Origin of the sequence: Methanoculleus formosensis (assembly GCF_025384765.1) — an archaeon.
GTDB classification, from domain to species: domain Archaea; phylum Halobacteriota; class Methanomicrobia; order Methanomicrobiales; family Methanoculleaceae; genus Methanoculleus; species Methanoculleus formosensis.
On record NZ_VHLL01000001.1, the window covers coordinates 108721 to 552981 of the forward strand.

Consider the following 444261-nt stretch of genomic DNA (forward strand, 5'->3'; position numbering starts at 1 on the left):
TGCAACAGGCCCGAGGCTCTTTTTGACGTGTCGGGTGAGTTCGTCGACGAGGCCGTCACCCGGAGTCGCCCCCACGCGGAGGGTGACGAACGCCTTGATGACGTTCCCCTTCAGGGCATCGGGTTTCCCGATGACCGCCGCCTCCGCCACCGCCTCGTGCGAGACGAGCGCGCTCTCGACCTCGGCCGTCCCGATGTTGTGCCCGGCGACGACGATCAGGTCGTCCGCCCGGCCGAGGACCATGATGTAGCCCTCCTCATCCTTCACCGCAAGATCGCCTGCGGTGTAGCACCCTGGTATGGTGTTCCAGTAGGTGCGGTAGCGCTCGTCGTTGCCGTGAACCGTCCGGAGCATCGAGGGCCAGGGCTCCTTGATGACCAGGAACCCGCCCGTCCCCGGCGGGACGGGGTTCCCCCTCCTGTCGACGACATCCACGACGGCGCCCGGGATGGGCTTTCCCGCAAACCCGGGGCGCATCGGCTCGCCGATCATCGTGGTGATCATGTGCATCCCGGTCTCGGTCTGCCACCAGGTGTCCACGATCGGGCACCGCCCGCCGCCGATCGCATGGTAGTACCACTCGAACGCCTCGGGGTTGAGCGGTTCGCCGACCGAGCCGAGCACCCGGAGCGACGAGAGGTCGTACTTCGCCGGCCATTCGGCGCCGTAGCGCATGAACATCCGGATCGCGGTCGGCGCGGTGTAGAAGATCGTCACCCCCAGGTCCTGGACCAGTTGCCAGTAGGCGCCCGGGTCGGGGTAGTCCGGTGTCCCTTCGGCGATGACGACCGTCGTCCCGACCGCGAGCGGGCCGTAGACGATGTAGCTGTGGCCGGTGATCCACCCGGGATCGGCGGTGCACCACAGGACATCGGTCTCTTTGATGTCGAAGTCGTGGCGGGCGGTGTAGTAGGTTCCGACCATGTAGCCGCCGCAGGTGTGGACGATCCCCTTCGGTGCCCCGGTCGAACCGCTCGTATACAGGATGAAGAGCGGGTCCTCCGAGTCCATCGAGACCGCCGGGCAGTCCGGCGCGGCGCGGGCCACGAGTTCGGCGTAATCGACCTCCCGCGCGGGATCGAGGTCGGCGGCCGGGATCTCGCGCCGGAGGACGACAGTCTTCTCGACGCACGGTGTCCGGGTGAGCGCATCGTTCACGATCTCGCGGAGCGGGATGGTCTTTCCCCGCCGGTAGCCGACGTCCGCCGTGACGAGGACCTTTGCATCGGCATCGTTGATCCGCATCGCGAGCGCATCCGCCCCGAACCCGCCGAAGACCACCGAGTGGACGGCCCCAAGCCGGGCGCAGGCGAGCATCGCGACGATCTGCTCGGGGACGAGCGGCATGTAGATGCAGACCCGCTCGCCTTTCCCGACGCCGAGGCTCGAAAGCCCGTTTGCAAACCGCATCACCTCGTGGTGCAGGGCCTCGTAGGTGAGGACCTGCTGCTCTCCGCTCTCGGCGTGCCAGATGATCGCCGGCTTATCCCTCCGGCCGCCGGTGACGTGGCGGTCCAGGCAGTTGTAGGCGATGTTCAGTCTTCCGTTGACGAACCACTTCGCGTAGGGGTAGTTCCACTCCTTCACCCGGTCCCAGGGCTCGAACCAGTCGAGCTCGCGGGCGACCTGGTCCCAGAACCCGTCAGGGTCGTGCAGGAACTCGCTGTAAGCCCTCGTGTAGTCCGGCGTCCAGGCGGCCGCTTTACACCGGGGGTCGGGATAGTAGCACCTCTCTTCCAATTTCACGGCGAATGTTTCAGCCATTTCTTCTCACTCCATCTTCCGGGCAGATCCGGCCCGCGATCGTGCTACTCATGCATACATGCCGGTCGCCGGCACCCCGTGCCGGTCACCGCAGGGGACGTAACCGCCGCAGGCTCCCGCCTCGTCGGCCGTCTTGGATTTTACATGATTAATAATGTATAATGTGTGATAAACTTTGCGGTCGCCGGACGACGAGACCTGCAGAAAGGGCGTTAAAGCCATCCTTTCCGATTGATGGCCACCGCAAGAAGCGAGGAGACGATCAGGGAAAGAACGAGGATGATAGGGAACCCGTAGGGGTTATCCTGGAGGGGGACCGGGACGTTCATCCCGAGGAAGCTCGCGATCATCGTGGGGATAGCGAGGATGATGGTTATCGAGGTGAGGAGTTTCAAGATGTTGTTGAAGTTGTTCGATATGATCGAGGCGAAGGCATCCATCGTCTCGGTGAGGATCGTCGAGTAGGTGTTCGCCATCTCGATCGCCTGCTTGTTCTCGATGATGACGTCCTCGAGGAGGTCGGTGTCGTCCTCGTACATCCGGAGCGGCTGGAACGTCAGGGTCTTGTCGAGGACGATCTGGTTGCTCCTGAGCGATGTCGAGAAGTAGACCAGGCTCTTTTTTAAGTTCATCAGCTGGATCAACTCCCGGTTCCGCAGCGACTGGTTCAGTTCGGCTCCGATCCGGTCGGATAACCGCTCGATCTGACGCAGGTACTGAAGGAAGTAGGAGGCGTTCCGGAAGAGGATCTGCAGCACGAACCGGGTCTTCTTGGAGGTATAGAAGTGCTTCACCCGACCGTCGGCGAAGTCCCGGACGATCGCGTTCTCACGGAGGCAGACCGTGACGATGGTGTCGGGCGTGACGATGATCCCGAGCGGCATCGTCGTGTAGAGGATCGTCTGCTCCGGGTAGGGCATCGGGATATCGATGACGATCAGGGTGATGCCGTCCTCCGTCTCGGTCCGCGGCCGCTCCTCCTCGTCGAGCGCCGCCCGGAGGTAGTCCCCCGGAATGGAGAGCCTTGTCGAGACCATCTCGATCTCTTCTCGCGGCGGGTCGATCATAGAGACCCAGGAACCGGGCTCGAACGTGCCGGTCTCCTCCGTCCGTGGCACCGGGGCCGTTTCAACCGTGCGATAGATGCGGAACATGCGGTCTCTCACCCTTCTCCCGGGAGTTCGCACTCTACTGATTGTCGGCGAGCGGGATGAAGGTATGGACGCCGGAACGCCGGGAAAAAAAAGGGGTTAAATGACCAGGAGCAGCGGCGCAAAGACCAGCGATACCATGGACATCAGCTTCAGGAGGATGTTCAGGGAAGGTCCTGACGTGTCCTTGAAGGGGTCGCCCACGGTGTCACCGACGACCGCTGCCTTGTGGGCATCCGAGCCCTTGCCCCCGAGGTGGCCCATCTCGATGTATTTCTTTGCGTTGTCCCAGGCCCCGCCGGCGTTCGCCATCGTGACGGCAAGGAGGAACCCGGACGCAAGCGAACCGACGAGCAGACCGCCGAGGGCTTCCGTACCGAGGACGAGCCCGACGGCGAGCGGCGCGACGACGGCGAGGACACCGGGGAAGATCATCTCACGCAGTGCTGCGCTCGTGGAGATGGCGATACAGGAGTTGTAGTCGGGGTCGGCCGTTCCCTCCATGAGGCCCTTAATCTCCTTGAACTGGCGGCGGACCTCGTGGACGATGCTGTATGCCGCCTTGCTGACCGCCGTCATCGTGACGGAGCAGAAGAGGAAGGGAAGCATCGCACCGATCAGAACGCCGATGAAGACGTTCGGGACCGCTACGTCGATGGTCGTGAGGCCGACCGCCTGGGTGTAGGCGGCAAAGAGGGCGAGCGCCGTCAGGGCTGCAGAGCCGATGGCGAACCCCTTGCCGATGGCGGCGGTGGTGTTGCCGACGGAGTCCAGGGTATCGGTGATCTCGCGGACCTCGGGCTTCTGGTGGGACATCTCGGCGATACCGCCGGCGTTATCGGCGACGGGGCCGTAGGCGTCGACGGAGAGCGAGATACCGAGCGTCGCGAGCATACCGACGGCGGCGATCGCGATACCGTAGAGCCCGGCGGTCATGTAGGCGACATAGATCGCGACAGCGACGATAAGGACCGGCCAGACGGTGCTCTCCATCCCCTTCGCAAACCCGGTGATGATGGTGGTCGCCGCCCCGGTCTCGGTGGACTTCACGATGGAGAGGGTCGGTTTCCGGTCGAAGGAAGTGTAGTACTCGGTGATCAGGCCGATAGTAAACCCTGCGACGAGACCGGCGACGGAAGCGTAGAAGACCCCGATGTACTCCGCCCCGAGGAGCCCCGTCACCAGGAAGTAGGTGGCGACGATGGTCACGACCATCGCGGCAACCAGGCCCTTATTGAAGGCCATGTGGATGGCGCTGCTCTCGGTCTTGTTGGTCCGGACGAAGAACGAGCCGATGATGGACGCGATGATGCCGACCGCCGCGATGAGTAGCGGGAGGAGGATCACGTTCATGACGTCGGCGTTCGGGAAGACCGTGGCCGCGAGAGCGACACCGAGGACCATCGCCGATATGATCGCGCCGACGTAGGACTCGTAGAGGTCGGCGCCCATGCCGGCGACGTCGCCGACGTTGTCACCGACGTTGTCGGCGATGACGGCGGGGTTCCTCGGGTCGTCCTCGGGGATGCCTGCCTCGACCTTGCCGACAAGGTCGGCACCGACGTCTGCGGCCTTGGTGAAGATACCGCCGCCGACACGGGCGAAGAGGGCGATCGAACTCGCACCGAGACCGAACCCGGTCACGTGGGTGAGGACTTCAGCCTGGGTATACCCCGTGAAGGTGCTGATAGCCACATACGCGATCGAGAGCCCGAGAAGCCCGAGCCCGACGACGGCCATGCCCATGACCGAGCCGCTCGAGAACGAGACACGGAACGCATCCGCGATCCCGCGCCGTGCGGCGTTCGTGGTCCGGACGTTTGCCTTCGTGGCGGTGAACATGCCGATGTAGCCGGCTGTCGCCGAGAGCACCGCGCCGAAGACGAAGCAGGCGGCGGTGAAGACGCCGATCCCGAGCGCAAGGACGACGGCAAGTACGACGACGAATATCGCTATAGCGCGATACTGCTTGTTCAGGTAGACCATTGCCCCCGTGTGGATGGCGGCAGCAATCTTCTGCATGACTTCGGTACCCGTGCCCTCTTTCAGGATACTCCTGTAGGAGAACCCTGCGAACAGGAGAGCGAGGATGGCACACACGGGTGCCAGATACACCAGATCCATCTCTTTACATTCCTCCGATTTGGTACCATATAGAGAGGGATTCAACATTTTTAAATATGTGGAAAAGATCCGGAGCATCCGGTGGAAATTCAGGTGAAATCCATCACTTCCGGCTGGAGCGTCTGGAGATCGACGACGAACGCACGCGCGGGTGTGGGATTGATGTTCATCTGCTTCTGAAACGCCGTCTGGGCCTGCCAGGTGCCGGCGTTCACCCCGAGAACGCCCCGGTAGCGGGTGACGCCGCAGATGTGGACGTGCCCGGTGAGGAGGATCTCGGGAAGGGGATCGATGACGAGCCGGTCGGTCTTCATCGCGGCGATAGGCGTCCGCATCCCATAGGGGATCGCGAGCAGCCGGCGCCTGAGCATCTCATCCATGATCTCGCCGGGCCGCTCGTAACTCGCGCCCGGGATCAGCCCGATCATGTCGTCGATCGACCGGCCGTGGTACATCAGGACCCGGACACCCTGCAGGTTCAGGAGACAGGGGTTCTCGACGAAGGTGCAGTTCGATGGAAACTTCGCGGTGAACTCCGGTGGGATCGCCGGCTGCGGCTCGGCCATCCTGACGACGTCGTGGTTTCCCGGCGCGGCGACGATCTGGATCCGCGAGGGGATGTCCCGGAGCATCTCCGCAAAGGCGTCGTACTGCTCGTAGATGTTCTTGATCGTCAGCTCGTTCTCCTGTCCGGGATAGATGCCGATACCGTCGACGAGGTCGCCGGCGATCAGGAGGTAGCCGGCATCGGAGTCCTGGAGCCAGTCGGCGAACCGGTTCCACGCGTCGTCGAGGAAGGTGTCGCTTCCCACGTGGACGTCGGAGATGAGAACCGCTTTCCCTGGCTTATCGCTCTTGAACGGGGCGTTGTTGATGGGGACGTCCGGACGGAAGAGCTGCTCGGCGAAGAAGAGTCCGCCGTCGCTTGAGAGCTTCCCTTTGACCCCGAGCACCTCGTCGGGGAGGATCCGTTCCGCCTCCGCGAACGAATCGTCCCGCCCTTTGTTGAAGAGCACCCGCATCGCCCCGGTCGGATCCTCCATCTCGATGAGACGGTGCCCCTTCGCCGTCGTCCGGGCATCGGCCACCATCCCGATGACGCTGCACTCCTCGTCCCGGTAGCGGTGGGGGGACTTTGTCAGCGCCTCGATCGGCATCGTGTTCATCCGGCTCCGGATCATCGAGGAGAGGCAGTTGTAGCGGTTCCGGAAGTAGTGGACGGCGTCCTCGTGGCCGGTGATGCTGCCCGTGGTTCCGGCGCTCCCCATGATCACCTCGAGTTCGGGGTCGGTGAGGAACCGCGTCCCGTCCCGGACCTTCTTGAGACCCGGGATGTGCTCTCTGGAGACGACCAGGGTGCCGTCGGGGACCCCCGCCGTGATCCGGTCGATGAGCGCGGGATCGTTCTGCTCACGGATGTAACTCACCACGTCGGGATGGACCTGATGTTTCAGCTCAAGGAACCGGCGTACGATCTCGGCGTTGGCGAGCATGGACTCCATGATATTCTCCCTGCGGCAATATGGGTTTATCTTTTTCGCGTTCCGGAGAAGTAGTGCGCACGACCTCAGTGCCTCGTGCGAAGACGTCAAATCCGGAAATTTGCCGCCAATTTCGTTAGCACTCCTCGAATGCCCGGATTTTGCTCCAACGGAGAGTCGTCCTTTGTATGAGGCCTTATCGTCGCCTTTTTACTTTCAACTCACGCGAAGAGCGCGAAGGATGCGAAGATCGGTAGAGGGCTACCAGAAACTCCCCTTCGCGGCTTCGCGTTCTTCGCGCGAGGCTGTATCATCGCCTATAAACTGTCTGCTCACGCGAAGCCGCGAAGAACGCGAAGAACCGTTTGGTTGTGAGTTACTCCCCTTCGCGGCTTCGCGTGGGCTTTCAATTTCCAGAGTGGATCGGGTGATACGCCCTCGGGGGGAAGTATTCCGTGGAGCCCTTGCGTCTCGTTCCCGGTCCGGGCATCCGGAGAACTTATGTATATGAATGATGGCAATCTCTTTAGAACAGATGTCGGGTACCACCTGGCTGCAGCGCGCAGCATCGGCCATAACGGTGTTCCGGGAGAGCGAACGTCCGGTTGTCTCTCTTGCCCGGGATCTCCTCTGGGTTGCCGCGGTCGTGGGAGGTATCGCCCTCTTCCTCTTCCTCTTCTCCGGGACCTGGCCGGCGGTGGTCACGATCGAGTCGGAGAGCATGGTCCCGAACATGAACGTCGGCGACCTGGTGCTCGTCGTCGACGAGGACCGGTTCGGCCCCCTGACGACCTGGGACGACGGCCGGTGGACGGGGCATACATCGTTTGGGGACTACGGCGACGTGATCGTCTACCGGCCGAACGGTGCCGACTCCGTCCACCCGATCATCCATCGCGCGATGACCTACATCGATACCGCCGCCGTAGTTGAGTCGGGGCTCGGGGCTTACTACGACGACCCGCACGGCGGCTACATCACGAAAGGCGACAACAACCCCTACACCGACCAGCCGAACCTCCGGATCGCGGGCGTCGGGGTGATCGAGCCGGTGAAGAAGGAGTGGATTGTGGGGAAAGCCCTCTTCGCGGTGCCGCTCGTCGGCTACCTCCCCCTGCACCTCGCGGAGTTTGCCGTCCTCGTCATCATCGTCATCCTCATCCACGACTTCGTCATTGCGCGCCGTAAAGAGAAAAACGAATAAATCCCGGACCACAAGAGATCTGCTTACGATGCCGTACCCGTTGCACACCCTGCTCGACGATACGCTCGCCGGTCACCGGCTCACGGAGGGGGAGGCCGTCCGGCTCCTCTCGACGCGCGACCGGGGCGTCCTTGCGATCCTCGCCGCCGCAGACGAACTCCGCGAGGAGAAAGTCGGCGACGTCGTCACCTACGTCCACAACCAGAACATCCACGTCACCAACATCTGCAAGAACCTCTGCGGGTTCTGCGGGTTCGGGCGGCGGGCGGACGACCCGGAGGCGTTTTACGACGATATCGATGCGATCCGGGAGAAGGCCCGGACGGCGCGCGAGCGCGGCGTCACCGAGGTATGTCTCCTCTCCGGCGTCCACCCGGACTACACCCTCGACTCCTACGTCGATCTCATCTCCTGCGTGCGGGAGGAAGCTCCCGGGATAGACATCCATACGGCAAGCCCGGACGAGATCGCCTGGGCTGCCGGGCAGAGCGGCGTCTCGACGAAGGAGGCGATCGAACGCCTGCGTGATGCGGGTCTCGGGACACTGCAGGGGACCGCGGCCGAGATCCTGGTGGACAGCGTCCGCCGCGTGATCTGCCCGGGTAAGTGCGACACGGCGACCTGGGTCCGGATCATCAAGGAGGCGCACCGTTTCGGCATCCGGTCGACGGCGACGATCATGTACGGCTCCTGTGAGAGCGTGGGCGATCGCGCCCGGCATCTCGCGATCCTCCGCGATATCCAGGACGAGACCGGCGGGTTCACCGAACTGGTCCCGCTCTCCTTCCTCCACGAGAATACGGCCCTCTACCGTAAGGGCCTCGCGCCCGCGGGCGCGACCGGCAGGGAGGATCTCCTGCTCTTTGCGGTCGCCCGGCTCTTCCTCGACAACTTCGACCACATCCAGATCTCCTGGGGCAAGGTCGGGACGAAGATGGCGCAGCTCGGGCTTCTCGCGGGCGGCGACGACCTCGGCGGGACGATGTTCTGCGACGACGTCAGCACGGATGCCGGGGGCGAGGGCGCCGACTACCTGGACCCGGCGGAGATGCAGCGGATCGCCGGGGATCTCGGCCGGACGCTCCGGCAGCGGACGACGAAGTACGAGATGGTGTGAAGCCGGTTCACATCCGGTTCAAGGCCTCTCTCCCCGACATCCCGACTTCGACGCGGCGCTGCACGGCGGGGAGGTTTGCCGCCTTCACCTCGGCGTCCATCAGACTGTCGAGATCGTCGAGGGTCGACTCTTCCGAGGCGCCGACGATCGCCGCGGGAACCCCGGCGTTCGCGAGCGCCTCGATATCGAAACCGTACGTCCCGATCATCCCCTCGTCGGTCACCCAGGCCATCAGGCTGGTGCTCCCGACCGGAATGACGTAGCCGTATGCGTCCTTGTAGCTGAGCCTTGTACGCTGGTGGCAGAGGATCTGTTGCGCCATGGCCGCCGGGATATCCCCATGAAGAGATAAGTGTATGCACCACCGTCGGGCGCACCCGAAGGTTCTTGTCCTGACCGCCCCAGATAAGCGTATCCCACACGGAGGGACGGATGCGCCCATGATGCCGCTATCAGAGGTGCTTGATGACGTGCTTGCCGGCCACCGGCTCACGGAGGAGGAGGCCGTCCGGCTCCTCTCGACACGCGACCGGGGCGTCCTCGCGATCCTGGCCGCCGCGGACGAGCTCCGCGAACGAAAAGTCGGCGATACCGTCACCTACGTCCGCAACCAGAACATCAACGTCACCAACCTCTGCGTGAACGCCTGCGGGTTCTGCGGGTTCTCCCGTAAGCCGGGCGACGCCGATGCCTTCTTTTATGACGAGGCCGCGGTGCGGGAGAAGGCGCGTGCGGCGCGCGAGCGCGGCGTCACCGAGGTCTGCACGGTGAGCGGGCTCCACCCGGATTTCGACGCCGGATCCTACGCCGAGATCTACTCCTGGATACGGGACGAGGCTCCCGGCGTGCACATCCACGCAAGCAACCCGATGGAGGTGGCGTATGCCGCAGAGAAGAGCGGCATCTCCACCGGGGAAGTCCTCGGGATGATGCGGGACGCGGGTCTTGCCACCCTCTGCGGGACTGCGGCCGAGATCCTGGTCGACGACGTCCGCCGCGTGATCTGCCCGGGCAAGTGCGACACGGCGACCTGGGTCCGGATCATCAAGGAGGCGCACTGTCTCGGGATCCGGTCGACGGCAACGATCATGTATGGCCACTGCGAGAGCGAGGGCGATCGCGCCCGACATCTCTCGATCCTCCGCGATATCCAGGACGAGACCGGCGGGTTCACGGAGTTCGTACCCCTCTCGTTCATCCACAAGAACACCCCCCTCTACCGGGCGGGGCAGGCCCGGCCCGGGGCGGCCGGGAGAGAAGACCTCCTGATGTTTGCGGTCGCCCGGCTCTTCCTCGACAACTTCGATCACATCCAGGCCTCATGGGTGAAGGTCGGGACGAAGATGGCGCAGATGGGGCTTCTTTCGGGCGCAGACGACCTCGGCGGGACGCTCTTTGAAGAGAGCATATCCCGGGAGGCGGGCGCCCGGGATACCGATTACCTGGACCCGGCGGAGATGCAGCGTATCGCCGGAGATCTCGGCCGGACGCTCCGACAGCGGACGACGACCTATACCCTTCTTCCAGGCTGATCGCCGGGTTATCTAAACTATGTCCGGAAAATTATAAATATGCGCGAATATATTGTCGCTCCTCAACGCCGGCCGGGCGCCGGCGGTTGGGAGGAGAACGATATGTTAGGTGGTGGCCTTGTAGGGCTTGCAATCCTCTTCTTTGTACTGGCACTCATCTTTGCCTTACTTGGAGCACGAGGCGTTGCAGGAATGTCGATGTCGGTCGCAAAATGGCTGGTTATCATCTTCATTGTCCTTGCGATCATATCGCTGCTGCTCTGACGGCAGCCGGCAGGGAAGAAAGGCGGGCAGGCCTGCAGGAGAATGTCCCGCTCTTCCCTGAGACATCCCGCTCGCGATGGCCGGGAACTCCTCAGTCCTCGGGCCGGAGGTACCTGACGATCGTATCCGCGACTCCTGCCGCCTTCTTCATCGCCCGTTCGTCTTTCAGGACGTCTCCCGGCGCATAGCCCCTGCCGCAGACGTAGCCGAGGTACGAGAACTCGTGGGCGTTCAGGAACCCCTCCATCGTCTCGAGGGAGCGCTCGCCTCCCCGGTCGGCATAGACGGCGACGGCCACCGCACTGCGGCCCGCCAGTCGTCTATCGTGGAAGAGGGAGTAGGTCCGGTCGATCAGGTTCTTCGCCTGGCCGTTGATGTCGTAGTAGTAGGTCGGGGCGCCGAGGACGAGGACCTCGCAATCGATCATCTTCTGCGCCACGTTACCCCAGTCGTCGTCCTCTGTCACGCACCACTTTGCATCCCGGCAGGCCTCGCACCCGGTGCAGGGCCTGATATCCATATCGGCGAGCGAGAGAAACTCGGTCTCGATGCCCGCCTCCCGCACCCGATCGAGGATGGTGGTGACGAGAGCCGCGGTATTGCCGTTTTTGCGCATACTTCCGGAGATACCGAGAACGTTCATACCCTATGCTCGCTCCCCTCGTTCTTGATTCTTGTGATCCGGGCATCGAGATCAAGTCCCCGGAACGCCGCGACGATCTCGGTGACCGGGTCGCCGGGACGGTAGAAGAGGTGGGAGGGGCAGGCGCAGTCGCTGCACCCGAACCCCGGGACAGAGGGGCCGGCGACGGACCGGGCGAGGTCGCACTCGCAGTCCCGGTCGGTAGCGGCGGTGACGACGGCGGCGGGGAAGAAGTGGGGGTCGAGGAGGAGGTAGTCGATGTGCCACCGGGGCGGGCGGTCGCGGCGGAGGGCGAGCCGCAGGTGCCGTTCTACCCGGGCAAGGCCGCCGCTCCCCCGGGCGGAGCCCACGTAGACGTGGCTACCGGCAGAAAACTCCCGCTCCCCGAGGGCACCGATCCGGACGGTGCAGCCGGTGTTCTCGAGGACGAGGGCGTAGATCCCCCTATCCATAGAACCGGAGCGCCTCTTGTGCGGCCGCGATATGCCTCCCGCCGCCGCGGAGGACGGGTTCGCCGTGGCCGGGGTAGAGTCCCTCGACGTCGAGGGCGGTGAGGCGTTCGATGGATGCCGCGAGCGCCGTCCTGTCGCCGCCGGGGAAGTCGTAGCGCCCGAAGGATCCCTCGGTGAAGACGGTGTCCCCCGAGAAGAGGATCTTCGCTGTCTCGGCGTAGAGGCAGATCCCGCCCGGCGTATGCCCGGGGGTGTGGATGACGCGGAGGTTCCCGACCCGGTCGCCGTCGTGGAGGACGACGTCGGGGACGACCCCGGGTGGCCTGGCCCCGAAATGCATGGAGAGGCTCCGGGCGTCGTCGGTGAGGCCGCCCGCGTCCGCCTCGTGGATGCAGATCCTCGCGTCGCCGCAGAGCCGGGCTATCTCTCTCACGTGGGCGATGTGGTCGTAGTGGGCGTGGGTGATGACGATCTCCTCGATCGCTGCGACATACGGCTCCACCGCCATCGGGAGAACGCCCGCGTCGATAAGGACGTTTTCGTAAACGAACGAGTTGGCATAGACCGTGTTGCTCGCGATCCACCGGACTGGCATGCAGACTAATATGGCTTCCGGGCAAATGGTTCTTATGCATACCCTGATCTCCGCGTGCCTGCGCGGTGTCCCCCCCGAGGTGGAGGCGATCGCCCGGGAGGAGGATCTCGCCTCCCACGCCGCCGCCCGGGCGGTCGCCCGCGGGCGTATCGTTATTCCAGCAAACCCCGTGCGGCCGCACCGGCTCTGCGCCATCGGGGAGGGCTGCAGGGTTCGGGTCAACGTGAACGTCGGGACGTCGGGAGCCCGGTGCGACGAGGACCTCGAGATCGAGAAGGCGGGTGCCGCTCTCCGGGAGGGTGCGGACGCGCTGATGGACCTCTCGACCGGTGGCGATCTCGTCCGCATCCGGCGCCGAATCCTCGCTCTCGACACAACGGTCGGCACCGTCCCGGTCTACGAGGCGGTCCGGCGGGCGGGGAGTGCGGCGGACGTCGACGCCGATCTCCTCTTTAAGGTGATCCGGGAGCACTGCCGGCAGGGCGTGGACTTCCTGACGCTGCACTGCGGCGTGAACCGCGACGCTCTCGCATCGCTTCAGGCCGACCCCCGGACGATGGGCGTCGTCAGCAGGGGCGGGGCGTTTCACGTCGCGATGATGGCCGCGACCGGCGAGGAGAACCCGCTGTATGCCGAGTACGACTACCTGCTCGAGATCCTCGCCGAACACGACGTCGTCGTCAGCCTCGGCGACGGAATGCGGCCGGGCGCGCTCGTGGACGCCGGCCGTCTCGCGAAGTCGACCGAGTACCTGACGCTCGGCCACCTCGCAAAGCGGGCGCTCGCCGCCGGGGTGCAGCGGATGATCGAGGGGCCGGGGCACATCCCGGCCGACCAGATCGGCTACAACGTCCGGATGATCAAGGAACTGACCGACGGCGCTCCGCTCTACCTGCTCGGGCCGCTCGTGACCGACGTGGCGCCGGGCTACGACCACGTCGTGGGGGCGATCGGCGGCGCGATCGCCTGCATGAACGGCGCCGACTTCCTCTGCATGGTCTCGCCGGCCGAGCACCTGGCGCTGCCGGACGTCCGCGACATCGTGGAGGGGACGCGGGTGGCGAGGATCGCGGCGCACGTCGGGAGCCTCTCCCGCGCCGCCGCACACACGAAGAACCGTGAGATCCGGATGGCGGAGGCGCGCCGGGCGCTCGACTGGGAGAAGCAGTTCGAGGCGGCGCTCGCGCCCGACGAGGCCCGGCGGATCCACGAGCGCGACGGCGATCTTGAGACGTGCTCGATGTGCGGCGACCTCTGCGCCGTGAAGATGGTGCGGGATATCCTCCCGGCCCCGGACGAACGGATGGAGCGGTAGAAGGGGTGACCCTTCAGAACTTCTCTCTCTGATTCTTGTGCATAGAGCCCCAAAATCCCCTATCCTTAATATTGTGGAGTTTCCATGCAATTTACGAGCAAACCAGCTCTGTATTCTACACCTGCAGTAGAACAACTCTGACTATTAGACATACCCGTCGTCCACGGCTTTCCACGGATATCGCATTTTGGGGTGGCGGCTCGCGGGGAGGGGGGATGCTCCCCCCTATGGCGATACCCCCACGGTCCACCGCACCGGGCTTTTCGTTCGTCTAAGTTGTTCGGTGGTCGAACCTGAGGATCTCCAGCCATCCCACCTCCGACCAGCCATTGCGCGCAGAACCGCACCACAGTCCGAACCCCGCGAATGTTGGATGGGCCCCGCTCACTTCACTCGAACCGCCCGTCGATCCAGGCGGCTATCGCGTCGCGGCTCTGCCGGTAGGCCGCAAGCACCTTATCCAGGGTTCCGGTGGCCCGGCCCGGGTCCGGGAAGTCGACGTGGAGCGTCTCCTTCGTCCAGGGAAACATCGGGCAGACGCCTCCGGCACAGAGCGCGATGACGGAGTCCATCTCCTTCCCGTCGAAGAGAGCGAGATCCTTTGCCCGCTGCTTCGAGATGTCTATCCCGATCTCGTCCATCACCCGTACTGCGAGGGGATCGAGCGCGGTCGCGGCGATCCCGGCCGAGCAGGCCTCGTAGCGGTCGCCGTAGCGGGCGCGGAGGTAGCCCTCCGCCATCTGGGTCCTGGCGGCGTTGTTCGTGCCGATGAAGAGCACTCTCTGCTTCATGCCTCCCCCTGTACGTCCCGGTGAAAAAAGGTTACCCGCCCCCCTCCGGGCGGCGCGTTCTATCGCTCGTTCAGGCGCGCCCTGCCTCGAGGATCCGGACCGCGAGGAGCGCTGCGTTCACGCCGTTGTCCACACCGACGCAGGCGACCGGGACGCCCTTCGGCATCTGGACGATCGAGAGGAGGGCGTCGAGGCCCATCAGCGTCCCGCTCACCGGAACGCCGATCACCGGGCGCTTCGTCTTCGAGGCGATCACTCCCGGGAGAGCCGCCGAGAGCCCGGCGATCGCTATGAAGACCCGTGCATCGCTCGCCTTCACGTACTCGTCCAGCCGCTCGGGGTCGCGGTGCGCCGAGATCACGGCGGAGTCGCAGGACACGCCGTGCTCTTTTAAGGTCTCGAAGACTTTCTCCGCGACGGGGCTGTCCGAGGCGGAACCGCAGATAACCGTGACGTCTGCCATATCCAGATTCAGTTGTGCCCCGACCCTTTTTCACCCTGTCGGTATTGCACGGTGGTGAGGTTGATATGAGACCACATCCAAGTTCCTTGAGGAACAGCGTCTGTCCTCGACGAAACAATACGGACTGATATCTCATGGAACAAGAACCACTCCTGATGATCCCCGGCCCCGTGCCCATCCCGCAGCGGGTACGCGCCGCCATGACGCGGCAGGCCATCAACCACCGCGGCCCCGAGTTCGGCGCCGCGTATGCAGAGACTGTCCGGACCTTAAAGACCCTCTTTGGCACCGCAAACGAACTCTACATCATCAGCGGCTCCGGGAGCGCCGGCATGGAGGCCGGCATCGCGAACTTCGCGCGGGATAAACGAATCGTCTCGCTCGTAAACGGCAAGTTCGGCGACCGTTTCGCAAAGATTGCAGAGCGTTACGGCACCGTCACCGTCCTCGACTCCGAGTGGGGGACCCCGCTCGATCTCGAGCGCCTGGAGCGGGAACTCGAGGCCGGGGCCGAGGTCGTCACGATGGTCCACAACGAGACGAGCGCCGGGATCAAGAACCCCGCACCCGAGGTGGGGAGACTCGCCCGGAAGCACGACGCGCTCTTCATCATGGACGGGGTCACCTCCATCGGGGGCGACGACGTCCGGATGGATGAATGGGGCGTCGATATCGCCGTCGTCGGATCGCAGAAGTGCCTCGCGGCTCCCGCGGGCCTTGCTGCCATCGCTGTTGGCGACCGCGCCTGGGACCGGATCTCGGAGAAGCGGCCGTTCTATCTCGACATGGCCGCCTACCGAAAGAGCGGCAGGGGCACCCCGATGGAGACCCCCTACACCCCGGCGGTCCCGCTCTTCCTCGCGCTCCATGAGGCCTGCACGATCATCGATGAGGAAGGCGTTCCTGCCCGGATCGCCCGCCACCGCAGGATGGCCGACGCCGTCCGCGCCGCGGCGGAGGCCTGGGGCGTCGACCTCTTCCCGACGCTCGACGAACACCACGCCTACTCGAACACCGCGACCGCCCTGCGGATCCCCGATGGTCTCACCGACAAGGACCTCCGGGGGACCGTCAAGAAGTTCGGGATCGAGATCGCCGGCGGCCAGGACCACCTGAAGGGCAAGATCTTCCGGATCGGCACCATGGGCGGGGTCGGGGCGCAGGAGATCCTCGCCACCCTCGCGGCCGTCCAGTTCACCCTCAAGAAATCCGGCGTTGCGGCCGACGACGGGGTGGAGGCAGCTGCCGGGGTGCTCCTCGGATGAAGATCGGGATCGCCGACACGACGTTTGCCCGGATCGACATGGGCCGGATCGCCACCGAAGAGATCCGCAAGCACGCGAGCGTGGGGATCGAGCGTTATGTCGTCCCCGGCATCAAGGATCTCCCGGTGGCCTGCAAGAAGCTGATCGAGGAGCGGGGATGCGACCTCGTGATGGCGCTCGGGATGCCCGGCGGGGCGGCGAAGGACAAGGTCTGCGCCCACGAGGCCTCGCAGGGCCTCATCCTCTGCCAGCTGATGACCAACCGGCACATCATCGAGGTCTTCGTCCACGAGGACGAGGCAAAGGACGCAAAGGAGCTTGCCTGGCTGATGGAGCAGCGGACGAGGGAGCACGCGGTGAACGCCGTCCGGCTCGCCCTCCGCCCGAAGGACCTCGAGAAGCTCGCCGGAACCGGCCAGCGGCAGGGGTTCGAGGACGTCGGGCCTGCACGCCCCTGACGCAAAAAGTGAGGATTATCAACAACCGGTGCGAGTAGTACCACAGGAAGGATGACAAATGACGATAAACCTTGGATTCGTCGTCGCGGAGTTCAACCGCGACATCACCTATATGATGGAGATTGAGGCCCGGGAGCACGCCCGCTTCCTCGACGCGGAGGTCACCGATACGATCTACGTCCCCGGCGCCTACGACATGCCGCTTGCGATCAAGAAGATGCTCACTGGGGGGAAGGTCGACGCGGTCGTCACCATCGGCTGCGTGATCGAGGGCGCGACCCAGCACGACGAGATCGTCGTCCAGCACGCGGCGCGTAAGATCATCGACCTCTCCCTTGAGTTCGGCAAGCCCGTTGCCCTCGGGATCTCGGGGCCGGGGATGACCCGGATGGAAGCGACCGAGCGTATCGACTACGCGAAGCGCGCCGTCGAATCGGCCGTGAAGATGGTCCAGCGGTTGGAATGAGGCCCCTCTCGGAGAAGGTTGCGGCCATCGCTCCTTCTGCGACGATCGAGATATCGAACGCCGCAAAGCGGATGGCACAGGAAGGCCTCGACGTCATCAGCCTCTCCATCGGCGAGCCGGACTTCGATACCCCCGGCCACATCACGGATGCCTGCATCGGCGCCCTCCACCGGGGCGAGACGCATTACGCCCCGAGCGCCGGGATACCCGCCCTGACGTCCGCGATAGCGGAGAAGATCACCCGGGAGAACGGCTTTGCCGCAGAGCAGGACGAGGTTATCGTCACCTGCGGGGCGAAAGACGCCATATACGAGGCGATGGAGGCTGTCCTGAACCCGGGCGACGAGGTGCTCATCCTCGATCCGGCGTGGGTGTCGTACGAGCCCTGCGTTCAGCTCGCAGGCGCCGTCGCCCGGCATCACGCGCTCTCGCTCAAGACCTTCCAGGTCGACGACACCCTTCTTGAGGCCGTCGGCCCCCGGACGAAGATGATCGTGGTCAACTCCCCCTCGAACCCCTCCGGCGCGGTGCTGGATGGGGACTCGCTCGAGCTCATCGCCGATATCTGCCGCGACCACGACCTCTACGCGCTCTCCGATGAGATCTACGAGAAACTGGTCTACGGGAAGGAGCACGTCTCCCTCGCCTCGCTCGACGGCATGGCCGAGCGGACGATCACGATCAACGGGTTCTCGAAGGCCTACGCGATGACCGGGTGGCGGATCGGCTACGCGGTCGCTCCGCGGCCGATCTTGCGGCAGATGGAGAAGGTGCAGCAGCACACCATATCGCACCCGACGACGTTTGCGATGTTCGGCGCCCTCGCCGCGATCGAGGGTCCCCAGGATTGCGTGGAGGCGATGCGCCGTGAGTTCGAGCGCCGGCGCGACTACCTCGTCCCGGCGTTACGCGGCCTCGGCTACGCCACTGCTCCGGCCGACGGCGCTTTCTACGCCTACGTGCAGGTCGACGGCGACGATATGGCGGTCGCCAGGTCCTGGCTCCGGGACATCCACGTAGCGGTCACCCCGGGAACCGCGTTTCACACCCCGGGCTGGCTCCGCCTCTCCTACGCGACCTCGATGAAGAACCTCGAGGAAGCGGTCGAACGGATCGCGCGAGTCTAAGATCTTATCTTTTTTCCCGGGCTCCGTTCTCCCTTCCGCTTCCACTCCGGCAGCCGTTGCAGCCTCTCGTAGTATTTGACCGCCTCGGCGTGGCGATCGAGGTTGATGAGGGCCACCGCCTTGCCGTTGAGCGCTTCGGCATCGTCGGGGTTGATGGCGAGAACCCGGTCGTAGCAACCGAGCGCCTCGTCGCTACGGTCCAGGAGCACGAGAGCGTTCCCCTTCGTCGTCCAGGCCCCAACCCTCGCGGGATCGATCTCGAGCGCGTGCGTATAACAGGTGACGGCCTCGCTGTACCGCCCGAGGACAAAGAGCGCGAGGCCTTTATTGTACCAGGCGTCTGTGTTCTCCGGGTGTATCCGGAGTTCCCGGTCGTAGCAGACGAGCGCCTTGTCGTAGTGCGACAGAACGGAGAGGACGCTCGCTTTGTTGTTCCAGACCCGCTGGTTCTCCGGGTCGATCTCGAGCGCCCGCTCGTAGCAGACGAGCGCCTCTTCATAGTGCTCGAGCTGGTAGAGTGCGTTGCCGTAGTTGTTCCAGGCGATGGCGTTCTCGGGGTGTGCCCTGACCGCGGAGCGGTAGCACTCGATCGCCGCCTCGCAGTCCCCGAGGGCGTAATGGCACTCGCCCCGGTAGTAATCCGCGTCGGCGTGGCCGGGCCGGAGTTTGAGCGCCTGGCCCAGGCACTCTATCGCCTCCCCGTAGCGCTTCAGCGCGAAGTAGAGCAGGCCCTTCTGGTACCAGATCTCCGCATCGACGGCGTTCACCCGGAGCGCGCGGTCGTAGCAGGCGAGCGAGAGGTCGTAGCGCTTCAGTTTCTTCAGCGTCGTGGCCTTCTGATACCAGATGCCGGGGTAATCGGGGTTGATCCGGAACGCCCGCTCGTAGCAGTCGAGCGCCTCTTCATAGCGTTCCAGGTTCTGCAGTGTCCGACCCCGGTTGTACCAGGCCTCGACGTCGTCGGGGCGGAGGGCGAGCGCGCGTTCGAAGCAGGCGAGCGCGAGTTCGTAGCGCTGGAGCGCCGAGAGCGTGCATCCTTTGGTGTACCAGGTATCGGCGTGGTTCGGGTTGATGGCGACGGCCCGGTCGTAGCAGTCGAGCGCGTCCTCGAAACGGGAGAGAAGGGTCTCGATGGTCCCTCTGGCATACCAGGCGTTTGCGTTCTCCGGGTCGAGCGCGACCACCCGATCATAGCACTCGATCGCAGCCTCGTAGCGGCGTTCCGCGGCAAGCGCCGTTCCGCGGGCGAGCCAGGCGTCGATCCGGTCCGGTTCGAGCCCGACCACCCGGTCGTAACACGCGATCGCCTCGGGGGTAAGCCCGATCTTTCGGAGAGCATGGCCCCGGGTGAGCCAGGCACTCGCGGAGTCCGGCGCAAGTTTCACCGCCTGGCCGGAGGATGCGGCCGCCTCGCGGTACTCCTTGATCTCGTACATCGCCTCTCCCCGGGCCTGCCAGAACCGGGGAGAGGCCGGGTCGATCCGGATCGCCTGGTCGAAGCACTCGATCGCTCCACGGTGATCCCGTGCGGCGGTGAGGGCGAGCCCTTTATGGTACCAGGCGGCGCCGGTGCCGGGGCTCTGCTGGATCGCCCGGTCGTAGAACTCGACGGCCCGGTCGTACTGCCCCTGCTCGGCGTATGCCTGTCCTTTCCTGCACAGGGCGTCGGCGCTCTTCCAGGGGAGTTCCATTCGTGAATGATAGTGCAATCGGGTACATATGGGTTTCGATAGAGTTTGAAAGGATATTTCCGGCAGGAAGGGATTTTTCACCTTGTGGGTCTCCCTCCCGGGATCTGAGTCCGCCGGATGCGCCGGATAGATTGGTAATGTATACATGCTCCGGGATCCAAACCGGGGATGAGGTAACCCGATCGGGCCGGACGAAGATGAGAAAGAAGATGCGCGACACCCCAGACCGCGATCGCCCACGCGAGAGGCTGGCGGCACGCGGACCGCAGGCGCTCACCAACGCCGAACTGATCGCTCTTCTCATCGGGCGCGGCACGAAGGGACGGGACGTCTGGCAGGTCTCGGGCGACGTCGAACGCTGCCTGAAGGAGGCTAAAGGCTGCCCCTCCTATGACGATCTCCTCGAGATAGACGGCATCGGCTCGGCGAAAGCCTGCGAGATCATGGCCTGCTTCGAACTTGGACGGCGGTATCTCGAGGGAGACGGGGTCTCCGGGCACCGGATCGCCTCTCCCGCCGACGTGCTCCCGCTGGTCGCCGAGTGGCGGGACAAAAAGCAGGAGTACTTCATCTGCATCACCTTAAACGGTGCCGGCGAGGTGATCGAGCGCCGGGTGGTCACCGTCGGTATCCTGAACCAGAGCCTCGTCCACCCCCGGGAAGTCTTTTCCGAGGCGATCACCGACCGCGCGGCCTCGGTCATCCTGGTTCACAACCATCCTTCGGGCACTCTTGATCCCTCCACCCAGGACATCGGCATTACCCGGCAGCTCGTCGAAGGCGGGTCGATCCTCGGCATCCGGGTGCTCGACCATATCATCGTCACGAAGAAGGGCTACGTGAGCCTGAAAGAGCTCGGGCACCTGTAACGGCGGGGAAGAACCGCCCGCTCACCCCGGCATACCGCGCCTGTTCCCCGGAGGATCCCCAGAATCCGGTGAATATATTTGCATCCAGCATCACGCCCCTGAAAAAAATATATCCCCTCTCATGGGTCAAGAGTATAGGAGGCGTAACTTAATGGATACTGGATTTCTCCGGGTGTTGCTCGATCCCGGACGATTTTTTGAGGCGCGCATGCAGGAAGAGCCGAGCCTGAAGGTGCCGGCGCTGATCGCGATCGTCATCGGGCTGATCGGTGCGGTATCGACCATACCGATGACGGATCTCACCATGGCTATGCTTCCCGCGGAGATGCAGGGCCTCGGGCTGCTCATGACGGTCATCTCCGCCGGCGTCGCCTTCATCGGCGGATTCCTCGCGTGGGCCATCTACGGCGTTGTCTTCCACATCGTCTCGCTGATCTTCAAAGGCCAGGGCAGCCTCGAGCGGACGATGGAGTTCACCGGCTACGGGCTCCTTCCCCAGATCTTCGGGGGCATCATCGGGACGTATTTCTCCTACCGGCTCCTCTCGGGCCTGAGCATCCCCTCCATGACCAGCCCCGAACAGATGGTGGAGTTCTCGGAGAACCTGGTGGCCGTCCTCACGACCAGCCCCCTCGCCCAGATCGCCGGGCTCGTGAGCATCCTCTTCCTCGTCTGGAGCGCCAATATATGGATCTTCGGCATGAAGCACGCGCGGGGCCTCTCCACACGGGACGCGGTTCTCACCGTCGGGATTCCCATGGGGCTCTATATCCTCTATATGCTCATCACACTTACCGGATGGCTGTAACATGAAACCACTCAACGTTTTGATCATATCACTCCTCTGTGCCGCGATGGCGTTCACCGTACCGGCCAGCGCCGGTCCTGCGGACATCGCCGTTGTCTCCTCGTCGCTCGACCCTTCGGTCCTGATGAAGGGGGACACCGGGACGCTGACGGTGACGATCCAGAACACCGGTGCCGAGACCGTGGCCATCCGGAGCGCCCGGCTCTACGGCAGCGGGGTCGTCCCCCTGAGCGAGCCCTACCCCTCGGTCGGGGAGATCGGCACCGGGAACAGCAAGACGTTCACCTTCTCCGTCCGTGCGGACGGTGGCGAGGGGACGTTCTACCCGACGTTCGTGCTCGACTTCCGTGACGGCGGCGGCAGCCTCCGCTACCCGGTCCCGATCCAGGTCGTGGACACACCGCTCAGCGCGTCGGTGATCCAGAAGCCGGACGCCTTCGCCGAGTCCCGGACGGCCGATATCACCGTCCGGGTGGGCAACCCGCGCCCGAACGCCGCCTCCGGCGTCCAGGTGATCCCGCAGGGGAGCGGCTTTACCGTCACCCCGACCGGCGGATTCATCGGGGCGCTCGCTCCCGACGCGTCCGGGACGGTCACCTTCAACCTGACCCCGACCGCGGAGACGGACGTCACATTCCAGGTGGTCTGGCGCAACGGGATCAACACCCACACTGCGGATCTCGTGCTGCCGGTCGCGTTCGGCGAGGACAAGAAGCAGGCCGACCCCGTCATCACCAACGTCGAGGTCACGCCGATCGCCGGGGGCTACCGGATCGTGGGCGATGTTATGAACGCCGGCCTCGAGTCCGCCCGGTCGGTCATCATCTCTCCGGGCGCTCCCGCGACGGCGATCGATCCCTTCCGGGTCTACGTCGTCGGGACGCTCGATCCGGACGATATCTCGTCGTTCGAGGTGACATTCCGGGCCGACGCGAACACGACCGAGATCCCGGTCGTCGTCGAGTACCGGGACAACGACGGGAACCGCTACACCGCGTCGACCCCGATCGGGCTCGGCGGCATGACGGCCGCCCCGATCGAAGGGTCGGAGGACGGCGGGTTCCCGGTCGCCGGGCTCCTCGTCGTGGTGCTCGTCGCACTCGGGGTCGCCGGAGCGATCTACTACTCGTGGAAGCGGGCGTAACGACGATGCCGGTCATCAGTTTCGAGAACGTGAGAAAGGTCTACCCCCTCCCGGCGGGCGACGTCGTGGCTCTCGCCGGCGTCGATATCGCCATCGATGAGGGAGAGTTCGTCCTGATCATGGGCCCTTCGGGGTCGGGGAAATCGACGCTCCTGAATATCATGGGCTCGCTCGACGTCCCGACCTCGGGAGAGGTCACCATCGCCGGCAACAAGATCAGCGGGATGGACGACGACGACCTGACCCTTCTGCGGCGCGACCATATCGGGTTCGTCTTCCAGCAGTTCAACCTGATCCCGCTCCTCTCTATCGTCGAGAACGTCGAGTATCCCCTGATCCTGAAGGGCCGGCAGAACGGCACCCGGGAGCGGGCAGAGGAAGTCCTCAGGGCGGTCGGGATCACCGAGACCCACTTCACCCACAAGCCGGGCGAGCTCTCCGGCGGGCAGCAACAACGGGTCGCGATCGCGAGAGCGCTCGTCAACGACCCCGACTTCCTCCTCTGCGACGAACCGACCGGGAACCTGGACTCGAAGACCGGCACCGCCATCATGACCCTCCTCGACCGGATGAACCGCGAGGAGGGCAAGACCGTCGTCATGGTCACCCACGACCCCCGGATGACCGAATACGCCGACCGGACGATCCGGCTCGTCGACGGGAAGGTGGTGGAGTGACGTTCTTCGACCTCGCCCGCCGCAACGTCACCCGCCACTGGCTCCGGTCGTCCCTTGCGGTCATCGGGATCGTCATCGGCGTCATCGCTATCGCCTCTCTCGGGATCATGGGCAACAGCATCGGCCTTATGTTCGACGATATGGTCAGCGACGTCGGCGACACCGTCATCGTCTCCCCGGCGACGGGCGTGGGCGGCGGCAAACTCACCGAGCGGCAGGTCTCCGATATCGCCCGGGCGGTCGGGTCGAACGACGTCATACCCTTCTCCAGCACCGGCGAAAGGATAGCCGTGGGCGATAAGGAGAGCGCCGCGATGATCTACGCCATCCCCGCCGGGGACATCCCCTCTCTGCTCGAAGTGGAGTCGGGGAGCTACCCGAAGGATACGGGCGGCGGGTGCCTGATCGGGAGCGAGCTTGCCGCGAACAGCAGGGAGAACGGCCTGAAACTCGGTGCCCGGGTCAGGATCGGCGACGAGACCCTCCGGGTGGTGGGCGTGCTCAAGGAGCGGGGGATGGGGTTCGACATCAACCCCGACTACGCCATCGTCGTCCCTTACGCGTGGTATTCGAGCCACTACGACGAAGACGACTACGACCAGGCGATCGTGAAGGTCAGGGACGTCAACAACATCGACGCGGTCAAGGAGTCGATCGAGCAGAAGATGAACCGGCGGGAGGATACCGTCACCGTCATGGATACCCGGGCGATCCTCGAGAGCGTCTTTGCGGCCACCGAGTCGATCACGGTCTTCCTCGCGGGAATCGGCGCGATATCGCTCCTCGTCGCCGGGGTCTCGATCCTGAACGTGATGCTGATGTCGGTGACCGAGCGGATCAAGGAGATCGGCGTTCTCCGGAGCATCGGCACCCGCCGGGGCGAGGTGATGCGGATGTTCATCTACGAGGCGCTGATCCTCGGCCTTGCGGGCGCTCTCATAGGAGGGGCGCTCAGTTTCTGCACCGGGTATCTGGTGACGGCGGTCTTCGTCCAGAACCCCGATTACCTCTTCGATCCGACGAGTCTCCTCTACATCGTCTTCGGGATGCTCTTCGGCGTCATCACGAGCGTGGCATCCGGTCTCTACCCGGCCTGGAAGGCGGCGAACCTGAACCCGATCCAGGCGCTGCGCCACGAGTGACCGTCTTCAACCCATACTCTTCTCTTTTTCCCGCTCGATATCGCCACGGAGGCTCTCGATCTTCTCCCCGGCCTTCGTGGGGGCGCCCGGGAGAAGGGCGAGGTACTCGTTCTCCCCTTCGGTGACGAGGAGCGCAACGGGCGTCAGGCTGACCATGGCACTCCCCCCGCCGTAGACCACAAGCGCGCTGATGATCGGGATGATGCACCGGTCGCCCGCCCTGCGGCCGCCGCCGACGACGAGGCCGGGGCCGCCGCTCTCCTTCTCACGCACCGGGAGCACCCCTTCCTGATACCTGGCGGAGCCGCTGCCGGACAGGTTTCTGCCAGAGAGCCCTTGCGACCGCGACCAGGATCAGGAGCGGCCGGCGGATCTGCATCTTGAGCGTGAAGGTGCCCGCAAAGATCCTCTCGTTAAAGACTGGGGTCATCACGAAGTCGATCGCCTCCACCGGCCAGAGGGCGTAGCGGGCGGCGGTGCAGTAGCCGTAGATGATGCCGGTGTCGGCGGGGCTGTCGAGGCCGAGGGTGACGTTGCCCCGGAGCGTCTCGAGGTGGAGTGACCGGTAGACGGCCTCGAGGATCCCCCGGAGGTGAGGCCAGAGGTCGCCGGCGGCCTCGATGTAGTCGCCGGGCGAGAGCGCCGGGCCCCGTTCTTCTCTCTCTTTCTCCTCTTCCGACGGCTCTGCTGCCGCGATCTCTTCAAGGTCCCGGGTTACGACCGTCCGGCCGGCGAGGAGGACCTCAAGCACCCCCACGCCGTCTCCGACCCGGACCCTCCCTCCCACGATGCCCCAGGCTATGGTTGCCGTCGCCCGGGCGCTCTCCCGGCTGCAGTCGGCGACCGTCGAGACGGTCACCGGGACCAGGTAGAGGGCCAGCAGGAGAGCGAGGATGAGGACGGCGACGGCGAGCGGGATCAAGAAAAGAACGGTCGCGGCCATAGAGTGGAGGGTAAGAGTGCCTTACGCCTCTCCTTCGCCGCCGACCGGGATCTCCTTTCCTTCGGCCCCGGGCGTTTTGCCGCCCATGCGCTGCTGCATCATCTCGGAGCCCTTATCGAGCACCTTCTCGACATGCGGGCCGACCGTCTCCCCGATCGTCGCGATCACCTCGGCCATCTGGCTCTTCTTCTTCAGCGAGACCACCTGGATGCCCTCGGGGCCACTGACACCCCGGGTGATGATGATCAGGGCGACGGCCGTTATGCCGCCGCCGCCGCCGGTCGCGGCCCCGCCGTGCGGGACACCTTCTTTGTGCCCTCCTGTACCTTCTCCGCCGCCGAATCCGAACCCGAACTCTGCGACCGGTATGATAACCCGCTCGCCGGCCTCGATCGGGGCACCGAGGACGGCACTCGCGCAGAGTGTTCGTGCAAGCTGATCGACGGTTAGCCGGAGCATCGATTCACCAGTCAAACTATTCACCACAGGTATTCCACTATCCGGCCACGTATATAAGGGTTGGGATTTTACGGCGGTAGGAACCGCCAGCCCATAGCCAGCGCGGCGAGGACGGCAAGGCCGAGTGCCGGAGAGATCGAGGTCTTCGCGAGCCGTTTGAGAACGGCCGCGAGTTCGCGCCGGTAGATGTAGGCGAACAGCCCTGCTATCAGGAAGAAGAAGAGCCATTCGCTCGGCTGGGCGAGCTCCCGGAGAACCGACTCCCAGAAATAATCCTCCGGGTAGCCGTGGTTCGGGAGCGGGCCGAGGAACGGCCAGACCCACTCGACGGGGTGGCGCCACATCCCGTCGAAGAACTGGTGGCTCGCTATCCCGGCGGCGAGAGCGAAGAATTCGATCCGCCGTCGGTAGTAGTAGAGGAGGAGGCCGGCAGCGAGGATCAGGAAGAGGATGGTGAGGCCGTGGAAGTAGATCCTGCCGTAGCCCACGGTTCCGGCGAGGACGATGTGCCCGAGCGGCTTGTCGATCAGGTCGGGGAGGACGGCGCCGAACACGGCGAGCGCGAGAACCCGCCGGTCGCCTGCGATCGCCGCGAGCACGACGCCTATGAGGAGACCGATCATGGCGTGGGCGAGGAGGTACATCGCCAGTTAGTGGCGGAGCGGGCATATACCCTTTTTCCCGTAAGGATCGGGCAGGGACGGGGCCGGTGCGGTACCAGCATGATTGTGGTGGATCAACATTGTTGAATAATGTATATATGTGTTCAGCATATACCATGATCTATGCAGACGAAGATCCTCCTTGACGAGGGAGAGATGCCGAAACGGTGGTACAACATCCAGGCGGACCTCCCGACACCCATGGACCCGCCCCTCCACCCGGCGACCGGGAAACCGATGGTCCCGGATGACCTCCGCCACATCTTCCCGATGGAGCTGATCCGGCAGGAGATGAGCACCGAGCGCCACATCGATATCCCCGGTGAAGTCCGGGATATCCTCACCCTCTGGAGGCCGAGCCCCCTCTACCGGGCGAGAAGGCTTGAAGCGGCCTTGAAGACCCCGGCAAAGATCTACTACAAGTGGGAGGGCGTGAGCCCGCCGGGCTCGCACAAGCCCAACTCCGCCATCCCCCAGGCCTACTACAACCGGGAGGCGGGGATCGAGCGGCTGGCGACCGAGACCGGGGCGGGGCAGTGGGGGTCGTCGCTCGCGTTTGCTACGGGCCTCTTCGATATGGAGTGCACCGTCTACATGGTCCGGAGTTCCTACGACCAGAAACCCTACAGGAAGAGCATGATGCAGGTCTACGGCGCCGAGTGCATCCCGAGCCCGTCGAACAAGACCCGGTCAGGCCAGGCCGTCCTCGCCCGCGACCCGGATACGCCGGGCTCCCTCGGCATCGCCATATCCGAGGCCGTCGAGGATGCGGCCGCCCACGATAACACCAACTACGCGCTCGGCTCCGTCCTCAACCACGTCTGCCTCCACCAGACGATCATCGGCCAGGAGGCACGGGAGCAGCTCGCGATGGTGGAGACCTACCCCGATGTCATCATCGGGTGCGTCGGCGGCGGCACCAACTTTGCCGGGCTCACCTTCCCGTTCGCCGGCGATAAGATGACCGGGAAGCATCCCGAGACCGAAATCGTCGCGGTGGAGCCCGCTGCCTGCCCGACCCTGACGAAGGGGCTCTACGCCTACGACTTCGGGGACGTCGCGGGGCTGACCCCGATGATGCGGATGTTCACCCTCGGCCACGACTTCGTCCCGCCGGCGATCCACGCCGGAGGGCTCCGATACCACGGAATGTCGCCGCTCGTCTCCCGGCTCGCCCGCGACGGGGTGGTCCGGCCGGTCGCCTACCGGCAGAACGAGGTCTTCGAGGCCGCCGTGCTCTTCGCCCGGACGGAAGGGATCATCGTCGCGCCCGAGGCCGCCCACGCGGTGAAGGCCGCGATCGACGAGGCCCTCCGGTGCCGGGAGACCGGGGACGCGAAGACAATCCTCTTCAACAACTCCGGGCACGGCAACTTCGACTTCTCCTCCTACGAGGCCTACTTTGGTGGGAGGCTCGTCGACTACGAGTACCCGGTCGAGCTGATCAAGGAGTCGCTCGCCCGGCTGCCGGCGACGGGGTAATGCGGACCGTCGGCTTCCTCGTCAACCCCATCGCCGGGATGGGCGGCGCCGTGGGGCTTTCCGGGACGGACGGCGGGGTGGAGGAGGCGGTTCGCCGGGGTGCGGTCCCGCACGCCGCGGTTCGCGCAGCCCGGACCCTCTCCCTCCTCCGGGACGAGGATATCGCGTGGTGCACCTGTGCATCCCCGATGGGGGAGGACGTCCTTACCGGTGCCGGGATCGACTCCTACACCGTTCTCTACCGGCCCACCGTCCCGACGGGTGCGGCCGACACAACAGCCGCGTGCCGGGTGTTCCTCGCGGCCGGGGTGGATCTCATCGTCTTCTGCGGCGGGGACGGGACGGCCCGGGACGTCTTTGACGCCGTCGGCGGGGAGGTCCCCATCCTCGGCATCCCCGCCGGGGTGAAGATGTACTCGGCGGTCTTCGCGGTCAACCCGGCAGCGGCGGCCGACCTCGTCCGCCGGGCGGGCGATATCCCCTGCCGCGACTCAGAGGTGATGGACGTCGACGAGGAGGCATACCGCTCGGGCAGGCTCACCGCCCGACTCTACGGGTATGCCTGCGTCCCCTTCGTTCCGGAGCGAATTCAGGGAGGAAAACAGGTCTTCGAGCAGCAGGACGAGGAGCGGGCGAAAGACGATATCGCCGCGTTCATCACCGAGATCATGCTCCCGGAGACCCTCTATATCATCGGCGCCGGGAGCACGACGGCACGGGTCATGGAGCGGCTCGGTCTTGCCCCGACGCTCCTCGGGGTCGATGCCGTCGTGAACGCTGAGATCGTCGCCTCGAACGCCGACGAGCGGACGCTCCTCGCCCTCCTCGACGAACACCCGCGGGCGAAGATCGTCGTGAGCCCCATCGGCGCCCAGGGCTTCGTCCTCGGGCGGGGGAACCAGCAGATCAGCCCCGCGGTCCTCCGGAAGGCCGGGTTATCGAACCTGATCGTGGTCGCCACGCCCGCCAAACTCGCCGGGACGCCCCTCCTGTACGTCGATTCCGGGGACGCGGCGCTCGACCGGGAGGTCGGGGACTCGATGCTGGTCGTCTCCGGCTACCGGATGGCGCAGCGGAAGCGGGTCGTCCACTCGGAGTAACGCCGCCTCGGTCGCCTTCTCGCGCGAATACTGCTCGGCAAGTTTCCTGAGGTCCCGCACCTTGGCGTTCGCCGCCTCGATGATGGAGAGGACCTCAAGGTAGCGGCTGTCTCCGAGGTTGCCCTCCCTCTTGAGGTTGACGAGCTGCTTGCGGTAGTGCTCGTTGATGGCACGCTGGAGTATGATGTCGCGGGCACGGAGTTCCGCGACGGTTGTCTCCTGGATCTCGGGGAAGAGGAGGCCGAGCCCGACGATGTTATCGTCGAGGATCCAGTAGACGCCCTGTATCTCCTGCGCGAGAACAGCCCGGGTGTCGTCCCCGTCCCGGGCCGTTCTCCGGAAGAAATTTCCGAGATCTCCCCCGAGATAGCCGAGCCGCCCGATCTCGTTCGACATCCTCACCAGGGAGACCACCTCGGTCGCCTCCTGGTCCGAGAGCGACCGTGCGGAGATTGTCCGGAGGGCCTGCTCGATCCTTCGATCAAGGTGACTGTTCAGGCTCTTGAGTCGCTCGACCATCTGGTAGTCCGCCTCCTTTGCCGTGGCGAGGTAGGTCATTGCCGCCCGGAAGAGGTCGAGCGTGACCTCGTGGGCATGTTTGAGCTCGCTCTTGATCTGTTCGAACCCGAGGTGCGTCTCCTCGGGGATGCCGTTCTCGAGATGGCGTGTCCGCATCAGGATCTCGGGTTCGTTCCCGGGCACCAGCCGTTCGACGACCTGCCCGAACCGCCCGATGAAGAGGAGGAAAACCGCCGCCGTGATCAGGTTGAAGGCAAGGTGGGCGTTTGCCACCATCTGCGCCTCGGTCCCGCCGATCGACACCACGAAATCGGTGAACAGGGCGAGGAAGGGGAGGATCAGGAGCACGCCCCCGAGGTTGAAGAGGAAGTGAGCTACCGCCGCCCTCCGGGAGTGGAGGTTCATCCGTGCCGAGGCGATCAGGGTCGTCGTGGTCGAGCCGATGTTTGCGCCGAGCAGGAGCGGGATCGCCTGCGGGAGGGTGAGCAGCCCCTGCTGGGCGAGGATGACGGCGAGCCCGGTCGTTATGGCGCTCGACTGCACCGTGGCCGTCACGAGAAACCCGATCAGGATGGCGAGCGGGAGCGCCGAGTACTCCGTGACAAGCCCGATGAGTTCGGGGTCGTTCTGGAACGGCGTGAGCGCCGTCGAGATGAGATTCAGGCTGAAGAAGACCAGGCCGAAGTAGAAGAGGGGTTTCCCCAGGAACTTGTAGCGCCGCCCAAAGATCCCGACGAGGAACCCGACCGGGATCAGCACCTGCCCGAACGCTGTCATCTTGAAGGCGACGAGCTGGGCGGTGGCGGTCGTCCCGACGTTCGAGCCGATGATGATCCCGAGGCTCTGGATGAACGAGAGCGTCCCGCTGTTGACGAGGTTGACGGTGATGATCGTGGTCGCCGCGCTGGACTGGACAAGCGCGGTGACGGCGGCACCGAGGAGTGCGGCGAGGATCGGCCGCTCCGTCACCCTGCCGAGGATCGCGGCGAAGCTGCCCTTCGCGACCGCGAGGATCTCGCGGGAGAAATTCTCTATGCCGTAGAAGAAGAGGATCAGGCCGGGAACGACGGCGAATAGTATCTCCCAGGGGACCATTGTTGTTCAGTGAGTATGGAGTCTTCGCTCTGAAATACCTCTCTAAATGCATCTCCGGCCGGGGAGGCGGCGATCCCGGAACCACAGGTTTAATTCCGGCTGCGGTCGAACCTCTTCTGATGGCACCCTTCGACCCCTCGGTCCTCGGGATCTTCGTCTTCGGCCTCGTCGCCGGGATCTGCCCCTGCAACAGCGTCCTCTGTCTCGGGTTGATCGGCTACCTGACGAGTGGGAAGACCGATCTCTCGCTCGCCGGGATCCTCAGGCTGACCGTGGCGTTCTCGCTCGGCACCATCCTCGTCCTCCTGCCGCTCGGGGCGGTCGCGGGCTACATTGGGGGATACCTCCTCTTCCTCGACGAGACGATCGCGTGGGGGATCGGCGGGGTGCTGATGATCCTGATGGGGCTGCAGCTCCTCCACGTCTACAAGCCGCCGATCCGGAGCATCTTCAACCGCTTCCGGGCGCCCGTCTCCTACACCGTTACGGGGGCGTTCCTCCTCGGCCTCTCGTTCGGGGCGATCACCGTGGGGCGCGGGGCGCCGATGCTCCTCGTCGTCCTGACCTACATCGCGCTCTACCAGACGGTGCTCGAAGGCCTCTTCACGATATTCGTCTACGCCGTGGGGCTCGCGATCCCCCTCATCGTCATCAGCTCGGTCGGGGGTGCGGTCGGGAAGAAGATCAAGGAGAAGGCGAGGGTGAGCGGCGAGGTCTTCGATCGGGTTATGGGCGTCGCGATCGTCCTGATCGGGGTCTACTTCCTCTACCTGGCCTTTTTCTAATTCAGTTCATCGGGCCTGCCGGCTGCACTGAGAGGCGAGCGCGAGGAGCATGATGCCGAGCAGCGGGAGCCCAACGTAGACGTAGGCCGCTCCGGCGAACTCATAGAGCGACGGCGAGTCGACCCGGATATTCGCCGGGAGTGATGGGGCGAGGAAGAGGCCGTATGCTCAGGCCATGCCGAAGAGACTGATGATCCCCGCCTCGATCACGGAGAACCACGCGACCGTCCCCTGCCTGAACGGGAGCGCTCCGAGCAGGAGGACGAGGGCCGCCGGGGCGAGGAGCACGGTCGCGAACAGGCTGATCCCGGAGGACTGCGGCGCCGGGCCGAAGGCGGCGAGTGCCGCAAGAAGCGCCGCGAGCGGCACCGCCGCCCACCACCTGCCGCCCTCCTGCGCCAGAGCGAACGAGAAGAGCGCCGCTCCCGCGAGCGAGACGATGCAGAAGAGGAGGAGCACCGGCGAGAGGTCTGCAGCCCCGTATATGGACCTGCCGGGGTAGGCGAACCGGGCATACACCCCGGTCACGGGCACGGCGATGAAGTATGCCGCGGTGAGGGCGAGGGCGAGCGTTTTTCTCTTCGGGGGCGTATCTATCCCTCCTCTTCAGCGTGCCTCTCTTCCCGAAACCCCGGATCGAAGGCGGCGACCGTCCGAAGAACGATATAGAGGATCGCGGCGATGAGCACGCACTCGAGGTAGAACCCGAAGACCGCGAACCCGGAGAAGAACAGGCGGTAGGCGAGGGTGTCCACCGCGAGCGGCAGGACGCCCATGATGCCGTCGAAGAACCACCCGAAGACCGGCACGCTCTCCGCGAGGAGGGGGGCGGGGCCGCCCGGCCACCGGTCCGGGTTGATCACCAGGGCGGCGACGAACGGGACGGTGGCTGCGATGGCGGCGAGCAACGCCTGCTGCTCTCTCCTGACCGGGACGGCGCCCGGGATGAGCGGGAGCGGCGTCGCGGCCCCCGCGGCCGCGAGGATGACGATCACGAGAACAAAGACGGGGAGGACGGACGACGGCGCCGGTCCCGGTGCCCCGGAGACGCTCACGGCGATACCCGCCCAGACTGTGCATGCCGCGACCGCGACGAGCGGGGGAATGGCCGGCGAGAACCGGCTCCGGGGAAGAGAGGCGACGATCTTACGCGACATATTGCACCGTTCTCGGCACGGTTCAGCTCCCGTGTCCTGTAAACCTGCGGGAAATGTCAACGTTCTTCTATAAACGATTTCTGTCACAATCGTCTACATGTCGCAGGATTTTAGCCGCCATGCGTTCCGGAGCGAACGGCCTTGTTGAACCTGCCTGCTTGCTCCAGATGGCCGCAATCAGGGGTACTCAGGGGCACGGCTTTCCACCGGGTATCGCCATGACTGCCCCCGCCCTGGGGCGGGGGAGGAGGCCGGAGGCCGGGTGGAGTGGGGTCGATGAGGTATGCGGATCTTCGCGCGTAAGAGACAGGGGAGGGGGTCTCCCCCTCCCCGTCAGCCCCACCCCCAATGGCGATAGCCACCACGGTCCACTGCATGAGAACCCGCCCGGGAAAAAGGTCGTCCCAAGGACAAACCAGGCCTGGCACCAGCCTCATCAGGGAAGGGATGAAGATCGGAACAGGGTTTCAACAGAGCCAAGCAAACCGCAACAGGCCGGCACGTGCGATGCAGCCGGCCAGGGTCAGGAGGAGAGCAGGACAAGCACGGGATCGAGGAGCCAGCGATGGAGGTAGTACGTGAGGACCACACCGGTTGCCAGAGCGACGAAGACAGCCCGGTCCTTCGACTTCTCGTGGAATATCCACACGCCGAAGTAGGTCGAGAGGCAGAACCAGGCGAGGAGGAGCAGGCCGGCAAACGGGATCTTCAGGAGGACCGCCCAGGAGAAGAGGATGAGCGGCGAGAGAGCGTAGACCGCCGACTTCATCGTCTGCTCGAACTCGCGGTGGACGTCGACGAAGAGGAGGAAGAAGTGCTCGACGAGGCTGACGGCGAGGAGGGCGACGGCCCCGGTTATCAGGCCCTGGACGAGGACGATCAGGGTGCCGGCTACGATGAACCCGATCCGGTGCAGCCCTTCAATCTCCGCTGCCTCTCCCGTAAGGAGGGGTAACGCCATGAATAGGACCGATGCGACTGCGACGATCGCGAAGTAGAATGTGAGGTCGTCGCGCAGCGGTTTCTCGTTGAGTTTCTGGAAGATCCGCCGGGGGCCGATGATGATTGTTCCTGTCGACATGCTCCTCCGACCGGACGCCGGCATCCGTCCGTCCGGTCGGATCGCCGTTGCACCGTATCAACGAAGAGTTCAACGTTCCGCTATAAACGATTTCTGTCACAATCGTCTACACGTCGGGGCATCCGGACCCATCTCATTCAGGATCCGACCATAACCGGCCGGGCGAAGGAGGCGTGACCCCTGAAGGTGGCTCTCCCGGTGCCGGTCGCCATCACAACCTTTATAGTTAGGTCTACCCAAACTAATGGGTATCAACCATGGCGGCGAGACGTGAGCACCTGTTCGAAGTGTTTGATCGCCTGATCGCCATCAAAAACGAATGTTCCTCCGAGATCATCTCCGAATGCGGCCTCAGCGACGTGACGGTGAAGCAGGTTGCCTACCTGAAAGTCATCGACGGGCACCGCGACATGACGTTCAGCAGGCTCGCCGAGATCACCAGGAACTCAAAACCCACCGTGACGGAGATGGTCGATCGGTTCACCCGGATGGAGTGCGCCTACCGCCAGAAGTGCCCCGACGACGGGCGGGTCACCTACATCCGGTTGACCGAGAAGGGGCGGATGCTGGCAAACGCCGAGCAGAACGCGCTCCACCGGATGATCGAGAGGGTGGTGCGGACGCTCGATGAGAACGAAGTGGATCTCCTTGTGGAGATCCTGAGAAAGGTCGGATGATTTTTTTGGCCGGCCAAATTGTTAGGTAAATGCGAACTAAACAACCCGGAGACATCATGAACTCACCACAACAAGACACCAGCCGAGACTACATCGTCATACCGCTCTCCGAGACCGTGGTCTACCCCGAGACCCGGACGAAACTCCAGGTCGAGACGGCCATCGGGGAGGCGCTGATCGCCGCCATGAAGAGCGACGGATCGGCGTACGCGGTCGGTCTGACCGCAAAGAGCGGGGCGGAGGATCCGGCCGACGCGCTCTATTCGACCGGGAACCTCCTTATGATCGCGCACGTGCAGCCCTCAAACAACGGCTACCTGGTCTTTGCCCACGCAACCCGCCGGGTGAAGGCCGTAACGCTCTCGGAGAGGGACGGGCAGTTCTACGTCGTCCCCGAACCGCTCCCGGACGTGCCGGACCTCGACGAGGGTGATCGGGCGGAGATGCTCAGGCGTGTCAGAGCGGCCGTCCACGAGCTCAGCGGCAACTTCCAGGGCTCCGAGCAGTTCACCCGCCCCGTCGACAGGATGGAGTCCGTCGACCAGATCATGGGGTTCGTCATGCCCTTCCTGCCGATCGGCGTTGCCGAGAAGCAGTCGCTCCTCGAGATTGTCTCCACCCGGGAGCGCTACACCGCGTTCCTCCGGATCCTGGTGAACCTGAACGAGAACATCAACCTCCGGATCGAGGTGGCGCAGAAGGCCACCGAGAAGGTCGGGAAGGCGAACCGCGAGGCGATGCTCCGCGAGCAGATGAAGGTCATCCAGGAGGAGCTCAACGGGAGCGACGACTCTGACGGCGAGGGCGGATACCGGGAGCGGATCGAGCGCTCGACGATGCCCGAGGAGGTGCGCAAGAAAGCGTTCGCCGAACTGAAGAAGCTCGAGACGGGCGGGAGTCAGCACCACGAGAGCCAGGGGATCCGGAACTACCTCGACCTCCTGCTCGTTCTCCCCTGGACGGTCGAGAAGAAGAGCATCGATATCGAGGAGGCCCGCCGGGTGCTGGAGAGCAACCACAACGGCCTGGAGAAGGTCAAGGAGCGGATCGTCCAGCACCTCGCGGTCATGAAACTCAAGGAGGAGAAGCAGGGCTCGATCCTCCTCTTCGCGGGTCCGCCGGGCACGGGGAAGACGAGCCTCGGGCGGAGCATCGCCGACGCGCTCGGCCGGGAGTACGTCCGGATCAGCCTCGGCGGCGTCAAGGACGAGGCGGAGATCCGCGGACACCGGCGGACCTACGTCGGGTCGCTCCCCGGCCGGATCATCCAGGGGATGAAGCGGGCCGGGGCGAAGAACCCGGTCTTCATCCTCGACGAGGTCGACAAGCTCGCCGTCTCCTACGCCGGCGACCCGGCAAGCGCCCTCCTCGAGGTCCTCGACCCCGAGCAGAACAGCACGTTCTCGGACCACTACCTGGAGGTCCCCTACGACCTCTCGGACGTGCTCTTCATCGCGACGGCGAACTCGCTTGCGACGATCCCGGCGCCGCTCCTCGACCGGATGGAGCTCATAGAGATCTCGGGCTACACGAAGAACGAGAAGTTCGCGATAGCAAAAGACCACCTCCTGCCGGAGACCCTGGAGGAGCACGGCCTCGATGCGGAGAGACTCCAGGTCGAGGATGAGGCACTCGCCGCGATCATCGACCGCTACACCCGGGAGGCAGGTGTCCGGACGCTCAAGAAGCAGCTTGCCCGGATCGCCCGGCATGTCTCGGCGAAAGTGGTCTCCGGGACGGTCGACCTGCCGGTCGTCGTGACTCCGGAGATGCTCCCGGAGATCCTGGGCAGAGAGACCGTCCGGCCGGACGTGGCGCGGAAGGAGAACCCGCCCGGCGTGGTGACGGGCCTCGCCTGGACACCGGTCGGCGGGGACATCCTCTTCATCGAGGGGACGTTCATGCCCGGCAAGGGGAAGCTCACCCTGACCGGCCAGCTCGGCGACGTGATGAAGGAGTCGGCCCAGATCTCCCTCAGCCTGATCCGCTCGCGGCTCGCGGTCATCGCGACCGGGTTTGACTTCTTCGCAAGCGACATCCACATCCACGTGCCGGCGGGAGCGACCCCGAAGGACGGGCCGTCTGCGGGCGTGACTCTCTTTACGGCCCTCGCCTCCCTGGTCACGGGGAGAACGGTCGACCCGACGGTCGCGATGACCGGGGAAGTGACCCTCTCCGGCGCCGTGCTCCCGGTCGGCGGGATCAAGGAGAAGGTGCTTGCGGCGCACCGGGCCGGGATCAGGACGGTCATCCTCCCGCGGGAGAACGAGCGGGATCTCGAAGATGTGCCCGAGGACGCCCGGAACGAACTCACGTTCGTGACCGTGGAGACGATCGAGGACCTCCTCCGGGAGGCGCTCGGGATAGAACTCCACAGACCCGTTGTGCCGTATGCGGGGAAGAACCGGTGCGTCCCCGCGCACAACTTCTGAATACTCTTTTTTCTCTCCCCTGCCTCCGTTTCCTCCCCCGCGCCTCTTCAGGGAGCAGATAGGCTCGAAGTGCCCGGGGAGTAGAGGATCGTGACAGAAAACCCTTATAGAGGTACGTCGACCTCTCCCGCATGGACGAGCCGGGGGATGAAGCGGGATGAGGCGATCCCTCATCGGGGGCATCGCTCTCCTGGTCTGCTTGATCGTCGCAGCAGCGATCGCGCTGGGTGCAGGCGCTCAAGATACTGCCGGCGTCCCGGTTCTGGCCGTCGGCGATTCTACACACGTAATCGTCGCGGGCGCAACATCGGTCTCCGACCTTGCAGCCGCCGGGATTCCGGCGCCGGATGAACTCAAGATCCCGAAGGGCGTCGGGCGCTACGATATCGTGACGTTCAACCACGCTGCCCTCTCCCGGGAGATAGAGGGCGGCACGCTTCTCCTTCGTGTCCGCGGAACGGAATACCTTGCCGAGGTGCACCGGATGAACTTCGAGCAGATCGACGACGACATCGACTCCTACGAGGGGAGGATCGTCGGTGTCGGCGAAAGCGACGTCCTCCTGACGACCTCGAAGAACGGCCTTATCGGGAGCGTGACGCTCAACGGGGAGACGTTCCGGATCGAGGGGGTTGAACCGCGTGCGCGTGCCGAACGGTCGGCCTCCCCCCTGCACATCATATACAGCTCGAGGGATACAGGATGGTTCTGAGGAGCGGCGATGTGAGCGGGAGCACGGGCTCCCGGAGGAGGTTGCATGGAGACTGACCGGAAGCGCCTGGTTGCCGTAGGGATCTTCGCGTTCATCGGTGTCGTCATCCTCGTTGCGGCGACCGTGTTCGGAGTTACAACCCTCATTGCCCTGGTCACGGGAATCGACGGGCCTCCGAAGTCGTTGACCGTGGAGGTGGTCGTAGAAGAGGATCTGCAGAATGCATCCGTCATCCATCTGACCGACCGGGACCTGAAGCAGCACCCGGTGCTTGCCTCTGCGATCCGCGAGGCCGGCAGCGAATCCAACGTGGTGAAATCTGCGTCGGTCCCGATGACAGAGGTCGAGTGCCTCGCACTCACCGAGTCGTTTGGTGTGTATACGGCGAATGCGCCGATCCTCGAGTACGATGGCGTGTACTACGCCACCCGCGTCCTGCTCCATTAGGATGCTTGAAGAGGTGCAGAATGGAAGACGGTAAGAAATCCGGCAACCGGCTCAGAATGGCGGGACTCGTCATCGCGTGCGGCCTTATCGGGATCGTCGCCGTCGCGCTCGGCTTCATGCTCGCCGATGCCCTCCTCATCTATGCAATGGGAGGTTCGGGCGGGCAGCCGATGCTCTACGTCATGGAAGGGGCGGAGCCGGGAGAGAACGTGGTCGTTCCCCTGACCGAGAAGGACTTTGCTGACCACCCGGCGCTCGACGCGGTCATCCGTGGCGATGAGCGCAACCCGTCGGCGTGGGAGTGGGGTATGAGCGACCGGCGCTTCATCGGGGGAACCAACGTCTCCTACGCGGAGAGCAGGGCGCTCCAGGACACTTACGGCCCCGACCGGGAGACGTGGGTCTACCCGCACCTGGAGTACGAAGGGGCGTACTACCTGGTGGTGACGACGTGGCCGTGAGAGAACCAGAGGAGGAAGGATGAGCAGAACGGCCGGAACAGGGACAATCCTCCTCGCGCTGCTGCTCGCGGCCGCCCCGGCGGCAGGCGCAGATCTCGGTCCCAATCAGCACCTGATCCCGGAACTGAAGGTGAACGAGTCGATCGAGACGATCGCCATCTCCGGCGAGTTGAGCCTTCAGCCGGAGTGGGACGGGAGTGTGACCACCGGGATACCGTTCGGTTCGATCCTTGTTCATACAGCGGATGAGAAGACGCTGGTCTTCGATAGCGACGGGAACCACCTCTTCTCCATCAGCGACGAACGCTCCGCGAAGATCCCCACCCCGGCGGGTGTCGAGAAGCCCTGCACCTGGGTGAACCAGGTCCCGAGCGGTTCTCGCTCCTACCACCACGACAACGCGACCTTCATCTTCGGCACGGCCGGGGACCTCATCCTCACCGTCATCAACGAGCACCCGCCGCCCGTCGAAGACCCGATCGCCATCAACATCACCTCCCCGCGTGAGGGCGAAACCATCTGGATCGACGTCGTTCCGCCGCACGTCGCCGTCGTCGGGGAGGTGCATGCCTCTGCAGGTCTGCACAGCGTGGTTGTTCGGAGCGGAGCCGGAGAGGTCTCGTGCGGAAACCGTCCCGAGTTCGCCTGCTCGGTGCCGGTCTCCGCCGGGGAGAACGCGATCACCGTCGTGGCGGGCACCCATGGACGCCGGGTTGAGAAGACCGTGAACCTGACCGTCCGCATCGGCATCCCGCCGCCCCCACTGATCGCCGTCTCGGGCAGGGTGACAGATGCCAACGGCAGTCCGGTTCCCGGTGCGTCGGTGCGGTTCGAGTCGGTGTTTACGCTCGACGGCGAATCCATTGCGGGGACGAACGTAACGGGAGAAGACGGCCGCTACCTGGTAGAAGATGCCCTCGGTTACCGGCAGACCGTCACGGTCGAGATGGAGGGCTATTCCACCCTCCGGGAGGAGTTCATCTTTGAGAACCTGACGAACGATCTCGACCTGGAACTGGAGCCCCTGCCCCGGACCGTTCCGGGGTTCGGCTCCGCGCTCGCGGCTCTATCGCTCACGGGGGTTCTCCTCCTCGTCGGCCGGAAGAGGTGGTGAGATGACAGAGAGCGGTTCGATAATCCCGGCGCTCCTCCTTACCGCCGTAGTCACGGCGCTGGCGGCGGGTTTTGCGGCCTTCTCACCCGTCGCGGAGGCCTCCGTAACCCCGCACGAGGAGATAGCCACCGAAGATCAGGCCCTGGTTCATATCGATTTCTTCACGGAGAAGCGGGATGTCCCGGTCGAGGGCGTGGATACCCTCTCCTCGATCCTGCGCTACGAACTCGCGGTCTACGATACGATGGCAATCCGGGATCACCTGATTTCCGGCGAACCGCTCGCGATGCATATCGCCGGGCAGCCCTGCACGGCGGATCTGCAGGAGACGCGGCACAACACCGGCTCCTTCACCGGCACGCTTGACGGGGACGGGTGGGCGCACCTGACCATCAGCGGCGACGTCCTTCGCGGCTACTTCGAGCTCGGCGGCGTTGCCTACTGGGTGGAGAGCACCGGACGGTACGATCCCGATTCCCCCGGAAAGGTCCTCTACTATCTCTTCTCCTCCGCCGACGTGAAGGGGCTGAGCGGCTGTTACCTCACACTCTACAACATCAGCAACGGGGACCTGGAGGATTCCGGGTACCCCCGGGGCTGGACAAAACCCGACTTCCTGAACGCCGGAGACGAGGTCGCCCCGCTCACCGATGCCGATCTCGCCCGCCTCCCCAGAGTGAACGAGACCCTTCGCACCGGCTTTATGGAGGTGCCGCTCTCCGATAACGAGACGCTGCGGATCGCCGAGGGCTACCGGGGGAAGATCGCAGAGTACCGTGGGAACTACTACCTGATCGACTTCATAACGGCCTGATCCCCGGCTCCTACACCCTCTTTGCAATCGTCTCGATCGCTTCGATGATCGTCTGCTGCTGCGGTTTGATGATCGCGACCGGGCAGTCGACGATCTTCTCCACGATCGACGCGAGGATTGGGGCGCAGACGATCCCGAGCGCCCCCTCCTTCTCCGCCCGTGCCGCGGCGGCGATGCACTCCTCAAGGGTGTTCGCCGCGTAGCCCCGGATGTGGTATTGCTTCCCACCGATAGGGAGGTCGCGGTTGTCGATCTCATCGAGCAGGAACCGGGCCGCGATCACCGCGATGAAACTCTTCTCCCGGGGTTCGAGGACGTTGACGATCCGCCGGACGGTCGAGAGGCGCGGGTCCGCCCTGCCCGACGTGAGCTTGTAGAGGGTGGCGGCCGGGATCCCCGCCCGTTCAGCGAGGTCGCGGATGCTCATGTCCTGCCGGGCGAGTTCTTCCTGGAGCGCTTCGGCAAACTCGGCTTCAAAGATCTTTCGCGAGAGCATTGTTCTACTTTAGTAGTATATTGGAGATAAAATTTTCCTTTTATGGTGACACTATCCTCAACATAGGAAAACGCTTATCATGATCAGCGGCGACTGTTCTCCCATGGATCCCTCACCCATCCGGGAGATCACGATCCTCCCCGGGCTGAGCCGGGGCGGCGAGCCGGAGCGGTTCGAAGCGATCACCATCCGCCCCGGCGACACAATATCGGTCGTCGGCCCCACCGGCTCGGGGAAGAGCGCCCTCATCAACGACATCGAGGTCTTCGCCCGAAACGACACCGCAACGGGGCGCACGGTCCTCGTCAACGGCGAATTCCCCCCCGAAGAGTTCGTCCGCGACCCGGCGCACAAACCCGTCGCCCTGATCACCCAGAACACCCGGTGCCTCGCGGACCTCACGGTCACGGAGTTCCTTTCGATGCACGTCCAGTCCCGGAGGATCGAGGACGACCGCATCATCGAGAGGACGATCGCCCTCGCAAACGAGTTCACCGGAGAGGCAATCCGGCCGGACGCCCGAATGACCGCGCTCTCCGGCGGGCAGACCCGGTCGCTCCTGGTGGCCGATGCGATCATGATCGCCGCGGCGCCGGTCCTCCTCCTCGACGAGGTGGAGAACGCCGGGATCTTCAAGGAACGGGTGATCGAGGTTCTCCGGGCGGGCGGGAAGGCGGTCATCTTCGTCACGCACGACCCCCTCGTCTCCCTCCTCTCGGGCCGGCGGATCGTCATGCGGGACGGGGCGGTCGAGCGGGTGATCGAGCCGGACGGCAGGGAGATTGCCGCTCTCCGGGAGGCCCGCCGCCTCGACGGCATCCTCTTCCGGATGCGTGAGCAGATACGGGCGGGCGACCTGATCACGGAACCGGTCGGAGCATGAGGCTCGCCGTCGTCGCCGGGCCGCCGTCCGCCGGGAAGACCGCCGTCGTTCGGCAGGTTATCCGCACCCTGCAAGACCGGCACCGGATCGCCTACCTGAAGATCGACGTCGTCCGGGCGTTCGAGGACGAGGAACTCGCGGCCGAGTTCGGCATCCCGGCGCGGAAGGTCTACTCGGGCGACCTCTGCCCGGACCACGCCGGGGTGATGGTGATGCGGGACGCCATCGCCTGGGCCGAAGGGGAGGGCGCCGACCTCCTCCTGGTCGAGAGCGCCGGGCTCTGCCTCCGTTGCTCGCCCTACACCACACAAGGGCTCGGGATCGTTGTCCTCTCTGCAATATCGGGGACAAACACGCCCCTGAAGATGGCTGCGATGCTCGCGCTCGCCGATGTCGCGGTCGTGACCCGGATCGACCTCGTCTCCCAGGCCGAGAAGGAGGTCTTCCGGGAACGTATCCGGGAGGTGAACCCCGACCTCGATATCGTGGAGACGAACGCCGTCCAGGGGACCGGGATGCGCTACCTCCTCAGGGCGATCGAGGATCACCCGGCAATAGCCGACCCGGATACAGTCGTCCTCCGGGGTGCGCCGCCGCTTGGGGTCTGCACCGTCTGCATCGGGAAGACCGAGATTGGGTGGCAACACCACTTCGGGGTCGTCCGGAGACTCGAGGACGCCGACTACCTCTTCCGGGGGGACTAGTCCGGTGGCATGGCAACCGCCCGGGAAGGACTGCGGGGCCTGCGGCTCTCCGACCTGCGAGGCATTCATCGCCCTGGTCCGGCGAGGGGGAAAGAGCCTTCCCGACTGTGTCTTCTACCCCGCCGGGACCCCCGCCTCCACCGGGTCCGAAGGCGATGCCTGCTATACCGGCCGGGATGTCCTCGGCGGCGAGTACGACTTCATCCTCAACCCCCTCCCCGGCGAGGTCTCGGCCCGGAAGATCATCCTCCCCTTCCGGCCGGACCTCGTAGAGAAGTGGGAGATTGCTTCCGGGGATATCGTCGTCGGGAGGCCGGCCGGCGCGGGCTGCCCGGTCCAGCACGTCCTCTCGGTCATCCACGCGAATCCCGTGAGTGGTCTCCTCACCTGCCTGGTCGTCGGGCCGCGTGCCTCCCGGGGCGGAGGGTTTAAGGAGATCGAGGCGTATCACATCGTTGGTTTCGAGGGGATTGCCCGGACGGTGCGGCGCGAACCTACCTTCGGGATGCGGCAACGGTTCCTGCCCGGCCACTGCATGATGAACCTCACGCATACGGGCGTCGTGAATATGATTCTCGCACAGTCCTCGGGTCTCCGCGTGCGGGTGGAGGATATCAGGTTATGAAGACGATGAGAGAGATCGACCAAAAGATCCGGAACGGTTCGGCGGTCGTCTACACCGCCGCGGAGTTCAAGCGGCTCGTCCGCGAGGGTGGGGAGGTCACGGCCGCAGACGTCGACGTGGTCACCACCGGGACGTGCGGGGTGATGTCGGGGACCGCAGCGATCCTCTCGGTTCCGGTCGCAGCGCCCGGGACATTCGAGCGTGCCGAACGGGCCTGGCTCAACGGGGTCCCCTGCATGCCCGGCCCCTGCCCGAACGAGCGCCTCGGGCTCGTCGACCTGATCGTCTCCGGGACCGCCCACGCCGGCGCCGGCTACGGCGGCGGCCACCTCTTCCGCGATATCGTCGAGGGCCGGGAGATCGAGGTGGTGGTGGAGGCTGCCGATCGGTCGATCGAGGCGAAGGTGACCCTTGATGACTTCTCCTACGCCCGGCTCTTCACGACCCGGAGCGCCTACCGGAACTACACTGCCTACCTGAACACCCAGCCGACCCGGGTGAAGACCATCTTCTCGGTCACGGGGCTTCAGGGGCCCTGCCGGGAGGTCTCGGTCAGCGGGTGCGGCGAGATCAATCCCCTCCAGAACGATCCCGCACGGCTCGCGATCCGGGACGGGACGCCTGTCTTCCTGAACGGCTCGGCCGGTATCGTGACCGGGGAGGGGACCCGGAGCACTCCTTCGCGGCCGAACCTCACGGTCATCGCCGATATGGCAGGGATGCAGCCCCGCTACATGGGAGGGTTCAGGACCTCTGCAGGGCCGGAGTGCATCACGAGTGTCGGGATCGCGATCCCGGTCCTCGACGACCGGCAGGTGGCGGGACTCCGCGTCCTCGACGATGAGATCGCTCTCCCGGTCGCCGACATCAACACCCGGAGAGTCCTCGATACGGCGACCTACGCCGACGTCTGGCAGCGGCCCAACCGGGAGGTGGCCTACTATCCGGAGTGGTGCGAGGGGTGCTCGGCCTGTGCTGCGGCCGTAATTTGCCCGACGGGCGCGTTTACCCGCGAGACCGGGATCGACCGCGACCGCTGCCTCGCCTGCACCGCCTGCATGGCCGCCTGCCCGAACAACGCCCTCGAGGCCGGGGAGGGCTCGCTCCGTGTCCGGGGACGGAAGGTCCCGATCACGCTGCGCCAGTCGGGCCGGACGCTCGCGGAAGATCTCTGCCGGGACTTAAAAGAGATGGTCCTCGATGCCCGGTTCACCTTCACCGGGGGCGGGGGGCGGTGAGGGAGAAGTACCTCCTCCACTGCCCGGGATGCGGCCGGCCCTTCCCCGACCGCTACACCCTCGACTGCCCGTCGGGGTGCGACGCCCTGCTCCGGACAGTCTACGCCGAGCACCGGCTCGTCCTTCGTGACCTCCCCGGCATCTTCCGCTACTCTTCGTGGCTTCCCATCGAGGGCCATCTCCGGATCGACGCCGGCCCGGTCTCCTACGAGAGCGTCGGTCTCGCCCGGGAACTCGGGCTCTCAAACCTCACGATCACGTTCTCGGGCTACTGGCCCGAGCGGGGCGGGCGGATGGAGACCTGCTCGTTCAAGGAACTCGAGGCGCAACCGACGGTGCTGCGCCTCGGGGAGAAGGGCGCCGGGGTCATCCAGGTCTCCTCGGCGGGGAACACCGGCCGGGCCTTCTGCCAGGTCTCGGCCCTGACCGGGGCCCCGGTCGTGGTGGTGGTCCCGGCATCCGCCGCCGACCGGCTCTGGACGACGGTTCCGGCCCCGAACGTCTGCCTCATCACGGTGGAAGGGGACTACTCCGACTCGATCGCGTTCGGGCGGGAGGTCTGCTCGCTCCCCGGTATCGTCCCCGAGGGCGGGGCGAAGAACGTCGCCCGGCGTGACGGGATGGGGACGGTGATGCTCGACGGGACGCTCTTCGCCGGGAGGCTCCCCGACTCCTACTTCCAGGCGGTCGGGAGCGGGACCGGGGCGATTGCCGCGTGGGAAGCGGCCGAGCGGCTCATCGCCGACGGCCGGTTCGGTTCCCGCCTCCCGGCTCTCCACCTCTCCCAGAACCTCCCCTTCGTCCCGATGGTCCGGGCCTGGGAGGCGGGGAGACGGGAGATCGTGGCCGAGGATATGCCCGACGCCGAGGCATCGATCGCCCGGGTTTCTGCTGGCGTCCTGACGAACCGCCACCCGCCCTGGGGGGTCCGGGACGGGGTCTACGATGCACTCGCGGCATCTGGGGGGAGGATGTATGCGGTCTCGAACGACGACGCCCGATCCGCCGGGAGGCTCTTTGCCGATACCGAGGAGATCGACCTCGACCCGGCGGCGGCCGTCGCGGTCGCCTCGCTCGTCCGTGCGGCGGAGGAAGGGTTGGTCAGCCCGGAGGAGCACATCCTCCTGAACGTGACCGGCGGCGGCTACGAGCGTGCGGCCGAGGACCTCGACCGCTACCCGGTCGAGCCCTATCTCCGGGTCCGGGCCGATGAGGCCTTCGAGGGGGATCTCCGGGATGCCGTCAGAGCCTGGATCGCGGAGCAGGGGGTGGCAATCCGTGCGTGAAGGATGTGTCCTCGACCGTCTCGCGGCCCTCGGGGTCGATACCGTGGCGTCGCTCCCCTGCGACCGGACGCAGGAGTTCTGTGCCCTCATCCCGGAACGGCTCCATGCGGTGAACCTGACCCGGGAGGAGGACGGTGTCGGGATCTGCGCCGGGCTCGCGATGGCCGGAGGGCGGCCGGTGCTCCACATGCAGAGCTCGGGGCTCGGGAACTCCCTGAACGCGATCATGTCCCTCACCGTCACCTTCGGCCTCCCCCTCCCGGTCCTCGCGAGCTGGCGGGGGGTCTACCGGGAGGCGATCCCGGCCCAGGTGCCGTTCAACCGGGCGGTCCCGGGGGTGCTCGCGGCGCTCGACATCCCGTATACGGTCATCCGCGATCCTTCGGACGAGGGATTGATCGACGAGGTCGTCCGCGACGCGTACGATAATATGCGGCCGCACGTGGGCCTGATCCTCCCCTCGTTCTGGGAGGGGGCGGAGGAGGCCTGCCCGGCGGAGCAGCCGTTCCCGCCCCGGGCCCGGGAGTCTGCGCTCGAGTACCGGCGGGCGTTCCGCGACCCGGTGATGACCCGATACGATGCGATCCGGGCGATCGCCGCCGCCCTGGATGACGAGGCGGTCGTCGCGAACATCGGCGTCCCCTCAAAGGAGCTCTACGCGGCGAACGACCGGGACCTGAATTTCTACATGCTCGGGAGCTACACCCAGGCGACCCCGATCGGTCTCGGGCTTGCCATCGCCACCGACCGGGATATCGTCGTCCTCGACGGCGACGGGAGCCTGCTCGGGACCGCCGTCCTCCCGGTAGTGGCGGCGGAGGCCCCAGAGAACCTCACGATCGTCTGCCTGGACAACGGGGCCTTCGGGAGCACCGGAAACCAGCCCACCCCGGCCTCCGGGCTGGTGGACATGGAACTCCTCGCCCGTGCCGCCGGGATCCGGCGGACCTGCAAGGTGCAGGACGAGCGGGAGCTGAAGGATGCCTGGGAGAGCCGGGGAAGGGGGCCGACCTTCATCCATGTCGTTTTGAAGCCCGGAAACGCGGTGGTTCCGAATATTCCGCTCGCCCCGGAGGAAATCCGGGAAAGGTTTGTGCGGGGGCTCCCGTGGGCCGCACCGGCAGATTAACACAATTATTTATTGTTCGAAACCACGAACACATGTTCGGTGACATGAACCTCCCTGGAGGGGACGTTCTCGCTCACGTCGACCATCGTTGAGCGACGGCCGAATCTGCAGTAACGGGGCGGATGAAGCATGCAGCGAAAGATATCGATGAACACACTCTTAACGGGGCTCTTCGTCGCGATGCTCCTTCTCTTGCTCTTCTACGACCCTATCAGGGGGCTCCATTCGGCGCTTGATCCTCTTCTCATGCTTTTTGGCCAGGGCGTTGGCCTCGTTCTCCTGGCGCTCATGGCATTCTGCATCGTCGGCCTGGTGCTGCTCGCCGTCCGACGTCTTTACGGCCTTTGTCATGGGAAATGACGACAGTTATCCTGGTAGAGTTCTTCTCCGCACAGAGAGATCCGTTCCAGGATCGATCAACCTGGGTGTTAGCATCTCCCGTAACCCTTTGTGGAGATCCAGACTCTTTGTTTCCGGTAACAACCCCCGGATGCGTAGAGATGCGTGACAGAAAACATATACCTCGAAACGTCCAGGTCATCATACATGGAGCGCAAATATCTCATCGCGTTGCTGCTCGTCGGCACCGCGGCCGGCCTGTATGCAGTCATCACCTACCAATGGATCCTGGGGTTCATCATCGTTGCACTGGTGGCGCTGATTCTGGTCGCGGGCGACGTCGCAGGGCGGAGCAAGGCGTAGCCGTCGGCGACCGCCACCGACATGGAAGATTTATCTCCACCGGAGCCTTCCCCTGCCTATGCGCATCACCCGGCCGGCTCTCCTCCTCGCCGCCCTCGCCCTCCCTTCATACATCGCCCTCGTCCGCTGGCTCGGCCCCGCCCGCGGCATCGCGCTCCTCTTCCTCCTGAGCCTCCTCCCGCTCGCCGTCGAGGGATACGCCGTCGCGACCGGCATCCCGTATGGGTGGTTCACGTATTCGGCCGACCTCGGCTACCGGGCCTTCGGCCTCGTCCCCTGGACGGTCGCCTTCGCCTACCTCCCGATGCTCCTCGGCGCCGTCACCCTCGCCAGCGCCGCCGCCGGGACCGGGTGGTGGCGGCTGGTCCCGGCCGGTGTCCTCGTCCTCCTCCTCGTCGACCTCGTCATCGACCCGGCGGTCGTCCACGCCGGCCTCTGGGTCTGGCCCGACGGTGGCGCCTACTACGGCGTGCCGGTCTCGAACTTCGCAGGCTGGATCCTGACCGGAACGGTCTACATCACCCTCTTCCGGCTCATCGCGGGCGATCGAGCGATCCCCGGGACGGTGGCGGCGAGCCTCCTCCTGATCCTCGCGTTCTGGACCGGCTACCTCACGCGGAGCGGCCTTGCGATACCGGCGCTCCTCGGGGCGGCCCTCGCCCTTGCAACCCTTCCGGTCATCCTCAGGGACGGGTCGCCGCGCTGACCACCCGTTCCGTGCCCCCGATACCAAGGTTTATATCCCATATGCTTCTTCCTGCACCCGTTTTCCATTCAGGCAGGGGGAGTGTATGCGGGCTGTAATTGTCGGGGCCGGGTTCGGGGGGCTCTCCGTCGCGGCCCTTCTTGCAAAGGGCGGGTTTGATGTCACGGTGATCGAGAAGAACGAGCAGCCCGGGGGCCGGGCGAGCGTCCACCGCGATGGAGGGTTCACATTCGATATGGGACCGTCCTGGTACCTTATGCCCGATGTCTACGACCGATTCTTCGCGGAGTTCGGGAAAAGCCCAAAAGACTACTTCCCACTCGTCCGACTCGATCCTTCATACCGGGTCTTCTTCGCCGACGATCAAATCGCCGATGTCTCGGCCGATATCGAGAAGAACCTCGCCCTCTTCGAGTCGTTTGAACCCGGCGGGGCGGAGAAACTTCGAAACTACCTCGCCGAGTCGGAGGAGACCTACCGGACCACGATGGACGACCTCCTCTACCGTGACTACCGGAGCATCTTCGACTTCTTCGACTGGCGGCTCCTCGCCCGGGGAAGGAAACTCCGCCCCTTCGAGAACCTGGAGACCTACGTCAAAAAACGCTTTTCAAGCGACCAGGCCCGGAAGGTCGTCCAGTACTCCATCGGCTTCCTCGGCGGCTCGCCTAAAAACACCCCCTCGTTCTACCATATCATGACGCATATCGACATGAACATGGGAGTGTGGTACCCCGAAGGGGGCATGCGGGCGGTCGTCGAGGCCCTCGTCACGCTCGGTCGGGAGTTCGGCGTCGAGTACCGCTACAATGAGCCGGCGACCGCGATCGACGTGGAAGGGGGAGTCGCCCGCCGGGTCGTCACCCCGCTCGGCGCCCACGAGACCGATATCGTCGTCGTGAACGCGGACTACCCGTTCGCGGAGATGCACCTCCTTCCCGAGAACTCGCGGTCCTACCCTGCCTCATACTGGGAGAAGAAGGTCCTTGCCCCGTCCACGTTCGTCGCCTATCTCGGCGTGGACCGGGAGATCACGAAACTCGCCCACCACAACATCTTCCTCGAACCCGACTGGGAGGAGGGGTTCGAGACGATCTTCGATCCCAAGAAAGCCGCCTGGCCGGAGAACCCCTCGTTCTACGTCAACGTCCCCTCGAGGACGGATACGACCGCCGCCCCGGGAGGCACCGATACGCTCTTTCTCCTCGCGCCCCTCGCCCCCGGCCTTGAGGATACCCCGGAACTCCGCGAGCGGCTCTACGACCACCTTATGAGCCGGATGGAGGAGATCCTCGGTGAGAATATCCTTGATGCGGTCGTGACCCGGCGGATCTTCGCCCTCTCGGACTTTGCGGACCGCTACAACGCCTACCGCGGCACGGCGCTCGGCCTCACCCACACCCTCCGGCAGACGGCGCTCTGGCGGCCGGCGCACCGGAGCAAGAAGGTGGGCAACGTCTACTACACCGGTCAGTACACCCATCCCGGGATCGGGGTCCCGATGACCCTGATATCCTCCCAGATCGTCGCTCGTGAGTTAATAGACCACTACGGATGAGGGGTGTTCTGTGATCGACAGGACCATTTACGAGATCTTCAGGCGGGGGAGCAGGACGTACTTCTACTCGACCCTCTTCTTCCCGCCGGCGGTGCGGGAGGACGTCTTTTCCCTCTACAGTTTCGTCCGCACCGCCGACGATTACGTGGACGCGGTGCCGCAGGAGGTCGAGGAGTTCTACGCCCTCACCGACCGCTACGCCATGGCGATGGCCGGGGAGGCGACGGGGGACGTGGTGGTCGACTCGTTCGTCGAACTTGCGGAGCGCAAAGGCTTTGATCAAGCGTGGACGGCGGCGTTCCTCTCCTCGATGGAGAGGGATATCACGGTCGGCTCCTACCGGACGATCCGGGATCTCGAGGGCTATCTCTATGGATCGTCCGAGGTGATCGGGCTGATGATGGCCCGGATCCTCGACCTCCCGCCGGAATCACAAGTTGCAGCGCAGAACCTCGGCCGGGCGATGCAGTACGTCAATTTCATCCGCGACATCGCAGAAGACCTCGCTCTCGGCCGGACTTACTTCCCCCGCGAAGAGATGGAGGCGTTCGGGCTCGATGACCTCTCGGCGACGACCGCTTCCCGTGACTCCCGGGGGTTTGCAGCATTTCTCCGGTTCCAGCTCCGGCGCTACCGGGAGTGGCAGGAGGCGGCGGAAGCAGGATTCGGGCACATCCCCCGGCGCTACCGGATCCCGATCCGGACCGCGTCGGACATGTACCGCTGGACGGCCCGGACGATAGAACGCGACCCGGCCGTCGTCCACCGGCGGAAGGTGAAACCGTCGGTGTTCCGGATCGTCTCCGGCGCCGCCTCGAACACCCTGAAGGCGTGAGGGTCCGTGGCTCCCCGGTTCCTCTCGCTCGCCTGGCGGGTCTCGCGGTTCCGGTTCTGGATCTACACCGGCGGAACCTACGTGGTGGGCTACGCCCTCGGGATGGACTCCTGGACGGCCTTCTTCGATCCCGGCTACGTCCTCTTCCTGCTCTACTTCTTCTTCCCGGCAAACCTCCTGATCTACGGGGTGAACGACTGGTGGGACCAGGAGACCGACCGGTTCAACCCAAAAAAGGACGTGAAGGAGTACCGCATCAGTGATGCGGACGGCCGGGACCTGCTCCTCCTCCTCGCTCTTGCGGGCGCCGTCAGCCTCGCGCTCCTTTTCGTGCTCGACACTGTCGGGCAGGCGCTGCTGCTCGCGTTCCTCTTCCTCTCCTATTTCTATAGCGCTCCGCCGCTCCGGTTCAAGGAGGTCCCGGTCCTCGACTTCTCCTCGAACATGCTCTACATAATGCCGGGAATCCTCGGCTACTACATCGCGGGCGGCGCCCTCCCCTCACTTGCCCTCGTCCTCGCCGGCTACCTCCACATCTCAGCGATGCACCTCTTCTCCGCGATCCCCGATATCGGCTTCGATGCGACCGCGGGGATGACGACGACGGCCGTCGTCCTCGGAAGGCGGCGCTCGCTTCTCCTCTGCCTCGCGTTCTGGTCGGGGCTTGCCGCTCTCGTCATCTATCTTGCCGGTCTTCACCCCTTAAGCCTGCTCGTCCTGATCTACCCGGCCGTCCCTCTCGCCCTCCTCCTCCGGGAGAGCCTCTCCATCGACCAGGTCTACTGGTACCTCCCGTTCGTCAACACCGGCCTCGGGGGGCTGGTCTTTCTTCTCGCGACCCTGCGGACGGTTGCGTGGTAGGGCGGGACCATAACGGCCCACCTCTGGTCCGGAGCCAGCCCTGAAGCTTGATGTGCAGACGCGCGGCACAGAAAAGGTTTATAGCTGAACGTCGACCTCACACCCGTAGATACCGACATCCGGTTATGCGCAGTCCATCCGCGGGTTCGACGCCCGAAGCGAGGTCTGTATGAAGGTTGAATATGTTCTCAAGGCGATCACTGTCGTCCTTGCCGTAATTGTCTTCCTGATCCTCTTCTCTCCCGCGTTCACCGAAACCGTCCTGCCGGGTAACTTCTACACGATCGAGATCACCGGTCTACCCGGTCCTGCCGCGAACGGCACCGCCACGGTCATGGTCCCGATCCCGGCGAACGTAACGGGCGAACCGGTGATCCCGGAGGAAGCGCTCGTCGGCGATCGGGTCACCGGGTGGCAGGCAGAGCTCCGGGAGACACCCTTCGGGAAGATGCTCGCATTCACGGCGACCGGGGAGTGTGCGCCCGATATTTCAATATCGTTTGAGGTGCTGCAGACGGAAGACGAGCTGCAGCGACTGCCCCGGTACCAGCGACCCACCAACCTGACCGCATGGGAGATGAAGAGAGAGCTGCGGCTGCTCATGCCCGTGCTTGCGACCCCCGGTGACGTTGGCGTCGCTGAGTTCATCCAGGTTTCAAACAGTACCTACACCACGGTCGTATTCCTTGACGGCTTCGCCCCGCCGCCGGAAGATGCAGCAGGGATCACGTTCAGCCTCGAGTACCGGGGAGTGGGGGGCACGAAACGCTTGATACGCGAAAATACCTGGACGGCAACGGTGAATACGGCCGTTCAAGGCACAGAGTCGGGTTTCGTCCCGGTACCGGCTGAATACCGGGTTATTGCAGGGGGTATCGGGTTCTGATGGAGATCGATTTCATCGTCAAGGATGGATCCCGGCGGTAATTATTCACTCTTCCTGCTTTTCTCTCTTCTACAGTAGCACCGTCGTGACGAGCGGGATCGTAACGAGTGACCCGATCGTCGAGACGAAGACGATCTGCGACGCGAGTTTTGAATCCGCACCGTACTGCTCCGCAAAGATGACGGTGTTTGCGGCGGCGGGCATCGCGGCCATCGTGATCATGATCCCGTTGATGTAGGGGTCGGGGAAGAACGGGGCGATGAGGTAGCAGTAGGTCGCCGGGATTGCGAGGAGGAGGACGGCGCTCGCGACCCAGTTTCGCCAGTTCCCGACCATCTCCCGGGTCGGGAATGTCGCGAGCATCGCCCCGACGATGATCATCGCAAGCGGCGTCGTCACCCCGCCGAGGAGGTCGATCGAGTCGATGAAGGGGCTCGGGATCTCGACCGATCCGAGGAAGAGGGCGAGCCCGACGATGGAAGCCGCGATCCCGGAATTCAGGAGCAGTTTTGGATCGAACCTCTCCCCCCTCCCCCCGGTGAGCATCATGATCCCGACCGAGAAGACCAGAACGTTGAAGACGAGGTTGAATATCGCGACGTAAAAGAGCGATTCTTCCCCGAAGAGCGCCAGAGCGACTGGAAACCCCATGAACCCGACGTTGCCGAAGACGATCGCGAACTGGAGCACCCCCTCCTCCGCGGCCGGAATCCGCATGGCCTTCGAGACCACCCAGGCGATGGCGAACGATATGACGTAGAGCGCCCCCGTCGCGAGGATCAGGGTCTCGGCACCCGCGAGGCGCTCGGTGGTGAAGGGCACCTGCATCGAGGCGATGATCAGCGCCGGCAGGGTGATGTTGATGAGGAGCCCGGAGAGACCCCGGGTGGCCCGGGGGTCCACGATCTTTGTCGCGACCGCGACATAGCCGGCGGCGATCAGGAGGACCAGGATGAAGATCTGATCTGCGACTACCAGGAAATCCGTGATCATGCCGTTCATGAGGGCTCCGCTCCGTCCGGTTCACCAGTGTGGGCGCCGGTACCCCTTTATGGTTCTGCTCGGGGGTGGGAAAGGTGAAGATGATTCTGAGGGCGGTTTAACGGGCTCGTGTGCGACCGGGAGAGAAACTACTCCGGTATGGGAGAGATTCCCCGCCGGCATCGCAGAGCTATGTACCAGAGCGCGATCGTTACGCCGAGGAGCACCTCGCCCACGTAGAGGAGGGAGGGTGCGGCTGTCCGGGGCTGTGAGGTGTCGACGGATCCTGTCTCCAGGGGCAGGAATTATTGTCCTGCCATAAGAAGGTTTATGGTGCGTTCGGTTCCAGCCGAACGATGGCTGCCGATTTTATATGTTCTAACGACCCAGAATCGAATCGGGTGCCGCGTGCGGTACCCGCTTGTGTGCGGGGGGTTGCCCATCCCCGGTTGGCGCCTGGATGACGCGCCCCGCTAGCCCGGAGGCAAAGGGAACGTAAGCGTTCTGCGTACTTAAACGTGTGCCTCTCCTGCCTCTGGGAAAAGAACCTGGAGGAAAAAACACATGAACGGAAAAATTGGACTGCGGGCATTCTCCATGCTCCTGGCGGTAATGCTGGTGAGCGTGGTTTTGGTGCCTGCGGTGAGTGCTTCAGACTTCAAGAGTAAAGATGAGCAGATGTCTAACAGATCCGCTAGCGAGAAGGCTCTTGTCCACTTTGGGGATCTGACAGAGATGAGAATCGCTGATGAGAAAGAGGTCTACGCGAAAATCCCCTCTTCGATAAAGAACTACGATTTAGTAGTCTTTTACCTGCCGAAAATCCGTGAACATCTGCTTCGTGGTGATCAACTAACAGTGTATCTAGAAGGGCAGCCTTACACGATGGATCTACAGGAAACGACGATTGATACAGAAGCTATTGCTACAGGGATCCATTCCTTTACCGGCAGTCTCACTGGTGTTGAAGATAGCCAAGTGCTTCTTACGGTTGGTAATAACGTTCTGCTGGGCAGAATTGTTATTGATTACACCGAATATTTCATCGAAAGCACCTCAATGCAAGATTCGAAACCGTCAAGTGCGTTCTTACAATATGTGTACTCATCAAAAGATATTGTCCCCGAAGGCGACACGATCCCCATCGACTTCCATCCTCTTTCAACTCATGCAATCGACGAAAAAGCATATGCGCTGAAGAAAATGCTTGAAGAACAGGCTGATTCGCGTGCAACCGTCACTGTGAGAGTCCTTGTTGCTACCGATAGCCAATGGATGGCAGACGAGCCTGATTAGCAGGACACAGCGGCAGCCATCATTCAGTATTGCAATTATGACTTTAACACTCTCGGAGTGAACATCGTGCCCATATATGATACATCGAAGGCGCAACAGCTCTCCAACGATCCGCAGATTATCAACTCTTCACTCTCAACATTCAAAAAATATTTCCCCGAATCATACCTAAATTCGAAATCCGCAGATCTCGGCTTGTATTTAGGCGGTTATGACTCCATCGAATTTGAAGGGGTTGGATCTTCAGGGGGCTATGACTTCCCCTGCCTTTGCAGATATGCATGGGCGCAAATGGCAGATGATCCCTCTACCTATGACGCTGTGCTCAAAGACAGAGCGGTTGTAACCATGCATGAATTAGGACATGCTTTTGATGCGGCCCATGAATATGCACCCAACCAAACAGAGACCTATACCAGAGCTTACCAATTTTACGAACATAACAGGTACTATCAGACCGTTATGTGGGGCTGTTTCATGAAAACCGCCTGGCTGCAATTTTCGGCAAACGATGGCTTTTATGGCGATGCCAACCATGATAACTCGCGGAGAATTACTGAAACGAAGGGTGTTGTCGCATCCTATTGCTGAGGTCGGGAATCAACTTCCCCTGTTGGTGGTGAGTATAGGTGCCGGCAATAGTTCCCGGAAGGGGTGGAGCGGGCTTGCCCCTCACCCCTCAGAACAGATCGCATGTGGTGTACTGAAATGATCCGAAAAAATCCCCTGCTCCCGGCTCTGCTTCTGGTGGTCGTGGCTACGGTGCTGGTGGCAGGTTTTGCGGCGTTCGGGCCCGGCACGGAGGTCGCCGGTACCTCAACCCCGCAGGAGCTGGTCATGGTCCATATCGACTCTTTCACGGAGAAGAGGGACGCCTCGGCCCGGGATCCCGGCGACCTCGGGATCTCGTCGTCGATCCGGCGCTATGACCTTGCGGTCTACGATACGCAGGCAATCCGGGACCACCTGCTCCGCGGCGAATCACTGACCGTGTACATCGCCGGGCAACCCTACAAGGTGGACCTGCAGGAGTCGTTGCACGACCCCGAATCCCGCAGTGCTGGGAGGCACTCCTTCTCCGGCACGCTTGACGGGGGCGGAGCGGCGCTTCTGACCATCAGCGACAGCGTTCTTCTCGCCCTGTTCAGGATCGGCGGTGTTGAATACTACGTGGAGAGCACAGGACAACACGATACCGTATTCCCAGAGAGGATTCTCCACTACGTCTACTCTTCCGCCGACGTCGTCCCGGAAGGCCCGCCCGCGATGTTGAGCGGCTGCTACCTCATACTGCACAATATCAGCAACGGAAAGGCGGAACATTACGGGTTCGAGCTTCCTGCAAACTGGACCGAGGCCGACTTCCGGAGCGCCGGGTACGAGATCGCCCAGCTCACCGATGCCGATCTCGCCGAACTTCCCACAGTGAATGAAACCCTCCATAGCGGCGGCCTGGAGGTGCTGCTATCCGAAGACGAGGCGGGGCGTATCGCAAAGAGTTACCGGGGGAAGATCGTGGAGTATCGTGGGAGTTACTATCTGATCGACTTCATTGTAAGTTAATACCGGGAGTGAGGCAGGGGATTCCGGCCCCACAGCCCGGGAACAGGCGTTTGTGCGACTGGGAGAGAAACTACGCCGGTATAGGGGAATTTCTCCGCCGGCACCACAGCGCAAGGTACCAGAGCGCGATCGTTATACAGAGGAGCGCCTCGCCCGCGTAGAGGAGGAGGGGTTCCCGGACGACGCTTCCCCCCTGGATGGTGAAACCGTGGAGAAATGATGTCACGCAGAGCACCCCGGCCGTCATGGCAACCAGGGACGTGCCGAGGAGGAAGACGATCCGGTGATCCCTCCCGGGATGAAGGATCCGCCGCCCCCTCTCCGTCAGGGTGTAATCCCGCCATTTCCGGGCGTTCTCGTGCGTCACCAGGTCCGCGTCGGCCAGGACGGCGAGGTGCTCATGAACGGTCGACTTGGCAAGGCCAAGCCGATCGGCGAGCTCGCTCATCGTCATCGGCCGGGTATCGAGCGATTTGAGGATTGCGACCCGGACGTCGGAAGCGAGAGTGGTGATATCGTCCCGGTCGAGCGTGACATTTTTCATGGTCTGGTCTGGAACAATCAGGTATTCTTCCGTCGGGAGTGAAAAGGGTTCCGAAACGGTCTCGGGGTTCTTCCCGGGTGAAACGGGGCTTCGGGCCGGTCGGACGGGTAGAATTTGTCCTGGAGTCATCTTGCGGTCATCGTCGGTAACGGGATGATCGGGGGCGCATCCGCGCCCTGCACGATAACCACTGCATATCCCCGGGGAAGGCGGGCCCTGTTGTAGTTGGGGTCCGGAGTAAAGCCGGGGTCGGGCCCTTCTTTCCAGGAGGTGTTGGAACCCGGTATGGTGACGGTCACCCGCCGGAAGTCGAAGGTGATCGGCGTGTCGTTCGGGGTCGTGATGGTGTACGGGGCGGCAAGATCGATCGTCAGGTAAAGGATCTCCTCCGGGCCGGGCTGCGGAAGGTCCGCCGTCACCCGCACTTCGCGCCACTCCCCGGCGGCGAGGTCGTCGACGGGCAGCGAGGTCGAGGCGCCGGGGAGGACATCCCCCTCCGGCGACCCGGTGGTGGTGTTCAGGCTCGCGGTTTCCGTCGTCACGGCAAGATCGGCACGTGCGCAGTCTTCGCCCGCGAGGTTCCGGATGAAGAAGTCGAGGCTGATCCTGTCGCTCTCGATTGCGATATCGGGAGTGTACCGGATATCCTCCGGGCGGGCCGGATCGAGGCTGTAGCGGTCACCGAGGGAGAGGGTCTGGCTCCAGGCGGTAGTATTCTGCAGCTGCCAGGTCTCGTTCGTCCCGTCGTAGACGATCACCGGGCTCTCGTAGGGGCCGCGGTACTCGAACCCCGGTCCGGACGGCATCATCCAGTTTACCCGCTTAAGCGGTTCCTGCACGTGCTGGTGCCCCGGGGGGAAGGCAGCGAATATGGCGAGGTTCGCCGCAACGAGGAGGAGAACGGCGGCAAAGCCAACCCATACCCACGTCTTCGAGTGCATTGTATCACATTAGGAAAAGAGGTGATTTAGAGGTATGGACTCACCATCAGCACTTCTCCGGTCTGTGCGTCGATAACGACAAGCCCTCCCTGGAGAACGTGGTCCTCTGGCTCGCCTCTCATCGTAATCACCCATGTCAGCGTCTGTACGTCCGGTCGGGTGTACTCGACGGAGAGGTCGGCCGTTGCACCGGTCACCCGGATTCCCGGGAACTGCCCGGCTACGATCTTCAGCGCCTCGTCCCGGGAAAGTTTCGGCTCAAGCGGGCATTCGATCCCCCGCTGGATCCCGATGTACGAGACGATCTCGCCGGTGCTCGGGTTAAGGTTCACGACGACCGTGTTCGGCGTGAGGACACCGCTGATCTCTTCTCGCCAGATGTACGAGTACTCGCTGCCCGCATCACCGTGAGAAACCAGGTCCGATCTGGTAAGCTGCATACTCTTCTTCGCAAAGCCGCTGTACTTCTCTTCGGCGTAGGCCCTTGCCGCTACTTCGGCTGCGGCCCGATCCAGCCGGATATCCTGGCAACCCTTCCGTGCGGAATCGAACGTGGCACGTTCGATCACCCCGGTCCGGGCGTTGACGTAAACCTGTCCGTCTCCGGTACCAAAGACATAGTACTCTCCCAGATTCAGGCGTTCAGTCTTCTGGTACTGGACGGTTGCGTCGGGTGCGTTAAGAAAGTCCTGTGCTTTTCCTTTCGCGGTATCCACTCCGATTGGAGCACTGGCGCCAGTTGCCGACACGATCGAGACCGCGACGACGAGGCATAGCATTGCAACAATGTATATCCGTTTCATGATTGAATCATCCCATTAATAGACCCCATAGCGAGCGGGAGTGAGACAACTGTTGTAACTGCCGGAGATCTCGTAGGTGTCCACTCCATGGTAACCGAACGGCCAGTGCAAGTAGCAGTCGTCCTTTGCATTGCTTGCGGCGCTTGCAACGGTCTCCCCGTTTCGCAACCGGTCCCAGAAGCTCCCGGACCAGCACTTTCCGTTTTCGACCTCGACCTCGCCGTCGAACCCCAGGCAGATGTCTGCGCCTTTGTTCATGGTCTGCTGGAGAAGATCTCCGTTGTAAGGGTTGTAGTGGGACGTATGGCAGGCGAGGTAGACCGCGAGCAGGACGTCCCTGATGTCGGTCCCGTAATCAGATATGTAATACTGGTAGTTTCCCGGGTAGTGGCCGTCGGTGTCGGCCAGTATCCAGGATTCCGAGGAGAACTTTATTCCACCGCCTTTGTGCGAGTCGTCGTAGTAGAGGCCGTGGCCGTTGAAGAAGAACACCGCATCCGACCTGAACTGATTGTACGCTGTCGATGCGTGTGCATTCGTGGACGACGAGCTGGAGTAGTACATCGCTGCCTGATCCACCCGTGCGTCGTAGGCCGTCGGCGTCGTATCCGAACAGTCATAGTTGTGCGCGGGTGGTGCGGCGCTGGCGACAGCAGGCAGAGCCGCGAGCAGGAAGAGTGCTGCCAGCATGTAGATCCATGGTTTCATAAGTATCCCTCAAGGAGCGCCCGGGCGTTCCTGCACCCGGAACTAAACCCGAATTCGAGGGGGAATCTTATAAAACCCGCTGTCGTCGTTCGGTTCTGGCCGAACAAATCTTAAACTTTGCGATCTGCTGCGTGACGGCATGGATGAAGGTGAGGCTGTTCGGGACTGTGATGTGTTGTCGGCGGGTCTTGCCTTCAAGGGCCGGGATCATTATCCCGCCATAAGAAGGTTTATGGTGCGTTCGGTTCCAGCCGAACGATGACTGCTTATTTTATATGTTCTAAAGACTCAGAATCGCATTAGGTGCCACGTGTGGTGCCCACTTGTGTGCGGGGGTCGCCCATCCCCAGGTCTGACGCCCTGGATGACGCGCCCCGCAAGCCCGGAGGCAACAGGATGTACACATTCTGCGCACTTAAACGTGTGCTTCTCCTGCCTCCGTGGACCGAAACTGGAGGAAAACGAAATGAACGGAAAAACTGGAATGCGGGTATTCTCCTTGCTCACGGCGCTGCTGCTGGTGGGCGTGGGGGTTGTGTCTGCGGTGAGCGCCCAGGATGTCACAGGGACCCTTCCCGCAGATAGCAGCGAGCCGGTCCTGGTCATCGGGGATTCTATGGATGTACTCATCACGGGTACTACATCGGTATCCGATATGCGAGCATCCGGAATCAACGCTCCAGAAGAGCTGAATATCCCGAAGGGCATTACCCGGTACGATCTCGTGACGTTCGATCATGCTGCACTGAACAAGCAGATACGGGGTGTACTCCCCCTCCGGGTCCACGGCAAGGAGTACCAGGCCGAACTGCACAGGATGGATTTTGAGCAGATCGACGACGGCATCGACTCGTACGAGGGGGTGATCGTCGGCGTTGGCGGGAGCGATGTTCTCCTGACGACCGGGGAAAACGCCCTTGTCGGGAGTGTAACCTTCGGTAACGAAACATTCTGGATCACCCCGGTCGAGTCGCGAGCGCGCGCAAAGGGAGAAGCATCGCCTCTGCATGTCATCTACAGCTCTCGGGATATTGAAAATCCTGAAAAATGGAGTCTTATCGACTACGGGACGCTCACGCCCCCGGAAGGATACACTCCGATCGAAGTTCCCGAGAATCTGGAATCTTCCATGAGAGAACTCCAGGACCAGTATGCCACGGTCAATCTGCTGGTGGTTACCGATAACCAGTTCTACCAGGATCAGGACAACTGGAAAACAGTCGCTCAGGATATCGTAGCCGAAGCGAACCGGCAGTTTGACCGGGACGATATTAGGGTGACGCTCTGTGTAATGGCGTATACCGATTCAAAGCGGGTTCAACTCTCAAACCATTCTAACATCACGAGCAACCCCGTTGTTGCGGTCCAAGCGATCTATCCGAACACCGACCTTGATCTCTGGGCCGCAGATATTGCACTGTATGTTGGTGGTTACGATGCAGACGGTTCTGCACAGGGGGCTACTTACGGCTACTACCCATATCATCATCGGCATGCCTGGGCTCAGATGGTCCCTGACGACATCTTGTACCTGGGTACCACACACGGCCGCAGGTGCGTGAGCATCCATGAACTGGGGCACCTCTTTGATGCTGGTCACCAGGAGCTGGATGAAAACCGGACGATCCCGTCTTACCGTAGGGCCTACCAGTGGTATCAACCGTTTTCTCCTCCCCTCAACCTCAAGAATACCGTGACATACAGTTACTTCAATGAGTTGATGAGTACCACTGAATTTTCATCGGACGACTACCACGGGGATGCCGATCACGACAACGCAAGGAGAATCCGGGAGACGAAATGGACAGTTGCGAACTATCACTCCTGATGGGAGCCGATGCGAGTCTCACCCCTACCACCTTTTTAAATTGTTACCGGGTGATTTGGTGGTACGGAAACCCCGGGCAGCATGCGTCAGAAAAGAAGAATGGGGGCCGCCGGAAGGATCTGGGGCGTTCTCTTTCTGGCAGGATCGGGCGAAAGGGATAAAGGAGGTCACATGAAATCGAAACATGACAGACGTTTGGTTATCGAGGGGGTTCTGGCGTTCATCGGCGTCATCCTCCTCGTTGCGACGGTTGTGCTCACGTGCACCGCCCTCTTCAACTGGCTCGAAGCAAGCGGTGGATCCCCGAGATTGGACGTCTGGGAGATCAGGGGCGAACTGCCGCCGGAAAATGCATCGATCATCCACCTGACCGAGAAAGACTTCGAGCAGCACCCGGCGCTCGACTCCGCAATCCGGGGCGACAACCGGGGTCCCGGTGCCTGGTATTCGGGAGACACACCGTACGGTGTCCTCGACGAGCGAACGATTGGGAGCGCTCCGGTGACATACCTGGAACGGGAAGTACTTATCGAGTCGTTTGGTCCCGATGTCGAGGCGAGAAACCAGCCGTACATCGAATACGAGGGTGCGTATTACTACTTTCTCATCCTGATCCCCTAAAATCGGGTCAAAACAGGTGCTATTGGAATGGAAGAAGATAAAAATCCGAAATCAAGGAACCGGCTCAAAACGGCGGCCCTCGTCGTCGCCTGTGGTCTTGCCAGCGTCATCGCCATCGCGCTCGGCCTCATGCTCGCCGACGCCCTCATCATCTACGCTCACGAGAGTTCTGGGGAACAGCCGATGTTCTACGTTATGGAGAGAGCGGAGCCGGGGGGAAGCGTGATCGTTCCCCTGACTGAGCAGGACTTCGAACAGCACCCCGAACTCGCCGCAGTCATCCGGGGTGAGGAGCGGAACCCCTCGGCGTGGGAGTGGGGCTACCGGGATCAACGTGTCATCGGGGGAACTAAGGTCTCGTACACGGAGAGCAAGGCGCTCCATGATGCCTACGGTCCCCGAGAGGGGAGGGGGCTGTACCCGCTCATGGAGTACGAGGGTGCGTATTACGTGGTCCTGACGACATGGCCCTGAAGGGGAGTCCCCGTCGCCCGTGCTCGATATGCATCGCCTCTTTCCACGGGGGAGGCAAGTCGGAGGAAGTGAACTGAACCACAACATCAGTCTGGGCGTCACCGCCTGGCCTCGGGCCACCCTATCCCGCTATTATCCGGCCTTAGAGGCCGACTGGGGGAAAATCTCGGGAGGTACCATTCTCCCCCCTCAGCGAAGAAAAGGTTTGGGTTTTTCTGTTCCGAACCGGTTCTCCAGAGATCGGGTGAGTGCATCCTTTCGGGCACATCCCCTGGCGGGGACGGGGGCACACTGCCGTGCGATCGCCCCACAATGAGAAGGTTTAAGATGATTTCGGAAAAAACCGAACGATGGCTGCTGATTTTATATATTCTAACGACTCAAAATCGCGTTGGGTGCCGCGTGCGGTACCCGTTTGTGTGCGGGGGTCGCCCATCCCCGGTCGACGCCCTGGATGACGCACCCCGCAAGCCCGGAGGCAAAGGGAACGTACGCATTCTGCGTACTTAAACGTGTGCCTCTTCTGCCTCCGGAAACCAAAACGAGCAAAGAGGTAGAAAACATGGAAAAAAGAATCGGAATGCGAGCTCTCTCTATGCTCTTGGCAGTAATGCTGGTGAGCGTGGTGGTGCCTGCAGTGAGTGCCTGGACGGAAAACGATCCGATCTGTATCGAAGATCAAGCCAAAATCCAGGGGTTATTCAAACCTATCGACGAAAACATCCGTGTGATTACCGCAGAGGATTTAATGGTGTCCGATCGTGCGAGTTCAGTGAGATGTTCTGAATTGTTATCGGAAATCATGGAGAAATATGACCAAAACCTTGAGGACATTATCTCTATTCTGGAGAAGACCACAGATGTTCAACCTGACGAGAAGGACCGAACCGTTCTGAAGGAAGTGATTGTCGGTGAGCATTTCAGACGAGTGTGTGACGAAATACTGATGGAACAGCGTGATCTTCGGGAGGAGGACGCTCTGATCGTCCAGCCGCAGATCCTTGGTGTTGCGGATTGTCAGGAAGATATGGACAAGATGCTTGCAGAAACAGACAGGTGGGATACGTTCATCCTGGCCCAGTGCTCGCCGGATGTGTACGGCGGAACCGGACTTGACGGTGCAAATCTACCTTACTCAGTAAATGGAGGCAATAACCTCTATGAAGTGGGTGTCTGGCCTGGCAGCCCGACCACATATCAGCTGCGCTATTATGACGAGGATCACCCGAGCCCGGTGACGGATATCGAGTACGATGCATTCAGGCTTTTATATTACGGGACTCTTGAAGACCGTGCCTTGTTTGATGTAACGGGCTCCCAGATCTACTTCAATTATTGTTGGAATGATGGTTACACATATGCCTGGCTCTACGGAATTCATGGGTATCAGTACAGGCCCAAGACCTCCGTGATCTACACCAGCAATATCTGGAACCATGATATCGACACTTACAACAGCAACCCGAATATCGGGCAGCTTGTCATGTCGGTACCCTACATTCAACAGTAATCTCTTTTTTAGTTTGAGTAAATGAGAAATTGGGAAAACAGGCTGTAATTATGGAGACCACAACCTTTCACTATCCCCGAAGAAGTGCAATGTATGCAATACTCATTCTTCTTTTAGCGCTAACCATACCGTTCTTTGCCGGATGCATTGACAGGGGGCATAGAGACCTCACTCTGGACACATGGGTCCTCAAGACCGATTCGGACGGATCCCTCCAGTGGACTGCGATCATTGACGGCGACCCAAACGGCAGAGGGCAGGCGATGATTCAGACCCGCGACGGCGGGTACGCAATCACGGGCACGGGAACGAACGCCGATGGGAACGGCCCGGTCCCCCGCATCGTTACTCTCGACGGAGACGGGAATGTCATATCAACCATGACCTTCGGTACGTCGCCGGATTACGGCAGCTCGCTGGTCGAGGCACCGGACGGCGGATACGTCGTTGCCATGTATTCTGGGTTTCTAACACGGGTGGATGAAAATGGGAACGCCCTCTGGAGCACGCCGCTCGGCGGGGGGAGCGACTGGTGGAAGGTCGTCGGGGCGCCGGACGGGGGGTATGCCGCAGCCGGGGATGCCAGGATCGTCAGGGTAGGCGAGGACGGGGAGATCGCATGGACTGCAGCGTTTGAAACCGACCGGAACGTCGGTACGATCGCCGCGGTACCCTTGAGAGGTTTCATCGCAGGAGGGACCGCCGGAGCGGATGTATGGGTTGCGAGACTCGATGCCGAGGGAAATACCGTCTGGGACGAGACGCTCGGGAGCAGGTCGCGCGATGAACTCTACGTTGTCCGCATCTCTCCTGCCGGAACCTACGATCTCGTCTATGGCACTGTCCTGGATGCAGGGAATGAAACGGCTGACGGGCGGTTTACGGAGACGACCGAAGCCTCTCTCGCCGCGGACGGCAGATTGATCGGGGAAAGACCGGTAAATGTCTCCCGGGTCATCGTCGCGACGGAAGACGGTGGATACGCATATGCCGGTTTTATCGTTCCCGAGTTTATCGGACTCCAACCGCTGAGCTATCCGGGCTCTTCCCTTCACGTCATCAGACTCGATGGCGAGGGAATGATCGCGTGGGATGCATCGTACGACATCGGGGATGATAGATCGGTCGTCTCGATCATTCGGACGTCGGACGACGGGTTTGCTGTCCTTGGGAGCGTATATGATTTCTGAGCGCTATACTCCGTATCAAACATTTTTACAACTCACCGGGGAGCACGAACCGATGATACCAACTGAAAGAAACCTCCAGACCCTCGCGGCGGTTGCCGCGTTCATCCTGCTGACCGTCGCCGCCGGATGCCTCGACCGGCCGCTGACCCCGGGCCATCGTACGCTGGAAGGGGACGTCTGGGTGCTGAAACTGGACGATGCCGGGGACCAGGAGTGGTTCACTGTCATCGACAGCGGGAGGTTCGACGAAGCATTCTCCATCGTCGAGGTCCCCGACGGCTACGCGATCGCCGGTTCGGTCTCGGATGTAGGCGAGCTCCACCCGACGCCGCGGGTTATCCTCCTCGAGCGGGAAGGGGCGGTGGCATGGGATAGGACCTACCCGGCGTCGGAAGATCGCCGCGGGACGGGGATCGCGCCTGCCGGTCCGGGAGGGTTCGCCGTCGCGGCCTCCCGCGGCCTCGTCATCCTGACGGATGCAGAAGGGCGTGAACGGCACCGCACGGACCTTGCCGCGGGGGGAGAGTACTGGGCGATCGCACCCTCGGACACCGGGGGCTGGATCGCGGCTGGTGACGACCAGATTGCGAGGATCGACACTAACGGCAGCGTCGCCTGGCAGGAGCCTGCCGGAGGCGTGAGTCCCGATTCGATCCCGATTATCGTCCCGGCACCGGCGGGAGGATTCCTCGTCGCCGGGGAGGCAGCAGGGGCGCCCGGAGCCATCACAGCGGCGAAGTTCGACGACCGGGGCGCACCGGTCTGGAACACGACGATCCGCGGCGGCCCCGGGGAGCGATACCTCCTCTCGGCGGCGCGGCAGGACCCGGCCGGCGGTTACGGCCTGCTTGCCGGGGTCACAGGTGCGGAGCCGGCGGGAGTTCTGGAGGTCTCGCTCGGCGAGGACGGGAGCATTCTCCGGCGGAGCACGATCAACGCCTCATCTCCGGTGACCTGGACCCCTGACGGCGGGTACCTCTCGGCGGTCCTTGCCGGAAACGACTACGGCGCCGCCCTCCTCCGGGTGGAGAGGTTCGATGGGGACGGAGCCGCGTCATGGACGTCGACGTAGCGGCTGGACGAGTACAGCAGGGTCGTGGCCCTCATCCCGACGGCCGATGGCGGATCGGCGGTGCTCGGGATGTACATGAAGTACTGATGCGGGTGAGGGTGCCGATTTCTGAGGTGGAACCAATCCGGCAGGTCCCGACGCGTAGACGCGTGCCACAGAAATCGTTTATAGATGAATGTCGAGATCCCTCTCAACCAATGAGGTGACCGGGTATGCAGGCAATCAAAATACTCCTGATATTGGCGCTCCTCCTCCCGGCGGGTTCCGCCGCCGCTCCGGCGCCCTCCACCGGGGGCACCACGAACTGGCTCGATACCTTCGACGAGTGGGCCGGGCCCCGGGACATGTCGATGTACAATCCGGTCATTGAAACCCCGCAGAGGGTTCCGATCACTGAGGAGATCGCACGGCAGCACCCCGGTCTGATCCTGCTCGATGAGAACGTGACGTTCCCCGACGCCGGGTGCGTGGTGGCGCCGGGGCTGCCGTCCGGCCCTGCGATGCACGTGGTCATGACCGATCCTGCGTACTTCAGCCCGGTTCCGCCTGCCTCGCGGCCGAACCTCACAAGCCTTCCGCCCCTCCGGAAGTACGACCTCGTGACCGCCGACCCGGCGGCGTTCGTCGCCGACGCGGGTTTGGGGGGCCCGGTGACGCTCCGCCTCCCCGGCCGGGAGTTCGTGCTCGACCTCGAACCGGTGCCGGGCCCCGTTGCGGAAGACGCCCGGGCGTTCGTCAAGAACGAGTCGGGCACGTTCGCCGTCGCCCTTCCTTCTACATGGCGCTTTGAGGGGACGGTCGCCGGGGAGCCCGGGAGTTCCGCCGCGTTCACGGTCGGCACCGACGTGATCCTCGGGACGGTCCGGTGCGGCTCGACGTCGCTCGTCATCGACCAGGCCGGGACTGTCGAGGTCGGCGGAGAGCAGAAGATCGTGCACGCCATTTACGACGAGCGGGACGTCATATCGGCATGCGGCCTGAGCAGGCTCATTAATCCTTCAGTGAGCCTGATTGACGTTATGAGGACGCTGAAGGCTTAGCGGCACAGGTGCGCCGACACACCTTGCCGGGCGACCCGACGTGTAGCTTCCCGGCACAGAAAAGGTATAAGGGCCGGGGAGAAAGTCTCCCGGTGTGGATGCCGGAGCCGACCCCCCGCAAGGGAGCGCGGCTCTCTTCCGCACCGGATATCCCGAGGAACCATCATGAAGAATATTCTCCCTGCCCTTCTCCTGCTCTGCTGCCTCCTTACCGCTGCCGGCTGCACCGGCACCAAGGAGACCGTACCGGAACACGCGGGCACGCTCGCCGAGGCCCGCGAGGTCTTCGGCCCCGATATCCCCGAACCGTCCTACCTCCCGGACGATTACGCCTTCGGAAACGCCGTCCGCTCCACCGACGGCAGCATCACGCTTACCTACACCGGCACCGCCGGCGATCTCCGGGTAACGAGGCTCTCCTCTCCTGACACCACCTGCCCCGGTCCGGCGGTCGCCGGGAGCAAAGAGTGGATCGTCCAGGGTAACGGCATCCTGGGCCGATTGGTTTACGAGAACGACGACCGCTCGGAGGACTCTCTCTGGCTGTTCCGGTGGGAGTGGAACGACGCTGCCTTCTGCATGACGGGGAACCTCCCTGAGGATGAGATAACGAAGGTCGCCTCATCGATCGTCGAGTGATGACCGGAACGGCCGCGGCTCTGCCGGGGCGGGGACTCCTTCCGCCTCCCGCCGCGGCCCGGGTTCCCGGCGCATTACGGCTGGGTTTGGGTCGGAGATTGATCGGGCGGGCTCGACGTGTAGCCGCGCGGCACAGAAAAGGTTTATAGGAGAGCGTCGACGTCTCCACCGTGAATACCGGGATCGGTATCCCGGGACGCGCCGGCAGGTGAGAAGATCGATGAACGAAAGACGATTCATGAATAATACCGGCCGGAGAGGGTTGATCAGCATCGCTCTGCTGCTCTTCATCCTGGCCGGCAGCGGTATTGCGCATGCAGCCACGGCCCCGGGTGGAGACGTGCAGGCCGACCCGACAAGCGGTGGGGCATCGGCAGCCGATCTGGAGAATGCCCGGCAAACCGTCCTTGCGGATCCCGCAGATACGACGACGTATCACGGTTCCGAAAGTGCGTCCACCATCTTCTACAACCCCGTGCTCCTCGGGTGTGCTCTCGGGGCCGTGATCGCGCTCGCGGTTGGGTACTTCCTCGTCCGGAGGTCCCGCGGGAAGGACGCGCCGTGAGTCTGCTCATCTTTCCGGCCGTCGCCTTCGTCCTCGCGTGGCCGTTCGCTCTCATAACCCTGGTCGGGAAGCTGGGACAGGAAAAGCGGCGCCCGGCGGTTTCGCTCGGGATAGGGATCGTGGCGGTGGCGTCCGGCACGATCGCCACGGTTTACGCAGGCGCTCCCGCCGGCCCGCTGGTATCCGGGATAATCCTGCTCTCGATGGTTACGGTCTCGGCATCTGCCGTGGCGACAGCGTATTTTCTGTTCGGAAACGTTGCTATGAACGGCAGAAGACTATGTGCTGCAGCCGGATCGCTGCTCCAGGTGCCGTTCCTGATTGCCCAACTCGTGGGTCCCGATAAACTACCCGGCTCCGCACCGCCAGTCTTCGCGGAAAAATTGCCCTTCCTCGGCATACTCTTCGATGCTCTTGCAGAGGCGATCGGAACCGCCGGGGTGCCCGGGTATGAGGGGTTCTTCTCTTTAGGGTTGCAGGCCGGGCTGTACCTGGAGGTTCTCTTCGGTACAGCGGTCATCTGCCTGATTATGGGCATCGTGATGCGCAGTCTGGATGGGCATAAAACGGAGGGCCGGAGATAAACCCGGCCCGCCCCCGTTCTCCCCGCGCGTCGAACAACAACCCTTAAGACCAACCTTACGTAGATACTACGTAAATGCTCGACCAGTTCAAGGGCTGCCTCCTCGGGGCCGCCATCGGGGACGCGCTCGGCATGGCGCGGGAGAGTACGCCGCCCGACTTCCAGCGCCTCCACGAGGGCTACCGCCGTGCCTGGCGGGGACACCCGAACGCCGGGCTGAAACCCGGACAGTTCACCGACGACACCCAGATGATGCTTCTTATGGCCGGGATGCTCGCCGACGGCACCTACTCGGAGAGTGCCTACGCGGCCGCCCTTGCGAAGATGTACATGCACGAGGAACTCCGGTTTCCCGACGGCGCTGTGGACGCCGCGTGCCGCCACCTCCTCCTCTCCGGCAAACCGGGCGGTGTCGCCTCCAACACGGCAGGCTGCACCGGGATCGCCGTCCCGTTCGGCCTCCTCTACGGCGACCCCATCGACGTCACCGAGCGGGTGGTCCAGGCCTGCAGCATCACCCACACCCACCCGGCGGCCCACGCGGGAGCGGTCACCGTCGCGATGCTCGTCCACCACGCCGTCCGCGGCCGTTCGGACGCCCTCGCTCTTGCCGGGAAGCATGCGAGCCTCGAAGACGTCGCCCTCGGCAACAAGATCCGCGACGCCGTCCGCCTCGCAGACGAGGGGATCAGCCTCGAGAGCGCCCTCTCGGTGATCGGAAACGACGTCACCGTCTACCAGACCGTCCCGCTCGCCTTCTTCCTGATCAGCCGGATCAAGGACGTCACCGCCCTCCTCACCACCGCGGCGCACGTAGGGGGGAACACCGATACCATCGCGCTCATCTGCGGCGCATACGCGGGCGCCGTCTACGGGAGATCCGCCCTCCCGCAGGATCTCCTCGAAGGACTCGAGGGAAGAGACGAGATCGAGTCCGTGGCCGCCCGCCTCTACGAACGCTGCACCACAAAGCCGTGAACTACCCAGCGCTCTCGGGCGGGGCTTCCTGTTTCATGGCCAACACTTGCATCACAGAAACGTGATGTAGCGGTATTGGCTCCCCAGGCTCAAAGGGCTGTTCCATCCCCACGCGGTGGATATTCACCGCCGCATTGTAATCTCTATCGGCAACAAACCCACAATATGGGCAATCGTGGACTCTCACAGAGAGATCCTTTTTCACGATACTTCCGCAGTTTGAACACATCTGCGTTGTATTCCGGGGATCGATTTGAATGAAGTTCGTACCGGCACTTTCAGCCTTGTACGAGAGGTAAGAATAGAATCGTCCCCATGACGCACTGTGGATACTTCTCCGAAGCCCGCACGATTTGCCGTTCTCTTTCAGTTCCTTGATATTCAGGTCTTCGACGCAGATCGCTACGTAGGCGTCAACATACTGGCGGGAGAGTTTGTGCAGGAAATCGTTCTTCTGGTTCGTGATATGCTCATACACCTCCTCCAGTTTTCTTTTTGTCTTCTCCCAATTTTTCGAGAACCGTTGTTTCCGGGCAATATTCTGCTGTAATTTCCTGATCCGGTCGAGCGAGTGCTCATAGAACCGAGGGTTCTCAATTACCGCGCCGTCGCTATCGACCGCAAATGCGTTCAGACCAACATCGATCCCGACAGACCGCCCTTCACGCTTTGATTCAGAAGGCCCCCGCTCTGCCTGGATGATCACGTACCATCTATCACCAGAACGGGTGATCAGGATGCCCTTCACCTCCCCCGAGTATGGTCGGTGCATCTTGAATGGGACTGTCCCGACCTTCGAGAACGTGATCGAACGATGTCCACGGTCGATCTTGAACCCGGACTGGTTGTAGTTGAGTGTGCGGTACCGGGATGCACTCTTGAACCGGAGTTTGCCGATCGTGCGTCCTCTCTTCTTTGTCTGCGACAGAGCACGGATGTTACTCCAGAGAGTGTAGTTCACCATCTGAAGCACTTTGGAGTACACGTCCTTTAGAAATGGGTTCTTCTCTTTCAACGTGACGATCCGCGCCTGCATTCCTCGCATCGCCGGAGTGATCCCGGCCTCTCGTGCGGTAGTGCACTCTTCGAGGAGTTTGTTGTAGAGCCACCGACAGGTATCGAGTGCGGTATTCAATCGCGCCTCAGCGGTTGCATCTGGATACGCTCGATACTTGTAGGAAATAAGCATAGACAACGAGAGAGTTTATCCGAAAGAAGATATACGTGATCCGTGCAGGGCGAAAGTGGAAGATGGATGGCTCCGCTTTCATCCCCGGCCTAAAGGCCGGGAACTTCCCGCTTCGCCCCTTCAGCCCCAAAGCCTTAAGATTCTATAAAAGACACCTCTCTCTTATGGAAATTGCGATCATCGGTGCATCCGGATACACCGGGGGCGAACTGATGCGGCTCCTGCTGCAGCACCCGTCCGCGGACGTCGTCGCCGCGACATCCCGGAAGTTGGACGGCACCCCCGTCGCCTCGGTGCACCCCCATCTCCTGGGGCTGACCGATCTCGTCTTTCGGAACACCGAGGCCGGCGATATCGATGCCGACTTCGCCTTCCTCGCTGTCCCCCACACGGCAGCGATGAAGGTTGCCGGGACGCTTGCGGAGCGGGGGATAAAGACCGTCGACCTCTCGGCTGACTACCGTCTTGCGAAGGATGTCTACGAGAAGACCTACGGCGTGACCCATACGGCCTACTTCGAGGCGCCCTACGGCATCCCCGAACTCCACCGGGAAGAGGTCAGGGGAGCCGCCTTCGTCGCGAACCCGGGCTGCTTCCCGACCGGTGCGACGCTTGCGGCGGCGCCGCTCGCGAAACTCGCCCACACCATCATCTACGACTCGAAGACCGGGGTCTCGGGCGCGGGGAACACCCCCTCCGCGACCACCCACTACGCGAATGTCGGCGACAACTTCAGCGCCTATAAGTGGACGACCCACCGGCACCTCGTGGAGATGAAGCAGGAGGTCGCCCGGCTCGGCTCGACCGCCCGGTGCTACTTCACGCCCCACCTCCTCCCGGTGAACCGGGGCATCCTGACGACGGCCCACATCCTCCTCGATGAGCCGATGGAGCAGAAGGAGGTCGAGGCGCTCTACCGGAAGTTCTACGCCGACGAGTTCTTCGTCCGCTACCAGCGGCCGACCCTTGCGGCCGTCCGCGGGACGAACTTCTGCGACGTCGCCGTCGAGAGCGAGGGCGACCGGGTCGTCGCGGTCTCGGCGATCGACAACCTGGTCAAGGGCGCGAGCGGCCAGGCGATCCAGAACATGAACCTGATGTGCGGGTTTGCGGAAGACACCGGGCTCCGCTCCGCCGGGATGCTCCCCTGAGGTGATGAGATGGCAATGCTTGTCAGGGAGATCATGACTCCGGACCCGGTGACCGTCCGGGTCGACTCGCCGGTGAGCGAAGCGGCGGGACTGCTCAGGAAGTACCATATCGGCGGGCTCCCCGTGATGGACGGCGACCGGGTGGCGGGTATCGTCACCGAGACGGACATCCTCTCGCTCCTCGATGTCGGCGAGATCTCCGACGACCTCTGGCTCCCCTCGCCGCTCGAGATCATCGAGGTCCCGGTCAGGGAGTTCATCAACTGGGAGAAGACGAAGCGGGCGCTCACCGATATCGGGAGCCTGGAGGTCCGGCGCGTGATGAGCAGCCCGGTCGTCGCCATCGACGAGGATGCCGATATCACCGATGCGGCATCCCAGATGCTCCACGAGGGGATCGCCCGCCTCCCGGTCCTCCGCGACGGGCGGCTGGTCGGGATCGTCACCCGGGCGGATATCGTCCGGGGTATCGGGATGTCTTCGGAGGAGGGGTCATGAAGAGTATATGTGGAGTCGAGGGCGTCAGCGCCGCCGGGATCAAGGAAGGGAAATACGGGCTCGCCCTGATCCGGGCGAGCGGGACCGCGGCCGGGGTCTTCACCACGAACCGGGCCCGGGCGGCCCCGGTCGAGGTGATGATGGAGCGGATGCGCCGGGGGACTCTCGACGCCGTCGTCGTCAACAGCGGGTGCGCGAACGCCTACACCGGCGAGCGGGGCTACCGCGACGCCGTGGAGATGTGCGAGATCGCGGGCGGAGCGCTCGGCCTCGATGCGGAGTCGGTCGGTGTCGCGAGCACCGGGGTGATCGGGCGCTACCTCAACCTCCCGCTCATAACGGATCAGTGCGGGCGGGTCGCGCCGCTCCTTGCCCATAGTGCCGATGCCGAGGACGCGGCGGCACGGGCGATCATGACGACCGACACCTTCCCTAAACACGCCCTCGTCGAGACGGAGACGTTTGCCGTCGGTGGGATCACCAAGGGGAGCGGGATGATCGCCCCGAACATGGGGACGATGCTCGCGTTCCTCTATACGGACGCCGAGGTCGAGGGACCAGTGCTGCAGGATATCCTCCGCACGGCGACCCGGCGGTCGTTCAACCGGGTCGTCGTCGACGGCGACACGAGCACGAACGACGTCGCCTTCTGCACCGCGACCGGCGCCGCCGGGAAGGTGGACCGTGCCGAGCTCGCAACCGCCATCGAGGCCGTCTGCCGCGACCTTGCCGTCCAGATCGCCCGCGACGGCGAGGGGGCGACGAAACTCCTCGAGGTGACCGTCCGCGGCGCTCCCGATGAGGACGCCGCCGCAGAGGTGGCACGGACGGTCGTCGCCTCCCCGCTCGTCAAGACCGCGATCTACGGCGAAGACCCGAACTGGGGGAGGGTGGTCGCGGCCGCAGGGAGGGCCGGCGTGGCGTTCGACCCCTACGCCGTCTCGCTCTCGGTCGGGGATACGCCGCTCGTCCTCCGCGGCGAGATCGTCGCCGATCTCGTGCAGGCGAAGGCCGCGATGCGGGGAAGCACGGTCGCGTTCGACCTCGACCTCGCCGCGGGCGACGGATTAGCAACGGCGTGGGGGTGCGACCTCACGGAGAAGTACGTGGAGATCAACGGGAAGTACACGACATGAAACGAGAAGACGTGCTGATGGAGGCACTCCCTTATATCCAGAAGTTTTACGGCAAGACGATCGTGATCAAACTCGGCGGCCACGCGATGGTCGACCAGAACATCCTGAATACCGTGATCCGGGACGCCGTCCTCCTGCGCTACGTGGGGATGAAGGTCGTCCTGGTTCACGGCGGCGGCCCCGAGATCACCGCGAAGATGCAGGCGATGGGGAAAGAACCCAGATTCGTCGGCGGCCTCCGGATCACCGACGCCGAGACGCTCGAGATCGCCCAGATGGTCCTGGTGGGCAAGATCAACGCCGGGATCGTCGCCCTCATCGCAAACTGCGGCACCCGGGCGGTCGGGATCTCCGGCAACGACGGCAACCTCCTCATCGCCCGGAAGATGGAGCCCCAGCGGGTGAAGGTCGGGGAGACCGTCGAGGAGGTGGACCTCGGCATGGTCGGCGAGATCGAGGAGGTCGACCCCGAGTTGCTCAACGGCCTCCTCACCCAGAACTATATCCCGGTCGTGGCCCCGATCGCCCTCGACCGGCAGGGCCGGAACCTGAACATCAACGCCGATACGGCGGCCGCGGAGATCGCGATCGCTCTCAAGGCCTTCAAGTTGATCAACCTCACAGACGTCGACGGCGTGATGAACGCCGAACGGACGATGGTCTATCACCGCCTCTCGCTCGCTGAAGCGGAGGCGATGATCGGCGAGGGGATCATCGCCGGCGGGATGATCCCGAAGCTCGACGGGTGCATGAAGGCGGTCCGGAGCGGCGTCACGAGCGCCCACGTCGTGAACGGCAACAAGGAGCACAACCTGCTCCTCGAACTCTTCACCGACCTGGGCGTCGGGACGATGCTCACCCTATAACCCCTTTTTCTTCAGACCGTACCGCAGGGCCCGGGGCTTGCCCCTGGATCCCGGAAACCCGTACCTTCCCTCTCACGGCAGGTTGCCGTCGCCGCTGCATCCCCGCTGCCGCTCCTCGCTCATCCCGACCAGGAGCTCGAAGATGCTCCTGACGGCGACCGGGTCGATCCGGCTCTCGACGGCGTAGGCGAAGACCCGGTCGAGGACCGCCTTTCGTTGCGCTGGATCGTGGATGGAAAGCCCCTCCTCCTGCTTGATCCGGGCGATCCTCACCGCCAGCCTCTGCCGCTGTGCGATGAGGTCGATGATCCGTTCATCGATCTCGCGGATCTCGTTCCTGACGGCATCCAGAGTCATACTACATGATAGGCCGCGGCCGGGGAATAAACCTGACGGGCCCACCCGGGGAGAAAGATATTACCGTGCCGGAACAAACCTGATACCGAATGCTGGAACGAATACCGCTACGCGAACGTCGGGACCTCCTGATCGCGTGGCTCGCCATATCGATCGCCTTCACCCTGATCTACATCCGGGGCGGCGTGGACCCGATCGGGCTCGTCTTCTACTTCGTGATGTCGCTCGTCACGGTGGGCGTCGCCTTCGTCCTGCACGAGCTGGCGCATAAGTTCGCCGCGATGCGCTACGGTTACTGGGCGGAGTTCCAGAAGGACAACCAGATGCTCCTCGTCGCTGTTGTGATGGCAGCGCTCGTCCAAGTTGTCTTCGCAGTGCCGGGAGCAACCTACATCAACGGAAACCCTACCCGGACGGAGAACGGACGGATATCGGCGGCAGGCCCGATCACGAACCTCCTCCTCTGCATACCTTTCGCGGCTCTCGTGCTTCTATCCGGCGGCGGGTTCCTCAGTGAAGTGGGCTCAATCGGGCTCCGGATCAACGCGATGATCGCGACCTTCAACATGCTTCCGATCAGCGTTCTCGACGGCCGCAAGGTTCTCTCCTGGAACCCGGTCATCTTCGCGGTCCTTATGATCGCCTCGCTCGGGCTCCTCGTCTGGTCGCTCCTCCTCTGAGCAACCACTTTTTCAGGCCTTCTTCAGCGTGAACCGGAACACCGCGCCGCACTCCGGCCGGCCCGGCGCCCGGTCGCCGACCCATACCCGGCCGCCGTAACGCGTAATCAGCATCCGGGTGATATAGAGCCCGAGACCCTGGCCGCTTTTGCAGTTCCGGCTCTGCCCGAATCGCATGAATATGGCGTCTTTCATCGCATCGGGAATCCCCGGCCCGGTGTCCTCGACAACAACCATGACCTCGCCGTCGTTCTCCTCCACCCGGATGGTGACCTCGACCTCCGCTCCCCCGAACTTGATGGCGTTCCCGATCAGGTTCGTGAAGACCTCGGGAAGGAGCGCGTCGGCCATGACCGCGAGATTCGTGCCGCCGTAACGGATCCGGCTCCCGGGGAAGATCGCGATCTCGTCCCGGATAACCCCGTCGAGGTCTACCGGAACGAGCACCGCCGATTCCTTGTGGATCCGGCGGATTGTCGAGACGTTCCGCAGAATCTCGACGCTTTTGCGGATACTGCTCTGAAGTTTCTGTGCGTGGTCTCTTCCTTTCCCTTCGAGCATATCGACGAGGAGATCGGCGTAGAGGCCCGAGACGTTCTCGGCGTTCCTGATGTCATGGCCGAGGATGTCGAGGTAGAGGTTTGCCTCCCGTTCGGCCATCTCAAGCTGCCGGATCAGCAGGGTGCGCTCGACGGAGGTGCCGATCTCCCTTCCGATGGCCGTAAGGATGGAGCGGTCGGCGGCGGTGAACCGCTTGCCCTCCCCGGAGACCACATTCAGCGCCCCAATGACCTTCCCGTGCGCCGTGATCGGGATGCTCGCATACTGGTGCGGTGTCCCCTCCCCCGGGTAGCGGAGATCCGGGTGATCGTCGAAGAAGAGGGGGTTTCCTGCCACCAGCACCTCCACGTAGGGCTGCACGGTGATGTCGGGGATGCACGGCTGCGGAGAAAAGCCATCAGGAAGACTCTGCACGCAGACGAGCCGCGCTCTCTCCCTCCCCGGTTCGATCAGGTAGATGCCGCCGCCGGAGAGATCGAGGAGGGAGAGGATCGCCGCGAGCACCCGTTCCAGGACCTCATCGACATCCGTTGCGGACGCCGATACCCCGATGATCCTGTTCAGGATCGAGAGTTCCCGGTTATGGGCCTGGATCTCCGCCTCGGCCTGTTTCTGGCTGGTGATGTCGGTGAGCGAAGCCGTGATGCAGAGGGGAACTCCGTCGCCGTCCCTGACCAGGCTTCCGGAGAACATGGCATAAAACGTCGTTTCATCCCGCCTTCTGCCGATCCGTTCTCCGGTGTGCCTGCCGGTGCGGACGACGTTCTCAAACGCACTTCGGCTCTCTTCCTCGTTCTGCCAGAGTTCCGTGACCCGCTTCCCGATCACCTCGGTCGGGGAGTCGTAGCCCCACATGGAGAGAAACGCCCGGTTGACGTAGATCAGGCGGCCGTCGAGGTCGGCGACGGCGAACGCGCTCAATGATGACGCTATCGCCATATCCCTGATCCGGAGTTCCTGCTCGGCCTGCTTGCGTTCGGTGATCTCGATCCCCGACCCCATCGTGCAGATCCGCCTGCCCGCTTCATCGGTGACGACAGAGAGGAAGAGCTGCATGGGGAAGGTCGAGCCGTCTTTTCGTCGCGATTTCACCTCGCCCGACCAGGCGCCGTCCCGGATGAGTTTCTCTCCGATCTGGTTCATCTCTCCCGGGTCGGCCCAGAGCACCGAGACGTGCTGCCCGATGATCTCCTCCTCCTCCCACCCGTGTATGGCGAGGGAGGCGCGGTTGGCGTAGATGATCCTTCCGTCGTAGTCGGAGAGAGAGATGCCTTCGAGCGCCGACGCTATTGCCATATCCTTGATCCGGAGTTCGAGTTCGGCCTGCCGCTGCCCGGTAACGTCGCGGAGGGAGTGGAGCGTCCCGGTAACCCGTCCGGAATCGTCGGTTAAGGTGCTGAGCGTCTCGTCGACGGATATTACCTCTCCATCTCTCTTCCGGTGACCGACGACACCGCGCCAGGTTCCGGATGAGCGGAGGGCATTCTTCGCCGCCTCTTCGTCGCCCGGGCGGAGCCACCCGATGGTGAAGAGTTCTGAGGTGGATCTCCCGAGAGCCTCGCCGGAAGGAACGCCGTAGAGCCGCTCCGCTGCCCGGTTCATGTAGGTGATCCTCTCATCCGTGTCGGCCGCGATCACGGCATCCTCCACCTGCGAGAGCACCTGGGCCTGGAACCGGAGTTGCTCTTCCGCCCGTTTCCGGCCGGTGACGTCGCGGCTGATCCCGAGCAGCCGCCGGACGGCACCGTCGCGTTCTGCCATCGGGAAGAGATGCGTCTCAAGCCAGATGCCTCCGCCGTCCCCCGGGAGATGGGTCTCTTCGGTGAGGGTCTCCCCGGGAGACGCCGCTATCGTCCGGATCATCGAGAGCCATCTCTTCGTGACATCGGGCGGGAAGACCTCCCTGTGGTTCTTACTCCGCAGTCCCTCCGGGTCCACGCCGAGCAGGCGGCCGCCGGCACTGTTCACGTAGAGGGCGTTCCCCTCGGTATCGATGAGGAATATGACGTCCGGCGCCAGTTCCGTAAGCGTCCGGTAGCGCTCTTCGCTCTCCCGGAGCGCCCGGGCCATCTGCATCTCCTTGCTGATATCGACGGCGGTGGCCATGATGCAGATCGGGTTTCCTGAGTCGTCCCTGAGGAGAGCCGCGGTGATATGAGCGGTAAATTCCGTCCCGTCAGCCTTTCTGCCGACCAGTTTCCCGTTGCACCTGCCGCGCTCCGCAAACTTCGCAAGCACCCTCTCGACCCTGGCCGGGTCCACCCAGAACTCCGTGATATGCCGCCCGATTACCTCTCCCGGGTCGGTCAGCCCGCCCAGCGCGAGCAGCGCCGGGTTGACGTGCGTGATGTAGCCGTCGAGGTCGGCGATGGCGATGGCGGCAAACGACGACTCCACCGCCATCCTCCCGATCAGGAGTTCTCGCTCCGCCTTCTTCCATTCCGTGATCTCGGTACGCGCCTCCGTGATCTGGAGCGCCTGCTCCCCGCGGTTCTGCCCGGTAACGTCGCTGAGCACGATCACCGAACGGGCTGTCCCGGGGATCAGGCCGATGGCGATCTCGACGATGTGGACGTTGCCGGAACGATCGAGAAACGAGATGGAGTAGTTCTCCGGCGTTGCAAGTGGATCCTCTCGCCGGAGAGCGTTGTATTCCTGCAGCCGCCGGCGTTCGTCTTCGGATGGTATAAGATCGAAGAACCGCTCTGTCCCGGCTATCTCGGTGGATGTGTACCCCGAGAGCCGCGCGAACCCCGCATTCGCCCAGATTACGCGGCCGTCCTCATCGAGAACCAGGACCGCGTCCTGTATACCCTCCAGTATCCGGTAGTCCGGCTGCGCGCCGTAGAGACACTCCGACGGCTCGGCGGGGGTCATACGTGTATCCTCCTGCTACCCTGAGGTATAGGTTGATACAGGATGGAATTATACGGGAGTATTAATCTGTTACGGTTGCAGAGCGGCGGGAAAGAATTGTTGCTCTGTGCGCCCGGCGGCGGTGGGCGTCATCGCATGCGTACGGTGCCGTGGAAATGATATTCACCCTGGCATACCGGGGTATCAGGGTCTTGCGTCCTCCGCACACTCCCGTCCACCGAGAAGGTCGACCACGTCCCCCCCCTTCTTCCGTGCCTCCGCGAGTGCTGTCGGATGCCCCGCGATCCCCCCGTAGCGGTCGAGGTCGTTTGCGATGACGTTGTCCCAGTACTCGAACCCGGTGGTGTTGAAGAAGGCGGTGACGGCGGGAAACGCCGCATCAAAGACATTCTCCCACCCGAGTCCCGCGGTCGAGACGAATATCCCCTTGTGGCGGCGGGCGTGGTCGGGTGCGTAGTAGAGGTTCTTCAGGATGAACTTGCGCGCCCAGAGGTACTGCGCGCGGTCGATCAGCCCCTTCGTCTCCGCCGTGATCCCCATCGAGTAGATGGGCGACGCGAGGACCAGGGCGTCGGCATCGCCGATCTTCTCAAAAACCACTGTGAGGTCGTCTTTTATGATGCAGACACCTGTCTTGTGACAGGCGTTGCACCCCCGGCACGAGGTGTAGTCGAGCGACCGGAGGACGACCTTCTCGACCTCTCCCCCCGCCTCCCGGGCACCCTCGAGGACGGCATCGAGCAGCGTCTCGGTGTTCCCGTGCCGCCGGGGGCTCCCGGAGATCCCGAGGACTTTTACCGTCATGCCACCCCGACCTCCCGCAGGTGCACGACAACCTCCCGGGCGAGAGCCTCTGCGTCGGCCTTCGCGGTCGGGTGGCGCTCGATCGCGCCCTTCTCGTCGACGCCGTTCACCATCAGGTAGCGGAGGTCCTTGTTTCGGACGTCGGCAACGTGAAAGAAGCACTTCACCGAGGGGATCGCCGCGTCGAAGACGTAGTCCCAGTTCTGCCCGGCGGTCGAGAGGAAGATCCCGACCCGCTTCCCCTTCCGCTCGGGCGGGACGACCGGGAGATGGAGGACGTACTTCCGGGAGCGGAAGACCTGTGCCCGGTCGACCAGCGCCTTTGCCTGTGCCGGGAGCCCCATGCAGTAGATCGGAGCCGCGAGGATGATGCAGTCGGCCGCAACGATCCGGTCGTAGACGTAGTCCATGTAGTCCCGCTGGACGCAGCGGTCGAGTTTCTCGCAGAGGTTGCACCCCTTACACGGCCGGATATCGGCCTCGGTGACGGCGATCTTCTCGGTCGCAGCCCCCTCCTCCGCCATCGCCGCGAGCACCCAGTCGAGCAGGGTCTCGGAGTTGCCGTGGCGGCGGGGGGAGGTCGCGAACGCGAGGACGTCGATGGTCATATAGGAAGTATTGTCCGGCTGAAGTGTAAAAACGTGCCGGGACTCCCCCTCCGCTACACATTCTCCTGTGACAACCCGATCGCGAGCGTGTAGCAGAGTGCGATCATCACGAGCATGAACGGGAATGCCGAGAGGATCGCCATCGCCTGGAGAGACGAGAGCCCGCCGGTGATGAGGAGAACGATCGCGACTGTGGAGAGGGAGAGCCCCCAGACGACCTTCTTGTAGACCGGGACGGCCAGACCCCCGCCTGATGTGAGCGAGCCGAGGACGACCGTCGCGGAATCCGCGGATGTGACAAAGAAGACGAGCAGGATGAAGATCGCGGCGATCGAGAGGAGCCCTGCGAACGGATAGTATTCAAGGAACGCGAAGAGGGCAAGCGAGACGTCCTCTCCTGCGACGGCGGCGAGGTTCGCACCCCGGTCGAGTTCGAGGTGCAGCGCCGACCCCCCGAAGATCGCGAACCAGACGAGCGTAAAGAGGGTCGGGATGGTGAGAACGGTCAAAACAAACTCCCGGATGGTCCGCCCCCGGGAGATGCGGGCGATGAAGAGCCCCACGAACGGCGACCACGAGATCCACCACGCCCAGTAAAAGACCGTCCAGTCCCTGCTCCACTCGAACCCCGCAAACGGGTAAGACTGGAGGCTCAGGTCGATGATGTTGTTGACGTAGCCACCGAGGGCGGAGGTGAAGACATTAAGGATGTAGGGCGCCGGGCCGAGGGTCAGGATGGCGAGGAGGAGCGCTACCGCAAGGACGATGTTGAACTTCGAGAGGACCTGGACACCTTTCTCCACCCCGAGGATCGCGGATGCCATGAAGAGTGCCGTTGCGATGACGACGATCCCGATGGTGACGGAGATGGCGGACGAGATCCCGTAGAGATGGGTGAGCCCGCTGTGGATCTGGAGGGCGCCGAACCCGAGCGACGTCGCGGTCCCGAAGACCGTCGCAAAGACCGCGAGCACGTCAACCATCTTCCCGGCGGGCCCATAGATCCCCTCGCCGAGGATCGGGTAGAAGCAGGAGCTGATGAGGCCGGGCATTCCGCGCCGGAACGAGAAGTAGGCGACGGCGAGGCCGACGATCGAGTAGATCGCCCACGGATGGATCCCCCAGTGGAAGAACGCGTAGCGCATGGCGAACGCGGCGGCGTCGGGCGATGCGGCTTCTATGAATGGGGGCGGCTGGAGAAAGTGGACGAGTGGTTCAGAGACACCCCAGAAGAGGAGTCCGATCCCCATCCCGGTGGCAAAGAGCATCGCGACCCAGCCAAAGAACCCGTACTGCGGCTTATCGGTGTCGCGGCCGAGTTTTATCGTCCCGTAGCGCGAGAATGCGAGGGCCAGCACGAAGACGAGGAAGAAGAAGGCCGATATGAGGTAGAGCCAGCTGAAGTTGTCGAGGATCGCGGCGTGAACCGCGGATGAGGCCGAATCAAGGAGGTTGGGCCGCGCGATCCCGAACCCTATGAAGAGGAGGATGATCCCGGCGGAGAGGAGGAAGACCGCCTCCCTCCTGAGGTACTCACGAAGCATTGCGCCCCCCCGGTTGCGGCACGAGGAATATCGAAGCCCTCGATCCGATCACGATCCGCTCCGCTATGGCCCCCATCGGGGCGGAGAGAAACGCCGGGCTCTTCCTCCCGAGGGCGACAATGTCAGCCTCGATCTGGTTGGAGACGTGGAGCACCTCTGAGGCAGGATTTCCTATCCGTGCCTCAATGGTGACACGCTCATAGTACGGGCGGAGTTCTTCTGCCACCGCCTGCAGTTCTCCATCAACGGCCTCGCGCCTCGCCCGTTCTGTGATCGGATCGGCCATCCTTCCTCTGATGTGGAGGACGTGGCACCAGGCTCCCTGGAACTCCATCACGTAGGGAAGCAGGCGGGCGGACGCCTCATCGAGGTCGGTCGCGTAGAGGATCCTGAGGTCGCTCGAGTCCGGTTCCGTCCCATCGTCTGAGAGACGGGGTCGGGCTTTGTGGACGAATACGGGAACGTCGGCAAGCCGGAGGAGATCCTGCGAGATGCTCCCGAGGAGCATCGTCTCGATATGCCACCGCCGCTTTGCTTTCAGGTAGATGCCGTCGACACCCTCGAGGAGCGCCGTCTCCGCGATCGTCGAGGCGATGTGGCCTTCTCCCGTCTTAATCTCCACAACAAGCCCCGTTTCCTCGAGCTCTTCTGATAGAAGCGTGAGCCACGAGAGGTCGGCTCCGCTGAAGAACGAACCTGGTTCGTTCACGTGGTAGAGGCAGACCGATCTCGCCCCGAGACTTTTGAGGAGCCTTCCGGCCTTCTTCACCTCTTCAGGCCTCTCTCCGTAGGCGACCGGAATCAGTGTCTTCTCAAACATCCACAGGACTCCTCGCAGGGAAAACGCCGGGCGTCTGCCCGGAAAACCCCGAATATAGGTAGTTTTGGGGTTCCGGCATCATTAATGTACCGAAGTCGACCCCTGGTCTGTCCGGCGGTCTCTGGCCTTCTCGGTTCCACTGCACCGGTTAGGCGACGGTTCGAGAAAAAAGAGAGATTTCAGAGGTTCTTGAAGCAGAGGTACCAGTCTTTGCACTCGTAGCCTTCCTTCATCCGCTTCTCGATCCCCTCGGGGGTCGACGGCGCCGGGACGATCACCTTCTCGCCGGGCTGCCAGTTTGCCGGCGTCGCGACGCCGTGCTTGTCGGCGGTCTGGAGGGCCTTTATGAGCCTGATGATCTCGGGCATCGAACGGCCGCTCGACATCGGGTAGTAGAGCATGGCGCGCATGATCCCCTTGTCGTCGATGAAGAAGACCGTCCTGATGGTGGATGTGCTGCTCTGGGCGGGGTGGAGCATCCCGTAGGTTTTGGCGACCTTCATGTCGAGGTCGGCGATGATCGGGAACGGGATCTCGACGCCCATCTTCTCCTTGATGTTCCGAACCCAGGCAAGGTGTGAGTGGACGCTGTCGATCGAGAGGCCGATGAGCTGGACGTTCAGTTCCTTGAGCTCATTGGCGATCGCGGCGAACGCCATGAACTCCGTCGTGCAGACCGGCGTGAAATCGGCCGGATGGGAGAAGAGGATGACCCACTTCCCCTTGAGGTCCGAGAGTTTCAGGCGCCCGTGGGTGGTCAGCGCGTCAAACTCCGGTGCTTTCTCGCCGATGACCGGCATCTGGATAACTTCTTCAGGTTCCATGGTATCACTTCTTCGGGCGGTTGCCCATGTACTCTTCGAGGGCGGTCTTGCCGTGGACGTAGGCCGGCATCCCCGAGAGCAGGAACGCGACCCTGAGCCCTTCCTCGATCTCCTCCTTCGATACGCCAAGGTTCTTGGCACCGGCCATCTGCGCCCGGACGGCGTGCCCGTCCCGGAGCGCGGCCGCGATCGCGATCGCGATGACCTTCTTCGTCTGTCTCGAGAGGGCGCCGTCGGCCCAGATCACCTGATCGAGCCCCATGACACTGCCATAGAGGTCAGGGTCGGTATGTTTCAGCTCCTTGAAGATCTCGGGCACTTTCCCGATCTTTCCCTCCAGACTCTTCTGGTTCTCGTCCACGCTCATCACTCCTGAAGCACCATCGGTTCGCCGCAGCAGACCAGTTCGCCGCCGCCGGCCTCCAGCACCTGGACCACATTTCCGCAGATCTCGCAGTGGTAGATCTCGCCTTTTGCTGATACATTCACCATTCCGTCTCACCTTCCTATGATCCCGATCACTTCCTCTTCGGGGGGTTCATGACGTCTTCCGGGGTCTTGATATCCGGCCGGATGTGAGTCATCGGGAAGCAGTTATACATCTCGCAGGCGCAGGTCGGGCACTTGACGAGGTCTGCGTCGGTGCTGTCGATGCGGAGTTCCTGGCCGCAGTCGATACAGATGTAGCGACCCGGGCCCGGTTTCTCTCCTGCCTTTGCCGTTTTACTGGTTCCTGGTTCGACCACAGTAAATCACCAGATCGATACTATCATTCCAAGGTATTTAGCAGTTGCCACCCGGGCAAGGGGCCGGTCCGGCCGGTTATCCGGGCCCGTGCCGGAGGGGCCCGAACCCTATTAATAGGGTCGTGGACAACCCTGCATCATGCCGAAGACTGTTATCGCGCTGCTCGGGAGCCCGATCCTCGAAGGGAACACCGCCCGCCTCCTCGACGAGGCCATCCGGGGCGTGGAGGAGGAGGGTGTCCGGGTTGAGAAGATCGAGGTCGCGCAGATGGACGTCCTGCCCTGCATGGAGTTCTTCCAGTGCAAAGAGAGCGATACCTGCCTGATCGAGGACGAGATGACGGAGGTCTTCCGGAAGTTCCGGAAGATGGACGGCCTGATCGTGGCGACCCCGGTGATGACGATGGGCGTCCCGGGAAGGCTCAAGTCGTTCATCGACCGGTTCCAGGTATTTTACATGGCAAAATATCACCGGGGAAAGTCGTTCATTTCGCCGGAGCGGCGAAAAGAGCGCAGGATGCTCTTTATATCGATCGCAGGGATGAGTATCCCGAACGTCTTTGACGGGGTCAGGACGACCATGCAGGCGTTCGGGGAGATCATCGACTGCCCCCTCTGGGCCGAGGTGCTCCAGAACGACATGGACACCGTCCAGGATATCACGACGCGGCCGGAGGTGATGGAAGCGGCGTATCAGAAGGGCCGCGAACTCGGGCGGCTCCTACGGTGATTCGTCGGGCTCGATATGGACGACGACCTCCACGAGCCCCGGCACCGCCTCTTTGAGCCGCCGCTCCACCTCGTCGGAGATCGCATGGGCCCCGGCGACGGGGAGGGCCGGGTCGACGGCGATGTGGATGTCGGCGAGAATCTCATCCGGTTTTCCCCGGCACCGAAAGTCATGGTATCCTGTCACCCCCGGGACGTCCATCACCACCACATCGATGAGCGCCGGGTCGCAGGGGAGGTCCATCATGTCGGTGAGAACCTGTGCGGCGTCGTAAAGGATCGAGAGTCCCATCCTCGCGATGAGGAGGCCGATGGCGAAGGCGATGAGCGGGTCGGCCGCCGGGAACCCGAGCCTGACGGCAAGAAACCCGCCGAGGACGGCGATCGAGACGAAGACGTCGCTTCTCGTGTGCTGGGAGTCGGCGATGAGGATCTGGCTCTGGTACTCCTCTCCCTTCCGCCGTTCATAGGTGGATACGGCGATGTTGATGACGAGCGTCGCGAGCATGACCCCGACGGTGACGGAGGTGATATCGGGGGCGACGGGTTCGATGAGCCGCTCATATCCTTCATAAAGGATCCCGGCGGCGGTCAGGAGGAGCATCGCCCCGATGACCAGGGTCCCGAGCGTCTCTATCTTGCCGTGACCATAGGGGTGTTCGGGGTCGGGAGGTCTCCCTGCGAAGTGGAGGGCGACTAACCCGACGACGTTCGAGAAGGAATCGAACCCCGAGTGGACGGCGTCGGCCACCATGCTCACCGACCCGGCGAGGAGGCCGAAGACCGCTTTGGCGAGTGCGACAGCGAGGTTCAGGGCGAGGACGATGAGAAATATCCGCCGCACCTTCCGGCCGGTCGCACCCGTATCCTTCCGGTCTTCTCGTTCTCCAGGCGTTCCGCCCAGCCCGACCTGCATCAACCCGGGGTGGGTGCTCCGGCGAGATAGGGTTTCCGGAGGAAGAGCTGAAAGGTTTAATACGCGCGTCCCACAATGATCTTTTTATGCCGACAGATGAGAACGCTCAGAATGCGTACGCCGGGGAATCCCAGGCGAACAGAAAGTACTCGGTCTTTGCAGAGAAAGCAGCCGCCGAGGGATATCCCGCGGTGGCGAAACTCTTCCGTGCGGCAAGCGAAGCGGAAGCCGTCCACGCGAAACGCCTTCTCTTCATCCTGAACGCCGTCGGGAGCACCGAAGAGAACCTGAAAGGTGCGATGGAGGGGGAGAATTATGAGTTCATGGAGATGTACCCTCCGTACGTCGCCGAGGCGAAGACCGAGCGGAAGAACGAGGCCGCAATCGTCTTCACCCACGCCATGAAGGCCGAAGAGGTGCACGCGAACCTCTACCTCCAGGCGCTCGAGTCCGTCCGGGAAGGAAAAGACCTCGACGTAGAGAAGATCTTCCTCTGCCCGGTCTGCGGCAACGTCGAACTCGGGGCAGCGCCGGAGAAGTGCCCGATCTGCGGGGTTCCGGCACGGATGTTCCGCGAAGTCCAATAATACCCCTTCTTTTCGATCCGGTCTCGCCGTGGCCGGGGTCGCTGCACCGCACCCCCGTAAGTTAAATACTCTTCCCGAGATATCTCCTCTCATGGCAGGCGTTAAGGTCTACACGACGGAGAACTGCCCTTACTGCCGGATGGTTCAGGCGTTCCTCCGAAAACACGACGTCGAGTTCGAGCTCGTCGACGTCGGGAAGGACCGCGAGGCGGCCCGGGAGATGATCGAGATCTCGGGGCAGCGGGGGGTTCCGGTCACGATCTCCGGCGATGAGGTGGTCGTCGGGTTTGATGCAAAGCGGCTCCGCGAGCTCTTCGGGAAACCGCCTGAGGAGCTGGTCCACGACGCGGTCATCGTGGGCGCCGGTCCGGCAGGGTTGACGGCAGCGGTCTATTGTGCCCGCAAACTCATGAGAACCGTCGTCGTAGCGGAGAACGTCGGCGGCCAGGCGGCCTGGAGCTGGACGATCGAGAACTATATGGGTTTTTCAACGATATCGGGCGAGGAACTGATCAAGAAGTTCGAGGAGCAGGTCCGGGGGTTCCAGGTTCGTCTCGAACTCGAGAGTGTCGAGGAGGTCCGCAAAGAGGGTGAGGTATTCCTCACCCGGACGCCCTCGGGAACTGTCTACCGTTCCCGGACGCTCATCCTCGCCCCGGGAAAGGAGCCCAAGAAACTGGGGCTTTTGGGTGAGGATCAGCTGATGGGGAAGGGGGTCTCGATCTGCGCCATCTGCGACGCTCCGCTCTATCGCGGTAAACCGGTAGCCGTCGTCGGCGGTGGAAACGCAGCGTTCCAGACCGCGCTCGAGATGAAGAAGTTCACGGACTCGGTGACCCTGATCGTCCGGAGATCCCTCCGTTGCGACGAGGTCTACATCGAGCGTGCAAAAGAAGCGGGGATACGGATCCTCCCCCACCACGAGGTGACGGCGCTGCACGGGGACGCGGGCCTGACCGGGATCACGATCCGCGACCGCGAGACCGGGGAGGAGACGGGCCTCGACGTTGACGGTCTCTTCCTCGCGATCGGGCTTGCGCCGAACACCGGGTTCCTCAAAGGCCTGGTGGCGCTGAACGAGCAGAACGAGATCCTCATCGACGAGAACGGCCATACGAGCGTTCCCGGGGTCTTCGCGGCCGGGGACGCGACCTGCGTCAAGGCCAAACAGATCATCGTCGCGGCCGGTGATGGGGCGAAGGCGGCGCTCGAGGCGCACGAGTACTTTGAGGAACTCACGGGCAGGCCGACCGAGGAGCAGACCGTCTGTAGGTGAGGACCTGCACCCGGGTGCCTTCGGCCGACGCGGTCGGCGAACTCTTCGCCGGTGTAGCGGAGCGGTTCGTAGACCGGATGCGCCGGGAGACCGTGCCTCCCCTGAGCGTGCAGAATTTTCTGAATTTTCAGAACTTTCGAAAATTGGGCCCTGTTGAAATGCTTTCCATAACCTCTGGATAACGCTCAGTCGCCGATAGGGATGGACGATGCGGGTCTCACGCGAAGCCGCGAAGTCGCGAAGGGAGACAGGTAATATCCATCCAAATTTCGCGTTCTTCGCGTCTTCGCGTGAGTCGGGAGATATGAAGTATCTGGAGATTATTCACCCTCCGGGAGAGGGTTTCAACAAGGCCGAAAATTGATATGCTGCCGCCGACAACCCTATCCGGTGAGCCGTATGGTACCCACGCAGAGCGCTGAGCGGGGCCCCTCCTGCACGATCGAGGCGGTCGTGAGCGTCGACGCACGGGGGCAGGTGGTGCTCCCGAAGGATATCCGCGAGCGTGCGGGGATCACTCCCGGCGACCGGCTTGCGGTCGTCTTCTGGGGAAAGGAGGACGATGTCTGCTGCATCACGCTGATCAAGGCGAGCTGTCTCAACGGTATGGTGACGGCACTCCTCTCTCCCATGGCGGCGGAGATCGCAGACAGGGAACTCGATCAGGAGTCATCGCGATGAAGGAAGATATTCGCAAACAGGTGCGAAGCACCTACGGGGAGATTGCCCGGCAGGGAGGGTGCGGGTGCGGTATCGGGTGCTGTAATACCGGGAGGACTGTCGAGTCGGTCAGCCTCGACCTCGGCTACTCGGAGGAAGACCTCGAACAGGTGCCGGAGGGGGCAAACCTGGGGCTCGGGTGCGGCAACCCGGTGGCGCTCGCCTCTCTCCGGGAAGGCGAGGTCGTCCTCGACCTGGGGTCGGGGGCGGGGTTCGATTCTTTCCTTGCGGCGGAGCGGGTCGGCCCGACGGGCCGCGTCATCGGGGTCGACATGACGCCCGATATGCTTGATAAAGCGCGGGAGAACGCGAAGAAGAGCGGCCGCACGAACGTGGAGTTCCGCCTCGGCGAGATCGAGCACCTGCCGGTGGCGGACAGTTCGGTCGATGTGATCATCTCGAACTGCGTCATCAACCTCTCGCCCGACAAACCGCAGGTGTTCAGGGAGGCGCTTCGGGTCCTCCGCCCCGGCGGGAGGCTCATGGTCTCCGATATCGTGCTCGCGGCACCGCTCCCGGCACCCCTTCGCGAATCGGCGCTCCTCTACAACAGCTGCGTTGCAGGAGCGCTGCCGAAGGAAGAGTATCTCGGCCATATCGCCGATGCAGGCTTTACGGAGGTCACGGTCCAGGGGGAGGCGGTCTTCCCGCTCGAGCATATCGTGAGCGAGCCGGATCTTGCGAGGACCCTCGAAGGTGCCGCCCTCAGTGAGTCCGAGAGAGCGTCTCTTCGCGAGAGCATCCTGAGTATAAAGGTCGCCGCCCGCAAGCCGGGGGGCTGTACCTGCGGCTGCGGTGAGACGTGTTAGACACATTCTCTTTTTGCGGTCAGGTGAGTTACGCTCCTTCCTTTTGCCCCTCCTTCCCGATCCCGAGGTCGTCGAGGTCCATAACGTAGAATCCTCCGGCCCTGAGCACTTCTTTCCCCTCGACAGTGCGGGCGGCGATACCGATGATCGCAGGCCTCGTGAGGCCTTTTATAAGCGGCAACTTCTCCTCCAGGGCGGTGAGGATACCACGCGCCTCGGCGAGGGAGAGGTCGCGGTTCTTGATCTCAACGGCGAGGCTTCCTTCCGGGCCGAGGGCGAGGAGGTCGATCTCGTCCCCCCGGCGGTTCCACCAGGAGCCGATCTCATCGTATCGCTCCGTGAGGTTACGGGCGAGGAGGGTTCGGATCATCTCTTCGAAGGCCTGGCCGGAGAACCCCTTCCACTCCCTGAGGATCCGGTCTTTTAAGAGGTCGAAACGGCCGCTCTCGTAGAGGCTCATGTTCCGGTATATGTAGCGGGCGTAAAACCGGAAGAAGTTGTCAGCAAAGGTGTATCTGCCCATCTTCGAACGCTTCCCTCTTTCGGTGACCGGGAGGCGGTACTCGATGACCCCGAGGAGGTCGACAAGGTCACGCAGGTACGGCGGGAGCGAGGTCGAGGGAAGGCGGACAACGTCGGCGATCTCCTTCTGGGTCTCTTTTCCTTCAGCGATGGCGGCGAGGATCTCGTAGTAGGTGGCGTGCTCCCGTCCGAACTCTTCGATCACGACATCGCTCATCTCCCGGCGGAGTGGAGCGAGGTCGTCGAGGACAAGTCGGTCGAGAGCGGTCTCGAGGTCGGTGCACTCGTACTTCTCGATAAAGGTGTAATAGTAGATCGTCCCACCGAAGAGGAGGTAGAGGTCGAGCCGCTCTGCTGGGTCCCGCACCCCCAGGTCTTCGAGGATGGCGAGGCATTCTCTGGGTTTGAACGGGCGAAGTGTCAGGATGTTGTCGGCGCGCCGGAAGAGGGGAGCGTCTCCTCCGAGGAAGATCTCCCGGATCATGCCGACCGACGAGCCGGAGACGATGACGAAGAGGTGCGAATCTCGCCCCTTTTGATCCCAGAACCGTTGCATCTGGGAGATGAACGAGGGGTGGACCTTCAGGAATCGCTGAAACTCGTCGAAGACGACGACCAGGGGCTGGTCACAAGCGAAGAGGAACTCAAGGAATGTCTCCGGGGTGTCGATCTTGATGTAGCCGGGGAGGTTGAGTCTCTCTGCCGTCAGCCTCCCGAACTCCTCCATGAGAGCTTCGATGCTCTTGTTTCCATCGACGTAGAAGTAGAGGGTCGGTTTTCCTTTGCAGAACTCCTTGATGAGCTCGGTCTTTCCGACCCTTCGTCTGCCGGTGACGACAAGAAAGGAGGGAGTCCGGGTGTAGAGGTGCTCCATTAACTGGAGCTCGCGCTCCCTGCCGTAAAACCTCATAGTGATTATAGATATAATTATTATAACTATAATCATTGTGGTGCCGCCGGGAGCGCCACCATTATCTTCCGGGAGGAACGATCCCCTGCCATGGTATGGTCGGGGACGGTCGCGGGTGCTCTCTTCGGGGTGACGGGCCGGTGATCGAGGAGCACCTCCGGGGACGGTTGAACGGGGCGCTCACGCGGATCGCGGCCCTCATCGCCCGGACGGGGGCGACCCCGAACACCCTCACCCTGCTCGGGTTTCTCGGGATGGCGGCCGCGGGAGTCCTCTGTGCCTCGGGATCGTTCTTCTTCGCCGGGCTCGTCGTCGCCGCATCCTGCGTCTTTGACGCCCTCGACGGGGCGCTTGCCCGGGCGACCGGCGCCGCTTCTCCATTCGGGGCGTTCTTCGACTCGTTCCTGGACCGCTACGCCGAGGCGGCGGTCTACGGGGGGCTCGTCGTGTATTACGCGACCACGGGGACGATCTCGGGCGTCGGAGCCGCGTTCTTCGCCGCAATCGGGTCGCTGATGGTCAGTTACGCCCGGGCCCGGGCCGAGGGGCTCGGGGTCGAGTGCCGGGCCGGGCTTTTCGCCCGGCCGGAGCGGATCGCGGTCATCATCATCGGGCTGGTGACGGGTCTCGCCTTCCCGGCGCTCGTCCTCCTCGCGGTCGCGACGAACATTACTGCGGCGCGAAGACTCCTCGCCGTCCGGGGGGCTACGCTCTCCGCGTCACGGCCTCCTCGGTCACCGTGATCTCTTTGTTCCCGATCCGGTAGCCTCCGGATGACCCGCACAGGATCGGGCACCGCGTATGCATCTTGGAGGATTACGTATCACCGATCTCTGCCGGCAGCGATGAACAAGCCGGGGTTCTGTCAAGCGTATCCAAAAAGAGTAATTGGCGGCTTACGCGGAGCCTTCCCGCTCCGCGTCCTTCTTCCGGTAGCCTTCGAGCAGCACCGTCACCAGGTTCTTCACCGGCACGTCCGTGCAGTCCGCGATATGGAACTCGCAGAACGGGCAGACCGTCACCACCACGTCCGCGCCGGTCGCCTTCACCGCCTCGTCGCGCTTCGCCCCGAGGGCCTTCGCCTCCTCCGGCACCCCCGAGCGGACGCCGCCGCCGGCGCCGCAGCACTGCGACGGCATCTCGACGAACTCCCGGACGCCCTCGCAGAGAAGCGCCCGCGGCTGATCGCGGATCCCCTGGCCGCGGAGGAGGTGGCAGGGGTCGTGGTAGGTCGCCCGGACGTCGAGCTTCGCCGGGGGTTCGATCCCGTATTCGGTGAGGATCTCGGTGACGTCTTTGACCGCAAACGGCGTATCGTAATCATTCTTCAGCGTCGCCCCGCACCCGGCGCAGATCGTCATCACGGTCGTGATTCCCCGGCGGGTGAAGGCCTCGATGTTCTTTTGCTTCAGGTCGGGGACACCCGCTGTCTGCCCCGTCCGGATCAGCGGCGAACCGCAACAGACCTGGTCGTGGGGGACGATCACCCGGATCCCGTTGCGCTTCATGACCTCCATCGCGTCGAGCGCCGTCTGCGGCACCCGGCCGTTGAACATGCACCCGACGAAGAACCCCACCTCGCCGCGGACGGGGCCGTCGGGCTCGATCACCTCAGGCACCTGCTCTAAGAACGTCGGCTGTGTCCGCTCGACGCTCCGCCCCGTCTCCTCGATCAGCCGCGCCACTTCCTGGTGGCGGGGGAGGGTCAGCCCGCGGCGGTTCGCCAGTTCCCGGAGTCTCTCGATCGCCTTCCCCGGGATATCGATATTTTTCGGGCAGACTTCCGTGCAGCGCTTGCAGGTCGTGCAGTAGAAGAGCCCTTTCTCGATCGCGTCGGTTATCCTGTCCCCGGAGTCGCGGGGATCGAGGGCGAGGCGCATCTCCTGCCGGATCACCGTCGGCCCCGCGAACTCCGTCACCTGGAGCGCCGGGCAGGCCGAGACGCAGCAGAAACATTCGATGCAGTCCCGGAGCGGCTTGATCGCCTCGATCTCCTCCTGCTCCGGGAGCGCTGCGTCCGGTGCCGGGCAGATCCGGGCGATCTTCGCGATCACCGGCTCGAGGTCGACCATCAGGTCTTTCAAGACCGGGAGTTCCAGCGGCTCGACCGTCATCCCGTCGCGGGCCTCCTCCATGCAGGCGAGGACGGGCTCCCCGTCCACCCGGACGGCGCAGCTCCCGCACTGCCCCGACCCGCAGCAGTAGCGGTAGGCGAGCGCCGGGTCGTGCCCGTCGCGGATCGCGTGGAGGGCGTGGAGCACCCGGGCGCCTTCGTTGACCCGGACGGCATACTCCTCGATGTGCGGCTCCGTATCCATTGCCGGGTCGAACCGCGAGACCCGGAGCGTTATCGTCTTCATGCCGGGACCTCCCGCCGTTCGATCCCCTCACGGGCGAGCGAGACGTGGGTGTGGCCGAAGGGTGACGTCGCCGGTTCGGTCGCGACCTCCGCGTCCAGCCGGACGTGCGCACCCCGGTTCTCCGGCCGGAGAAGGGCGCACCGGACGATCAGGGACGCCGTGGTGCACATGTTCCGGACGGTGCAGCATTCGAGCAGGTTCGCGGTCGAGGCGGCGCAGAGCCGCTGGTCCGCCAGCCGCCGGACGTGGCCGAGCGCCGTCCGGAGGTCGGGGGCGTTCCGGAAGATCCCGGCCTGGCCCCACATCGTGAGTTTCAGGTCCTTTCGGACGTCCGCAGGATTCGCCGCCCCCTCGAAGAAACCTTCGAGCATCCGGAGCCTCTCGTCGATTGTCCCCTCGTCGAGCCGGCCGCTCCGGGCGGGGGCCTTCCCGGCGAACTCCCCGGCGCGCTTCCCGAAGACCTGGGTCTCCGCGAGAGCGTTCCCGCCGAGACGGTTTGCGCCGTGCACCCCGCCGGCAACCTCCCCGCAGGCGAAGAGCCCCGGGAGGGTCGTCCGGCACTCCGGGGTGATCCGCAGCCCGCCCATGATGTGGTGGGCGGTGGGGGCGACCTCCATCGGCTCCCGCCGGATGTCGACGCCGAACGCGAGGAACTGTTCGAGCATCACCGGGAGCCGGCTCTCGATCGTCTCCGCGGAGAGGTGGGTCACGTCCAGGTAGACGCCGCCCCGGCTCGTCCCGCGGCCCTCCAGCACCTCGGTCGCGATCGCCCGCGCCACCACGTCCCGGGTGGAGAGTTCCATCCGGTCGGGGTCGTAGCGCTTCATGAACCGCTCCCGCCGCGCGTTCACGAGGATACCGCCCTCGCCCCGGACGGCCTCCGTCACCAGGCGGCCGCGGGCGTCGTAGGGGTAGACCGCCCCGGTCGGGTGGAACTGGACCATCTCCATATCGATCAGTTCCGCCCCCGCCCGGTACCCCATAGCGAACCCGTCGCCGGTTCCGGCTGCGGAGTTCGTCGATATATCGTAGACCTGCGTCCCCCCGCCGGTCGCGAGCACCGTCGCGTCCGCGCGGAAGAGCACGATCTCCCCGTCCCGGTCAAGAGCGATCGCACCGGCGACCGCGCCGTTCTCGTCTTTCACGAGGTCGATGACCGAGACCTCCTGGTAGAGGTGCGTATCGGTCGCGTCCAGCCGGTCGAGGAGGGTCATGATCATCTCGTGGCCGGTCCGATCGCCGGCGTAGCAGGTCCGGGGGAACCGCTGCCCGCCGAACGGCCGCTGCGCGACCTGGCACTCGTCCGTGACGTCGAAGACCGCGCCCCACCGGACGAGGTCGGCCATCCGCTCCGGCGCTTCGGTGACCAGCGCGTCCACGAGGGCCGGGTCATTGAGGTATGCCCCGCCTTTCAGCGTATCCTCGCGGTGAACGTCGACCGAGTCCCTGTCGCGCAGTACGGCGTTGTAACCGCCTTCCGCCATCGTCGTGCACCCGCCTTTGCCGGCGATGGTCTTGGAGACCATGACCACGCCGCCGTACCGGGAAGCCTCGATGGCGGCCCGCACTCCGGCGCCGCCGCTCCCGACAACCAGCACGTGCGCGTCCACAATCTCGTCTACATGCATCTTATTAGTCGGTGCGTTGTATAATACCATAAAGTAATTGCAGGGGACAAGTGAGCCAGAATGAGGCTTTTAATGAAATTTGGCGGCACTTCCGTCGGGGAGACGGACTGTATCGGGAGGGTCGCGAAGATCGTAGAATCGCATCGTGCGGCAGGCGACGAGGTTGCGTTAGTGGTATCGGCATGCTCGGGGGTCACCGACCAGATCATCGCGGTGACCGACGAGGTCATAGCAAGCAAGGAGCAGCCCCGGATCGAGACGTCTCTCGCGCCGATACGGGAGCGGCACATCCGGCTCCTCGAGAGGGCGGCTCCCGACCACGCCCGCGAGGTGACCGCGATCATCGATGACCGGCTCACCCGGCTGCAGAACATCCTCACCGCGGTGCACACCCTGAAGGAGCTGACGCCCCGGTCCCGCGACTACATCATCTCCTTCGGGGAACGGCTCTCCGCCCCGATCATCTCGGCCGCCCTCCGGCAGCGCGGGATCCCTTCGGTCGTCCTCGACGGCGCCGAGGCCGGGATCGTCACGACGGGAAATCACGGGGACGCCCGCGCCCTCCCGGTCAGCGCTGAGAACATTCGTGCCCGGGTCGCCCCGCTGCTCGCCGATACCGTCCCGGTGATCATGGGTTTCATGGGAGCGACCGAGCAGGGCGTCGTCACCACCCTCGGGCGGAGCGGCTCCGACTACTCGGCCTCCGTCGTCGGCGCCGGGATCGATGCCGACGAGATCTGGATCTGGACGGATGTCGACGGGGTGATGACCTCTGATCCCCGGATCATCAAAGACGCCCGGGTGCTCGACGACATCTCCTACCTGGAGGTGATGGAGCTCTCCTTCTTCGGCGCGAAAGTCCTCCACCCGCGCTCGATCGAGCCTGCGATGCAGAAGGACATCCCGATCCGGGTCAAGAACTCGTTTAATCCCGAGGTCCCCGGGACCCTCGTCCTCCGGGACGAGCACCGGGAGTTGCGGGTGGTCAAGGCCCTCGCCCTGATCGAGAAGGTGGCGCTCGTCAACATCAACGGCGCCCAGATGGTCGGCCGCCCCGGCGTGGCGAAGACGATCTTCTCGGCGCTCGCCGAGCGGGAGGTGAACGTCATGATGATCTCGCAGGGCTCAAGCGAAGCAAACATCTCCCTCATCATCGACGAGTCGCACCTCGAGGCCGCGATCGCCGCCCTCAACCTGATCGTGAAGCAGGGTGTCGTACGCGAGGTCACCTACGACCGGGACGTCGCCGCGCTCGCGGTCGTCGGTGCGGGGATGGCCGGCACACCGGGAACGGGAGGCCGGATCTTCTCGGCGCTCGGCCGGGCCGGTATCAACATGATGATGATCTCGCAGGGTTCAAGCGAGGTGAATGTCTCCTTCGTCGTGAAGGGCGGAGACGGGAAACGCGCTCTGCAGGTGCTGCACGACGAGTTCCGGCTCTCGGAGAACTCGGACGAAGATGCCTGCCGTGCCGGAGAGCATACCTACCGTGAGGCCGGGGTCGATATCGACCTCGAGGCACAGGCGGTCCGGGCGCTGATCGACTCCCTTGCCTACCAGAGATCCGGCGCGTTCCCGATGCTCGGGAAGGTCGGGCACTTCGCCGGCCTCATCGACTTCGACCCCTATGTCCTTGCGCTCGCCGTCGACGGTGTCGGCACGAAGATGCTCGTCGCCGACGAGCTCCGCGACTGGAGCACCGTCGGGATCGACTGCATCGCGATGAACGTCAACGACCTCTACGTGATGAACCTCGAGCCCGTGGCGTTCGTCGACTACATCGCGACCGACGCCCTCTCGCCCGAGAAGATGGCCCAGATCGGCAAAGGACTGAACGAGGGGGCACGCCTCGCGAACATGAACATCGTCGGCGGCGAGACCGCGACCCTCAAGGGGCTCGTGAACGGCCTCGACCTCGCGGGGACGTGTCTCGGCGCCCAGGAGAAGGGGAAGGTCGTCACCGGCGAGGGGATCGTTCCTGGGGACGTGATCGTCGGCGTCCCCTCGAGCGGCATCCATAGCAACGGCTTAACCCTTGCCCGCAAGGTCGTCGAGGACTGCGGGTCCTACGAGACCCGTCTCTCGAACGGAAAGACCCTCGGCGAAGAACTCCTGACGCCGACCCGGATCTATGCCGAGGTGCTCCGGGTGACGGCGGCCTGCGAGATCCACGGGATGTGCCACGTCACCGGCGGCGGCCTCCTGAACTTCAAGAGGCTCAGCGAGTACGGGTTCTCCATCACCGATCCCCTGGAAGTCCCCGAGATCTTCTCCTGGCTGCAGGAGGCCGGGAAGATCAGCGATGCGGAGATGTACCGGACGTTCAACATGGGCATGGGCTACGCCTTCGTCGCCCCGGAGAAGAGCGTCGCCGCGATCCGGGCGATCGTCCCCGACGCCCGGGTGGTCGGCACGGTGACGGAGGAGCCCGGCGTGCGGTTGAAGGGCGTGGATATCCGGTGAGGATTCCCCCACCTCTTTTTTGAACCTTCACCGCACCGGCGAGACCCGGCGCAATTCTTATCCTCCGCCAGCCAGAGAGTACCCGTAAGGGAGCATCGATCGATGGCAGACGTCTATTTCGCCGCCTTAAGGGCACGGGGTCCGCACGAGAGCAAAGCCGCAAAGATCCGCCGCCTCTTCGATGCGGCCGGGTTCGGCGAGGCGATCCGGCCGGATGACCTCACGGCCGTCAAACTGCACTTCGGGGAGCGCGGGTGCGACACCTACCTCAACCCGCTCTTTGCCCGGCAGGTGGTCGATAAGGTGAAAGAACGGGGGGCGCACCCGTTCCTCACCGACACCGCCACCCTCTACGCCGGGAGCCGGGCCGACGCCGTCCGGCACACCGTCACCGCGATCGAGCATGGGTTCGCCTACGCGGTCTCGGGAGCCCCGGTCATCATCGCCGACGGTCTTGCGGGCGGCTACTGGCGGGAGGTCGCGGTCGACGGGCAGCACTTCCAGAAGGTCAGGATCGCGGGGAGCATCCTCGACGCCGACAGCATGCTCGTCCTCTCGCATGTCAAAGGACACGACACTGCCGGGATCGGCGGCGCGATCAAGAACCTGGCGATGGGCTGCGCCCCGCCCGCCGGGAAGGCGGAGCAGCATGCTGCCCGGCCGTGCCTGGAGAGCGGGAGCTGCATCGGGTGCGGCATGTGCACCCTGGTCTGCCCGCAGGCGGCGATAATGGTCGTCGACGGGCGGGCGAAGTTCAACCCGGAGCACTGCGTCGGGTGCGGCGACTGCGTGCGCTCCTGCCCCGAAGGGGCGATCGACTTCGACTGGACGACGGAGATCCGACCGTTCCTGGAACGGCTCTGCGAGTACGCCCTCGGCGCTGTTCGGAGTAAGCTCGGGCGGGTCGGCTACATCAACTTCCTCCTCGACATCACCCCGGACTGCGACTGCGTCTCCTGGAGCGATGCGGCGATCGTCCCGGACATCGGGATCCTTGCCTCCACCGACCCGGTCGCGATCGACCGCGCGAGTTTCGACCTCGTCAACAGCGAGCAGGGGCTCGCCCGGACGCACCTTGCGGCGAACCACGCCCCCGGGGAAGACAAGTTCAAGGGGGTCTGGGACTACACGGACGCCGGGTACCAGATTGAGTACGCCGCCCGGATCGGCCTCGGGGAAGAGGCCTACCGGCTTATCGAGGTGTGAGATGGCAGGAAAAGTTGTGCTGCTCTGCGGGAGCCCCCGGCCCCGGGGGAACACCGCACAGGTGCTCGGGGTGTGCGCAGAAGTCCTCGAGCGCGAGGGTATCGAGACCGAGACCATCACGCTCGCGGGGAAGCATATCCTCTCCTGCACCGCCTGCGGGCTCTGCAGCAGCGGGGAATGTGCCCTCGACGACGACCTGGGCGAGATCATCCAAAAGATCCGGGAGGCCGGGGGGTTCATCGTAGGAACCCCGGTCTACTTCGGCACCGCCCGCGGCGATGTCACGGCGGCCCTGCAGCGGATCGGGATGGTCTCGACGGCGTCCGACTCCTTCCTCTCGCGGAAGGTGGGCGGCCCGATCGCCGTGGCACGGCGGGGCGGGCATACCGCCACGCTCCAGGAATTGCTGATGTTCTACCTGATGAACGACATGATCGTCCCGGGCTCGACCTACTGGAACATGGTCTTCGGGCTGGCGCCGGGCGAGGCCGTAAACGACGAAGAAGGGATGAAGACGGTCCGGCGGTTTGCCGAGAACGTCGCGTTCCTGATCAAGAAGTTGCGTTAGTGTGCAGCCCACTGAGATCAACTTACGCGAAGAGCGCGAAGCCGCGAAGGGGGCTTCTTCTCGGATAACCGATCTTCGCGTTCTTCGCACCTGACGGAGTTCAAACAACCTGAAAGTCTTCAGGCGTCGGTGCTCCGGGGAATAACCTTTTTCTTCCTCTCCGATGAGGGATCACCATGGATCTTTCGTCTGAGGCGATCGTCCCCGATGTCGCGGATACGGCACCGCTGAACCGACGGGAGATCGCCGACCTCCTGCCGGGAGTCCCGGACTGGTCGCTCGAAGACGGGCGGCTTACCGCCCGGTTCGCCTGCAAAGGGTTCGATGAAGCGGTGGCGTTCCTCAACGAGATCGCCGCGTTTGCCGCGCGGGAGGACCATCCCCCGGATCTCGGGATCCACGCCGCGAGGTTCGTGGACGTCGCCTGGTACACCTACGCCATCGGCGGCCTCTCCAGAAACGACTTCGTCATGGCCGCACGGCTCTCCGAATGGCTCCGGTACCGGCAGGGCGCGCTCCTCTAGTCGGTGCCGAACGCCCGCATGACCCGTGCCTTGATCGCCTCTTTCGGGAGCGCGCCGACCACCCGGTCGACCAGCATGCCGTTCGCGAAGAACAGGAGCGTGGGTATCGCCGTTACGCTGAAGCTCGCCGCCATGGCGGGGTTCTGATCGACGTTGCACTTGCCGAAGGTCACGCTGCCGGCGAACTCACGCGCAAGGTCCTCGATGACCGGGGCCACCATCCGGCAGGGGCCGCACCATTCCGCCCAGACGTCGACGACCAGGGCCGGATGCTCCCCGAGGATCTTCTGGAGCGCCCCATCGGCGATCTCGATGACGCCGCCCGACGTACCTATGATCCGTTCTTCGAGTTTCCGGAGACGTTCTTCCCGGAGACGCTGCAGTTCGTCGTCAAGCGGCCTCTCTCCATCCATATGACGAAGTATGCCGCTCGCTCATATTAAATGATTAGCCCTCTGCCGGGCGCAGGCACCCGGAGCCGCGCCGGTTCGGGTCGCACAAAGGTATATATCCCTCAAAATACAATGCATATACCTCACAGGCCGGAAGCGAGGTGGGGTAGTCAGGATATCCCGGCGGGCTCATAACCCGTAGATCGATGGTTCAAATCCATCCCTCGCTATGAGAGGCGCTCCCGCGTTTTTGTAATCTTTTGTTCTCCTCCACCGGAGGGTCTGTTCGGTCGGGATGCCCGGGGTTGCGGTCAGAGATCGGGCAGAAGGCTACGAACTCTCCCGCCTCAGTATTTCGCTAAAACGGTTGAGGTAATCTTTGAGAGGTCAACTCATCGACCTCTCTTCGTGTTCTCCCGCGTGAGTTAATGAGCGAAGATAACAATATGCTCTCACGCGAAGCCGCGAAGTCCGGGTGCTGCCGATCCCGTTGTAGGTCGCTATGCGAGGCTGCATAGGTCGATTGCAGGGGCTGAAATTCCCGAAGTACCGGGTCGGGGCAAAAAATTCGTCGCGCCGAAAAAAGAGTGATTCCGGAACGGCCGCCTATGTCCGCCCCTTCCCGGCCTTGAAGGTCGAGAGGTCGGACTGGTGGGTGCCAGACACGTAATCCACAATCGAGTGGCAGCTCTTCTCTCCGTTGATCTCCACCGGGTAGCATCCTGTCAGGCATCCGGTGCAGAGGTTCTGTTCGCCGCACCCGATCGCCTCCACCAGGTCTTCGAGCGGGATGTAGGTGAGCGACGTCGCGCCGATGCTTTTACGCACCGCCTCGACATCCCGGCCATTCGCGATAAGCTCCGTGCGGGTGGGCACATCCACCCCGAGATAGCAGGGGGCGATGATCGGCGGAGAACCGACCCGGAGATGAACCTCGTCGGCCCCCGCATCCCGGATCATGTTCACGATCCGGCGGGAGGTCGTCCCCCGGACGACGCTGTCGTCGATGAGCACCACCCGTTTGTCCTTCAGGTTTCCCCGAACGGTGTTGAGTTTGATCCGGATCGCCCGCTCGCGCTGCTGCTGGGTCGGCATGATGAACGTCCTGCCCATGTAACGGTTCTTCATCAGCCCCTCGAGGAACGGGATCCCGGACTCTTTGGCGTAGCCTGCGGCGTACGCGATCCCGGAGTCGGGAACGGGGCAGACCGAGTCTCCCTCGGTGGGTCTTACATCGTAGAGTTTCTGCCCGATCCGTCGCCGGACGTCGTAGACCAGCGTCCCGTCCATCACCGAGTCGGCGCGGGCGAAGTAGATGTACTCGAAGATGCAGTACGCCTTCCGGTTCGCGGTCGCGATCTGGGTGGAGGTGAGCCCGGACTCATCGATCCGGACGAGTTCACCGGGACGGACGTCGCGGACGAACGTGCCGCCCAGTGCATCGATCGCCACGCTCTCCGACGCGACGATGTAGCCGTTGTCCAGTTTCCCGATGCAGAGCGGTTTGATGCCGAGCGGGTCACGGAAGGCGTATACGGTATCGTTCAGGAGGGCCACGGTGGCGTAAGAACCGCGCAGCCGCCGCATGCAGAGCAGAACGGCATCCTCCATACTCTTCGAGGTCCGGAGTGCCTCGGCGATGATGCTCCCCATGATCTCGGTATCGGTCGTGGTGCAGAAGATCTGTCCCCGGCGCTCGTACTCCTCACGGAGTTCAGCGGTATTGACCAGGTTGCCGTTATGGGCGATCGAGAGATCGAGCCCCCGATACCGGAAATTGAACGGTTGAATGTTCTCCGGGACCTTCGACCCCGTTGTCGGGTAGCGGACGTGTCCGATTCCGGCGTTCCCCGGCAGATCCTGCAGGGTCTGGCTGTTGAATACCTCAGCCACGAGCCCCTGGGCTTTGTGCGTGTACAGGGTCGTGCCTTCAAAAGTGGAGATCCCTGCACTCTCCTGCCCCCGGTGCTGGAGAGCGTACAGGGCGTAGTACAGCGGAAACGAGACACCGCCAGCATCGACGATGCCAACGATACCACACATGATGCAACTCTAATGCGTCGGTACCTTTGCCTTCTTCTCCGCCCAGCGGTAACTGCGGATTCTCTGGCTTCTGCCGAATCCACAGGCCGCACAGACTTTGTGCTGTGCATGGAACGAGATCTTGCCGCATCGCCTGCAGGCGATGTGAGTGCGCTTCTGGCGTTTGCCCATCGATGGTGTGCCTTTTGACATGCTCTCTCACCTTGTGTTATTCGACTGAAGGGGTAATGTAGATCACATTGTCACCGCGGACGATCAACGTGCCGAGTTTCTGCGCCGTGCCGTCCACTTCTTCTTCAGCCCTGTCCAATACCAGATTCATGTGAACGTCGTATCCCTGGAGGATCCCCCGGATCTCCCTCCCACCTTTCAGGCTGATGATGACGGGCTGACGATTCAGTACCTGATCTAAAATATCCAACGGTCTTGGCGTCATGTGATTACCCTTTGCCGTCCTTTCTGGAGTAATATATTTGAGTGAGTAAGCTACTTAAATATAACCGCGTTGCTGCGCGAACGTCAGCGCACCCCGAGGTTTCGAGACATGCCAAAGATTACCGTTAAAAAGCGTCATGTTATCCGGAAATCGCAGATAAGCGAGCTTCTTGAGCGGCTCACGGGCGAGATCGGGGCATCCGCAGACCGCTTCCGGTCGGACAGGATCGAGCGGGTGGAGACGGATGCCCCCGTCGGAATCTACCTCGTCGACAAAAAACCCCTCCTGATGGGAACCGAAGACTGGGCGTTCCCGACCCTGCGGGGTCTCGTCGAGCACCCGATCCCCGAGCGGCGGGTGGTGGTCGATTCCGGCGCGGTCAGGTTCGTTGCAAACGGCGCGGATGCCATGCGCCCCGGGATCGTATCGATCTCGCCGGACATCCGTGCGGGGCACCCGGTGCAGGTCGTCGAGGAACGGCACGGAAAACCGCTTGCCGTGGGGATTGCGCTCCTGGATGCGGCCGATATGGAGCGGCAGGAGAAGGGTAAGTCCGTCAAAAGCGTCCACTACGTCGGGGACGATCTCTGGAACCTGGAGATCTGACGGTGAAAATAATAGATACTATTAAATAAAATTCATTCCTCAATTTTTCTATGGTTAAAAAACTCTTTGACAGCATCCTCGGCAAAAGTCCCGCCCGGAACGAAGAGGACTACATGGAGCTCGATCTCGCCTCCTATGAGGGATCGGGCAACGAAGAGCCGGCATCCATGTACATCAAGATCGCCACCATCGCCGATCTCAAAGATACTCCCCGCGTCAAAGACGAAGTTTACAACGGTAATATCGTCATCGTCGACATCGGGCGGCTGAAGATGGACAAGGTGACGTTCGAGCGGGTCTTAAAGGATCTCCGCGACGTGGCAAAGGACGTGAACGGCGACATCGTCGGCCTCGGCGAGCAGAAGTACGTCGTCATCACGCCGATGTCCGTCAAGGTCTCCCGCGAGAAGATCGGTGGGGGCCTCTAGTGCAGGAGTCCCATCCGGGAACCTGCCCCGCCTGCGGGAACGAGATCCGGATCGTCCATCACCGTCTTGAGATCCCCCACTTCCCGGACCTCCTGCTCGTGGCAATCGCCTGCGAAGCCTGCGGCTACCGGCACACCGACACCATCATCCTCGGGGAGGGCGACCCCGTCCGGTGGACGGTGCGGGTGGAGGAACCCGGCGACCTTGCCATCCGGGTTGCGCGGAGCACGACGGGGAAGATCGAGATCCCGGAACTCGGTCTTCTGGTCGAACCCGGCACCGCCTGCGAGGGATTCGTGACCAACATCGAAGGGGTCCTCGCCCGCTTCGAACAGGCATTGGGGGCGGTCCTTGCGAACCCCGAGAGCGAAGACGAGCGGTCGGCCGCACTCAGGATGATGGAGACGATCGCCGCCGCACGGGAGGTGGCCTTCCCGTTCACGGTCATCCTCGATGACCCCGCCGGGAACAGCGCGCTCGTCAGCAAGAAAGCCGAGAAGATGCCCCTCGATCAGGGAGAAACCTGACCCTTTTTTCCAATCCGGCGAGGGTTAACCTGAAATAGAACCTCTCCCCATACGGGCAGCGCCGTGAGGTGAAGAGCAATGGCACGAACGATATCGGTACTGAAGTGGGAGACTGAAGAGGAGGTCGATAACGCCGTCCACGAGATCAAGGCGGAGATAGACCGGGAGGGAGGCCTCACCAGCGAGACCGAACGGGCGATGCAGCACTCGTTCCTGGTGGCCGATCCGGACCTCACGAACTACTTCCTGCGGACGATCAGGGAGCAGGTTCCCGAGGCGCTACGTTACTTCGAGGAGCGCGGCGGCGGGGCGTGAGTGCCCGATCTCTACTGAACTTCGCGTGCTTCCGCGTGAGTTACTTGCTGGGGGATAACGATACAGTCTCGCGCGAAGTGCGCGAAGCCGTGAAGAACGACTTTCCCCAAGGGAAAGGAGTTCGAGCACGGAGGTGCGAGTGCAAAAGAAGCCCGTGAGGCCGGACTACAGCCCGGCTCTCCTGAGCATCGGCCGGACCTCGGCGCCTTCCATGTTTCCCGCCGCCCAGGTGTAGCGCTCCCGGATACCGGGCGGGAGGTCGCGTTCCGGTATCGAGATGAACCCGAACCCCGCGTAGAACCCGGCGAGGCTCTCGACCGCGTACATGTAGAGGTCGTCGTTGTGGCAGGCCACAACAAGAGCGTTCATCGCCATGCGGGCATACCCCTGCTTCCGGCAGGCATCGGGCGTGAAGACGCCGTCGACCTCCAGGCCGTCGGGATGCCTCCTGCACCGGGCGAGAGAGACGATCTGCCCTGCAAGGAAAGTCGCGAAGATCCGGTCCCGTGCGGGATCGCCGGTTGTGCCGTGGTAATCGCGCCAGACCTCGTCCGCGGCGGGGAACTCCGCGCTCGTCAGTTCACGAACCTCCGGCCGGACTCCTGATGTCGCCGTCCCGTTTCCTGTAATTACAGCCGTTGTCATCCCGATCACCTCACACCACCCGGTATCCCTCGGACGGCACCAGGATCTCGAACCTCGCTCCCGTCCCGAACGTTCCGGTCTCGCGGATCGCGATCCCGGTGATGGCCAGTATCTCGTGGGCGAGGAAGAGCCCGTGCCCGTAACTCTCCGCCTTCTGCACGAAAAGACCTTCTTTCTCCGTCTCGGGGATACCGGTCCCGTCGTCTTCGACGATGATGGCGCACCCCTCCGGGCGCAGGTGGTAGGTGACGACGATCCTCTCCGCCTTCGTCGCCGGAGCGAGCGAGTTCTCGAAGAGGTGGGTGAAGACCGTCGCGAGATGGGGGTCGGCGAAGATCTCGAGGCGCTCCGTCCACGCCTCGAGGGAGACGCCCCCGAAGGAGAGGTTGGCGGCTCCCTTCCTGACGGCCTGCTGCACCGGGATCCACGCCGGCGGCGACGTCCCGATGTCGCGGAACTCGCGGGAGATCTCGATCTGCCGCCGGATCCCGTTCGCGGCGTTGTTCAGGTCGTCGATGAAGGAGAGGACCGCGGGGTCGTCGAACTTCATCACGCCCAGCGAGAGATGCCCGTACAGGACCGCGAGCCGGTTCGCGAGGTCGGTGCGCAGGATCCCCGTGAGGGTGCTCAACTGGCGGCTGGCGTTCTGCAGTGCGGCCTCCGTCATCACCTCGTCGCTGACGTCCCGGATGGACTCGATGGCCCCCGTGACCTTTCCCTGCCGGTCGAGGAGCGCGGTCGCCGCGAACCTGATGTGCGCCCCCCGCCTGCTCCTGAGAAGGGGGGTGTAGACCTCCGCGACGAGGACGTCGCCGTCCCTCCTGACCGACGGGTACCCGTTCTCGGGATCGCCGTGGAGGATAAGGTCTGCAAGCACCGGCCGTGCCTCACCGTAGAAGGGCACGGCGTACTCGTAGTCCCCCCGGCCGAGCATGGCCTCTTTCTTCACCCCGGTCATCTCCTCGATCGCGCGGTTCCAGGCGATGACTCTTCCCTCGCGGTCGATGGCGAAGGTCGCGTCGGGCAGGAACTCGATGATCTGGTTCATCTGCTGCTCCGACTCACGGAGTTTCGCTGCGAGGAACGCGACCACGCCGCCGATGAGAACGAGGAGGATCGCGCGCAAGAGGATGGTGTACGCGAGCAGCGGGCCCGGCGGAGAGAGGAGGTAGGTCGTGACGGCGTAGACCGCTCCGAAGCAGACGGAGAAGAGGATGCCCCGCCGCGGGTACCAGTAGCTCGCGAGGATGATCGGGATGGTGAGCGGGAGGGTGGGGAGGGGAAGGAGGCTCTCCGGTGTGCCGATGACCATGGCGAGCAGGTTCCCGCCGAGGGTCAGTGCGGCCAGCCCGGCGATAAGCGCGGTGCGGTTGCGCGCATCAGCGACGAACGTGGTCAGGATGTCGGTGATCTTCATGAGGGGAACCTGCGGTTATCGTCCTCGGTCATTCGGTCTGCCGGTCGGGAGCGCGGATCGTCGTTGCCGGACAGAGGATCTCGAACCGCGCTCCGCTCCCCGGGGTCCCCGTCTCCCGGATGGTGATCCCGGTTATGGCCAGGATCTCCCGCGCGAGGAAGAGGCCGAGCCCGGTGTTCATGCCGTGCGCGTAGGTGAAGATCTTCTCCTTCTCGTCGGCAGGAATCCCTACCCCGTCGTCCTCACAGAGGAGGGTGTACGCCTCCCCATCCTGTTTGAGGCTGAAGGTGATGGTGGTGGCCGTCTCCCCGTAACGCAGCGCGTTCTCGATAAGGTTCGAGAAGACCTTCTCGATGAGCGGGTCGGCGAAGATCTCCACCCCCGCCGGAACGGCGTTCTCAAGGGTGATCTTGCCCGTCGAGATGTAGTTCTTCGACCGCTCCACAAGCGTCCTGATCTCCTGCCAGGTCGGAGCCGTCGACCCCACCTTCTGGTACTCGGCTGTAAACCGGACGGTGTTGTTGATCCGGTTCACCATCTCGGCAGCGCTATCGACATGGCGCCACGCGTTTGCCGGTTCCCGCTCGCGCAGTATCTGGGCGAGATCCAGATACCCCCAGAGCGCCGCGAGCTGGTTTAGGAGGTCATGGCGGGTGATGCTCGCCATGAGCTGGAGTTTTCGGTTGGCGTCCGCGAGCGCTTTCTCCACGCGCCGCCGTTCCTGGTTCTCGGCGGCAAGGCTCTCGTTGCTGCGCGAGAGATCCGCTACGGCGTCCTGGAGTTGTTCGTTCACGGAGTGCAGCTGCTCCTGAGCCTCCTGGAGTTCGGTGTTCTTCGTCACCGCGATAGTATACGTCGAGAGGAGGGTGTTCAGGATCTTGAGTCGTCCTGCGGCGATGGTATAGGTGCTGCCGGCGAAGGGGATCTCCAGTTCAGCGGGAGAGTCTTCGGGCTCAGGGATCTCCCGCACCCGCATGACGGCCTCGATCTGGGAGCGGACGTGCTCCGGGTCGACGGGTTTCACGATGAAGTTGTCCGCTCCCGATGCAAGCCCTTTCAGCACGTCGGCGGGATCGAAGAGGCTGGTGACCATGATGACGGGTGTATCCGGGTTCTGCTGCTTGATCCGGCGGCAGAGTTCGTACCCGTCCATCCCGGGCATCATGATGTCGGTCAGGACGATATCGGGCATATCGACTTCCATCCGTCGTATCGCCTCAGTGCCGTCGGCTGCCAGGGTGACGTCATACCCTTCCGTCTCGAGGACGTAACGGATGAACTCGGCCTGCGTCCTGCTATCCTCTACCACCAGAACGCTCATCTTCGTTCTTCCTTTCTGTTTCTCTTCCATGTCATCGCTCCTCTCTCTCGTTCTCGCGGCGGCGCAGCAGGCGCTGGACTATCCGGAGAAACTCTTCCGCTTCGAAGTTCTTCTTGACGATATATGCATCCGCCCCGACCGCCTTTCCCCGCTCCCGGTCTTCCGGTGAACCGAGCGACGTGACCAGCATCACCAGGGTAGCGGCGACCTGTCCTTCATTGGCCCGTATCTTCTCGGTGAGCGTAAAACCGTTCATCCGGGGCATATCCACATCTGAAACGACCATATCGAACTCATGCTGCTTAAGCCTTGCGAATGCGTCGATCCCGTCGACAGCGGTCTCCACCTGATATCCGGCCCCTTCAAGTATCGCCTGCAGGAGGGCGCGTGACGTGACCGAGTCGTCGACGACCAGGATCCGCTGCAGCGCCGCCTGCGGGAGTGTGGGTTCAGGCACCGGCCGTTCCGCCTGCATCGCGTCCTGGATCAGTTCGAGAGGGTCGAGGACGAGCGCCAGGCGTCCGTCTCCGAGGGTCACGGCCCCGTCGATCCTCCGGACAGAGATGAGCTGGCTGCCGAGCGGCCGGACGACGATCTCCTGCACCCGGATCACCTCGTCGACCAGGCACGCGATCTGCCCGGCCCCGTATGCGATGATGACGAGGGGTTTTGGCCGGTTCTCCTCCTTGGCGGGGCCGGACGGGGAGATGCCCAGGGCCTCGGTGAGCCGGATGACCTCGATCGTCTCCCCTGCGAGGTAGATCGTCGGTCGCCCCTTCGATATGGGCAGGGAGTCCGGGCGAACCCGGAGAACCTGTTTCACCTGCTGCATCGGGAGGACGTAGGCCTGCCGATCAGAGCGAACGAGCAGCCCGCGGAGGGTGGCCATCCTCACCGGGACGGTCAGGGTGATCGCCGTTCCCCTGCCGACGGTCGAGGATATCGTCACCGTTCCCCCGAGACGGGAGACGGTGTCCTCCACGATCGCGAGCCCGAGCCCCCTCCCCGAGAGATCGGTGACGACCCGGCTCGTGGTCATCCCCGAGCGGAAGATGAGCCAGATCGCCTCGCTGTCCGTGAGGGCTCTATCCTCCTCCTCCGTGATCACGGCGTTCTCGACGGCGGTCCTCCGGATCGAGCTGCTGTCGATCCCGGCGCCGTCGTCGGCCACCTCGATGCCGACCCTGCTCCCCGACCGGTGGAAGACCCGGATCCGCACGGTGCCCATGACCGGTTTCTGCTGCTCTCTCCTGGCTTCAGGGCTCTCGATGCCGTGATCGATGCTGTTGCGTATCAGGTGCATGATGGGATCCTTCAACGCATCAAGGATACGCCGGTCGACCTCGATCTCGCCCCCCTCGATCGCGAGATCGACGGATTTTCCCGAGGTGCGGGAGAACTCTCTCACGAAGACGGAGAAGGGGGCGAGCATGATTGACGTCGGGAGCAGCGCGGCATCGTGGATGAGGTCGGAGATCTCGGATGTGCTCGTCTCGAGTGTCGATCTGTTGATCTCCATGGAACGCAGGTGCATGGAGATGTCGTGCTGGAGGCCGGCTACGAACTCGCGGTTGTACTCCTGGAACTCGACCGCCCGCTGGAGCGGCAGGACAAGGTCGTGAGGGATCGCTGCCCTTCCCTCCCCGAAGGCTCTCCTGCTGATCATCTGCAGGTCGTTGAACGCCTGGGAGTAGTTCCATTGCCAGAGGGAGAAACTGGTCAGCATCTCCTCGAGCTCGCGTATCCTCTGCGTGATGAAGAGCCGGGTCGTGAGGAGGCTGTCGGCCCCGGCGGTGAGTCGGTCGAGTTTGTGGGCGGCGATCCGCACCATGCCCCGGTCTGCTCCCTGCTCGCCGCCGTTGTAGGGCCACGGCGTCTCGGGCGCGTGACTCCTCTCCGGGGCCGGACCCGGGCCGGCGGTCTTCTCCTTCTGAAGGATGCCCCATGCCGTCTCCTTTCCTCCAGGGATGGCCCGGAGCGCCGCGTTGATCTCCGCCGGCGAGGTCTCGGGCCGCTCTCCCCGGAGGAGGCTCTTTATGACCGCGATTGCCCGATGGAAGAGGTCGAAGTCGTCCGCTCCCGGGAAGTACTCGCTCCGCTTCACAAGTGAGAAGACGGTCTCGATGTTCTGGCAGATGGACTCGATCTCCCGGAGGTTGACCGCGCGCGACGCCCCTTTCAGGCTGTGAACCGTCCGGTAGATCTGCTCGACCAGTCCGGGCGTCGGCCCGGCCTTCTCGAGCGCAATCAATCCCTCGGTGATCTCTTCAAGGTGCCCGTCCGCCTCCTCGCGAAACGTCTCGAGGAGACGGACACGAAATACGTCGTCCGGTCCGGTCATGGCAGGTTGTGCTAGACCCGGTACTGCTGGGTGATCCTCTTCAAGCGGGCACCGAGCTCGTGCAGGTCCTCGGCGGTCTTCTCCGCCTTACGGGTAGTTTCGAGATTCTTCTGCGCCGCATCCCGGATGTTCTCCATCGCGCGCGAGATCTGGTCGACCCCGGAGGCCTGGGTCTGGATCGAGGAGGCGATCTCGATGACCTCCTGCGAGGAGTCTGCTATCGACCGGGCGAGCACCTCTATCGCCTCCTGGGCATTATTCGTCAGCCGGACCGCATCCGAGACGGACCGTATCCCCTGCTCGGTCGAGACCGCGGTCGAGGAGATTCCCTGCTGGATATCGGTGAGGATGGCCCGGATGTTCGACGTCGCTTTCTTCGACTGTTCGGCGAGGTTATGGATCTCGTTCGCGACGACGGCAAACCCTTTCCCGAACTCTCCGGCCTTTGCAGCCTCGATGGAGGCGTTCACCGCGAGCAGGTTCGACTGTTCGGAGATGTCGGTCACGGTCGCGATGATCTCGCCGACGGCCTGGCTCTGCTCGGAGAGCCGGATGACGTTCATCCGGACGATGTCCATCTCCCGCTGGATCTGGTTCATCCCCTCCAGGATCTCACGCACGGACTTCTGGCCGTCCTTGGAGACGTCGAGCGCCCGTATCGCCTTCTCCGAGACGCCTTTCGTCTTCTGGTTCACCAGTTCGGTCTTCTTCCTGACGCTCTCGACCGAGTCCGATGTCTCGTTCACCGTTGCAGCGGTCTGGGAACTGGCGGTGGAGAGCTGGGTCGTGACCGCCAGGATCTCGTTCGATGCGAGCGAGAGGACCGAGACGCCCTCGTAGAGTTCCTCGCTGATCAGTTTCATCAGCCGCGAGAGTTCGATGCCGATGGTGTTGAGGGCATCGCGGTAGGCGACGAACTCGCCGGCGACCGGGATCTTCTCGTCGAACCGGGCGGTAAAGTCGCCGGAAGCGTAGAATCGCGCAAGCCGCATCGCTTCGTTCACCGGTTCGGTGATCGACTCAAGGGTCTTGTTGAACCCGGCGATGATCATCCGGTAGCCGCCGCGGAACGCCTTCTCATCGCCGCGGATGGAGAGGTCGCCCGCCCGGGCGGCATCGGTGAGTTTGAGCGTCTCCTTGTGGAGATGGTCGAGCGACTGGACCATCATCGCGAGCGCGGGGCGGATCTCGTCGCCCTCGTCGGCGACCGGGAACTCCCGGACGTACTCGCCGAGAGCGATACTCTTCAACTTCCCGACGACGTTCGTCTGGAGGTCGCCGGCAAACTCGTCCATCATCGCGGCCATGACCCCGATCTCGTCCTGTCGCTTGATGTTGAGCCGGGCGGAGAGGTGCCCGCTCCGGAGCTCATTGAGCATCAGCACGACCTGCTGCAGGGGTTCGGAGATCGAGCGGCCGAAGAGGATGGCGATGGCGACGCCGAGGGCGATGGATGCGAGGACGACGAAGACGATGGTGTTTCTGATCGTGTCTATCGGCCCGGTGAAGTCGGAGAGCTCGGCACGCGAGACGATGTGCCAGTCGAGCGGTTCGAAGTAGGTGTAGGCGTCGATAATATCCGTTCCGTCGACCTGGTGGCGGATGATGCCGACCTTATTCGCGATCATCTCCTGGACATAATCCTCGGCGGCTATGTTCTCCCCTTCCTGGGACGGGTGCACGAGCAGCTGGCCGTTGCTGTCGACGACGAACATATAGCCGTTCTGGCCGATGACCGTCTCCTTGAGGCTCGTTTTGACGACGTCGAGCGTCTCCTGCTCCTCAGTCCCGACGAAGAGAACGCCGACGATATTCCCGCGGCTGTCCTTTATCGGCTCGTATGCCGTGACGTAACGCTTGCCGAAGAGATCCCTGCTCCCGTAGTAGGTCTCCCCCTGGTTCACCACGACGTCGTAGACGTTCTGGGTCAACTCCGTCCCGACAGCCCGGCTGCCGTCGGTCCCGATGACGTTTGTGGAGACCTTGATGGCGTTGTGGTCATAGACCTGGAATACCGTCGCCGCCCCACCGACCAGGGACTGCACCTGGTCGACGATCTCGAAGTTATCGTTGATGATGTACGGCTCGCCGGTGCCGTCCACCAGGGTCAGTTTCCCGTCGATGACCTCGGGGGTGCCCCGCGCGTAGAAGTTCTCCCGGAGGACGTTGAGGTCGCTGTTCACCTTATTGCGCGTCAGTTTATAGACGTCGTTCGTCCATCCCCGCGCGTCGTGCACCTGCGTCTCGAGCAGCGTCTCGATCTGATCGTTGATCACACCGCTCGAACTGCTATATGCTACTATGCCGAGCACAAGCGTCGGGATGATCGCCAGAAATAAGCAGATGACGAGGATCTTCGTCCCGACCTTCATGTCTGAAAAAAATGCGAACACGTTACTCCCGTTCCACTCGCTCTTGTACGACGACTTAATAGAGTGATGCACATCCGGGGTTAAATAATGTTCCGTTCCGTTAATGACGCTCCAGGGCTTCCGTTACCCATAATGAGCGTATATCTCCGGTTTATTTCCGCGTCTGGTCGATCACCATCCCCGGGTCGGCGAGGATCGCGGCCGCGTCGAGGACGATCACCGTTCCATCTATGACGCCCAGGAGGTAACGCTGCTCGATAGGCGTTGTGCCGGGCTCTACGGGGGTGAACGGGTCGGTCGGCCGGATGTAGATGTCCGTGATGTAGTCTGCAAGGATTCCGAACGTCACCGTCCCGTCGGTGAGAACGATGACCCGGTTGAGGTCGGTCAGGCCCTGCTTTGGGATCGAGAAGAGTGCGCGGAGATCGACGATGGAGATGATCTCGCCCCTGACGGCAGAGATCCCGACGATGAAGTCGGGAACCCCGGGAACCGGGGTGACCTCCTGCATGATAAAGACCTCGCGGATGTACTGCGTCTTGATGGCGTACTCCTGGTCGGCGAGTCTGAATGTGAGAAGTTCCGAGAACGGAGTCTCACGTCCTCCCTCCCCTGCCCGTGCAACCGCCCGCGCCCGGTCTGCGAGGATCGCATCGGCCCTTTTGGCGTCGTGAGACGATATCGGCCGCCCGGTCTCGGCCATGCCGGGCGGGAGGGGGTACTGCGCGGTCTCTTCCGCTGCAAGGAACGCGCCGAGATCGTAGATGATGATCACCCCTTCTTCGGTCAGCAGTGCGCCGGGAGGGGTGGCGGCGCCGGGAGGAAGTTCGACCGGACTCTCCTGCACTCCGCGCACTCCGTCCGCCCAGAGAGCCACGCACTCGCCGGGGGGGTAAGCGATGATGAGGACGTCGGAGGGGAGAGGAGGGCGGTCGGCGAGCCCGAGAAGGCTCCTGAGCGAGTAGACCGGGACGGTTCTGCCGTGCAGGTTCATCGTTCCCGCTCCCCCGCGGCGTTTACCGGTCTCCGGCCGGAGTTCCACCATGCCGACAACCTGCCGGATATTGGCAAGCGGGAGAGCGCAGGGTATCCCCTCGACGGTAAAATACAGGAGGTGCGGGCGGTCCATGGATGTTCGATGGTTGGTCACGTGCGGATAAAAGGTTACGGGGATCGGAGCCCCTCGAGGTCGATATTCCCGTTCGAGGTGGTGACGGCGATCGTCGGCCCCCCGCTGCCGAGCGTGCCCGCCATCCGGGTCCCGGACGACTCAGTGAGCAGGAGCGGGAGATCGTCTGCCGTAACCCTGCCGTTTGAGGTGGTGGCGACCACCCGGATGTCGAGGTCCCTCGCGAACCGGAGCGTTATCCGGCTGTTTGAGGTGGTGATCGCTGCGTCGCCCCGGACGGCAGGGATATCGGCCGAGATCGGGCCGTTCGAGGTCTGCAACCCGAGAACCCCCCCGGAGTCCTCCACTGTGATCCCGCCGTTGCTGGTCATTGCGGTGACGTAGCCTTCGAGACCCCGGACCTCGATCGGCCCGTTCGAGGTGGCTGCCGTGATATCCCCGCCGGGAGCGCCGCCGACCCGTATGGGGCCGTTCGATGTCCGGATTTCTGTTCCGTTCACCCGCACCCCCGAGAGACCAATCCTGCCGTTCGAACTCTCGGCTCTCTGCAGGAGAACGGTGGGGGGCACCTCTATCGTATAGTCGACGCTCACCCGCGGGTTCACCCCGGTCTGCACCGTCTCTATCCTGAGGGGATCGCCCTCCGTCACCTCGATCCGGACCTGATCGAGTTCCCCCTGGCCGTAGATGGACCGTTTGACCGCACGGACGGCGACGGTCTCCCCCTCCCGGACACTCACGTCCACGTTCCCGTCCCGGTTGATCACGGCGATGCCGCTCTCCGGCGCCACCGTGACCGTCCGGTTGAACTCCTCTGTTGTCTCGGGGCCCGGCACCCCGACACACCCGGAGAGGACGACGGCGAGGGCCAGCACCGCGTAGGCGGTTCGCTGCATGGTCATCCACTCTGCCTTCATGGGAGATTACCCTTACGTCACGACCGCCTTCTCAAACGTCCACCGGGCAAGGAGATACATCACCGCTGCAAAGACTGCCAGGTACGCGAACGATCCGAGGACGTCGGCCGTGGTGGAGGTGTAGTGGGCGCCGACGGCGAAGAAATCACTTCCGAGGGCGAAGTAGCGGATCCCGTTGACCAGGTGGGTCAGGGGGTTATAGACCGAGAGCGCCTGCAGGAGCGGCGGGAACGCCTGGATCGGGTAGAGGGCGTTCGAGACGAAGAAGAGCGGCAGGGTGAGGAGCGTCATGATCCCCTGCAGCCCTTCGGGGCTCTCGAGGCGCATCGAGATGGCGGAGGAGAAGAGGAGGAACCCGAGCGAGAAGGCGGCGACGAAGGCGAATATGCCGAGGATCGAGAGGGCGATCCGGGTGGCCGAGTACCCCGGGAAGAACTGCACCCCGAGGAGGAGGCCGAAGGCCATGATGATGGAGACCTGGATGAACGACTTCGTCATCCCCGAGAGGCTGACCCCGAACATAATGTGCGTCCGGGGCATGGGGCTCGCGAGCATCTCTCGCATCAGCCCCCAGTTCTTATCGAAGAGGAGGCTCATTCCTCCGAAGAGGCTCGTGAAGAGGGTCGTCATCGCGATCACCCCTGCGGCCATGAAGGTGAGGTAGTCGAGGGGGATGACGCCGGCCGGGGCCGGGATGGCGGAGGCGAACCGGTCGAGGTTCGAGGACATCGCGACGCCGAAGAACGCCATCCAGAGCGCCGGCTGCAGGAGCGACGAGAAGAGCTGCGCCCTGAACCTGACGAACCGGATCATCTCCCGCCAGTAGACGGTAAGGAACTCCCATGCCACCCGTTCACGCCCCCGTATCGCGCAGTTCCCTTCCGGTATAGTGGACGAAGACGTCGTCCATCGTCGGTTTCTTCAGGTTCACGCTCGATATCCCGATCCCTGCACTGCGCACCGCATCAATGATCTTCGGGATGCACTGGCTCCCGTCGGCCGAGATCGCGATCGAGAGGCCGCGGGTCGAGTCCGTGACCGACCGGATCTCCTCGATCCCCGAGAGGGCATCCCTGACCCTTCTGTCGTCCTCGGTCTCCAGGTAGACGACGTCCTCGCCGAGAGCGTTCTTCAGTTCGGCCGGGGTCCCGGTGACGACGATCCTGCCGTGATCGATGATGCCGATCCGGTCGGAGAGGATGTCGGCCTCCTCCATGTAGTGCGTCGTCAAGAATATCGTCGTCCCGGCCCCGTTCACCTGCCGGATATACTCCCAGATCCGCATCCGCGTCTGGGGATCGAGCCCCTGCGTCGGCTCGTCCAGGAAGAGCACCTCGGGCCGGGTCATCAGGCCGCGAGCGATCTGGAGCCGCCGTTTCATGCCGCCGGAGAGGTTCTTCGTCCGCTCGTCCCGTTTGGACTCAAGTTCGACGACCCGGAGCAGGTCGTCGATCTGGGCCCGCCGTTCTTCCCGGGGGATGCTGTAGAGCCGGCCGTGAAACTCCATCGTCTCCTGGACGGTGAGATCCCGGTCGAGCACGTCGTCCTGGAAGACAATGCCGATCGCCTTCCTGACCTCCCCGGCCTCCCGTGCGACGTCGTATCCGGCCACGTGCACCCTGCCTTTCTGGAGAGGGAGGAGGGTCGTCAGGACATTGATGGTGGTGCTCTTCCCCGCACCGTTCGGGCCGAGGAAGGAGAAGATCTCGCCTCTCCTGACCGTGAAACTGATGCCGCGAACCGCCGCGAAGTCGCCGAACAGGTGTTCGAGGTCTCGCACCTCGATGATATCGTCCCCTTCCATCGGTTGCCGTCCGCCTCCGCGAATCTATGCCTCATGCACGGTGCCGTCATATCTCCTTTTCCCTCCCCGATGCGGCAGCCCGCGCGTGAACCCCGGGCCCCTGCCCCCCCTTCCCCCGCCGCGTCTTCGGGGCATCGGTCGGGGCGGCAAATACACCCGGGCATCCTCTCAGAAGCCGGACCGTATGGATATTCTGAAATACCTGAACCGGCCATCCCTTCTCGGAGACGGCATGTTCGGCAGCAGTTTGCTGACCCGGAGAAGCGGTGAGCGGGCTTTCTCGATGCAGAGCATCGCTCCCGGGGGCGGCGCACCGGAGCGCGGAGAGCGGGCGGAGGGATCTCGGTGACCCCACGCCCCCGGGTGTTCTTCGTCCTCCTCCTCGCGGCGCTGGCTCTCACCGTGCCGGCGGGGGCACTCGTGGTCGAGAACGCCGACCTGACCCCGGCGGAGGTGAAGCTCCTCTTTGCGATGCGGGAGTATACTCTGACCTACAACGCGTACGCCGACCGGCTACCGGGATGGGCGACCGGGCCGTTTGCGAACGAGGAGATCAACCTCTACGTCACGTCCCCCGACGGCGTGCTGGTCATCGGGATCACGTTTCACGACAGAAAGATCGTCCAGTTCGACGCGAAGGGCTGCCCGGACCCGATCGTCACGGTGACCGCCGACGCCGCGACGGTGGAGGAGGTCATGGTCTCTGAGAGGCCGCTCGACACCTTCCGTGCGGCGATGCGACACGGCACGGCCACGATCGAGGGAGAAAATCTCATCGGCACGTTGCGGACGGGGCTGGTCCGGTTCGGGTTCGGGGTGATGGACCTCCTCCGGCTGTGATGGGCTCTACAAAAATGTGTTGGCGGTGAGTTCTCACAACCCCATGAGACGCATGCAGGCCCCGAGGGTCAGCCCCGACATGGAGGACGTTGCCGAGAGGGCCGCGAGGACGACGGCGTTCATCACCGGGCCGATCCTGAACGGGGTGTAGGTCGGATTGCGCTGCAGTCGCCGCACTACCCGAAACGGTTTCGCGGTCGTCGAGATGGGGGGTTTATACGGTCTGATCCTCATGGAGACACCTCCGTGCGCTGGATAAAGCACTGGTTCAAGTGTGGGATCGTTTCACCGAATGATAATTTTTTTGGTTTGATTCTCCTGCCGGCTGGATACAGGCACACCCGGGGCCAATAAGCCCCGTTTTCTGTTCCGTTTTCCGGATCCGGGATTCAACGGCTTACGACAGGTTTATCCATTCTCCGGGAGAAAATTTTCCTCTAATGCAACGATACGTAAAACTCCTTCTCTATGGCATGTTAGCGTTCATCGTCTTTGCGGGCATCAGTTTCATCCTTGGCGGCCGGGTGAACTGGGTGCTCGCGGTGGCGACGGCGGTCGGGGTGATGATCGCGTATTACTTCGCCGCTCCCCGGAACGGGGGGTGAACCGGATGGCGGCGGGGGTTCGGGCGGAATGGGACCGCCTCCGGACGGTGGCCGTTCACCGCCCGGGGATCGAGATGTTTTTCGGGCTGCTTGAGCCGTACGCGGCGCTCTACGAGCGGGCGTTCAGCCGCTACGAGGCGCGGTGCGAGCACGACCTGCTCCAGCGCGCGCTCGGGGAGGAGTTCGGGGTTCGGGTGCTGCGCCTTAAGGAGACGGTTCTCGATACCGCCGATCGCGATCCCGCGGTGCGCCGGCGGCTCGTCGATCAGGCGCACGAGATCGTCACTCTCCGGGGCAACGGAAGGGAGGTGGCGGAGGCCCGGCGGAGTATGGAGCAGAACGCCGATTCCCTGGACTCGCTGCACTTCTTCACCCTCCTGCTCTTAAATCCGATCATCGACGTGGGCGGGAGGGGTGCCGGCGGCGGGGTTGACGTCCATATCCTCGGACAGAGTCCGCTTGCAAACCTCTACTTCATGCGCGACCAGCAGGCGGCGACCGCCCGCGGCCTTGTCCTCGGGCGGCCGGCAAAAGAGCAGCGGGCCCGGGAGCCCGGGATCACCCGGTTCCTCTGGGATATCCTCGGCATCCCGATCATCGGGACGATAGAGGCGCCGGGGACGTTCGAGGGCGGCGATTTCATGCCGATGGGGGAGTTCGCCCTCATCGGCACAGGGGACCGGACGAACCGTGAGGGGGTATCGCAGTTTCTCGGGTTCGATCCGGGGTTCGACGAGATCGGGATCGTTCACCAGCCGGGTCACCCGCTCATCCCGGGCGACCGCCCCGACCCGATGGTCGACATGCACCTTGACACCTACTTCAACGTCGCGGGAAGCGGGGTGGTGCTCGGCTCGGCTCTCCTCCTCCAGCGGGCGCGTCTCGAGGTCTACTGCCGGTCGGACGAGGGCTACGAGCCGTCCGGCGAGACGACGACCCTCTACGACTACATCCTATCGAAGGGGTTCTCCGTGATCGATCTCTCGATCCTGGAGCAGCTCTCCTACGCCGCAAACGTCCTCTGCGTCCGGGACGGGACCATTCTCGCGGTGGAGGGGGAAGAGGTGATGCGGATGGTGCTTCTGAACCTGGAGCGGAAGGCTGCCCGCGACCCGGAGCGCTACGGGCGACTGTTACACCATGCAGAGGAGGATTACCGCCGGATACAAAGCGAAGGGTGCATCTTCCCGAAGAAGCCGGAATTCTCCCGGCATGGCATCGAGGTCTGCCCGTTGCACCTCGAGAACCTGACGGGGGGCTACGGTGGCCCCCACTGTATGACCTGCACACTGGAGCGGGGGTGATGCAATGAAGGCAGTGGTGATCGCGCTCGGCGGCAATGCCATCCTGCAGCACCGGGAGACGGGGACGGCAAAAGAGCAGCTTGCGAACGTGCAAAAGGCAGCGCGGCAGATCGCAATGATCGCAGGCGAAGGCTGTGCCGTCGCCGTCACCCATGGGAACGGGCCGCAGGTGGGCGATATCCTCCTCAAGAACGAACTCGCAAAAGAGACCCTCCCACCGATGCCGCTCGATATCTGTGGGGCGGAGAGCCAGGGGATGATCGGCTACATGCTCCAGCAGTCGCTCGGGGAGGCGCTCCGGAAGGCGGGGATCGACCGCCCGGTCGCGACGGTGCTCACCCAGACCCTGGTCGACGGCGACGATCCGGCATTTACGAACCCTGAAAAACCCATCGGCCCGTTCTACACCCAGGTGCAGGCGAGGAGGCTCCGGGAGGAGAAGGGCTGGCGGATGGTCGAGATCCCGGGTCGGGGTTACCGGAGGGTTGTCCCCTCCCCACGCCCGGTCGCCCTCGTGGAGGAGCGGGCGATCGCCCGTCTCTTCTCCACCGGGACGATCGTGATCGCCGCGGGCGGCGGAGGCGTTCCGGTGGTCGCGGACAGCAAAGGCGCCCTCAGGGGTGTCGAGGGGGTCGTGGACAAGGATCTCACCGCAGCCCTCCTTGCCCGGCTCGTCGGTGCCGACGACCTCCTGATCCTGACCGACGTCGAGCGTGTCGCCCTGAACTACGGTCGGCCGGACCAGCAGGAGATCGCTGAGATGACGGCCAGCGAAGCGCGGGCCCACCTCGCGGCGAGGCATTTCCCTCCCGGGACGATGGGGCCGAAGATCAGGGCGGCTCTCAATTTCCTCGAAGCCGGAGGGGAGCGGGCGACCATCGCGCCCCTCGAGGGTGCTTACCGGGCGCTTTCCGGACGAGCGGGAACCCGGATCCGCCCGTGACCTGTCCCTCGCCCCAACGTATATATATCACGTCTCCGAATCCCCGGCGGTGATGGATTAATATGGCGGATAACTTCTGGGCCGGCGTCATCGTCGGGTGGCTCGTGGGACTTGTTCTCGGCTTCCTGCTGCCGGTCATCGGGCCGCTCGTCGGCGGGTTCGTCGCCGGGTGGATGGTCAGGGGCGGGATAGGGAACGGTGCGAAGGCCGGGCTGTTTGCCGGCATCCTCGGTGCTATCGTCATCGCGGTGCTGCTCATCATCGGCGGCACGGTTCTCCTCGGGGCGTTCGGGTTCATCGCGGGCCTTGGAACGTCGCTCGTCATCATCGTGGCGGCGTTCGTCTACCAGGGCCTTCTCTCCCTGATCGGCGGCGTCATCGCCGGGGCGATACGGCGGTAACTGGAGGTCGAACGCCGAGGGCCTTCTCCCCGGCCCTTCTCGTTTCGGAGGCGAGGTTGGCGAAACAGGACGCTCCCTACTGGCTTTCTCCGCTTGTAGGCATCATATTCATGCTCTTCATCAGCCCGTTCTTTCCGGTAGGGGGACCGATCGTCGGAGGGGCCATCGGCGGCTATCTAGGGCCTCCGGGGGCGGTCCGGGGCGCGCTCGGCGGACTTATCGGCGGGCTCGTCGTCGCCGCGATCTTCTCGGTCGTCGCCGTCGTCGGCGGGACAGCGGTCCTCGGCCCTCTCGGCACTCTCCTCGGCCTCGGGGTAGCCGTCCTCCTCTTCGCCCTCGCCCTCTATTTCGGCCTTCTCGGCGCCGTCGGCGGCGCGATCGGCGGGGCGCTGAAAGCGTGGACGGTCTCGAACCGCAGGGCTGCGTGGTGATCTCTCCGGCCCCTCCCGGGGCCTCACCGCGATCCGGGAGCGGCACGTCCTGAGGTGGGGGGACCGGAAAGCCGGCAGACCCGCCCCTCCCGAAGAATATAATCGCGGCATACGGCACGATCCGGGCGAGGGTCTGGCGTATCCTCTCCGGTGCCGTTCGGAGTAAAGGAGTCGCGGGTAGCGACAGTGTTCTTATCTGCGCTCACAGCGTATATCCTTATAACGCATACCCGGGAAGGAATCGGGGATGTTTCAGGGGCACGATACCGTGGAGCAGGAAGAAAACAAGCCGTATTCAAGAAGATTTATCCTGATCCTCATCACCGCCGTCACGTTCCTCAACCCGTTCACGGGCTCCGCGATCAACCTCGCCCTGCCCGCCATCGGGGCTGAGTTCACTGCCGACGCCGCCATGCTCGCCTGGGTCGCCAGTGCCTACCTCCTCTCGTCGGTCATCTTCCTCCTCCCGGCGGGGAGGCTCGGCGACACCCGGGGGAGAGTCACCGTCTTCCTGCTCGGGGTCGTCGTCTTCACCGCCGGCTCCATCCTCACCATCTTCACGCCCACGTTCGAGCTGCTCCTCGCCTTCCGGTTCCTGCAGGGGATCGGCGGCGCCATGATCTACGCAAACAGCGTGGCCCTGATCACCCAGCTCTTTCCTCCCGGCGAACGCGGCACCGCCATCGGGCTGAATGTCACCGCCACCTACGCCGGGCTCTCGCTCGGGCCGTTTCTCGGGGGCGCCCTGACTCAGTTCTTCGGCTGGCGGAGCATCTTCGTCCTGACCATGCTCATCGCCATCCCGTCCCTCCTCTACGCCGGGAAGTACCCGGCGTTCCTGAACGAGCGGCGCGACGAGCGCTTCGACATCCCCGGGACGGTCATCTCCTCCGTCCTGATCCTCTGTCTCTTCCTGGGCCTGGCCCGGGCGACCACCCCGGCCGGCGTGGTGCTCCTCGTGGCGGTCGTCCTGCTCGGGGTGATCCTGATCCGGGTGGAGCAGCAGCAGCCCTGCCCCATCCTCCCGGTCCCGCTGCTTGTGTCGAACCGGGTCTTTGCCGCCTCGAACGGTGCAGCCCTGATCAACTACAGCGCCACGTATGCGGTCGGATTCCTCCTCTCCCTCTACCTCCAGTACGTCCGGGGCTACGAACCCGTCGCCGCGGGCACCCTGCTCCTGGTCCAGCCGGTGATCATGGCCTTCGTCGCCCCGATCTCCGGCCGCCTCGCCGACCGGATACAGCCCGGGCACGTCGCCTCGGTGGGGATGGCGCTCTCGGGCGCGGCACTCTTCGGCTTCTTCTTCCTCTCCCCGACGACGCCGGTCGCCGCGATCGTCGCCCTCCTGGTCCTGCTGGGCGTGGGGGTCGGGCTCTTCTCGTCCCCGAACACCACCGCCATCATGGGCTCCGTTACGAGGCGGGATTACGGGTGCGCATCTGCGATGACGGCGATGATGCGGTCGCTCGGGATGATGCTCAGCATGGGAGCGGTCCTGGTGGTCTTTGCGGTCGTCATGGGGTCGACCGTCGTCACGCCGACGACATTCCCGGACTTTCTGTTGAGCCTGCGGCTGATCTTCCTCGCACTCGCGGTCCTCTCGGTCTTCGGGGTCGTTCTCTCGCTCCGCAGGAACAAATCGTGATGAGGGGCTCTGAGGCCCCCGAACAAACCCTCCTGAATCGAAAAGGAAGCGTTAAACCTCTCGCCGTCCTGTCTTCTTCTTGAAGAGATGGAGATCGTCATCGGGAAGGACGGCGACCGCGACGTCGCCGTCGACGCCCAGGAACTGGTCACGGGAAGGACCTGCATCATCGCGCAGTCCGGTGCCGGAAAGAGCTGGAGCATCGCGGTCATCTGCGAGCAGCTCCTGCAGGCGCGGGTGGGGTTCTGTCTCATCGATACGGAGGGGGAGTACTCCTCGCTCAGGGACAGGTTCCACCTCCTCTGGATCGGTTCCGGCGACGACTGCGACATCGATATCGAGCGGGCGAACCTCCGGGAGCTGATGCATAACGCGATCTGCTCCCGGACGGCGGTGATCTTCGACGTCTCGGAGACCGATATGCGGGAGAAGGTGACTCTCCTCGCCGATCTCCTCTACGATCTGGAGAGCGGGCTCAAGAAACCCTTCCTGCTGATCGTGGAGGAGGCGGACAAGTTCATCCCCCAGTCCGGCGAGTCCATCAAGAAGATCGAGGAGATATCCCGCCGGGGGCGCAAACGCGGGCTCGGGATGCTGGTCGCGACCCAGCGCCCGTCGCTCGTGACGAAGAACGTCCTCTCGCAGTGCAACAACCAGATCATCGGGAAACTCTCGATAGAAAATGACTTGAAAGCGGTCGGCCTCTTCTTTTCGTCCCGTAAAGAGGTCGCGGAACTCGCCGAACTCGAACCCGGGGAGTTCTTCGTGATGGGCAGCCTCTCCCGCGAGAAGGTGAAGATGCGGTTCCGCGACCGGCTCTGCGAGCACCGGGGGCTGACGCCGAAACTCGTCCCGGCGCGGCCGGTCCGGCCGGCCGAGGCACCCCGTGCGGAACCGGCCCACACCGAGCCGGCCCGCGCGAAGCCGTGCGACCCCGAGGAGAGCCGCCGGGAAAGCACGGATTCGCCGCAGGCCGCCGCGAATGCGGTCATCCCGGTGCTGCTCCGCGAAGAAGCGCTCGATATCGCGAAAGGGAAACGGAAGCGCCGGTTCCTGATCCTTGAGCCGGAAGAGCGGATCGTCTCCGGGGAGCGGGTTTACCGCCCGCTCCACCGGATCGATATCCGTTACATCGGTGGAATTCTCCGGAGAGCGACGAAGACGGCGTCGTTTCTCATCGACGGGCCTACCGGCTGCATCGTCGAGATGGATCGCGGCTTAAAGGTCCGGCCGGGGTTCTCGGAACTCCTGGGGCTCGACGAGGCCGCGGTGAGGGTTGTTTCCGGGCTTGCGAACGGCGGCTCGACCCTGACCGAGATCGAGGCCGATACCCACCTTCCTCCGGCCGCGGTGAAGAAGGCGATAAAGAGCCTTGCCGGTGCGAAACTCATCACGGAGATGAAGACGGTGGGCGACACGACGGTTTACGTCCCCCTGCTCGCGGAAGACGTCCCCGCGTTCTCCTCTCTCCGCCCGGGGTCGGTCGACCTCTCGATGGAGCCCCTCCGCGAAGAGCCTCTCGAGGCGAAGGCCACGGAGTCGTCCCTCCGGACGGTCATCAAAGGGCTCGAACCCACGGCGGAGATCGTGGGGTTCGATACGATTTACTACCCGGTCTACCTGATCCGGTTCGCCTCAGAGCGGGGAGAGCGCTCGCTCGTCCTCGATGGGTGTACGGGGAGAGAACTGCTCTTCCCCGGGTCGTGACCGGAGCGCTTATCGCTCTGCGGGTGAGATGATCGTATGCCCTGCCGCCCTCGCGGCCGGTGGGCGATGAGGTGAAGAAGCAATGGATTCATACCGCTGCATGCTGTGCAGCTACGTCTACAACCCCGCTCTCGGGGATACCGCCCATGGTGTTGAGGCCGGGACGGCGTTTGAAGACCTGCCCGAGACCTGGAAATGCCCCCGGTGCGGTGCGCCGAAGAGCCGTTTCAAGAAGGTCTAGGGGAGAGCCGTTCCCTGGCCGGACCTCGTTCTTTTCTTCCGGTGATCACCATCGGTCAGCGTATGCTCCCCCCTCGCCTGAACCGGGAACCCCCGTCTCGAAGGGCGATTCGCCTTCGGCGGGCTTAACGGTATCCCGAGGCCCCTCGACCGGAGCGCTTATCACTCGGGGGGCACATGGGTGCCGTGCCCCGATCGACGCTCTGGTCGGGCGGTGAGGTGAAGGAAGAGATGATGGATTCATACCGGTGCGGACTCTGCGGCTACGTCTACAATCCGCGGGCGGGCGAGCCCGGCAGTAATGTCGCGCCCCGCACAGAGTTTGGGGACCTGCCCGAGACCTGGGCATGCTCCCGGTGCGGTGCGGAGAAGAACCTGTTTCGGAAGGTGTAAGGGCAGGTTCGGGGCTCTGAACCTCTCTTACACCCTTTTGCCTATCGCATAAAGACGTGAACCGCAGAGGCCTTGAAAGTGACGTAAGCCTCTTTTCCCTCGGCGAGATCCAGGCGGGCGATGCTCTGCCGGGTCAGGACGGCGACGAAGGGCACCCCGGTCTCCACCACGACCCGTGAGAAGATACCGTTCTGCCGCACCTCCGTCACCGTGCCCGGGAAGGCGTTTATGGCGCTCGATTCAAAAGGCTCGCGGGAGACGATCACCTCCTCGGGCCGGATGCCGAGACAGACGTCTCCCTCGACATCGGTTGCGGTCCGGATACTGATGCCGCCGAGATCGATGACCGTCTCCCCGTTCTGGATCCTTGAGACCCCGTAGAAGACGTTCTCCATGCCGGTGAAGGCGGCGACGAACTCGGTGGCCGGTCTCCGGAAGACCTCGTCGGGCGTACCTACCTGGACGACCTTCCCGTCCTGCATCACCGCGACCCGGTCGGCGAGGGCGAAGACGTCCTCGAAGTGGTGGGTGATGTGGACGACCGTCGTCCCGGTTGCCCGGTGGACGGCTTTCAGCTCCTTTCGGAACCGGTCGCGGGTACCGGTGTCGAGCGCCGAGAGCGGTTCGTCGAGGAGCAGGATCCGGGGCCGGAGAACGAGGGCTCGGGAGATCGCCGCCCGCTGCTGTTCGCCGCCGGAGAGCGTCCCCGGCGTGCGCCCGAGGAGGTGGTCGATCCCGAGGAGGCCTGCGATCTCCTGGACGCTCTCCTGGATCCGGGCGGGTTCGACCCCCCGCTGGAGGAGGCCGAACCCGATGTTCTCCTCGATCGTGAGGTGGGGGAAGAGCATGTAGTCCTGATAGACCATGCCGACCCCCCGGTCCTTCGGGTCGGTGGCGGTCACATCGCGTCCGTCGAGGGTGATTGTTCCCGCATCGGGCGCGTAGATCCCCGCGATCGTCTCAAGGAGGATCGTCTTCCCGGCGCCGGTCGGCCCGAGGATGATGAAGTACTCCCTCTCCGCGACGGTCAGGTTCACGTCGGTGAGCGTGAAATCTCCAAGGTGTTTGGAGAGCCCGGCGATCCTGAGCATATCAGAAGACCTCCCGTGTCCCGGAGTAGTGTTCGAAGACCGAGAGCGAGACCACCGATATGACGATGAGGATGACGGCGGCGGCGATGGCGAGGTCGAGGTCTCCGGTCGACATATTCAGGAAGAGCGCGATGGGCAGGGTCTCGGTCTTCATCTGGGTGGCTCCCGCGAGCATGAGGACCGCACCGAACTCGCCGATGGACTTCGACCAGGTGATGACCAGACCCGCGATGAGGCCGTTTTTAGCGAGCGGGAGGGTGACCTGGCGGAACGCGCCCCACTCGGTGCACCCGAGTGTCCGGGCGACATGTTCGTAGCGGGGGTTGATCGCCTCGAAGGCCGACCGGGTGATCCTGACCATGTAGGGGAGGTTGACGAAGAACTGGGCGACGATTATGCCGAGCGGGGTGTAGACGACGTCGAGCCCCCACCGGGAGAGCATCTGCCCAAAGGCTGAAGGGCCGTAGAAGATGAGCAGCGCCACGCCCGCGACGAGGGGCGGGAGGGCGAGCGGGATGTTGAAGATGGTGTTCGCTATTCTTTTGCCCGGAAACGAGAACCGGACGAGCGCGTAGGCGACCGGCACGGCGGCGGTTACACAGAGGGTGGTGGAGATCGCGGAGGTGATGAGCGAGAGTTCGACGGCGAAGAGGATCTCGGGGGAGGTGAGACTCTCGATCAGGGCCGGGAGCGGCGGGTAGGCTACGAGACCGACGATGACGACGGCCATGTAGGCGATCACGCCGAAGAGGACGGCGAGAAAGAGCACCCTGAACGGTGTGGGGTGGGGGAGGGCATCCCGATTCGGGGGCATGGCCGACTTAAAAGGATGCACTCTGGTCTCTGATCCGTCCCACGTGCTGCGGCGTCACCCACCCGGAGGTCGCGCCCGGGATGCAGTCGAACGCCGGTATGTAGGGCTTGATGTCGAGGACTGGTGTCCCGTCCAGGAGGTCGAGCCCCTCGACGGTGAGCGTCGCACCCTCGATCCCGGTCAACCGGACGACCGATATCCCGAGCCGGTTCGGGCGGTTGAAGTGCCGGGTGGCGAAGATGCCGTGCGGCTCCGCACCGTCGATGAGCGCCCGCTCGCTGAGTTCTTCGCCGGCGGCCCGGTGGAACCGATAGATGAGGATGATGTGGGAGAACTCCGCGAGGGCCGCAAGACCGTCCCGGAACTCAGGGTAGACCTCCACCGTCCCGCGGGCGGTGGAGAAGGCCGCCTGGATCGGGGTGGCGGCCGGATCGGAGAACGGCGTCCGGGCGATCCCGATGGCCCTGCAGGGGCACTCTGCACCGCTCATGGTTCGATCCCTGCGTACGCCGGGTCGGGGTAGGCGGGGAACCCGTGTTTTACAAAGATCGCCTTCCCTTCTTCGGAGGCGACGAACTCGACGAACATCTGAGCGGCTTCGGGCTGCGTGGTGAAGGTGGTCGCTCCTATCGGGACGATGAGGGCGAGGCTGTCCTCGGGCGGGAGGCCGATCATATCCATCTTCTCGGGGTTGATCTGGTCCATCGTGAGGAGCGCGGCATCTGCCGTGCCCATGTTCATCGCGACCACCACTTCGTTGATCGTCGGCGCCCGGAGGACGACGTTTGCTTCAACGGCGTCGTGGATACCGTGCGCCCGGAAGAGTTTGTCGCCGGCCCTGCCGATCGCGGTCGAGTTCACGCCGCCGAGCGCGATCTTCAGCCCCGGCCGGGCAAAGTCGTCGACCGACGTGATGTTGTGCGGGTTGCCCTTGCCGACGGCGATCACTGGGACGTGGTAGGCGACGTACCCCGGCTCTCCGACCAGGCCTTTCTCCCGGGCGATGCGGTAGTCCGGCGTTCCGCCGGGGATGAAGGCGTCACCCTTCCGGGAGAGTTCCATCTGGGTGATGAGCGTGCCCGAACCGGCGAAGGTGTACTCGATATTGATGCCGTACTTATCGGTGAATGCCTCTCCGATCTCACTCATCGGCTTCTTGAGGCCTGCGCCGGAGTAGACGAGGAGCGAGATGTCCGCTACGGTTGGGGTGGCGTTCTCCCCGGTGACCGACGGCTGGGTGGTGCAGCCGGCCATGAAGAGGAGGGCGGCGAGGAGAACGATGGCGATCAGTGGAATTGCTCGTTTTGTCATGGATACCATACCGTATCCACCCCTTGTTATTAAAGTGATTTCATTTACTTTTATGTTATGTTAAATTGTTTTACCTTAAACGGCCTGTATTGAATCTTGCTCCCCGCCCCGGTCAGCAGAACCGGCCGTCCGAGCGCCTGGTGCGGGCGGCCTCCGAGGTTGAGGCCAGCCACCCGGCCCGCTCGTCGGGGTAGGCGTCGAATGCCGGGACGTAGGGTTTGATGTCGATGACCGGGGTGCCGTCCAGGATATCCACGTCCTCTACGGTGAGCGTCGCGCCCTCGACCGTGACCAGCCTGAGCACGGAGAGCCCGATCGCGTTCGGGCGGCGGGGCGCCCGGGTTGCAAAGACGCCGTGCGGTGTCGTATCGAGGAACGGCACCACCTCGAGCGCGTAGCCCTCCGTGCGGTGGAGGTGGTAGAGGAGGATGATCCGGGAGAATCCCGTGAGGTCTTTCAAGCCCGCCGCATAGGCGGGGTCGAGCTCGATCGTGCCCCGGACGCCCCGGGCGCCGACGGGCTGGATAGGCATGTCGCGGGGGTCGCGAAACGGGGAGTGGACGGTGCCGATGGGAGTGAAGGTTATCCCGGTCATAGATATCCCTCTCCGGGAGAAATGAAGAGGGTTTGCGTCCGGGCAGAGCGCGGGGAAATGGTTATTATCGTCCCATGCGTTCACACGCTCTCTATGGAAGATCTGTTAACAGCTCTCTTTGATATCGAGAGAAGGGCCTGGAGAGCTGCGGATACCCGGGACGCAGAGTTCTACCGGGAGTACCTCGCACCGGAAGCCCTCGTCGTCAGCCCCCGGGGCATCCTGGACAGGGAAGGGATCCTCCGCGATCTCGTGGAGAACCCCAACGAATTCCCGGAGTACGCCATCATGGACGAAAAGGTCGTGCCCCTCGGGGAGGAGGGCGCCGTCCTTGCCTATACCGTCTCCTTCGGTGGGCAGATATTCTACGTATCGACGGCGTATACCCGGAAGGGCGATCGTTGGCGGGCGGCCTTCCACCAGAGGACGCCTGCGATCCAAAAGCCCGGGTCAGAGAGTTAACGCCCTTTCGCCTTCGCGGCAGCGATCCTGTTCCGGAGTTCCCGTGCGGCGGCGGTGACGTCGTCCTCTCCGACGACCGCCGATATCACCGCAACCCCGTCCGCTCCCGCGGCGATGACGTCGGCGACGTTTTCCGCGGTGATCCCGCCTATCGCGACGAGGGGGAGGGCGACCGCGGTCCGGATCTCCGCGAGCGTCGCGAGCCCGTGCCCCGGCCCGGCGTCGTCCTTCGATCCGGTCGCAAACGTCGGGCTGAGGGCGACGTAGTCGGCCCCCTCCGCCGCGGCGCGGATCGCCGTCGCCACTGACCCGACCGAGGCCCCGATGATGAACCCCGGCGGGGCAAGCCGTCGCGCCTCTCCGATGGGGAGATCGCTCTCGCCGAGGTGAACCCCGTCGGCACCCGCCGCGAGGGCCACGTCCAGGCGGTCGTTCACGATGAAGAGCGCCCCGGCATCATGGGTGACCTCTCGTATGGCAAAGGCCGCATCGAAGAGCGCCCGCCCCGAGAGGGTCTTGTCGCGGAGCTGGATCGCGTCCGCGCCGCCGGCGACGGCGCGGGCGGCAAGCTCCGCGTGGGATCGCCCACGGCCGATCTCCTCGTCGGTGACCACATAGAGGTCGTAGGCCATTACCGTTCCTCGATCCGGGCGTGCCCGGTAAGGTCGTCGGGGGTGAGGCCGGCAAGTTCGTCGAAGAGCGCCGTCCTGAACGAGTAGGGGCCGCGTGCCTCAAGTGCGGCCCGTTCCCCCGCCCGGCCGAGTGCCGCGAGCGCCGCGGCCGATGCGACCGCGTAGTCGTCCGCGACCGCGACGAACGCCGCGGTGACCGAAGAGGCCATGCATCCCGTCCCCGAGAGGCGGTCCATCGCCGGGTTGCCGTTCCCGACGAGGAAGACCCTTCTATCGTCGGTAACGACGTCAACCGCTCCCGTCATCGATACGACCGTCCCCGTGAGGCGGGCGCACTCCCGCGCCGTCTCGACGGGGTCGCCGGCGATCCCGCCGGAGTCGACTCCCCGGACGCTCCCGCCCGTCCCGGCAAGGACACCGATCTCCCCGGCGTTGCCCTTCAGGACGGCGACATCGAGGGTGTCGAGGATTCTTTGGGCGGTCTCGGTGCGGAACCGGGTTGCCCCGACGCCGACCGGGTCGAGGACGACCGGGATGCCGAGTTCGTTTGCCCGGCGGCCGGCGGCGAGCATCGCCTCGACCTGCGTAGCGGAGAGCGTCCCGATGTTCAGGACGAGGGCGCCTGCGGCGGCGACCATCTCGGCGACCTCCTCAGGCGCCTCGGCCATCACCGGGGCGGCCCCGGTGCAGATCGTTATGTTTGCGCAGTCGTTGATGGTGACGCCGTTCGTGATGTGGTGGATGAGCGGCCGCTTCGACCGCACCGTGGCGAGGAGCCCAGCGGGGATTGCCCCGTCCATGAAGTTTGCCGGGGAGTCTCTTGTCATAACTATCGTTATGAGGTTTGATTGTACTACGGTAAAAGCAGTCGTTGCCCGGTGCCCCGCTACGTATACCGCCGGCACCGATCTTCGGGGTCGTGGGCCGACCCCCGACGAAAAAAAAAGAGGATGCGGCACAGCCCATGATCCCGGGGAACAACCCGCTGACGAGCGCCGTGTTCTCGCCCAGGATCCGTGCTGCATCCATCGTCGCGATGAGGTAGGGGAAGTTTATCGGCATCAGGAAGAAGAGCACACCGCTTACGAACAGGGATAAGAGGCTGCTTGAACGTTGAACACTCAAAAGGACGCCGAGGGGGAGATTTGAACTCCCGAGGTGCCAGGCACCAGTGGCTTTCGAGGCCACCGCCTTCCCGGACTAGACTACCTCGGCACAGAATCAGCCTAGAGTATTTAGGCTCTACGACTATAATAGTATCGAGATATGCTCTGTCGACTCACCCTCATCCCGGACGGTACCGTGCTTGTCTACCGCGGGCGGCCGGGCGACACGTATGAGGCCGCCCTCCTCTCCTTTGGGTTCAACCCGGATACGGCGCTGATATTCTCCGGCGGCAGGAGCCTGCCGCAGGACAAAAAGATCGAGGAAGAGGAGGCCCGGATATTCCTCGCCTCCTCACGCGGATAACGTATTATTCGGCCTACTTCCCGGTCTGGGTGATCATCATGTCGTCGACGCGGACGAGGAGCATGGCCGTCTCGGTCGCGCTCTTGATCGCCTGGGTCTTCACGCGCTCGGGCTCGATGACCCCGGCCTCGTGCATGTCGACGATCTCGCCGGTGTAGACGTTGAGCCCGGCGTACTTCGCGCCGTCGGCGTGGGCCTTCCGGAGAGCGACGACCTTGTCGATGGTGTCGAACCCGGAGTTCTCCGCGAGGGTTCTCGGGATGACCTCGAACGCGTTCGCGAACGCTTCTATGGCAAGCTGGGCCCGGCCGCCGACGGTTGCGGCGTAGTCGCGGAGCCGGAGCTGGAGTTCGATCTCGACCGACCCGCCGCCGACGACGAACTTACCGTCCTCAATGGCGTCCTGGATGACCCGGGCCGCGTCGTAGACCGCCCGCTCGAGTTCGTCGAGCAGGAGCTGGGAGGTGCCGCGCAGGAGGATCGTGACGGCCTTCGGGTTCTCGCACCCGGAGATGATCGTCAGGTCGGCGTCGGGGATCTCCCTGGCCGCTTCGGCATGGCCGAGCGTCGCTTCGGTGAGTTCTTCGGGCTTGTTGACGATGGTGCCGCAGAGCGCTTTTGCGGCGAACTTCATATCCTCTTCTTTCACGTCCTCGAGGGCGTAGATGCCGTGCTTCGCGAGGTAGAACTGCACCGCGTCGGCGATCCCCTTCTGGCAGAGGACGACGTTCGCGCCGGAGGCGACGATCAACTCGGCGAGCTTCCGGAGGGACTCGCGCTCCTGCTCGGAGAACGCCTTCATCTGGTCGGAGGTGGTGATCTTGATCTTCGACTTCACCTGGGTCTTCGTGATCTCGAGCGGCTGGGCGAGCAGGGCGACTTTAGCGTCCGTGACCGCATCAGGCATCTGCTCGAATACGCGCTTCTTGTCGATGACGACGCCCCGGATCAGTTCGGCGTCGTCCATCGAGTCGCCGACCTGCTTCTTGATCTTGATGTCGTCCTCGTCCACGGTGTAGGTACCCTGGCCGGTCTCGGCCGCGACCTGCTGCACCGCGTCCACCACGATGCCGGAGATCTGGTCTTTGATCGCCTCGATGGACTTCCCGGTCATGGCGGTTCCGGCGAGCTTGATGAGGTTCTCCCGGTCGTCGGCACTGATGGCGATGGCCAGTTCCTCGAGGATCTCAAGAGCCTTCTCCATGCCGAGCTGGTAGCCGTGTGCGATGATGGTAGGGTGCACCTCCTGGGCGAGCAGTGTCTCTGCCTCTTCCATAAGGGACCCGACGAGCACGGTCGCGGTCGTGGTGCCGTCGCCGACCTCGTCGTCCTGGGTCTCCGCAACCTCAACGACCAGCTTGCCGCCGGGGTGCTGCACGGACATCTCGTGCAGGATGGTTGCCCCATCGTTCGTGATCACCACGTCACCGCTGGAGCTGACCAGCATCTTGTCCATTCCCCGGGGACCGAGGGTCGTCCGAACGGCGGCCGCAATTGCCTTTGCAGCCATGATATTCGAGCGCTGCGCCTCGAATCCACGCGTACGCTCAACATTGTCCCGTAAAATAATGATGGGCTGTCCAGCAAGCATTGTATAATCCTCCTTTGTTCGTTAGGTTTGTTCAGAGGTTCTATATATATTAACCGATGGGTGTCGCCCTCCCCCCGGTGCCCCGGCCGCTCAACGGGGATGGATCGCCCGTCAGGTGATATTGCGCGCCTGGTACCCCTGACGGACACGCCGGTCGCACCCCCCGCTCCAGGAGGCGGACCCGGGGGTTATTTGAAAAAAGCGCGAGCCTGGTCTTTAGCCAAGTCTCGATATCACGAAGAGCGAGTGGACCGGAACCCCGTCAATCTCCCGGAGACCCCGCTTGTCGAAGAGCGACCAGACCGCCATCGGCACGGCCCCATGCTGCCGGAGGAACCCGATCGCCTCGGAGAGCGTCGTCCCGGTCGTGACGACGTCGTCGACGATGATGCACCGCTGTCCGGTGATCGCGGAGAAGGTGCCCGAGAGCGACCCGGTAGGGCTCTCGCCACGGCTGTGCTTCGCCGGGAGGTAGACCGCGAGTTTCAATCCCTCCTCTGCGGCGATGAGGGTGGCGAGCGGGGCACCCGACGGCGCGATGCCGACGACTGTGTCGGGGAGGTCTTCGACGGCACGTACGACGCTTCCTTCCGCCAGGTAGAGGAAGCGTTTGAGCATCATCATCGCCATGTCGTTCAAGAGTACTCCGTGGCTCCCTACCGCCGCCCAGTCGATGTGGACGTCTTTCGGGGCCTCCATACCCTTCTGCTGGGTGAGCAGCCAGGTGACCGTCTCCATCGAGAGACCCAACTCGTCGGAGATCTGGCCGGGAGTGTGTCCTTCTGCCTGGAGCGCTTTTGCCTTCGTGATCAACTCTTCGAGCGCGGACATGAAGAAAGGTATCCGGGTGATTATTTAAGTTTTCTTTTGATTGATGCGCCGCAGACGGGGCAGTCCCCCGGCTCCTGCCAGTACCGCCCGCACCCGCTGCACCGGTAACGCCACCGGATCGGTCGGGCAGGCCGTTGCCGGATGCTCCGGGTCTCGATACCGAGGCGGTGGGCGACGTTCTGGACGGCGAAGTCATCGGTGACGAGGACGGCCGAGAGTTCGAGTGCCAGCGCGAGGATCTCCCGGTCGGTTCCGGAGAGCACCCCGGCATCCCCGGTCCGCACCGCGGCCGCATCGACCCGCGCGAGGTCCTCGTCTCCAGGTTCCCGGACGGCAAGTCCTGTCGCCGCGAGCATCTCAAACCGGCATTTCGCGTGGAAGTCGGCGAGTTCCCCGACCACCGAGGGAGTGGTCGCCATTGGGCCATCGAGGGGGATCTCCGCGAAGAAGGCCGAAGCGTCGAGGACAAGTGTCATGCGGCGAACCTCACGGTGCCGTTCTCCCGGCACTCGACCGGGCGGCCGAACTCTGCAAGGAGCGAGCAGGCGGTTCTGGCATGCGTCGAGAGGGTATGGGTGGCGTACTCCCCGCCGGAGAGGGCGAGGTAGACCAGGAGCTGGTCGGCGAGGTGGACGTCGACCGTGCCGGGGCTGCGGTACTCGTCGATGAAGGCCCGGGCGGCCGCCCGGCCCACCTCCTCGGCGGGAAGCCCTCTCCGCCCGAGGGCGACGGCGCCCTTCGCCCCGCTCCAGATGGTGATGGAACTCCCGGTGCTCGGCCCGCCCTCCCGGGGGTCGAGGGTCGCGGTGCAGGCGAGATCGAGTTCACTCCTGATGAGATCGCGGGCGGCGCCGGCCTGGCGTTCGGTGACGTGGCCGGGAAGCCCCGCCGAAGAGGAGATGAGGCTGCACGCCGACTCCTCCGGGACAGAGATCGGGCCGGGGAGGCCCGGCTCCACGCTTACGCGGACACGCCCTCCCCCCCGCGGGTAGTAGCCCCGCTCAAGCAGATCGATCTCGATCGAGGCCCCGGCCCGGCGGAGCACCGGGGCGAGGACGTGGTCGACGTAATCGATCGTCGGGCTCTGCGCCACCTCGGTCCCGCCCACGACCGCGATGCTCCCGCCGCGAGCGAGCGCAGCCGGGAGCCATGCCTGGAGGACGAGAGGGATGCTCCCCGCGGTCCCGGTATCGATATGGAGATCGGCACGCCGGAGGTCACCAGGGATGAAGGTGATCTCGCGGCTTTCCGGCGTAAGCCCCGTACATTCGGCACCGCAGGTCCCGGCGACCGCCCGGACTGCGGCGATGTGCTGGGGCGCGAGCCCCGGGCGCTCCCGGTTCTCCCGGATCCGGACGACGGTGATGGGTATGCCGGAGATCGCCGAGAGGGCGACCGCCAGGCGGAGGATCTGCCCGCCCCCTTCGAGGTGGGACCCGTCAACAGTGAGCATCTTCCCTGATCGCGGTGGCGATAGCGCTTGCGGAAGATATGAAACTTGAGGCGTTCTCGTAGGTGTCGCTGGAGACGACCGACGAGATTCCTGCCGCCCGCAGACGGGTGTAGGCGCCGCTCGTGAGCACCCCGTGGACGCAGGCCGCGTGGATGGACGCTGCCCCCTGCTCCCGGAGCATGCAGGCGGCGGTCGCGAGGGTTCCCCCGGTGGATATGATGTCGTCCACGATCACGGTGTCTCTCCCGGCGGCATCGATGGTCTTCGGGGCGATCCTGACTTCTTCGCCCGAGAGCCGGGTCTTTTCGAGGTGATCGCAGTCCCACCCGCCGACCGCGGCAACGTCGGTCGCGAACGCGATCGCCCCTTCGTCCGGCGCGAGGACCAGGGGGTTCTTCAGGTGCAGATCGCCGATGTAGCCACCGATCGCCGGCGCGATGCTGACATTCTTTGCCGGAACGCCGAAGAAGTCCAGATCGACCGGGTCATGGACGTTGACCACGAACGCACGCTCGATGCCGGTCGAGAGCGCCCGCGCGATCGCCCGGGCGCTGATCGGCTCGCCCGGGAAGAAACGCCTGTCCTGCCGCGAATACCCGAGATACGGGACCACCAGGGTGTTTCTTGACCGGTCGGCGGCATCGATAGCGAGAAGGGTCTGCACAAACATATCATTATCTACGATGCTGCTGACGATCAGGGTCTCATCGTCCAGCTCACCGCACCGGAGGTACATCTCTCCGTCGGGAAACCGGGTGAATTTCGTCTCGACCAATGGGATCCCCAACTTTTCGGCAACGCGGGCTGCCAGGACCTGGGACCGTTCTGTACTGATTATTCTCATGAAACACCTTTGCTAGAAAGTATTTGAACGAGGATGAATAAATTATATAAGTACCAGTGCAGCAAAGAGGTAAACTCGACGATGGATTCGACGCAAACAACAGAAATTCCCAACATTGAGCTCACGAACGACGAACTGGAGGAGACGGAGGTCTTTTCCGGCCTTGAGATGAGCGCATCGTCAGATATCGACGTACCCCCGAATCTCATCGACCAGGTCATCGGCCAGGAGCACGCCGTCGAGGTGATCCGGAAGGCCGCCGTCCAGCGCAGGCACGTGATGATGATCGGCACCCCCGGAACCGGCAAATCGATGCTGGCGAAGGCGATGGCCGAGCTCCTCCCGAAAGAGGAACTGCAGGACATCCTGGTCTACCCGAATCCCGAGGACAACAACACCCCCATCATCCGGACCGTGCCGGCGAGCCGCGGCAAGCAGATCGTGAACGCCCACAAAGTGGAAGCGAGGAAGAAGATCCAGATGCGGAGTACCCTCATCATGCTCCTCATCATCGGTATCATCGGCTACGCGATCATCACCTACCAGTGGCTGATGGGGATCATCGCCGCCGCGTTCGTCTTCATGGCGCTGAAGTACTCGATGCCCCGCGAGGAAGCGATGGTTCCGAAGCTCCTGATATCCCACGACCAGAACGTCACGGCGCCCTTCATCGACGCCACCGGTTCGCACGCGGGCGCCCTGCTCGGCGATGTCCGGCACGACCCCTTCCAGAGCGGCGGGCTTGAGACGCCGTCTCACGACCGTGTCGAGGGAGGGGCGATCCACAAGGCGCACGGCGGGGTGCTCTTCATCGATGAGATCAACACCCTCACCCCCCACTCTCAGCAGAACCTGCTGACCGCGCTCCAGGAGGGCACCTTCCCGATCACCGGCCAGAGCGAGCGCTCGAGCGGTGCGATGGTCCGGACGGAGCCGGTTCCCTGCCGGTTCGTGATGATCGCGGCAGGCAACCTCGATGCCATCCAGGGGATGCACCCGGCGCTCCGGTCGCGTATCCGGGGCTACGGCTACGAGGTCTATATGCGCGAGACGATGGAGGACACCCCTGAGAACCGGAAGAAGTTCCTCCGGTTCATCGCGCAGGAGGTCAAGAACGACGGGAAGATCCCCCACTTCGACCGCGCGGCCATGCTCGAGGTGCTCCGCGAAGCCCGGCGCCGCTCGAACCGGAAGGGTCACCTGACCCTGAAACTCCGCGACATGGGCGGGCTGATCCGGGTGGCGGGAGACCTCGCCCGGCAGGAGGGTGCGGAGATCACCTCGGCCAGGCACGTCCTTGCCGCGAAGTCGACCTCCCGCTCGATCGAGGACCAGATCTCCGACGAGTACATCCGGCGGACCCGCGACTACGACCTCGCCGTCGTGGAAGGAACCAAGGTCGGCCGGGTGAACGGGCTTGCGGTGATGGGCAGCGACTCGGGCTCGATCCTCCCGGTGATGGCCGAGGTGACCCCGAGCCAGGGGGCGACCGGCACGGTGATCGCGACCGGTATGCTCAAAGATATCGCCAAAGAATCGATCACGAACGTCAGCGCCCTGATCAAGAAGTTCACGGGGAAGGACATCCGGAACATGGACATCCACGTCCAGTTCATCGGCACCTACGGCGGTGTCGAGGGCGATTCGGCTTCCGTGACCGTGGCGACGGCGGTGATCAGCGCCATCGAGAACATCCCGGTGCGCCAGGACGTCGCGATGACGGGCTCGCTCTCGGTCAGGGGCGACGTCCTCCCCATCGGCGGGGTCACCTACAAGATCGAGGCGGCGGCAAAGGCCGGGATCAGGAAGGTGATCATCCCGCGGTCGAACCTCGACGACGTCCTGATCGAGGAGCGCTACCGCGCGATGGTCGAGGTGGTGCCGGTCGATCACATCGAGGAGGTCCTCGAGAACGCGCTCGTTCCCGAGAACCGCGAAGGATTCATATCGAAACTGCGGAAACTGGCGGTCAACCCGACCGCCGTCTTCGACCCGAACGCGGGGCGCTCTGTGGTCTGATGCCTTATGGCTGAAGTGAGATACTACGATATCCGGTGCGTACGGGGCGAGATTACCCTGGTCGATATCGACAGCGGGGTGGTCGAGTCCGCGGGCACCTCATTTTTTGACAAAGCCGTGGTCCGGGTGCTCGGACCGAAAGGATGGGGCATCCTCACCCGCGATCACGTCGATCTTGACTCGAGACGCGAGGTGGAGAGCCTCGTCGAGGCGGCATCGCGTCTCGCCGCGGTCACGGAGGATCATCTCGACCTTGCCGACGCACCGCGCGGCGTGCTCCCGGTCCCTCCGCTCGTGGAGGACCCCCGGGAGGTCGATCTCGAGGAGAAGACCCGGTTGCTTGCCGGGATCGAGGAGGCGGCACGCGTGCCGGGGGTGGGAAACACCCGGGCGCGCTACACCGAAGGGATCGACTCCGTCCGGTTCCTGGACTCGAGCGGGAACGAATACGCCTACGAGGCCGTCCGGTCCGGGTTCTCGGTCCTCGCGATCGCGTCCAGGAACGGCGTCATGCAGATGGGGAGCGAACGCGATCACATCACCACGGGGTTCAACCTCCGTGGTAAGCAGGATCTCGGCCGGAAGGCGGGCGAGGTCGCGGTCTCGCTCCTCGACGCGAAGATCCCGAAGGGGGGTGCGAAACGGGCGGTGCTCGACCCGGAGCTTGCGGGGGTCTTCACCCACGAGGCAGTCGGCCATGCGAGCGAGGGCGACCTCGTCCGCGAAGGCGCATCGGTTCTCGGGGGGAAGATCGGTGAAGCGATCGGCTGCGCGGGACTGGTCATCGTCGATGACCCCACGCTCCATGAGTTCGGTTTCATGCCTGTCGACGCCGAAGGCGTCGCGGTAGAGCGGACAGAGATCGTCCGCGACGGCATCCTTCGGTCGTACATCCACAACCGCGAGACTCTTGCGGCGATCGGAAACGGGGTTCCCGGCCACGCCCGGTCGGAGCACGGGGCGCCGCCGATCGTCCGGATGAGCAACACCTTCATCGAGAATGGCGACGCGACCTACGACGAGATCCTCGAGGAGTGCCGGGACGGCATCCTCCTGATCGGATCAAGAGGCGGCCAGGTCGACCCCGGCCGCGGCGTCTTCCAGTTCAATGCGGAGTACGGCTACCTCGTCGAGGGCGGCGAGCTGGCCGGCATGGTCCGGGACGTCTCGCTCTCGGGCGAGATCCTCTCGACGCTCCACAACATCGCCCTGATAGGAAACGACCGAAAGATGAGCCCGGGGTACTGCGGCAAAGGCGGGCAGAGCGTCCCGGTCAGCGACGGCGCGCCGCATCTCCTGCTCGAGGGCGCAACCATCGGGGGGCGCGGCGAATGAACGGCGATGATCTGATCGAGAGGATTCTCCGGGAGGGAGAACGCCGGGCGGACGAGATCGAGGTCTTCTACGCCCGGGGGCTGAGCGTCGGGGCCGAGATCAAGAAGGGAGTCCTCGGGAACGCCGAGGAGTCGGAAGCCTGGAGCATGGCCGTCCGGACGGTCAGGGACGGGCGGATAGGGTTCTCGGCCACGAGCGATCCCGACCGCTGGCAGGAATGCCTGGATGCGGCGCTTGCGAGCGGCCGGCTCGCCACCCCGCAGCAGTGGGGCGGGTTCCCGAAACCGGCCGACCTCGCGGGAACTCCTTCTGCAAACGACGAGAATCTCGTCGTCGCGGTGGAGGACGCGGCAAGGATGGTCGACGATCTCCTCTCCGGTGCTGCGGAGCACCCGGTGGAGGTCGTCGGCGGGGGCGCGAATCTTGCCCGGTCGTACCTCGCGGTCGCAAACTCGAACGGCGTCTTCTACGGCATGGGCCGGACAGCGGCGTCGGTCTCCCTCGAGACGATCCGGGAGCAGTCCACGGGTTACGAGTTCGACGCCTCCCCGTTCCTCGCGGAGATCGATCCCCGGTCGGTCGGTGAACGGGCGGCCTGGCTTGCCGCCCGCTCCCTCGGCGGCCGGGAGATCGAGACCGGCCGCTACGATGTCGTTCTCTCCCCGATAGCGGCGGCAAGCCTCATCGGGCAGGTCCTCCTCCCGGCCCTCTCCGGGCGGAACGTGAAGGCCGGCCGGTCGTTCCTTGCAGACAAAGTCGGCGAGCAGGTCTTCGACGAGTGCCTCTCCGTCTACGACGACCCGTTTGCCCCCGGCCTCGGGAGTGCGGCCTTCGATGCGGAAGGCGTCCCGACCCGCCGCCTGGTCTTCGTGGAGCAGGGGGTGCTCCGGGGATTCGCCTACGACCTCAAGACCGGTTACCGCTATGGCGAGGGGAGCACGGGGAGTGCAGTTCGTTCAGGGGGCGAAGGGCCTGGAATCGGGTTCCACAATCTCTTCATCGACGGCCCGCGGGTGAAAGAGCCCGGCGACGAGCGGGCAATCTGGATCCACGACGTCGTCGGCGCCCATACCGCGAACCCGTTCTCCGGCGACTTCTCCGTCGAGATCTCGAACCCCTTCTGGATGGAGGGCGGGGAACCGGTCGAACCCATCCGGACAGCGATGCTCTCGGGGAACATCTTTGAGATGCTCGCGGATCTCGGGGGGCTTGGAAATGACACAAGACGCGTCGGACGGCTGACGATTCCATCAATACGGTTAAATAACCAGCAGATCATTGGTAAATAGATGATGGAAGAGATCCTTGCCATCCTTCTTGCCGTAGCGATAGCCGCGGCGATATACTACCTGATGAAGAAGGCGATGACGCTCGTCATCAACGCCATCGCCGGGCTCATCACGCTCTGGCTCCTGAACTATTTCAACGTCCTTGCGTGGTTCGGCGCTCCCGACATCCAGATCAACCTGGTGACGATCCTCATCTGCGCTCTTGCAGGACTCCCCGGCGCCCTGGTTCTGGTGCTGCTCCATCTGGTCGGGATCACGATCTGAAGAGGGGCGGGGCCGGCTCTTCTCCGATCTCACCTTCCGTGGCGATACCTCCCCGGTTCGCTGCCCGTATGACCGGGATAAGCCAGCATCAACACTATCCCTGAATACGGTCTTTCCATCGGGCAATCGCCTGGGCACCGCCCCGACCCCGGGGAGAGAGAAGTGGGGCATGGGTCGCCGACGAGATGTATGGGTGCCGTTCTGCTACGGGTGAGGCGAGGCCACCGGCGTATGCGTAAAACCCTCCCCATCGGGAGGGCGCCGGCGCCCTAAAACAGGCTTGCCTCCGAGTAGACCATGATCCCATCCTCCTGGATCTCGAACGGCTTGATCTCGCGGGAATGGGGTGACCGGCGCATCTTCACGACCTCGAGGGCCAGGTGCACCTCGGTAAGCCCCGGGGAGCGGATGTAGCGCAGGAGGATCACCGTATCGGCCAGGTACTCCACAAGACCGTACTTGCTCCCATTTTGGTCTCTCACGTCGGTCTCGCTCGTCAGAACGAGCGTGCAATCCTCATCGCGCATCATCTCGATGAACCCAAACATCTCCTGCCGCTGGATGGATTCATCCGTGAAAAGGCCCTCAAAAAGAGATATCGGGTCGATGACCACCCTTGTGGCCCCGGTGCTCCTTATCAGGGCGGGAAGCTCGCTCTTGATACTGTTGATGGCGAGGTTGAAGTCGGTCGGATCCAGCCGGAGGAGGGAGAACCGATCGTCGAAAACCTTCGCATCCCACCCTTTCTGTGCCATTGTGGCACGGAGGAGCTCCTCTCGCTCCTCAAGGCTGATGTAGATCACCTTCTCGCCCCGGTTGAGCCCCTCATACGCGAACTGGAGGGCAAACATCGTCTTTCCGGTCCCGTAGGTGCCGACGATCGCGCATATGCTCGCGCGAAGCAATCCTCCATGGAGCATCTCATCGAGACCCACGACACCGAACTTCACCCGGCCGGCCATTATATCACCACCCTTATGTTGCGCACCTCAAACCCCTCTCCTGCGGATATCTTCACCGCGAACTTCACGAGATCCTTATCCTCAAGGCGGGGCATCACGCCCCGGAACCTCTCAAAGTACATCACCCGCTGCCGACGCTGTGCACCGGTCTCCTCCCAGCGGAAGAAAAGTGTGGCGTCGATACAATCGGCGATCTCAAGTTCCTGCGACCGGTTCAGGATACCGGAGGTGAGAGAGAGATAGATCGTTATGTTCCGGCGCTTTGCCACCTGCTGCAGGCCGCGCAGGAAGGCGATGAACGCATGCCATCGTGGGCTCCCCGCAAGCGCCGGTGCGATCCCGGTCAGAGAGTCCATGACGATCAGGCTGTTGTCCGGGCATCCGTCGATCAACCGGGCGAGGTCCGCGAGGATATCGCTATTCTCCCGACGCTGCTTCTTCTTCAGGCGCTCGATGGTGCTCCCCTCCCCGTACCAGTTCGGAGGGACGATGGTCGCATCAAAGAAGATCTCCGAGAGGTCGTAAAAGGCGATCTCCTCCTTGAGCCGGGTGTAGAGGTCAGGGTTGAACGAGAGGGCCATCTCCTTGAGGATATCCTCCCGCATCCGGGTGAACGTCACATACGTGATCTTCTCCGGGAGGACGAGGTGCTCGCCCACCTTCCCGCTCTGCCTCAGTATGGCAAGGTGCATGATGGAGGTCTGCACAAACTCGACGTTGCCGGCACCGTGCTCCCCAAGGAGCAATACCGCCGATCCGGGTGGGATGCCTCCATCCAGCAGAGGATCAAGCGATGTGATGCCTGTTGGCATCCGTAATCGGAGGGGGTCATGCATGAATACACTCTGTATATAAGGCGAACGATTTATCAATTCTGATCCTATCCGGTATCAGGGAAAGCCGGGGTTGAGGACAACGGAAAAGCAGATTTATAAGGCTGCCTCTCCAGATCACCTACTACCTACACAGAACCCCCCGGGGATGGTGCCGTCCACACCTCGGGCCGGGTTGAGACAATGCGGGTCACGGGAACTACTATGCAGCAAACAACGATCTCGCCTCGTCTGAGGAGATGCACGGGCGTGCTGCCGATGCGGATGCCACTATGACACCAGGTGCCTCCCCTCCGGCGGCCGAGGGCTCCACCTCCGCCGGGAGGCTCGGCCTCTCCCGCCTCCTGGATAGAGCCTGCTTTCTCCGAAAGAACATCGAGCCCGCTGGGGAGTACGACCCTGCGGTGCACGGCCTCCTCGTGGATGCGGTATCTCCAGCGGGCTACGAAGAGCTCGACCGCTACTGGATTGCCGACGGACTCTCTCTTGCCGTGATCGCAAAGAACACAGAGACAAATCAGGCCGAATATCTCCTCTTTGAGCCGGTGCTCTCGGAGTTTGAGTATGAACTTCTTGAACGGCTCTTTGACGACCTTCGCGACGTTCTGATCCTCGATGACCACGAGCTCGACGCCGACCGCCGGGTGATCCTCTCCCGGAAGGCACATGACCTCCTGACAGAGTACGGCCTTACCCTTGATAGGCGATCGATCTTCAAGATCCGCTACTACCTCAGGCGCAACTTCCTTGGCTGGTCACGCATCGATGCACTGATGAAAGACCCCCGTATCGAGGATATATCATGCGACGGCACCAGAATTCCGCTCTTTCTCTACCACCGCCAGCACCAGAACATAAAGACGAACATCCACTTTGACGAGCAGGCCTTAAACTCACTTGCGATAACCCTTGCCCAGCGTTCGGGCAAGCACGTCTCGATCGGGAGCCCGCTTGTGGATGCGACCCTCCCCGATGGCTCACGGTTACAGCTCACCTTCGGTAGCGAAGTCACCACCCGGGGCACATCGTTCACGATCCGGAAGTTCCGCGAGACACCGTTCACGCCCGTCGAACTGATGGAGACAAAGACCTTCGATGTCGATCAGCTCGTCTACTTCTGGATGGCGATCGAGAATAACAAAAGTCTGCTCTTTGTCGGCGGCACCGCGTCGGGAAAGACCACATCGCTCAACGCAGTCGCCCTCTTCATCCCGCCGCTCGCAAAGGTCGTCTCCATTGAGGATACCCGCGAGATCACGCTCTATCACGAGAACTGGGTCGCGGCTGTCACGCGCGAGAGGGTATCGGAGGGGTTCGGCGGCACCATAGGGATGTTTGACCTCCTCAAGGCCGCTATGCGGCAGCGCCCCGAGTATATCCTGGTCGGCGAGGTCCGGGGGAGCGAGGCCCAGACACTCTTTCAGGCGATGAACACCGGGCACACGACGTTCTCTACCATGCACGCCGGGGGCGTCGACGCGGCGATCCATCGCCTGGAGAATGAACCGCTCAACGTGCCGAGGAACATGCTCCAGGCGCTCGATGTCGTTTCCGTCCAGGCGCTTACCCATCGGGGATACGACCGCGCGAGAAGATGCAGGGAGATCGTTGAGATCGTCGGGATCGATCCCGTCACCGGCAGCCTCCAGGTGAACACGGTCTACGAGTACAATCCCGTGCCCGACACATTCACCTACTCAGGCCGATCAAAGATCCTGGGTGAGATCATGGAATACCGCGGGTGGAGCCGGGCCAGGCTCGATGAGGAACTCCAGATCAGGCGATCTATCCTCCTTGCCATGCAGAAACAGGGTATCAGGGATTACAGGGCGGTCGCCCGCATTATCCAGGCCTTTGCAATCGAGCCTGACCGGGTGCTCGCTTCCCTTGACGACCTCGGCAGGTTGATCGGTTGATCCTGCCGCCCTGTGCCCGGATCCAGCGCAACATCCGCTGGCTGGTGGAGCGCGACCCCATACGCTATCGGAGCCTCCGTGAGGATATGGTTGCGGCGAACATGGGGGTCACCCTCGACCGTTACCTCCTCCGGGCGTTCATCCTCTCCGGGCTCTTCGGTGCCTTCTGGGCAATTTTGACCTTTCTCATACTGAGATTCTCGGTTATCCCGCAGGTGAGCATCGGGATATACAACGTATTTGCCATCCGGCTCCCGGCGTTCATGCTGGTGGACCCTGTGGTTGGCATCCTGCAGATCATCGCAAGCATCGTTGTATTTGCTATCGCCGCCCATGTGAGTTCTTTTCTATTCCTGCAGTATCCGTCCATCATAAAGAAGAACCGGGAGGTTCGGATCAACCTGCTGCTCCACCACGCCGTCGCCTATATGTACGCCATGCGTCAGGGCGGAGCCGAGATGATGGGGATCTTTCGGGCGATCAGCGAGAACTCAAGCGTCTATGGCGAGGCGTCTCATGAGTTTCGGCGCGTTGTCCGCGACGCCGACTACTTCGGTTATGATCAGATCACTGCGCTCCGACATCTGCAGGAGACGACCCCATCGGAGAAACTGCGTGAGTTCATCCAGGATCTCATATCCGTTGTCGAGAGCGGGGGAAACATGCTCGCCTTCCTCGATGCCCGGGTTCGCATATACCAGGAAGAGGCCCGCTTCGAGCAGAAAACTTTCCTCTCCACGCTCCAGCTCGTAGCCGAAGGCTACGTGACGCTCTTTGTCGCCGGCCCGCTCTTCATCATAATCGTCATGGTGGTCATGGGATTCACGGGCAGCACATCCGTTCTGCAACTCTCGATCGTCATATACCTCCTTGTCCCGGTCGGATCGCTCTTCTTCATACTCTTCCTGGATATGATATCGATCAAGACCGAGGGGATCGAGCGATATACCGATATGCGCTGGCTCAACGAGTTCGATGATGTCCGCACCGTGGAGCAGACCGGCGACGAACCACTGATCCAGCAGATGCAGTACTACGACCGTATCCGCAACATTCGCGGCTTCCTGCGCCATCCCCTCCAGGCGTTCCTGATCGAGCCGACCCGGACGTTCTACGTGACGGTGCCGATTGCACTCGTGTATGTCCTCCTCGCCTTCTTCGCGACACCCGCCTACACCGATATCGAAGTCCTGATCGACGTCCTCGACGACCACGTGATCGTTGCTCTGCTCATCATCCTCGTCCCGTTCGGCATCTTCCACTGGTTCTGGCAGAAGACGGTGCTTGGGCTTGAGGCAGCCATCCCCGATTTCCTCCACCGCCTCTCGGGCATAAATCAGGTGGGCCTGACCCTTGCGCAGGCGATCACGATCGTGGTAAAGGCAGATCTCGGTGTGCTGACTTATGAGATCAAGAAGGTCAAGCGCGACATAGAGTGGGGCGCAAGTGTCCAGGATGCGCTTGTCCGGTTCGAAGAGCGAATACGCACCCCCACCATCGCCCGGGCGGTCACCCTGATCACGACGGCGAGCCGGATGACCGGAGGCATCGTCGATGTACTGAATATCGCTGCCCGTGATGCCGCGATGTCAGAGGCCCTCAAGCGTGAGAGACGGGCGGAGATGTTCATATACGTTGCCATCGTCTACTTAGTCTTCATCGTCTTCATCCTCGTCGTGGCCGTCATCGATGCCCAATTCCTCTCCGTGCTCGCAGGGGTCAACGTTTCTTCTCCCGGCGGCATGCCCGGCGGATCTACGTTCGGAACCCCCCCCATCATGACGTTTGAGCGCCTCCTCTTCCACGCATGCCTCATCCAGGCGTTCTTCTCCGGCATGATCGCCGGGGAGATGGGGGAAGGGTCGCTCCGGGCGGGGGTCAAGCACGCCGCCGTGATGATCTTCATAGCGTTTCTGATCTTCACCATATTCCTGTAGTGGACCGTGGGGGTATCGCCACAGGGGAGCGGGGGCCTGATCCTCCGCCGCGCCGGGGATTTCACGATAGAATTTTATATTCTCCGCCCCCCATCACTCACCTGGTGATAGAATATGTGTACAGTTGGCGGACCTGTCGATATCGAGTTCAACGAACGGGTGAAGGGCAAGAGTTACCGTTGCAAAGAGTGCGGCGAGAAGTTTAAAGGCATCGGAAAGCGGCCGATGTGCCCGAGTTGCCAGTCCGAAGATGTCGAAGAAGTCTGAAGGCGGCGCTTTTGGGAGACTCACCCCCGGGCAGGGGGGGATGACCGTCCCCCTCGGCGGCGAGCCTCTTGTCATCCGGGGAGGGCACTCTTTTCTGCTTGTGGCGAAAGCCGGTTCACGATTTACGCTCTGCATCGAGGCCCCGGACGGCGAGTACTGCCAGGGAGTCGACCCCGACGACCTGGTCGCGGTCTCCATGCCGGAAGGCGGCCCCATCGAGCAGGCCCGCATGATGCTCGAGCTGGTCCGGCGCTACCACATACCGCTTGTCGTCCTCCCCAAAGATCATCCGGGTTCCAAACGGCTCTCGATGGTCGTCTCGGTCGCCCCGGCGATCCTTTTAGCCTGCGACATTCGGCGCGGAACCCATCCCGAGCAGCACTTGATCTGCTCGTCGACGGAGCTTTCCGGGCTCTCGCTTGCCGGGATTCCCGGGGGCATAACGATTGAAAACCTGCCTCCCGGGGCTGAAGTAGAGCATCTGAATGCGGAAAAAACCTCAGCGGACAAACAACAATAAATATATGCTCATTTTCATCAAATATTGATGAGCCGTGAGAAGGAGGGTTTGATGAAGACCGATGTCCTGAAAAGCATCAGGGAAACTGAAGAAGAGTATCAGACGATGATCCGTGATGCGCAGGCGGAGAGGAAGAAGAACCTCTCTGATGCCGAGCTGGAGGCTGAAAACCTGATCATCAAGGCACAGAAAAGTGCCGATGATTACAGGAATCAGCGTTTAGCGGAGGCACGGGCCCAGGCGCAGAACAGGTACGCAGAGATTGTTAAGGAGGGTGAAGCGCGCGCAGAGGCGCTGAAAGCGTCCGGGAACAAGAATCTCCCAGAAGCTGTAGACTTGATAGTTGCACGATTTAAGGAGCAACTGCATGTTAAGGCCTGAACGGATGCGCCGACTGCTCATCGCGGCCCCAAAGAGTGAGATCGACACCATCGTGAGAGAACTCTACCGGTACAACGTCTATCACATCGAGGACTTCGTCCCGGAGAGCGAGTCTCCTGAAGGGCTGTCGATCGGCCACCCTCTTTCCGGGGCGAGCGACGCGGCTTCGGCGCTCATCAAAGTCAGAGCGATCGAGAATGCGTGTGGGATAGACCCCGAGAACGTAGAGATCAAAGAGCGGCTCCCCGTATCGAAGGTCAGAGAGATGATCCGGACGGATCTTCCGGCCATCCAGAAAGAGGCCGAGGATCTCGTCGGTTCGCGCTCCCGACTGGAGACGCGGCAGAAGGAGCACGAGCAGCGCGCAAGGGAACTTGAACCGTTCACTGCGGTTCCCCTGGACCTGGAATTCTATCGCGGGTATACGCGGTTTACTGTCTTTACCGGACACATACCCCACGACGTCGAGATCGGCGTCCCGAACGAGAAGTACTTCTCCGACAGGGTGGCCGGGAACATGATCGTCGTCGTGGTGCAGAACGAGCACCGCGAAGAGGTCGAGCGGACTCTCCTCGATGCCGGGTTCCAGGCGATCCCCGTCCCGGAGGAGACCGGGGCGCCGGCCGACCGCTTGAAGGCCCATCTGGAAGAGGCCCAGCGGATCGAGAGCGAGATCGCTGCAATCAACGGAAAGGTTGCAGGGATCCGGGAGAAGCGCACCGACTTCCTGGTAGCATGCGATGAACTACTCACGGCTGACGTAGAGCGGGCGGAAGCCCCATTGCGGTTTGCTACCACGGAAGAGACCTTCATCACTGAAGGGTGGGTGCCTGAAGACCGGGCGGACCGGATCCGGGACACACTGGAGAAGGCGACCGGCGGCAGGATCTACATCGAGGAACTGGAGATCGACGACGATACCGCAGTCCCGGTGGAGTACGAGAACCCCGTGTTCGCCAAACCGTCACAGGTGCTGATGGACGTCTATGCACGACCCCGGTACTCGGAGATCGACCCGACGCTGCTCCTCGCGATCGTATTTCCGATCTTCTTCGGAATGATCCTCGGCGATGTAGGCTACGGCACCGTTCTGCTTCTCCTGAGTCTCGGGCTGCGGAAGTTCCTGAAGGGTGAAGGCGGGAGAATGCTTCTTAATGTGCTCAGCATCGCAAGCATATCGAGCATCATCTTCGGGATTCTCTACAGTGAGTTCCTTGGCTTCTCGCTCCCATGGCCGGCGCTGATCTTCTCGAGGCACCTCAACATCGGAGGAGCCGCAGGCGGTCACGGCCCGCAGGTCGTCGAACTGATGATCCTTGCGATCTGGATCGGCATTCTGCACATCACGCTCGGGCGCATTCTCGGCGTACTCAACGCACGGAAACTTTACCACGGGAAACACGTGACCCAGGCGATCCTCTCCCATATCGGCTGGCTTGGGGTCATGTGGGGCATCCTGCTCCTGATCTGGTCGTTCTTCCCCATACCGATGATGCCCGACCTGACCGGTCTGCCCGTCGTCGCCATGGGGTTCAACGTCTCGGCCGTAGCAGGTATCGTCCTTCTGGTCGCCGGCGTCATCGGGATCGCGCAGGAGAACGCACTTGAGGTCGTCGAGCTTCCGACGATCATCAGCCACGTACTCTCCTACGCTCGTCTGGTGGCAGTGGGGTTATCCTCGGTCGCGATCGCGATGGTGGTCAACTACATCTCGATCGGGATGCTGATAGAGCCTCAGCTGGCAGCGATCACTCCGGTCGGCGTGATCATCATCATCGCAGGCATTCTCGTCTTCCTCTTGGGGCACGTGCTGAACACGGCACTTGGGCTCCTCGGTGGCGGTCTGCACTCGATTCGTCTTCATTATGTTGAGTTCTTCACCAAGTTCTACAAAGGTGGAGGCATAAAGTACAATCCATTCGGTATGAAATCCAAATTCACGGAGGAATAAGAAAATGGTAGATGTTGCTACAACTCTTGAAATCGCACAGGCATCGCAGGCAGGAATGAGCGCAGTCGGCGCAGGGCTCGCAGTGGGCCTCACCGGCGTCGGCACCGGCATCGCAGAGATGGGCATCGGTGCGGCAGCCGTCGGTGCAACCGCAGAGAACAGGGATATGTTCGGTCTCGCACTGCTCTTCACGGTGATTCCGGAAACCATCGTTATCTTCGGTCTTGTGGTTGCACTGCTGCTTCTGTTCTGATGGAGTGAACCATGGGACTCGAAGCAGTAGTGAACGAGATCCGGGAGAAAGGGCGTAAGGAGGTCGAGGCGGTCCGGGCGGAGACCCGGACCGACGTCGAGGAGATCCTGAAGGACGCGCAGACTCGCGCCGCCGGGATCAAGGCGTCGGCGCAGGAGGAAGCGGACCGGGCGGCCACCCACATCACCAACCAGGAAGCCTCGGCGGCGAACCTCGTCGTCAAGCGGCAGGCCTTAAACGCCCAGAAAACGCTCCTCGATCAGGTCTATTCGGCCTCGCTTGCCGCTGTCGGTGATCTGCCCGCCGAGTTCCAGGAGAAGGCGCTCACAGCCCTGCTGAAGAGAGCGGTAAAGGAGATCAAGAAGGGCGTCGTCCATGCAAACGAGCGGGATACCCCGGTTGTCGAAGGGATCCTCGGTCAGTTAAAGATGTTCTCGGGCTACACCGTGGGCGCCCCGCTTGATATCCCCGGCGGCATCATCGTCGAGAGCACTGACGGCGAACTGCAGATCGATTACAGTTACCGCACGTTCCTGGACGAGATCTGGGAATCCGGCCTGAAGGATGCGTCAGATATTCTGTTTACATGAGGAGGGTTCATAAATGGCAGGGGTAAGTAGCGGATCGGCCCAGTACATTTACGCCTGTACCCGCTTGCGGGTGCGTAAAGCGCAGCTGATACCGCGCGAGGATTATCTCCGCATGCTGAATATGAGCCTGCCTGAGATCACCCGGTTCATCGGCGAGACCACTTATCGGTCGGAGATCGATGAACTCGGCACCTCCTTCTCCGGAATCAACCTCGTCGAGGTGGCCCTGAGCTGGAACCTCGCCAAGGAGTACCAGCACATCCTGGAACTGGTTCCGGGAGACCTGAAGCACTTTACCGCCAGTTACCTGCGGCGCTGGGACATCCAGAACGTCGTCACCGTCCTGCGCGGCAAGATGCAGAAGATGTCGCCGGGTAAGATCAAGGAGGTCCTGGTCCCGGCCGGCAGACTCGATCGGGTCGCTCTCGACCGCCTCATCGCAGAAGAGTCACCGGAGCGGGTCGCCGAAGCGCTCAAGGGCGAGCGGTTCTATCCGGTCCTCGAGCGGGAACTGCCCCGCGCACTGGAGACCGGATCGTTTGCTCACCTGGAGAACGAGCTCTACAAGAGCTACTACGCACGGCTCATCGCGGACGCAAAAGAAGGCGTCAAAGGCGGCGATATCTTCCTCAAGTATATCCAGCTTGAGATAGATATCAGGAACATCCAGAACCTCTTCCGTCTGCGGGCCGGAGATGTCCACGAGGATGTCAGGGAACTGCTGATTCCCGGCGGTTCGTTCACGGTGGACGAGTTGCAGCGGCTCGCGGGACTCGAGAACCAGGACGAGTTCATCGACGCCTTGAAACGTCAGGTGAAGATGACCCCGCTCCTGAATGCGCTCGAGGAGATCCGCGGCAAGACCGCACTCCACGGGATCGAGGTTGCGCTGACCCGGGTCCAGCTGGACCAGATGGAGCGGATGTCGAAACGATACGCGTTCTCGATCCTTCCGGTCCTCGTCTACCTGGAGAAGAAGAAGTACGAGGTCGCGAACCTTCGCGCCCTTGCCCGGGGCAAGGAAACCGGCCTCCCCGGTGAGCGGTTACAGGGTTACCTGGTGATGTAAATGGAGATCGCAGTTGTCGGTACCGGTGAATTCATCCTTGGTTTCAGGCTCGCGGGTGTCAAAAAGACCTACGCGGCCGAGACCGACGAACGGCTGGTCGAGCACATCAACCAGGTGCTGGGTGACAAGGACATCGGCATCCTCGTGCTGAAGGGCAGCGATATGGAGCGGGTTCCCCTGCGTCTTCGCACCACCCTCGAGAACTCCGTCAAGCCGACGGTGATCGCGATCGGCGGAGAAGAGGGCGGCCTGTCGATGAGAGAGAGAATCAAGAGATCGGTGGGTGTTGATCTGTGGAAGTAATGGAAAAATCAAACGAAAAAAGGGCTCAGGGAGCCCTAAAACGTATTTCAGGGCCGGTTGTCACTGCTGTCGGTCTCGACGCACACATGTACGACGTGGTGAGGGTCGGCAATGAAGAACTGATGGGGGAGGTCATCAAGATCCAGGGTGAGAACGTCATCATCCAGGTCTACGAAGATACCGCCGGCATCAGACCCGGGGAGCCGGTCAGCAACACCGGTCTCTCGCTCGCTGTTGAACTCGGGCCCGGGCTGCTGACCAGTATCTACGACGGGATCCAGCGGCCGCTCGAGGTGCTCGTGGACAAGATGGGCAACTTCATCGAGCGCGGCGTCTCGGCACCCGGCCTCTCCCACGAGAAGAAGTGGGGGTTCGTGCCCACGGTGAAGGCGGGCGACGAGGTCAAAGCCGGGGATGTCCTCGGCACGGTCCAGGAGACGAACATCGTCCATAAGGTCATGGTCCCGCCCCGCTCGAAGGGCGGCAAGGTCAAGAAGATCGCGGCCGGCGGTTTCACGGTCGACGAGACCGTCTGCACCCTCGAGGACGGCACCGAGATCGCCATGCTCCAGCGCTGGCCGGTCCGTGTGCCCCGTCCCGTGAAGGAGAAGCTGAATCCCGACGTCCCGCTGATCACCGGTCAGCGGATCCTGGACGGTCTCTTCCCCATCGCGAAGGGCGGAACGGCAGCCATCCCCGGCCCGTTCGGGAGCGGCAAGACGGTCACCCAGCAGCAGCTGGCGAAGTGGTCGGACGCCGAGATCGTCGTCTACATCGGTTGCGGCGAACGCGGCAACGAGATGACCGAGGTTCTGACGGAGTTCCCGGCGCTCGAGGATCCGCAGACCGGCAAACCGCTGATGGAGCGGACGGTGCTGATCGCGAACACCTCGAACATGCCGGTCGCGGCCCGTGAAGCGTCCGTGTATACAGGGATCACGATCGCCGAGTACTTCAGAGACATGGGCTACGACGTCTCGCTGATGGCCGACTCCACCTCCCGGTGGGCAGAGGCGATGCGTGAGATCTCGAGCCGTCTTGAGGAGATGCCCGGTGAGGAAGGGTATCCCGCGTACCTTGCGGCGCGCCTCTCGGAGTTCTACGAGCGTGCGGGCCGTGTCGTCTCCCTGAACGGAGAGGGCGGTTCCGTCTCCGTCATCGGTGCGGTCTCGCCGCCGGGCGGTGACTTCTCCGAGCCGGTCACGCAGAACACCCTGCGTATCGTCAAGGTCTTCTGGGCACTGGACGCGAAGCTCTCGCAGCGCCGGCACTTCCCGGCGATCAACTGGCTGAACTCCTACTCGCTCTACCTTGATTCGCTCAGCGAATGGTACGACAAGGAAGTCTCGCCCGAGTGGAACCCGCTCCGGGCGTGGGCGATGGGTGTTCTCCAGAAGGAGGCCGAACTCCAGGAGATCGTCCAGCTGGTCGGTTCCGACGCCCTGCCCGACGAGGAGCAGGTCACCATCGAGGTTGCGAGGATGATCCGTGAGATCTTCCTGCAGCAGAACGCCTACGATGCAGTGGATACGTTCTGCCCGATGTCCAAGCAGTATGCCATGATGAATGCGATCAAGCACTACGCCGACCTCGCACGTACCGCCCAGGCGGGTGGCGCAACCCCGCAGCAGGTCATCGGCGTCAGGAGCAAGAACGAGCTCCCCCAGATCAAGTTCATCAAGGACTACGAGCCCGAGCTCGAGAAGATCATGAAGCAGATGGAATCTGAATTTGACGCGATGAGGACGGTGTGACCATGAAGGAATACAGAACGGTTGCACAGATTGCAGGGCCGCTGGTATTCGTCGAGAAGACCGAACCGGTCGGCTACAGCGAACTCGTCAACATCGTGACCGCCGACGGCACGGTCAAGCGCGGCCAGGTGCTGGATACGAGCGACGATGTCGTGGTCGTCCAGGTCTTCGAGACCACCGCCGGCATCGGCCGTGACTCGGGCATCCGGTTCACCGGCGAGACGATCAAGATGCCGGTCGGAAAGGACATGCTCGGCCGTATCCTCTCCGGCGGCGGCAAGCCGATCGACGGCGGCCCGGAGATCGTGCCCGAGAAGAGGCTCGAGATCACCGGTGCGGCCATCAACCCCTATGCCCGTTCCTCGCCTGAGGATTTCATCCAGACGGGTATCTCGACGATCGACGGGACGAACACCCTCGTCCGCGGTCAGAAACTCCCGATCTTCTCGGCATCGGGTCTGCCCCACAACGATGTGGCGCTCCAGATCGCGCGGCAGGCAAAGGTGCCCGGCTCGACCGAAGAGTTCGCCGTGGTCTTTGCGGCGATGGGCATCACGCGTGAAGAGGCCAACTACTTCATGGCCGACTTCGAGAAGACCGGCGCTCTCGAGCGCTCGGTCGTCTTCTTGAACCTCGCGGACGACCCGGCCGTCGAGCGGACGATCACGCCGCGTCTCGCGCTGACCACAGCCGAGTACCTGGCGTTCGAGCTTGGCTACCACGTGCTGGTCATCCTGACGGATATGACCAACTACTGCGAGGCGCTCCGTCAGATCGGCGCGGCCCGTGAAGAGGTGCCCGGCCGGCGTGGCTATCCGGGTTACATGTACACGGACCTTGCGGGAATCTACGAGCGTGCCGGTATCATCAAGGGCGTCAAGGGCTCGGTGACCCAGATCCCGATCCTGACGATGCCCGGTGACGATATCACCCACCCGATCCCGGACCTGACCGGCTACATCACCGAAGGCCAGATCGTGGTCAACCGTGACCTGCACCGGAAGGGTATCTACCCGCCGATCAACGTGCTGCCGTCGCTCTCCCGTCTGATGAACCTCGGTATCGGGAAGGGGCATACCCGCGAAGACCACAAGAAGGTCTCCGATCAGCTCTACGCGGCATACGCGGAGGGTAACGATCTCCGGGGCCTGGTCGCCATCGTCGGGAAAGACGCGCTTTCGGAGCGCGACCGGATGTTCCTCGAGTTCGCCGACCTCTTCGAGGACCGGTTCGTGAGGCAGGGCCTCTACGAAGACCGGTCGATCGAGGAGACGCTCGACCTCAGCTGGGAACTCCTTGCGACGCTGCCCGAAGAGCAGCTCGTCCGTATCGACCGCGAACTGATCCAGAAGTACCACCCGAAGTACCGCAAGAAGGCACAGGGGTAAGCATCCATGGCGCTGCGAGATATCAAGCCGACCCGATCGGAGCTGATCAACGTCAAGCGACGGATCAAACTCTCGGAGCGCGGCTATAACATCCTCAAGATGAAGCGCGATGGGCTGATCCTGGAGTTCTTCAAGGTGCTGCAACAGGCAAAAGACAGCCGCGGTGCAATGCTGGAGCGCTACGAGCATGCCATGGAGATGATCGCTCTCGCGGAGACCGTCGAGGGTGCGATCGGGGTGAAGGCCGCCGCCTTCTCGGCGGCGGAAAGCCCCGCAATCTCCCTTAAAAGCAAGAACATCATGGGCGTTGTCGTTCCGGAGATCCAGGCGTCGTCCGTTCGGAAGGGCGTGCTCGACCGCGGTTACGGGATGCTCGGCACCTCTGCCGTCATCGACGAGACCGCGGATGCGTTCGAGGACCTGCTCGAGGCGATCATCGAGGCCGCCGAGATCGAGACGACGATGAAGCGTCTGCTCGACGAGATCGAGAGCACCAAGCGACGCGTGAATGCGCTCGAGTTCAAGGTGATCCCGGAACTCTCCGAGGCCCGGGACTTCATCAAGATGCGGCTCGATGAGATGGAGCGCGAGGAACTCTTCCGCCTGAAAAAGATTAAGGCACGGAGCGCCTGAAGGGGGAGACTGGTGATACCCGGTGGAGATCGGTACCCTCGCAGATACTGGAAGATTGACGGGAACGGTGATGTTGCGGGTTGACTTCAACTCGCCCATCGACCCTTCCTCAAACCAGATCCTGGACGACAAACGGTTCCGGGAACACCTGCCGACGGTGCAGGCGCTCGAGGACGCGCGGCTTGTCGTCCTCACGCACCAGAGCAGGCCCGGCAAGAAGGATTTCACGACACTTGAGGCGCATGCGGCGAAACTGGAGCGACTGCTCGGTCGCCCGGTGACGTATGTGGAGGACATCTTCGGGCGGTGCGCCAGGGATGCAATCCGGAGCGCAAAGCGCGGGGATGTCCTGATGCTCGAGAACCTCCGGTTTGCCGCCGAGGAGAACCTGACCCTGAAACCCGAGGAGGCGAAGAAGACCCTCCTCGTCAGGAAGCTCGCCGCGATGGCCGACGTGTACGTCAACGATGCGTTCGGCACGGCGCACCGGTCGCAGCCATCGATCGTGGGGCTGCCGCAGGTGCTCCCGTCGGTGGCCGGCCTCCTGATGGAGAAGGAGGTCGCGAACCTCTCCCGGGTATTCTCCGGCGCTCCGCGCCCCGTCACCTTCGTCCTCGGTGGAACGAAGGTTGACGACTCCATCGCGGTCGCACAGAACGTCCTCGAGCGGGGAACGGCCGATAAGGTGATCGTCGTCGGCGTGGTGGGAAACGTCTTCCTGCTTGCGGCGGGCCACGAGATCGGGCGGCCGTCGACCCGGCTGATTGACGATCTGGGCTACCACGACGAGATCGATAAGGCGAAGTCTCTCCTTGAGTCCTACCGCGACCGGCTCGCTCTGCCGCACTCGGTCGCCGTCCGTGAAGACGGCGAGCGGGTCGAGTACCTCCTGAACGCTGTCCCCGAGGACGCCCAGGTGCTCGATATCGGGAGCGATTCGATCAGGAGCCTCACCCGGACGATCACCGACTCGGGAACGGTCGTGGTGAACGGACCGGCGGGGCTCTTCGAGGAGGAGCAGTTCGCCGTCGGCACCTTCGAACTCCTGAGGGCGGCGTCGACCGTGGAGTTCTCGGTGGTGGGCGGCGGACACTCCGGCGCGGCCATCGAGCGGCTCGGTCTCGAGAGCGAGTTTACGCATATCTCCACCGGTGGTGGGGCGGCGATCGAGTTCCTGACCGGGAAGAAGATGCCTGCCATCGAGGCACTGGAGACCTCCCGGAAGATCTTCGGTTAGGGGCACGGCCCCCCCGTTTCCCCGACTTTCTCTTCTTGCAGCCGGGTTCGTGCGTTGAAACAGACACCTTCAGGTCCCGGCGAGGAGTTCGAGCACCTGATGGGAGAAGTGAGGGGTTTTGTCGCAGGAAATGAGGTGGGGGGGCCACACCCGAACGTTTTGTAGCCCGGTGGAATCTTGTGGTCGCTGAGCGCTGGTTCAGGAGCGCCCGTGCCCCTGAACCGAACCCTTGCATCACTGGTTCTGTAACTGGTTGTATTGCTTGTTGTGGTGATTGCTGATGGAATTGGTTGACTGGTGAATGCTGGGTGTGGTAGTTCCCCATTCCAGTATCTATCCTGTCGGGCATATATTATTTTCTGATAATTATTAAATCGGAAATATGGCTCAAAATATTAAATAGGGTTTTTATATATCTCCGTCACCCAAAAAAGTCAGCAACATCCGGGGGATTTTTTGCAGAATGTTTATATGTCTCTGTCTCCGCGCCAGCGTTCTCTCCCGGGGAAGATCCGGCACCCGCGCCGGATCACTCTCGCAGAACGGCGACCCGGGAACCGACCGGGATCCCGATCTCCGCACTGATAGGGCCACATTTCACCGACATCAGGTAGGCGACGGGGGGAAGGTCGCGGTCGTCCGAGAGCGATTCGTAGTTGGCCATGCCCTTTGCGATGACGAGCGTCGCGCTATCGAGAGCATCGGCGAGCGCCGGCACCGCGAGGTCGCGGTTGAGCCCGAGTTCGGCGATGCCGTCCGTGTTGGGGGTGAGCAGGTCGACCCGGCGGTCGAGCCCGAGCGCCACGGCATCCTCCATCGTCGCATCGTTCAGGATAGGGGCCCCCCGGACGACGAACGTGACGTTTGAGCCATTCTTCTTGAGATACTCGGCGAAAAGGGCATCAAAGACGATCTCGCCGCAGTTGTCGGCGAGATAGACCACCCGGGAGGTGAGCGGCTCCATCGCGGCGGTGTCGTCGACGGTCAATCCCGCCGCAAACTCGCGGCGGAAGAACTCAACGAAGTTATCCGTGACGGTATGCGCCTGTGAACCGTAATCCAGCGTGTTGCCGATGACCGATGCAAGCGCAAGGTCGTGAAACGTTGCAAGATCCCCGCGCACCGCCCGGCAGACGGCTGCCGCGTCAGCGTTGTTGCCCTTCTTCAACGACCGGTAGGGATCGGGATCGCCGATCATCCGGTAGGCGAGCCGGTGCACCCGGCTCGCGATGACGGGTGCGGGCACCGGGTCGGCAGAGATGCGCTCAAGAAGGTTCCGGCACGCATCGACGATCTCGGAGACGCGCAGGGGATCGTCGATGCAGAGCCGGCTCTCGTGCTCGACCCGGCTAATCAGGCAATCCGTGCAGTCTGCAGCCAACTTCATGCTGCGCATGACTCTGTCGGGAAGAGTGAAAAAATGGTCTGATGGGGCCACTGCGATTTGAACGCAGGTCAGAAGACCCCCAGTCTCCTAGGATGGCCAGGCTACCCTATGGCCCCTTCCTTACTACGTGTGCTCGAATTACAGATATATCTTCGCTTTGCGAGGGGAGGAAGGTCTTCCTCTATCCACGCACTCTCTTGTACTCCTCGACGCTTTTTGTCAGTTGTTCCAGTTCGCTGCCGGTGATCTCCATCCTGCCGCTTAACGCTTCGACCTCTTTGAGAAGTTGCTGGATGCGCACGTACATCACGTACATAATAAACAGCAGACAGACGATGGTCACCGAGAGCAGGACTATCATGACTGCATTCATATCCATAGGTATCATGGTTCCCTCCTGAATAGTGCGCGGGCGAGCCGCTCGACAAATCCTTCCTGCACTTTGTGCGGCTCCTCCAGAACGGGGATGCCCGCCAATGTGGCTGCAATTCTTCTGAACGCTTTCGACGATTCGGAGCCTGGTGATCTGACGACGACCGGCGTCTTTGCCGCGGCTGCCCTCCGGACGTTTGCATCTTCGGGCACCGTGTCGATGATCGATATGCCGAGAGTCTTCTCGATCTTCCTCCGGCTCATCTCGGTCTCTTCCAGTGTCGCCCGGTTGAGGATAGCCCCTCCCATGGTGCCGCCGACCGTCTCCGTCAGGATCTTGATCTTCAGAGCATCCACGATCGATGAGATCTCGGGATTCACGACCAGCAGGACCTCGTCCGCCACGGTGAGCGGTATGACGCCATCCGTGCCGATACCGGCGGGTGCATCGAGGAACAGGAACTCACAGCGATCGGTGAGATCGCAGATCACGTCCCTGAGTCGTTCCGGGTTCGCGTCCTGAAATCCCTGAAGCGAGAGGCCGCTGGGTACTACCTTGAGGCCGTACGGCCCCTCATACATTGCATCCTGGATGGACGCTTCCCCTGCCAGAACCTCGTGGAGCGTGATTGGGGTCTTGCCGAGCCCCAGTACCAGCCCGAGGTTGGCCATCCCGAGATCCGTATCGACGATGCATGTCTCCCTGCCGTGCTGTGCCAGTGCTGTCCCCAGGTTTGCGGTGATGGTCGTCTTTCCTGTTCCGCCTTTTCCGGAGGCGATAGCGTAGGCCCTGATCATCCAAAACCGTCTCAAGGATAGATCGTAGTTCCAAAACATAAACTTATTTATTTGCCTCTTGAGGTTGGAGAGCACAAATGCCGTTTTGCAAGGCGAGGAAACATTCTACGACGTAACTCTGGCTGGAAGCGGTCTGAAACACTCCGTGCCCCGACCACGCGGCCATCCTGCGGGACCGGCCGTCTCCCCGGCAACAGAATTTTTCCTCATCGAAGGACGGCGATCCTGTTCTATGGGTGGCAAAAGCGAGTAGCGAGGCGATTTGATGCAATGCAGATTCGATATTCATATATGATGCGAAGAAGATATCGTTCTAAGATATCTTGGGGTTGGTATGATGAGCCGTCATCCCTTTATGGAAGAGAGTGCCCGAAGGTACATCGGCGAGATCAAGTCGGTCGCCGGTGTTACCGCGTGCGCTCTCGTATCCAGTGAGGGCAGAATCCTGGGTAAACACTTCCCGGAAGGCGACTTTACGTCGTCGCTTTTCGCGGCAATGTGTGCAACGGTCCTCGCATCGGCGGAGGCGGCATGCGGCAGCGTTGGCATAGATCGGCCGTGTCTGGTCGCCGTCACCTCAACCGACGCTGCGGTCCTCGTCGTGAGTGTCGGGGAGGCCACCCTGATCACGGCGGTAATTGATAAGTCAGCAGATCTTCCAGCTGTACAGAGACAGTTATTGGATATAGCAGTCAGGATCGGAGAGGAGGCATAATGTATACGATATTGGTTGTCGACGATAGCCCCATGATCGTCGACGTTTTTGTTACCATGCTGGAGCGTGGTGGCTATCGACCGATCACCGCTTTCAGTGGCGAGGAGTGTCTTGAGGTCCTGAATACAACCCCTCCCGACCTGGTCCTTCTGGACATCATGATGGAGCCGATGGACGGCTGGGAGACGCTCGAGCGGATCAAGACCAGCCCTACGCTACGGAGTATCCCCGTCCTCATGCTGACCGCAAAACCCCTCACGCCCGAGGAGGCGAACGAATACGGCCCCTACCTCGAGGACTACATCCTCAAACCCACCACCCATCACCAGCTTTATGAGGCCATCGAGCATGTGCTGGCACGCCGGCACTCCATCGCCACCAACATCGAGCGGGCGCGCGAAGCCGGCGTGGACCAGAAACTCGTCGACGAGTACGAACGTCTCGCGAAGAGCGTCGATATCAATCGCCGTCTCTTAAAGATCCTGGAGACCACCTACAGCATCAAGGATGCCCGGGCGGGAATGCGGGAGGACATCACCAGGGCGATCAAGAGTATGGCGACGAGCGTCAAGATCCAGGAAGAGCGGTTGAGCCAGGTCCGCGCCCAGTTCGAAGAACTCTTCGAGGCTCATTGATCGCCCCCACGCTTCGGTTTACGGTTCTGTTCGGAAAGAAGCGGTTTGAATCCGGGTAGGGCCGTCCCTGCCCCTGTTCTTAGTAACTCTCCGCGCGCTCCTGCTTCCCGATGTAGACGACCGCGATCGTCAGCACAAGGATCGCCGCGAGCGTCATCCCGATATCGATGGGTTCGAGGTGTTCGACCCCGAAGGTCAGCACCCGCCGCACCATTGCGGTGATGCCTGCAATCAGGATCGGCGTCACGAGCACCCTGCTGGTCCTGAAATACGCCATCACCGTCTCCAGGATCTCTACGATGATGAGGGTCAGAAGGAGCGCGTGCAGGACCTCGAGTATGCCCTGGGTTATATTGTCGGCGTGGATGAGCGCCGCTATCTGGATGATGACGTCGTAGAACGAGAATATCGCGAGCAGGGAGAGTGAGACGGCGATGAGCAGGTATATGCTCAACGTCACCCATGATATGGCGTTTATGGCTTTATCGGGGCGGTCTTTAGTGGGAATCATGGGGCACCCTGCTCCGCGGGAATACGTATATGAAATGAACGTCCGGAGAGCATTAAATATTCCGGTAAGTCTGGAACGGATTGATAATTGAAAGGTTTATATTGTTAGACTGCGAATGATATGATACGTCCGCAAGTAAGTTATTTATACTATTCTCGCATTGTAATAATGCTGAATGGCAGTACGCGCGGGGCCTATAGCTCAGTTAGGTAGAGCGCCTGGCTTTTAACCAGGTGGTCGGGGGTTCAAATCCCCTTGGGCCCGTTTGCCATGGGCGATGTCTATGGATTTTAACAAGGTGATGTATCTGATACGCAACTTTTTCGTCGGTGAGGTGTAGGTGATGGGCACTTCGCTTGACGTACTCAAACACGAGATGGTTCCGGACCATCAGATCATGGACGAGGAAGAGGTCGCCGAACTTCTTGCGACGTACCATATCTCTCTTGAACAATTGCCGAAAATCTACCACGACGATCCTGCGGTGAAAGCTATCGGAAGCGAGCTCGGGGACGTCATCCGGATCGTTCGCGAAAGCCGCACTGCAGGCAGGGCCGAAGCCTACAGGCTCGTCGTGAAGAGACCGAAGAAATAAACTCAAAGGCCGGGAGCTGATACATCTGATAGATAGAAGTGTTTTGTCGAGAGCATATTTTGCGCGGGAGCACGTAGCGCGCCACCAGTTGGACTCTTATAACAATTTCCTCCTGCACAACCTTCAGAAGGTCGTCGATGAGCAGCGCGTCATCGAGACCGACATCGAGACCCGCGGGAAGGGGAAGGAAGCCGTGTGGGTTGAACTGGGCAAGATCGAAGTGAAAAAACCTCTTGTCCGTGAGGCGGACGGGTCGCAGTCCGAGCTCTTCCCGAGCGAGGCGCGTCTGCGGAACCTCACCTATGCAGCACCCATTCAACTCGAGATGACGCTTGTCCAGGGTGAAGAAGCGCAGGACCCGATCGTCACCACCATCGGGCAGTTGCCGGTGATGGTGAGTTCGGCCGCCTGCAACCTCTTCAACATGAGCGACCCCGAGCGGGTCGAGCACGGTGAAGACCCCCTTGATCCCGGCGGCTACTTCATCGTCAACGGCACGGAGCGGGTGCTGATGACGCTCGAGGATCTCGCCTCGAACAAGATCATGACCGAGTTCACCGAGCGCTACAACGAGCGGATCTACGTGGCGAAGGTCTTCTCGCAGTACCGGGGCTACCGCGCGCTCGTGATCGCCGAGCGGAACAGAAAGAACCTCCTTGAGGTCTCGTTCCCCTCGGTCGCCGGGCACCTCCGGTTCATCGACCTGATGCGGGCGCTGGGGCTGCAGGGCGACCACGACATCGTGGAGGCGGTCTCGACCGACGAGGAGATCCTCACCTTCATGATGCAGAACCTGGAGGAGAGCGAGTGCGACTCCGTCGACGAGGGCGTCATGTACGTCGGCAAGAAACTCGCCCCGAACCAGACCCGTGACTACCAGCGGAAGCGTGCGGAGTTCGTCCTTGATAACTACCTCCTCCCGCACCTGAACTACCTTATGCCGGTGGGCCTGAAGGAGGAAGATCCCGGCTACCGGGCGGCGGTCGAGGGTGTCCGCCTTGCAAAGGCGCACTTCCTCGGCCGCATGGCCGAGGCCTGTTTCGACCTGGTGCTTGACCGGCGCCGGATCGACGACAAGGACCATTACTCGAACAAGCGCCTGAAACTCGCCGGCGACCTGATGGAAGACCTCTTCCGGATCTCGCTCAACCGCCTGACGCGCGACGTGAAGTACCAGCTCGAGCGGGCGAGCATGCGCCACCGTGACCTCTCGATCGGGACCGCCGTGCGCGCGGACGTCCTGACCGAGCGGCTGCTCCACCCGCTCGCCACCGGCAACTGGGTGGGCGGGCGCACCGGCGTCTCGCAGCTCCTCGACCGGGTGGATCACATGGCGGTGCTCTCGCATCTCCGGCGCGTGATCTCCCCGCTCTCCCGCTCGCAGCCTCACTTCGAGGCCCGTGACCTGCACCCCACTCAGTGGGGGCGGATCTGCCCGAGCGAGACGCCTGAGGGTCCGAACTGTGGACTGGTGAAGAACTTCGCCCAGATGGTCGAGATCAGCAAGGGCGTAATCAACGAAGAGGAAGTGAAGAACATTCTGTACGATATGGGCGTCATCGCCCTCCGGAGAGAGACGGCATGAGACAGTCACGTGTCTTCGTTGACGGGGCCCTTATCGGGCTTGTGGACGACCCGCGGGAACTGGTCGGGCGGATGCGCGAGATGCGTCGGCACGGCGAGATCTCCTCCGAGGTCAACGTATCCTACAAGGAATTCAACAACGACGTCATCATCCATACCGATCGCGGCAGGGCACGCCGCCCGCTGATCGTGGTCAAAGGCGGTATTCCGCAGGTGGACGACGACGACATCGAGCGTCTCCGAAACGGCGAGATGGTCTTTGAGGATGTGGTGCGGAAGGGCGCGATCGAGTTCGTCGACGCCGAAGAGGAGGAAGATCTCTTCATCGCCATCAACGAGGCGGACCTCACTTCCGAACACACGCACCTCGAGATCGACCCCTCGCTCATCCTCGGGATCGGCGCGGCGCACGTCCCGTTCCCCGAGCACAACGCGAGTCCCCGTGTCACCATGGGCGCCGGGATGGTCAAGCAGGCGCTCGGGTTCGGGACGGCCAACATGAAACTCCGGCCCGATACCCGTGGACACATGCTCCACTACGGCCAGAAACCGCTCACCTTCACCCAGACCTCGGACGTGATCGGCTCCGACGATCGACCCGCAGGCCAGAACTTCGTCGTCGCGATCATCTCGTATGAAGGGTTCAACATTGAAGACGCGCTGATCATCAACAAGGCCTCGATCGACCGGGGCCTCGGGCGGTCACACTTCTTCCGGACTTACGACGGCGAAGAGCGGCGCTACCCCGGCGGCCAGGTCGACAAGATTCAGATCCCGGACGAAGAGGTTTCCGGTGCGCACGGTGCGGAGTACTATGCGAACCTCGATATCGACGGCGTCATCAACCCCGAGACGGTCGTCCGCGAGAAGGACGTGCTGATCGGGAAGACCTCCCCGCCGAGGTTCCTCGAAGAGCCGACGAGCGAGCTGATCGCCGTCGAGAAGAGACGCGACACCTCGGTCACGATGCGGAGCAACGAGCACGGTATCGTGGATACCGTCATTATCACCGAGGGCGAGAACTCTTCGCGCCTGGTGAAGGTCCGAACCCGCGACCTCAGGGTGCCGGAGATCGGCGACAAGTTCGCGTCCCGGCACGGGCAGAAGGGTGTTATCGGGCTGATCCAGCCATCGGCGGATATGCCGTTCACCGAGTCGGGTATGACCCCCGACCTGATCATCAATCCTCACGCCGTCCCGAGCCGTATGACTATCGGACATATGCTCGAAATGCTGGGCGGCAAGGTCGGATCGCTTGAGGGGCATCGGATCGACGCTACCGCGTTCCGCGGCGAACGCGAGACGGCTCTGCGGCATTCGCTCAAGGAACTCGGGTTTGCGCACAACGGCCGCGAGGTCATGTATGACGGCATCACCGGCCGGCAGTTTGCGGCCGACATCTACATCGGCGTCATCTACTACCAGAAACTCTACCACATGGTATCGAGCAAGATGCACGCACGGTCGCGCGGCCCCGTGCAGGTGCTCACCCGCCAGCCGACCGAAGGACGTGCCCGCGAGGGTGGTCTCCGGTTCGGTGAGATGGAGCGGGACGTGATGATCGGCCACGGTGCGGCCATGGCCTTGAAAGAGCGTCTCCTCGACGAGTCGGACAAAGTGACCCAGTGGGTCTGCGCGAAGTGCGGCATGGTCGCGATGGTCGATCGGAAGCGGAAGGTGACGCGGTGCCTTGCCTGCGGCAGCGAGACGGATATCTATCCGGTCGAGATGAGTTACGCCTTCAAACTCCTCCTCGATGAGATGAAGAGCATGGGCATTGCTCCCCGCCTGAGACTCGACGATATGGTGTAAGAGAGGGGGCACAATCAAACTATGACCAGTCCAAAACGTGTTGGAAGGATCGAGTTCGGGCTCTTCTCCCCGAAGGAGATCCGCAAGATGAGCGTCCGAAAGATCATCTGGGCGGACACCTATGACGACGACGGGTTTCCCTACCCGCAGGGTCTGATGGACCTGAACCTCGGTGTCATCGACCCCGGTCTCCGGTGCAAGACCTGCGACCAGAAGGCGGCCGACTGCCCGGGCCATTTCGGGCACATCGAGCTCGCAAAACCAGTCATCCACGTCGGGTACACGCGGCTGATCCGGAAACTCCTCCGGGTATCCTGCAGGTCGTGCTCCCGGCTGCTAATGACGGCCGAGGAGGTCGAGAAGATCATCGGCCCCGAAGACGGCGAGCTCGCGGGCGAGATCGTCTCCGAGAAGGACATTAAGAAAGAACGGGTCTGCCCCCACTGCGGGGAGCAGCAGCTCAAGATCAACTTCGAGAAACCCACCACCTTCTCCGAGGTCTTCGTGGAGGATGGACGGAAGATCGAGCACAAACTGACCCCGGCAGACATCCGGGCGCGCCTTGAGAAGATCCCGGACGAAGACCTCCGGGCTCTCGGGGTCAACCCGGACGTCGCGCGGCCGGAGTGGACGATCCTCACTGTCCTCCCGGTTCCACCCGTCACGATGCGCCCCTCGATCATCCTGGAGAACGGGCAGCGGTCCGAGGACGACCTGACCCACAAGCTCGTGGACATCATCAGGATCAACCAGCGGTTCAAGGAGAACCAGGACGCCGGCGCGCCCCAGCTCATCATCGAGGATCTCTGGGAACTCCTGCAGTACCACGTCACCACCTACCTCGACAACGAGGTGGCGGGATGCCCGCCTGCCCGACACCGGAGCGGTCGGCCCTTAAAGACCCTCTCGCAGCGGCTCAAAGGGAAGGAGGGACGGTTCCGTGGCTCGCTCTCCGGTAAGCGTGTGAACTTCTCCGCCCGTACGGTCATCTCCCCCGACCCGAACCTCTCGATCGGCGAGGTCGGCATCCCGCTTGCCATCGCAAACGAGATGACCCTCCCGATAAGGGTGACTCAGTTCAACCTCGAGGAGATGCGGCAGTACGTCTTGAACGGCCCCGAGCGTCCCACCACCAGGTCGCCCTGCGGTGCAAACTACGCCATCCGGCCGGACAACCGGAGGATGCGCCTTTCGGATGCGAACCTGGAAACGGTCGCGGAGATGATCGAGCCGGGCTGGACGGTGGAGCGACAGTTGAAGGACAACGACATCGTCCTCTTCAACCGGCAGCCCTCGCTGCACCGGATGAGCATCATGGCCCACCGGGTTGTCGTGATGGACGGGAAGACCTTCCGGCTGAACCCGGCCGTCTGCCCGCCCTACAACGCCGACTTCGACGGCGACGAGATGAACCTGCATATCCCGCAGACCGAGGAGGCGCGGGCCGAGGCCGAGATCCTGGTCTCGGTCTCGTCGAACATCCTCTCGCCGAGGACCGGCGGCCCGATCATCGGGGGCATCCACGACCACATCTCGGGCATCTTCCTCCTGACGCACCGGGTCCAGCACTTCGACAAGGAGACGATGCTCTACCTCATCCAGCACATGGATGTCGAGCATCTGCCCGAGCCGGACCGGATGGACGAGAACGGCAACCCCCTGTGGACGAACAAGCAGGTCTTCTCGCTCGTTCTCCCCGACAACCTGAACATGGTCTTCCAGGCCTCGTCGTGCCAGAACTGCGAGACCTGCAGGCGCGAGATCTGCGAGAACGATGCGTTCGTCCGGATCGTCGACGGGAATCTGGTCTCCGGAACCATCGACAAGAAGGGGATCGGTGCGTTCGACGGCCAGATCCTGCACCGGATCATCAGGCAGCACGGCATGAAGCGGGCTGCCCGGTTCATCGACGACGTGACCAAACTCTCGATCCGGGGCATCATGCTCGAAGGATTCTCGTTCGGTATCGACGATGAAGACCTGACGAAGACCGAGTACGGCCAGATCGATGAGGTGCTCAGCGGCGCCCTCAGCGACGTCGAGCGCCGGATCAAGATCTACAACGAGGGGCAGCTCGAGCCGATGCCCGGGCGGACGCTCGAGGAGACGCTCGAGATGCAGATCATGCAGGTGCTCGGCAAGGCCCGTGACCGCACCGGTGAGATCGCCGGCCGGCACCTCGGGATGGACAACAGTGCCGTGGTGATGGCGGTCTCGGGCGCCAGAGGTTCGATGCTGAACCTGACGCAGATGGCCGGGTGTCTCGGGCAGCAGTCGGTTCGTGGCGAGCGGATCATGCGTGGCTACGAGGACAGGACGCTGCCGCACTTCCGGAGGAAAGACCGCGGTGCTGAGGCGCACGGGTTCATCACCAACAGTTACAAGAGCGGTCTCTCTCCCACCGAGTTCTTCTTCCACGCCATCGGTGGGCGTGAAGGTCTTGTGGACACTGCGGTTCGTACATCGCAGAGCGGATACCTCCAGCGGCGGATGATCAACGCCCTGCAGGACCTCAAGGTGGCGTACGACGGCACCGTCCGAACGACGGGCGGCCGGATCATTCAGTTCTGCTACGGCGAGGATGGAACCGACCCGGGAAGGAGCAGCTATGGCGCCCCGGTGGACGTGAAGGGTATCGTTGAGAGTGTGCTCAAGGAGGAGGTCAAATGAACAGCGATATGGAGCAGCGGATCGATGCCCTCGATCTGCCTCACCGGACGCGGGAGGACCTCAAGGCCAGTCTCGCGGATCGGGACGTCACCGAGGAGCAGTTCGAGCAGATCCTCGAGATGATCTTTTCGGAGTATCAGAAGAGCCGGATCGAGCCCTGCGAGGCGGTCGGTGTCGTGGCGGCGCAGTCGATCGGCGAGCCCGGCACCCAGATGACGATGCGTACGTTCCACTACGCGGGTGTGGCCGAGATCAACGTTACCCTCGGTCTCCCCCGCCTGATCGAGATCATGGATGCCCGGCGCGAGCCGAGCACCCCCACGATGGCGGTCCACCTGCTGGATGACTGGGCGTTCAACCGCGACCGTGCCCGTGAGGTGAGCTGGCAGATCGAGGCCGCGCCGCTCCACGAGTTCGGCGACATCACGATCGACATGGAGAACATGCAGGTTCTCGTCATGCTGAACAAGGCCGTCTGCGACCGGCGCAAGATCTCGATCGACGAGATCCTTGAGGCGGCCCCGAGGAAGATCCGCGAGAAGCGGCACTTCCGCGACTTTGACGTTGAGGGTGACCCGAAGAGTGTCTCGCTCACGTTCACTCCGAAGAACCGGGAGAGTTATCAGAACCTCTTCCAGCTCGCGGAGCACGTCAGGCAGGTCATCGTCCAGGGTATCGACGATATCGAGCGTGTCGTCGTCAGAAAGGAAGGTGGAGAGTATATCCTTTATACTGAGGGCTCCAACCTAAGAGGTGTCTTCGAAGTCGAAGGAGTCGACACCTCCCGCACCCGGAGCAACAACATCAGCGAGATCGCCGATGTGCTCGGTATCGAGGCCGGCCGGAATGCGATCATTCAGGAGGCCTTAAGTACCCTGAACGAACAGGGTATCGGCGTCGATGTCCGTCATATCATGCTCGTCGCGGATATGATGTGCATGGAGGGCGAGGTCAAGCAGATCGGCCGACATGGTATCGCCGGCGAGAAAGAGAGTGTTCTCTCCCGGGCTGCATTCGAAGTGACGGTCAACCATCTGCTCGATGCCGCAATCGCGAACGAGGTGGACGAGCTAAACGGCGTCACCGAGAACGTGATCGTGGGCCAGCCTATCCAGCTTGGCACCGGCGATGTGAAACTCATCGCAAAACCCATAAATCTGAAAATCCAGGAGAAATCATAATGGACTTTAATGCTTCACTACGCAAAGCCGTGAAGACTGGTACCGTGCTCCTGGGTCAGAATAAGACCCAGGAATCCATCGAAGAAGGCAAGGCCAAACTGATTGTGGTGGCCAGGAACAGCCCGGAATCCGTTAAAAATCTGGTGAATGAGATCGATATCCCCGTCTACGTCTACGAAGGCTCGAGCGTTCAGCTCGGGAAGGCCTGCGGAAGACCGTACGTCGTCAGTGCGCTCGCCGTGGTCGAGCCGGGCGAATCCGATATCTTGAATGCTGCGAGAGTGTAGACATGCCACAGGTCACGCTGACTGAGGAGTGCATGCGCCTCATCTCCCAGTTCGAGAGTCTTACCGGCGCAGGCAGCCGCGATTGCATCGTCGATAACCGCAACGAGCGGATCATCTTCGTGATCAATCCTGGCGATATGGGGCTCGCTATCGGAAAGAGCGGGTCGAGCATCAAGAAGGCATCCGACGTGATGGGGAAGCGCATCGAGGTCGTGGAATACTCCGCCGACCCCGGCCAGTTCCTCCGGAACTGCTTCCTGCCCGCTCAGGTCACCGATATCGACTTCGATACGGACGAGGAGGACCAGCAGGTCGCCCTCATCGAGGTCCGGGACGAGGACCGGGGCCTTGCCATCGGCAAAGCGGGGAAGAATATCTTCAAGGCGAAAGTTCTCGCACAGCGGCAGCACGACATCGCCGATGTCCAGCTGATGCAGAACGATTCTGCCTGAAAACTTTTTTTACCGTCGTCCGGCAATATCCCGGCCGGCAGGTAGGCAGTTTCCCTCCAGGCGATTTGCAGGGGGGTTTCGAGCGCGCTCCCGCCAGTAAATTATTTATATCGGCGTGTGCTCCATGAGACTCCCATGAACGGAGTTCCCGGCCGGGTAGTGAGCCCCGTGCCGCCTGCGGCAGAACCGGTGATCGGGGTGCGTGGGGTTCCCGTATGCCCGGGGTGGTATCGTTGAGAGGATACCTTCTCATCGTCGGGGCCCTGGTGCTCTGTATTCTCATGACCGCCCTTCTCACAGTTGCTCTCGCCGGGTCCGACGAGAACGGCACCGTCGATCTACCGGGTGAGAAGCCCGTTGACAATAAGGTGCCGGTCACGCCTGCGGTGAGTCCGGGGCAGGGAGAGACGGAGGAGAAAACCGCCGAGGAGCGGGAGCCCGATTCCCTTGCTGCCGGGGATGCCACGCCGCCGCCTGAAGAGATAGCGGATCCGGCGGAGACAGTTCCGGCAACCTCCACATCTTCCCCGGAGATACCGACCCTGTCGGATTTTACCGGGGAAACGGTTGATACCGCCGATGCGGAGACCGAGGAGCCGTCCCTGAATGCAACAGAGATTTCTGAATCCACAGATACGGAGACCGACGCCGCCTTCGACGACCCGGATGACGAGATCGATGATGATCTCGCCGCCGACGATGAAGATGCGGAGGAGGAGACGAACCCGGAACCGACCCTTGAACGGTATGCCCCGCCGCGGCCGGGCGCGACGATGGCGAAGGCGCACTACTCCCACGATCGTCCGCTTGTCCAGAGCGGCCATAACCTCGTCAACCCCTCCTCGTCGTATACCCCCACCGGGGAGAACGAGACCGGGATAGCGCCCGTGGCCGCTGTGCCGAGCGACGGCCTCTTTGTCCGGGGTATCGGGGTGATCCTCGACCGGACCCCTGAAGACGTCGCTCTCACCCGGAGCGGGGTGGAGATAGCGAACCTCGACTGGCTCCTCGATTCGGCGATGCGTCTCGGCGGGCGACACCCACGCGCGGTCTTTGAGGGGGAGACGTTCACCGTCACCGTGACGGTGGAGGCAAGGAACGTGACGATCACGGAGGATGACCCGGCCTACGTCGTCCTGGTGCCGCCGCCGGACGAGACCGGGGTCTACGAGATCACCCGGACCCGTGAGGTCCGATCCCTCGGGGACGGGGAACGCGGTGTCTGGGAGTTCTCGGTCGCTACCCGCACCGGGAGACTGACGCTTGAAAACCTCACCCTTGCCGAGGAGCGGCTGGTCACCAACCTGACGTCGAACCCGGACCTCTTCGCCTTCCACGCCTACGCGCTTGCCGGCGGCCAGGAGGTGCCTTCGGCGGGCGTCTCCGACCCGGTGATCGCCATCCGGCCCGATGCGGATGCGGAGACGGCGGAAGCGTCGTCGCTTCCCGGCCTCTACGCAGTTCTGGGCGTCGAGAACTCAACGCTCCGCCCGTCGGAGACGATGATGGGAGCGTGGGCGCGGGGCGTCGATCACGAGACGATCGCCGCCGCGGCGGTCGGGCATCTCGAGGCCCTGCGCGGTCTCGGGAAAGAAGATGTGGCGGCTTTCTATGCCGCGGAAGGGGGCGCCGGGGCGGATGAGCGGTCTGCGTCCTCGCCGTCGATACTCGACCTGATCGTGGGATTCTTCCAGGGGCTGCTGGGCGGGGCGCCTTCCTCGTAGGGTGCGAGATGTGCTCTTGTGGCCGGGGTGGTGGCAAAAGAACTGGTCCCCGGTGCCCTCGCGGGCGTCCGGGGGAGAATAGATATCGTTTGATGGGGGGTTCACCCCTCCCGGAACGCCTTCCAGAGATACGCGAGCCCGAAGCATCCCGAGAGCATCATGTCCCCGAAGGGCGCCGCCTGGTAGGCTTCCGGGAGCAGCCGGAGCCGGTTCGGGCCGGTGACGACGACGGCACCGGTCTTGAGTGGTCTTCGGATCGCCGCCCCGTGGCCGTTGTCGTCGAAGACCTCCTCTGAGGTCAGGGTGCCGTCGGCGAGCCGCCGGATGTAGTCGTGCAGTTTCGCGGGGTCGAGCGCGCCGGTGTGGTGCTCGAAGAGGCCGTGGATCTCCCGCCCTTTCAGGGTGAAGCAGAGGGTGTGTCCGTTTCCGGCGTTGACGAGGGTCACCCCGTCCTTTGCCATCTGCCGCACCCGCGGGTCACAGAGCGTCCCGATGAGGGCGACGGGGCCGGTGTCGGTGACGAGCGCGTCCGGTGCCTGGCTCCGGACGGCCTGCATCCGGGTCATGTCGGCGAGCGGCGGGTCGGTAACAAGCGAGAGGAGGTCCCAGTCCCCGGCGTCCAGCCGCTCCCGCATCAGTTCGAACCGGTGGATGCGGTTGCTCCGGTGCGGCGAGTAGCCGTGATCCTGGACTGCGACCGCGACGTTCCCGGGGTAGTCCACCCCGAAGAGGGAGAGAGCCTGCCTGAGTTCCTGCTCCATGTAGTCGGTGGTGCGGACCCTCACCGCGTCCCCCGGAGGGTCGGCGCGGATCTCGACGCCAAGCGCCCGCACCCGTTCCGGGTCGTCGTGGAGGGTGAGAGCGGCCTCCTCTGTGGCGTAGACGGGAAGGCCTGCTGCCAGATGTTCGCGTATTGCGCCGGTGTTCGCGCCGCCGCCCATCAGGTGCCCGTCCAGGAAGACCGGGAGCCCGGCGCGGGTGGCCTGCCGGATCTTCTCCGCCGTCACCACGGTCGGGGAGGGGAGGACCAGTTTGATGCTGTTCTCGATCGATTGGCCGGGCTCGTAGACCAGGATGTCCTGGGTGCCCCGGCCGACATCGATGGCGAGGAGTGATGTTTTCAGGTCGATCATGGGTATGCCTCTCGCATAGCGCCGCGGTCTTCTGCCGGGCAGTTCCTAACTGAGTCTTCCCGGCAAACCAAAAAAGGTATGATCCCGGTCAGGCATCCGCCCGGTCCGCCGCCGGGGAGGTGCCGGCACCGGTTGCCCGGTCCTGGCGCGCCGGTTTCAGTTCCCGGTACTCCTTGAGAGAGACCGTCAGGTCGCGGGTGAAGGCGAAGTAGCCGATCTGGGTCGTCCGGCAGAGGTTCATCGCCATTTCCATCAGCCCCCGGGGGTCGGGGCGCGCCTCCCCGAGCCAGATGTGGAAGATGTTGCCGCCGTCCACGACCGGGAAGAAGACGTGCTCGATCTCGATCCTCTTTGTGAGCGGGACGGGGGCCGCCGGGGTGACGTGGGTGCCGTTCGTGTAGTAGATGGGGAGGTCGAGCGTCGTGCCGAGCATATCGAGCCCCTTATCAGCGTCGCCCTTGATGACCTTGATCGCGTGGTCGCGGAACCGCTCGTCGAGGAGGTCGGCGACCGCGAAGCGCTGACCGGTCGTCTCCGCCGGGGTGCGGGCGAGAGCGATCGTCATGTTGTGCTTCTTCGAGAGTTCGCGCGCATACATCTCGAGCTCAGTCATCGCCCGGACGGCGAGACGGAACGCCTCCTTCGACTCGTGGAGCTGGTGGCCGGTGAAGTGCTGCACCATCTCATTGACCCCGACGACGCCGATGGTGTAGACGAGCCCTTCGAGGTCCACGGCAACCGCGCCGCGTTCGCCGGTGTTCGGGTCCTTCGGGCGCTGCATCGCAAACGGCATCCTCCCGTTCGTCCGGATGAGGGACATCCAGCGGCGCTTGATACGGTAGAGGTCGACGGCGATGTCCATGAGCGATTTCAGTTCGGAAAAGAGCCGTTCCTGGTCGCCCTCCGCCTTGTACGCCGCCCGCGGGCAGTTGATCGACATCACCTGCCAGGATCCCATCGAGAAGTGCTTCCCCTCGCGGAAGTAGAGCTTGTCCTCGAACTCGTCGTCCTCGTCGGCGAGGGAGGAAAATTGGTACGCGCAACATTGATAGCAGGAGATTCCTTCTCCGGCCCCGCGGTAGGCGGGGATCTGGTTGTCATAGTAGGGGCTGCCGTACTTGGACGCGAGCTCGAACGTCATCAGGTAGAGGTCCTGGTAGGTGGGGAGATCGGGGTGAGCGCGGTTGAACTCTTCGTCCTCGGTGAGGAAGTCGGGCTCGATGCTGATCTCGGGTTTCGGGAAGGAGAAGGGTTTGCCCCAGTAGTCGCCCTCGAGCATCACCTCCATCAGCGCCTTGAAGAGGAGCCGGACCTCGCGCTCGAACTCGCCGTAAGTCCGGAGCGGCGCCTGCTCCCCGTTCCAGACCTTCCCGCGGTAGACGCAGGGCTTGTCCTTCCAGAGGGTCGGAACGCCCGGGGAGAGCTGGACCGACGAGAAGACCACCTGGCCGCCCCGGGCGACCATCATCTGGGTCATCTCGTAGACGAACATCTGCATCAGCTGCCGGATCTCCTCGTAGTCCATCCCCTCGAAGAAGGGCGCCATGAACGTCAGGAAGTTGTAGTAGCCCTGGCCGCCGGCGAAGTTCGTCTGGGCGGAGCCGAGCGCCTTGACCGCGTGGAGGACCGCCACCTCTGCCCGCTTTGCGGGGCCGGCGACCGAGGCCTTCGTCCCGTTCCCATCAGGCATCAGGCCGTAGTAGAAGAAGTATCGGAGGTCCCAATCCTGGCAGTTGTGGATGAGAAGGCCGTCGGAGGCGTAGAACGTGTGGCTCTCCTCGCTTCCGTCGCCGTCGAGGAAGAGGTCGTAGACGTACTCGCCGGTGGGCTCCGCGGGCCCGTTATCGACGACGGTCTCTTCCCGTTCGGCGGTCCGTGTTCCCTTCACCGCGGAGAGGAACCCGTCAATGTGGCCCTGCCGCGAATCAAGGAACGTGGCGTACCGGGCGAACGTCTCGATGTTCTTCCTGCCGTTGAGCTGGAGCCGGTAGAGCGTCCGCCGCTCCTCCTCGCCGTAGAGTTCGACGATATGCGGCGACATCCCGAGTGAGGTAAGCAGGAGCGAGAGCTCCTGCCGGAGCGCCGGTGATGCGGTGGTGTAGTTGACGATGCAGTCCGATTTCTCCGGGCGGTAGTATGCCGAACCGTCCCCGGTGAAGAGGGCGGAGAGGAACTCGTGGAGGAGCACGTCGTCCAGGTGGTAGACGATCCAGGGGAGGCGTTTCCCTGCTGCGCCCTCGGGGATGGCAAAGACGTAGCGGAAGAGCAGATAGGCTGCCTTGCCGCCGAAGTAGACCTGCAGCGCCCGGTTTCGCTCCACCTCAACCCCATAGATGGTCGTGGTATCGGGAGCGCCGCCGGCGATCGTTGCAAAGGTGTTCAGGCAAGCACGCGCCGAGGCCGCGATCGCGGGCGCCTGGTGGTTCTCGGTTATCGCGAGGTTGTACTGTCCGACCGCCGGTGCGGCGTTATAGTTCCCCTCCGAAACGAAGAATCCAAGGAGCCGGACGAGTTCCGGCGTAAGGGTGAGAAGGGCTGGCAGTTCGTGTTCGCTCCCCGTGACCCCGATGGTGACCCCGGCATAGTCCTCGATGCCGTAGCGGCGAGAGAGGGCCGCAAAGAGTGCGACCGGCATGATCCCGCGCATATACCACTGTTTCTGGTGTTCGACGCCGAGTTCCCGCGAGATCTCGGCGTAGGATGCGGCCCGCCCGCTCTGCACCACATGGCTAAAGATCCCTTCGGCACCGCGGACGTAGACGTTATCGAGGAACTCGGCCGGAACCGATGCAGATAGTTCCCGGACGAGATCGATCGATCCGATCGTCTCCCCGCGGAGACCGTCGGTCCCGGATATCCGGTAGAGGGCGTCCCCGGGCCTGACCTCGTCGGCACGACGGACGGCCATCCCTTCATCGGTCCGCACCGGGATCCGGTGCTCGCCGGTGACCAGGAGCGATCCCCCATCCGATGTCCGGATCCGGCGCATCTCGCCCGGGTTCACCTTCCGGCGGGTCACCTTGGCGACGCGCCTCCAGCCTCCCGGGGTGAGTGCAGAGAGATCCTCCGGGAGCCACGCATCGCCGTTAATTGGGAGTTCGTCAAGGCGAAGGCTCTGGATCCGGTTCTCCATCCGCAGGGGCACAACCGTGCTCCCGTCGATACAGAACGGACGGGTCCCGAAGTATTCCAGGTCGTGAATATGGAGATCACCGCGGAGGTGATGGTCGGCAAGTTCCGGGGGGAGTTGCAGGAGGTACTGCTCCTTGCTGATCTTGTCCGCCTTCTTCTTGTGCGAAGTCTCGGCGTTCTCCTGGAGGTTCGCGTTGTCGTGCGCCTCGAACCCACGCCCCACATCGATGAGGTGCGCGTCAAAGACCGGGGTTCCCACCCGGGTGGAGACGTTGCGGTAGGGGATGAGGCCGCGCTCGAGGAGCGTCGTGTTGACGATCTCGCGGATCAGGGGGCCGGAGAGCGACTGAAGGCCCAGCATCTGGATCTTCTTCTCGACCCGCCGGGCGATATCCTGCGCCGTCTCTTCGTCGGCTCCCTCGTAGCCGTAGAAGGTCTCCACGAGCCGGGTCTCCTCCAGGATCTGCTTGACGATCCGGTTCCGGTCCCAGTCAAGGAGGAAGCCGCGGGAGGTTCTGACCTTCGGGAACGTCGGAACGAACTCCCCGAATAGAGTCGCCTGTGTCGACTTGCGGGTCAACCTTATGCCTCCGCGATCAGATCGGCGACGAGGTGTTCCTGGAACTCGCCGCCGCTGAAGAGATCGGCAGACGTATAGAATTCGTCGCCTTTTTGCAGAACCGGCGCTTCCTGGGCAAATACACCGTTTATGCGGAGTTCGGTCAGCGCCTCGGCGGACGCCATGTCGCATTCGGTGAAGGGGACACCCCTTGAGGCCAGGAATTCTTTGAGTATCTCGCAATTCGGGCAGAATTCCAGTGTGTATATGGTGAATTGCGTTGTATCGGAAATGCTAAAACCCCCAGATTTTTCGGTCACTATGTTTTCGTTTTGCACGGTTATAACAGATCTCATTCTGTGTGGGACGCTGCTTCTCGTCCGGAAGCATATCCCTGCACCAGCGGTGCGGGTGCCCGGAAACCTCCTGCCCGCCAGACTTCCCGGCCGCCCTGCGCTCTGTTCCGGTGCTCAAACCTCCGCCGGACAATCACCATTTTCTAGGGTGAAGCACGATAGTACCGTAGTATGGTCAGGACGTTCGTTGCAATCGATCTGCCGGAGGATATCCGGGAGCGCGCCCGTGAGTCCCAGGAGGTCTTGAGGCGGTCGTCCGGACGACTCGCCCTCGTCGACCCTGCAAACCTCCATCTCACGGTGAAGTTCCTCGGGGAGATCGATCCGGTGCGGGTCGATCCGGTCGTCGAGGCACTCCGGGCCGTCAGGGCCGACCCTTTCAGCCTGACGGTCGGGCACGCGGTCTGCAACCCGCCGCGCAGACCGCGGGTGATCTGGTGCGACGTCGCGGACGGCGGGGAGAGCGCCGCGCTTGCCCGGCAGGTGGACGACCTCCTCGCGCCGCTCGGGTTTTCCCGGGAGACGCGTCCTTTCCGCCCCCACGTGACCCTTGCCCGGGTGAAAGAGTTCCACCCCTCGCAGTGCCGGGAGGCGGAGCGCATGCCCCGCGAACCGCTCGGAACCTGCCGGGTGGCAAGCATCAAACTCAAGAAGAGCACGCTCACGCCCCGCGGACCGATCTACGATGACCTTGCGGAGGTCGCGCTTTGACCCGGTGCCCCTGCGAGGAGGAGGTGCTTGAGCGGGTCCGGCCCACGCCCGAAGAGCGGACTTACATCCGTGCGATGGGAGAGCGGTTGATTGAGGCGGTGGAGCGGTCGGGGATGGCGAAGGCGATGATGGTGGGCTCCGTTGCCCGCGATACCTTCGTCCGGGGCGACCGGGATCTCGATATATTCATGCTCTTCGACCCCGCTCTCTCCCGGGAGGAGCTTCAGGTGCAGGGGCTCGCCCTTGCGCACCGGATCGCGGAGGAGTTCGGCGCGACCTGGCGGGAGAAGTACGCGGAGCACCCCTACGTCAACGCGACGATCGACTCGCTCGATATCGATCTCGTCCCCTGCTACGCCGTCGCGAGCGCCACCGAGATCAAGAGCGCCGTGGACCGGACACCGTTTCACACCCGCTACATCCTCGCGCACATCGATGACTACGCCGACGACGTCCTCCTCGCGAAGCAGTTCGCGAAGGCGGGCGGGGTCTACGGCTCGGACCACATGACCGAGGGGTTCTCCGGCTACCTCTGCGAGATCCTGACGATCTACTACGGTGGGTTCCACCCGCTCCTTCGCGCCGCCGCCTGCTGGAGGGCCGGGGAGGTGATCGATATCGAGGGGCACGCCGCGAAAGAGTTCGAGGACCCGCTCGTCGTCATCGACCCTGTCGACCCGGAGAGGAACGTGGCGGCGGCGCTCTCGCTCTCGCGGATGTTCGAGTTCGCGGAACTCGCCCGCGGCTACCTTGCGGAGCCGTCGGCGGCGTTCTTCTGCAGGTCGCCGCCGCCGCCGCTCACCGGCGAGGTCTTTTCCCGACTGCTTGCGGCACGGGGGACGCACCTCTTCTCCATCACGTTTGCGACGCCTGACTACACCCCCGACACGGTGGTGCCTCAGCTCCGCAAGTCAGCCGAATCGATCCGGGAACTCCTGGAGCGGAGCGGGTTTCCGGCAAGCCGCATCGACGTCTGTATGGGGGCGGAGCGGTGCATCCTCCTCTTCGAGCTGATGGCCGGGACGGTTCCGTTGATGCGCCGGCATATCGGCCCGCCGCTCTCGGCGCGGGAGAACGCGGAGAAGTTCCTCGCGAAGTACGTCTCGGCGGAGGTCTTCGCCGGCCCCTACGTGGAGGACGGCCGCTATGTGGTGGAGGTCCCCCGCCCGTTCACCCGGGCCGTCGACCTCCTGCGGTCGAAGACGCTCTTCGAGGTCGCGCTCGGCAAGCACGTCTACCGTTCGATGAAGCAGGGCTGGACGGTGAAGGTCGGTGCGGAGTGCTGGGACGAGGAGTTCGCCTCCTTCCTCTCGTTTTTCATCGAGCGGTCGTCGCCGCTCGCGCGGATCAAGAGGACGACGGGGGGGTAAGGGGCGGGGCCGCACGGGGGGCTCAATCCGATCCAACCTCGCACCCCGCCCCGGTCTCGTCGACCCGGACAGCGGGGTTGTCATCCCCGGCCTTTGGGAGCGTGAACCGGAACGCCGCCCCTTCCTCCGTACGGCCCGGTATGCGGTCCTCCACCCAGATCCTGCCGCCGTAGCGCTCGATGAGCACCTGCACGAGATACAGGCCGAGCCCCTCACCGACGCCTCTTCTCCTCTTCTGGTAGCGGTGGAAGATCTCCTCTTTCTGGTCGTCCGGAACCCCTGGCCCGGTATCCTCGACCGAGACCCGGAGGAACTCGTCTTCGGCGTCCACCCGGATGGTTATCTCGACGTCGGGGCCGCCGAACTTGACGGCGTTCCCGATGAGGTTTGAAAAGACCTCCGGGAGGAGGTCGTCGGCGAGGACAGTGTGACGGGTTGCTTCGTAACGGATGATTTCCTCTGGGAACTGCGCGATCTCATCGCGGATCACGGTATCGAGGTCCACGCACCTGTGCCCGTCAGACGGCTGGTGGATCCGCCGGATCGTGGAGACGTTCCCCAGGATCTCGATGCTCTTTCTGATACTCCGCTGAAGTCTCTCCGCGTACGTCCGTGCATCCCCATCAAGCGTCTCGATGAGCAGGTCGGCATAGAGATTTGAGACGTTCTCGGTGTTCTTGATGTCGTGGGTGAGGATGTCCAGGTAGAGGTTCGCCTCCCGGTTCGCCGAGGCGAGCTGCTGGTGGAGCCGGGTAAGGTCTTCAGTGTGGCGCTGGAGCACCCCCTCGGCCTGCTTCCTCCCGGTGATATCGGTATACATGGCAAACGACCCGGCAGACCTGCCGCCATCAGTCCGGGCGGTGGCGGAGACGAGGGCCCATCGGACGCTCCCGTCTCTGTGCCTGAGCCGGCACTCGTATCTGCCGTCAAGGCCCCGGGCTCTCTCCGCCATACGGTTGTTATGCAGATCAATTTCCTCTGGAAGGAGATAGTCAGCCAGCGGTCGGCCGAGCATCTCCTCGACCGGGTAGCCGAGCATGCCGGTCATCGTGTGGTTCGCGTAGGTGATCACGGAGCAGCTGTCCACCTGCAGGATCCCCTCGTTCGCACTCTCCACGATAGAGCGGAACTTCTCTTCGCTCTTTCGCAGGGCTTCCTCCGTCCCCCTCCGCTCGTTCGCTTCGGCGCCCAGCATCGAGAGGAGGGATTGCTGTTTACGGAGGACGAAGAAGGCAGCGGTTGTGGCGAGCAGGGTGGTGAAGATGACGGTATGCAGGTGTGAGTCCGCAAGCGAGATCTCGGGGTAGAAGTGATCCTTGAGATACTGGTATGCGCTCATCAGAACGAATGCGAATACGCCTACCTTTGCGAGCGTGAGATAAAGGTTAGTCGGTGGGATATCGTCGTTCATACGCATCTTACAAGGAAGAGGGACGGGTTCTTCTCTGTGTCCGGGTGCCATCGGATGATGAAGTCGTTCTGCAACGGCGCACCTGGTGGGTTTGCCGGGCTGATACTATCTCGTATCGGCATTCCGCATACCTGGATTGAAATGGGGATGGCCCTGGCGACCCGGTACTTGCTTGCATTTTTCTCCAGAATATGATAAACTTTCCCCGCAAGCGCAGGCGTTTATGCCTCCGACTCAGGGTGAACGATGCCGGTACCGCCACCGTCTCCCGGCCGGGGCCGCCCGTGCCGCGCCGTGAGCATGACGTTGCAATCCTCGCTCCTCTCGCACATCCGATTTCTATATCCCTCTGGAATACGACCCTCCAGGTATGAGCACAGCGAAATACGTGAGGCTCATCGGGTTCGGCCTCCTCACCTGGCTCCTCCCCTTCCTCATCTCAATCCCCCTCTACTCCCCGGAGGGCGAGCCGCTCTACGACATCTTCCTGATCAAGACCGTTCTGCTCGTCTTCTCTACCGCGCTTGGCACCCTCCTCATCCTGATCTATTTCAGGGGCATCCGCGATGGTTTCGTCCGGGAAGGCGCGCTGCTCGGCGGCCTGTGGCTCCTGATCAACTGGGCGCTCGACGCCGTCGTCCTCCTGCCCCTCTCGGGGATGGCTGCCAGCCCCTACATGGGCCAGATCGGGTTGCGCTACCTGAACATTCTGATCATCGCGATCGGGATCGGGTATGCGGCGGAACATGCCGTGCGGGGAAAGGGATGACTCCCTACTATCCGGCGGCGTAAAAAAAGTTTATTCCTGTCGGCGCTCTGCCTTCTTCGCCGCCAGGCGCTCGACGAGGGCGAGATCGACGGCGCCGCCGGTCGAGAGTTTCCCCTGCCAGACCGCCCGGTCGACGAACCCCTTGCCGATGTCGTTGCGGATAACGATGGTCGTGTAGCCCTCCGGCGACCCGACGGCCCCGGCCGAGATGTCCGCGTCCACTGCCGTAAAGTCGGTGCAGACGTGGCATCCGGGCCGGACGGCCTCCTCCAGTTCCGCGAGCGGGATGGAGATCTGCCGCTCGTCCTGGAGGTAGACGTCCATCTTGCCCTTGATGTCCAGGCGGCGGATCTCCCAGGGCTCGATATTGCGCTCGGACTGCAGTTTCTCCTCGACCAGTTTCGCGTAGTCGAAGGTCTCCGTGCAGAAGAGGCCGATCACGAGCCGGATCGCCTTCCCGTAGGGCCGGAGGAGGTCATGGTCGCTCGCCCGGATCACCTGCGCCGCCCGTGCCGCACAGGGCACGCCCACGACGGCTATCCGCCGGTACTTCCGGGTGACTACCGCCTCTTTCAAGGACGCAAGGAGCGGCACCCACCAGGAGTAGCGGCTCCCGGCGTGCTGGATGAGTACATCCGAGGCGGTGATCACCGCTGAGGACGGTTTCATCGTCCAGGGGTCTCTCGTCACGGTGACGACCGCGTCGATCAGCCCCTCGTCGAGGGCGTTGACCAGGATCGCCGTCACCGCGCCGCCGCTCTGCTTGCGCTCGACCGGAAATACCGACCGGGCCGCAACGATCTCCTGGTAAGACCCGAGCATCTTCCCCTGCTCCGCGAGGTTGACCCGCGGGCAGGCCGCGTAGCATGCCCCGCAGGGCACGCTGTCGTTCTCGGCTTTGCAGTAGCAGTTGTTCACCGGCGCATCGGTGTTCCCCGATACAAACCGGAGAGCGTCCGCCGGGCAGACCGCCACGCAGGCCCCGCACCCGGAGCAGAGGCCCGTAGCCCAGACCTCGGACTCCAGGTCCTTGTAAGTCTTCATCTCCATGCCTATCACTCCCAGGTATACTTCCCGGCAAAGGGCCGTGCGCTCGCAGGAACGATCCGGGTGTAGTTCGCGTTCACGATGGGTTCAGGATCGAGCCCGAAGTCGTCCGCGAACTCCCGGAGCACCGGGGCGATCCGTGTGCGGTCCTCATCGGTGAGCGGTACCTTCTTTGCTCCCGCGGCGAGGCAGGCGTCGTCCACGTCCCCGCGGATGACGATCTCGCCGCCGTGGATCCCGCTCCCGATCTCGCGGGCTTTCATGACTCCGTCGAGGCCGAGGACGACGAGAAGGCCGCCCGCCATGTACTCGCCAAGGAACGTCTGTGCCGACCCTCCCACGACCAGTATGGGGCGCTGCGTCTCGTACTGCTTCATGTGAATCCCGCCCCGGTAGCCGATATCTCCGCGGACGAAGACCTTGCCACCCCGCATGCTGTGCGCCACCGCGTCACCGGCGCTCCCGTGGATCACCACTTTTCCGGAGTCCATCGTGTTGCCGGGCGCGTGCTCCGCGTTGCCGTGGACGATGATCGTCGGCCCGCTCATGAACATGGCGAGGTCGCCGCCCGCGACACCGTTGACCCGGATCGTGGCGTCTCCGTGAAGACCGTCGCCGATGAACCGCTGTCCGAGGACGTTGTTGACGACGACCTCGTCGGCGCCGTCCTCCAGGGCCTTCCTTATCTGCTGGTTCAAGGGGGTGTAGTGGACCCCCTTCGCATCGATCGTGACCTGTTTTGTCATGCTGTTCACGCTCCTATCGGCTTGACGTCGAGGACCTCAAGAAGGCCCTCGTCCAGCATATAGCCCCGGAGCCGGTCGCGGTTGCCCCGCAGGCTCTCGATGCTGGTGATCCCGGCCGCACCCATCAGCTCGGTGATCTCGAGCGTCCAGGCGTGGAGCAGGTTCGCGACCTGCTTCGATGCCACGTCGGGGTTCAGGCGGTCGACGAGGTCCTGGCGCTGGGTTGCGATCCCCCAGGGGCAGAGACCCTGGTAGCAGTTCCCGCAGACACGGCAGCCCATCGCCGCGAGCACCGCAGTCCCGAGGTAGACCGCGTCTGCCCCGAGGGCGATCGCCTTCACGATGTCCGGGCTCTCCCGGATGCTGCCGCAGGCGATGAGGGAAACCTCGTTTCGGAGCCCTTGCTTGCGGAGTTCCTTATCCGCGCTCGCGATGGCGACCTCGATCGGGATGCCGACGTGGTCGCGGAAGACCCGCGGCGCGGCACCCGTGCCGCCCCGGAACCCATCGATCGCGATGGCGTCCACACCAGAACGGGCAACGGCCGCCACGTTCTCGGCGTTGTTGTTGACGGCCGCGATCTTCGCGAAGACCGGTTTCTTCCACTCCGTCGCTTCCTTCACGGCGTGGACGAGCTGGGGGAGGTCCTCGATGCCGTAGATGTCGTGGTGCGGCGCAGGGCTGATGGCGTCGCTCCCCTGCGGGATCATCCGTGTTTTGGAGACATCCTTGCTGACCTTCTCGCCCGTGAGGTGACCGCCGATGCCCGGCTTTGCACCCTGGCCGAGTTTGAGCTCGATCGCGGCGCCGCGGTTCAGGTAATCGACGTTCACACCGAACCGCCCGGAGGCGACCTGGACGATCATCCGGTCCTCGTAGGGGTAGAGGTTCGGGTGCAGTCCGCCTTCCCCGGTGCCCATGTAAGTCCCTATCTCCCGTGCCGCCCGGGCCATCGCGATGTGGGCGTTGAGGCTGATCGCACCGTAGCTCATGTGGCCGAGCAGGATCGGCGTCTCGATCATGAGGTTCGGGGTGAGTTCCGTGGTGAGCTCGACATCGGCGTTCTCCTTTCGCCGGAAGTCCAGTTTTCCCGGTTTCTTCCCGAGGTAGGTCCGGAGTTCGACGGGCTCGCGGAGCGGGTCGGTAGGGGGCGTGGTGACCTGAGAGGCGTCAAGCATCAGGCGGTCGAAGATGACCGGGAGATCCGCGACGCTGCCCATCCCGGCGAGGATGATCTTCCCCGTCCGGGCCTGGTTGTAGATCGCTTCCCTGACCTGCCGGCTCCATACCGGGTGGCTCCGGTAGTCGCAGGGCTGCTCCGTGAGCATGATGGCGTCACGGGGGCAGTAGGTGAGACACCGGTGGCAGGCGGTGCACTTCCGGGAGTTGATCAGGATCTTATCCCCCTCCTGCCGGAAGACGCCGTAGGAGCAGTTCTCGACGCAGCGTCCGCATTCCATGCACTGGTCGCGGTCGATCGTGACCCGGTAGCGCAGCGGCATGCTCCCGAGGTTGCAGGCGTTCATGGGGCAACCCTCCCGATGACCGGCTCACCGGCGGCCGGCCGCGTGATCGACTCAACGTCGGGCTCCATCGCCCGGATCGCCGACTCTTCGCTTGCTATGTAGAGGCGGTCCGCGCACTCGCCGACGACCATCGGCCGGAGTTTGCCCCGGTCGGTGAACCCGACCATCATGTCGGGGTTCGCGGCCACGACGGTGAACGGACCGTTCATCGCCGCAGAGCCGTAGGCGAACCGGAGGGCGCGGTTCAACTTCTGCTCGGCCTCAGGCATCTGGTCGATCTCCTCCCAGTAGGGTGGAGCGAGCGCCCGGACGGCGAGGTCGATATCGAGGCCGTGCCGCCGCACCATGAGGTCGATTGCGTAGGCGATGACCTCGCTGTCGGTGGATGTCGTGCAGTTGTAGCCGAAACTCTCGATGTAGCGCCGGTTGGTCCCGTAGGTGGTGGTCTTGCCGTTCTCGACGACGCTCCAGTCGTGCAGGTTGAACGGGTCGGGCCGCTCCCACAACTCAGGGGAACTCGTCGCGTAACGGTTGTGCGCGAGCCAGAGGTAGCCCTCGTAGTCTTGAATCCGGTAGTAGTCCGCCACCGCTTCCGGCCAGCTGCCGGCTCCTCCGGACTTGAAGACGCCGACGTTCTTCCCCGAAGAGACGACCTCGGCGCCGTTCGCGCCCGCGTTGATCTGCATCACAAGATTCGTGACGACGTCCTTCTCGGGCGTTGCACTTCCCGGAGCAAGAGAGGCGTCGGGCTTGAAAAAGTAACGCCAGGGGGTGCAGTTTGCCCGGAGGCCGGGCTGGTCGCATGTCGGGATCGCCTCGTCGTGCTCGATCGTCCCCCACTGCTCCAGCGTTGCGTCGACGATCCCTTTGCTCTCGCAAGGGTTGTCGAGGAAGACGTGGAGCGCGTAGCAGTCCCGGTAGTCGGGGTAGATGCCGTAAGCGACATACCCCGCCCCCTCGCCGCTGCCGCGCTCGTTCATCGTGGAGAGGGCCTCCCGGATGCCGGATCCGTCCATCATCTGGCGCCTCTTATCCATTACACCAAAAATGCCGCACATTGTAACCTCGGTGAGTAGCTTCAGTTGCCGTTTCTGGAACTCTGTCGGAATATTTGTGTCAATAGGTATTTATTTCATCGGATAGAAGGTGACTTCCACATGTCCCGCGACGCCACTTCTGTGATGCTCGATCTCATCGAACAGGATAATGTCCGATTCCTTCGCCTTCAATTTACCGACCTCCTTGGTATGCCCAAGAACGTCGCGGTCCCGGTGAAGCAGGCAGAGAAGGCCCTGACCAGCGGCATCGGGTTCGACGGGTCGTCGATCGAGGGGTTCGTCCGTATCGAGGAGTCCGATATGGTGCTCAAGCCGGACCTCTCGACCTACAGCCTCCTGCCCTGGCGGTCGGGTGAGTATGCGGAGGCGCGTTTCGTCTGCGATGTCTGCATGGCGAACGGCAGACCGTTCGAGGGCGACCCGCGCTACGTCCTCCGGCGGGCGATGGAGGATGCAGCGCGGGACGGCTATGTCTTCAATACCGGGCCGGAACTGGAGTTCTTCCTCTTCAAGATGCTCGACGGCAAACCGACCACGCAGTTCCAGGACGTCGGCGGCTACTTCGACCTCGCGCCGACCGATCTTGCAGAAGACGTCCGGCGCGAGATCATCCTCGCGCTCACCGATATGGGGTTCGAGATCGAGGCCTCCCACCACGAGGTTGCCGAGAGCCAGCACGAGATCGACTTCAAGTACAGCGACGCGCTCCACACGGCCGACAACGTCATCACGTTCAAGTTCGCCGCGAAGACGATCGCGCTGATGCGCGGCCTGCACGCGTCGTTCATGGCGAAACCGATCTACGGCATCTGCGGGAGCGGGATGCACGTCAACTGTTCGCTGGCGAAGGACGGGGAGAACGCCTTCTTCGACCCGGATGCCCCGCGGCAGCTCTCGGAGACCTGCATGCACTTCATCGGCGGACTGCTCAGACACGCAAAGGCCATCACCCGGGTCGCGAACCCGACGATCAACTCCTATAAACGGCTCGTCCCGGGCTATGAGGCGCCCTGTTACGTCAGCTGGAGCGCCGGGAACCGTTCGGCCCTGGTGCGGGTTCCGTCGCCCCGCGGCAACAGCACCCGGGTCGAGTTCCGCAGCCCTGATCCCACCTGCAACCCCTACCTCGCCTTCGCCGCGATGCTCACCGCCGGGATGGAGGGCGTCCGGGAGGAGATCGAGCCGCCGTCCGGTGTCAGCAACAACATCTACCATATGACGGTCGCCGAGCGGGAGTGCGCCGGGATCGAGACGCTGCCGGGGGATCTCTACGCCGCTCACCAGTCCCTGCTCGCCGACGACCTCATCTGCAGGGCGCTCGGCCCCCATGTCGTCGAGGCGCTCACGAGCGTCGCCGAGGCCGAGTGGGAGTCGTTCCGGACGGCGGTTCACCCCTGGGAACTTGAGCGGTATCTGGCGACGTATTGAATCTTTTTTTAGGGTCGTTGGGACGGTGGGTTGTGATTTTTATCACGCCGTGGAGATCGTGCAATGGTACGTTGCACAAACCCTCGGATGAGCCCGGCCAGTTTCTCGCACATGTTGTGCGAGTCTTTCAGAACCAAGTACTTCGCTGATTTTGGCCGCCCGGCAACGATGTGCTCGTGCGACTCTGCAACGAGGAGTTGGGGCAGCACCTGGACACCGGACTTTGCGTGAATGAATGAATGCTGGTGTCGACAGCGTCTCTCGCGCGAAGAGCGCGAGGCCGCGAAATGAAGTCAGTGGTTTGCCCTCTTGATGGTTCCTCAGAATTTTTAGCGACGTACTGACCCTCAACATCCAGCCGAGCATACAGGTCATGCGGAAGCAGAATTCGCGTTCCAGCAGTTCCTCGCACCGTAACATGATGACGGGGTTGTGGCTCCATCTGATTTCTCCAACCTGTGGTTGGAGTTTTTTGCTGTCGTGGTATTCCCGGTAAATCTGCCACCTATACCGGAGATTCTGGACCGAAAAACCCTTTGATACCCAGTATTTCGCTAAAATGGCTGAGGTAGTTTTCAAGAGGTCAGCCCATCGACTTCCCTTCGCGTTCTGCGCGCCTTCGCGTGAATGAATTAGTGTTGGTGTCGACAGAGCCTCACGCGAAGATCGCGAAGCCGCGAAGTCCGGTCTCCGAGTGCTGCCAACTTCTCGTTACCGATTGTACGAGGCCGCATTGCTCAGTGTCGGGTGCCGAAATTAGTGAATTACTGATGCCGGAAAACTCCTGCTGATGGGCATCTGGCAACCGCTTGACTGTCGACCTGCCCCACCCTTCATTCTCCTGTCTCTGGGCAATCATCCGGCTGATATCCCGGTAGCCGATCGAACCGATACCACACCTGGAACAGCGTGGCATGTGCCTGGAAAACGACGCAATTGGTGAACGCGTTCAGAATAAATGGGTTTAATGGAAATGATGCGTTACTTCGAGGGCTATTCGGAGTTCCGAACCGTCCCGCCCTAGCAACACTGCTTGCCGCCGGCCTCTTCACCCTCGAGGAGGAGCCTCCCGAAGAGCACCCGCTCGATCGTCGCGGCCACGTACTTCATCCGCTGGGCTGCCTCCATATCCTCGTAGCGGTGGATGTCGGCGTAGACCTGCAGGCGGACGAGGCCGAACCGCAGGCGGTCGAGATCGTCGTCCCCGAGCTCCGAGGCCTCGCGGTAGATGGGCTCGAGCAGGAAGGGGAACTCCTCAAAGTTATCGAGTGCTTCGAGGACCCTTGAAAATACCGGGAGGGGTTCCTCCCGGCCTGCAAGAATCTTCGAGTAATCCATTCTTTACTCCTCGATCTGGTCCACCATAGCCTGCATAATGGCGTCGAAACTCTTCCAGGTCGGGTTCTCCTCGGCCCCGGCACGGCGGATGATGAACGGCCTTCCTTCGTCGGCAGCTTTGCGCATCTCCGGGTCGAGCGGGATGGCCCCGAGGAAAGGCACTCCAATCTTCTCCGCCTCTTTCTTGCCGCCGCCCTTGCCGAAGATATCGACCTCCTCCTTGCAGTGGGGGCAGACAAAGCCGCTCATGTTCTCCACAATACCGAGCACCCGGAGATCGAGTTTCTTGATGAACTCGGCTGCCTTGCTCGAGTCGAGGACCGCAACGTCCTGTGGTGTGGTGACGATGATCGCGCCGGCGATGTTCGGGGCAAGCTGGGCGACGGTGAGTGCTTCGTCGCCGGTGCCGGGCGGGAGGTCGACGATCATGTAGTCGAGGTCCCCCCAGCTGACGTCCTCGAGGAACTGCCGGATGACCGTCATCTTCATCGGGCCGCGCCAGATCACGGGGGTGTTGCGTTCCGGGAGGAGGAATGCCATCGATATGACCGCGAGGTTTCCGGTGACCCTGACCGGCTCGATGATCTTCCCGTCGTAGGACTGGAGCCGGGCATCCTCGATCCCGAGCATCTTCGGGATGTCCGGGCCGTGGATATCGAGGTCGATGAGAGCCGTCTTATAGCCGCGGTTGGCAAGGGCATAGGCGAGGTTTGCCGAAACCGTGCTCTTCCCGACGCCGCCCTTCCCGGAGAGGACGAGGACGACGTGCTTGACGTTGACGTCGGCCTTCGGCGGGAGGCCCTTCGGGGCGTCCGCGTTTCTTGGATCGCTGCATCCGGTCGCGGACGGACAGCTGGAGCAGTTCCCGGCACAGGTTTCCTGATTGGGTTCGTTTGTCTGAGTCATAGGGAGTATCCTCTGCGATATAGTATCCTTCCAAGGATCTAGAACTACTATATACTAACGGTAAAAAGCCACAAAAAGGTATAGGTGGTGACAAATAATTCGGTTCCGCCCCCGGTCACCGTTTTTGGCACGGCGCTTCGTGTCCGCCTACCTCTTGATGTGCCACCCGCCCGTCGCCTCAGGGATGCAGTCGATCTCCGGGGAGTACGGCTTGATGTCCAGCACCGGCGTCCCGTCCAGAGCGTCAAGCCCTCTGACTATCAGGACGTTCTCCTCCCGGCGGACGAGGTCGACGATCCCGAAACCGATCGGGTTCGGGCGGGCGGGCGAGCGGGTGGAAAAGACTCCCCTCTCCCGGGTCTCACCCGGTGGTTTCGCGAAGAGCAGTCCGCGCTCCGCCCGGTCGAGCCAGTAGAGAACGATGAGGTGGCTGCTCCGCTCCGTGCCCTCGAGCCCCGGGACGTAGGCGTCGAGGACGTGGATCTCCGCGACGGTATCCGCGAGACGGCCCTGCCGGGGAGCGTCGCCGCGCATCCGGTAGGGCGACCGGACGACGCCGATGGGAATGCACTCGATCGCAGCCATGCTATCGCTTCCTCGCATCGAGCGTCTCGTTGCAGAGACAGTCCGCGACCTGGATGCAGGGGTGCTCCCGCGGGACGCTCTCGAACCTGACTTCATCGAAATGGCGCATCCGCCCCCGCACCTCCTCAGCGAGGTCTGCAAGGTGTTCTTTCGTGATGCGGTACCGGCCGGTGAGCTGGCGCACGACCAGTTCCGAGTCCGAACGAACCTCCAATCTCCCGCTGGTGAACTCCCGTGCGCCCTCAAGAGCATTGATGACGGCGTGGTACTCGGCCACGTTGTTGGTCGCGGTTCCGATGTAGCCGGAACGGCCGGCCACGACGGCGCCGTCCCGCACGATCACGTACGCCCAGGCGGCGTCTCCGGGATTGCCCCGTGAAGCGCCGTCGGTATACAGGGTCACCGCATCCACTCCCGTCAGCGGTCTTCCCTCCGGTCAGTCTCTCTCCCGATCATCTCTGGGTTGATCATCGATCTTTTGGGAGTTATTGGTATCGCTCCCCGGAGCAGGCGGCCCGCCCACCACAACATGTTAATATCCCGGCACGATAAGGGCGGGCACATGCTGGATGCGGGCCGGATCATTGAGGAGAGATCGATGCGGGACAGGCTGAGCGTTTTTGAGGACCGAACCGACGGCGGGCGACACCTCGCGGCGACCCTCTCGGCGCTGGAGCTGGCCGCCGAACCGGTGATATGCGCAATCCCCGCCGGGGGGATCCCTCCGGGGCTTGAGGTGGCGCGGGCGCTCGCGGCCCCGCTCCGGATGGCGGTGGTGCGAAAGGTGCAGGTTCCCTGGAACCCGGAGGCCGGGTTCGGTGCCGTGACCTGGGACGGGCAGGTCTTCCTGAACCACCCTCTCGTGAATGCTCTCGCCCTCTCGGAGGCCGAAGTCAACGCCGCCATAAATAAGGCCCGAAAGAACGTGGAAGAGCGGATAGCAAAGTTCGCCGGCGGCCGGGAGGATCCGGGGATCGAGGGCCGGACGGCGATCCTGATCGACGACGGCCTCGCAACCGGGTATACGATGCTCGCCGCGGTCGAGGCTGCCCGGGCCGAGTCGCCCCGCCAGATTGTCGTGGCGGCTCCCACTGGTTCGCTTCAGGCCGTCAACTTCATAGCCCGGAAGGCGGATCTCGTCGTCTGCCTGAATATCCGGACCAGCCCCACCTATGCGGTGGCGGAGGCCTACGGGCGGTGGCACGACCTCACCGACAGCGAGGTGCAGGAACTGTTGGTCCAGGCCCGGGACATGGGGCTCTTCTGATGCTGCGACCACCTCCACGAGGTGCGGAAGGTGATGAGTATGCAGAACCTGACGATAAGAATCGATTTCGACCGGTTCCCCCGGGAGCACACCTGCGACGGGGAGGATCTCTCTCCATGGATAGAGATCATCGGATCGGACGCGCCCTACCTTGCGGTCATCATGGATGACCCCGACGCTCCGCGGGGCACGTTCACCCACTGGTTTGCCTGGAATATACCGTCGACCGGCGAGATTTCGCGGGGCATCCCCCCGGAACCCCGGACCTCGCACCCAATCCCTGCCGTCCAGGGGATGAACGACTTCCGGCGGATCGGCTACAGCGGCCCCTGTCCCCCGGAGGGGACAGTCCACCGGTTCTTCATCCGGGTCTGGGACGTGGGGCGGAAACTCGACCTTCCGCCGGGTGCGGCCCGGCGCGAACTCGAGGAGGCGCTCTCTTCTGCTGCAACCGGCTACGGCGAGACGACGGCGGTCTACGGCCGCGAGGCGGTTCTCAAAGCCCCGCCGGGTTCCCGGTAACGGATCAGGGTGCTTCTCCCGCAACCTATTTATCGGCCTCGCGATGAGAACTCCTGTATGGGCTCCGAAGTTGCTAAGTTGATCGTCTCGCTCCGTTCGGCGGACCTCCCTATCTGGAATACCTGCGACGGCGCCGACCTCTCTCCTGAGTTGAGGGTCCAGGGGTATACCCGGGAGACGCGATCGCTGGCGGTCTTTGCACTGAACCCCTTTGAACCCGGATGTTCCTTCACCACCTGGCTCCTCTGGAACCTCCCGCCGACATCCGTGATCCCGGGAGGTATCCCGCCGGAGGGCGTCGTGACGGCCCCGGTGCCGGCTGTCCAGGGGACGAACGACTACGGGACCCTCGGCTGGCGCGGCCCCTGTCCGCCCGCGGGAGAGACACACCAGTGCCTCTTCAAGGTCTATGGGCTCGACACCATGCTCGATCTCCCGGCCGGCGCGGGCAAGCACGCCCTCATCGAGGCTATGCGGGGCCACGTTCTCCAGTTCGGCGATACCGTCGCCATGTACTCCCGGTGACGGCCATCGGGGTTTGAAGGGTGTAAACACCTGGTTCAGGCAGATCTCACGCGAAAGACGCGAAGAACGCGAGGTCTGCCACGAACGTTGTCCGGATCATCACGTCTTCACACGCGGACGATATAGGCAGTGACAGACCCGGTCGACAAACAGGGAATCCGTAGCCGTCACAGTCTCCACGCACATACCTATTTATATCTTGGTCCTTGAAGGAAGGTATCGAGAGAGTCTGCCGTATGATGCCAAAACTGGCTGTTAAACTTGATTTTGACGAGTTCCCGCCGGAGTACACCTGCCGGGGAGCGAACCGGTCGCCCCCGATCCGGGTCGAGGGGATCCTCTCGAACATCGAGTCGCTCGCGATCCTTGCAACGACGAGCCCCGAGGGCGGAGAGTCGAAGGTGGCGTGGGTTCTCTGGAACCTCCCTGCCGTCGAGCAGATCCCTGCGGGGTTCCCGGAAGGAGGGGTGGTGGAGTCGCCCCTTTATGCCCGGCAGGGCAGAAATGATTTTGGTACCCTTGGTTACCGGGGACCCTGCCCGGAGGCCGGAACGACTGAAACGTACCTTTTCCGGGTCTATGCGCTTGATCTCGATCTCCCGCTTGCGTCCGGCGCGACCTGGGAAGATATGGTCCGGAAGATGGAAGGATCGATGAACCAGGTCGGGGAAGTCGTTGTCTTCGCCACCGGATAAAGGGCGGCCGGTGCGGGGTGAGAGAGCCCCCTGCCGGAGAAGAAAAGATACCGGAGCCCTCCCCTCCCTGGGATAGGTATCGGTGTGCATCCCGCCGCAAGGGCGTCGTCACGGCCCCGGTGCGTGCCGTCCAGGGGACGAACGACTACGGGAGCATCGGGTGGCGCGGTCCCTGTCCTCCCCCGGGCGAGATGCATCGCTGCCTCTTCAAGGTCTACGGGCTCGATGCTATGCTCGATCTCGCGCCCGGCGCGGGCAAGCACGACCTCATCGATGCTATGCGGGGCCACGTCCTCGGGTTCGGCGAGACAGCCGCCATGTACTCCCGGTGACTGAACGCACCATTTAATACCATGGTCCTGGAAAATGAGTGTCATAGGAGTTTGATATGGCACAAAAACTGGTAGTGAGTCTGGACTTTGAAGAGTTCCCGCCGGAGTACACCTGCCGGGGAGCGAACCGGTCGCCCGCAATCCGGGTCGAAGGGCTCCTCCCGAACATCAAGTCGCTCGCGATCCTTGCGACGACGAGCCCCGAGGAAGGGCCGTCAAAGGTGGCGTGGCTCCTCTGGAACCTCCCCGCGGTCTCGCTGATCCCCGAAGGGTTCCCGGAGGGAGAGACGGTGGAGTCGCCGCTCCATGCCGTGCAGGGCACAAACGATTTCGATACCCTCGGTTACCGCGGGCCCTGCCCGGAGGCCGGGGCGGGCGAGGCCTACCTCTTCCGTGTCTATGCACTCGATCTCGATCTTGCACTCGCGCCCGGGGCGACCTGGGAGGAGATGGTCCGGGCGATGAACGGGAGGATAAACCAGACCGGGGAGGTTGTGGTCTTCGCTATGGAGTAGGGGCCTGACCTGTGGCAAAAAAGAGGGTGCCGGTCCCCCTACATGGGCGGGGGAGCGGCTGCTTTCTGCATTGGGGGGCTCTGCTTCTCGATGTTCTTTGCGATGGCGGCCATCTCTTCGCCCAGCATCCGAATGATATCGTCCATCGTGACGATCCCGATCAGTCTCCCGCCGTCGTCGACGATCGGCATCCGCCTGATGCCTTCCGCGGTCATCTTCTGGATGGCCTCGTAGACCCCCATGCTGTCCTGGAACGTGACGACATCCCGGGTCAGGATATCCCCGGCCCGGACCTCGCCCGGGTTCTTCTCCTGAGCCATGACCCTGACCGCGAGGTCGCGGTCGGTGATTATGCCGGCAGGCCGGTTCTCTCCCGTGACGACGACGACGCTCCCGACGTTCTTCTCTCCCATGACCTTTGCCACATCCAGCGCCGGCGTGTCCGGCGAGACAGCGACGACCTGCTCACGGCAGCACTTCACAATACCCATATCCATTTCCTCCGTTGACGGCGACTGACTCATGCGGGTATCCTATATGAACGTACCGCCCACCCTTCTCCATATAACGTTCAGCGGCAGGTCCCGGCACCGTAAATAACGGACTTGCTGCCGGTTACTCTGACTGTAGCGTCCGTCGCGTGAGCGTTCGGCCACAGTACTCCGCGAATTTCAGCCTCTGCGATCGACCCATGCAGCCTCGCATAGCGACCTACACCGGGATCGGCAGCCCCCGGACGAGGTCGATGGGTTGACCTCGTGAAGGTTACCTCACCCGTTTTAGCGAAGTACTGGGCCACTTCCCCTGCCCGCCCCCGGGCTCGAAAAAGTTTATCCCGGCCCGGGGACGAACCATATCCCCATGGCAAAGCAATCAGTCGGTCCACGGACTCTTCTCTATCCCCATCCCGTCCTGATCGTCGGAACCTACGGCACCGACGGCCGGCCGGATGCGATGGTCGCCGCATGGGGCGGGATCTGCTCGTCCCGTCCGCCGTCAGTGGCGGTTTCGGTGCAGAAGGTCCGGCAGACCTACGCAAACCTGGTCGAGCAGCGCGAGTTCACGATCAGCATACCCTCGACGGACTACGTAAAGGAAGCGGATTACTTCGGGATCGCCTCCGGGCGGGATACGGACAAGTTCGCCGCGGCGGGGCTTACGCCGGTGAAGAGCGACCTGGTGAACGCCCCCTACGTCGGTGAATTCCCGGTCGTCCTTGAGTGCAGGCTCCTCCAGACGGTCGAGATCGGCATGCACACCCAGTTCATCGGGGAGATCCTGGACGTGAAGGTGGACGAGAGCGCCCTCGGGGCGGACGGCAAACCCGATATCGAGAAGATCCGGCCGTTCGCCTACGACTCGATGCGGCAGGAGTACTATGGGTTCGGGAAGGTGCTCGCGAAGGCCTTCTCGGCAGGGAAGGAACTCAAGAAATAACTCCTTTTTTGCCTCAAGCGATATCTCCGGCTCATCCGGATGCTACAGGGAGCAGCCGTTCTTTTCCGGGCTTCCCGGGAGCAGGCTGGAACGGCAGCGACACCGGAGCGGCTGCCGCCTGCGCAGGGAATGGCTTCGTATAATGCAGGGTGTGCAGATAGATTCCTAAAGCATCGTTTATCGGCAAAAATGCAATATTCGCATCTAACTTCTGAAAAATGCATTTTAACGCCGTTGTGTTATTCCGATAAGTTATTATGTAGTCGCTCGGGTATTATTGGGAACTGGAAGCCTTGCAGATGGTTCGGTATTCCGTACTCTACGTCGATGATGAACCAGCCCTTCTCGAAATCGGTAAGTTATTTCTCGAGCGCTCGGGTGCCCTCGCCATAGAGACTGTCTCCTCCGCCCGGGAAGCCCTGAACCTGCTCGGAGAACAGCGCTGCGATGCCGTCGTCGCCGACTACCAGATGCCGGAGATGGACGGCATTGAACTCCTGAAGGAGGTGCGGCAGCACTTCGAGAATATCCCGTTCATCCTCTTCACCGGGCGCGGCCGTGAGGAGGTCGTCGTGGAGGCGCTCAATTGCGGTGCGGACGGCTATATCCAGAAAGGAGGCGACCCCCACTCGCAGTTTGCCGAGCTTGAGCACCGGGTCGTGCGGGCGGTTGAGCGCCGGCGCGCCATTCTGGCGCTGCGTGACTCCGAAAAGCGCTACCGCGCTCTCTTCGAGGGGGCGAACGATCCCATATTCATCTTCGAGGAGGATCGGTTCGTTGACTGCAACGAAAAGGCCCTCGAAACCTTTCGGTGCACCCGGGAGTTTCTCATCAGGAAGACCCCCTGGGATCTCTCAAGCCCCGTTCAGCCGGACGGTGTTCCGGCGCTTGCGAGCGCTGTCGAGAAGATGCAGGCGGCGTATTCCGGGCAGCCGCAGTTCTTCGAGTGGCGGATCACCGCACCGAGCGGGAAGCGTTACGATACGGAGATGAGTGTGAGCCGGCTGGACGTGAAAGGCCCGCGCCAGCTTCAGGCCATCGTCCGGGACGTCACCGCGCGAAAGCAGACGGAAGCCGCGTTGATAGCCGCGAACCGGAAGATGCACCTGCTCTCCGGCATCACCCGGCACGACATCCTCAACCAGCTGACCGTCCTTCAGGGCAACCTGGAGTTCATGAGAGAGCGGATAACCGATCCGGTTCTCCTTGGTTACATGGACAGGCAGCAGCAGGCCCTTGGATTCATCAGCCGCCAGATTGCGTTCACCCAGGACTACCAGGACCTCGGGGTTCGGGCCCCGGATTACCGGGGACTTCGGGAATGCGTGGCGCATGCGGCGGCGGACCTCGACGCCCGGGATCTCACGCTCGTGAGCGAAGCCGGAGAATTTGAGATTTACGCCGACCCGATGCTGGAGAAGGTATTCTATAATCTCTTCGAGAATTCGGTCAGGTATGCCGGGCCGGCTCCGGAGGTCAGGGTCGGGTGCCGACGCCGGGGGGAGAGCCTTCTCATCGTCGTCGAGGACAACGGTCCCGGGATACCGGCGCACGAGAAAGAGAGGATATTCATACGTGGTTTCGGCAGGAACACCGGCCTCGGCCTATTCCTGGTGCGGGAAATCCTCTTGACCACCGGGATCGGCATTCGGGAGACCGGAGACCCCGGACGGGGTGCGCGGTTCGAGATACTGGTCCCGCAAGGCGGCTGGCGGGTCCGGGATGCCGGCGCCTGAACCGTCACCGCCGCCGGTCCCGCTTCGCCTCGACCCACCGCTTTCTCTTCCCGCATCGCTCGCACCGCTGCTCCCACTCGATGACGTTCGAGGAGTACTGGTCGTATCCCCGCTTCCTGCCCCAGCGGTGGAGCCCGATTCTGCAGAGTATCTCTCCGATGGCCGTCATGGGTCCCTGCAAATAATCTTCCTCCGGACGGATGAATGTTGGCTTTTTCCTGCGGGGAATCGCGCCAATGCCCTGTTTCCTCTCGGGCCGCCCGGGAAAGGCTTTTTATCGGATACTGGTGTATCTTCTACCATCGAGAACCGTAACGGATGATCCTATGGCGTTTATTTATTATGGGCAGGGAGTTTCGTCTCTTTACCGCGATTTCGTGGAACGGCTGATGTCGCAGCTCGCGCTCAGGGGCACGGAGATCACGCACCAGAACATCGGGGATGCATCTTCAAGGATGGATGTTCGGCATACCGGCGAAGAGGGGAGCATGGAGATCACGGTCGACCGCGAGAACGTCCGGGTGAGTTACACCGTCAACCGGGAGCGAAAAGAGGTCCGGAAGGGGATAGCGGGAGCCATCACCGGGGCAGGCATCGGGGGTCTCCTCGGCGGCATACTCCGGGGCGACCGGGACGTAGGCGACGTCGTCGGCGGAGCTATCGGGGGCGCGGCGGCCGGCGGGGCCTACGGGGCCTATGACGGCTACGAGTCCTCCCGCGAGGACAGGACGGCGTTTGCGGAAGTGCTCGCGGAGGCGGTCAGGGATGTCGAGGACGAACTTCAGTCGATCATCGAGGGGCAGGAAGAGGCACGCGAAGCTCTCCGCGAGCGTGGCCGGCAGAAGCGGGAGGAGGATCTCGCCCGGACGGAGGAACTCCGCGAGCTCCTGGAGGAACTCTACGGCGATCTCCTCGCCGTCCAGGAAGAGGTCGAGCTCGCGGCCGTCGAAGGGCAGGACGTCAAAAAACCCCGGACGCGGACCGACCGGGCCGAGGTCCTCTACGGGGAGGCGGAAGCGGCACTCGAAGAGGGCAACCACGTTGTCGTGAAGGCGAAGGTGAAAGCCGCCCGCGCCATGGTAGAGGGAGCGCAGGAACTCCTCGCGAGCCTCGGGGACGATTGAACCTCCCCGTCCCCCTTGCTCACGGTATGATCTCGCAGCTGTTGTACTTCCGGTGGGCAAAGTCCTCCATCTGTATCCCCCCCGCCTCGATGAGGCGGCGGATCTCCGGGAGCGCCGCGGAGAGCGCCGAATGGAGGTTCTCTACCGTCCCGCAGACGACCCGCCGCCCTTCCTCGGGCCAGGGGCGGGTGATGTTCGAGTAGAGGCACCGCCCGCCGCAGAAGTCGCGAATACCACACGCCGTGCAGGGGGCCCCGACGGCCGTCACCGGGAGGTGGAGGGGGTCGGCGGTCGTGATATGCCCGGCGTAGTAGTCTTTCATCCCGACCATGATCGGGCAGGGGGCGATATGCCCGTCGGTCATGATGCTGTAGTTCGCGTGGCCGCACCCGCACCGGAGCATGCTCGGCCGGGAGAGCAGCATATCCTCTACCGGGTCGATGAAGGGGTACCACCGGAGCACCCGGCCTTCCTCGCGCATCGTCTCGACCCAGAACGCGACGAGCGACCGGATACCGGGGTTGTAACTCTCCTTCACCCACGCGGCGTAGTCGCGCAAGGAGTAGTCGTTCCAGAAGTTCGCGTCCATCTGCCAGTGGATGGCCGGGAATGAGAACCGGTCGTTCTTGGTGAGATATCGGACGGCCTCTACGATATCGGTATCCTCCGTCACGGTCATCCGGGCGATCACCTCGCCGGAGAACCCGCCTGCCACGAGGCCTCGCAGGTTCCCGGTGATCCGGCCAAACGTCCCCTCCCCGCGGTGAGCGTCGGTGAGCTCCTCGGGCCCATCGATCGAGACCAGGATCGTGTCAAACCGGTTCGCTGTTCCGGGTTCGAGGCGGTCGAGGAGGGTGCCGTTCGTGTGGAGGATCAGCGCCGAGACCGGGGCGTCGCGGGCGATCTCGCGGACGCGGTCGACGGCGAGGAGAGGTTCTCCCCCGTAGAAGGTCAGCACGGCGTCGGGATCCTTTGCGAGGAACCGGTAGAGGTCGGCGAGATCGATATCGAGGTCGACCGCGAGGTCTTCGTCGATGACGATATCGGGCTGTTCCGGCGGTTCCACGGTGAACGCCTTCCCCCGGCAGTAGGTGCAGCAGAGGTTGCAGTTATCGGTCAGGATGAGATGGTAGTACACGGAAGGTCTTGTAATATTTGGGCCGTCGGGCGAAAAAAATGTGGGGATGTGGGGCCTCCCCGGGCCGCAAAACAGAATACCCTCCAGGGGGAACAGACCTCTATGCCTGAAGCAAAGGAGAACCTCGCTGAACAGGTCATCGATCCCCGCGACCTTGTCGCCTACCAGGCAGGCTCGATCGTCAGCCGGATGCTCGTCTACACGAAGGCCGGGACCATCACGGTCTTCGCCTTCGACGAGAACGAAGGCCTCTCGGAGCACACCGCGCCCTACGACGCCGTCCTCCAGGTCCTCGACGGGGAGGCTCTCATCACCATCGCGGACAGGGAGTATCCGATGAAGACGGGCGACCTGATCATCATGCCGGCGAAGATCCCCCACGCCGTCCACGCCGTCACGCGGTTCAAGATGATGCTGACGATGATCCACGCCTGATCGTGCTGCCGCAGGCCGCCACCTGCAGATTTTTATAGATTGGCGTCCGGTCTCCCCCCATGCGCACTCCAGACGACCCTCGCCCGCCAGGAGATCCGGCCCCTGCCGGCTACCTGCCTATCTCGGGCTACGGGTTCATCGGCAACCTCCGGACGGCGGCGCTCGTCGGTCGGAACGGCTCGATCGACTGGTGCTGCTTCCCGTATCTTGACAGCCCGAGCGTCTTTGCCGCTATCCTCGATGCCGGGCAGGGCGGGCGCTTCTCGGTCTCGGTCGCGGACGGCGGGTCCGGCGACCAGGACTACATCGAGGATACGAACGTCCTCGTCACCCGGTTCGCAACAGACTCGGGGAGGCTTGCGGTGACCGACCTGATGCCCCTCTCCGGGGAGATCGCCGGTCGCGGGGGGTCGCATGCGCCGCCGGTGATCGTCCGTATGCTCGACTGCGAGGAGGGTACCGTAGAGGTGGCGGTCGAGTGGTCGCCGCGGTTCGACTACGCCCGGACCCGAACGCAGATAGAAGAGGTTCCGGGCGGGTGGCTTGCCACCGGCGGCGGTGAGGCTCTCTTTCTCTGCGGTCCTGAGAGCGCCGCGATCGACGAAGCCGGACGGGATGCCGTTCTTCGCGCCCGGTTTACGATGCGGGAGGGCGAGCGGAGAGTTCTTCAGACCCACTGGGGTATCGAGGACATGACCTGCGACCCCGCCCGCGCCGAGGCGGCGTTCGACGAGACGATCCGGGTCTGGCGGACATGGGCGCACTACGAGGACCTGGCGCAGACACCACGGTGGGCCGGTGAGTGGCTCCCTTACGTCACCCGGGCCGAGCTGACCCTGAAACTCCTGACCATGGCCGATTCGGGGGCGATCGCCGCTGCTCCCACAACGTCTCTCCCCGAAGAGATCGGCGGGGTCCGGAACTGGGACTACCGCTACGCATGGGTCCGCGACGCCTCGATGACGGCCCAGGCCCTGGTCTCCCTCGGCCATCCCAGGGAAGCGATCGAGTTCCTTCAGTGGATGGAGCGGACGGCCGAGGCGCACTCGGGAGCACGTCAGCCGCAGGTGCTCTTCGGGCTGCACGATCCAACTGCCGATCCCGAAGAGATTGAACTCGAACACCTGGAGGGCTACCGGGGCTCACGCCCGGTCAGGATAGGAAACGCCGCCGCCCGCCAGTTACAGCTCGAGACCTTCGGGGAACTTGTCTCGACCGGCTACGAGCTCGCCCGCCGGGGCGTGAACCTGGGTCCCGAGGCCCTCCGGTTCCTCTCCGCCGTCGCCGATTACGCCTGCAGGAGGTGGAAGGAGCCCGACCAGGGGATCTGGGAGATCCGGGGCCCACCGCAGCACTTCGTCTACTCGAAGGTGATGGTCTGGGTCGCTCTCGACCGGGCGATCTACCTCGCGGAGCACCACGGCCTCGCGGGAGGCGTCGACTGGTGGAAGAGGACCCGGGCGACCATCCGGGAACGGGTGCTCGCCGAGGGGTATGACGAGGAAGTGGGCTCGTTCGTCCAGGCGTTCGGGTCGAAGGCGCTTGATGCGTCCAATCTCCGCATCCCGCTCGTTGAGTTTCTCCCCTTCGACGACGAGCGCGTGCAGGGGACGATCGATGCGACGATCGAGCACCTGACGAAGAACGGGCTCGTCTATCGTTACCTCACCGACGACGGCCTCCCCGGTGGGGAGGGAGCCTTCGGCCTCTGCACCTTCTGGCTGGTGGACGTGCTGGCCCTCTCGGGGAGGGTGGAGGAGGCGAAGGAGATCTTTACCGGGATTGTCGCCCGGATGAACAGCGTGGGTCTCCTGCCGGAAGAGTTCGATCCCGGGACCGGCGAGTACCTCGGCAACTTCCCCCAGGCCTACACCCATATCGGCCTCGTCAACAGTGCCCTGTACCTCGCGCACGCGGAAGGGCGGTGGGTCCCGGAGCACGCGCCGGCAGGCATCCCCCGGGAAGGACTGCGGCGACGCGGGTAGCGATCACTGAAGGCACCGGATGAGCGATGACGGATCTCTCCCTCACCCCCGACAGGTCGCGGACGACGCCATGGCACGCCATCCCGGCGGACGACGTAGCCGGGCAGCTCGGCTCGCCGGAGGAAGGGCTCTCCGATGCCGAGGTCGCCCGTCGCCGGGAGATCTTCGGGGAGAACGCCCTCCCGGAGAAGCGTCCTCCAACGGTGATTGAAGTCTTCCTCCGGCAGTTCATGAGCCCGCTCATCTACGTCCTCCTTGCAGCCGGGATCATCTCGCTCCTCTTCGCCGACTTCACCGACGCCGCCTTCATCTTCGTGGTCATCCTGATCAACGCCGTCATCGGGACGTTCCAGGAGGTGAAGGCGGAGAGGAGCGCGACGGCCCTGCAGCAGATGCTCAAGATCTACGCACGGGTGATACGGGGAGGCCGCGAGGCGACCATCCCGGCGGAAGACCTGGTCCCCGGAGACCGTGTCGCCCTGGAGTCGGGCGACCGGGTCCCCGCCGACATCCGCATCCTCACGACACGGTCCCTCGCCGTCGACGAATCGCTCCTGACCGGCGAGTCCCACGCGGTCAGGAAGGACCCCGAGCCCGTGGATGCAAACCTCCCCCCCAGCGACCGCCTGGGTATGCTCTATGCCGGCAGCACCGTCATGACCGGCCGCGGCACCGGGATCGTGGTCGCGACGGGCCAGCATACCGAGATCGGGCAGATCGCCGAGACGGTCACGACGTCTGAGACGGGCAAACCCCCGCTCGTCCTCCGCATGGAGGATTTCTCCCGGAAGATCAGCATCGCCGTCCTTGCCGCCACAGGACTGCTTGCTATCATCGTCCTCGGCCAGGGGGTCCCTCCCCTTGAGGTCTTCTTCCTCGCCGTCGCCCTTGCCGTCTCGGCGATCCCCGAGGGCCTGCCGGTCGCCCTGACCGTCGCGCTCTCGATCGCGACCTCGCGGATGGCGGGGCGCAACGTCATCGTCCGGTTCCTCGCCGCCGTGGAGAGTCTCGGGAGCTGCACGCTGATCGCGAGCGACAAGACCGGCACCCTCACCGTGAACCAGCAGACCGCCCGGGTGGTTCTTCTGCCCACGGGGGAGGAGATCTCCGTCACGGGTGCCGGGTATGCGGGCGAGGGGGAGATCCTCGACGGGGCGGGTGACCCGGTGGCCGGCTCCGTCCGTGACCGGGTAGAGAGCCTGGCCCGGGCTGCCACGATCAGCAACGAGGCCGGCCTGGAACGGACCGATGCAGGGGACTGGACACACCGGGGCGACGCGATCGACGTGGCGTTCCTCGCGCTCACCTACAAGATGGGGCTTGACCCCGCCGGCATCCGCCAGAGCATGCCTTCTGTTGCCGAGATCCCCTTCGAGTCCGAGCGCCGGTATGCCGCCGTCTGGTACCGGGACGGCGAGGAGGTGCGGGTGGCGGTCAAGGGCGCCGTCGAGACGGTCCTCCCGTTCTGCCTGACCATGACCGCGGGAGACGGGAGGGGGGAGCCCCTCGACCCGGACCGGGTGCAGGAGGAGCACGATACCCTCACCTCCCGGGGCTATCGGGTGCTTGCCGTGGCCGGCGGTCGTGCGGAAGGGCCGGTCTCCGTGGATAATCCGGAGATGCCGCCCCTCGAACTCCTCGGCCTGGTCGGGTTCATGGACCCGATCCGGCCCGACGTGCCCGATGCCGTGCGGCGGTGCCGCCGTGCCGGGGTCGACGTGGTGATGGTGACCGGAGATCACCCCGCAACGGCCCTTGCCATCGCCCGGGAGCTTGAGATCACGGACTCCCCCGACCGGGTCGTCACCGGCGCGGAACTGGGGGACCCGGAGGTCTCGACCTACTCCGAGTTCGTCAGCCGTGTGCAAGGCACCCGGGTCTTTGCCCGGGTGACGCCGTTGCAGAAACTCCGGATCGTCGAGGCGTACCGGGAGAGCGGGGCCTTCGTTGCGGTCACCGGGGACGGGGTCAACGACGCGCCGGCGCTCCGGAGCGCGAACATCGGGGTCGCGATGGGCTCCGGAACCGATGTCGCCAAGGATACGGCATCGCTGATCGTCACCGACGACGACTTCGCCTCGATCGTCGCCGGGATCGAGGAAGGGCGGTATGCCTACGACAACGTCAGGAAGGTCGTCTATCTCCTGATTTCGACGGGGTTCGCGGAGGTCCTCCTCTTCCTGATCGCCCTCCTCATCGGTCTGCCGCTGCCCCTCCTTGCCGTCCAGCTCCTCTGGCTGAACCTGGTAACGAACGGGATTCAGGGTGTGGCGCTCGCGTTCGAAGGAGGCGAGCCCGGGGTCATGGATCGGCCGCCGCGAAGGCCGGAGGAGGGGATCTTCAACCGGCTGATGATAGAAGAGACGCTCCTCTCCGGCGTGACGATCGCCCTGATTGCGCTCGGCGCCTGGCACTGGCTCCTCTCGAATGGATGGGATGAGTTTGCGGCCCGGAACCTGGTCGTCCTGCTGATGGTGCTCCTCGAGAACTTCCATGTCTTTAATTGCCGGTCGGAGTATCTCTCGGCCTTCCGCATCCCGATAAGCCGCAACTACTTCCTGATTGCCGGGGTCGTCGCCGCACAGGGCATCCATATCCTCGCGCTCTACGTGCCCTTCCTCCAGGACGTCCTCCAGGTGCAGCCCGTCTCTCCGGTCGAGTGGGTCACGCTGCTCGTCCTCGCCTCCTCGGTCGTGGTCGTGATGGAGATCTTCAAGGCGGTCAGGAAGCACCGCCCTCCCGCTCACCAGACCGGGTACGGGGTCGGGTAGGTTTCCCACCGGTAGGGGAGGAGGACCTCGTTTATCCGATTGCCGTCGGCAAGGTTGGTCATGATGACGCTCCTCTTTGAGACGGTGTAGAGGGTCTCGTCCATGAAGAGCGATCGCTCTACCGCATCGGGCGCGTTCCAGGTGTAGGGGGATCCCTTCTCGGCGTGGGTGACCTTCCCCTCCAGGGAGAACCCGGAGGCGGGGCTCACCCGGTAGATGTAAGCCCCCTGCCAGGTCGCGGTGCTGTACGAGCCGGGGTATTTCGATGCGGGATTCTCCACCCGCACTATCTCGCTCACCGGGAGGACGAGGAGGTCCTTCTCTTTCACAAAGAGGAAGGCCTTGTGATCGCGGAGCGCCGCGGAGTCCGTTCCGGCCTCGCCGATCACGACGTTGTCGACCAGGACGGGTTTGTTCACGTCCGAGACGTCGAAGAGGGCAACCTTGAGACCCCCGACCGAGACGCCGCCCCAGCCGTTCTCTTCCGTCTCCTTCCCGACGCCGATGATGTGGTCGGCGTCATAGGGGTGGAGGTAGTCGGAGTAGCCGGGGATCTTGAGCTCGCCGAGGATGCCCGGGCGCTTCGGGTCCGAGAGGTCGATGACGAAGAGGGGGTCGATCTGCTTGAACGTCACGAGGTACAGCCGGTCGCCGATGAACCGGGCGGCGTATATCCGCTCGTCCGGCGCGATATGTTCGAGTGTCCCGATGGTCTCCATCGCGGGATCGAGGACATAGACGTTGTTGTACTGGATTGACCCCTCGCGCGTCCATCCCTCGACGGTCGTTGCCACCCGGAGGTTCCCCTCGTACTCGTCGAGCGAGAACTGGTTCAAGAGATGCCCGGGGACCCTCCCCATGGCCTTGTAGTCTATCCTGCCGTCGTCGATCGCGAACCGGTGAATGATGGTCTCTTCCCGGCTGCCGGAGCCGTCCGGCGGCACCTCGAAGATCACGTCGCTATAGACCGGCCCCATGTTCCGGTAGCCGATGTAGAGGTTCTCCTGCGACGCAAAGAGGGTGGTGTCGTAACCGAGGAGGAAGGTCTCGGCGTCGGGAGCGCCCGTGTTGTCCCGGACCGAGAAGCCGCCTGCGGTGTAGAAGACGTAGTTCTGGAGAGGGCTTCCCGGGCGGTAGACGTCGGGCTGAATCGGCTCGCCGTCGTCCGTCCGCACCTCGGGGAGGGCTATCCTGTCCCGCACCCAGACCGGGGACTCCTGCGTGATGGTGTAGACGTAGTCCCCGACCATTCGGGCGTCATAGTAGTTCCCGGTGAAGGTCACGTCGCGGATCCGTTCCGGGTCTTCTCGGTCGCTGATATCGTAGACGTAGGCATGGGTCATCGTCCGCCAGACCGGGACCGGCGTTACGCTCCCCTCCACGGCGGTCATTTCCTGTTCCGTCGTCGTGGCAAAGACCACCAGGCGGCCGCCGGCGAGGAAGAGCGCCTTCGGGATCCCGTCGATCCGGAGATCAGCGATGATCTTCGCGTCCTCAGGTGGGAAGGCCTCGATGATCACGAGCCTCTCGCCTGAGATGACGTAGATGTACTTCCCGTCGTTCTTCAGGAAGTCCGCCTCGTCCACGCCCTGCACCTGTACGTTCGTCGTAGAGTAGTCGCCGGCGGAGGAGGTCGGGGCGGACGTCGCCATCGGTGCCGGGGCGTAATTGACTTCAGGCACGACGCCCCCGGTGGTGCGCGGGTAGCCGCTGTCGCTCCACCCTCCCCGCGCGTGTTCTTTCAGGAATGCTTCTATCTCTTCTTTCGACGCAAACTTCTGTAAATCCCCGTGGGTCTCGTTCCCCGCATCCTCCGACGCGAGGGCGGTCCCGATGATCGCGGCGATCACCAGGCAGCCGAGGACGACCACCAGCACCGGACTCCACTTCTCCATATCTGTTCACCTATCCGTTGAAGGGAGATACACCCGCCAGAGCATCAGGTTTGTGTAACCTACGAATATTTTTGAAGTCTTCCAGCTCATGTTCTCACCTGATCACCTCGAAGATCAGGGCGATGTAGGCGGCGTAGCCGACGAGCGCCGCGATCGACCACAGCCGGACGCTAGAGCGGATTCTGCGTTTGCCTGCACGGTTGCGTCGCGGGCCGAAGGGCATATCCCCCTCCCCGGCCAACACTGAGACAACGATCCCGGCGTTCGTGCCGGGCACGATGACGGAGGCTGCCGGTTACGTTCACGTTCGATGAAGAGATTGCCGCCCTCAAGGCAGAACGCGATAATCTCCTCCAGTTCCCGGAAGAGGAGTTCATCGAGATCATCCGTGAGGTCGGGTTCTCCTGCGACTGCTGCGGGCGGTGCTGCACACGGGAGTTCAACGGCCATGTCTTTCTGCTCGAAGAGGACACCGACCGTGTCCGCAGGTTTGCGCCGGACGCCCTCATCCCGGCGCCGGACTTCGATGCCTGCGACCAGCAGGGCCGTTTCTACGTATCGGGTTACGCCCTCAGGACGAAGCCGGACGGATCCTGTGTATTCCTCGAAAACGGCAGGTGCAGCATCTACGATCAGAGGTTTGCTATCTGCCGGGTCTATCCCTACATGCTCCACCGCGAGGCTGACGAGACGGGTGCCGTCGACTGGCGGCAGATCGGCGGCTTAAACGAGCACGGCTGCTACAACACCCCGATCGACCCGGAGGAGTGCGCCCGGATCGCCCGGGAGACCCGGGCTTACGAGGCGTCGTTCCTCGACCAGGCGGTCCGGTTCCGGCGGGCTCTCCGCGACCTCTTCGCTCAGGAGAACCTCCGCTACGTCCGGCGGACCTACGACCTCCTGATGCGCGACTTCCGGAAGGGTGCGGAGGTCGAGGTCCGGGTCTTCCACCGCGGCCGGTTTGAGCCGCACCGGGTCACCCGCGCAATTTACGAGTGATCGTCCGGACCCGACCGCATCTATTTCTTCTCACCGCACCTCAGGGTGCCCGATGGAGACCGAGGTCCTCCTCACCCTGCTGGTGCTCTCCGGCGCCGCCGTCCTCTTCATCACCGGCATCGTCCGGGTTGACGTCGCCGCCGTCCTGGTGACCCTCGCGCTCGCGTGGTTCGGCCTCGTCACCCCGGTACAGGCTCTCTCCGGCTTTTCGAGCAGCGCGGTCATCGCCATGCTCTCGGTGATGGTTCTCGGCCGCGGGCTCGACCGCACGGGGGTGACCGTCCGGATCGCCCGCGCGATAGTCGGTCTTGCCGGCCGCGAAGAACGGCGTCTGATCGCCGCCGTCTCGCTCGTCGCCGGCGGACTCTCGGCGTTCATGCAGAGCGTCGGCGCTACCGCCGTCTTCCTGCCCCTGCTCCTGCGGGTCTCGTCGCTCACGAGGGTTCCGGCATCGCGCCTTCTCCTGCCGGTCGGCTACGCTGCGACCATCGGAGGGACTATCAGCATGGTCGGGGCGGGGACCCTCATCATCTTGAACGACCTCCTCCGACAGCGGGGGTATGCACCCTTTGAGCTCTTTGCCGTTGCCCCCGTCGGTCTGCCGCTCCTGCTCATCGCGATCGCCTTCTTCTACTTCTTCGGAGACCGGGTCCTTCCCCGGCAGGGGAAGGTCCGCCCGACCCCACAGGAGGAGTTGATCCAGACCTGGCGCCTGCCCTGCCGGCTCTCCTACCTGCGGGTCCCTGTGAAAAGCCCCCTTGTCGGGAAGACGCGGGAGGATGTCCGCATGATCTCCCATTACGCCCTCCACCTCATCTCCATCGCCGAGGAGGGCGAGATCGTCTACACGCCATGGCGGCATACCCGGTTCGCCGCCGGGCAGGAACTCAGCATCCTCGGGGAGGATCGGGACGTCAAACGGTTCGAAGACGATTTCGGTCTTGAATGGGTCAGGGTCGGGGAGAGCACCGCAAACGTCATGTCGGACCCGAATGTGGGGTTCGCGGAGGTGATCGTCCGGCCGTATGCTCCGGTCATCGGGAAGACGCTCCGGGATCTCGAGTTTCGGATCACCTACGGCGCCGAGGTGCTGGTCATCCTCTCCGGGGAAGAAGAGTTGCGGGAGGGCCTTGCCGACCTTCCCCTCCGGGCAGGCGATGCGATGGTCATTCTGGGCCGCTGGGGACGGCTCCGGGCGTTCGGGACGAGCCGGAACTTCGTCCTGGCGACTCCCGTCGAGGGGCGGACGGGGGTTCGCAAGCGTGGAGCGGTTGCCGCCGTCCTCTGTTTTGCTGCCGCCGTCGGTCTCACCTTCACGGACCTCTCGATCCCGATAAGCCTTCTAACGGGGGTGGTCGCGATGGTTCTCCTCCGGGTCATCCCGATAGGCGAGGTCTACCGGGCCATCGACTGGCGGACACTCGTCCTGATCGCCGGCCTCCTCCCGCTCGGCATCGCCATGGATACGACTGGAACCGCACGGTTTATCGCCGACCGGGTGATCGACCTGGTCGCGGGGTACCCGACGATCCTCATCCTCGTCGCCGTCGCCGTTCTCGCGACCGCGTTCTCACTCGTGATCTCGAACATCGCGGCAACCGTCCTCCTGGTCCCGCTCGCGCTCGTGATGGCGGGCTCGCTCGGGCTCGATCCCCGGGGGCTCGCGCTCCTCACCGGGATCTGCACCTCGAACTCCTTCCTCCTCCCCACGCACCCGGTGAACGCCCTTCTGATGGGCCCGGGAGGCTACCGGAACCGCGACTACATCGTGGCAGGGGGCGTTCTGACGGTCATCTTCATCCTCGTCGCCGTCGGGATCGTCTCCCTGCTCTACTTCTGACCGGCACGACCGCCCCGGGGTAACCATTATGGCGGTCGGCAGCAACCGTAGCCGCATATGGAACGGGAGTATGACGTCGTCGTTATCGGAACAGGGGTCGCCGGTTCCGACATAGCCTGGCACTGCAGGAAGGCCGGAATGCAGGTAGCGATCGTTGATTCCCGGGAATACGGGGGGACGTGCGGCCTGCGGGGCTGTGTCCCCAAAAAAGTGCTCGCCGGTGCCGCGGAGGCGGTCTCCCGTGTCCGTGGCCTGCAGGGGAACGGCATCCGGGGTGCGGTCTCTATCGACTGGCCGCAGCTGGTCGCCTTTGAGAGGACCTTCACCGATCCCATCCCCCGGCGGAGGGAGGAGAGCTTCCGGGCGGCGGGGATCCACGCTTATCACGGGTTTGCCCGTTTTGCCGGGCCGGATCGCGTGGTGGTCGGCGGCGATACCCTCATCGCCCGGTACATCGTGGTCGCCGCCGGTGCGCATGCCCGGCCGCTCGGCGTCCCGGGCGAGGACCTGATGACCCCGAGCGACGACTTCTTCTATCTTGAAGCGCTCCCGGAGCGGATCGTCTTCGTCGGCGGAGGTTACATCTCGTTTGAGTTCGCCCACGTCGCCGCCGCTGCCGGATCGGCGGTGACCATCCTGCAGCGGGGCGATCGGCCTCTCTCGGGGTTCGATCCCGATATCGTCGACCGCCTGCTGCTGGCCTCAGTTGAGGCGGGGATCGACGTGCAGACAAATATGCCGCTCGTCTCGGTCGAGAGGGACGGCAGTGGCCTCCGGGTCCGGGCCGGGAGGAAGGGGGAGGAGAAGACTTTCGGTGCCGATATGGCGGTCCACGGCGCGGGCAGGGTCTCTGCGCTTGAGGGCCTCGACCTTGCCGCCGGTGGGATCGAGACCGACCGCCGGGGGATCGCGGTCAATGAGTACCTCCAGAGCGTCTCGAACCCGGCGGTCTACGTCGTCGGGGATGCAAACGCGAAGAGTCCGCAACTGACGCCGGTGGCGGTGGGGGACGCCCACATCGTCGTCGACAACATCCTGCACGGCAACACCCGCGTCGCGGACTACTCCGTCGTCCCGAGCGCTGTCTTCACCAGTCCGCCCATCGCGTCTGTCGGGCTCACGGAGGAGAAGGCGAAGGAGAGGGGAATTCCCTACGTCGCCAACGCCGGCGATCTCTCCGGGCGGTTCACCAACCGGAGCATCGGCCAGAAGCACGCCGGCTACAAACTCCTGGTGGACGAGGACTCCCGCCGGATTCTCGGGGCTCACCTCATCGGGCCGCACGTCGAGGAGGTGATCAACGTCTTCGCCCTCGCGCTCAAACACGGCCTGACAGTGGACGATCTGGCGCTTGACGCCATCCCCTGGGCCTATCCGAGCCACACCTACGACATCATCCATATGGTGCACCCGCTGGTGAGGAAGTGAGCGATGGGGGCAAAGGGGTGGTATGGCTCTTACATATCGAAGGTCGCACCCCAATCCTTGCGCCCGATGGTGATCAAATTCATATCGATCACGTATGCCCATCCACGGCTTTCCACCGGTTATCGCCGTGACTGCCCCCGCCCCCTGGGGCGGGGGAGGAGGCCGGGCGGGGTGGGGTCACAGGTAGAGCCTTATGGGGGTAGAGACAGGGGAGGGGGGATGCTCCCCCCTCCCCGTCAGCCCCTTCCCCCTGTGGCGATATTCTCACGGTCCAGTGTACGGGATTTTCTTATAGTTCCGGCTGTTTCAGTAGTTGCGATTGCATGTGCTAACCTTTTGACCCCCTACCGTTCGATAGTTGCCGGTCAAAAAATTGCCAAAAAAAAAGATCGCGGCGGGGTTTCCTCGCCCCGGCCCCCTCACTTCACGCGCCCGCGCTCTCATCAGCCGGTTTCTTCGCCGGCTTCTCGGGCTTCACGTAGGTGATGGTGTAGCGCTCCACCACATGCTCCACTACCGGCGAGAAGTACTCGGGCTCCATCGCGAGGCTCCCGAACGGGCAGCTCTCGACGCAGTCGCCGCAGGCGATGCAACGCATACGGTCGATCTCCCAGACCTTCGCCTCCTTGTCGAGACGGATCGCCTCGCACGGACACCGTTTCGAGCAGAGGCTGCAGGAGCGGCAGGTGGCCGGGTCGAAGACGACGTGTCCCCGGGTGAGGGGGCCTGTTCGCGCCGGGACCGCCGGGTACTGCCGGGTGGCGGGCCCGCCGGCAAGGTTCCGGAGAACCGTCTTTGTCATCTGAAATATCCCCATACGTTCTTCACCTCTCCGTACAGCTGATGCAGGGGTCGATCGAGAGGACGACAACCGGGACGTCGGCGAGCTGGGCTCCCGGGAGCATCTTCACGAGCGGCGGGATGTTCGCGAGCGTCGGCGTCCTTATCCGGGCACGGGCAAGGTGCTTCGTGCCGTTGCCCCGCAGGTAGTGAACGACCTCGCCCCGCGGCTGCTCCACGCGGGAGAAGTACTCGCCGTCGGGCGCTCCCTTGACCTTCACGTCGAGGGATCCTTCGGGCATCTCGCTGATCGCCCGGCGGATCAGGTCGATAGAGGCGTAGACCTCCTTAACCCGGACGGCGCACCGGGCGTAGCAGTCCCCGGCGGTCTCCACGACCGGCTTGAAGCCGAGATCTCCGTAAGCGGCGTAGCCGGTCTCGCGGTGATCCATCGCGACCCCGCTCCCCCTGGCGGTCGGTCCGGCCGCCCCGAGGGCGTAGGCCTCGTCCTTTGAGATGACACCAAGGCCCTGGAGGCGGTACTTCACCGTCTCGTCGTTCAAGAAGACGTCGCCGAGATCCCGGCACTGTGCCTCGAAGGGGTCGAGCGCGCGGTGCATCTCTGCGAGCTTCTCCGCTCCTATGTCGCGCCGGACCCCGCCGACCTTGCAGGTCCCCTGGATGACCCGGCCGCCCGTGGTGTCCTCGAGCACGTCGAGCACGCTCTCCCGGAGTTGCCAGGAACGCATGAAGAGGTTCTCAAAGCCCATAGAGTCCGCAAAGAGGCCGAGCCAGAGGAGGTGAGAGTGGAGACGCGAACACTCCGACCAGATCGTCCGGAGATAGTGCGCCCGGTCGGGGACCTCGATCTTCATGATCTCCTCGATACCCTGGCTGTAGCAGAGGGCGTGCATGAAACTGCAGATCCCGCAGATCCTCTCTGCCACGTAGACATACTCGGTATACTCGCGCTTCTCGATCAGCCGCTCAAGCCCCCGGTGGATGTAGCCGATGGAGGGGACCGCCTCTACCACCGTCTCGTCCTCGAGGACGAGGTCGAGGTGGATCGGCTCGGGCAGCACCGGGTGCTGCGGCCCGAACGGGACGATTATGCGTTCCGGCATTGGTCACCCCCCCTTCTCGTGACGCTGAACGGATACTTCTCCGCCGTCTTGATGAACGTCCCTTTGAAATCGATGTTTATTCCGTTGACCGGAATCCCGAAGAGGTCGTGCATCTCGTTCTCGTAGACGAACGCCCCCCAGTAGATATCGGAGATGCTCGGGACTTCCGTCTCCGGCCCCACCGTCAGGCGCAGGTTCCGGTACTGGTAGCCTCTGTCGAACGAGTAGTTGACCTCGTAGGCCCCGCCGGTGTCCGTGCACCCGATCTGGACCAGCCGATATCCGTCGGTCTGGAGTGCTTTGACCTCACGGGTGAGGTCCTCCAGCGCGACGCCGATAGTAGTCTGCTCTTCGTTAACCGTCATGTGGTCTCACCTGCCGCTTGCCGCGCATCATCTTTTATCTGCGCCGCCCCGGTCATCTTCGCCCGTTTCTCCTCGAGGATCGAGAGCGCCGTAACAACGCCGTCGATGATCATCTCCGGCCGTGCCGCGCATCCCGGGACATAGACGTCGACGGGGATAATCTTGTCGACGCCGCCTGCGATGTTGTAGCATTCCCGGAATATGCCGCCGGTCGCGGCGCAGATGCCTATCGCAACGACAACCTTCGGCTCCGGCATCTGCTCGTAGAGGTTCCTGACCACCGCCCGGTTCAACTCATTGATCCCGCCGGTGATCATCAGGATATCCGCATGCTTCGGGTTTCCGGTGTTGATGATCCCGAACCGCTCCACATCGTAGAGCGGTGTCAGGCATGCAAGCACCTCGATGTCGCACCCGTTGCAGCTGGATGCATCATAGTGAAGGATCCAGGGCGATCGCTTCAGAAATGCCATGGTACTCATGCACCCCCAAGCATCATATAGGAGAGGATCGCCAGGTTCACGATCCCAAGGAGCGTTGCAAGCCACCCGCTCTTCAGTGCGGCCTGCCACCGCGCCCGTGCGGTGACGTTGTCGACGAAGATCTCCGCAAGGTAGGTGACCGCGACCGCGATGATCCCGAGTACCGGATTCCAGGCAAAGAAGAGGAATACGAACCCGAGGAGGAAGACGTTCTCGTACCAGTGGGCGATCTCGACCTGCGCGAGCGTGGAGCCCGAGAACTCCGTCGTGATCCCCTTGACGATCTCCTGGTGCGCGTGGTGCGACGTCGATATGTCGAAGGGGGACTTCCTGAGTTTGATGGTCAGAATTACCACAAAGCCCAGGAAGACGCCGGGGAGGTAGAGGATCGCCGGCACGGTCGTCGTAACGATATCCGTGACGTAGAAACTCCCGCTGACCATGTAGAGCCCGACGGCCGCGAGGATGATCATCGGTTCGTAGGCCATCACCTGGATCAGTTCCCGCTCGGCCCCGATGTGGCTGTAGGGCGAGTGGACCGCGTAGGCCCCGAGCACCAGGAAGACATGGGCGAGCGTGAAGGCAAAGACGATCAGCAAGAGGTCCCCTCCCGCGAAGAAGAGCGCGCCGGAGAGGGCGATGAAGATCAGGTAAGCGAGGACGTAGAAGTTCTGCGCCGTGGTGACGACCGCCCGTTCCTTCTCGAAGAGCTTGCCGACATCGTAGAAGGGCTGCAGGAGCGGCGGCCCGACTCTTCCCTGCATCCGCGCGGTGATCTTCCGGTCGATACCGGCGATGAGGCCACCGCCTATGGGCGCGAGGATGAGGAAGAGGACTGCGCCGATGAGCCAGTTCATAACGCCACCCCCGCGAGGACCCAGGAGACCAGGATCAGGACGATACAGACCGCCGCCCCCGGCCGGAAGAGCTTTGCCTCACCGAAGTACTCGGTGAGGTAGTAGTTCCGCGTCTGGGCTTCCCGGGTCAGGCCGAGGGAGCCTGCGAACTGCAGGTCCGGCGTCGAGGGCCTCCCGCCCATGTAGGCCGGGAGGTGTCTTGCGGTCCTCTTGAAGAGGAGGAACGAGACGGGGAGGACCAGGAGCAGGGCCATCATCAGGAGCATGATGGCGACGTTCGCCTGCTCCATGAGTGCCGTGACCCCGTAGATCGCAAGGACGTAGGGCTCGATCAGTGCCGAGGAGATGACCGGGAAGAGGAGGACGGCCGCTATCACGAGGCCGGTGATGATGTAGAGGGGGGCCCAGGGTTCCTTGAAGAACCCTTTCTCGACCCGCTCCGTGTTCCGGGTGACCGTGACGAGTTTGCCCATCCACTTCGCCCAGAAGAAGACCGTGACGGCGCTCCCGTAGGCGAGGATGGCGATGAAGACCAGGCCGAAGGGGACCTGGACGAACGCCTCGATAGCCGCCCACTTGGAGATCAGCATACCGAACGGCGCAAGGAACATACCGGCGATCCCGATGAACATCATCACCGCCATCTTCGGCATCCGGACGATCAGGCCCTCCATGTCCTCGATGTTACGGCTCCCGGTCCGCTGCTCGATCACCCCGGTCCCGAGGAAGAGGAGCGCCTTCGCGACGGCGTGGAAGACGATCAGGAGGATCGCTGCCCAGACGAGCATGTATGTCCCGACACCCGCACAGGCGGCTATCAGCCCGAGGTTTGCTATCGTCGAGTAGGCGAGGACCGACTTCGCGTCGCTCCGTGATATCGCTATCGCGGACGCAACCAGGAAGGTCACTCCGCCGACGAGGCCGATGGAGAACCCGGCGAACGTCCCGGCGAAGACCGGCGAGAACCTGACCAGGATGTAGACGCCGGCCTTGACCATGGTGCTCGAGTGGAGCAGGGCCGAGACCGGGGTCGGGGCCACCATCGCCCCGAGGAGCCAGGAGGAGAAGGGCATCAGCGCGGCCTTCGTGATCCCGGCAAACCCGATCAGGACGGCGGGTATCAGGACGATGGCCGTGTCGCCCGAGGCGAGCACCCGGGCGAGATCGATGCCCCCGCTCGTCGGTTCGGTTGCGGCGAGGAGGATGATCGCCACGATGAAGGCGACTCCGCCGAGAAGGTTCATCACCAGGGCGCGGAAGGCGTTCTTCGTTGCCTCTTCGGTCTCCGAGTAGCCGATCAGCAGGAACGAGCTGATGGTGGTGATCTCCCAGAAGAAGAAGATCCACATGAGGTTGTTCGAGAAGACCAGGCCGAACATCGCGGCGAGGAAGGCGAAGATGACGAAGAAGAAGAACGTCTGCCGGTCGCGCACCTCCGGGTGGTGGCGGTGATACGTCTCCATGTACCTGACCGAGTATACGGCTATGAGGCTCCCGATCAGCCCGATGATCAGGGCCATGATGATGGAGAACTGGTCGATGAAGAGGTTGTTCGCCGCGTGAAGGCTCCCCGAGAACGTCATCTCGAGGTATACCACCAGCACCGCCTGGATGGCGGCTAGCAGGATTGCCAGGTAATTCCTGAACTTCGCTCCCATGTAGATGATGAAGAGCGCAAGACCCATCTCGATGATCACCATGGCGAGGCCGACCGCCTCCGAAGGCGCGGCGAAATACACCGCGCCCTCGAATGCATACCGCATGAGCAGGTATATCGATGCCCCGCCGATAGCGAGAGCCGAGAGGGTGACCACCGCGTAGCGAAGTGTCGTCCGCTTCACGAACAATAAAAGACACGCAACGAGGATGGGGAATACTATTAGGAAGAGCAGCGTCTGCACTATTGTCCCTCGTAGGGTACCTATGCCTTACCTTCATAATTAATCATTCCAAATGGGCACCCGGGGGATCGGCTGGTGCATGCCTGCTGCCGCTCTGCCGGGCGCGGCGGCACGGTGAGAAACCCGGGAATTGTGCTCAAAGATCAACGTTCGCCGTTACTCCGGTTCGCACGGGAACACGCCCCGAACACCTCCTCCGTGTTCTCCGGCATCTCCCCGGTAGCGCGGGATGAAATGGATGTGGACGTGCATGACGTTCTGCCCCGCGGCTTCACCGACGTTGACGCCGATGTTGTAGCCGTCGGGGTGCCGTTCGCGGTCGGTGAGCGTCCGGCAGTCGTCGATGAGCCGGGCAAGAGCCATCTTCTCCTCATCCGTCGTATCGAAGTAACTCGCGACGTGTCGGAATGGGATCACCAGCAGGTGGCCGGGGTTCGCGGGGTGGATGTCATAGCGGGCGTAGCAGAGGTCGTTTTCGGCAACAATATCTTCGGGGGCCGGGTTGCAGAACGGGCATGGCATGACCCCTGCTCTTTCTCCGATCGTTCATGAGTGTTTTGGCCGGTACTTCGCTGATCTCATATAATCCGATCTTCGCGTTCTTCGCGTGAGTGATTAGTATAGATGACGATACGGTCTCACGCGAAGAGCGCGAAGCCGCGAAGGACGGCTTTCCCGAAGGAAAAGGAGTTCGAGCACCGCCAGGTGCGAAGGGGAGTTACAGGTGATTATACCGGACTTCCCGTTCTTCGCGGCTTCGCGTGCGATATCGACTGCTGATAGTGATACAGTCTCCCTCGAAGAGTGATGGATGGGACATCCGGAGCATGAGCACCGCAGGTGCGAAGAGCGCGAAGCCGCGAAAAGAAACTGGTGTCCGGGTGTTGCCGGCTTTGTTCTCACCCGAGCAGGCGGGCGAGGAACCGCCCGGTGAGGCTCCGCGAGAGGCCGATGGCGTGCTCGGTGCAGATCTCATGACAGCAGTAACACCGGATGCACCGCGCGAGATCGATTGTCGCTCTGCCTTCGGCGATGGTGACCGCCTGCACGGGGCAGATCCGCTCGCACTTCCCACAGCCGATGCATGGGGGAGCGATCACGCCAGGCCGGGGGGCGTAGGTCCTCCCGAACCGCCGGACGACGGCCTGGACGACCCGCCGCCAGACGCCTGTCCGGCCGCCGGCGTAGGTCGAGGGTTTCCGGAAGTCCGGGACCGCGAACTCCGCGGGGTCGTCGCCGACCGTCCGGATACTCTCGGGATCGAGGAGCCCGCGCTCGACGGCGCTTCTCGTGCTCCCGATCTCGAGCGGGTCCATGCCGATGAGCCGCGCGAGGACGGTGTCGACGGCCGCGTAGTCGCTTCCGGCAAGGATGACCCCGATCGTTCTCGGGCTCCCCGCCTGGGGGCCGTCCCCCTCCATCCCGACGACCGCGTCCACGACCTGGAGCCGGGGCTTCATGCACTCGTTGAGATCGACGAGCATCCTGCCGAAGGCGTACTCGTCCTGGAACCGGAAGTGGTAGACTGGTTTTTCCAGTCCCGGAATCAGCCCGAAGAGGTTCTTTGCGGCGCCGGTCATCCGCGTCCACATGTGGGTCTTCACCTTCGAGACGACCACGATCGCGTCGGCCCGGACGGCCGGGGTGATGATCGGGAACTGTTTCACCGCCTCGCCTTCCGGGAACGAGATGGTCTCGGAACCGGTATCGTAGTTCAGGGTGGCGCCGGTCTCCTCCGCCACAGCGGTAAACCCGCTCCGTGAATATCCCCGCCGCAGGTTCGCCTCGTTGTAGACGATCCCGGCGCCGGGGCTGTCGCCGACGACGACCCGGCACCCGTGCTCCACGAGGAGCCGTGCGACGGCGGCGACGACCGCCGGGTGGGTGGTGACGCACCGTTCCGGCTCCTGTCCCTGGAGGAGGTTTGGCTTGAGGAAGACCCCCTCTTCTGGCGTGACAAACCTCCCGATGCCGCCGATGAGATCGATCGCGCGGCGGACGGCCGCATCGACCGTCTCCGGTGTGTAATCGTCGCACCGGACGACCGCGACGGTCGCGTCCCTGCCGGCCACCTCACCCCTCCCCGAAACGTCCGAGCGCCTCTTTTGCCGCGAGCATCGCTGCGCCCTGTTTGGTCTTTGCCCTCCCCTCTCCGGACGGAACCCCTCCGACGGTCACCCGTGCGGCCCAGACCGGGCAGTTCCCGGGCCCGGTCTGGCGGAAGGCGTACTCGAGTTCGCCGAGGTTCTCCCGGGCGACGAACTCCTGGAGCCTCCCGCGGTAGTTCCTGTGGGTGTCGCACTCCGCGATCTCCTCCTCGAATATCGCAAGGACCACACCCCGCGCCACGTCGAGGCCGCGATCGAGGTAGATCGCGCCGATCAGGGCCTCGAAGGCGTCGGCGACGATCGAGTCGGTCGGCGCCTGCCCGTGCCCCCTGACGGCGGCGTCGATGCCGAGGCCCTGCCGCCGCACGATCTCGGCGAGTTTCGTGTTCCTGGTCACCTGGAGCCTCCGGTTCATCTCGCCCGGCGGGAGGTCGTACTCGCCGTAGAGGTGGTCGGCTATAACGAAGTCGAGGACGTAGTTCCCCAGGAACTCGAGCCGTTCGTTGTCCTCGAACGTCGCTACCGGGTACTCGCCGTGGTTCACATACGACCGGTGGGTCAGCGCCCGGTCGTAGAGGGGGAGGGCGGTCTCGGTGATATCGGTGATCCCGAACGGGGAGCGGGCGAGGAGCGCACGCACCTCGCCTTCCCGGTCGAGGGCGACGGGCACCGGGCGTCGGGCGAGTCTCTTCCCGTAAAAGCCGGCGGTGCGGATCCTGGTCCAGAGGGTGGAGAGTTTCATCTTCGTAGGATGCAGGGCGCCCTGCCGTCCTTCTCTATAGAATGGCTTATCTCCTGCTGGATAAACCTTTGCCGGAGAAGGAACAACCGCGAAACCTTTTCGTTGCCGCCGAAGAGATACTTACTCGTGGTGCAGCCGGAAGCGGACGAGGCGACCAGACACGTCTACCTGGACATCGAGTTCGGTTATGTCTACGGCACCTGCCGGGCGGTCATGATGCCGATCGAGATCGGTGCGGTTGTCTATCGGCCACAGGACGACAGCGTCCGCTACCTGGGCGAGCAGTTCTGTTACGACGTCGACGTCGAGATATGGAAGAAGGTGACCGACGAGTGCGGCAGGACATCCGGTGTCGCGACGACCGTGGCGAACATGGGGCGCGGCGAGTACGGGATGCCCTACGATCACTTCTACCGAATACCGGGCGACGGGATATCCGCGGCCGGGGTGACGGCACAAAAAGCGTTTGCCGACCTCCGCCTCTTCATGGAGTCGCTCGTCTCGGCCGCGGACGTCCCGGCGATCGTCGTCTTTGCCGCCAGCATGGAGAAGCGGGCCTTCCGTGCCGCGGGCTTCTCGCTCGACGGGTGTATACTGGTCGACCTCCAGCGGGAGATCCGGCGGCATTTCAGGATGAAACAGGTCCTCTCACTCGATCGCCTCGCCCGCCTCATTGAGTTCTCCGCCGCCGATGGGACAGTCGCCTCGACGCACTTCAGGTACCCTGTCCCGCGGGAGTGCCGCCACCTCCTTGCCGCCCACCGCGGGATGGGCGACGCCGTCCGGACGTTCCTGCTCGCGCGTGAGTTCCGGGAGAGGCTCCCCCTGTTCGAGGAGCGAGTCCGCCCCCTGCTGGAGACCTGCGGAGACGACGGCGAGGAGGAGGACTGCCGGAAGGGTTCGGCCGGCGGTACGGCGGGAACCTGAGCGCGGCAGTCCCGTCAGGTGCTGCCCTTTACGGGAACCGTCTCTTCTCGATCCCGTGCAGGTTCGCAGACTTCCCCCTGCTCACGGCACTGCCCGGTCAGCAGGATCTCGACCTCGGTGCCCCCGGCGATACTCCCGGTTCCTCTCGGGACGTGCAGGCAGGCGTTTGCATGCACCAGCGCCATCTGCGGTCCGGCCCCCCGCGGCAGGGGGGTCGCGGCATACCCGTCGCCGGCCCGCGAGACGATGATCTGGACGAACTCGTCGTAGCCGGGGTCCGCCGTGACCGTCCCGGCGAGCCGGGCGCGGAGGCGCTCTACCGGCGGGGGAGAGAATCCCCATGCCGCGAGCAGCGGGAGGGCGAGTTCCCGTGCGGCCGTCAGGGCGGCGATCGGGTAACCCGGGAGCCCGATGGCCGGTTTGCCGTCTATCCGGCCGACTATCGCCGGTACACCCGGTTTCATCGCGATGCCGCGGACGAGCACCTCCCCGAGTTCGCCGATGACGGTGGCGGTGAAGTCGCGCGTGCCTGCCGACGACCCGGCGGAGATCAGGAGCATATCGTTTTCATGGACGCCCCGCACGATGGCCTCCCGGAGCAGCACGGGATCGTCGCGGACGATTCCATAGCGGGTGCAGGTGGCGCCCGCCTCGCCGAGCAGTGCCGCGCTAACGGCGGTGTTGCTCTCGACAGCCCCTCCCGGGCCAGGGAGGCTTCCTGCCGGAACAAGTTCGCTCCCTGTTGGGATGAGGCCGACCCTCACCTCCCGCACGTCCACTACGGTAAGCCCGCAGGAGAGGAGCGCCCCGATATCGCAGGGGCGTATCCGGTGCCCGGCCGGGAGGATCAGGTCGCCCCGGCGGATCTCGGAGCCGGCAGGAAAGATATGCTCTCCCGGGAGCACCGCTCTCTTCGTGCTCCAGGTGCCGTCTCTCCCCGCGACATCCTCGATCATGACGACCGCATCGTAGCCGGGAGGGATCGCGTTCCCCGTGTTCACCCTGGAGGGGTTCCTGAGCGGGACGAGGTTCTCGCTACCCGCGGGGACGGTCTCGCTGCTCACGACGGCAAACCCGTCTCTTGATGCGATGTCCTCTGCCGGGATCGTCAGGAATGAGGATACGGGCGCTGCCGTCACCCGTCCGGCAGCCCCGGCGACCGGGAGGGTGGCGATCCGGTCGGGGCACGGGAAGGCCGAGCGCATCATCGCCCGGACTTCTGCAAGCGGTTTCACTGCGAGGCGCCGCCTCATCATGGCGTCATACCCATATCATCGCCTCTTCCCGGCGACACGGCCGCTTTTGCATAAAAAAAGTTAGATCCGGGTGTAGATATTTGCATACACCGGCTTGCCCTTGGAGACCGGGTGGCGTTCGCCGAGATCCCCGATGTAGTGGGCGAAGCGCCCCTTCACACCGTCGACCTCCTGCTCCACCTCGCCGACCTTCTGGAATCCCGGGAGCGGGTTCTCGATCTCCCCGAAGACGTAGATGTCGCCTTTCACCATCTGTCCGCCGACACGGCCCTTCGCGTTGCCCTTGATAACAACGGTGCCTCCTTCGCCGTGGGTGGAGACGTGGATATCCGCGTCGCCGCCGATGATGATCGTCCCGCCGTTGATGAACGTGGCGGTGTCGTTGCCGACGTTCCCGGCCACGCGGATCACTCCGCCCTGCATGCCGCGCCACTCGCCCCGGGGGGATGAGCCCAGGTGGTGATAGGCTTCTCCGTCGATGATGAGCTCGCCGCCTTCCATCCCGATGCCGCAGAACGAGTCGACGTTTCCTTTTACGTGGACTTTTCCGCCCTTCATCCAGCCGCCGATGTACATATCGGCGTCGCCTTCGATGACGATCTCGCCGGCGGTCATCTGCTGTCCGACCCTTTTGACGCGGGTGCAGTCCCCGCAGAGGACGATCTTCGTCTCGGCCGCCGTCGCTCCGCCGTCACCTTCAACGGTGAAGTAGTTCCCGAGCGGCCCCTTCTGTTTGCCTTCCCAGACGTCGAGAGCAGCTATCTCGGCGGCTTTCTTGCCTGCGAAGTTATCCGGAGTGATGTTCTGTCCCTCGAGCATGAGCTCGGGGGGTTTGGTCAGGGTGAGGGTTACTGTCTTCATTTTTCTCATCACCTCATTCTGTCGTATTGACCTCGATCACCCGCGGGTTGTGGAGGTGTTCCTCGAAGAGGGAGTAGTTGTCAAGTTTCACACTGTAGTGCCGGAGGAAGTGCTCGTAGATGTCTCTCTGCACCTGTGCGTTCTCCGGGACCTTCACGTCGACCCAGACCGTCCGCTTTGCGGGCTCCGCGACGACTTCTCCGCCCTGGACGGTCACGGTACCGTCCTTGACAAGCCAGGCGCACCGGGAGAAGGCCTTCTCGATCTCTGCCGGGTCGGAGGGCATGTTCTCCGGGTTGAGGCCGTAGATAGCAATATCGGCATCCATGCCGGGGGCGAGGCCGCCGTAGGTGTTGCTGATGCCGAGCGCCTTTGCCGGCCCTGCACGGGTCATCTGGGCGATCTCGTAGAGCGTGAGTTCGCGGTCGATACTGTCGATGGAGGTGGCGTCGATCGTCCGGTCAAGCCACTTGAACGTCTTCATCGTCTCGTCACGTGCGGCCCTGCTCATCAGCCAGGCGATGACCTGCGGGTAGCGGGTGAACGGCCCGGCGTTCGGGTGGTCGGTAGTGATGAACGTCCGCATCAAGTCCTTCGAGAAGAGGGCCAGTTCCAGGCCGACCGCCCACTGGATGGTGCAGACCTTGACGTTCGGGCTGTAGATGTAGGGGACGACGCCCGCGGCGGTCTCGAGTTCGACGTCGGTGTTCGCCCACTTCAGGTGGTTGAGGGAGCAGAGGTGGTGCTCGAACGGCCCGTCGGCGGTCATCGTGGTGGTCTCGTCGAGGGTCACCTGGCCGATATCGACGGTGATGTTGTCGTGGGCGTTGACGTAGTCCATCACGTCTTTTGCCCGGGACTCGAAGTTCCCCCAGGAGTCGCCGCCGTAGGAGTGGAACTGCAGGTGCGTGAGGTGCAGCACCTGCTCGCGGCCGAAGTTGTTCTTCGGGGTGTAGCCCTCGGCGAGTCTGATCGAATCGAGCGTGTCGGTGTAGTTGCCGGGGTTGCCCAGGTTGTTGCAGTGCAGGTGCACCGAGTGCGGGAGACCGAGGTGCTCGTTCGTTTCGATGAGGCCCTTGACGATCTGGGCCGGGGTGATGTCGAAGTAGGGAACCGGGTCGTTGATGTTGACACAGTTCAGTCCCCATCCCCAGGCTTCGGATCCGCCGGGGTTGACGACCTTGATGCCGAACCCGCGGGTCGCCCGGAGAAGCCAGGCGGTGTACGCGGCGTTGTTCTCGATCTCGTTGTTCTTAAGATACTCGAGCGTGAACCAGTTGTTCCCGAAGACCGGCATCGCGGCGTTGTCGATGATCGGGGTATCCCGTATCTCCTCGTGGACGTGCGGGGAGTGGAGCGGGGGCATCGCCGCCTCGTTGACGAAGACGTAGCCCATCCGCGCGTAGTCGTAGCCGGTCTTGAACGTCGAGGGGACGGAGCAGCCCATCTCCATGCGGCTGCATGTAGGGGATTTGTGGGGGCTCTTGAAGAGTTTGTCCTCCGGCCGGAAGAGCCGGCCGACGTTCACCTTCGGCCCGACCACGTGGGAGTGAACATCCACGCCGCCCGCCATCACGGCCATGCCCGCAGCGTCGATCGTCTTCGGGGCGCTGAGGGTGCCCGCTTCGACGATCTTTCCGTCCTTGACTCCGATATCCATGCGGTCGCCCTTGATCCCCTGCAGGGGGTCGAAGACGAACCCGTTCTTGATCAGTAGTTCTCCCATGCTTTATTCCTCCGCGCGGATGCCCTGTGGGACGGCCTTCGCAGGCCCCTTCGCGGCCTCTTCCGCTTCCAGTTCGCCGAGCCGCTTGAAGATCCGCTCGAAGACCTCCTCGTCGCTGAGAACGCCCTCGGGCGGGTCGATGACCTTGCGGTACTGGATCGGGACGTTGTCCATCCGATAGACGATGCCCGGAACCTCGACCCCGACGATCCCTACCGGGATGTGGAGATCGGAGATCTCGCTCGCCATGCAGATGTTCGGGTCGATGGTGATCCAGGGGTGCTTCCGGAGGTGCTTGACCGCCTCGATCGGGAAATGTGCACCGGCGTCCGTCCCTATGTTGATGAAGGCATCCACCTCGTCACGCATGGCAAGGTCGATGGAACTCGTCTCGCCGGGGTTCATGTAGGCGATGTCCTTCTTCGTCAGGTCGAGACAGTAGGGGTAGCCGAACTGCCATGACCAGACCGCGCCCGGCCCGGTGATGTTGTAGTGACCCCGCATCGCCATGATCGTCCACTTGGTGAAGTCGTTTAAGTCGCGGGTCATGCTGATGGCGATGTCCACGTTATGGTTCCGGCCGTCGGAGTGGCAGAGTCCCATCCCGTAGAAGATGGTGCCGAACCGGGCCTTCTTCATGATCTCGGCGACCTCGAGGATCTGTTCGCGCTTGATCCCGGCAACCTCGGCGGGGATTTCATGGCCGCGGAGGGCGGTGCGGAACGCGTTGAAGAGGTCGTAGTCGTGCCCCTGCTTCACCTGCAGGTAGATATCCGCCACCTGGGCGGTGTCGGTGTGCCTCGGATCGATGACGATGATCTTGCGGCTCTTGTGGCCCTTCCCTGTGAAGAAGCCGCGGGGGAAGATCGAGTAGCGGGACATGTGCCGCGGGTGGGCGTGTGCCGGGTTTGCGCCCCAGTAGACGATGACATCCGCCCGGTTCTTCGTCTCGCCGAGGGTGCAGCTCGGGTAGCCGTTGTCGAATATCGCAAGGAACGAGGATCCGTGGCAGATAGACGCACAGTTGTCGAGGACGGCGCCCGCTCTCTCAGCAACCTTGGCCGCGGCGGCCATGCCCTCACAGTTGGTCGACCCGAACCCGTAGATCAGGGGCTTCTTCGCATTGTAGAGGACTTTCGCTGCGTAATCGATCGCCTCGTCGTAGGAGATATCCTTATAGGTGCCGTCCGGCTGGCGGAGGCGGGGTAACTGAATCCTCTTGCCGCGCGTCGCGTGGTGGAAGATCTCGTTCCCGATAGCGCAGGCGTTCTCCACCTCGAGGATCTTCTTTCCGTCGTCCGATACGGTCACGACAAGGTCGTCACAGCAGACGCCGCAGTATGGGCATCCGACGTTCTCAACTTTCTTTGGCATTATTGATCACCTCTCCACATACCGACGGCCCCCTGAACGAGTTCGAGCGCACTCTTGCGCCGCTCACCGTTCGCCGGCTCGACCGTCACAGGAAAACCGCTGTACTGGGGTTCCCCGGTCGCCTGGGTTCTCGGGGGAACGATCTGGTTCGCCCAGACGCCCTGCGGGATGAATGCAAGGCCGGGATAGAGCGACTGGCGCCCCTTGACGACCTTGACGATCACGGTTCCGCATTCACTTGTTACTTTTACCAGCTGGTTCGGAACCAGCCCGAGCGTCCTGACGTCGTCGTCGTGCATCTCGATGATCGAGCAGGCCTCGAAGTATTCCGGGGTCGTTTTGCCCTTTTCCATCGCAACGCCTTCTTCGATGGAGCGCTGGGTGATCATGTTCAATGTAATTCTGTTCGCCATGGTTATGCCTCGATGTAGTTGGAATGGCCGGTCCCCCGGTTCTCGTGGGGCCGGCCAGATGGGGTGCGGTAACCCAGGCAACGCCCATTATCGGGTACCCCGATTTTGGAGGATCTGCCAGGATTCTCCATACCCGGCAAGCAGAGCCTTGCGATATGGTGGGATCCTGCTCGCCCGGGAAAACGAAACACCCGGGCGGAGCGCCGGGATGATCGTTTTGTCATAACTTGTAATGATTTGTATTTAACAATTCCGCATTTACAATTAACTCAAGGTTACGAGATTTACATCGTGGTGTTTGAAACCAGTTTTTTTTGACCTGCCGCGAAAATCCTCGATGTGTTGCAGGTCGCCGCGAGACGGGGGTCGCACGCAGGGTGGCGGGAGAGGGGTATGCCGCCTTCATCGTCCGGAAGAGGCGGGTTACTGGGGCACTATATAGTTGCTCTCTTTCTATCTCCGGTTTTTATCCTGGATATTTGAAAAAAGGGGACTCGGGTATCGACCACTCGGAAAATCCTCCCCTCTCAGGGGTAGGATTATATGTCTTTACGCCCAACCTAGGTATTCGGGTACAGTTGGGTACTTTTCAGGTGCAGCAATTTTAATTATTGCTATCAGTATTGTTCAGCGTAATATTTAATACGTTCCCTCATTCGACCTCCTCTCCGCGGCGATAACGCCTTACCGGCGTCATTGAGAAACCCTTTTTAAGGATCGAGTTCAATCTTTTGAACAATTGAATCCCGATTTTAAAATATCCAATTGGGAATATAATTGGTATTAATATTATTTTTTGCAAAAAATCCCGTCTTATTTCGCAAATTTTATTAACAACTCTCCTTCTACTCTTATAGTCCCTTTTGGGACGTGCAGTAGCGGCCTTCAGGGATCCGGAACAGATGACTGTCTTGGTCCCTTTGCATGAACGGAACGTATTGAACAAGGGTAAAAGGATGAAATACTATGGCTAAATACACGGAAACAATCGATCTCTATTCTGATGACGGGAAGCTGCTCAAGAGCGGCGTCACCCTCGACAGAATCAGCCCGCTGGTTAACCCGGCCACAGGTAAGATCATCGACCTGACCAAGAGAACGATCAGCGTAAACCTTGGCGGCATCCAGGATGCGCTCAAGGTCGGCAAGCTTGGAAAGGGCAAGATCAAGGGAAGAGAACTCGATCTCCCCATCATGGAGAACAAGGACGCGATCGTTGCCAAGATCAAGGAGATGATCCAGGTCACCGAGGGCGACGACACCGAGATCCTGGAGTTCAACGGCGGCAAGCTCCTGCTCGTCCAGGTCCCGACGAAGCGCCTGGTCAACGCGTCCACCTACGACGCCGCGATCACCTCGGTTGCAGCCGCGACCACCTTCTCGATCGTCGACCAGTTCAACGTCGACGCCTTCAATGCATCCACCGTCAAGGCGGCCTGCTGGGGCAGCTACCCCCACACGCAGGACATGGAAGGCGCGCTTGTCACGTCGATCCTGACGATCCCCCAGAACAACGAGGGTATCGGCTACGCGCTCAGGAACATCCCGGTCAACCACACCGTCATGATGACCGGCAGGAACGCCCTGCAGGGTGCAGCACTCGCATCCACCCTCGAGACCGCCGGTATCTTCGAGATGGGATCCGCGGTCGGGCCGTTCGAGCGCGCCCAGCTCCTCGCCTACGCTTACCAGGGCCTGAACGCGAACAACATGGTCTACGACCTCGTCAAGGCGAACGGCCAGACCGGCACCGTCGGCACCGTCGTCCAGAGCCTGGTCGAGCGCGCCATCGAGGACAAGGTCATCGCTCCGGGCAAGAAGGGCGGGTACTTCCAGTTCTACGACACGAAGGACCCGATGCTCTGGAACGCCTACGCCGCTGCAGGAACCATGGCAGCCACCATCGTCAACTGTGGTGCCGGACGGTTCGCCCAGGCGGTCTCCGCGACGCTCCTCTACTTCAACGACCTGCTCGAGCACGAGACCGGTCTCCCGAGCACCGACTACGGCCGTGTCATGGGTACCGCCGTCGGGTTCTCGTTCTTCAGCCACTCGATCTACGGTGGTGGCGGCCCCGGTATCTTCAACGGCAACCACGTCGTGACCCGACACGCAAACGGTGTGGCTATCCCGTGCGTGGTCGCCGCAGCGGCACTCGACGCCGGAACGCAGATGTTCTCGCCCGAGAGCACCTCCAAGCTCTTCGCCGACACCTACGGTAAGATCGACGTCTTCAACAAGCCGATCGACCAGATCGCCAACGGAGCCTGAGCGAGCAGAGATTCGAATGACGAATGCCGCATTTCCGCAGGCCCGGATTGTGCCCTTACGGATGCTCAAACCCGGGACCGCAGAACGCCTGCTCAATATGCTTGCCGGCATCGCCGGCATCCGCCGGATGATGATTCACGGACCCGGCCTGCCGAAGACCGTACCTTACGGGCCGGCACGAGGAAGCCCGAACCCTCACTCCGACCGCACAGCAATCCGCGTCGCTGATGCCGAGATTGCGTTGCGCGTTCAGGTGGGCACGGTCATCCTGGAGGTCGAGGACGCTTCCGTTATCGAGGAGATCCGGTCGCTCTGCGACGATTTCTTTGTGGAGTTCCCCTACCTGCTCCAGGTGGGAAAGTTCATGAAGACCACCCCGACGCTCGTGGACTACGCGAGGTATGGACCGGACGCCGATGGATCGCTCATCGGTCTCACGGACCCCCGCAAAGGGGAGAGCCCGGTGATTCTTCGGACGGAACAGTGACATGAGGCGCATAAATTCCGGAAATATGGCTGAAACTCATTCAAGACAGGAAATGGATAAGATATCAATCACTTTGAGGTGAATGGAAAAATGGCATACAAGCCCCAGTACGGTCCCGGGACATCGATTGTCGCCGAGAACCGGCGCAAACAGATGAACCCAGGCCAGAAGCTTGAGAAGGTTCGTTCCGTAACGGATGAGGACATCGTGCTGATCCTCGGCCACCGTGCTCCTGGATCGGCATACCCGACGGCTCACCCGCCGCTCGCCGAGCAGCAGGAAGTCAACTGCCCCATGCGCAAGCTCGTCAAGCCCACCGAGGGTGCAAAGGCCGGCGACCGCGTCCGCTACATCCAGTTCGCGGACTCGATGTTCAACGCCCCCTCACAGCCCTACCAGCGGACTTACACCGAGATGTACCGCTTCCGCGGTATCGACCCCGGTACGCTCTCCGGCCGTCAGATCGTCGAGTGCCGCGAGCGTGACCTCGAGAAGTACGCGAAGGACCTCATCGAGACCGAGATGTTCGACCCCGCTCTCGTCGGCATCCGTGGTGCGACCGTGCACGGCCACTCGCTCCGTCTCGCTGAAGACGGCATGATGTTCGACATGCTCCAGAGGAACGTCCTCGGCGAGGACGGCATCGTCAAGTACGTCAAGAACCAGATCGGCGAGCCCCTCGACCGCGCGGTTGCCGTCGGCAAGCCCATGGACGAGAAGTGGCTCAAGGCCCACACGACGATCTTCCACTCGCTCGTCGGAACCGCCTACCGTGACGACGCCGAGTACGTCGAATATGTCCAGCGCATCCACTCGCTGCGCACGAAATACGGCTTCATGCCGAAAGAGGAGTGATTACAATGGCAAAGATTGAGAGATCCCAGAAACTGTTCCTGAAGGCACTCAAGGAGAAGTTCCAGGGCCAGGACGTCGAGTCCGAGACCGCTGAGTTCTACAAGTTCAACGGCGTCCGGCAGTCCCCCCGTAAGATGGAGTTCATGAAGGCGAGCCGCGCCGTCGAGATGGACCGCGGTATCTCCATGTACGACCCCGAGCGCTGCCACCTTGGCGGTATCCCGATGGGCCAGCGCCAGCTGATGACCTACGAGGTCTCCGGCACCGGCGTCTTCGTGGAGGGCGACGACCTGCACTTCGTCAACAACTCCGCGATGCAGCAGATGTGGGACGACATCCGGCGGACCGTTATCGTCGGGATGGACCTCGCCCACCAGACCCTGCAGAAGCGTCTCGGTAAGGAAGTCACCCCCGAGACGATCAACGAGTACCTCCACATCCTGAACCACGCGATGCCCGGCGGCGCCGTCGTCCAGGAACACATGGTCGAGACCCACCCCGGCCTTGTCGACGACTGTTACGTCAAGGTCTTCACCGGCGACCAGGAACTCGCCGACGACATCGAGCCCCAGTTCCTGCTGAACATCGAGAAGCTCTTCCCCGCCAAGCAGGCCGAGGAACTCAAGGGCGAGGTCGGCAAGAGCATGTATCAGGCGATCCACATCCCGACCGCGGTCTCGAGGACCTGCGACGGTGGAACGACCTCCCGGTGGTCTGCGATGCAGATCGGTATGTCCTTCATCGCTGCCTACCGCATGTGCGCCGGTGAAGCGGCCGTCGCCGACCTCTCCTACGCTGCAAAGCACGCAGGCGTCGTCCAGATGGGCTCGATCCTGCCCGCCCGGCGTGCCCGTGGCCCGAACGAGCCCGGTGGCATCAAGTTCGGCCTCTTCGCCGATATCATCCAGGCGAACCGCAAGTACCCCAACGACCCCGCAAAGGCTGCCCTTGAGGTTGTCGGCGCCGGAACCATGCTCTACGACCAGATCTGGCTCGGTTCCTACATGTCCGGCGGTGTCGGATTCACCCAGTACGCAACCGCGGCCTACACCGACAACATCCTCGACGAGTTCACCTACTACGGTATGGACTACATCAAGGACAAGTACAAGGTCGACTGGCGCAACCCGGGCGCGAAGGACAAGATCAAGCCGACCCAGGAGATCGTCAACGACCTCGCAACCGAGGTTACCCTCAACGCCATGGAGCAGTACGAACAGTTCCCGACCATGATGGAGGACCACTTCGGCGGTTCCCAGCGTGCCGGTGTCATCGCCGCCGCATCCGGTCTGACCTGTTCCATCGGTACCGGCAACTCGAACGCCGGTCTGAACGGATGGTACCTCTCCATGCTCCTGCACAAGGACGGATGGTCGCGTCTCGGCTTCTTCGGCTACGACCTCCAGGACCAGTGCGGTTCCGCGAACTCCCTCTCCATGGAGTCCGACCGCGGTCTGATGGGAGAACTGCGTGGCCCGAACTACCCGAACTACGCGATGAACGTCGGACACCAGGGCGAGTACGCCGCTATCGTCGGTGGTTCCCACTACGGGCGCGGCGACGCGTTCTGCTACAGCCCGCTCGTGAAGGTCTGCTTCGCCGACCCGAGCCTGAGGTTCGACTTCGCCGAGCCCCGCCGCGAGTTCGCGAAGGGTGCCATCCGCGAGTTCATGCCCGCCGGCGAGCGCTCGCTCATCATCCCGGCGCGGTAAACAACTCCATACCCCCTTTTATTTGCACGTCCTCATAATCCGCGATCGCAAACATTCCTGCCGATCAGACGGAAGAAGGTGGAGCGAGTGGTTCTCACTCGCCCCCGTATTATGAGGCTGAATGTTCGTATCACAATGTTTGCTTGTTTTCAGTGATTCGTTCGCACTTCTACCCTTCCAAATCTCCGAAATGCTCTCTTTGGTCATGGAGAGGCGCGCAGTAGGTGTTTGCATCGGAGGTACGCAAACTCAACAAAATAACCTCATACGAAGGGTGATGGGTAGGTTATCTGAAAGTATCTGTAAACCGTTGCTGCATTTTAGTTGGAATGCCTAAATATGGTACATTCTCACTTGGAGTCATAGCAAAGGTCAGAATGGGGGAAACGCCTATCGTTAATGTTTTGTTATCTGGGGGTTGAAAAAAGGACACATCTTCCAGCTAATATGTTTTGGGACAATGTTGGGGGTCATAATATTTAGGCAACAACAGGTTATTGCATAATTCTGTCACTGAAAGTTGCGCCAATAAGCTGTCATACATATCATTGCCAATATAAACCCAATTATGGCACCGAATGCTACTATATAATTGAGTATACCCCCTTTGAAACCTATTGCAACAGCCCCAAAATAAGCAACAACAGGCACAGCTATACAAATACAAGCGGCCGCTTCTGATATCTCAGTCATTGTCATTACCGATTGTGGGGGCATAAAGCGAAATGGTATTTCCCTAATGATAAATATTATGAAATTGATCGGACACAAATACATCCGATTCCGAATAAAAATCCTGATATTACTCTAAATACGTTATTGCTTTCACGGCATTCAAATAGTTGAGTGATACCATCAACTATCAATGGTATGATTAAGATTAAACTGACTGAAATGGGAAAGGTAACTCCTAAAAATCTCAATGGAATACCAATTATTAGACCTGATATTATGCCACAGCACCGAGCACAAAATATCTTTTCAAGGCCGAAAAACCAAATTGATCGATCTTTTCGGTGATGGCATATGCATAAGTAAAACTGCCTTTTCTTATATCTTACTAAAATTACCGGTCCTAATCCATCAACCCATTGATATGTAATCTGCATGAGAGAATTTCGCTCTCGGGAAAGAGGCATCACACATGGAAATTGTTATGTACCCGTAAAAAACTTGGTGACTGACTGGAATGGCTTATTTGGACCCATACTAAATCAATGCATTCTACTCTCATATTTTGAAGGCTATGATGCAGTCACCTCATTCTTTGTTGCGCAACCTGCTATGATGTTCGTCCCAAAACATCTCTGCTGGGAGGAGGTGTCCTCTCCCGGTTCCTCTCCCACCTGGTGAGACCTAGTGGAACGCTGTTTCCCTCCTTGGATCTGGTTCAGATGGTAGATACCTAGGAGATAAGTGCCCTGTTCAGGACGCATCGAAAGTTCGGAAATCTCTTGAGGTCAATCTCATACGAAAGTCGTCCTAAAAGTAAGCCGTGACTGTGAATTCGCACGTATCGGTAGAAATGCTTTGGAGTAAACCCTCTATTGGATCTTATCCTCTTTAGCCACCGTCCCGGCCTCATTCGCGATTGGCTTCACCTTCAGTACCAAGCCCCCCCACCAAACCCCCTATATCGCCCGACCCCCAACACTCTCGTAAGAAACGGGAGGAGGTCTTCATCAAGTGACAGTCAGCGGCAGGATCGTCCTGCACGTGGATATGGACAGTTTCTTCGCCTCCGTCGAGACCCGCCGAGACCCGTCCCTTGCCGGAAAGCCGGTGATCGTCGGCGCCGACCCGAAAGGAGGGGCGGGCCGCGGGGTCGTGAGCACCTGCTCCTACGAGGCCCGCCGCTACGGAGTGCACTCCGGGATGCCCATATCCCGGGCATACGACCTCTGTCCCCACGGCGTCTACCTCCGGGTGGATCACCCGTTCTATTCCAGGGTTTCTGAAGAGATCATGGCGATACTCGCCCGCCATGCCGACCGCATCGAGCAGGTGAGCATCGATGAGGCCTACCTCGACGTCAGCGGTGCCGGGAGCTTTGCGGCGGCAAACGCGCTTGCCAGAGCGATCAAGCAGGAGATCCGCGAAGAAACCGGGCTCACCTGCTCGGTCGGCGTCGCCCCGGGGAAGGTCGTGGCGAAGATCGCCTCCGACTACCGGAAGCCCGACGGCCTGATGGTCGTCCTCCCGGAAGAGGTCGCCGGATTCCTCGCTCCCCTGCCGGTGGGGAAGGTGCCCGGTGTCGGGAAGAAGACCGGCGAAGAACTCCGGCAGATGGGTGTCCTGACCGTCGGCGACCTTGCATCCCACGATGTCCAGGATCTCATCGCCCGGTTCGGGAGACACGGCATCCTGATGCACCGCCTCGCCCGGGGGATCGACGACCGTGAGGTGCGGGGCCGGGAGGGGTGTAAATCCGTCTCCCGGGAGACGACGTTTGAAGCGGATACCGCCGACCCATCGATCCTCGCGGGAACCCTCGCCGACCTTGCGGACGACGTCGCCCGGACGCTCCGTGCCGAGGGCCTCCGGTGCCGCACCGTCACGGTCAAGGTCAGGTACCGCGGCTTTCAGACGCACACCCGGTCGAAGACGCTCCCGCGGTTCACCACCGATCCCGCGGCGATCCGGGAGGCCGCGTCCGGGCTGCTTGAACCGTTCCTCAACGACGAGCCCGTCCGGCTCATCGGGGTCAGGCTCTCGACGCTCGAGGGCGGGCGCACCCGGCAGGCGTCGATAGACGAGTTCCTCTCCTGAGCCGTCTCGCGAGGCGAACGTTCTTTATCAGGGTGTGCATTACGCTCCCGGCATGCCCGATCTCTGGACGGTGCTCCTCGTCGCCGTCATCCTCCTTCTCTTCGCGGTGCCGATCGTCCAGCAGCAGGCGATCCGGGCCCGCCGGATGCGGACGATCCGGGGTCTCGAAGTCGAGCGCCGTACCCGGGTCATCGCCCTCATCCACCGGCAGGAGAGGATCGGCTTTCTGGGTATCCCGATCTACCGTTATATCGATATCAACGACTCAGAGGAGGTTCTCCGGGCGATCCGGCTCACCACCCCGGAGATGCCGATCGATCTTGTCGTCCACACCCCCGGCGGCCTGGTCCTCTCCTCGGAACAGATCGCAATGGCGCTCCGGCGCCATAAGGGCAAAGTGACGGTCTTCGTTCCCCATTACGCCATGTCCGGGGGGACGCTCCTCTGCCTCGCGGCCGACGAGGTGGCGATGGACGAGAACGCCGTGCTCGGCCCGGTCGACCCCCGGATCGGGGAGTACCCGGCGGCATCGCTCCTGCGGGTTCCGCACCTTAAACCGCCGGAGGAGATCGATGACGAGACATTCGTCCTGGTCGACATCGCAGCGAAGGCCCAGACCCAGATGCGGGAGTTCGTGGCCGATCTCCTCCGGGACCGGATGGACGCCGGGCGGGCCGACCGCCTCGCGCGCCTGCTCTCCGGGGGGACATGGACGCACGACTACCCGATCACCTTCGAGCAGGCCCGGGAACTCGGGCTTCCGGTCACTTCCGGGATGCCTGCCGGGATCTACCGGCTGATGGATCTCTTCCCCCAGGCGATGCCCCGCCGCCCTTCGGTCGCCTATGTCCCGATCCCCTACCGGGAGGAGAAGAAGGAGTGACGTTCCGGCGCACCCCGCGCAGAATCAATTTTTGTGTCCCGGTGTCAATACTTCTCTGTCCGTATCGCACGCCTGCGGTAGTGCCGGACAGAAGGCAGCAATGACGATTACAACGACAACGCGCCTGGTTCTCGCGTACCTGCTTCTCGCGGCGGCGCTCCTCGGTGCCGGATGCACCGATGGCGGGCAGTCCGTTACGGGGCCGGCAGCCACAGAGTTCCTGAGCGAGACCGCCTCCTACGACGACCGCGTGGAATTTCGGTTCGTCCCGGACTCCGATGGACCGGGAACCTACAGCGCGACCTGCAGGATCGAGCGGAACGTCTCGTGGGGCACGACGATCGAGACCCGGGAGAACGTGCAATACGAGGATATCTCCCGTGCGAAACCCATCGAGATCGTCGTCCCGCGCGACGACCCCTCGGACGGTGCAGCGGTCGAGATCGAGATCCGGAGTCTCGCGGGCGACGTCCTGCACCAGAGCCGGACGTCCGTGGCCCCCGCGACGCCCGTCCCGACCCCACCGTGACCGCGGGGTGGGTGGGACCCTTATCCCGTCCCGAAACCCACCCTCTTTTAGATCGTGATCACTGAGATTCAACTCTGCCTGGATGCGTTTGATCGCTCAAATCCTCCTCTCTGCGGAGACGATCCCGCCCGGAACGGTTTTCGCCGACTCTGCTGCCGGTGCCCGTTTGCCGTGAGGAGGGCGCCCCTCGTCTACTGCGAACGGTTCGAGATCTCCATCCGGGCACGGGACAAGTATGGCCTTTCCGCGTGGAAGGAGATTCGGAACGCCGTGCTTGAACGCGACGGGAGCACGTGTACTGTCTGTGGCGGAGAGCAGGACCTCCACATCCACCACATCGACCACAACCCCACGAACGACGACCCGGAGAACCTCATCACGCTCTGCGGCATCTGCCATGCCCGGGTGCATACCGAGCTCCGCCGCGAGGGAGGTGCCGGGCGGGTGGCGCGGGTGCTTCCGGCAGCACGACGTCGCCTCGGGTGACGCACCCAGGAGACCCCCCCTGAAAGCCGGCGGGTCTACCTCCCGGGCCCTCCCGCCGGGGCAACGGTTATATGATATGCGCGCTACCAGTTGCCTGACCATGGGGGGAATGTCCGGCGTGAGCATCACCGAGAGACTCTTCGGCAGGAGCGAGCCCGGGGACCGGGAAGGCTCCAACACTGATTCTGCAGTGAGCAGGAAAGCCGTCTCCCTTGCACAACAGGGGCGGTTCGGCGAGGCGATCGACTGTTTTGACCGGGTGCTCAGAGACGATCCGGCAAACGTGAAGATGTGGAACAACAAGGGGGTCTTTCTCGACCTTCTGGGGCGGGACCAGGATGCACTGGGCTGCTGGGAGAAGGCGCTCGCGATCGACCCGGACTTTGCCCCCGCCTGGGTTTCCCGGGGGATGCTCTACCGCCGCCGCAACCGCCTCGATGAGGCGCTCGCCTGCTACGACCGGGCAGTGGAACTGAGCCCGGACTCTGCGGTCGCCTGGTATAACCGGAGCGGCGTCTTCGTCGCGATGCACCGCCTGGACGACGCGATCGCCTGCTACGAGCGTGTTCTCGGGATCGACCCCCACTTCGTGGCGGCCTGGACGGATCTCGGCTACGCTCACTTCCTCGGGCACCGGCACAAGGAGGCGGTCGACTGTTACGACCGTGCCATCGCCGACGATCCCCGGAGCGCCCGGGTCTGGAGCCTGAAAGGCGGCGCCCTCTACGCGCTCGGCGAGTACCGCAAAGCGCTCGAGTGCTTTGATAACGTGCTCTCGATCGACCCGAAGTACGCCGCCGGATGGAGCATGAAGTGCAGCGTCCTCTACCATCTCGGCATGTACCGCCACGCGCTTGCGTGCGCCGACAAGGCGCTGGAGATTAACCCCTCCTGCGAGCTGACCACCCAGGTCAGAAAGATGCTCCTCTCTCTTATCCGGGACTGGTGACGGGCTCCCCCCTCCCGGATCGTTTCGGAAGGTTGACACCTCCCGCCGCCCAACCGCGAATAACTACGCCGGAGGTCGGGAACTCTCCCCCGGGGGAGACTCCGACCGTCTATTACAGGGCGATGCCAACAGGTGGATGTAATCCATGCCGACCGATCAGCTCCCTATAGGTACGTTCTCGCGGATCACGCACCTCTCGCAGAAGGCGCTCCGCCTCTACGACGAGCGGGGACTCCTCGTGCCTGCGGCAAGAGACATCTGTACGGGGTACCGCTACTACACCTATGTCCAGGTCGAGCGGGGCATCCGTATCCGGCACCTGCTCTGGCTCGGGTTCGGCCTCTCTGAGGTGGAAGAGATCCTTGAGGCGCGGGAACGCGGCGATGCCGGGGCGATCCGGGAGCACATCGCAGAGCGTCTCGCTGCGACCGAACGGGAGGTCGGTCGTCTGCATGTGATTGCAGAGGCCCTGCAGAGACAGAAGCAGGACCCGCTCAACGGAGAATTGAGTATGTCGATCACCGAACCTCTCATCAAGGACATCCCCACCCAGCGGGTGCTTTCCCGCCGGGAGAAGGGTGTTTACCATGAAGCGATCCCGAGGATGATCCGGGAACTGTTCACGTATGTCTGTCCCGAAGACGGACGGCAGCCCGCTGCACGGATAGCCGGGCCGGTCATGTTCATCTGCCACGACGAGGAGTACCGGGAGACGGACGCCGATATCGAGGTGGTGATCCCGATCACCGGCCCGGTCACCCTTGATGGAGGTTCCGTCGAGGTCAGGACCCTTCCGGGAGGCCGGTTCTTCTCGGTGCTCCACACCGGCCCCTACCCCGGGGTGGGGAAGGCCTACGAGCGCCTCTTCACTGCCATGAACGAGCGCCGCCTCATGCTGGTCGGCCCCTCGCGGGAACTCTACCTCAACGACCCTGACGAGGTGCGGGAGGAGGAACTCCTGACCGAAGTCCAGTTCCCGGTGCAGGAGATTCCCCCGTCTCCCTGAAGGGGGTCATCCCTCCTCTCCCGCGACCTCGAAGACGTGGCGACCCCACCCGGGTATGTCAAGGAACAGGCCGGGCGAGAGGAGTGCCTCACCGTCCCGGTCGTACCGCGCCGGGCTGATGAGATCCCGGAGGCGGACGGTCTTCCCCGCGAGGTCTCTCCAGGGGAGTGGGACGTAACACTGGCCCCGGTCGGGGGCGTAGTTGACGGTGACGATGTAGCGCCTTCCCTCATGCTCCCATGCGAAGGCGATGTAGCCGTCGTGTGAGGGGTTGCCCTCCCAGGCCGGGTTGCAGTCGAGGAACCGCCACTTCCCGTCCTGGAACGCCGGGAGGCGCAGGCAGGCAACGAGCCGCCGGTAGAACTCTTCTATCGCCGGGTCGACCGGCTCTTCCGGCTCCCGGCAGAGGTGGACGGAGGTCTTCTTCTGCCGCCCGGAGAACTGCCCTTCGTGAAAGAATCGGAGACCGCGGGAGAGGAAGGCGAGGATGGCCGCGGCCCGGTGCTGCTCCGGCGAAAAGACCGCCGCCGCCCGGTCCTCGTCGTGGTTCTCGAGGAACCGGACGGACTTATCCTGGTATTCGGAATCCGCCCGGAGATGGTCCCGCACCGGCCGTGCTGTTCCGTTCCGGAGTCGGTCATAGAGCCGTTTGTCGTAGGTGTAGTCGAACCCCTGCTCCTGCAGTGTCCACTCGAGATCCCAGTAGACCTCCGCCATGAAGACGAAATCCGGGTGCTCTCTTCGGACGTTCTCGATCGCGCCGGGCCAGAAGGGCTCCATCTCCCGCCCCCAGGTCCGGTGAAAGACCTCCGGGAGGACGAGCATCGCCATGTCGCACCGGAGACCGTCGCACTGCCCCGCGATCTTCTGCATTTCAGCAGTCATCGCCTCCGCGAGGGCCGGGTTGGCGTAATCGAGCTGCAGGGTGTCGGGCCAGCCGCCGGAGTGGGGGTCCCGGCCGTGGGCGAGGTTCCCGTCGGTGTCGCGGACGTAGTAGTCCGGGTGGTCGCGCACCCAGGGGTGGTCGGGTGCGGTGTGGTTCGGGACGAGGTCGAGCATGAGGAGGAGGCCCACTCTGTGCAGGCGTTTCCGGAACTGCACGAGCGCCTCCGGCTCCCCGAGGTCGGGGTGGAGCGAATAGCCACAGACGGCAAAGGGGGAGCCGCAGATGTCTTCCTCCCGGAGGTCGGGGAGTACGTCCCGGTAGCCGCGGAGCCACTCCTCGTTCGAACCCGAGACCCGCCGCCCGGCCTCCCCGGTCTCCCAGGCTCCCATGAGGTAGATCCATGAAAAGCCGCACCGGGCGAGTTGTGCGAGCCAGGATTCGGGGATCTCGTCGAGCGTGAGGCGGCGCCCTCGCTCCCTCGCGAGGCGGCGGAGCAGGACGCGGGCGTTGACCTCGTAGAGAGAGGGGTGGCGTGGGGTGTGAGCGTTCATGACACCTTCCCGTGTCCGGGTGGGGATAGAGGTATCGGCGGTGGGCGTCACACCCGTTGCCTTCACCAGACGGTGGAATGCAGGTCGTCGTCCCGCTGGAACCCCCGGAACGACCGGTGTCCCTGGACCGCATCGATGACCCGGCCGTTCGTCGCCCGCATCATGGCTTCGAGAGGCAGATGTATCCGGGCGTCCAGGCAACCGTAGAGGAAGTCCCGCAACGTCCTCTCCGCCCGCAGTTCGGGGATGAGGCGGCGGTCGAGAAGGGAGGTGTAGGTCTCGCCGAGCGGCGCACCGGACGCGAGGTGGCGGTCGACGGCGTGGGCGGCGAGTTCTGCTGTGCGGTGGGCGTAGAAGATCCCTTCGCCGAGGATGGGGCTTGCAAACCCCCCCGCATCGCCGACGAGGAGCGTCCCCTCGTGAACCGGGGAGGTGATGTAATTGCCGAACGGCAGGGGGTATGCCGCCGGTTTTCGGTCGGCGAACGCTCTCAGGCCGATGGTGTCCAGGAACTCCCGGTATCGCTCGGGCAGGGTCTTCCGGTTCTTCTGCAGCAGCCCCCCGAGCCCGACGATGATCGCATCACGGTTCGGGAAGACCCACCCGTAACCCCACCGGCAGGCGTCAAGGAAGAGGTGCGGTGTCGTGAGTTCGGCATCCAGCCGGATCACCCCCTCCCTGTCCATGAGCGCCTGAGCCTCGTCGCGAGGGATTGCAAGTTCCATGGCCCATCCGAGGTTCTCACGCCACCGGTCATGCTCGAAGACGCTCTCCGGGAGGGAGCGGCGGACCCCGCTGTGAATCCCGTCGGCCCCGATGATGACCCGGCCGGCGTAGCGGCTCCCATCCGAGGCCGTGACGGTCCGGGTGGCGTGGTCGATTGCGGTGACTTCCATGCCCTCATGTGTCTCCGCCCCGGCATCCGCCGCCTTCCGGGCAAGGCAGGTGTCGTAACGCTCCCGGTGGGTGAAGTAGAACGGTTCGGCGAGGTCCCCGGCGAGGACGCGGCTGCTCCCGACATAGAGTGCGTAGCCGGTTCCGGCGGAGTCGAGCAGCCCTTCCTCTTTGAGGGCGGGGATGGGCAGGTCAAAGACCCGGTCGAGGAACCGGATGGACTTCTGGCTGAGGCAGCCAGCGCAGACCTTCTCCCGTGGATACCTCCCCCTCTCCAGGAGCATCACCCGGTATCCGGACTTCGCGAGGAGGTAGGCGGCGGTGCTCCCGGCGGGCCCGCCCCCGACAACGATGGCGTCATAAGCCGGCGAATTATCCATATCCATATCTGGATGGCAGTATAGATCCGGGGCTTCCCTTATTCTTTTCCCCGTGGGGTCGCTGCCATTCTCTCGTCGAGCAGTCTGTACCAGATGCTCATATCCTCAAGGGAGCCGCATATGTTGACGCAGCCGGGAACCGTCCCCGCGTGGGTGTAGCCGGCCCGGGCAAAGACGATGTTTGCCGGGTGTGAACGGGCCCGGGCGATGGCGAATGTGGTCTTTATCCCGATTGAGCGCATCTTCGCCTCCATCTGCCGCAGGAGGCGGGCTGAAAATCCGCGGCCCCGGTACTCCGGCAACGTCGCAAACCCGGTCATCTCCGCAAATTGCCCCTCCGGGTCGACTGCGGCGGAGGCAATCGCAGCGATCTTCTCGCCGTCGCGGATGCAGAAGCAGTGCAGGTCGCGGTGCATCTCCCGTACGAGGTAGGCCGGGTCGTGGACGGGGACAGGGTAGGTCGCGAAGACCTTCCGGTAGATGGCCGCGAGCGCCGGGGCATCCGCCGGCGTGGCAGGGGTGCAGGTGAAGTTAGGCTCGAGTGCCGGGCTCTCGGCGCCCTTCCGGCCCTTCTCTTCGGCAACCGCAAGGACGTCATCGATCCCATCCCGCCAGTTGCTCTGGAGGGGGTCACGGTAGGCTGCCATGTAGAAGCCGTCCACCTCTCCCCGGTAGAGCCCGGGTATCCGTGCCCGGGGGAGGTACCCGGACGATACGAAGTGGCCGCATGCCGGGGCAGGGACCCGTGCGAATACCCGCGAGTAGCCCCGGCCTCGTGCAAACGCGAGGAGCCGGCCGGCGATCCCCGGGAAATCTGCCGAATCCAGGCGGAAGAGGTAGGCCCGGTCGTTGAACGGGCCGTGGTGGACCAGGCTCCCTCCGAGCATCGCGGTGGTGTCGGCATAGGTGCCCTGGTGCGAGCGAGATCCTGTCTGCCCCTGGCGTTCTAAAGGAATGTTCTTTGCCGGGTGCCGGATTGTGGTCTTCGGGGCACCGGTGCGTGATCGATATACCTTTTGATTTTTCTGATCCTGTAAATGGTCAAACATTGTTTACAGTGGATACTATTGTTTTCACAATACATAATTGGTTCCCTATATTTTTCTGACCCATTCACTTTCACCCCGCGCCCGGCATCGGTTCTTCCCCCCGCGGGCCGATGCTTCCGGTATGTCGACGCAAGAGCAGAAACTCGCCTATCTCACCGCCGCCGGACGGTTCGACATCTGCAGCCCGGGCGAGTGCCTTCAACTCCTCCCGGTCACGGTCGAGACCCGCAGGAGCTCTCAAGCGCCGGAGATCCTGCCTGTCCCGCTCGATAACCTTCGTTCATCTCAGGAAGCCCTCGACGACCTCGAGGACCCGGACGGACGAACCGTTGTCGCTCCCTACATCTCCTACAACCGCCGGACGGGTGGGTGCGGGCGGATGCTCAAGATGCTCCTCAACGGCACCTGCTCCTACGACTGCGCCTACTGCCCCGTCCGTACCCGGCGTGAGCCGGTGAGTTTCGCCCCGGAAGAGTTCGCCGATACCTTCCTCCGCCTCTGGCGGGACGGACTCGTCGAGGGGCTCTTCCTGAGTTCCGGCATCCCCCGGGACGTCGACTGCGTGATGCACGATATCGTGGAGACGGGGGAGATCCTGCGCCGCCGGGGTTACGACGGCTACCTTCACCTGAAGATCCTTCCCGGCGCGACCCGGGCGGATATCCACGACGCTGCCCGCGTGGCCGACCGGATCAGCATCAACCTGGAGACGACGTCGCCCGACCGTCTCGGGGGCATCGCCGGGGTGAAGGACTACCGGCAGGACATCCTGAAGCGCCAGTCCTGGGTGGCGGAGGAGAAGCCCGGCGGCCACACCACGCAGTTCGTCATCGGGGCTGCGGACGAGACCGATGCAGAGATCCTCTCCTGTCTCGCCGACCAGTACCGGCGGGTCCGGCCGTCACGGGTCTACTTCTCGGCGTTCCACGCCCTTCCGGGGACTCCCCTCGCGCCGCACCCGGACACCCCGGCGTGGCGGGCGCGGCGGTGGTATCAGGCCGACTACCTGATCCGCGACTACGGTGTTGCGGCCGACGAGCTCCGGGCCGCTCTCGACGAGAATGAGTTCTTCGGAGACCGTGACCCGAAAACGGTTCTTGCCGCCGGAAGCGCGCCGGTGAACGTCAACCTCGCCCCACGCCGCGACCTCCTCCGCGTCCCCGGGATTGGGCCGAAGGGGGCGGACCGGATCCTCAACCTGCGGAGGGTGCGGCCGTTCTCCGGCCCGGCCGATCTGGCGCGTGCCGGTATCCGGGGGAAGGCCGCCGGGCGCCATCTCATATTCAACGACCGGGGGACCGTCCAGACGAAACTCTCCTCGTAACTGCCGGTATTCTTCAAAAAAAAGTAGGGTTACCTGACTTTCCCGAACTCCGTGCTCACGTCCGTGGCCGACTGGTAGGTCCGGTCGGAGAAGCCCTCGAGCGCTGCGATAACGTCCCCGGGTGCGTCATTCTTCTGGGCATGGGTTATGAGATCCTGTCTCCCCACCGGGTAGTCTATGCCCTTGAGGTAGACCTGCAGGTCGGCGGCCGAGAGGTGCCCGTGAGCGGGTCCTGTCGTCGTGCGGGTATCCATCGCGGTCGCCGACTCTCTTTTGACCTCCTCGGCGACGGTCTCCCGGGGCGCCGTCTCGGTGACCGGCGCCGCCATCCTGACCCCTTCCACCTCCTCGGCCGTTATCGGCATCCCTGTGCGGGCGGGCGTCTCCCTGACCTCCACCCGCTCCGTCGTGACCACCTCGCGGGGCGGCGGCTCCGTCCGGGTCACGGCCCGGGCCTCCTCCTGGCTCGGGGGGCTCATGGGGCGTCTCGACTCGATCAGGCTCCAGTTCGATTCCTTCGGCCAATCCCCCTCTGAAAACCCGGAGTCGCTGTCGAGGCGGTGTTTGCTGATGTTCGCCACGAAGACATCGTCCCCGGGCCGGTAGACCATAGCCTCGATGGGGATCGCGAAATGTTTTGCTCCAAGACCGAGCATGCCACCGGTCTTGAGCACCGCATACGCCACCCTTCCCGTGGGCAGGCCGACCCGCAGGCTCGAGATCTCGCCGAGATCGTACCCCTCCGGGTTCTTCACCCGTTTCCCCACGATATCTTCGGATGAGAAGAACTCCTGCCCCTCCGTTCTCCGTACCTGCTGTTCCAGAATCGTTTCAGCCATTGCAACCACCATCTCACTGTTTGAAGGCGATCTTCACCTTCGCGCAGAGCGGGCGATGCGTGTTGCGACTATTTAACAGTTCCCCGGTTCCGGGGCGGGGCTACCGGCGAAGAGTTCTCCGCCGTAGAATTGACGTGCCGGGGAGGTTGGGAGGGGTGTTTCCCGGCTGCCGCCCGTAGCGGCGGGTCCTCCCCGTCACCTGACCTTTCCGAATTCCGTGCTCACGTCTGCGGCCGACCGGTAAGTCCGGTCGGAGAAGGTCTCGATAGCCGAAATAACTTCCTCTGGAGCGTTGTTCTTCCGGGCCTGGGCGACGATCTCCTGCCTTCCTGCCGGGTAGTCCATGCCCTTGAGGTAGACCTGCAGGTCTGCGGCGGAGAGACGGGTGTGGGACGGTACTGTCCTCCTTGCCGCGGGGCCCTCCTCGACCTGGGTTTCAGGCCGGACCATCTGCTCTCTCCTGGCCTCCTCCGTGGTGATCCCGGGCTCCCGCCGCGTCTCCATCGTAGTCGACTGCTCCCCGCGGGCCTCTCTCCCGAACTCCGTGCTCACATCGGCGGCCGACTGGTATGTCCGGTCAGAGAAACCCTCTATAGACGAAATGACTTCCTGCGGTGCGTTGTTCCCCCTGGCATGGGTTACGAGATCCTGCCTCCCTGCCGGGTAGTCCATGCCCTTGAGGTAGACCTGCAGGTCGGCCGCAGAGAGACGGGTGCGGGGGGGTACCGTTCTCCGGGTCGTGGGTGCCTCCTCGCGGACCTCCGCCACGGTAGTCTCGCGAACCTCCCGTGCAGGCACCTCGATCCCGGTCGGCTGCCGGGTTCGGGACTCGCTGCCGAACTCCGCGCTCACATCTGCGGCCGACCGGTAGGTCCGGTCGGAGAAGCCCTCGAGTGTCGTGATCACGCTCTCCGGAGCACTGTTCTTCTGGGCGTGGGTTATGAGGTCCTGCCTCCCCGCCGGGTAGTCCATGCCCTTGAGGTAAACCTGAAGGTCGGCAGCCGAGAGGCGCCCGGCGGAAGGCCCGGGAGTCATAAGCGATCGTTCGAGTCCTGTTGCCGGCCGGGCTGCCGGGGGTGCCTCCATCGCGGTCGCCGGCTCTCTCCGGGCCTCCTCGACGACGGTCTCACGGGGCGGCGTCTCGACGATGCGCTCCCGGTGAACCTCCCTGACGCCGGTCCCCGTGGGTGGCGGCCCCTCCGTCATCACCGGCCGCTCCTCGACACGCTGTGTCGTCGGCTGCCCTCCCCATCCGGCTGCGACCGTCTGGACGGGCGGCGGTGTCGGAACGACCCTCTCTCCTGCAGGGGACGTGGTCTCTGCCGGCGCCACGGTCTCCGCCGCCCGGGACGGCGGAACCTCCCTCTCCGTCACCGGGGCCGCGGGTCTCGCTGCCGTTGCCGTTGCTGCCGCCGCACGTGCCGGGGGGGGTGTCCGGACCAGGCTCCAGTCCGCCTCGCGCGGCATCCTGTCCCGGGAAAACCCCTGAGCGTTATCCAGCGTCCGCTTATCCGCGTCCACGGTAGCACTCCTCTCCCCCGCGCGGGTGCGGACCGCCTCCCAGGGGATGGCGAAATGCTTCTCGCCGAACCCGAGGATTCCGCCATAAGAGAGCACGGCATACGCGACGCGGCCGCTGTCGCGGTCCAGTACGACATCGCTGATATCGCCGAGGTTCTCTCCCTGTGGGTTTCGCACCTTGATGTCCCGGATGTCGTGTGCACGCATCAGGTTCACCCTCTCTTCCTGCCGGGTCTCCAGCACTGTTCCTGCCTGCTGATCAGCCATCGTATCTCCCTCCATCGTCTTCTTCTCGAAGAGGTATCCCTTCAAGGCGGTGGAGTAGAGGATCGAGGATACTTAAGGGTTTCCGGCCCGGGCAAACCGGGCATTTTCAACCGGGAAGGCGAAGAAAGGAGGGAGTTCCCGCCCATACCTTACGGCTGGGCGTAGCGGAGGATGAGTTCGGTCGCCGCCCTGATATCCTGGCCCTGCTTGCGTGCCTCGGCGAGATACGTGTTGTAGATCTCGTCGGTCACGAGCCGCAGTTGCGGGCGGAAGAGATCGGCGTGCATCATCAGGTCGAAATACCTTGCCTCGCTCTCGGTGAGGCCGAGCGGACGGTATTCCCCGGTGTGCGGGATGAATGCCGGGTTCTTGTCCCGGGGCGTCCTGGCCGCGAGGTCGGCGAGGGGTGTCCCCGGGATGGGTTCGGCACTGCTCACGAAGACGTCGTCGAGGGAGAGTGCGGCGATGAGATCCTTCGTCGCCTCGTAGTCCCGCTCCGTCTCCCCTGGGTAGCCGACGATGAAACTCCCGGCGACCCGAAGATCGTGCTCCCGGCACCGCTCCACCGCCTCCTCGACCTGCCGGACGGTCGCACCCTTGCCCATCATCCGGAGCACCCGGTCGCTCCCCGACTCGATCCCGAAGAAGACCCACCCGATGGTGTAGCGCCGGATAGCGTCCAGAACTTCGTCGGTGATACAGTCCACGCGGATATCGGGGGAAGAGACGTTTCGCGGCCCCATCACCTCCGCCATCGAACGAAGGAGGGCGATGAAGGCGTCCGGGTTCATCTCCCCGTTGGTGGAGCCGTAGAGCGATCCCGTCCCCCCGGAGACCGAGAGCCTCGTCGCGCCGTGTGCCGCAAAGGCCTTCACCTCCTCGATGATGTTCTCAAGCGGTCGGCTCCGGACCGCCCTCCCGAAGAACCGCGGCACCTGGCAGAAGGTGCACCCCCCGATGCATCCCCGGTGGGTCTCGATGTAGGCGCTTGCGCCCCGGATGCTCTGGCTCCCGATGTCGTCCGGGATGAGGGGGAGCGGCCGGTCGATCGGCGCCGGCGGTGCGGGCGGCGTCACGACCGGCCGGCCGGCGTCGAGGTACGCGATCCCCAAAAGACCGGGCGAGACCCCCTCCTCGACGAGCCTTACCACCGTCTCCTCGCCCTCGCCGACGACCACCGCATCGGGGGCGAGCTCCCCGAGCACCATCTCCGGCGCGGCCGAGACCGGGCCCCCGACGTAGACCGTCCCTCCGCGCTCGCGGTGTGCCCGGATCAGGTCGCGGATCGCGGGATCGAGGAGGTGCTGGGTCGAGAAGAGGCTCATGAGCAGGACCGAATCGCCCGGGGCGGCGGGCGTCCGGGTGAGGGTCACCCGATGACCCGCGTCGCGGAGGACGCCGCCGATCAGCATGGCGCCGTAGGTATAGATGCCGGGGGAGAGGATCGTGATCTCCATGATACAGTATCGCCGGAACAGTATACAAATGGTGGGGATCTGCCGGTCAGAGCGGCACGGGATGCCTGAACCGCCGGGCCTCGGCGACGGTATGGGCGCCCCGGTCCGATGCGGCGATCAACCGCGCCTGGAGCCGCAGGATGTCGGCGATGACGGGCTCGGGGTTCTTCTCCAGCATCTCCTTCACCACGGCGCGGGCCTCCCGGAACCTCCCCGCTCTCCGGAGCAGATCGGCGAGGAGCGCCTCGTCCGCCCCCTCCGGGGCGGCCAGCCGTTCGCCTTTCTCCCACCCACGCCGCAGGAGGTCGGCGGCACGTTTCCGGCAGATCCGGGCGGGCACATCCACCCCCTCGTCATCGCAGACCCAGGCGGCATGGAGGGACGCCCACGCGGCCCTGGCCGGGAGCCCGAGGTCCTCCTGGATGATCGACCAGCAGAGGAAGGTGTTTGCAATTCCAGGGAACTTGCGGGCGTCGAGTTGCCCGCGGTAGCGCGGGAGTTTCACCACGTCGGCCGCTCCTTCCTGCGCCTTGCCCGGGTCGGGCGCACAGTAGCCGCAGGACGGGCACCGTTTCACCCACGCGTAGATGGTGGATCGCAGGGGCTCGGCGGGCCGGGTGTCGAGGTCTCGCGACCCGACGCTGCTCGCGGCCTCGGGGATGGTGAACCGGCAGGTCTCACCGCAGACCGCACAGGTGGTATTGAGGTGATGGGGGTGGAGCATCGATGGGCTGAATAGCATATCCGCCGATATATATTTTGCCCACGATGGAATACGGCGACGTGGCGACCGGGCGCGAACCCCTCTCCCCTTACCGGGCCTCTGGGGTTGCCTCCCCGACCCGGCGGGCATAGGCCGTTACGCCCCATCCGAGGAGGGCCGTCGCGCCCGCGACCAGTGCGAGGATCAGCCAGTGGACGGGTCCGACGGTGTCCACCGCTAGCCTGACCATGAGGTTCAAGGGGTTGTAGGGGACAGCCATGACGAGGAGGAAGACCACGACGAGCGCGGTCGAGAAGATGAACTGGGCGCTTGTCCGTTCGCGGTAATGGAGCGCCACGAGCGCCCCGAGCAGGATGAGGAAGAGCCCGCCCGCCGAGGCGTGGAGGAGGATCGCAGCGGCGTTATCGACCGCGATGCCGTTGAATCCGAGGAGGAGGAGCCAGGCCCCGGCCTGAACCGGAACCAGGACCTCACAGGCGGCAACCTTCCCCCAGACCATCTCCGCGAACGTGACCGGCGTCGACATCAGCGTCTCGAGCGTCCGGCGCTGGTACTCCTCGGTGATGAGGTCGATGATCAGGGCGGCCGAGACGATCGCCGGGAGGAGGACGAGCAGCGGGATGAGGAGTCCGTAGACGAACTCGAAGAAGTTCTCGCCGCCGCCGGAGTCGGGGAAGTTCAGTTCGACGGGGAATGCGGTCATCCGGTCGGCCCGGACCTCGCGGAGTTCCTTCTCGTAGCCCTGGAGCACCTCTTTTACCTTGACGTTGATGACGCTCGACTGCAGGTCGTTCTGGATGAGGTAGAGCGTGACCATGACCGGCCCCTCTGCATCGGGCGGGGTCTCCGGGACGTAGACCACCGCCGAGACTTTCCGATCGCGCAGAGCCGCAAGCGCCTGGCTGAGATCCATCCGGTGGAGGATGAGGTCGTCTCTCTTCTCGAACTCACCGATGAGGGCTGAATCCGCTCCGGCGTAGCCGACGCCATAGGCGACCGTCGAGTAGCCCTCGATCGCCTCCGGGTCGTACATGGCGGTGAGCCCCACCATCAAGAATGACGAGAACATCGCGATGAAGACCTGCAGGAGGATCGCAAAGACGATCGTCTTCTCCGACGAGAGCCCCAGGAGTTCTTTCTTCGCGACAAGACCGATATTTCGCGTATTCACTGGAGCGCCCCCAGAAGGAAGTAGAGGTTATAGAGGCTGTGCACCACGCACGCCGCGACGAGGCCAGGGAGGTAGGCGCGCCGCCCCCAGAGCAGGAGGAAGGTGCCGGTGATGAGCACTCCCGCGATGTGGAGGAGGAGCGGCATCCAGAGCACCTGGAGGGAGAGGAAGAGGACGCTCCCGAAGATCGACTCGGTGATCTGGGCAAGCGTGGCGAAGAGGAGGAGTTTTTCGCCGACGAGGAACCCGAACCCGATCGCGACCGCTCCGAGGAGCAGGTTCTTCGGCGTCAGGAACCCGGGCCGCTCCCGCGCCACCGCGTAAAGCCCGATCGACTTCGCGAACTCCTCGATGAATGCCGCGGAGACGGTCAGGAGGACGAGGGAGAGCGGCATCGGGATGTTGAAGAAGAGGACGAGCGTCAGCATCTGGGCCATGAAGACGAACGGTATCGTGAAGCCCGCGAGCAGGAAGAGCGAGATGTGCGGGTGATCCCGGCTTATCCCGGCCGAGACGAAGTCCGCGAGCCTTGATGTGAGGGGTTTCTGCGAAAAAAGGCGCTCCTCGCGGAAGTTCGTGATGCCGACGTAGAAGAGGATGATGCTCGTTGCAAAGAAGAGGGCGGTCGAGTAAACGAACTCCATGGCGGTGAACCCGTCGCCCTGGATATCGAGGACGACCAGAGTGAGGGGCGATATGATGCTGATGACGTGGGTGTTCGCAAAGACCGTCGGGAAGAAGAGGTACGACGTGGCGAGGGTCGAGAAGAAGATCGAGACGAACGAGAGTTCCTTGAAACTCCGGGAGGCCATCCCGATGATCAGGGCATTTGCGAGGAAGAAGAGGATGACCGGGACGAGCGGGAGGAGGATCGTCATCGGTGCACCGGCAAAGAGGGTGATCGCGACGGCGATGAGGATCATGATCGTGAAGTAGGGGAGGGCTTTACCGACGATGATCGCGGCCGGCCCAACAGGGGTGGAGAGGAGTGCCTCCCCGGCCCTTCCCACCCGCTCGTTCATCACGCTCATCATGAAGAACTGCGAGGTGAAGTAGAGCGGGAAGATGAAGACGAAGACCAGGATGATTGCATCGAAGGGAAGCGGCGCCGAGAGTTCCGAGGGCGTCCGGAAATCCCCCATCGCTGAGCCGCCTGAGATGACGCCGGTGTAGCGTTCAAGGGGATGATTGTTCCCCGTGTCCGCAAGGTGCTCCCGGAGGGTCTCTTCGGAGACGGGCATTGCCGACGCCGGGGGCGTCACCGCCTCGACCGGGCCGGAGGGGGCCGGCGGTCTTCCGGCATCCGTCGGGGCGCCGACCTGCTGCCCGCTCTGGGTTGCCAGGAAGTCGATCTCGCTCTTGACGTATTGAAGGTCGATCCAGAGCGGGTAGGCGGCGAAGAGGTCGGGTTCTCCTGCGGCCACGTAGGAGACGTAACCCTCGTAGTCGCGCTCGAGTGTTTTCAGGGCCGCCCGCCCTTTATCCGTGTCGGCGGCGTAGACCTCGCCCTGCAGGATGACGATGTCGTATGCGAACCGGTTCTCCCAGAGGGCCGCCCCATTATCGAGGTAGGCGGTAAAACGGCCGTCGGGAGCGACGATCCTGGCGACCTCGGGGTCGTCGACGCCGATGCGGTACATGCCGTCCTGCATATGGACGCCGCTCTCGGCGGCAAACGCCGTTACCAGCAGCAGGAGGACGAGAAGCCCCGCCGCAAGCGGGAGGACGCTTCTCCCCATCGTGGTCATCGACCGGTTCATCTCCCAGACGGCGATCGTCCGGATGGAGGAGGCAAGACTCATGGTAATCCCTGGCGGCGCTAGAGAACCATATCTCTGTGCAGCAATCTATTAGTAGGCATCGCCGACATAAGGGGTACCCGATGATCACGGCCCGCTCTCTCGTCAAACATTACGGCGACTTCCCCGCCCTCGACGGTGTCACCTTCGATCTCGACGATGCACGGATACTCGGGGTTATCGGGCATAACGGCGCCGGGAAGACGACGCTCTTGAAGATCATGGCCGGCCTTATTTCACCGACGGCGGGGAGCCTCGTCGTTGACGGGATCGACGTTGTCAGGAGACCGCTCGACCTGAAAAAGAACCTGGGTTACCTCCCCGAGGAGTCCCGGCTCTACGAGACGATGACGACGGATGCCTACCTGGCGTTCTTCGGCGAGATCTACGGCCTTTCGAGAGCAACCATCCAGGAGCGGGGCGACGAACTCCTCGACTCGCTCGCGCTCGATGCGGAGAAGAAGAAGATCGGGGAACTCTCGAAGGGGATGAAGCGGAAGGTCGCGATCGCACGGTCGCTGATGCACGATCCCGGCCTCCTCATCTACGACGAGCCCACCTCCGGCCTCGACCCCATGACGTCGCGGTCGGTGCTCGACTACGTCAAGGATCTCCGGGACCAGGGCAAGACGGTGATCTTCTCCGCCCACAACCTCTTCCAGGTGGAGGAGGCCTGTGACCTCGTCCTGATCCTGCGCAGGGGGAAGGTGGTGGCGAAGGGCACCATGCCCGAACTCCGCGAGACCTTCGGTTCGCTCACCTACCAGGTCTTCTTCCGGGTACCCGACCCGGCGACGTTCGCGACGTCGGTCGATTATGCGGCCTCCGACGGCCGGTACCTTGCCGAGGCGCGTTCCGTCGAGGAGCTGAACCGGACGACCGCAGCGCTTGCGGCCGACGGCGCGACGATCGAGCGGATAGAGTCGCATTACCCGACGCTCGAAGAGATGCTCCTGAAGATCGGGCGGTGACCGGATCTCTCTACCCTGCGGTGCGGTACTGTGGATCTCCCGCGGGAGCAGGATTTATATAGCAGCGGCATATATGTGCCTCCGGAACCCTGTTACCATCGCAGCAACCGGCCTCTTGTAAGAAAAAACGGCGCGGGTTGAGGTTGATGGAGGTTGACCGGACGACCGGGCGCCCCGCCCGCAATGGGGGAAAAGATCTCGATGGTCACCGCTGGAGAATCGATACCGGATGCAAACGATGAGAAAAATCGAGAGTTCGACGGGCCTGAAGGGATTTGAACCCTTGGCCTACGGATTAAGAGTCCGTCGCTCTGCCAAACTAAGCTACAGGCCCATGTATCTGACCTAATAGTGTTGCATGGGAAACGGTATAAACTTTGTGGAACCTCTCTGAAAATCGCCAAAATGGAATCCCTTAATACCATGAGAAGTTACACCATTGTACGCATGCCTGAGGCGGTCCAGAACGTTTCGAAGGAACGTATCAAATACATCATTCTTGGGTGCGGGAGCACCGGCTATAATGTCGCCGAGGAGCTCGAGCAGGAGAGCGAAGATCTCATCATCGTCGATAAAGACCAGAAACGGGTGGAAGACCTCCGCGATCAGAAGTACGAGGCGATCGTTCGCGACCTCCTTGATCCGAACTTCATGGAAGGGCTGCCCGTGCCGGAGGTCGCGTTCATCCTCGCGAACGACCGGGAGGCCAACCTGGCCGCGCTCAAGACCGTCAAGAACCGGTACCCGGCGACCTACGTCATCGCACGCGCCACCGACCCGGTCAGCATCGACCTCCTCCAGCTGGAGGGCGCCGATATCGTCCTCTACCCGCAGGAGGTAGTTGCGAAGACCGCCATCCACCACATCCGGAAACTCCACTCTTCACGGCTTGCCCTGCGGCTCTACGACATGCTCGCCTCGTGGGAGGGGACGCTCTGCATCGTCACCCACTTAAATCCCGACCCCGACTCGATATCGAGTGCCATGGCGCTCTCTATGATCGCGCGGCACGCGAGCCACAACAAGCTCAACTGCCGTCTCGTCTACGAAGGGGATATCGGGCATCAGGAGAACCGGGCGTTCATCAACCTCCTCGATATCAAGCTGGAGCGGCTCACCCCCCAGATCCTCGAGGAATGCAACTACATCGCTCTGGTCGACTCGTCAGGGCCCGGCGTGAACAACGAACTCCCCAGGTCGACCCGGGTCAACATCATCATCGATCACCACAAGAACGGCGAGCACCCGTCCACGGTCGCCGACTTCATCGATATCAGGCCGGGGGTCGGCGCCACGGCGAGCATCATGACCCAGTACCTGATGGAGCTCGATATCCCGGTGAGCAAGTCGGTGGCAACCGCGCTCCTGTACGGCATCAGGGCCGATACCCGCGACTTCAAGCGGAACGTCACCTCCCAGGACCTCAACTACGCGGCGTTCCTCCTTCCCCTGACCGACTCGGATCTCCTCGATAAGATCACCTCCCCCTCTATGTCGCTTGAGACGGTGGAGATCATCGGAAACGCCATCCGCAACCGCCGGATCAAGAGCGGCTACCTCTTCTCCGGCGTCGGCTACATCAGGAACCGCGACGCCCTCCCGCAGGCGGCCGATATGCTGGTCCATCTCGAGGGCGTGAACACGGCGCTGGTCTACGGCATCAGCGACCAGAATATCATCATATCTGCGCGGAACAAGGATATCAGGCTCCATCTCGGCAACGTTATGGCCGAGGCGTTCGCCCCTATCGGTGAGGCTGGTGGACACGCCACGATGGCGGCGGCCCTGATACCGCTCAACTACTTCTCCCTGGCAAAGGAGAAGGAGGACCTCCTCGATCTCATCATCGACCCGATCCTGAAGCGGTTCGCAACCATCGTCGGCCTGGACGACGAGGATAAGCAATGAGGTTTGCGGACTGGGAGCCTCACTACACTGCAATTCTGGACTATTTCGGGTTCGAGCGCGAGGCCGACGAGGCGGCCGCCCGGGTGCTCGCGGACCTTGCCGGTCGCGACGACGTCGGGCTGCTTGAGACGCTCATCCGGGGGAGAGAGGTGACGGTTTGCGGGAACGCACCCTGCCTTGTGGACGAACTCGACCGGATCGGGGGGACGGTGCTCGCCGCCGACGCGGCGGCGGAGGTGCTCGCTGATCACGGTATCCGGCCGGCCGCAGTCTTCACCGACCTCGACGGGGCAACGGACGTCTTCATCGACCTCTCGGAGCGGGGGACGGTGATGGTCGTGCACGCCCATGGCGACAACGTCCCGCTCCTCCGCCACTGGGTCCCGCGCATCGTGGGCCCGCTTGTCGCCACCACGCAGGCGGCGCCGCTGCCGCACGTCCACAACTTCGGCGGGTTCACCGACGGCGACCGGGCGGTCTTTGCCGCCGACGAACTCGGGGCGGCGAGTATCCGGATCGTCGGGTTCGATCTTGCCGACAAAAACGTCGACCCCCTCAAGCGGGGAAAACTCTACTGGGCGGGGGAACTCCTGCGCCTGATCGGGTATGACCTCTAGTGGACCATCGTACCCGGCATCGCATGTGCATCGTGGCCTCGCGCGAAGCCGCGAAGGACGCGAAGGGAAGGTACCAGGGGGCATCAATTGCATGGTCTTCGCGGTTTCGCGCTCTTCGCGTGAGTCTGCCCGGGAGGGGTGAAATCGAAGATGCCGCGATCGACTAACGCCCTCATCATCGACGGCTACGTCGACGAACCCGCGTGCCTCGGCGTTTCGCCCTACGTCTCCCCGTACATCCGGGAGGTCGCCGGGGTTCTTATCGGGCATGGCTATGCTCCCCGCTACGTCACGATCGACCAGGTCCGGGCCGATCCCGCCCTTGCCACCTCGCCCGGCCGCGGCGATCTCGTGGTGATGATCGCCGGCCTGACCGTGCCGGGAGCATACATCGGGGGGAGACCCGCGACCCTGACGGAGATCCAGCAGATCGGGATCCTGCTCCGGCAGCCGACCACCGCGATCGGCGGGCCGATCGCCTTCGGCTACGCTCCCGGGGGTGGGAAGAAGGCGATCCGGCAGGCGATCGCCGGGTTCGACGTCACGCTCTCCGGATCGCCCGCGGTCGCGCTCGACTCCTGGCTCTCGGGCGGGGAGCCTGCCGGCGCGGGCGATTACTCCCTGACCGACCCCTGGGCCGCAGCGGGCGCCGGGATCATCGGTGGGCACCCGGCATTCCCCTACGTGATCTGCGAGCTCGAGACCGCGACCGGGTGTTCGCGGGCGACGGTCGGAGGATGTTCGTTCTGCACCGAACCGTTCTACGGGCTTCCGCGCTACCGGAGCATCGAGGGGATCGCGGAGGAGGTCGCGGCGCTATATGCGGCGGGTGCCCGCCATTTCAGGCTCGGCCGGCAGCCGGATCTCCTCGCCTACAAGAGCGGCGGCGGGGAGTTCCCGGTCCCCCGCCCCGAGGCGCTCGCCGAACTCTTCTCGGCCGTCCGGGAGAACGCCCCGGACTTGAAAACCCTGCACATCGACAACATCAACCCGGGCACCATCGCCCGCCACGAGGACGCGGCACGGGCGGCGCTCGAGGTGATCGTCGCCGGCCACACCCCCGGCGACACCGCGGCCTTCGGGATGGAGACCGCCGATCCCGCGGTTGTCGCGGCAAACAACCTCAAGGCAATGCCGGATGACGTCTTTCGCGCGATCGAGGTCGTGAACGAGGTCGGGGGGAAGCGGACTCGCGGCATCCCCGAGCTCCTGCCGGGCCTGAACTTCATCGTCGGCCTCGCGGGGGAGACGCCGGCGACGTTCGACGCAAACGAGGCGTTCCTCCGGCGGGTGCTCGATGCCGGTCTTCTCGTCCGGCGGGTGAACATCCGGCAGGTGATGCCGTTTGAGGGAACAAAGGCCTACACCGAGAACACCCTCGGGAAGCACGATGCCCGGTTCCGCTCCTTCAAGGAGTGGACGCGCAAGGAGTTCGACGAGCCGATGCTCCGCCGGGTCTTCCCCGTCGGCACCGTTCTTTCGGAGGTCGTCGTCGAAGTTCCCGGGAAACCGTCGTTCGGGCGGCAGATGGGCTCCTATCCCATCCTTGTCGGAATCCCGCTCGAACTCCCGGCACGGGCGGTGATCGACACCGTCGTGGTCGACTGGGGGATGCGGTCGGTGACGGCGCTCCCCTCTCCGGTCGAGGTCAACACCCTGCCGGCAGCGGCACTCCGGTGGATCCCCGGCGTCGGCAAGAAGAGGGCCGCGACCATCGCCGCCCGCCGCCCGTTCGGAAGCGTCGAAGAGTTCCGGGAGGTTGCGGGGGAGACGGGGATCGAGGGCGTGATGAGGTTTTAGGGGGGACTCTTGTGTCTGGTGTTGTATCTTTTGGCGGTGGGCTGGTGCCTTGCGGTGCCCGGATTCTGACGGTTCTATCCGATTTTCTTTAAATTGGGTTTGATTGACGTTAGAATTCCTAAATTCTTTTGGATCGTTGTTCAGTAACCATGCACGGCTTCCCGGGGAGTATCGCCACGCACTGCCCGCCCCCCTTAGGGGGGCGGGAGGAGCGCGAAGCGCGGGTGGTGGGGGGGTTCTGAGGAGGGGCTTGTAGATGCCCACGTAGGAGAGCGCTCCTATCTTGGAAAAGCCGACGGATAACGCCTGAGGTGTGAGATGGCCGAAGAGTGTGAGACAGGGGAGGGGGGATGCTCCCCCTCCCCGTCAGCCCTACCCCCAATGGCGATATCCCCTAGAAAGCCGTGCACCGGGAGAACCGATGTTCTGATAGGAAGCAGTTATCTGCAAGACCGAGAGTTTGAGGAGCTGGGAGGCATCTCAAGCCCCCGTCGTTCAGTATATCGCACCTTTGGTAGGTCGCCAATCGCACCTGGCGGTGCTCCAGGTCCTGCCCATCGGGGAGTCGCATTCCGGAGGAAGATTGCCTGGTCATTCCTCTTCCCGCAACTCCATCACCCGCAGAACGTCCGTACGGGTCACGATCCCGACCAGGTCGCCATCCACGACCACCGGGATCCTCCCGATGTTCTGGCCGGTTATGATCCGGAGCGCGTCGATGAGCGACGCCGACGGCGGGAGGGTGGTCGGGTTCCGGGTCATGACGTCGCGCACCTGCATCGCTTCCCGGTCGATCGGCGAGGTCTTGTGGATGTCGGCGAGGGCGATGATCCCCACAAGCGACCCCCGCTCCATCACAGGAAAACCGAGGTGCTTCGTCTCATACATCATCTCCACCACCCGGGGCAGCGGCATCGTCGGCTCGACGGTAGTTACCGGGCTGCTCATCGCGTCCGCCACCGTGACGTCCTGCAGCAGGATGTTGTAGCGGAGGGAGGTGGCCTCCTGGTTCGCCCCAATGTAGATGAAGAAGGCGATGAGGATCAGGATCGGGTTCAAGAGCAGGAACCCGACGAGCCCGAAGAGGACGGCAAACCCCTTCCCGACGTCGGCGGCGATCCGGGTCGCCCGGGAGAGCGGCATCCGGCGGGCGAGCCATGCCCGCAGCACCCGCCCGCCGTCCATCGGAAACGCCGGGAGGAGATTGAACCCGAAGAGCAGGACGTTCAGGAGCCCCAGGTAGCCGAAGGTGAAGATCAGGACGCCGGCGACCCCCGGGTCCAGATTGATCGCCGCAACGACGTAGACGAGGGCGGAGGAGACGATGCCGACCCCAAGGCTCGTCAGCGGCCCCGCGAGCGCCATGGGGAGCTCGATCTTCGGGTCCGGCATCGTCTCCTCCATCTGGGAGACACCGCCGAGGATGAGAAGCGTGATGCTGTGGATCTCGATCCCCTTCGCCTTCGCGATGAGCGAGTGGGCCATCTCGTGGATGAAGACGCCGAAGAAGAGGCCGAGCGCCACGACGGTCCCGAGGATGTAGGGGTTGAAGCCCGCCGTGATCAGCGTCATGTCGATCGGAACACCGAAGAGGACCGCGATCAACTCGGTCGTGAGCACGATCTGGCTCCCGATGATCCAGGCGAAGAGGGGGATCACCAGAAGGAAACTCCAGTGCAGTTTGACCGGTATTCCGGCCAGGTTTCCAATCTGTAGCGACGCTTCCATAAGAAAGAGTATCTTTTTATCATTTATAGTAATATACCTTCAGAGGATACCGATGAGAACACAGATCACAGAGATGTTCGGGTTACGCGTCTATACCGACAGGGCTGTCTTTATCGGGAATGTTGACGATGTCGTACTCGACGTGGACCAGAAGAAGATCGACGCCCTTGCAGTCGGCGAGCTCAACCCCGAGATCGGAGAGGTGAAAGGCTACACCGGGCTGCAGATCCCCTTCCGCATCGTGAAGAGTGTCGGCGATATCGTCATCGTCCGCCACATTCCCGGGCTCTTCAAATCCCCGACCAAAGAAGACTGATCACGATGTCCGGGGCTCCCTGTCGATACAATATGGATACCGGGGATCGCGAGATCTTCTCGAACCTCACGATCTTCCCCCCCGTTTTTGTCCGGCTCGACGGTCGAGCCTTCCACCGCCTGACACGTGCGCTCAACCTCAAAAAACCGTTCGATCCCGCCTTCAACGAGAGCATGCGATCGGTCTGCCGCTACCTCCTCATGGGGAGCGGTCTCTCTCCCGCGTTCGCCTACACCTTCTCCGACGAGATCAGCCTCTACTTCCCGACGCTGCCGTTCTCGGGGCGCGTGGAGAAACTCGACTCCGTGACCGCCGCGGTCGCGGCGAGCAAACTCACGATCGAACTCGGGTCTGCCGAACCGCTTGCGTTCGACGCCCGGACGATCCCCGCGGCGGGGGGGTTTGCGGTCGAGTACCTGATCTCGCGGCAGAACGAGGCGTGGCGAAACCACATCAACGCCTACTGCCAGAACGCACTGATCGAGGAGGGGATGACCTCCCGTCAGGCTGCCGCGGCGCTCCGGGGGATGCAGTCCGGGGCGCTGCACGAGATGATGTTCGAGCGGGGCATCAACCTGGCGGAGACGCCGGCCTGGCAGCGGCGGGGAACGCTCCTCTATCGTGAAGAGTGCATAAAAGAGGGGTATAACCCCCTTACGGGGGAGACTGTGCAGGCTGCAAGAACCTGCATCCGGGAACCGGAGGAGACGCCTCTCTTCTCCACCCCGGAGGGCGAGGCGCTGATCCGGTCACTCACCGGCGCGTGAGATGCCGATCCGCATCTGCACGCCTTCCACGTCCCAGTCCTTCTCGAGGGCGAAGGCCCCTGCCGATCTCTCACTGCTACGGCGGACGGTGAGGGTTGCCGCCCGCACCTCGCCGGCGATCTCCTTCTGCCACTCCTCGGTCGCGATCAGCGAGGCCACCCGCTCGTCGGCGACACCCACGGCTGCGACGATGAAGTCGTCGACGTTCAGGTCGAGCTGGCGACGCATCTCCTGGACCCGCCGTATCACCTCGCGGGCGTACCCTTCGGCCTCCAGCGCCGGCGTGAGGGTGACGTCGACGTAGACCGTCGCGTCCTTCATGGGCGCGGCAAAGACCCCCTCGGGGAGGGCTTCCGCGAAGGTGACATGGCGCTCTGTGATCTCGTAACCGTCGAGCTGGGCCTTTCCGTCCCGCTCGATCGCGGCCTTCAGGGCGGTGCCGTCTGCGTTCTCTATCAGCGCCTTGACCTTCGGCCCTTCCTTCCCGAACTCCGGCCCGATCGCGCGCATCACCGGTTCGGCCTTCCAGAGGATCCGGTCCCAGGTCCCGGTGACGACCCTGACCGTCCGGGTGTTCGCCCGGCTCAGGGCGAGGTCGTTCAACCCCTCAAGAGCCCTCCTCACCTCGCTACTTCCCGTGACCACGACCGTCTCGGAGACCGGCCAGCGGAGTTTCCGTCTCCCGTTCTGCCGGGCGGTGGCGACCGCGTCGTCGAACGACTGGACGATCTCCATCTCGGCCTCGAGGCGCTGGTCGATCAGGGTGCCGTCCGCCGCCGGCCAGTCGAGCATATGGGCGCTCTCCGGGTCGCCTGCGAGGCGGAGGTTCTGGTAGATCTCCTCGGCGATATGGGGGGTGAACGGCGCAAGGAGCGCGGTCAGGCGGCGCATGACGTAATAGACGGTCTCGTAGGCGTACCGCTTCTCCATTGAGTCCTCTTCGAGCCACATCCTCGGCCGGACGAGCTGGACGTACCAACGGGAGAGATCCTCGAGGATGAAGGAGGCAAGCGCCCGCGTCACCCTGTGGAGGTGGTACTCCTGCATCTCCCCGCTCGTCGTCCGGGCGAGCGAGTTTACCCGGGAGATTATCCAGCGGTCTTCCTCGGGCATATCCCTGATATGCGACCGGACGAACGAGTCGTCCCAGCGACCTCCGGCGGATGCCGGCTCGAACGAGTCGAGAACCATGTAGGGGAGCGGGAACCGGTAGACGTTCCAGAGGATGTTGAGCGTCCGGTGGATGGTCTTGACGCTGTCCCAGTTGAACTTCATGTCGTCCCAGGGAGCGTTCGCCCAGAGGACGTAGAACCGCAGGACATCGACGCCGAACTGGTTCATCACCTCTTCAGGCGTCACCACGTTGCCGAGACTCTTGCTCATCTTGCGCCCCTCGGCGTCGAGAGCGAACCCGTGCATCAGGACGCTCTTGTAGGGGGCGCGGCCGAACGCCACGGTGCTCGCCCCGAGCTGGGAGTAGAACCAGCCCCGGGTCTGGTCCTGCCCTTCGGTGATGAAGTCCGCCGGCCAGAGGCGGTCGAAGGCCTCGCGCTCCCGGGGGAACCCGAGGGTCGCCCACGACGCGACCGCCGAGTCGAACCAGACGTCGAAGATGTCGGCGACCCGGCGCATCTCCCCGCCGCAGGGGCACGGGATGACGATCTCGTCAACGTAGGGGCGGTGCGGATCGGTAACCTTTGTGCCCGACCGCTCCTCGAGTTCGGCGATGGTGCCGACGACGACCCTCTCGGCGCACTGCTCGCACTGCCAGATGGGGATGGGGATGCCCCAGTAGCGCTGCCGGGATATGCACCAGTCTCGGGAGTCCGCGACGAAGTCGTGGAACCGGGCGCTCCCCGCCCAATCGGGGTACCACTTCACCTTCGCGATCTCCTCGAGCATCGAGTCGCGGATCTCGGTTGCCTTCAGGAACCACTGTGCGGTCGCACGGTAGATGATGGGGGTCTTGCACCGCCAGCAGTGACCGTAGCGGTGGGTGATCGTCCGCCGGGCAAGGAGGTAGTCGCCGAGCGCGTCGATGACGAGGTCGTTTGCGTCCCGGACGTACATGTCCTCGAACGCCCCGGCCTCCCGGGTGAAGCACCCGCCGGCGTCGACCGGGCAGAAGACCTCGAGTCCTTCCTGGAGGCCGATCAGGTAGTCGTCCCACCCGTGCCCGGGGGCGATGTGGACGAGACCGGTGTTCTCGAGCGCGACGTAGTCGGCCGCGACGACCCGGTGCCGGATCTCCGCCTGGTGTGGGACCTGGCCGGCGAGCGGCGACGTGTACTCCGTCCCGACGAGGTCGCTGCCGCTGACCTTCTCAAGGACGGTGTAGTCCTGGTAGCGGCCCATCTTCAGGACGGACTCGACGAGTTCGTCGGCGATCCAGAGGATCTCTTCGTGGCCGTCCTTCTTCGCCTGCACCCGCGCATAGGTGAACGCGGTGTTGACCGCCACCGCGACGTTTGCGGGGAGCGTCCACGGCGTGGTCGTCCAGATCACCAGGTACTCGTTCTCGCGCCCGGTGACCGGGAACTTGACGAAGATGGAGGGGTCGGTCTCGTCCCAGTACTCCACCTCCGAGTCGGCGATCGCCGTCTCGCACCGGGGGCACCAGTTCACGACCCGGTGGCCGCGTTCGAGGAGACCGCGTTCATTCGCCCGCTTGACCGCCCACCACGCGGACTCGATGTACTCCGCCTTGATCGTCTGGTAGGGGTCGTCGAAGTCGAGCCAGATACCGAGCTGCCGGAACTGGTCGCTCATGATATCCATGTGCGTCACGGCGAACGTCCGGCACTGCTCGATGAACGCGGCGATCCCGTAATCCTCGATATCCTTCTTGGAGGTGAATCCGAGCTGGTGTTCGACCTTCACCTCGATAGGCAGGCCGTGCATATCGTAGCCGGCCCGCTCGATGACGTTCCTCCCCTGCATCCGGTGGTAGCGGAGGATGGTGTCTTTTATGATCTTGTTCCAGGCGGTGCCGAGGTGGATGTGGCCGGTGGTGTACGGCGGCCCGTCGACGAAAAAGAACGCTTTTCCATCCTTGCGCACCTCCTGAACGCGCGCATAGGTATTCTCCTGTTTCCAGTAATCCTGGACCCCCGTCTCGAGTTCTCGCGGGTTATAACTGCCGGTGACCTCTTTCACCTTATATCCCTCATATTCAGCACTGTGGTGTACCGTTTGTTGTTGGGGGACAAAGTGTTTCGTACTATGGGGGGTGGTGCAGACTCATGCGAAGCCGTGAAAGGGCGCGACTCGTGACCGCGTGCGATCCCGAGGGGGGATGGTCAAGTGGGGAACTTGTTGGGGGACGAAGTAAGCGAAGCGAGGGGAAGAACCCGGTACACTGGACCGTGGGGGTATCGCCATTTGGGGAGGCGGCTCGCGGGGTTCCATACCATTCGTCACCCCACTCCGCCCGCGCTTCGCGCTCCTCCCCCGCCCCTCAGGGGCGGGGGCAGTCCGTGGCGATATCCCCTGAAATCCGTATATAGGGATTGAAATGGGTCCGGTACTTCACTATCATTTTTGAGACTATCCCCGGGAGGTCAAACCCTCGACTTCCCTTCGCGTTCTTCGTGGCTTCGCGTGAGTTTTCAGTACGGGGCGATGGAGCCTCACGCGAGAGACATGACGCCGCGAAGGCATGTTCGCTTCACCCCACCCCTTTTATCCCCTGCTCCCCGACCTCTCCCCCATGCAGATCGCAGTCATCGGGAGGGAGGACTGTTCCGCTGAGGAGTATGAAGCGGCTGAGACCATCGGCTACCTCATCGCCGGGAATCACGAGACCGTCTGTTGCGGCGGCCTCGGCGGGGTGATGGAGGCCGCCTGCAGGGGCGCAAAAGAGGGCGGCGGAAGGACCGTGGGCATCCTCCCGGATACCGGGGAGGGGAACCCCTACCTCGACGTCGTCATCCGCACCGGGATGGGCCACGCGAGGAACGTCGTCCTCGTCAACTCGGCCGACGCGGTGATCGCCGTCGGGGGAGGCTACGGCACGCTCTCGGAGATCGCAGTCAGCCTCAAGACGGACAAGCCCGTCTTTGGCCTTTCGACCTGGAAGATAGAGGGGGTGTTTGTCTGCGCCACGCCCGAGGAAGCAGTCATCCTCGCAGTTCGCGCAGTTCGCCTGTCTCGCCCGTCTCGTAGCCCCCGAGATCCCGGAGGACCTTCTTGAACGCCTCCGAGGAGACGGTCTCGATGAGGGCCGTAATGCGCGGGTCGTCAAGCATCTCGCGGTGCATCGCGAGCTCGTAGCGCTCCGTCGCCACCGGGACGAACGCGAGATCGAGTGCCTTTGCGGCGCTGTAGACCCCCATCCCCGCGTCGACCTCGCCGGTCCGGACGGCGAGCGCCACCCCCAGGTGCGTCGTCACCTCGCGCTCGTAGCCACTGATGGAGCCCGGATCGATCCCGCGCTCCGCGAGGTGGTGGTCGAGCAGTATCCTGGTCCCCGACCCCCTCTGCCGGTTGACGAACGTCCGGCCGGGCAGGTCATCAAACCCGAGGCCGTCGCGGGAGATGACGCCCTGCTGGCGTTCTGCCACGCAGAGGAGGACGAGGTCGGCGCCAGGCAGGTAGCGCTCCAGGTAATGGGTGTTGTAGGTGCCGTCGGGGGCGAGGAGGTGCATCGGGGCGGCGTGGCACTCCTGCTTTTTGAGCGCGATCACCCCGCCCATGCTCCCGACATGGGTGGAGTGGACGTCAACGCCGCGCGGCCGCACCAGGTCGGCGATCTGATCGAGGGCAGGGTCGTGACTGCCGGTGACGAGGACCGCCTCCTGTGCCTCCGCGCGGGGGACGGTGAGCCGGACGTCCACGGTCTCCCCGGCCTCGACCCCTTCCTTCTGCGATGGGATCTGCATGTAGCCGTTCGCCCGCACCGCGCTCATCTGGACGCCCGCGCCCCTTGATTGGGGCACCGCCACCCAGCGGTCGCCGATCCTTCCCGCCGAGAGCAGGACGAACTCGTCGGTCCCGATATCGGAGTGGAGGCTCGTGGTGAGTCTGGCGGCGACGCGCTCGGGCTCGCGGACGAAGAGGCCGTAGCCGGCGACGAGCGGCATGACGATCTCGCGGAGCACCGTCGCCGCTGCAAGGGGATAGCCGGGGAGCCCGATCACCGGCTTTCCCTCGATCCTGCCGATGATCACCGGCTTTCCGGGTTTGATGGCGACCCCGTGCGCCAGCACCTCGCCGAGGTCGCGGACGATATCGGCGGTGTAGTCCCGCGTCCCGGCGGAAGACCCCGCCGAGACGAGGAGGATCTCGTTCTCCGCGACGCCGCGCCGGACCGCCTCCCGGATCTGGTCGTAGTCGTCCACAACGATCCCGTAGCGGTGCGTCTCCACGCCCGCCTCCGCGAGGACGGACGCGGCCATCAGGGTGTTGCTCTCCACGACCTTCCCCGGCGGGGGCATCTCGCCCGCCGGCACGAGTTCGCTCCCGGTGGGGATCAGGCCGGCGCGGAGATTGATGACCGCAACCTCCGTGACGCCGTAGTTCGCAAGCGCCCCGAGGTCATGCGGCCGGATCCGGTGCCCCCTCGGGAGGATCATCTCCGTCTCGCCGATGTCCTCGCCGACCGGGCGGACGTGCTGCCAGGGGCTGACCGGTTTTCGGACGGTGTAGGTCTCGCCGTCGACCCAGACGTCCTCGATCATGATCACTGCGTCGTAGCCGGGCGGGACGATGTTTCCCGTGTTGACCCGCGCCGCGTCCGGGAGGGTCACCGGGTGCTGCTCGCTCGCGCCGACGGTATCGGCGCTTCTCGCTGCGATACCATCCATCGCCGAGAGGTGAATGGCGGGGACGGAGAACCGGGCGAATATCGGCTCTGCGGTGATCCTTCCTACCGCCCCGGCGTCCACCGGGACGCGGACGATGCCCGGAACCGCCGGGAAAGAGGTCTCAACGAGCGCCCGCGCCTCCGCGAGCGATATGACCGAGAGGTAACGTCTCACCACAGGATCACCTCGACCTCTTCGCCGACCTCGAACCCCTCGCTCGATGCCGGGATCCGCACCAGTCCCTCGCTCCGCACCAGGGTGTTGAGGAGCCCCGACTTCCCGAAGACCGGTGTCGCCTCCCCGTTGCCGAGACTGACCCGGACGTAGTCCTCCCGCCCGCGGGTGGAAGGGATGTTCTGGGTCAGCCGTGCGCGGACGGTTCGCCGGGAGACGGTGGTCTCGCGCATCGCCGCGAGGAGGTGGTCGACGATGGCGACGAGGACGACGAAGGCCGAGGCCGGGTGCCCGGGGAGCCCGATGACCGGTTTGCCCCGTGCCGTCCCGATGATGGTGGGTTTTCCGGGCGCGAGGGCGATCCCGTGGACCAACACCTCGCCGAGTTCCGCGATGACCGCGGCGGTGTTGTCCCGCTCGTCTTTCGACGAGCCTCCCGAGACCAGGACCGCGTCGCACCGGTCAACCGCGGAAGAGACCGCCCGCTTCAGCACCGCCCGTTCGTCCCTGACGATCCCGAAGTAGACCGGGTGGCAGCCCCGTTCGGTCACGAAGGCGCCGGCGAGGTAGGAGTTCGCGTCCCGCACCTCGCCCGGCCCGGGGGTCTCGACGACGGGGACGAGTTCGTTCCCCGTAGAGATGATCCCGATCTTCGGCACCTGCACCACGCTGACCCGGTCGGCGCCGATCGCCGCGGCAACCCCGATCTCGCGGGGGGTCAGCACGCGCCCCCGTTCCAGGGCGACCTTCCCCGCCCTGAAATCTTCGCCGCGAACGACCACGTTCTCACCGGGCGCCACCGGGCGATGCACCAGGATGTCGTCCCCGATCTGCTCGGCGTGCTCGATCATCACCGCCGCGTCCGCGCCCGTTGGGAGCGCTCCGCCGGTGGGGACGTAGAGACAAGACCCCGGGGAGATGCTCCCGGCATCCGCGCTCCCCATCCCGACCCGGCCCCGGCACTGGAGCATCGCCGGAATGGCCTCGGATGCCCCGGTGGTCTCGGCCGCGGCGACCGCGTAGCCGTCGACCGTCGAGCGGTCGAACCCCGGGATATCGATATCGGCATGGACGTCCTTCGCGAGAACCCGGGCGAGGGCGTCTTCGAGCGGCACGTCCTCGTACCCGAGCGGCGGCGCGATCTTCTGCACCGCCCTTACGGCCTCGGCGACGGATACGACCTCGAGGAAGAGGCTCATCTGAAGCAGCCCAGCTGACAGTTGTGGATCTTTATCCTCGGCTCGCGCTGGTTGCAGTACCGGGCGATATCCATCTTCGGGATTCCATACTTCTCCGATATCTCGAAGGCCTGCGGGCAGGTTATCTCGTCTTCTATGCCGTATGCCTCGAACGCTTTGCGTATCTTCTCTTCATCCATAGTACAACATGGTATGCCGCAAGGATGATAGGATTTACTATCACGCCCGGTCGAGCAGTATCATTTAGCAGCCTCACGCCCCACAGTGTACCCGATGCGGATCGCGTTGATCAATTCAGAACAGGACGTTGCAGGGGTGACCATCAGGCACCACCTCGATACCCTGCTCGCGGCGGGCGGACGGTGGCCGCTTGCCGAACGGCACGACCTGTTGTTTCATGAGGTCGCAGGAAGGCTGATCCACCAGGACGGGATCGACCGGGAGGTCGATGCCGATCTCATCCTCTTCATATCCCGGCACGCGAGCGTGCACCAGACGCCCGCCCTGACCGTGCATGTCACCGGTAACTACGAGGCCGCCGACCTCGGCGGCGAACCGGGCAGACTCGCTCCGGCAGCTCCCGCCTGGATGCACGCAATCCTCGGCAACCTCGCCGCCCGTGCCCCCGAGGGCTACCGGGTCTCCTACGAGGTGACGCACCACGGCCCGACGGAACTCTCGACCCCCTCGCTCTTCGTCGAGATCGGGTCGACCGCGACCGAATGGGGCGACCCGGCCGCCGGGAGAGCGGTGGCGGAGAGCATCCTCGCTGCGGAGCCGCAGGAGACGATCAACCTCATCGGTTTCGGCGGCACCCACTACGCCGTGCGACAGACCGAGATCGCCCTCTCCTCCCGGGGAGCCTTCGGGCACATCGTCCCGACCCGGCAGGTCGGCGCGGTCGACCCTGCTCTCCTCCGGGTGATGCAGGAGGCGAGCGGCGCCGTGGCGGGCTACATAGACCGAAAATCCCTCGCCAGAGATGAAGTTGCGCGGGTCGAGCGGATGCTCGGCGATGCCGGACTCCTCCTCCTCTCCGAGTCAGAGATCCAGGAGGCGTCCGGCCTTGCGTGGGCCACCTACCTCCGGGTCCGGTCTCTCGCCGAAGAGGTCGCTCCCGGGTCACGCGTTCGCATCCATGATCTCAAAGGAGAGGGGAATCCCGCTGTGGTGCGGATTGTTCCCGATCTGATTGAAGAAACGATCAAATCCGATAAATCGCGTTTTCTCAACGACCTTGACCGGTTGCCCGTCGCCCATCTATCTTCCGGGTCTGCAGAGGTTTTATCGACGTTTATCGGCTTTGAACACGAGTCGTCCCGACTCGCAAGAGATATAACTACCCTGTGCGCAAAACTCATACTTATCTGTGAAGATGCTGTTATCGACGGTGATCACCTCGTCCTCCGGAAGGTGCGCTTCGACCCTGAGAAGGCGCGCAGGCACGGGGTGCCGGAAGGGCCGCTCTTCGCCATGCTTGCCGGCGGAAAGGCGGTCGAGTTCGAGGGCCGGAGGATCTCACCCGATGCAGTGCAGACAACCAGCGTGAAGCGGATACATATCCCGGGATTGGAGAGACACATATGAAATCCATCGTAGAAGAGGCACTTTCACGGGCGCGAGAGGAGCAGCGTTTTGCTGAGCCCACGGAGGTCGACAAAGAGCTTGAAGAGCTCCTCATGGAACTCCGGACTGAGATCGCAGTCGTCGGATGTGGAGGCGGCGGTTCGAACACGGTGACCCGGATGACCGATGAAGGGATCAACGGGGCGCGTATGATCGCTCTCAACACCGATGCGCAGCACCTGGTCAGGACACGGGCGGATACCCGCATCCTCATCGGAAGGCAGAGGACTCGCGGTCTCGGCGCTGGCTCGATCCCCCAGGTCGGCGAAGAGGCGGCGATCGAGACCGAGGATGAGATCAAGCGCGCCGTCGAGGGGTGCGATATGGTCTTCATCACAACCGGGCTCGGGGGCGGCACCGGTACCGGTTCCGCACCCGTGGTCGCGAAGGCTGCCCGGGAAGAGGGCGCACTGACCATTGCGGTGGTCACCCTGCCGTTCACGGTGGAAGGGGCTATCCGGGGCCAGAACGCGGAGGCCGGCCTCGAGCGGCTCCGTGAGGTGGCGGACACCGTCATCGTCGTCCCGAACGACCGGCTGCTCGAGGTCGTGCCCCGGCTTCCGCTCCACGCCGCGTTCAAGGTCTCGGACGAGGTGCTGATGCGGGCGGTCAAAGGCATCACCGAGCTTATCACGATGCCCGGTCTCGTGAACCTGGACTTCGCTGATGTCCGGACGGTCATGGAGCGCGGAGGCGTCGCGATGATCGGGATGGGCGAGAGTGACAGCGAGGACAAAGCCGCCGACTCGGTCAAGAAGGCGCTGCGTTCTCCGCTGCTCGACGTCGACATCTCCGGGGCGACCGCCGCCCTCGTCAACGTGGTCGGCGGGCCCGATATGACCATGTCCGAGGCGGAAGGCGTCATCCAGGAGGTCTACGACCGCATCGATCCCGATGCCCGGATAATCTGGGGTGCCCAGGTCGACCCCGACATGCAGGGCAAGATGCGGACGCTGCTTGTGGTCACCGGCGTCCGGTCACCACAAATATATGGGAGAAACGAGAAGAGTATGCCGCGCATGATGAAACAGTTTGAGATCGACTTCCTGAAGTGAGCCAAGATGATGGATTACAAAGAGACGTTAGCGGAAGTAAAGTCGTTCAAGATCGAGGAAGAACTCTTCAAGAAGTACTGGCGGGTGCTGAAACTGGCACGGACGCCGACCCGCGACGAGTTCTCCAAGATCGCTGTCGTGGCGGCGGCCGGGATCATGCTCATCGGCCTCGTCGGCTTTATCATATACGAGATCATGCTGGTACTGCCCAAATGATGGATATGGTTGAGAGCGCAAACCGGATATACGCGATAAAGACGACCGCAAAGCAGGAGCGGACGGTAGCCGACAACATCGAGAAGGTGACGAGGGAGCAGAAGGACATCCATGTAGTGGCCGTTATGGTTCCCGAAGAACTGAAAGGCTACGTCCTCGTGGAGAGCCCTGACGCCATCGCCCGTATAGAGCAGCTGGTGGAGTTGATCCCCCACGCGCGCGCGGTGGTACAGGGTTCGACGGCTCTCTCCGAGGTGGCGCATTTCCTGGTGCCGAAGAAGGCGGTCACCGGCATCACCGAGGGCACCATCGTCGAGATCATCGCCGGCCCGTTCAAGGGAGAGAAGGCGGTCGTCAAGCGCGTCGACACCGGAAAGGAAGAGATCACGGTCGAACTCTACGAGAGTATGATCCCCATCCCGATCACCGTCCGCGGCGACTCCGTTCGCGTCGTGGAGCGGTCGGACGAGATGTCCTGAAGAATATCTCCATCTTCTTTTTTTCCCGCCGCGTCCCGCTACACCGGCGGCGATAGAACCCCCGGCGACCGGGCGTCACGCACTGATGCGCGGCCCGGGCACATGTACTTTAAATCCTCTCACGTAGACCTTAGGTAACCCAGGCAACTATTCCCCTGAGGAATAACAGCTGGTGAACTTGTATGGCAGAAACGGTCGAGGTATTGGTACCCGGGGGCAAGGCAACAGCAGGCCCACCTCTGGGGCCCGCGCTCGGACCTCTCGGTATCAACGTGAAGGCTGTCGTCGACGAGATCAACAAGAAAACAGCCGAATTCAACGGCATGCAGGTGCCGGTGACGGTTACGGTCGACGATAAGAAGAACTTCACGATTGAAGTGGGCATCCCGCCCACGACGGCGCTCGTCATGAAAGAGGCCGGTATCGCGAAAGGTTCGGCAGAGCCGGGTACTTTGGTGGCGGGAGATCTGCCACTGGAGGCCGCCGTCCGTATTGCCCGTATGAAGTTTGATGGCATGCTCTCGTACGATCTGAAGTCCGCGGTCAAAGAGGTCATTGGAACGTGCGTCAGTGTCGGTGTCACCATCGAGGGGAAGAGTCCCCGCGAGATGATCCGGGCCATCAACGACGGGGAACACGACGGCGTACTCGTCGCATAGATGTCAGACAACCATAGAAGATCGTGAGGTCGTGTACTATGGAGGCAAAGGATGGTTGATAAAACCAGTATACAGAAAGCCGTGGTAACGGCGCTGGAGAAGGCTCCGGAACGGAAGTTCAAGGAGAGCGTGGATATCACCGTCAACCTCAGGAATATCGACATGTCCCAGCCCAAGAATCGTATTGATGAGACGATTCTCCTCCCGCATGGTCTTGACAACGTCAAGATCGCAGTTCTCGGGAAGGGCGATATCACCACGCAGGCAAAAGAGGTGAACGTGGACCTCATCATCGGACCTGAGGAGATCGAGCGGCTCGGGGGAGAACCCCGCGAAGCACGCAAGGTGGCGGATGAGTACCGGTTCTTCCTTGCCGAGACGGCAATGATGCCTCTCGTCGGGCGGTACCTTGGTGTCAGGCTCGGTCCGCGTGGACGGATGCCGATGCCGGTTCCGCAGGGAATGGATATTCGGCCTGTCGTTCAGCGTCTCCGGAGCTCCGTGAAGATCCGGACGAAGGACAAGAAGGTCTTCCACGCGAAGGTTGGAACCTCCGGGATGGACACCGAGGAGATCGCCGAGAACATCGATACGGTTCTGCGGCGGGTCGAGTCCGTCCTCGAGAGCGGCGCGATGAATATCCACTCGGTCTACGTGAAGACGACCATGGGGCCGGCAGTGAGGGTGATCTGATGGCGCTCTATACGCAGCACCTGCCCCGGTGGAAGAAGGATGAAGTAGAGGAGATCAAGCGCGGTATCGAGGAGCACTCGCTCGTCGGCGTCGTGGACATGTACGGCATTCCTGCCTCGCAGGTCCAGCAGATCCGGCGGAACCTCCGCGGCACGGCGAGGGTGAAGATGGCACGGAACACGCTGATCGAGCACGCCTTAAACGAGCTCGGCGGCAGCGTTGCGTCCCTGAACGACCACGCCGAAGGCCAGAGCGCCCTGATCTTCACGAACGAGAATCCGTTCAAGCTCTTCAAGCTGCTCGAGCGGACCAAGACGAAGATGGCGGCGAAGCCCGGCGAGACTGCGCCGGAGGACATCGTCATCCCGAAGGGTCCGACCAGCTTCAAGCCCGGCCCGATCGTGGGCGAGCTCCAGCAGGTGGGTATTCCCGCAGCTATCGAGGGTGGAAAGGTCAAGATCCGCGAGACGAAGACGGTCGTGAAGAAGGGCGAGGTCATCAACAAGAAGGTTGCCGACGCTCTCGTGAAACTCGGTGTCAAGCCGATGGATGTCGGTCTCATTCTACAGGCCGCATACTACAGGAACACCATCTTCACGCCGGACCTCCTCGCTATCGATGAGGATGCCTACGCGAACAACATCGTGCTCGCGGCCCAGCAGGCGTTCAACCTCTCGGTCAACGCCGTCATCCCGACCCGGCTTACCGTCGCGGCCATCATCGGCAAGGCGGTTCGCGAGGCCCGGAACGTGGGCGTCGAGGCGACCATCTACGAGAAGGATATCGTCGACCTGATCATCGGGCGGGCTCAGCGCGAGATGCTGGCCGTCGCGCTGGCAGCACAGGGCCAGGGCTTCGAGCTCGATGAGGCGACCCTGAAAGCCGCGTCGGCTGCGACCGCTGCGGCACCCGCGGCAGCAGCCCCGGCGGCAGCCGAGGAGAAGCCCGAGGAAGAGGAGTCTGAAGAGGAGAATAAGGAAGAGGAAGAAGAGAGCGGCATGGCCGGTCTTGGTGCCCTCTTCGGCTAATATCATTTCAAAAAGGTGAATGAATCATGGAGTATATCTACGCTGCACTGCTCCTGCACAACGCAGGCAAAGACGTAACTGAAGAGAATGTGACTGCTGTCCTGAACGCGGCCGGTGTCGAGGTCCAGGACGCCCGCGTGAAGGCGCTCGTCGCCGCACTCGAGGACGTGAACATCGAGGAGGCCATCAGCAAGGCCGCCGTCGCCCCGGTCGCCGCTGCACCCGCAGCCGCCGCCCCTGCAGCCGCCGCGGCCGCTGCCGAGGAGGAGCCCGAGGAAGAGTCCAAGAAGGAAGAGGAAGAAGAGAGCGGCATGGCCGGTCTCGGTGCCCTCTTCGGCTAAACCCTTTTTTTCTTTCGCCTTTAACGAACCGGGCGGGCCGGTTATTCTCGCGGATCGCGTGACGTCTCACTCTCCGTGCCGGATCTCTCAGGATGCTTCCCGGGTTGATCGTGCTGTTTCTGTCCCGGTACTGCGTCGCCTTATAATGGAATTTATGCGAAAAAGAGGGTCTTTGTTCGACTACAGCCCGGTGGATACGGGGAGTCTCACTCCTCCACGCTCCCGCCGTAGATGACCTGCCCAAAGCTGATGCACCCGTCCCCGAGCGGGTAGTCCTTGTTCATGATGAACTCGAGCCCGGCGGCGAGCACGCTGTCCCGGATCGTCTCCCGGATCGCCTTATTATACGCCACCCCGCCCGAGAGCGCCACCCGGGGGATCCCCCGCTCCTCTGCCGCCCGGACGGCCATCGTGGCGACGCCTCTTGCGAGGTTGTGCTGGATCGATGCGGCGAGATCTTCGGCCCGCTCCCCGGCTGCGGCCCGGCGGTATGCCTCAGCGAGGAGGGAACGGGTCGAGAGAACCTCGCAATCACCGTCGCGGAGGAACTCGAGATCCCAGGCCGAGGCCTTCCCGGCATGCGCCGCCGACTCGAGTTTCATCGCCGGCTCGCCGTCGTAGGTCCGCTCCCGGCAGATCCCGAGGAGGGCTGCGGCGGCATCCAGCACCCTCCCCGTGCTCGAGGTCGCGGCGACGTTCAACCCCCGCTCCACCTGCCGGACGAGGACGGCGAGCTCGATATCGCTCCACCCCCGCGATGCAAGGAGATCCCGGACTTCGGCGGTGGGGAGGATGCCGTAGAGCATCCGTTCCGGGAACCGGGTGGCGAGGTCGCCGCCCGGCATCGGGACGGCCTCGAGATGGGCGACCCGGTCGAGATAGGGAACCTCCCCGGCAAATACCTCGCCGCCCCAGATTGTCCCATCATCGCCGTAGCCCACCCCGTCGATCGCGATCCCGACGCACTCCTCCCGGGTTGCTGCGGCGATGTGCGCCCGGTGGTGCTGGACGGCGAGGAGTTGTGCCCCTGTCGCATCGGCAACCTCCCTCGCGTAGCGGGTCGAGAGGAACTGCGGGTGGAGGTCGTGGACGATCCGGTCGTAGCGTGCGCCGGTGAGGCCTCCGAGTCTCTCCGCCGTCTCCTGCAGGTAGGCAAGCGTCTGGGGGTTCCTGACGTTTCCGACGTGGGGAGAGGTGATGCAGAAGCCATTTTTATAGATGGAGATGTTTGCGTTCAGTTCCGGGCCGACGCCGAGGATGCATCCTTTGCCGAGGTCTATCGCCTCTCTCTTCGGGGCGAGGCCGCGGGAGAGCCGGATGATGTAACCGTCCCGGACGACGGAGTCGTCGCACCGGTTGACGATCCGGCGGTCGTGGGTGAGGATATAGTCCGCCTGCCCGGGAAGCCGCTCAAGAGCGGTTGCGAGATCGGTGGTCATCGGGTAGCCCGGCAGGTTCGCGCTCGTCATGATGAGGAGCGGGTGGGCGAGTTCTGCGAAGAGGAGGTGGTGCAGCCCGGTGTAGGGGAGCATGCACCCGATGGTGTGGAGATCCGATATCCCCGGGTGGGACGCGGGATCGCGCTTCTCGAGCACGACGATCGGGCGGGCCCGGGAATGGAGGATCTGCCGCTCTTCGTCCGGGACGATCGCGATCCGCTCCACCTCCTCTGCGGTCGCCATCACCGCGAGGGGCTGCTCCGTCCGGCCGAGGCGGCGTTTCAGAACCCCTGCCGCTTCTTCGATGCAGGCGATATGAAATCCCCCGATCCCGTGGATGGCGACGATCGAGCCTGCATCAAGGAGGGCCGCCGCTTTCCGGATGGGGTCCCCCGCGACCGGCGTTCCGTCGGCCAGAAGAAGGGCGAGGCGCGGTCCGCAGGTCGCACAGGCGATCGTCTGGGCGTGGTGGCGGCGGCACGACGGGTCGGTGTACTCGCTCTCGCATGCGGGGCAGACCGGGAACTCCGTCATCGACGTCCGCTCCCGGTCGTAGGGGATGGTGTTGATGATGCTGTACCGGGGGCCGCAGTTGACGCAGGACGTTGCCCAGTAGCCCTCGTATCGGCCTCCTTTCGTGAAAACATCGGTGATGCAGTCGTCGCAGATGGCAACATCGGTCGGGATGAACCCCGAGAGGCTCCCGGTGTTACTCTCGAGGATGGTAAACCCTTCGGTCACTTTCCCGCGCAGATTCTGGACATCTACAGAATCTATCTGGGATAATGGCGTCCCTCTGGAAACCGCCTCCAGGAACTCCTCGAAGCGGTCGCCGGACGCATGGATCTCGACCTCGCTCCCGAGGTTTTTGACCGTCCCCGTGATCCCGAATTCCCGCGCTTTTGCATAGACGAAGGGGCGAAACCCGACTCCCTGGACGATGCCCCGGATGGTGATTGTGCCACTGGTACGCATTGAGATTTCAGCAAAAATTTATGGAGTTATACCACCATATAATAATAGGGTATCGCAGTGACGGGACATATTAAAATTCTTAACGATCCGGTGGAACTGGTTCCTCTTCTCATAACGTTCAATAATGCCAATTACAAGAAGATCTACGAACTCCTGAACAAAGCCTGGCTGACCGAGGAAGACCTTGCGGCGCATGCCGACCCCTCTACAGTGGCCGAGTGCCTCTCTATCCTCAAGAAGGGAAACCTGATCGAAGAGCAGTGGCGGATGCCGAAACCCGGGGAAAAGCCGACGAAGGAGTACCGGGCGACATACAGCAAGTTCCGGGCCAGTTTCCAGTGTTCCATGGGCGATATCGGGGATCTGTTGCACATCGCCGTCTCGAACGACGAGGGTCTCCGCACGATCGTGGACTCGGTGGAACAGGAGATCGTTGCCGGGACCACCTCCATCGGTGATATCTCCCGAAAATATGGGGTCAGTTCTACCTTCATCAAGGGGCTGGCGAAGAGGATCCCCGGTCTCGACGTGAAAGGGCAGGGGATGGTGCTGCTTGACCGACTTCAGTGACGATCCTCTTTACGTAATCCTGCGCAGCAAACGGGAGGCCACCCGATTTCAGATCCTCGTAGAGATCGCTGAACACCAGCCGGCCGTCCGCCAGCAGGAGATCGCGGCGAAACTCGGCGTGACGCCCCAGGCCGTCTCCGAGTACATCCGGGAACTGGCGGACGAGGGCCTGGTCACTGCTCACGGCCGGGGCCGCTATGAGGTGACGAAAAGCGGGATCGAGTGGGTTCTCCGCCACGCCGAGGCGCTTGAGGCGTATGCCCGCCACGTCAACCGGGATATCATCCAGCAGGTGGCGGTCTGGACGGCCATTGCCCGGGATGAGATCCAGAAGGGGGATACGGTCGGCGTCGTCATGCAGGACGGGTGGCTGTATGCGACGAAAGAAGAGCAGAGCGCCACCGGCCTCGCTACCATGGACGCGATACCGGGAGAAGACCTCGGCGTCGCCCGACTGAACGGCATCATCCAGCACGAAGAGGGGCTCGTTCACGTCTGCAAGGTGCCGCGGGTGGAGCGGGGCGGCTCAAGGCAGGTCAGCATCGATCTTCTCCGGGAGGCCATCCAGAATGTCGAGATGGTGGGCGCCGTCGGCCTCGAATCTTACGTTGCCCTCAGGAAGGCGGGTATCGAGCCGGATATGTTCTTCGGCTCAAGAGAAGGTGTCGTCGAAGCGGCATTTCACGGCCGGGAGTGCGCAATTTTTATCGTCGATGAGGAGTTTACTGATTTCCTCAAGCGTCTGGAGACGGTGGGGCTCACCTACACGATCCACGACCTGATCTCGTCATGAAAGTCATCGTCCAGCCCCAGAAAGGCACGTATAAACTGTTGTTCGTCGAAGGCGGCCGCGTCGAAGGCTCGGGGTTCGTCGACCTGAGCGCGACCCCGAAGGGTCAGCGGCCGAAGAACTTCAAGATGCGCCGGCGCGGCAAGCAGCTCAAGCCAACCCCGACCCGGGACCTCATCACCCTGCTCCGCCGTTCCTCGGTGCTCCTTGCGGCGAAGAGCCCTGAGTTCGAGTCGTTCCTCGCCGATCTCCAGATTTCTTCTTCGAGGATCAACATCTGCCGGTTCTGCCAGCTGGAGGACCGGTTCGTGCCGGTCGATAAGACGACCGGAGTCCGGTACGGCGGCGAGTGGATCTGCATGGAGTGCGCAAAGCGGGAGATGCGCCGGGAACTCGGTTACCTGGGGCGGTTCGGCGGCTCGGTGCTCGTCCACCTGGAGAAACTCCTTACCCAGGTCCGCGATCTCGACCGGGTGCTGGCGTCGGTGGGGCCCGAGAACCCCGACCGGAAGCGGACGCTCTTTGATCGGCTCGAGGCGCACGAGGTCCAGAAGACCGCCCATATCACTGAACTCCCGCTCCCTCCTGCGTTTACAAAGGCCGCCGGGGTCGAGTACCTGATGCCCGTCCAGCAACTCGCCGTCCAGAACGGCCTCCTCGAAGGGCAGCACCTCCTGGTCGTCTCGGCCACCGCGAGCGGCAAGACCTTCATCGGGGAGATGGCCGGGATGAAGAACTTCCTCGAAGGCCGGGGGAGGATGCTCTTCCTGGTTCCGCTGGTCGCGCTCGCGAACCAGAAGTACCAGCGGTTCCGCGACCGTTACGGCCACCTGGTCCGGGTCACCCTCCAGACGGGGGTGAGCCGTCTCAACCTCCCTGAGACCCGGTCGGCAGGGGATCGGGATGTCAACGCTCCCGTGGTAGTCGGAACCTACGAGGGGATCGACCACGCTCTTCGGACGGGGCGATCCTTAAAGGACATCGGAACCGTTGTCATCGACGAGGTGCAGATGCTCGAAGACCCGGAGCGCGGCCACCGTCTCGACGGGCTGATCGCCCGGCTCAAACACGTCGCACCCGAGGCGCAGTTCCTCTACCTCTCGGCCACGATCGGGGCTCCCGGGCTGCTTGCGGATAAACTCCGGGCGAACCTTGTCCGCTACGCGGACCGGCCGGTTCCGCTCGAACGCCACCTCATCTTCATCGAGCGGGCGAAGAAGATCAGCTTTATCAAGCAGATGGTCGCCGAGGAGTTCAAGATACGGTCGTCGAAGGGTTACCGCGGCCAGACGATCATCTTTACGAACTCCCGCGCCCGCTGCCACGTCATCGCCGACGCCCTCGGAAATATTGCCGCTCCCTACCACGCGGGGCTCTCCGCCCAGGAACGCCGCGACGTCGAGCGGCGGTTCGCGAACGGGGAACTTGGCGCCGTCGTGACCACGGCGGCGCTTGCCGCCGGTGTCGACTTCCCGGCATCCCAGGTGATCTTCGACGCCCTTGCGATGGGCATCCAGTGGCTCACCGTCCAGGAGTTCCACCAGATGATGGGGCGGGCCGGCCGGCCGGACTACCACGACCTCGGCCGGGTGGTCATCATGGCAGAGCCCGGGGGATCATACTCACGGACGTCCGGGAAGACCGAGGAGGAGGTCGCCGTCGGGCTCCTGCGGGGCGAGATGGAGGAGGTCGCGCCCGAGTACGACATGGAGCAGAGCACGGAGGAGTTCGTCGCGAACGCGGTGGTCTCGAACGGCGACGAGCAGCAGGTCATCGGGATGACCCACGCGATGGTCGGGACGCTGGAGCCCGCCCTCCCCACTCTCCTCGACTATGGGCTGGTCCGGCGGCGGGGCGGGCGCATCGAACTCACTGATATGGCCCGGGTGATGGCCGAGCACTTCATCGGCGCCGAGCGGTTGATGGAGATCAAGGATCTCGTCCGGCGCATGGACGACGCGGCCGAGATCGTCGCGGAACTCGAGTGCGCCGAAGAGACGACGCCGTAGGGTTTTTTTGGGACTGTCGGGGAGCCGCCTGGAAAAAGTGGCTCTCCCAAAAATCCGCGATCATTTGTGTTTTCAAGTTCCTTTGCCTCCGGTTTCACGTTTCGGGACGTTGCAAACTCCATGCATGGATATCCACCGGATATCGCCACGTAGGGGTGGGGCTGACGGGGAGGGGGGAACTCCCCCCTCCCCTGTCTCTACCTCATAAGGCTAACCTGTAACCCCCACCCCGCCCGGCCTCCGGCCTCCTCCCCCGCCCCTTGGGGACGGGGGCAGTGCATGGCGATAGGCGGTATCCTGTAGGGGTATCGCTTGAGAAAACCGAAGGTCTTAGACGTTCGGTGGACGGAATGTCCGGAGCATGAGCACTTCCAGATGTACAGTCCACTGAAAATCCGTACATGAGGTATTGCAATCACCTGACCGTGAATCGGATCCTGCGGGAGACAAATGGTGGTGAAACCTCCCTACCGATACCTCTCCAGGTACTCGCGCACCTTCTCCGACTCCACCCACCCTTCGTCGAGCTGCTTGAGGATTGCCTTGATCTGGCTGACCTGCTCCTGGATCTTCTCCGCCCGCGGATCGTCGATGAGGTCGGCCATCCCCTGGACGACCTGGAGGGGGTTTCGGATGTGGTCGGTCAGGACCGCGAACTGCTCGATGTTCCTCTCGATCTGCCGGTATGCCTCGATTCTCTCCCGCTCGATCCTCTCCCGCTCTCTCATCTCGCGCTTGAGGCTCTCGTTTGCCGCCCGGAGTTCGTCGGTCCGCTGCGTCACCAGTTCCTCAAGGTGATAGCGGTATTCCATCAGTTCCTGCTCGATCCGCCGCCTCTCCGTCACGTCCCGGGCGATGATGAGGGTGGCCGGCGTACCCCCGAGGGTGATGCGGTGGATGCTCGCCTCGACAGGGATCCGGTTGCCCTCCCGGGGGATCAGATCGGCGGAGTGCAGGTGGTGGTTGCCTTTCTTGAAGTCGCTCCGGACGATGATGACCGATCCGGGGGCGAGGGCGAAGAGTTCGTCCCGGGTATACCCGAGGCACCGGCAGGCGAGCGCGTTCGCATCCAGTATCCGGTAGGGCGTTCCTTCCCTGCCGACGGCACAGACCAGCAGAAAATCGTTCCCGCTCTCGAAGAGGAGGCGGTATCGGTCCCTGCTCTCCTGGAGATCCCGCCGGGAGCGTTCCAGTTCACCGAGCACCAGGTTGACCTCGTCGACAAACCGTGAGACAGGGTCGCTCCTGACAGCAAGGGGACGATGCGGAGCACCCTTCACCGTCTTGATGCCCTCTATGCTTGCATCCATGCCGGCGATGCGGGCGGCTACCTCCCGCTCCTTGAGCCAGACGCCGAGCAGCCCGAAAACGATGCCGGCGAGGATGAGTCCGAAGACCGGGATATACGGGGAGGCCAGTACCTCCTGCGGAATGCCGATCGGCACGAGGAAAAATGCCGAATACGGCGCTTGAGTGTGGGCAGACGGCGTATGCAGGACTGAAGAGCGAGGGGCCGGGAACCGGGACGCGTCTTTGCAGGGGGCCATGCCGTTGTAACATCTCATTCGCCGGGCGGCTACCCGCCCGCGACCCGCGAGGTGTACCAGGGGGTTGCCCGATCACCCGGCAGGAACCTATCGTGGCGATTCCGACGCGCTTTTCAACTGCGCGCCACTGTAACCCATGATAGTGAAATGATTATATAAAGTTTCCCCTCGTAGAGGAGAGATTCTCTGCCATAATCACCGTTTTCACTCGGAAGTGTGAACGCTTCCCGGCATCGGAGGTGTATCGAGCCTCACTCACCGGTAGCGCGGAAAGGCGGTGCGGGGTGAGAGTCGCCTACGCCTGGCCTGATCTGCCGGCGGCCGTGCGGGCGCTCCTCTGCATCATCACCGCGAAGATCACGGTTCCGAGGAGGCTTACCGCGCCGCCAACGTAGAAGACGGCGTCGATGCCGATATAGTCCATGAAGACGCCTCCCATCAGCGGTGCGATGATCATGCCTATCCCGAAGACGGTGTTGTAGGCGCCCATCGATGTCCCCATCCCGATAGTCCGGCCCGCGTCGACCGTCAGGGCCATGATGGCCGGCTGCTGGATGGCCCCGCCGATGCCGACGACGGAGGTGATCACGAGTAGGGGCAGAAACGATCCCGACAATGGGATCGCAGCGATCGCCAGCGCCGTTATCGCCGAACCTACGACGATCAGGACGACTTTGTCCCCGGCGTCGGTGATCTTCCCCACCGGGACCTGGAGAAGCGCCATCAGGAAGGTGTTCGCGGAGAGGACGACGCCCACCTCGAAGGGGGTGATCGCGATGAGCGGGCCGAAGACCGGGATGAAGACCATCATGCCTCCGCGCCCGAGGGCGCTGATGAAGGAGAAGACCATGACCCCCCGCATCACCGGCAGCCTGAAGATCTCCCGGAGCGGGACGGCATCCCCTTCCGGAACCGTGAACGTGCTGCTTTTTGCCTCGGGAAGAGAGACGCCGACGAGGAGGGTGGCGAACGCCGAGAGGGCGGCCATGACGTAGAAGACCGAATCCAACCCGAACGCATCGTTCAGGAACCCGCCGAGCAGCGGCCCCATCCCCATGCCGAGGAACATCGAGATGGAGAAGTTCCCCATATGGCTCCCCTCCCTCCCCTTCTCCGAGAGGTCGGCGACGTAGGCCATGGCTATCGGGACGACCATGGCCGAGGCGATCCCGTGGGCGAAGCGGACCGCCGTGAGTGAGTAGACGCTGTCGGCGACGATGTATGCAAGCGAGAGGACGGCGTAAGCGAACATGCCGATGAGGATGATCCATTTCCTCCCCCGGCGGTCTGATATCCGGCCGATGATGGGCATGAAGACCGAGCGGGAGAGTGAGAAGGCCGAGAAGATGATGCCGAGCCAGATGCCGGTCGCGCCCAGGTTCTCTGCGTAGATCGGGAGCAGCGGGCTGACGATGCCGAGCCCGAGCATGGTGGCGAAGACGGAGATGAATAAGACGTTATAGATGCGTTTAGCGGTGTTCATGCGGGTTACACTCGATAAGGATCAGGTCCCGGGGATCGGGTCCGTTGGTCTGTTCTACAGTTGCGGGGAAAAAAGTTGGCGACACTGCGGCATATATATTGGGCCGCAATCATCTCCGTTGCGCGACGCAGCACCACCGGTCGTAGAGCGGATCGCGGCGGTTCTCGAAGACCTCGGTCGTTCTCCCCTCCCGCGTGCACCACTCCTCCACCCTTGCCGCCTCCTCATCTGTGCCGACGGTGATCAGCGTCTCATCGGTGAGGGCGAGGAGGTTCGCGACGATCGCTCTCCAGAGGGCCGTATTGTAGGAGTAGATCTCCCCGACCATGAAGGCCGTGCCGAGGGGCACCGGAGCAACGTAGCGGGACGCTTCCCGCGCGTCGATGCACATGGTGTCGGGGGGGGCGAGGCGTCCTTTCGAGAGGCCGAGCGCGAGGAGCGCGGGGTCGTTGTCGTAGGCGAGCGCCCGCACCCCTCCCGCCCGGAGGGCCGCGGTGCCGACCCCCGACCCGCAGCAGCAGTCGAGGCAGGGAGTTCCCGCACGGTCGCCCCAGACCTCGTCGAGGAGGTCGCGGATCTTCCCCTGGCGATCGGGGCGCAGGTCTTCGAGGGCGGGGAAGGTGGTCTTCGAGAGTTCCGCACTATAATACTCGCGGACCGCCGAGAGCCATCCCTCCCGGCTCTCCTGGTAGATGTCGCCGCCGACCGCCTCGAAGCACTTGATGGCGGCGAGCGTCGGCTCCCGGAAGAGGAACGAGGCGGCGTGCCACCCCTCCTCGTCGTGGAGGGCGAGAGCAATCGGCTCCTCCTCCTCGTCGACCAGCAGCCGGGCCTCGTCGGGTGTAGCCTGGAGCAGCAGGATCGTGCATGCGTCTGCCGTCAGTTCCGCAAACGACGGTTCGACCAGCCGACATCCTTCGACATCGAGGATCTCTGCAATCTTCATGCCGCTCGCCTCTCGATCTTCATGCCGCCCGGCGCCCGGATGACCCCGTCCACGCGCGCGTCCTCGTGCAGGGTGAGGCGTTTGCAGGAGACGTTCCCGAGGATATGCGCCTCCTGCTCGATCGTCACGTCGCCGTCGCTCTGGACGTCGCCGTGGACGACCGTACCACTCGCGACACTCGCATCTTCGCGCGCATGGAGGCTCCCGAAGACCGTCGTCCCCTCCCGGACGGCGATCGAGCCGGCACGGATGTTCCCGTGCAGGCGGCACCCCGCCCCGACGGCCATCTTCTCCGGGACGGAGAACGTCTGCATGTTGAGGACGGCGCCGGACGGGATCATCAGCGGCGTGGCATAGGGAGTCTCGTCATCGCCGAAGAGTTTTTCGAGGACGGAGTTTAGTTCTTCTTCCTTCTCGATCCCGAGGACGGCCACCAGGTACATCATGATGTAGATGATGACCGGCATCGGGTTCCGTATGGAGATCCAGCCTTTCGCCTCGAACCCGCGCTCTATCTGGACGTTGTCGCCGATATCGAGGTCGCCCTTGACGACCAGTTTGCCCAGGATCCTCACCCCTTCGCCGAGGTAGGCGTCCTCCTCGACGACGACGTCCCCGGCGATCTCGCACCAGTTGTCTATTCTGGCGTCGCCATTCGCAACGATGTTGCCGTTGATCTTGCTGAATTCACAGACCACGACGTCGTTACCGAGGAGGCCGTAATCGATCCGGCACCGTTCGCCGATGACGATGTCCTGCTCGGTCTTGAGCGTCCTCTCCTGGAGCTCGGTGTTGTCCGGGAGGGTGCAGCCCTTGATCCAGTCGTGATCTCCTGTTGATTCCATTTACCTGGTATAATCTTCATGCGCCATACTTATGACTCTTATTAATTAGATCCAGGATGATCGGCATGAGGTCGCGGCCGCGGATACGGTGCAGCCCCCCCTCCGCGCACGAGACCTCGTCGAACCGGTTCGTCCGGTCGACCCGGACGCCGGGGCCCCTGATGACGACGGGGACCGGGTCGGCGCTGTGGTCTTTGACCGAGCAGGGCGTGCTGTGGTCGGCGCAGACGACGATCAGGGTGCTCTCGAGATCGAGCAGCGGCGCGAGAGCCTTATCGATCACCTCGATGAAGTCGCGTTTCTGGATCCCTTTGCCGTCGTGGCCGGCCTCGTCTGCGCCCTTGATGTTCATCAGCACGAAGTCCTTTCGGCCGAGTTCCCCTATCGCCGCCCTCACCTTGGCATCGAGATCGGAGTCGACCGATCCGGTCGTCCCCGGCACCGGGATGTGTTCGAGCCCCACGGCCTTCCCGATCCCGGAGATGAGGGTGGCCGCCGAGATGACGCTCCCGGAGATCCCGTAGCGCTCGGAGAACTGCGGAAACGAGCCCATGTTCCCGGCTCCCCGGATAAGGAGGAGATTTCCCGGCGGGAGCCCTTCCTTCACCCGCCGGACGTTCAACGGGTGGTTCTGGAGTATCTCGCCGGACTGGCGGATGAACTCGTTGCAGGCAGCGGCGGTCTTTGCATCCGCCGGGTCGGCGGTGCACGGCCGGACCGTGAGCGGTCGCACCCCCTCCTTCTTCGGATCGTTCGAGGAGACCTTATCGCCGAGCCCCTCCCCGACGAGGGCGAGAGCCGCCCGGTGGCCGGCGCCCGCCTCGAACCTGAACCCGACGCCGAGTTCCGAGAGGTCGACGCCGTCCCGGACGGCCTCTGCAAGCGGTTCCGTCCCGGAGATCCGGCCGGCCCGGCGGTCGGTGACGAGGCCGGCCGCGTCCACGGTGGCGAAGTTGCACCGGAACCCGATCATCCCGGCGGTCATGTGGATGCCGGTTCCTTCGGCTTCGAGCGGGCCGCGGCCGGTGTAGAACTCCCGCGGCGGGTAGCCGAGCAGGGCGAGGTGGGAGGTGTCGGACCCGGGCCGTATCCCGGGCGCGACGGTATCCATGATCCCGGATATGCCTTCAGCGACGATCCGATCAAGAACCGGAGTCCGTGCAGCGGCAAGCGGGGTCAATCCACCCAGCGCTTCACAGGGGCGGTCGGAGATCCCGTCCAGTACCAGGAAGAGAACCTTCTCAGCAATCATCGAGAACAGATGCGATCCAGAACCTGATTATTCTTCCCGGTGAGCGGTGGTGTCCCGGGTTGCCGGGCAGCCCGTCCCCTTCTGGACGAGTGCCAGGCACCGCTCGATCCGGAGAAACGCCTCCGTCGCGAGGGTCTCGCTCCTCTCGCGGCACTCCTCGGCGCACCCGAGCATGATGAGGATGTTGGCCGTCTTGATCGTCTCGGCCGCGAGGCACCGGAGTTCTCCGGCGAGTTCTTCGCCGAGGACGGTTCTCATCTCGCATGCGGTGTTGTAGATCTGGTGCGAGCACCGCTCAAGCATCGCGTTCGAGGAGAGGACCAGGGCGTTGCCGCTCTCCTTCTCCCTGAGTTCGTCCCATTCCCGGCGGAACCGGACGATCATCCTCATGACGATCCCCCGTGTCACCATCTCTCGTTCATCGAAGTCCCGGTGATCGAGCGAGACCCCGCTGATCCGCCGGACCTTCACCTGCTGCCCTTCTGCCGCCATCGCCGTCACCTCTCTTGTATTCCGGCGGAGGTATACCCCGTCATAGGGCATATACCCTTCGTGCCGTTCCCCTCCGGTGTTTGATGGGGCGCGAAAGGCACGGAGGTTTTAAAAAAAGCGAGCAGTTGAGCCTTATACGGCTGCAACCTGCTCGAGTTTGGACTTGGTGATCTCGACCCGGCGGATCGGGTAGATCGTCTTGACGACCTTGAAGATGTCCCGGGCCATGTCGCCGGAGACGATCTCCTTGACCAGGGTCTCGAAGTCGCTTTCGGCTGCCTTGGCGGCGAGAGCCTGGGAGATCGCCTGCCGCACGGCGTGGACCTGGCTCTGCTCGGCCCTCGATAGGGTGAGACAGACGACCGTCACCCGCAGGAGTTTCTTGTCCTTGCTGACAACCGGGTGGATGGTGTCGATGCGGGATGCCCGCCGCTTGACCATCGACCGGAGGTAGTCCCGGGTCACTTCGTGCCCGACGAACTCGGTGTACGCGGCGTCGCCGGCCACGTTGTTGATCTTGAATCTCATCTTGATGTGGGACTTCGAGTAGTCCTGCACGACTTCGCCGAGCGTCGCGGTCATGACGCGGCCGACCATGTTCTCGGGGTCGGCGGAGATGGCGTCGCCGATCTCGGTCTTGCCGAAGGCATCGGGTACGTAGACACGGTACCACTTCTTGGCCTTCCAGCCCTCGAGCCTTCTTCCAACCTGTTTCTTCTTTGCCATGGTATCACTTCTCTCTGTTATTATCGCTTTTTTATCCGTTTGATCCTGATTCCACTCCGGAGCTCCCTCTCTCGCTCTCCCGCCGTTCTGAGGCGGCGGTGCATACGTCCTCCGCTATCGCCAGGTTCATGAGGTAGTCGTCCACCGACGCGGTGATCGACCGGAGCCTGGTCCCCTCGATCTCGGCCCGCACCCCGCCCTCGGTCGCGGTTGTCCGGATCAGGGTGAGGTTGTCGGGTTCGAGTGCCGCGGCCACGCATTCGGGGTGGCCGTGCGGCGTCTCGATGGCGCCCTCGATCCGGATCATGCGGGAACCGCCTCCAGGAGCGTCTGCCTGAACCGGTCGACCTGGTCGACGGCGATCCGGCCGCCGGCACGACGGCGGTGTCCGCCGCCCCGGCCGCCGCACGCTTCCGCGACCGTTCGCATCACCGCGTCGAGGTCGAGGTCGATCCCCGGCGGGCAGCGTGCCGAGACGGAACAGTGGTCGCCGCTCATGCCGATGACGAAGACGGGGCCGTTCTGGACGAGGTCGTTTGCAAGCGCGTCCGCGACGTCGCTCGCGACTCCCCCGTCGTCCACGCTGAAGAGGGCGACGCGCTCGTCGAGACGGCGCGCCCCCTGGATGCCGGCGACGACCGCCTGCCGGTAGCGGGCGGTTATCTCCCAGGCGTCCTGGACTGCGTGGCTCGAGCGGAGACAGAGCGATGCGCCGATATCCCCGTTCCCGGCCTTGCCGCAGGCATCGACGACGGTGGCGAGATTCAGGGCCTCGTCGATCACCTCGCGGCCGAGGCTGTAGGTGGTACCCCAGATCCCCGAGAGCGCGGAGACCGAGGCGTTCGGGGCGGCCGTGAGGACGACCCGGGTGAGGAGCGACTCGGTGTCCAGGTCGTCCTCGTCGGTGACTTCCGCGACGAGCGCCCTCGCCGCGTCGGGAACTCCCGAGAACCCCGTGAGGTAGGGGTCGACGGCGAGCGCGAGCTGCTCGACGAGCCCTCGTCCCGGGAGGCGGAGGCCGCGGCGGGGGGTTATGAACCCGTTCGCGATGCCGTCGTTCACGATCTCTCGGTTCGGGCCGTCGAGCGGCTGGCCGTCCCCGATGATACCGAGGAGCGCGAGCCCCACGAGATCCCGGTTGTCTCCCATATGCTGGGCGACGATGTAGGCTGTTCCGGCCGCCGAGAGGTTCCGGTCGCCGTCGATCCCGGCGAGGTGCGGGTTGACGTGATAGTCTCCCTCGAAGCGGGGCAGGTGGTGGTCCACCACCATGACGTCGCCGGGGAGGTCCGTGAGTGCCGATCCGAAGTCGCAGAGAAGCACGCTGCCGTCGCCGGGGAGGTCGGCCGTGGTGATGCCGGGGCGGATCCTCAGCCGGAACCGTCCGCCCTTGCGGAACATGGCGTGGCAGAGGATGGATGCGGCGGCTATACCGTCGGCATCGTGGTGCGCCAGCACCTCCACGAACTCCTGCTTGAGCAGGCGGTCGGCCAGGCTTGCAGCAGCGGCGTCAAGCGACATGGATCATCAGCGGGTGAGCAGGATCTCCGCGGTCTCCGGTTTGTATGTCCAGCCTTCCGGCATCCGTCCGGACTTGACGTAGTACTTGACCAGTCTGCGCACCTTGGACTCGGCGATCTGCAGCTGCCGCACGTTGTGCACGTCTTTCTTGTTCTCCACCAGGTGTTTCCTGATCCCGAGCGCTTTCTGCATCAGGTTCCGGAGATCCTCGGGGATCTCGGATTCAAGCCCCTTCTCGCGAAGGATCTCGTTTATGCGCTTGCCGGTAGCGAGCTTGACGTCGGGTACGGCGTACCGGTCCCGCAGCACAAGGCCGATCTGGCTGGTCGACATGCCGTCTTTACGGAGATCGACGATGATCTTCTCGATCTCTGCTTTGTCCGTGTTGGACCACTCGGGTGCCTCCTTACGGTAGGGCCGGACGGAACTGCTGGTTCCGCGACGCCGAGCGTACATTCTTGCCATTCATGCACCTCCGATAGATATACTATGTTAAGTCCAGAAAAGAGTCCTTTTACTGACTAATCTCTGTAATCCCGAGCCCTTGCGGGCAGTGCTTCCGGGAGCACGTCGGACTTACCACAGCCAGCACGTGATCGTGCTGCATCATATTCTCCGGGAAGAATCTTAAGGGTATCGGAGGTGTCCCGCCCCGGAACGGAACCTGCAGGATCGCACCCCTCCTGACTCAATGATGCCCACCCCGTCGGGCTCCACCCCACTCATATCCCGGTCCCTCCTCGTTTTGAGGTTGCCGTCCCGGTACCCGGATACAGCTGTCATCGATCGTGCCGCATTTTCACGAGATTTCTAGAGATCCGGGAAAAGAAGTTCGTTATACCGGAAAACCCTGATCCGGTGTTTTCCGGTGAGGAATAATTTGAGAATGTTTATTATACCCACGGTAGCATTTGTTCTATGCAAGGAGGATCCCCGGGATCTCGTCCCCCTCGTGCGTTCACAAAAAAGCGTCTTCTTGACGCCAGCATCATCATCTCTGCTCTGGTTGCCCTGAGCGCCGCACTGTACTGTTTCTCCATCGGATTCTTCATCATCGTCCCGCACCTCTTCTACATCCCGATTATTCTTGTGGCCTACCAGTATCCGAAGCGGGCCGTTGTGTTTGTCGGCGTGCTCGCTGCCGGCTACTTTGCGGAGGTGTTGTTCTTCTCCCCGGGCAATGGGATAGAGATCGCAAACGCCCTGCTCCGCATCATGATTTTCTTCATTGTCGCTATCGTCATATCGAACCTCTCCAGCCGCCTGCAGGTTCGCGAGAGTCGGTACCGGGGGATCTTTGAGACGTCAGGGGCGGGCATCTTCCTCTTCTCGCCCCGGACCGGAGAGGTCGAGGAGATGAACCAGCAATGCGCTGCGATGCTCGGGTATTCGGAAAATGAGGGTCTGTCGCTTAAAGTGCCCACGATCTGGCCCGGGTATACCGGACTCACCGGAGCCCTTGAGGCGGGCAGGCTCGATGGCCTGGACTGTAACCTCGTTGCCCGGGATGGAACGTCATCTGCAGTGCTCCTCTCGGCAAATCTTCTCCCCGATCAACAGGAGGGCTGTGTGGTGGTCACCGGAACGGCGGAACTGAAGCGGATGGAGAATCACCTCCGCCGTTCAGAGGAGACGCTCCGGGTCATCCTCGACACCACCGATGTCGGGATCCTTCTGACCGATCCGGGCAGGGTGATCGTGGATGTGAATGCGGCCGCGATTCGGTTTTTCGGTGGGGCGGGCCGGGAGGATCTGATTGGGCTAAACCCGTATGATCTGGTTGTCGAGAGGGATCGGGAGGCCTGGGTAGCCTACCAGGAACGCGCCCTGCACGGGGAGGCGCATGTCTCTGGAGAGTGCATGTTCTACAGGCTCGACAGCCCCGAATGGCCCGCGGAGATCACGATTACCCACTTCGCACAGGACGGAACTGCCCCGGGAAGGCTGGTTATCTCGCTCCGGGATATCACCGAACGGCGTCGGGCGGAGAAGGAGATGCGGGAGGAAAACCGGCGTCTTTTCATCACGAACGAAGTTATAGCCGCAGCCGCCGCGTCCCATCGCCTTGACGATCTCCTCCCAGCCACGCTGGAAAAGGCTCTGGCGTTGCTGAATCTCGATATCGGTGCCGTACACCTGATGTACCCGGGGGACGATCTTGCGCGCCTGCGTGCCTCTGTGGGTACGGAGAACTTCCCGCTCAGCGTGCAGCGGGATGAACCGCCCTACCGGCATGTGCTCGTCGACGGAGAGGCCCGATTCGTCGACCGGTTCCGCGAGAGATACCCGGGGCATGACAATCCTGGTATCCAGTCGTTTGCGGCGGTCCCCATCCCGGGCGATGCCGGGCCGGTGGGGTGCATCACTGCCGCGAGCAGGATACGGGAGACGATCCCGGAGAGCGAGCGCCTGATCCTTGCGGCAATCGGTGAAGAGCTCGGCAACGCGGTCGTGAAAGGGATGCTCCACGAGGATATCGAGGCGGCGCTCGCGTCCGCCAACCGTTACCTCGGCGAGGCGAATGCCGCGACCGAGGCGGCAAACCTCTACGTGGATATCCTCATGCACGATATCAACAATGCAAACACCGCGGCGATGGGCTACCTGCAGATGGCCCTCGAGTCGACAGGCGAACCGCCCCGTGATATCGTCAGGAAGTCGTTTGCCGCCATCTACCAGAGCAACGAGATCATCAGGAACGTCAGCACGATCCGAAAGCTGAAGATTGAACCGGCCTCGCTTCGCCCGGTGCGCCTTGATCCCGTTATCCGGGGGATGCGCAACTACTACGTCGATACCAGCATCACCTGGGAGGGGCCGGATGCAACGGTTCTCGCCGACGACCTCATCGGCGAGGTCTTCACGAACCTCATCGGCAACGCCGCGAAGTTCGGGGGGGCGGGCGTGGAGATCACCATCAGCGCCCGGGAGGAAGGGGATGCGGTCCTGGTGACGGTTGCGGACACCGGCCCGGGGATCCCCGACGCCCTCAAACCGCACATCTTTGAGCGCTACCAGCGCGGAGAGACGAGGAAGAGCGGGAAGGGCCTCGGCCTCTACATCGTCTGGATGCTCGTCGACCGCTACGGGGGGAGCATCCTCGTCGGCGACCGGGTCTCCGGTCGTCCCGGGGAGGGAGCGGCCTTCATGCTCACCCTGCCCCGTTACCACCCTGCTGTGGCTGCGGGTGAGCCGAATGATTAATCTCCTCCCGGGTCAACGTGTACTGGTACCAGGTGCGATAGTAGTCTAGCGGTAGGACAGGGGCTTCCCAAGCCTCTAGCCCGGGTTCGATTCCCGGCTATCGCATGCCGTTTTTTTCTCGTCTTTCTCCCGGTTGGACGACGCTCTTATTCGTCGACGACGATCTCGAACCGGCAGTGATCGGACCCCATCGAGTAACACCGGGTCTCGACCGCTTCTGCCTGCCGGCCGTAGTGGCGGGAGAAGAGCGCCCGGAGGATGCCCGAGTCGAACGCACACGCGGGCTTTCCCGTCACCGGCAGGTCGACGCATTCGAAGCAGTCGTAGACGAGGAGGACGAGCGGCTCCGTCTCCGCGACCTCGGTCCTTCCCAGACGGTGCTCTTCCCAGAACCGGGCGATATTCGTGCAGAACGCTCCCGTATCCGGGTCGGCAACCGCCGGGTAGAGTTCCTCGCCCAGCCATTCTCCGGACCGGGTGAGGAGCGGGTCGAGGAGGACTCCCTCCTGCATGAGCGCCACCCGGATCGTCCGGAACGCGAGCCGGTAGAATGCATTGGGGTCGCCGGACCCGGGCCGGTACATCCCTGCATAGGCGGCAAGGTCATCAGCCACCCGCTCCTCGGGCGAGACGCTTGCGACGAGGTCGCCGGTGAGGGAGAAGATCTTCCTCCGGGAGTCCTCCGGGTCGGGCCGCGACCCGATCACGCCCGCTGCTGCGAGGTCCTGGAGGTGCACCGAGATCGTCGATTTCGCCCGCCCTGCGAGCACGACGAGTTCTTCGAAGGTACGCTCGCGCTCCCTGAGTGCGGCGAGGATCGTACGCCGCACCGGGTTCCCGACCGCCCGCGTCCCGCCCGGTGTCGAGTAGAGATCTATCTCGTGGTCCGGCCTCGGCCTGCCTGCCTTCCCCCTGCCGGCCCCCCTCTGTTCCATAGGTACACATCGAAAGGATGATATATCAATTGTTCGGATATATTGGAACGTTCGTATTGGTACGAACAAGGTGTGATGACAATGATGGCTACGGAACTTGCCCCCGGCGTCCACTGGGTCGGGGCTATCGACTGGAATCTCCGGGAGTACCATGGCTACACCCTCCCCGGGACGACCTACAACGCCTACCTCGTCCGGGGTGAGAAGACGGCGCTCATCGACGGCGCCTACCACGGGTTCGAGGGAGAGGTCCTCGGCCGCATCGGGTCCGTCTGCGACCCCGGCACGATCGACTACATCGTCGTGAACCACATCGAGATGGACCACTCCGGCACTCTGCCCGCGTTCGTGAAGAAGATGCCCGAAGTCCCGATCTACTGCACGGAACGGGCGAAGGCCGGCCTTGCCCGCCACTACGATATCAGCGGCTGGAAGATCAAGGTCGTGAAGACCGGCGACACCCTCGATCTCGGGGGAAAGACGCTCACCTTCCTTGAGGCGCCGATGCTCCACTGGCCCGACTCGATGTTCACCTACCTCGCCGAGGATGCCATTCTCTTCCCGAACGACGCCTTCGGGCAGCATCTCGCAAGCGCCGCCCGGTTCGACGATCAGCTCGGAAAGGATGCAGCGCTTGCCCACGCGCAGAAGTTCTTTGCGAACCTGATCATCCCTCTCGCGCCGAAGGTCCTGAAGAAACTCGACGAGGTCGGGGGGCTCGGGATCGATATCAGGATGATCGCGCCGAGCCACGGCATCATCTGGCGGTCCTACGCCGGGGATATCCTCAAGGCCTACACCGACTGGAGCCGGGGCGTATCGAAGAACAAGGTCACGATCGTCTACGACACCATGCACGGCTCGACCACCATGATGGCGAAGGCGATCGCCGAGGGTGTCATGGCTGAAGGCGCCGACGTCCGGGTCTGCCTGCTGCGGGACGGGCGCTACGAAGGGACACACCGTAGCGACATCGTCACGGAGGTGCTCGACTCGAAGGCGGTCATCGTCGGGTCGCCGACGCTTCAGGACGAGGTTCTCCCCACGGTGGCGGGGTTCCTCAGTTACCTCCGCGGCCTATCGCCCGGCCGCCTTACCGCAAAGAAGATCGGGTGCGCGTTCGGGTCCCACGGTGGCATGGGCGGAGCGGTCGCTCAGGCGGAGGAAGCCCTGAAGGCGGCCGGGCTCGAGGTGATCGACGGCGGGTTCCACGTGAACTACCGACCGGACGCCGATGAGGTTGCCCGGGCATATGAACTCGGCCGGACGGTGGCGCGGGAGATCCGCGCTCGCTGATCCCGCCTCTTCGCACGCACCCTCCAGATCCCATATACACCCGGCGTGCATGAATCGCCGGGTGCCCCAATACGCCAGACAGATCGTCCCACATCCCCCCGGAAAGTTGCCGGGGGCGCATACCCTTTTTCGTCCCCTCCGTGCCGGTGCAGCAGAGACGGACCTCGTTCTCATGCGGGGGAAGGTGTAACCGTGATGAACGGCATCTACCTGCCGTGATGCCGAACCAGGAGAGCGGTCGGCCGGGAGGGGAGCGGACATGAGGCGCCGCCTCTGGATCGCGCTCTCGCTTCTGGTCAGCGGCGCAGTCCTCGCAGGCCTGCTCGCGGCGACCTTCACCCCTGAGACGCGGGCCTATCTCGGAGAGATCAGCATCGCCCCCCTTCTCCTTGCCTTCGCGCTCCGGGCAGGATCGATCTTCTGCCGGGTGGTGCGGATCGGCGTCATCTGCCGCGGCCTCGGCTACACCGTGCCGTTATCGAGCCTCGCGGTCACCCAGAGCCTCTCGCTCTTCGCCGGCTCGCTCACCCCCGGTCAGGTGGGCGGCGAACCCGTTCGGATCCACCGTCTCTCGCGTGCCGGGCTCGCCGTCGGGGACGCCGCCACCGTCGTCGTCGCGGAGCGGGTGCTCGACCTCGCGGTCTTTACCTCCCTCACCTTCACAGCCCTTCTCGCCGTCCGGCACCTCTGGGGTTACCTCGCCGCGACCGTCCTCTACCCGGTGGCGGCCTTTCTCATCCTCGTCCTCGTTCTTCTGCTCGCGCTCGTCGTCCTGGTCCGCCGCCCATCCCTTGCGAACCGGGTCATCGGCGGCGCTGCCGTCCGGGTGCTCGACCGGTGCGGCCGGAGCCGTCGCTGGCTCCGGTTCTGTCCGGGCTCGGATGGTGCGGAGAGACTCGCTGAGTGGATTGCCCGCGAGACCGAGCTCTTTGCCGCGAGTTCCTCCCGGTTTGTGAGAACCGATCCCCGGGCACTCGGCGGCGCGATCCTGGCGAGCATCATCGACTGGGTCTTCCTCTTCTCCACGGCGTCGGCGCTGCTCGTCGCTCTCAATCTCCCGCCGTCCTTTCCCGAGTCGTTCCTCTTCCAGGGCATCCTCCAGATGATCGCAGCCGTCCCGCTCATCCCCGGTGCGGCCGGGATCGCGGAACTCGGCGCTGCCACGCTGTACAGCCGGGTCGTGCCCACTTACCTCCTCGGCCTCTTCGTCGTCCTCTGGCGGCTGATTCTCTACTTCCTCAATATCCCGCTCGGCCTCCTCGCGGCGGCTCTTGCAGCGAGGGAGGAGGGAGATCCGCGGGTCGGCGAAAACCTATAACCCTTGTGAGACCAAAATCTATTCATTAGCGCGGATATGACGAAAAATGCCCTGTTCGTGAAACGATTGAAGGACGTTTCGCTATCCTGCCGGAGAGGGTCATGATCACCGATACTGAAATGTATGCCCTGAGTATCATCACCGAGAACAGGGCCGGCGTGCTTCGCGACGTGGCCACGGTGATGGCGGATTACCGGGCAAACATCCAGATGATCCAGCAGTCGATCATCACCACCGGCCCGAACACCGGGAGGGCCTACCTTTACTTTGAGTTCGAGGAGTGCGGGAACCGTCCCGAGCTCGTCGCCGACCTGGCGAAGGTGCCGTCCGTCGTCGACGTCACCACCTACCCGCCGTTCTCCCGGATATTCGGGTCGAGGGTGATCATCATCGGCGGCGGCGCGCAGGTGGCGCAGGTGGCGATGGGTGCCGTGAACGAGGCGGACCGGCACAACATCCGCGGCGAGCGGATATCGGTGGACACGATCCCGCTCGTCGGGGAGCAGAACCTGGCGCTCGCCGTCGACGCGGTGGCGCGGCTTCCTCGGGCATCGATCCTGGTGCTCGCCGGGTCGCTGATGGGCGGCGAGGTCTCGCGGGCGGTGGATCGGGTCCGGGCGGCGGGCATCCCGGTGATCGCCCTCAAGATGGCCGGGAGCGTTCCCGCACACGCCGACCTGGTCGTGACCGACCCGATCCAGGCCGGGGTCTTTGCTGTGATGCACGTCAGCGGCAAGGCCGTCTTCGATATCAACCGCGTGCGGGGTCGGGAGTTCTGATGGACCCGATCGATATGGCCGTCCGGGTGCTCTCGCGCGACGGGCTCGTCGTCTACCCCACCGAGACGGTCTACGGCCTCGGGGCGGACGCCCTCTCGGAGGACGCGGTGATGCGTGTCTACGAGGCGAAGAACCGGCCGGTGAGTAAACCGATATCGGTCGCGGTCTCGGATATGGAGATGCTCGATGCCGTCGCGGTGGTGGACGATGCTGCCCGGGCGTTCATCAAGCGGTTCCTGCCCGGCCCGGTGACGGTGGTCCTCCCGGCGAAGTCCTGCCTGCCGGAGATTCTCACGGGCGGAACCGGGCTTATTGGGGTCCGGTGGCCCGACCACGAGATCGCGCTTGCCATCATCTCAAGGCTTGATTCTCCCATCACCTCGACCAGCGCGAACATCTCGGACGATATCGCGCCGACCCGTCCCGAGGAGGTCTCCGTCCCCCATGACTACCTGGTCGACGGCGGGGAACTCCGCGGGACGCCGAGCACGGTGGTGGACCTCTCCACCCGGCGCATCCTGCGCAAGGGCGCGGAATGGGAATCGGTGGAAGCGTTCCTGGAGTCCCTGTAACCATGAACGCCATACGACTCCGTGACTTCATCGAGGACCGTGAGGGTTGCCTCTATGCGGTCTCGAACTACGACAACGCCGGGCGCATCGGGTGCATCCTCCGTTACGTCCCCGACGCGGACGGGGAGCGGACGAACCGCGCCGGCCGGCGATACCGTAAATACGATTTTGTCGAGTCTTTCGACTGGATCCGGGAGCACAGGCCCGCTTACCTGGACAACGTCCACCGGGTGCCCTGCTCCGACGTGGTCCGGGTCTACAAGCCCGAGGAAGAGATCGCCGGTGTGGCGGCCCGGAATGCCCGGGTGGCACGGCTCCTCGCTCACCTCTCCCTCCCGGCGGGCTCGTTCGGGTGCACGGGCTCGCTCCTCTGCGGCCTCGAGAACGAGGCATCGGATATCGATCTCGTGGTCTACGGCGAGACCTGGTTCGTCGCGCAGCGCCGGCTCCGTCGCCTGGTGGAGACGGGAGTGATCCCGGGGATGAGCACCGCGATGTGGCGGAAGGTCTACGATAAAAGGGTGCCCGAGATATCCTTCGACGCCTTCGTCCTGCACGAACAGCGGAAGTGGAACCGCGGCGAGTTCGAGGGGACCTACTTCGATCTCCTCTACACCCGCGCCTACGATAACCTGGACGCGGTCCCGGCCGGGAAAGGGAGGGTTCTCGGCCGGACGATGATCGAGGCGACAGTCACCGATGCGTCGCTCTCCTTCGACAGTCCGGCGGTCTACGCGGTGGATCACGACGATATATCGCGGATTCTCTCCTTCACCCACACCTACTCGGGGCAGGCGCTCGCGGGGGAGGTCGTCGAGGCGAAGGGCGTCGTGGAGGAGCACGGCGACGAGCGGTGGCTGATCGTCGGGACGACCCGCGAGGCGCAGGGCGAGTACATCGTCTCGAAGACGCTGCTCGAGAGCGTTTAGAAGAGGTCGGAGAGCCGCCGCGGCCCGGCGGTGCACCGTTCGAGGTGCGGGCACCCCTCGCAGGGCGCCCTGAGGGGGCGGGGCGGGAGTTCGCCCGCGACCACCCGTTTTGCCGCCCGGATCGCCCTGATCATCACGCGCCGGTCCCGGGGCTGCGGTTCGACGTAGCGGCAGACGCCGCTTGCGACGTACTCGACGTAGCCGCCGGCGACGGGGCTGCCCAGGGTCTCGGTGAGGCAGGCAACGTAGCAGGCGATCCGGAGCCGGTCGGTGCCGTAGGCTCCGGCTTTCGGGGCGGGGCTCGACCGGGCGATGGCGAACGTGCCGTCCTCGAAGATCTTATCGATCCTCCCCCGGATGCCGAGGGTGTCGGACTCGACGGCGAGGTCGGTCTGGACGGGTCGCTGCCAGGCGGTCTCGCGGCAGGCGGTGATGCACTCCTCGAAGAGTTCTTCTACGTCCTCCGGTGCTTCGGGGAGGACGCAGAGGATCTCCTGCCAGATCTGATCGGCCTCCAGGAGCTCCCCGAGGTGCATGGAGACCTGTTTGCAGACGGTGTAGCGCGGCAACTCCGGGTGCTCCTCCGAGCGCTCGAAGTAGTAGCGCCGGGGGCAGGTGTGGCAGGCGACGACGCCGGATACCGGGATGTAGTCGGTCATGCGTGGGGTTTCCGTTTGAGAGGAAGTACGTTCTCCCGCTATTTAGGGGGTATGCTCCGCACCGGCGGCGAGCCGGCCAAGACCAACTCTTATGCCGGAGCGGGTCATAGAAGATGGGTATGGCAAACCGCGAGATATCGGTCAACATCCCCGGCAATCTCGACCCGGTCTACTCCAACCGCATCCAGATCGCCTACAAGGAGGACGAGTTCACGTTCCTCTTCCTGCACGAGATCCCCGGCATGAACCAGGCGCGAGGGAAGGCAATCGTCTCGATCAGTCCCCGGCACGCGAAGAACCTGGTGGAGGTGCTCACGAAGAGCGTCGCCGATTACGAGCAGAAGTTTGGGAAGATTACCTCCCCCGGGGCCGCCGCAGAGCAGGAGAGCAACGTCACCATCCGGGGGTACTCCTGAACGGGGCCGGGCCGGCGGACCCCCCCCGGCGGGTGATACCTTTTTAATTCCGGACGTACAATGTTGTAAGGCAGTTGCCGCTGTGGCTTAGTGGTATAGCGGCTGATTCGTAATCAGCAGGCCGGGGGTTCGAATCCCTCCAGCGGCTCTTCTTCATTTTCAATTTTAGTTGTCCCTTTAAGACTTTTATCGGTCTAAAACGGTTTAAACTCCTGATTATCTTGTTGCGCATTGATAACATCATCAGAGGCCTGTTTGAATGGCTTAAACTCTTTAAATTTCTCCATCTCTGTTATCAAAATCAGGCCATAATCAGTTCTATAGCTATGTACTGCTTGCCTATCAGGCGGCGCTCCCTGTTCCGAGGTAGCCTGCTACCATATGGCGCGACATATTTCCTGTTTTGGTCGCATCTGTTTAAAGGTGATTTGAGTTACAAATTCTATAATTCAGCATAGGGGGTGGGGTTATTAACTCGTCTAACATGCCAAAACCAATAGTTTTTGTTAAATCATAACTAGATTAGCCCGCATACCGGGCGCCAAATTCGCTTTTTTCACCACGGTTCGCGGTCACGATATGGGTTGACCTAGGACTCCGTGAGATGATGCCTCAAGATAGTTGATGATGAAGTTGTCCCAAAACGCTGTTACCGGGAGGGAGTGTCCCCCTCCCGGACCCTCCCCCGAGTGGCGATATCTAACGGGAAGCCGTTTCATTCCCCTGGCTCAGGATGTGGCTCAGATGGCGGATACCTGAGAATTAAGGGCTCCAGTTAGGGTATACCGAAGGTTCACAGATCTTTTTGGGATGACCTCTGTCATAAGAACTTCGCCGTTCTGCACGTCATACCGAGCTTTTCAGAACAACCACTCCCAGATCCTCATCCTGTAGTACTTATTTATACTGATATTGGGCTCCTCGTCGAGCATCCGGCTCACCCGCGTCTTCATCTTATACGATTTCTTAACCTTCAGGAACGTCTTGCTGAAGAGCGTATTGGAGGACATCACCTGGTTGAGGTAACTGTACTGCTCCTTTATCGACTCCAGCTTCAGGCCGGCCGAAATATCGTCGCAGTCCTTCGATCCCACATCCCGAAACGTATGACAGTCCCGTATGAAGTCCGTGAAGATCTTCACCCCCTGCTCATTCCTGTTCATGGTCGCGGTCAGGTTCAGTATCTTATCGGAGAATGAGATCACGAAGATCAGGAAACCGAGAAACGCAATCACGTTTCTTGTGTCCTGCTGATCATGGAAGGGAAGCGACAGTGAAATCAGAATGTCCGGATCTACGATGCTCAAGAACGCGATGGATGCCGAGAATAGCAGAATGGCTAATGACAGGCTGGTAGAGATCCATTTATATTTTCTATATTGGTACGCACAGATCTCCCTGGACAGACCGGCCTTGTCCGCTAAATTGTTAACCTCGTTAATGCAGTCTTCTACGGTTTTCCCGCTCATTGAAGTTCCTCGCAGTTGCAATTAATCGTCGACGAATACGTTTTTGATTCTTTCAGGTGCACTCTATCTGGAATCAGTATACAGAGGCGTAACGGCAAATCCTGCTGAGAAAAAACTGTGTAAACAAGCGGTGGGATCGATACCTCCGCCGGGAAGAAGCAGGCAGTGTTTTGACATCGTCTGGTCATGTACAGAGAACAATTAATCGGATATATACGTTTCGGAACACCGTTTGCTCTGAATCGTTCTGGAAACGGTTATCCGCCGCACCGGGCCCGGCAGAGTTCGACCTCGACCGGCAAACAGCCAAAAAACGGATAACCGATCCTCGCCCACGTCTATTCCGAGAACCATGGGAAACGACACCGGCACACTGGCAATCGCCATCTCCCTCCTCGGCGTCGCGTTCGTGCTGCATTTCTCGGCGGCACCATACTACTTCATCGGCTCGGCGCCGACGGGGTTCGGCACCGGGACGCTCGGCCTGCTCATCTGCGTCCTCGGGGTAATCCTCGCCGGTCTTGCCGCTGCGAGAAAGGAGTGAAGGCCGACCCCTCACTTCTTCACGGCGTAGACCAGATGCACCGTCCCCTGCTCCATCGGCACGGCCTTCTGGAGTTCGAGCGTCGTCCGCCCCCCGGCCCGGCCGAAGAGTTTCTTCTCTCCTTCACCGGCGATGACTGGATAGACGATCAGGCTGATCGTGTCCGCGATCCCTTCCCGGATCAGGACGTCGTTTAAGTCGGGGCCGGAGTCCGAGACCACCCGCGTGATCCCGAACCGTTCCCCGAGTTCCCGGAGAGCCCCCTGGAGGTCTACCCTCTCGCTCCCGCACCGGATGAACGGGTAACCCCGCGTGCGGAGGTAGTCGAGATAGTCCACCGGCGTCGCCTCCGAGACGAGGACGACGACGTCTTTCGTGTGCTCCATGTTCCGGTAGAAGTGGAGCAGATCTTTGAGTATGCCCCTGCTGTCGACGAGGATAAAGATGGGGCGTGGATCGTCCGGCCGGACCTCGGGCCGGTGCCGGTCGGCCTCCGTCTCAGGCTCGTTGATATCCATGAAGAGCTCGATCCCGGTCTTTGCCGTAGCCGAACCCGCGAGGACCGCGCCCGCCTCGAAGGCCAGGAGCGCACCGTAGTGCAACCCGAGATCGACCTCAAAGCCTCGTACCGCGTGATCCAGGCTCACGCTGTTGTGGATGATGACTTCCGGACGCATGCAGGATGGATACGCGCGTCCGGGATATAGCCTGCGCGGGTCCGCGCCCCTCTGGCCGATACAGAAAGCCCTATCCCCTTCCCCGGCCGAGAACACTTCACTGGATGATACCATGGAGATCCCGCCCCATATCGCCGACCGGATGGCCCGGAGGATGGCCGACCGCGAATCGCTCCTCTCGCCCCGGGCGACCCGGAACGCCGATTACCTCAGGCGGTCCGGCCGCAAACCCGAGGACCCGGTCATCCGGCCGCCGTTCTTCCGGGACGCCGACCGGATCGTCCACTCGAAGGCCTACTCGCGCTACATCGACAAGACCCAGGTCTTCTACCTCGTCGAGAACGACCACATCACCCACCGCGTCCTCCACGTTCAGCTCGTCTCGAAGATTGCAAGGACGATCGGGCGTGCCCTCGGCCTGAACGAGGACCTGATCGAGGCGATCGCCCTCGGCCACGACATCGGGCACGTGCCCTACGGCCACCTCGGGGAGAAGTTCCTCGACGAGCTCTGCGCCGAGCACGGGCTCGGGGGGTTCCGGCACAACGTCCAGAGCGTCCGGTTCCTCGACGTCGTCGAGGACTGCGACCTCACGCTTCAGGTGCTGGATGGGATCCTCTGCCACAACGGCGAGGTCCACGACCAGAGCCTCGTGGTCGAGGGCGAGGCCAACTGGGACTCGTTCGCGGAGAAACTGCGAAAGATCGAGAACGGGACCGACGCCCTCCCCCTCACCGCCGAGGGGTGCGTGGTGCGGATCGCCGACAGCATCTCCTACCTCGGCCGGGACCTTGCGGACGCCCTCGAGGTCGAGGTGATTGGCGATGACGACCTCGCGGAGTTCCCCGGGAACTGCATGCACCTCTTCGGTATCGCCGGACGCAACAGGGAAGCGTTCTCCGATATCAACCATAAAGTGCTCGACGTCCTGATCCGCGACATCGTCTCCGGGAGTTGCGATGCCGACTGCATCTCGTTCTCGGCGGAGGCGTCGGCCTCTGTCGCGGCCTTCAAGGAGTTCAACATGCGCCACATCTACAACAACGAACGGCTTATCAAGAGCCAGACGAAGATCCGGTTCATGTTCCGCTACCTCTTCGACCGCATCCTCGAGGATATCGAGAACGCCCGGATGGACTCGCCGGTCTATCCTGACCTGATCGACGCCCCGTGGGCATCCCGCCCCTACGTCGATGCCGCGGCGCCGGCGGAGATTGCGCGGGATTTCATCGCCGGGATGACCGACCGCTACTTCGAGTGGGTCTTCCAGCAGAGCATCCTCCCGGAGCGGGTCCGGTCGCGGTACCGGGGGTAGTGAGCCCGTGAACGGCATCTGGAAAGGGAAATTTCTGCTACCACCTCGACATTTTCGAGGATTCCATGTTAAACCGATAGATGTAGTCTGATGGATTATACACAATTATATGGTCCTCCGGGCAATTTCTACGTATGAGCAGGCAAATCTTCATTCTCGGCCTGGTTGCGGCGCTTGTCCTGGCAGCCGGTTGCATGGGGCTTGGCGGTCCCAACCCGAAGGTCGTGGAGGACTCAATGGTCCCGGATATCAGTCTCTCCAAAGGGCTTGGATATACCGTGAACGCGATGATACAGAACGATGGAGCCGAAGGCGACGTCACCGTGACGATGAAATTGATCGACAAGGAGAAAGGTTTTGTCCGGGATGAGGCATCGACGGTGATCTCCATCCCCTCAGGGGAGACAAAGAAGGTCAGCCTCACGCTGGACGGGGATCTCGGCCGGGATTACGATTACAGGATCGAACTGAGCTGAACTGACCCATCTCCCAGAATGGGAGACCCCCCTCCCCGGCCCGATACGGTGAGGCCGGAGGACACCGGAGCCATTTTTAACCCTTCTCCCAAATGGGAAGTATGGAACTGTTCCCGGGGATCTACGAGCAGGTGATCAGCGAATACCTTGCATCGAAACTCTCCGGCCCTGAAGGAGAAGGGAGGGTTTTTAAAGACCCTCTTGCACGTTTTGATCCGCAGACCGCCCTCTCACGATATCTCTCGAAGATTCTCAGAACGGCTCTTATCTCTGCTGATGAGGCAGGGGCCTCGATTGAAGAGCAGGTCCTGATCTGCAACCGCCTCATCGAACACCTCAGTAGCGAACTACAGGACAAGACTCTTGAACAGTGTAAGATCACGCCAGAAGCAAAGGTCTTGCTCGCCCTTGTAGATCGTGATCACCTCCCTGCACTTAAGGTCGCTGCACCCATCCGCCCCGAGACCTCTATCGCGCAGAGCAGCCTATTCACCGGGTCTCCTGGAGAGCCCGGGCTTGTGGATGAACTGAGAAAGGAGATCCGGACCGCCGATCGTGTCGATCTCCTCATCTCGTTCATCAAGTGGAGCGGGCTTCGCCTGATTCTCGATGACTTGAAAGAGTTTGTCAAGCACGGCCAGCTTCGGGTGATCACGACCTCGTACACCGGGGCAACCGACATCAAGGCGGTGGAGGCCCTTTCCTCCCTTCGGAACACCACCGTCCGGATATCCTACGATACCGACAGAACTCGACTTCACGCGAAGACCTACACATTCCATCGGAACAACGGCTTCTCCACATCGTATATCGGGTCATCTAATCTCTCGAACCCCGCGATAACGAGCGGCCTTGAATGGAATGTCAAGATCACTGAGCAGGACTCATATGATATCACCCGGAGGATCGAGAAGACGTTTGAGACCTACTGGGAAGACCCCGAGTTCGTCGAATACACGCCGGAGAGCCGGGAGCGGTTGCAGCGTGCACTCTCAAAGGAGAGGCGGAGCGAGATAGACCTCCGCCCGGTCTTCGACATCAAACCCTACTATTACCAGAAAGAGATCCTCGAGCGGCTCAAGGCAGAGCGGGAGTTGCACAACAACTACAAGAACCTCATCGTTGCTGCAACCGGGACGGGGAAGACGGTCATATCTGCGTTTGATTACAGGGGCCTCATCCAGAGGCCTGGAGATTACCCGCGGCTGCTCTTCGTTGCTCACCGTGAGGAGATCCTGAAACAGAGCATCCAGGTCTTCCGGGGGGTTCTCAAAGATCAGAACTTCGGGGATCTCCTAGTCGGAGGGAGCGAACCTGCGCAGATTGAACACCTGTTCACCTCAATCCAGAGCCTGAACAGCAGAAACCTCCCGGAGATCACGCCTTCCGACTATTATGACATGATCATCATCGACGAGTTCCATCATGCCGCTGCACCTTCATACCGGAAGGTGCTCACCCACTACACCCCGAAGGTTCTCCTCGGGCTCACCGCAACACCGGAGCGCATGGACAACCTGAACATCCTTGAATACTTCAACGATAAGATCTCTGCTGAGATCCGGCTCCCCGAGGCGATCAACCGGAAATTGCTCGCCCCATTCCATTACTTCGGTGTCACCGATGTTGTAGACCTTGATACCGTGCCCTGGAAGCGGGGGACCTACGATCCCGCCGAACTCTCCAGGATCTACACCGGGAGTCAGGAGCGGGCGGATCTGATCATCAGGGCTGTGCAGGACTACACAACTGATCTCCACGATATCATCGGGCTCGGGTTCTGTGTCTCCGTTGAGCACGCTGAGTACATGGCTGCAGCATTCCAGGAGGCCGGTATCCCTGCAGCCTGCCTTCACAGCGGGAGTTCTCGGGATGAGCGTTCTACCATCCGGAACCGATTGGTCGCTCGGGAGATCCACTTCATCTTCGTCGTCGACCTCTACAATGAAGGCGTCGATATCCCGGAGGTGAACACCATCCTCTTCCTGCGCCCCACCGAGAGTCTCACGGTCTTTATCCAGCAGTTTGGACGGGGACTCCGCCTCTCGGATGGGAAAGAGTGCCTGACAGTCCTTGACTTTGTTGGAAGTCACAACAAAAACTTCCCGTTCGGTGAGAGGGTTGCAGCGCTTCTCTCTCCTGGTGGGAGAACTCTGGTAGAACAGGTCTCTCGCGACTCCTATTCGCTCCCGAAGGGTTGTTATATCCACTTCGAGGAGAAAGCCCGGGAGAGGGTTCTTGAAAACATCAGGGCAAATATAGCGAATAGGGCCACGCTCATCCGCAAGATCCGTTCGTTTGAAGATGAGACCGGCGAACCTCTCACGTTCAAAAGATTTCTCCAGCGTTACAGCCTGCGGCCTCGTGATATATATCGAAGGGGTACGTTCTGTTCATTGGCCGCAGAGGCCGGTGTATATCCGGAAGTTTACGCGGATGAACGTCTCTTTCCCAGGACTGCCGCAATCAGGCTGGCGACACTGAATTCGCCGAAAGCGATCCGCTTCATCAGGGCCGTGCTCTCCAGGTCCTGTGATTACCCGCCACCAACCCTCTCGGAGCGCGAGAAGAACATACTGGCCCTGTTCCATTACTCGCTCAACGACACACCTCTTCGTGACAAGAATACGAGTATTGAAGAGATCTTCTCCGATCTCTTTGCGTATGATGAAATCCGGCACGAGATCTGCGATCTCCTGGAGTATAACGAGGCAGATATTAGGTTCCTCCCGAGATCTCTCAACCTCGGTTTCGAGAACGCCCTCGAACTCCACTCTACGTACACCCGGGCTCAGGCATTTGCAGCACTTGGCCACTATACTCTGACCCGGAGACCGGCAGGGGGCAGCCGGGAGGGGGTTGTGTACCTGGAGGATAAGATGGCCGACGTCTTCCTGGTCACCCTGAACAAGACCGAAGAGCACTACTCGCCCACAACGATGTATAAAGACTACGCGGTCAACGAGACCCTCTTCCACTGGCAGTCTCAGAGCACCACTTCTGCGTCATCGCCGACCGGCAGGCGCTACATCGAGCATGAACAACAGGGGAGCAAGGTCCTCCTCTTCGTCCGCGAGTACAACAAGGTCGACGGTGTCACACAGCCGTATATCTTCCTCGGGCCCGCCCGGTACCTCTCCCACGAAGGGAGCCGGCCGATGAGTATCACCTGGGAACTCGACCACCCGATGCCGCCGGGCTTCTTCCTGAAGGCGAACAAGATGGTGGTCGGCTAGTCCCGTCGAAACCTACATCCTATCCAACATCAGATCATGAAGGAATGAACTGCTGCCGGCACAGAAGGAGCGTGCTGCCATTCTGACGAACCCACGCTGCCCGGCCGTCCTGGTCCACGGGTGGCGGAGCCACCCCGGCATCTGGAACCGTCTCGCCCCCACGCTCTCGGACGCCGCGGTGCCCTTCTGGAGTTTCGACCACACCGCGATGCAGGACGAAGGGACGAAGGCGATCGCTCTTGCCCTCCAGGACTACATCCACAAAAAGCGGAGAGAGACCGGCTACTCCGGCCCGGTCGACATCGTCTGCCACTCGATGGGAACCTGCATCGCCCGCTACCTCCTCGAGGTTCTCGACGGCGACGACCGTGAGGAGGATGTCCGGCTGCTCGTCGGGATCGGCCCCCCGAACAACGGCTCGGCGATGGCCGAGCTCTTCAACGACCCCGAGCGGGGGCCGGAGGTGATCCGGCGGCTTAGCGGGGTCTTCGTGCCGCAGGACTACGACCCCGGGGAGGATACCATCGTCCAGGAGTTCCGCCCCCGGAGCAGGACGGTTGCGGCGCTCCGGGCCGCCGGGACCCGCGACGACATCGACTACCGGATCGTCCTCGGCGCGAACCTCACCGGGACCCCGGCGTTCTTCCCGGTCTTCGACGGCCGGACCTGGGCGATCGACCCGGACGGCGGTTGGCGGACGACGTATGCCGGCGACGGCATCGTCCCCCACATCGACTCCTACCTCCCCGGGGCCCGGATGGACGTCCTCCCGGCCGACCCCGGGAACCTCGCCCGGGACCCGGAACACTACTGCCACATCCGGCTGCCGAGGAACCCCGAGGTCGTCGCCCGCGTCAGGGACTACCTTACTCTCTCTGCAGGGCCCGCCGCGCGGACTCCGCCCAGGCGTTGATCGCCCGCTCGAGATCCTCGCCTGCCTTCCGCGCCGCCTGCTGGATATGCTCGTGTCCTTCAGGCGTCCCGAAGAGGTGCTGGCCTGTGCTCACCACGTTGTTGACCGCCTTCCGGACCGACTCCGATGTCTCCTGCATCTGCTTCTCGATGGTAGGGGCGGCCTGCTCTGACGTTGCTCCGGCTTCGGGCTCAATTTTCACCGTCGGCTCGGGTTTTACCTCCACCACGGGGTCGGGATCCAGGACCCACCGCCCCATCTCAAAGTGACCTTTTGTCTCGTTCATATGCGTGGTGTATGTCCACCCTGGATAAAAATCAGGCGCTTTTGCATCAGCGCTTCCGCTGCTCGACCTCTCCCGGCAACCTTTCCTCATTATATGGGCATGGCGCAACTTCTATCCCCGAGAACCACGCTTCTCCGGATAACCGTGGGCGATACCGCGCACCTGAACTCACCATGGGCCGTCAGGGGTTCCGGGAGCCTGGATGAGGTCGTGTCTGCGCATTCGTCACTGCGAGGCCCACTTCGTCGACCCGGGATCGCTGGCGACACGGTCGATTCAAGTACCTGAATGACAAGAAGGAGACCGATAGTGATGGGACGGATATACCACGATATCACCTGGACGATCGGGGACACGCCGCTCGTCCGGCTGAATCGGGTGACGGAAGGCTCCCGGGCGACGGTCCTCGCCAAGGTCGAGTCGTTCAACCCGATGGGGAGCGTGAAGGACCGGATCGGGGTCGCGATGATCGACGAGGCCGAGCGGACCGGCAAGATCCGGGAAGGCACGACGATCATCGAGGCGACGAGCGGGAACACCGGGATCGCGCTCGCGTTCGTCTGTGCGGCCCGCGGCTACCGGCTCATGCTCGCGATGCCCGAGACGATGAGCGTGGAACGGCGAAAACTCCTCGCGGCGCTGGGCGCTGAGGTGGTCCTCACGCCCGGACCCGAGGGCATGAAGGGGGCGGTCGATCATGCCGCCCGGCTCGCCGCCGAAGATCCGAACGCCTACTTCATACCCCAGCAGTTCGAGAACCCGGCGAACCCCGCCGTTCACCGCAGGACGACGGCCGAGGAGATCTGGCGGGACACCGACGGAACCGTCGACGCCGCCGTCGCCGGTGTCGGGACGGGCGGGACGATCACCGGGATCGCGGAGGTCATCAAGGCACGAAGACCCACATTTACGGCGATAGCCGTCGAGCCGGCGGAATCTCCCGTCCTCTCCGGCGGGGCGGCCGGGTCGCACCGTATCCAGGGGATCGGGGCCGGGTTCGTGCCGGGCGTCCTCCGGACCGATCTCATCGACGAGGTCGTCCGGGTCACCTCCGCAGACGCCTTTGCGATGAGCCGCCGCCTCGCCCGAAAAGAGGGTATCCTCGCCGGCATCTCGTCCGGGGCGGCGGTCCACGCGGCCTGCGATCTCGCCCGCCGGCCGGAGTTCGAGGGGAAGGTGATCGTCGTGATCCTCCCGGACACCGGCGAGCGTTACTTATCGACCGATCTCTTTGAAGGGTGACGCGGTGACCATCAGGGAAGATATCCAGATGGTCTTCGAGAAAGACCCGGCAGCCCGGTCGACGCTGGAGGTTCTCCTCTGCTACCCGGGCCTCCACGCCATCTGGGCGCACCGGATCGCGCACGCCTTCTACCGCCGCCGGCTCTACTTTCCGGCACGTCTCGTCTCTCATATATCGCGTGCGCTGACCGGGGTCGAGATCCACCCCGGCGCGAAGATCGGCCGCCGGGTCTTCATCGACCACGGCTCGGGGGTCGTGATCGGCGAGACGGCGGAGGTCGGCGACGACGTCCTGATCTACATGGGCGTGGTGCTCGGCGGCACCGCGCTCGAGCGGAAAAAACGACACCCGACGATCGAGGACGGCGTCATCATCGGGTCGGGGGCGAGCGTCCTTGGCCCCATCACCGTCGGGCGCGGGGCGAAGATCGGGGCGGGTTCGGTCGTCGTCCACCCCGTCCCCCCCGGCGCGACGGTCGTCGGGGTTCCGGGCAGGCTTGCCGGCCCCAAGTGCCGGAAGGGCCAGGAGAAACTCGATCGTGGCGACCTCCCCGACCCGATGCTCCGGGTGGTCAGCCGGATGCTCGATCGGCAGAACCGGATCGAGGAGCGGCTCCGGGCGGTGGAGCGGTCAGGATTGGTCCCCGGTAAGCGCCAGCAGGAGATCATGCTTGAGGAGGTGATCCGGGCGGCGCTCAGGGATGTGATCGACCCGGAGGTCGGGATCGACGTCGTCGACCTCGGCCTGATCCGGGGGCTCACCGTCCGGGACTCCTCGGTGCTGGTGGAGATGGTCCTGACCACCGCCGCTTGCCCGCTCGTCGACCACCTCACCGAGCAGGTCCGGCATCGGGTGCTCGACGTGAGCGGCGTCCGGGACGTCGAGGTCCGGGTGCTCGACGAACCCTGGGACTGGGACCGGTTCTTCGGGCAGAGAGACGTTCTCGGGGAACCCTGAAGGCGGTCTACCGCGGCAGGTTCAGCATCCGCTCTATTGCCGTCCGTGCCCGGGCGGCGGTCTCCTCCGGGACCGTCACCCGCGGCTCGCACCGCTCGAGGGCCACGAGCACCTTCGCCGGATCGGTCTTCTTCATGTTGACGCAGACCGCCTTCTTCGAGAGGGGGTAGAAGACCTTCCCCGGGCACTTCTTCTCGAGCTGGTGGAGGATCCCGACCTCGGTGCCGATGACGAACTCCCGGCAGGAACTCGCACAGGCGTGCCGCACCATCCCCGATGTCGAGAAGACATGATCGGCACGGTCGATCACCCCGGGCCGGCACTCGGGGTGGACGAGCACCTCGGCGTCCGGATGAGCGCGGCGGGCTGCCGTGACCTCGTCGGCCGTCATCCGGTCGTGGACGATGCAGTAGCCGTCCCAGGGGAGGATCTCCTTCTTCGTGAACCGGGCGACGTAGTGGGCGAGGTTTCTGTCGGGGAGGAAGATCACCTGCTCCGCGTCGAGCGACTCGACGACGGCGACGGCGTTTGCGGAGGTGCAGCAGATGTCGCTCTCCGCCTTCACTTCGGCCGAGGTGTTGACGTAGGCGACGACGGCGGCCTCCGGGAACCGCTCGCGCAGCACCCGGACCTCGCCGGCGGTGACCATCTCCGCCATCGGGCAGCAGGCATCGGTCGCGGGGAGAAGGACGATCTTTTCCGGCGAGAGGATCGCCGCCGTCTCGGCCATGAAGTCGACGCCGGCAAAGACGATGACGTCGGCATCGATCGTCGCCGCCGCCCGTGCGAGTTCGAGTGAGTCCCCGACGAGATTGGCGACCTCCTGCACTGCCGGGACCTGGTAGTTGTGCGCGAGTATGACGGCGCTCCGCTCTTCTTTCAGTTCGGCTATCCGTTCAGCGAGGGTCTGGTCGGGACTGGTGGACGGGATGATATCACAACCTCTACGGTCAACGATGCGGGCCTTGTTCACAAATGTTATTCCCCGGTACTCTTAACAATGGTTAATGCGCGACGCGGCTCCATCCCGGGCCCCGCAGAGACGATCACCGGGACTTCTCCTCGAGCGTCCTGATGACTGCCGTTCTGGTGCTTCTTCCTTATGTCTCCCTGGCACACGAACTGCCCGGACCGTCTTCCTCGCGGATCTCTGCACAGATCCCGCATATCCGGGCGGCGAGGTCACCCACCTCGCCGGCCTTGAGATCCCGTGCGAGCCGGTTGAGCGATTCCTTCACCTCGCCCTCAAAGACGATCCGGTACCCCCGCTTCCCGGTGCGGTACTGGGAGATCGCCGACGGCGTCATATCGAGAAGGCGGGCGGCCTCCAGCTGGGAGACGCCCATGGCATTCAGTTCTTCCGCGATGGCGGCACGGATCGCGGGCAGCACATTCCATACTATCGACTGGCAGGGGAGTTTCATCAGACCACAACGTTTAATGGTTTCTGAGCAGATCTAACAATAATGTTAACAATTGTTAACTTTGGCGCCGGAGAACAAATACCTTTTTGCGGGGCCGGATTACGGTGTGAGTCTCATGACTGACGGAGGACGACGGTCGGTCTACATGGACCACGTGGCGACGATACCGGTGCGGCAGGAGGTCGCCGGGGCGATGCTCCCCTCCTCGCTCTACGCCCTCGCCCGCGAGGCGAAGGGGTCAGTCGAGGAGGCCCGGGAGAAGGGAGGATAACAAGATGCTCACCGAACAGGAACGGGAGCGCTACGCCCGGCAGATCCCCCTCTTCGGCGAGGAGGGGCAGGATCGGCTGAAAGGTGCGAAGGTCTTCATCGCCGGGGCCGGTGGTCTCGGCTGCCCGATCGCTCTCTATCTCGCCGTCGCCGGTGTCGGGGAGATCCGCATCGCGGATCGGGACACCGTGGAGCGGACCAACCTGAACCGGCAGGTCCTCCACCGGGAGAGCGATATCGGCGAACTGAAGGCCAGGTCCGCGGAGGCGAAACTCCGAGAAGCAAACCCGGATATCCACGTCAAGGCCTTCGCGACGACCATCGACGAGACGAACGTCCGGCACCTCGTGGACGATGCCGACCTGATCGTGGATGCGATGGACAACTTCCCGACCCGCTACCTCCTGAACCGGGAAGCGCTCCAGAGCGGCGTGCCGCTCGTCCACGGTGCCATCCGGGGGTTCGATGGGCAGGCGACGACGATCATCCCAGGCCGGACGGCCTGCCTCGAGTGCATCTTCCCTGAGGCACCACCCGCCGAGGTCTGCCCGGTCGTCGGGACGACCCCGGGGGTGATCGGCCTCATCCAGGCGAACGAGGTGATCAAGTATCTCCTCGGTAAGGAGGACCTCCTCGCCGGCCGGCTCCTCCTCTGGGACGGGCTGGCGACGACGCTTGAGACATACACCGTCGAGCGGCGACCGGACTGCCCCGCCTGCTCTCCGGGGGTGAGGTCATGAAGGTCCGGGTGAAGGCGTTCGCCCGGTTCCGGGAGATCCTCGGGAGCGACCTCTCGATCGACCTCCCCGACGGGGCAGTGATGGCAACGGCCCTTTCCGCGCTCCGCGACATCGCCGGGGACGAGAGCGGCATCATCTTCGATGAGGACGGGGCGCTCCGGGCGCACGTTATCCTGATGCGGAACGGCAAACGGGTGAAGAGAAGCGACCTCGATACGCTCGTCCTTGCGGACGGGGATGAGGTCGCCATATTCCCGCCGGTCGCGGGAGGATGAGGAGGATATAGACCATGATCAGCATTACTCGGGATGTCATCGACGCTGGTGCGATGATCGAGGCGGCGAAGCGGCCGGGCATGGGAGCCCTGGTCACTTTCTGTGGTGCAGTTCGGGACGACGGCGGGATAGAACGGATTGAACTGGAAGCCTACGAAGAGGTGGCAGTCCGTGAACTGGAGAAGATCCGTGACGAGGCGATGCGAGAGTTCCCGATCGAGTCGGTGGATATCGTCCACCGGATAGGGTCTCTTTTTGTCGGCGAGACTATCCTCCTCGTCATCGTCGGAGCCGGGCACAGAAAAGAGGCGTTTGCTGCCAGCGAGTTTATCATCGACCGGCTCAAGCAGACCGTCCCGATCTGGAAGAAGGAGTTTTACCGGGACGGCGAGCGGTGGGTGCCGGGGGAGGCCGGAGGTCAGGGGTGAACCTTTTCTCCCGCCGGGGAGAAGAGATCGATAGCCATGAGCGACGACCTGAAGGCTGCCGTCATCGAGCGGTGCCGGAGGATGGAGATCCCGCTCGTCGGGGTCGCGACAACGGAGCGGTGGGAGAACCCGCCGTTTCTGCCCTGGATGCCGGAGGAGTTCTACCCGCAGTCGATCTTTCCCGAGGCGCGGTCGGTGATCGTCATCGGTCTTCCCGTCCACCTCCCGGTGCTCGAGACCTCCCCCTCGATCTACTACCACGAGTTGTATAAGACCGTCAACACCCTGCTCGACCAGTACACCTACCGGCTCGCCTCCTTCCTCAATGACTGCGGCTACCCCTCGGTCTTCGTCCCCCGCGACGGCTACGGATCCATCGAGGTGCTCCTGAAGAACCCCGTCGCCTTCTTCTCGCACCGCCACGCCGCCCTCCTCGCGGGGCTCGGGACATTCGGTGTCAACAACACCCTCCTCACGCGCGAGTACGGCCCCCGGGTCCGGTTCGGCTCGGTCTTCACCGCCGCGGACCTCCCGCCCGATCCCCTGCTCGCGGACGACCTCTGCACCCGGTGCATGCTCTGCGTCGAGGCCTGCCCCGCGGGTGCGCTCGTTGAGGAGGATTATCCCGAGGGCCTCACCGACAAGGCCGCCTGCGCGCGAAACAGCGCCGACCTCGCCCGCCGCCACATCTCCCCCTGCGGGATCTGCATCAAGGTCTGCCCGGTAGGAGAGGATCGGCGGCATTACGGCCGGGGCGTCCCCGCCGGCGGCGAAGACCCGCGTCACCGCCGGGCCGACGAGCATGTTCGGAGGTACGGCGGGCTGTAAGCCCGCCAACCAAAGCGAGCATGTTCGGAGGTACGGCGGGCTGTAAGCCCGCCGGCCAAAAAAAGGTTATTCTCTTCTCACTCTGCCCATCAACCGGTCCATCATCTCCGGCGCCCGGTCCCGGAGGCCGAACCCGACGATGATGGCGATCGCCGCGCCGAGGCCGAGCCCCGCTCCCCAGGCGATCGGGACGACGAAGACGTAGATGATCGAGAGGTCGATCAGGAGCTGCTGAAGTGCGAGGATGGCGACGACGAAGTAGAGGAACGCCCTAAGCAGCGTTGTGATCAGCCCGAAGCCCTGGATGCTCTGCACCTCCCCCATATTCTGGAGGATGTCCATCAGCCAGTCAATCAGGATGAACCCGACGACAAGGATCAGGATGAACGCGACGACGTTCGGGATATAGGCTACGATTGCCGCGACCGCCGCTGTCAGGGCCGGGATCTGGAGGACGCTGACCGCTGCGAGGATCGCGATGAGGTAGATGAACCAGCGGACGATGAGGTCGAAGAGACGGCTGATGTTCATCGTGGACCGTTCGATCTGCTTGCCGACAGACGTCTTCCGGAGCGCGTCGTCGACGCCGAGCCGATCGAGGACTTCGGCAACGACCCGCCCAAGGATGCGTCCGAGGATCCAGCCGATGATCAGGATGATGATCGCAGCTATTAGGTTCGGGAGAAAGAGAATGACATTACGGGCCAGTTCTTCAACCGGCTCAAATGGCGCCAGAACTTGCGCCGTGAGGTCTCCATTTGCCACGGTATACCACCGGGGGAAGGATCTGGCAGGTACTATATAAAGTTTGATGTCGCCCCCGCGCCCCGGGGTGCAGAGGTGCAGTTGCCAGAAGTGGGGGCGGTGGAGGGGTTACTCCGGGACTACGGCCGCCGCCGGGGCCCGGGAGCGGCCGCCGAAGCGGTGCGCCAGCGAAAGAACCGCCGGCATCACGACGATCGCACCTAAGAGCGAGAACCCGACAGTGATGACCGTCACAATCCCGAAGTTACTGATGATGTTGAACGTCGAGATGGTGAGCGCCGCAAATCCGAAGACCGTCGTCATCCCGGATGCGGTGATGGCCGTCCCGATCTTCTGGACGGCGATCTGGATGGCGTCGAGGAACTCCATGCCCCGGGCGAGTTCCTCCTCGCACCGCTCCATGATCAGGATGGTGTACTCGGACGCGACCCCGATCGTCATCGACCCGAGGACGGCCGTCAGCGGCGTGTAGTCGAGGCCGAGGAGGTACATGATCCCCCCGTTCCAGCCCACGATGAAGACGATCGGGATGACCGGCGCGATGGCGCCGAATTTCCGGTAGACGAGGAGCATGAACCCGAGGATGAAAGCGAACCCGAGCAGGGTCATGTACGTCTTGGACTCAGCGATATCGTCCATGAGGGCAGCGAACATCTCCAGGCTGCCGGTGATCTTCACCGTCACGCCTGCCGGCGGACTGTTCCAGACCGCGTCGCCCTGCATCCTCACCACGAGGTCGCGGGCGACGCTCATCTCCATGTCGACCGTCGAGAACTCGAGGACCGCCTCCATGTTTCCGTTGAGGTAACGCTTCAGGGTCGATTCCGGGATCCGGGCGACGACACTCTCGACCTCCCTCTCAGTCGATGGCAGGACCCCGTCGTTGTATTGCCGGATCAGGGTAGCGATGCTCGTCACACCGGTGATCTTGTCGTTATGTTCCTGCTCGTAGACCCCGAACTGATCTATCCATTCGAGCGTCTCCGGGGAGAGGACGTCGTCCGCGAGCACGATGACCGGGATGGTGCTCGTCGATCCCATCGTCCGGGTAACTTTCTCCAGGTCCTGAAGGGCCGGCATATCCCCCGGGACGAAGGTCTTCTCGTCAGAACTGATGGGGACCTTCTCGTCGAGATAGTATCCGCCTCCCGCGACCACCGCAAAGAGCAGAATGACCGGGATCGGGTATTTTGCGATCGTATAGGCCAGCCTGCCGAGAAAGCGGTCGTACCGCTCCATGATGGGAGCCCCTGACTTCTGAGCGGAATCGGCAGCGGGAGCCTCATGCTTTGGCCGGTAGCGGGTGACGATCGCAAAGACCGGGACGATGACGAGCGCTGCGACGTAACAGCAGACCACCCCGATGGTGCAGACGATCCCGAAATCGGCAACCATCGGCACCGGGGCGAAGAACATCGCGATGAACCCGAGAGCCGTCGCCGTCATCGCGATCAGGACCGAAGGACCCATCTGCGTGACGGTGGCCCACACCGCCTCCGGGATCGTGCTGTTTCGGATCTCCTCGTCGAACCGTGCGTGGAACTGAATTGCATAGTCGATCCCGATCCCGATCATCACCGGGAACGCCCCGATCACCACCATGCTGATCGGGATGCCGAAGATGCCCATGAACCCGAAGGTCATGATGAGCCCGACGGCCACGATCCCGACAGGGAGGAGACTGTAGCGGACGTGGGAGAAGAGGAGCATCACGGCGAGGACCATCAGAAGCATGGCTGCAAGGATCAGCATGCCCATCTGCTCCCCCATCGCCTCCGTCATCTCCTTCGAGAACGCCGGGTTTCCCGAGACCGTGACCGAGATGCCCGGTGGGGGTTCCGATATGCTGATGGCGGACTCGATGTTCTCGACGACCCGCATCTGGGTCTCCAGGCCGACGCCTGTCTCAAGGGCGATGACGCTGATCGTCATCAGGTCCGAGGGCAGCATCCGCTCGACCATCTCGGGAGGAGCCTGTGCGATGATCGCGTTGATCTCCGCCGTGGACGACGGCAAGGTGCCGCTGTTCGCCTGTTTCAGGAGGTCGACGATGCCGGAGACTTCGTCGACGTAGCGTTCGTTCCGGAGGTCTTCCTGGAGGTGATCGATGTATCTGAGCGCATCGGGGTTCCTGACGCTGTCCGCCTCATAGATGATCATGATCGCGTCGGAACCGTAGGTGTCCTTGTAATGGGCAAGGAGCGCGCCGCGGGGCGTGGTCTTGTCGATGTAGGTGTCGTCGCCGGTCTGCATCGTCACCATCGTGAGGCCGAAGCACGCCAGGACGAATATAGCGGCGGCAACCCCGGCGACGGTCCAGGTGTGGTTGTTGATGGCAGCGGCGAGCCATTCATAGGGGTTCTTCATGCGTATTCCTCCGGCGTCTTCTCCCCGTGCTCCGCGATGATCGCCGGGGTCACCGCACGAGCACTTTCGTCGTCATTCTGCCGACCGGACGCTGTAGGTTCCTTCTTCACGGGGGCACGAAGGAACGAAACTCCGAAACGGTCTCCTGGATATTCTTTCCCGGTATACAGGTCTCCACCCCGGGGTTTGCTGGAGTCACGGCAGGTTTCCGGCGCAACAGTGTGGTTGCGCGGTTGACGGCTCTCTGCGCTATATATAGCTCATTTTCAGGGTATAGTTCTTATGGAGCCGATGTCGGCAACACTGCTTCTCGGGGCACACCAAAAAGGAGAATGAGGTACGGTCTGCAAAAAAAGGGGTATCAGTCCGCTACGCCGGCCCCTGCCTGGGCTGGAACCCGGGTGCTCCCCGTATAGCGATACATGATCGAGAGGACTGCCGGCAACGCGATGATCGCGCCCACGAGCGAGAACCCGATGGTGATGACCGTCACAATCCCGAAGTTGGAGATGATGTTGAAGGTCGAGACGGTGAGCGCCGCAAACCCGGAGATCGTCGCCGCCCCTGAGACCGTGATGGCCATCCCGATCTTCTCGACGGCGGTCTGGATGGCTTCGAGGTAGCCGACGCCTTTTGCCAGCTCCTCCTCACACCGCTCCATGATCACGATGGTGTACTCCGAGGCCACGCCGATGCTCATCGATCCGAGGACGGCGGTCAGCGGGGTGTAGTCGAGGCCGAGGAAGTACATGATCGCCCCGCACCAGCCTACGACGAAAGCGATCGGGATGAGCGGCGATACGGCCCCGATCCTCCGGTAGACGAGGAGCAGGAACCCGAAGATGAAGGCGAACCCGAGCAGGGTCATGAACGTCTTGGATTCGGCGATATCGTCCATGAGGGCGGTGAACATCTCCCCGCTGCCGGTGATCTGTACCGTCGCCCCGGCGGGGGGATCGTTCCAGGCTATGTCGCTCTGGATCCCCTCGATGAACGACTTCTGAGCGTCCATCTCCATCGCAACCGTCGAGAACTCAAGCACCGTCTCCATCCTCCCGTTGAGGTAACCCTTCAGGGTCGCCTCCGGGATCCGGGCGACGACGGCGTCAACCTCCGCGCTCGTTGCGGGCAGAACTCCGTTGTTGTATTGCCGGATCAGGGTTGCGACGCTTGTCACGCCGGTCATCTTGTCGTTCTGCTCGAGTTCGTACGTCCCGAACCGATCTATCCATTCGAGCATCTCGAGCGAGAGGACGTCGTCCCCGGCCACGATGATCGGGACGGAGGTCGTCGACCCCATCGTCCGGGTTATCTTCTCCATGTCCTGGAGGGCGGGCATCGTGTCGGGAACGAACGTCTTCTCATCTGCGCTGATGGGGACCTTCTCGTCGAGGTAGTACCCGCCTACCGCAACGACGCCGAAGATCAGGAGGACGGGAAGCGGGTATTTTGCAACGGTATGCGCCATCTTTCCGATGAGGTGCTCATACCGCTCGACGAGAGAATGCCCTGATCCTGAGGTTGGATCGATGGCTTTTGCCTCTTTGGGCCGGTAGTTCGTTATGAGTCCGAAGACCGGGATGATGACGAGCGCCGCAACGTAACAGGAGGCGACTCCTATGGCGCAGACCTTCCCGAAGTCGGCTATCATCGGCACCGGGGCAAAAAACATCGCGATGAACCCGAGCGCCGTCGCCGTCATCGCGATCAGGATCGACGGCCCCATCTGGGTGATGGTCGTCCAGACGGCCTTCGGAAGAGGAGAGCGCCGCGCCTCCTCGTCGAACCGGGCCTGAAACTGGATCGCGTAGTCGATCCCGACCCCGATCAGCACCGGGAACGCCGCAACCACCACCATGCTGACGGGAATCCCGAAGATGCCCATGAGCCCGAAGGTCAGGATGAGCCCGACGGCCACGACCCCGACGGGAAGGAGGCGGTAGCGGACGTGGGAGAAGAGGAGCATCACCGCGATGGTCATGAAGACCATGGCTACAAGGATCAGCGTGCCCATCTCCGCTCCCATCGCCTCGCCCATCTCCTTCGAGAACGCCGGGGTTCCTGAGACAATGACCGAGACGCCCGGCGGAGGTTCCGATATGCCGATGATCGTCTCGATATTTTCGAGGACCTGCCCCTGGACCTGTGTGGAGACGCCCGGTTCAAGGTTGATGACGCTGATCGTCATCAGATCCGAGGGCAGCATCCGCTCGACCATCGCCGGTGGGGCCTGTGCGATGATGGCGTCGATCTCCGCCGTGGACGACGGCAGGGTGCCGCTGTTCGCCTGTTTCAGGAGGTCGACGACGCCGGATACCCCATCGACATAGCGCTCGTTCCGGAGGTCTTCCTGGAGATGATCGATATAATCGAGGACCTCGGGATTTCGGACACTGTCCGCCTCGTAGATGAGCATGATCGCGTCGGAGCCGTAGGTGTCCTTGTAATGGGCAAGGAGCGCGCCGCGGGGGGTGTCTTTGTCGATGTAGGTGTCGTCGCCGGTCTGCATCGTCACCATCGTGAGGCCGAAGAGCGCCAGGAGGAAAACGGCCGCCGCGACCCCGGCGACGATCCAGGTATGGTTGTTGACGGCGTCTGCGAGCCGCTCGTAGGGGTTCTTCATGCGCGCTTCTCCGGCATGCCTGCCCCGTACTCCGCGATGATCGCCATGGTCACAGCGTGAGCGATCTCGCCATCGCTCCTGCCGCCGTGCTCGATTCCATAGTCTTCCGCCATGCCCCGGAGTCTTGCGGGGTCGAGGATCCGGTAACCTCGGCCGTTCTCCCCGGATTTAGCCGTTACCGTGAGAATGGACGAGAAGAGGGACGCTGCCGGCTCTTCCTCCATGGCGAGACGGTGCAGCAGGGCTACAGCCCGCCGGCTGTCCGGCGGGGGGTTGAATCCCGCCTCGATCCAGACCTGGCCGGTCTCCTCGATATGCGATTCTTTGCAGGATGTTTTGTGGTAAACCGGCGTTCTGCACGGAGATACTCCGGTACCCCCACAGGATCCGGTATTGCAGGTGGTTGCGTAGTTCACGGCTCTCCTCGTAACAAATGGCTCGTTTGCTGGTGTGATCTTTTGAGAGACAGAACATCAATCTGGTGCAACTCAGGCGGGGGCCAGAATCGGATCCGGGGCTCTCAGCGGGGTTTTCTGCAGCCGGTCCCTCTCATGCCGGCCGGTGCTGCAGGACCCGGGGGTTTACAGGGTTTATCGCGCAGGAATCGTTCACCTCCGGCGAGGTCCGCCATCTCATCATCGAGGAGGCAACCTCTTCCGGGAACGGGCTGCTCCCGGGTCTCAACCCGGAGAGTTCGGTCACGCGTGGCAAAGCACTGCGGGCATTTCTGAAGAACCGAAGTCGGCGGTTCGTAGAATAGTCGGGCACCAGCAGGATCGCGCGGTGAACGCCTGCGCGGGGGCGAGCGGCGTCTGGGAGGTGTGTCGGGAAACGGACGGTTCGGGCGGCGGTTCAGCCGCGTCCGTCTGTTCCCGTCAGGTGATCCAGGGGAGCCGACGGCGGCTCCCCCGGTCTTCGGAGGGTGGATACATCCGAGCATCTGTTCAGGTGGTATCGCTCTTCTATGCTGCTCCCGTTCGCTCTTGTCGGAACGGTCTTTTTCTAAGGCGGGTATTCCCGATCTGGTGTTTCCAGATCGCTGAAGCCGGTATCCGGCCTCTAACAGGAGGCTGCTCCGGTTAAGGGCAGTCTTGCGAGGAGAGTCGAGCCCTCTCTCGCTGATCTATCTATATCCCGGCGTAAACCATAAGTTTGTTGCAACCCAATAGAGGTGCAATGGCTGCTGAGATAGTCCCCGGGCTCCGCGCCCTCGGGATGAACGAGTACGAGGCGAGCGTCTACTCTACGCTTGTCGGGCTGCAGAAGGCGACCGCCCGGGATATTCACGAGATGAGCAGGGTTCCCCGGGGCCGGATCTACGACATCTTAAACGATCTGGCCCGGCGGGGTTTCATCGCCGTGGAAGAAGGTTCTCCGGCATCCTACTACGTGCTCGACGTCGACGTGGTCTTCGACCGGCTCAAGGGCGATTACATCCGTTCTCTCGAAGAGACGCGCGAGGCGCTCAAGAGCCTCTCGGTCAAACCGCGCCTTCCCCCGGACTCGTTCTTCATCCTCCGGAGCGGGTGGGCGATTGAGAACCATATTTCTGCGCTCTTCCGGCGGGTGAAGGGGAGCATGGTGATCCTCTGCTACAACCCCGAGTTCCTCCGGAAGTATTACGCGACCATCAAGCCGCTGGAGAGGAAGATCGATCTCTACGTGGTCGTGCAAAAAGGGGAGGAATGTGTCGACATCAACCTCCCGATCTATGAGGCCAGGGGAACCGTGGCCGAGCTCCTGAATACCCGGCCGGTGAACGAGTCGGTGATGGAGGGCCGCAGGAAGGATGAGTGCGCGATCCTGGTCGACAGCCGTGACTTCTTTGCGATCGCCACCGCGGGGTCCGGGCGGTATGCGGTGATCGGGTCGGACATGCCGATCATCGGATACCTGCAGAAGACGATCGTCGAGCGGCTCAAGGAGGCGTGAGACGGCGGCCGGTCGCCGCCGTCTCTCCCCGACCGCCCCTTACGCGCTCTCCGGGTTCGCGACCCTTCCTGCAAAGAGGATCGTGCCGGAATCCTCCTCGACGATGAGGAAGACGAACGGGTGGTCCGCCCGGAAGACGGGCGTGGTGTCCCCGCCGGGCGCACTCTTTATGTTCATGATGACCCCGGTCGCCGCCGCGGCCTCGGTCCCCTCCTCGCTCACGTCGACGAACGCCTTATGGACGACGTCGCTGATGAAGAGCCTGTCTGTCCCGTCCATCCCCGCGAAGTCGGCATCGCCGGAGAACGCCGTCGGCATCCCCATCGCCGAAAGCGTCGAGGGGAGGCTGTACGTCGTCTCGAGCGTGAACTTCGGGAAGACGACCCTGACCCGCCGATCGGTCAGCGACTCCCGGAGGTCCGCGAGCGTCTCCGCATCCAGTACCTCTTCCGCCGCCGTCAGGTTGTCTTCCTTCGGGAGGAGGACGAGCATCGAGAGTTCTGTTCCGTTTCCGTGTGCGTACGGCATCCTGAGCACCTGGAGGTTGTCGGTCTCCGCGTACCCGTAGATCGCATCCTCGTCCGTGCGGTGCATCATCGGAACCCGGACCGCCTCGCCCGGAGCGACCCGGAACTCCTCCTCGGTCGTCTCGGCGGGGTCGAACTGCTTGACCCAGGTGCCCTTGAAGTAGATCGCGTTCGTGATCACGAGCCGGGTCATGGGGTCGACCGAACCGGCGGGGAGGAGGTCGCGGATCTTATCCTCGGTCTTCTCCTCCACCCAGCGGTTGATGGTCTCGCGCGACGCTTCAGCGTCGCCGGCGAAGTCGAGGTTCGTGACGTTTGCCGAGTACCACCGTGCGGCCGTATCGACATATGCCGGGAGGAACGGGTAGGCCTCCTCCGCCCAGAGGGCGTTTGCGGTGCGGAGAGTGTAGTTCTCGTCCCCGCGGTTCAGGACGGCATCGAGCCCGGCAAACCCGGATCTCCGAAGGGTCTCGTTCTGTGGGAGGTGAAGCACCGACCCGATCTCGTCGCCGGTCGCGCCCCGGGCGCCCTCGTAGGTGATCGCGAGGGCCGAGGAGATACTGTAGGGCGAGAAGAAGATGTTTTTACCCGCAGATCCCGGGTCGCCTGCAATCTGCCGGTAGAGGTCGAACCCGAACTGGTTGTTCCCCGCCGAGACGTTGCCGACGCCTCCGGCATCCGGTCCCGGCGTCTCCTGCCCGGCGGGAGGGGCCGACTGCCCGGACGTCGTTTGCGGTACATCGGTGCATCCCGCGGCGATGCAGCCGATCGTGATGAGGCCTGCGAGGAGCAGCAGGCCGATGATCCTCCTGTTCATGAAATGCGATATGGTGCATCGGATAGTTATACCTGGCGTTAACGACGATTCTTTTCGAATCCTTCCCCTCTCAGTGCAGCACCTGTTCGATGCGTCTCCTCCCGAGCGCCTCCCGGAACTCGATTGGGAGCATCTGCAGGTTCAGATAGACGTAGCGGTAGCCGCCCGGGGATGATCTCCTCAGAACGTTAGCGGGGTGCTGCACCGGAACACCTATGAGCATGCCCGGGAAACAGTCCCGGGCCTGCACATAGTCCTGACATCGTCAGGGCGCAGTCGTTTCCGATGTGATGATCCATGGTAGTAATGCCCGATGCCCTCATTGCGCTCCTGAAGGAGTGGCATTCCGTCCCTGTCGCGACCACCGGGGCCGATGGGATGCCCAATGTTGCAGCCAAATCGGTCATGGTCAGGGATCCCGAGACTATCGTCTGGGGCGAACTCTATTTCATGCAGACCTACGAGAACCTCACGCGGCACCCGATTGCGTCGCTCTGTGTCTGGGAGTGGACCCCGCCGTTCACCGCGTACAAGGTGAAGGGTCGGGTCGTGATCCACAGGCATGATGAAGTGACAGCGGCGCTTGACAGGAGCGTCTGGGCCGGGCACACCGGGGAGTTTGCGGCTCGCATAGAAGGGATGGCGGCGGTCGTCCTCACGGTCGAAGAGATTTACGACCAGACCCCCCGGATCGAGGGAGCAGGAAAGCGAATTGCGTAGGTCTTAGGGATGAACAGCCCCGCGCTCTCGGACGAGGATGGGTCAATCTTCAATTTTCGGTTCTGGTTTCCTGCCGATATACCCGGATGTATGCGGTAGCATCTTTGGTAAGCTGTTTCTCGGCGATCCCCTGCTGGATCGGTGCGCCGAAGCACCTCCTGTCCGGCGAGGTGCAGCGACCGCGATCCCCGGGTTGGTGCCGTGAACGCTTCTCCCGTGCAGACGAGGTTATGTAACGAGATAGATAGAGAATCGGAACAGAAATAGGAAGGCCAGGGCCGAGATTCGAACCCGGGTCGAGGGATCCACAGTCCCTTAGGATAACCGACTACCCCACCCTGGCAAAGTACTCATAATAATTGGCAGTCGGATTTGATTAAGGTATCTCTCCGGTCTGCTCGACGCGCATCCTGCCGGGGCTCCCAGGCGGTGCCGGGAAACCCGGCTGCCATACCACCTCATTCGGCCGCCTTCGACCGCGGGAATACGCAGCGGGGCGAATTATTAATAGATGCCATGCTCTATAACGTACCAGTGTTCCGGGCGCCGAGCGACGCCCCGGAGGTGGGGGAATCACCCTTACACCGGCGTGATTCAGGAAAGAACGGCTAATTTCTCAGAATTTTTCGGATCAGCCCGTCAATAAAAGATACCGAAGGTGATTATCACGACAAAGCAATCAACGATCAGAACCCCCATCGTCTGCGTGATGGGCCACGTCGACCACGGCAAGACCTCGCTCCTCGACAGGATCCGGGGCTCCTCCGTGGTCTCGACCGAGGAAGGCGCAATTACGCAGCATATCGGCGCCACGCTCGTTCCCATCGACGCGATCACCCGCATGGGCGGAGCCCTGAGCAAGGTCAGCGTCAACGTCCCGGGTCTCCTCTTCATCGACACCCCCGGGCACCACGCCTTCACCACGCTGCGTGCACGCGGCGGGGCGCTCGCCGACATGGCGATCGTCGTGGTGGACATCAACGAGGGGTTCCGCCCCCAGACGATCGAGGCGCTCCAGATCCTGCGCAACTACAAGACGCCGTTCGTCATCGCGGCAAACAAGGTCGATCGCATCCCCGGGTGGCGCGTCCAGCAGAATCAGCCGTTCTTAAAGACGTTTGCACAGCAGAATGAACGTGTCCAGGGCATGCTCGAGACGAAGGTGTATGAACTCGTCGGCAAACTCTCCGATCTCGGGTTCAACTCCGAGCGGTTCGACCGGGTCTCGGACTTCGCGCGAAACATCTGCATCGTGCCGACGAGCGCCATCACCGGCGAAGGTCTCCCCGACATCCTGATAGTGCTGATCGGGCTTGCCCAGCGCTACATGACCGAGAGCCTCAAGGTCAGCGCCGAGGGTCCCGGCGTCGGCACCGTCCTCGAGGTGAAGGAGGAGCGGGGGCTCGGGATGACGCTCGACCTGATCCTCTACGACGGGAACCTGAAGGTCGGGGACGAGATCGTCGTCGCAGGAAACGACCAGATCATCGAGACGAAAGTGCGCTCTCTCTTGAAACCCCGACCTATGAGCGAGATCCTGATCGAGGAGCGGTTCGAGCGGGTCAAGTCCGTCACCGCCGCTGCGGGTATCAAGGTCGCCGCCCCGAAACTCGACGGGGTCATCGCGGGCTCCCCCCTCCGCGTCGTCCGGGGCGGCAACCGGGAAGAGGTGATCGAGCGCGTCCGCCACGAGGTCCAGGACATCGAGGTGAACCTCTCCGATGTCGGGGTCATCATCCGGGCGGACACTATCGGTGCCCTCGAAGCGCTCTCAAAGGAACTCGAAGGCCACCAGATCCAGGTGATGCGGGCGACCGTGGGGCCGGTCACCCGCCACGACGTCCTTGAGGCGGGAACGATCCGTGACCCACTCTACAGCGCGATCGTCGCCTTCAACACTCCGGTCCTCCCCGACGCGGTCGACGCCCTGACAGATACGGCGACGTCCCACGTCAGCATATTCGAGGGCGGCGTCATCTACCAGCTCCTCGACGACTACGTTGAGTGGAGGGAGGAGAAGAAGCAGGAGTTCGAGCGGCAGAAGTTCGAGAAGCTGATCATGCCCGCAAAGATCCGGATCCTCCCGAACTGCGTCTTCCGGCAGAGCAACCCTGCGGTGGTCGGCGTCAGGATCCTCGGCGGGAAACTCCAGAGCGGGGTCGACCTCGCCCTCCCGAACGGCAAGAAGATCGGCCGCATCAAGCAGATTCAGGCGAAGAACGAGTCGGTCCAGGAAGCGGAGGCGGGCAAGGAGGTGGCGATCTCGATCGAGGGGCCGACGGTCGGCCGCCAGATCAACGTCGACGACGACCTCTACGTGGATATCCCGGAGCGGCACGTGAAGGTGATCGAGCGCGAGATGATCGACCAGTTGAGCCCGAGCCTGCGCGAGACCCTGGAGGAGTTCACCATCCTCAAGCGTCGGGAAGACCCCTTCTGGGGGAAGTGACCCGTTCCCGGAAAGCGCGGCCCGCTCCCGGCCGCCGCTCTCCTCTAACCCTGTAGAGGTAGTCTTTTAATACCATATTCTCAAATTGTATAGGTACTTTCGAAGGAGTCGTCAACATGGCAGATTTCAAGATCATCCTATCTGACCCGGAGACCGGGCGTTCATATAAGATCGATGCGACCGGCCCCACCGCCGGAGCGTTCATCGGCAAGCGTATCGGCGAAGAGATCGACGGAAACGTCCTCGGCTTTGCGGGCTACACGATCAAGATCACCGGCGCCACGGACAAGACCGGTATTCCCTCCCGCCGCGACCTCCCCGGCCCGTCACGCCGGAGACTCCTCCTCTCCAAGGGCGTCGGGTTCCACCCGGTCATGGACGGGGAGCGCCGCAGGAAGTCGGTGCGTGGCAACGAGATCAGCGCCGATAGCGTTCAGATCAATGCTGCCGTGAAACAGAGCGGCGCAAAACCCCTGGCAGAATACTTCAGCCAGCCCGAGGCGGCGGCCGAATAAATCAGCCCCCAATCTTTTCTACAGCATTACTTCTCGGGGCTGATCCGCCCGTACCCTCATCGTTGTTCTACCGGCTGCGCCAGGGCTCCCTGAGCGTGGCGGGGCACCCGCATATCGCGGCGGTGAGCGCTGCTCCCGGGTCTCCCTCGCATGCCGGGGGCGAGCAGTGCCGCTTCGCGGTAGTAGCCGCTCCAGGCCGCGCCCTCAAGCCCGGCAGGTGTAAATCTAAAAAAGTGTCTTCTACCGTTTTTTCGCGACCGATCGCTCCAGGGCCGGCAGTTTGTCGTCGAACGCCACCCCGTACTTCTTCGCGAGGATGACCACCGCCGCCTCCACCCGGATGTTGCCGTCGAAGTTGTCGGCAACGATCCGGTGGAGCTCCGCGACGACCTCCTGGGGCGGCTTCTCCGTCGCGGCGGCGATCCGCCCGATCAGCTCCTCGTAGGGGCTCTCCGCCGATGCGAGGACGTCGGAGGTGGGCTTGAACCCGAGCGGTATCGAGACCTCGGCGAGATCGAAGAGCGGCCGGATGGCTCCCCCGTCAACCTCGATGAGCCCCTCTGCCTTCGCCCGCTCCAGGAGCTGGTTTACCTGCTCCTTGTTCATCCACTTCCGGTCGATGGCGATGTAGAAGACAAACTCGCTCTTCTGCAGCCGATCTTTGCGCATGTGCTTGAACGGCGCGGCGACCGCTATCCTGACGCTCACTCGCAGGCACCCTTGAGCATCTTTCGCAGATCCATCGCGTCCATCTCCCCGAGCCGCCCCTCCTTCGCGACGTAGCACTCCGTCACCGCACCTCTGTCGACAAGCCGGAGGAAGAAGACGTTATCTGAGACCGGGAGCCTTTTTTCAGGGGTGAGCAGCGTCCTCTGGAGGTCGACCCGGAAGTCCGCCGTTTCCGTGACATTCTCGGCGAGCGGCACGAGATCGTTCAGATCGAGGAACTGTGTCCGCCCGTCCGCGATCAGGACGAGTATCCGCTCCTTGACGAGCCCGTCGGCACCCCGTGCGGTGGTATGGGTGTCGTGCATCCGGGCTATACAGGCAAGGACGTCCCGGAACGGCCGGTTGATCTCAAAATCGAGGTCGATGGATTGGGGGAAACGATGGTATATCCTGCGCATCACTAGAACTGAGATCCGCGGAACGTAAAAAGGATCTGATCGCGCCGGAGGCGCAAACGTTTTCTCCACATCCTGCCCTCCCTGCACCCATGACCGACCTCACGCTCCTGCAGATGAACGACTCGCACGGGTACCTGGAGCCGCACCAGGAACTCTTCTATGCCGGCGGGCCGCCGGTGTACCGGACGGCGGGCGGGTACGCCCGGATCGCCACGCTCCTCGAAGAAGCCCGCGACGAGCGGCCGGGCCGGGTGCTCGCGTTCGACTGCGGCGACACCATCCACGGGACCTACCCCGTCGTCCAATCGGAGGGCGAGGCGCTCGTCCCCATTCTGAACGCCCTCGCCTTCGATGCCATGACCGCCCACTGGGAGTTCGCTTACGGCCCGGAGCAGTTCAAGAGCGTGGCGGGGAGGCTCGACTACCCCGTCCTCGCCGACAACTGCTACGACGACGTGACCGGCGATCTGGTCTTTCCCCCGCATACCGTCTGCGAGACCGACGACCTCATGGTGGGCGTCATCGGCATCGCCGCCACGATCGTCGACAAGGTGATGCCGGAATCGTTCTCGAAGGGGATCCGTTTCTCTCTCGGGAACGCCGAACTCCCCGGTCACATCACCCATCTCCGCGAAGAGGAGGGGGTGGATCTCGTCGTGGTGATCTCGCACCTCGGGTTTCCGCAGGAGGTGAGACTCGCCCGCGAGACGGACGGGATCGACGTCCTCCTCTCGGGGCACACCCACAACCGCCTCTTCGAGCCGGTGGTCGTGAACGAGACCATCATCATCCAGTCGGGCTGCCACGGTTCCTTCCTCGGGAGGCTCGGTCTCACGGTCGAGAACCGGCGGGTGAAGGGGTTCGACCACGACCTGATCGTCGTCGGCGAGGAGGTCCGGCCTCACCCGGAGGTCGAGGAGATGGTCGAGGTGGTCATGGAACCCCACCGGGAGTACCTCTCCCGGGTTGTCGGGGAGACCAGGACGGGTCTTAACCGGAACACCGTCCTCGAGGCCACGATGGACAACTTCCTCCTGCAGGCGCTCATCGACGTCACGGGCGCAGAGATGGCCTTCTCGAACGGGTGGCGCTACGGCGCCCCGGTGCCTCCGGGGCCGGTGACGCAAAACGATCTCTGGAACATCATCCCGGTCAACCCTCCGGTCTCGACGGTCGAGATCATCGGCCGGGAGCTCAGGGCGATGATGGAGGAGAACATGGAACGGACGTTCTCGCGCGATCCCTACCAGCAGATGGGCGGCTACGTGAAGCGGTGCATGGGGGTCAACCTCTACTGCAGGGTAGAGAACCCGGCAGGATACCGGATCCAGGAGTTCTTCGTCGGTGGACGGCGACTCGACCCGGACGCCGTCTACCGCGCGGCGTTCGTCACCGGCCAGGGCGTGCCGCCGAAGTACGGGCGGAACCGGGAGAACCTGGACCTCCCGGCGATCGAGGCGCTCGAACGCTACCTCTCAAAAGGGCCGGTCAGCGCCGAACTCCGCGGGAGCGTGACGGCGATATGACGCCGCCGAAGGTCGTCGTCCACCTGGACGAGCGCGAGAAGGTGCCTCTCGTCTTAAAGAACGTGAAGAACCTCATCGACGAACTCGAAGGCGTCGAGGTCGAGGTGGTCGCCCATGCCAGCGGGGTGGAGGGGCTCCGCACCGTCACCTCTCACGCGGCGCTCGTGGAAGAGCTCGCGGAACGGGGGGTCCGGCTCATCGTCTGCGAGAACACTCTCCGCTCCCGGGGCATCCCGCGCGGTGATTTTCCCGGGTATATCGGGACCGTCCCGTCCGCGATCGTGGAACTGGTTGTCAGGCAGGCCGAAGGCTGGTGTTATCTGAGGCCGTGAAAAAGAGTATTATACGAGCAGGACGGCGTTTACGACACCGTCCTGGCTCGGTCTGCTGACGATCCGCGCGTTCCCCATCTCGGTCTTGATGACGGCGCCCTTCGTGAGAAGTTTCCGCCGGACGTAGTTCGGGTTGGCGCTGTTTGCCTCGACCGCCTCGATCTTCGCCTTTTTGGTCTCGCCGGTTGCGGGGTTCGAGACCGTCGCGTACTCCACCCGGAGTGCCCGGACCTTCTGGTTGCCGCCGAAGGTGCGGACGATTCTCCTGCGATCTTCACCGATATGCGTCTCTGCCGGAGCTCTTCCGATCTCCGTTCTCTTCTTGCCCTGGGAGGTGTGGTAGCGTCCGCCCGATGGCTTCCGTACTGATCTTCCTTGCCACTGCATGTGACCACCGATATACTCTGCTGAGGACGCAGTCCCCTCAGGGGGTAGCAATCTCTCGTTAAAGTGCTATAACTATTCGATACCGGGATATTTAACTCTGCTGATCACGCGAGGATAGCGTCCAGCAGCGCCTCAAGCCCTTCCCCGGTCTTCATGTTCGTCCGGAAGATCTTCATCTCCGGGTTATAGCGGCGCATATCTGCCTCCATCCGGTCGAGGTCGGAGCCGATGAAGGGGGCGAGGTCGACCTTGTTGATGACGCCGATGTTGCTGCTCCGAAACATCATCGGGTGCTTGTTCACCACGTCGTCGCCTTCCGTCGAGCTGATGACGACGATCCTCTTCTCGGCGCCCAGCCGGAAGTCGGTCGGACAGACCATGTTGCCGACGTTCTCGATGAAGAGGACGTCGATCTCGTCGAGCGGGAGGTGGTCGATGGCGTGCTCGACGAGGTGGGCGTCGAGGTGACACTCCTTCCCGGTGTTCGCGTTGTAGGCCGGGACGTCGAGGGCGACGATCCGCTTGAAGTCATCGTCGCCGTAGACGTCCCCGGCGATGGCGCCGGCGCGGAGACCCCGTTTCCGGATAAGCGGCACGAGCCGCTCGATCGTGGCGGTCTTCCCCGACCCGATGGCGCCGAGGAGATCGAACGCCCGGATGCCGTGGTCCTTGAGGTGGGCCGCGTTGGCGTCTGCCAGGCGGTTGTTGACGTCGTAGATGTCCTTCTCCACGTGGACGTCGATATGATGCATGGTATATACTGTGATCATGATCTGTTTATAGGTTAACCACCCAAACCTACAACAATGAGCGCTGAGCGCATCCTGTACCCCTGTTACTTCGACGCCACCCTCAAGCGGCGGGAAGGGCGTCGCGTTGCTAAAAACTTCGGCGTGAAGTCCCCGGAACTCCCCGCCATCGAGGCAGTGCTCCGGAAGATGAAGGTCACCCACCGCCTGGAAGAGCATCACCACCCCGCCCGGTGGGCAGAGCGCGAAGGCCGGATCGTGGCGGAATGGGAGGGGAGCAAGGAAGACCTTATCCGGAAGGTCGCGAGCGGTCTTGTCGGCCGGAAGTGATCGCATGTACGACCTGCACACCCATACCCTCCTCTCCGACGGCGAACTCCTCCCGACCGAGCTGGTTCGCCGGGCCGCCGTGCTCGGCTACGAGACGCTTGCGATCACCGACCACGCGGACGCCTCGAACCTCCGGCACCTGGTTGAAGCGGGGGAGAGTCTCAGGGAGTCGGCGCGGTGCTACGGGTTGACCCTGCTCGTCGGGGTGGAACTCACCCACGTCCCGCCGTCCCAGATCCCGGCCTTTGCGCGCGACGCAAAGAGGTTCGGCGCCGACGTCGTCGTGGTCCACGGCGAGACGACGATGGAGCCGGTCGCCCCGGGAACCAACCGCGCTGCCTGCGCATGTGAATACGTGGACGTACTCGGCCATCCCGGACTCATTGCGGCCGAGGACGCGCGCGCGGCCGCGGAGCACGGAGTGGCGCTCGAGATCACCTCGCGCGGGGGGCATAACCGCACCAACGGCCACGTGGTCCGGGTGGCGCGGGAGGCCGGGTGCCGGCTCGTGGTCGATTCCGATACGCACGCTCCGTCCGATCTGATGTCAGCGGAGGCACGGCGGGCGGTCGCGCTCGGCGCCGGGCTGACGGAGACGGAATCCCGGGAGGTTCTCTCCCTGGATATAAAACGGCTTCTTCAGAAGTGAGATATTGTATTTATATTTTAGCAAAAGGTTTTTATACCTGCCCGGTCAATATATATATGTTACTCAATACGCCCGGGTATAGTGTCCCCTAGAGGTTGCAGTTTGCGGTTAATCGGTCGTTCTGTAAGTATTTGCGGCAATCGCTTGTTAATCTTGCGATGTGATGCTGCACAGTTGCCCCGCCTCTACGGTGAGGCCGTGGATCGCCGGTTGAAACCCATTGGGAAGGTAGTCGATATATTTGGGAATATATCATCGCCGTATGCCACAGTCCTCTGCTATAATGGCTGCTCCGTGCAGGTTGGCGAGAAGATCTTTGCGAGATAGGTGTATAATCGATGGCTGAAGTAGAAAAACTGAAACAGCTGCAGTTGCAGCGCGAGGCCCTGAAGAAGAGGGGAGAACAGAAGGTCAAGGAGACGGAGAAGAAGCGTACCGAGGAGAGCGTTCAGTCCGTCTGCCCCGAGTGCGGCAGCCGCCAGCTCGTCCACGACTACGAGCGTGCCGAGCTGGTATGCCAGAACTGCGGTCTCGTCCTCGACGAGGAGTTCATCGACCGCGGCCCCGAGTGGCGTGCATTCGACCACGACCAGCGCATGAAGCGCTCCCGTGTCGGCGCACCGATGACGTTCACGATCCACGACAAGGGTCTCTCGACGATGATCGACTGGCGGAACCGTGACTCCTACGGCCGCGCGATCTCGAGCAAGAACCGCGCCCAGCTCTACCGGCTCCGGAAGTGGCAGCGGCGTATCCGCGTCTCGAACGCGACCGAGCGGAACCTGGCGTTCGCGCTCTCGGAACTGGACCGGATGGCCTCCGCGCTCGGTCTGCCCCGGAACGTGCGCGAGACCGCCGCGGTCGTCTACCGCGACGCGGTGGACAAGAACCTGATCCGCGGCCGGAGTATCGAGGGGGTTGCCGCGGCCGCGCTGTATGCGGCGTGCCGGCAGTGCAGTGTCCCCCGGACGCTCGACGAGATCGCCGAGGTGTCCCGTGTATCCCGTAAGGAGATCGGCCGCACCTACCGCTTCATCTCGCGCGAGCTCGGGTTAAAGCTCCTGCCGACGTCCCCGATCGACTACGTACCGCGCTTCTGCTCGGGCCTGAACCTGAAGGGTGAGGTCCAGAGCCGGGCGGTCGAGATCCTCCGGCAGGCCGGAGAACGCGAACTTACGAGCGGAAGAGGCCCGACGGGCGTCGCTGCGGCCGCCATTTACATCTCGTCGATCCTCGGCGGAGAGCGGCGCACCCAGCGCGAAGTCGCCGAGGTTGCGGGCGTGACCGAGGTCACGATCAGGAACAGATATAAGGAACTGGCAGAAAAATTAGATATCGAGATCATACTCTGATCTCATATCATTTCACACCCTTGGGCTCGTAGATCAGGGGTAGATCGCTACGTTCGCAACGTAGAAGCCGCGGGTTCAAATCCCGCCGAGTCCATTCTTCTGTTTTGTGACTTCACGTTTGTACGGTAATCTCTCCGTTTCGAGGCGGTAGGAGGTCGCCGGGGGTTTGAATGGGGCGCAGTTTCTTCGATTGGATAAAGAGGGGTGGGTTCGGCTCCCGCCGGCTCACCGCCGCCGGAGACGGCTTGCAGCGCCCGCGGCAGCAACGGCGAGGAGCCCGATAAGCACACCAGCCCCTCCGGCCTCGGTCGGCTCCGTCGCGGCGGTTCCCGTCTCTTCCTCCGCGGCCGTCACCGGCTCGTCGGCCGTCCGAAAGATGAAGGCCCGCTCACCCGCGCCCGCTGCGAGGTAGTCTCCTTTCTCCGAGAGGGCGACCGCACTGACGGGGGCGCCGGCGTCAAACGTCCAGCGGGGGTTGCCGTTGTTGTTCCAGAGGTGCACGATCCCGCCTGCGTTCCCGGCCGCGACCGCCTCGCCCCGCCGGGAGACGTCCACGGCAAGGACGGTGCTTCCCGTCCGGTTCGTCCAGAGGGGGGCGTCGTTCGGCCGGTAGCACTCCACGTCGCCGCCCTCCTTGCCGATGACCACGAACCGCCCGTCACCGGAAAGAGCGAGCGCGAGGATCGGCGCTCCGGTGGGGAGCGCCCAGGGGAGCCCGCCGGCCCGGCCGTAGACCTGGAGGGCACGATCCTGCCCTCCGGCGGCGACGACCGACCCGTCACGGGAGGCATCGACCGCGGTGACGGCCCCCCGGGCGAGCCCCTCCCAGATCAGGTTTCCCGCCCGGTTCATGAAGAGGATAGCCCCGTTGCTGCTCCCGGCAACGACGAATTTACCGTCGTCGGTGAACGCAACGGACGTGACGTGCGGCGGGGTCTCTCCGGAGCGGGTGCCCGGCTGCACGGCCCGGGTCCACTCCTCCTTCCCGAGGTTGGTGAAGAGGACGATGCGATCGCCCGCCACCGCGAGCGACCGGCCGTCACCTGCGAGAGCAAGGTCGTGAACGGATCCCGCGACGCTCTCCGTCCAGTAGCGGCCGCCGTTGCCGTCGAAGAGGAGCACGTCGCCCCCCACGGTTCCGGCGGCGACGTAGTCCCCGGAACCGGCGACGGCAATCGCGGTCACCGTACCCGGCGCGCTCACGTTCCATGCGACGGTGCCGTCCCGGTGCAGGCAGGCGATCTCCCCGCCGCCCGTCCCCGCGACCATATACCTCCCGTCGGCGGTTATCGCAACGTCGTTGACGATGCCTCCCGTCGATACGCCGTGGTAGGTGGCCTCGGCCCCGACCGCCGCCGGAACCAGGGCGACGATCAGGGCGATGATCAGTGCAGTTCTTTTCATGGTTAGTCCCTGCCCGGGAATGGATTCCCGGAATACGTCTACTTTCTCGGGCGGGTTCTTAAACTATTCCGGCACCGGAGAGCACCGCGGAAGCTTGAAGAACCCCGGCGCGCAATCTCCGAATCATATGGCTAACAGAGCGGACGAAGCGGTCTCCCGCTTCATGCGGGGCTACAACTGTGCACAGGCGGTCGGCTCGGTCTTTGCGGACGATGTCGGGGTGCCTGAAGAAGTCATCCTCAGTGCGGTCACCGGGTTCGGTGCCGGGGTGGGACGTACCGGGGGCATGTGCGGCGCAGTCTCGGGCGGGGTCATCACCCTCGGGCTCCTGTTCGGGGGTACCGGTCCCGGCGAGAAGGAAGCGAAGGACCTGACCTACGACCTCACCCGAAGGTTCGCCACGCGTTTTGTCGAGAAGAACGGCAGCGTCTCCTGCACTGAACTCCTCGGCTGCGATCTCTCGACCGGCGAAGGGTTTGCCCGGGCGCGCGACGAGAACCTCACCCGGACGCTCTGCCCCTGCTACGTCAAAGATGCGGTCGAGATCCTCGAAGAGGTTCTCGCGTCCGCCATCACTTCCAGGCAATCCACCACGCAGTGAGGGACTCCGGGAGGAACGGGCGCCTGAGTCTCTGTCGCAGGTCCTCAGCGCCGAGGTTCTTTGCCGCGAGAGCCCGCTTCTCGACGATGTGCCAGGAGAGGAACGCGAGGGCAAACGTCACGGCAAATGAGAGCCCGAAGAGCGCCGGGAGGAGGAGCGCGTTCGCCGTGATCTGGATCAGCGCCTGCTGCACCGGGTAGTGGTAGATGTAGATGCCGTAGGAGAAGTCCCCCGCTCTCCCGAAGGCGCCCAGGTACGGGATCGGGAGGTGCGCGGCGTAGATGGTGAGGTAGGGGATGGCGATCACCCCGGCGACGGTCAGGTACGGGGTCAGGGCAGACGCGCCGAGGACCAGCAGCAGCGCCCCGGCGATGACCGGCCGGTAGGCGATCCGCTCCCGGTGGATATAGAGGTAGGCCCCGATCAGGAAGTAGAGGGTGAACCGGACTTTCGCCATCCGGGGATCGTCGAACCAGTACATCCAGGCCAGGGCGTTTACGGCGGCGAGGGCGGGGATGGCCCCCCACCGGTGCAGGAGCCCGGCGGTCCCGAGGAGCGCGACGACCCCGTACATGAAAACCTCGACGGGTATCGTCCAGAGCGACCCGTTGACGTAGGACCACGGGTTGCCCTGGAAGAGACCTATCACCGATCCGTCTTCAAAGTAGGGAGCGGTAAAGAGTGCTGCCGGAGATAAGAGGGCGGCGAAGTACTCCTCCGGGGGAAGCGACGTCAGCAGCGGGCCGACGACGAAGAGCGTGATGAGGATCGCGACGACGAGGGCCGGGATAACCCGGAGGAGCCGTTTCCAGGCGAACCGGAGCGCCGATGCGGTCGACTCCCAGCTCATCGTGATCAGGTAGCCGCTGGTGACGAGGAGAGCGGCGAGCCCTGCCTGTGCCACGAGCATGATCGGGTCGTTGTTCTCTATCCCGACGTAGCCGAGCCTGAGGGCGTAGGCGTGCGCAAAGACGATCAGCGCCGCCGCCGCGAACCGCAGGAAGTCGAAGTTGTTCGAAAACCGGCCTGCACCGCCGGGAGCGTCTCTCCCCTCCGGATACTGTATGGTCATGGGAGTCAGGGTAACTGCACAGTTATTCACCGGCGGTTATTATATAATCAGCAGAAGTATTCTCTCCGATGGATCCGCTCGTTGTCGCCACGTTCGCCGTCGTCGCCCTGCTTGAGATCCTCGTTCCGCTCGCGCTTGGCTACTGGATCGTCAAAAAATTTGGCCTTTCATGGCGGGTCTTCGGGCTCGGCGCCCTCTTCTTCATCGTCGTGCAGGTCTTCCACGCGCCGTTCGTCATCTTGACGCAGAACCCACTCTACTCCGCCCTCCTGCCGTTCGGGACAACCGCAGCCCTCGCGGTCCTCGCCCTCTACCTCGGCCTCATGGCCGGGCTCTTCGAGGAGGTCGGCCGCTACCTCGTCTACCGCTATCTCTTCCGGCGCCGGGAGATCCCCCTCACCCGGGAGAACGGCCTCCTCTTCGGGACCGGGTGGGGCGGCGTCGAGAGCATGATCGTCGCGCTGGTCGTGCTTGCGGGCATGGCCTCCTACATCCTTCTCACCGGCGACGGGGGAGCGATCCCCCTGCCCGACGACCCTGCCGTCCAGGTGCAGGTCGACGCTCTCCGTGCCCTCACGCCGCTCGATATCCTCCCCGGGCTTGCCGAGCGGATGATGACGATCACCCTGCACATCGCCTGGTCGCTGATGGTGCTTGCTGCCGTCGTCTACGGCAAAAAAGCGCTCCTCGCCCTTGCCGTCCTCTGGCACGCCGCAGTGGACGCCGCCGCCGTCTACCTCGTGCAGACGCACGGGATTCTCGTGACCGAGGGGGTCATATTCCTCTTTGCGGTGCTCGCCCTCGCGTATATACTGTGGGAGTGGCGGCGGATGGGGGTAAGGGCGGCGGCCTGACTTCACTCCTCCCTTCGCGTTCTTCGCGGCTTCGCGTGAGACCTCGCTATCGTCTTCCAATCTGCTCACGCGAAGAGCGCGAAGCCGCGAAGTGCGACGGTTCGGAGCGCGATGGTGCGTAAGAACCGGAGGATGAGAAGACCGACTTTCCCGAAGGGAAAGGAGTTCGAGCACCGTCAGGTGCGAAGGGGAGCGGTCACCTATAACGTGCGCTGAATTTCGTGTTTTTCGCGAGTCGCGCCTTCGACGCTCCAACCCTGCTCCGTAGGAGCATCGTGCCTTGAAACCCATGGCTTCTCATGGGGTCAACCGTTGGCCTGGAGATACTGGATACCGCGGGCACTACCCGCTCCACTCGTGCAGGTATCCCCGGCGTTCGAGCGGCTTTCCGTCCGCGAGGACAGTTCGCTCTGCTACGACCTCCCCGATGACGTGTGCAGTAACCCCCGGAACCGGAAGGATACCGGCGGGAGCGGTAAAGAGGAGTTCGAAGTCCCCCCCGCCGTAGAGCGCGAGTTCCCGCCCCTCCTCCTCCGGGACGCCTGCCGGGAGCGGGAGGCGGGCGGTATCGATAGAGAACCCGCAGTCGTTCACGGCGAGGAGGTCGTGGAGCGAGAGAATGAGACCGTCGGAGATGTCCATCATCGCCGAGACCCCGGCCCGGCCGAGCGCCTGCCCCTCCCTGACCCGGGGCTGCGGTTCGAGGAGTTCCTTTCGGTGCCGGTCGTGGCCGGCGAGAGCGGCCTCGGCCTCCCCGAGCGGCCCGGTGACGGCGATGACGTCCCCCGGCCGCGCCCCCCGCCTCCGGACGAGGTGCTCGGGGGCGACGAGCCCAAGTCCCGTGCTCACGATCGTCAGCTCCCGGTGAGCATCGAGATCGCCGCCCACGAGTTCGGCGCCGAACGCGGTGCAGCAGTCCCGGGCGCCCTCCATGATGCCCCTGAGGCGTTCCGGTTTATCGAGGCCGACCGCGAGGAGCACCTCTCCCGGCGCCGCGCCCATGCTCGCGATGTCCGAGAGGGTGACTGCCGTCGTCATCCAGCCGATCTGCCAGTCGGTCATTCCGGCCGGAAAATCGGTCGTCTCGTGGAGCATATCGGTGCTCGCGACCATGAGGCGGTCGCCGCAGGGGATGACGGCGCAGTCGTCACTGAGTCGCTCCGGGCCGATGATCGTCCCGATCAGCCGGTGCAGGCCTCGCTCATCCACCGCGGCGCACCTCCTTCTCTCGCTCGCTCCGGTACTCCTTGAAGAGATACTCGAGGCGCTCGGCCTCCTGCTCGCGCCGGAACTCTTTCTGCTCCTCCTCCCATTCGGCGATCGCTTCATCGAGGGCGCGGGAGAGCGCCGCCCCGGTCCTGCCGCGGATATCCGGCCGGACAGCCTCTTCCCGGAGGAGGGGAAGATCGCCCTCCCGTGCGATCCGGACGAGGTTCGGGTCGGGCGGCTCCCCCCCGGCGATCAGCGCCCGGACGCCTGTCCCGGCAAGGTCCTTCACCACGCCGCGCCCCCAGCCGTGCGTTCGCGGGACGTAGAGGACGTCTCCTCCGGCGATGCCGATCCCCTCCTGGAGAGCCCGCACCGCTTCGCGGGTGAGGGAGTCGAGCACCTTGAGCGGGGTGTAGTCCTCCGATATCTCGAGTTTCGCGACCTTCTGCATCCTCTCCAGGCGCTTCTTCAGCTGCCGGGACCGCCGCCGCTCGCCCCGGAGTTGCTCGCGCAGGCTCTCGATCGTCGCGTCCTTCGCCGCCAGCTCCGCGTCCCGGCGGATCTTGCGCTCCGTCGCGGATCGCGCCCGGCGTACGGCCGCTCGCAGGCGCTCCCCCTCCCGGTCGCGCTCCCGGAGTTCTTCCTGGAGTTCCTGGACGTAACTCCGGAGCCGCTTCACCATCCCGTCGAGCGCCATCACCCGCTCGTCCTCGACCGTCCGCTCCGGTTCGGCCTCCGCCGCCGGTGCCTCTTCCTTCTTTGCCGCCGGAGCTCCCTTCAGGTCTGCAAGAACGGTATCGAGCGGCTGGCCCCGGAGCACCCGCGCCCGGACCTCGTCGAGGTCGTAGCCCGGCCCCACCCTCTTTGCGATGTTGCGGAACTTGTTCTGGAGACTCCGGTAAGCGTCCAGCGCCGCAGAGAGGGCGTCGCGCTCGTGGTCGTTGGTGTAGGAGAACGGCGCGGTCAGGTCATACTTCGCCTCCACCGAGAGCGACTGCTTCGGGGTGTAGGGGATGGCGTTGAACGCCCGCCGGATCTTCTCGACCGAGTAGGGCATCTCGCGGACGTCGGAGGCGACAATGAGCGGTTTTCCCGCACGATAGAGTTCTTCGACGATATCGGACATCGTCATCTGCCGCGAGCTCGAGAGGAGAACCAGGTTCCCGTCGAGGTCCACGGCGGCGATCCCGGTGGTCGTCCCCGGGTCGAGCCCGACGATCAGGTAGCGGGGGCGGCCGGAGAGGGGTTCGAACCGTATCCGGTCGAGTTGCCTTCCTGCCACCCGCACCTGGACGTCGGCGCCCCGGGTTGAGTGAACCGGCACCATTTCCCGGGGGGCCCTGACCCGGAACGCGACCCTTGAGTAGCCGCCGAAGGCCTTCGTCTCCTTCTTCTCGTAGTCGAGGCCGGCGCCCCGGAGCCGCCCCTCGATCTCCCGGGCCGTCTGCAGCACGCCGCCGTGGATCTTCCTCGCGTAACGGTTCTGGCTCCACCCGCCCCGGCCCGGCGAGCGGTGCCGGCTCACCGTGATGTCGGTGGTGTTCTCGAACGCGATCACCTCGACGCCCGCCCCGAGCGCGGCCACCCGGGCGGTGGTCCGCGCCTCGGCGTTGGGGTCGAACTTGTTGAAACTGATGTTGTAGCGGGCGGCGACCTTCCCGAGGCTCTCTGTGCGCTCGCCGCCGGTCACCTGGACGAGTTTCGTTGCGGGGGGGAGCGACTGGAGGAAGGCGTGGAGTTCGCGCTGGTCGGCGGCGATCTCCTGGAGGCTGTCCACCGCGAGGATATCGGGCTCTTCGGCGGCGAGGAGGCGCTGGAGCCGGAACCCGGTCACCTCCTCGACGCCCAGGACCTCCCCGTCCTCCACCCGGGCGAGAGCGTAGACCGGTCGTCGGGTACGGGAACGGACTGAGCCTTTGATGATGTCGATCCCGAAGACCTTCACCCCACCACCCTTGCCAGTGCTTCGTCGAAGGCGTATTCGATGCCGTATTTCCGTTTGAAGTACTGGAGGATGTTCTCGATGTCGCGTGCCAGGATCTCATCGGCGTTCGGGTGGGCGGTCTCCACCCACTGCGGCCAGTCGATCAGCCAGCACTGCTCATCGTCGACCATGACGTTGAACTCGCTCAGGTCGCCGTGGATGATGCCGAGGCGATAAGCCTCATGGAGGTTCTCGAGGATCGCATCGAGGACCGGCCGGGGCTCTGCGAGGTCGGCCCGCGAGAGGTTGACGCCGGGGACAAACGACATCGCCACGACGTGCCGGTTCTGGTCGATCGGGAGCGGAACCGAGACGGCGGGGTGGAGGGTCTTCAACGCGTCGTACTCCATCTTCGCCGAGTTGCTGGAGGCGAAGATCCAGGGGCAGTGCCCGGTCTCCGGCATGTAGCCGCGCTTCACGCGGGCGGACTGGAACGACCGCTGCCCGACCCGGTGGAACTTCAGCACGACGACCCCGAGCCCCATCGCCTCGTAGACCTCCGACTCCTTCCCGACGCCGATCAGCGTCCCGAGCGCCTGGACGGTGCCCCGGCGGGTGAGGGTGTGGAGGGCCAGGGTGTCGTAGCCGTTGAAGACGAGCGCATAACCCTCGTAGGGGGTCTTCTCGTACCTGACCATATCCATGGCCATCAGCCTGCCCAGACGATAGGAGAGCTCGGACTCCGAGAACCTTGTGGACGACTTGAGCACCTCGAGCGGCACCCACCGGTACCGGCGCATGAGACGTTCGAGGGCGAGCAGGATCCGGAGTTCGTAGGCGTGCAGGGATCGCACGTATTCTGCAGGAACAGGCATCTTCTACACCATTTATGTAGCGCGGTGATAAAAGGATGATCGAGAAAACATGAAGTGCAGCAAGTGCCACCGCGACGCGATTCTTTTCCAGCGATACTCCGGGCTGCACCTCTGCGAGCAGCACTTCAACCGGGATTTCGAGGCGAAGGCGAAGCGGGCGATCCGGGAGCACCGCTGGATCAGGCCCGGAGATACGGTGGCGGTGGCGCTCTCGGGGGGGAAGGATTCGAGCGCCGTCCTCTTCTTCCTCCACCGGCTCCTCGGCGAGCGCCGTGACGTTCGGCTGATGGCGATCACGGTGGACGAGGGGATATCCGGCTACCGTGACCCGAACCAGGCCCGCGAGATCGCGGAGAACATGGGCGTCCCCTGGGTGACGGCAACATTCGTCGACGAGTACAGGATCACGCTCGATGAGATCGTAAAAAGAAGGGGAACCCGGCTCTCCTGCTCCTACTGCGGCGTCCTCCGCCGGGCGCTGATGAACCGGATCGCTCGCGAGCATGGGGTCACGAAGTTCGCCTACGGGTTCAACCTGGACGACGAGGCCCAGTCGGTCCTGATGAACGCTCTCCGGGGTGATGCCGACCGGCTCACCCGCCCCATGCGGGAGGTTGAGGGGATGGTTCCCCGGATCAAGCCGTTCATGTACATCCCGGAGCGTGAGGTGGCGCTGTATGCCTTCCTCCACGTCGAGGGGTTCGACCTTGCGGGCTGCCCCTACGCGGGCGACGCTCTCCGGGGAGACGTCCGCGGCATCCTCGACGACTACACCTACCGCCACCCGGCGACGAAGTACTCGCTTGTGAACCTGGGCGAGGCCCTCCGGGAGCCGGAGAGGGTTACCGGCGAAGGGCTCCGGGTCTGCGAGCGGTGCGGTGAGCCGTGCGGGCGGATCTGCCGGACGTGCCAGGTACTTGACGAGGTTCGGCGGGGAGCCTGAGTGGAAGGCGCCTGATAGGGGATTGGTGTGTGTCTACCAACCGCAGGGGTGAAGCGTCAAATGGAACGTTTCCGGGATCACCCTATTTATAGGGTGAATTCCGAGGCAATTTTGTTCTACTCGCTCAACCCATCAACCGATACCCTCTGGATATCGCCATCGGGGAGACGGCCCGCCCCTGTCTCTGCAACGTAAAGGAGCACTGTAGCCCCCACCCCGCCCGGCCTCCGGCCTCCTCCCCCGCCCCGAGGGGCGAGGGCAGTGCGTGGCGATAGCCGGTGGGAAGCCGTGTCCCGGGAGCGAGTTGGCTATCTATCTTTTCCGGGATCTCCCATGCAGTGGACCGTGGGGGTATCGCCACTGGGGGTGGGGCCGACGGGGAGGGGGGAGCATCCCCCCTCCCCTGTCTCTATCCGTCCTGAATATCTCTAGCCCCCCACTCCCGCCCCTCGAGGGGCAGGGCAGTGCGTGGCGATACCTATTGGAAATCCGTCTACAGAATATGCAATGTTCTAAAACGGCAGGCGGTAGAGGTTAACGTCGCTTGACCAGCGCCTCGCCCCTCTACCGCATCGCGAGACACCCGCCGGTCACGTCGGCGAATATCTCCATAAACTGCTCCGGGTGATTCAAAAACGCGACCGACCGGGGCCGCCCGATCAGGTCGTAGAGCCCGACCTCTCTCTCGATCCCGATCTCCGGGACCTCCATCGGGTTGCAGTAGCGCACCGGGGGCGCGTCGGGGTAGCGCGGGTTCTTCACCAGCGCCCCGCCCTCCATCTCATAGTACGCGGCTCCTTTCAGGTCCGCGTAGGGGCCGTAGTTGCTTGAGAACTCCGACGAGACGAGGTTCGCCATCACGAGATCCTCTCTTGCCGGGTTGATCGTCACGTGGCCGTAGCCCGGCGGGATCAGGATCTTGTCACCGGCGGACGCCTCGATCATCACCACGTCGTCGGCATCGCGGGTCTGGAGGAGGTAGTGCCCTGTCCCCTCGAGCACCTCGTAGATCTCCGGGTAGAGTTCCCCTGCCAGGTTCTCGGTGTGGTAGTGGCCCTTTGTCTTGACGTACTCCCCGCAGAGTGTCCGGGCAGGAATGACGGTGATATCGTAGCGAATGTGTTGCTGCCGGAGCCATTCCCGGTCGCTCTCATTCCGGGCGAGATCCCGGTACATAAAATAGAGGGGGTGATCGGAGGTACAGGTCGGATCTGCGAGCACCTCCCGCATTTCCTCGATTATCCTTACCTGCGGCTCCGGCTTAGGGCCGTCCCAGTACCCGTTCATCTCTGTTTCTTACGGTACACGAATATATAATACCCTGCACCGACGATGACGGCCAGGACTGCGATCAGGAAGACCGGGTTGGTGAAGAGCGTGCCCTGCCTCTCCTCGAGCGCAACCCGCACCTTCATGCTGTCCGATATCTTGCTGTTGTCGAGGTTGTCGCGGTAGCGGATCTCGGAGTCGATCCCGTACTCCTTCGCGGTGCCGGCACCGTCGACGTTCACCTCGAACCTTGCCGTCGCGGTCTCGCCGGGAGCGAGGTCGCCGAGGAAGGCGGTGTCGTCGCTGCTGGTGAAGGGGTCGACGGCGCTGATCCGTGCCTGGGCATTGTAGACCGTTGCCGCCCCGGAGTTCCTGTACTCGACTTCAAGGATGCTCTTCTGGCCCTGGTAGAGCGTCTGCGGAGGTGAGACGACCTCGAAGGCGATCTTGCCGCCTACGGGAAGGCCGATTGTCGCCGGCCTGGAGGTCACCGTCTTGCCCTCGTAGTCCTCGTAGGTGACCGCGACGTCCAGCGGGTAGGACTGGGGCTCTGCGGTGTTCGCGACCGAGACCTTGAACTTCACGTCCACCGTCTCGCCCGGTCCAAACGTCCCGATGTATGCGTTGCCGTCGGTGGGGATGAGCGGGCTCGAGCCGCTTCTCGTGACCATCGCGATCGCCTTCTCTGCCGTCTCGTGACCGACGTTCTTCAGGGTCATGTAGACGTAGCCTTCCGTGCCGACGTTCAGCGACTCGGAGCGGACATCAAGGACCTCGACCTGGAGGTCGGGCGTGACCCGCACGGTGAGCGGCAGGGTCAGGGTCTTCTTCTGGTAGTTGTAGCGGAGAACGTCGCCGTAATCTTCAGCGTCCTGCAGGTAGGTGTAGGTCACCTCGAGCGGCAGCGTGTATGTGCCCGGCTCGGCAGAATCCGCCACCTTCACGTTGAAGACGGCGTTCGCGGCGGCGCCGCCCGCGATGTCTCTCACGAACTGGGGGTCCGTCTTGACGGTGAACGGCGCGTCGCTGCTCTTGAGCGTCACGGTGACCAGTTTTGCGGTGTTCGGCTGGTCGTCGGGCGTGACGAGGGTCGAACCGACCATCTTGTGGGTATTCAGGCCGCTGTTGGATATGATGACCCCAAGTTGGGTCTCGTCCCCCGGTGCAAACTGGTTGGTACCGGAGATTGTTGCCGACAGATCGGGGCTTCCATAGAGGTATTTAACACCCTGTGCCGCCCCCGGCGCAGCCAGGAGTGCCAGCAGGAGCATCAGTACGGGTAGGTATTGCCAACGCATCTCTTCACCTTGTTGTTATTTTAGCAACAACATTTATTGCTGAACAGTATATATACATGATGGAATGAAGGCACTCCGGGACGTTCCCGTCCACCTCCTCGACTCCCTCAAATCGCTGGGACTTACGAAGTACGAAGCTCTCGTATACATAGGGCTTCTCAGAACGGCGGGAGCGACCGCGACGGAAGTCCACGAGATCTCCGGCGTGCCGCGCGCATCCGTCTACCCGGTCCTCGACCGGCTCGTCCAGAAGGAACTGGTCAGCGTCTCGCACACGACACCCAAACGCTTCGATGCGGTTCCTCCCGACCAGGGCGTCGAGAACCTGATGCGCCGGATTGAGAGCGACGCAGAGAGCGCCCGGGAGGGCCTCGAAGCCGTTTACCGGGAGAAGGAACTGGAAGGCCCGGGCGGCCAGGAACTGGTCTGGACGATCTACGGCGAAGAGAATATCAGAACCCGCCTTGCAGGAATGTTCAAGAGTGCGGAGCGGAGTGTGGAGTTGCTCGCATCGGGGGATCTCCTCCAGAGGAGCGTCCTCCCGCTGCTCGATCCCGTTCCCGGCTCCGTGCAGGTCGATATCGTCACCGAGCGCTGGGCGGACGAGCAGCCTTCCCGGTTCCGTCTCCATATCATCTCTCTCGCCTCTCTCTACAAAACCCCAATCTTAGCTGAGAAACTGCTGCCGTACGAAAGGTCGGGCGTCTTTTTAGTGGACGATACCCGGGCGCTGCTCTGGATGGAAGGAGCCGACGGTCAGCCCTCCGCCCTCTATTCTGAGTCCGCGGGGCTTGCCCTCTTCGTGCGGCGGCATATCGCCACCGTCATGGAATGGACGAAGATTGCGGTTCAGTAGTCGTCGAGGTAGCCCATTGCCTGGATATCGATCAGCCCTTTGAGGGCCCGGGTCACGACCGACCGCCCGGTCTCTCGTACGGCCGCCATAGCGTTTGTGCCGCCGACCATCGCCACGCCCAGGTACTGCGGGCTCACCGGGACCCCGAGCAGGGGGACGTTCGGGGCGCCGACGTCCAGGATACCGGAGAACCCTATGGACGCAAGTTCATCGAGCACCGTACCCAGGAGGTGTTCGGCCTCCATGTGGCACTCCCTGATGTTTGCGAGGATGTTGCCCTTTCCGTGATCCATGACGTCGAGGATCGACGTGGCCTCCTGGGAGATGAGGACCTCGAGGGGATCGAGCGTGGTGTCGCGGTAGAGGATCAGGCTCGTGAACCGTTGCGCAACCCTCCCGTCGACCTCGACGATCCCGCCCCCGATCGGGCTCGCCGGGATGCCGCGCTGGAGAAGAAGCGCGTCGAGCGTGATACTGCACATCGTGCAGATGGCGTGCCGCCCGTCCGGCACGATAAAGCCGCCGACCTGCTCCCCCGGCCCGGCGACCAGGAACCGGTCGCTGATGGTGATGCCCCGTCTGTGCGCCTCTTTCATGACGGAGAGCGCGAACTCGAGGTCGGGGCTCTCGATGAGCGAGAGGTTGTAGATGATCTTCCCCGTGTCGTCCTCAGGGCGGTAGGTCACCTTGAGCGCGTACTCCTCGATGCGGTGGTTGGTGAACTTCAGGGGAGCGTGCATCATCAGATCTCTTGCTCTGCAGAAGAAAAATGTGTTGTCTTCCGGATCCGACGGATTCTGCCGAGAGAAACTCAGGGCGCCGCCACCCTTTCGCCGTCCCGCGCATCCCGGGGTCACGCTTTTCTCCTGCCCCGTTAACAGCCGCCAACCCTCCTCGAAGGGAAAACTTGTTCTATCTCCCTGTGATATTGTAAGATGAATGGAGAGTGGGACTCGGGAAAAAGCCCGGAACGTGCTGAAGCGGATCCTTGCCGCGGCCTCCTACGACGTTGAGGAGGTCGGCGACCCGTTGGATCTCTCCGCCGTCGGGAACGAAGACGCCCTGGTGGTGCTCTGCTCGGACGATCCGGAGACGATTGGGAGCTTCGATTCGATGATCTACCGCCTGCGCATCGGTGAGGATGACTGGGCCTGCAGGAAACTGCTCTTCACCCTCGATCCGGCGGTGCAGACAGAGGACTGCATCCGGTGGGGGCCTGATGAGTTCGCCTGCTACGCGGGCAGGGCCGCGCTCGCGGAGGTGCTCGGACAGACCCTGGTCCTGAACCTCCCCGGCCCGGCCCGGACGGCTTGGCGGGGGCAGATCGAGGCTTCTCCTGCGGCGGTGAAGGAAGAGCTGCAGGATGGGCCGGCGCTCCCTCATCTCCCGCTGAAAATCTCCGAGATGCGCGCCTGCGGTATCGCCGGGCTGCAGGGGACGGCGAAGTGCCGGTTCATCCCCTACTGGAACTACCGCTACGTGAGCACCGGCGAGCGCGAGGTGAAAGACCGGCTGGTCTCCTTCGACGCCGAGGGCACCGGAGCGGTCAATGCCATCAACGGCCTGAAGATGGAGATCAATCCCGACGATATCGAGCGCGGCCCGGTTCCGTTCGGCTCCGAGATCGTCGCCACCCGGCTCGTGCGGGAGGACGTGGAGGAGCAACTCGTGCGGGACATCATCGACCGCCTCACCCAGAGGGTGCGGTTCCGCTACGAGAAGGGCGACGCCATCTTCTACGAGGAGAAGACCCTCAAACCCGATCGTAGCAACATCAAGGTCGATATCGAGGCCGTTTACGTCCCGGTCTGGCAGGTGCGGGGCGGGAGTAAGATCGTCGAGGTCAACGGGTTCACCGGCGAGATCCTCTCGATGCCGATGGACGAAGGCGTCGAACTGCTGTAGGGAGAGATCATGATCGTCGTCATCGGCGGCGGGCCCGCGGGAAGGCTCGGGGCGATCCACCTCGCGCAGGCGGGGAAGGATGTCCGGCTCGTCGAGCAGCGCAGCATCGGGGGACAGTGCCTTCACGAGCGGTGCATGACAATCTGTGCCTTGAACGACGTTGCACGGCTCATCGAGTGCGCCAGGACCCAGAAGGACCTCGGCATCCTGGACTCTGTGCCGACTGTCTCGTATCCGGCCATCCGGAAGCAGCTCTCCGAAGTCCAGAATAAACTCTCCTCGGTTCTTGATGCGGAGACCCGCCGGGCGGGGGTCGAGATCGTCTACGGGGCCGAAGGCCGGTTGGAGGGGAACCGGGTCTTCATCGGCGACGAGGAGGTCCGGGCGGACGCGGTCCTCGCGGCCACCGGGTCGCGGCCGGCAATCCCCGATATCCCCGGCACCGACCTCTCCGGCGTCCATACCTACCGGACGCTCCCCACCATGGCCGACCTCCCCCGCCGCATGGCCGTCATCGGCGGCGGGGTGGTGGCGGCGGAGTTCGCCCATATATTCCACGCCTTTGGTGTCGAGGTCGATATCATCGCCCGGCACGGGCTGCTCCGGGACCTCGACGAGAAGATGCGCTCCGCGGCGTTGCGCGATCTCGCCGGGGTCGGAATCCGCGAGGGAACTCCGGTTACGAGCATCGAAGGCGGCGGACGGGTCCGCTCGGTCATTTTGGCCGGCGGCGAGGAGATCGAGGCCGATGCCGTGCTGCTTGCAACCGGGCTCGTCCCCAACTCGGAGATGCTCCAGGGGCCCGCGAAGCGCCCGGACGGGGCGGTCATCGTCGACCGGCGGATGCGCACGAGTGTTCCGGGCGTCTACGCCGCCGGCGACGTCATCGGCCCGCCTTTCCTCACCCCCGCGGCCCGGAGGGAGGGCGTGGTGGCGGCCGAGAACATCCTCGGCCGCGAGACCGTCATGGACTACGAGGGCATTCCGCAGGGGATGAGCCTCCGCTACGATTACGCCTTCGCCGCGACCGCCGGCGGCGACGGAGGTATCACCCTCTCGGCCCCCGCGCCTGCGGGCCCCGGTTCGTTCTGGGACGTCGCGGGCGGCTGGGCGGGGCTTGCCCAGATCCGGGTCGATCCCGGGAGCGGCCGGCTCCTCGGGGCGGCCGCCGCCGTTCCCGGGGCGTCGCTCCTCCTCTCCTACATCGGCTACCTGATGAAGCAGGGCATCACCGTCGATGACTTCGACGAGATCGTCGAGGTCCACCCCTCGACCGACGGCGTCTACGGGCTCGCCCGCTACGCTGCCGGGCTGCTCAAGAAGAAGAACGAGTGAGCCTAGGAGTAATAGTAGAGCCTCATGCGACGGACGCGAAGAGGCGTTGCTATACCCATACACGGAAATTCGTGGGTAGTAATAGGGGCGACAGCAATATGGCCTCACGCGAAGAACGCGAAGGGAAGTTGCTCTCAAATAAACCGATCTTCGCGTTCTTCGCGGCTTCGCGTGAGTTACTTGCCGGGGATAACAATACAGCCCCACACGAAGCCGCGAAGGGAAGTGGCTTGTTGTTAGATCTGCCGGAACATATGCCCGAACTTCGGGATGAAATCTTTTTTGCGGGACATGACGCCTTCGAGCCGGACGGGCTGGTCCCGAAGGTCCATCTTGGCGATGCAGGCTTCATCCCCGGCGGCGAAGAGATCGCTTGCGTTACTAAAGACGTTCGTAAAGAGGGCGAAGAAGCAGTCGACCCCCATCGTCGTCCGGAGGCGCTCGATCTCCTTGCGGATCTCAGCGGCGTGGGTCTCTGCGAAATCAAACGACGACGCCATCACCTGCGAGACCATGATGCTCTTCCCGAAGAGGTTGTAGCGCTTCATATCCCGGGTGAGGAGTTCATCCTTCGGGAGGCTGTCGAGGTCCATGCCTTTCCGGATCAGTTCCGGCCCATACTCGGCCGGGTCGACCCCGGCGATCCCCGCGAGGTAGTCGGCCGCCCGGATATCCGCCGGGGTGGTCGTCGAGAGTTTCATCACCATCGTGTCCGAGAGAACCCCCGAGAGAAGGAGCCCGGCGGTCGACGGCGTGGGTTCCACGCAGGCCTCGATGAACTTGTTCGCGACGATCGTCGAGGTCGACCCCACGGGGTCGTTGAGGAACCGCACCGGCTTTAAGGTCGAGATCGCCCCGAGGCGGTGGTGGTCGATGATCTCAAGGATATCCGCCTGCTCGATCCCGTCCACGGCCTGCGAGTACTCGTTGTGGTCGAGGAGGATCACCGACTTCTGGACATCCTGCATCAGCGTCGTCCGGGATACGAGCCCGATATGTTGCCTTTCGTCGCCGACGACGCAGGCCGTCCTGAACTTGGAGTTCGAGACGACGCTCTTTGCGTATTCAAGCGAGTCGTCCAGACGCACCGTGGGGATGTCGGTCTCCATGATCATGCTCGCGGGGAGAGAGAGGCTGATCATCTTCCCGACGCTGAAGGCGTCGAGCGTCGTCGCGAGTACCGAGGCCCCTCTTGTCCGCGCGGCATCGATCACCCGCTCGCCCACCGGCGCCCCTTCGGCGATGATGAGCGCGGCGACCCCTGCCGATATCAGCGCGAGCTGGGCGGGTTCGTTGTCCCCGACGATCGCGATGTCGTCGGGCGTCATCCGGGAGAGGGTGACGTGCAGGGCGTCGATGACGGTGTAGACCCGGGCTTGCCCGAGCGCCTCGCGCGACGAAACGAAGATTCGGGCATCCAGGATGCGGGCGAGGGTCTCGAGCGGCATCGGGATGAGCGAGAGCTGTTCCCGGGGGTTCTTTCTGACGTAAGACCGGGCGAGGCCGTACTCGCTCACGAGACCGACCAGAGTCTCGTCCCCGTTTGTGATCGGCATGTTTCGCATGTCGTAGGTGTCCATCAGGGCGGCGACGTCGATCGTCGGAACGTCCTGGCGGGCGCTCCGGGTATCGAGCGGTATATCCGATACGGTGGGCTCGACGCTCGCTACGTAGACCGGCGCCTCGGCGTTGAACGTATCGAGTGCAAACCGTGTCTCTGGGCTCACCTCCCCGCACCTGGCGGGGATGTACTTCCCGGGCTCGGCGCGGTTCAGGAGCTCGGCGTAGCCGATGACGCTGCAGATGCTGTCGGTGTCGGGCTGCTTGTGGCCGATGATATAGATCTTATTCAGTCCCATGCTCTCCTCGGCACCCCGGCGGGGTGATGGTTGTTCCAGAAACTATCGCTCTCTGCCGTCAAAGGTCTTATGCCGGCTCGGGGGTGGTGCGGGGATAACGTTGAAGTAGAGGCCCTCTCCATTCTTCCGTGTGGAATCTGGTTTCGCCCTCCTCACGTTCGTCCTGGTCTGCCTTCTCGTCTCCTCCCCGGTCGTGGGGGCGCAGGGCGACGTAACGGTGACGTCCGTTGCGGTCGAGCCTGAGGTGCTGATGCCGGGCGACGCGGGCTTTGTGACGGTTACTGTGCAGAACACCGGCCCGTACACCCTCCCGCTCGGCGGCGCCCGCCTCTACGGGGACGGCGTCGTCCCGACGGGCGAGCCCTACCCCTCGGTCGGGGCTCTCGGGGCCGGCCTCAACCGGACGTTCACCTTCGCCGTCCGGGCGGATGCGCCGAACGGGACATACTATCCGCGGTTCTCCCTCGATCTCCGGGAGAACGGAACCCTCACCCACCCGGTTCCGGTCAGGGTCGACGGCACCCCGCTTGGGGTGTCGGTCTTCGAGAGGCCCGAGACCTTCTCCGGGTCCCGGACGGCCGGCATCACGGTTCTGGTGGCGAACCCGCGGTCGAACGCCGCCTCCGGTGTCCAGGTGATCCCCCGGGGCGCGGACTTCTCCGTCACGCCAGAGAGCGCGTTCATCGGCACCCTCGAACCCGATGCGTCCGGAACCGCCGCCTTCAACCTGACCCCGGCAGCGGAGACGAACGTCACGTTCCAGGTGGTCTGGCGCAACGGGATCAACGCTCACACCGTGGATCTCGTGCTGCCGGTCGCGTTCGGCGAGGACAAGAAGCAGGCCGATCTCATCGTCACCAACGTCGAGATCGTTGTGGAGGGAGATGCCTACCGCGCGACGGGCGACGTCATGAACGCGGGGTTCGAGCCCGCCCGATCGGTCATCATCTCCGCGGGCGCCCCCGCAACGCCGGTCGATCCCTTCCGGGTCTACGTCGCCGGGACGCTCGATCCCGACGACATCTCGACGTTCGAGGTGACGTTCAAGACCGACGGAACCGTGGAGGAGATCCCGCTCGTCATCGAGTACCGGGACGGCGACGGCAACCCCTACACCGCTGCACGGCCGATCTCGCTCGAGAACCGCACCGCTGAGGAGACCGGCGATACCGGGCTACCCATCGTGGCCGTTGCCGTCATGGCGCTGGCCGCCATCGCCGCCGGCCTTGTGGTCCTCTGGTATATCCGGAGGCGGCGGTGAGCGGTGAACCCATCCTCCGGTTCGAGGAGGTCAGCAAGATCTACCCCCTCCCGGCGGGCGATCTCGTGGCGCTCGACCGTGTCTCGCTCACCGTCGATCCGGGCGAGTTCATCGCCGTGATGGGGCCTTCGGGCTCCGGGAAGTCGACGCTCTTGAACCTGATGGGCTGCCTCGACGTCCCGACCCGCGGGGAGATCTTCCTCTCCGGGCAGGAGATCTCGGGGATGAGCGACGACGACCTCACCCGGCTCCGGCGCGACCGCATCGGGTTCGTCTTCCAGCAGTTCAACCTCATCCCGCTTCTCTCGGCGGTCGAGAACGTCGAGTTTCCCCTCCTCCTCACCACCGGCCGGGAGGAGAGCCGGCGCCGCGCGATCGAGGTCCTCACGGCCGTCGGGATCGCCGAAACCCACTTCGCCCATAAACCGGCCGAACTCTCCGGCGGGCAGCAGCAGCGGGTCGCGATCGCCCGGGCGCTCGTCAACGACCCCGACCTCCTCCTCTGCGACGAGCCGACCGGCAACCTTGACTCGAAGACCGGGTCGGCGATCATGGAGATTCTCGCGGCAGAGAACCGGGAGGGTAAGACCGTCGTCATGGTCACCCACGATCCAGGGGTCGCCGCATACGCGCGGCGCACGATCCGGATCGTCGACGGGAGGGTGGCTTAGTGTTCTTCTCGTTCGCGACGAGAAACCTCCGGCGACACTGGATACGCTCAACCCTCTCGATCATCGGGATCGTCATCGGTGTCGTCGCGATCGCCTCTCTCGGCGTCATGGGCAACAGCATCAACCTCCTCGCCGCGAACATCATCACCGATGTCGGGGACACCGTCGTGGTCACGCCGCACACCGCGATCGGCGGGACCTTCGCCGGAGACCCGCGGACGGTGGTGGACGCCACCATCCCCGCCCGCGAGGTCGAGGAGATCCGGCGGGCGGCAAACCCGCACCGGACGATCCCGGTGCTCCAGGGGGCGGACAAGGTTGAGTTCGGCCGCGGCGAGAGCGGGTATGCCCAGATCATCGGGCTCGAACCGGGGGATATCCCCGTCCTGCTCAATCTCGCGGAGGGACAGCATCTCCGGCAGAACCAGGCGGGCGCGCTCGTCGGCATCCACCTCGCCCGGGAGTACGGCATAGCCCCGGGTTCGAGGATCGCGATCGGGGGTGAGGACGTCCGGGTGGCGGGCGTGCTTGCGGAGCGGGGGATGGGGTTTGACATCAACCCGGATTACGCGATCGTCGTCTCCGACGGCTGGTACGAGAGCCACTTCGGGGCGAAGGATTCCTACCCGATGGTCATCGTCCGGGTCGGCGATGTGGAGCAGATCGATGCCGTAAAAGATGCCATCGAGATCCGGATCAACCGGCGCGAGGATCTGGTCGACGTGTCCGACTCGCGCGAGATGCTCGGGCAGTACGAGGAGATCTACGATCAGATCACGGCCTTTCTCCTCGGCATCGGCGGGATTGCCCTCGTCGTAGCCGCCGTCAACATCTTGAACGTCATGTACATCTCGGTGACCGAGCGGATCAGAGAGATCGGCGTCATGCGGAGCATCGGGGTGCTGCGCGGGGAGATCCTCCGGATGTTCCTCTACGAGGCGATGATCCTCGGGGTCATCGGAAGCGTCGTCGGCGGCATCTTGAGCACCGCCTTCGGCTACCTGATCAGCGTTGCCGCGATCGAGGTCGCCACGACCGGGACGACCTTCGGCGAGAACTTCACGGTCTTCGACCAGAGTGCGGTCGGGTTCATCATCTTTGGAATGGCGTTCGGTATAGGAACGAGTATCGCCGCCGGGTTCTACCCGGCGTGGAGAGCCTCAAACCTCGCCCCGGTCGATGCGATGAGGCAGAAATAGGGGTGCAGGGCATGATCTTCATCGATCTCGCGGTCCGGAACCTCAGGCGGCACAGAGCCCGGTCGTTCCTTGCAACGGTCGGCATCGTCATCGGTGTCGTCGCGATCGCCTCCCTCGGCATCATGGGCAGCAGCCTCTCGATGCTCGTCGGTGGGATGGTCGCGGACGTGAGCGACACCGTGCTCGTCACCCCCCACCTCGCGGCATCGAGCGGCGATCCCTTCGATCCCCGAAGTGCCCTTGCGGCGAGCATCTCCACGAAGAACGTGGGGCTGATAGAGAAGGCCGCGGGAGAGCACCGTGTCGTTCCCATGATCGTTACGTCCGACCGGCTGCGGGTGCGGGATACGAGCGGCTACGCAACGATATATGTCATGCCCGCAACCGACATCCCGTCCTTGATCGAGCTGGAGGCGGGCCTCTACCCCCGGGGAAGGTCTTCGGGCGTGATGGTGGGCTCGCTCCTTGCCGACGAACTCAACCTTCACCCGGGAAGCCGCATCGAGGTCGGGGGCGAGAGCGTCCGTGTCCTGGGGGTCGCGGCAGAGCGGGGGATGGGCATCGACATCAACCCCGATTATGCCATCATCGTCACGGAGGACTGGTACACGGAGCGACATGGGCCGCAGGACTACACCCGTGTCGTCGTGAAGGTGAGCGACCTCTCCGCAATCGAGGATGTCAAGGCCGCCATCGACCAGCAGATCAACCGCAGGAGCGAGGTCGTGGACATCCTGGACTCACGCGAGATCCTGGAACTCTACTACGAGACCCTCGACGCCATGAACGTCTTCCTCCTGGGTATCGGCGGGGTGTCGCTCCTCGTCGCGAGCGTGAGCATCCTGAATGTCATGATCATATCGGTCACGGAGCGGACGGCGGAGATCGGGCTGATGCGGAGTATCGGGGCGCGAAAACGGGAGGTCCTCCGGATGTTCCTCTATGAGAGCCTGATCCTCGGGGTCACGGGAAGCATCATCGGCGGCATCGTGAGTGTCGTGATCGCCTCCTATGCCTCCGCCTCCATAGCGGATCTCTTCGCCGACTTCGCCGTCTCGGGCGGCGCGGGTATCCCCATCTCCGTGGTGATCGGGTATGTCGCCTTTGCGATGGCCTTCGGCATCGGAACAAGTGTCGTCGCCGGGTTCTACCCATCATGGAAGGCGGCGCAGTTGAACCCCATCGAGGCGCTCCGCTACGAGTGATCTATCCCGCAGGGACCCGGGCGGGCGGTCACGTCGCCGCCCCTTGTGGTAGTAGCGCATGCGTAATTTCATAGCCATGGAGACCGGAAACTCTATGAGCACTTGCAGGATGATAGACTTCCCTGTCAGGAAGTGCTCTGACCCTCATCAGGTCCCCAATACGATAGCAATACCCAAGCTGTGTGGAACGAATGTTACAGATGACTACGTGGCTCGACAAGAACTTCAGCTCGCTTCAGCCAACGCGGGCGATCATCATGAGAGCGCTGCGCCACCTGCGCCCCGCGGATAGAAAAAAGCTCTTCTCCGAGGATCTTCCCGAGATGCGAACCGCCGAAGGGCGGTGGTTTGAGGCGATCGTCTACGAGATGATCCTCGACCTCTCGCTTCAGACCGATCTCATCCTCTCCGTCGTGGCCCGGGGGGCCGACGGGCCGTCGAGGGTCAAACGTGCGCAGCTCGGTCAAAACGGGCTCTTCTACTCGAACATCGGCGATATCAAGGTCAGGGGAAACGGCCAGGATCTCGCCGAGGTCGACATGGTGCTCGTCGACCACACCGGGGCGCTGACGTTCGGCGAGATCATCACCTCTCCTGCCGACCTAAAAGAGTTCGAGGCGGAGATCCACTACAAGAAGCAGCTCTTCGGTTACCTCTATGGTCAACCGACCGTGCCGTTCCTCCTCATCTCCTCGGTAGACATATCCCGGACGGCCGTCGTCCGCCGCCTCCTCAAGGAGCCCGACAACGTCCTCCTCACCACCCCGACCTGTGAGGATTTGAAAGCCTTGATCCGGCCCCGGGATCTCAAACGAAGCCCGCACCGGCAGATCCGGCACCCGAAATTGATCTCGATCGCCGATATCCCGCCCCGCCGGCCGTTCGATTACAAGAAACTGCACGACGAACGGATGCAGAGCATCATCGCCGCCGTCACCTCGAAGCAAGGCGTCGGGGAACTCGGCACCCCGGACGAGATCCCGCCGATCGTGAAGAAAGTCCTCTTCGGGGGGCTCTACCCCTCCGCTATCCGGATGCTCGATGCCCGATATCCTATCCGCATCAAGGGGAAGACCTACGACCCGGACACGATCCAGAAACAGTTCTCGAAGGTCATCCTGGCCGTGAACATCCCGGAATACCGACCGATCATCTACCTGCGAACCCGGAACAAGAAGGAGTACCTCAAGATGGTGCCGAACAGGGCCGGCGGATTCAAGTTCGAGAGCCGGCGAACGCCCCATATGGCAGGGTTCTTCCTCTGGCTCGAGTCCGTCCAGCCGTCGCTCGGGGCCGAACTGACGCGGGCGCTCCTTGATGCATTCCCTGCCGTTCACGTCCCGGAGGCGGGTGCGGCAGGAAAAACGAACGTCGCCCCTGCAACCGGGAAACCGTAAGCTACCTATGTTACCCGGGCGCATACTTCCTCAGATGCCCCTCAGGCGTGGTGATCCGAAATGGACCTGATCGCTCAACTTGCCGAGTTTCTGAGTTTCAGCCTGATCGCGATCGCGTCGATCGTCGCCGTCATGAATCCCGCCTCTACGGTTGCCGTCTACACGGCGCTAACCAAGGGGATGGCGGAGTGTGAATGCCGGCAGATCATAAATTCTTCCATGAAGATCGCCTTCATTGTGCTCGCCTTCTTCGCCCTCACCGGGCAGTTGATCTTCACGATCTTCAACATCACCGTCCCGGCGTTCCAGATCGCCGGCGGTATCCTGCTCGTCAGCGTGGCGACCGGGATGCTCGGCACGAAGGGCGAGACCTACTCTGCCGAGAACCTGGAACACATCTCTGTTGTCCCGCTGGCCTTCCCGCTCTCGGCCGGACCGGGGACGATCACGACGGTGATCCTGCTCGCCTCGGGACCGGAAGGTCTCTACGGTCTCCTCGCCGTCTTCCTCGGGATCGTCGTAGCCCTCGCCATCTCCTACGTCGGAATGATCTACGGGCCCTGGATCTTCTCTCTCATCGGGGAAGGGGGGCTCCGGGTCGTCCCGAAACTGATGGCGATCATCGTGCTCGCGATAGCCATCCAGTTCATCATCAACGGGATCGCGGCGGCGATGCCCCAGCTCCTCACGAACCTTGACCTCTCCGGGGTGATATGACCGAATTTCAGATTGCGCTCATCCAGATGCTTCAGGATCAGGCGGCGTGGCTCGCGGTCCCGATGCAGTTCTTCTCGTTCCTGGGCCAGCCTGAGTTCTACCTGCTCGTCGTCGCGATCCTCTACTGGTGCTGGGACCCGCGCCTCGGTCTCCGTCTCGGTCTCCTCCTGGGGATATCGGGTGGGATCAACGAGGCGCTCAAGGTCGCGTTCCACCTCCCCCGCCCTTACTGGGTCAGCCCGGAGGTCCGGGCGCTCGGGAGTCATCCGTCGTTCGGGTTGCCGTCGGCCCACGCCCAGGGTGCGGCGACGTTCTGGGGGCTGGTCGCCGCAGACGCCCGGCGTTGGTGGGTCTCTCTCTTTGCAATCGCTCTGATCTTTCTGATCGGCGGTTCAAGGGTCGTGCTCGGGGTCCACTTCCCGATGGACGTCATCGCGGGCTGGGCGGTCGGGTTCGTCGTCCTCATCGGGTTTCTCGCACTAGAGGGGCCGGTGGGCCGCAGGGTCGCCGCCCTCCCGCTCTCCCGGCAGGTGCTCCTCGCGTTTACAGGCTCCCTCGTCCTGGCGCTGCTCTCCTTTGCCGCCCTCGCCTCGCTCGGTGACTGGCAGGTCCCTGCGTCATGGGCGGCGGGGGCGCTCGAGCGCTCCGGCGAACCGATTCATCCACTCTCCCTCCAGGACGCCGTCACGGCGTCAGGGCTCTTCTTCGGGTTTGCCGCCGGCGCCGCCGCCGAGCATCACCGCGGGAGCATGTGCGCCGTCAGGGAGGGATCTCGCCGTCTCTTCCGTTACGCCATCGGGATCGTCGTGACAGGAGTGATCTGGTTCGGGTTCGGCCTCCTCATCCCGCCGGACCCAGCCTGGGTTGTTTACATCCTCCTGTATCTCCAGGCTGCCGTTGCCGGTGCCTGGGTCTCGTTCGGCGCTCCGATGCTCTTTGCCCGCCTGAATCCGGCGGGCGGTACCTGAAGAGGAGATTTTTCCATACTCTTTTATCCCGCCCGCCCCCATTCCTCCTTATGCTTGCAGAGGGGATCGCTCTCGGCTGGATTCTGATCGTGCTCGGGGCGGTGCTGCTCCTGGTGGAGGTCTACCAGCCCGGGTTCTTCATCGCCGTCCCGGCGACGGTCCTGATCATCCTCGGAGTTCTCCTTCTCCTCGGCGTTGATATCCTCACGTCCCCCTGGGGCCTCGTCATCGGGGTTCTCGCGGCGATCGTGGCGGCCTCGGTCACCGTATGGCTCTACAGCCGCCTCACGCCCGGTCATGAACCGCCGAGGACGCTCTCCCGGGACTCGCTCGTCGGTCTCGAAGGGACGGTGGTCGCGCCGGTTGATCCGGAGACACTCATGGGGAAGGTGCGGCTCGGGAGCATGGAGTGGAGCGCCCGTTCGGAGTCGGGAGAGATCCCGGTCGGGAGAAAAATTATCGTCGTTCGCTCTGAAGGGGTGCACGTCGTCGTGAAGGAGGTCACATAAGATGCTGTTAACCGGAGAGTTTCCATGGACCGGGCTGATCACGGTCTTTCTCATCATCGTCATCATCATCATATTCGCCCGCGGCGTGGTGATCGTCCAGCCGTATGAACAGGGGCTCCAGATCCGTCTGGGCCGGTACATCGGGAGGATGAACCCCGGTTTCAGGTGGGTGGTCCCGCTGGTCACGGTGGTCAAGAAACTCGACCTCCGGACCGAGGTGATGGACGTCCCGCGGCAGGAGGTGATCACGAAGGACAACTCCCCGACGAACGTCGATGCGATCGTCTATGTCCGGGTGATCGACCCCGAGAAGGCCTACTTCGAGGTGATGAACTACCGGTCGGCGACGGTGGCCCTCGCGCAGACGAGTCTTCGTGGGATCATCGGTGACATGGAGCTCGATGAGATCCTCTACAACCGGGACATCATCAACACCCGTCTCCGGGATATCCTGGACCGGGAGACCGACGCCTGGGGTGTGAAGGTCGAGCGGGTGGAGATCAAGGAGGTCGATCCGGCGGGGGCGGTCAAGCAGGCGATGACCGAACAGACCGCGGCCGAGCGGGAGCGGCGTGCGGCGATCCTTCGCGCCGACGGCGAGAAGCGTGCGGCGATCCTCAAGGCAGAGGGGAACCGGCAGAGCATCATCCTGGAGGCCGAGGGCGAGCGGCAGAGCAAGATCCTCCGTGCGGAGGGCGAGCGGCTCTCCCGGATCCTGCAGGCGCAGGGCGAGGCGCAGGGGCTGCGCATCCTCTCGGTCGGCACCCGGCCGCTCGATAAGCGGGCAATCACGGTCCTCTCGCTCGATGCCTTGAAGAAGATGGCCGACGGTCAGGCGACGAAGATCATCTTCCCGTTCGAGCTCTCGAGCGTCGTCAAGCAGGCCGCGGAGTACCTCGGCGCCACCGCAGAGTCCGCGGATGTCCCGGAAGGCACGGACCTGCCGTCGGAGGATATCCTCGGGGAGATCCCGGGCCCGGAGGCGCTCAGGGCCGCGGAAGAGGCGGCACGGAGCATCGATACCAACATCGACGCGGAGATACAGAAGAGGCCGCGGGACCTGATGGGGGAGGGAGAGGAGCAGTAAGCCTGCCTTCCCCCTTTTTTTTGAGACGCATATCCCGGCATCGTCCGTGCCGGCCAAAGACGCACCCGGCGTGAGGCGTCATCGATGCTCCGGGAGTAAAATCTTCCATCCTGGCTGTTTTTCGGTCTAATTCGCCGTGGGGCTGCGGGCCAAAACGAAATGGTTATTCCTCATCTCATAGAGTAAATCCTATGAGAAACGCTTCAGCAGCATTCGTGCTTCTCCTCCTTGGTGCGGCAGTCTTCGGCTGCGGGTGTATGGGGTCGGAGACGGCCCCTACAGGGCCGGATGCGGATCTGGGCCTCGTCGTCGGCGCTCTCCTGCCGCTCTCCGGCGATTACGCTGGGGGCGGGGAGGCGAGCCGGGTCGCCCTCGAGGTGGCGGCCGCGGATATCAACGACCACTTTGCCTCTATCGGGTCGGACCGGCGTGTCGGTATCATCATCGAGGACACGAAGGCCGATCCCGCCACAGCGCTCGCGAAACTCCGGGCGCTTGATGAGCAGGGCGTCCGGATCGTCATCGGGCCCGGCACCAGCGCCGAGCTCGAGGCTGTCCGGGCGTATGCCGACGAGCACGGCATCCTGATCGTCAGCACCATGAGCACGGCGCCGTCGCTTGCGATCGCGGGCGACAACGTCTACCGGTTCGTGCCGCCGGACACCTACCAGGCCGACGTCATGGCATACCACCTGAGAAAGCAGGGGGTTACGGCGATCGTACCGGTCTGGCGCGGCGACGTCTGGGGCGATGAACTGGAGAAGCTGACGGCTGCGGCGTTTGTGAGGGGTGGCGGGAAGGTCCTCGACGGCGTCCGGTACACCCCGGACCGCGGGGAGTATGGTGCGGTGGCAGCGGATCTCGATGCCCGGGTGGCCCAGGCGGTCGCGGCGCACGGCAAAGAGAAGGTCGCCGTCTACCTGGTCAGCCTCGACGAGGCGGACAGGGTCATGGAGGCGGCGGTAGCGAGAGAGAACCTGGCGAAGGTCCGGTGGTACGGGTGCGACGGCAGCGTCCTCCTCGACTCGCTCGCGACGGGGAATGCCGCCCGGTTCGCGGCAGAGACGAAGTTCACCAGCCCGGCGCTCTGGAACCAGGAGGGTGTCGCGTCGAACACGGCCACCATCCAGAAGATGCGGGAGGCCCTCGGCCGGCACCCCGACGGTTACGGTCTCGCGACCTATGATGCGCTCTGGATCGTCGCCATGGCCAGGACAGAGGCCGGTACCGCGGATGTCGCCATGCTGAAGACCGCGGTCGGGAGAACCGCAGAGGAGTCCGGCGGCCCCCTCTTCGGACCGGCGCACCTGAACAGTGCCGGCGACCTCTCGAGTGCGCACTACACCTTCTGGACGGTAAGTGCCGACGGCGCCGCCTACCGGTGGGTGCCGGTCGTCCAGTACGGCGTCACGGCGGCGGGCGCCATTCCGGAGATCGAGTGGGTCGGTGCGTGAGTGTCGGGGCACCGCCCCTGTTTTTTTTAGCTGTGCCGGTTCAGTTTCACCCCCCGCACGGTGCACTTTAACTTTCGGGGGTGAAGGGGGCAGAGCGGGAAGTCCCCGGTCTTCAGGCCGGGGATGAAAGCGGGGCCCCCTTCCCAATTCACTTTCACCCCGCATGGATAACGTCTATCTCGTCCTCCAACGTATTTGCAGCGTCGATGCTCCTCTCCTACAAGTACCGGGCGTATCCCGGCGCAACCACCGAGACACGGCTGAACAGTGCGCTCGATACCTGTAGGTGGCTCTACAACACACTTCTCGAAGAATGTACTACCGCGCGGGAGCACGGGATCACTCCGACGATGCGAGGAACACAGGCGCGGATCGTCACGCTGAAAGAGGAGAATCCATTTCTGAAGGGCGTGTACTCCAAAGTGCTCCAGATGGTGAACTATACCCTCTGGAGCAACATCGCTGCACTCTCCCAGACACAGAAGAGAGGACGGAAGATAGGCAAACTCCGGTTCAAGAGCGCATTCCGATACCGGACGATCAACTATAACCAGTCCGGGTTCAAGATCGACCGGGAACACGGCACGATCACGTTCTCGAAGATCGGAGCGATTCCGTTCACCCTGCACCGCCCGTACGCTGGCACGGTGAAGGGCGTCCTGATCACCCGTCGCGGGGATCGATGGTATGTGATCGTTCAGGCAGAGCAGGAGGCTTCCGCACCAAAGCGTGAAGGACGGTCTGTCGGTATCGATGTCGGTCTGAACTCGTTTGCAGTCGATAGCGATGGTGCGGTGATCGAGAATCCCCGGTTCTCTGAGCACTCACTTGACCGGATCAAGAAGTTACACCAGAGTATTGCCCGGAAACAACGGTTCTCGAAAAACTGGAAGAAGGCAAAAGGGAAACTGGAGAAGGCGTATGAACATATCACGAGCCAGAAGAACGATTTCCTGCACAAACTTTCGCGTCGGTACGTTGACACCTATGCAACGATCTGTGTTGAAGACCTGAATATCAAGTATCTGAAAGAGAACGGCAACTCTCCGGGACTACACAGGAGCATTCACGATGCTTCATGGGGAAGATTCTATGCTTACCTCGCGTACAAGGCTGAAAGTGCTGGTACGAACCTTGTCAAAGTCGATCCCAGGAATACATCGCAGATGTGCTCGAACTGCGGAAGCATTGTGAAAAAAACGCTCTCTGAGAGAGTCCACGAATGTCCACACTGTGGGTTTGTTGCTGATCGAGATTACAATGCTGCGGTGAATATTCACCGCGTGGGGATGGAACAGCCCTTCGAGCCTGTGGAGACGATACCGCTACATCACATTGCTGTGATGCAAGTGTTGGCCATGAAGCAGGAAGCCCCGCCCTGAAGGGCGGGGTAGTTCACTGGTCGAAGCGGAAAACATGACGGTGCAGATGTGAAGTTGCCCCCGTGGCGACGGGAACCGCTCATGGGCGAGCGTGCTGCAGTTCATGGTCGTGCCCGCCGCACTGCCGGGAGGGACTCCGGTGCGGTTATGTAATAAGGGATATTAATCATAGAAAGAGTGGCCATGAGTTCAAGACCTTTTCATCCGCCGGGAACGTTCCCCGTTGTTGCCGAGAGGCTTTTTTTTATCAATAAGACCGGGCAGGATCAGCCGCTGGAGAACTACGTGCCGGCCGAGATCTTTGAAGTCGCCAGGACTGATGGGCAGCGGGCAATCCCGAAGATAGCAAAGGATCTCTCACTGATAAAGGAGATCGAGGCCATCTCCGGCAACCTGCCGACAAACCACCGTTTTGTAAATGCGGATAGCCGCGATCTTGCATTTCTTCCCGACGAAAGCGTCCATCTGGTCGTGACATCGCCCCCCTACTGGACCCTCAAAAAATATCCCGAGAAAGAGGAACAGCTCGGGCAGATTGAGGACTATGAGATCTTCTTAGAGGAACTTGACAGGGTCTGGAGGCATATCTACCGGGTTCTCGTTCCCGGGGGCCGTCTGGTCATTGTTGTCGGCGATGTCTGCCTGCCCCGGCGGGAAGCCGGGCGCCATGTCGTCATGCCTCTCCATGCGAGCATCCAGGAGCACTGCCGGAAGATTGGGTTTGATAACTTGGCGCCGGTCATCTGGTACAAGATTGCCAATGCCTGTTTTGAGGCGGATTCGCCAGGATCGTTCCTGGGAAAACCCTATGAGCCTAACGGGATCGTCAAGAACGATATCGAATACATCCTCTTTCAGCGGAAACCCGGCGGTTACCGGAGACCTACGCTCGAGGCACGGCTGCTCTCGGTCATATCCGAGGAGAACCAGAAGGCATGGTTCCGCCAGATATGGGATCTCAAAGGCGCGTCGACAAAAGATCACCCTGCACCCTACCCTCTGGAACTGGCCGAGAGGCTTGTGCGGATGTTCTCGTTCGTGGGCGATACCGTCCTCGACCCCTTCGGCGGGACGGGGACAACTGCCCTCGCCGCAGCGCGGTGGGGTCGAAACAGCATCAGCGTCGAGATAGAAGAAAAATACTTTGTCATGGAGGTTGAACGGTTTACTCATCAGGCAAAACAGTCCCGATTGTTCTGATAGAGGTTGGCCTATGGTGAGTGAGAGGATTCTCCGGGAGATTTCCCGGGATGACTATTTTTCTTGTGCGGTGCGGTATTTCTGGGATAAGAGGGCGTCGCAGGCAAAAGATCAGAATGATCGTGGTGTAAGAGATCAGGGCTTTCGTTCGGAAGCGACGGGCGGAAAGCATATGAATGGATTCTTTTCGCTAATCCGAAATCTGCTGGTGGATATCGGGGTGCCTGAGGGAGATATCTGCACGCGGAAGAGATCGCTCGACCTTCCGGGGTACTTCCGGGCGGAGAAGCAGTGGGATCTTATCGTTATCAAACACCGTCCTGATGGAAAGAAGGAACTGGTTGCCGTCCTTGAACTGAAGTCCCAGAAGGGCCCGTCATTTGGGAACAACATCAATAACCGGGCTGAGGAGGTTTTAGGGAGCGCATACGATCTCTGGACTGCCTACCGGGAGGGAGGGGGCCTTCAAAACGTCCCCGTCGCCCTGGCTTGGGTATATGCTCCTGCTGGAAGACTGTGAGAGATCGCGAACGAGCGTGAGGAACAATGAGCCGCACTTTGAGGTTTTCCCCGAGTTTAAGGGCGCTTCTTACATCGAACGCTATCACCAGACCTGTCTTAGGCTGGTGCGGGAAAGAGTCTATTCCGAGGTATGCTACCTGCTTGCGCAGGAAGAGGATAAGGCGAAACCCCGGAACTACTCCGAGCCGGATGAGGTCTTATCGGGGTCCCGGTTCCTGCGGTCCCTGTGTTCACATCTGAACAACTTCTACAAGATAGCATAACCCCGGCCGCGCGCGGCTGGAATCCTGGGGATGAAGGGGTTCTCGACCCCCGACAGGAAGTAAGAGACGGATATTTACCCCATCGTCAGCACGAACCGCACCGCCGCGACGATCATCGGCATCGTGATGAGGAGGATCAGCATCACCGTCACGAACCCGCTGATCGAGGCGACGACCCGCTGCGCGTATTGAGACCAGCCCCGCCGCTCGAAGAACCGCTCCACGCCTTCTTTCATCATGTAGCCGCCGTCGAGTGGGACGATCGGTATGGCGTTGAACATCCCGACCAGCAGGTTGAACCACCCCGTCCAGAAGAGGAGGTGGACCGTGCCCCAGAAGAGAGGGAACGGCTCCTCCCAGGCGATCTGCTCGGGGGTATCGGTGAGCAGGATCCCGAGCTGCTGGGAGTTGCCCTGGATGAAGGCGTCGATCGGGGCTATTGTCAGGTAGAGCGGCGCGAGAAGCCCGAGATCCGCGATGTTTCCGATATGCTCCTTCACCGCGGGAGCGTTGTAGTAGTAGACCCCCATGAACCCGGTGTCCCGGTCGCCGCCGAGCTCTTTCGGCCATTCATCCAGGGTAAGGGTGTAGGTGCTCTCGACCCCGTCCTTTTCGGCCGTCAGGGTGACCGTCTCTCCCGGCCGCATCTCCTCCATCGCCGCCGAGACCTCCTCCTGGCTTGCCACGGGAACGCCGTTTATGCTCGTGATGACCGAGTAGCCCGGAATCCCCGCGTCGGCTGCGGGGTAGTCCTGGTAGACTCCCTGGACGAGCGGAACCGCAAGGGGCGTCGCCATCCCCACGAGGAGGAACATCGCTGCAAAGCACGCGAGGCCGAATACGATGTTGTTCGTGATCCCGGCGCCGAACATCCGGATCTTCGGCATCCCCTTCGCCGCTTCCACGTCCTCCTCTTCGGGCTCGACAAATGCCCCTATCGGGACGACGGCGATGAGGAGGCCCATGCTCTTCACCCGCATATCCTCGACCCGGGCGAGGATGGCGTGGCCGAACTCGTGGATGACGATCGTGAGGAGGAGGCCGAGGACGACGGCCGCGGTGATCGGGATCGCCTGGTTGACGCCTGGTATCGCGAGGAGGTTTCTCGGGTCGTAGATCCCGGTCGGCTCTGGGGTGTGCACCAGATACTGGGGGACCGCGAGGAGCAGGGCGAGGGTCATGAAGGCCGAGACCACGACGACCAGCAGGACCCCGAGCGTCGCGTAGACCCGGAGCGGACGCCGGAACTTCTGGAACCAGTCGAAGAAGCCGACCCGCTCGGTCTTGATGGCGAGGATCGGGCCGAAGAACATGACGTGATCCTTGAACAGCCCTCGTTCGCGGATGTAGTAGGCTATCAGGAGATATGCCGCGACGAGGAGAAGGAGTATCTGGAGCCAGTTCATCACTCACGGTTGGGGCGCGTGAGGCATAAAATCTTGGTCAGGCAAAATCCTGCATGGTTGTCTGGCAGAGGTTCGAGACCGTCTTCCAGCTCCGGCGGGCGCAGGGCGGCGGGCTCCCGTGCTCCCGGATGTAGCCCCGGAGGAACTCGATGGTCACCGAATCAGAGGGGTAACCGCTCCCGATCGCCCCGTACTGCTGCTCGAGTTCCCGGATCGCCCGGTCGCGGGTGACTTTCGCGACGATGCTCGCCGCGCCGACGATCTTGTACCGGTCGTCGGCGCGGTGCTCGGCGACGATCCTGCAGGGATAGTCGAGGAACCCCGCGACCGTCCGCCCGTAGCGTTCCGCGTTCACGTCGCAGGCGTCCACGTAGGCCGACTCCGGCTGGAGTCCCGCGATCGCTTCGGCGTGGAGTTCGGCCACGCAGGTGTTCATGCTCATCCTGCTCCGGGCATCGTCGATCCCGGAGGCGTCGATGGTGACGATCGCTATCGAAAAATCGCGGTAGAGGATCTCGTAGAGCGCCTCGCGCTGTTTCGGCCGGAGCGCCTTCGAGTCCCGGATGGGAAGACCCGCAAGGTCTTCGATATCCCGGCACCCGACGGCGGCGACGACCATCGGGCCGAGAACCGAGCCTTTCCCCGCTTCGTCAACCCCGCAGATCACACAAAGTGGTTTATTCGCAAGGTATTTCAATCCCGGCGGTTGAATCCAGATGGATGTACACCATCATCGTCGGCCTTGGCGGAATCGGCCGGAACCTGACTGCGATCGCCGTCAACGCCGGCGACTCCGTGGTGGTGATCGACCAGGACGAGGAACGCGCGAGCGATATCCTGGAGCACTACGACGTCCTCGCCATCACCGGGAACGCGACCGATAAATCGGTGCTCGAGGACGCCGGGATCGACCGGGCGGACGCCCTGGTCGCCACGACGAGTGACGATGCAGTGAACTTGATGACCTGCTGGCTCGCGAAACGCTATGACGTCAGAAACGTCGTCTCGATCGTCAACCAGAAAGAGCACTCCGATCTCTTCAACGAGGTCGGGGTGAAGATCAGCGAGAACCCCGACGAGCTGGTGGCGACCCGTCTCTACTACTGGGCAAAGAGCCCGAACCTCCAGCAGGTCGCCTCGATCCCCGGCGGCACCATCTTCGAGATCGTCGCCGAGGAGGGTGCGCCGATCGTCGATCACGAGATCCGCGACCTCGAAGTCCGCGACTTCGTCTTCATCGCTATCCGGCGTGCGGGAGGCGACCTCATCATCCCGAGCGGCACCGTCCGTATCCGGCCGGGCGACGTCATCACGGTGTTTACGAAAAAAGAGGCGGAGACGGAGACCTTAAAGACCCTCAACAAGCAGCTGATACGCTCAGGATAGCGTATCTTTCAGCGCTTTGAGTTCGAGGAGCATTTTCGGGTTCCGCTTGATCAGTTCCTTGATGAGAGCCAGGACCGAGAACTCGCTGAAACTGATGCTTGCAATCGATTCCGCGAGGGTGTTGAGTTTCGCATCGTCGAGGGTGACGAAGTACTCCTTGACCTTGTAGTTCCGCTCGATGCCCGCGCCCATCTTCGATGCCCGCCATTCCAGGTCGTAGGGCATCAGCGCCTCCTTCGAGCAGTTGCCCGCCTCGATGCATCTTGAGGCCACCTGAGCGGCGAGCCGTCCGGTGTACATGGCGTTTCCTATCCCGCCGCCGGTGATGGGATCGACGACCCTCGCCGCGTCTCCGGCGACCATGAGCCCATCGGCAACCGTACAGGCAAGCGGCCGGCAGACAGGAACTCCGCCCACGATCATCTCGATCGTCTTTCCGTCGGGGAAGTTCTTCGCGACGAACCGGTCAAGGTAGTCCTTTGCCCGGGCACCGTCGCGGCTCATCTTTCCGGTGATCCCGATCCCGACGTTCGCCGTCCGGTCGCCCTTCGGGAAGATCCAGAGGTAGCCTTCGGGTGCGACCTCGTTGCCCAGGTAGAAGTCGGTGCAGCCCGGCTCGATATCGATATCCGTCATCACATACTGGGCGCAGCTCATCATCTCCCGGAGGGGGACGACGGTATTGAGCCCGGCCCGACGGGCGAACTGCGCCTCCGTGCCGTCGGCGGCGATGACGACCTCGGAGCGGATCTCCGCCGGCGTGCCGACCGAGAGCACCTTCGCGCCCCGGACAGCCCCGTTCTCCATGATCGGCTCGGTCGCCCGGGTCTTGACGATCACGTCCGCCCCGGCTTCGGCCGCTTGCCAGACGAGTTCGCGGTCAAAGACCTTCCGGTCGAGGACGTAGCCGACCTCGTTTCCCGCCCGGGCCTGATCGAGGCAGATGGCGGTGCCGTTCGGGGCGATGATCCGGGCACTCTCGATATCGGCGGATATCCAGCGCGGGTCGGGCCTGACGTACTCTTTCAAGAGTTCTTTGCCGATCCCCTCTGCGCACCGGACGGGCGTGCCGATCGCAGAGCGCTTCTCGATGAGGCAGACCGAGTTCCCCGCCTCGGCCGCCGTCTTTGCCGCAAGAGCGCCGGCCGGTCCGCCCCCGATGATGAGGATATCGTAGTTACTCTTCATGGTCGACCTCCAGTGCTCCGAGCGGGCACGCTCGCGCGCAGATACCGCAGGCGATGCACTCCCCCTCAAGGCTGAGGTAGGCGTCGATCAGCTCGAGCGCATCCTCGGGACAGACTGCGACGCAGGTGCCGCAATATCCGCACTTGTCTCGGTTTATCCTGAGCATTGTACACATAATGTCTTTTGTCCCGCAAAAACCTTTATGTCCCTTGCTTGAGTTGCAGCACCCGGACGTCTCGTTTTGATACCGGATTGGTGTCCCATAGTCCCGGACTGCCCGGCCCGGGCGGTGCGGCGATCGCTACGCTATTTTATAGACGTTAGCCCAAATCTATCTGGGTAACGTGAACACTATGGGATTGAAGGGTGGACCAACAGAGGACGAGGTCATGGCCGTCTCGCTCGCAAAACTCGGTATCCGTCCGGGCGACCGGGTGGTCGATCTCGGGTGCGGGACGGGGAAGGTCGCCGTCGCTCTATCGGAGACGGCGGGGCGGGTCTACGCCATCGACCGGCGGCCGGAGGCGGTCGCCTATGCCCGGGATGCGGCGACTCGCGCCGGCAGGGGCAACATCGAGTTCTTCGAGGGCGACGCGGTGGAGATCCTCCCCGGGCTGGGCCCGCTCGACGCAGCCTTCGTCGGCGGGTCCCGCCGTCTACCGGAGGTCCTCGCTCTCCTCGCCGACCAGGTGCGGGGGAGGATCGTCGTGAACGCGGTGATGGTCGGGACGCTTCATGAGGCGATAGCAACCATGCGGCGCCTCGGGATCTTTGTCGAGGCCATCCACCTCCAGGTCTCCCGGTCGGCCGATATTGCCGGCGGGACGATGTTCAAACCGATCAATCCCGTCTACATCGTCGTCGGGGGTGCCGGGTGCTCGTAGGCGTGGGGCTCGGGCCGGGCGACCCGGAACTCCTGACGCTCCGGGCGGTCAGGCTTCTGGGCGAGGCGTCGGCGGTCTTTGTCCCCGGAAACCTTGCCTACGATCTGGTGCGGCCATACCGGCCCGATGCCGCCGTCCTCAACTTCCCGATGACGAACGACGAGGGCTATATCCGCAGGTGCCTGGAGGAGAACGCCGACCGGATCGCGCCGTACGCGAGAAACGGTCTTACGGTGTTCGGGATCATCGGCGACCCGAACTTCTACTCGACGTTCTCACGGCTCTGCGAGGTGATCGCCGGACGCTACCCGGATGTCTCGTTTGCAACCGAGCCCGGGATCAGTTCCATCACCGCGTTTGCGTCGGTCGCAAACGTCCCGGTGGCCGGGGGATTCTTTGTCTCGGACGGGAACGAACAGGAGGCGCGGATCTTCATGAAGGTCCGGCGACCGGCGGCGCTCGCGGCCTCCCTCTCAGAGGAGGGCTACTCGGAGTTCGTCCTCGTCGAGCGGATGTTCATGCCGGAGCAGCGGGTCTACCGGGGGGCCGATCTCCCCGAGAAGAGCGACTACTTCTCGATCCTCTTTGCGAGGCGGTCGCATGCATAAGTTCTACATCGTGGGTGCGGGGCCGGGGGCGCCCGACCTCATCACCGTCCGGGGGATGGACCTCCTCCGGCGGGCGGATGTCCTCATCTACGCGGGTTCGCTCGTGAACCCGGCGCTTGTTGCGGAGTCGGGTGCGGGGGTGAGACTCGACAGCTGGGGGATGACACTCCCCGAGATCGTCGATGCTGTTGACGAGCACGTCCGGGCGGGGAGGCTCGTCGTCCGGCTCCACTCCGGCGATCCGGCGCTCTACGGCGCGATTGTCGAGCAGATGGCGGAACTCGAGCGGCGCGGGATCGAGGCCGAGATCGTCCCGGGAGTCTCGTCGCTCTTTGCGGCCGCTGCAGCCCTGAAGACCCAGTTCACCCTCCGTGACGTCTCCGAGAGCCTGGTCGTCACCCGCCCGGCGGGGGCGACGCTTGAGGCCGACCTGATCCCCGAGTTCTCCCGCCTCGGGCAGACGATGGTGATCTTCCTCGGGACGGAGCGGATGGAGGAGGTCCTCGCGCGGGTGGAGTGCCCGCCCGAGACCCCGGCGGCGGTCGTCTACCACGCTTCCTGGCCCGACCAGAAGGTCGTCCGGGGGACGGTGGCTGATATCGCACAAAAGGCCCGGGAGGCCGGGATCGAGCGGACGGCGCTGATCGTCATCGGGAAGGCGATCGAAGGGGCAACGTCCGGGTTCGGGAGGTCGGTCCTCTACTCATGACCCGGACGGTCGTGATCGCGCTCGAGCGGTTCCTCCCCGACGCCCGCCGGATCGCGGATGCTCTCGGCGCCGACGTCCTTCCCTACGGCCCGGATGCCTTCCGTGCGGCGTTTGCCGGCTACTCCCGGATCGTCGCCCTGATGTCGGCCGGGATCGCTGTGCGGGGGATCGCGCCCCTCCTCACCGAGAAGTGGCGCGACCCGGCGGTGGTGGTGGTCGGGCCAGACCTGCGGTATGCCGTCCCGGTCGTCGGCGGGCACCACGGCGGAAACGACCTTGCCCGGGAACTCGCCGCCCTCGGGATTGAGGCAGTGATCACGACCGCGACCGAGACGCGAGGAAGGGAGTCGGTCGAGGGGATAGCCGCCCGCACGGGCTATGACGTCGTGAACCGCGACTCCACGAGGGCGGTGAACGCCGCGATACTGGACGGCGACGTGCCCCTCTATGCGGTCACCGGCCCCGGGATCGTCGTCGCGGGCCCGGCCGTCTCCCTCCTCGTCCGGGAGGGGGAGTACATCGTCGGTATCGGGTGCCGGAAGGGCGTCGGCGCGACCGAGGTGGCAGGAGCCGTCCGGCAGGCACTCACAGAGGCCGGGATAGCCGAGGGCGAGGTCCTCGTCTATGCGACGACCACACAGAAGCGTGGGGAGGAAGGACTCCTCCGGGCTGTTGCCGACCTCGGCGGTAACCTTGTCTTCCTGGACGACGAAACGTTGAACGCACAGGAGGCACCTTCTCCCTCGCGGGCCTCCCTGATCGGGCTTTCCGGGGTCGCGGAACCCGCGGCCCTCGCGGCCTCGAAGCGCAAGGTTCTGGTTCTTGCCAAACAGACGTATGGTGGTGTCACGGTTGCAATCGCACGATAACAGGGGAAAACTCTACGTCGTCGGCACCGGCCCCGGCGACCTGTTGCAGATGACACCCCGCGCCTTAAAAGCCCTTGGCGAGGCAGACTGCGTCATCGGCAACGGGTTCTACCTCGATCTCGTCGAGCCGATGCTCGCCGGAAAAGAGGTGATCCGGAGCAGCATGGGCAAGGAGGTCGACCGGGCCTCACGCGCGCTCGAACTCGCACGCGACCGTGTCGTCGCGATGGTGAGCGGCGGCGATGCCGGGGTCTACGGGATGGCGAGCATCGTGCTCGAGGTGGCCGAACGGTCGGGCACGACGGTAGCGGTCGAGATCATCCCCGGGATAACGGCCGCAGTCTCGGCGGGGGCACGGCTTGGTTCGCCGCTCTCGGGCGACTACGTCACGATGAGCCTCTCGGACCTCCTGACCCCCCGGGAGGAGATCGAGCGGAGGCTCGATCTTGCGTTCCGGATGCGGGTGCCGGTCGTCCTCTATAACCCGAGATCACGGGGGAGGCCGCACAACCTCGATGCGGCGGTCGCGATCGCCCGCCGCCACCTCCCGGAGACGACACCGGTCGGGGTGATCAAGAACGCCTACCGGGAGGGGGAGGAGCGGTTGATCACGACGCTTCGGGAGTTCAACGACCACTTCGCCTTCGTGGACATGCATTCGATCGTTTTTATCGGCGGAGAAGAGACCAGGATCTGGAGGGATGAGACTGATGCAAGAGGAATCATCACGCCCCGGGGATATCACCGGAAGTACGTATACTGACCTTGCGGCGGTCACGCCGGAGGCCTACGCGATAGCGAGCACGAGCCGGAACCTGGCCCGGGAGCGGGTGGGGAACGTCACCCTCGAAGACCGGATACGGCAGCGGTGCTCGGTCGCGGTCGGCGACTTTGCGATGGCCGATCTCATGCGCTTCTCCGGCGACCCGGTGGAGGCAGGCGTCTCCGCACTCGGGCGGGAGGCGCCGATCATAACCGATATCCGGATGGTGCAGGCGGGCATCCTGAAACGCGGGCACGCAAGCGAGGTCGTCTGCGCCCTCGACTACGGCGAGGATATCGCCCGCGAGCGCGGGATCACCCGGACGTCGGCGGGCTTTCTCGCCCTGCGCGACCGGCTGGAGGGCTCGATCGTGGTGATCGGGAACGCTCCTTCGGCGCTCCTCGTCGTCTGCGAGATGATCCGGGAAGGAGTCCGCCCGGCGCTGGTCGTCGGAACTCCGGTGGGGTTCGTGAACGCCGCGGAGTCGAAGGAAGCGCTCCGCGCCCTTGAGATCCCGTCGGTCTCGAACGCCGGCACCCGGGGCGGGACGCCGGTCGCGGTGGCGGCGGCAAACGAGATCATCACGATCCATGCCGAGCGTGGAGGCCATGCGGGACCCGGTTACTGACTTCGAGTATCCCGCGGCATGGGTGGCGGCCTGCCGCTCCCCGGCCCTTCTCGACGACGTCCGGCGTGGTCTCGCGGTCCTGACCGCATCGGGAACGATCCTCCGCCGGGGGTTCTCGACCGGGACGACGGCAGCCGCGGTTTGCAAGGCTGCCGTCCTCTCGCTCGCCTGCGAGACCGTCCGGGAGGTGGAGGTCACCCTCCCCTGCGGCGTCGCGGTCCGGCTCCCGGTCGACGGCTACCGCGGGCAGGCGTCCTGCCGCAAGGACGCCGGTGACTACACCGCCGACGTGACGGGAGGGCTTGAGTTCGTCGCGATGGCGGCCCCTTCTCTCTCGGGCGGCGTCCAGTTCGTCCCCGGCGAGGGCATCGGGAGTTTCGCCCGCGACACTCCCCGCCACCGGCAGGGGGCGCCCGCGATCAGCGTCCCGGCCCTCGCCTGCATCCGGCGCTCCATCGACGAGGCGGCGGCGGAGGCGGATATCTCCGGGGTCACGGTCATCCTCACCATTCCCCGGGGTGCGGAGGTGGCGCAGAAGACGCTGAACCCGCGGATAGGGGTGCAGGCCGGTATATCCGTCCTCGGGACGACCGGGTTCGTGGAGCCCTGGGACGACCACATGACGGAGGGGGTGATCGACCGTATCGCCCGGGCTCCCGGGGCGGTCGTGCTGACGACCGGGAGGCTCGGCCTGCGCTACTCGCGTCTCCTCTTCCCGGACCGCGAGGCGATCCTGGTCGGAAACAGACTCGAGGAGGCGCTCCGGGCGACCGACGGCGACACCGTGATCTGCGGGCTGCCCGGCCTGATCCTGAAGTTCATGAACCCCGACGTCCTCGCGGGGACCGGGTGCGCGACGGTGGAGGAGCTCTCGGCGACCCCGCTCTGGGAGGAGACGGTCGACCGGGAACTTCGCTCGTTCCAGGCCCGCTACCCCCGGGTCAGGGTCGTGATCGTCGACCGCGACGGCCGGGTGATCGGTGAGTCGCCGTGAAGATCGTCGGGGTGGGCTGCGGCCCGGGGATGCTAACCAAGGAGGCGGCGGGTGCCATCGCGGGTGCGTCGCTCGTCTACGGCTCGGCCCGGGCGATCGCGCTTGCCCGCGACGCCATCCCGCCGGACTCCGAGGTGCACGAGATCGCGGATTACCGGAGCCTTTGCACCCTCCCCGACCATGCGGTCGTCCTCTCGACCGGGGACCCGATGCTTGCGGGCCTGGGTTACCTCCCGGGGGAGGTCGTTCCGGGGATATCCTCACTCCAGGTCGCGTCTGCCCGCCTGAAGGTTCCACTGGCGCGGGTCGTGGTCGTCTCCGCCCACGGGAAGGATCACGCCCGGGCGATAGCCGGGGCCCGGGAGGAGACGCTCGCGGGGCGGGTGGTCTTCCTCATCGCCGACCCCGCCTTCGACGTCGAGGCGTTTGCGGCCGCTCTCCCACCGGAGACCCGGCTTGCCGTCTGCGAGGATCTCGGCTACCCTGATGAACGGATCGCCGTCGGGACGGCGGCAGAGCCCCCGGTGCCCCGGGGCGAACTCTATGTGGTGGTGGCGGGAGAGTTTTAGAAAGCGTCCGATCCGGATACATCACCAGAGGATAGGAGATACATCCTCTTCCGGGTTTGAAGTCTCAGTAATTCGCTAATTTCGGTGCCCGACACTGAGCAATGTGATAATTCGGCCTCACGCGAAGAACGCGAAGCCGCGAAGGGGAGTCACCCAATCTGTCAACCGATCTTCGCGTTCTTCGCGGCTTCGCGTGAGACAGTCTGGTTGAGTACCGGAACGGCCTCGCGTGAGGTTCTGTCGATATCCCCCCAATTCGCTCGCATGAAGGCACGAAGAACGCGAAGAGACCTGTAGAATACTGAACGTCACGCTATTCCGCGGGCGGCTGGAGTTATACGCTCTAGACTGCGGAAGCCGCGAGGTCCGCCGCGACGATCTTCTCCTTCCTGAACTCATAGCCCGACCGGAGGAGGTCGAGGAAGATCGCCTGGTACGCCCCCCGCTCGCAGAGTTCCAGGTGGTAGCGGTGCACCGTTGACTTTGTCCCGTACTTCGCCGGCACGTCGCTCCAGGCGCACCCGGTGGTGAGCACGTAGAGAACCCCGTTGAAGAGGCGCCGGGGATCCCGCCGGGGCCTCCCGATATGGGGTTTTTGGGGCGGGAGGTGCCTTTGCACGATCTCCCAGAGATCGTCGTCGATCTCCCGAAACGTCATGGTGCCGCATATCCCGGCGAGGTCTTATAGTTTTGGGACGCCTCAAGGGCTCACGCGGATTCGTAGTTCATGACGATGATCTCGTGGACCTCTCCCCGTTTCGTCCCGTCGCAGTTGATCGCCCTCCTCGCCGGGACCCGGTCGATGCGGTACCCGCCGTAGAGGTCGTCGAAGAACCCGTCCTCCGGGTCGATGTTCTTCGGGTCCGAGTTGCTCAGCATGAGTCTTGCGCCCTTTGTATCGCAGCGTGCGTAGAACGTCGCAAGGCGCCTCTGCTCCTCGTCGGAGAACCTGTTCTTCGAGTACTGCGTGAACGAGGATGTCCGGTTCAGCGGCCGGTAGGGCGGGTCGAAGTAGACGAAGGAGTCTTTTGAGATATACGGCTCCGCCTGCGTGAAGTCGCCGAGATGGATCGTCGTGTTCCGGAACGCGAGCGAATCGGCCAGGAGGACCTCTTCGTGCAGTATCTTCGGCGTTCTGTACCTGCCGAACGGGACGTTGAACCCGCCCCGGGAGTTCACCCGGTAGAGGCCGTTGAAGCACGTCCGGTTGAGGAAGATGAACCGTCCGGCACGTTCGATCCCCCCTTCGCCGTACCCGGTAGGACCAATCTCCTTCTTCTCGCGGTTGAACGCATCCCGCACGGCGTAGTAGTAATCCCTCCGCCCCGGTTCGTCTTTCGAGAGAAACTCGTCCTCAACCTCGCGCAGGTATTCGATGAGGCTGGAGACGTCGTTCTTTACGACGGTATAGGCGAGGACGAGATCCTCGTTGATGTCGAAGAGGTGGCACTCCCTGAACGCAAAGGTGCTGTTGAAGTGAAAATAGACCGCCCCGCCGCCCATGAACGGTTCGACGAAGACCGGAAGGGTTCCTTCGGTGAGTTCCTGCGGAACCCTCGCGGTGAACGCATCGAGCAGTTGCGCCTTTCCGCCTGCCCACTTGAGGAACGGTCGTGCGGTGGTTGTCGCCATCGGTCTCTTCTCATCGGGATGAATGATGGAGGAGAGGTTGGCCTCGAAGGGCATTAGCGTTGTCCGTCTCCCGCATCGGTTTCAGCCGCTACTTACCGCCCGTCCGAACGCCCTGCTTTTGGGCTTTGTTGAACCCCTCCCTCAGAGGACGAATCACCTCCAGATTGTCTATGCATCACCGATTCACGCGAAGACGCGAAGAACGCGAAGGAGTCCATCAGTACCCATCCAGCCTTCGCGCCTTCGCGTGAGGCCACATCACTGACTTCTATTGGAAATCAGGTACTATCCAGAGATTGTGGAAAGCATTTCAACCGCGCTGTTTTTTTCAGCATCTTCTCGATTGCCCACCGGCCCCGGCCGAGTTCTTCTCCCAGGATCTCGACTGCTCTCTTCTTCGTCTCGCCGGACTCGATGAGTCGGGCAAACCGGGAGACCAGGATCTCGCGGTCGGTATCCGTCCAGGGTTTGCCCCGGTTCGCCGGTCCCTCTCTCCCCGGCGTCCTCATCGATGGGAGGAGGTATCCGGGTCTGATCTCCCGCAACTCGCTTATCCGGAGATCGAATATCGGCTCCGATATCTCAAACCCGGTCGCCCGGCGGTTGAGGCCGATGGCCGTTCTCACGGTCGAGAACCCGCCGAGAAACATATCGCAGACGAGATCCCCCTCGTTGCTGCTGTACTGGAGCATCTTTACGAGCAGTTCCATCGGCAGTTCGTTCTTGTTCTTCGCCTGCCCCGGTTTGTACTCGCGGTTGATGCACCAGACGTCCTCGCGGTCGCGGTAGTTGGGCGATCGGCCGTCCGGTGTCTTCTCCCCGGTTCCGTAGCGAGACTCCAGGTTGAATGTCCTCTCACCGCCGGGTTTCTCGTAGTAGAGGATGTGGTAGTGGGAAGAGACGTACTTTCTGCTCGTGTAGACGCCGAAGTTGTAGCGCCAGATGATATGGTTGACCTCGCGGAGCCCTGTCTCGCGCAGGGCGTGGAGGATGTGGTAGAGGTTCGTGTAGCCCGAGACGATATAGATCGACCCGCCCGGCCTGAGGATCCGCCCCGCCTCCCGGACCCATTCCCGGCTGAACTCACCGTATTCTGATGCGGGAACCTCGATGTAGCCCCCGACGACGAACCTCTCGTCCCGGTTGTAGTGCTGGTGCAGCCGGTCGCCGTTGATGCCGTAGGGGGGGTCGGTGATGATCAGGTCGACCGAATCGTCGGGGATATGCTTCCTTGCCCCCGCGATGCAGTCGCCGTTGTAGAAGGTGTTGCCGTTGACCTCATCATACCTCATGTGCATCTTCCCCGGGATCAAACGTAGATCTGGTGGGTCCTGCGACAATATGAGTGTGATTCCATCCCGGCACCGGCGCTGCACCCAGGGGACCCCGCTCCCGTAACCTGCGCAGTTTTATACGATCGGGTATGAATGTCAATTGAGAGCCGGTGAGGAAATGCCCTCCGGACATCACATGATGGGACGTTTCGAGGAGATAGAGGCCCCATCCTCCGCCGAAGCGGGGGAGAGCGGGAAGGATGAAGCGGAGGCGCTCCGTAAGCGTGTAGCGGAGCTCCAGGCCGATATCGAGATGTTCCGGCGCGAAAACGCCTTACTCAGGTCGCTCAAGGGTGCGCTGCGGAAGAGCGAGGAGCGTTACCGGCGGCTCTTCGAGGACGCCCTCACCGGCAATTTCCTCGCCACCGTCGATGGCCGGATCCTCGCCTGCAATCTGACATTTGTCCGAATCTTCGGGTTTGCCTCCATAGATGAAGCGCTGAGCACGAACATCCGGGATCTCTATGCCGACCCCGATGACCGGGACCGGCTCCTTGAGCGCCTCCGGGGGGAGGGGAAAGTCGAGAACGAGGGCAGGGTGCGGAAGCGTCGGGACGGCGCTCATATCCACGTCGTCGAGAACCTGGTCGGGCGCTTCGATGCGAACGGCAACCTCTCGGAGATCCAGGGCTATGTCTATGATGATTCGGAGCGTAAACGCACCGAGGATGCCCTGCGCGAGAGTGAAGAGCGGTTCCGGGCGGTTATCGAGAACTCGCTCGATGCGGCCTATCAGCGCAACCTGCAGACGGACCGCTACGATTACATGAGTCCGGTCATCGAGGAGCTCCTCGGGTTCACCCCGGAGGAGATGGCCGCGATGGATATCGATGAGGTCATGGATCGCATTCACCCCCAGGACCGTCCGGTGATCGAAGACGATCTCTGTGAGTCTGTCCTCAGGACGAGAGGGTTCCTCGTATACCGGTTCCGGGGGAAGGACGAGCAGTACCGCTGGCTCGAAGATCACTTCACGGTAACCTGTGATCCCGGCGGCCGGCCGCTTTACCGGGGCGGCATCGTCCGCGACATCACCGGGCGCAAGGCGGCAGAAGGGGAACTCACCCGGGTCAACCGGGATCTGACGTCCGCTCACCGGGAGGCAAACCTCTACCTGGATATCCTGACCCACGACATCGGGAACACCGAGGATGTCTCGAACCTCTATACCGAACTGCTCACCGGCACCGTGGAAGGCGAGGCGGCCGGGTACCTGGCGAACCTGAAGCGGAGCATAGCAAAGAGCATCGAGATCCTCGGCACCGTCACGAAGATCCGGCAGATACACGCCGGACCCCCTATCCTCTGCCCGATTGATATCGATGCGGTCATCAGGGCGGAGATCGACCACTTCCCGAATATACCCATCACCTACGCGGGAACCACGGCCACGGTCCTCGCCGATGACCTCCTCTCCGAGGTCTTCACGAACCTGATCGGGAATGCCGTAAAGCACGGCGGCCCCGGCGTCACCGTGACCGTCCGGGTCGAAGAGCAGAACGGCGAGGCACGGGTGACGGTCGCGGATACCGGCCGGGGCGTCCCGGACGACCAGAAAGAAGAGATATTCCACCGCTACGAGAGAAAGCAGCGAGGCGTGGGCCAGGGGCTCGGGCTCTACCTCGCGCAGATCCTCATCGACCGTTACGGGGGCAGGATCTGGGTGGAAGACCGGGTGCCGGGCAGCCCCGGGGAGGGGGCGGCGTTTGTCCTCCTGCTCCGGGAGGTGGATGGTGTGGCGGTGCGGTCATGGGATGAGAGAACGGGGAGGTGAAACCTGCTCTCATGGGGCCACTCAATCCACGAGGATCCGGTTGGCCTCCGGCATCTGCCCCTTTCTTCTTACTCAACCACCCGGATCACCGCCACCCTCCACTCTACCCCGTGGAGTCCGGTCGTCGTCCAGGCTATCGCTTTCTGCACCGTTTCCGCGCCGTCGGCGGCAAACCCGTAGGCCGCAGTGCCGTAACGCTCGTCGACGACCCGGCGGGCCGCGTCCTGCAGGTCGGGCGAGTCCGCATAGAGCGGGTCTTCAAACGTCATCTTTCCTGCCTGAGCCGGGTCGGTGTCGTAGAGCACCCGCCCGTCCGTCTGGACGACCATCACCTGGTAAGGGGTGCCGTTCGCCGCCGGGTCGGCGATGCCTGCGATCAGGTCATACGGTCGGAAGACGATTGAGGCAAACCCGACGAACCGGCTTTCGTTCGTAAAGATGGGTGCCACGATGACCGTCGCCGGGATCTCTTCCGCGACCGTGATCACCTCGCTCATGATCGGCCGCTTCGTCGCGAGGATATGCCGGACATGGGCCTGGCCACCGATCTCCGCACCCTCGACGCCGCGATATGCCGCCGGTTCGGCGGCGAGGATCGTGCCGTTCGCGTCGCTGACCGTGCAGTCGATGATCGACGGGTCGGTAGCGGAGAGGTTCAGGAGGGTCCCGCGGGCCGCGGTGTCGTTGAGGCCCGTACTCCCGAGGTTGTAGGCCGCGTGGCTCAATCGACCGTCAAGGGCCTCGAGCGCCACGGTGATATCGGACTGCAGATGCATGAGGAGCATCGCCGCATCTTCTTCGGCTACGGAGGTGGGCGGCGGCGCCGGCTGATTCAGCGCCGCAAAACCGGCGCCGACGGCGACCAGAATCGCAAGGGCGGTGATGATCCACGGGTATAGTTGAGCATTCATCGAAACCACTCGGTACTGGAAAAGAGGACTGCAGGAGATTTAAGGCCTGCGAAATTGCTCTTTTACTCTATCTGCGGCCATCAGGGCGTTCTGCTCCGGAGACGCTTTTTATGCGCACGCCATCCCACGACGGCGGCCACGACGGCGACGATGATCGTGATCAGGATGCCGATCGCGAGCGTCGGGTCCTGCCGGTAGACGTCCAGGAGCACGTCGGAGCCGAGGGCAAAGACGAGACAGGAGGTGAGCGACCCGATGCAGACGCAACCAAAAACCCGGTTATTGTTCAGCCCGAGCAACCGGCCGAGGACCGACCCGTTCATTGCCCCGGTCCCCTGGAGCGGGAAGAAGACGAAGAGGATGAGCCCGATCGTCGAGAACCGGCGGAGCCAGGGCTGGCTCTCGGTATAATTCCTGCCAATCGTCATACCGCTCTCGAGGAGCCGGCCGATGATCGGGATCTTCAGTGCCAGCTCGAAGTTCCAGACGACAAAGAGAGAGACGGCAACGTCGAGGAGGAAGATAACGAGCGTGATAAGCCACCAGGGGTAACCCAGGACGACCGCGAGCGGGATGATCGTCTCCTTCCCGGCCGGGGGGACGAAGTAAGCGGCGACCAGCCCGGAGATGATGAGGAACTGTTCATAGGGCTCGATCAGATAAAGGGCTGCAAAGACGGCCGGGATGAGGGCAAGCGGGAGAACGAACTTTATGGAGCCGACAAGGTAGGGGTTTGCGACGAGGTCTTTGTAGCCCTCCGGTCTGGGTGTATCGGTCATATCGTCTGCGCTCATAGGTGGATCCCCGGCGGGGAGATACTCAATTCAGGTTAGGATTTTGGGGTTAATACGTTATCTACAGAGATTCCAGCAGGTTCAAGTTCATGAAGCGCAAGGATAGGTAGCATGACCCCTGTTCCCGTTCATCGGTTGCCCCGCTCCCTACCCATTGTCGAGACCGGCACCCGGGAGAGCGCGCTCTGCACGATCGCGAACGTCGCGACCGCGCTCGATACCCTGCGCGAGGTGAGGAAGCACGTTCGCGGGGATCACAAGCGGCGCCTCGATGATGTCGCGGTGGTTCTCCGTGTCGTCGCGCTCGACGCCCAGGCGACCTACGCGATAACCGACGAAGAGGCCCGGTCGTTCATCCGGGACTGCCGCTCGATGTGAGGTCGCCGGGCAGCGCCGGTTCGGTGAGGGCGTGGACGAAGCGTTCCCACCGACCCGCACCGTCCCCGACGTAGTCCCGGACGATCCGGTAGCCCTCCGCGAGAGCCACCGGGTATGCCCGGAACTCTTCGATGAGCCGGAGACGCGCCTCTGCCGCTTCCCGGTCGAGGAGCAGAACATCCCGGAGGTGCCGGCACGCCTCCTCCCGCGACAGCACACCGCCGAGATACTTGCGGGCCACCCGGGCGTTTCCCGTACGGTTCAGGGCTGTAGACTCAATAACGACGGCATCGAAGAGCCCGGCATCCTCCGGCTCGAACCCGGCCAGGGGGAAGAGAACCTCCTCGAAGAACTGCGCGCGCTCGTGGCCGGAGAAGATCATCTCCTCCCCGAGCACGGCGGCCCCTTCGGCGACCGTCGCGAGCGGGGACGCGAGGGTGACGACCGAGTGCTCGATCCAGCCGCGGGCACGGACGAGCGCCGTCTCCCGGATCGTCCGCATCGTGTGGCGGCCAGGGTAGCCCTCGTGGCAGGCGTAGGCGAGCGCCCGGTCTATGGTGACCGGTAGATCGGCGTTCACCCGGACGAGGCTTGTTGCGTCACCGAGGTAGCGGATGAACGCTTCCCATGGCTCCCCGGCGGTGTAGCCGATCTCGAGCCGTTCCCCCGCCGGGAGCGGCAGACGTTCGACGGTCCTGCGCCGACTCTCGGCAAATGCTGCCGCAAAGACCGGTTCCAGCCGGTCGGACGGGATGACGTACGAGTCCATGAACGCCCGGTATCTGACGGAAAGGTTGCCGTCCCCCGGGAGTCGGGCATCGAGTGTCGCATGGAGTTCGCCGTACCAGTCCGTGTCGTCCTCCGTCGCCGCGACCCCGTAGAGCGCCTCGGTCTCGGCATCAAAGGAGAGTTTCTCCCCCGCGAGGATCCCGGCACGGGTGTTGAGCGCCCGGATCATCTCCCGGAGGTGGGTGTGGCGCATGCGCCCGGCCTCCTCCAGGCGATCGGGATCGATCCTGTCCAGGGTGGCAAGGAGGTCGGCGGCGTATCCGGCGATGCGGTCCGGCGGGACCGTTACCGTGAGCGCCTCGTCCCGCACCGCCGCCGGGCCGAAATAGGCGTCCACGAAGACGGGATCGTGGACCCCGAGCCAGAGCGCGCATTTGACGTAAAATCGTGCCACGGCGTCCATATCTCTGGCCTCGGCAGCGTTCTCTCCGGTGTAGGTTGAAGACTCCATCTGTCACCTCCCGGTGAAATGTGCGTTCTCCGGCTACTTAACTTGCGGGGGTGAAGGGGACTGAGCGGGACGTCCCCGGTCGATAGATCGGGGACGGACGCACCGCTGCCCTTCTCCACTTTCACACTGCACGGATCATGTCTATCTTCTTTCAGATGAACACTCTTGTTGTCTATGCTCATTTCCTACAAGTATCGAGCGTATCCAGATGCAACCACTGAGGCACGGCTGAATGCCGCACTCGATACCTGTAGGTGGCTCTACAACAAACTCCTTGAAGAGTGTAATACCACGCGAGAAACCGGGGTCACTCCGACGATGCGAGGAATGCAGGCGCGGATTGTCACGCTGAAAGAGGAGAACCCATTTCTGAAGGACGTGTATTCAAAAGTCCTTCAGATGGTGAACTATACCCTCTGGAGCAACATCCGTGCTCTGTCGCAGACAAAGAAACGAGGGCGGAAGATCGGCAAACTCCGGTTCAAGAGCGCATCCCGGTATCGGACGCTCAATTACAACCAGTCCGGGTTCAAGATCGACTGGGAAAACAGTAGGATTGCCTTCTCGAAGATCGGAACAATCCCATTCACCATGTATCGACCCTACAGTGGGAAGGTGAAGGGCATCCTGATCACCCGTTCCGGTGATAGATGGTATGTGATCGTTCAGGTAGAGCAGACAGTGTCTGCATCAAAGCGTGAAGGGCGTTCTGTCGGCGTCGATGTCGGGTTGGATTCATTTGCGGTCGATAGCGATGGTATGGTGATCGAGAATCCCCGATTCTATGAGCACTCGCTTGACCGGATTAAGAAGTTGCAGCAGAGCGTTGCCCGGAAGCAACGCTTTTCACAGAACTGGAAGATGGCAAAAGGGAAACTGGAGAAGGCGTATGACCATATCACGAACCAGAAGAACGATTTCCTGCACAAACTTTCTCGTCAGTATGTTGACACCTATGCAACGATATGCGTTGAAGATCTGAATATCAAGTATCTGAAAGAGAACGGCAAATCTCGCGGGTTCCGGAGAAGTATCCACAGTGCGTCGTGGGGACGATTCTTTTCGTATCTTTCGTACAAGGCTGCAAGGGCTGGTACGAATCTTATCAAAGTCGATCCCCGGAATACGACGCAGATGTGTTCGAACTGTGGGAGTATCGTGAAAAAGGATCTCTCTGTGAGAGTTCACGAATGTCCATATTGCGGGTTTGTTGTCGGTAGAGATTACAATGCTGCGGTGAATATTCACCGCGTGGGGATGGAACAGCCCTTTGAGCCTGTGGAGCCAAGACCTCTCCATCACGTTTCTGTGATGCAAGTTTTGTCTATGAAGCAGGAAGCCCCGCCCTGAAGGGTGGGGTAGTTCACCCGCCGTGATCCGCATCCGCCGACAGAGGGTTTAACCGGTTCCTCGCCGAGATCAGGAGTGATGCACGAGTCGCTCCGGCAGATCGTCCACCTCACCTTCGGTCTCGGGATCGCAGGGTTCGTCCTCCTCTTCGACCGCGATATCGTCCTCTCCGTCCTCATGCTCGCCCTCTTCGTGGGTTTCATCCTCTCCGACGCCATCTCCCGGGGCTACACCATCCCGGTCGTCTCGCCGATCATCGCAGGGCTGGAGCGGCGCGACGCCGTACCCGGGAAAGGAGCGCTCTTCTTCACGCTCGGAGCCCTCTTCTGCATCGTCTTCTTTACAAAAGAGATCGCGTTCGTCGGGCTCGTCGCGCTCTCGCTCCTCGACAGCGTCACCACCCTTGCCGGTCTCCGGTTCGGCAGGACCCGGATCTATAACCACAAATCGCTCGAGGGCACGCTTGCCGGGTTCGCGGTGACGGCAGCCGCCCTCTGCCTCCTCCTCCCGCCGGGGATCGCCCTCATGACAGCGGCTGCCGCGGCCATCGCCGAACTAGTGAGCCCGGTGGACGACAACCTCGTTGTCCCGGTCGTGGCCTGCCTCGCCCTCACGCTACTGCTCTGAGTGCGTTGAACCAGGCGGTTCAATTATTGTATATACGGCAGTCCCGGATCTCTCTTTTACCAGAGGTGAGGATCGATGAAACGCATCATTGCAGCGATCATGATTGTCTTCCTCCTCTTCCCGGGATTCGCGGCCGCCGCTCCCGGGAACTACGGCAGCCCGGGAGGAGAGCAGATCGGGAACGGCGAGGCGAACATGGCGCCGGGGGAAGGGCAGCGGTTGAGGGCGGAGGAGAATGCAATCCCCGGCGCGGAGGCGAGCGTCCCTGACCGTAACGAGGTCCGGCTCGCAGTCCACGCCCTGCTCGGCGCTGAGAACCGGTCCGGCGGCATAGGACAGAACATCTCCGCCATCGCCCGGGAGGTCAACAACTCGGTCCAGAAGACCTTCGAGGCCGAGGAGCAGATCCGGGCCCGGCATGGCTTTATACGCTCCCTCTTCGGGGGCGATGTGGAAGCCGCCCGGCTGATCGAGGGAGAGGCGCAGCGGAACCGGGAGCGGGTCACGGAACTCCGGTGCCTGATCGGGAACTGCACCTGCGATGACGCGACCCGGACGATGCTCCGGGAGCAAGTCCGGACGATCGAGCAGGAGCAGGACCGGCTGAGAACCCTTGCGAGCGAAGAGATGCAGGTTCGCGGCCTTTTTTCCTGGCGGTAGACCCCCGGCCTTTTATTCCTCTTCTTTTGGCCTATCGCAGAGCGCGGGCCGATCGCACTCCGGACAGGTGGTGAAGATCCCGCATTCGGAGCAGTCCTCGCCGGTGCAGGGCTGGACCCGGATCGTGACGTTCGTCCGGGGGAACTCCCGTTTGACGTCGGTCTCCATGTGCTTCACGACACCATACGCCTCCTCGAGGGTTGCGGTCCGCGGGACGACCATGTGGAGGTCCACGAACCGGTTTGGACCCGCCCGACGGGTCCGCAGACGGTGGAAGTTGATGACGTCCGTGCAGTGCTCGTTGAGGATCTCCCGGATCCGGGCCTCCTCCTCGGCGGGAAGGCTCCGATCGACGAGATCCTCGAACGAGCGCCGGATGAGGTCGAATGCTGCCCGGAGGATGATCGCGGCGACCACGAGCGCGATGAGCGAATCGAGCACCACGAGGCCGGTCAGCCGGATCAGGACAAGCCCGAGGACGACCCCGGCGGAGGTGTAGACGTCTGTGCGGAGGTGCCAGGCGTCGCTCTCGAGCGCGATCGACTCGGTCTTCTTCGCCACCGTCATCAGCCGGGAGGAGACGTAGTAGTTTACCCCGGCCGAGAGGAGCATGACCGCGATACCGAGCCCGAGCCCCTCGACGTTCAGCGTCTCCTCTCCGCCGAGGAGGTTCTTCAACGCTTCATTGACGATCAGGGCGGCGGCCACCAGGATCAGGACCGCCTCGAGGAGCCCGGATATACTCTCGTACTTCCCGTGCCCGAAGGTGTGGCACTCGTCGGGTGGCCGGGCCGACTGGCGGACAGAAAAGTAGGCGATTATCGCGGCCACGAGGTCGATCGCGGAATGGATCGCCTCGGATATGATACTGACCGATCCGATGGCAAAGCCGACGACGAGTTTCACCGCGACGAGAAATGTGTTCGATGCAACCGAGAGGCGTGCCGTCCTCTCCTTCAACACGCCATCCCGGCCCGGCGCATCCTGCTCGTTCGAAACGATCACTCCCATCTCTAGTATGAGTGTTCGCCCCCGCCGGGATAGGGTTTTCGCTCTCCGGGATACCTCACTCCACCGTGAGGATGATGAGCGAATCGGTCCCTTCGCGCCCGGGGGAGACCCCTTCGGTCAGCACCACGCGCTCCCCGGACGTGATCAGCCCCGACTCCCGGACCGATTCGAGGATAGCCTCGTGCCAGTACTCCTTCTCGCTCCGGATCAGGAACGAGCAGACCCCGTAGGAGAACGCCAGGAACTTGAAGGTGCTCGGGTTCCGGGTGAACGCGAGGATCCAGGCCTCGGGCTTGAACCGGGAGATGCTCCGGGGGGTGCTCCCGGAACGGGTGGGCGTCAGCACCAGCCGGATCCCGAGCGCATCTATCGCCTCGATGACGTTTAAGGAGACGACATCGTTGACGGTGATCTTCTCCCTGCCCTTCCCCTGCCGGAAGTAGGCGAGCGGGCTGCACCCGGCACCGACGAGCGCGCGCTTCTCCTCGGTCGACCGGGCAATCTTCGCCATCATCGCGACCGTCTCGACCGGGTACTTCCCGATGGACGTCTCCTCGGAGAGCATGACCGCATCCGTCCCGTCGAGGATGGCATTTGCGACGTCGGTCACCTCCGCCCGGGTGGGCCGGATGTTGTCGGTCATCGACATCAGCATCTGGGTGGCGGTGATCGCCGGGCGGCCGAGGACGTTCGCCTTCTGGATGATCCGCTTCTGCACCGTGGGGACATCCTCGATCGGCGTCTGAACCCCGAGGTCACCCCGGGCGATCATGACCCCGTCGGTCTCCCGGAGGATCCCGTCGAGGTTTGCGAGCGCCTCCTGCCGCTCGATCTTGGCTATCACCTGGATGGACTTCCCGGACCGGGCTGCATACTCCCGTGCTTTATGGATATCCTCCGCCCTCTCGATGAAGGAGATGCTGAAGGTGTCGAGCCCCTCGGCGAGCCCGAACTCAATGCACTCGAGGTCCCGGTCGGTCACGGCGCTGAGGGCAACGATCCCCCCGCCGCCGACGAGGCTCATCCCCTTGCGCGAGAGGAGCAGGCCGCCGATGACCACCGTCGCCCGGACCTCGCTTGCGGCAACCTCGTCGACCCGGAGCTGGAGGAACCCGTCGTTGAGGAAGATGGTGCTCCCCTCCGAGACCAGCTGCGGAAACTGCTCGAAATCGACGGGGATCCGGGACGGATCGCTCGACACCGGGCCGGTCGTGAAGGTGACGGTCTCGTCTTTGTGGAGTTCCAGGGGTTCGTGTGCGAGATCGCCGATCCGGATCTTCGGGCCCGGGAGGTCGAGCAGGATCGTGACCGGGAGGCCCGTATCGTCCGCGGCTGTCCGGATGTTCTTGATGGTCTCCCGGTGCTCGTTGAACGTTCCGTGGGAGAGGTTGAGTCGCGCGACGTTCATGCCGGCGAGGATCATCCGGGCGAGCACTTCCGGCGAGCGCGATGCGGGCCCGATGGTACAGACGATCTTGGTCTTCTGGTCGGGCAGGGTCAACCGCTTCCGTTTTGCCTGCCGGGATATTCGCTGCAACGTCTCTTCGAGCATCATCACGTATCGTCAGGTGCCGGCACCGGATTAACCTTCGCACGGCAGGATGGGGATCACGGGGAAAAGAGGTTTATGCGTCTTTCCCGGGCTGTACCGGCGAGATCACTCGAAGGCGCCCTCCCGGCGGGGGCGATGGCCTGCCGTTTCCCCCACCGGGGTCGCCGCAAGTGTCAGTCCACTCTCGGCGCTGTACTCCCCAATACGGCGACGGACGTGCTCGACCATCCCCCCGGTGGTGATGATGAGCGAGTTCTCCCCGATGAGGGCCTTCAGGATGCACTTGTCGATGACGCCGTAGGTGTAGTCGAGGAGGACCCGTTCCCGTCCGGCGAACTCCTTTGCGCGGGTGCCCATCGCCCCGACGTGGTCGACCGCCCCCTGCTCGACGAGCCGCCGCAGGTCGTCCCCGCCGGTCAGGTCGGCGTCGCAGAGGTAGATCCTCCCGGTCTCGCTCCGTGCCGGGGCACGGCCGTGCATCGCCCGCTCGATCCGGTCGGTGAACTCGAGCACACTCTTTGGAGGGACGTCCCGGTCGATGACGCCTCTGAGGTTGAGTTCGTTGTAGAGGTCGAGGAGGGCGGGAGGTTTCAGCCTGGCGGACGCGAGGAGGCCGTGGTCGGAGAATATCTCCTCCGGCGGCCCCCGGGCGAGGACGCTCCCCTGTTCCATGAGCACGATCGAGTCGGCCCAGCGATAGGCGAGTTCGACGTCGTGGGTGGATACGAGCACCGTCCGGCCGCCGGAGGCGAGTTCGTCGAGGAGTTCCATCACCTCCTCCGAGCTTGCGGGGTCAAGGGTGTTCGTCGGTTCGTCGAAGACGAGAACCGACGGTTCCATCGCGAGGATGCCGGCGATGGCGACCCGCTTCTTCTCGCCGCCGGAGAGGCGGTGGGGCGGCCGCTTCTCGTAGCCCCGGAGCCCGACGTAGCCGAGCGCGTCATGCACCGCCTGCCGGACGGCGTCGGGGGGGTGGCCGAGGTTCACCGGGCCGAAGGCCACGTCTGCTTCGACGGTCGGTGCGATGATCTGGACGTCGGGGTTCTGGAAGACGAACCCGACCCGGCGCCGGAGTTCGCGAAGGCTCCGGTTGTCGTAGGCGAGCGGCCGGCCGGAGAAGCGGATCTCGCCCGACTCCGGCCGGAGCATGCCGTTCAACATCAACAGGAGCGTCGACTTCCCGGCGCCGTTCGGGCCGACGATGGCGGTCTTTGAACCGGCTTCTATCCGGACGCTCACCCCGGCAAGGGCGGCGGGGCCGTTCGGGTAGGTGTAGGTGACGTTGTCGGTCTCAAGCAGTGGTGTCATAGAAGTACCAGGCCTCCGGTGGAGAGCGATATGCCGAAGATGGCCCCGATGTAGAGCAGGGCCGCCGCGAGCGCGGAAAGAGAGAGGGGACGGGTTTTACCCGGGATGCCGAGTTTACCGTCGTAGCAGCGTGCGTCCATCGCAAGCACCAGGGCCTCGCCGCTCTCCCAGGTCCGGATGAAGAGCGCGCCGGCAAGCATTCCAAATGATTGCACCGACTCCCGAAACCGGCTGTAGCCGAGGCGCATCACCTGCGAGCGGTAGATCTGTCCTGCCTCCTCGATGAGGATGAAGATGAACCGGTAGGTGAGCATGGCGAGATCGATGAGGACCGTCGGCACCCGGAGGCGCCGGAGGATCTCGAATATCTCGGTCGTCGGCGTCGTGAGCGCGATGAAGTAGAGCGAGCACATGCCCCCGAAGACCCGGGCGAGGAGGAGGAGGGCGAGGTTCGCGCCGTCCGCCGTGATTGCGAGAGGGAGACCCGGGACCTCGACGAGCACCGCACCGCCGCCGGTTATGAAGAGGATCACGGCGATGCTCATCACCGCAAACGAGGCCGGGATGAGGAGGAGCCGGGCGTAGAACCGGGCGGGGATCTTTGCGAGGACGAGGACGGCGGCGCTCATCGCGGCCGCGACCAGCAGGGGAGCGACGGGGCCTGGCGAAGAGACCGAGACGAGGATGCTTGCAAGCCCGATGAAGAGTTTGAGGGCCGGGCTCACCTCCCTGAGGCGATTTGTCCGGGCAAACTCTTCGAGAATATTGTGCATGCGAGCCCCGTCCTCCTATCTCCCGATCAAAAATTCAGGCGGTCTTCCTGCTGCCCTGCCAGTAGCCGAAGATGTATCCGATGACTATCGCGCCGATGGCGGCCTGCAGGGCGAAGAGGAGCGACTCGATCTCACCGCTCGGGGGTTCCCAGAAGGGCCCGATCCAGGGCTCGTAACCGGAGGCCTCGATGAGGTCGGCGGCTGCACCGTCGGCCCCGCCCCAGGCTTCCTCTCCGGTGGCCCGGATCGCGGCGTCCTCTATGAGGAAGACGGCGGCGAAGACGATGATGAGCGCGGCGACCGCGATCTCAAGACCGTATTTCATGCTGCGGCCTCCCGGAGTCTCTGGACGGTGCTCTCAGAGAGGAGGTTCAAGCGCGTGAGGATCTCGGGTTTGAGCTGGACGATGTACTTGAATACCAGCGCGATGATCGCGCCTTCGATGATGGCGAGCGGAACCTGGGTTACGGCGAAGATCGCGGCGAAGGCCGTGAACGCCCCGAAGAACCCGACGCTCCCGGGGAACGCGAGCGCGAGCTGGACCGAGGTGACGACGTAGGTGGTCAGATCGGCAAGGGCTGCGGCAAGAAAGACCGTCGCGTAGGTGTTTGCGCCCGCCCGCGTCCCGGCCTTGTAGATGAGATAGGCGACAAGGGGCCCTGCGATCCCCATCGAGAAGACGTTTGCCCCGAGGGTGGTGATCCCGCCGTGCGCGAGGAAGACCGCCTGAAAGACCAGGACTATCAGCCCGAGGACGGCGGCGATGCAGGGGCCGAAGAGGATGCCCCCGAGCCCCGTCCCCGTGGGATGGGAGCAGCTCCCGTTGAACGAGGGGAGTTTGAGCGAGGAGAGGACGAAGACGAAGGCGCCTGCGACCGCGAGGAGCGGCAGGGCTTCCCGCTTCTCCCGCACAAGTTTGTTCAGCTGGTACAATCCGATGACGATGAAAGGCAGAGAGACGATGAACCAGATCTGCCACCAGGGACTCGGTAAGAATCCTTCCATAATGTGCATGATATCACCAGTGGCTACCGCCGCGAAGGCAGCAGGACAAATTTGTTTTACCTAAGGCAAACTTATTTGATGTACCCTGGTTATCCCCGGTCATATTTATCTTCTGCGGTATTCAACACTACAGGAACGTTATGCGCACGATTCCACGAATTGTCGTCGCCGGAACCCACAGCGGCTGCGGCAAGACCACGCTTGCAAGCGGCCTGATGGCGGCGCTCGTCGCCCGCGGGCTCGCCGTCCAGCCCTTCAAGGTGGGCCCGGACTTCATCGATCCCACGCACCATTCGGCTATCTGCGGCCGGACGTCGCGCAACCTCGACCCGTTCATGATGGGGGAGGCGGGGGTGCGAGAGACGTTCGTCCGTGCCTCCGCCGGGGCCGATATCGCCGTCGTCGAGGGTGCGATGGGGCTCTTCGACGGGCTCGAAGGAACCGATACCGCGAGCACGGCGCACGTCGCAAAGGTCCTCGACGCCCCGGTTCTTCTCGTGGTCGACGCGGGGGGCGCGTCACGGAGCGTCCATGCCATGGTCCAGGGATACGCGGGGTTTGATTCGGCCGTCCGGGTCGCTGGAGCCATCTTCAACCGGATCGGGAGCCCCCGCCACCTTGCCATGATCGAGGAGACGAAGAGCCTCCCCATCTATGGGGGAATCCCGCGGCGAAAGGATCTTGTGGTCGAAAGCCGGCACCTCGGACTCGCGATGGCGGCCGAGACGGGGATGATGGCGCGGTTCGGCGCGGTGGTCGAGGAGACATGCGATCTCCCGGGGCTCATCGACCTCGCCCGGTCGGCCCCGCCCCTCCCGGCACCGGCGGAGGAACCCGCCCGGCCGGAGACCGGGGTGCGCATCGGCGTCGCGAACGATGCGGCGTTCTGTTTTTACTACGCGGACAACATCGACCGGCTCGTGCGGGCCGGGGCGGAACCGGTCTTCTTCTCGCCGATGACCGACCGGCTCCCGGACGTGGACGCTCTCTACCTCGGGGGCGGCTACCCGGAGCTCCACGCGGAGGCGCTCTCCTCATCCCGGTGCCGGGAAGATCTCAGCCGCGCTGTCGATGACGGGATGCCCGTCTACGCCGAGTGCGGCGGGCTCATCTACCTCACCGAACGGCTTGCGACCGGCGAGGGGGATTACCCGATGGCCGGCGTCCTCCCGGCGGCGGCGGAGATGACGGGCCGCATCCAGGCCCTCGGGTATGTCGATGCCCGGGTTGCCGGGACGGCACCGATCCTTACCCCGGGGTCGGCCTTCCGGGGCCACGAGTACCACTACTCAAGGCTTGACTGTGCTCGTGACGCCCGGTTCGCCCTGGAGCTCCTCCGCGGGCGGGGTATTGACGGCGGCCGCGACGGGCTTACCGTGCAGAACGCGGTCGGGCAGTACACCCATGCCTACTTCCTCGAAGGGTTCGCCGAACGGCTGGTCGAGGCCGCAGAGGCATACCGGCGGACGTAAGGGAGTTTCGGAGGTTCCCTTACAGGCACCGGTGAGAAAAAAGAGAGTCAGGCGGTGACGATGATCTCACCCTCAAATCCGCCGGTCATCGACTGGTAGGTGTAGTTGCCCACGCCGTTGAAGGTGTAACTGAACGTATCGCCCGGCGCGAGTAGCCCGGAGTCGAAGAATCCAGCCTCTCCATTGGCCGACACGGTCTGGTTCGTCGAACCGTCGTTGGTCCATCCCACCGTGGTGCCCACGGGGACGGTGAGCGTGTTCGGCACGTACCCGCTGTCGGTGATGGAGACGGTCTCGTCAGCGACGAGTGCCGCCGGCGGTCCCGGCGGGGTCTCCGTCGCGCCTGTGACGGGGGTCGTTGCCGTCGCCATCGGTGTTTCGCCTCCCGCTAGGGTCGTCGCCGTTGTCATCGGCGTCTCAGTACCCACCGGAGTTGTCTCGGTCTCCATCGGCGTTGTTGCCGTTGTCATCGGCGTCTCGGTCTCCATCGGCGTCTCCGTTATCGCCGGCGTCTCCTCTGTTGTTCCCATCGGGGTCTCGGTGAGTCCCGGGGTTACACCGGGTGTCACCGTCTCGTTGCCCGCAGGCTGCACACACCCCGCGATCATGATGCTCGCAATCACCATGAGAGCAAGGATACCAAACATCCTCTTCATGTGGGGGACGATGCTTCTTGGCGTAAATAAACTTTACCCCTTGCCCGAAAACGAAAATTCAGGGCGTAAGCGCCCTGTTGATGGATGTTGCACCTCCGTCCCGCCGTTGGATCGTTTTCGTGGCCCTGTTCTTCAGGAGAATCCCTCAAAGATGATGGTTGCCCGGATAACGGGTCTCCCGCTCGTATCCGGGAGTCTTGCCGCACTGCCTTCATACGGTGGGACCGGGGGCGGGCCGGGGGGTGTTTGCGGAGCAGAATGTCCTGAATGCTGTTCGGGGTAGTGGGTGCCGCACCGGCCGGCAGCCGTCGTCTCATCTTTTTGGAGTGGGTAACCCTCCGGCTCCATGGTGAGGGTTTTATTACGAGGGTGTCGGATAAGGTGGCCCATGGCAGGGCTCGATACGCGTCGGTTCGGGAAGACCGGGCGGGAGGTCACCCGGGTGGGGCTCGGGGGAGAGGGGGTTCTCCGAACGTTCGGGCGGCACGCGGAGGCGGCGGCCGTCATCACCGAGGCGCTCGGGCAGGGGATCACCTACTTTGACTCGGCGAAGGCCTACGCGGGGAGCGAGGACTACTACGGCGAGGTCTGGCGGGACCGCCCCGATCTCAGGGAACCGGTTTTTCTGGCCAGCAAGTCGGCGAGCCGGCTCCACGCGGACGCCGAGATGGACCTCCAGGCGACCCTCCAGAGGATGGGCATTGAAACCCTCGACCTCTGGCAGATCCACGACATCAGAACGTTTACCGATATCCGGGATATCGAGGCCCCGGACGGCGCCCTCGAAGCCTTCATCGAGGCGAGGGAGTCCGGCGTCGTCCGGCATATCGGGGTGACGGGACACCACGACCCTGACGTCCTCACACACGCGGTGGAGACCTGGCCGGTCGACGCGGTGATGATACCCGTAAACCCCGTCGAGGAGGCGCTCGGGGGGTTCATGGATACGACGCTCGCGGCCGCGAGGGAGCAGGGTGTCGCGGTCATCGGGATGAAGGTGCTCGGCGGGTCGAACTACCTCGTCCCCGGTGTCGGGGTGACGCCCGAAGTCCTCGTCCGGTACGCTCTTGCCCGGGAGGTCTCCGTCGCGATCGTCGGCTGCTCGACGCCGGCGGAGGTGCAGGCGCTTGCCGCCGCCGGTCGGAGCGGCCCTCTGCCCGACGACGAGGCGGCGGCGCTCGTCGAGGTCTTCCGGCCGCATGCCCGCGAGCTCGCCTACTACCGCGCATTCCGGTGAGGCGGCCCGGCAAAACCTTCTTCTGTAACCGATATAACCCGGCGGCGCCAACCTACGGGAGAAGAGAGTCCTCTTCGGGGAGATGAATCAGCATGACGACCGGAATACTGCATCGGCTCCGCGCCTTCAGGAGCCGTATCGCCGCATCGCCGGACGCCATCCTCGTCCTGGTCGCACTCGTCATATTCATGGATATGGCGATCTACGGCCTCCTCATCCCGGTCTTTCCCGAGTATGCCCCCCGGCTCGGGGTGGACGAGTCGTTCGTCGGGATCGTCTTCGGGCTCTATGCCGCGATGCTCCTCCTCTTCTCCATCCCGATGGGCCTCCTCTCCGACCGGGTTGGGCGCCGGCCGCTCATCGTCGTCGGGATGCTCCTCCTCGCCCTTGCGACGGCGCTCTTCGGCTTCTCTGCCACGGCCACCCACCTGATCGTCGCCCGGGTGGTCCAGGGGATAGCCGCTGCCGCCACCTGGTCGGCGGGGCTTGCCCTCCTCGCCGAGACCTGTGACCCGGCACGGCTCGGGGAGAAGATGGGGATCGCCCTCTCGGCGGTCGGGTTCGGGACGGTCATCGGTCCGGTCATCGGGGGGCTGCTCTTCGAGTACCTGGGCTACACCGCGACCTTCCTCATCCCGGCGGTGCTCGTGGCTGCGGTCGGTCTTGTGGTCTTCGCCGTCCCGGTGCGCACCTGCAGGCAGAAAGAGCGGTCGACGGTGCTGCCCGTGAAGAACCGCCGCCTTCTTGCCGCCTGTGCGGTCGTGGTCGTCGCGGTATCCGCGACCTACGGTATCGTGGACCCCTACCTCCCGGTCCACCTGCACGCCGCCTTCTCGGCGTCCCCGGCAACGATCGGGCTTGTCTTCGCGGTCCTCGCGGTCGCGGCTATCCTCGCCCAGCCGGCCGCAGGAAGGATCTACGACCGCTACGGGGGAGCCCGCCACCTCATCGGCGTTGGGCTCCTCCTCTCCGCGGCCGCGGTCGTCGCCGCCGTGCAGGCCCCAACCCTCGCCCTCACCATCATCGCCGTCTTCGTGCTGGGGGTCGCCCTGAGCTGCGCCATCGTCCCGGTGATGCCGATCCTCGCCGGCATCTACCGCGACCACGGTTCGCAGGGCGCCGCCTACGGCATCTACAACACCTTCTACTCCCTGGGTCTTGCGGCCGGACCGTTTGCGGGCGCCGCCCTCATCGGCCGGGTGCCGCTGCCGGTGCTCTTCCTTCTGCAGGCCATAGGGCTCGCGATCACGGGGGTGGGGGGCTGGCTTGCCGCCGGGAGGGCCGGACGGCGGTGAGCCTGCGTTACCTTCATTGCGGCCGCGCGTGAACAGGTATTCTGCCTCATAGCGGGAACCAATTATGTCACGAGAATTTTTCCAACGACACGCACCCGAACTCCTGATCGCTTTCTTCGGCCTCATCATCCTGGTTGCGGCCTTCGGGGAGATCGGTGGGGAAGTGGGAGCGTTCCTCACCTCGGCGCTCGACGTGGCGCTCTTCGTCATCCTCGCGATGCTCGTCTACCTCGCCGGAACCCGGCACCCTCTGTTCCGGTGGATCGCCGTCCTCTGGCTCCTGGTCGTGGTCGCCGGGCTTGCGGCTATCGCGACGGGGTTCGGCGCCATAGCAATCCTGCCGGCGGAGGCGCTCGAGTCCGAGGAGATCGATCCGGAGACGGTCGACCTTGCCCTGGCCGCGGAAGTTGCCCTCCTCCTCCTCGGTGTCATCGTCGCGGGGTTTGCAAGCCTCATCGGGTTTTCCCGCCGGTTCAGGGGATGGCTCGCGGGGTACCTCCCGTTCGACCCGGACTCCCTCCTCCATACGGTCGCGCTCGTGGTCATCCTCGCCATGATCCTCATCCCGCCCATACCGCTCCTTGTCACGGGGGTTCCGCCTTTCCTCTCGGAGCCGTTCCTCGACCTCCTGCTCGAGTCCGGGGATCTCTTTGCGGAGTCGATCACGCTGAACGCCTACACGCTCTTCTGGACGCTCATCGGCTCGTTCTTCATCGCCGGAGCGTTCATCCGGCGGACGGGGCGCGAGACCCTCGAACGGCTCGGACTCGTCCGCCCGACGGGGAAAGAGGTCGCTTTTGCCGTCGGTGCGGGTCTCGTGCTCGTTGCCGTCTTCCACTTCGTTGATCTGGCGCTCGCCATGCTTGTGGGCTGGCTCGGCCTTCCGGTCACCGACATGGAGGCCGTCAACCTGCTCTTTGCCGGAGCGCTCACGCTCCCCGGGATCATCATGGCATCCGTCGCGGCGGGGTTCGGCGAGGAGGTGAGCATCCGCGGCCTGCTCCAGCCCCGGTTCGGCATCCTCCTCCCGGCGCTCCTCTTTGCGTCGCTTCATGCGTTCCAGTACAGCTGGGACGGCCTCATATCGGTCTTCCTTGCAGGGATCGTCTTTGCCTATATCCGGCAGTATACGAACACGACGACGTCGGCGATCACGCATACGGTCTACGATCTGGTGCTTTTCTCGATGATGATGGTCGGGATGTCGATCTGAGGGGTGAAACCCCTTTTTTTCCGAAAAAAATCAGTGCTTCCGGTATACTCTCGACCGATGACCTACTTCCACCACGACGATCAGAAGGACATCGTCACAGATATTCAAAATAGCACGGTATTTTCCGACCCGCAGTGAATAGAAAGGGTTCTGGCTCCCTCCTTTCAGCTTCTTCACGTGCCGGGTGGGATCCGGTTCCTGAGCAAGCGCCTCCACCTCGTCGAGGATCCGGGTTCCGACACTCGCGGGCATCTTCGCGAGGTTCCGCACCACCGCCGCCGTGAGTTTTACTCTGTATCCCATACCGCCTGCAACTCGGCGCGCGCTTCTTCCAGGGTATACAGGCGGCCGGCCTTGATATCTTCGAGCGACTCCTCGATTCCCCGGATAGCCTCGGCGCTCAGGGGCTCTTCGTCCTCGGCGGTATTCATGAGCCGCCTGATAACATCGTCAAAGGTCTCGCGAGGGTACCGCTTCATCCCTGCCAGCCGCTCTTTTGTCTCCTTAGATACCCACACTGTCGTCTGAGACATACTATGATCTATAGTAGGCTATTGAATATCATCGTTGCGATCATCCTCGCCACTTCTCTGCGACGCCATCTCTTACGCCTTAAAGACGGGGATCGAATCGTTTACAGCCCGATGTGGATCCCGTCGCAGAACGGTTTGTTCCGCGATCTCCCGCACCCGCAGAGGGTAACCCGGTTTCTGATCGTATAGGTTCTCCCGTCGGCGGACTCGACAGGGATCCCGCCGCGGACCCAGAGCGGCCCGTGTTCACCCCTGGCGGGGTTTTCGATCACGACGATAGCTCTCTCAAGAGCGGGCTCGATCGCCTCACCGCTCTTTCGATCACGGAGAACGAGCCGACCGGAGGGGCAGTTGCACGCTTCATCTATCGCTGTGTCCCGGGCGTCCGGGATATCGGACCGCTCCGTGAGGTTCCAGATTCCCCCTGCCCTCAGGCAGAACCGTGCGTGTGCACAGAGCCCTTCATAATCGGCCAGCTCCAATTCCGGCCCTCTGATGACGGTGGGGTTCTCAAGATACGGTTCATCTCCGGCGGTTTCGGTACCGTTAAAGCGATCCTTCGCATGTGTCCCGTCGCAGAACGGTTCGTTCTTCGAATGCCCGCAACGGCACAGGGCATATTCTTCCCGCAGGGGATACTCCCGTACCTTTTGCCATGAACGGCAGTCGCCCCTGTCATCGTTGGCGATCTCCATCACTGTGAGCGGGACACCTCCGGTCACGATATACGGGCCATTCGTGCTCACCCGGATCTTCATAGCATCGCCCCCGGTAGCTCTTCTGCATGTTAATCTATGGGTGAAGGGGGTCGAACCGAGGAGTTCTCACGCTAAAGGGTAAAGAACACGGCACAATCCAGAGAATAACGATCGGAGCCTGCAGGGAGTCTGCATAATAGATCCGATAAAAGAATCAATCGTATGTTAAAACGCTGAGGGGGAGATTTGAACTCCCGAGGGGCTCAACGCCCCACGGGCTTTCCAGGCCCGCGCCCTACCGGTCTAGACTACCTCAGCACGGAATGTGCATCATTAGTTGGCGGGATATTCTATTAATATTAACTCTTGCCGTGCGCTTTCCAGCCGCGGGGATAGGTGCCGGGCTGCATCAGGACGGAGGTGGGCGCGACGACGAACCCCGGTTCCCCGGGCTTCAGCGCCGACGAATTGACGAGGCCCTTCCCGAGCCCGACGAGTTCGCCGCGCCCGGTCACGATCGCGACCGTCTCGCCCTTTGCAAATCCGCCCTCCTTCCCAACGACCCCCACTCCGGCAAGCACCGCACCGTGGCAGACGGCATCGACGGCGGTGTCGCGGATGACGACCTTCGCAAGGTCGGCGACGGCGGCCGCCGCGGGGAGGATCATCCTCTGCAGGGGCTCATTCTCGCCCTCCCGGGCGACCGCAGCGGCATCGGCGAGTTCGTGGAGCGTGACGGCGGCGGTCTCGCCGAACGATCCCGAGCGAATTCTCCGGAGTTCCTCCATATGGGCGCAGGTCCCGATCGCGTAACCCAGGTGGATGCAGAGCGTCCGGATGTAGGTCCCGGCATCGCACCTGACCCGGAAGAGGACGAGCCGGCCATCCATATCCAGGATCTCGATCTCCTGAATCTTCCTGATCCGGAGGTTCCTCTTCACCGCGCTCTTTCTCGGCGGGCGCTGGTAGATCCGGCCGACGAACTCCGCTGCCGCCTGCTCCACGCTCTCCCGGGAGGCGTCGGCGTGGAGGCGCATCAGGCAGACATACTCCTTGTTGTGCGAGAGGAGGACGGGGGCGAGCCGGACGGCGCCGCCGAACATGACGACGAGCACCCCGGATACCTGCGGGTCGAGCGTCCCGGCGTGGCCGACCCGCCGCCCGAGGATATCCCCGACCCAGGCGGTCACCTGGTGGCTGCTCGGCCCCCGGGGCTTGTCGACGACGACGATCCCGGACTCCGGGATGGAATAGTCCTGGTCGGTCATCTCCTCACCTGCCTTCCGCGTAGCGGTTCAGTGCTTCAAGCGTTCCCGCGAGTGACCCGTCCCCGACGACCGCCGGGGGATGCCCGCCCGCCCGCATGGCATCGGCGGTGATCTCGCCGATGGCGACGAGGAGGAGGTCGCCGCGGGGCTGCCACCGGGCTTCCCGGTAGGACATGGCGCTCGTGAAGAGGACGGCGTCGGCGGCGTCGAGCGCGAGTTCGGCACCGGTGGGGATGAGGGCGTAGACCCGTTCCTCCCGGACGGTCCCTCCCGCATCGGCGATCGCCCCGAGAAGGCCCGGGTTTGGGACGTCGGCCCGCGGGATCCCGACCGTCCGGCCCCGGAGCCACTCTCCGAGGTAGGGGACGAAGTCACGGGAGTAGAACGTGGGGAGAACCTCCGCCTCGATCCCGAACCCCCGGAGGACTTCGGCGGTCTTCGGCCCGATCGCGATCACCCGCGGCCACCGTTCGAGTTTCGGCCCGACGATCGCCGCCGGGAGGGCGCTTGAGAAGAAGAGGCATTCGAACTCGCCGCGGTGGACGGCCTCGACGAACGTATCGACCCGCTCGGGCCGCAGATCCGCCCGGAGGGGTGAGACCGTGTAGCAGTCGTGACCATAGGTTGCGCAGAGGGCGCGGTCTCCCGCCGCCTTGTTCTCGAGCCGGGTGATGGCGATCTTCATCGTTACAACCTTCGCCCCGGTGGAATATGACTGTATCGGGAACGCAATTCGGTTGATTTATCCCCGCCCGCTTCGACCGTTATTTCACGTGCTCGCGAGTATCGTGCTTGGGACAGTGGTCGGCATCGGTTGCGGCGCCGTGAGCGGCCTCGTTCCCGGGATCCATGCAAACACCGTGGCGGGCGTCCTCCTCTCCCTCCAGGCGCTCCTGCTCGCCTGGTTCGATCCGGTCTTCATCGCCTCGGCCATGTTCTCCACGCTCGTTACGCATACGTTCCTCGACAACGTCCCGGGCACCTTCCTCGGCATCCCCGACGCCGACACATCGCTTGCGGTCCTCCCCGCGCATGCCCTCTGCCTCGAGGGCCGGGGAGAGGAGGCCGTCAGGATATCGGCTCTCGGGAGCGCCGCAGGCGTCGCCTTCTCCCTCCCGCTCGGGCTGGCGTTCGTCCTCTTCCTCCCCGCGCTCCAGCCGGCGATCGACTGGGGGATCGGTCTTGTCATCCTCGCCGTCGCCGGCTACCTCATCGTCGTCTCCGAATCCCCCGGGTGGGCGCTTGCGGTCTTTGCGGTATCCGGGCTCCTCGGGCTCTTCTCGCTCGGCTACTCCTTCCTCGCCTGGCCGACGGGCGGCGAGTCCGGGGTGCTGATGCCTCTCCTCTCCGGGCTCTTCGGGATCGCGGTCCTCCTCCATGCATCGCACGGGGCGATGCCTGAGCAGCGCTTCTCGGGGATCGCCCTCCCCGCGGGCGCACTCCGGCGGGGCTCCCTCCTCGGCTCGGCCGCCGGTGCTCTCGTCGGCTGGCTCCCGGGCCTCTCGAGCGCCACGGCGAACGCACTTCTCACCTCGGTCGTCGGCTACGACTCGAACCCCCGGGAGTACATCCTTGCGACGAGCGCCGCAAACACCGTGAACGCCTTCCTCGGGCTTGCGGCATTCTACGCCATAGCCCGGACGCGGAGCGGAGTGATGGCGGCGATCGGGGCGCTCGAGGAGCTCCCGCCGGCGACCGCCATCCTTCTTGCGGGTGCGCTGGCCGCGATCGGCGCCTACCTCCTCACCATCCGCCTCTCGTCGATGGCTGCGTGGTTCTCCGGCGTGAACACCACGTTGCTCAACCACGCCGTCATCGTCTTCGTCGCCCTCCTCTCCCTCTTCCTCTGCGGCCCGTTCGGGGTGCTCGTCCTCCTGCTCGCGACAGCCGTCGGTTACGTCCCGACTCTCGTCAACGTCCGCCGGGTCTACTGCATGGGGGCAATCATGGTCCCGGTGATGGTCTACTCCTTCGGTCTTGCCTGACGCTCTTATATCGACTGCCTCCCAATACCGTACCATGCTACAGCGCTACTGGTTCGGGGAGATCGACGAGGGGGGGTGCCGGGGGGCCGGCACCGATCCGGCCGCGCTCGCCGAGCGGGCTGCCGCGCTCCGCACCGGTATGGAGTCCTACGTCCCTATCGACTGGGAGGCTGCCCGGGACTGCGGGGTCGTCCGGACCCGGGAGGAGTACGTCGACCTGCTCCGCTCCGTCTGCACCGTCCTTGCCCGGCAGAAGATCGCCCGGGCATACCAGGGCCGGGACGTCGAACTCCTCCAGATGGTCAGGATGCTCGACGAGCTCGACAACGTCATCAACCTCCTCTCGGAACGTGCAGCGGAGTGGTACCAGGTCACGAACCCCTCGTTCTCCCGGAAGTACCGCAGCCTCCCGGCGAAGAAGATGCTCGGCATCGTCCGGAAAGGGGCGCGGGGCGGGTTATCGGACGTCGCCGACGAGATCGAGCGGCTCGCCGGGACGAGAACCCGCCTGATGCGGGAGGTCTCGGCCCGGGCCGACGAGGTGATGCCGAATACGAGCGCCCTCATCGGCGGGCTGGTCGCGGCCCGGCTCCTCTCCCGTGCGGGAGGGCTTGCCACACTCGCGAGGATGCCGGGGAGCACCATCCAGGTTCTCGGCTCGGAGCGGGCGCTCTTCTCGCACCTCCGGGGCGGGACACCGCCGCCGAAGCACGGGATCATCTTCCAGCACCGCCGGGTCCACAACGCCCCGAAGGATGTGCGGGGGCGGGTGGCCCGGGTGCTCTCGGCGAAACTCGCCATCGCCGCCCGGCTCGACTACTACCGGGGCGAGGCGGTGCCGGAGTTCCTCGAGGGCGCCCAGGCGCGGATCGACGAGGCGGGGGTCGAGGCATGATCCGGCTCGGGAACATGCTGGTCTCGCCCGGCGAGGGCGGGGTCTACGGGGAGCGGACGCTCGACGGCTACCGGGTCTGGGACCCCTACCGGAGCAAGCTTGCGGCGCTCTACACCCTCGGCGGCGGGGTGGAACTGACGCCGGAGATGAGGGTGCTCTACCTCGGTGCGGCGAACGGAACCACGGTCTCGCACGTCGCCGACTACGTCGAGACGGTCTACGCGGTGGAGTTTGCGCCCCGGCCGATGCAGGATCTCCTCGAGGTGGCCCGCCGGAGGAAGAACATCGTCTCGATCATGGCCGACGCGAACCGTCCGGACGAGTATGCACCGTTCATGGAGGCGGTCGACCTCCTCTACCAGGACGTGGCGCAGCCGAACCAGGTCGAGATCGCGATGAAGAACATCGTCTTCCTCAAACCGGGCGGCCATCTCATCCTGATGCTCAAGACCCGGAGCGTGGACGTCCGGCAGGACCCGGCCGAGGTGCTCGCCGGGGCGCGGGCCGGGCTTGAGCAGCGCCTCAATATCGCGGATGTCCGGTGGCTCGAGCCCTACCACCACGATCATGCCGCGATCGTCTGCACCCTCCGGGAGTAGTATATATTAGAGGGGAGAGCGACTCCATCACATGGACCGGGTAGTCTTCAACCCCTTCTCCCCGCTGCTGCTCCTCTTCTTCGTCGGGCTGCTGGTTCTCTTTCTCCTCGCCGTCATCGTCTTTCCGATCCTTTTTTTAACCGCGATCGGGGCAACGTTCACGCGGCTCGGGTTTTCCTGGTGGCAGGCGCTCCTCATCCTCATCCTGACGCTTGTCGGGAGTTTCATCAATATCCCGGTGAAGACGCTTGAGGGCCGGCCGGGGGTGCCGGCCTACGACCGCTACGCCGTGATGTACGGGCGGCTCTACCGCATCCCGCAGCAGGCGCCGCGGACGGTCCTCGCGGTCAACGTCGGCGGCGCAGTGATCCCTGTCCTGATATCGCTCTACCTGCTCTATGACTCGGTCGTTCTCAGCGGCGGCTACCAGCTCTTCGCCCTCGCTCTCATCGGGGTCGCGGTCGTGACGGTCGTAACAAAACTCGTCGCCCGCCCGGTGCCCGGCCTCGGGATCGCGACGCCGTTCTTCATCCCGCCGCTCGCGGCGCTCTTTGCGGCGCTGATCCTCTCGCTCTTTGCGGGCGGCGTCCCGGCCGCGGCGGTGATCATCGCCTACGTGAGCGGGACGCTCGGCACCCTGATCGGGGCGGACCTCCTGAACCTCAACCATATCGCGGAACTGGGGGCGCCGATGGCGAGCATCGGGGGAGCGGGGACGTTTGATGGGATCTTTTTAACCGGGATCATCGCGGCGCTGCTGGCATGAGGACGGGGTTGTGGGTGCTGCTTGATTATTTTGATGTATGAAGTTAGAGGGCCCATCTGGTTTTGGTTTGCGGGTGGATGCATACTTCAAGACATCGAATGATTTCATGCACCTCAAGTTGCCTCATGCAGAAGCGCATGAAGATCGTCGTGTAGTTATTAGCGCTTTCCTTGAACGGCATGCTGGATTACGAAGCCCTCCATCGACGCTATGAAAGGATGGGCCTGATGGGAGATGCAGGGCGAAAGCGAATATGCAGTTAGTAAGGTCGTATGGTGCTATGCAACCCTAACACATATTAATACGGTGAGAGATACCATAACCAAAAGCCAAAAAGATACGTGGGGATGATGTAGATATGGCCCAGAAAATTGAATTAGGCCTCTACCTGGAAGGGGATGACGCACGCCGTTTCGAGAGATATATGGCGGACCCCGACTGCTATGACACTCCGGAAGGCCGGAAGATGACCCGGTGGGTACGTGACCACGGAGAGGAACTTGTAAAATCCATCCGCTAAAAACTCTCTTCACTTGTATCTATTTTTGCGCGATCAAAATGCCTTCCAGGAACTTCCCCGCGACCCCGGACATCAGGTTACCGGAGATATCTCTATCGAATATATCCTTTGAGCATCTCGCCACACGTCATGATACTTCATCTTTTTCCTGCACACATCAGGAACTTACTGACTACCTGACCAATGATGCACAGAAAAACCAGGATGCCCACGTCGCCGCTACTTATCTCGCCATCTACAAAGGAGGGTGTGTCGGATACTTCTCGCTCCTCAATGATAGTATCATCAAGAAGGACATTGATCCCGAGGACGACAAAGATTGGTATAACCACTCCTATTATCCTGCAATCAAAATTGCCCGGTTCGCCGCACATCAGGAATACGAGGGAAGAGGTGTTGGGCGAGCCATGTTAACCGCGATAAGGTCGATAGCAATAACTGTATCAAAGTATTCCGGATGTTGCGTTCTCACTGTCGATGCCAAACCTGGTGCTGAACTGTTTTATGAACGCTTTGGATTTCATAGGGCCTTGAAAACGAAAAAGAAGAACACTATACCGATGTACCGATGTAACATCTTCAGAAGATAACTGTGAATCTCTGCCACAATGATCATAGAGGTGCTCTTTGACCATGTCGACGTATCCCAGGGCCTGAAGATTCTTCACCAGCTGGTTCCATGAGACTGGTCTGATCCTATGCTCCGGCACCTGTATCAACCCTGGCGACCTCTCCTACCGTGCGGCCGGCGATTGGAGGTATCGGGAGGCCACGCCGGAGTCGTATAACCAGCCATTCGTCGATGACGCTGGCAAGGTTTCTCCTGCACTCCTCAAGCGTTCTGCCGGTTGCAAAGACCCCGGGAAGCTCCGGGATCTCTCCGTAATACGGTTCGTCGTCCTCGATGATCTCGTAGCGGGCGTGTTCGAGTGCCGCATTGATGTACTCAAGGATCATTGCGTGCTTCAATGGGATTGCCCCCGCATATAGGATTTTGCTTTTCCTGGTCGGGCGGGATCACGACTGCTGTTGTTGAGCCGATTCTTCGGGGTGGCCCCGATGTGCTACGGGTGCGCTTCACTCCCGGCACGGTCTTCCCAGAGCCCGGCAAAGACCCGCACCTGCCGGGTGTAGACGTCCACCGAGTCATCCTTGTACTCGAGCGTCGTCGGGACAGTGGGGTGCCGCCGCAGCCGGGCAACGACCGCCGCAAGATCGAGGCCGCCCTCGGGGTGGTCGAGTTCGAGGTGCTCGTCGGTGATCGAGCCCCGCCGGATGTTCGAGAGGTGGTGGAGAGCCACGTTGAGTTCCTCGAACTGTTCCAGTTCATCCAGGAACGAGAGGCGGCGGTGGTTTGCGGTGCAGGCGAGGTGGGGAAAGTCGAGGCAGAACCGGGTGATCTTTTCGCCCGCAAGCGCCGTGAGTTCTCCGGCGGTGTTCCCAAGGAGGGGGTAGCCGGCGTAGACGGCGGGGAGGTTTTCGAGGGCGAAGCGGGGATCGTTATGGCGGTCGAGGAAGTGGGCGAATGTCTCGATGGCAGCGAGCCGTCCCCCCGGCTCGAACCTCCCCGCGTGGAGGACGATCGTCTCCGCGCCGAGGATGTCGGCGGCCTCAAGGGTCTGCCGCATCGCCTCTTCTATATATTCCTCGATCTCCTTCGCCGGCCGGTCGTCGTATGCCGCCGGGGCGCAGGGGTTGACGCCGTGGCTGTGGTGGGGCGCGTGGACGACCGAAGGGATGCCGGATGCGGCGACCCGGTCGAGGCGTTCCCGGAAGACCGGCCGGGGCAGGGGGACGGCCTGCACCTGGATGTGGCGGATTGCGCCGTCGTCGTAGAGGCCCGCGAGCAGGGCAAGCGTCTCTTCGTCGTCGAGGCGCACGGTGCCGCCGAGATTGTGATCAATCATATACCACCCTCCGGTGTATGCCGTTTGTAGACGGAGAAAAAGATTGAGTAGCCCGGAGCAGATTCGAACTGCTGTCGCGAGATCCAGAGTCTCACATGATTGACCGCTACACTACCGGGCTATTGGGCTCTAAAATGTTGTCTGTGAATCTTAATTAAAGTGACGGCCGGGGTTTATGCCCCGGACGAGCGCGGGCACTTTCCGCAGGCCCGGCAGACTTCGACAACAGGCCGGATATCGGCGCCTGATCTGCAAAACGGCTCGATATCGTTGATATCCCGGCGGTAGTAGACGTGGGGGACGAGCGCGATGTGGGTGTAGCGCCCGCAGGGGACGCCGAGCCTATCTGCGATCATCCTCTGGAGGCGGACGAGCGCGTACATATTGGAGCCGGCGGCGGAGAGGATGTCGTTGCTCCTGAAGACGACCTTCATCTGGAGTTTCCCGTCCCGCAGCAGGCACTGGACGAGCTGGAGGCAGGGGCAGTCGTCGAGGTTCTCGTCGACGACCGGGTTCCAGGTGATCGCGACCGCCCGCCGGGAGTTCGGGGCGGCGGCGAGCTTCCGGGCGATGTAGTCGATCTGGTCGATGTGGACGTCCTCGCCGTTCACCGTGAGGGTTTCGCCCCAGTCGAAGAGCCGCCGGTGGTAGTCGTACTCGAACTTCGCGTCGGAACCCTTGAGGAGGTTCTCGGCGTAGACGTCCAGGAACCGCTGCTGGAACCTTGAGGCGGGGCTTGCCATCGGCTCGCTCTCCGGCGACTCCACCTCGAGCGCGAGTTCCTCGCACTCGATCGTCGCCTCGTCGTTCTCCGTATCCAGCACCCATCCCTTCTCGAGGACGGTCCTGACCGCCAGTTCGTGTGCCCGTGCGAGCGTAGGCGCCCGAATGATCCGCATGGAGAATAGTTTGCAGGCCGGGGTAGAAAAGGCTCCCCACTGGGAACGGTCTTATATATACGTGCTCCGGTGGTCTCCCCGCCGGGGGCGGTTGCCCGGGTGCGGGCATGGCGGGCACCCGGGCGGGTGCAGGGCGCGTGCGGCACCGCGGAGAGTAAGCGCGGCAGGGTCGCGCAGGGAGCGCTGCCGGGGCCGGGGGCTCCCGCTAATCCGCGGAGTAAGATTTTTATCCTCGCGTATCTATGGACTCCGGTGATCCGGGAATGAAGCGTGATCCTGACGTATTCGGGGCGTTTTCCAGTATTGTGGTGCCTTTCGGGGGCGTCGGACACCCGGTCGACCACAAAGGATATATTAAGTGTTCCACAAATATTGTGACATATTCCGTGAATCGGAGTATAGAGCGTGGTGAACCCGTATTCGACGTCTGTCGAGTACCTCGCGTTCACACTCCCTCATGTCATCACAAATGGAGGTATAGTATGAAGAGTATGACAAAACTGATGGTGGTCGCCATGATCCTCGCGGCTGCGCTGGTCGTTGCACCGGCTGCGGCGGCGCGGAATGTTACTGACGGCACAACCATCTATGTGGGTGAAGAAAACCTCAACCTGACAGGTGTATTTAATCCTGGAGCAGGTGTAACAAGTGGTGTTCTGGTTTATGCTCCTGGTGAGTCTAATCAGAAGATCATGTCGGTATACAGCATTATCGACTACGATCTGCTCGAAGCCGATGTTGGAAGCACGACCGGACTCTGGTATGCTTACAATTCCTCTAGCGATGTCGCCAAGGATGGGGCTGGAGCCGCGGGTACCGTCCAGATCCAGAACCCCTCGAAGAACCTTCGCGTCCTGCTGGGATCCAGCGGTACCACGTCCGTTGACGGCCAGCGTGTAACCGGGACGCAGTCCATCCGGTTCCGGATTGACAGCAACCTCGGAGATCTCGCAGTTGGCGCCCCTGCCGGCTACGCCAACATGACGGTCCGTGTTACCACACCCGGCGGCGGTACTGTGGAGGTCATCGATGGCGTTCCCCTCAGTGTGAACGTTACCACCCGGCCGAGTGAGACCGCTGCGATCCCTATGGCGAACCTCACATTCGGCACCTACACCGCCCGTGCGGTCTGGGGCAGCGGCACTGCTGATCTTGGGGACACCAATGCTGTGACCTTCGAGGTTGTCTCGGGATCCGTTGCCATTACGGCCAAGCAGGACACGGTTGTTCGCAACAACGCTATCGCCGTGGACATTACCGGCGAGTCGGAGATGTACTACTGGGTGAACGTTACAACAACCGGCAACATCGCCCCGGCGCTCAGACCTTCCCAGACTGGCGTTCAGCCTTTGAGTCCTGATGAATTCCATGCGTTCGTAAAGACCACTGCAGCTGGCACCCGGACCTTGGAGTTTACCACCAACGCCTCGACTGAGGCCAAGACCTACACCTTCGAAGTCAGTGGTCCCTTCAACGCGGCTGGTGCTGCGATCGGTCAAACCCAGGATGACAGCGTTAAGGTGAGAGTTGAGAAAGGCGCCGTCACCATCACGACGTCCGGTACCGGTGTCTACTACATCGGTGAGGAGGTTACCCTATCCGGTACCAACACCGACAACAAGAAGGTTTACCTCTTCATGACCGGTCCGAACCTCCCTGGCAACGGTGTCAACCTTGAGGACGTCACGAAGCCGGTTGCAACCGGTGTTAAGACCAACTTCACCGAAGTGGATGTGAAGGCTGACGATACCTGGTCCTGGAAGTGGGACACCTCTAAGGCCAAAGTCGATGCCGGCAGTTACACAATCTACGCGGTCTCAGATGTTAAGGCCAAGGACAAGATCTCCGAAGCCAAGTATGCCACCGCTTCCGTATCGCTCAGATCCGGGTTCATCACCGCGACCACGAGCGGTGCCACTGTTGCAAAGGGGAACGACCTGACGCTCTCCGGAACCGCACAGGGCAACCCTGGGAATGTGTTCGTCTGGATCTTCGGCAAGAACTACTACGGTGCCAACGATGGCCAGCTGAATGTGCTGTCCCCATCCGTTGAGTCCGACGGCACCTTCGAGGAAGAGATCTCAACCGATCAGCTCGCTGCAGGCCAGTACTTCGTCATAGTCCAGCACCCGATGGGCGTTACTACTGTTGGTAATGCAGGATCACTCACCTGGACCCCCGCTGGATCGGTCTCGGCTCCGAGCATGAACCCTGTGACGATCACCAACCTGCAGGCACCAGCCGCGGCATCCGCGCTGATCGACATTCTCGATTCCCCGAACATTCCGGACACCTACGTGAAGCTCACGTTTGTCATCGAAGAACCCCAGCTCTTCATTGATGCGATCGGTGACAAGGCTGCGGGCAGCAAGTTCACGATCACCGGCACGACCAACCTCGCTGTCGGCGACACGCTGAACATCGAGGTCACCTCCGCTGCGTTCCAGCCCGGCCAGAAGACCGAGGCTTCCGCCTTCTCCGGTGTCGGCGGCACTGCGGTCATCCAGCAGGGTGACGGCGCGAACACCTGGTCGTTCGAGGTTGACGGTGCGAGCTTCAAGCCCGACCAGTACATCGTCAAGGTCGAGTCCATCGAGACCGACACGACCGCGACCGCGGCCTTCAACGTAGTCGAGGCAGTCCCGACGACTCAGGCTACCCCGACCGCGACCGCGACCGGTGAGGTCACCCCGACCGCTACCACGACCACTGAAGCTACCCCCACCCAGTCCCCAGGGTTCGGAGCACTCCTTGCTCTGGCCGGCCTTGGTGCGGTTGCCTTCCTGGTCCTGCGTCGGGACTAAACCCTAAACAACCCTATTTTTTATTCAAGTCGGTTTTATTGAGCGTCATTTCGGGTATGGGACAGGATGTCAGGCTGTTCGTCCTGGGCCCAAGGTCCTTTTGAATCCCCCGGGCTTCACCCTGAAAAGCACCGAAGAGAGACCCGATTGTCATGGGCTTAACCTGTGTTTTGCCGCCTTCCGGTCAGGATTTGCGGGAGCTAACTCATCCGGATGAATGATGGGGCTGAGGATCAGCATACTCCCCTCGCTGCCTGATGGGCATTTCACCGTATCTGTGTGGATCCGTGCAGAGCGCCACCTCACGCGAAGCCGCGAAAAACGCGAAGGACGGAACGTCCGGAACTTGAGGTGCCACCAGCCGCGTGAGCTGATGGGGTGCTACGTGAAACATTGGATGAAAAATAATCCACCCGGGAAAATCCTTATATCCCCTGCTTCATAAGATCGATGCAGGAGAGGGTTTGAATGGGTCTGCATGCGGAACTGCTCGAACGAAAAGGTGAGATCCTCGAGATCGCAGCCAGACATGGTGCCCGCAGGGTCAGAGTCTTTGGATCGGTGGTTCGGGGTGAGGAGACCCCGGCAAGCGACCTCGACCTCCTCGTCGAGTTCGAGCCCGGAAGGAGCCTCCTTGACCACATTGCCCTCGCCCAGGATCTGCAAGACCTGCTTGGCCGTGATGTCGACGTGGTGACCGAGAAAGGACTGCACTGGTATATCAGGGATCGCGTCTGCCGGGAGGCCGTGCCGCTGTGAGTGACGACTGCCTCTATCTCATCCATATCCTCGAGTCGATAGAGCGGATTGAGGATTATACGCGAGAAGGGCGAGACGTGTTCATGAACTCTCCGATGGCGCAGGATGCAGTGATACGAAACTTTGAGATCATCGGCGAGGCTGTGAAGCAGATCCCGGAATTCTTGAAGAAAAAGTGTCCGGATGTCCCGTGGCGCCGGATCGCCGGTCTCTGGGATGTCTTGATCCACCAGTACATGAGCGTGGATTTGGAGGCCGTTTGGGCTATCGTTGGAGATGATCTCCCTGGATTCAAACAGGCAGTCACGGAGATCCTTGCTGGAATGCAGGACCGCTGAACGATACCTTCAAACTGGATGATCTCGTGATCGGGACTGGCACCGCCAGGGGCGACTGAGCCGGTCCCGATGTCGCTGACCGGGAACACGAGGGAAATGAGGGCGGCACCAACCGCGGTCCGCCGGGGCGATGGCGGCGAAAGATAACGTGGCGAAGAAGAGATCCGCCTATCCGGGCACCCGGGAACGGGTGCAGCCTCAGGCGCGGTTTTCCTTCTTCCGGCGCTCCAGGATACCTGCAGCAACCGTGTCGAGATCCTTCTCAAGCCAGGTTTTGCGCTCTCTGGTGTAATCCCCGCTACCATGGGAATAACTCTGGATAAACCGTATCGCATCTGCAGGTCCGAGATTCTTCACCAGCACTTCGAACCCCCGGATCCTGATCTCATTGAGCGTCTTTACTTCCACAGATTGTCACCTCCATGAGCCACTGCACAGGGTTGTATACCTTGGTAGAGATCTTATCCGCATGATTCATAATAACTTTGATGAGTGCATCGTCGGTTGTAAGAAACACAGCACCTACACTCTCGGCAGTTGCGAGGTGTAGAGCATCGAATGCATCAATGCCTATCTCGTTGAATGTCCGGGCGCGATCCGTGGTCGCTTCATCGATCATAACTGGTCCCTGTGTAAACTGGAGAAGACCTTCGACCGACCTCCTCCTCTCTTCGTCTGGAATTCTGGCTATTTCATATCCGATGATTTCGCTCCCAATTAACTCCCAGCCTTCCATACCCCCATTAAGGATTGCGATCACGGCTTCTGCCTCTATCCTGATGCGGTTAAATCTTTGGTCGTCAAAAGGGCGGCACAGGCAGCAAACGTCCAAATAAACCTTCATATACACGTCCTAACGTTGAATTGTTCTTTCCTCTCGATAAATATTCACCCTGGTATTCAACAGTCACCCTACAACCTGCTACACACTTCGTCGCTGGAGAAGTGATCGGCACTCCCCGATCACCCGTCCTTAAGTAGTACAACACCTCAATCTCAATCAGGATGGGATTACGCAGATGAAACTGACCGTGAAACTACTCGACATCGCAAACCGGGGGGTTCTCCTCCACAGCACCGACGCCAGGAACATGCGGGTCCGCGACGGCGACCGCGTTCTGGTCGCCGACGAGGCGACCGGAAAGACCGCCCAGGCCCACGTCGACACCACCGGCTCGCTCATCGAGCCGGGTGTCATCGGGGTCTACCGCCCGCTGAACGCGACGCTTGCCGTCGATGAAGGGACCGTTGTCGTTGTCCGGAGTGCCGAGCGGCCGGCATCCCTCCGGCACATCAAGAAGAAGATGGACGGCGGCCGGTTCACCAAGGACGAGACCGTGGATATCGTCAGGGATATCGTCGACGACATCCTCTCGCCCGGCGAGATCACCGCCTACGTCACCGCGTCGTACATCAACGGCCTCGACATGGACGAGGTGGAGTATCTGACGAGGGCCACGGTCGAGACCGGGGAGCGCCTCCACTTCACCCGGCACCCCATCGTCGACAAGCACTCAATCGGGGGCGTGCCCGGGAACAAGATCACCCTCCTGATCGCGCCGATCATCGCCGCGAGCGGCCTTTTGATCCCGAAGACCAGTTCCCGCGCCATCACCGGCGCCGGCGGGACCGCCGACCTCATGGAAGTTCTCGCGCCGGTCTCATTCACGGCGACCGAGGTGCAGCAGATGACCGAGAAGGTCGGCGGTGTCATCGTCTGGGGCGGCGCCACGAACATCGCCCCCGCCGACGACAAGATCATCACCTACGAGTACCCGCTCCGGATCGACGCCCGGGGCCAGATGATCGCGAGCGTCATGGCGAAGAAGTTTGCCGTCGGCGCCGACCTCGTGGTCATCGACATCCCGGTCGGTCGCAACACCAAGATCCCGGACCCCCAGGAAGGCCGGAAACTCGCCCGGGAGTTCATCGAGATCGGGGAACGGCTCGGCATGCGGGTCGAGTGCGCGCTCAGTTATGGGGAGTCGCTCGTCGGCCACACCATCGGCCCCAACCTCGAGGTGCGTGAAGCCCTCGCCGTCCTCGAAGGCGCGACCGAACCGAGTTCCCTGGTCCAGAAGAGCCTCTCGCTCTCCGGGATTGCGCTCGAGATGGCCGGGAAGGCCGCACAGGGGCAGGGGTACCAGGCAGCCGCAGAGTTACTCCGGAGCGGCAAGGCGCTCGAGAAGATGCGGCAGATCATCGAGATCCAGGGCGGTGATCCGACCGTGAAGGCCGAGGATATCGTTCCGGGCGAGTACCGGTTCGATGTCCGGGCGCCGCAGGACGGCTACGTCATCGAACTGAACAACAGCGCGCTCGTCACGCTCGCCCGGCTCGCGGGCTCCCCCTACGATCACGGCGCGGGGCTCGAGATCCACGCAAAGAAGGGGACCCGGGTCAAGAAGGGCGACCCCATCTTCACCATCTACGCCGAGCGGGAATGGCGGCTCGAACGTGCGATCGAGGTCGGCCGGACGCTGATGCCGGTGGTTGTGGAAGGTATGGTACTTGAACGTATCCCTCACGAGCGCTGGGTGTAAACCGATGCACTCAAATTTTTTGCCGCAATAATACTCCTTCATGAAGAAAAGCCGTCTCGTCATAGCCCTTCTGATCTCCTGCGTCCTTCTCTGCTGCACGGCGCAGGCGGTCACCCTGCGCATCAACGTGGTCGACGATAAGACCAATGACGCGCTTGCCGATGCCTCGATATACATCGATGGTGACTACGTGGGAAGCACCAACTCGGTTGGAACCTACTCCTATGTCCATTCCGGGAAGAAGGACCTCTACCTGAAGGTTGTCCGGAAAGGCTACCGGAACTGGGTGGAATACGTCGACTACGATGCAACCCGCGTCAATGTCGATATGATCCGGGAGGACGCGACCCTCACGTTCGAACTCTACGATGCGGGCACCTTGAAACCGATCGTAGGCGGCGTGGTGCGCGTTACGGGTACCGACTACTCCGACTCTGAAGTCACCGGCAGCAGCGGGAGCGTGAACTTCCCGGTGAAGGCGAATGAGTTGTACAACGCCGAGATCCGCGCGTCGGGATACCATGACCTCTCGAAGACCGTGCAGATGGAGAGCGGCGGCAGAACCGTCCAGTGCCTCCTCTTCTCTAATGACATCCTGGGCGTCCAGGTGCTGGACGCCGAGACCTTCACCCCGCTCAAGGGCGCGGAGGTGTACATCGACAACGCGCGCGCCGGGGAGACCGACGCCGACGGCAGGCTACAGCTCCACCTGGAGCGAGCGAAGCGGTACTCATTCAGGGTGACGGCGCCCGATTACCAGCCCTACCAGGAGAGCCGCTACCTCGAGGTGGACAATGTCTTCCTCCCGGTACGCCTCTCGAAGTCGGAATACCCCGTCTCGATAACGGTCTTCAACGAGGCGACGAAGCCGGTCGAAGGGGCCGAGATCTATCTCAACGGGACACTGCAGGGCAAGACCAGCCAGTATGGCAGGTTCACGCTCTCCAACATCCATGCAGGTGCCTACGAGATTGTGGTGCGGGCGCCCGGTTACGCGGCCTGGAGCGAGACGCGCCAGATCACCGGGCAGGGCGAGGATATCGTCGCAGAACTCGGTTACGACCGGGCGAGCGTGACCGTCCGCGCAGAAGACCCCGACAGGAACCCGGTTGTAGGCGCGGTCGTCGTCATCGACGGCCAGGTTGCCGGGGTGACCGACAGCCTGGGACACCTCAAGACGCCGCTCGTCACGAACAAGGTGCATGCCGTCGCCGCCAGCCGTGAGGGTTACCGGAACATCTCGGTCGATGCCGATATCCCGCTCGGCATAACCGAACTCACCATCCCGCTGGTCATGGAGAAGGATTTCAACGTCTGGGTGCTCGTGGCCGGCGTCGGTGTTGTTGCCGTGCTTCTCCTTGCGGCGGTCATGGTCGTGCGGCACAGGCGGGCGGGGCGGAACCGGGGCAGGCCACGCCGCCCGGACAGCCTGTAACCTCCATCTATTTTTCTTCGCGGGGTCGGGTCTCCGGGGATATCTTTTTCCGGGCCCGGCGACCGGATCGGTTCTAGAAGGAAAGATCGTTCTCTGTTCCGGAGAATCAACGCCGGTTCATTCAGACCCCTGGCGGTGTGTGGAAAATATGTTTGATTTGAGCAGATATTATTGTCTGATCTGGAAAAGAGGCTTTCTTAGCCATCTATTGAATTAATAATATTTATAAGGGATAACGTGTCAGGGATACATACGGTGACGTATGAACGGATGGACGTATGCGTGCCTGGTGGTGGGTTTGCTCTTTCTTGCGGCCCCGGCCGGGGCGCTGATACCTGACAATATTACCCTCAGTACCGATACGCCGTGGCTGACGGCGGGGAGCGGGGGGTCCTCGACCGTCACGATACTGGTCACAAACGGCACCCCTGCCAGCCCGGTCTCCGGCGCTGTTGTCGATCTTGCGGTCGACAGCGCCTACGGGAGTATCTCGCCCGTGCGCGTGGTCACAGGCAGCGACGGAACGGCCACGGCGACCTTCAGGCACGGGACGCGGAGCGGGACCGCGACGATCACGGCGACGGTGTCGGAGGGGGTGGACGCGCCCCTGACCGAAAGCGGCGAGCAGCAGATCGACCACGCGGTGGCGCATAAGATTGCCCATCTTGGGTACGATCCGGAAGTGACCGCCGGAGAGACGACGAAGATCGTCGTTCGGATGGTGGACAAATATGGGAACCTGGTGGACAGCAGGTGGGAGAATGACATGGGTGGCGTTCCCGAGAAGGTGACGTTCATGGTGAGTCCACCGGCAGGGCTCTGGGACGGTGCATCCTTCGTGGACGAACTCTTGGTGCCGGTGGACGATGCGGGGAACGCCACCACAACGCTCCGGATCGATACGCTGGCCGGGCAAAATATTGTACTTGTAACATTCCCCGGAAACATCGGGCTACGTTATCTGACCATCACCGGGATCGCGAACGGAGAGCCGTCGAAGATCTACCAGTTTGTCTCTCCGAAGGTGGAGGATCCGAATCCCGATTACTACCCCGAACTGCCGCTCGGCGAACAGTTCACCATCACTTATGCCCTCTATGACGAGTATGGTAACCCCGCAGGTGACCGGCAGATAAGAGTAAACGTCCAGCCGATATCCGGTTTCCTGAACCCGGAGGAGTTGTTCACCAGAACAAACAGTATGGGTAAGGCGCAGATCACGTATACATCGCTTGACCGGATCGGCGTCGCAGAGATAAACGCGACCGCCGTCGACAACAGCAGTGTTTCATGTACGCAGAAGGTGGGCTTCTATAGCGCCGACCCGACTGGTATAGTTCTTACTGCCGTCCCCCAGACCATCGCGAGCGGGGACGTGAAAGGCGATATTTTCTCTTCGATCAGGGCGAAAGTGATGGACTCGAAGGGCAACCCCGTTCGGGACCAGAGTGTTTCGTTCAGGATCACCGGGTTCGACGGCGAGGGGAATAATATGACCGCCGAGCCCCGGATATCGAATGGCAGTTCCACTTCCAAGAAAGATGGTGCACCTCTTGTTGCCATGACCGATGGGGACGGATTTGCCACGATCAAATTCCACCCTGGGAACTTCACCCGGGATACGGATCCCCTGTACAATTACAATGATACGGCCTCGGGAAGTGCAACGATCCAGGCCGAATGGGAGGGTATGCAGGAAGACACTACAGTGTCCTTCAGGAACTACCCCTACCTCAGCGTCAACGTCACGGTCGAGCCACAGGTGGTCAATGTGACCGATAACGTCAGCGTCACAATCCGGTTGATCGGCGACGGCTGGGCACTCCAGAAGAAGCCAATCGATGTGATGCTCTGTACCGACCGATCGGGAAGTATGTTGAAGGATTATCCCGATCGTATGGTCAAGGCGATGGATGCCTCCAAGATCTTCAATACCCTGATTGATCATGGATATGATCGACTTGGACTTGTGTCCTTTGGTGGCCGGGGGTGGACAGATATTATTGAGTATAGCAAGCAGTATGATAATCGGAACAGGGTCATTGGCGGATGGCTTGGTAAGGACAATACTGTTATAGATGACGAGGGTTATCGCAAGCTTTACGGCCCTGATAAGAAATATGCTGACTATGCAACCCTTGACCTTGGATTGAGCAGCAACCAATTAGAAATTAATACCACCATTGGAGAAATGATCCCTTATTGGGGAACGCCTATGCGGTATGGTATTTACAGAGCGATCACTGAGTTGAATAATACTGGTCGTTCCAATGCCGTGAAAGCGGTTGTTATTCTCGGTGACGGCGAATATAATGACTATGGCGATCCGCTTGCCAAGGAGAGTTATACATCCTTCGAGGATCTTGAGGACGATGAGCAGAATATGTCTGTCTATGCGAGCAAGAACAACATCCGGCTGTACACGATATCGTTCTCGGAAGGTATCGTGGAGGGCGGCAACACATGGAATACGATGGTAGTTCTTGCAAATGCGACCGGTGGGGAGCATCACGATGCGCCCACCGGCGATGACCTTGCCGAGATCTACACCAAGATTGCCCGGAACCTCCAGGAGGCGGCCAGCGTCGACACCGAAATGGACCTGGCGTTCGATAAGGTCACGATCAATTCCACTACTCCCACCGAGGACGTCTTTGAATATGAACCACCGACCAACATGATCAAATACTGGACAGGCAACGAAACGACCATCTGGGAGTCGGAGCCGAAAGATCTGAGCGATGATTGGGAAGGTGACCAGACTCTCACCTTTGAAGTTGGGGACATCTACCTCGACCAGACCTGGAAAACCACCTTCCGCCTGAAGGTCCTGAAAGAGGGGAACATCGACATCTTCGGCAACGATTCCGTCATCAAGTTCAACGGCACTGTGGGTCCGACGGAACTGGGTCTTCCCCACACCTTCATCACCGCCAGTCATAACCTCAGTGAGTCCGGCGCTGCCGCGGCGCAGATCTGGTTGACTCAGGAATCTCTCAACACGGATGACCCCGGCGTTCTCGTCCCTACCTGGGGCCTTAACTACACCGGAAATCGGTCGGTTACGCAGAAGATCATGTACCAGTTCAGCCAGGACGATATCTGGTGGGACGGCAACTGGCACGAGGGCGATACGCTGCACCATCCCGCAGACACCAATGTTAACGGCACGTATTCGACCACTCTTAACCTCGGGGAGAAGGAAGGGTGGTACAAGATACGGGTTTTTGCCCAGGAGATTACACCTGACGATGATGGTGCGAGTAACGAGATTACATGGGCGGACTCCGTTCTGGTGGGAGCGGGCAACCGGGCATACATCAAAATCAGCTGATACCATCTTCATATCCCCATTTTTTATCGGAACGAGTTGCAGGGCAATCTGACGAATGATGGATAAACCCGCGGTGATTCCGGGTAATTACACCGGTTTCCCGGAGCGGGCGGGTTAACTATCACTTTCGGAAGAGATTTTACTCCGAAACAACCGGATCGCCAGGGCCATACTGGCGCGTGTGCGGCTCCCTCAGAAGGCCTCCCGCCCGGCGAGTACATCATCCGGGTCCGTGGTTCGGCGCCCGATACCGAGGATGCCTCGGCAAAGATCACCCAGACTGTAAATGCCGGGGCGACCGGAAACGCGTATATCCGTATCGAGTGAGGGGCCCCGGCACTTTTTTCCCACAGGGGAGGAAGACCCCCCCGGCCCGCACCCCCGCCCTCTTCCGTCCAGGGTTCATCCTGTACTCTCGCCGGCCCCTGCCCCGTGCGGCCCCGGGGCCGCAGGGCTCTGCAGGGTTCGCTCTCGGGGCACCTCTCGGGGCACCTCCGGTTATCTGCACATGCCTGTATTTATCCCTCGCGGAACGTTCGCAGTTCTTCTGGTGGAATATAATATTTTGGCCTGTGTATTTGCGGCTAAATCGTTTGATGGGATCAATGTTGATTGATTTACGGATTTTTAATGAGTGAAAATTACTGGAAAGAATCGCTATATTACTGTTGTGTGACGGGGCGATCGTTATACCCCGGTTTGAATTGAAAATTACAGGTATAATGCTCGGCGTGTTGGCTGTTTTAGTGATGGTGTGCGTTTTTTAATGACTCCCTAAAATCCGGACCAAATGAAAACTCTTATATATATTGCATGGGATCACGGCTCCCTGATCTCAGCATGAATTTCAAAAAAGTGGTACTCCTCGCGATCCTGCTCGGCCTGATCGTTCCTGCGGCGAGTGCGACGGATCCTGACCGGATCACCCTCTCAAGCGATCTCGGCTGGCTCGCGGCAGGCGGAGCCGACTCCGCTGAAATAACCGTGCAGGTCTTCGACGGGGGCGGGATGCCGCTCGACAATTGCACTGTGGCGTTCAAGGTCGACCCGGTCTTCGGCCGCATATCGCCTGCAACCGTCACCACCGGTGCTTCCGGAACCGCGACCACGGCGTTCATCCCCGGCAGGACGAGTGGCATCGCCGTGATAACTGCACGGGCCGGGGCTGTAGAGGAGACGTTCTCCCTCCCGATCGACCACGGCCCGGCCGGCCGCGTCACCTACCTTGACTACGAGTTCGAGGTTGCCGCAGGTGACGTCACCGTCATCACCGTGGGGCTGGCCGACCGGTACGGCAACCCGGTGGACGATACCCGGGGCACCGAGACCGTCCGATTCAGCGTCGGTTCGGTCGACGACGATGCCGTCTTCATCGACGATCTGGGGGCGCCGGTGCCCGGGATCGAAAGGACGGTCAACGCCACCGGACACGTTCAGGTGCCTTTCAGAACCGGCCGGGCCGTCGGCGAGAACATCGTCCGGATAACCGCTCTTTCAGGTGGGATCGACCGCTACATCTCCATCCGCGGCCTCCCGGCCGGAGACCCGGCCGCTATCGCCGTCTCGGTCAACCCCGATGCCGACCCGGAGCCCTACCAACCTGCCGACGGAGAGAGCACGTTCACCCTGACCTACCGGCTCTTCGACTCCTGGGGCAACCCCGCAGCCGGCCGGGATATCCGGGTCGCCACCTCCCTTGCAGGGGAAGGCACCCTCCTGACGACAAACGGCACGGGCGTCGCCCGCCTCACCTACGGCCCGAAGGATACCACCGGCAGGATCACCGTCAACGCAACCGCCGTGGACAACGCAAGCGTGACGGCATCGCAGGTCGTTGAGTTCGTCCACACCGCTCCTGCAGATATGCTTCTGTCGGCAAACCCCCAGTCGATGCCGAGCCTCGACGTGCCCGGCTCAGGGCCGGCAACTCTCCGTGCAAAGGTCGTCGATGTGAAAGGAAACCCGGTCGCCGGAGAGAACGTGACCTTCGCCGTCCGGAACATCGATGCCGGCGAATTCGTGCAGGTCACCGCCCCCTATCTCTCTGCGTCCTCTGCCAGGACCGATGACGACGGCTACGCGGCCGTCCGATTCTACCCCGGCACGTTCACCACCGACCGGACCGATCCGCGCTGGAGCGCTGCGGCGAGGGGCGGGTGCGATGTCGTCGCCACGTGGAACGACACCACCCGGACGATACCCCTGGCCTGGGAGAACTACCCCTTCCTCTCGGTGGAGGCGGAGGTCTCTCCCGGGACGGTGGCGGTGAACGACACGGTGGATGTTACCATCCGGCTCAAAGGCGATGGGTGGGCGCTCCGGCCGGACCCGATCGATGTGGTGATCTGCACCGACCGGTCGGGGAGCATGCTCTACGACGACCCCGACCGGATGCACTCCGTCCGCGAGGCGGCAAAGGCGTTCGTGGATCAGTTCTCGGAGAACCATGATCGCGCGGCCGCCGTCTCGTTCGGGCGTAAAGGATCCATTTCGCGTCCCGGTGCCAACTCCGGCATCGGCACGCACGAGATCGATAACGACTACACCTACCCGAAGACCTACGACGACTACGCAACGCTCGATCTCGGGCTCACCCGCGATCTCCCGGCGGTGAAGGGTGCGCTCGACGGCATCGTCCCCGACCACGGCACCCCGCTCCGGCACGGGCTGAAGGTCTCGATCGACCACCTGGTCGCCGCTGCAGGCGACGATTCGGTAAAAGCCGTGGTGCTCCTCTCCGACGGCGATTACAACTGGTACGGCGACCCGCTTGCCCGGGGCTCGGGTTCGACCCCTCACTCGCCGGAAGGTTATGGGACGCTGGCCCGGAGTTACTACCGGTACGCGGATCTCCCCTCGAACTGGCAGAACCTGGCAACTTACGCTGCGGACAACGACATCCGCATCTTCACGATCTCGTATTCGGAGAGCCTCTCCGACGACGCGAGATCGACGCTCCGGAGCATCGCCGAATCGACCGGCGGGAGATACTACCACGCACCGGCTCCGGATGCCCTGGGGCCGATCTACACCGATATCGCCGGGGTCCTCAAGACGGAGGCCGGGGTCAACACCACGATGAGCCTCGACTTCAGCACGGTTCAGGTCAACGGCGAAGACCGGGAAGGGTCCGGCGTATTCTCCTACGTTTACGAAGACGGGGTCTCGACCGTCATCGAGAGCGTGGTCGTGAACGAGACGGGTCACTATACGATCATGCCGAGAAGAACTGTCAACCAGACCGACGACTGGAGCGACGACCGCAACCTGAAGTTCGTGATCGGGACGGTTCACCTCGGTCAGACCTGGGAGGCGACGTTCCGCCTGAGGGCGCTGACCGACGGCAACATCAACGTCTTCGGGCCCGGCTCAACGATCACGTTCAACGACGCGGCAAAACTCCCCCTCCCCGACACCCTCGTCACCGCCGTGCCGGATCTCAGCAACACGGGTTTCGGCTCCGCGACGCTCACACTCACAAACCCGCGCTACACCTGCACGGAACCGGTCAGGGAGATCCTCACTGCTGCCTGGGACCTCACCTACACCGGAGCGGGGACCCTGACCGAGTCCGTAGAGCACTCGAACGACGGCGGCCTCTCCTGGGTGCGGTTCGGGACCGTGACCGGTGAGGCCGCATCTCTCGATGTCCGGGCATTCCCGCCGGGCGAATACCTGATCCGGGTACGCGCCTCTGCGGACGACGTGCCCGATGCCGGACTGCTCTTCCCCCCCATCCGGGTCGGGGAGCAGCACACCACGTACATCCGTATCATGTAACGATATTCGGGTGCGTGGGTTTGCGCACCCCCAAAAAACAACGGACCCAGCGGGAATTGAACCCGCGTCCTTGGGTTCGAAGCCCAAAAGGATGTCCTCTACCCCATGGGTCCCCTCTTCGGTTTCTATCGTAAGTTATTAAGCGTTTTTATATCAGTACTCTATACAATGATCCTCTCATCCAGTGAGATCGATCGCCGGCGCGAGAACGGCGATCTCGTCATCGAGCCGTACCATCCTGAATCCCGGCAGCCCGCATCCTACGACCTCCGGGCGGCCGAAGAGACCGTCCTTCCGCGCGGCGTATGCACCCTTGTCTCCTCGATCGAGCGGGTGGAGCTCCCCGCCGACCTCGCCGCAACCCTCCGGTGCCGCTCCTCGCTCGCCCGTCGCGGCGTCCTCCTCGGCGGCGGGTTCGTCGACCCCGGGTTCCGCGGCCAGCTGACGCTCTGCCTGACGAATGCCGGTCCCGAGGATATCCGCCTCGCAGCGGGCGACCGGATCGTACAGATGATCCTGCAGGAAGTGCTGAATGGCGACCGGCTCTACCAGGGCCGGTACCAGGACAGCCTTGGCGCGGTGCATACACGATGAGTCCGTCAATACGCTCGGAACGGAAGTATCTTGAGATCCTGCGGATCCTTGCGGAATCGCACGAGCCCCTGGGCGCAAAACGGCTGAGCGAGAAGATGGCCGAGAGGGGTTTCGTCCTGAGCGACCGCGCCGTCCAGTACTACCTCCAGTACCTCGATGAGATGGGGTTTACAGAGAAGGCCGGGAACCGTGGCCGCCTCCTCACCGAGGCCGGGATCGCCGAGAGCGAGAGCGCGCTCGTCGATCAGCGACTCGGTTTCATCATATCGAGGCTCGAACAGCTCGCCTTCCGGAGCACCTTCGATCCTCTGACCGCCACGGGGAGCGTCGCCTACAACCTCTCCTTCGTGCGGGAAGAGGATCTCGGGGCCGTCACGACAGCCTTCGACGAGGTGGTGGCGGCGGGTTACGGGTTCCTCTCCGCCTACCGGGTCGTCGACTCCGACCCCCGCATACCCGACGGCCACGCCGGAATCATGACGGCCTGCAGCGTCACGCTGGACGGCGTCCTCCAGAAGATGGGTATCCCGACAAGGCTCGAGTATGCGGGGAGGCTTGCCGTCGACGAGGACGGCTCCGCCGGGTTCCTCGATCTCATCGGCTACCGCGGGACGTCGGTCGACCCGCTCCACCTCTTCATATCCGCCGGGCTCACCTCGATCGACCGGCTGGTGACGACCCGGGCCGGCGTCGCGCTTGCAACCATCCGTGCGGTGCCCGCGGCCGCACGCCACCGGGTGGAGACGACCGTCGGCCTCATGGAGGAGTGCGGCTTCGCCTTCCCCGCCGGAGGGGGCATCGGCGAGTTCAACCTCCCGAACCACCCCTACCGCCTCCCCGTCGTTGCGTTCAGCGGCATGAACATGGTCGGGCACGCCGTTGAGAAAGGCTACGTCATCAAAACCGAGATCGGCGCAGGAACCATACCGTTTGGAAAAATAGCGGACGCTACAGCCAGGTGATACCGCTGTCCGTCTCGTCCGATCGCTTCTCTTCGTTCCGGCTCTTCTGCCGGGCGGTTGCGTCGATCACGTCGAGTTTTCCTCGTGAGGGATCGACCTCCTTCGGGGCGGGGCCGGGCCGGGCAAGTCCCCGGCCGGAAGGCCCATCCTTCGGCAAGGGCGCCCCTTCGCGCACGCGCAGGCCGGCTTCCTCGAAGAGGTCGTCCTTTGGCCGCTGCATCCCCTGACCGAGCGTAACGTGGTCGCCGGTGAACACCCCGTCTTTCGGCCGCTGCACCCCGTGATCCAGGGTGCCCGCATCTGCCGAAAGCGCCCCCTCTCTCGGCCGCTGCACGGGCTTTAAGGGTGCGGAATAGGTTATTGCATCGTCTTTCGGCCCTGCCTTCTCGATGGTGATCCCTTTCAGGCCGAAGGTAGAATTCTTCGGGGCGGGCATCGACGAGGTGACGGAGGCCGATCCGGCGAGATCGATCTCCCTCCCGCCCGGTTTCGGGGGGAGGATGAGTGCCCCGTCATCCTGTTCCTTCTCGGCTTTCGGGAGTATGTCGATGGTATCGTCCCTGCGCTTGTGGCCGCTCTCGCCGCGGCCCGAGAGCGAGATCATCTCATCCCTCTCCGGTGTGGTTGGTTCAGCCATGTATCCGGTCTCCTCAAGATATGCCGACTCAAAGGGCGAGGCAAACCCGGGGATATCGCTCTCGTCCGGCACTTCAGAGATTGCGCCGGCCGCGAGAGCTTCCCCCTCCTCGCGCAGTCGCGCCTCTTCCTCCATCCTCAGTCGCTCTTCCTCGCACTCGAGCTGGTATTCCACCCGGATCTCCCGGAGTTCCTCGACCCGGGGGATGTTGGCGAGCCCCGAGAGGACGATGATGATCCCCACATACGATGTGCTCTTCACCGGGTAGTCGCCCGATCGCATCTCGAGTCCGGCGATGCTTCGATCGATCCATTTTCGGACGGTCTGGAACCCCTTCATCGAGAGTTCGGCCGAAGGCCCGGCGATCAGCACCAGCGCCTTGTCGGCGCTCGTAAGATCACAGGGAATCGATACGTCTTCATAGACCGCTTTTTTGGCGAGGGAGATGATCCGTGCGGCCTTCTCCTGCGAACCCTGGATGAAGTCCTTCAGCGACTGCCGCCGGCGGAAGACGTTTCGCCATCCGGTCGGCAGCCGCTCCGTGGCGTAGCCGACCGCGACGAACCCGTTTCCTTTCAGGGTGTTGAGGACCTCCCCGGCATCCAGAACGATCTCCGCGACTTCGAGCCCGGATTCGTTGAACTCCCCGGCGCGGAGAAGGAGGCCGATTTGACGTGCAATTCTCTCGTTGAGCATGTTGTAGTGCGTTCTCGGGTCCGACCCTATGGAGGTCTGGCGCAGCTGGCCCATGACGCCGGCGTTCTCGGCTCCGGCTGCAGCGGCGGCCGCCTTGATCTTCTGCGACCATGTCTCGTTGTCGAAGAGGATGACAGCATCGACGAGTTCCTGGAGCGCGTCGAGGTCGTCGGCGGCCTTGGCCGAGACCCGCTTCCCTTCCTCCAGGCACGGCAGCACGGCAAGAGCAAAGATCGGCTCCACGTAGGACTTGCGGATCTCGGCGATGATGAGCGGCGCGATATCGATGACGCTGCCCCCGAGGCCGCAACAGAGGAGGATGGCGTCGATCTCCATCGTATCCATGCTCTGGAGGCGGGTCATCACCTCCTCGATATCGATCACATTCGTGACAAGGGCGTGATCGGGGATATCGACTCGCGGGAAGAAGATCCTTGCGGGGTTCGGGAGGTGACGGAGTTGCAGCAGGGAGTTCGGGTCGATGTCGATCGCTACCGCACTCATGCAGTAGACCTTGCTGCGCTGGTCATGGTCGTAGAGTTGATCCACAACCCTCGAGCCGGCGCCGCCCAATCCTATCGTCAGCACTCGCATACGATTATGCTCCCCGTCCGGTGCCTTCGCATGCCCGGGGTGACCTTTGCCGCGCAAGAAGCATGAATATCATCAAGAAGTAATGATGAATATGTGGGCGGACGAACATATACGTTTCTGTGCGGTTCCGGATGGGCGAAACCCGATCAATCGCGAAACTTCCCTATTAGAACGTTCCGGTTTAACTTTCCCCTGATGAAGCCTCCTTCAGGGTAAGGGAGGGGAATTGCCTGATGCCCGTTAGAACCCGTTACACATCCCCGTTTTGCACAACCTGTGCTGTGCGTGACGTTTCGAGAGCACAAAATGGTAATATATTTAACCAACCGCACGTAACTACTCATTGAGGTGCATAGCCTTGACTACATATGGAATTGAATTTGTGCCCGGATCAATCAACGTCAAGCAGGTGGTGAACTACACCAAGCTTGCAGAGTCGAAGGATATCGACTACGCTTGGATTACGAACCACTACAACAACCGTCATGCGTATCCGACCCTTGCCATGATCGCGGCAAACACCGACACGATCAAGATGGGACCGGGTATCATGAACACGTTCACCGACACCCCGGCAGCCATCGCGTCCTTCATGGCTACCCTGAACGAGATCTCCGACGGACGTGCCGTCCTCGGTATCGGACCCGGCGACCTCTCGACGCTCCCCAAGCTCGCGATCGCCCCCGCCAAGCCTGTCGCCCGCCTGAAGGAAGGCGTCGTGCAGATCCGCAATCTCCTCTCCGGTGAAGAGGTCAAGAAGACCGGCAACATGGAGTTCTTCGACTACGACGGCGCGAAGCTGACCGGCGTCACCCTGCCCGGCAAGAAGGGTATCCCGGTCTACATCGGTGCCCAGGGCCCCAAGATGCTTCAGCTCGCCGGCGAGATCGGTGAGGGCGCCCTGATCAACGCCTCGAACCCCAAGGACTTCGAGATCGCCATCCCGCTCATCAAGGAAGCGATGGATAAGGTCGGCAAGAAGAAGTTCGACGTCGGCGCCTACACCGCCATGTCCATCGACAGGGACGAGAAGAAGGCCCGGAACGCCGCAAAGATCGTTGCCGCATTCATCGCCGCCGGATCCCCGCCCGACCTCCTCAAGCGCCACGGACTCAACCTCGACAACGTCGCGAAGATCAAGGAAGCGCTCGGCCGCTTTGACTTCAAGGCCGTCGGCGGACTTGTCACCGACGCGGAGATCGACGCCTTCACCATCGCCGGAACCCCCGACATGGTCAAGCAGAAGTGCGAAGACCTTGCAAAGTCCGGAGTTACCCAGATCATCTTCGGCTCGCCGCTCGGCCCCGACATGACCAACTCCATCCGCCTCCTCGGCAAGTACATTGTCTGAGGCGGGAAAACCCAATCTCTTTTTTTACGGCATTGTCAGAGCGTTGACGCCGGTCAGGTGCTCCCGGGCCCTCGCCGTGATCTCCGATACCGCAGTCCGGACAGGGTTTTATACGCACGGCGCGCCAACCGGAGTGTGAGGGGTCATGTTCACCACCCGCGAGATCCTGACGGAACGGGGAATCCTCCAGTACCGTCAGGAGTGTCTCACCGGCATCCGGTGCCGGATCAGCCCCGTCCGGGTCGAGAGGAAGATCGACGCCGCTCCTGCCATGCCTTCATCCCGTGACGGCTGCCCCTTCTGCCCCGGTGCTATCGATACCTCCACCCCGACGTTCGAGGACGGCAACCGGCTCCGGTGCGGGGAGAGCGTGACGTTCCCGAACCTCTACCCGTTCGCCGGGCGCCACGTGGTTACGGTGATCACGCCCGATCACGGGCCCGGCCGGTTCGGTGTGAAGTCCCTTGCGGACGCCATATCCGGCACGGCAGAGGCCCTCGCTCGGTCTCCTGGATATGCAAGCATCAACTGGAATCATCTCCCATCGGCGGGCGCGAGCATCGTCCACCCGCACCTGCAGGGCATCGCCGACGCGGAGCCCACCCGCCTCGCGGAGCTCTACATCTCCGGCGGCCGCCGCTATCTCGCCGATCACGGCCGCCTCTACTGGGACGACCTCGTGGAACGCGAACGCTGCTCGGAGCGGTTCCTCTTCGAGGACGAGATCTTCTGGTCGGCGAACCCCGTCCCCCTCGGCGAGCGGGAGGTGCGGGGGATCCTCCCGGTATCGGCGCTTGACGAACTCGGACCGTATCTCGAACCGCTGGCCGGGGGTATCCTCCGGGTCGTCGACTTTTACCGGAGCCTCGGCACCTACGCTTTCAACGCCTCGATCTTCTTTGATGCCCCCGGAAATGCCGGGCAGGGTCACCGTGCCTTCTGCTCCATCATCGCACGGCTCAACCCGAACACCTTCTCCATGTGCGACTCGGCGTTCATGGAACGGCTGCACCTGGAACCGATCATCCTGACGCTCCCCGAGGATCTCGGTGCGCTCTTCCGTGAGAAAAGTTAATTTCGCGGCGTACCGACTCTCTTTCTATGACAGAGCCGCGTGGATTCCTGGTCGGCGGAGAATGGCGGGCGAACACCGATATCCTGGACGTCCGATTCCCCTACACCGGGGAGGTCGTCGGCCGGGTCTGCCTTGCCGGGAGCGATGACGTCGAAGACGCCCTCTGTTCTGCCGAACGCGGGTTCTCCGTCACCCGGCACCTTCCCGCCCACCGCCGCTCGGAGATCCTCTACGCTCTCGCCGCTCTCATCCGGGAGCGCGCAGGAGACCTTGTCGATGCGATCGTACTCGAAGCGGGAAAGACCCGTGCTCTCGCTGAGGGCGAGGTCGTGCGTGCGCGGGAGACGATCGAGGTCTCTGCCGAGGAAGCGCGCCGGATCGACGGCACGGTCCTTCCTCTCGACTGGAACGCGGCCGGGGAAGGGAGGATCGGCTGCCTTCGCCGGTTCCCGCTCGGCCCGGTGCTGGCGATCACGCCGTTCAACTTCCCGCTCAACCTTGCCTGCCACAAACTCGGGCCGGCCATCGCCGCCGGGAACTCCGTCATCCTCAAACCCGCGTCGGCCACCCCGATCTCCTCGCTGATGCTCGGGGAGATGGCGCTCGATGCCGGGGTTCCGCCTGAGGCGATCAGTGTCTTCCCCTGCCGCACCGATCTCGCGGAGAGGATGGTGCGGGACGACCGGATCGCCTATTTGAGCTTCACCGGGAGCCCGACCATCGGGTGGCACCTCCGGGGTCTCGCCGGCAAAAAACGGGTCGGCCTGGAACTGGGCGGAAACGCGGCCGTGATCGTTCACTCTGATGCCGATATCCTCCACGCGGTCGCCCGTATCGTTGCTGGAGGATTCTCGAACGCCGGCCAGACCTGCATCTCGGTGCAGCGGGTCTACCTTCATTGGCCGATCTACGAGGAGGCGCTCGCGCTGCTCATCGAGCGTGTCCGCGCCCTTACCGCCGGCGACCCGCGCGAGCCCGGCACCGACGTGGGCCCGATGATCTCGGAGTCTGCCGCCGCTACGGCGCTTGCAACGGTGGAGGACGCCGTCGCGGCGGGTGCGAAGGTGCTCGTGGGCGGAACCCGCGACGGCCCGCTCTTCAGGCCGACGGTCCTCGTCAAGACCACGCCGGATATGGAGGTGAATCGGACCGAGGTCTTCGCCCCGGTGGTGACGGTCGCCCCCTACGAGACCTTCGAGGAGGCGCTGGCGCTCGCAAACGACTCCGAGTACGGGCTGCAGGCGGGTATCTTCACCCACGACTCCCGGAGGATCGCGCAGGCCTTCACGGAACTCCGGGTCGGCGGCCTGGTGGTCAACGACATCTCGACGTTCCGGATGGATCACGCCCCCTACGGCGGGGTCAGGGGCTCAGGCATCGGGCGCGAGGGGCCGAGATACGCGATCGAGGAGATGACGGAAGAGCGGATGATGATCTTTTTGCCGTAGGTGGTTGTGGCGCGAGGGAATATCCCTGTGCAGTGGACCGTGGAACTATCGCCATTTGGGGAGAGGTGGCTGATGGGTAGAGAGGTCTCCCCCCGGTCTCTACCTGATTCAAGGGCACTGTCAGCCCCCCACCGCCCGCGCTTCGCGCTCCTCCCGCCCCCAAGGGGGCGGGCAGTGCGTGGCGATTTCACCTTGAAAGCCGTGTCAGGGTGCTGAAGTCACCCCAAAAAGATCTGTGAACGTTCTCTGAGGTTTCTGCTATCTGTTCTCTATCCTGGACATACGGGGTGAAACGACTTCCCATTGGGTATCGCCACTCGGGGGAGGGATCGGGAGGGGGACACCCCCTCCCGGAAAAGGTGTTTTGCGACAACCTCTGATCACAGAAAAGCGGCAGGTGCAGAAAACGAGATGTGGTTCGCGAGCACCGACCTTCTCAAACTCCTTTCCTTCCGGAAAGCTACCAACTCATGTAGGAAACTATTCGCCTGGTACCCGTCGGTCACTCAATTTACCACACAGTGGAAGCCTTCGGTCTTCTCGAACTCCGGACAGTTATGTGTCACTCAAATTACGAGTTGTAGAGTTTCGTGTGGAGATGGTTCATGGAAACCCGGATCTCATCCCATCGTCAACGGAGACAGACGGCACCCGCCCGGACAAGTAAAAGCACTCTACAATCTCGGAAAAAAGAATTGGTGTTGGGTTTACTCGGGCTTGCTGATGAGCGCAGTCTTCGAGACGATCTCGCCGGTCTTCTTGTGGGGCTTCCTGATGACCGCGTCCATACCCTTCTCGAGTTCGCGTGCTTCCTCGCAGAGGACCATCGCCTGGCGCATCATCTCGTGGGCGCTCGAGACGATCGGGATGTACTTCTCCCACTCCTTCGTCATGAAGCAGCCCTTGACGTTGACGCCCGCGACCGCCTGCGCGATCTCGTAGGCCGCACGGGCCTTCGCGAGCGCGTAGGGGTTGCTGAACTCGCCGTCGACAGCCTTGTCGGAGGTCATGACGACCTTCGGGAGCGCGAGGTCCGCGCCCTTCTTGCCTGCCTTCACCTGGTCGATCACCTTGTCGAGTTCCATCTGCATCTTGCGGAACGCGCCGGTGACGGCGAGCACCTTGACGAGGTTTCCGTTGTAGTCCGCCATCTCGATGGGGTCGAGGAACTCACGGCGGGCGCCGATCATGGCGTCGGCCTTCATGATGATGTAGCCGAAATTGCTCGCCTTGAGCGCTTCGAACTGCTCCTTCTTGGTGGTGACGTCGTCGGTGATGACGATGCAGGGGATTCCGGCCGCTGCAAGGTCTTCACGGGCCTTTACAGGTCCGGGAAGGACGCCGTTCGGGGAAACGACGATACAGAAGTCGGGTGCCCATGCCTTCATATTGCTGACCACACGGTCGATATCCTCGGGCTGCAGCTTCGTGCCGGAGGTCGCCATGAAGGTGATCATATCCTCACGGTCGGCGCGCTCATCGAGAAGGAGTTCGGCCATTACACCGCTGGCAATATTACCCAGTTTTGCAATTCCAACTTTTACAACCATATTAACACCTCTCAAAATTTGAGAACACGATAGTATCGCCAAGTTCTCATATAAACATTTTGAAATGCCCGCGATAATCCCATCTGGTGATGGGGAGGTTAAGGGAAAGTGTTTAAGTTAAAACTGCCCATATATATTTAATGAAGCAAGGTCTGCTCACCGATCGCCAGAAGGAAGTCTTGCGGTACCGGAAAAAAGGGCTAACGCAGCAGCAGATTGCCGAGATCATCCACACCTCAAAAGCTAACGTCTGCACTATCGAGAAAGCTGCCCTCGAGAACATCTCTCGCGCGCGCGAGACGCTCGAGTTCCTCTACACCCTCGATGCCATACACCTCTGTACGCTAAAGACCGGCCTCGACCTGCTCAAGGCCCCCGAACTCATCTATGCCGAAGCGGAGAAGCAGGGGTTGAAGGTCAAATACGACACGATCTCGCTCATAAACAGGCTCAGGGATGCAAACCCCGAGCGGTTCAGCGGGAGGCAGGTGCGCGAGGATGTCGAGATCTACATCAACAAAGACGGCGATCTCTACTTCGGATGATCCGGCCCAGTGAGCGCGCACACGGACTCCGTGCGGGAGCCCGAGCCCTGCGGAGTATCCTCCGCGCCGTGTGGCGTGAACGCAGTCATTCCACCCTTTCGCTCACCCTTCCATCCCCTCAGCCCGGCGAACCGGTGACGCGCCTGTGGCGATGAAGCAGTCTGCGCAGAATCCTGAAAGATCCAATAACAAGGTTTATATCTCATTTTAAGTAATGTTTAAGAAACCGTTCTGCACGGTTCCGCCTGGATCCGGGTGATATCCGGCACCGTAAGTGCCTCTGATACCCGGGATGGGTTCTCAAACTGCATATATCCGGATTGAGGACTCGCGGCGGAGTGTGCAGGAGGTAAGAGACAAGGTCGAACCCTCCTCACGGAGGGCCGATGTCGATATGGAGTTGTGCTCGTCACAACGGGATGACAGGCTGGATCTGATCGAGACGCTGGGCCAACGCCAGTGCAGCGCGCCCGGTTCCGGGGAGAGTGTCTCCGGAAGCGTCGAAGTGTCAGGATCTATTGGCGACGACTGGAATGCACCCGATGCACATCGGGACGGCAGAAAGAGAGATCGGTCGAGGCGCACGGAGACGAACGTCTCTGTGCCTTCACGTTCCGCTGCCTCCATCAACTGTTACCCTTGCGCCACGCCGGAAATGGCGTGACGTTCGATATCCCGCCCCATACGGGTTCGCCAGAGGGGTTACCGTGCCGGTCCGTCCGGCACGGCTGCCCGGCGCCACGCATCGCCTGCAGCGAGTCTGCAGTCGATGCCGCACGCTACAACGCATGAAGGGTTGATTGAGAAATGCCGAATTTACACAGACCACGCAGAGGATCCCTCGCGTACAGCCCGAGAAAACGGGCAAAAAGCCCGGTTCCCCGCTACGGCTCATGGCCGGAGTATACGGGAACCCCGGCCGTGCAGGGGTTTGCAGGCTACAAGGTGGGAATGACCCACGTCATCATGGTCGATGACCACAAGAGCAGCCCCACCGAAGGCAAGGACGTGATGGTGCCGGTGACCGTGGTTGAGGTTCCGCCCATGCGGGTGGCCGGCGTGCGCGCATACGGTGAAGACACCTACGGAAAGCACGCGCTGACCGAAGCGTGGACGACCGATCTCGACGAGGAGTTGTCCCGCCGGATCAACGTCCCGAAGAACCACGACACCGCCGCCGCCCTCGACGCCGTCAAGGCCGCCATCGGCGAAGGCAAGGTCACGGAACTCTACGCTCTCGCCTACACCCGCCCGATGGAACTCACCGGCGTCCCGAAGAAGGTCCCCGACCTGATGGAGATGCGGATCGCCGGCGGAAGCCTCGACGACCAGATCGCCTATGCCGGCGAGATTCTGGGCAAAGAGATCACGATCTCCGGGAACCTCGATGTCGGCGAGTACGTCGACGTCACCGCCGTCACCACCGGCAAGGGCACGCAAGGCCCCGTCAAGCGGTGGGGCGTCCAGGTCCGGAAGCGGAAACACTCCCGCGGAGGCAAGAAGCGCCACATCGGCAACCTCGGTCCCTGGCATCCGCACCACGTCAGGTGGCAGGTGCCCCAGATGGGCCAGATGGGTTACCAGCAGCGCACCGAGTTCAACAAGCGGATCTTGAAGATCGGCACTGACGGCGACGAGATAACGCCGGCAGGTGGATTCCTGCACTACGGCCTCGTGCGCGGTCCCTACGTGCTGATCAAGGGCTCTGTCCCCGGGCCGAACAAGCGGCTTGTCCGGATACGCTCCGCGATACGGCAGGGTGAACACACCGTTCGCACGCCGACGATCAACTTCGTCAGCGTGCAGAGTCAGCAGGGGTGAGCAGCGATGAAGGCACAGGTTCGAACACTGACGGGCGATATCGCCCATGAGATCGATCTCCCGGAGATCTTCAACGAAGAATACAGACCCGATCTGATCAAGCGGGCAGTCCTCGCGCTCCAGAGCACCCGGTTCCAGCCGCACGGGACAAACCCCTACGCGGGCATGCGCACTTCCGCAGAGTCCTGGGGCAGCGGCCGGGGTGTCGCCCAGATCCCCCGCCTGAAGAACGGCAGCAAGGCAGCCCGGGTTCCGCAGGCAACCGGCGGGCGTGCAGCGCATCCCCCGAAGGTCGAGAAGATCCTCGTCAAAGAGATCAACAGAAAAGAGAAGCGCAAAGCGTTCAGGTCCGCCATCGCCGCCAGCACGTATCCCGACCTGGTTCGGGAACGCGGGCACCTCTTCGAGGGCGACCTCCCGCTGGTCTTCGAGGACCGGTTTGAGGAGATCACCCGCACCGGCGACGTCATCACTGCGCTCACCGCACTCGGTGTCTATGCCGACGTCGAGCGGGCGAAGGGCAGCCGGAAGGTCCGTGCGGGACGCGGCACCATGCGTGGTCGCCGCTACAAGCAGCGCAAGAGCGTCCTCATCGTCACCGGCGGCGAACCACTCCGGGCAGCCCGGAACCTCGCGGGCGTCGATTCCGTGACGGTCGACCAGCTCAACGCCGAACTCTTAGCACCCGGCACGCAGGCAGGGCGCCTGACGGTCTGGACAGAATCTGCGATCAGGAGACTGGAGGAGTTCTCATGAAGCTGAAACACCCGTTCGTTACGGAAAAAGCAACGATGATGCTCGAAGGCGAGAGCAAACTCCAGTTTATCGTCGCGAGAGATGCCACCAAGCAGGAGATCAAGCGCGAGCTGGAATCGGCCTTTGAGCAGGAAGTGGCCAACGTCCGTACGATGATGACCATGAAAGGCGAAAAGAAGGCCATTGTAACGTTTGCGGACGTGAAGGCGGCTGAAGAGATCCTCAGCCGACTGGGGATAATGTAAGGTGAGTGACGATGGCACACAGAATTATAGCACAGAGCCGTGGAAAAGGCGGCCCAACCTACCGTGCACCGTCGCACCGGTATAAGGCGGCACTGCGGCACGCAGGAAAGAACGACGTCCTGGTATCCGGGAGCGTCATCGATATCGAGCACGATCCAGCCCGCCACGCACCGATCGCTCTCGCCAGGCTCGAGAGCGGCGAGAAGCTCTACGTCCTCGCCACCGAGGGTCTCGGTGTCGGGGATGCGATCTCCTGGGGCACGGGTGGCACGGTGAAGAACGGCAACACCCTGCCGCTCCGGGAGATCCCGGTCGGCGCATACGTCTGCAACATCGAGTCCAAGCCCAACGACGGCGGCAAGTTCGTCCGCTCGAGCGGTGTCCAGGCTCTTGTCATCGGTAAGGGCGATGACGGCAGGGTCGGCGTTCGGATGCCGAGCGGCAAGAACAAGTGGTTCAACGGTGCCTGCATGGCAACCATCGGTATCGTTGCCGGCGGCGGACGGGGCGAAAAACCGTTTGCCAAGGCAGGAAAGAAGCACTTCCACGTCAGGTCCTCTTCCGAGAAGTGGCCTCGTGTCAAGGGTGTCTGCATGAACGTCATCGACCACCCGTTCGGTGGCGGTGGGCACCAGCACTGCGGACGGCCGAAGACCGTCGCCCGCGGCACGTCCCCGGGAAGGAAGGTCGGGCATATTGCCGCCCGGAGAACCGGCAAGTGGAAGAAGTGAGGGGTGAAGCATGGCAAAGAAGACACAGAAGAGAATGCCGCGGCGCCGCGAGGAGTTCACCTATCGTGGTCACTCCGTTGCGGACCTGCAGCAGATGGCTCTCTCCGAGCTGCTGCCGCTCATGCCGTCCAGGGCACGCAGAAAGTTCGACCGGGGCCTCTCCCGGGAGCACGAGAAACTCCTCGCCGATCTCCGGTCGGGAGATGGAAGCATCCGCACCCACCTGCGCGACATGATCATCATGCCCGAGATGGTGGGAAGGACCATCGAGATCCACAACGGAAAGGAGTTCCAGAAAGTGGAGATCCAGCCCGAGGCGGTCTTCCACTATCTCGGTGAGTTTGCACTGACCCGGAGAAGGGTCTCCCACGGCAGCGCCGGTATCGGTGCGACCCGGTCGAGTAAGTACGTACCGCTGAAGTGATGAACATGGCAAGAACAGGTTATTCAGCACAGGTTGAGGGCGAGAACGTCGCTCGCGCAAAAGCGAACGAACTTCCCGTCTCTCCCAAGCACTCGATCGAGATTGCCAGGTTCATCCGGAAGATGACCACCCTTGAGGCAAAGACGTACCTCGCCGACGTGGTGGAACTGAAGAAGGCCATCCCCTTCAAGCGGTTCAACCGGAACGTCGCCCACAAGCGCGGACTCTCGAAGTGGCCCGCCGGCCGGTATCCGGTCAAGGCTGCAGAGGCCTACATCAGGCTGCTTGAGTCTGTCGAGAAGAACGCCGAGTACATCGGCCTCGACACCGAAAAACTCCGGATCGACCACGTCGCCGCCAACACCGGCCGTGGTCTCCGGGCGTTCTTCCCGCGTGCGATGGGTCGCGCTACTCCGAAGCGCAGGGAGACCGTGAACATCGAGATCGTCGTGACCGAGGTGGCGTAATGGCAATCGAGAAGAAATTTATCACTGACGGCGTGCGTAACGTCCGCGTCGAGCAGTTCCTCACGAAGGAACTCAAGCGGGCAGGATACGGCGGCATGGATATCACCCGGACGCCGCTCGGCACCCAGGTGACGATCTTCGCGGAGAAGCCCGGTATCGTGATCGGGAAGGGCGGCAAGCAGGTCCGGCAGTTGACGCAGGACCTCGCCACCACCTACGATATCGAGTCCCCGCAGGTGGAGGTCCAGCAGGTCCAGAACCCCAACTTCAACGCCCAGATCATGGCGGAGAGGCTCGCGAACGCTCTCGAGCGTGGCTGGTACTTCAGGAAGGCTGGGTCGAGCACGATCCGTCGGATCATGGAGTCCGGTGCGCTCGGCTGCGAGGTCATCGTCGCCGGGAAACTGACCGGCGCGCGGTCACGGACGCAGAAGTTCACCGAGGGCTACATCAAGCACTGCGGCGAACCCAGCGAGACGATCGTCGAGAAGGGCTACGCGGTTGCGATCAAGAAACTCGGAACCATCGGGGTTCAGGTCAAGATCGTCCCGCCGGATGCACGGCTGCCCGACACCTTCGACGTCCTCGAACCCGAGCCGAAGCAGGCTCCGGCAGAACCCATCGAGCCCGAAGAGGTCGGTGAAGAGGTCTTCGAGGAAGAGTTCGAGGAGATCTCCGGAGAAGAGTTCGAGGAGGAGAGATAGATGGCAATCTTTCGGGCACAGGAAGTGAAGCAGCTCTCCGATGTCGAACTCCTCGAACAGGAGCAGAAACTCTCCCTCGAACTGATCCAGGAGCGGGGGAAAGTCAGCGCCGGCGGTGCCACCGAGAACCCCGGAAGGATCCGCGAGGTCAGAAGGACGATTGCACGCATCCAGACCGAGAAGAACGCGCGGAGGAACGCATGATCTCTCCCCAGAACGTCCTTCGCCACGAGCTGATTGGCCTTGACGTTCTGGTGATTCGTGCGAGCAACCCGGGTCATGCCGGGGTATCCGGTCGCGTCACCGACGAGAGCCGAAATACCCTGGTCATCATGACCGGGCGGGGTGAAAAGCAGATTCCGAAACGGTTCAGCGTGTTCCGCTTCCGGCTTCCTGACGGCACGACCGTCGACGTCGACGGGTCAAGCCTGGAGATGCAGCCGGAACGGCGGATCGGCATGCGCATCAGATAAACGAGGATGAATAATGGCACGAAACATTGGGTTAGACGTCCCCATTCCAGAGAAGGAATGTGAGGACGCAAATTGTCCGTTTCACGGCACTTTGCCGGTACGCGGCCAGGTGATTACCGGCAAAGTCGTGAGCGACCGTATGAACGGTAGCGTCGTTGTGGAGCGTGAGTTCCTCCACTACGTCAAGAAATACAAGCGGTATGAGAAGCGCAGATCCCGGTACCATGCCCACAGCACGCCCTGCATCAACGCGGGCGTGGGCGACGTGGTCCGGATCGCGGAGTGCAGGCCGCTCTCAAAGACCAAGAACTTCGTGGTGGTCGAGGTGATGAAGGAATGAAGGCGATGCAGGCAAAGATCCCGCGCGCCCTCGCCACCGGCTCCAGGATGGTCTGCTCCGACAACACCGGCGCACGGCTTGTGGAGGTCGTCTCGGTCGACCGTTACCACGGCGTCCGCCGTCGGCAGCCCTGCCTGGGCATCGGCGATACCGCGACCGTGAGCGTCAAGAAAGGCACCCCCGACATGCGGCGGAAACTCGAGAAGGCAGTGGTCATCCGGCAGAAGAAGGAGATCCGCCGCCCGAACGGCATCCGTCTCTCGTTCGAGGACAACGCCATGGTGCTCATCAACGAACGCGGCGAGCCGAAGGGAACCGAGATCAAGGGGGCTGTCCCCCGTGAGATCGCGGAACGTTTCCCGAAGATCGCCTCCATGGCGACGACAATCGTGTAAGGTGTGGTGAAGAATGGTACGTATAGTTAGCAAACAGCCGAGAAAACAGCGCAAGGCGCGTTACAACGCACCGAACCACACCCGGGGCCGTTTCCTCTCCGCATCGCTCTCCCCTGAGCTCCGCGGGAAGTACAACAACCGGAGAATCCGTGTGGTCAAGGGCGACACCGTGAAAGTGCTCCGTGGAGACTTTGCCGGCGACGAAGGCGTCGTCGATGCGGTGGACCTGAAGACGTGCCGGCTGGTTGTGCACGGCGTGATGGTGACGAAGGCAGACGGAACCGAGGTTCCCCGGCCGGTCGATCCCTCGAACGTGCAGATCACGAAGCTCAACCTGAAGGACAAATTACGTGAGGAGAGGCTCGGAGGCGGAGCATAATGTCCAAATATCTCAAGCGACTGGTAGCGCCGGAATCCTGGCACATCCCGAAGAAAGTACAGAAATTCGTCATGAAGACCGCTCCGGGCCCCCACAACGCCGGCGCTATGCCGGTCGGGGTCTGGCTCCGCGAGCACATCGGTCTTGCACAGAACGCGAGCGAGGTCAGGAAGATCCTGCACCAGCGCGACATCATCGTCAACGGACGGGCCTGCAAAGACCCGCAGATGGGCCTCGGTGTCTTTGACATCGTCTCGATCCCGAAGCTCGAGAAGCACTACCGCATCCAGCTCGACCTGCGGGGCAACCTGGTCGCCGTCGAGATCCCGGCGGAGTCCGCAAAGACCCGGCTCTGCAAGATCCGGAACAAGACCACGGTCAAGGGCGGCAAGGTGCAGCTGAATCTTGCGTTCGGTGCGAACATCCTCGTCGACAACACCTACAAGGCGAAGGATTCCATCGTCGTGACCCTCGGGACGGACGGCGAAGACCGGTTCAGGATCGTCGACCACTTCCCCTACGCGGAGGGCAACATGGCCACGATCGTCGGCGGGAAGCACTCCGGCAAGGTCGGCAGGATCGTCGAGATCATCAGGACGGCAAGCTCCGTCCCGAACCGTGTTATCCTCGCGGACGACTCGGCCGGCGAACGGTTCGAGACCATCGAAGAGTATGTCTTCATGGTCGGCCGCTCCGCGATAGCACCCGAACTGGAGGCTCTGGCATGACCGCGATGAAGGACATCTACATCGACAAGGTCGTCGTGCACATGGGCGTCGGGGAGAGCGGCGAGCGGCTGGTCAAGGCGGAGGATCTCGTGAAACAGATCACCGGCCAGAAACCCGTCCGCACCATCGCGAAGCGGACTCAGCCGGCGTTCGGTATCCGGAAGGGCGCACCCATCGGGTGCAAGGTCACCCTGCGCCGGGAGAACGCCGAGAAGTTCATCACGACCGCTCTCGGTATCATCGAAAGGCAACTTGCATCCTCGCAGTTCGACCGGACCGGGAACGTCTCCTTCGGTATCGAAGAGCACACCGACTTCCCGGGAATGGCCTACGACCCGGCGATCGGGATCTACGGCATGGACATCAACGTGGTGCTCGAGTACAAGGGCGTGCGGATTGCAAGGAGAGGCGTCGAGCGCAGGAAACTTCCGGCCGACCAGAAAGTGAATAAAGAGGAAGCCATCGCGTTCATGCGCGAGCACTACCAGGTGGAGGTGTAAGGAATGGCGGAAGAGTCAGGAGCGCCTGCAACGGGTGAGAACGTACGGAAGTTCGGCGGCGGCGCGAACGAGTGCCGCATCTGCGGCCGGAAGCAGGGCCTTGTACGGAAGTACGGCATCTACTTCTGCCGCCAGTGCTTCCGCGAGTGGGCGAGCAAGATGGGCTTCAAGAAGATGAGCTAGGGGTGTAGAGAATATGGCACGACTGAATCCAATCGCTGACGCGATGAGCACCATCAAGAATGCCGGAGACGCTGGAAAGGGCGAGGTCATTGTAGAACCCGCCAGCAAGCTTCTCGGCGCAATGCTCCGCGTCATGCAGGAAAACGGCTTTATCAGCGGCTTCGAGTTCATCGACGACGGTCGCGGCGGCCAGTTCCGGGTTCAACTCTCCGGAACGATCAATAAGTGTGGCGCCATCAGCCCCCGGTTCCCGGTGACGATGGCTGATATGGAATACTGGGAGTCGCAGTACCTCCCCGCGAAGAACTTCGGCATCCTGATCGTCTCGACCTCGAAGGGAGTCGTCTCCCACACCGAGGCACGGGGCGAAGGGATCGGCGGGCAGCTGCTGGGCTACGTCTACTGAGGAGGGAGACGAGTATGGCAATAACACGACAGATCGAGATCCCTCCCGGGGTTGACGTCAAGTTCGACGCCGGTGTGCTCACGGTCTCCGGGCCGAAGGGCACGCTGGTCCGCGACATGCGCTTCCCGCAGATCGACCTCAAGGTCGAAGGCGGCGAAGTCATCGTCTCCACGGCATCCGACAAGAAGCGGTTCCTCGCCATGACCGGCACACTCGAGGCGCATGCGAAGAACATGATCCGTGGTGTCGCCGACGGCTACGAGTACCGGATGAAGGTGGTCTACAGCCACTTCCCGATCCAGCTCAAGCAGCAGGGCAACCGCCTCGAGATCACCAACTTCCTTGGCGAGAAGCAGCCCCGGGTCGCAAAGATCATCGAAGGCGTCACCGTCAAGATCGGAAACGACGAACTGACGCTCACCGGTATCGACAAGGAGAAGGTGGGCAACACGGCCGCAAACATCGAGCACGCGACCAGGATCACGAAGCGGGATCCCCGGGTGTTCCAGGACGGCGTCTACATCACCGAGAGGGCGTGAATAGAATGGACAACACAAGAAGACTGATCCGCGTCCGCACCCGGCACAACAAGCCTGCCTTCAAGAGGCGGGGCCTCCACCGCAAATCGAAACTGGCCGATGTCTGGCGGCGCCCGCGTGGTCTGCACAACAAGCAGCGGCGGCAGTTCAGTGCAAAGGGAGTCCTTCCCAGGCCGGGATACGGGAGCCCCGCCGCAGTCCGCGGGATGCACCCGAGCGGGTATGCAGAGGTACTGGTCTTTACCCCGGCAGATCTCGTTGATCTGAACCCGGAGACCCAGGCCGTCCGGATCGGCGGATCCGTGGGCAACAAGAAGCGTGGAGCGATTCAGGAACGGGCGCTGGAACTCGGGCTCAAAGTCCTGAACGCAAAAGACCTCACCCCTGCGGCCGGGGTACCTGCCGCAACCGAAGAAGAAGAGGTGAACGAGGATGAGTGATCTCGCCAACCAGAAGCGAATGGCGGCCGCCATTCTCAAGTGCGGGATCAACCGTGTCTGGTTCGATCCCGAGCGCCAGGCCGATATCGAGGGAGCGATCTCCAGAAACGACCTGCGCGAGCTCATCGGGGAAGGCGTGATCAAGGCGCACCCCGTGAAGGGAAACAGCCGCGGCAGAGCCCGCATCCGGATGGCAAAGCGTTCCTACGGTCACCGGAAAGGTCCGGGCCGCAGGAAGGGTGCCGCCGGAGCCAGGGGTTCCAGCAAGCGCGCATGGATCCGCAAGATCCGGGCGCAGCGGCGCACGCTGCGTGAGATGCGGGCAGACGGCACGATTGAGCGGAGCCTCTATCGTGTGATGTACCGGAGGGCTTCCGGAGGTCAGTTCCGGAGTGTGTCGCATCTCGCGGCTCAGATTGAGATTACGGCAGGGAGGATGAAATAATGGCAACCGGCCCAAGATACTTCGTGCCCTTCAGAAGGAGGCACGAGGGCAAGACCGACTACTACAAGCGGATGTCGCTCCTGTCGTCGGGAATGCCGAGGATGGTCGTCCGGAAGACGAACCGACAGATCATCGTACAGCTGGTCGTCGCCGAGGTCACAGGGGATCGCACCCTGGTGGCCGCATACTCGGCAGAACTTGCCGGATACGGCTACGAGGGATCGACTGCGAGCACCCCGGCCGCCTACCTGACCGGTATGCTCTTCGCGGCCAAGGCGCTGAAAGAAGGGTATGATGGGGCAATCCTCGACATCGGGCTTGCCCGGGCAAAACCCGGAGCGCGGGTCTTTGCCGCCCTCAAGGGAGCGGTGGACGCCGGTCTCGACGTCCCCTACGGCGAATCGATCCTCCCCGATGAAGAACGGCTCAAAGGTGCCCACATCGCGGAGTATGCTCCCGAACAGGCGGGCAACCTGGTAGCGAATGTAGAGGCTACGGCTCTGGCCATCAAGAAGGAGCTGGTGTAGACAATGGCATACGTACAGGAAGAATGGATTCCGCTCACCGGTCTCGGGCGCATGGTCGCCGCAGGCGAGATCACCAGTATCGATGAGGTGCTCGCGAGCGGCAGGCCGATCAAGGAGCCCCAGATAGTCGATCTCCTCCTGCCTGACCTGGAAGACGAGGTGCTGGACATCAACATGGTCCAGCGGATGACGGACTCGGGTCGCCGTGTGAAGTTCCGCACTGTCGTGGTGGTCGGCAACAGGAACGGCTACGTCGGGTTCGGCCAGGGGAAGGACGTCCAGGTCGGCAACGCGATCCAGAAAGCAATCGTAAATGCAAAACTGAACCTGATCAAGGTCTCCCGCGGCTGCGGGAGCTGGGAGTGCGGCTGCGAGACAACCCACTCGATCCCGATCGAGGTGACCGGCAAGTCAGGCAGCGTCAAGGTGACGCTGAAACCCGCTCCGCAGGGTATCGGTCTCGTGACCGGGGATATCCCGAAGAAAGTCCTGACGCTTGCGGGCATCAAGGATGTCTGGGCGTTCAACCGGGGGCAGACCCGGACGACCATCAACTATGCGAAGGCGACGTTCGAGGCGCTCAAGCAGACGAACATGGTCCGGATTGGAGGGAAAGAGTGATGTACGCGGTAGTTCAGGTGCGCGGTGTGGTCAACACCAACCATGAGATCAAGGACACCCTGAAGATGCTGCGCCTGCATCACGTCAACCACTGCGTCCTCGTGCCCGATACGCCAGCGTATCTCGGCATGATCCGCAAAGTGAAGGACTTCGTGGCGTATGGTGAGGTCGATGCGGGGACGCTGGCCACCCTCCTGCGCACCCGGGGCAGACTGACCGGGGACGAGAAGCTGACCGACGAATACGTCCGCGCGCATACCCCGTATGCCGACATCGACGAGTTCGCGGCAGCACTATGTAGCGGCGAGACGAGTTTCCGTGATCTGGTGGAGATCAAGCCTGTGCTGAGACTGCACCCTCCACGAAAGGGCTATAAAACCATCAAGCGAACCTTTCAGCAGGGTGGAGCACTCGGCTACTATGGCCCCCAGATCAACGATCTCCTCTATAAGATGAGGTGAGACTGATGCCCGTAAACAAGAGATCCAAATACAGGGGTTCACGGACCTGCGGCGGCGGTACGCACAAGAACCGGCGTGGCGCCGGCAACAGGGGTGGACGGGGTAGAGCCGGGCAGCGCGATCACCGCTTCTCTCACTTCTACCTGAAGGGCGAGATAGCCAACGGCAAGCACGGTTTTATCAGCAAGACCTCCGTGCCGGTATCTGCCCTTGACATCGGTGAGATCGACCAGATGGCCGAAGCGCTGCTTCGTGAAGGGCTTGCCACCCAGGAGGGCGATATCATCGCCCTCGACGCCGCCGAACTCGGCATCGATAAGGTGCTTGGCGGTGGAAGAGTCACCCACAAAATGAGTATCTCGGCCCGGGAGTTCTCCGAACGTGCCCGGGCTAAAATCGAGGAGATGGGCGGTCAGGCAACGACCGTCTGATCTTCTTTTTCAGGTGAAATTATGGGAGATCTGCTGGATAGATTTGAACCCATCCTTGCAGCGATGCCTGCTGTCAGAGGGCCGGATGGGCACGTCCACTTTAAGAACAAACTTATGTGGACGACTGCGATTCTGCTCCTCTACTTTGCATTGACCAACATCAATATCTTCGGGCTCTCTCCTGAGTCGCAGGATATTTTCGGATTGTACCGTGCCCTGCTTGCCGGTGCGAGCGGTTCGCTTCTGCATCTCGGTATTGGGCCGATCGTCACCGCGTCGATCGTGCTGCAGCTGCTCAAGGGTGCCGGACTCCTGCAGATCGATACCAGTGAAGCACGTGGGCAGGTCATGTACATGGGCCTGCAGAAACTGCTCATCTTCGTGATGATCATCGTCGAAGCGTTCCCCATGGTCGCGAGCGGGATGATGATGCCCGATCCGACGGTGGCAACGCAGTTCTTCGGCGGTAATATGCTCACGGTCTCGCTCCTGATCTTCCTCCAGGTCTGCCTCGGCGGGCTTCTGATCGTGTTGATGGATGAGGTCGTCACCAAATGGGGTGTCGGTTCAGGCGTGGGGCTCTTCATCGTTGCGGGGGTCTCGCAGGGTCTCGTGAACGGGTTCCTGAACTGGCAGACGGGCACCGATCCCTTCCCGATCGGGTTCTTCCCGCGGCTCTTTGCGATAGCTACCTCGGGGGCGAACTTCCTCGAGTACTTCGGCACGGACATGCTGGCCCTCATCACGACGATAGCCATCTTTATGGTCATCGTCTACGTGGAGTCGACCCGTATCGAGATCCCGCTCGCGCACACCGCCGTTCGCGGCGCCCGTGCACGATTCCCGGTGAAGATCATCTATGCGAGCGTTCTGCCGATGATCCTCGTCCGGGTGCTGCAGGCGAACGTCCAGATGATCGGAATGCTCCTCTCGAACGCCGGGATAACTATCTTCGGCGAGTTCCAGAGGCAGGTGCCGGTGAACGGCCTTATGTGGTACATCGCGCCGATCAACGCTCCGCAGGACTGGATGTGGTGGCTCTCCGATCTCGGGCACGCACCGTGGGAGATCATGTTGCGTATGGGCATCGATATCACCGTCATGGTGGTCGGGGGCGCGATCTTCGCGCTCTTCTGGGTCAAGACCGCCGGCCTCGACTCGAAGGACGTGGCCCGGCAGATCCAGAGAAGCGGGATGCAGATCCCGGGCTACCGGCGGAATGCCCAGGTGCTCGAAAGGTACCTCGACCGCTACATTCCGCGGATCACCGTCATCGGCGGTGTCTTCATCGGCCTTCTCTCGGTCGTCGCGAACCTCTTCGGTGTGGTCGGCGCGGTCGGGGGAACGGGGTTGCTGCTTGCGGTGAGTATCACCTACCGCCTCTATGAGGAGGTCGCAAGTCAGCAGATCATGGAGATGTATCCGTTCATGCGGTCGTTCTTCGGGAAAGAATGAGTTCTGGACTCATTCTCTTCCTCTTATCCGCACCGCATCTGTTTTTCCCCTGAATGGCCCTCGCGATCGTTTGAGGCCGAAGCATTCCGAAAGGCATTACTCTTTCAGGCGCGGATTTATCTGAACAGTGAATGATACCCTTAACGGGAGTGACAAAATTGGGAAAGAAAGTTGTCGTGACGGGGGTTCCGGGTGTCGGAAAGACCACCGTCATCAATGGCGCGATGGAGAGGCTGGCGGCTGAAGGCGTTACCTATACACCCGTCAACTTCGGCACGTTCATGTTTGAGGTGGCCAAAAAAGAGAATCTGGTCTCGGACCGGGATGAGATGCGCAAGCTGGCAAAAGACGTCCAGAAACGTCTTCAGCAGGCGGCGGCATCGGGGATCGCTGCCGTGAGTGCTGATGCGAACGTCATCATCGACACCCACAGCAGCGTCAAGACCCCTACGGGGTTCCTTGCGGGGCTGCCCGAATGGGTGCTCCGTGAGTTGATGCCTGATATCGTCGTGCTGGTGGAGACCGACCCCGACCAGATCCTGATGCGCCGGCTCGGTGACGCTTCGAGAACCCGCGACATGGAAGGGTCGCGCGCAATCGCCGAGCACCAGGAGTTCAACCGCGCGGTCAGCGCGGCATACGCGATGTATACCGGCTGCACCATCAAGATCGTCCGGAACGAAAACTTCCTGCTCGAACAGGGCATCGACGATCTGGTGAGTGTGCTGAGGTAACCTGATATGGTAGACCTGAAGAAGCACGGCCCGACGATCGCCCTCGTCTTCACCATGCTCGTGATGCTCTCATACGGCATCGAGGGTATACGGGTGACGGTCGGCCTCGCGATGGATGCAGTACTCGGCCCCTTCATCGACACCCTCGGGGTGCCGTTCTTCGTCATGATCCTGATCCTCTCGAGCATCACGGGCCTCTACTCCTCGCTCGTCCAGAAGTACACCATCGACTACGAGAAGATGCAGGAGACGCAGGCGAAGATGAAGGTGTTCCAGAAGGAGTTCCGGGAGGCCCAGCTCTCCGGGGACGAAAAGAGGATCAAGAAACTCCAGGGGAAGCAGGAGCGAATGATGCAGGACCAGCTTGAGTTCTCCCGGCAGCAATTCACGCCGATGGCGATCATCCTCGTGCTCTCCGTGCCGATCTTCTTCTGGCTTCTTCTGCGGCTCCCGCCGATCGGGACAGAGACCGCGCTCGCAAACGGCATCGTGATGCCCTTCCTGGGAGCGGTCACCCTCTCGGACATTGCGTTCTGGATCGTCCCGGCCTGGATCTTGTGGTACATGCTCTGCTCGCTGACCGTCAGCCAGGTGATCAGGAAGTCCCTCAACATCGGAGGGCTCTGATGCGGATCACCATCAGTGGCCCGCCGGGGAGCGGCACTACGTCGCTCGCCCGCTACCTTGCCGGGAAGCACGGGCTCGACCTCATCTCTGCAGGGGAAGTCTTTCGCCAGCTCGCGAAGGAGCACGGCATGGAACTCGCCGAGTTCGGGAAGTTCGCGGAGAGCGATCCCTCGGTCGACCGGATGATCGACGCCCGGCAAAAAGAGATCGGTGAAGCCTCCGACGACATCATCGTCGAGGGCAGGCTCTCGGGCAGGATGGTCGAGAACGCCGATCTCCGGATCTGGCTCTCCGCATCGATCTCCTGCCGGGCAAAACGCATCGCGGGACGCGACGGAATGGACGAGGAGGGAGCCCTGATCTATACCGAGAACCGGCAGCGTTCGGAGACCACTCGCTACCGGAGTTACTATGGTATCGATATCGACGACCTCTCGCCGTACGACATCGTCCTCTCGTCAGGGACCTTCGGCGTGGACGCTCTCGCCGCGATCGTAGATGCCGCTATCGAGTGCCTCGCCCGGCAGCGGGAAGGCGCTCGTTAGCGAAAGAGCACTTCATCTTATTTTTTCGTCTGTTGCCTCTCGTTGTGCCGCGGGAGCCCTGGAGTTGTCCATTTCTGGCGCAGAGGGGGAGCCTTGCTCTACAGAGTGGAGGCAGCCTTCGCTTCACAGGTTGCCACATGGTAGCCCCCACCCCGCCCGCGCTTCGCGCTCCTCCCCCGCCCACGAGGGGCGGGGGCAGTGTGTGGCGATATCCCCTGGAAATCCGTGCCCTGGGCATAGATATTTTTCCAGGCATTTTCTGTGCAGTGAACTGTGGGGGGTATCGCCATTGGGGAGGCGGCTCGCGGGGAGGGGAGCATCCCCTCCCCTGGGGAAGAGACTATGATACGCGACAGATTCCTGCTCGCGTCACACCCCGTCCCGTGCCCTCGAAGTAACGACCTGCACCCGAGCCCGAACGGTGGGACGAAATCGTCCATCAAAGCCCGGTGCCCCTCTTCGCCTTTATCTTTTTGATGCGCCGGAGCCGTGTCCATTCCTGCCGCTCCATCTCGTCGCGCTGATCATCGATGAACCGGCGCAGCTCCGTGAGTTCCGGGATGACCTTGAACTCCAGCGCGTTCACCCTCCGCCGGGTCTT

Annotated in this window: 455 protein-coding genes, 12 tRNA genes and 2 pseudogenes (2 of these 469 cut by a window edge); 276 read left to right on the plus strand and 193 right to left on the minus strand. The window is 63.0% G+C overall.

The genetic code is table 11. The annotated features are described in order from the left end of the window. The 4 genes from acs to FKB36_RS00650 all read right to left on the minus strand — a co-directional run. Positions 1–1764, minus strand: partial view of an acetate--CoA ligase gene (acs, locus tag FKB36_RS00635; protein WP_261596095.1) — the 5' portion only. Its footprint begins 126 nt before the window's first position; 1764 of the gene's 1890 nt are visible here — the first part of the coding sequence; its start codon is at positions 1762–1764; the stop codon falls past the left edge of the window. 212 nt (positions 1765–1976) lie between these two features. Next, positions 1977–2918 carry a magnesium transporter CorA family protein gene (locus FKB36_RS00640; protein WP_261596096.1) on the minus strand — a complete coding sequence of 314 codons (942 nt, stop codon included), beginning with the start codon at positions 2916–2918 and terminating at the stop codon, positions 1977–1979. Between the two features lie 96 nt (positions 2919–3014). After that, the gene (locus FKB36_RS00645; RefSeq protein WP_261596097.1) at positions 3015–5039 is read right to left on the minus strand and encodes a sodium-translocating pyrophosphatase; all 2025 of its coding nucleotides are present in this window, start codon (positions 5037–5039) and stop codon (positions 3015–3017) included. 89 nt (positions 5040–5128) lie between these two features. Continuing rightward, complete coding sequence (locus tag FKB36_RS00650) at positions 5129–6532, minus strand: DNA-directed DNA polymerase II small subunit (protein WP_261596643.1); 1404 nt, start codon at positions 6530–6532, stop codon at positions 5129–5131. Positions 6533–7031: 499 nt separating this feature from the next. Here FKB36_RS00650 and FKB36_RS00655 point away from each other — a divergent pair, with 499 nt between their 5' ends. After that, the gene (locus FKB36_RS00655; protein ID WP_261596098.1) at positions 7032–7724 is read left to right on the plus strand and encodes a S26 family signal peptidase; all 693 of its coding nucleotides are present in this window, start codon (positions 7032–7034) and stop codon (positions 7722–7724) included. Positions 7725–7752: 28 nt separating this feature from the next. Beyond that, positions 7753–8841 carry a 5-amino-6-(D-ribitylamino)uracil--L-tyrosine 4-hydroxyphenyl transferase CofH gene (cofH, locus tag FKB36_RS00660; RefSeq protein WP_261596099.1) on the plus strand — a complete coding sequence of 363 codons (1089 nt, stop codon included), beginning with the start codon at positions 7753–7755 and terminating at the stop codon, positions 8839–8841. Positions 8842–8848: 7 nt separating this feature from the next. Here cofH (FKB36_RS00660) and FKB36_RS00665 read toward each other — a convergent pair whose 3' ends face one another. After that, a complete protein-coding gene (locus FKB36_RS00665) occupies positions 8849–9163 on the minus strand; it encodes a YunC family protein (RefSeq protein ID WP_261596100.1) in 315 nt (104 codons plus the stop codon). A gap of 118 nt (positions 9164–9281) precedes the next feature. On the opposite strand from FKB36_RS00665, the gene cofH (FKB36_RS00670) reads away from it, so the two are divergent. Next, positions 9282–10373: a 5-amino-6-(D-ribitylamino)uracil--L-tyrosine 4-hydroxyphenyl transferase CofH gene (gene cofH, locus FKB36_RS00670; RefSeq protein WP_390895681.1), complete on the plus strand. Its 1092-nt coding sequence runs from the start codon at positions 9282–9284 to the stop codon at positions 10371–10373. A gap of 102 nt (positions 10374–10475) precedes the next feature. Beyond that, the gene (locus FKB36_RS00675) at positions 10476–10637 is read left to right on the plus strand and encodes a DUF1328 domain-containing protein (RefSeq protein WP_261596101.1); all 162 of its coding nucleotides are present in this window, start codon (positions 10476–10478) and stop codon (positions 10635–10637) included. Between the two features lie 91 nt (positions 10638–10728). Here the strand turns inward: FKB36_RS00675 and FKB36_RS00680 are convergent, their stop codons facing one another. From FKB36_RS00680 to FKB36_RS00690, 3 genes are read right to left on the minus strand one after another with little or no spacing between them, the layout of a single operon-like run. Then, entirely contained in the window at positions 10729–11280 is a 552-nt protein-coding gene (locus FKB36_RS00680; protein WP_261596102.1) for a flavodoxin family protein, read from the minus strand. Then, entirely contained in the window at positions 11277–11732 is a 456-nt protein-coding gene (locus FKB36_RS00685; RefSeq protein WP_261596103.1) for a GIY-YIG nuclease family protein, read from the minus strand. Before FKB36_RS00685 ends, FKB36_RS00680 begins: the two co-directional genes overlap by 4 nt. Continuing rightward, entirely contained in the window at positions 11725–12327 is a 603-nt protein-coding gene (locus tag FKB36_RS00690; protein ID WP_261596104.1) for an MBL fold metallo-hydrolase, read from the minus strand. Before FKB36_RS00690 ends, FKB36_RS00685 begins: the two co-directional genes overlap by 8 nt. Before the next feature lie 25 nt (positions 12328–12352). Here FKB36_RS00690 and thiC point away from each other — a divergent pair, with 25 nt between their 5' ends. Then, positions 12353–13642, plus strand: coding sequence for a phosphomethylpyrimidine synthase ThiC (gene thiC, locus FKB36_RS00695; RefSeq protein ID WP_261596645.1), 1290 nt, complete (start codon positions 12353–12355; stop codon positions 13640–13642). 389 nt (positions 13643–14031) lie between these two features. On the opposite strand, the gene FKB36_RS00700 is transcribed toward thiC, so the two are convergent. Both FKB36_RS00700 and purE read right to left on the minus strand, forming a co-directional pair. Beyond that, complete coding sequence (locus FKB36_RS00700; protein WP_261596105.1) at positions 14032–14433, minus strand: arsenate reductase ArsC; 402 nt, start codon at positions 14431–14433, stop codon at positions 14032–14034. Positions 14434–14503: 70 nt separating this feature from the next. After that, the gene (purE, locus tag FKB36_RS00705; RefSeq protein WP_261596106.1) at positions 14504–14896 is read right to left on the minus strand and encodes a 5-(carboxyamino)imidazole ribonucleotide mutase; all 393 of its coding nucleotides are present in this window, start codon (positions 14894–14896) and stop codon (positions 14504–14506) included. Positions 14897–15030: 134 nt separating this feature from the next. On the opposite strand from purE, the gene FKB36_RS00710 reads away from it, so the two are divergent. The 4 genes from FKB36_RS00710 to FKB36_RS00725 are packed head-to-tail and all read left to right on the plus strand — an operon-like array spanning position 15031 to position 18212. Continuing rightward, complete coding sequence (locus FKB36_RS00710; protein WP_261596107.1) at positions 15031–16161, plus strand: pyridoxal-phosphate-dependent aminotransferase family protein; 1131 nt, start codon at positions 15031–15033, stop codon at positions 16159–16161. Further along, complete coding sequence (gene ribC / locus FKB36_RS00715; RefSeq protein WP_261596108.1) at positions 16158–16619, plus strand: riboflavin synthase; 462 nt, start codon at positions 16158–16160, stop codon at positions 16617–16619. The genes FKB36_RS00710 and ribC overlap by 4 nt, the downstream gene beginning before the upstream one ends. A gap of 58 nt (positions 16620–16677) precedes the next feature. Then, positions 16678–17085, plus strand: coding sequence for a 6,7-dimethyl-8-ribityllumazine synthase (ribH, locus tag FKB36_RS00720; RefSeq protein ID WP_261596109.1), 408 nt, complete (start codon positions 16678–16680; stop codon positions 17083–17085). Then, positions 17082–18212, plus strand: coding sequence for a pyridoxal phosphate-dependent aminotransferase (locus tag FKB36_RS00725; protein ID WP_261596110.1), 1131 nt, complete (start codon positions 17082–17084; stop codon positions 18210–18212). The genes ribH and FKB36_RS00725 overlap by 4 nt, the downstream gene beginning before the upstream one ends. Here FKB36_RS00725 and FKB36_RS00730 read toward each other — a convergent pair. Continuing rightward, positions 18209–19903: a tetratricopeptide repeat protein gene (locus tag FKB36_RS00730; RefSeq protein ID WP_261596111.1), complete on the minus strand. Its 1695-nt coding sequence runs from the start codon at positions 19901–19903 to the stop codon at positions 18209–18211. The two genes, FKB36_RS00725 and FKB36_RS00730, sit on opposite strands and share 4 nt — an antisense overlap. Before the next feature lie 197 nt (positions 19904–20100). Between FKB36_RS00730 and radC the strand changes: the two genes are divergently transcribed. From radC to FKB36_RS00755, 5 genes are all read left to right on the plus strand, one after another. Next, a complete protein-coding gene (gene radC, locus FKB36_RS00735; RefSeq protein ID WP_261596112.1) occupies positions 20101–20772 on the plus strand; it encodes a RadC family protein in 672 nt (223 codons plus the stop codon). Positions 20773–20923: 151 nt separating this feature from the next. Further along, a complete protein-coding gene (locus FKB36_RS00740) occupies positions 20924–21580 on the plus strand; it encodes a YIP1 family protein (RefSeq protein ID WP_261596113.1) in 657 nt (218 codons plus the stop codon). A gap of 1 nt (position 21581) precedes the next feature. Beyond that, the gene (locus tag FKB36_RS00745) at positions 21582–22724 is read left to right on the plus strand and encodes a COG1361 S-layer family protein (protein WP_261596114.1); all 1143 of its coding nucleotides are present in this window, start codon (positions 21582–21584) and stop codon (positions 22722–22724) included. Positions 22725–22729: 5 nt separating this feature from the next. After that, on the plus strand, positions 22730–23401 hold the full coding sequence (locus tag FKB36_RS00750; RefSeq protein WP_261596646.1) for an ABC transporter ATP-binding protein: 672 nt from the start codon (positions 22730–22732) through the stop codon (positions 23399–23401). Continuing rightward, positions 23398–24543 (plus strand): ABC transporter permease, encoded by a 1146-nt coding sequence (locus tag FKB36_RS00755; protein ID WP_261596115.1) that lies wholly within the window; start codon positions 23398–23400, stop codon positions 24541–24543. Before FKB36_RS00750 ends, FKB36_RS00755 begins: the two co-directional genes overlap by 4 nt. Positions 24544–24549: 6 nt before the next feature. Here FKB36_RS00755 and FKB36_RS00760 read toward each other — a convergent pair whose 3' ends face one another. The 4 genes from FKB36_RS00760 to FKB36_RS00775 form a co-directional block, all read right to left on the minus strand. After that, positions 24550–24816, minus strand: a complete 267-nt coding sequence (locus FKB36_RS00760) for a hypothetical protein (protein WP_261596116.1) — start codon at positions 24814–24816, stop codon at positions 24550–24552. Beyond that, positions 24809–25486, minus strand: a complete 678-nt coding sequence (locus FKB36_RS00765; RefSeq protein WP_261596117.1) for a DUF2953 domain-containing protein — start codon at positions 25484–25486, stop codon at positions 24809–24811. The genes FKB36_RS00760 and FKB36_RS00765 overlap by 8 nt, the downstream gene beginning before the upstream one ends. 21 nt (positions 25487–25507) lie before the next feature. After that, positions 25508–25945, minus strand: a complete 438-nt coding sequence (locus tag FKB36_RS00770) for a spore germination protein GerW family protein (protein WP_261596118.1) — start codon at positions 25943–25945, stop codon at positions 25508–25510. A 68-nt stretch (positions 25946–26013) separates the two neighbouring features. Next, entirely contained in the window at positions 26014–26589 is a 576-nt protein-coding gene (locus FKB36_RS00775; protein ID WP_261596119.1) for a metal-dependent hydrolase, read from the minus strand. Positions 26590–26730: 141 nt separating this feature from the next. On the opposite strand from FKB36_RS00775, the gene FKB36_RS00780 reads away from it, so the two are divergent. Both FKB36_RS00780 and FKB36_RS00785 read left to right on the plus strand, forming a co-directional pair. Then, positions 26731–28089, plus strand: coding sequence for a TrpB-like pyridoxal phosphate-dependent enzyme (locus FKB36_RS00780; RefSeq protein ID WP_261596120.1), 1359 nt, complete (start codon positions 26731–26733; stop codon positions 28087–28089). Continuing rightward, positions 28089–29189 carry an ATP-NAD kinase family protein gene (locus FKB36_RS00785; RefSeq protein WP_261596121.1) on the plus strand — a complete coding sequence of 367 codons (1101 nt, stop codon included), beginning with the start codon at positions 28089–28091 and terminating at the stop codon, positions 29187–29189. Before FKB36_RS00780 ends, FKB36_RS00785 begins: the two co-directional genes overlap by 1 nt. A gap of 723 nt (positions 29190–29912) precedes the next feature. Here the strand turns inward: FKB36_RS00785 and FKB36_RS00790 are convergent. Then, positions 29913–30803: pseudogene (locus FKB36_RS00790) on the minus strand (Na/Pi cotransporter family protein); the annotation flags it as partial. A 119-nt stretch (positions 30804–30922) separates the two neighbouring features. Between FKB36_RS00790 and FKB36_RS00795 the strand changes: the two are divergent. Further along, complete coding sequence (locus FKB36_RS00795) at positions 30923–31588, plus strand: cytochrome c biogenesis CcdA family protein (protein WP_261596122.1); 666 nt, start codon at positions 30923–30925, stop codon at positions 31586–31588. 168 nt (positions 31589–31756) lie between these two features. Here the strand turns inward: FKB36_RS00795 and FKB36_RS00800 are convergent, their stop codons facing one another. From FKB36_RS00800 to FKB36_RS00810, 3 genes are all read right to left on the minus strand, one after another. Continuing rightward, a complete protein-coding gene (locus FKB36_RS00800; RefSeq protein ID WP_261596123.1) occupies positions 31757–32122 on the minus strand; it encodes a hypothetical protein in 366 nt (121 codons plus the stop codon). Between the two features lie 59 nt (positions 32123–32181). Further along, positions 32182–32745, minus strand: coding sequence for a hypothetical protein (locus FKB36_RS00805; protein WP_261596124.1), 564 nt, complete (start codon positions 32743–32745; stop codon positions 32182–32184). A gap of 523 nt (positions 32746–33268) precedes the next feature. Continuing rightward, positions 33269–33826: a YIP1 family protein gene (locus tag FKB36_RS00810; protein ID WP_261596125.1), complete on the minus strand. Its 558-nt coding sequence runs from the start codon at positions 33824–33826 to the stop codon at positions 33269–33271. Positions 33827–34083: 257 nt separating this feature from the next. Here FKB36_RS00810 and FKB36_RS00815 point away from each other — a divergent pair, with 257 nt between their 5' ends. From FKB36_RS00815 to FKB36_RS00845, 7 genes are all read left to right on the plus strand, one after another. Next, positions 34084–34503, plus strand: coding sequence for a MarR family winged helix-turn-helix transcriptional regulator (locus FKB36_RS00815; protein WP_261596126.1), 420 nt, complete (start codon positions 34084–34086; stop codon positions 34501–34503). A 56-nt stretch (positions 34504–34559) separates the two neighbouring features. Next, positions 34560–36935, plus strand: coding sequence for an endopeptidase La (gene lon / locus FKB36_RS00820; RefSeq protein WP_261596127.1), 2376 nt, complete (start codon positions 34560–34562; stop codon positions 36933–36935). Between the two features lie 157 nt (positions 36936–37092). Then, the gene (locus FKB36_RS00825; RefSeq protein WP_261596128.1) at positions 37093–37647 is read left to right on the plus strand and encodes a hypothetical protein; all 555 of its coding nucleotides are present in this window, start codon (positions 37093–37095) and stop codon (positions 37645–37647) included. A gap of 45 nt (positions 37648–37692) precedes the next feature. Next, on the plus strand, positions 37693–38094 hold the full coding sequence (locus FKB36_RS00830; RefSeq protein ID WP_261596129.1) for a hypothetical protein: 402 nt from the start codon (positions 37693–37695) through the stop codon (positions 38092–38094). A 20-nt stretch (positions 38095–38114) separates the two neighbouring features. Next, a complete protein-coding gene (locus tag FKB36_RS00835) occupies positions 38115–38555 on the plus strand; it encodes a hypothetical protein (RefSeq protein ID WP_261596130.1) in 441 nt (146 codons plus the stop codon). Between the two features lie 19 nt (positions 38556–38574). After that, positions 38575–39669 carry a carboxypeptidase-like regulatory domain-containing protein gene (locus tag FKB36_RS00840; RefSeq protein WP_261596131.1) on the plus strand — a complete coding sequence of 365 codons (1095 nt, stop codon included), beginning with the start codon at positions 38575–38577 and terminating at the stop codon, positions 39667–39669. A gap of 1 nt (position 39670) precedes the next feature. Then, complete coding sequence (locus FKB36_RS00845) at positions 39671–40483, plus strand: hypothetical protein (protein ID WP_261596132.1); 813 nt, start codon at positions 39671–39673, stop codon at positions 40481–40483. Positions 40484–40493: 10 nt separating this feature from the next. On the opposite strand, the gene FKB36_RS00850 is transcribed toward FKB36_RS00845, so the two are convergent. Next, positions 40494–40979, minus strand: a complete 486-nt coding sequence (locus FKB36_RS00850) for a helix-turn-helix domain-containing protein (protein WP_261596133.1) — start codon at positions 40977–40979, stop codon at positions 40494–40496. A gap of 103 nt (positions 40980–41082) precedes the next feature. On the opposite strand from FKB36_RS00850, the gene FKB36_RS00855 reads away from it, so the two are divergent. From FKB36_RS00855 to FKB36_RS00915, 13 genes are all read left to right on the plus strand, one after another. Next, the gene (locus FKB36_RS00855; RefSeq protein ID WP_261596134.1) at positions 41083–41862 is read left to right on the plus strand and encodes an ATP-binding cassette domain-containing protein; all 780 of its coding nucleotides are present in this window, start codon (positions 41083–41085) and stop codon (positions 41860–41862) included. Further along, positions 41859–42566, plus strand: a complete 708-nt coding sequence (locus tag FKB36_RS00860; RefSeq protein ID WP_261596135.1) for a GTP-binding protein — start codon at positions 41859–41861, stop codon at positions 42564–42566. Before FKB36_RS00855 ends, FKB36_RS00860 begins: the two co-directional genes overlap by 4 nt. Before the next feature lie 4 nt (positions 42567–42570). Then, positions 42571–43191, plus strand: a complete 621-nt coding sequence (locus tag FKB36_RS00865) for a (Fe-S)-binding protein (protein WP_261596136.1) — start codon at positions 42571–42573, stop codon at positions 43189–43191. Then, complete coding sequence (locus FKB36_RS00870; RefSeq protein ID WP_261596137.1) at positions 43188–44429, plus strand: methanogenesis marker 16 metalloprotein; 1242 nt, start codon at positions 43188–43190, stop codon at positions 44427–44429. Before FKB36_RS00865 ends, FKB36_RS00870 begins: the two co-directional genes overlap by 4 nt. Further along, positions 44426–45715, plus strand: coding sequence for a cysteate synthase (locus FKB36_RS00875; RefSeq protein WP_261596138.1), 1290 nt, complete (start codon positions 44426–44428; stop codon positions 45713–45715). Before FKB36_RS00870 ends, FKB36_RS00875 begins: the two co-directional genes overlap by 4 nt. Continuing rightward, positions 45708–46844, plus strand: coding sequence for a sulfopyruvate decarboxylase subunit beta (gene comE, locus FKB36_RS00880; RefSeq protein WP_261596139.1), 1137 nt, complete (start codon positions 45708–45710; stop codon positions 46842–46844). The genes FKB36_RS00875 and comE overlap by 8 nt, the downstream gene beginning before the upstream one ends. Before the next feature lie 147 nt (positions 46845–46991). Continuing rightward, positions 46992–47204 carry a hypothetical protein gene (locus FKB36_RS00885; RefSeq protein ID WP_261596140.1) on the plus strand — a complete coding sequence of 71 codons (213 nt, stop codon included), beginning with the start codon at positions 46992–46994 and terminating at the stop codon, positions 47202–47204. A 186-nt stretch (positions 47205–47390) separates the two neighbouring features. Further along, positions 47391–47546: a hypothetical protein gene (locus FKB36_RS00890; protein ID WP_261596141.1), complete on the plus strand. Its 156-nt coding sequence runs from the start codon at positions 47391–47393 to the stop codon at positions 47544–47546. A 58-nt stretch (positions 47547–47604) separates the two neighbouring features. Continuing rightward, complete coding sequence (locus FKB36_RS00895) at positions 47605–48252, plus strand: carotenoid biosynthesis protein (protein ID WP_261596142.1); 648 nt, start codon at positions 47605–47607, stop codon at positions 48250–48252. Between the two features lie 85 nt (positions 48253–48337). Beyond that, positions 48338–49810 carry a phytoene desaturase family protein gene (locus tag FKB36_RS00900; RefSeq protein WP_261596143.1) on the plus strand — a complete coding sequence of 491 codons (1473 nt, stop codon included), beginning with the start codon at positions 48338–48340 and terminating at the stop codon, positions 49808–49810. A gap of 10 nt (positions 49811–49820) precedes the next feature. After that, the gene (locus FKB36_RS00905; RefSeq protein WP_261596144.1) at positions 49821–50645 is read left to right on the plus strand and encodes a phytoene/squalene synthase family protein; all 825 of its coding nucleotides are present in this window, start codon (positions 49821–49823) and stop codon (positions 50643–50645) included. Between the two features lie 6 nt (positions 50646–50651). Next, on the plus strand, positions 50652–51506 hold the full coding sequence (locus FKB36_RS00910) for a prenyltransferase (RefSeq protein ID WP_261596145.1): 855 nt from the start codon (positions 50652–50654) through the stop codon (positions 51504–51506). 169 nt (positions 51507–51675) lie between these two features. Further along, positions 51676–52392, plus strand: coding sequence for a hypothetical protein (locus tag FKB36_RS00915; protein ID WP_261596146.1), 717 nt, complete (start codon positions 51676–51678; stop codon positions 52390–52392). A gap of 69 nt (positions 52393–52461) precedes the next feature. Here FKB36_RS00915 and FKB36_RS00920 read toward each other — a convergent pair whose 3' ends face one another. Beyond that, complete coding sequence (locus FKB36_RS00920) at positions 52462–53394, minus strand: AEC family transporter (RefSeq protein ID WP_261596147.1); 933 nt, start codon at positions 53392–53394, stop codon at positions 52462–52464. 543 nt (positions 53395–53937) lie between these two features. On the opposite strand from FKB36_RS00920, the gene FKB36_RS00925 reads away from it, so the two are divergent. The 3 genes from FKB36_RS00925 (at position 53938) to FKB36_RS00935 (ending at position 56232) form a co-directional block, all read left to right on the plus strand. Beyond that, positions 53938–54669, plus strand: coding sequence for a hypothetical protein (locus FKB36_RS00925; protein WP_261596148.1), 732 nt, complete (start codon positions 53938–53940; stop codon positions 54667–54669). Positions 54670–54735: 66 nt separating this feature from the next. After that, on the plus strand, positions 54736–55260 hold the full coding sequence (locus FKB36_RS00930) for a hypothetical protein (protein WP_261596149.1): 525 nt from the start codon (positions 54736–54738) through the stop codon (positions 55258–55260). Between the two features lie 117 nt (positions 55261–55377). Then, a complete protein-coding gene (locus FKB36_RS00935; protein WP_261596150.1) occupies positions 55378–56232 on the plus strand; it encodes a hypothetical protein in 855 nt (284 codons plus the stop codon). A gap of 70 nt (positions 56233–56302) precedes the next feature. Here the strand turns inward: FKB36_RS00935 and FKB36_RS00940 are convergent, their stop codons facing one another. The 4 genes from FKB36_RS00940 to FKB36_RS00955 form a co-directional block, all read right to left on the minus strand. Further along, a complete protein-coding gene (locus FKB36_RS00940) occupies positions 56303–56776 on the minus strand; it encodes an ArsR/SmtB family transcription factor (protein WP_261596151.1) in 474 nt (157 codons plus the stop codon). Positions 56777–56901: 125 nt separating this feature from the next. Beyond that, complete coding sequence (locus FKB36_RS00945; RefSeq protein ID WP_261596152.1) at positions 56902–57717, minus strand: hypothetical protein; 816 nt, start codon at positions 57715–57717, stop codon at positions 56902–56904. Positions 57718–57743: 26 nt separating this feature from the next. After that, positions 57744–58520 carry a PepSY domain-containing protein gene (locus tag FKB36_RS00950; protein ID WP_261596153.1) on the minus strand — a complete coding sequence of 259 codons (777 nt, stop codon included), beginning with the start codon at positions 58518–58520 and terminating at the stop codon, positions 57744–57746. A 15-nt stretch (positions 58521–58535) separates the two neighbouring features. Continuing rightward, positions 58536–59228 (minus strand): hypothetical protein, encoded by a 693-nt coding sequence (locus tag FKB36_RS00955; RefSeq protein WP_261596154.1) that lies wholly within the window; start codon positions 59226–59228, stop codon positions 58536–58538. Positions 59229–59694: 466 nt separating this feature from the next. Between FKB36_RS00955 and FKB36_RS00960 the strand changes: the two genes are divergently transcribed. The 11 genes from FKB36_RS00960 to FKB36_RS01010 all read left to right on the plus strand — a co-directional run bounded on the left by FKB36_RS00960 (position 59695) and on the right by FKB36_RS01010 (position 69728). Continuing rightward, a complete protein-coding gene (locus FKB36_RS00960; RefSeq protein ID WP_261596155.1) occupies positions 59695–61056 on the plus strand; it encodes a hypothetical protein in 1362 nt (453 codons plus the stop codon). Between the two features lie 171 nt (positions 61057–61227). Further along, the gene (locus FKB36_RS00965) at positions 61228–61677 is read left to right on the plus strand and encodes a hypothetical protein (RefSeq protein ID WP_209727672.1); all 450 of its coding nucleotides are present in this window, start codon (positions 61228–61230) and stop codon (positions 61675–61677) included. Positions 61678–61704: 27 nt separating this feature from the next. Then, entirely contained in the window at positions 61705–62151 is a 447-nt protein-coding gene (locus tag FKB36_RS00970; RefSeq protein WP_261596156.1) for a hypothetical protein, read from the plus strand. 562 nt (positions 62152–62713) lie between these two features. Beyond that, positions 62714–63661, plus strand: coding sequence for a hypothetical protein (locus tag FKB36_RS00975; RefSeq protein WP_261596157.1), 948 nt, complete (start codon positions 62714–62716; stop codon positions 63659–63661). Positions 63662–63924: 263 nt separating this feature from the next. Further along, positions 63925–64851, plus strand: coding sequence for a hypothetical protein (locus tag FKB36_RS00980; RefSeq protein WP_261596158.1), 927 nt, complete (start codon positions 63925–63927; stop codon positions 64849–64851). Positions 64852–64903: 52 nt separating this feature from the next. Then, a complete protein-coding gene (locus FKB36_RS00985) occupies positions 64904–65923 on the plus strand; it encodes a hypothetical protein (protein WP_261596159.1) in 1020 nt (339 codons plus the stop codon). Positions 65924–66135: 212 nt separating this feature from the next. Then, the gene (locus FKB36_RS00990; protein ID WP_261596160.1) at positions 66136–66963 is read left to right on the plus strand and encodes a hypothetical protein; all 828 of its coding nucleotides are present in this window, start codon (positions 66136–66138) and stop codon (positions 66961–66963) included. A 165-nt stretch (positions 66964–67128) separates the two neighbouring features. Continuing rightward, positions 67129–67602 (plus strand): DUF4367 domain-containing protein, encoded by a 474-nt coding sequence (locus tag FKB36_RS00995; RefSeq protein WP_261596161.1) that lies wholly within the window; start codon positions 67129–67131, stop codon positions 67600–67602. 220 nt (positions 67603–67822) lie between these two features. Beyond that, a complete protein-coding gene (locus tag FKB36_RS01000) occupies positions 67823–68167 on the plus strand; it encodes a hypothetical protein (RefSeq protein ID WP_261596162.1) in 345 nt (114 codons plus the stop codon). Continuing rightward, complete coding sequence (locus FKB36_RS01005; RefSeq protein WP_261596163.1) at positions 68164–68751, plus strand: hypothetical protein; 588 nt, start codon at positions 68164–68166, stop codon at positions 68749–68751. Before FKB36_RS01000 ends, FKB36_RS01005 begins: the two co-directional genes overlap by 4 nt. A gap of 74 nt (positions 68752–68825) precedes the next feature. Continuing rightward, complete coding sequence (locus FKB36_RS01010) at positions 68826–69728, plus strand: ADP-ribosylglycohydrolase family protein (protein WP_261596164.1); 903 nt, start codon at positions 68826–68828, stop codon at positions 69726–69728. A gap of 1 nt (position 69729) precedes the next feature. Here the strand turns inward: FKB36_RS01010 and FKB36_RS01015 are convergent, their stop codons facing one another. Beyond that, positions 69730–70917 carry an RNA-guided endonuclease InsQ/TnpB family protein gene (locus tag FKB36_RS01015; protein ID WP_261596165.1) on the minus strand — a complete coding sequence of 396 codons (1188 nt, stop codon included), beginning with the start codon at positions 70915–70917 and terminating at the stop codon, positions 69730–69732. A gap of 164 nt (positions 70918–71081) precedes the next feature. Here FKB36_RS01015 and argC point away from each other — a divergent pair, with 164 nt between their 5' ends. Genes argC through argB form a run of 4 tightly spaced genes read left to right on the plus strand, consistent with a single transcriptional unit; the run spans position 71082 to position 74568 of the window. Continuing rightward, complete coding sequence (gene argC / locus FKB36_RS01020) at positions 71082–72068, plus strand: N-acetyl-gamma-glutamyl-phosphate reductase (protein ID WP_261596166.1); 987 nt, start codon at positions 71082–71084, stop codon at positions 72066–72068. Between the two features lie 15 nt (positions 72069–72083). Next, positions 72084–72566 carry a CBS domain-containing protein gene (locus FKB36_RS01025; RefSeq protein WP_261596647.1) on the plus strand — a complete coding sequence of 161 codons (483 nt, stop codon included), beginning with the start codon at positions 72084–72086 and terminating at the stop codon, positions 72564–72566. Continuing rightward, positions 72563–73702 carry a bifunctional glutamate N-acetyltransferase/amino-acid acetyltransferase ArgJ gene (argJ, locus tag FKB36_RS01030; protein ID WP_261596167.1) on the plus strand — a complete coding sequence of 380 codons (1140 nt, stop codon included), beginning with the start codon at positions 72563–72565 and terminating at the stop codon, positions 73700–73702. The genes FKB36_RS01025 and argJ overlap by 4 nt, the downstream gene beginning before the upstream one ends. After that, complete coding sequence (gene argB, locus FKB36_RS01035) at positions 73699–74568, plus strand: acetylglutamate kinase (protein ID WP_261596168.1); 870 nt, start codon at positions 73699–73701, stop codon at positions 74566–74568. Before argJ ends, argB begins: the two co-directional genes overlap by 4 nt. Before the next feature lie 72 nt (positions 74569–74640). Here argB and FKB36_RS01040 read toward each other — a convergent pair whose 3' ends face one another. Next, a complete protein-coding gene (locus tag FKB36_RS01040) occupies positions 74641–74925 on the minus strand; it encodes a chorismate mutase (RefSeq protein ID WP_261596169.1) in 285 nt (94 codons plus the stop codon). Positions 74926–75014: 89 nt separating this feature from the next. Between FKB36_RS01040 and FKB36_RS01045 the strand changes: the two genes are divergently transcribed. Continuing rightward, positions 75015–75605, plus strand: coding sequence for a site-2 protease family protein (locus FKB36_RS01045; RefSeq protein ID WP_261596170.1), 591 nt, complete (start codon positions 75015–75017; stop codon positions 75603–75605). 12 nt (positions 75606–75617) lie between these two features. Here FKB36_RS01045 and FKB36_RS01050 read toward each other — a convergent pair whose 3' ends face one another. From FKB36_RS01050 to FKB36_RS01090, 9 genes are all read right to left on the minus strand, one after another. Then, complete coding sequence (locus FKB36_RS01050; RefSeq protein WP_261596171.1) at positions 75618–79043, minus strand: sensor histidine kinase; 3426 nt, start codon at positions 79041–79043, stop codon at positions 75618–75620. Between the two features lie 183 nt (positions 79044–79226). Beyond that, positions 79227–79847, minus strand: coding sequence for a flavodoxin family protein (locus FKB36_RS01055; RefSeq protein WP_261596172.1), 621 nt, complete (start codon positions 79845–79847; stop codon positions 79227–79229). Further along, positions 79844–80455 carry a flavodoxin family protein gene (locus FKB36_RS01060; protein ID WP_261596173.1) on the minus strand — a complete coding sequence of 204 codons (612 nt, stop codon included), beginning with the start codon at positions 80453–80455 and terminating at the stop codon, positions 79844–79846. Before FKB36_RS01060 ends, FKB36_RS01055 begins: the two co-directional genes overlap by 4 nt. A 53-nt stretch (positions 80456–80508) precedes the next feature. After that, on the minus strand, positions 80509–81999 hold the full coding sequence (locus FKB36_RS01065; protein WP_261596174.1) for a BCCT family transporter: 1491 nt from the start codon (positions 81997–81999) through the stop codon (positions 80509–80511). Continuing rightward, positions 81989–82819 (minus strand): universal stress protein, encoded by an 831-nt coding sequence (locus tag FKB36_RS01070; protein ID WP_261596175.1) that lies wholly within the window; start codon positions 82817–82819, stop codon positions 81989–81991. Before FKB36_RS01070 ends, FKB36_RS01065 begins: the two co-directional genes overlap by 11 nt. Positions 82820–82998: 179 nt before the next feature. Beyond that, positions 82999–83643, minus strand: a complete 645-nt coding sequence (locus FKB36_RS01075; RefSeq protein WP_261596176.1) for a peroxiredoxin — start codon at positions 83641–83643, stop codon at positions 82999–83001. 4 nt (positions 83644–83647) lie between these two features. Next, a complete protein-coding gene (locus FKB36_RS01080) occupies positions 83648–84004 on the minus strand; it encodes a carboxymuconolactone decarboxylase family protein (protein ID WP_261596177.1) in 357 nt (118 codons plus the stop codon). Between the two features lie 5 nt (positions 84005–84009). Continuing rightward, on the minus strand, positions 84010–84135 hold the full coding sequence (locus tag FKB36_RS01085; protein ID WP_261596178.1) for a desulfoferrodoxin FeS4 iron-binding domain-containing protein: 126 nt from the start codon (positions 84133–84135) through the stop codon (positions 84010–84012). A 26-nt stretch (positions 84136–84161) separates the two neighbouring features. After that, a complete protein-coding gene (locus tag FKB36_RS01090) occupies positions 84162–84389 on the minus strand; it encodes a zinc ribbon-containing protein (RefSeq protein ID WP_261596179.1) in 228 nt (75 codons plus the stop codon). 139 nt (positions 84390–84528) lie between these two features. Here FKB36_RS01090 and FKB36_RS01095 point away from each other — a divergent pair, with 139 nt between their 5' ends. Next, positions 84529–85119, plus strand: a complete 591-nt coding sequence (locus FKB36_RS01095) for a flavodoxin family protein (protein ID WP_261596180.1) — start codon at positions 84529–84531, stop codon at positions 85117–85119. Here FKB36_RS01095 and FKB36_RS01100 read toward each other — a convergent pair. Further along, positions 85111–86034: a cation diffusion facilitator family transporter gene (locus tag FKB36_RS01100; protein WP_261596181.1), complete on the minus strand. Its 924-nt coding sequence runs from the start codon at positions 86032–86034 to the stop codon at positions 85111–85113. The two genes, FKB36_RS01095 and FKB36_RS01100, sit on opposite strands and share 9 nt — an antisense overlap. Positions 86035–86120: 86 nt before the next feature. On the opposite strand from FKB36_RS01100, the gene FKB36_RS01105 reads away from it, so the two are divergent. From FKB36_RS01105 to FKB36_RS01120, 4 genes are all read left to right on the plus strand, one after another. Beyond that, a complete protein-coding gene (locus FKB36_RS01105) occupies positions 86121–86621 on the plus strand; it encodes a rubrerythrin family protein (protein WP_261596182.1) in 501 nt (166 codons plus the stop codon). 91 nt (positions 86622–86712) lie between these two features. Further along, positions 86713–87897, plus strand: coding sequence for an FAD-dependent oxidoreductase (locus FKB36_RS01110; RefSeq protein ID WP_261596183.1), 1185 nt, complete (start codon positions 86713–86715; stop codon positions 87895–87897). Between the two features lie 399 nt (positions 87898–88296). Continuing rightward, positions 88297–88578: an HgcAB-associated protein HgcC gene (gene hgcC / locus FKB36_RS01115; protein ID WP_261596184.1), complete on the plus strand. Its 282-nt coding sequence runs from the start codon at positions 88297–88299 to the stop codon at positions 88576–88578. Beyond that, positions 88575–89426 carry an arsenite methyltransferase gene (locus FKB36_RS01120; RefSeq protein ID WP_261596185.1) on the plus strand — a complete coding sequence of 284 codons (852 nt, stop codon included), beginning with the start codon at positions 88575–88577 and terminating at the stop codon, positions 89424–89426. The genes hgcC and FKB36_RS01120 overlap by 4 nt, the downstream gene beginning before the upstream one ends. A 28-nt stretch (positions 89427–89454) precedes the next feature. Here FKB36_RS01120 and FKB36_RS01125 read toward each other — a convergent pair whose 3' ends face one another. Then, a complete protein-coding gene (locus tag FKB36_RS01125; protein ID WP_261596186.1) occupies positions 89455–90858 on the minus strand; it encodes an ATP-binding protein in 1404 nt (467 codons plus the stop codon). Between the two features lie 140 nt (positions 90859–90998). Between FKB36_RS01125 and FKB36_RS01130 the strand changes: the two genes are divergently transcribed. After that, a complete protein-coding gene (locus FKB36_RS01130) occupies positions 90999–91601 on the plus strand; it encodes a CDP-alcohol phosphatidyltransferase family protein (protein WP_261596187.1) in 603 nt (200 codons plus the stop codon). A gap of 153 nt (positions 91602–91754) precedes the next feature. Here the strand turns inward: FKB36_RS01130 and tfrB are convergent, their stop codons facing one another. Next, positions 91755–93218, minus strand: a complete 1464-nt coding sequence (gene tfrB / locus FKB36_RS01135; protein WP_261596188.1) for a fumarate reductase (CoM/CoB) subunit TfrB — start codon at positions 93216–93218, stop codon at positions 91755–91757. Beyond that, entirely contained in the window at positions 93215–94846 is a 1632-nt protein-coding gene (tfrA, locus tag FKB36_RS01140; RefSeq protein ID WP_261596189.1) for a fumarate reductase (CoM/CoB) subunit TfrA, read from the minus strand. Before tfrA ends, tfrB begins: the two co-directional genes overlap by 4 nt. Before the next feature lie 72 nt (positions 94847–94918). On the opposite strand from tfrA, the pseudogene FKB36_RS01145 reads away from it, so the two are divergent. The 5 genes and pseudogenes from FKB36_RS01145 to FKB36_RS01165 form a co-directional block, all read left to right on the plus strand. Further along, positions 94919–96283, plus strand: a pseudogene (locus FKB36_RS01145) (aspartate kinase); the annotation flags it as partial. After that, entirely contained in the window at positions 96266–97309 is a 1044-nt protein-coding gene (gene purM, locus FKB36_RS01150) for a phosphoribosylformylglycinamidine cyclo-ligase (RefSeq protein ID WP_261596648.1), read from the plus strand. The pseudogene FKB36_RS01145 and the gene purM, both read left to right, overlap by 18 nt. Positions 97310–97411: 102 nt before the next feature. Beyond that, positions 97412–98515, plus strand: coding sequence for a DUF362 domain-containing protein (locus tag FKB36_RS01155; protein WP_261596190.1), 1104 nt, complete (start codon positions 97412–97414; stop codon positions 98513–98515). A gap of 1 nt (position 98516) precedes the next feature. Next, positions 98517–99083: a flavodoxin family protein gene (locus tag FKB36_RS01160; protein ID WP_261596191.1), complete on the plus strand. Its 567-nt coding sequence runs from the start codon at positions 98517–98519 to the stop codon at positions 99081–99083. 176 nt (positions 99084–99259) lie between these two features. Further along, positions 99260–99607, plus strand: coding sequence for a 4a-hydroxytetrahydrobiopterin dehydratase (locus tag FKB36_RS01165; RefSeq protein ID WP_261596192.1), 348 nt, complete (start codon positions 99260–99262; stop codon positions 99605–99607). On the opposite strand, the gene trxA is transcribed toward FKB36_RS01165, so the two are convergent. After that, a complete protein-coding gene (gene trxA / locus FKB36_RS01170; RefSeq protein ID WP_261596193.1) occupies positions 99604–100020 on the minus strand; it encodes a thioredoxin in 417 nt (138 codons plus the stop codon). The genes FKB36_RS01165 and trxA overlap by 4 nt on opposite strands. A 134-nt stretch (positions 100021–100154) precedes the next feature. On the opposite strand from trxA, the gene FKB36_RS01175 reads away from it, so the two are divergent. Then, a tRNA-Met gene (locus tag FKB36_RS01175) sits at positions 100155–100229 on the plus strand. A 376-nt stretch (positions 100230–100605) separates the two neighbouring features. Here the strand turns inward: FKB36_RS01175 and purF are convergent. Genes purF through FKB36_RS01190 form a run of 3 tightly spaced genes read right to left on the minus strand, consistent with a single transcriptional unit; the run spans position 100606 to position 102478 of the window. Continuing rightward, positions 100606–102042 (minus strand): amidophosphoribosyltransferase, encoded by a 1437-nt coding sequence (purF, locus tag FKB36_RS01180; RefSeq protein ID WP_261596194.1) that lies wholly within the window; start codon positions 102040–102042, stop codon positions 100606–100608. A 9-nt stretch (positions 102043–102051) separates the two neighbouring features. Then, a complete protein-coding gene (locus tag FKB36_RS01185; RefSeq protein ID WP_261596195.1) occupies positions 102052–102234 on the minus strand; it encodes a 50S ribosomal protein L37e in 183 nt (60 codons plus the stop codon). Between the two features lie 16 nt (positions 102235–102250). Then, positions 102251–102478, minus strand: a complete 228-nt coding sequence (locus tag FKB36_RS01190) for an LSM domain-containing protein (RefSeq protein WP_261596196.1) — start codon at positions 102476–102478, stop codon at positions 102251–102253. Between the two features lie 108 nt (positions 102479–102586). Here FKB36_RS01190 and FKB36_RS01195 point away from each other — a divergent pair, with 108 nt between their 5' ends. From FKB36_RS01195 to FKB36_RS01210, 4 genes are all read left to right on the plus strand, one after another. After that, positions 102587–103084: an RNA-binding protein gene (locus FKB36_RS01195; protein WP_261596197.1), complete on the plus strand. Its 498-nt coding sequence runs from the start codon at positions 102587–102589 to the stop codon at positions 103082–103084. Between the two features lie 50 nt (positions 103085–103134). Continuing rightward, positions 103135–103512 carry a cell division protein SepF gene (locus FKB36_RS01200; protein ID WP_261596198.1) on the plus strand — a complete coding sequence of 126 codons (378 nt, stop codon included), beginning with the start codon at positions 103135–103137 and terminating at the stop codon, positions 103510–103512. Continuing rightward, complete coding sequence (locus FKB36_RS01205) at positions 103512–104039, plus strand: ZPR1 zinc finger domain-containing protein (protein WP_261596199.1); 528 nt, start codon at positions 103512–103514, stop codon at positions 104037–104039. Before FKB36_RS01200 ends, FKB36_RS01205 begins: the two co-directional genes overlap by 1 nt. Positions 104040–104117: 78 nt before the next feature. After that, entirely contained in the window at positions 104118–104354 is a 237-nt protein-coding gene (locus tag FKB36_RS01210; protein WP_261596200.1) for a hypothetical protein, read from the plus strand. A 165-nt stretch (positions 104355–104519) separates the two neighbouring features. On the opposite strand, the gene FKB36_RS01215 is transcribed toward FKB36_RS01210, so the two are convergent. From FKB36_RS01215 to FKB36_RS01255, 9 genes are all read right to left on the minus strand, one after another. Continuing rightward, positions 104520–104999: a GNAT family N-acetyltransferase gene (locus FKB36_RS01215; protein WP_261596201.1), complete on the minus strand. Its 480-nt coding sequence runs from the start codon at positions 104997–104999 to the stop codon at positions 104520–104522. A gap of 10 nt (positions 105000–105009) precedes the next feature. After that, the gene (locus tag FKB36_RS01220; protein WP_261596202.1) at positions 105010–106416 is read right to left on the minus strand and encodes a PAS domain S-box protein; all 1407 of its coding nucleotides are present in this window, start codon (positions 106414–106416) and stop codon (positions 105010–105012) included. Between the two features lie 28 nt (positions 106417–106444). Further along, positions 106445–107767 (minus strand): ATP-binding response regulator, encoded by a 1323-nt coding sequence (locus FKB36_RS01225; RefSeq protein ID WP_261596203.1) that lies wholly within the window; start codon positions 107765–107767, stop codon positions 106445–106447. Between the two features lies 1 nt (position 107768). Then, positions 107769–110078, minus strand: coding sequence for a hybrid sensor histidine kinase/response regulator (locus FKB36_RS01230; protein ID WP_261596204.1), 2310 nt, complete (start codon positions 110076–110078; stop codon positions 107769–107771). A gap of 11 nt (positions 110079–110089) precedes the next feature. Next, a complete protein-coding gene (locus tag FKB36_RS01235) occupies positions 110090–112471 on the minus strand; it encodes a methyl-accepting chemotaxis protein (RefSeq protein WP_261596205.1) in 2382 nt (793 codons plus the stop codon). A gap of 130 nt (positions 112472–112601) precedes the next feature. Next, positions 112602–113579, minus strand: a complete 978-nt coding sequence (locus FKB36_RS01240) for a chemotaxis protein CheW (protein ID WP_261596206.1) — start codon at positions 113577–113579, stop codon at positions 112602–112604. A 35-nt stretch (positions 113580–113614) separates the two neighbouring features. Beyond that, positions 113615–114496: a DUF4097 family beta strand repeat-containing protein gene (locus tag FKB36_RS01245; protein ID WP_261596207.1), complete on the minus strand. Its 882-nt coding sequence runs from the start codon at positions 114494–114496 to the stop codon at positions 113615–113617. Positions 114497–114508: 12 nt separating this feature from the next. Then, positions 114509–115345 (minus strand): ABC transporter permease, encoded by an 837-nt coding sequence (locus tag FKB36_RS01250; RefSeq protein WP_261596208.1) that lies wholly within the window; start codon positions 115343–115345, stop codon positions 114509–114511. Between the two features lie 4 nt (positions 115346–115349). After that, positions 115350–116300 carry an ATP-binding cassette domain-containing protein gene (locus tag FKB36_RS01255; protein ID WP_261596209.1) on the minus strand — a complete coding sequence of 317 codons (951 nt, stop codon included), beginning with the start codon at positions 116298–116300 and terminating at the stop codon, positions 115350–115352. Between the two features lie 345 nt (positions 116301–116645). Here FKB36_RS01255 and FKB36_RS01260 point away from each other — a divergent pair, with 345 nt between their 5' ends. After that, positions 116646–117140 (plus strand): hypothetical protein, encoded by a 495-nt coding sequence (locus FKB36_RS01260; RefSeq protein ID WP_261596210.1) that lies wholly within the window; start codon positions 116646–116648, stop codon positions 117138–117140. A gap of 33 nt (positions 117141–117173) precedes the next feature. Here FKB36_RS01260 and FKB36_RS01265 read toward each other — a convergent pair whose 3' ends face one another. Next, the gene (locus FKB36_RS01265; RefSeq protein ID WP_261596211.1) at positions 117174–117374 is read right to left on the minus strand and encodes a hypothetical protein; all 201 of its coding nucleotides are present in this window, start codon (positions 117372–117374) and stop codon (positions 117174–117176) included. Positions 117375–117580: 206 nt separating this feature from the next. Between FKB36_RS01265 and FKB36_RS01270 the strand changes: the two genes are divergently transcribed. The 9 genes from FKB36_RS01270 to FKB36_RS01310 all read left to right on the plus strand — a co-directional run bounded on the left by FKB36_RS01270 (position 117581) and on the right by FKB36_RS01310 (position 124809). Continuing rightward, entirely contained in the window at positions 117581–117745 is a 165-nt protein-coding gene (locus FKB36_RS01270; RefSeq protein WP_261596212.1) for a hypothetical protein, read from the plus strand. Positions 117746–117750: 5 nt separating this feature from the next. Beyond that, the gene (locus tag FKB36_RS01275; RefSeq protein ID WP_261596213.1) at positions 117751–119049 is read left to right on the plus strand and encodes an arginine deiminase family protein; all 1299 of its coding nucleotides are present in this window, start codon (positions 117751–117753) and stop codon (positions 119047–119049) included. Positions 119050–119053: 4 nt separating this feature from the next. Then, on the plus strand, positions 119054–119992 hold the full coding sequence (gene arcC / locus FKB36_RS01280) for a carbamate kinase (protein WP_261596214.1): 939 nt from the start codon (positions 119054–119056) through the stop codon (positions 119990–119992). 62 nt (positions 119993–120054) lie between these two features. Further along, entirely contained in the window at positions 120055–120393 is a 339-nt protein-coding gene (locus tag FKB36_RS01285; protein WP_261596215.1) for a DUF5518 domain-containing protein, read from the plus strand. Between the two features lie 56 nt (positions 120394–120449). Beyond that, entirely contained in the window at positions 120450–120824 is a 375-nt protein-coding gene (locus FKB36_RS01290) for a DUF5518 domain-containing protein (protein ID WP_261596216.1), read from the plus strand. Positions 120825–121092: 268 nt separating this feature from the next. Next, on the plus strand, positions 121093–122469 hold the full coding sequence (locus FKB36_RS01295; RefSeq protein ID WP_261596217.1) for an MFS transporter: 1377 nt from the start codon (positions 121093–121095) through the stop codon (positions 122467–122469). An 87-nt stretch (positions 122470–122556) separates the two neighbouring features. Next, positions 122557–124176 (plus strand): ATP-binding protein, encoded by a 1620-nt coding sequence (locus tag FKB36_RS01300; RefSeq protein ID WP_261596218.1) that lies wholly within the window; start codon positions 122557–122559, stop codon positions 124174–124176. Positions 124177–124258: 82 nt separating this feature from the next. After that, positions 124259–124417 (plus strand): rubredoxin, encoded by a 159-nt coding sequence (locus FKB36_RS01305; protein WP_261596219.1) that lies wholly within the window; start codon positions 124259–124261, stop codon positions 124415–124417. A gap of 230 nt (positions 124418–124647) precedes the next feature. Further along, a complete protein-coding gene (locus FKB36_RS01310; RefSeq protein WP_315901812.1) occupies positions 124648–124809 on the plus strand; it encodes a rubredoxin in 162 nt (53 codons plus the stop codon). Between the two features lie 41 nt (positions 124810–124850). On the opposite strand, the gene wtpC is transcribed toward FKB36_RS01310, so the two are convergent. The 5 genes from wtpC to tsaA (FKB36_RS01335) all read right to left on the minus strand — a co-directional run bounded on the left by wtpC (position 124851) and on the right by tsaA (FKB36_RS01335) (position 128620). Then, positions 124851–125900, minus strand: coding sequence for a tungstate ABC transporter ATP-binding protein WtpC (gene wtpC / locus FKB36_RS01315; protein WP_261596220.1), 1050 nt, complete (start codon positions 125898–125900; stop codon positions 124851–124853). A gap of 1 nt (position 125901) precedes the next feature. After that, the gene (locus tag FKB36_RS01320) at positions 125902–126714 is read right to left on the minus strand and encodes an ABC transporter permease (RefSeq protein WP_261596221.1); all 813 of its coding nucleotides are present in this window, start codon (positions 126712–126714) and stop codon (positions 125902–125904) included. 7 nt (positions 126715–126721) lie between these two features. Further along, positions 126722–127204 (minus strand): tRNA (N6-threonylcarbamoyladenosine(37)-N6)-methyltransferase TrmO, encoded by a 483-nt coding sequence (tsaA, locus tag FKB36_RS01325; RefSeq protein ID WP_261596222.1) that lies wholly within the window; start codon positions 127202–127204, stop codon positions 126722–126724. Beyond that, entirely contained in the window at positions 127201–128034 is an 834-nt protein-coding gene (locus tag FKB36_RS01330) for a molybdate ABC transporter substrate-binding protein (protein ID WP_261596223.1), read from the minus strand. Before FKB36_RS01330 ends, tsaA (FKB36_RS01325) begins: the two co-directional genes overlap by 4 nt. Before the next feature lie 103 nt (positions 128035–128137). Beyond that, positions 128138–128620, minus strand: coding sequence for a tRNA (N6-threonylcarbamoyladenosine(37)-N6)-methyltransferase TrmO (gene tsaA / locus FKB36_RS01335; protein ID WP_261596224.1), 483 nt, complete (start codon positions 128618–128620; stop codon positions 128138–128140). A 93-nt stretch (positions 128621–128713) separates the two neighbouring features. Between tsaA (FKB36_RS01335) and FKB36_RS01340 the strand changes: the two genes are divergently transcribed. Next, positions 128714–129082, plus strand: a complete 369-nt coding sequence (locus tag FKB36_RS01340; RefSeq protein ID WP_261596225.1) for a nuclear transport factor 2 family protein — start codon at positions 128714–128716, stop codon at positions 129080–129082. Here FKB36_RS01340 and thiE read toward each other — a convergent pair. From thiE to FKB36_RS01355, 3 genes are all read right to left on the minus strand, one after another. Further along, on the minus strand, positions 129079–129714 hold the full coding sequence (thiE, locus tag FKB36_RS01345) for a thiamine phosphate synthase (RefSeq protein WP_261596226.1): 636 nt from the start codon (positions 129712–129714) through the stop codon (positions 129079–129081). The two genes, FKB36_RS01340 and thiE, sit on opposite strands and share 4 nt — an antisense overlap. Continuing rightward, positions 129714–130541: a hydroxyethylthiazole kinase gene (thiM, locus tag FKB36_RS01350; RefSeq protein WP_261596227.1), complete on the minus strand. Its 828-nt coding sequence runs from the start codon at positions 130539–130541 to the stop codon at positions 129714–129716. The genes thiE and thiM overlap by 1 nt, the downstream gene beginning before the upstream one ends. Before the next feature lie 303 nt (positions 130542–130844). Further along, positions 130845–130929: transfer RNA gene (locus FKB36_RS01355), tRNA-Ser, on the minus strand. 51 nt (positions 130930–130980) lie between these two features. On the opposite strand from FKB36_RS01355, the gene FKB36_RS01360 reads away from it, so the two are divergent. After that, entirely contained in the window at positions 130981–131184 is a 204-nt protein-coding gene (locus tag FKB36_RS01360; protein ID WP_261596228.1) for a thiamine S protein, read from the plus strand. Positions 131185–131197: 13 nt separating this feature from the next. Here FKB36_RS01360 and thsA read toward each other — a convergent pair whose 3' ends face one another. The 5 genes from thsA to FKB36_RS01385 form a co-directional block, all read right to left on the minus strand. Further along, on the minus strand, positions 131198–132775 hold the full coding sequence (thsA, locus tag FKB36_RS01365; RefSeq protein ID WP_261596229.1) for a thermosome subunit alpha: 1578 nt from the start codon (positions 132773–132775) through the stop codon (positions 131198–131200). Positions 132776–132991: 216 nt separating this feature from the next. Further along, entirely contained in the window at positions 132992–133606 is a 615-nt protein-coding gene (locus FKB36_RS01370; RefSeq protein WP_261596230.1) for an orotate phosphoribosyltransferase-like protein, read from the minus strand. Between the two features lie 20 nt (positions 133607–133626). Then, on the minus strand, positions 133627–134082 hold the full coding sequence (locus FKB36_RS01375) for an NOB1 family endonuclease (protein WP_261596231.1): 456 nt from the start codon (positions 134080–134082) through the stop codon (positions 133627–133629). Beyond that, a complete protein-coding gene (gene rtcA / locus FKB36_RS01380; protein WP_261596232.1) occupies positions 134079–135059 on the minus strand; it encodes an RNA 3'-terminal phosphate cyclase in 981 nt (326 codons plus the stop codon). The genes FKB36_RS01375 and rtcA overlap by 4 nt, the downstream gene beginning before the upstream one ends. Next, a complete protein-coding gene (locus FKB36_RS01385; protein ID WP_261596233.1) occupies positions 135046–135903 on the minus strand; it encodes a ribose-phosphate diphosphokinase in 858 nt (285 codons plus the stop codon). Before FKB36_RS01385 ends, rtcA begins: the two co-directional genes overlap by 14 nt. Before the next feature lie 81 nt (positions 135904–135984). Here FKB36_RS01385 and lonB point away from each other — a divergent pair, with 81 nt between their 5' ends. From lonB to FKB36_RS01405, 4 genes are read left to right on the plus strand one after another with little or no spacing between them, the layout of a single operon-like run. Beyond that, on the plus strand, positions 135985–137922 hold the full coding sequence (gene lonB, locus FKB36_RS01390; RefSeq protein WP_261596234.1) for an ATP-dependent protease LonB: 1938 nt from the start codon (positions 135985–135987) through the stop codon (positions 137920–137922). Between the two features lie 6 nt (positions 137923–137928). Continuing rightward, positions 137929–139257 (plus strand): TldD/PmbA family protein, encoded by a 1329-nt coding sequence (locus tag FKB36_RS01395; protein WP_261596235.1) that lies wholly within the window; start codon positions 137929–137931, stop codon positions 139255–139257. Continuing rightward, positions 139254–140546 (plus strand): TldD/PmbA family protein, encoded by a 1293-nt coding sequence (locus FKB36_RS01400; RefSeq protein WP_261596236.1) that lies wholly within the window; start codon positions 139254–139256, stop codon positions 140544–140546. Before FKB36_RS01395 ends, FKB36_RS01400 begins: the two co-directional genes overlap by 4 nt. Beyond that, a complete protein-coding gene (locus tag FKB36_RS01405; protein ID WP_261596237.1) occupies positions 140547–140810 on the plus strand; it encodes a pro-sigmaK processing inhibitor BofA family protein in 264 nt (87 codons plus the stop codon). Between the two features lie 269 nt (positions 140811–141079). Here the strand turns inward: FKB36_RS01405 and FKB36_RS01410 are convergent, their stop codons facing one another. Both FKB36_RS01410 and FKB36_RS01415 read right to left on the minus strand, forming a co-directional pair. Then, positions 141080–141772: a KaiC domain-containing protein gene (locus FKB36_RS01410; protein WP_261596238.1), complete on the minus strand. Its 693-nt coding sequence runs from the start codon at positions 141770–141772 to the stop codon at positions 141080–141082. Continuing rightward, the gene (locus tag FKB36_RS01415) at positions 141772–142584 is read right to left on the minus strand and encodes an RAD55 family ATPase (RefSeq protein ID WP_261596239.1); all 813 of its coding nucleotides are present in this window, start codon (positions 142582–142584) and stop codon (positions 141772–141774) included. Before FKB36_RS01415 ends, FKB36_RS01410 begins: the two co-directional genes overlap by 1 nt. A gap of 293 nt (positions 142585–142877) precedes the next feature. On the opposite strand from FKB36_RS01415, the gene FKB36_RS01420 reads away from it, so the two are divergent. The 14 genes from FKB36_RS01420 (at position 142878) to FKB36_RS01485 (ending at position 156804) form a co-directional block, all read left to right on the plus strand. Further along, the gene (locus tag FKB36_RS01420) at positions 142878–144521 is read left to right on the plus strand and encodes a type II/IV secretion system ATPase subunit (RefSeq protein ID WP_261596240.1); all 1644 of its coding nucleotides are present in this window, start codon (positions 142878–142880) and stop codon (positions 144519–144521) included. After that, positions 144518–146458 carry a type II secretion system F family protein gene (locus FKB36_RS01425; RefSeq protein ID WP_261596241.1) on the plus strand — a complete coding sequence of 647 codons (1941 nt, stop codon included), beginning with the start codon at positions 144518–144520 and terminating at the stop codon, positions 146456–146458. The genes FKB36_RS01420 and FKB36_RS01425 overlap by 4 nt, the downstream gene beginning before the upstream one ends. A gap of 114 nt (positions 146459–146572) precedes the next feature. Further along, entirely contained in the window at positions 146573–146725 is a 153-nt protein-coding gene (locus FKB36_RS01430; protein WP_261596242.1) for a hydrogenase maturation nickel metallochaperone HypA, read from the plus strand. Beyond that, positions 146709–147245 carry an alpha/beta hydrolase gene (locus tag FKB36_RS01435; protein WP_261596243.1) on the plus strand — a complete coding sequence of 179 codons (537 nt, stop codon included), beginning with the start codon at positions 146709–146711 and terminating at the stop codon, positions 147243–147245. Before FKB36_RS01430 ends, FKB36_RS01435 begins: the two co-directional genes overlap by 17 nt. A 51-nt stretch (positions 147246–147296) precedes the next feature. Beyond that, on the plus strand, positions 147297–147626 hold the full coding sequence (locus FKB36_RS01440) for a V-type ATPase subunit subunit G family protein (RefSeq protein ID WP_261596244.1): 330 nt from the start codon (positions 147297–147299) through the stop codon (positions 147624–147626). Beyond that, positions 147613–149577 carry a V-type ATP synthase subunit I gene (locus FKB36_RS01445; RefSeq protein WP_261596245.1) on the plus strand — a complete coding sequence of 655 codons (1965 nt, stop codon included), beginning with the start codon at positions 147613–147615 and terminating at the stop codon, positions 149575–149577. The genes FKB36_RS01440 and FKB36_RS01445 overlap by 14 nt, the downstream gene beginning before the upstream one ends. A gap of 4 nt (positions 149578–149581) precedes the next feature. Continuing rightward, the gene (locus tag FKB36_RS01450) at positions 149582–149830 is read left to right on the plus strand and encodes an ATPase (RefSeq protein WP_261596246.1); all 249 of its coding nucleotides are present in this window, start codon (positions 149582–149584) and stop codon (positions 149828–149830) included. Positions 149831–149841: 11 nt separating this feature from the next. Continuing rightward, on the plus strand, positions 149842–150420 hold the full coding sequence (locus FKB36_RS01455; RefSeq protein ID WP_261596247.1) for a V-type ATP synthase subunit E family protein: 579 nt from the start codon (positions 149842–149844) through the stop codon (positions 150418–150420). A 13-nt stretch (positions 150421–150433) separates the two neighbouring features. After that, positions 150434–151489, plus strand: coding sequence for a V-type ATP synthase subunit C (locus FKB36_RS01460; protein ID WP_261596248.1), 1056 nt, complete (start codon positions 150434–150436; stop codon positions 151487–151489). Further along, the gene (locus tag FKB36_RS01465; protein WP_261596249.1) at positions 151490–151792 is read left to right on the plus strand and encodes a V-type ATP synthase subunit F; all 303 of its coding nucleotides are present in this window, start codon (positions 151490–151492) and stop codon (positions 151790–151792) included. It abuts the gene before it with no gap. Next, positions 151792–153546 carry an ATP synthase subunit A gene (locus FKB36_RS01470; protein WP_261596250.1) on the plus strand — a complete coding sequence of 585 codons (1755 nt, stop codon included), beginning with the start codon at positions 151792–151794 and terminating at the stop codon, positions 153544–153546. The genes FKB36_RS01465 and FKB36_RS01470 overlap by 1 nt, the downstream gene beginning before the upstream one ends. 2 nt (positions 153547–153548) lie before the next feature. Then, positions 153549–154934: an ATP synthase subunit B gene (locus tag FKB36_RS01475; RefSeq protein WP_261596251.1), complete on the plus strand. Its 1386-nt coding sequence runs from the start codon at positions 153549–153551 to the stop codon at positions 154932–154934. Between the two features lie 6 nt (positions 154935–154940). Further along, complete coding sequence (locus tag FKB36_RS01480) at positions 154941–155567, plus strand: V-type ATP synthase subunit D (protein ID WP_261596252.1); 627 nt, start codon at positions 154941–154943, stop codon at positions 155565–155567. 22 nt (positions 155568–155589) lie between these two features. Beyond that, a complete protein-coding gene (locus tag FKB36_RS01485; RefSeq protein WP_390895682.1) occupies positions 155590–156804 on the plus strand; it encodes a phosphoglycerate kinase in 1215 nt (404 codons plus the stop codon). Positions 156805–157333: 529 nt separating this feature from the next. Here FKB36_RS01485 and FKB36_RS01490 read toward each other — a convergent pair. The 4 genes from FKB36_RS01490 to minD all read right to left on the minus strand — a co-directional run bounded on the left by FKB36_RS01490 (position 157334) and on the right by minD (position 159361). Next, positions 157334–158191, minus strand: coding sequence for a damage-control phosphatase ARMT1 family protein (locus FKB36_RS01490; RefSeq protein WP_261596254.1), 858 nt, complete (start codon positions 158189–158191; stop codon positions 157334–157336). 42 nt (positions 158192–158233) lie between these two features. Continuing rightward, positions 158234–158307, minus strand: a tRNA-Pro gene (locus FKB36_RS01495). 65 nt (positions 158308–158372) lie between these two features. Continuing rightward, positions 158373–158579 carry a hypothetical protein gene (locus tag FKB36_RS01500; RefSeq protein ID WP_261596255.1) on the minus strand — a complete coding sequence of 69 codons (207 nt, stop codon included), beginning with the start codon at positions 158577–158579 and terminating at the stop codon, positions 158373–158375. Next, a complete protein-coding gene (gene minD / locus FKB36_RS01505; protein ID WP_261596256.1) occupies positions 158576–159361 on the minus strand; it encodes a cell division ATPase MinD in 786 nt (261 codons plus the stop codon). The genes FKB36_RS01500 and minD overlap by 4 nt, the downstream gene beginning before the upstream one ends. 355 nt (positions 159362–159716) lie before the next feature. Here minD and FKB36_RS01510 point away from each other — a divergent pair, with 355 nt between their 5' ends. Together FKB36_RS01510 and FKB36_RS01515 are read left to right on the plus strand one after the other, a co-directional pair. Further along, positions 159717–160076 carry a roadblock/LC7 domain-containing protein gene (locus FKB36_RS01510; RefSeq protein WP_261596257.1) on the plus strand — a complete coding sequence of 120 codons (360 nt, stop codon included), beginning with the start codon at positions 159717–159719 and terminating at the stop codon, positions 160074–160076. Further along, positions 160076–160711 (plus strand): response regulator, encoded by a 636-nt coding sequence (locus tag FKB36_RS01515; protein ID WP_261596258.1) that lies wholly within the window; start codon positions 160076–160078, stop codon positions 160709–160711. Before FKB36_RS01510 ends, FKB36_RS01515 begins: the two co-directional genes overlap by 1 nt. Before the next feature lie 79 nt (positions 160712–160790). On the opposite strand, the gene FKB36_RS01520 is transcribed toward FKB36_RS01515, so the two are convergent. Next, on the minus strand, positions 160791–161222 hold the full coding sequence (locus FKB36_RS01520; RefSeq protein ID WP_261596259.1) for a phosphate-starvation-inducible PsiE family protein: 432 nt from the start codon (positions 161220–161222) through the stop codon (positions 160791–160793). Positions 161223–161412: 190 nt separating this feature from the next. On the opposite strand from FKB36_RS01520, the gene FKB36_RS01525 reads away from it, so the two are divergent. The 9 genes from FKB36_RS01525 to FKB36_RS01565 all read left to right on the plus strand — a co-directional run bounded on the left by FKB36_RS01525 (position 161413) and on the right by FKB36_RS01565 (position 171527). Beyond that, positions 161413–161486: transfer RNA gene (locus FKB36_RS01525), tRNA-Lys, on the plus strand. A 79-nt stretch (positions 161487–161565) separates the two neighbouring features. After that, positions 161566–161817: a DNA-directed RNA polymerase subunit H gene (locus FKB36_RS01530; RefSeq protein ID WP_261596260.1), complete on the plus strand. Its 252-nt coding sequence runs from the start codon at positions 161566–161568 to the stop codon at positions 161815–161817. Positions 161818–161860: 43 nt separating this feature from the next. Beyond that, positions 161861–163402 (plus strand): DNA-directed RNA polymerase subunit B'', encoded by a 1542-nt coding sequence (locus FKB36_RS01535; protein WP_261596261.1) that lies wholly within the window; start codon positions 161861–161863, stop codon positions 163400–163402. Beyond that, the gene (gene rpoB, locus FKB36_RS01540; RefSeq protein WP_261596262.1) at positions 163399–165213 is read left to right on the plus strand and encodes a DNA-directed RNA polymerase subunit B; all 1815 of its coding nucleotides are present in this window, start codon (positions 163399–163401) and stop codon (positions 165211–165213) included. The genes FKB36_RS01535 and rpoB overlap by 4 nt, the downstream gene beginning before the upstream one ends. 21 nt (positions 165214–165234) lie before the next feature. Continuing rightward, positions 165235–167883 carry a DNA-directed RNA polymerase subunit A' gene (locus FKB36_RS01545; protein ID WP_261596263.1) on the plus strand — a complete coding sequence of 883 codons (2649 nt, stop codon included), beginning with the start codon at positions 165235–165237 and terminating at the stop codon, positions 167881–167883. Between the two features lie 8 nt (positions 167884–167891). After that, a complete protein-coding gene (gene rpoA2, locus FKB36_RS01550; RefSeq protein ID WP_390895686.1) occupies positions 167892–169064 on the plus strand; it encodes a DNA-directed RNA polymerase subunit A'' in 1173 nt (390 codons plus the stop codon). Beyond that, positions 169064–169351 (plus strand): 50S ribosomal protein L30e, encoded by a 288-nt coding sequence (locus FKB36_RS01555; protein ID WP_261596265.1) that lies wholly within the window; start codon positions 169064–169066, stop codon positions 169349–169351. The genes rpoA2 and FKB36_RS01555 overlap by 1 nt, the downstream gene beginning before the upstream one ends. Positions 169352–169353: 2 nt before the next feature. Then, positions 169354–169803, plus strand: a complete 450-nt coding sequence (locus tag FKB36_RS01560; protein ID WP_261596266.1) for a NusA-like transcription termination signal-binding factor — start codon at positions 169354–169356, stop codon at positions 169801–169803. Positions 169804–170036: 233 nt separating this feature from the next. Beyond that, entirely contained in the window at positions 170037–171527 is a 1491-nt protein-coding gene (locus FKB36_RS01565; protein ID WP_261596267.1) for a hypothetical protein, read from the plus strand. A 101-nt stretch (positions 171528–171628) separates the two neighbouring features. Here the strand turns inward: FKB36_RS01565 and FKB36_RS01570 are convergent, their stop codons facing one another. The 3 genes from FKB36_RS01570 to FKB36_RS01580 form a co-directional block, all read right to left on the minus strand. Continuing rightward, positions 171629–172660, minus strand: a complete 1032-nt coding sequence (locus FKB36_RS01570; protein ID WP_261596268.1) for a DUF1786 domain-containing protein — start codon at positions 172658–172660, stop codon at positions 171629–171631. Positions 172661–172748: 88 nt separating this feature from the next. Beyond that, positions 172749–176153 (minus strand): anaerobic ribonucleoside-triphosphate reductase, encoded by a 3405-nt coding sequence (gene nrdD / locus FKB36_RS01575; RefSeq protein WP_449288785.1) that lies wholly within the window; start codon positions 176151–176153, stop codon positions 172749–172751. A 221-nt stretch (positions 176154–176374) separates the two neighbouring features. Next, entirely contained in the window at positions 176375–176671 is a 297-nt protein-coding gene (locus tag FKB36_RS01580) for a glutaredoxin family protein (RefSeq protein WP_261596270.1), read from the minus strand. A gap of 207 nt (positions 176672–176878) precedes the next feature. Here FKB36_RS01580 and thpR point away from each other — a divergent pair, with 207 nt between their 5' ends. Continuing rightward, on the plus strand, positions 176879–177418 hold the full coding sequence (thpR, locus tag FKB36_RS01585; protein ID WP_261596271.1) for an RNA 2',3'-cyclic phosphodiesterase: 540 nt from the start codon (positions 176879–176881) through the stop codon (positions 177416–177418). After that, positions 177415–178788 carry a CCA tRNA nucleotidyltransferase gene (gene cca / locus FKB36_RS01590; RefSeq protein WP_261596272.1) on the plus strand — a complete coding sequence of 458 codons (1374 nt, stop codon included), beginning with the start codon at positions 177415–177417 and terminating at the stop codon, positions 178786–178788. The genes thpR and cca overlap by 4 nt, the downstream gene beginning before the upstream one ends. 22 nt (positions 178789–178810) lie before the next feature. On the opposite strand, the gene FKB36_RS01595 is transcribed toward cca, so the two are convergent. Continuing rightward, complete coding sequence (locus tag FKB36_RS01595; protein ID WP_261596273.1) at positions 178811–180199, minus strand: PAS domain-containing sensor histidine kinase; 1389 nt, start codon at positions 180197–180199, stop codon at positions 178811–178813. Between the two features lie 370 nt (positions 180200–180569). Here FKB36_RS01595 and FKB36_RS01600 point away from each other — a divergent pair, with 370 nt between their 5' ends. After that, the gene (locus FKB36_RS01600) at positions 180570–180968 is read left to right on the plus strand and encodes a hypothetical protein (protein ID WP_261596274.1); all 399 of its coding nucleotides are present in this window, start codon (positions 180570–180572) and stop codon (positions 180966–180968) included. A 30-nt stretch (positions 180969–180998) separates the two neighbouring features. On the opposite strand, the gene FKB36_RS01605 is transcribed toward FKB36_RS01600, so the two are convergent. The 4 genes from FKB36_RS01605 to FKB36_RS01620 are packed head-to-tail and all read right to left on the minus strand — an operon-like array spanning position 180999 to position 185345. Next, the gene (locus FKB36_RS01605; RefSeq protein WP_261596275.1) at positions 180999–182018 is read right to left on the minus strand and encodes a Coenzyme F420 hydrogenase/dehydrogenase, beta subunit C-terminal domain; all 1020 of its coding nucleotides are present in this window, start codon (positions 182016–182018) and stop codon (positions 180999–181001) included. Positions 182019–182023: 5 nt separating this feature from the next. After that, a complete protein-coding gene (locus FKB36_RS01610) occupies positions 182024–182761 on the minus strand; it encodes a GltB/FmdC/FwdC-like GXGXG domain-containing protein (protein ID WP_261596276.1) in 738 nt (245 codons plus the stop codon). A 5-nt stretch (positions 182762–182766) separates the two neighbouring features. Further along, a complete protein-coding gene (locus FKB36_RS01615) occupies positions 182767–184287 on the minus strand; it encodes a glutamate synthase-related protein (RefSeq protein WP_261596277.1) in 1521 nt (506 codons plus the stop codon). Further along, positions 184284–185345 (minus strand): hypothetical protein, encoded by a 1062-nt coding sequence (locus FKB36_RS01620; RefSeq protein ID WP_261596278.1) that lies wholly within the window; start codon positions 185343–185345, stop codon positions 184284–184286. Before FKB36_RS01620 ends, FKB36_RS01615 begins: the two co-directional genes overlap by 4 nt. A 99-nt stretch (positions 185346–185444) precedes the next feature. Between FKB36_RS01620 and glnA the strand changes: the two genes are divergently transcribed. Then, positions 185445–186773: a type I glutamate--ammonia ligase gene (glnA, locus tag FKB36_RS01625; protein WP_261596279.1), complete on the plus strand. Its 1329-nt coding sequence runs from the start codon at positions 185445–185447 to the stop codon at positions 186771–186773. Between the two features lie 42 nt (positions 186774–186815). Here the strand turns inward: glnA and FKB36_RS13365 are convergent, their stop codons facing one another. The 5 genes from FKB36_RS13365 to FKB36_RS01645 all read right to left on the minus strand — a co-directional run bounded on the left by FKB36_RS13365 (position 186816) and on the right by FKB36_RS01645 (position 190005). Then, complete coding sequence (locus FKB36_RS13365) at positions 186816–187424, minus strand: DUF1016 N-terminal domain-containing protein (RefSeq protein WP_390895688.1); 609 nt, start codon at positions 187422–187424, stop codon at positions 186816–186818. A 369-nt stretch (positions 187425–187793) separates the two neighbouring features. Next, on the minus strand, positions 187794–188111 hold the full coding sequence (locus tag FKB36_RS01630; protein WP_261596280.1) for a hypothetical protein: 318 nt from the start codon (positions 188109–188111) through the stop codon (positions 187794–187796). A gap of 3 nt (positions 188112–188114) precedes the next feature. After that, positions 188115–189017, minus strand: a complete 903-nt coding sequence (locus FKB36_RS01635) for an Mrp/NBP35 family ATP-binding protein (protein WP_261596281.1) — start codon at positions 189015–189017, stop codon at positions 188115–188117. 147 nt (positions 189018–189164) lie between these two features. Further along, positions 189165–189602 carry a tRNA (N6-threonylcarbamoyladenosine(37)-N6)-methyltransferase TrmO gene (gene tsaA / locus FKB36_RS01640; RefSeq protein WP_261596282.1) on the minus strand — a complete coding sequence of 146 codons (438 nt, stop codon included), beginning with the start codon at positions 189600–189602 and terminating at the stop codon, positions 189165–189167. 1 nt (position 189603) lies between these two features. Next, complete coding sequence (locus FKB36_RS01645; RefSeq protein ID WP_261596283.1) at positions 189604–190005, minus strand: ribonuclease HI family protein; 402 nt, start codon at positions 190003–190005, stop codon at positions 189604–189606. 195 nt (positions 190006–190200) lie between these two features. On the opposite strand from FKB36_RS01645, the gene FKB36_RS01650 reads away from it, so the two are divergent. From FKB36_RS01650 to FKB36_RS01675, 6 genes are all read left to right on the plus strand, one after another. After that, a complete protein-coding gene (locus FKB36_RS01650) occupies positions 190201–190869 on the plus strand; it encodes a phosphoribosyltransferase (protein WP_261596284.1) in 669 nt (222 codons plus the stop codon). Between the two features lie 33 nt (positions 190870–190902). Next, positions 190903–191391, plus strand: a complete 489-nt coding sequence (locus FKB36_RS01655) for a YbhB/YbcL family Raf kinase inhibitor-like protein (protein WP_261596650.1) — start codon at positions 190903–190905, stop codon at positions 191389–191391. 57 nt (positions 191392–191448) lie between these two features. Next, positions 191449–191916, plus strand: a complete 468-nt coding sequence (locus FKB36_RS01660) for a YbhB/YbcL family Raf kinase inhibitor-like protein (protein ID WP_261596285.1) — start codon at positions 191449–191451, stop codon at positions 191914–191916. A 236-nt stretch (positions 191917–192152) separates the two neighbouring features. Next, positions 192153–192611, plus strand: a complete 459-nt coding sequence (locus tag FKB36_RS01665) for a YbhB/YbcL family Raf kinase inhibitor-like protein (RefSeq protein ID WP_261596286.1) — start codon at positions 192153–192155, stop codon at positions 192609–192611. A gap of 17 nt (positions 192612–192628) precedes the next feature. Continuing rightward, complete coding sequence (locus FKB36_RS01670; protein WP_261596287.1) at positions 192629–192943, plus strand: YbhB/YbcL family Raf kinase inhibitor-like protein; 315 nt, start codon at positions 192629–192631, stop codon at positions 192941–192943. 56 nt (positions 192944–192999) lie between these two features. Beyond that, positions 193000–193458, plus strand: a complete 459-nt coding sequence (locus tag FKB36_RS01675) for a YbhB/YbcL family Raf kinase inhibitor-like protein (RefSeq protein ID WP_261596288.1) — start codon at positions 193000–193002, stop codon at positions 193456–193458. Positions 193459–193496: 38 nt separating this feature from the next. Here the strand turns inward: FKB36_RS01675 and FKB36_RS01680 are convergent, their stop codons facing one another. Continuing rightward, on the minus strand, positions 193497–193949 hold the full coding sequence (locus FKB36_RS01680) for a CBS domain-containing protein (RefSeq protein WP_261596289.1): 453 nt from the start codon (positions 193947–193949) through the stop codon (positions 193497–193499). A gap of 370 nt (positions 193950–194319) precedes the next feature. On the opposite strand from FKB36_RS01680, the gene FKB36_RS01685 reads away from it, so the two are divergent. Beyond that, complete coding sequence (locus FKB36_RS01685; protein WP_261596290.1) at positions 194320–194895, plus strand: flavin reductase family protein; 576 nt, start codon at positions 194320–194322, stop codon at positions 194893–194895. Between the two features lie 299 nt (positions 194896–195194). After that, complete coding sequence (locus FKB36_RS01690; RefSeq protein WP_261596291.1) at positions 195195–196631, plus strand: ATP-binding response regulator; 1437 nt, start codon at positions 195195–195197, stop codon at positions 196629–196631. Between the two features lie 4 nt (positions 196632–196635). Here FKB36_RS01690 and FKB36_RS01695 read toward each other — a convergent pair whose 3' ends face one another. After that, on the minus strand, positions 196636–196800 hold the full coding sequence (locus tag FKB36_RS01695) for a hypothetical protein (RefSeq protein ID WP_261596292.1): 165 nt from the start codon (positions 196798–196800) through the stop codon (positions 196636–196638). A gap of 220 nt (positions 196801–197020) precedes the next feature. Here FKB36_RS01695 and FKB36_RS01700 point away from each other — a divergent pair, with 220 nt between their 5' ends. Continuing rightward, positions 197021–197755 carry a hypothetical protein gene (locus FKB36_RS01700; RefSeq protein WP_261596293.1) on the plus strand — a complete coding sequence of 245 codons (735 nt, stop codon included), beginning with the start codon at positions 197021–197023 and terminating at the stop codon, positions 197753–197755. A gap of 19 nt (positions 197756–197774) precedes the next feature. Here FKB36_RS01700 and FKB36_RS01705 read toward each other — a convergent pair whose 3' ends face one another. After that, the gene (locus FKB36_RS01705; protein ID WP_261596294.1) at positions 197775–198893 is read right to left on the minus strand and encodes a TIGR04084 family radical SAM/SPASM domain-containing protein; all 1119 of its coding nucleotides are present in this window, start codon (positions 198891–198893) and stop codon (positions 197775–197777) included. A 102-nt stretch (positions 198894–198995) separates the two neighbouring features. Here FKB36_RS01705 and FKB36_RS01710 point away from each other — a divergent pair, with 102 nt between their 5' ends. Genes FKB36_RS01710 through FKB36_RS01720 form a run of 3 tightly spaced genes read left to right on the plus strand, consistent with a single transcriptional unit; the run spans position 198996 to position 204084 of the window. Next, positions 198996–199328: a cupin domain-containing protein gene (locus FKB36_RS01710; RefSeq protein ID WP_261596295.1), complete on the plus strand. Its 333-nt coding sequence runs from the start codon at positions 198996–198998 to the stop codon at positions 199326–199328. Positions 199329–199387: 59 nt separating this feature from the next. Beyond that, on the plus strand, positions 199388–201313 hold the full coding sequence (locus tag FKB36_RS01715; RefSeq protein WP_261596296.1) for a glycoside hydrolase family 15 protein: 1926 nt from the start codon (positions 199388–199390) through the stop codon (positions 201311–201313). A gap of 26 nt (positions 201314–201339) precedes the next feature. Further along, on the plus strand, positions 201340–204084 hold the full coding sequence (locus tag FKB36_RS01720; protein ID WP_261596297.1) for a cation-translocating P-type ATPase: 2745 nt from the start codon (positions 201340–201342) through the stop codon (positions 204082–204084). On the opposite strand, the gene FKB36_RS01725 is transcribed toward FKB36_RS01720, so the two are convergent. Then, positions 204057–205979, minus strand: coding sequence for a beta-propeller domain-containing protein (locus FKB36_RS01725; RefSeq protein WP_261596298.1), 1923 nt, complete (start codon positions 205977–205979; stop codon positions 204057–204059). The genes FKB36_RS01720 and FKB36_RS01725 overlap by 28 nt on opposite strands. A 94-nt stretch (positions 205980–206073) precedes the next feature. Then, on the minus strand, positions 206074–206202 hold the full coding sequence (locus FKB36_RS01730; protein ID WP_261596299.1) for a hypothetical protein: 129 nt from the start codon (positions 206200–206202) through the stop codon (positions 206074–206076). Positions 206203–206363: 161 nt separating this feature from the next. Here FKB36_RS01730 and FKB36_RS01735 point away from each other — a divergent pair, with 161 nt between their 5' ends. From FKB36_RS01735 to FKB36_RS01745, 3 genes are read left to right on the plus strand one after another with little or no spacing between them, the layout of a single operon-like run. Beyond that, on the plus strand, positions 206364–206978 hold the full coding sequence (locus FKB36_RS01735; RefSeq protein WP_315901816.1) for a YkgJ family cysteine cluster protein: 615 nt from the start codon (positions 206364–206366) through the stop codon (positions 206976–206978). 52 nt (positions 206979–207030) lie between these two features. Further along, positions 207031–208818 (plus strand): SLC13 family permease, encoded by a 1788-nt coding sequence (locus tag FKB36_RS01740; RefSeq protein ID WP_261596300.1) that lies wholly within the window; start codon positions 207031–207033, stop codon positions 208816–208818. Positions 208819–208875: 57 nt separating this feature from the next. Beyond that, a complete protein-coding gene (locus FKB36_RS01745) occupies positions 208876–210246 on the plus strand; it encodes a dihydrolipoyl dehydrogenase family protein (RefSeq protein ID WP_261596301.1) in 1371 nt (456 codons plus the stop codon). Positions 210247–210670: 424 nt separating this feature from the next. Here the strand turns inward: FKB36_RS01745 and FKB36_RS01750 are convergent, their stop codons facing one another. From FKB36_RS01750 to FKB36_RS01790, 9 genes are all read right to left on the minus strand, one after another. Beyond that, entirely contained in the window at positions 210671–211048 is a 378-nt protein-coding gene (locus FKB36_RS01750; RefSeq protein ID WP_261596302.1) for a 4Fe-4S dicluster domain-containing protein, read from the minus strand. Between the two features lie 22 nt (positions 211049–211070). Then, complete coding sequence (locus FKB36_RS01755) at positions 211071–212150, minus strand: hydrogenase large subunit (protein WP_261596303.1); 1080 nt, start codon at positions 212148–212150, stop codon at positions 211071–211073. Further along, on the minus strand, positions 212135–212515 hold the full coding sequence (locus tag FKB36_RS01760; protein WP_261596304.1) for an NADH-quinone oxidoreductase subunit C: 381 nt from the start codon (positions 212513–212515) through the stop codon (positions 212135–212137). Before FKB36_RS01760 ends, FKB36_RS01755 begins: the two co-directional genes overlap by 16 nt. Then, positions 212512–212988, minus strand: a complete 477-nt coding sequence (locus tag FKB36_RS01765) for an NADH-quinone oxidoreductase subunit B family protein (protein WP_261596305.1) — start codon at positions 212986–212988, stop codon at positions 212512–212514. Before FKB36_RS01765 ends, FKB36_RS01760 begins: the two co-directional genes overlap by 4 nt. Positions 212989–212993: 5 nt before the next feature. Next, a complete protein-coding gene (locus FKB36_RS01770) occupies positions 212994–213854 on the minus strand; it encodes a respiratory chain complex I subunit 1 family protein (protein ID WP_261596306.1) in 861 nt (286 codons plus the stop codon). Next, complete coding sequence (locus tag FKB36_RS01775) at positions 213851–215755, minus strand: NADH-quinone oxidoreductase subunit 5 family protein (protein ID WP_261596307.1); 1905 nt, start codon at positions 215753–215755, stop codon at positions 213851–213853. The genes FKB36_RS01770 and FKB36_RS01775 overlap by 4 nt, the downstream gene beginning before the upstream one ends. Before the next feature lie 156 nt (positions 215756–215911). Next, positions 215912–216277, minus strand: a complete 366-nt coding sequence (locus FKB36_RS01780; protein ID WP_261596308.1) for an HIT family protein — start codon at positions 216275–216277, stop codon at positions 215912–215914. Positions 216278–216654: 377 nt separating this feature from the next. Next, positions 216655–217827, minus strand: coding sequence for a DUF362 domain-containing protein (locus FKB36_RS01785; protein ID WP_261596309.1), 1173 nt, complete (start codon positions 217825–217827; stop codon positions 216655–216657). Position 217828: 1 nt separating this feature from the next. After that, the gene (locus FKB36_RS01790) at positions 217829–218605 is read right to left on the minus strand and encodes a ribonuclease III family protein (RefSeq protein WP_261596310.1); all 777 of its coding nucleotides are present in this window, start codon (positions 218603–218605) and stop codon (positions 217829–217831) included. A 126-nt stretch (positions 218606–218731) separates the two neighbouring features. Between FKB36_RS01790 and FKB36_RS01795 the strand changes: the two genes are divergently transcribed. Further along, positions 218732–219532, plus strand: a complete 801-nt coding sequence (locus tag FKB36_RS01795) for a hypothetical protein (protein WP_261596311.1) — start codon at positions 218732–218734, stop codon at positions 219530–219532. 14 nt (positions 219533–219546) lie between these two features. On the opposite strand, the gene FKB36_RS01800 is transcribed toward FKB36_RS01795, so the two are convergent. The 5 genes from FKB36_RS01800 to FKB36_RS01820 are packed head-to-tail and all read right to left on the minus strand — an operon-like array spanning position 219547 to position 225162. Further along, on the minus strand, positions 219547–220788 hold the full coding sequence (locus FKB36_RS01800) for a molybdopterin-binding protein (protein WP_261596312.1): 1242 nt from the start codon (positions 220786–220788) through the stop codon (positions 219547–219549). 60 nt (positions 220789–220848) lie between these two features. Next, complete coding sequence (locus FKB36_RS01805) at positions 220849–221649, minus strand: formylmethanofuran dehydrogenase subunit C (RefSeq protein WP_261596313.1); 801 nt, start codon at positions 221647–221649, stop codon at positions 220849–220851. Positions 221650–221662: 13 nt separating this feature from the next. Then, positions 221663–223375 (minus strand): formylmethanofuran dehydrogenase subunit A, encoded by a 1713-nt coding sequence (locus FKB36_RS01810; protein ID WP_261596314.1) that lies wholly within the window; start codon positions 223373–223375, stop codon positions 221663–221665. A gap of 3 nt (positions 223376–223378) precedes the next feature. Beyond that, entirely contained in the window at positions 223379–224749 is a 1371-nt protein-coding gene (locus FKB36_RS01815; RefSeq protein ID WP_261596315.1) for a formylmethanofuran dehydrogenase subunit B, read from the minus strand. Then, positions 224749–225162 carry a molybdopterin dinucleotide binding domain-containing protein gene (locus FKB36_RS01820; protein WP_261596316.1) on the minus strand — a complete coding sequence of 138 codons (414 nt, stop codon included), beginning with the start codon at positions 225160–225162 and terminating at the stop codon, positions 224749–224751. Before FKB36_RS01820 ends, FKB36_RS01815 begins: the two co-directional genes overlap by 1 nt. A 966-nt stretch (positions 225163–226128) precedes the next feature. On the opposite strand from FKB36_RS01820, the gene mcrB reads away from it, so the two are divergent. The 4 genes from mcrB to mcrA all read left to right on the plus strand — a co-directional run bounded on the left by mcrB (position 226129) and on the right by mcrA (position 230487). After that, the gene (gene mcrB / locus FKB36_RS01825; RefSeq protein WP_261596317.1) at positions 226129–227433 is read left to right on the plus strand and encodes a coenzyme-B sulfoethylthiotransferase subunit beta; all 1305 of its coding nucleotides are present in this window, start codon (positions 226129–226131) and stop codon (positions 227431–227433) included. Positions 227434–227449: 16 nt separating this feature from the next. Continuing rightward, entirely contained in the window at positions 227450–227920 is a 471-nt protein-coding gene (gene mcrD / locus FKB36_RS01830; RefSeq protein ID WP_261596318.1) for a methyl-coenzyme M reductase operon protein D, read from the plus strand. A 90-nt stretch (positions 227921–228010) separates the two neighbouring features. Next, complete coding sequence (gene mcrG, locus FKB36_RS01835; RefSeq protein ID WP_261596319.1) at positions 228011–228775, plus strand: coenzyme-B sulfoethylthiotransferase subunit gamma; 765 nt, start codon at positions 228011–228013, stop codon at positions 228773–228775. Between the two features lie 5 nt (positions 228776–228780). Further along, a complete protein-coding gene (gene mcrA / locus FKB36_RS01840) occupies positions 228781–230487 on the plus strand; it encodes a coenzyme-B sulfoethylthiotransferase subunit alpha (RefSeq protein ID WP_261596320.1) in 1707 nt (568 codons plus the stop codon). A gap of 749 nt (positions 230488–231236) precedes the next feature. Here mcrA and FKB36_RS13370 read toward each other — a convergent pair. Beyond that, the gene (locus FKB36_RS13370) at positions 231237–231626 is read right to left on the minus strand and encodes a DUF2085 domain-containing protein (protein WP_390895689.1); all 390 of its coding nucleotides are present in this window, start codon (positions 231624–231626) and stop codon (positions 231237–231239) included. A 547-nt stretch (positions 231627–232173) separates the two neighbouring features. Between FKB36_RS13370 and dinB the strand changes: the two genes are divergently transcribed. The 6 genes from dinB to FKB36_RS01870 all read left to right on the plus strand — a co-directional run bounded on the left by dinB (position 232174) and on the right by FKB36_RS01870 (position 237109). After that, on the plus strand, positions 232174–233256 hold the full coding sequence (gene dinB / locus FKB36_RS01845) for a DNA polymerase IV (protein WP_261596321.1): 1083 nt from the start codon (positions 232174–232176) through the stop codon (positions 233254–233256). 52 nt (positions 233257–233308) lie between these two features. After that, complete coding sequence (locus FKB36_RS01850) at positions 233309–234139, plus strand: SDH family Clp fold serine proteinase (protein WP_261596322.1); 831 nt, start codon at positions 233309–233311, stop codon at positions 234137–234139. A gap of 100 nt (positions 234140–234239) precedes the next feature. Continuing rightward, complete coding sequence (locus tag FKB36_RS01855) at positions 234240–234668, plus strand: hypothetical protein (protein ID WP_261596323.1); 429 nt, start codon at positions 234240–234242, stop codon at positions 234666–234668. Positions 234669–234839: 171 nt separating this feature from the next. Next, positions 234840–235154, plus strand: a complete 315-nt coding sequence (locus FKB36_RS01860; RefSeq protein WP_261596324.1) for an HNH endonuclease — start codon at positions 234840–234842, stop codon at positions 235152–235154. A 76-nt stretch (positions 235155–235230) separates the two neighbouring features. Then, a complete protein-coding gene (locus tag FKB36_RS01865; protein WP_261596325.1) occupies positions 235231–236103 on the plus strand; it encodes a tetratricopeptide repeat protein in 873 nt (290 codons plus the stop codon). A 145-nt stretch (positions 236104–236248) separates the two neighbouring features. Beyond that, a complete protein-coding gene (locus FKB36_RS01870; RefSeq protein WP_261596326.1) occupies positions 236249–237109 on the plus strand; it encodes a MerR family transcriptional regulator in 861 nt (286 codons plus the stop codon). Positions 237110–237115: 6 nt separating this feature from the next. Here FKB36_RS01870 and FKB36_RS01875 read toward each other — a convergent pair whose 3' ends face one another. The 3 genes from FKB36_RS01875 to ablB form a co-directional block, all read right to left on the minus strand. Beyond that, positions 237116–238546: an alpha-amylase family glycosyl hydrolase gene (locus tag FKB36_RS01875; RefSeq protein ID WP_261596327.1), complete on the minus strand. Its 1431-nt coding sequence runs from the start codon at positions 238544–238546 to the stop codon at positions 237116–237118. Positions 238547–238608: 62 nt separating this feature from the next. Continuing rightward, positions 238609–239820 carry a geranylgeranyl reductase family protein gene (locus FKB36_RS01880; RefSeq protein ID WP_261596328.1) on the minus strand — a complete coding sequence of 404 codons (1212 nt, stop codon included), beginning with the start codon at positions 239818–239820 and terminating at the stop codon, positions 238609–238611. Between the two features lie 38 nt (positions 239821–239858). Beyond that, positions 239859–240707: a putative beta-lysine N-acetyltransferase gene (gene ablB / locus FKB36_RS01885; RefSeq protein WP_261596329.1), complete on the minus strand. Its 849-nt coding sequence runs from the start codon at positions 240705–240707 to the stop codon at positions 239859–239861. Positions 240708–240990: 283 nt separating this feature from the next. On the opposite strand from ablB, the gene FKB36_RS01890 reads away from it, so the two are divergent. Continuing rightward, positions 240991–242193, plus strand: a complete 1203-nt coding sequence (locus tag FKB36_RS01890; protein WP_261596330.1) for a radical SAM protein — start codon at positions 240991–240993, stop codon at positions 242191–242193. Between the two features lie 29 nt (positions 242194–242222). Here FKB36_RS01890 and FKB36_RS01895 read toward each other — a convergent pair whose 3' ends face one another. The 6 genes from FKB36_RS01895 to FKB36_RS01920 all read right to left on the minus strand — a co-directional run bounded on the left by FKB36_RS01895 (position 242223) and on the right by FKB36_RS01920 (position 249974). Further along, the gene (locus FKB36_RS01895; RefSeq protein ID WP_261596331.1) at positions 242223–243032 is read right to left on the minus strand and encodes a DUF2795 domain-containing protein; all 810 of its coding nucleotides are present in this window, start codon (positions 243030–243032) and stop codon (positions 242223–242225) included. A gap of 195 nt (positions 243033–243227) precedes the next feature. After that, entirely contained in the window at positions 243228–244820 is a 1593-nt protein-coding gene (locus tag FKB36_RS01900) for a DUF2795 domain-containing protein (protein ID WP_261596332.1), read from the minus strand. A 149-nt stretch (positions 244821–244969) separates the two neighbouring features. Beyond that, on the minus strand, positions 244970–246277 hold the full coding sequence (locus tag FKB36_RS01905) for a methyl-coenzyme M reductase glutamine C-methyltransferase (protein ID WP_261596333.1): 1308 nt from the start codon (positions 246275–246277) through the stop codon (positions 244970–244972). 46 nt (positions 246278–246323) lie between these two features. Further along, positions 246324–247019, minus strand: a complete 696-nt coding sequence (locus FKB36_RS01910) for a DUF2225 domain-containing protein (protein ID WP_261596334.1) — start codon at positions 247017–247019, stop codon at positions 246324–246326. 70 nt (positions 247020–247089) lie between these two features. Continuing rightward, complete coding sequence (locus tag FKB36_RS01915; RefSeq protein ID WP_261596335.1) at positions 247090–248172, minus strand: ABC transporter permease; 1083 nt, start codon at positions 248170–248172, stop codon at positions 247090–247092. After that, positions 248169–249974 carry a PrsW family intramembrane metalloprotease gene (locus tag FKB36_RS01920; protein WP_261596336.1) on the minus strand — a complete coding sequence of 602 codons (1806 nt, stop codon included), beginning with the start codon at positions 249972–249974 and terminating at the stop codon, positions 248169–248171. The genes FKB36_RS01915 and FKB36_RS01920 overlap by 4 nt, the downstream gene beginning before the upstream one ends. Before the next feature lie 80 nt (positions 249975–250054). Here FKB36_RS01920 and FKB36_RS01925 point away from each other — a divergent pair, with 80 nt between their 5' ends. Next, complete coding sequence (locus FKB36_RS01925; RefSeq protein WP_261596337.1) at positions 250055–250942, plus strand: ABC transporter ATP-binding protein; 888 nt, start codon at positions 250055–250057, stop codon at positions 250940–250942. Positions 250943–251202: 260 nt separating this feature from the next. Here FKB36_RS01925 and FKB36_RS01930 read toward each other — a convergent pair. Further along, a tRNA-Lys gene (locus tag FKB36_RS01930) sits at positions 251203–251276 on the minus strand. Between the two features lie 113 nt (positions 251277–251389). On the opposite strand from FKB36_RS01930, the gene FKB36_RS01935 reads away from it, so the two are divergent. The 3 genes from FKB36_RS01935 to FKB36_RS01945 all read left to right on the plus strand — a co-directional run bounded on the left by FKB36_RS01935 (position 251390) and on the right by FKB36_RS01945 (position 255267). Then, complete coding sequence (locus tag FKB36_RS01935; RefSeq protein ID WP_261596338.1) at positions 251390–252850, plus strand: DHH family phosphoesterase; 1461 nt, start codon at positions 251390–251392, stop codon at positions 252848–252850. Beyond that, the gene (locus FKB36_RS01940; protein ID WP_261596339.1) at positions 252847–253467 is read left to right on the plus strand and encodes a 6-hydroxymethylpterin diphosphokinase MptE-like protein; all 621 of its coding nucleotides are present in this window, start codon (positions 252847–252849) and stop codon (positions 253465–253467) included. The genes FKB36_RS01935 and FKB36_RS01940 overlap by 4 nt, the downstream gene beginning before the upstream one ends. A gap of 150 nt (positions 253468–253617) precedes the next feature. Further along, positions 253618–255267, plus strand: coding sequence for a radical SAM protein (locus FKB36_RS01945; RefSeq protein WP_261596340.1), 1650 nt, complete (start codon positions 253618–253620; stop codon positions 255265–255267). A 591-nt stretch (positions 255268–255858) separates the two neighbouring features. Here the strand turns inward: FKB36_RS01945 and FKB36_RS01950 are convergent. Beyond that, a complete protein-coding gene (locus FKB36_RS01950) occupies positions 255859–256995 on the minus strand; it encodes a CBS domain-containing protein (protein WP_261596341.1) in 1137 nt (378 codons plus the stop codon). Positions 256996–257047: 52 nt separating this feature from the next. Between FKB36_RS01950 and FKB36_RS01955 the strand changes: the two genes are divergently transcribed. Next, positions 257048–257311 (plus strand): PRC-barrel domain-containing protein, encoded by a 264-nt coding sequence (locus FKB36_RS01955; RefSeq protein ID WP_261596342.1) that lies wholly within the window; start codon positions 257048–257050, stop codon positions 257309–257311. A gap of 32 nt (positions 257312–257343) precedes the next feature. After that, complete coding sequence (locus tag FKB36_RS01960; protein ID WP_261596343.1) at positions 257344–258078, plus strand: tRNA(His) guanylyltransferase Thg1 family protein; 735 nt, start codon at positions 257344–257346, stop codon at positions 258076–258078. Here FKB36_RS01960 and ileS read toward each other — a convergent pair. Further along, a complete protein-coding gene (gene ileS, locus FKB36_RS01965) occupies positions 258061–261234 on the minus strand; it encodes an isoleucine--tRNA ligase (protein WP_261596344.1) in 3174 nt (1057 codons plus the stop codon). The genes FKB36_RS01960 and ileS overlap by 18 nt on opposite strands. Before the next feature lie 553 nt (positions 261235–261787). Here ileS and FKB36_RS01970 point away from each other — a divergent pair. Continuing rightward, positions 261788–262270 (plus strand): TIGR00725 family protein, encoded by a 483-nt coding sequence (locus FKB36_RS01970; RefSeq protein WP_261596652.1) that lies wholly within the window; start codon positions 261788–261790, stop codon positions 262268–262270. Here the strand turns inward: FKB36_RS01970 and FKB36_RS01975 are convergent. Genes FKB36_RS01975 through FKB36_RS01985 form a run of 3 tightly spaced genes read right to left on the minus strand, consistent with a single transcriptional unit; the run spans position 262197 to position 265434 of the window. Continuing rightward, positions 262197–264059, minus strand: a complete 1863-nt coding sequence (locus FKB36_RS01975) for a molybdopterin biosynthesis protein (protein WP_261596345.1) — start codon at positions 264057–264059, stop codon at positions 262197–262199. The genes FKB36_RS01970 and FKB36_RS01975 overlap by 74 nt on opposite strands. Next, a complete protein-coding gene (locus tag FKB36_RS01980) occupies positions 264053–265255 on the minus strand; it encodes a molybdopterin molybdotransferase MoeA (RefSeq protein ID WP_261596346.1) in 1203 nt (400 codons plus the stop codon). Before FKB36_RS01980 ends, FKB36_RS01975 begins: the two co-directional genes overlap by 7 nt. Then, positions 265252–265434, minus strand: a complete 183-nt coding sequence (locus tag FKB36_RS01985; RefSeq protein ID WP_261596347.1) for a hypothetical protein — start codon at positions 265432–265434, stop codon at positions 265252–265254. Before FKB36_RS01985 ends, FKB36_RS01980 begins: the two co-directional genes overlap by 4 nt. 94 nt (positions 265435–265528) lie before the next feature. Between FKB36_RS01985 and FKB36_RS01990 the strand changes: the two genes are divergently transcribed. The 8 genes from FKB36_RS01990 (at position 265529) to rpl12p (ending at position 271352) form a co-directional block, all read left to right on the plus strand. Beyond that, positions 265529–266842 (plus strand): D-aminoacyl-tRNA deacylase, encoded by a 1314-nt coding sequence (locus FKB36_RS01990; protein ID WP_261596348.1) that lies wholly within the window; start codon positions 265529–265531, stop codon positions 266840–266842. After that, entirely contained in the window at positions 266839–267936 is a 1098-nt protein-coding gene (gene ftsZ, locus FKB36_RS01995) for a cell division protein FtsZ (protein ID WP_261596349.1), read from the plus strand. Before FKB36_RS01990 ends, ftsZ begins: the two co-directional genes overlap by 4 nt. A gap of 6 nt (positions 267937–267942) precedes the next feature. After that, positions 267943–268152, plus strand: coding sequence for a protein translocase SEC61 complex subunit gamma (locus tag FKB36_RS02000; protein WP_261596350.1), 210 nt, complete (start codon positions 267943–267945; stop codon positions 268150–268152). 5 nt (positions 268153–268157) lie between these two features. Beyond that, on the plus strand, positions 268158–268631 hold the full coding sequence (locus tag FKB36_RS02005) for a transcription elongation factor Spt5 (RefSeq protein WP_261596351.1): 474 nt from the start codon (positions 268158–268160) through the stop codon (positions 268629–268631). A 182-nt stretch (positions 268632–268813) separates the two neighbouring features. After that, the gene (locus tag FKB36_RS02010; RefSeq protein WP_261596352.1) at positions 268814–269290 is read left to right on the plus strand and encodes a 50S ribosomal protein L11; all 477 of its coding nucleotides are present in this window, start codon (positions 268814–268816) and stop codon (positions 269288–269290) included. Positions 269291–269341: 51 nt separating this feature from the next. Further along, a complete protein-coding gene (locus FKB36_RS02015; RefSeq protein WP_261596353.1) occupies positions 269342–269983 on the plus strand; it encodes a 50S ribosomal protein L1 in 642 nt (213 codons plus the stop codon). Beyond that, the gene (locus FKB36_RS02020; RefSeq protein WP_261596354.1) at positions 269983–271011 is read left to right on the plus strand and encodes a 50S ribosomal protein L10; all 1029 of its coding nucleotides are present in this window, start codon (positions 269983–269985) and stop codon (positions 271009–271011) included. Before FKB36_RS02015 ends, FKB36_RS02020 begins: the two co-directional genes overlap by 1 nt. Before the next feature lie 26 nt (positions 271012–271037). Then, positions 271038–271352, plus strand: coding sequence for a 50S ribosomal protein P1 (gene rpl12p / locus FKB36_RS02025; RefSeq protein ID WP_261596355.1), 315 nt, complete (start codon positions 271038–271040; stop codon positions 271350–271352). A 206-nt stretch (positions 271353–271558) separates the two neighbouring features. Here the strand turns inward: rpl12p and hypF are convergent, their stop codons facing one another. Beyond that, complete coding sequence (gene hypF, locus FKB36_RS02030) at positions 271559–273766, minus strand: carbamoyltransferase HypF (protein WP_261596356.1); 2208 nt, start codon at positions 273764–273766, stop codon at positions 271559–271561. 57 nt (positions 273767–273823) lie between these two features. Here hypF and FKB36_RS02035 point away from each other — a divergent pair, with 57 nt between their 5' ends. The 3 genes from FKB36_RS02035 to FKB36_RS02045 are packed head-to-tail and all read left to right on the plus strand — an operon-like array spanning position 273824 to position 277135. Further along, positions 273824–274336 (plus strand): ArsR family transcriptional regulator, encoded by a 513-nt coding sequence (locus FKB36_RS02035; RefSeq protein ID WP_261596357.1) that lies wholly within the window; start codon positions 273824–273826, stop codon positions 274334–274336. After that, on the plus strand, positions 274320–275129 hold the full coding sequence (locus FKB36_RS02040) for a DUF7839 domain-containing protein (RefSeq protein ID WP_261596358.1): 810 nt from the start codon (positions 274320–274322) through the stop codon (positions 275127–275129). Before FKB36_RS02035 ends, FKB36_RS02040 begins: the two co-directional genes overlap by 17 nt. Beyond that, a complete protein-coding gene (locus FKB36_RS02045; RefSeq protein ID WP_261596359.1) occupies positions 275126–277135 on the plus strand; it encodes a DEAD/DEAH box helicase in 2010 nt (669 codons plus the stop codon). Before FKB36_RS02040 ends, FKB36_RS02045 begins: the two co-directional genes overlap by 4 nt. Before the next feature lie 467 nt (positions 277136–277602). Here FKB36_RS02045 and FKB36_RS02050 read toward each other — a convergent pair whose 3' ends face one another. From FKB36_RS02050 to FKB36_RS02095, 10 genes are all read right to left on the minus strand, one after another. After that, positions 277603–278580, minus strand: a complete 978-nt coding sequence (locus FKB36_RS02050) for a PAS domain S-box protein (protein WP_261596360.1) — start codon at positions 278578–278580, stop codon at positions 277603–277605. A gap of 397 nt (positions 278581–278977) precedes the next feature. Next, a complete protein-coding gene (locus tag FKB36_RS02055) occupies positions 278978–280165 on the minus strand; it encodes an MFS transporter (protein ID WP_261596361.1) in 1188 nt (395 codons plus the stop codon). Positions 280166–280274: 109 nt separating this feature from the next. Further along, positions 280275–281111 carry a hypothetical protein gene (locus FKB36_RS02060; protein WP_261596362.1) on the minus strand — a complete coding sequence of 279 codons (837 nt, stop codon included), beginning with the start codon at positions 281109–281111 and terminating at the stop codon, positions 280275–280277. Then, a complete protein-coding gene (locus tag FKB36_RS02065; protein ID WP_261596363.1) occupies positions 281108–281956 on the minus strand; it encodes a polymer-forming cytoskeletal protein in 849 nt (282 codons plus the stop codon). Before FKB36_RS02065 ends, FKB36_RS02060 begins: the two co-directional genes overlap by 4 nt. A gap of 16 nt (positions 281957–281972) precedes the next feature. Next, complete coding sequence (locus FKB36_RS02070; RefSeq protein WP_261596364.1) at positions 281973–283208, minus strand: 2,3-bisphosphoglycerate-independent phosphoglycerate mutase; 1236 nt, start codon at positions 283206–283208, stop codon at positions 281973–281975. 27 nt (positions 283209–283235) lie between these two features. Next, positions 283236–283700, minus strand: a complete 465-nt coding sequence (locus FKB36_RS02075) for a hypothetical protein (RefSeq protein ID WP_261596365.1) — start codon at positions 283698–283700, stop codon at positions 283236–283238. 132 nt (positions 283701–283832) lie between these two features. Then, entirely contained in the window at positions 283833–284426 is a 594-nt protein-coding gene (locus FKB36_RS02080; protein WP_261596366.1) for a 30S ribosomal protein S3ae, read from the minus strand. Positions 284427–284457: 31 nt separating this feature from the next. Next, positions 284458–284733, minus strand: coding sequence for a KEOPS complex subunit Pcc1 (locus tag FKB36_RS02085; protein WP_261596367.1), 276 nt, complete (start codon positions 284731–284733; stop codon positions 284458–284460). Further along, a complete protein-coding gene (locus tag FKB36_RS02090; protein ID WP_261596368.1) occupies positions 284730–285947 on the minus strand; it encodes a DHHA1 domain-containing protein in 1218 nt (405 codons plus the stop codon). The genes FKB36_RS02085 and FKB36_RS02090 overlap by 4 nt, the downstream gene beginning before the upstream one ends. Positions 285948–285953: 6 nt before the next feature. Beyond that, entirely contained in the window at positions 285954–286412 is a 459-nt protein-coding gene (locus FKB36_RS02095; RefSeq protein ID WP_261596369.1) for a 30S ribosomal protein S15, read from the minus strand. 453 nt (positions 286413–286865) lie between these two features. Here FKB36_RS02095 and FKB36_RS02100 point away from each other — a divergent pair, with 453 nt between their 5' ends. Both FKB36_RS02100 and FKB36_RS02105 read left to right on the plus strand, forming a co-directional pair. Then, positions 286866–289151: a PAS domain S-box protein gene (locus FKB36_RS02100; protein ID WP_261596370.1), complete on the plus strand. Its 2286-nt coding sequence runs from the start codon at positions 286866–286868 to the stop codon at positions 289149–289151. A gap of 34 nt (positions 289152–289185) precedes the next feature. Further along, positions 289186–289256: transfer RNA gene (locus tag FKB36_RS02105), tRNA-Gly, on the plus strand. A 41-nt stretch (positions 289257–289297) separates the two neighbouring features. On the opposite strand, the gene FKB36_RS02110 is transcribed toward FKB36_RS02105, so the two are convergent. After that, on the minus strand, positions 289298–290086 hold the full coding sequence (locus FKB36_RS02110; protein WP_261596371.1) for a V4R domain-containing protein: 789 nt from the start codon (positions 290084–290086) through the stop codon (positions 289298–289300). Between the two features lie 81 nt (positions 290087–290167). Here FKB36_RS02110 and FKB36_RS02115 point away from each other — a divergent pair, with 81 nt between their 5' ends. The 5 genes from FKB36_RS02115 (at position 290168) to FKB36_RS02135 (ending at position 294980) form a co-directional block, all read left to right on the plus strand. Continuing rightward, on the plus strand, positions 290168–291382 hold the full coding sequence (locus tag FKB36_RS02115) for an FprA family A-type flavoprotein (protein WP_261596372.1): 1215 nt from the start codon (positions 290168–290170) through the stop codon (positions 291380–291382). 259 nt (positions 291383–291641) lie between these two features. After that, a complete protein-coding gene (locus FKB36_RS02120) occupies positions 291642–292700 on the plus strand; it encodes a lysylphosphatidylglycerol synthase transmembrane domain-containing protein (RefSeq protein WP_261596373.1) in 1059 nt (352 codons plus the stop codon). A gap of 101 nt (positions 292701–292801) precedes the next feature. After that, positions 292802–293479: a DUF5612 domain-containing protein gene (locus FKB36_RS02125; protein WP_261596374.1), complete on the plus strand. Its 678-nt coding sequence runs from the start codon at positions 292802–292804 to the stop codon at positions 293477–293479. Continuing rightward, the gene (locus FKB36_RS02130) at positions 293479–294051 is read left to right on the plus strand and encodes an L-threonylcarbamoyladenylate synthase (protein ID WP_261596375.1); all 573 of its coding nucleotides are present in this window, start codon (positions 293479–293481) and stop codon (positions 294049–294051) included. Before FKB36_RS02125 ends, FKB36_RS02130 begins: the two co-directional genes overlap by 1 nt. A 2-nt stretch (positions 294052–294053) precedes the next feature. Continuing rightward, the gene (locus FKB36_RS02135) at positions 294054–294980 is read left to right on the plus strand and encodes a DNA polymerase subunit beta (protein WP_261596376.1); all 927 of its coding nucleotides are present in this window, start codon (positions 294054–294056) and stop codon (positions 294978–294980) included. On the opposite strand, the gene FKB36_RS02140 is transcribed toward FKB36_RS02135, so the two are convergent. Continuing rightward, positions 294977–295639, minus strand: coding sequence for a CRISPR-associated protein Cas4 (locus tag FKB36_RS02140; RefSeq protein ID WP_261596377.1), 663 nt, complete (start codon positions 295637–295639; stop codon positions 294977–294979). The genes FKB36_RS02135 and FKB36_RS02140 overlap by 4 nt on opposite strands. A gap of 119 nt (positions 295640–295758) precedes the next feature. Here FKB36_RS02140 and FKB36_RS02145 point away from each other — a divergent pair, with 119 nt between their 5' ends. Then, entirely contained in the window at positions 295759–296055 is a 297-nt protein-coding gene (locus tag FKB36_RS02145) for a DUF3467 domain-containing protein (protein ID WP_261596378.1), read from the plus strand. A 76-nt stretch (positions 296056–296131) separates the two neighbouring features. Next, a tRNA-Thr gene (locus FKB36_RS02150) sits at positions 296132–296203 on the plus strand. 712 nt (positions 296204–296915) lie between these two features. On the opposite strand, the gene FKB36_RS02155 is transcribed toward FKB36_RS02150, so the two are convergent. Continuing rightward, a complete protein-coding gene (locus tag FKB36_RS02155) occupies positions 296916–297524 on the minus strand; it encodes a hypothetical protein (protein WP_261596379.1) in 609 nt (202 codons plus the stop codon). Positions 297525–297876: 352 nt separating this feature from the next. Between FKB36_RS02155 and FKB36_RS02160 the strand changes: the two genes are divergently transcribed. After that, positions 297877–298068, plus strand: a complete 192-nt coding sequence (locus FKB36_RS02160) for a hypothetical protein (protein WP_261596380.1) — start codon at positions 297877–297879, stop codon at positions 298066–298068. An 11-nt stretch (positions 298069–298079) separates the two neighbouring features. On the opposite strand, the gene FKB36_RS02165 is transcribed toward FKB36_RS02160, so the two are convergent. Beyond that, positions 298080–298745 (minus strand): dihydrofolate reductase family protein, encoded by a 666-nt coding sequence (locus FKB36_RS02165; RefSeq protein WP_261596381.1) that lies wholly within the window; start codon positions 298743–298745, stop codon positions 298080–298082. A 112-nt stretch (positions 298746–298857) separates the two neighbouring features. Here FKB36_RS02165 and FKB36_RS02170 point away from each other — a divergent pair, with 112 nt between their 5' ends. From FKB36_RS02170 to FKB36_RS02185, 4 genes are all read left to right on the plus strand, one after another. Continuing rightward, positions 298858–300060, plus strand: coding sequence for a deoxyguanosinetriphosphate triphosphohydrolase family protein (locus FKB36_RS02170; RefSeq protein ID WP_261596382.1), 1203 nt, complete (start codon positions 298858–298860; stop codon positions 300058–300060). A 134-nt stretch (positions 300061–300194) separates the two neighbouring features. After that, a complete protein-coding gene (locus FKB36_RS02175; RefSeq protein ID WP_261596383.1) occupies positions 300195–300536 on the plus strand; it encodes a DUF7490 domain-containing protein in 342 nt (113 codons plus the stop codon). Positions 300537–300637: 101 nt separating this feature from the next. Next, entirely contained in the window at positions 300638–303772 is a 3135-nt protein-coding gene (locus tag FKB36_RS02180; protein ID WP_261596384.1) for a DEAD/DEAH box helicase, read from the plus strand. A 109-nt stretch (positions 303773–303881) separates the two neighbouring features. Continuing rightward, entirely contained in the window at positions 303882–304685 is an 804-nt protein-coding gene (locus tag FKB36_RS02185) for a lipase family alpha/beta hydrolase (RefSeq protein ID WP_390895690.1), read from the plus strand. Here FKB36_RS02185 and FKB36_RS02190 read toward each other — a convergent pair. Further along, a complete protein-coding gene (locus FKB36_RS02190) occupies positions 304639–304971 on the minus strand; it encodes a hypothetical protein (RefSeq protein ID WP_261596385.1) in 333 nt (110 codons plus the stop codon). The genes FKB36_RS02185 and FKB36_RS02190 overlap by 47 nt on opposite strands. Positions 304972–305283: 312 nt before the next feature. On the opposite strand from FKB36_RS02190, the gene cysK reads away from it, so the two are divergent. Then, on the plus strand, positions 305284–306213 hold the full coding sequence (cysK, locus tag FKB36_RS02195; RefSeq protein WP_261596386.1) for a cysteine synthase A: 930 nt from the start codon (positions 305284–305286) through the stop codon (positions 306211–306213). 4 nt (positions 306214–306217) lie between these two features. Next, a complete protein-coding gene (cysE, locus tag FKB36_RS02200; RefSeq protein ID WP_261596387.1) occupies positions 306218–307171 on the plus strand; it encodes a serine O-acetyltransferase in 954 nt (317 codons plus the stop codon). A 7-nt stretch (positions 307172–307178) separates the two neighbouring features. Here cysE and nadA read toward each other — a convergent pair whose 3' ends face one another. Both nadA and FKB36_RS02210 read right to left on the minus strand, forming a co-directional pair. Continuing rightward, the gene (gene nadA, locus FKB36_RS02205; RefSeq protein ID WP_261596388.1) at positions 307179–308144 is read right to left on the minus strand and encodes a quinolinate synthase NadA; all 966 of its coding nucleotides are present in this window, start codon (positions 308142–308144) and stop codon (positions 307179–307181) included. A gap of 127 nt (positions 308145–308271) precedes the next feature. Continuing rightward, on the minus strand, positions 308272–308595 hold the full coding sequence (locus FKB36_RS02210) for a transcriptional regulator (protein ID WP_261596389.1): 324 nt from the start codon (positions 308593–308595) through the stop codon (positions 308272–308274). A 115-nt stretch (positions 308596–308710) separates the two neighbouring features. Between FKB36_RS02210 and FKB36_RS02215 the strand changes: the two genes are divergently transcribed. Genes FKB36_RS02215 through FKB36_RS02235 form a run of 5 tightly spaced genes read left to right on the plus strand, consistent with a single transcriptional unit; the run spans position 308711 to position 311136 of the window. Continuing rightward, positions 308711–308866: a hypothetical protein gene (locus FKB36_RS02215; protein ID WP_261596390.1), complete on the plus strand. Its 156-nt coding sequence runs from the start codon at positions 308711–308713 to the stop codon at positions 308864–308866. A 4-nt stretch (positions 308867–308870) separates the two neighbouring features. Next, on the plus strand, positions 308871–309605 hold the full coding sequence (locus tag FKB36_RS02220; protein ID WP_261596391.1) for a HesA/MoeB/ThiF family protein: 735 nt from the start codon (positions 308871–308873) through the stop codon (positions 309603–309605). Further along, on the plus strand, positions 309602–309880 hold the full coding sequence (locus tag FKB36_RS02225) for a ubiquitin-like small modifier protein 1 (protein WP_261596392.1): 279 nt from the start codon (positions 309602–309604) through the stop codon (positions 309878–309880). The genes FKB36_RS02220 and FKB36_RS02225 overlap by 4 nt, the downstream gene beginning before the upstream one ends. Positions 309881–309894: 14 nt before the next feature. Then, positions 309895–310308 carry a molybdenum cofactor biosynthesis protein MoaE gene (locus FKB36_RS02230; RefSeq protein WP_261596393.1) on the plus strand — a complete coding sequence of 138 codons (414 nt, stop codon included), beginning with the start codon at positions 309895–309897 and terminating at the stop codon, positions 310306–310308. 36 nt (positions 310309–310344) lie between these two features. Next, the gene (locus FKB36_RS02235) at positions 310345–311136 is read left to right on the plus strand and encodes a 4Fe-4S binding protein (RefSeq protein WP_261596394.1); all 792 of its coding nucleotides are present in this window, start codon (positions 310345–310347) and stop codon (positions 311134–311136) included. A gap of 66 nt (positions 311137–311202) precedes the next feature. Here the strand turns inward: FKB36_RS02235 and FKB36_RS02240 are convergent, their stop codons facing one another. The 4 genes from FKB36_RS02240 to FKB36_RS02255 all read right to left on the minus strand — a co-directional run bounded on the left by FKB36_RS02240 (position 311203) and on the right by FKB36_RS02255 (position 317307). Beyond that, positions 311203–311901: a mechanosensitive ion channel family protein gene (locus FKB36_RS02240; protein ID WP_261596395.1), complete on the minus strand. Its 699-nt coding sequence runs from the start codon at positions 311899–311901 to the stop codon at positions 311203–311205. Between the two features lie 108 nt (positions 311902–312009). After that, on the minus strand, positions 312010–314268 hold the full coding sequence (locus tag FKB36_RS02245) for an efflux RND transporter permease subunit (RefSeq protein ID WP_261596396.1): 2259 nt from the start codon (positions 314266–314268) through the stop codon (positions 312010–312012). Positions 314269–314629: 361 nt separating this feature from the next. Then, positions 314630–316891, minus strand: coding sequence for an efflux RND transporter permease subunit (locus FKB36_RS02250; RefSeq protein ID WP_261596397.1), 2262 nt, complete (start codon positions 316889–316891; stop codon positions 314630–314632). Beyond that, on the minus strand, positions 316888–317307 hold the full coding sequence (locus FKB36_RS02255; RefSeq protein WP_261596398.1) for a hypothetical protein: 420 nt from the start codon (positions 317305–317307) through the stop codon (positions 316888–316890). The genes FKB36_RS02250 and FKB36_RS02255 overlap by 4 nt, the downstream gene beginning before the upstream one ends. 760 nt (positions 317308–318067) lie before the next feature. Here FKB36_RS02255 and FKB36_RS02260 point away from each other — a divergent pair. After that, positions 318068–318823: a TrmB family transcriptional regulator gene (locus FKB36_RS02260; protein ID WP_261596399.1), complete on the plus strand. Its 756-nt coding sequence runs from the start codon at positions 318068–318070 to the stop codon at positions 318821–318823. Between the two features lie 39 nt (positions 318824–318862). Here FKB36_RS02260 and FKB36_RS02265 read toward each other — a convergent pair whose 3' ends face one another. Further along, entirely contained in the window at positions 318863–320167 is a 1305-nt protein-coding gene (locus tag FKB36_RS02265; RefSeq protein WP_261596400.1) for a serpin family protein, read from the minus strand. A gap of 70 nt (positions 320168–320237) precedes the next feature. Further along, entirely contained in the window at positions 320238–320390 is a 153-nt protein-coding gene (locus FKB36_RS02270) for a hypothetical protein (protein WP_261596401.1), read from the minus strand. Positions 320391–320464: 74 nt separating this feature from the next. On the opposite strand from FKB36_RS02270, the gene FKB36_RS02275 reads away from it, so the two are divergent. Then, positions 320465–320887: a pyridoxamine 5'-phosphate oxidase family protein gene (locus FKB36_RS02275; protein WP_261596402.1), complete on the plus strand. Its 423-nt coding sequence runs from the start codon at positions 320465–320467 to the stop codon at positions 320885–320887. 270 nt (positions 320888–321157) lie between these two features. Here FKB36_RS02275 and FKB36_RS02280 read toward each other — a convergent pair. After that, positions 321158–321230, minus strand: a tRNA-His gene (locus FKB36_RS02280). 315 nt (positions 321231–321545) lie between these two features. Between FKB36_RS02280 and infB the strand changes: the two genes are divergently transcribed. Both infB and FKB36_RS02290 read left to right on the plus strand, forming a co-directional pair. Beyond that, a complete protein-coding gene (gene infB, locus FKB36_RS02285) occupies positions 321546–323336 on the plus strand; it encodes a translation initiation factor IF-2 (protein WP_261596403.1) in 1791 nt (596 codons plus the stop codon). Between the two features lie 116 nt (positions 323337–323452). Continuing rightward, positions 323453–323851, plus strand: a complete 399-nt coding sequence (locus FKB36_RS02290) for a 30S ribosomal protein S6e (protein ID WP_261596404.1) — start codon at positions 323453–323455, stop codon at positions 323849–323851. Positions 323852–324091: 240 nt separating this feature from the next. Here the strand turns inward: FKB36_RS02290 and FKB36_RS02295 are convergent, their stop codons facing one another. Both FKB36_RS02295 and FKB36_RS02300 read right to left on the minus strand, forming a co-directional pair. Further along, the gene (locus FKB36_RS02295) at positions 324092–324559 is read right to left on the minus strand and encodes a DUF2240 family protein (protein WP_261596405.1); all 468 of its coding nucleotides are present in this window, start codon (positions 324557–324559) and stop codon (positions 324092–324094) included. Beyond that, complete coding sequence (locus tag FKB36_RS02300; RefSeq protein ID WP_261596406.1) at positions 324556–324978, minus strand: hypothetical protein; 423 nt, start codon at positions 324976–324978, stop codon at positions 324556–324558. The genes FKB36_RS02295 and FKB36_RS02300 overlap by 4 nt, the downstream gene beginning before the upstream one ends. Before the next feature lie 89 nt (positions 324979–325067). Between FKB36_RS02300 and FKB36_RS02305 the strand changes: the two genes are divergently transcribed. Both FKB36_RS02305 and FKB36_RS02310 read left to right on the plus strand, forming a co-directional pair. Continuing rightward, positions 325068–326504: a bifunctional metallophosphatase/5'-nucleotidase gene (locus tag FKB36_RS02305; RefSeq protein ID WP_261596407.1), complete on the plus strand. Its 1437-nt coding sequence runs from the start codon at positions 325068–325070 to the stop codon at positions 326502–326504. Continuing rightward, positions 326501–326836, plus strand: coding sequence for a DsrE family protein (locus FKB36_RS02310; protein ID WP_261596408.1), 336 nt, complete (start codon positions 326501–326503; stop codon positions 326834–326836). The genes FKB36_RS02305 and FKB36_RS02310 overlap by 4 nt, the downstream gene beginning before the upstream one ends. A 9-nt stretch (positions 326837–326845) precedes the next feature. On the opposite strand, the gene FKB36_RS02315 is transcribed toward FKB36_RS02310, so the two are convergent. Then, entirely contained in the window at positions 326846–327223 is a 378-nt protein-coding gene (locus FKB36_RS02315; protein ID WP_261596409.1) for a 30S ribosomal protein S8e, read from the minus strand. A 104-nt stretch (positions 327224–327327) separates the two neighbouring features. Next, a complete protein-coding gene (gene hypB, locus FKB36_RS02320; RefSeq protein WP_261596654.1) occupies positions 327328–327975 on the minus strand; it encodes a hydrogenase nickel incorporation protein HypB in 648 nt (215 codons plus the stop codon). A 54-nt stretch (positions 327976–328029) separates the two neighbouring features. On the opposite strand from hypB, the gene FKB36_RS02325 reads away from it, so the two are divergent. From FKB36_RS02325 to FKB36_RS02340, 4 genes are all read left to right on the plus strand, one after another. Continuing rightward, positions 328030–328302, plus strand: a complete 273-nt coding sequence (locus tag FKB36_RS02325) for a signal recognition particle subunit SRP19/SEC65 family protein (protein ID WP_261596410.1) — start codon at positions 328030–328032, stop codon at positions 328300–328302. A gap of 4 nt (positions 328303–328306) precedes the next feature. Then, a complete protein-coding gene (locus FKB36_RS02330) occupies positions 328307–328951 on the plus strand; it encodes a histidinol phosphate phosphatase domain-containing protein (protein WP_261596411.1) in 645 nt (214 codons plus the stop codon). Positions 328952–329289: 338 nt separating this feature from the next. Further along, entirely contained in the window at positions 329290–330303 is a 1014-nt protein-coding gene (locus tag FKB36_RS02335; RefSeq protein ID WP_011843316.1) for a transcription initiation factor IIB, read from the plus strand. Between the two features lie 22 nt (positions 330304–330325). Further along, positions 330326–330397, plus strand: a tRNA-Ala gene (locus tag FKB36_RS02340). Between the two features lie 131 nt (positions 330398–330528). Here FKB36_RS02340 and FKB36_RS02345 read toward each other — a convergent pair. Then, positions 330529–331707 (minus strand): WD40 repeat domain-containing protein, encoded by a 1179-nt coding sequence (locus tag FKB36_RS02345; RefSeq protein WP_261596412.1) that lies wholly within the window; start codon positions 331705–331707, stop codon positions 330529–330531. Between the two features lie 127 nt (positions 331708–331834). Here FKB36_RS02345 and FKB36_RS02350 point away from each other — a divergent pair, with 127 nt between their 5' ends. Further along, complete coding sequence (locus FKB36_RS02350) at positions 331835–332308, plus strand: C-GCAxxG-C-C family protein (RefSeq protein ID WP_261596413.1); 474 nt, start codon at positions 331835–331837, stop codon at positions 332306–332308. Here the strand turns inward: FKB36_RS02350 and FKB36_RS02355 are convergent. Then, complete coding sequence (locus tag FKB36_RS02355) at positions 332280–333380, minus strand: acyltransferase family protein (protein WP_261596414.1); 1101 nt, start codon at positions 333378–333380, stop codon at positions 332280–332282. The two genes, FKB36_RS02350 and FKB36_RS02355, sit on opposite strands and share 29 nt — an antisense overlap. Before the next feature lie 68 nt (positions 333381–333448). Between FKB36_RS02355 and FKB36_RS02360 the strand changes: the two genes are divergently transcribed. Next, the gene (locus tag FKB36_RS02360) at positions 333449–334234 is read left to right on the plus strand and encodes a YhfC family intramembrane metalloprotease (RefSeq protein WP_261596415.1); all 786 of its coding nucleotides are present in this window, start codon (positions 333449–333451) and stop codon (positions 334232–334234) included. 342 nt (positions 334235–334576) lie between these two features. Here the strand turns inward: FKB36_RS02360 and thiL are convergent, their stop codons facing one another. From thiL to FKB36_RS02375, 3 genes are read right to left on the minus strand one after another with little or no spacing between them, the layout of a single operon-like run. Continuing rightward, a complete protein-coding gene (gene thiL, locus FKB36_RS02365) occupies positions 334577–335443 on the minus strand; it encodes a thiamine-phosphate kinase (RefSeq protein WP_261596416.1) in 867 nt (288 codons plus the stop codon). Beyond that, complete coding sequence (locus FKB36_RS02370) at positions 335436–337388, minus strand: DUF460 domain-containing protein (protein ID WP_261596417.1); 1953 nt, start codon at positions 337386–337388, stop codon at positions 335436–335438. Before FKB36_RS02370 ends, thiL begins: the two co-directional genes overlap by 8 nt. Further along, entirely contained in the window at positions 337385–338242 is an 858-nt protein-coding gene (locus tag FKB36_RS02375) for a serine/threonine-protein kinase RIO2 (RefSeq protein ID WP_261596418.1), read from the minus strand. The genes FKB36_RS02370 and FKB36_RS02375 overlap by 4 nt, the downstream gene beginning before the upstream one ends. Positions 338243–338291: 49 nt before the next feature. On the opposite strand from FKB36_RS02375, the gene FKB36_RS02380 reads away from it, so the two are divergent. After that, entirely contained in the window at positions 338292–339185 is an 894-nt protein-coding gene (locus FKB36_RS02380; protein WP_261596419.1) for a TIGR00269 family protein, read from the plus strand. Positions 339186–339749: 564 nt separating this feature from the next. Here the strand turns inward: FKB36_RS02380 and FKB36_RS02385 are convergent. Continuing rightward, positions 339750–340472: a glucose-6-phosphate isomerase family protein gene (locus tag FKB36_RS02385; RefSeq protein WP_261596420.1), complete on the minus strand. Its 723-nt coding sequence runs from the start codon at positions 340470–340472 to the stop codon at positions 339750–339752. After that, positions 340469–341725, minus strand: a complete 1257-nt coding sequence (locus tag FKB36_RS02390; RefSeq protein WP_261596421.1) for a COG1361 S-layer family protein — start codon at positions 341723–341725, stop codon at positions 340469–340471. Before FKB36_RS02390 ends, FKB36_RS02385 begins: the two co-directional genes overlap by 4 nt. A 91-nt stretch (positions 341726–341816) precedes the next feature. Between FKB36_RS02390 and FKB36_RS02395 the strand changes: the two genes are divergently transcribed. Beyond that, entirely contained in the window at positions 341817–342608 is a 792-nt protein-coding gene (locus FKB36_RS02395) for a TrmB family transcriptional regulator (RefSeq protein WP_261596422.1), read from the plus strand. Here the strand turns inward: FKB36_RS02395 and FKB36_RS02400 are convergent. Then, a complete protein-coding gene (locus FKB36_RS02400) occupies positions 342602–343348 on the minus strand; it encodes a DUF128 domain-containing protein (RefSeq protein WP_261596655.1) in 747 nt (248 codons plus the stop codon). The two genes, FKB36_RS02395 and FKB36_RS02400, sit on opposite strands and share 7 nt — an antisense overlap. Before the next feature lie 199 nt (positions 343349–343547). On the opposite strand from FKB36_RS02400, the gene FKB36_RS02405 reads away from it, so the two are divergent. Further along, positions 343548–344513 carry a hypothetical protein gene (locus FKB36_RS02405; RefSeq protein ID WP_261596423.1) on the plus strand — a complete coding sequence of 322 codons (966 nt, stop codon included), beginning with the start codon at positions 343548–343550 and terminating at the stop codon, positions 344511–344513. A 9-nt stretch (positions 344514–344522) separates the two neighbouring features. Beyond that, complete coding sequence (locus FKB36_RS02410) at positions 344523–345848, plus strand: dihydrolipoyl dehydrogenase family protein (RefSeq protein WP_261596424.1); 1326 nt, start codon at positions 344523–344525, stop codon at positions 345846–345848. Positions 345849–346084: 236 nt separating this feature from the next. On the opposite strand, the gene FKB36_RS02415 is transcribed toward FKB36_RS02410, so the two are convergent. Further along, positions 346085–347707, minus strand: a complete 1623-nt coding sequence (locus FKB36_RS02415; RefSeq protein WP_261596425.1) for a putative manganese-dependent inorganic diphosphatase — start codon at positions 347705–347707, stop codon at positions 346085–346087. Positions 347708–347837: 130 nt separating this feature from the next. Between FKB36_RS02415 and FKB36_RS02420 the strand changes: the two genes are divergently transcribed. The 14 genes from FKB36_RS02420 to FKB36_RS13375 all read left to right on the plus strand — a co-directional run bounded on the left by FKB36_RS02420 (position 347838) and on the right by FKB36_RS13375 (position 361542). After that, a complete protein-coding gene (locus FKB36_RS02420) occupies positions 347838–348968 on the plus strand; it encodes a COG1361 S-layer family protein (RefSeq protein ID WP_261596426.1) in 1131 nt (376 codons plus the stop codon). Next, positions 348965–349639, plus strand: a complete 675-nt coding sequence (locus FKB36_RS02425; protein ID WP_261596427.1) for an ABC transporter ATP-binding protein — start codon at positions 348965–348967, stop codon at positions 349637–349639. The genes FKB36_RS02420 and FKB36_RS02425 overlap by 4 nt, the downstream gene beginning before the upstream one ends. Further along, a complete protein-coding gene (locus FKB36_RS02430; protein ID WP_261596428.1) occupies positions 349639–350838 on the plus strand; it encodes an ABC transporter permease in 1200 nt (399 codons plus the stop codon). The genes FKB36_RS02425 and FKB36_RS02430 overlap by 1 nt, the downstream gene beginning before the upstream one ends. A gap of 11 nt (positions 350839–350849) precedes the next feature. Further along, a complete protein-coding gene (locus tag FKB36_RS02435; RefSeq protein WP_261596429.1) occupies positions 350850–352043 on the plus strand; it encodes an ABC transporter permease in 1194 nt (397 codons plus the stop codon). Positions 352044–352243: 200 nt separating this feature from the next. Then, the gene (locus FKB36_RS02440) at positions 352244–353440 is read left to right on the plus strand and encodes a hypothetical protein (protein ID WP_261596430.1); all 1197 of its coding nucleotides are present in this window, start codon (positions 352244–352246) and stop codon (positions 353438–353440) included. A 60-nt stretch (positions 353441–353500) separates the two neighbouring features. Then, complete coding sequence (locus tag FKB36_RS02445; RefSeq protein WP_261596431.1) at positions 353501–354157, plus strand: MarC family protein; 657 nt, start codon at positions 353501–353503, stop codon at positions 354155–354157. Beyond that, the gene (locus tag FKB36_RS02450; RefSeq protein ID WP_261596432.1) at positions 354154–355125 is read left to right on the plus strand and encodes a phosphatase PAP2 family protein; all 972 of its coding nucleotides are present in this window, start codon (positions 354154–354156) and stop codon (positions 355123–355125) included. Before FKB36_RS02445 ends, FKB36_RS02450 begins: the two co-directional genes overlap by 4 nt. A 50-nt stretch (positions 355126–355175) precedes the next feature. Continuing rightward, positions 355176–355634 (plus strand): NfeD family protein, encoded by a 459-nt coding sequence (locus tag FKB36_RS02455; protein ID WP_261596433.1) that lies wholly within the window; start codon positions 355176–355178, stop codon positions 355632–355634. A gap of 1 nt (position 355635) precedes the next feature. Next, entirely contained in the window at positions 355636–356721 is a 1086-nt protein-coding gene (locus FKB36_RS02460; RefSeq protein ID WP_261596434.1) for an SPFH domain-containing protein, read from the plus strand. 191 nt (positions 356722–356912) lie between these two features. Beyond that, entirely contained in the window at positions 356913–358175 is a 1263-nt protein-coding gene (locus FKB36_RS02465) for an ABC transporter substrate-binding protein (RefSeq protein WP_261596435.1), read from the plus strand. A 206-nt stretch (positions 358176–358381) separates the two neighbouring features. Next, positions 358382–359557, plus strand: a complete 1176-nt coding sequence (locus FKB36_RS02470; protein WP_261596436.1) for an RNA-guided endonuclease InsQ/TnpB family protein — start codon at positions 358382–358384, stop codon at positions 359555–359557. 183 nt (positions 359558–359740) lie between these two features. Continuing rightward, the gene (locus FKB36_RS02475) at positions 359741–360757 is read left to right on the plus strand and encodes a DNA-methyltransferase (protein ID WP_261596437.1); all 1017 of its coding nucleotides are present in this window, start codon (positions 359741–359743) and stop codon (positions 360755–360757) included. Between the two features lie 13 nt (positions 360758–360770). Continuing rightward, entirely contained in the window at positions 360771–361277 is a 507-nt protein-coding gene (locus FKB36_RS02480) for a PaeR7I family type II restriction endonuclease (protein WP_261596438.1), read from the plus strand. Next, positions 361255–361542, plus strand: a complete 288-nt coding sequence (locus FKB36_RS13375; protein WP_390895683.1) for a PaeR7I family type II restriction endonuclease — start codon at positions 361255–361257, stop codon at positions 361540–361542. Before FKB36_RS02480 ends, FKB36_RS13375 begins: the two co-directional genes overlap by 23 nt. 74 nt (positions 361543–361616) lie before the next feature. Here FKB36_RS13375 and FKB36_RS02485 read toward each other — a convergent pair whose 3' ends face one another. Both FKB36_RS02485 and rnhB read right to left on the minus strand, forming a co-directional pair. After that, positions 361617–362948 (minus strand): site-2 protease family protein, encoded by a 1332-nt coding sequence (locus tag FKB36_RS02485; protein WP_261596439.1) that lies wholly within the window; start codon positions 362946–362948, stop codon positions 361617–361619. A gap of 37 nt (positions 362949–362985) precedes the next feature. Further along, a complete protein-coding gene (gene rnhB, locus FKB36_RS02490; protein WP_261596440.1) occupies positions 362986–363615 on the minus strand; it encodes a ribonuclease HII in 630 nt (209 codons plus the stop codon). 53 nt (positions 363616–363668) lie between these two features. On the opposite strand from rnhB, the gene FKB36_RS02495 reads away from it, so the two are divergent. Continuing rightward, complete coding sequence (locus FKB36_RS02495) at positions 363669–364334, plus strand: potassium channel family protein (RefSeq protein WP_261596441.1); 666 nt, start codon at positions 363669–363671, stop codon at positions 364332–364334. Here FKB36_RS02495 and FKB36_RS02500 read toward each other — a convergent pair. Together FKB36_RS02500 and FKB36_RS02505 are read right to left on the minus strand one after the other, a co-directional pair. After that, positions 364326–365522: an NAD(P)/FAD-dependent oxidoreductase gene (locus FKB36_RS02500; RefSeq protein WP_261596442.1), complete on the minus strand. Its 1197-nt coding sequence runs from the start codon at positions 365520–365522 to the stop codon at positions 364326–364328. The two genes, FKB36_RS02495 and FKB36_RS02500, sit on opposite strands and share 9 nt — an antisense overlap. Continuing rightward, positions 365512–365688 (minus strand): 4Fe-4S binding protein, encoded by a 177-nt coding sequence (locus tag FKB36_RS02505; protein ID WP_261596443.1) that lies wholly within the window; start codon positions 365686–365688, stop codon positions 365512–365514. Before FKB36_RS02505 ends, FKB36_RS02500 begins: the two co-directional genes overlap by 11 nt. Positions 365689–365875: 187 nt before the next feature. On the opposite strand from FKB36_RS02505, the gene cbiT reads away from it, so the two are divergent. From cbiT to FKB36_RS02545, 8 genes are read left to right on the plus strand one after another with little or no spacing between them, the layout of a single operon-like run. Next, a complete protein-coding gene (gene cbiT / locus FKB36_RS02510) occupies positions 365876–366406 on the plus strand; it encodes a precorrin-6Y C5,15-methyltransferase (decarboxylating) subunit CbiT (protein ID WP_261596444.1) in 531 nt (176 codons plus the stop codon). After that, entirely contained in the window at positions 366397–367014 is a 618-nt protein-coding gene (locus tag FKB36_RS02515; RefSeq protein ID WP_261596445.1) for a cobalt-factor II C(20)-methyltransferase, read from the plus strand. The genes cbiT and FKB36_RS02515 overlap by 10 nt, the downstream gene beginning before the upstream one ends. Further along, a complete protein-coding gene (locus FKB36_RS02520; protein ID WP_261596446.1) occupies positions 367007–367723 on the plus strand; it encodes a cobalt-precorrin-4/precorrin-4 C(11)-methyltransferase in 717 nt (238 codons plus the stop codon). Before FKB36_RS02515 ends, FKB36_RS02520 begins: the two co-directional genes overlap by 8 nt. Further along, a complete protein-coding gene (gene cbiG / locus FKB36_RS02525; protein WP_261596447.1) occupies positions 367720–368592 on the plus strand; it encodes a cobalt-precorrin 5A hydrolase in 873 nt (290 codons plus the stop codon). The genes FKB36_RS02520 and cbiG overlap by 4 nt, the downstream gene beginning before the upstream one ends. Then, positions 368561–369355, plus strand: a complete 795-nt coding sequence (gene cobJ / locus FKB36_RS02530) for a precorrin-3B C(17)-methyltransferase (protein WP_261596656.1) — start codon at positions 368561–368563, stop codon at positions 369353–369355. Before cbiG ends, cobJ begins: the two co-directional genes overlap by 32 nt. Then, positions 369303–369983: a precorrin-8X methylmutase gene (locus tag FKB36_RS02535; RefSeq protein ID WP_261596448.1), complete on the plus strand. Its 681-nt coding sequence runs from the start codon at positions 369303–369305 to the stop codon at positions 369981–369983. Before cobJ ends, FKB36_RS02535 begins: the two co-directional genes overlap by 53 nt. Continuing rightward, positions 369964–370977: a cobalt-precorrin-5B (C(1))-methyltransferase gene (locus FKB36_RS02540; protein ID WP_261596657.1), complete on the plus strand. Its 1014-nt coding sequence runs from the start codon at positions 369964–369966 to the stop codon at positions 370975–370977. The genes FKB36_RS02535 and FKB36_RS02540 overlap by 20 nt, the downstream gene beginning before the upstream one ends. Further along, positions 370974–371546: a cobalt-precorrin-7 (C(5))-methyltransferase gene (locus FKB36_RS02545; protein WP_261596449.1), complete on the plus strand. Its 573-nt coding sequence runs from the start codon at positions 370974–370976 to the stop codon at positions 371544–371546. The genes FKB36_RS02540 and FKB36_RS02545 overlap by 4 nt, the downstream gene beginning before the upstream one ends. A 343-nt stretch (positions 371547–371889) precedes the next feature. Here FKB36_RS02545 and FKB36_RS02550 read toward each other — a convergent pair whose 3' ends face one another. From FKB36_RS02550 to FKB36_RS02560, 3 genes are all read right to left on the minus strand, one after another. Continuing rightward, a complete protein-coding gene (locus FKB36_RS02550) occupies positions 371890–372204 on the minus strand; it encodes a transposase (protein WP_261596450.1) in 315 nt (104 codons plus the stop codon). 50 nt (positions 372205–372254) lie between these two features. After that, entirely contained in the window at positions 372255–373178 is a 924-nt protein-coding gene (locus FKB36_RS02555) for a DNA adenine methylase (RefSeq protein ID WP_261596451.1), read from the minus strand. Positions 373179–373456: 278 nt separating this feature from the next. Beyond that, positions 373457–374470, minus strand: a complete 1014-nt coding sequence (locus FKB36_RS02560; RefSeq protein ID WP_261596452.1) for a DNA-methyltransferase — start codon at positions 374468–374470, stop codon at positions 373457–373459. Between the two features lie 160 nt (positions 374471–374630). On the opposite strand from FKB36_RS02560, the gene FKB36_RS02565 reads away from it, so the two are divergent. Beyond that, positions 374631–376286, plus strand: coding sequence for a PAS domain S-box protein (locus FKB36_RS02565; protein ID WP_261596453.1), 1656 nt, complete (start codon positions 374631–374633; stop codon positions 376284–376286). 68 nt (positions 376287–376354) lie between these two features. Here the strand turns inward: FKB36_RS02565 and FKB36_RS02570 are convergent, their stop codons facing one another. Both FKB36_RS02570 and FKB36_RS02575 read right to left on the minus strand, forming a co-directional pair. Next, the gene (locus FKB36_RS02570; protein WP_261596454.1) at positions 376355–377197 is read right to left on the minus strand and encodes a cache domain-containing protein; all 843 of its coding nucleotides are present in this window, start codon (positions 377195–377197) and stop codon (positions 376355–376357) included. An 80-nt stretch (positions 377198–377277) separates the two neighbouring features. Next, positions 377278–377991: a small multi-drug export protein gene (locus tag FKB36_RS02575; protein WP_261596455.1), complete on the minus strand. Its 714-nt coding sequence runs from the start codon at positions 377989–377991 to the stop codon at positions 377278–377280. 111 nt (positions 377992–378102) lie between these two features. On the opposite strand from FKB36_RS02575, the gene FKB36_RS02580 reads away from it, so the two are divergent. After that, positions 378103–378369, plus strand: coding sequence for a hypothetical protein (locus FKB36_RS02580; RefSeq protein ID WP_261596456.1), 267 nt, complete (start codon positions 378103–378105; stop codon positions 378367–378369). On the opposite strand, the gene FKB36_RS02585 is transcribed toward FKB36_RS02580, so the two are convergent. Then, the gene (locus FKB36_RS02585) at positions 378344–379609 is read right to left on the minus strand and encodes a hypothetical protein (protein ID WP_261596457.1); all 1266 of its coding nucleotides are present in this window, start codon (positions 379607–379609) and stop codon (positions 378344–378346) included. The genes FKB36_RS02580 and FKB36_RS02585 overlap by 26 nt on opposite strands. Before the next feature lie 174 nt (positions 379610–379783). Between FKB36_RS02585 and FKB36_RS02590 the strand changes: the two genes are divergently transcribed. The 3 genes from FKB36_RS02590 (at position 379784) to FKB36_RS02600 (ending at position 382246) form a co-directional block, all read left to right on the plus strand. Further along, on the plus strand, positions 379784–380959 hold the full coding sequence (locus FKB36_RS02590) for an RNA-guided endonuclease InsQ/TnpB family protein (RefSeq protein ID WP_261596458.1): 1176 nt from the start codon (positions 379784–379786) through the stop codon (positions 380957–380959). 78 nt (positions 380960–381037) lie between these two features. After that, the gene (locus FKB36_RS02595; protein ID WP_261596459.1) at positions 381038–381586 is read left to right on the plus strand and encodes a diacylglycerol/polyprenol kinase family protein; all 549 of its coding nucleotides are present in this window, start codon (positions 381038–381040) and stop codon (positions 381584–381586) included. Between the two features lie 75 nt (positions 381587–381661). Beyond that, positions 381662–382246: a hypothetical protein gene (locus tag FKB36_RS02600; RefSeq protein WP_261596460.1), complete on the plus strand. Its 585-nt coding sequence runs from the start codon at positions 381662–381664 to the stop codon at positions 382244–382246. Positions 382247–382258: 12 nt separating this feature from the next. On the opposite strand, the gene FKB36_RS02605 is transcribed toward FKB36_RS02600, so the two are convergent. From FKB36_RS02605 to FKB36_RS02630, 6 genes are all read right to left on the minus strand, one after another. Continuing rightward, complete coding sequence (locus FKB36_RS02605; RefSeq protein ID WP_261596461.1) at positions 382259–383257, minus strand: cation diffusion facilitator family transporter; 999 nt, start codon at positions 383255–383257, stop codon at positions 382259–382261. 55 nt (positions 383258–383312) lie between these two features. Further along, positions 383313–384812, minus strand: a complete 1500-nt coding sequence (gene pyk / locus FKB36_RS02610; protein ID WP_261596462.1) for a pyruvate kinase — start codon at positions 384810–384812, stop codon at positions 383313–383315. A gap of 102 nt (positions 384813–384914) precedes the next feature. Then, positions 384915–386117 (minus strand): energy-coupling factor ABC transporter ATP-binding protein, encoded by a 1203-nt coding sequence (locus tag FKB36_RS02615; RefSeq protein ID WP_261596463.1) that lies wholly within the window; start codon positions 386115–386117, stop codon positions 384915–384917. Then, the gene (cbiQ, locus tag FKB36_RS02620; protein WP_261596464.1) at positions 386114–386890 is read right to left on the minus strand and encodes a cobalt ECF transporter T component CbiQ; all 777 of its coding nucleotides are present in this window, start codon (positions 386888–386890) and stop codon (positions 386114–386116) included. Before cbiQ ends, FKB36_RS02615 begins: the two co-directional genes overlap by 4 nt. 34 nt (positions 386891–386924) lie before the next feature. Further along, positions 386925–387215, minus strand: coding sequence for an energy-coupling factor ABC transporter substrate-binding protein (locus FKB36_RS02625; RefSeq protein WP_261596465.1), 291 nt, complete (start codon positions 387213–387215; stop codon positions 386925–386927). After that, positions 387212–387904, minus strand: a complete 693-nt coding sequence (locus FKB36_RS02630; RefSeq protein ID WP_261596466.1) for an energy-coupling factor ABC transporter permease — start codon at positions 387902–387904, stop codon at positions 387212–387214. The genes FKB36_RS02625 and FKB36_RS02630 overlap by 4 nt, the downstream gene beginning before the upstream one ends. A 131-nt stretch (positions 387905–388035) precedes the next feature. On the opposite strand from FKB36_RS02630, the gene FKB36_RS02635 reads away from it, so the two are divergent. After that, on the plus strand, positions 388036–389367 hold the full coding sequence (locus FKB36_RS02635; RefSeq protein WP_261596467.1) for a cobyrinate a,c-diamide synthase: 1332 nt from the start codon (positions 388036–388038) through the stop codon (positions 389365–389367). A gap of 47 nt (positions 389368–389414) precedes the next feature. Here the strand turns inward: FKB36_RS02635 and FKB36_RS02640 are convergent, their stop codons facing one another. Continuing rightward, positions 389415–390023 (minus strand): cupredoxin domain-containing protein, encoded by a 609-nt coding sequence (locus tag FKB36_RS02640; RefSeq protein WP_261596468.1) that lies wholly within the window; start codon positions 390021–390023, stop codon positions 389415–389417. A gap of 388 nt (positions 390024–390411) precedes the next feature. Here FKB36_RS02640 and FKB36_RS02645 point away from each other — a divergent pair, with 388 nt between their 5' ends. From FKB36_RS02645 to FKB36_RS02655, 3 genes are all read left to right on the plus strand, one after another. Then, complete coding sequence (locus FKB36_RS02645) at positions 390412–391260, plus strand: aldo/keto reductase (RefSeq protein ID WP_261596469.1); 849 nt, start codon at positions 390412–390414, stop codon at positions 391258–391260. A 92-nt stretch (positions 391261–391352) separates the two neighbouring features. Next, complete coding sequence (locus FKB36_RS02650; RefSeq protein ID WP_261596470.1) at positions 391353–392555, plus strand: MFS transporter; 1203 nt, start codon at positions 391353–391355, stop codon at positions 392553–392555. 64 nt (positions 392556–392619) lie between these two features. Then, positions 392620–393768 (plus strand): CPBP family intramembrane glutamic endopeptidase, encoded by a 1149-nt coding sequence (locus FKB36_RS02655; RefSeq protein WP_261596471.1) that lies wholly within the window; start codon positions 392620–392622, stop codon positions 393766–393768. 30 nt (positions 393769–393798) lie between these two features. On the opposite strand, the gene FKB36_RS02660 is transcribed toward FKB36_RS02655, so the two are convergent. From FKB36_RS02660 to FKB36_RS02685, 6 genes are all read right to left on the minus strand, one after another. Beyond that, a complete protein-coding gene (locus tag FKB36_RS02660) occupies positions 393799–394071 on the minus strand; it encodes a type II toxin-antitoxin system RelE family toxin (protein WP_261596472.1) in 273 nt (90 codons plus the stop codon). Further along, positions 394056–394301: a DUF7557 family protein gene (locus tag FKB36_RS02665; protein WP_261596473.1), complete on the minus strand. Its 246-nt coding sequence runs from the start codon at positions 394299–394301 to the stop codon at positions 394056–394058. The genes FKB36_RS02660 and FKB36_RS02665 overlap by 16 nt, the downstream gene beginning before the upstream one ends. 101 nt (positions 394302–394402) lie before the next feature. After that, positions 394403–395059: a CDGSH iron-sulfur domain-containing protein gene (locus tag FKB36_RS02670; RefSeq protein ID WP_261596474.1), complete on the minus strand. Its 657-nt coding sequence runs from the start codon at positions 395057–395059 to the stop codon at positions 394403–394405. Between the two features lie 171 nt (positions 395060–395230). Then, positions 395231–395317 (minus strand) — tRNA-Ser (locus FKB36_RS02675). A gap of 41 nt (positions 395318–395358) precedes the next feature. Then, positions 395359–396267, minus strand: a complete 909-nt coding sequence (locus tag FKB36_RS02680) for an RNA-guided pseudouridylation complex pseudouridine synthase subunit Cbf5 (RefSeq protein ID WP_261596475.1) — start codon at positions 396265–396267, stop codon at positions 395359–395361. Positions 396268–396271: 4 nt separating this feature from the next. Next, positions 396272–396952, minus strand: coding sequence for a uroporphyrinogen-III synthase (locus tag FKB36_RS02685; RefSeq protein ID WP_261596476.1), 681 nt, complete (start codon positions 396950–396952; stop codon positions 396272–396274). 88 nt (positions 396953–397040) lie between these two features. On the opposite strand from FKB36_RS02685, the gene FKB36_RS02690 reads away from it, so the two are divergent. From FKB36_RS02690 to FKB36_RS02710, 5 genes are all read left to right on the plus strand, one after another. Beyond that, on the plus strand, positions 397041–398252 hold the full coding sequence (locus FKB36_RS02690) for a tripartite tricarboxylate transporter permease (protein WP_261596477.1): 1212 nt from the start codon (positions 397041–397043) through the stop codon (positions 398250–398252). A 34-nt stretch (positions 398253–398286) separates the two neighbouring features. After that, positions 398287–399147, plus strand: coding sequence for an NOP5/NOP56 family protein (locus FKB36_RS02695; RefSeq protein WP_261596478.1), 861 nt, complete (start codon positions 398287–398289; stop codon positions 399145–399147). Further along, the gene (locus tag FKB36_RS02700; protein WP_261596479.1) at positions 399144–399746 is read left to right on the plus strand and encodes a fibrillarin-like rRNA/tRNA 2'-O-methyltransferase; all 603 of its coding nucleotides are present in this window, start codon (positions 399144–399146) and stop codon (positions 399744–399746) included. Before FKB36_RS02695 ends, FKB36_RS02700 begins: the two co-directional genes overlap by 4 nt. Before the next feature lie 31 nt (positions 399747–399777). Next, complete coding sequence (locus tag FKB36_RS02705) at positions 399778–400512, plus strand: DUF1614 domain-containing protein (RefSeq protein ID WP_261596480.1); 735 nt, start codon at positions 399778–399780, stop codon at positions 400510–400512. 558 nt (positions 400513–401070) lie between these two features. Beyond that, complete coding sequence (locus tag FKB36_RS02710) at positions 401071–401622, plus strand: GNAT family N-acetyltransferase (RefSeq protein WP_261596481.1); 552 nt, start codon at positions 401071–401073, stop codon at positions 401620–401622. A 106-nt stretch (positions 401623–401728) separates the two neighbouring features. On the opposite strand, the gene FKB36_RS02715 is transcribed toward FKB36_RS02710, so the two are convergent. The 4 genes from FKB36_RS02715 to FKB36_RS02730 all read right to left on the minus strand — a co-directional run bounded on the left by FKB36_RS02715 (position 401729) and on the right by FKB36_RS02730 (position 403838). Further along, entirely contained in the window at positions 401729–402001 is a 273-nt protein-coding gene (locus tag FKB36_RS02715; protein ID WP_261596482.1) for a type II toxin-antitoxin system HicB family antitoxin, read from the minus strand. Between the two features lie 95 nt (positions 402002–402096). Continuing rightward, positions 402097–402939 (minus strand): TIM barrel protein, encoded by an 843-nt coding sequence (locus FKB36_RS02720; protein WP_261596483.1) that lies wholly within the window; start codon positions 402937–402939, stop codon positions 402097–402099. 48 nt (positions 402940–402987) lie between these two features. Further along, a tRNA-Gln gene (locus tag FKB36_RS02725) sits at positions 402988–403060 on the minus strand. A 52-nt stretch (positions 403061–403112) separates the two neighbouring features. After that, a complete protein-coding gene (locus tag FKB36_RS02730; RefSeq protein ID WP_261596484.1) occupies positions 403113–403838 on the minus strand; it encodes a thymidylate synthase in 726 nt (241 codons plus the stop codon). Between the two features lie 482 nt (positions 403839–404320). Here FKB36_RS02730 and FKB36_RS02735 point away from each other — a divergent pair, with 482 nt between their 5' ends. From FKB36_RS02735 to FKB36_RS02745, 3 genes are all read left to right on the plus strand, one after another. After that, positions 404321–406642, plus strand: coding sequence for an MEMAR_RS02690 family S-layer glycoprotein (locus FKB36_RS02735; RefSeq protein WP_261596485.1), 2322 nt, complete (start codon positions 404321–404323; stop codon positions 406640–406642). Between the two features lie 468 nt (positions 406643–407110). Further along, positions 407111–407401 (plus strand): nucleotidyltransferase family protein, encoded by a 291-nt coding sequence (locus tag FKB36_RS02740; RefSeq protein WP_261596486.1) that lies wholly within the window; start codon positions 407111–407113, stop codon positions 407399–407401. Then, complete coding sequence (locus FKB36_RS02745; RefSeq protein WP_261596487.1) at positions 407398–407739, plus strand: HepT-like ribonuclease domain-containing protein; 342 nt, start codon at positions 407398–407400, stop codon at positions 407737–407739. The genes FKB36_RS02740 and FKB36_RS02745 overlap by 4 nt, the downstream gene beginning before the upstream one ends. A 198-nt stretch (positions 407740–407937) precedes the next feature. On the opposite strand, the gene FKB36_RS02750 is transcribed toward FKB36_RS02745, so the two are convergent. Both FKB36_RS02750 and FKB36_RS02755 read right to left on the minus strand, forming a co-directional pair. Further along, positions 407938–408147 carry a hypothetical protein gene (locus FKB36_RS02750; RefSeq protein WP_261596488.1) on the minus strand — a complete coding sequence of 70 codons (210 nt, stop codon included), beginning with the start codon at positions 408145–408147 and terminating at the stop codon, positions 407938–407940. Further along, on the minus strand, positions 408125–408583 hold the full coding sequence (locus FKB36_RS02755) for a PIN domain-containing protein (RefSeq protein WP_390895684.1): 459 nt from the start codon (positions 408581–408583) through the stop codon (positions 408125–408127). The genes FKB36_RS02750 and FKB36_RS02755 overlap by 23 nt, the downstream gene beginning before the upstream one ends. 175 nt (positions 408584–408758) lie before the next feature. Here FKB36_RS02755 and FKB36_RS02760 point away from each other — a divergent pair, with 175 nt between their 5' ends. The 4 genes from FKB36_RS02760 to FKB36_RS02775 all read left to right on the plus strand — a co-directional run bounded on the left by FKB36_RS02760 (position 408759) and on the right by FKB36_RS02775 (position 418831). After that, on the plus strand, positions 408759–410282 hold the full coding sequence (locus FKB36_RS02760; protein ID WP_261596490.1) for an AMP phosphorylase: 1524 nt from the start codon (positions 408759–408761) through the stop codon (positions 410280–410282). A gap of 40 nt (positions 410283–410322) precedes the next feature. Continuing rightward, positions 410323–411717 (plus strand): carboxypeptidase-like regulatory domain-containing protein, encoded by a 1395-nt coding sequence (locus FKB36_RS02765; protein ID WP_261596491.1) that lies wholly within the window; start codon positions 410323–410325, stop codon positions 411715–411717. 262 nt (positions 411718–411979) lie between these two features. After that, positions 411980–415051 (plus strand): hypothetical protein, encoded by a 3072-nt coding sequence (locus FKB36_RS02770; protein ID WP_261596492.1) that lies wholly within the window; start codon positions 411980–411982, stop codon positions 415049–415051. Positions 415052–415891: 840 nt separating this feature from the next. Continuing rightward, positions 415892–418831, plus strand: coding sequence for an Ig-like domain-containing protein (locus tag FKB36_RS02775; RefSeq protein ID WP_261596493.1), 2940 nt, complete (start codon positions 415892–415894; stop codon positions 418829–418831). A gap of 41 nt (positions 418832–418872) precedes the next feature. Here the strand turns inward: FKB36_RS02775 and FKB36_RS02780 are convergent. Then, positions 418873–418944: transfer RNA gene (locus FKB36_RS02780), tRNA-Arg, on the minus strand. A gap of 55 nt (positions 418945–418999) precedes the next feature. Here FKB36_RS02780 and FKB36_RS02785 point away from each other — a divergent pair. Together FKB36_RS02785 and FKB36_RS02790 are read left to right on the plus strand one after the other, a co-directional pair. Then, positions 419000–419425: a dCTP deaminase gene (locus tag FKB36_RS02785; protein ID WP_261596494.1), complete on the plus strand. Its 426-nt coding sequence runs from the start codon at positions 419000–419002 to the stop codon at positions 419423–419425. After that, entirely contained in the window at positions 419422–420387 is a 966-nt protein-coding gene (locus FKB36_RS02790; protein ID WP_261596495.1) for a DUF128 domain-containing protein, read from the plus strand. The genes FKB36_RS02785 and FKB36_RS02790 overlap by 4 nt, the downstream gene beginning before the upstream one ends. On the opposite strand, the gene FKB36_RS02795 is transcribed toward FKB36_RS02790, so the two are convergent. Beyond that, the gene (locus FKB36_RS02795; RefSeq protein WP_261596496.1) at positions 420374–422314 is read right to left on the minus strand and encodes a tubulin/FtsZ family protein; all 1941 of its coding nucleotides are present in this window, start codon (positions 422312–422314) and stop codon (positions 420374–420376) included. The two genes, FKB36_RS02790 and FKB36_RS02795, sit on opposite strands and share 14 nt — an antisense overlap. 358 nt (positions 422315–422672) lie before the next feature. On the opposite strand from FKB36_RS02795, the gene FKB36_RS02800 reads away from it, so the two are divergent. From FKB36_RS02800 to FKB36_RS02810, 3 genes are all read left to right on the plus strand, one after another. Further along, entirely contained in the window at positions 422673–423665 is a 993-nt protein-coding gene (locus tag FKB36_RS02800) for a 5,10-methylenetetrahydromethanopterin reductase (RefSeq protein ID WP_261596497.1), read from the plus strand. A 145-nt stretch (positions 423666–423810) separates the two neighbouring features. Beyond that, on the plus strand, positions 423811–424740 hold the full coding sequence (locus FKB36_RS02805; protein ID WP_261596498.1) for a galactose-1-phosphate uridylyltransferase: 930 nt from the start codon (positions 423811–423813) through the stop codon (positions 424738–424740). A 26-nt stretch (positions 424741–424766) separates the two neighbouring features. Continuing rightward, positions 424767–426188, plus strand: a complete 1422-nt coding sequence (locus FKB36_RS02810; protein WP_261596499.1) for an aldehyde dehydrogenase family protein — start codon at positions 424767–424769, stop codon at positions 426186–426188. 707 nt (positions 426189–426895) lie between these two features. Here FKB36_RS02810 and FKB36_RS02815 read toward each other — a convergent pair. After that, the gene (locus tag FKB36_RS02815) at positions 426896–427738 is read right to left on the minus strand and encodes a F420-dependent methylenetetrahydromethanopterin dehydrogenase (RefSeq protein WP_261596500.1); all 843 of its coding nucleotides are present in this window, start codon (positions 427736–427738) and stop codon (positions 426896–426898) included. A gap of 140 nt (positions 427739–427878) precedes the next feature. Between FKB36_RS02815 and FKB36_RS02820 the strand changes: the two genes are divergently transcribed. The 28 genes from FKB36_RS02820 to cmk all read left to right on the plus strand — a co-directional run bounded on the left by FKB36_RS02820 (position 427879) and on the right by cmk (position 443660). Further along, complete coding sequence (locus FKB36_RS02820; RefSeq protein WP_261596501.1) at positions 427879–428283, plus strand: Tfx family DNA-binding protein; 405 nt, start codon at positions 427879–427881, stop codon at positions 428281–428283. Positions 428284–429090: 807 nt separating this feature from the next. Continuing rightward, entirely contained in the window at positions 429091–430104 is a 1014-nt protein-coding gene (locus tag FKB36_RS02825) for a 50S ribosomal protein L3 (RefSeq protein WP_261596502.1), read from the plus strand. 6 nt (positions 430105–430110) lie between these two features. After that, positions 430111–430860: a 50S ribosomal protein L4 gene (gene rpl4p, locus FKB36_RS02830; RefSeq protein ID WP_261596503.1), complete on the plus strand. Its 750-nt coding sequence runs from the start codon at positions 430111–430113 to the stop codon at positions 430858–430860. Next, positions 430857–431105 (plus strand): 50S ribosomal protein L23, encoded by a 249-nt coding sequence (locus FKB36_RS02835; RefSeq protein WP_261596504.1) that lies wholly within the window; start codon positions 430857–430859, stop codon positions 431103–431105. The genes rpl4p and FKB36_RS02835 overlap by 4 nt, the downstream gene beginning before the upstream one ends. Before the next feature lie 11 nt (positions 431106–431116). Next, complete coding sequence (locus FKB36_RS02840; protein ID WP_261596505.1) at positions 431117–431836, plus strand: 50S ribosomal protein L2; 720 nt, start codon at positions 431117–431119, stop codon at positions 431834–431836. A gap of 10 nt (positions 431837–431846) precedes the next feature. Continuing rightward, entirely contained in the window at positions 431847–432260 is a 414-nt protein-coding gene (locus FKB36_RS02845) for a 30S ribosomal protein S19 (RefSeq protein WP_261596506.1), read from the plus strand. 5 nt (positions 432261–432265) lie between these two features. After that, a complete protein-coding gene (locus tag FKB36_RS02850; RefSeq protein ID WP_261596507.1) occupies positions 432266–432727 on the plus strand; it encodes a 50S ribosomal protein L22 in 462 nt (153 codons plus the stop codon). Next, entirely contained in the window at positions 432727–433431 is a 705-nt protein-coding gene (locus FKB36_RS02855) for a 30S ribosomal protein S3 (RefSeq protein ID WP_261596508.1), read from the plus strand. The genes FKB36_RS02850 and FKB36_RS02855 overlap by 1 nt, the downstream gene beginning before the upstream one ends. Continuing rightward, positions 433432–433635, plus strand: coding sequence for a 50S ribosomal protein L29 (gene rpmC, locus FKB36_RS02860; RefSeq protein WP_261596509.1), 204 nt, complete (start codon positions 433432–433434; stop codon positions 433633–433635). Beyond that, positions 433632–433904, plus strand: a complete 273-nt coding sequence (locus tag FKB36_RS02865) for a ribonuclease P protein component 1 (protein WP_261596510.1) — start codon at positions 433632–433634, stop codon at positions 433902–433904. Before rpmC ends, FKB36_RS02865 begins: the two co-directional genes overlap by 4 nt. A 13-nt stretch (positions 433905–433917) precedes the next feature. Continuing rightward, complete coding sequence (locus FKB36_RS02870) at positions 433918–434244, plus strand: 30S ribosomal protein S17 (RefSeq protein WP_261596511.1); 327 nt, start codon at positions 433918–433920, stop codon at positions 434242–434244. Continuing rightward, positions 434241–434639: a 50S ribosomal protein L14 gene (gene rpl14p / locus FKB36_RS02875; RefSeq protein WP_261596512.1), complete on the plus strand. Its 399-nt coding sequence runs from the start codon at positions 434241–434243 to the stop codon at positions 434637–434639. The genes FKB36_RS02870 and rpl14p overlap by 4 nt, the downstream gene beginning before the upstream one ends. A 13-nt stretch (positions 434640–434652) precedes the next feature. Continuing rightward, positions 434653–435018 (plus strand): 50S ribosomal protein L24, encoded by a 366-nt coding sequence (rplX, locus tag FKB36_RS02880; protein ID WP_261596513.1) that lies wholly within the window; start codon positions 434653–434655, stop codon positions 435016–435018. Continuing rightward, a complete protein-coding gene (locus FKB36_RS02885; RefSeq protein ID WP_261596514.1) occupies positions 435018–435746 on the plus strand; it encodes a 30S ribosomal protein S4e in 729 nt (242 codons plus the stop codon). Before rplX ends, FKB36_RS02885 begins: the two co-directional genes overlap by 1 nt. Further along, positions 435743–436246 (plus strand): 50S ribosomal protein L5, encoded by a 504-nt coding sequence (locus FKB36_RS02890; RefSeq protein ID WP_261596515.1) that lies wholly within the window; start codon positions 435743–435745, stop codon positions 436244–436246. Before FKB36_RS02885 ends, FKB36_RS02890 begins: the two co-directional genes overlap by 4 nt. 3 nt (positions 436247–436249) lie before the next feature. Next, positions 436250–436429, plus strand: a complete 180-nt coding sequence (locus FKB36_RS02895; protein WP_261596516.1) for a 30S ribosomal protein S14 — start codon at positions 436250–436252, stop codon at positions 436427–436429. 13 nt (positions 436430–436442) lie between these two features. Next, the gene (locus FKB36_RS02900; RefSeq protein ID WP_261596517.1) at positions 436443–436835 is read left to right on the plus strand and encodes a 30S ribosomal protein S8; all 393 of its coding nucleotides are present in this window, start codon (positions 436443–436445) and stop codon (positions 436833–436835) included. A gap of 14 nt (positions 436836–436849) precedes the next feature. After that, the gene (locus FKB36_RS02905) at positions 436850–437374 is read left to right on the plus strand and encodes a 50S ribosomal protein L6 (protein WP_261596518.1); all 525 of its coding nucleotides are present in this window, start codon (positions 436850–436852) and stop codon (positions 437372–437374) included. 5 nt (positions 437375–437379) lie between these two features. After that, positions 437380–437814 carry a 50S ribosomal protein L32e gene (locus tag FKB36_RS02910; protein ID WP_261596519.1) on the plus strand — a complete coding sequence of 145 codons (435 nt, stop codon included), beginning with the start codon at positions 437380–437382 and terminating at the stop codon, positions 437812–437814. Further along, entirely contained in the window at positions 437807–438259 is a 453-nt protein-coding gene (locus FKB36_RS02915) for a 50S ribosomal protein L19e (protein ID WP_261596520.1), read from the plus strand. Before FKB36_RS02910 ends, FKB36_RS02915 begins: the two co-directional genes overlap by 8 nt. Next, positions 438259–438786, plus strand: a complete 528-nt coding sequence (locus FKB36_RS02920) for a 50S ribosomal protein L18 (protein WP_261596521.1) — start codon at positions 438259–438261, stop codon at positions 438784–438786. Before FKB36_RS02915 ends, FKB36_RS02920 begins: the two co-directional genes overlap by 1 nt. A gap of 3 nt (positions 438787–438789) precedes the next feature. Beyond that, positions 438790–439407 carry a 30S ribosomal protein S5 gene (locus tag FKB36_RS02925; RefSeq protein ID WP_261596522.1) on the plus strand — a complete coding sequence of 206 codons (618 nt, stop codon included), beginning with the start codon at positions 438790–438792 and terminating at the stop codon, positions 439405–439407. Then, complete coding sequence (locus FKB36_RS02930) at positions 439407–439868, plus strand: 50S ribosomal protein L30 (protein ID WP_261596523.1); 462 nt, start codon at positions 439407–439409, stop codon at positions 439866–439868. The genes FKB36_RS02925 and FKB36_RS02930 overlap by 1 nt, the downstream gene beginning before the upstream one ends. A 5-nt stretch (positions 439869–439873) precedes the next feature. Continuing rightward, positions 439874–440299: an uL15m family ribosomal protein gene (locus FKB36_RS02935; protein ID WP_261596524.1), complete on the plus strand. Its 426-nt coding sequence runs from the start codon at positions 439874–439876 to the stop codon at positions 440297–440299. Positions 440300–440320: 21 nt separating this feature from the next. Further along, a complete protein-coding gene (gene secY, locus FKB36_RS02940) occupies positions 440321–441754 on the plus strand; it encodes a preprotein translocase subunit SecY (protein ID WP_261596525.1) in 1434 nt (477 codons plus the stop codon). A gap of 131 nt (positions 441755–441885) precedes the next feature. Continuing rightward, complete coding sequence (locus FKB36_RS02945) at positions 441886–442488, plus strand: adenylate kinase (RefSeq protein ID WP_261596526.1); 603 nt, start codon at positions 441886–441888, stop codon at positions 442486–442488. A gap of 6 nt (positions 442489–442494) precedes the next feature. Further along, positions 442495–443115 carry a DUF106 domain-containing protein gene (locus tag FKB36_RS02950; protein WP_261596527.1) on the plus strand — a complete coding sequence of 207 codons (621 nt, stop codon included), beginning with the start codon at positions 442495–442497 and terminating at the stop codon, positions 443113–443115. Continuing rightward, a complete protein-coding gene (cmk, locus tag FKB36_RS02955; RefSeq protein WP_261596528.1) occupies positions 443115–443660 on the plus strand; it encodes a (d)CMP kinase in 546 nt (181 codons plus the stop codon). Before FKB36_RS02950 ends, cmk begins: the two co-directional genes overlap by 1 nt. 439 nt (positions 443661–444099) lie before the next feature. On the opposite strand, the gene FKB36_RS02960 is transcribed toward cmk, so the two are convergent. Then, positions 444100–444261, minus strand: the 3' portion of a protein-coding gene (locus tag FKB36_RS02960) for a V-type ATP synthase subunit D (protein ID WP_261596529.1). The gene runs 483 nt beyond the window's last position; 162 of the gene's 645 nt are visible here — the last part of the coding sequence; its start codon lies beyond the right edge, outside the window; the stop codon is at positions 444100–444102.

Excerpts from the sequence above, each read along its gene's own strand:
- FKB36_RS02115 (WP_261596372.1), top strand. The coding sequence starts at position 290,168 with ATGATGGCTACGGAACTTGCCCCCGGCGTCCACTGGGTCGGGGCTATC.
- FKB36_RS01850 (WP_261596322.1), top strand. The coding sequence starts at position 233,309 with ATGCCCGATCTCTGGACGGTGCTCCTCGTCGCCGTCATCCTCCTTCTC.
- FKB36_RS01430 (WP_261596242.1), top strand. The coding sequence starts at position 146,573 with ATGTGTACAGTTGGCGGACCTGTCGATATCGAGTTCAACGAACGGGTG.
- FKB36_RS01980 (WP_261596346.1), bottom strand. The coding sequence starts at position 265,255 with ATGAGCCTCTTCCTCGAGGTCGTATCCGTCGCCGAGGCCGTAAGGGCG.
- FKB36_RS02070 (WP_261596364.1), bottom strand. The coding sequence starts at position 283,208 with ATGATTGCTGAGAAGGTTCTCTTCCTGGTACTGGACGGGATCTCCGAC.
- FKB36_RS01410 (WP_261596238.1), bottom strand. The coding sequence starts at position 141,772 with ATGGCCGGCCGGGTGAAGTTCGGTGTCGTGGGTCTCGATGAGATGCTC.
- FKB36_RS02250 (WP_261596397.1), bottom strand. The coding sequence starts at position 316,891 with ATGAAGAACCCCTACGAGCGGCTCGCAGACGCCGTCAACAACCATACC.
- FKB36_RS00970 (WP_261596156.1), top strand. The coding sequence starts at position 61,705 with ATGGAAGAAGATAAAAATCCGAAATCAAGGAACCGGCTCAAAACGGCG.
- FKB36_RS02415 (WP_261596425.1), bottom strand. The coding sequence starts at position 347,707 with ATGGGACTGAATAAGATCTATATCATCGGCCACAAGCAGCCCGACACC.
- FKB36_RS01070 (WP_261596175.1), bottom strand. The coding sequence starts at position 82,819 with ATGTTTGAGAAGACACTGATTCCGGTCGCCTACGGAGAGAGGCCTGAA.
- FKB36_RS02565 (WP_261596453.1), top strand. The coding sequence starts at position 374,631 with ATGCCCTCCGGACATCACATGATGGGACGTTTCGAGGAGATAGAGGCC.
- FKB36_RS01100 (WP_261596181.1), bottom strand. The coding sequence starts at position 86,034 with ATGCAGGTCGGGCTGGGCGGAACGCCTGGAGAACGAGAAGACCGGAAG.
- argC (WP_261596166.1), top strand. The coding sequence starts at position 71,082 with ATGGAAATTGCGATCATCGGTGCATCCGGATACACCGGGGGCGAACTG.
- FKB36_RS02120 (WP_261596373.1), top strand. The coding sequence starts at position 291,642 with ATGAGGCGCCGCCTCTGGATCGCGCTCTCGCTTCTGGTCAGCGGCGCA.
- tsaA (WP_261596222.1), bottom strand. The coding sequence starts at position 127,204 with ATGAGCGGTGCAGAGTGCCCCTGCAGGGCCATCGGGATCGCCCGGACG.
- FKB36_RS01200 (WP_261596198.1), top strand. The coding sequence starts at position 103,135 with ATGGTTAAAAAACTCTTTGACAGCATCCTCGGCAAAAGTCCCGCCCGG.
- FKB36_RS01630 (WP_261596280.1), bottom strand. The coding sequence starts at position 188,111 with ATGGATTACTCGAAGATTCTTGCAGGCCGGGAGGAACCCCTCCCGGTA.
- nrdD (WP_449288785.1), bottom strand. The coding sequence starts at position 176,153 with ATGCTGGGCCTTCAGTCGCTCTCCGGCCCCCTGATCCGCGAGATCGTC.
- FKB36_RS02700 (WP_261596479.1), top strand. The coding sequence starts at position 399,144 with ATGATCCGGCTCGGGAACATGCTGGTCTCGCCCGGCGAGGGCGGGGTC.
- rpl4p (WP_261596503.1), top strand. The coding sequence starts at position 430,111 with ATGAAGGCACAGGTTCGAACACTGACGGGCGATATCGCCCATGAGATC.
- FKB36_RS02720 (WP_261596483.1), bottom strand. The coding sequence starts at position 402,939 with ATGATTGATCACAATCTCGGCGGCACCGTGCGCCTCGACGACGAAGAG.
- FKB36_RS02740 (WP_261596486.1), top strand. The coding sequence starts at position 407,111 with ATGGGTCTGCATGCGGAACTGCTCGAACGAAAAGGTGAGATCCTCGAG.
- ablB (WP_261596329.1), bottom strand. The coding sequence starts at position 240,707 with ATGCTCGGAGGGAGCCTGGTCCACCACGGCCCGTTCAACGACCGGGCC.
- FKB36_RS02645 (WP_261596469.1), top strand. The coding sequence starts at position 390,412 with ATGGCAGGGCTCGATACGCGTCGGTTCGGGAAGACCGGGCGGGAGGTC.
- FKB36_RS01220 (WP_261596202.1), bottom strand. The coding sequence starts at position 106,416 with ATGAAGATCACCGACATCCTGACCACGTTCGTCGCTGATGCGCGCAAC.
- FKB36_RS00855 (WP_261596134.1), top strand. The coding sequence starts at position 41,083 with ATGGATCCCTCACCCATCCGGGAGATCACGATCCTCCCCGGGCTGAGC.
- FKB36_RS02305 (WP_261596407.1), top strand. The coding sequence starts at position 325,068 with ATGACCGACCTCACGCTCCTGCAGATGAACGACTCGCACGGGTACCTG.
- FKB36_RS00845 (WP_261596132.1), top strand. The coding sequence starts at position 39,671 with ATGACAGAGAGCGGTTCGATAATCCCGGCGCTCCTCCTTACCGCCGTA.
- FKB36_RS01455 (WP_261596247.1), top strand. The coding sequence starts at position 149,842 with ATGGGACTCGAAGCAGTAGTGAACGAGATCCGGGAGAAAGGGCGTAAG.
- cobJ (WP_261596656.1), top strand. The coding sequence starts at position 368,561 with ATGGTGGTGTCACGGTTGCAATCGCACGATAACAGGGGAAAACTCTAC.
- hgcC (WP_261596184.1), top strand. The coding sequence starts at position 88,297 with ATGGTACCCACGCAGAGCGCTGAGCGGGGCCCCTCCTGCACGATCGAG.
- thiC (WP_261596645.1), top strand. The coding sequence starts at position 12,353 with ATGGTTCTTATGCATACCCTGATCTCCGCGTGCCTGCGCGGTGTCCCC.
- FKB36_RS02265 (WP_261596400.1), bottom strand. The coding sequence starts at position 320,167 with ATGAACAGGAGGATCATCGGCCTGCTGCTCCTCGCAGGCCTCATCACG.
- FKB36_RS02435 (WP_261596429.1), top strand. The coding sequence starts at position 350,850 with ATGATCTTCATCGATCTCGCGGTCCGGAACCTCAGGCGGCACAGAGCC.
- FKB36_RS01950 (WP_261596341.1), bottom strand. The coding sequence starts at position 256,995 with ATGGAAGCGTCGCTACAGATTGGAAACCTGGCCGGAATACCGGTCAAA.
- FKB36_RS02475 (WP_261596437.1), top strand. The coding sequence starts at position 359,741 with ATGAGTTCAAGACCTTTTCATCCGCCGGGAACGTTCCCCGTTGTTGCC.
- FKB36_RS01010 (WP_261596164.1), top strand. The coding sequence starts at position 68,826 with ATGCTCGACCAGTTCAAGGGCTGCCTCCTCGGGGCCGCCATCGGGGAC.
- FKB36_RS01635 (WP_261596281.1), bottom strand. The coding sequence starts at position 189,017 with ATGACTCAGACAAACGAACCCAATCAGGAAACCTGTGCCGGGAACTGC.
- FKB36_RS02300 (WP_261596406.1), bottom strand. The coding sequence starts at position 324,978 with ATGCGCAGGATATACCATCGTTTCCCCCAATCCATCGACCTCGATTTT.
- FKB36_RS00685 (WP_261596103.1), bottom strand. The coding sequence starts at position 11,732 with ATGGATAGGGGGATCTACGCCCTCGTCCTCGAGAACACCGGCTGCACC.
- FKB36_RS02635 (WP_261596467.1), top strand. The coding sequence starts at position 388,036 with ATGCGCACGATTCCACGAATTGTCGTCGCCGGAACCCACAGCGGCTGC.
- FKB36_RS01780 (WP_261596308.1), bottom strand. The coding sequence starts at position 216,277 with ATGCCATGCCCGTTCTGCAACCCGGCCCCCGAAGATATTGTTGCCGAA.
- FKB36_RS01105 (WP_261596182.1), top strand. The coding sequence starts at position 86,121 with ATGCCGACAGATGAGAACGCTCAGAATGCGTACGCCGGGGAATCCCAG.
- FKB36_RS01040 (WP_261596169.1), bottom strand. The coding sequence starts at position 74,925 with ATGACTCTGGATGCCGTCAGGAACGAGATCCGCGAGATCGATGAACGG.
- FKB36_RS01955 (WP_261596342.1), top strand. The coding sequence starts at position 257,048 with ATGAGAACACAGATCACAGAGATGTTCGGGTTACGCGTCTATACCGAC.
- FKB36_RS00885 (WP_261596140.1), top strand. The coding sequence starts at position 46,992 with ATGAACACACTCTTAACGGGGCTCTTCGTCGCGATGCTCCTTCTCTTG.
- FKB36_RS02405 (WP_261596423.1), top strand. The coding sequence starts at position 343,548 with ATGGAGAGTGGGACTCGGGAAAAAGCCCGGAACGTGCTGAAGCGGATC.
- FKB36_RS02355 (WP_261596414.1), bottom strand. The coding sequence starts at position 333,380 with ATGACCATACAGTATCCGGAGGGGAGAGACGCTCCCGGCGGTGCAGGC.
- FKB36_RS01340 (WP_261596225.1), top strand. The coding sequence starts at position 128,714 with ATGGAAGATCTGTTAACAGCTCTCTTTGATATCGAGAGAAGGGCCTGG.
- FKB36_RS01990 (WP_261596348.1), top strand. The coding sequence starts at position 265,529 with ATGCGGATCGCGTTGATCAATTCAGAACAGGACGTTGCAGGGGTGACC.
- FKB36_RS01595 (WP_261596273.1), bottom strand. The coding sequence starts at position 180,199 with ATGAACGACGATATCCCACCGACTAACCTTTATCTCACGCTCGCAAAG.
- FKB36_RS02375 (WP_261596418.1), bottom strand. The coding sequence starts at position 338,242 with ATGCCTGTTCCTGCAGAATACGTGCGATCCCTGCACGCCTACGAACTC.
- FKB36_RS01960 (WP_261596343.1), top strand. The coding sequence starts at position 257,344 with ATGGATACCGGGGATCGCGAGATCTTCTCGAACCTCACGATCTTCCCC.
- FKB36_RS02825 (WP_261596502.1), top strand. The coding sequence starts at position 429,091 with ATGCCGAATTTACACAGACCACGCAGAGGATCCCTCGCGTACAGCCCG.
- FKB36_RS02325 (WP_261596410.1), top strand. The coding sequence starts at position 328,030 with ATGAGCGCTGAGCGCATCCTGTACCCCTGTTACTTCGACGCCACCCTC.
- FKB36_RS00675 (WP_261596101.1), top strand. The coding sequence starts at position 10,476 with ATGTTAGGTGGTGGCCTTGTAGGGCTTGCAATCCTCTTCTTTGTACTG.
- FKB36_RS02260 (WP_261596399.1), top strand. The coding sequence starts at position 318,068 with ATGGCTGCTGAGATAGTCCCCGGGCTCCGCGCCCTCGGGATGAACGAG.
- FKB36_RS02730 (WP_261596484.1), bottom strand. The coding sequence starts at position 403,838 with ATGCGGATCATTCGGGCGCCTACGCTCGCACGGGCACACGAACTGGCG.
- FKB36_RS01515 (WP_261596258.1), top strand. The coding sequence starts at position 160,076 with ATGTATACGATATTGGTTGTCGACGATAGCCCCATGATCGTCGACGTT.
- FKB36_RS02485 (WP_261596439.1), bottom strand. The coding sequence starts at position 362,948 with ATGAACTGGCTCCAGATACTCCTTCTCCTCGTCGCGGCATATCTCCTG.
- FKB36_RS02440 (WP_261596430.1), top strand. The coding sequence starts at position 352,244 with ATGACTACGTGGCTCGACAAGAACTTCAGCTCGCTTCAGCCAACGCGG.
- FKB36_RS00985 (WP_261596159.1), top strand. The coding sequence starts at position 64,904 with ATGATACCAACTGAAAGAAACCTCCAGACCCTCGCGGCGGTTGCCGCG.
- FKB36_RS02560 (WP_261596452.1), bottom strand. The coding sequence starts at position 374,470 with ATGAGGTATGATGAGGTCAACGGCAACACCTTCTACAACGGCGACTGC.
- FKB36_RS02170 (WP_261596382.1), top strand. The coding sequence starts at position 298,858 with ATGGAGATCCCGCCCCATATCGCCGACCGGATGGCCCGGAGGATGGCC.
- FKB36_RS00750 (WP_261596646.1), top strand. The coding sequence starts at position 22,730 with ATGCCGGTCATCAGTTTCGAGAACGTGAGAAAGGTCTACCCCCTCCCG.
- FKB36_RS01310 (WP_315901812.1), top strand. The coding sequence starts at position 124,648 with ATGATGGATTCATACCGGTGCGGACTCTGCGGCTACGTCTACAATCCG.
- FKB36_RS01800 (WP_261596312.1), bottom strand. The coding sequence starts at position 220,788 with ATGATGAGGCGGCGCCTCGCAGTGAAACCGCTTGCAGAAGTCCGGGCG.
- FKB36_RS02870 (WP_261596511.1), top strand. The coding sequence starts at position 433,918 with ATGGCACGAAACATTGGGTTAGACGTCCCCATTCCAGAGAAGGAATGT.
- FKB36_RS01245 (WP_261596207.1), bottom strand. The coding sequence starts at position 114,496 with ATGAAGGCAGAGTGGATGACCATGCAGCGAACCGCCTACGCGGTGCTG.
- FKB36_RS00730 (WP_261596111.1), bottom strand. The coding sequence starts at position 19,903 with ATGGAACTCCCCTGGAAGAGCGCCGACGCCCTGTGCAGGAAAGGACAG.
- FKB36_RS01375 (WP_261596231.1), bottom strand. The coding sequence starts at position 134,082 with ATGACACTTGTCCTCGACGCTTCGGCCTTCTTCGCGGAGATCCCCCTC.
- FKB36_RS00745 (WP_261596114.1), top strand. The coding sequence starts at position 21,582 with ATGAAACCACTCAACGTTTTGATCATATCACTCCTCTGTGCCGCGATG.
- thiM (WP_261596227.1), bottom strand. The coding sequence starts at position 130,541 with ATGACAAGAGACTCCCCGGCAAACTTCATGGACGGGGCAATCCCCGCT.
- FKB36_RS01210 (WP_261596200.1), top strand. The coding sequence starts at position 104,118 with ATGGCACGAACGATATCGGTACTGAAGTGGGAGACTGAAGAGGAGGTC.
- lon (WP_261596127.1), top strand. The coding sequence starts at position 34,560 with ATGAACTCACCACAACAAGACACCAGCCGAGACTACATCGTCATACCG.
- FKB36_RS00965 (WP_209727672.1), top strand. The coding sequence starts at position 61,228 with ATGAAATCGAAACATGACAGACGTTTGGTTATCGAGGGGGTTCTGGCG.
- FKB36_RS02165 (WP_261596381.1), bottom strand. The coding sequence starts at position 298,745 with ATGCGTCCGGAAGTCATCATCCACAACAGCGTGAGCCTGGATCACGCG.
- FKB36_RS00995 (WP_261596161.1), top strand. The coding sequence starts at position 67,129 with ATGAAGAATATTCTCCCTGCCCTTCTCCTGCTCTGCTGCCTCCTTACC.
- FKB36_RS01750 (WP_261596302.1), bottom strand. The coding sequence starts at position 211,048 with ATGACAAAGACGGTTCTCCGGAACCTTGCCGGCGGGCCCGCCACCCGG.
- FKB36_RS02290 (WP_261596404.1), top strand. The coding sequence starts at position 323,453 with ATGGCAGATTTCAAGATCATCCTATCTGACCCGGAGACCGGGCGTTCA.
- FKB36_RS00900 (WP_261596143.1), top strand. The coding sequence starts at position 48,338 with ATGCGGGCTGTAATTGTCGGGGCCGGGTTCGGGGGGCTCTCCGTCGCG.
- FKB36_RS00700 (WP_261596105.1), bottom strand. The coding sequence starts at position 14,433 with ATGAAGCAGAGAGTGCTCTTCATCGGCACGAACAACGCCGCCAGGACC.
- FKB36_RS02710 (WP_261596481.1), top strand. The coding sequence starts at position 401,071 with ATGCCTTCCAGGAACTTCCCCGCGACCCCGGACATCAGGTTACCGGAG.
- cbiQ (WP_261596464.1), bottom strand. The coding sequence starts at position 386,890 with ATGCACAATATTCTCGAAGAGTTTGCCCGGACAAATCGCCTCAGGGAG.
- FKB36_RS01600 (WP_261596274.1), top strand. The coding sequence starts at position 180,570 with ATGAGCACAGCGAAATACGTGAGGCTCATCGGGTTCGGCCTCCTCACC.
- FKB36_RS01120 (WP_261596185.1), top strand. The coding sequence starts at position 88,575 with ATGAAGGAAGATATTCGCAAACAGGTGCGAAGCACCTACGGGGAGATT.
- FKB36_RS02765 (WP_261596491.1), top strand. The coding sequence starts at position 410,323 with ATGAAGAAAAGCCGTCTCGTCATAGCCCTTCTGATCTCCTGCGTCCTT.
- wtpC (WP_261596220.1), bottom strand. The coding sequence starts at position 125,900 with ATGCTCAGGATCGCCGGGCTCTCCAAACACCTTGGAGATTTCACGCTC.
- FKB36_RS02455 (WP_261596433.1), top strand. The coding sequence starts at position 355,176 with ATGCTTGCAGAGGGGATCGCTCTCGGCTGGATTCTGATCGTGCTCGGG.
- lonB (WP_261596234.1), top strand. The coding sequence starts at position 135,985 with ATGGATTCGACGCAAACAACAGAAATTCCCAACATTGAGCTCACGAAC.
- FKB36_RS02760 (WP_261596490.1), top strand. The coding sequence starts at position 408,759 with ATGAAACTGACCGTGAAACTACTCGACATCGCAAACCGGGGGGTTCTC.
- FKB36_RS02400 (WP_261596655.1), bottom strand. The coding sequence starts at position 343,348 with ATGCACGCTCCCCTGAAGTTCACCAACCACCGCATCGAGGAGTACGCG.
- FKB36_RS02220 (WP_261596391.1), top strand. The coding sequence starts at position 308,871 with ATGCTCACCGAACAGGAACGGGAGCGCTACGCCCGGCAGATCCCCCTC.
- FKB36_RS01945 (WP_261596340.1), top strand. The coding sequence starts at position 253,618 with ATGCCGCGATCGACTAACGCCCTCATCATCGACGGCTACGTCGACGAA.
- FKB36_RS01465 (WP_261596249.1), top strand. The coding sequence starts at position 151,490 with ATGGAGATCGCAGTTGTCGGTACCGGTGAATTCATCCTTGGTTTCAGG.
- FKB36_RS01685 (WP_261596290.1), top strand. The coding sequence starts at position 194,320 with ATGGCAAAGCAATCAGTCGGTCCACGGACTCTTCTCTATCCCCATCCC.
- FKB36_RS02235 (WP_261596394.1), top strand. The coding sequence starts at position 310,345 with ATGAGCGACGACCTGAAGGCTGCCGTCATCGAGCGGTGCCGGAGGATG.
- FKB36_RS02460 (WP_261596434.1), top strand. The coding sequence starts at position 355,636 with ATGCTGTTAACCGGAGAGTTTCCATGGACCGGGCTGATCACGGTCTTT.
- argJ (WP_261596167.1), top strand. The coding sequence starts at position 72,563 with ATGAAGAGTATATGTGGAGTCGAGGGCGTCAGCGCCGCCGGGATCAAG.
- FKB36_RS00805 (WP_261596124.1), bottom strand. The coding sequence starts at position 32,745 with ATGTCGCGTAAGATCGTCGCCTCTCTTCCCCGGAGCCGGTTCTCGCCG.
- FKB36_RS02225 (WP_261596392.1), top strand. The coding sequence starts at position 309,602 with ATGAAGGTCCGGGTGAAGGCGTTCGCCCGGTTCCGGGAGATCCTCGGG.
- FKB36_RS02015 (WP_261596353.1), top strand. The coding sequence starts at position 269,342 with ATGGTTGATAAAACCAGTATACAGAAAGCCGTGGTAACGGCGCTGGAG.
- FKB36_RS02055 (WP_261596361.1), bottom strand. The coding sequence starts at position 280,165 with ATGAACACCGCTAAACGCATCTATAACGTCTTATTCATCTCCGTCTTC.
- FKB36_RS01740 (WP_261596300.1), top strand. The coding sequence starts at position 207,031 with ATGGAGACCGAGGTCCTCCTCACCCTGCTGGTGCTCTCCGGCGCCGCC.
- FKB36_RS01155 (WP_261596190.1), top strand. The coding sequence starts at position 97,412 with ATGGCAGACGTCTATTTCGCCGCCTTAAGGGCACGGGGTCCGCACGAG.
- pyk (WP_261596462.1), bottom strand. The coding sequence starts at position 384,812 with ATGATGCTCGAAGAGACGTTGCAGCGAATATCCCGGCAGGCAAAACGG.
- FKB36_RS02085 (WP_261596367.1), bottom strand. The coding sequence starts at position 284,733 with ATGATCCGGATCGAGGGCGCCATCGAGACGCCGCACGGCCACCCCGAA.
- FKB36_RS00915 (WP_261596146.1), top strand. The coding sequence starts at position 51,676 with ATGAAGGTTGAATATGTTCTCAAGGCGATCACTGTCGTCCTTGCCGTA.
- FKB36_RS02245 (WP_261596396.1), bottom strand. The coding sequence starts at position 314,268 with ATGAAGAACCCCTATGAATGGCTCGCCGCTGCCATCAACAACCACACC.
- FKB36_RS01085 (WP_261596178.1), bottom strand. The coding sequence starts at position 84,135 with ATGGTGAATGTATCAGCAAAAGGCGAGATCTACCACTGCGAGATCTGC.
- FKB36_RS02770 (WP_261596492.1), top strand. The coding sequence starts at position 411,980 with ATGAACGGATGGACGTATGCGTGCCTGGTGGTGGGTTTGCTCTTTCTT.
- FKB36_RS02810 (WP_261596499.1), top strand. The coding sequence starts at position 424,767 with ATGACAGAGCCGCGTGGATTCCTGGTCGGCGGAGAATGGCGGGCGAAC.
- FKB36_RS01895 (WP_261596331.1), bottom strand. The coding sequence starts at position 243,032 with ATGGCTGAAACGATTCTGGAACAGCAGGTACGGAGAACGGAGGGGCAG.
- FKB36_RS01215 (WP_261596201.1), bottom strand. The coding sequence starts at position 104,999 with ATGACAACGGCTGTAATTACAGGAAACGGGACGGCGACATCAGGAGTC.
- FKB36_RS01095 (WP_261596180.1), top strand. The coding sequence starts at position 84,529 with ATGCCGAAGACTGTTATCGCGCTGCTCGGGAGCCCGATCCTCGAAGGG.
- FKB36_RS02570 (WP_261596454.1), bottom strand. The coding sequence starts at position 377,197 with ATGAATGCTCAACTATACCCGTGGATCATCACCGCCCTTGCGATTCTG.
- FKB36_RS01865 (WP_261596325.1), top strand. The coding sequence starts at position 235,231 with ATGCGCGCTACCAGTTGCCTGACCATGGGGGGAATGTCCGGCGTGAGC.
- FKB36_RS00645 (WP_261596097.1), bottom strand. The coding sequence starts at position 5,039 with ATGGATCTGGTGTATCTGGCACCCGTGTGTGCCATCCTCGCTCTCCTG.
- FKB36_RS01060 (WP_261596173.1), bottom strand. The coding sequence starts at position 80,455 with ATGACCATCGACGTCCTCGCGTTCGCGACCTCCCCCCGCCGCCACGGC.
- FKB36_RS01810 (WP_261596314.1), bottom strand. The coding sequence starts at position 223,375 with ATGGGAGAACTACTGATCAAGAACGGGTTCGTCTTCGACCCCCTGCAG.
- FKB36_RS02210 (WP_261596389.1), bottom strand. The coding sequence starts at position 308,595 with ATGAAACTCCCCTGCCAGTCGATAGTATGGAATGTGCTGCCCGCGATC.
- FKB36_RS00920 (WP_261596147.1), bottom strand. The coding sequence starts at position 53,394 with ATGAACGGCATGATCACGGATTTCCTGGTAGTCGCAGATCAGATCTTC.
- FKB36_RS01920 (WP_261596336.1), bottom strand. The coding sequence starts at position 249,974 with ATGAGTCTTGCCTCCTCCATCCGGACGATCGCCGTCTGGGAGATGAAC.
- FKB36_RS02660 (WP_261596472.1), bottom strand. The coding sequence starts at position 394,071 with ATGGGATACAGAGTAAAACTCACGGCGGCGGTGGTGCGGAACCTCGCG.
- FKB36_RS02855 (WP_261596508.1), top strand. The coding sequence starts at position 432,727 with ATGGCAATCGAGAAGAAATTTATCACTGACGGCGTGCGTAACGTCCGC.
- FKB36_RS02895 (WP_261596516.1), top strand. The coding sequence starts at position 436,250 with ATGGCGGAAGAGTCAGGAGCGCCTGCAACGGGTGAGAACGTACGGAAG.
- hypF (WP_261596356.1), bottom strand. The coding sequence starts at position 273,766 with ATGCGTACCAGTGGCACAATCACCATCCGGGGCATCGTCCAGGGAGTC.
- FKB36_RS02065 (WP_261596363.1), bottom strand. The coding sequence starts at position 281,956 with ATGGAATCAACAGGAGATCACGACTGGATCAAGGGCTGCACCCTCCCG.
- FKB36_RS00680 (WP_261596102.1), bottom strand. The coding sequence starts at position 11,280 with ATGAACGTTCTCGGTATCTCCGGAAGTATGCGCAAAAACGGCAATACC.
- FKB36_RS01255 (WP_261596209.1), bottom strand. The coding sequence starts at position 116,300 with ATGGAAGGGGACGATATCATCGAGGTGCGAGACCTCGAACACCTGTTC.
- FKB36_RS01065 (WP_261596174.1), bottom strand. The coding sequence starts at position 81,999 with ATGCTTCGTGAGTACCTCAGGAGGGAGGCGGTCTTCCTCCTCTCCGCC.
- FKB36_RS02925 (WP_261596522.1), top strand. The coding sequence starts at position 438,790 with ATGGCATACGTACAGGAAGAATGGATTCCGCTCACCGGTCTCGGGCGC.
- cysK (WP_261596386.1), top strand. The coding sequence starts at position 305,284 with ATGGGACGGATATACCACGATATCACCTGGACGATCGGGGACACGCCG.
- FKB36_RS01935 (WP_261596338.1), top strand. The coding sequence starts at position 251,390 with ATGCCTGAGGCGGTCCAGAACGTTTCGAAGGAACGTATCAAATACATC.
- FKB36_RS01395 (WP_261596235.1), top strand. The coding sequence starts at position 137,929 with ATGGCTGAAGTGAGATACTACGATATCCGGTGCGTACGGGGCGAGATT.
- FKB36_RS02480 (WP_261596438.1), top strand. The coding sequence starts at position 360,771 with ATGGTGAGTGAGAGGATTCTCCGGGAGATTTCCCGGGATGACTATTTT.
- FKB36_RS01910 (WP_261596334.1), bottom strand. The coding sequence starts at position 247,019 with ATGCTATTCAGCCCATCGATGCTCCACCCCCATCACCTCAATACCACC.
- FKB36_RS01555 (WP_261596265.1), top strand. The coding sequence starts at position 169,064 with ATGGACTTTAATGCTTCACTACGCAAAGCCGTGAAGACTGGTACCGTG.
- FKB36_RS02000 (WP_261596350.1), top strand. The coding sequence starts at position 267,943 with ATGATGGATTACAAAGAGACGTTAGCGGAAGTAAAGTCGTTCAAGATC.
- FKB36_RS02935 (WP_261596524.1), top strand. The coding sequence starts at position 439,874 with ATGCCCGTAAACAAGAGATCCAAATACAGGGGTTCACGGACCTGCGGC.
- FKB36_RS02535 (WP_261596448.1), top strand. The coding sequence starts at position 369,303 with ATGCAAGAGGAATCATCACGCCCCGGGGATATCACCGGAAGTACGTAT.
- rtcA (WP_261596232.1), bottom strand. The coding sequence starts at position 135,059 with ATGCTCACTGTTGACGGGTCCCACCTCGAAGGGGGCGGGCAGATCCTC.
- FKB36_RS01440 (WP_261596244.1), top strand. The coding sequence starts at position 147,297 with ATGAAGACCGATGTCCTGAAAAGCATCAGGGAAACTGAAGAAGAGTAT.
- FKB36_RS01805 (WP_261596313.1), bottom strand. The coding sequence starts at position 221,649 with ATGAAGACAGTAACCCTCACCCTGACCAAACCCCCCGAGCTCATGCTC.
- FKB36_RS00935 (WP_261596150.1), top strand. The coding sequence starts at position 55,378 with ATGATCCGAAAAAATCCCCTGCTCCCGGCTCTGCTTCTGGTGGTCGTG.
- FKB36_RS01650 (WP_261596284.1), top strand. The coding sequence starts at position 190,201 with ATGCGGGACAGGCTGAGCGTTTTTGAGGACCGAACCGACGGCGGGCGA.
- FKB36_RS02615 (WP_261596463.1), bottom strand. The coding sequence starts at position 386,117 with ATGACACCACTGCTTGAGACCGACAACGTCACCTACACCTACCCGAAC.
- purF (WP_261596194.1), bottom strand. The coding sequence starts at position 102,042 with ATGTGTGGTATCGTTGGCATCGTCGATGCTGGCGGTGTCTCGTTTCCG.
- trxA (WP_261596193.1), bottom strand. The coding sequence starts at position 100,020 with ATGGATGGAGAGAGGCCGCTTGACGACGAACTGCAGCGTCTCCGGGAA.
- FKB36_RS02585 (WP_261596457.1), bottom strand. The coding sequence starts at position 379,609 with ATGGAGTCTTCAACCTACACCGGAGAGAACGCTGCCGAGGCCAGAGAT.
- FKB36_RS02495 (WP_261596441.1), top strand. The coding sequence starts at position 363,669 with ATGTACACCATCATCGTCGGCCTTGGCGGAATCGGCCGGAACCTGACT.
- FKB36_RS02045 (WP_261596359.1), top strand. The coding sequence starts at position 275,126 with ATGAAAGTCATCGTCCAGCCCCAGAAAGGCACGTATAAACTGTTGTTC.
- rpoB (WP_261596262.1), top strand. The coding sequence starts at position 163,399 with ATGAGACAGTCACGTGTCTTCGTTGACGGGGCCCTTATCGGGCTTGTG.
- FKB36_RS01855 (WP_261596323.1), top strand. The coding sequence starts at position 234,240 with ATGACGATTACAACGACAACGCGCCTGGTTCTCGCGTACCTGCTTCTC.
- FKB36_RS01240 (WP_261596206.1), bottom strand. The coding sequence starts at position 113,579 with ATGGACCGCCCGCACCTCCTGTATTTTACCGTCGAGGGGATACCCTGC.
- FKB36_RS02845 (WP_261596506.1), top strand. The coding sequence starts at position 431,847 with ATGGCAAAGAAGACACAGAAGAGAATGCCGCGGCGCCGCGAGGAGTTC.
- FKB36_RS01330 (WP_261596223.1), bottom strand. The coding sequence starts at position 128,034 with ATGGTATCCATGACAAAACGAGCAATTCCACTGATCGCCATCGTTCTC.
- FKB36_RS00950 (WP_261596153.1), bottom strand. The coding sequence starts at position 58,520 with ATGAAACGGATATACATTGTTGCAATGCTATGCCTCGTCGTCGCGGTC.
- FKB36_RS01385 (WP_261596233.1), bottom strand. The coding sequence starts at position 135,903 with ATGAGAATAATCAGTACAGAACGGTCCCAGGTCCTGGCAGCCCGCGTT.
- FKB36_RS01000 (WP_261596162.1), top strand. The coding sequence starts at position 67,823 with ATGAACGAAAGACGATTCATGAATAATACCGGCCGGAGAGGGTTGATC.
- purE (WP_261596106.1), bottom strand. The coding sequence starts at position 14,896 with ATGGCAGACGTCACGGTTATCTGCGGTTCCGCCTCGGACAGCCCCGTC.
- FKB36_RS00945 (WP_261596152.1), bottom strand. The coding sequence starts at position 57,717 with ATGCACTCGAAGACGTGGGTATGGGTTGGCTTTGCCGCCGTTCTCCTC.
- FKB36_RS00775 (WP_261596119.1), bottom strand. The coding sequence starts at position 26,589 with ATGTACCTCCTCGCCCACGCCATGATCGGTCTCCTCATAGGCGTCGTG.
- FKB36_RS02270 (WP_261596401.1), bottom strand. The coding sequence starts at position 320,390 with ATGCTCATAGGTGTTCCGGTGCAGCACCCCGCTAACGTTCTGAGGAGA.
- rpmC (WP_261596509.1), top strand. The coding sequence starts at position 433,432 with ATGGCAATCTTTCGGGCACAGGAAGTGAAGCAGCTCTCCGATGTCGAA.
- FKB36_RS02625 (WP_261596465.1), bottom strand. The coding sequence starts at position 387,215 with ATGAAATACGGTCTTGAGATCGCGGTCGCCGCGCTCATCATCGTCTTC.
- FKB36_RS02640 (WP_261596468.1), bottom strand. The coding sequence starts at position 390,023 with ATGAAGAGGATGTTTGGTATCCTTGCTCTCATGGTGATTGCGAGCATC.
- FKB36_RS02135 (WP_261596376.1), top strand. The coding sequence starts at position 294,054 with ATGAACGCCATACGACTCCGTGACTTCATCGAGGACCGTGAGGGTTGC.
- tfrB (WP_261596188.1), bottom strand. The coding sequence starts at position 93,218 with ATGAAGACGATAACGCTCCGGGTCTCGCGGTTCGACCCGGCAATGGAT.
- FKB36_RS01725 (WP_261596298.1), bottom strand. The coding sequence starts at position 205,979 with ATGGAGAAGTGGAGTCCGGTGCTGGTGGTCGTCCTCGGCTGCCTGGTG.
- FKB36_RS02580 (WP_261596456.1), top strand. The coding sequence starts at position 378,103 with ATGACCCCTGTTCCCGTTCATCGGTTGCCCCGCTCCCTACCCATTGTC.
- FKB36_RS01710 (WP_261596295.1), top strand. The coding sequence starts at position 198,996 with ATGCCTGAAGCAAAGGAGAACCTCGCTGAACAGGTCATCGATCCCCGC.
- tsaA (WP_261596224.1), bottom strand. The coding sequence starts at position 128,620 with ATGACCGGGATAACCTTCACTCCCATCGGCACCGTCCACTCCCCGTTT.
- rpoA2 (WP_390895686.1), top strand. The coding sequence starts at position 167,892 with ATGGAGCAGCGGATCGATGCCCTCGATCTGCCTCACCGGACGCGGGAG.
- FKB36_RS01435 (WP_261596243.1), top strand. The coding sequence starts at position 146,709 with ATGTCGAAGAAGTCTGAAGGCGGCGCTTTTGGGAGACTCACCCCCGGG.
- FKB36_RS02465 (WP_261596435.1), top strand. The coding sequence starts at position 356,913 with ATGAGAAACGCTTCAGCAGCATTCGTGCTTCTCCTCCTTGGTGCGGCA.
- FKB36_RS01755 (WP_261596303.1), bottom strand. The coding sequence starts at position 212,150 with ATGCCGGAACGCATAATCGTCCCGTTCGGGCCGCAGCACCCGGTGCTG.
- FKB36_RS01730 (WP_261596299.1), bottom strand. The coding sequence starts at position 206,202 with ATGCCCTTCGGCCCGCGACGCAACCGTGCAGGCAAACGCAGAATCCGC.
- FKB36_RS02755 (WP_390895684.1), bottom strand. The coding sequence starts at position 408,583 with ATGAAGGTTTATTTGGACGTTTGCTGCCTGTGCCGCCCTTTTGACGAC.
- FKB36_RS01050 (WP_261596171.1), bottom strand. The coding sequence starts at position 79,043 with ATGACCCCCGCCGAGCCGTCGGAGTGTCTCTACGGCGCGCAGCCGGAC.
- FKB36_RS01875 (WP_261596327.1), bottom strand. The coding sequence starts at position 238,546 with ATGAACGCTCACACCCCACGCCACCCCTCTCTCTACGAGGTCAACGCC.
- FKB36_RS01655 (WP_261596650.1), top strand. The coding sequence starts at position 190,903 with ATGAGTATGCAGAACCTGACGATAAGAATCGATTTCGACCGGTTCCCC.
- FKB36_RS02090 (WP_261596368.1), bottom strand. The coding sequence starts at position 285,947 with ATGTCGCTTGACGCCGCTGCTGCAAGCCTGGCCGACCGCCTGCTCAAG.
- argB (WP_261596168.1), top strand. The coding sequence starts at position 73,699 with ATGAAACGAGAAGACGTGCTGATGGAGGCACTCCCTTATATCCAGAAG.
- FKB36_RS02805 (WP_261596498.1), top strand. The coding sequence starts at position 423,811 with ATGTTCACCACCCGCGAGATCCTGACGGAACGGGGAATCCTCCAGTAC.
- glnA (WP_261596279.1), top strand. The coding sequence starts at position 185,445 with ATGTCCCGCGACGCCACTTCTGTGATGCTCGATCTCATCGAACAGGAT.
- FKB36_RS02310 (WP_261596408.1), top strand. The coding sequence starts at position 326,501 with ATGACGCCGCCGAAGGTCGTCGTCCACCTGGACGAGCGCGAGAAGGTG.
- FKB36_RS02100 (WP_261596370.1), top strand. The coding sequence starts at position 286,866 with ATGCAAGGAGGATCCCCGGGATCTCGTCCCCCTCGTGCGTTCACAAAA.
- FKB36_RS02505 (WP_261596443.1), bottom strand. The coding sequence starts at position 365,688 with ATGCTCAGGATAAACCGAGACAAGTGCGGATATTGCGGCACCTGCGTC.
- FKB36_RS01360 (WP_261596228.1), top strand. The coding sequence starts at position 130,981 with ATGCTCTGTCGACTCACCCTCATCCCGGACGGTACCGTGCTTGTCTAC.
- FKB36_RS01195 (WP_261596197.1), top strand. The coding sequence starts at position 102,587 with ATGCCAAAGATTACCGTTAAAAAGCGTCATGTTATCCGGAAATCGCAG.
- FKB36_RS02010 (WP_261596352.1), top strand. The coding sequence starts at position 268,814 with ATGGCAGAAACGGTCGAGGTATTGGTACCCGGGGGCAAGGCAACAGCA.
- FKB36_RS02795 (WP_261596496.1), bottom strand. The coding sequence starts at position 422,314 with ATGCGAGTGCTGACGATAGGATTGGGCGGCGCCGGCTCGAGGGTTGTG.
- FKB36_RS02390 (WP_261596421.1), bottom strand. The coding sequence starts at position 341,725 with ATGCTCCTGCTGGCACTCCTGGCTGCGCCGGGGGCGGCACAGGGTGTT.
- FKB36_RS01415 (WP_261596239.1), bottom strand. The coding sequence starts at position 142,584 with ATGCCAACAGGCATCACATCGCTTGATCCTCTGCTGGATGGAGGCATC.
- FKB36_RS01610 (WP_261596276.1), bottom strand. The coding sequence starts at position 182,761 with ATGACAAAACAGGTCACGATCGATGCGAAGGGGGTCCACTACACCCCC.
- FKB36_RS00655 (WP_261596098.1), top strand. The coding sequence starts at position 7,032 with ATGATGGCAATCTCTTTAGAACAGATGTCGGGTACCACCTGGCTGCAG.
- FKB36_RS01695 (WP_261596292.1), bottom strand. The coding sequence starts at position 196,800 with ATGACGGCCATCGGAGAGATACTCTGCAGAATCGGGCTCCACCGCTGG.
- FKB36_RS13370 (WP_390895689.1), bottom strand. The coding sequence starts at position 231,626 with ATGCCTCTTTCCCGAGAGCGAAATTCTCTCATGCAGATTACATATCAA.
- FKB36_RS01285 (WP_261596215.1), top strand. The coding sequence starts at position 120,055 with ATGGCGGATAACTTCTGGGCCGGCGTCATCGTCGGGTGGCTCGTGGGA.
- FKB36_RS02125 (WP_261596374.1), top strand. The coding sequence starts at position 292,802 with ATGATCACCGATACTGAAATGTATGCCCTGAGTATCATCACCGAGAAC.
- FKB36_RS01480 (WP_261596252.1), top strand. The coding sequence starts at position 154,941 with ATGGCGCTGCGAGATATCAAGCCGACCCGATCGGAGCTGATCAACGTC.
- mcrG (WP_261596319.1), top strand. The coding sequence starts at position 228,011 with ATGGCATACAAGCCCCAGTACGGTCCCGGGACATCGATTGTCGCCGAG.
- FKB36_RS02230 (WP_261596393.1), top strand. The coding sequence starts at position 309,895 with ATGATCAGCATTACTCGGGATGTCATCGACGCTGGTGCGATGATCGAG.
- radC (WP_261596112.1), top strand. The coding sequence starts at position 20,101 with ATGAGAAAGAAGATGCGCGACACCCCAGACCGCGATCGCCCACGCGAG.
- FKB36_RS02595 (WP_261596459.1), top strand. The coding sequence starts at position 381,038 with ATGCACGAGTCGCTCCGGCAGATCGTCCACCTCACCTTCGGTCTCGGG.
- FKB36_RS00840 (WP_261596131.1), top strand. The coding sequence starts at position 38,575 with ATGAGCAGAACGGCCGGAACAGGGACAATCCTCCTCGCGCTGCTGCTC.
- mcrA (WP_261596320.1), top strand. The coding sequence starts at position 228,781 with ATGGCAAAGATTGAGAGATCCCAGAAACTGTTCCTGAAGGCACTCAAG.
- mcrB (WP_261596317.1), top strand. The coding sequence starts at position 226,129 with ATGGCTAAATACACGGAAACAATCGATCTCTATTCTGATGACGGGAAG.
- FKB36_RS00740 (WP_261596113.1), top strand. The coding sequence starts at position 20,924 with ATGGATACTGGATTTCTCCGGGTGTTGCTCGATCCCGGACGATTTTTT.
- FKB36_RS01160 (WP_261596191.1), top strand. The coding sequence starts at position 98,517 with ATGGCAGGAAAAGTTGTGCTGCTCTGCGGGAGCCCCCGGCCCCGGGGG.
- FKB36_RS01605 (WP_261596275.1), bottom strand. The coding sequence starts at position 182,018 with ATGGAGATGAAGACTTACAAGGACCTGGAGTCCGAGGTCTGGGCTACG.
- FKB36_RS00765 (WP_261596117.1), bottom strand. The coding sequence starts at position 25,486 with ATGGCCGCGACCGTTCTTTTCTTGATCCCGCTCGCCGTCGCCGTCCTC.
- FKB36_RS01500 (WP_261596255.1), bottom strand. The coding sequence starts at position 158,579 with ATGATACCTATGGATATGAATGCAGTCATGATAGTCCTGCTCTCGGTG.
- FKB36_RS02650 (WP_261596470.1), top strand. The coding sequence starts at position 391,353 with ATGACGACCGGAATACTGCATCGGCTCCGCGCCTTCAGGAGCCGTATC.
- FKB36_RS01320 (WP_261596221.1), bottom strand. The coding sequence starts at position 126,714 with ATGCCCCCGAATCGGGATGCCCTCCCCCACCCCACACCGTTCAGGGTG.
- FKB36_RS01660 (WP_261596285.1), top strand. The coding sequence starts at position 191,449 with ATGGGCTCCGAAGTTGCTAAGTTGATCGTCTCGCTCCGTTCGGCGGAC.
- FKB36_RS02360 (WP_261596415.1), top strand. The coding sequence starts at position 333,449 with ATGGATCCGCTCGTTGTCGCCACGTTCGCCGTCGTCGCCCTGCTTGAG.
- FKB36_RS01720 (WP_261596297.1), top strand. The coding sequence starts at position 201,340 with ATGACGGATCTCTCCCTCACCCCCGACAGGTCGCGGACGACGCCATGG.
- FKB36_RS02500 (WP_261596442.1), bottom strand. The coding sequence starts at position 365,522 with ATGAAGAGTAACTACGATATCCTCATCATCGGGGGCGGACCGGCCGGC.
- FKB36_RS01405 (WP_261596237.1), top strand. The coding sequence starts at position 140,547 with ATGATGGAAGAGATCCTTGCCATCCTTCTTGCCGTAGCGATAGCCGCG.
- FKB36_RS01015 (WP_261596165.1), bottom strand. The coding sequence starts at position 70,917 with ATGCTTATTTCCTACAAGTATCGAGCGTATCCAGATGCAACCGCTGAG.
- FKB36_RS01075 (WP_261596176.1), bottom strand. The coding sequence starts at position 83,643 with ATGGAACCTGAAGAAGTTATCCAGATGCCGGTCATCGGCGAGAAAGCA.
- FKB36_RS02945 (WP_261596526.1), top strand. The coding sequence starts at position 441,886 with ATGATACCCTTAACGGGAGTGACAAAATTGGGAAAGAAAGTTGTCGTG.
- FKB36_RS01890 (WP_261596330.1), top strand. The coding sequence starts at position 240,991 with ATGTCGACGCAAGAGCAGAAACTCGCCTATCTCACCGCCGCCGGACGG.
- FKB36_RS00815 (WP_261596126.1), top strand. The coding sequence starts at position 34,084 with ATGGCGGCGAGACGTGAGCACCTGTTCGAAGTGTTTGATCGCCTGATC.
- FKB36_RS02555 (WP_261596451.1), bottom strand. The coding sequence starts at position 373,178 with ATGGCGACAACCACCGCACGACCGTTCCTCAAGTGGGCAGGCGGAAAG.
- FKB36_RS02520 (WP_261596446.1), top strand. The coding sequence starts at position 367,007 with ATGCATAAGTTCTACATCGTGGGTGCGGGGCCGGGGGCGCCCGACCTC.
- FKB36_RS01445 (WP_261596245.1), top strand. The coding sequence starts at position 147,613 with ATGTTAAGGCCTGAACGGATGCGCCGACTGCTCATCGCGGCCCCAAAG.
- thpR (WP_261596271.1), top strand. The coding sequence starts at position 176,879 with ATGGTCAGGACGTTCGTTGCAATCGATCTGCCGGAGGATATCCGGGAG.
- FKB36_RS01470 (WP_261596250.1), top strand. The coding sequence starts at position 151,792 with ATGGAAAAATCAAACGAAAAAAGGGCTCAGGGAGCCCTAAAACGTATT.
- cofH (WP_390895681.1), top strand. The coding sequence starts at position 9,282 with ATGATGCCGCTATCAGAGGTGCTTGATGACGTGCTTGCCGGCCACCGG.
- FKB36_RS02075 (WP_261596365.1), bottom strand. The coding sequence starts at position 283,700 with ATGGCGGCAGAAGGGCAGCAGGTGAAGGTCCGGCGGATCAGCGGGGTC.
- FKB36_RS00665 (WP_261596100.1), bottom strand. The coding sequence starts at position 9,163 with ATGGCGCAACAGATCCTCTGCCACCAGCGTACAAGGCTCAGCTACAAG.
- FKB36_RS00725 (WP_261596110.1), top strand. The coding sequence starts at position 17,082 with ATGAGGCCCCTCTCGGAGAAGGTTGCGGCCATCGCTCCTTCTGCGACG.
- FKB36_RS00890 (WP_261596141.1), top strand. The coding sequence starts at position 47,391 with ATGGAGCGCAAATATCTCATCGCGTTGCTGCTCGTCGGCACCGCGGCC.
- FKB36_RS01905 (WP_261596333.1), bottom strand. The coding sequence starts at position 246,277 with ATGGAGATCACGATCCTCTCCCCCGGCATCTATACCTACGGCGCCATG.
- FKB36_RS02175 (WP_261596383.1), top strand. The coding sequence starts at position 300,195 with ATGAGCAGGCAAATCTTCATTCTCGGCCTGGTTGCGGCGCTTGTCCTG.
- FKB36_RS02785 (WP_261596494.1), top strand. The coding sequence starts at position 419,000 with ATGATCCTCTCATCCAGTGAGATCGATCGCCGGCGCGAGAACGGCGAT.
- FKB36_RS00860 (WP_261596135.1), top strand. The coding sequence starts at position 41,859 with ATGAGGCTCGCCGTCGTCGCCGGGCCGCCGTCCGCCGGGAAGACCGCC.
- FKB36_RS02540 (WP_261596657.1), top strand. The coding sequence starts at position 369,964 with ATGCGGGACCCGGTTACTGACTTCGAGTATCCCGCGGCATGGGTGGCG.
- FKB36_RS01790 (WP_261596310.1), bottom strand. The coding sequence starts at position 218,605 with ATGAAACTCTCCACCCTCTGGACCAGGATCCGCACCGCCGGCTTTTAC.
- FKB36_RS00850 (WP_261596133.1), bottom strand. The coding sequence starts at position 40,979 with ATGCTCTCGCGAAAGATCTTTGAAGCCGAGTTTGCCGAAGCGCTCCAG.
- FKB36_RS01675 (WP_261596288.1), top strand. The coding sequence starts at position 193,000 with ATGGCACAAAAACTGGTAGTGAGTCTGGACTTTGAAGAGTTCCCGCCG.
- FKB36_RS02820 (WP_261596501.1), top strand. The coding sequence starts at position 427,879 with ATGAAGCAAGGTCTGCTCACCGATCGCCAGAAGGAAGTCTTGCGGTAC.
- FKB36_RS00835 (WP_261596130.1), top strand. The coding sequence starts at position 38,115 with ATGGAAGACGGTAAGAAATCCGGCAACCGGCTCAGAATGGCGGGACTC.
- FKB36_RS00710 (WP_261596107.1), top strand. The coding sequence starts at position 15,031 with ATGGAACAAGAACCACTCCTGATGATCCCCGGCCCCGTGCCCATCCCG.
- FKB36_RS01530 (WP_261596260.1), top strand. The coding sequence starts at position 161,566 with ATGGGCACTTCGCTTGACGTACTCAAACACGAGATGGTTCCGGACCAT.
- FKB36_RS01270 (WP_261596212.1), top strand. The coding sequence starts at position 117,581 with ATGCAACGATACGTAAAACTCCTTCTCTATGGCATGTTAGCGTTCATC.
- hypB (WP_261596654.1), bottom strand. The coding sequence starts at position 327,975 with ATGCATCATATCGACGTCCACGTGGAGAAGGACATCTACGACGTCAAC.
- ftsZ (WP_261596349.1), top strand. The coding sequence starts at position 266,839 with ATGAAATCCATCGTAGAAGAGGCACTTTCACGGGCGCGAGAGGAGCAG.
- FKB36_RS01125 (WP_261596186.1), bottom strand. The coding sequence starts at position 90,858 with ATGAGGTTTTACGGCAGGGAGCGCGAGCTCCAGTTAATGGAGCACCTC.
- FKB36_RS01300 (WP_261596218.1), top strand. The coding sequence starts at position 122,557 with ATGGAGATCGTCATCGGGAAGGACGGCGACCGCGACGTCGCCGTCGAC.
- FKB36_RS00925 (WP_261596148.1), top strand. The coding sequence starts at position 53,938 with ATGAACGGAAAAATTGGACTGCGGGCATTCTCCATGCTCCTGGCGGTA.
- FKB36_RS02680 (WP_261596475.1), bottom strand. The coding sequence starts at position 396,267 with ATGACCGACCAGGACTATTCCATCCCGGAGTCCGGGATCGTCGTCGTC.
- secY (WP_261596525.1), top strand. The coding sequence starts at position 440,321 with ATGGGAGATCTGCTGGATAGATTTGAACCCATCCTTGCAGCGATGCCT.
- tsaA (WP_261596282.1), bottom strand. The coding sequence starts at position 189,602 with ATGGCTGCGATCGAGTGCATTCCCATCGGCGTCGTCCGGTCGCCCTAC.
- FKB36_RS01745 (WP_261596301.1), top strand. The coding sequence starts at position 208,876 with ATGGAACGGGAGTATGACGTCGTCGTTATCGGAACAGGGGTCGCCGGT.
- FKB36_RS01700 (WP_261596293.1), top strand. The coding sequence starts at position 197,021 with ATGTCGCAGCTCGCGCTCAGGGGCACGGAGATCACGCACCAGAACATC.
- FKB36_RS01925 (WP_261596337.1), top strand. The coding sequence starts at position 250,055 with ATGATCACGGCCCGCTCTCTCGTCAAACATTACGGCGACTTCCCCGCC.
- FKB36_RS01450 (WP_261596246.1), top strand. The coding sequence starts at position 149,582 with ATGGTAGATGTTGCTACAACTCTTGAAATCGCACAGGCATCGCAGGCA.
- FKB36_RS01770 (WP_261596306.1), bottom strand. The coding sequence starts at position 213,854 with ATGAACTGGCTCATCGGCGCAGTCCTCTTCCTCATCCTCGCGCCCATA.
- FKB36_RS02890 (WP_261596515.1), top strand. The coding sequence starts at position 435,743 with ATGACCGCGATGAAGGACATCTACATCGACAAGGTCGTCGTGCACATG.
- FKB36_RS02335 (WP_011843316.1), top strand. The coding sequence starts at position 329,290 with ATGGCTGAAGTAGAAAAACTGAAACAGCTGCAGTTGCAGCGCGAGGCC.
- FKB36_RS02685 (WP_261596476.1), bottom strand. The coding sequence starts at position 396,952 with ATGAAGATCGCCATCACCCGGCTCGAGAACAAGGCGGCGGGAGACCGC.
- FKB36_RS01970 (WP_261596652.1), top strand. The coding sequence starts at position 261,788 with ATGCAGATCGCAGTCATCGGGAGGGAGGACTGTTCCGCTGAGGAGTAT.
- FKB36_RS01400 (WP_261596236.1), top strand. The coding sequence starts at position 139,254 with ATGAACGGCGATGATCTGATCGAGAGGATTCTCCGGGAGGGAGAACGC.
- FKB36_RS02835 (WP_261596504.1), top strand. The coding sequence starts at position 430,857 with ATGAAGCTGAAACACCCGTTCGTTACGGAAAAAGCAACGATGATGCTC.
- FKB36_RS02140 (WP_261596377.1), bottom strand. The coding sequence starts at position 295,639 with ATGACCGACTACATCCCGGTATCCGGCGTCGTCGCCTGCCACACCTGC.
- minD (WP_261596256.1), bottom strand. The coding sequence starts at position 159,361 with ATGATCAGGGCCTACGCTATCGCCTCCGGAAAAGGCGGAACAGGAAAG.
- FKB36_RS00780 (WP_261596120.1), top strand. The coding sequence starts at position 26,731 with ATGCAGACGAAGATCCTCCTTGACGAGGGAGAGATGCCGAAACGGTGG.
- FKB36_RS02840 (WP_261596505.1), top strand. The coding sequence starts at position 431,117 with ATGGCACACAGAATTATAGCACAGAGCCGTGGAAAAGGCGGCCCAACC.
- FKB36_RS01110 (WP_261596183.1), top strand. The coding sequence starts at position 86,713 with ATGGCAGGCGTTAAGGTCTACACGACGGAGAACTGCCCTTACTGCCGG.
- FKB36_RS02020 (WP_261596354.1), top strand. The coding sequence starts at position 269,983 with ATGGCGCTCTATACGCAGCACCTGCCCCGGTGGAAGAAGGATGAAGTA.
- FKB36_RS01305 (WP_261596219.1), top strand. The coding sequence starts at position 124,259 with ATGGATTCATACCGCTGCATGCTGTGCAGCTACGTCTACAACCCCGCT.
- FKB36_RS01570 (WP_261596268.1), bottom strand. The coding sequence starts at position 172,660 with ATGATCGACCTGAAAACATCACTCCTCGCCATCGATGTCGGCCGGGGC.
- FKB36_RS00980 (WP_261596158.1), top strand. The coding sequence starts at position 63,925 with ATGATTCAGACCCGCGACGGCGGGTACGCAATCACGGGCACGGGAACG.
- FKB36_RS01275 (WP_261596213.1), top strand. The coding sequence starts at position 117,751 with ATGGCGGCGGGGGTTCGGGCGGAATGGGACCGCCTCCGGACGGTGGCC.
- FKB36_RS02350 (WP_261596413.1), top strand. The coding sequence starts at position 331,835 with ATGGCTAACAGAGCGGACGAAGCGGTCTCCCGCTTCATGCGGGGCTAC.
- FKB36_RS02130 (WP_261596375.1), top strand. The coding sequence starts at position 293,479 with ATGGACCCGATCGATATGGCCGTCCGGGTGCTCTCGCGCGACGGGCTC.
- FKB36_RS02110 (WP_261596371.1), bottom strand. The coding sequence starts at position 290,086 with ATGGAACAGAGGGGGGCCGGCAGGGGGAAGGCAGGCAGGCCGAGGCCG.
- thiE (WP_261596226.1), bottom strand. The coding sequence starts at position 129,714 with ATGGCCTACGACCTCTATGTGGTCACCGACGAGGAGATCGGCCGTGGG.
- FKB36_RS01420 (WP_261596240.1), top strand. The coding sequence starts at position 142,878 with ATGACACCAGGTGCCTCCCCTCCGGCGGCCGAGGGCTCCACCTCCGCC.
- FKB36_RS02910 (WP_261596519.1), top strand. The coding sequence starts at position 437,380 with ATGGACAACACAAGAAGACTGATCCGCGTCCGCACCCGGCACAACAAG.
- FKB36_RS02180 (WP_261596384.1), top strand. The coding sequence starts at position 300,638 with ATGGAACTGTTCCCGGGGATCTACGAGCAGGTGATCAGCGAATACCTT.
- FKB36_RS02395 (WP_261596422.1), top strand. The coding sequence starts at position 341,817 with ATGAAGGCACTCCGGGACGTTCCCGTCCACCTCCTCGACTCCCTCAAA.
- FKB36_RS02060 (WP_261596362.1), bottom strand. The coding sequence starts at position 281,111 with ATGAAGATTGCAGAGATCCTCGATGTCGAAGGATGTCGGCTGGTCGAA.
- FKB36_RS02930 (WP_261596523.1), top strand. The coding sequence starts at position 439,407 with ATGTACGCGGTAGTTCAGGTGCGCGGTGTGGTCAACACCAACCATGAG.
- FKB36_RS13375 (WP_390895683.1), top strand. The coding sequence starts at position 361,255 with ATGCTCCTGCTGGAAGACTGTGAGAGATCGCGAACGAGCGTGAGGAAC.
- cbiG (WP_261596447.1), top strand. The coding sequence starts at position 367,720 with ATGACCCGGACGGTCGTGATCGCGCTCGAGCGGTTCCTCCCCGACGCC.
- FKB36_RS01985 (WP_261596347.1), bottom strand. The coding sequence starts at position 265,434 with ATGGATGAAGAGAAGATACGCAAAGCGTTCGAGGCATACGGCATAGAA.
- FKB36_RS02345 (WP_261596412.1), bottom strand. The coding sequence starts at position 331,707 with ATGAAAAGAACTGCACTGATCATCGCCCTGATCGTCGCCCTGGTTCCG.
- FKB36_RS01190 (WP_261596196.1), bottom strand. The coding sequence starts at position 102,478 with ATGACGCCAAGACCGTTGGATATTTTAGATCAGGTACTGAATCGTCAG.
- tfrA (WP_261596189.1), bottom strand. The coding sequence starts at position 94,846 with ATGCATGTAGACGAGATTGTGGACGCGCACGTGCTGGTTGTCGGGAGC.
- FKB36_RS00650 (WP_261596643.1), bottom strand. The coding sequence starts at position 6,532 with ATGCTCGCCAACGCCGAGATCGTACGCCGGTTCCTTGAGCTGAAACAT.
- mcrD (WP_261596318.1), top strand. The coding sequence starts at position 227,450 with ATGACGAATGCCGCATTTCCGCAGGCCCGGATTGTGCCCTTACGGATG.
- FKB36_RS01460 (WP_261596248.1), top strand. The coding sequence starts at position 150,434 with ATGGCAGGGGTAAGTAGCGGATCGGCCCAGTACATTTACGCCTGTACC.
- FKB36_RS01185 (WP_261596195.1), bottom strand. The coding sequence starts at position 102,234 with ATGTCAAAAGGCACACCATCGATGGGCAAACGCCAGAAGCGCACTCAC.
- FKB36_RS01880 (WP_261596328.1), bottom strand. The coding sequence starts at position 239,820 with ATGGATAATTCGCCGGCTTATGACGCCATCGTTGTCGGGGGCGGGCCC.
- FKB36_RS01370 (WP_261596230.1), bottom strand. The coding sequence starts at position 133,606 with ATGTCCGCGCTCGAAGAGTTGATCACGAAGGCAAAAGCGCTCCAGGCA.
- FKB36_RS00825 (WP_261596128.1), top strand. The coding sequence starts at position 37,093 with ATGAGGCGATCCCTCATCGGGGGCATCGCTCTCCTGGTCTGCTTGATC.
- FKB36_RS01045 (WP_261596170.1), top strand. The coding sequence starts at position 75,015 with ATGCTGGAACGAATACCGCTACGCGAACGTCGGGACCTCCTGATCGCG.
- ribH (WP_261596109.1), top strand. The coding sequence starts at position 16,678 with ATGACGATAAACCTTGGATTCGTCGTCGCGGAGTTCAACCGCGACATC.
- FKB36_RS02445 (WP_261596431.1), top strand. The coding sequence starts at position 353,501 with ATGGACCTGATCGCTCAACTTGCCGAGTTTCTGAGTTTCAGCCTGATC.
- FKB36_RS01520 (WP_261596259.1), bottom strand. The coding sequence starts at position 161,222 with ATGATTCCCACTAAAGACCGCCCCGATAAAGCCATAAACGCCATATCA.
- FKB36_RS00785 (WP_261596121.1), top strand. The coding sequence starts at position 28,089 with ATGCGGACCGTCGGCTTCCTCGTCAACCCCATCGCCGGGATGGGCGGC.
- FKB36_RS02630 (WP_261596466.1), bottom strand. The coding sequence starts at position 387,904 with ATGCACATTATGGAAGGATTCTTACCGAGTCCCTGGTGGCAGATCTGG.
- FKB36_RS02550 (WP_261596450.1), bottom strand. The coding sequence starts at position 372,204 with ATGACGTTTCGGGAGATCGACGACGATCTCTGGGAGATCGTGCAAAGG.
- FKB36_RS02575 (WP_261596455.1), bottom strand. The coding sequence starts at position 377,991 with ATGAGCGCAGACGATATGACCGATACACCCAGACCGGAGGGCTACAAA.
- cmk (WP_261596528.1), top strand. The coding sequence starts at position 443,115 with ATGCGGATCACCATCAGTGGCCCGCCGGGGAGCGGCACTACGTCGCTC.
- cofH (WP_261596099.1), top strand. The coding sequence starts at position 7,753 with ATGCCGTACCCGTTGCACACCCTGCTCGACGATACGCTCGCCGGTCAC.
- FKB36_RS00990 (WP_261596160.1), top strand. The coding sequence starts at position 66,136 with ATGCAGGCAATCAAAATACTCCTGATATTGGCGCTCCTCCTCCCGGCG.
- FKB36_RS01820 (WP_261596316.1), bottom strand. The coding sequence starts at position 225,162 with ATGGCGAACAGAATTACATTGAACATGATCACCCAGCGCTCCATCGAA.
- FKB36_RS01225 (WP_261596203.1), bottom strand. The coding sequence starts at position 107,767 with ATGGAAGAGAAACAGAAAGGAAGAACGAAGATGAGCGTTCTGGTGGTA.
- FKB36_RS02145 (WP_261596378.1), top strand. The coding sequence starts at position 295,759 with ATGGCAAACCGCGAGATATCGGTCAACATCCCCGGCAATCTCGACCCG.
- FKB36_RS00940 (WP_261596151.1), bottom strand. The coding sequence starts at position 56,776 with ATGAAAAATGTCACGCTCGACCGGGACGATATCACCACTCTCGCTTCC.
- FKB36_RS02735 (WP_261596485.1), top strand. The coding sequence starts at position 404,321 with ATGAAGAGTATGACAAAACTGATGGTGGTCGCCATGATCCTCGCGGCT.
- FKB36_RS01870 (WP_261596326.1), top strand. The coding sequence starts at position 236,249 with ATGCCGACCGATCAGCTCCCTATAGGTACGTTCTCGCGGATCACGCAC.
- FKB36_RS00795 (WP_261596122.1), top strand. The coding sequence starts at position 30,923 with ATGGCACCCTTCGACCCCTCGGTCCTCGGGATCTTCGTCTTCGGCCTC.
- rpl14p (WP_261596512.1), top strand. The coding sequence starts at position 434,241 with ATGAAGGCGATGCAGGCAAAGATCCCGCGCGCCCTCGCCACCGGCTCC.
- FKB36_RS01510 (WP_261596257.1), top strand. The coding sequence starts at position 159,717 with ATGGAAGAGAGTGCCCGAAGGTACATCGGCGAGATCAAGTCGGTCGCC.
- FKB36_RS02215 (WP_261596390.1), top strand. The coding sequence starts at position 308,711 with ATGACTGACGGAGGACGACGGTCGGTCTACATGGACCACGTGGCGACG.
- FKB36_RS02775 (WP_261596493.1), top strand. The coding sequence starts at position 415,892 with ATGAATTTCAAAAAAGTGGTACTCCTCGCGATCCTGCTCGGCCTGATC.
- FKB36_RS00870 (WP_261596137.1), top strand. The coding sequence starts at position 43,188 with ATGAAGACGATGAGAGAGATCGACCAAAAGATCCGGAACGGTTCGGCG.
- FKB36_RS02380 (WP_261596419.1), top strand. The coding sequence starts at position 338,292 with ATGAAGTGCAGCAAGTGCCACCGCGACGCGATTCTTTTCCAGCGATAC.
- FKB36_RS01475 (WP_261596251.1), top strand. The coding sequence starts at position 153,549 with ATGAAGGAATACAGAACGGTTGCACAGATTGCAGGGCCGCTGGTATTC.
- FKB36_RS01690 (WP_261596291.1), top strand. The coding sequence starts at position 195,195 with ATGGTTCGGTATTCCGTACTCTACGTCGATGATGAACCAGCCCTTCTC.
- FKB36_RS02450 (WP_261596432.1), top strand. The coding sequence starts at position 354,154 with ATGACCGAATTTCAGATTGCGCTCATCCAGATGCTTCAGGATCAGGCG.
- cbiT (WP_261596444.1), top strand. The coding sequence starts at position 365,876 with ATGGGATTGAAGGGTGGACCAACAGAGGACGAGGTCATGGCCGTCTCG.
- FKB36_RS02385 (WP_261596420.1), bottom strand. The coding sequence starts at position 340,472 with ATGAACGGGTACTGGGACGGCCCTAAGCCGGAGCCGCAGGTAAGGATA.
- FKB36_RS00690 (WP_261596104.1), bottom strand. The coding sequence starts at position 12,327 with ATGCCAGTCCGGTGGATCGCGAGCAACACGGTCTATGCCAACTCGTTC.
- rplX (WP_261596513.1), top strand. The coding sequence starts at position 434,653 with ATGGTACGTATAGTTAGCAAACAGCCGAGAAAACAGCGCAAGGCGCGT.
- FKB36_RS00895 (WP_261596142.1), top strand. The coding sequence starts at position 47,605 with ATGCGCATCACCCGGCCGGCTCTCCTCCTCGCCGCCCTCGCCCTCCCT.
- FKB36_RS02590 (WP_261596458.1), top strand. The coding sequence starts at position 379,784 with ATGCTCATTTCCTACAAGTATCGAGCGTATCCAGATGCAACCACTGAG.
- FKB36_RS00975 (WP_261596157.1), top strand. The coding sequence starts at position 62,714 with ATGGAAAAAAGAATCGGAATGCGAGCTCTCTCTATGCTCTTGGCAGTA.
- FKB36_RS02915 (WP_261596520.1), top strand. The coding sequence starts at position 437,807 with ATGAGTGATCTCGCCAACCAGAAGCGAATGGCGGCCGCCATTCTCAAG.
- FKB36_RS02095 (WP_261596369.1), bottom strand. The coding sequence starts at position 286,412 with ATGGCAAGAATGTACGCTCGGCGTCGCGGAACCAGCAGTTCCGTCCGG.
- ribC (WP_261596108.1), top strand. The coding sequence starts at position 16,158 with ATGAAGATCGGGATCGCCGACACGACGTTTGCCCGGATCGACATGGGC.
- FKB36_RS02410 (WP_261596424.1), top strand. The coding sequence starts at position 344,523 with ATGATCGTCGTCATCGGCGGCGGGCCCGCGGGAAGGCTCGGGGCGATC.
- FKB36_RS02315 (WP_261596409.1), bottom strand. The coding sequence starts at position 327,223 with ATGCAGTGGCAAGGAAGATCAGTACGGAAGCCATCGGGCGGACGCTAC.
- FKB36_RS02600 (WP_261596460.1), top strand. The coding sequence starts at position 381,662 with ATGAAACGCATCATTGCAGCGATCATGATTGTCTTCCTCCTCTTCCCG.
- FKB36_RS01490 (WP_261596254.1), bottom strand. The coding sequence starts at position 158,191 with ATGAAGTTGGCTGCAGACTGCACGGATTGCCTGATTAGCCGGGTCGAG.
- FKB36_RS02655 (WP_261596471.1), top strand. The coding sequence starts at position 392,620 with ATGTCACGAGAATTTTTCCAACGACACGCACCCGAACTCCTGATCGCT.
- FKB36_RS02080 (WP_261596366.1), bottom strand. The coding sequence starts at position 284,426 with ATGGCAAAGAAGAAACAGGTTGGAAGAAGGCTCGAGGGCTGGAAGGCC.
- FKB36_RS01765 (WP_261596305.1), bottom strand. The coding sequence starts at position 212,988 with ATGGCATTTCTGAAGCGATCGCCCTGGATCCTTCACTATGATGCATCC.
- FKB36_RS02705 (WP_261596480.1), top strand. The coding sequence starts at position 399,778 with ATGGACCGGGTAGTCTTCAACCCCTTCTCCCCGCTGCTGCTCCTCTTC.
- FKB36_RS01055 (WP_261596172.1), bottom strand. The coding sequence starts at position 79,847 with ATGACGGTAAAAGTCCTCGGGATCTCCGGGAGCCCCCGGCGGCACGGG.
- FKB36_RS02190 (WP_261596385.1), bottom strand. The coding sequence starts at position 304,971 with ATGAACGAGACAAAAGGTCACTTTGAGATGGGGCGGTGGGTCCTGGAT.
- FKB36_RS01615 (WP_261596277.1), bottom strand. The coding sequence starts at position 184,287 with ATGAACGCCTGCAACCTCGGGAGCATGCCGCTGCGCTACCGGGTCACG.
- FKB36_RS01025 (WP_261596647.1), top strand. The coding sequence starts at position 72,084 with ATGCTTGTCAGGGAGATCATGACTCCGGACCCGGTGACCGTCCGGGTC.
- FKB36_RS02695 (WP_261596478.1), top strand. The coding sequence starts at position 398,287 with ATGCTACAGCGCTACTGGTTCGGGGAGATCGACGAGGGGGGGTGCCGG.
- FKB36_RS02900 (WP_261596517.1), top strand. The coding sequence starts at position 436,443 with ATGGCACGACTGAATCCAATCGCTGACGCGATGAGCACCATCAAGAAT.
- FKB36_RS02865 (WP_261596510.1), top strand. The coding sequence starts at position 433,632 with ATGATCTCTCCCCAGAACGTCCTTCGCCACGAGCTGATTGGCCTTGAC.
- FKB36_RS01165 (WP_261596192.1), top strand. The coding sequence starts at position 99,260 with ATGGATCTTTCGTCTGAGGCGATCGTCCCCGATGTCGCGGATACGGCA.
- FKB36_RS02275 (WP_261596402.1), top strand. The coding sequence starts at position 320,465 with ATGGTAGTAATGCCCGATGCCCTCATTGCGCTCCTGAAGGAGTGGCAT.
- FKB36_RS02905 (WP_261596518.1), top strand. The coding sequence starts at position 436,850 with ATGGCAATAACACGACAGATCGAGATCCCTCCCGGGGTTGACGTCAAG.
- rpl12p (WP_261596355.1), top strand. The coding sequence starts at position 271,038 with ATGGAGTATATCTACGCTGCACTGCTCCTGCACAACGCAGGCAAAGAC.
- FKB36_RS02605 (WP_261596461.1), bottom strand. The coding sequence starts at position 383,257 with ATGGGAGTGATCGTTTCGAACGAGCAGGATGCGCCGGGCCGGGATGGC.
- FKB36_RS00770 (WP_261596118.1), bottom strand. The coding sequence starts at position 25,945 with ATGCTCCGGCTAACCGTCGATCAGCTTGCACGAACACTCTGCGCGAGT.
- FKB36_RS01665 (WP_261596286.1), top strand. The coding sequence starts at position 192,153 with ATGATGCCAAAACTGGCTGTTAAACTTGATTTTGACGAGTTCCCGCCG.
- FKB36_RS00830 (WP_261596129.1), top strand. The coding sequence starts at position 37,693 with ATGGAGACTGACCGGAAGCGCCTGGTTGCCGTAGGGATCTTCGCGTTC.
- FKB36_RS02670 (WP_261596474.1), bottom strand. The coding sequence starts at position 395,059 with ATGAAGATCCGGGTGAGCACGAATGGCCCGTATATCGTGACCGGAGGT.
- arcC (WP_261596214.1), top strand. The coding sequence starts at position 119,054 with ATGAAGGCAGTGGTGATCGCGCTCGGCGGCAATGCCATCCTGCAGCAC.
- FKB36_RS01715 (WP_261596296.1), top strand. The coding sequence starts at position 199,388 with ATGCGCACTCCAGACGACCCTCGCCCGCCAGGAGATCCGGCCCCTGCC.
- FKB36_RS02815 (WP_261596500.1), bottom strand. The coding sequence starts at position 427,738 with ATGGTTGTAAAAGTTGGAATTGCAAAACTGGGTAATATTGCCAGCGGT.
- FKB36_RS00640 (WP_261596096.1), bottom strand. The coding sequence starts at position 2,918 with ATGTTCCGCATCTATCGCACGGTTGAAACGGCCCCGGTGCCACGGACG.
- FKB36_RS01560 (WP_261596266.1), top strand. The coding sequence starts at position 169,354 with ATGCCACAGGTCACGCTGACTGAGGAGTGCATGCGCCTCATCTCCCAG.
- FKB36_RS02790 (WP_261596495.1), top strand. The coding sequence starts at position 419,422 with ATGAGTCCGTCAATACGCTCGGAACGGAAGTATCTTGAGATCCTGCGG.
- FKB36_RS01620 (WP_261596278.1), bottom strand. The coding sequence starts at position 185,345 with ATGTGCGGCATTTTTGGTGTAATGGATAAGAGGCGCCAGATGATGGAC.
- FKB36_RS02330 (WP_261596411.1), top strand. The coding sequence starts at position 328,307 with ATGTACGACCTGCACACCCATACCCTCCTCTCCGACGGCGAACTCCTC.
- FKB36_RS01760 (WP_261596304.1), bottom strand. The coding sequence starts at position 212,515 with ATGACGGTTAACGAAGAGCAGACTACTATCGGCGTCGCGCTGGAGGAC.
- FKB36_RS01230 (WP_261596204.1), bottom strand. The coding sequence starts at position 110,078 with ATGACCGGACCGGACGACGTATTTCGTGTCCGTCTCCTCGAGACGTTT.
- FKB36_RS00955 (WP_261596154.1), bottom strand. The coding sequence starts at position 59,228 with ATGAAACCATGGATCTACATGCTGGCAGCACTCTTCCTGCTCGCGGCT.
- FKB36_RS01545 (WP_261596263.1), top strand. The coding sequence starts at position 165,235 with ATGACCAGTCCAAAACGTGTTGGAAGGATCGAGTTCGGGCTCTTCTCC.
- FKB36_RS02665 (WP_261596473.1), bottom strand. The coding sequence starts at position 394,301 with ATGTCTCAGACGACAGTGTGGGTATCTAAGGAGACAAAAGAGCGGCTG.
- FKB36_RS02920 (WP_261596521.1), top strand. The coding sequence starts at position 438,259 with ATGGCAACCGGCCCAAGATACTTCGTGCCCTTCAGAAGGAGGCACGAG.
- FKB36_RS02850 (WP_261596507.1), top strand. The coding sequence starts at position 432,266 with ATGGCAAGAACAGGTTATTCAGCACAGGTTGAGGGCGAGAACGTCGCT.
- FKB36_RS02950 (WP_261596527.1), top strand. The coding sequence starts at position 442,495 with ATGGTAGACCTGAAGAAGCACGGCCCGACGATCGCCCTCGTCTTCACC.
- FKB36_RS02160 (WP_261596380.1), top strand. The coding sequence starts at position 297,877 with ATGGGAAACGACACCGGCACACTGGCAATCGCCATCTCCCTCCTCGGC.
- FKB36_RS00960 (WP_261596155.1), top strand. The coding sequence starts at position 59,695 with ATGAACGGAAAAACTGGAATGCGGGTATTCTCCTTGCTCACGGCGCTG.
- FKB36_RS01940 (WP_261596339.1), top strand. The coding sequence starts at position 252,847 with ATGAGGTTTGCGGACTGGGAGCCTCACTACACTGCAATTCTGGACTAT.
- FKB36_RS01265 (WP_261596211.1), bottom strand. The coding sequence starts at position 117,374 with ATGAGGATCAGACCGTATAAACCCCCCATCTCGACGACCGCGAAACCG.
- FKB36_RS02155 (WP_261596379.1), bottom strand. The coding sequence starts at position 297,524 with ATGAGCGGGAAAACCGTAGAAGACTGCATTAACGAGGTTAACAATTTA.
- FKB36_RS01815 (WP_261596315.1), bottom strand. The coding sequence starts at position 224,749 with ATGCCAAAGAAAGTTGAGAACGTCGGATGCCCATACTGCGGCGTCTGC.
- FKB36_RS02005 (WP_261596351.1), top strand. The coding sequence starts at position 268,158 with ATGGTTGAGAGCGCAAACCGGATATACGCGATAAAGACGACCGCAAAG.
- thsA (WP_261596229.1), bottom strand. The coding sequence starts at position 132,775 with ATGCTTGCTGGACAGCCCATCATTATTTTACGGGACAATGTTGAGCGT.
- FKB36_RS02470 (WP_261596436.1), top strand. The coding sequence starts at position 358,382 with ATGCTCCTCTCCTACAAGTACCGGGCGTATCCCGGCGCAACCACCGAG.
- FKB36_RS01680 (WP_261596289.1), bottom strand. The coding sequence starts at position 193,949 with ATGGGTATTGTGAAGTGCTGCCGTGAGCAGGTCGTCGCTGTCTCGCCG.
- FKB36_RS00810 (WP_261596125.1), bottom strand. The coding sequence starts at position 33,826 with ATGTCGACAGGAACAATCATCATCGGCCCCCGGCGGATCTTCCAGAAA.
- FKB36_RS01900 (WP_261596332.1), bottom strand. The coding sequence starts at position 244,820 with ATGGCTGATCAGCAGGCAGGAACAGTGCTGGAGACCCGGCAGGAAGAG.
- FKB36_RS02885 (WP_261596514.1), top strand. The coding sequence starts at position 435,018 with ATGTCCAAATATCTCAAGCGACTGGTAGCGCCGGAATCCTGGCACATC.